General features: G+C 38.7%; 392 protein-coding genes, 11 tRNA genes and 5 pseudogenes (2 of these 408 cut by a window edge). 186 read left to right on the top strand and 222 right to left on the bottom strand.

Annotated elements, in window-relative coordinates:
• Window positions 1–187, top strand: the end of a protein-coding gene (adeG, locus tag KIP84_RS05745; protein ID WP_213689494.1) for a multidrug efflux RND transporter permease subunit AdeG. It extends 2,993 nt beyond the left edge of the window; 187 of the gene's 3,180 nt are visible here — the last part of the coding sequence; its start codon lies beyond the left edge, outside the window; the stop codon is at window positions 185–187.
• 12 nt (window positions 188–199) lie between these two features.
• Window positions 200–1,675 carry an efflux transporter outer membrane subunit gene (locus KIP84_RS05740; RefSeq protein WP_213689493.1) on the top strand — a complete coding sequence of 492 codons (1,476 nt, stop codon included), beginning with the start codon at window positions 200–202 and terminating at the stop codon, window positions 1,673–1,675.
• A 62-nt stretch (window positions 1,676–1,737) separates the two neighbouring features.
• Here KIP84_RS05740 and glyA read toward each other — a convergent pair whose 3' ends face one another.
• Complete coding sequence (gene glyA / locus KIP84_RS05735) at window positions 1,738–2,991, bottom strand: serine hydroxymethyltransferase (RefSeq protein WP_002118126.1); 1,254 nt, start codon at window positions 2,989–2,991, stop codon at window positions 1,738–1,740.
• Between the two features lie 60 nt (window positions 2,992–3,051).
• Between glyA and KIP84_RS05730 the strand changes: the two genes are divergently transcribed.
• Window positions 3,052–3,213 (top strand): hypothetical protein, encoded by a 162-nt coding sequence (locus KIP84_RS05730; RefSeq protein ID WP_002118133.1) that lies wholly within the window; start codon window positions 3,052–3,054, stop codon window positions 3,211–3,213.
• A gap of 23 nt (window positions 3,214–3,236) precedes the next feature.
• On the opposite strand, the gene KIP84_RS05725 is transcribed toward KIP84_RS05730, so the two are convergent.
• Window positions 3,237–4,466 carry an alpha/beta fold hydrolase gene (locus KIP84_RS05725; protein ID WP_213689492.1) on the bottom strand — a complete coding sequence of 410 codons (1,230 nt, stop codon included), beginning with the start codon at window positions 4,464–4,466 and terminating at the stop codon, window positions 3,237–3,239.
• 248 nt (window positions 4,467–4,714) lie between these two features.
• On the opposite strand from KIP84_RS05725, the gene KIP84_RS05720 reads away from it, so the two are divergent.
• The 11 genes from KIP84_RS05720 (at window position 4,715) to KIP84_RS05670 (ending at window position 13,873) form a co-directional block, all read left to right on the top strand.
• Window positions 4,715–5,401, top strand: a complete 687-nt coding sequence (locus KIP84_RS05720; protein WP_213689491.1) for a DUF3820 family protein — start codon at window positions 4,715–4,717, stop codon at window positions 5,399–5,401.
• Between the two features lie 144 nt (window positions 5,402–5,545).
• Complete coding sequence (locus KIP84_RS05715; RefSeq protein WP_213689490.1) at window positions 5,546–6,175, top strand: hypothetical protein; 630 nt, start codon at window positions 5,546–5,548, stop codon at window positions 6,173–6,175.
• A gap of 102 nt (window positions 6,176–6,277) precedes the next feature.
• Window positions 6,278–6,354: transfer RNA gene (locus KIP84_RS05710), tRNA-Arg, on the top strand.
• 117 nt (window positions 6,355–6,471) lie between these two features.
• The gene (locus KIP84_RS05705) at window positions 6,472–7,407 is read left to right on the top strand and encodes an ABC transporter ATP-binding protein (RefSeq protein WP_002118101.1); all 936 of its coding nucleotides are present in this window, start codon (window positions 6,472–6,474) and stop codon (window positions 7,405–7,407) included.
• On the top strand, window positions 7,404–8,177 hold the full coding sequence (locus KIP84_RS05700; protein ID WP_031948927.1) for an ABC transporter permease: 774 nt from the start codon (window positions 7,404–7,406) through the stop codon (window positions 8,175–8,177). The genes KIP84_RS05705 and KIP84_RS05700 overlap by 4 nt, the downstream gene beginning before the upstream one ends.
• Window positions 8,174–8,986 carry an NADPH-dependent 7-cyano-7-deazaguanine reductase QueF gene (queF, locus tag KIP84_RS05695; protein ID WP_213689489.1) on the top strand — a complete coding sequence of 271 codons (813 nt, stop codon included), beginning with the start codon at window positions 8,174–8,176 and terminating at the stop codon, window positions 8,984–8,986. Before KIP84_RS05700 ends, queF begins: the two co-directional genes overlap by 4 nt.
• A gap of 23 nt (window positions 8,987–9,009) precedes the next feature.
• Window positions 9,010–9,660: a hypothetical protein gene (locus KIP84_RS05690; RefSeq protein WP_002118229.1), complete on the top strand. Its 651-nt coding sequence runs from the start codon at window positions 9,010–9,012 to the stop codon at window positions 9,658–9,660.
• Between the two features lie 126 nt (window positions 9,661–9,786).
• Entirely contained in the window at window positions 9,787–10,929 is a 1,143-nt protein-coding gene (gene rodA / locus KIP84_RS05685) for a rod shape-determining protein RodA (RefSeq protein WP_005068220.1), read from the top strand.
• Window positions 10,930–10,948: 19 nt separating this feature from the next.
• A complete protein-coding gene (mltB, locus tag KIP84_RS05680; RefSeq protein ID WP_005068218.1) occupies window positions 10,949–11,950 on the top strand; it encodes a lytic murein transglycosylase B in 1,002 nt (333 codons plus the stop codon).
• A 289-nt stretch (window positions 11,951–12,239) separates the two neighbouring features.
• Window positions 12,240–12,851, top strand: coding sequence for a septal ring lytic transglycosylase RlpA family protein (locus tag KIP84_RS05675; RefSeq protein ID WP_002118141.1), 612 nt, complete (start codon window positions 12,240–12,242; stop codon window positions 12,849–12,851).
• 572 nt (window positions 12,852–13,423) lie between these two features.
• On the top strand, window positions 13,424–13,873 hold the full coding sequence (locus KIP84_RS05670; RefSeq protein WP_213689488.1) for an Mpo1-like protein: 450 nt from the start codon (window positions 13,424–13,426) through the stop codon (window positions 13,871–13,873).
• A gap of 43 nt (window positions 13,874–13,916) precedes the next feature.
• Here KIP84_RS05670 and KIP84_RS05665 read toward each other — a convergent pair whose 3' ends face one another.
• The 6 genes from KIP84_RS05665 to rpsB all read right to left on the bottom strand — a co-directional run bounded on the left by KIP84_RS05665 (window position 13,917) and on the right by rpsB (window position 18,287).
• Window positions 13,917–14,234 (bottom strand): AzlD domain-containing protein, encoded by a 318-nt coding sequence (locus KIP84_RS05665; protein ID WP_213689487.1) that lies wholly within the window; start codon window positions 14,232–14,234, stop codon window positions 13,917–13,919.
• A gap of 1 nt (window position 14,235) precedes the next feature.
• Window positions 14,236–14,952 (bottom strand): AzlC family ABC transporter permease, encoded by a 717-nt coding sequence (locus tag KIP84_RS05660; protein WP_213689486.1) that lies wholly within the window; start codon window positions 14,950–14,952, stop codon window positions 14,236–14,238.
• A gap of 88 nt (window positions 14,953–15,040) precedes the next feature.
• Window positions 15,041–15,865, bottom strand: a complete 825-nt coding sequence (locus KIP84_RS05655) for an AraC family transcriptional regulator (protein WP_213689485.1) — start codon at window positions 15,863–15,865, stop codon at window positions 15,041–15,043.
• Between the two features lie 105 nt (window positions 15,866–15,970).
• On the bottom strand, window positions 15,971–16,456 hold the full coding sequence (locus KIP84_RS05650; RefSeq protein ID WP_213689484.1) for a DUF3465 domain-containing protein: 486 nt from the start codon (window positions 16,454–16,456) through the stop codon (window positions 15,971–15,973).
• A gap of 65 nt (window positions 16,457–16,521) precedes the next feature.
• Window positions 16,522–17,397 (bottom strand): translation elongation factor Ts, encoded by an 876-nt coding sequence (tsf, locus tag KIP84_RS05645; RefSeq protein ID WP_002118238.1) that lies wholly within the window; start codon window positions 17,395–17,397, stop codon window positions 16,522–16,524.
• 137 nt (window positions 17,398–17,534) lie between these two features.
• The gene (gene rpsB, locus KIP84_RS05640; protein WP_213689483.1) at window positions 17,535–18,287 is read right to left on the bottom strand and encodes a 30S ribosomal protein S2; all 753 of its coding nucleotides are present in this window, start codon (window positions 18,285–18,287) and stop codon (window positions 17,535–17,537) included.
• Between the two features lie 210 nt (window positions 18,288–18,497).
• Here rpsB and map point away from each other — a divergent pair, with 210 nt between their 5' ends.
• From map to KIP84_RS05620, 4 genes are all read left to right on the top strand, one after another.
• Entirely contained in the window at window positions 18,498–19,325 is an 828-nt protein-coding gene (gene map / locus KIP84_RS05635) for a type I methionyl aminopeptidase (protein WP_002118165.1), read from the top strand.
• A 203-nt stretch (window positions 19,326–19,528) separates the two neighbouring features.
• A complete protein-coding gene (locus KIP84_RS05630) occupies window positions 19,529–20,647 on the top strand; it encodes an OmpW family outer membrane protein (RefSeq protein ID WP_213689482.1) in 1,119 nt (372 codons plus the stop codon).
• Between the two features lie 404 nt (window positions 20,648–21,051).
• Window positions 21,052–22,398, top strand: coding sequence for an MFS transporter (locus KIP84_RS05625; protein ID WP_057077184.1), 1,347 nt, complete (start codon window positions 21,052–21,054; stop codon window positions 22,396–22,398).
• Window positions 22,399–22,568: 170 nt separating this feature from the next.
• A complete protein-coding gene (locus KIP84_RS05620; RefSeq protein WP_213689481.1) occupies window positions 22,569–23,783 on the top strand; it encodes an MFS transporter in 1,215 nt (404 codons plus the stop codon).
• A gap of 243 nt (window positions 23,784–24,026) precedes the next feature.
• Here the strand turns inward: KIP84_RS05620 and sthA are convergent, their stop codons facing one another.
• The gene (gene sthA, locus KIP84_RS05615) at window positions 24,027–25,439 is read right to left on the bottom strand and encodes a Si-specific NAD(P)(+) transhydrogenase (protein WP_002118117.1); all 1,413 of its coding nucleotides are present in this window, start codon (window positions 25,437–25,439) and stop codon (window positions 24,027–24,029) included.
• Window positions 25,440–25,635: 196 nt separating this feature from the next.
• Between sthA and lipA the strand changes: the two genes are divergently transcribed.
• From lipA to KIP84_RS05600, 3 genes are all read left to right on the top strand, one after another.
• Window positions 25,636–26,649, top strand: coding sequence for a lipoyl synthase (gene lipA, locus KIP84_RS05610; protein ID WP_002118167.1), 1,014 nt, complete (start codon window positions 25,636–25,638; stop codon window positions 26,647–26,649).
• Window positions 26,650–26,928: 279 nt separating this feature from the next.
• Window positions 26,929–29,391: an acyl-CoA dehydrogenase gene (locus KIP84_RS05605; RefSeq protein WP_213689480.1), complete on the top strand. Its 2,463-nt coding sequence runs from the start codon at window positions 26,929–26,931 to the stop codon at window positions 29,389–29,391.
• 106 nt (window positions 29,392–29,497) lie between these two features.
• The gene (locus KIP84_RS05600; protein ID WP_000043120.1) at window positions 29,498–29,881 is read left to right on the top strand and encodes a carboxymuconolactone decarboxylase family protein; all 384 of its coding nucleotides are present in this window, start codon (window positions 29,498–29,500) and stop codon (window positions 29,879–29,881) included.
• A 37-nt stretch (window positions 29,882–29,918) separates the two neighbouring features.
• On the opposite strand, the gene KIP84_RS05595 is transcribed toward KIP84_RS05600, so the two are convergent.
• Window positions 29,919–30,455, bottom strand: coding sequence for a cysteine peptidase family C39 domain-containing protein (locus tag KIP84_RS05595; protein WP_069031304.1), 537 nt, complete (start codon window positions 30,453–30,455; stop codon window positions 29,919–29,921).
• A 221-nt stretch (window positions 30,456–30,676) separates the two neighbouring features.
• On the opposite strand from KIP84_RS05595, the gene ahcY reads away from it, so the two are divergent.
• The 6 genes from ahcY (at window position 30,677) to KIP84_RS05565 (ending at window position 40,531) form a co-directional block, all read left to right on the top strand.
• Window positions 30,677–32,059 (top strand): adenosylhomocysteinase, encoded by a 1,383-nt coding sequence (gene ahcY, locus KIP84_RS05590; RefSeq protein WP_032035703.1) that lies wholly within the window; start codon window positions 30,677–30,679, stop codon window positions 32,057–32,059.
• A 70-nt stretch (window positions 32,060–32,129) separates the two neighbouring features.
• Entirely contained in the window at window positions 32,130–32,966 is an 837-nt protein-coding gene (metF, locus tag KIP84_RS05585; RefSeq protein ID WP_017386552.1) for a methylenetetrahydrofolate reductase [NAD(P)H], read from the top strand.
• A gap of 18 nt (window positions 32,967–32,984) precedes the next feature.
• Window positions 32,985–33,707 carry a 16S rRNA (uracil(1498)-N(3))-methyltransferase gene (locus KIP84_RS05580; RefSeq protein WP_014207254.1) on the top strand — a complete coding sequence of 241 codons (723 nt, stop codon included), beginning with the start codon at window positions 32,985–32,987 and terminating at the stop codon, window positions 33,705–33,707.
• A gap of 134 nt (window positions 33,708–33,841) precedes the next feature.
• On the top strand, window positions 33,842–36,694 hold the full coding sequence (locus tag KIP84_RS05575; RefSeq protein WP_213689479.1) for a GGDEF domain-containing phosphodiesterase: 2,853 nt from the start codon (window positions 33,842–33,844) through the stop codon (window positions 36,692–36,694).
• A gap of 236 nt (window positions 36,695–36,930) precedes the next feature.
• Window positions 36,931–39,201 carry an NADP-dependent malic enzyme gene (locus KIP84_RS05570; RefSeq protein WP_002118176.1) on the top strand — a complete coding sequence of 757 codons (2,271 nt, stop codon included), beginning with the start codon at window positions 36,931–36,933 and terminating at the stop codon, window positions 39,199–39,201.
• A gap of 91 nt (window positions 39,202–39,292) precedes the next feature.
• Complete coding sequence (locus KIP84_RS05565) at window positions 39,293–40,531, top strand: multifunctional CCA addition/repair protein (protein ID WP_017398614.1); 1,239 nt, start codon at window positions 39,293–39,295, stop codon at window positions 40,529–40,531.
• A 42-nt stretch (window positions 40,532–40,573) separates the two neighbouring features.
• Here the strand turns inward: KIP84_RS05565 and KIP84_RS05560 are convergent, their stop codons facing one another.
• Window positions 40,574–41,749 (bottom strand): trypsin-like peptidase domain-containing protein, encoded by a 1,176-nt coding sequence (locus tag KIP84_RS05560; RefSeq protein ID WP_005068179.1) that lies wholly within the window; start codon window positions 41,747–41,749, stop codon window positions 40,574–40,576.
• A gap of 194 nt (window positions 41,750–41,943) precedes the next feature.
• Between KIP84_RS05560 and KIP84_RS05555 the strand changes: the two genes are divergently transcribed.
• From KIP84_RS05555 to KIP84_RS05530, 6 genes are all read left to right on the top strand, one after another.
• On the top strand, window positions 41,944–42,702 hold the full coding sequence (locus tag KIP84_RS05555) for a Nif3-like dinuclear metal center hexameric protein (protein ID WP_069123735.1): 759 nt from the start codon (window positions 41,944–41,946) through the stop codon (window positions 42,700–42,702).
• Window positions 42,703–42,847: 145 nt separating this feature from the next.
• Window positions 42,848–43,474: a superoxide dismutase gene (locus KIP84_RS05550; RefSeq protein WP_000208083.1), complete on the top strand. Its 627-nt coding sequence runs from the start codon at window positions 42,848–42,850 to the stop codon at window positions 43,472–43,474.
• 146 nt (window positions 43,475–43,620) lie between these two features.
• Window positions 43,621–43,696: transfer RNA gene (locus tag KIP84_RS05545), tRNA-Asn, on the top strand.
• An 8-nt stretch (window positions 43,697–43,704) separates the two neighbouring features.
• Window positions 43,705–43,780 (top strand) — tRNA-Asn (locus KIP84_RS05540).
• Between the two features lie 181 nt (window positions 43,781–43,961).
• Window positions 43,962–44,037: transfer RNA gene (locus KIP84_RS05535), tRNA-Asn, on the top strand.
• Window positions 44,038–44,093: 56 nt separating this feature from the next.
• Complete coding sequence (locus KIP84_RS05530) at window positions 44,094–44,537, top strand: DUF2726 domain-containing protein (protein ID WP_005068176.1); 444 nt, start codon at window positions 44,094–44,096, stop codon at window positions 44,535–44,537.
• A gap of 4 nt (window positions 44,538–44,541) precedes the next feature.
• On the opposite strand, the gene KIP84_RS05525 is transcribed toward KIP84_RS05530, so the two are convergent.
• The 5 genes from KIP84_RS05525 to glnA all read right to left on the bottom strand — a co-directional run bounded on the left by KIP84_RS05525 (window position 44,542) and on the right by glnA (window position 49,349).
• Window positions 44,542–44,742, bottom strand: a complete 201-nt coding sequence (locus KIP84_RS05525; RefSeq protein WP_039759004.1) for a hypothetical protein — start codon at window positions 44,740–44,742, stop codon at window positions 44,542–44,544.
• Window positions 44,743–44,855: 113 nt separating this feature from the next.
• On the bottom strand, window positions 44,856–46,313 hold the full coding sequence (locus KIP84_RS05520) for a lipase family protein (RefSeq protein ID WP_213689478.1): 1,458 nt from the start codon (window positions 46,311–46,313) through the stop codon (window positions 44,856–44,858).
• Window positions 46,314–46,423: 110 nt separating this feature from the next.
• A complete protein-coding gene (gene ubiA, locus KIP84_RS05515; RefSeq protein ID WP_213689477.1) occupies window positions 46,424–47,302 on the bottom strand; it encodes a 4-hydroxybenzoate octaprenyltransferase in 879 nt (292 codons plus the stop codon).
• Window positions 47,299–47,808, bottom strand: a complete 510-nt coding sequence (locus KIP84_RS05510) for a chorismate lyase (protein ID WP_213689476.1) — start codon at window positions 47,806–47,808, stop codon at window positions 47,299–47,301. The genes ubiA and KIP84_RS05510 overlap by 4 nt, the downstream gene beginning before the upstream one ends.
• 125 nt (window positions 47,809–47,933) lie before the next feature.
• Window positions 47,934–49,349 (bottom strand): type I glutamate--ammonia ligase, encoded by a 1,416-nt coding sequence (gene glnA, locus KIP84_RS05505; RefSeq protein WP_002052696.1) that lies wholly within the window; start codon window positions 49,347–49,349, stop codon window positions 47,934–47,936.
• Window positions 49,350–50,111: 762 nt separating this feature from the next.
• Here glnA and KIP84_RS05500 point away from each other — a divergent pair.
• From KIP84_RS05500 to KIP84_RS05475, 6 genes are all read left to right on the top strand, one after another.
• Window positions 50,112–51,671: a peptide MFS transporter gene (locus KIP84_RS05500; RefSeq protein WP_213689475.1), complete on the top strand. Its 1,560-nt coding sequence runs from the start codon at window positions 50,112–50,114 to the stop codon at window positions 51,669–51,671.
• A complete protein-coding gene (locus tag KIP84_RS05495; RefSeq protein WP_213689474.1) occupies window positions 51,668–53,470 on the top strand; it encodes an aminopeptidase P family protein in 1,803 nt (600 codons plus the stop codon). Before KIP84_RS05500 ends, KIP84_RS05495 begins: the two co-directional genes overlap by 4 nt.
• Before the next feature lie 293 nt (window positions 53,471–53,763).
• Window positions 53,764–54,348 carry an aminodeoxychorismate/anthranilate synthase component II gene (locus KIP84_RS05490; protein WP_064785951.1) on the top strand — a complete coding sequence of 195 codons (585 nt, stop codon included), beginning with the start codon at window positions 53,764–53,766 and terminating at the stop codon, window positions 54,346–54,348.
• A 9-nt stretch (window positions 54,349–54,357) separates the two neighbouring features.
• A complete protein-coding gene (gene trpD / locus KIP84_RS05485; protein WP_213689473.1) occupies window positions 54,358–55,407 on the top strand; it encodes an anthranilate phosphoribosyltransferase in 1,050 nt (349 codons plus the stop codon).
• Between the two features lie 9 nt (window positions 55,408–55,416).
• A complete protein-coding gene (gene trpC / locus KIP84_RS05480; protein ID WP_213689472.1) occupies window positions 55,417–56,223 on the top strand; it encodes an indole-3-glycerol phosphate synthase TrpC in 807 nt (268 codons plus the stop codon).
• A gap of 9 nt (window positions 56,224–56,232) precedes the next feature.
• Window positions 56,233–56,928 carry a Smr/MutS family protein gene (locus KIP84_RS05475; RefSeq protein ID WP_005068085.1) on the top strand — a complete coding sequence of 232 codons (696 nt, stop codon included), beginning with the start codon at window positions 56,233–56,235 and terminating at the stop codon, window positions 56,926–56,928.
• Window positions 56,929–56,938: 10 nt separating this feature from the next.
• On the opposite strand, the gene xdhC is transcribed toward KIP84_RS05475, so the two are convergent.
• Genes xdhC through xdhA form a run of 3 tightly spaced genes read right to left on the bottom strand, consistent with a single transcriptional unit; the run spans window position 56,939 to window position 61,805 of the window.
• Window positions 56,939–57,922: a xanthine dehydrogenase accessory protein XdhC gene (xdhC, locus tag KIP84_RS05470; RefSeq protein ID WP_199113018.1), complete on the bottom strand. Its 984-nt coding sequence runs from the start codon at window positions 57,920–57,922 to the stop codon at window positions 56,939–56,941.
• Between the two features lie 6 nt (window positions 57,923–57,928).
• The gene (gene xdhB / locus KIP84_RS05465) at window positions 57,929–60,304 is read right to left on the bottom strand and encodes a xanthine dehydrogenase molybdopterin binding subunit (RefSeq protein ID WP_213689471.1); all 2,376 of its coding nucleotides are present in this window, start codon (window positions 60,302–60,304) and stop codon (window positions 57,929–57,931) included.
• A 1-nt stretch (window position 60,305) separates the two neighbouring features.
• Window positions 60,306–61,805: a xanthine dehydrogenase small subunit gene (gene xdhA, locus KIP84_RS05460; protein WP_213689470.1), complete on the bottom strand. Its 1,500-nt coding sequence runs from the start codon at window positions 61,803–61,805 to the stop codon at window positions 60,306–60,308.
• 261 nt (window positions 61,806–62,066) lie between these two features.
• On the opposite strand from xdhA, the gene folE reads away from it, so the two are divergent.
• Window positions 62,067–62,615, top strand: a complete 549-nt coding sequence (gene folE, locus KIP84_RS05455) for a GTP cyclohydrolase I FolE (protein WP_002118643.1) — start codon at window positions 62,067–62,069, stop codon at window positions 62,613–62,615.
• A gap of 151 nt (window positions 62,616–62,766) precedes the next feature.
• On the top strand, window positions 62,767–63,918 hold the full coding sequence (gene blaADC / locus KIP84_RS05450; protein WP_213689469.1) for an ADC family extended-spectrum class C beta-lactamase: 1,152 nt from the start codon (window positions 62,767–62,769) through the stop codon (window positions 63,916–63,918).
• Between the two features lie 69 nt (window positions 63,919–63,987).
• Here blaADC and KIP84_RS05445 read toward each other — a convergent pair whose 3' ends face one another.
• From KIP84_RS05445 to hemE, 4 genes are all read right to left on the bottom strand, one after another.
• A complete protein-coding gene (locus KIP84_RS05445; protein WP_213689468.1) occupies window positions 63,988–65,880 on the bottom strand; it encodes a DUF4105 domain-containing protein in 1,893 nt (630 codons plus the stop codon).
• A 61-nt stretch (window positions 65,881–65,941) separates the two neighbouring features.
• Window positions 65,942–66,412: a DUF3015 family protein gene (locus KIP84_RS05440; protein WP_003650547.1), complete on the bottom strand. Its 471-nt coding sequence runs from the start codon at window positions 66,410–66,412 to the stop codon at window positions 65,942–65,944.
• Between the two features lie 149 nt (window positions 66,413–66,561).
• Window positions 66,562–67,356: a DUF817 domain-containing protein gene (locus KIP84_RS05435; protein WP_213689467.1), complete on the bottom strand. Its 795-nt coding sequence runs from the start codon at window positions 67,354–67,356 to the stop codon at window positions 66,562–66,564.
• Window positions 67,357–67,362: 6 nt separating this feature from the next.
• On the bottom strand, window positions 67,363–68,436 hold the full coding sequence (hemE, locus tag KIP84_RS05430) for a uroporphyrinogen decarboxylase (protein WP_017398630.1): 1,074 nt from the start codon (window positions 68,434–68,436) through the stop codon (window positions 67,363–67,365).
• 301 nt (window positions 68,437–68,737) lie between these two features.
• Between hemE and KIP84_RS05425 the strand changes: the two genes are divergently transcribed.
• Complete coding sequence (locus KIP84_RS05425; protein ID WP_017398631.1) at window positions 68,738–69,979, top strand: L,D-transpeptidase; 1,242 nt, start codon at window positions 68,738–68,740, stop codon at window positions 69,977–69,979.
• A gap of 119 nt (window positions 69,980–70,098) precedes the next feature.
• On the opposite strand, the gene basJ is transcribed toward KIP84_RS05425, so the two are convergent.
• From basJ to basE, 8 genes are all read right to left on the bottom strand, one after another.
• Entirely contained in the window at window positions 70,099–71,268 is a 1,170-nt protein-coding gene (basJ, locus tag KIP84_RS05420) for an acinetobactin biosynthesis isochorismate synthase BasJ (protein ID WP_213689466.1), read from the bottom strand.
• Between the two features lie 124 nt (window positions 71,269–71,392).
• On the bottom strand, window positions 71,393–72,148 hold the full coding sequence (locus tag KIP84_RS05415) for a 4'-phosphopantetheinyl transferase superfamily protein (protein ID WP_213689465.1): 756 nt from the start codon (window positions 72,146–72,148) through the stop codon (window positions 71,393–71,395).
• Between the two features lie 10 nt (window positions 72,149–72,158).
• Complete coding sequence (gene basH / locus KIP84_RS05410) at window positions 72,159–72,893, bottom strand: acinetobactin biosynthesis thioesterase BasH (RefSeq protein ID WP_213689464.1); 735 nt, start codon at window positions 72,891–72,893, stop codon at window positions 72,159–72,161.
• 71 nt (window positions 72,894–72,964) lie between these two features.
• Window positions 72,965–74,560, bottom strand: a complete 1,596-nt coding sequence (barB, locus tag KIP84_RS05405) for an acinetobactin export ABC transporter permease/ATP-binding subunit BarB (RefSeq protein ID WP_213689463.1) — start codon at window positions 74,558–74,560, stop codon at window positions 72,965–72,967.
• Complete coding sequence (barA, locus tag KIP84_RS05400; protein ID WP_017480703.1) at window positions 74,557–76,167, bottom strand: acinetobactin export ABC transporter permease/ATP-binding subunit BarA; 1,611 nt, start codon at window positions 76,165–76,167, stop codon at window positions 74,557–74,559. The genes barB and barA overlap by 4 nt, the downstream gene beginning before the upstream one ends.
• 245 nt (window positions 76,168–76,412) lie before the next feature.
• Entirely contained in the window at window positions 76,413–77,564 is a 1,152-nt protein-coding gene (gene basG / locus KIP84_RS05395) for an acinetobactin biosynthesis histidine decarboxylase BasG (RefSeq protein WP_213689462.1), read from the bottom strand.
• Between the two features lie 116 nt (window positions 77,565–77,680).
• A complete protein-coding gene (gene basF / locus KIP84_RS05390; RefSeq protein ID WP_213689461.1) occupies window positions 77,681–78,550 on the bottom strand; it encodes an acinetobactin biosynthesis bifunctional isochorismatase/aryl carrier protein BasF in 870 nt (289 codons plus the stop codon).
• Between the two features lie 17 nt (window positions 78,551–78,567).
• A complete protein-coding gene (gene basE, locus KIP84_RS05385) occupies window positions 78,568–80,196 on the bottom strand; it encodes a (2,3-dihydroxybenzoyl)adenylate synthase BasE (protein ID WP_213689460.1) in 1,629 nt (542 codons plus the stop codon).
• A gap of 161 nt (window positions 80,197–80,357) precedes the next feature.
• Between basE and basD the strand changes: the two genes are divergently transcribed.
• Both basD and basC read left to right on the top strand, forming a co-directional pair.
• Window positions 80,358–83,300: an acinetobactin non-ribosomal peptide synthetase subunit BasD gene (basD, locus tag KIP84_RS05380; RefSeq protein WP_213689459.1), complete on the top strand. Its 2,943-nt coding sequence runs from the start codon at window positions 80,358–80,360 to the stop codon at window positions 83,298–83,300.
• 47 nt (window positions 83,301–83,347) lie between these two features.
• A complete protein-coding gene (gene basC, locus KIP84_RS05375; RefSeq protein ID WP_213689458.1) occupies window positions 83,348–84,658 on the top strand; it encodes a putative histamine N-monooxygenase in 1,311 nt (436 codons plus the stop codon).
• 64 nt (window positions 84,659–84,722) lie between these two features.
• On the opposite strand, the gene bauA is transcribed toward basC, so the two are convergent.
• From bauA to bauD, 5 genes are all read right to left on the bottom strand, one after another.
• Window positions 84,723–87,026 (bottom strand): TonB-dependent ferric acinetobactin receptor BauA, encoded by a 2,304-nt coding sequence (gene bauA / locus KIP84_RS05370; RefSeq protein ID WP_213689457.1) that lies wholly within the window; start codon window positions 87,024–87,026, stop codon window positions 84,723–84,725.
• 85 nt (window positions 87,027–87,111) lie between these two features.
• Window positions 87,112–88,080, bottom strand: a complete 969-nt coding sequence (bauB, locus tag KIP84_RS05365) for a siderophore-binding periplasmic lipoprotein BauB (protein WP_213689456.1) — start codon at window positions 88,078–88,080, stop codon at window positions 87,112–87,114.
• 6 nt (window positions 88,081–88,086) lie between these two features.
• Window positions 88,087–88,857 carry a ferric acinetobactin ABC transporter ATP-binding protein BauE gene (gene bauE, locus KIP84_RS05360; protein WP_213689455.1) on the bottom strand — a complete coding sequence of 257 codons (771 nt, stop codon included), beginning with the start codon at window positions 88,855–88,857 and terminating at the stop codon, window positions 88,087–88,089.
• The gene (gene bauC / locus KIP84_RS05355; RefSeq protein WP_213689454.1) at window positions 88,854–89,801 is read right to left on the bottom strand and encodes a ferric acinetobactin ABC transporter permease subunit BauC; all 948 of its coding nucleotides are present in this window, start codon (window positions 89,799–89,801) and stop codon (window positions 88,854–88,856) included. Before bauC ends, bauE begins: the two co-directional genes overlap by 4 nt.
• Window positions 89,801–90,742: a ferric acinetobactin ABC transporter permease subunit BauD gene (bauD, locus tag KIP84_RS05350; RefSeq protein ID WP_213689453.1), complete on the bottom strand. Its 942-nt coding sequence runs from the start codon at window positions 90,740–90,742 to the stop codon at window positions 89,801–89,803. Before bauD ends, bauC begins: the two co-directional genes overlap by 1 nt.
• Window positions 90,743–91,373: 631 nt before the next feature.
• Between bauD and basB the strand changes: the two genes are divergently transcribed.
• Complete coding sequence (gene basB / locus KIP84_RS05345; RefSeq protein WP_213689819.1) at window positions 91,374–93,404, top strand: acinetobactin non-ribosomal peptide synthetase subunit BasB; 2,031 nt, start codon at window positions 91,374–91,376, stop codon at window positions 93,402–93,404.
• 70 nt (window positions 93,405–93,474) lie between these two features.
• Here the strand turns inward: basB and KIP84_RS05340 are convergent, their stop codons facing one another.
• Window positions 93,475–95,322: an AMP-binding protein gene (locus KIP84_RS05340; protein WP_213689452.1), complete on the bottom strand. Its 1,848-nt coding sequence runs from the start codon at window positions 95,320–95,322 to the stop codon at window positions 93,475–93,477.
• 393 nt (window positions 95,323–95,715) lie between these two features.
• Here KIP84_RS05340 and KIP84_RS05335 point away from each other — a divergent pair, with 393 nt between their 5' ends.
• Together KIP84_RS05335 and KIP84_RS05330 are read left to right on the top strand one after the other, a co-directional pair.
• The gene (locus tag KIP84_RS05335; protein WP_161282497.1) at window positions 95,716–96,576 is read left to right on the top strand and encodes a siderophore-interacting protein; all 861 of its coding nucleotides are present in this window, start codon (window positions 95,716–95,718) and stop codon (window positions 96,574–96,576) included.
• Between the two features lie 189 nt (window positions 96,577–96,765).
• Window positions 96,766–97,452, top strand: coding sequence for a pirin-like bicupin family protein (locus KIP84_RS05330; protein ID WP_005068005.1), 687 nt, complete (start codon window positions 96,766–96,768; stop codon window positions 97,450–97,452).
• 35 nt (window positions 97,453–97,487) lie between these two features.
• Here the strand turns inward: KIP84_RS05330 and KIP84_RS05325 are convergent, their stop codons facing one another.
• The 9 genes from KIP84_RS05325 to efp form a co-directional block, all read right to left on the bottom strand.
• On the bottom strand, window positions 97,488–97,733 hold the full coding sequence (locus KIP84_RS05325; RefSeq protein WP_078225176.1) for a hypothetical protein: 246 nt from the start codon (window positions 97,731–97,733) through the stop codon (window positions 97,488–97,490).
• Window positions 97,734–97,837: 104 nt separating this feature from the next.
• Window positions 97,838–98,392, bottom strand: a complete 555-nt coding sequence (locus KIP84_RS05320) for a TetR/AcrR family transcriptional regulator (RefSeq protein WP_213689451.1) — start codon at window positions 98,390–98,392, stop codon at window positions 97,838–97,840.
• Between the two features lie 782 nt (window positions 98,393–99,174).
• Complete coding sequence (locus tag KIP84_RS05315) at window positions 99,175–99,801, bottom strand: hypothetical protein (protein WP_213689450.1); 627 nt, start codon at window positions 99,799–99,801, stop codon at window positions 99,175–99,177.
• 20 nt (window positions 99,802–99,821) lie between these two features.
• Window positions 99,822–100,289 carry a hypothetical protein gene (locus tag KIP84_RS05310; protein WP_213689449.1) on the bottom strand — a complete coding sequence of 156 codons (468 nt, stop codon included), beginning with the start codon at window positions 100,287–100,289 and terminating at the stop codon, window positions 99,822–99,824.
• Window positions 100,289–100,558, bottom strand: a complete 270-nt coding sequence (locus KIP84_RS05305; RefSeq protein WP_213689448.1) for a hypothetical protein — start codon at window positions 100,556–100,558, stop codon at window positions 100,289–100,291. The genes KIP84_RS05310 and KIP84_RS05305 overlap by 1 nt, the downstream gene beginning before the upstream one ends.
• Window positions 100,559–100,926: 368 nt before the next feature.
• Window positions 100,927–101,003 (bottom strand) — tRNA-Val (locus tag KIP84_RS05300).
• 167 nt (window positions 101,004–101,170) lie between these two features.
• Entirely contained in the window at window positions 101,171–101,476 is a 306-nt protein-coding gene (locus KIP84_RS05295; protein WP_000980869.1) for a YbdD/YjiX family protein, read from the bottom strand.
• Entirely contained in the window at window positions 101,476–103,572 is a 2,097-nt protein-coding gene (locus KIP84_RS05290) for a carbon starvation CstA family protein (protein ID WP_017399304.1), read from the bottom strand. The genes KIP84_RS05295 and KIP84_RS05290 overlap by 1 nt, the downstream gene beginning before the upstream one ends.
• Before the next feature lie 164 nt (window positions 103,573–103,736).
• Window positions 103,737–104,306: an elongation factor P gene (efp, locus tag KIP84_RS05285; protein ID WP_002118666.1), complete on the bottom strand. Its 570-nt coding sequence runs from the start codon at window positions 104,304–104,306 to the stop codon at window positions 103,737–103,739.
• 73 nt (window positions 104,307–104,379) lie between these two features.
• Between efp and epmB the strand changes: the two genes are divergently transcribed.
• Genes epmB through KIP84_RS05270 form a run of 3 tightly spaced genes read left to right on the top strand, consistent with a single transcriptional unit; the run spans window position 104,380 to window position 109,265 of the window.
• Window positions 104,380–105,396: an EF-P beta-lysylation protein EpmB gene (gene epmB, locus KIP84_RS05280; RefSeq protein ID WP_005067999.1), complete on the top strand. Its 1,017-nt coding sequence runs from the start codon at window positions 104,380–104,382 to the stop codon at window positions 105,394–105,396.
• Window positions 105,397–105,411: 15 nt separating this feature from the next.
• Window positions 105,412–107,157, top strand: a complete 1,746-nt coding sequence (locus tag KIP84_RS05275; protein WP_046812555.1) for a hypothetical protein — start codon at window positions 105,412–105,414, stop codon at window positions 107,155–107,157.
• Window positions 107,154–109,265: an EAL domain-containing protein gene (locus KIP84_RS05270; protein WP_213689447.1), complete on the top strand. Its 2,112-nt coding sequence runs from the start codon at window positions 107,154–107,156 to the stop codon at window positions 109,263–109,265. Before KIP84_RS05275 ends, KIP84_RS05270 begins: the two co-directional genes overlap by 4 nt.
• A 62-nt stretch (window positions 109,266–109,327) precedes the next feature.
• Here the strand turns inward: KIP84_RS05270 and rpmE are convergent, their stop codons facing one another.
• The 4 genes from rpmE to KIP84_RS05250 all read right to left on the bottom strand — a co-directional run bounded on the left by rpmE (window position 109,328) and on the right by KIP84_RS05250 (window position 113,441).
• On the bottom strand, window positions 109,328–109,552 hold the full coding sequence (gene rpmE / locus KIP84_RS05265) for a 50S ribosomal protein L31 (RefSeq protein ID WP_001200845.1): 225 nt from the start codon (window positions 109,550–109,552) through the stop codon (window positions 109,328–109,330).
• 196 nt (window positions 109,553–109,748) lie between these two features.
• Window positions 109,749–110,720 carry a bile acid:sodium symporter family protein gene (locus KIP84_RS05260; RefSeq protein WP_005803805.1) on the bottom strand — a complete coding sequence of 324 codons (972 nt, stop codon included), beginning with the start codon at window positions 110,718–110,720 and terminating at the stop codon, window positions 109,749–109,751.
• Window positions 110,721–110,853: 133 nt separating this feature from the next.
• Window positions 110,854–111,255, bottom strand: coding sequence for a lactoylglutathione lyase (gloA, locus tag KIP84_RS05255; protein WP_005067992.1), 402 nt, complete (start codon window positions 111,253–111,255; stop codon window positions 110,854–110,856).
• 2 nt (window positions 111,256–111,257) lie between these two features.
• Complete coding sequence (locus tag KIP84_RS05250; protein WP_213689446.1) at window positions 111,258–113,441, bottom strand: MFS transporter; 2,184 nt, start codon at window positions 113,439–113,441, stop codon at window positions 111,258–111,260.
• Window positions 113,442–113,606: 165 nt separating this feature from the next.
• Between KIP84_RS05250 and KIP84_RS05245 the strand changes: the two genes are divergently transcribed.
• Window positions 113,607–116,225 carry an ATP-binding protein gene (locus tag KIP84_RS05245; RefSeq protein ID WP_005067989.1) on the top strand — a complete coding sequence of 873 codons (2,619 nt, stop codon included), beginning with the start codon at window positions 113,607–113,609 and terminating at the stop codon, window positions 116,223–116,225.
• Between the two features lie 51 nt (window positions 116,226–116,276).
• Here the strand turns inward: KIP84_RS05245 and KIP84_RS05240 are convergent, their stop codons facing one another.
• The 3 genes from KIP84_RS05240 to surE all read right to left on the bottom strand — a co-directional run bounded on the left by KIP84_RS05240 (window position 116,277) and on the right by surE (window position 119,018).
• Window positions 116,277–117,206 carry a LysR family transcriptional regulator gene (locus KIP84_RS05240; RefSeq protein ID WP_213689445.1) on the bottom strand — a complete coding sequence of 310 codons (930 nt, stop codon included), beginning with the start codon at window positions 117,204–117,206 and terminating at the stop codon, window positions 116,277–116,279.
• A 102-nt stretch (window positions 117,207–117,308) separates the two neighbouring features.
• Window positions 117,309–118,136 carry a peptidoglycan DD-metalloendopeptidase family protein gene (locus KIP84_RS05235; protein ID WP_002119027.1) on the bottom strand — a complete coding sequence of 276 codons (828 nt, stop codon included), beginning with the start codon at window positions 118,134–118,136 and terminating at the stop codon, window positions 117,309–117,311.
• Between the two features lie 111 nt (window positions 118,137–118,247).
• Window positions 118,248–119,018 carry a 5'/3'-nucleotidase SurE gene (gene surE / locus KIP84_RS05230; protein ID WP_017387263.1) on the bottom strand — a complete coding sequence of 257 codons (771 nt, stop codon included), beginning with the start codon at window positions 119,016–119,018 and terminating at the stop codon, window positions 118,248–118,250.
• A gap of 101 nt (window positions 119,019–119,119) precedes the next feature.
• Between surE and KIP84_RS05225 the strand changes: the two genes are divergently transcribed.
• From KIP84_RS05225 to KIP84_RS05185, 9 genes are all read left to right on the top strand, one after another.
• A complete protein-coding gene (locus tag KIP84_RS05225; RefSeq protein WP_005073292.1) occupies window positions 119,120–119,491 on the top strand; it encodes a hypothetical protein in 372 nt (123 codons plus the stop codon).
• 154 nt (window positions 119,492–119,645) lie between these two features.
• A complete protein-coding gene (locus KIP84_RS05220) occupies window positions 119,646–120,068 on the top strand; it encodes a hypothetical protein (RefSeq protein WP_002118406.1) in 423 nt (140 codons plus the stop codon).
• A gap of 126 nt (window positions 120,069–120,194) precedes the next feature.
• The gene (gene dacC, locus KIP84_RS05215; RefSeq protein ID WP_002118558.1) at window positions 120,195–121,343 is read left to right on the top strand and encodes a D-alanyl-D-alanine carboxypeptidase PBP5/6; all 1,149 of its coding nucleotides are present in this window, start codon (window positions 120,195–120,197) and stop codon (window positions 121,341–121,343) included.
• 90 nt (window positions 121,344–121,433) lie between these two features.
• Window positions 121,434–121,985: a gamma carbonic anhydrase family protein gene (locus KIP84_RS05210; RefSeq protein WP_014207309.1), complete on the top strand. Its 552-nt coding sequence runs from the start codon at window positions 121,434–121,436 to the stop codon at window positions 121,983–121,985.
• 144 nt (window positions 121,986–122,129) lie between these two features.
• The gene (locus KIP84_RS05205) at window positions 122,130–122,618 is read left to right on the top strand and encodes an NUDIX hydrolase (protein WP_032063058.1); all 489 of its coding nucleotides are present in this window, start codon (window positions 122,130–122,132) and stop codon (window positions 122,616–122,618) included.
• A 4-nt stretch (window positions 122,619–122,622) separates the two neighbouring features.
• On the top strand, window positions 122,623–123,756 hold the full coding sequence (gene mnmA / locus KIP84_RS05200; protein WP_213689444.1) for a tRNA 2-thiouridine(34) synthase MnmA: 1,134 nt from the start codon (window positions 122,623–122,625) through the stop codon (window positions 123,754–123,756).
• A 13-nt stretch (window positions 123,757–123,769) separates the two neighbouring features.
• A complete protein-coding gene (gene hflD / locus KIP84_RS05195; protein ID WP_002118587.1) occupies window positions 123,770–124,501 on the top strand; it encodes a high frequency lysogenization protein HflD in 732 nt (243 codons plus the stop codon).
• A gap of 55 nt (window positions 124,502–124,556) precedes the next feature.
• Window positions 124,557–125,945 carry an adenylosuccinate lyase gene (purB, locus tag KIP84_RS05190; protein WP_002047061.1) on the top strand — a complete coding sequence of 463 codons (1,389 nt, stop codon included), beginning with the start codon at window positions 124,557–124,559 and terminating at the stop codon, window positions 125,943–125,945.
• Between the two features lie 82 nt (window positions 125,946–126,027).
• A complete protein-coding gene (locus KIP84_RS05185; RefSeq protein ID WP_065184389.1) occupies window positions 126,028–126,666 on the top strand; it encodes a DUF2238 domain-containing protein in 639 nt (212 codons plus the stop codon).
• A 39-nt stretch (window positions 126,667–126,705) separates the two neighbouring features.
• On the opposite strand, the gene blp2 is transcribed toward KIP84_RS05185, so the two are convergent.
• From blp2 to KIP84_RS05145, 8 genes are all read right to left on the bottom strand, one after another.
• The gene (gene blp2, locus KIP84_RS05180; RefSeq protein WP_213689443.1) at window positions 126,706–128,889 is read right to left on the bottom strand and encodes an Ig-like repeat protein Blp2; all 2,184 of its coding nucleotides are present in this window, start codon (window positions 128,887–128,889) and stop codon (window positions 126,706–126,708) included.
• A 254-nt stretch (window positions 128,890–129,143) separates the two neighbouring features.
• Complete coding sequence (gene sohB, locus KIP84_RS05175) at window positions 129,144–130,106, bottom strand: protease SohB (protein ID WP_005067965.1); 963 nt, start codon at window positions 130,104–130,106, stop codon at window positions 129,144–129,146.
• Window positions 130,107–130,254: 148 nt separating this feature from the next.
• On the bottom strand, window positions 130,255–131,157 hold the full coding sequence (pstB, locus tag KIP84_RS05170) for a phosphate ABC transporter ATP-binding protein PstB (RefSeq protein ID WP_005067963.1): 903 nt from the start codon (window positions 131,155–131,157) through the stop codon (window positions 130,255–130,257).
• Window positions 131,158–131,170: 13 nt separating this feature from the next.
• A complete protein-coding gene (pstA, locus tag KIP84_RS05165) occupies window positions 131,171–132,568 on the bottom strand; it encodes a phosphate ABC transporter permease PstA (protein WP_039759455.1) in 1,398 nt (465 codons plus the stop codon).
• A complete protein-coding gene (gene pstC / locus KIP84_RS05160; RefSeq protein ID WP_002119004.1) occupies window positions 132,565–133,944 on the bottom strand; it encodes a phosphate ABC transporter permease subunit PstC in 1,380 nt (459 codons plus the stop codon). Before pstC ends, pstA begins: the two co-directional genes overlap by 4 nt.
• A 99-nt stretch (window positions 133,945–134,043) precedes the next feature.
• Window positions 134,044–135,075: a substrate-binding domain-containing protein gene (locus tag KIP84_RS05155; RefSeq protein ID WP_002118975.1), complete on the bottom strand. Its 1,032-nt coding sequence runs from the start codon at window positions 135,073–135,075 to the stop codon at window positions 134,044–134,046.
• Window positions 135,076–135,549: 474 nt separating this feature from the next.
• Window positions 135,550–136,929, bottom strand: coding sequence for an amino acid permease (locus KIP84_RS05150; protein WP_213689442.1), 1,380 nt, complete (start codon window positions 136,927–136,929; stop codon window positions 135,550–135,552).
• Between the two features lie 141 nt (window positions 136,930–137,070).
• The gene (locus KIP84_RS05145) at window positions 137,071–138,792 is read right to left on the bottom strand and encodes a thiamine pyrophosphate-binding protein (protein WP_213689441.1); all 1,722 of its coding nucleotides are present in this window, start codon (window positions 138,790–138,792) and stop codon (window positions 137,071–137,073) included.
• A gap of 134 nt (window positions 138,793–138,926) precedes the next feature.
• Here KIP84_RS05145 and KIP84_RS05140 point away from each other — a divergent pair, with 134 nt between their 5' ends.
• The gene (locus tag KIP84_RS05140; protein ID WP_004700117.1) at window positions 138,927–139,412 is read left to right on the top strand and encodes an Lrp/AsnC family transcriptional regulator; all 486 of its coding nucleotides are present in this window, start codon (window positions 138,927–138,929) and stop codon (window positions 139,410–139,412) included.
• A gap of 71 nt (window positions 139,413–139,483) precedes the next feature.
• Here the strand turns inward: KIP84_RS05140 and KIP84_RS05135 are convergent, their stop codons facing one another.
• From KIP84_RS05135 to KIP84_RS05125, 3 genes are all read right to left on the bottom strand, one after another.
• Window positions 139,484–140,914 carry an aldehyde dehydrogenase family protein gene (locus KIP84_RS05135; RefSeq protein WP_213689440.1) on the bottom strand — a complete coding sequence of 477 codons (1,431 nt, stop codon included), beginning with the start codon at window positions 140,912–140,914 and terminating at the stop codon, window positions 139,484–139,486.
• A gap of 286 nt (window positions 140,915–141,200) precedes the next feature.
• Window positions 141,201–142,733 (bottom strand): aspartate aminotransferase family protein, encoded by a 1,533-nt coding sequence (locus KIP84_RS05130; protein WP_213689439.1) that lies wholly within the window; start codon window positions 142,731–142,733, stop codon window positions 141,201–141,203.
• 2 nt (window positions 142,734–142,735) lie between these two features.
• Window positions 142,736–144,109 (bottom strand): diaminobutyrate--2-oxoglutarate transaminase, encoded by a 1,374-nt coding sequence (locus KIP84_RS05125; RefSeq protein ID WP_002118718.1) that lies wholly within the window; start codon window positions 144,107–144,109, stop codon window positions 142,736–142,738.
• A 467-nt stretch (window positions 144,110–144,576) separates the two neighbouring features.
• Here KIP84_RS05125 and KIP84_RS05120 point away from each other — a divergent pair, with 467 nt between their 5' ends.
• Window positions 144,577–145,278 carry an SIMPL domain-containing protein gene (locus KIP84_RS05120; protein ID WP_086265414.1) on the top strand — a complete coding sequence of 234 codons (702 nt, stop codon included), beginning with the start codon at window positions 144,577–144,579 and terminating at the stop codon, window positions 145,276–145,278.
• 46 nt (window positions 145,279–145,324) lie between these two features.
• On the opposite strand, the gene KIP84_RS05115 is transcribed toward KIP84_RS05120, so the two are convergent.
• Together KIP84_RS05115 and KIP84_RS05110 are read right to left on the bottom strand one after the other, a co-directional pair.
• A complete protein-coding gene (locus tag KIP84_RS05115) occupies window positions 145,325–146,419 on the bottom strand; it encodes an acyl-CoA desaturase (protein ID WP_002118415.1) in 1,095 nt (364 codons plus the stop codon).
• A 12-nt stretch (window positions 146,420–146,431) separates the two neighbouring features.
• Window positions 146,432–147,502: a ferredoxin reductase gene (locus tag KIP84_RS05110; RefSeq protein WP_213689438.1), complete on the bottom strand. Its 1,071-nt coding sequence runs from the start codon at window positions 147,500–147,502 to the stop codon at window positions 146,432–146,434.
• Between the two features lie 140 nt (window positions 147,503–147,642).
• Here KIP84_RS05110 and fabR point away from each other — a divergent pair, with 140 nt between their 5' ends.
• Window positions 147,643–148,338: an HTH-type transcriptional repressor FabR gene (gene fabR / locus KIP84_RS05105; RefSeq protein ID WP_002118668.1), complete on the top strand. Its 696-nt coding sequence runs from the start codon at window positions 147,643–147,645 to the stop codon at window positions 148,336–148,338.
• A 166-nt stretch (window positions 148,339–148,504) separates the two neighbouring features.
• The gene (locus tag KIP84_RS05100; RefSeq protein ID WP_005067939.1) at window positions 148,505–149,521 is read left to right on the top strand and encodes an AI-2E family transporter; all 1,017 of its coding nucleotides are present in this window, start codon (window positions 148,505–148,507) and stop codon (window positions 149,519–149,521) included.
• 57 nt (window positions 149,522–149,578) lie between these two features.
• Here the strand turns inward: KIP84_RS05100 and rapA are convergent, their stop codons facing one another.
• The 6 genes from rapA to KIP84_RS05070 all read right to left on the bottom strand — a co-directional run bounded on the left by rapA (window position 149,579) and on the right by KIP84_RS05070 (window position 156,550).
• Complete coding sequence (gene rapA, locus KIP84_RS05095; protein ID WP_005073250.1) at window positions 149,579–152,416, bottom strand: RNA polymerase-associated protein RapA; 2,838 nt, start codon at window positions 152,414–152,416, stop codon at window positions 149,579–149,581.
• A gap of 144 nt (window positions 152,417–152,560) precedes the next feature.
• A complete protein-coding gene (locus KIP84_RS05090; protein WP_005067937.1) occupies window positions 152,561–153,199 on the bottom strand; it encodes an RluA family pseudouridine synthase in 639 nt (212 codons plus the stop codon).
• Window positions 153,200–153,331: 132 nt separating this feature from the next.
• Window positions 153,332–154,036, bottom strand: coding sequence for an acyl carrier protein (locus KIP84_RS05085; RefSeq protein WP_174723860.1), 705 nt, complete (start codon window positions 154,034–154,036; stop codon window positions 153,332–153,334).
• Window positions 154,037–154,098: 62 nt separating this feature from the next.
• Complete coding sequence (hemL, locus tag KIP84_RS05080) at window positions 154,099–155,397, bottom strand: glutamate-1-semialdehyde 2,1-aminomutase (RefSeq protein ID WP_174723862.1); 1,299 nt, start codon at window positions 155,395–155,397, stop codon at window positions 154,099–154,101.
• A 42-nt stretch (window positions 155,398–155,439) separates the two neighbouring features.
• On the bottom strand, window positions 155,440–156,051 hold the full coding sequence (thiE, locus tag KIP84_RS05075; protein ID WP_174723864.1) for a thiamine phosphate synthase: 612 nt from the start codon (window positions 156,049–156,051) through the stop codon (window positions 155,440–155,442).
• A 115-nt stretch (window positions 156,052–156,166) separates the two neighbouring features.
• On the bottom strand, window positions 156,167–156,550 hold the full coding sequence (locus KIP84_RS05070) for a DUF962 domain-containing protein (protein ID WP_174723866.1): 384 nt from the start codon (window positions 156,548–156,550) through the stop codon (window positions 156,167–156,169).
• Window positions 156,551–156,715: 165 nt separating this feature from the next.
• Between KIP84_RS05070 and KIP84_RS18965 the strand changes: the two genes are divergently transcribed.
• On the top strand, window positions 156,716–158,179 hold the full coding sequence (locus KIP84_RS18965; protein WP_213689437.1) for a CYTH and CHAD domain-containing protein: 1,464 nt from the start codon (window positions 156,716–156,718) through the stop codon (window positions 158,177–158,179).
• Between the two features lie 35 nt (window positions 158,180–158,214).
• Here the strand turns inward: KIP84_RS18965 and KIP84_RS05060 are convergent, their stop codons facing one another.
• Window positions 158,215–158,847 (bottom strand): hypothetical protein, encoded by a 633-nt coding sequence (locus tag KIP84_RS05060; protein WP_213689436.1) that lies wholly within the window; start codon window positions 158,845–158,847, stop codon window positions 158,215–158,217.
• 107 nt (window positions 158,848–158,954) lie between these two features.
• Between KIP84_RS05060 and KIP84_RS05055 the strand changes: the two genes are divergently transcribed.
• Entirely contained in the window at window positions 158,955–159,338 is a 384-nt protein-coding gene (locus KIP84_RS05055) for a DUF3144 domain-containing protein (protein WP_002118682.1), read from the top strand.
• Window positions 159,339–159,399: 61 nt separating this feature from the next.
• On the opposite strand, the gene KIP84_RS05050 is transcribed toward KIP84_RS05055, so the two are convergent.
• The 4 genes from KIP84_RS05050 to KIP84_RS05035 all read right to left on the bottom strand — a co-directional run bounded on the left by KIP84_RS05050 (window position 159,400) and on the right by KIP84_RS05035 (window position 165,736).
• Window positions 159,400–162,162 (bottom strand): pitrilysin family protein, encoded by a 2,763-nt coding sequence (locus KIP84_RS05050; RefSeq protein ID WP_213689435.1) that lies wholly within the window; start codon window positions 162,160–162,162, stop codon window positions 159,400–159,402.
• Between the two features lie 122 nt (window positions 162,163–162,284).
• Entirely contained in the window at window positions 162,285–163,100 is an 816-nt protein-coding gene (locus KIP84_RS05045) for a PhzF family phenazine biosynthesis protein (RefSeq protein ID WP_032012346.1), read from the bottom strand.
• Between the two features lie 151 nt (window positions 163,101–163,251).
• The gene (locus KIP84_RS05040) at window positions 163,252–164,646 is read right to left on the bottom strand and encodes an L-cystine transporter (RefSeq protein ID WP_213689434.1); all 1,395 of its coding nucleotides are present in this window, start codon (window positions 164,644–164,646) and stop codon (window positions 163,252–163,254) included.
• A gap of 208 nt (window positions 164,647–164,854) precedes the next feature.
• Window positions 164,855–165,736, bottom strand: a complete 882-nt coding sequence (locus KIP84_RS05035; protein WP_002118709.1) for a LysR family transcriptional regulator — start codon at window positions 165,734–165,736, stop codon at window positions 164,855–164,857.
• 96 nt (window positions 165,737–165,832) lie between these two features.
• Here KIP84_RS05035 and KIP84_RS05030 point away from each other — a divergent pair, with 96 nt between their 5' ends.
• Window positions 165,833–167,011: a YbfB/YjiJ family MFS transporter gene (locus KIP84_RS05030; RefSeq protein ID WP_213689433.1), complete on the top strand. Its 1,179-nt coding sequence runs from the start codon at window positions 165,833–165,835 to the stop codon at window positions 167,009–167,011.
• Window positions 167,008–167,133: a hypothetical protein gene (locus KIP84_RS05025; protein WP_170249472.1), complete on the top strand. Its 126-nt coding sequence runs from the start codon at window positions 167,008–167,010 to the stop codon at window positions 167,131–167,133. The genes KIP84_RS05030 and KIP84_RS05025 overlap by 4 nt, the downstream gene beginning before the upstream one ends.
• Before the next feature lie 40 nt (window positions 167,134–167,173).
• On the opposite strand, the gene icd is transcribed toward KIP84_RS05025, so the two are convergent.
• Window positions 167,174–168,430: an NADP-dependent isocitrate dehydrogenase gene (icd, locus tag KIP84_RS05020; RefSeq protein WP_086376714.1), complete on the bottom strand. Its 1,257-nt coding sequence runs from the start codon at window positions 168,428–168,430 to the stop codon at window positions 167,174–167,176.
• A gap of 196 nt (window positions 168,431–168,626) precedes the next feature.
• On the opposite strand from icd, the gene KIP84_RS05015 reads away from it, so the two are divergent.
• Window positions 168,627–169,415 (top strand): rRNA large subunit pseudouridine synthase E, encoded by a 789-nt coding sequence (locus KIP84_RS05015; RefSeq protein WP_032063312.1) that lies wholly within the window; start codon window positions 168,627–168,629, stop codon window positions 169,413–169,415.
• 116 nt (window positions 169,416–169,531) lie between these two features.
• Here KIP84_RS05015 and KIP84_RS05010 read toward each other — a convergent pair whose 3' ends face one another.
• Both KIP84_RS05010 and KIP84_RS05005 read right to left on the bottom strand, forming a co-directional pair.
• Window positions 169,532–171,769, bottom strand: coding sequence for an NADP-dependent isocitrate dehydrogenase (locus KIP84_RS05010; protein WP_213689432.1), 2,238 nt, complete (start codon window positions 171,767–171,769; stop codon window positions 169,532–169,534).
• Between the two features lie 400 nt (window positions 171,770–172,169).
• Window positions 172,170–173,873, bottom strand: coding sequence for a PDZ domain-containing protein (locus KIP84_RS05005; protein WP_213689431.1), 1,704 nt, complete (start codon window positions 173,871–173,873; stop codon window positions 172,170–172,172).
• 170 nt (window positions 173,874–174,043) lie between these two features.
• On the opposite strand from KIP84_RS05005, the gene KIP84_RS05000 reads away from it, so the two are divergent.
• From KIP84_RS05000 to KIP84_RS04960, 9 genes are all read left to right on the top strand, one after another.
• The gene (locus tag KIP84_RS05000) at window positions 174,044–175,363 is read left to right on the top strand and encodes a D-alanyl-D-alanine carboxypeptidase PBP6B (RefSeq protein WP_213689430.1); all 1,320 of its coding nucleotides are present in this window, start codon (window positions 174,044–174,046) and stop codon (window positions 175,361–175,363) included.
• Window positions 175,364–175,461: 98 nt separating this feature from the next.
• Window positions 175,462–176,748, top strand: a complete 1,287-nt coding sequence (locus tag KIP84_RS04995) for an NAD(P)/FAD-dependent oxidoreductase (protein ID WP_213689429.1) — start codon at window positions 175,462–175,464, stop codon at window positions 176,746–176,748.
• Between the two features lie 135 nt (window positions 176,749–176,883).
• Window positions 176,884–177,366 carry a peptidylprolyl isomerase gene (locus tag KIP84_RS04990; protein WP_002118581.1) on the top strand — a complete coding sequence of 161 codons (483 nt, stop codon included), beginning with the start codon at window positions 176,884–176,886 and terminating at the stop codon, window positions 177,364–177,366.
• Window positions 177,367–177,484: 118 nt separating this feature from the next.
• Window positions 177,485–178,927 (top strand): deoxyribodipyrimidine photo-lyase, encoded by a 1,443-nt coding sequence (locus KIP84_RS04985; RefSeq protein ID WP_213689428.1) that lies wholly within the window; start codon window positions 177,485–177,487, stop codon window positions 178,925–178,927.
• Window positions 178,928–179,121: 194 nt separating this feature from the next.
• Window positions 179,122–179,871, top strand: coding sequence for a hypothetical protein (locus KIP84_RS04980; protein WP_057070293.1), 750 nt, complete (start codon window positions 179,122–179,124; stop codon window positions 179,869–179,871).
• Window positions 179,871–180,767: a hypothetical protein gene (locus KIP84_RS04975; protein ID WP_151282801.1), complete on the top strand. Its 897-nt coding sequence runs from the start codon at window positions 179,871–179,873 to the stop codon at window positions 180,765–180,767. The genes KIP84_RS04980 and KIP84_RS04975 overlap by 1 nt, the downstream gene beginning before the upstream one ends.
• Window positions 180,754–182,004, top strand: a complete 1,251-nt coding sequence (locus tag KIP84_RS04970; RefSeq protein ID WP_005067892.1) for a glycosyltransferase — start codon at window positions 180,754–180,756, stop codon at window positions 182,002–182,004. Before KIP84_RS04975 ends, KIP84_RS04970 begins: the two co-directional genes overlap by 14 nt.
• Entirely contained in the window at window positions 182,005–183,849 is a 1,845-nt protein-coding gene (locus KIP84_RS04965; protein WP_213689427.1) for a hypothetical protein, read from the top strand.
• The gene (locus KIP84_RS04960; protein ID WP_213689426.1) at window positions 183,827–184,723 is read left to right on the top strand and encodes a hypothetical protein; all 897 of its coding nucleotides are present in this window, start codon (window positions 183,827–183,829) and stop codon (window positions 184,721–184,723) included. Before KIP84_RS04965 ends, KIP84_RS04960 begins: the two co-directional genes overlap by 23 nt.
• Window positions 184,724–184,732: 9 nt before the next feature.
• On the opposite strand, the gene KIP84_RS04955 is transcribed toward KIP84_RS04960, so the two are convergent.
• Window positions 184,733–185,950, bottom strand: a complete 1,218-nt coding sequence (locus tag KIP84_RS04955) for a hypothetical protein (protein ID WP_213689425.1) — start codon at window positions 185,948–185,950, stop codon at window positions 184,733–184,735.
• A 267-nt stretch (window positions 185,951–186,217) separates the two neighbouring features.
• Here KIP84_RS04955 and KIP84_RS04950 point away from each other — a divergent pair, with 267 nt between their 5' ends.
• Both KIP84_RS04950 and KIP84_RS04945 read left to right on the top strand, forming a co-directional pair.
• Window positions 186,218–186,919, top strand: a complete 702-nt coding sequence (locus KIP84_RS04950; RefSeq protein ID WP_005067876.1) for a VIT family protein — start codon at window positions 186,218–186,220, stop codon at window positions 186,917–186,919.
• A gap of 117 nt (window positions 186,920–187,036) precedes the next feature.
• The gene (locus KIP84_RS04945; protein WP_213689424.1) at window positions 187,037–188,083 is read left to right on the top strand and encodes a nitronate monooxygenase; all 1,047 of its coding nucleotides are present in this window, start codon (window positions 187,037–187,039) and stop codon (window positions 188,081–188,083) included.
• A gap of 37 nt (window positions 188,084–188,120) precedes the next feature.
• Here KIP84_RS04945 and dusB read toward each other — a convergent pair whose 3' ends face one another.
• Window positions 188,121–189,146: a tRNA dihydrouridine synthase DusB gene (gene dusB, locus KIP84_RS04940; RefSeq protein WP_005067871.1), complete on the bottom strand. Its 1,026-nt coding sequence runs from the start codon at window positions 189,144–189,146 to the stop codon at window positions 188,121–188,123.
• A gap of 83 nt (window positions 189,147–189,229) precedes the next feature.
• Here dusB and KIP84_RS04935 point away from each other — a divergent pair, with 83 nt between their 5' ends.
• Together KIP84_RS04935 and KIP84_RS04930 are read left to right on the top strand one after the other, a co-directional pair.
• A complete protein-coding gene (locus KIP84_RS04935; RefSeq protein ID WP_213689423.1) occupies window positions 189,230–190,438 on the top strand; it encodes a DUF1615 domain-containing protein in 1,209 nt (402 codons plus the stop codon).
• Window positions 190,405–191,061, top strand: coding sequence for an HAD-IB family hydrolase (locus tag KIP84_RS04930; RefSeq protein ID WP_005067866.1), 657 nt, complete (start codon window positions 190,405–190,407; stop codon window positions 191,059–191,061). Before KIP84_RS04935 ends, KIP84_RS04930 begins: the two co-directional genes overlap by 34 nt.
• Window positions 191,062–191,087: 26 nt before the next feature.
• Here the strand turns inward: KIP84_RS04930 and proB are convergent, their stop codons facing one another.
• From proB to uvrB, 8 genes are all read right to left on the bottom strand, one after another.
• Entirely contained in the window at window positions 191,088–192,221 is a 1,134-nt protein-coding gene (proB, locus tag KIP84_RS04925) for a glutamate 5-kinase (protein WP_002118789.1), read from the bottom strand.
• A gap of 15 nt (window positions 192,222–192,236) precedes the next feature.
• On the bottom strand, window positions 192,237–193,457 hold the full coding sequence (cgtA, locus tag KIP84_RS04920; protein ID WP_002118576.1) for an Obg family GTPase CgtA: 1,221 nt from the start codon (window positions 193,455–193,457) through the stop codon (window positions 192,237–192,239).
• Window positions 193,458–193,636: 179 nt separating this feature from the next.
• Window positions 193,637–194,311 carry a hypothetical protein gene (locus tag KIP84_RS04915; protein ID WP_016140309.1) on the bottom strand — a complete coding sequence of 225 codons (675 nt, stop codon included), beginning with the start codon at window positions 194,309–194,311 and terminating at the stop codon, window positions 193,637–193,639.
• 11 nt (window positions 194,312–194,322) lie between these two features.
• On the bottom strand, window positions 194,323–195,048 hold the full coding sequence (locus KIP84_RS04910) for a hypothetical protein (protein ID WP_017399267.1): 726 nt from the start codon (window positions 195,046–195,048) through the stop codon (window positions 194,323–194,325).
• A 149-nt stretch (window positions 195,049–195,197) separates the two neighbouring features.
• A complete protein-coding gene (locus KIP84_RS04905; RefSeq protein WP_002118702.1) occupies window positions 195,198–196,655 on the bottom strand; it encodes a glyceraldehyde-3-phosphate dehydrogenase in 1,458 nt (485 codons plus the stop codon).
• 216 nt (window positions 196,656–196,871) lie between these two features.
• Window positions 196,872–197,819 carry an EamA family transporter RarD gene (gene rarD, locus KIP84_RS04900; RefSeq protein ID WP_213689422.1) on the bottom strand — a complete coding sequence of 316 codons (948 nt, stop codon included), beginning with the start codon at window positions 197,817–197,819 and terminating at the stop codon, window positions 196,872–196,874.
• 110 nt (window positions 197,820–197,929) lie between these two features.
• The gene (locus KIP84_RS04895; RefSeq protein ID WP_213689421.1) at window positions 197,930–198,526 is read right to left on the bottom strand and encodes a lipocalin family protein; all 597 of its coding nucleotides are present in this window, start codon (window positions 198,524–198,526) and stop codon (window positions 197,930–197,932) included.
• Between the two features lie 93 nt (window positions 198,527–198,619).
• Window positions 198,620–200,641: an excinuclease ABC subunit UvrB gene (uvrB, locus tag KIP84_RS04890; protein WP_002118463.1), complete on the bottom strand. Its 2,022-nt coding sequence runs from the start codon at window positions 200,639–200,641 to the stop codon at window positions 198,620–198,622.
• Window positions 200,642–200,820: 179 nt separating this feature from the next.
• Between uvrB and KIP84_RS04885 the strand changes: the two genes are divergently transcribed.
• Both KIP84_RS04885 and KIP84_RS04880 read left to right on the top strand, forming a co-directional pair.
• The gene (locus KIP84_RS04885; RefSeq protein ID WP_213689420.1) at window positions 200,821–201,612 is read left to right on the top strand and encodes a hypothetical protein; all 792 of its coding nucleotides are present in this window, start codon (window positions 200,821–200,823) and stop codon (window positions 201,610–201,612) included.
• Window positions 201,613–201,787: 175 nt separating this feature from the next.
• Window positions 201,788–203,227 (top strand): annotated as a pseudogene (locus KIP84_RS04880) (diguanylate cyclase).
• A 29-nt stretch (window positions 203,228–203,256) separates the two neighbouring features.
• On the opposite strand, the gene KIP84_RS04875 reads toward KIP84_RS04880, so the two are convergent.
• Window positions 203,257–203,436 (bottom strand): hypothetical protein, encoded by a 180-nt coding sequence (locus KIP84_RS04875; protein ID WP_002118942.1) that lies wholly within the window; start codon window positions 203,434–203,436, stop codon window positions 203,257–203,259.
• Window positions 203,437–203,644: 208 nt separating this feature from the next.
• Here KIP84_RS04875 and KIP84_RS04870 point away from each other — a divergent pair, with 208 nt between their 5' ends.
• Window positions 203,645–204,880 (top strand): pyridoxal phosphate-dependent aminotransferase, encoded by a 1,236-nt coding sequence (locus tag KIP84_RS04870; protein WP_002118408.1) that lies wholly within the window; start codon window positions 203,645–203,647, stop codon window positions 204,878–204,880.
• 51 nt (window positions 204,881–204,931) lie between these two features.
• Here KIP84_RS04870 and KIP84_RS04865 read toward each other — a convergent pair whose 3' ends face one another.
• A complete protein-coding gene (locus KIP84_RS04865; RefSeq protein ID WP_213689419.1) occupies window positions 204,932–205,774 on the bottom strand; it encodes a DMT family transporter in 843 nt (280 codons plus the stop codon).
• Between the two features lie 239 nt (window positions 205,775–206,013).
• Here KIP84_RS04865 and KIP84_RS04860 point away from each other — a divergent pair, with 239 nt between their 5' ends.
• Window positions 206,014–206,451: a PaaI family thioesterase gene (locus KIP84_RS04860; protein WP_032063319.1), complete on the top strand. Its 438-nt coding sequence runs from the start codon at window positions 206,014–206,016 to the stop codon at window positions 206,449–206,451.
• A gap of 15 nt (window positions 206,452–206,466) precedes the next feature.
• Here the strand turns inward: KIP84_RS04860 and KIP84_RS04855 are convergent, their stop codons facing one another.
• Together KIP84_RS04855 and KIP84_RS04850 are read right to left on the bottom strand one after the other, a co-directional pair.
• Window positions 206,467–206,898 carry a hypothetical protein gene (locus KIP84_RS04855; protein WP_213689418.1) on the bottom strand — a complete coding sequence of 144 codons (432 nt, stop codon included), beginning with the start codon at window positions 206,896–206,898 and terminating at the stop codon, window positions 206,467–206,469.
• Between the two features lie 41 nt (window positions 206,899–206,939).
• On the bottom strand, window positions 206,940–207,086 hold the full coding sequence (locus KIP84_RS04850) for a hypothetical protein (protein WP_079381033.1): 147 nt from the start codon (window positions 207,084–207,086) through the stop codon (window positions 206,940–206,942).
• A 46-nt stretch (window positions 207,087–207,132) separates the two neighbouring features.
• Here KIP84_RS04850 and KIP84_RS04845 point away from each other — a divergent pair.
• Window positions 207,133–207,208, top strand: a tRNA-Asn gene (locus tag KIP84_RS04845).
• A gap of 168 nt (window positions 207,209–207,376) precedes the next feature.
• On the opposite strand, the gene KIP84_RS04840 is transcribed toward KIP84_RS04845, so the two are convergent.
• The 12 genes from KIP84_RS04840 to KIP84_RS04785 all read right to left on the bottom strand — a co-directional run bounded on the left by KIP84_RS04840 (window position 207,377) and on the right by KIP84_RS04785 (window position 217,689).
• Window positions 207,377–208,135: an SDR family NAD(P)-dependent oxidoreductase gene (locus KIP84_RS04840; RefSeq protein WP_213689417.1), complete on the bottom strand. Its 759-nt coding sequence runs from the start codon at window positions 208,133–208,135 to the stop codon at window positions 207,377–207,379.
• A 272-nt stretch (window positions 208,136–208,407) separates the two neighbouring features.
• Complete coding sequence (locus KIP84_RS04835) at window positions 208,408–209,052, bottom strand: tRNA-(ms[2]io[6]A)-hydroxylase (RefSeq protein ID WP_213689416.1); 645 nt, start codon at window positions 209,050–209,052, stop codon at window positions 208,408–208,410.
• A gap of 6 nt (window positions 209,053–209,058) precedes the next feature.
• On the bottom strand, window positions 209,059–209,784 hold the full coding sequence (gene pdxJ / locus KIP84_RS04830; protein ID WP_017386244.1) for a pyridoxine 5'-phosphate synthase: 726 nt from the start codon (window positions 209,782–209,784) through the stop codon (window positions 209,059–209,061).
• Between the two features lie 13 nt (window positions 209,785–209,797).
• Window positions 209,798–210,511, bottom strand: a complete 714-nt coding sequence (locus tag KIP84_RS04825) for a DNA repair protein RecO C-terminal domain-containing protein (protein WP_016146115.1) — start codon at window positions 210,509–210,511, stop codon at window positions 209,798–209,800.
• A gap of 9 nt (window positions 210,512–210,520) precedes the next feature.
• Window positions 210,521–210,724, bottom strand: coding sequence for an NF038104 family lipoprotein (locus KIP84_RS04820; protein ID WP_005067833.1), 204 nt, complete (start codon window positions 210,722–210,724; stop codon window positions 210,521–210,523).
• Window positions 210,725–210,741: 17 nt separating this feature from the next.
• A complete protein-coding gene (era, locus tag KIP84_RS04815) occupies window positions 210,742–211,764 on the bottom strand; it encodes a GTPase Era (protein ID WP_014207367.1) in 1,023 nt (340 codons plus the stop codon).
• 11 nt (window positions 211,765–211,775) lie between these two features.
• A complete protein-coding gene (gene rnc / locus KIP84_RS04810; RefSeq protein ID WP_005067830.1) occupies window positions 211,776–212,468 on the bottom strand; it encodes a ribonuclease III in 693 nt (230 codons plus the stop codon).
• Complete coding sequence (locus KIP84_RS04805) at window positions 212,440–212,814, bottom strand: DUF4845 domain-containing protein (protein WP_032055219.1); 375 nt, start codon at window positions 212,812–212,814, stop codon at window positions 212,440–212,442. The genes rnc and KIP84_RS04805 overlap by 29 nt, the downstream gene beginning before the upstream one ends.
• 24 nt (window positions 212,815–212,838) lie before the next feature.
• On the bottom strand, window positions 212,839–213,666 hold the full coding sequence (gene lepB, locus KIP84_RS04800; protein WP_005067825.1) for a signal peptidase I: 828 nt from the start codon (window positions 213,664–213,666) through the stop codon (window positions 212,839–212,841).
• 75 nt (window positions 213,667–213,741) lie between these two features.
• Window positions 213,742–215,559: a translation elongation factor 4 gene (gene lepA / locus KIP84_RS04795; protein WP_002118606.1), complete on the bottom strand. Its 1,818-nt coding sequence runs from the start codon at window positions 215,557–215,559 to the stop codon at window positions 213,742–213,744.
• A 175-nt stretch (window positions 215,560–215,734) separates the two neighbouring features.
• Complete coding sequence (locus KIP84_RS04790; RefSeq protein ID WP_002118612.1) at window positions 215,735–216,187, bottom strand: acyl-CoA thioesterase; 453 nt, start codon at window positions 216,185–216,187, stop codon at window positions 215,735–215,737.
• A gap of 125 nt (window positions 216,188–216,312) precedes the next feature.
• A complete protein-coding gene (locus tag KIP84_RS04785; RefSeq protein WP_005067820.1) occupies window positions 216,313–217,689 on the bottom strand; it encodes a Do family serine endopeptidase in 1,377 nt (458 codons plus the stop codon).
• A 230-nt stretch (window positions 217,690–217,919) separates the two neighbouring features.
• On the opposite strand from KIP84_RS04785, the gene nadB reads away from it, so the two are divergent.
• Window positions 217,920–219,563 carry an L-aspartate oxidase gene (nadB, locus tag KIP84_RS04780; RefSeq protein ID WP_213689415.1) on the top strand — a complete coding sequence of 548 codons (1,644 nt, stop codon included), beginning with the start codon at window positions 217,920–217,922 and terminating at the stop codon, window positions 219,561–219,563.
• Window positions 219,564–219,620: 57 nt separating this feature from the next.
• Here nadB and KIP84_RS04775 read toward each other — a convergent pair whose 3' ends face one another.
• The 4 genes from KIP84_RS04775 to pabC all read right to left on the bottom strand — a co-directional run bounded on the left by KIP84_RS04775 (window position 219,621) and on the right by pabC (window position 222,670).
• Entirely contained in the window at window positions 219,621–220,037 is a 417-nt protein-coding gene (locus KIP84_RS04775; protein WP_000842533.1) for a PaaI family thioesterase, read from the bottom strand.
• Between the two features lie 139 nt (window positions 220,038–220,176).
• Window positions 220,177–220,776: a dTMP kinase gene (tmk, locus tag KIP84_RS04770; RefSeq protein WP_213689414.1), complete on the bottom strand. Its 600-nt coding sequence runs from the start codon at window positions 220,774–220,776 to the stop codon at window positions 220,177–220,179.
• Window positions 220,777–220,785: 9 nt separating this feature from the next.
• Entirely contained in the window at window positions 220,786–221,856 is a 1,071-nt protein-coding gene (gene mltG / locus KIP84_RS04765; RefSeq protein ID WP_213689413.1) for an endolytic transglycosylase MltG, read from the bottom strand.
• 1 nt (window position 221,857) lies between these two features.
• Window positions 221,858–222,670: an aminodeoxychorismate lyase gene (gene pabC, locus KIP84_RS04760; RefSeq protein ID WP_068565511.1), complete on the bottom strand. Its 813-nt coding sequence runs from the start codon at window positions 222,668–222,670 to the stop codon at window positions 221,858–221,860.
• A gap of 262 nt (window positions 222,671–222,932) precedes the next feature.
• On the opposite strand from pabC, the gene KIP84_RS04755 reads away from it, so the two are divergent.
• The 6 genes from KIP84_RS04755 to KIP84_RS04730 all read left to right on the top strand — a co-directional run bounded on the left by KIP84_RS04755 (window position 222,933) and on the right by KIP84_RS04730 (window position 228,442).
• The gene (locus KIP84_RS04755) at window positions 222,933–223,940 is read left to right on the top strand and encodes a sulfate ABC transporter substrate-binding protein (RefSeq protein WP_001212602.1); all 1,008 of its coding nucleotides are present in this window, start codon (window positions 222,933–222,935) and stop codon (window positions 223,938–223,940) included.
• A 30-nt stretch (window positions 223,941–223,970) separates the two neighbouring features.
• Window positions 223,971–224,579: an alpha/beta hydrolase gene (locus KIP84_RS04750; protein WP_213689412.1), complete on the top strand. Its 609-nt coding sequence runs from the start codon at window positions 223,971–223,973 to the stop codon at window positions 224,577–224,579.
• A gap of 80 nt (window positions 224,580–224,659) precedes the next feature.
• Window positions 224,660–225,493, top strand: a complete 834-nt coding sequence (gene cysT, locus KIP84_RS04745) for a sulfate ABC transporter permease subunit CysT (protein ID WP_005073131.1) — start codon at window positions 224,660–224,662, stop codon at window positions 225,491–225,493.
• A complete protein-coding gene (gene cysW / locus KIP84_RS04740) occupies window positions 225,490–226,374 on the top strand; it encodes a sulfate ABC transporter permease subunit CysW (protein ID WP_017480571.1) in 885 nt (294 codons plus the stop codon). Before cysT ends, cysW begins: the two co-directional genes overlap by 4 nt.
• Before the next feature lie 11 nt (window positions 226,375–226,385).
• The gene (locus tag KIP84_RS04735) at window positions 226,386–227,447 is read left to right on the top strand and encodes a sulfate ABC transporter ATP-binding protein (RefSeq protein ID WP_213689411.1); all 1,062 of its coding nucleotides are present in this window, start codon (window positions 226,386–226,388) and stop codon (window positions 227,445–227,447) included.
• A 71-nt stretch (window positions 227,448–227,518) separates the two neighbouring features.
• Window positions 227,519–228,442: a CysB family HTH-type transcriptional regulator gene (locus tag KIP84_RS04730; protein ID WP_002118601.1), complete on the top strand. Its 924-nt coding sequence runs from the start codon at window positions 227,519–227,521 to the stop codon at window positions 228,440–228,442.
• An 89-nt stretch (window positions 228,443–228,531) separates the two neighbouring features.
• Here the strand turns inward: KIP84_RS04730 and carO are convergent, their stop codons facing one another.
• On the bottom strand, window positions 228,532–229,260 hold the full coding sequence (gene carO, locus KIP84_RS04725) for an ornithine uptake porin CarO type 4 (RefSeq protein ID WP_068565514.1): 729 nt from the start codon (window positions 229,258–229,260) through the stop codon (window positions 228,532–228,534).
• Window positions 229,261–229,555: 295 nt separating this feature from the next.
• Here carO and dapD point away from each other — a divergent pair, with 295 nt between their 5' ends.
• From dapD to KIP84_RS04685, 8 genes are all read left to right on the top strand, one after another.
• Window positions 229,556–230,377 (top strand): 2,3,4,5-tetrahydropyridine-2,6-dicarboxylate N-succinyltransferase, encoded by an 822-nt coding sequence (dapD, locus tag KIP84_RS04720; protein WP_002118664.1) that lies wholly within the window; start codon window positions 229,556–229,558, stop codon window positions 230,375–230,377.
• A gap of 98 nt (window positions 230,378–230,475) precedes the next feature.
• Window positions 230,476–231,186 (top strand): 7-carboxy-7-deazaguanine synthase QueE, encoded by a 711-nt coding sequence (gene queE, locus KIP84_RS04715; RefSeq protein WP_002118723.1) that lies wholly within the window; start codon window positions 230,476–230,478, stop codon window positions 231,184–231,186.
• 40 nt (window positions 231,187–231,226) lie between these two features.
• Window positions 231,227–231,895, top strand: coding sequence for a 7-cyano-7-deazaguanine synthase QueC (queC, locus tag KIP84_RS04710; protein ID WP_213689410.1), 669 nt, complete (start codon window positions 231,227–231,229; stop codon window positions 231,893–231,895).
• A 16-nt stretch (window positions 231,896–231,911) separates the two neighbouring features.
• On the top strand, window positions 231,912–232,328 hold the full coding sequence (locus KIP84_RS04705; protein WP_005073124.1) for a hypothetical protein: 417 nt from the start codon (window positions 231,912–231,914) through the stop codon (window positions 232,326–232,328).
• 96 nt (window positions 232,329–232,424) lie between these two features.
• The gene (locus KIP84_RS04700; RefSeq protein WP_213689409.1) at window positions 232,425–233,111 is read left to right on the top strand and encodes a diphthine--ammonia ligase; all 687 of its coding nucleotides are present in this window, start codon (window positions 232,425–232,427) and stop codon (window positions 233,109–233,111) included.
• A gap of 17 nt (window positions 233,112–233,128) precedes the next feature.
• Window positions 233,129–233,590, top strand: a complete 462-nt coding sequence (locus tag KIP84_RS04695) for a peroxiredoxin (protein ID WP_017399250.1) — start codon at window positions 233,129–233,131, stop codon at window positions 233,588–233,590.
• 117 nt (window positions 233,591–233,707) lie between these two features.
• Entirely contained in the window at window positions 233,708–234,277 is a 570-nt protein-coding gene (locus KIP84_RS04690) for a CAP domain-containing protein (RefSeq protein WP_213689408.1), read from the top strand.
• A gap of 11 nt (window positions 234,278–234,288) precedes the next feature.
• Window positions 234,289–234,651, top strand: a complete 363-nt coding sequence (locus KIP84_RS04685; protein WP_063099438.1) for a glyoxalase/bleomycin resistance/extradiol dioxygenase family protein — start codon at window positions 234,289–234,291, stop codon at window positions 234,649–234,651.
• Window positions 234,652–234,662: 11 nt separating this feature from the next.
• On the opposite strand, the gene KIP84_RS04680 is transcribed toward KIP84_RS04685, so the two are convergent.
• Complete coding sequence (locus KIP84_RS04680; RefSeq protein ID WP_213689407.1) at window positions 234,663–235,238, bottom strand: nicotinate-nicotinamide nucleotide adenylyltransferase; 576 nt, start codon at window positions 235,236–235,238, stop codon at window positions 234,663–234,665.
• Between the two features lie 109 nt (window positions 235,239–235,347).
• Between KIP84_RS04680 and KIP84_RS04675 the strand changes: the two genes are divergently transcribed.
• A complete protein-coding gene (locus KIP84_RS04675) occupies window positions 235,348–236,148 on the top strand; it encodes an enoyl-CoA hydratase-related protein (RefSeq protein WP_213689406.1) in 801 nt (266 codons plus the stop codon).
• On the opposite strand, the gene KIP84_RS04670 is transcribed toward KIP84_RS04675, so the two are convergent.
• The 4 genes from KIP84_RS04670 to purL form a co-directional block, all read right to left on the bottom strand.
• Window positions 236,145–236,462: an NGG1p interacting factor NIF3 gene (locus KIP84_RS04670; RefSeq protein WP_213689405.1), complete on the bottom strand. Its 318-nt coding sequence runs from the start codon at window positions 236,460–236,462 to the stop codon at window positions 236,145–236,147. The two genes, KIP84_RS04675 and KIP84_RS04670, sit on opposite strands and share 4 nt — an antisense overlap.
• A gap of 68 nt (window positions 236,463–236,530) precedes the next feature.
• Window positions 236,531–236,656 (bottom strand): KGW motif small protein, encoded by a 126-nt coding sequence (locus KIP84_RS18920; protein WP_002118600.1) that lies wholly within the window; start codon window positions 236,654–236,656, stop codon window positions 236,531–236,533.
• A gap of 200 nt (window positions 236,657–236,856) precedes the next feature.
• Window positions 236,857–238,062 (bottom strand): multidrug effflux MFS transporter, encoded by a 1,206-nt coding sequence (locus tag KIP84_RS04665; protein ID WP_213689404.1) that lies wholly within the window; start codon window positions 238,060–238,062, stop codon window positions 236,857–236,859.
• Between the two features lie 77 nt (window positions 238,063–238,139).
• A complete protein-coding gene (gene purL / locus KIP84_RS04660) occupies window positions 238,140–241,973 on the bottom strand; it encodes a phosphoribosylformylglycinamidine synthase (RefSeq protein WP_213689403.1) in 3,834 nt (1,277 codons plus the stop codon).
• Between the two features lie 309 nt (window positions 241,974–242,282).
• Between purL and KIP84_RS04655 the strand changes: the two genes are divergently transcribed.
• The 10 genes from KIP84_RS04655 (at window position 242,283) to pal (ending at window position 252,028) form a co-directional block, all read left to right on the top strand.
• A complete protein-coding gene (locus KIP84_RS04655) occupies window positions 242,283–243,623 on the top strand; it encodes a deoxyguanosinetriphosphate triphosphohydrolase (RefSeq protein ID WP_005067780.1) in 1,341 nt (446 codons plus the stop codon).
• A gap of 93 nt (window positions 243,624–243,716) precedes the next feature.
• Complete coding sequence (ruvA, locus tag KIP84_RS04650; protein WP_002118762.1) at window positions 243,717–244,316, top strand: Holliday junction branch migration protein RuvA; 600 nt, start codon at window positions 243,717–243,719, stop codon at window positions 244,314–244,316.
• A gap of 7 nt (window positions 244,317–244,323) precedes the next feature.
• A complete protein-coding gene (ruvB, locus tag KIP84_RS04645) occupies window positions 244,324–245,328 on the top strand; it encodes a Holliday junction branch migration DNA helicase RuvB (RefSeq protein ID WP_002052424.1) in 1,005 nt (334 codons plus the stop codon).
• 204 nt (window positions 245,329–245,532) lie between these two features.
• Window positions 245,533–246,867, top strand: coding sequence for a M20 family metallopeptidase (locus KIP84_RS04640; RefSeq protein ID WP_213689402.1), 1,335 nt, complete (start codon window positions 245,533–245,535; stop codon window positions 246,865–246,867).
• A gap of 212 nt (window positions 246,868–247,079) precedes the next feature.
• Window positions 247,080–247,487 (top strand): tol-pal system-associated acyl-CoA thioesterase, encoded by a 408-nt coding sequence (gene ybgC / locus KIP84_RS04635; RefSeq protein ID WP_004699892.1) that lies wholly within the window; start codon window positions 247,080–247,082, stop codon window positions 247,485–247,487.
• Between the two features lie 24 nt (window positions 247,488–247,511).
• Window positions 247,512–248,210, top strand: a complete 699-nt coding sequence (gene tolQ / locus KIP84_RS04630; RefSeq protein WP_016140259.1) for a protein TolQ — start codon at window positions 247,512–247,514, stop codon at window positions 248,208–248,210.
• A complete protein-coding gene (tolR, locus tag KIP84_RS04625) occupies window positions 248,210–248,662 on the top strand; it encodes a protein TolR (protein ID WP_005067772.1) in 453 nt (150 codons plus the stop codon). Before tolQ ends, tolR begins: the two co-directional genes overlap by 1 nt.
• Window positions 248,663–248,665: 3 nt before the next feature.
• Entirely contained in the window at window positions 248,666–250,066 is a 1,401-nt protein-coding gene (gene tolA, locus KIP84_RS04620; RefSeq protein ID WP_213689401.1) for a cell envelope integrity protein TolA, read from the top strand.
• Window positions 250,067–250,159: 93 nt separating this feature from the next.
• Window positions 250,160–251,440, top strand: a complete 1,281-nt coding sequence (gene tolB, locus KIP84_RS04615; protein WP_213689400.1) for a Tol-Pal system beta propeller repeat protein TolB — start codon at window positions 250,160–250,162, stop codon at window positions 251,438–251,440.
• Between the two features lie 27 nt (window positions 251,441–251,467).
• Window positions 251,468–252,028 (top strand): peptidoglycan-associated lipoprotein Pal, encoded by a 561-nt coding sequence (gene pal, locus KIP84_RS04610; protein ID WP_002118513.1) that lies wholly within the window; start codon window positions 251,468–251,470, stop codon window positions 252,026–252,028.
• Between the two features lie 50 nt (window positions 252,029–252,078).
• Here the strand turns inward: pal and KIP84_RS04605 are convergent, their stop codons facing one another.
• Window positions 252,079–252,264: an NF038105 family protein gene (locus KIP84_RS04605; protein WP_002118730.1), complete on the bottom strand. Its 186-nt coding sequence runs from the start codon at window positions 252,262–252,264 to the stop codon at window positions 252,079–252,081.
• Window positions 252,265–252,449: 185 nt separating this feature from the next.
• On the opposite strand from KIP84_RS04605, the gene KIP84_RS04600 reads away from it, so the two are divergent.
• The 5 genes from KIP84_RS04600 (at window position 252,450) to KIP84_RS04580 (ending at window position 255,720) form a co-directional block, all read left to right on the top strand.
• The gene (locus tag KIP84_RS04600; RefSeq protein WP_002118934.1) at window positions 252,450–253,421 is read left to right on the top strand and encodes a class 1 fructose-bisphosphatase; all 972 of its coding nucleotides are present in this window, start codon (window positions 252,450–252,452) and stop codon (window positions 253,419–253,421) included.
• A gap of 59 nt (window positions 253,422–253,480) precedes the next feature.
• Window positions 253,481–254,257, top strand: coding sequence for an RNA methyltransferase (locus tag KIP84_RS04595; protein WP_002118372.1), 777 nt, complete (start codon window positions 253,481–253,483; stop codon window positions 254,255–254,257).
• Window positions 254,258–254,416: 159 nt separating this feature from the next.
• Complete coding sequence (locus tag KIP84_RS04590) at window positions 254,417–255,031, top strand: RNA polymerase sigma factor (RefSeq protein WP_086265467.1); 615 nt, start codon at window positions 254,417–254,419, stop codon at window positions 255,029–255,031.
• The gene (locus KIP84_RS04585; protein WP_002118556.1) at window positions 255,021–255,341 is read left to right on the top strand and encodes a hypothetical protein; all 321 of its coding nucleotides are present in this window, start codon (window positions 255,021–255,023) and stop codon (window positions 255,339–255,341) included. Before KIP84_RS04590 ends, KIP84_RS04585 begins: the two co-directional genes overlap by 11 nt.
• A complete protein-coding gene (locus KIP84_RS04580) occupies window positions 255,331–255,720 on the top strand; it encodes a DUF3106 domain-containing protein (protein WP_002118619.1) in 390 nt (129 codons plus the stop codon). Before KIP84_RS04585 ends, KIP84_RS04580 begins: the two co-directional genes overlap by 11 nt.
• A gap of 102 nt (window positions 255,721–255,822) precedes the next feature.
• Here the strand turns inward: KIP84_RS04580 and KIP84_RS04575 are convergent, their stop codons facing one another.
• The 4 genes from KIP84_RS04575 to cxpE all read right to left on the bottom strand — a co-directional run bounded on the left by KIP84_RS04575 (window position 255,823) and on the right by cxpE (window position 262,384).
• Window positions 255,823–258,264, bottom strand: a complete 2,442-nt coding sequence (locus tag KIP84_RS04575) for a CSLREA domain-containing protein (RefSeq protein ID WP_213689399.1) — start codon at window positions 258,262–258,264, stop codon at window positions 255,823–255,825.
• A 15-nt stretch (window positions 258,265–258,279) separates the two neighbouring features.
• Window positions 258,280–260,133 carry a rhombotarget A gene (gene rbtA, locus KIP84_RS04570; RefSeq protein WP_060464862.1) on the bottom strand — a complete coding sequence of 618 codons (1,854 nt, stop codon included), beginning with the start codon at window positions 260,131–260,133 and terminating at the stop codon, window positions 258,280–258,282.
• Window positions 260,134–260,471: 338 nt separating this feature from the next.
• A complete protein-coding gene (hda, locus tag KIP84_RS04565; protein WP_002118656.1) occupies window positions 260,472–261,170 on the bottom strand; it encodes a DnaA regulatory inactivator Hda in 699 nt (232 codons plus the stop codon).
• A gap of 20 nt (window positions 261,171–261,190) precedes the next feature.
• Window positions 261,191–262,384, bottom strand: coding sequence for a chloramphenicol efflux transporter CxpE (gene cxpE, locus KIP84_RS04560; RefSeq protein ID WP_002118385.1), 1,194 nt, complete (start codon window positions 262,382–262,384; stop codon window positions 261,191–261,193).
• A gap of 135 nt (window positions 262,385–262,519) precedes the next feature.
• Between cxpE and purM the strand changes: the two genes are divergently transcribed.
• Both purM and purN read left to right on the top strand, forming a co-directional pair.
• Window positions 262,520–263,590 (top strand): phosphoribosylformylglycinamidine cyclo-ligase, encoded by a 1,071-nt coding sequence (gene purM / locus KIP84_RS04555; RefSeq protein ID WP_017385817.1) that lies wholly within the window; start codon window positions 262,520–262,522, stop codon window positions 263,588–263,590.
• Window positions 263,587–264,216: a phosphoribosylglycinamide formyltransferase gene (purN, locus tag KIP84_RS04550; protein WP_005073082.1), complete on the top strand. Its 630-nt coding sequence runs from the start codon at window positions 263,587–263,589 to the stop codon at window positions 264,214–264,216. Before purM ends, purN begins: the two co-directional genes overlap by 4 nt.
• Before the next feature lie 75 nt (window positions 264,217–264,291).
• Here the strand turns inward: purN and KIP84_RS04545 are convergent, their stop codons facing one another.
• Both KIP84_RS04545 and sppA read right to left on the bottom strand, forming a co-directional pair.
• Window positions 264,292–265,092 (bottom strand): alpha/beta hydrolase, encoded by an 801-nt coding sequence (locus KIP84_RS04545; RefSeq protein ID WP_002118584.1) that lies wholly within the window; start codon window positions 265,090–265,092, stop codon window positions 264,292–264,294.
• 23 nt (window positions 265,093–265,115) lie between these two features.
• Window positions 265,116–266,132 carry a signal peptide peptidase SppA gene (sppA, locus tag KIP84_RS04540; RefSeq protein WP_063099454.1) on the bottom strand — a complete coding sequence of 339 codons (1,017 nt, stop codon included), beginning with the start codon at window positions 266,130–266,132 and terminating at the stop codon, window positions 265,116–265,118.
• Between the two features lie 133 nt (window positions 266,133–266,265).
• Between sppA and KIP84_RS04535 the strand changes: the two genes are divergently transcribed.
• Window positions 266,266–267,249 carry a lysophospholipid acyltransferase family protein gene (locus KIP84_RS04535; protein WP_130120328.1) on the top strand — a complete coding sequence of 328 codons (984 nt, stop codon included), beginning with the start codon at window positions 266,266–266,268 and terminating at the stop codon, window positions 267,247–267,249.
• On the opposite strand, the gene KIP84_RS04530 is transcribed toward KIP84_RS04535, so the two are convergent.
• From KIP84_RS04530 to KIP84_RS04520, 3 genes are all read right to left on the bottom strand, one after another.
• Window positions 267,202–269,634 (bottom strand): DNA internalization-related competence protein ComEC/Rec2, encoded by a 2,433-nt coding sequence (locus KIP84_RS04530; RefSeq protein ID WP_213689398.1) that lies wholly within the window; start codon window positions 269,632–269,634, stop codon window positions 267,202–267,204. The two genes, KIP84_RS04535 and KIP84_RS04530, sit on opposite strands and share 48 nt — an antisense overlap.
• Window positions 269,635–269,717: 83 nt before the next feature.
• Window positions 269,718–270,404 (bottom strand): lipoprotein-releasing ABC transporter ATP-binding protein LolD, encoded by a 687-nt coding sequence (gene lolD / locus KIP84_RS04525; protein ID WP_086265479.1) that lies wholly within the window; start codon window positions 270,402–270,404, stop codon window positions 269,718–269,720.
• A complete protein-coding gene (locus KIP84_RS04520; RefSeq protein WP_004790618.1) occupies window positions 270,397–271,632 on the bottom strand; it encodes a lipoprotein-releasing ABC transporter permease subunit in 1,236 nt (411 codons plus the stop codon). Before KIP84_RS04520 ends, lolD begins: the two co-directional genes overlap by 8 nt.
• A gap of 125 nt (window positions 271,633–271,757) precedes the next feature.
• Between KIP84_RS04520 and KIP84_RS18735 the strand changes: the two are divergent.
• A pseudogene (locus KIP84_RS18735) lies at window positions 271,758–271,862 on the top strand (PilZ domain-containing protein); the annotation flags it as partial.
• A gap of 29 nt (window positions 271,863–271,891) precedes the next feature.
• Here the strand turns inward: KIP84_RS18735 and KIP84_RS04515 are convergent.
• Together KIP84_RS04515 and KIP84_RS04510 are read right to left on the bottom strand one after the other, a co-directional pair.
• The gene (locus KIP84_RS04515) at window positions 271,892–272,800 is read right to left on the bottom strand and encodes an EamA family transporter (protein ID WP_213689397.1); all 909 of its coding nucleotides are present in this window, start codon (window positions 272,798–272,800) and stop codon (window positions 271,892–271,894) included.
• A 7-nt stretch (window positions 272,801–272,807) separates the two neighbouring features.
• Window positions 272,808–273,296, bottom strand: a complete 489-nt coding sequence (locus tag KIP84_RS04510; RefSeq protein WP_078210287.1) for a YaiI/YqxD family protein — start codon at window positions 273,294–273,296, stop codon at window positions 272,808–272,810.
• A gap of 246 nt (window positions 273,297–273,542) precedes the next feature.
• On the opposite strand from KIP84_RS04510, the gene KIP84_RS04505 reads away from it, so the two are divergent.
• A complete protein-coding gene (locus KIP84_RS04505) occupies window positions 273,543–274,484 on the top strand; it encodes a hypothetical protein (protein ID WP_068556679.1) in 942 nt (313 codons plus the stop codon).
• A gap of 238 nt (window positions 274,485–274,722) precedes the next feature.
• On the opposite strand, the gene serC is transcribed toward KIP84_RS04505, so the two are convergent.
• Window positions 274,723–275,802, bottom strand: a complete 1,080-nt coding sequence (gene serC, locus KIP84_RS04500; protein ID WP_032007064.1) for a 3-phosphoserine/phosphohydroxythreonine transaminase — start codon at window positions 275,800–275,802, stop codon at window positions 274,723–274,725.
• 385 nt (window positions 275,803–276,187) lie between these two features.
• On the opposite strand from serC, the gene KIP84_RS04495 reads away from it, so the two are divergent.
• Genes KIP84_RS04495 through KIP84_RS04480 form a run of 4 tightly spaced genes read left to right on the top strand, consistent with a single transcriptional unit; the run spans window position 276,188 to window position 281,037 of the window.
• Window positions 276,188–277,675 carry a TolC family protein gene (locus tag KIP84_RS04495; protein WP_213689396.1) on the top strand — a complete coding sequence of 496 codons (1,488 nt, stop codon included), beginning with the start codon at window positions 276,188–276,190 and terminating at the stop codon, window positions 277,673–277,675.
• Between the two features lie 12 nt (window positions 277,676–277,687).
• The gene (locus KIP84_RS04490; RefSeq protein WP_213689395.1) at window positions 277,688–278,809 is read left to right on the top strand and encodes an efflux RND transporter periplasmic adaptor subunit; all 1,122 of its coding nucleotides are present in this window, start codon (window positions 277,688–277,690) and stop codon (window positions 278,807–278,809) included.
• A gap of 3 nt (window positions 278,810–278,812) precedes the next feature.
• Entirely contained in the window at window positions 278,813–279,943 is a 1,131-nt protein-coding gene (locus KIP84_RS04485) for an ABC transporter permease (protein ID WP_213074143.1), read from the top strand.
• On the top strand, window positions 279,940–281,037 hold the full coding sequence (locus tag KIP84_RS04480) for an ABC transporter permease (protein WP_213689394.1): 1,098 nt from the start codon (window positions 279,940–279,942) through the stop codon (window positions 281,035–281,037). Before KIP84_RS04485 ends, KIP84_RS04480 begins: the two co-directional genes overlap by 4 nt.
• A gap of 44 nt (window positions 281,038–281,081) precedes the next feature.
• Here the strand turns inward: KIP84_RS04480 and gyrA are convergent, their stop codons facing one another.
• The 4 genes from gyrA to xerA form a co-directional block, all read right to left on the bottom strand.
• Window positions 281,082–283,796 (bottom strand): DNA gyrase subunit A, encoded by a 2,715-nt coding sequence (gyrA, locus tag KIP84_RS04475; RefSeq protein WP_032007057.1) that lies wholly within the window; start codon window positions 283,794–283,796, stop codon window positions 281,082–281,084.
• Window positions 283,797–284,162: 366 nt separating this feature from the next.
• The gene (locus KIP84_RS04470; RefSeq protein WP_002118921.1) at window positions 284,163–285,095 is read right to left on the bottom strand and encodes an FAD-binding protein; all 933 of its coding nucleotides are present in this window, start codon (window positions 285,093–285,095) and stop codon (window positions 284,163–284,165) included.
• Window positions 285,096–285,112: 17 nt separating this feature from the next.
• The gene (locus tag KIP84_RS04465; RefSeq protein ID WP_002118903.1) at window positions 285,113–285,862 is read right to left on the bottom strand and encodes an electron transfer flavoprotein subunit beta/FixA family protein; all 750 of its coding nucleotides are present in this window, start codon (window positions 285,860–285,862) and stop codon (window positions 285,113–285,115) included.
• Window positions 285,863–286,323: 461 nt separating this feature from the next.
• Entirely contained in the window at window positions 286,324–287,211 is an 888-nt protein-coding gene (gene xerA, locus KIP84_RS04460) for a site-specific tyrosine recombinase/integron integrase (protein ID WP_014207413.1), read from the bottom strand.
• Between the two features lie 165 nt (window positions 287,212–287,376).
• Here xerA and KIP84_RS04455 point away from each other — a divergent pair, with 165 nt between their 5' ends.
• A complete protein-coding gene (locus KIP84_RS04455; RefSeq protein ID WP_213689393.1) occupies window positions 287,377–288,000 on the top strand; it encodes a LysE family translocator in 624 nt (207 codons plus the stop codon).
• A gap of 48 nt (window positions 288,001–288,048) precedes the next feature.
• Here KIP84_RS04455 and KIP84_RS04450 read toward each other — a convergent pair whose 3' ends face one another.
• The 6 genes from KIP84_RS04450 to KIP84_RS04425 form a co-directional block, all read right to left on the bottom strand.
• Window positions 288,049–288,654 carry an alpha/beta hydrolase gene (locus KIP84_RS04450; protein ID WP_213689818.1) on the bottom strand — a complete coding sequence of 202 codons (606 nt, stop codon included), beginning with the start codon at window positions 288,652–288,654 and terminating at the stop codon, window positions 288,049–288,051.
• 101 nt (window positions 288,655–288,755) lie between these two features.
• Window positions 288,756–289,601 carry a diaminopimelate epimerase gene (gene dapF / locus KIP84_RS04445; protein ID WP_002118553.1) on the bottom strand — a complete coding sequence of 282 codons (846 nt, stop codon included), beginning with the start codon at window positions 289,599–289,601 and terminating at the stop codon, window positions 288,756–288,758.
• A 5-nt stretch (window positions 289,602–289,606) separates the two neighbouring features.
• Window positions 289,607–290,857 (bottom strand): diaminopimelate decarboxylase, encoded by a 1,251-nt coding sequence (gene lysA / locus KIP84_RS04440; protein WP_206260403.1) that lies wholly within the window; start codon window positions 290,855–290,857, stop codon window positions 289,607–289,609.
• A gap of 22 nt (window positions 290,858–290,879) precedes the next feature.
• Window positions 290,880–291,101, bottom strand: a complete 222-nt coding sequence (locus tag KIP84_RS04435; RefSeq protein ID WP_002118887.1) for a lipoprotein — start codon at window positions 291,099–291,101, stop codon at window positions 290,880–290,882.
• A gap of 140 nt (window positions 291,102–291,241) precedes the next feature.
• Entirely contained in the window at window positions 291,242–292,648 is a 1,407-nt protein-coding gene (locus tag KIP84_RS04430) for an amino acid permease (RefSeq protein WP_014207418.1), read from the bottom strand.
• A 299-nt stretch (window positions 292,649–292,947) separates the two neighbouring features.
• Window positions 292,948–294,471 carry an alanine/glycine:cation symporter family protein gene (locus KIP84_RS04425; RefSeq protein ID WP_014207419.1) on the bottom strand — a complete coding sequence of 508 codons (1,524 nt, stop codon included), beginning with the start codon at window positions 294,469–294,471 and terminating at the stop codon, window positions 292,948–292,950.
• A gap of 344 nt (window positions 294,472–294,815) precedes the next feature.
• On the opposite strand from KIP84_RS04425, the gene radA reads away from it, so the two are divergent.
• Both radA and KIP84_RS04415 read left to right on the top strand, forming a co-directional pair.
• Window positions 294,816–296,204, top strand: a complete 1,389-nt coding sequence (gene radA, locus KIP84_RS04420) for a DNA repair protein RadA (protein WP_039759712.1) — start codon at window positions 294,816–294,818, stop codon at window positions 296,202–296,204.
• A gap of 82 nt (window positions 296,205–296,286) precedes the next feature.
• A complete protein-coding gene (locus KIP84_RS04415) occupies window positions 296,287–297,258 on the top strand; it encodes a Tim44-like domain-containing protein (protein WP_068565578.1) in 972 nt (323 codons plus the stop codon).
• A 58-nt stretch (window positions 297,259–297,316) separates the two neighbouring features.
• On the opposite strand, the gene epmA is transcribed toward KIP84_RS04415, so the two are convergent.
• From epmA to KIP84_RS04390, 5 genes are all read right to left on the bottom strand, one after another.
• Window positions 297,317–298,291 (bottom strand): EF-P lysine aminoacylase EpmA, encoded by a 975-nt coding sequence (gene epmA / locus KIP84_RS04410; protein WP_039759715.1) that lies wholly within the window; start codon window positions 298,289–298,291, stop codon window positions 297,317–297,319.
• On the bottom strand, window positions 298,288–299,355 hold the full coding sequence (locus tag KIP84_RS04405; RefSeq protein WP_068565580.1) for a 4-phosphoerythronate dehydrogenase: 1,068 nt from the start codon (window positions 299,353–299,355) through the stop codon (window positions 298,288–298,290). Before KIP84_RS04405 ends, epmA begins: the two co-directional genes overlap by 4 nt.
• A gap of 106 nt (window positions 299,356–299,461) precedes the next feature.
• Window positions 299,462–299,854: a DUF1232 domain-containing protein gene (locus KIP84_RS04400; RefSeq protein ID WP_017399216.1), complete on the bottom strand. Its 393-nt coding sequence runs from the start codon at window positions 299,852–299,854 to the stop codon at window positions 299,462–299,464.
• A 119-nt stretch (window positions 299,855–299,973) separates the two neighbouring features.
• Entirely contained in the window at window positions 299,974–300,765 is a 792-nt protein-coding gene (gene fdhD, locus KIP84_RS04395; protein ID WP_068565582.1) for a formate dehydrogenase accessory sulfurtransferase FdhD, read from the bottom strand.
• Between the two features lie 78 nt (window positions 300,766–300,843).
• Window positions 300,844–303,252, bottom strand: coding sequence for an FdhF/YdeP family oxidoreductase (locus KIP84_RS04390; protein WP_213689392.1), 2,409 nt, complete (start codon window positions 303,250–303,252; stop codon window positions 300,844–300,846).
• 399 nt (window positions 303,253–303,651) lie between these two features.
• On the opposite strand from KIP84_RS04390, the gene KIP84_RS04385 reads away from it, so the two are divergent.
• A complete protein-coding gene (locus KIP84_RS04385) occupies window positions 303,652–304,809 on the top strand; it encodes a glycerate kinase (protein ID WP_213689391.1) in 1,158 nt (385 codons plus the stop codon).
• On the opposite strand, the gene KIP84_RS04380 is transcribed toward KIP84_RS04385, so the two are convergent.
• The gene (locus tag KIP84_RS04380) at window positions 304,806–305,372 is read right to left on the bottom strand and encodes a TetR/AcrR family transcriptional regulator (protein ID WP_086376994.1); all 567 of its coding nucleotides are present in this window, start codon (window positions 305,370–305,372) and stop codon (window positions 304,806–304,808) included. The two genes, KIP84_RS04385 and KIP84_RS04380, sit on opposite strands and share 4 nt — an antisense overlap.
• Window positions 305,373–305,493: 121 nt before the next feature.
• On the opposite strand from KIP84_RS04380, the gene KIP84_RS04375 reads away from it, so the two are divergent.
• The 4 genes from KIP84_RS04375 to KIP84_RS04360 all read left to right on the top strand — a co-directional run bounded on the left by KIP84_RS04375 (window position 305,494) and on the right by KIP84_RS04360 (window position 308,044).
• Entirely contained in the window at window positions 305,494–306,276 is a 783-nt protein-coding gene (locus KIP84_RS04375; RefSeq protein ID WP_213689390.1) for an SDR family oxidoreductase, read from the top strand.
• A gap of 37 nt (window positions 306,277–306,313) precedes the next feature.
• Window positions 306,314–306,919, top strand: a complete 606-nt coding sequence (locus tag KIP84_RS04370) for a nitroreductase family protein (RefSeq protein ID WP_002118380.1) — start codon at window positions 306,314–306,316, stop codon at window positions 306,917–306,919.
• A gap of 177 nt (window positions 306,920–307,096) precedes the next feature.
• Window positions 307,097–307,420, top strand: a complete 324-nt coding sequence (locus tag KIP84_RS04365; protein WP_213689389.1) for a hypothetical protein — start codon at window positions 307,097–307,099, stop codon at window positions 307,418–307,420.
• Between the two features lie 12 nt (window positions 307,421–307,432).
• On the top strand, window positions 307,433–308,044 hold the full coding sequence (locus KIP84_RS04360) for a hypothetical protein (RefSeq protein ID WP_213689388.1): 612 nt from the start codon (window positions 307,433–307,435) through the stop codon (window positions 308,042–308,044).
• A 222-nt stretch (window positions 308,045–308,266) separates the two neighbouring features.
• On the opposite strand, the gene KIP84_RS04355 is transcribed toward KIP84_RS04360, so the two are convergent.
• From KIP84_RS04355 to greB, 7 genes are all read right to left on the bottom strand, one after another.
• Window positions 308,267–308,827 (bottom strand): helix-turn-helix domain-containing protein, encoded by a 561-nt coding sequence (locus KIP84_RS04355; RefSeq protein ID WP_213689387.1) that lies wholly within the window; start codon window positions 308,825–308,827, stop codon window positions 308,267–308,269.
• Between the two features lie 646 nt (window positions 308,828–309,473).
• A complete protein-coding gene (locus tag KIP84_RS04350) occupies window positions 309,474–309,899 on the bottom strand; it encodes a hypothetical protein (protein WP_060464887.1) in 426 nt (141 codons plus the stop codon).
• Between the two features lie 211 nt (window positions 309,900–310,110).
• The gene (locus KIP84_RS04345; RefSeq protein ID WP_213689817.1) at window positions 310,111–310,854 is read right to left on the bottom strand and encodes a hypothetical protein; all 744 of its coding nucleotides are present in this window, start codon (window positions 310,852–310,854) and stop codon (window positions 310,111–310,113) included.
• Window positions 310,855–310,990: 136 nt separating this feature from the next.
• Entirely contained in the window at window positions 310,991–311,410 is a 420-nt protein-coding gene (locus tag KIP84_RS04340; RefSeq protein WP_060464889.1) for a hypothetical protein, read from the bottom strand.
• A gap of 688 nt (window positions 311,411–312,098) precedes the next feature.
• Complete coding sequence (locus KIP84_RS04335; RefSeq protein WP_060464890.1) at window positions 312,099–312,971, bottom strand: MetQ/NlpA family ABC transporter substrate-binding protein; 873 nt, start codon at window positions 312,969–312,971, stop codon at window positions 312,099–312,101.
• A 447-nt stretch (window positions 312,972–313,418) separates the two neighbouring features.
• Window positions 313,419–313,508 (bottom strand) — tRNA-Ser (locus tag KIP84_RS04330).
• Between the two features lie 89 nt (window positions 313,509–313,597).
• A complete protein-coding gene (gene greB / locus KIP84_RS04325; RefSeq protein ID WP_002118865.1) occupies window positions 313,598–314,092 on the bottom strand; it encodes a transcription elongation factor GreB in 495 nt (164 codons plus the stop codon).
• A 371-nt stretch (window positions 314,093–314,463) separates the two neighbouring features.
• Here greB and KIP84_RS04320 point away from each other — a divergent pair, with 371 nt between their 5' ends.
• Window positions 314,464–315,576 (top strand): transglycosylase SLT domain-containing protein, encoded by a 1,113-nt coding sequence (locus KIP84_RS04320; protein WP_014207441.1) that lies wholly within the window; start codon window positions 314,464–314,466, stop codon window positions 315,574–315,576.
• 90 nt (window positions 315,577–315,666) lie between these two features.
• Here KIP84_RS04320 and KIP84_RS04315 read toward each other — a convergent pair whose 3' ends face one another.
• Together KIP84_RS04315 and ttcA are read right to left on the bottom strand one after the other, a co-directional pair.
• Window positions 315,667–316,050 carry an SCP2 sterol-binding domain-containing protein gene (locus KIP84_RS04315; protein ID WP_002118641.1) on the bottom strand — a complete coding sequence of 128 codons (384 nt, stop codon included), beginning with the start codon at window positions 316,048–316,050 and terminating at the stop codon, window positions 315,667–315,669.
• A 204-nt stretch (window positions 316,051–316,254) separates the two neighbouring features.
• Window positions 316,255–317,160, bottom strand: a complete 906-nt coding sequence (ttcA, locus tag KIP84_RS04310) for a tRNA 2-thiocytidine(32) synthetase TtcA (protein WP_002118895.1) — start codon at window positions 317,158–317,160, stop codon at window positions 316,255–316,257.
• Window positions 317,161–317,664: 504 nt separating this feature from the next.
• Here ttcA and KIP84_RS04305 point away from each other — a divergent pair.
• Window positions 317,665–318,525 carry a lytic transglycosylase domain-containing protein gene (locus KIP84_RS04305; protein ID WP_213689386.1) on the top strand — a complete coding sequence of 287 codons (861 nt, stop codon included), beginning with the start codon at window positions 317,665–317,667 and terminating at the stop codon, window positions 318,523–318,525.
• Between the two features lie 258 nt (window positions 318,526–318,783).
• Window positions 318,784–319,689: a protease HtpX gene (gene htpX / locus KIP84_RS04300; protein ID WP_002118851.1), complete on the top strand. Its 906-nt coding sequence runs from the start codon at window positions 318,784–318,786 to the stop codon at window positions 319,687–319,689.
• A gap of 48 nt (window positions 319,690–319,737) precedes the next feature.
• Here htpX and KIP84_RS04295 read toward each other — a convergent pair whose 3' ends face one another.
• Both KIP84_RS04295 and KIP84_RS04290 read right to left on the bottom strand, forming a co-directional pair.
• On the bottom strand, window positions 319,738–320,313 hold the full coding sequence (locus tag KIP84_RS04295) for a DUF4112 domain-containing protein (RefSeq protein WP_213689385.1): 576 nt from the start codon (window positions 320,311–320,313) through the stop codon (window positions 319,738–319,740).
• 73 nt (window positions 320,314–320,386) lie between these two features.
• Entirely contained in the window at window positions 320,387–323,482 is a 3,096-nt protein-coding gene (locus KIP84_RS04290) for a multidrug efflux RND transporter permease subunit (RefSeq protein ID WP_213689384.1), read from the bottom strand.
• A 263-nt stretch (window positions 323,483–323,745) separates the two neighbouring features.
• Between KIP84_RS04290 and KIP84_RS04285 the strand changes: the two genes are divergently transcribed.
• A complete protein-coding gene (locus KIP84_RS04285) occupies window positions 323,746–324,888 on the top strand; it encodes a glycerophosphodiester phosphodiesterase (RefSeq protein WP_213689383.1) in 1,143 nt (380 codons plus the stop codon).
• A 44-nt stretch (window positions 324,889–324,932) separates the two neighbouring features.
• On the opposite strand, the gene KIP84_RS04280 is transcribed toward KIP84_RS04285, so the two are convergent.
• A complete protein-coding gene (locus KIP84_RS04280) occupies window positions 324,933–325,895 on the bottom strand; it encodes an MBL fold metallo-hydrolase (RefSeq protein WP_213689382.1) in 963 nt (320 codons plus the stop codon).
• Window positions 325,896–326,001: 106 nt separating this feature from the next.
• Between KIP84_RS04280 and KIP84_RS04275 the strand changes: the two genes are divergently transcribed.
• Window positions 326,002–326,376: a diacylglycerol kinase gene (locus KIP84_RS04275; RefSeq protein WP_002118962.1), complete on the top strand. Its 375-nt coding sequence runs from the start codon at window positions 326,002–326,004 to the stop codon at window positions 326,374–326,376.
• A 173-nt stretch (window positions 326,377–326,549) separates the two neighbouring features.
• Here KIP84_RS04275 and groL read toward each other — a convergent pair whose 3' ends face one another.
• The 5 genes from groL to KIP84_RS04250 form a co-directional block, all read right to left on the bottom strand.
• Window positions 326,550–328,184: a chaperonin GroEL gene (gene groL, locus KIP84_RS04270; protein ID WP_002120607.1), complete on the bottom strand. Its 1,635-nt coding sequence runs from the start codon at window positions 328,182–328,184 to the stop codon at window positions 326,550–326,552.
• A gap of 58 nt (window positions 328,185–328,242) precedes the next feature.
• Window positions 328,243–328,533, bottom strand: a complete 291-nt coding sequence (locus KIP84_RS04265) for a co-chaperone GroES (protein ID WP_002120604.1) — start codon at window positions 328,531–328,533, stop codon at window positions 328,243–328,245.
• Window positions 328,534–328,773: 240 nt separating this feature from the next.
• Window positions 328,774–338,694, bottom strand: coding sequence for a biofilm-associated Ig-like repeat protein Blp1 (blp1, locus tag KIP84_RS04260; RefSeq protein WP_213689381.1), 9,921 nt, complete (start codon window positions 338,692–338,694; stop codon window positions 328,774–328,776).
• Window positions 338,695–338,998: 304 nt separating this feature from the next.
• Window positions 338,999–339,757 carry a metallophosphoesterase family protein gene (locus tag KIP84_RS04255; protein ID WP_213689380.1) on the bottom strand — a complete coding sequence of 253 codons (759 nt, stop codon included), beginning with the start codon at window positions 339,755–339,757 and terminating at the stop codon, window positions 338,999–339,001.
• Window positions 339,738–340,676, bottom strand: coding sequence for a diacylglycerol kinase family protein (locus KIP84_RS04250; protein WP_174725835.1), 939 nt, complete (start codon window positions 340,674–340,676; stop codon window positions 339,738–339,740). Before KIP84_RS04250 ends, KIP84_RS04255 begins: the two co-directional genes overlap by 20 nt.
• 391 nt (window positions 340,677–341,067) lie before the next feature.
• Between KIP84_RS04250 and KIP84_RS04245 the strand changes: the two genes are divergently transcribed.
• On the top strand, window positions 341,068–342,900 hold the full coding sequence (locus KIP84_RS04245; RefSeq protein ID WP_002115528.1) for a phosphoenolpyruvate carboxykinase (GTP): 1,833 nt from the start codon (window positions 341,068–341,070) through the stop codon (window positions 342,898–342,900).
• A gap of 41 nt (window positions 342,901–342,941) precedes the next feature.
• Here the strand turns inward: KIP84_RS04245 and glpD are convergent, their stop codons facing one another.
• Window positions 342,942–344,459, bottom strand: a complete 1,518-nt coding sequence (gene glpD, locus KIP84_RS04240) for a glycerol-3-phosphate dehydrogenase (RefSeq protein ID WP_213689379.1) — start codon at window positions 344,457–344,459, stop codon at window positions 342,942–342,944.
• A 154-nt stretch (window positions 344,460–344,613) separates the two neighbouring features.
• Window positions 344,614–346,122: a glycerol kinase GlpK gene (gene glpK, locus KIP84_RS04235; protein ID WP_213689378.1), complete on the bottom strand. Its 1,509-nt coding sequence runs from the start codon at window positions 346,120–346,122 to the stop codon at window positions 344,614–344,616.
• A gap of 372 nt (window positions 346,123–346,494) precedes the next feature.
• Here glpK and KIP84_RS04230 point away from each other — a divergent pair, with 372 nt between their 5' ends.
• Both KIP84_RS04230 and KIP84_RS04225 read left to right on the top strand, forming a co-directional pair.
• Window positions 346,495–347,826 carry an MFS transporter gene (locus KIP84_RS04230; RefSeq protein ID WP_005803945.1) on the top strand — a complete coding sequence of 444 codons (1,332 nt, stop codon included), beginning with the start codon at window positions 346,495–346,497 and terminating at the stop codon, window positions 347,824–347,826.
• A gap of 117 nt (window positions 347,827–347,943) precedes the next feature.
• Window positions 347,944–348,366: a hypothetical protein gene (locus KIP84_RS04225; protein ID WP_213689377.1), complete on the top strand. Its 423-nt coding sequence runs from the start codon at window positions 347,944–347,946 to the stop codon at window positions 348,364–348,366.
• Between the two features lie 23 nt (window positions 348,367–348,389).
• Here the strand turns inward: KIP84_RS04225 and KIP84_RS04220 are convergent, their stop codons facing one another.
• Window positions 348,390–349,058 carry a 50S ribosomal protein L11 methyltransferase gene (locus KIP84_RS04220; RefSeq protein WP_213689376.1) on the bottom strand — a complete coding sequence of 223 codons (669 nt, stop codon included), beginning with the start codon at window positions 349,056–349,058 and terminating at the stop codon, window positions 348,390–348,392.
• 233 nt (window positions 349,059–349,291) lie between these two features.
• Window positions 349,292–350,140, bottom strand: a complete 849-nt coding sequence (gene folD / locus KIP84_RS04215) for a bifunctional methylenetetrahydrofolate dehydrogenase/methenyltetrahydrofolate cyclohydrolase FolD (RefSeq protein ID WP_002115552.1) — start codon at window positions 350,138–350,140, stop codon at window positions 349,292–349,294.
• Between the two features lie 152 nt (window positions 350,141–350,292).
• On the opposite strand from folD, the gene KIP84_RS04210 reads away from it, so the two are divergent.
• Together KIP84_RS04210 and KIP84_RS04205 are read left to right on the top strand one after the other, a co-directional pair.
• Window positions 350,293–350,366, top strand: a tRNA-Cys gene (locus KIP84_RS04210).
• 11 nt (window positions 350,367–350,377) lie between these two features.
• Window positions 350,378–350,463: transfer RNA gene (locus KIP84_RS04205), tRNA-Leu, on the top strand.
• Window positions 350,464–350,566: 103 nt separating this feature from the next.
• On the opposite strand, the gene KIP84_RS04200 is transcribed toward KIP84_RS04205, so the two are convergent.
• A complete protein-coding gene (locus KIP84_RS04200) occupies window positions 350,567–352,330 on the bottom strand; it encodes an alkaline phosphatase D family protein (RefSeq protein ID WP_213689375.1) in 1,764 nt (587 codons plus the stop codon).
• 196 nt (window positions 352,331–352,526) lie between these two features.
• On the opposite strand from KIP84_RS04200, the gene KIP84_RS04195 reads away from it, so the two are divergent.
• A tRNA-Leu gene (locus KIP84_RS04195) sits at window positions 352,527–352,612 on the top strand.
• A 40-nt stretch (window positions 352,613–352,652) separates the two neighbouring features.
• Window positions 352,653–353,030, top strand: a complete 378-nt coding sequence (locus KIP84_RS04190) for a hypothetical protein (RefSeq protein WP_228308303.1) — start codon at window positions 352,653–352,655, stop codon at window positions 353,028–353,030.
• Here the strand turns inward: KIP84_RS04190 and KIP84_RS04185 are convergent, their stop codons facing one another.
• The 4 genes from KIP84_RS04185 to rlmE all read right to left on the bottom strand — a co-directional run bounded on the left by KIP84_RS04185 (window position 353,031) and on the right by rlmE (window position 357,144).
• The gene (locus KIP84_RS04185; protein ID WP_005067609.1) at window positions 353,031–353,345 is read right to left on the bottom strand and encodes a DUF5713 family protein; all 315 of its coding nucleotides are present in this window, start codon (window positions 353,343–353,345) and stop codon (window positions 353,031–353,033) included.
• 135 nt (window positions 353,346–353,480) lie between these two features.
• Window positions 353,481–354,332 carry a dihydropteroate synthase gene (folP, locus tag KIP84_RS04180; protein ID WP_198912083.1) on the bottom strand — a complete coding sequence of 284 codons (852 nt, stop codon included), beginning with the start codon at window positions 354,330–354,332 and terminating at the stop codon, window positions 353,481–353,483.
• A 132-nt stretch (window positions 354,333–354,464) separates the two neighbouring features.
• Complete coding sequence (gene ftsH, locus KIP84_RS04175; protein ID WP_033848050.1) at window positions 354,465–356,360, bottom strand: ATP-dependent zinc metalloprotease FtsH; 1,896 nt, start codon at window positions 356,358–356,360, stop codon at window positions 354,465–354,467.
• 133 nt (window positions 356,361–356,493) lie between these two features.
• Entirely contained in the window at window positions 356,494–357,144 is a 651-nt protein-coding gene (gene rlmE / locus KIP84_RS04170; protein WP_000235573.1) for a 23S rRNA (uridine(2552)-2'-O)-methyltransferase RlmE, read from the bottom strand.
• Window positions 357,145–357,343: 199 nt separating this feature from the next.
• Between rlmE and yhbY the strand changes: the two genes are divergently transcribed.
• Both yhbY and KIP84_RS04160 read left to right on the top strand, forming a co-directional pair.
• Window positions 357,344–357,667, top strand: coding sequence for a ribosome assembly RNA-binding protein YhbY (yhbY, locus tag KIP84_RS04165; RefSeq protein ID WP_002115576.1), 324 nt, complete (start codon window positions 357,344–357,346; stop codon window positions 357,665–357,667).
• Between the two features lie 16 nt (window positions 357,668–357,683).
• Entirely contained in the window at window positions 357,684–358,220 is a 537-nt protein-coding gene (locus tag KIP84_RS04160; RefSeq protein ID WP_213689374.1) for a DOMON-like domain-containing protein, read from the top strand.
• A gap of 60 nt (window positions 358,221–358,280) precedes the next feature.
• On the opposite strand, the gene KIP84_RS04155 is transcribed toward KIP84_RS04160, so the two are convergent.
• Both KIP84_RS04155 and KIP84_RS04150 read right to left on the bottom strand, forming a co-directional pair.
• Complete coding sequence (locus KIP84_RS04155; protein WP_213689373.1) at window positions 358,281–358,868, bottom strand: hypothetical protein; 588 nt, start codon at window positions 358,866–358,868, stop codon at window positions 358,281–358,283.
• 29 nt (window positions 358,869–358,897) lie between these two features.
• Complete coding sequence (locus KIP84_RS04150; protein WP_002115567.1) at window positions 358,898–359,056, bottom strand: hypothetical protein; 159 nt, start codon at window positions 359,054–359,056, stop codon at window positions 358,898–358,900.
• A gap of 124 nt (window positions 359,057–359,180) precedes the next feature.
• Here KIP84_RS04150 and carA point away from each other — a divergent pair, with 124 nt between their 5' ends.
• The 5 genes from carA to KIP84_RS04125 all read left to right on the top strand — a co-directional run bounded on the left by carA (window position 359,181) and on the right by KIP84_RS04125 (window position 365,398).
• Window positions 359,181–360,320 carry a glutamine-hydrolyzing carbamoyl-phosphate synthase small subunit gene (carA, locus tag KIP84_RS04145; RefSeq protein WP_005067597.1) on the top strand — a complete coding sequence of 380 codons (1,140 nt, stop codon included), beginning with the start codon at window positions 359,181–359,183 and terminating at the stop codon, window positions 360,318–360,320.
• A 14-nt stretch (window positions 360,321–360,334) separates the two neighbouring features.
• Window positions 360,335–363,565, top strand: coding sequence for a carbamoyl-phosphate synthase large subunit (gene carB / locus KIP84_RS04140; protein WP_005067595.1), 3,231 nt, complete (start codon window positions 360,335–360,337; stop codon window positions 363,563–363,565).
• 88 nt (window positions 363,566–363,653) lie between these two features.
• On the top strand, window positions 363,654–364,130 hold the full coding sequence (gene greA / locus KIP84_RS04135) for a transcription elongation factor GreA (RefSeq protein ID WP_016146223.1): 477 nt from the start codon (window positions 363,654–363,656) through the stop codon (window positions 364,128–364,130).
• 76 nt (window positions 364,131–364,206) lie between these two features.
• Window positions 364,207–364,839, top strand: coding sequence for a CatB-related O-acetyltransferase (locus tag KIP84_RS04130; protein WP_213689372.1), 633 nt, complete (start codon window positions 364,207–364,209; stop codon window positions 364,837–364,839).
• 121 nt (window positions 364,840–364,960) lie between these two features.
• Window positions 364,961–365,398 (top strand): universal stress protein, encoded by a 438-nt coding sequence (locus tag KIP84_RS04125; protein WP_213689371.1) that lies wholly within the window; start codon window positions 364,961–364,963, stop codon window positions 365,396–365,398.
• Between the two features lie 40 nt (window positions 365,399–365,438).
• Here the strand turns inward: KIP84_RS04125 and KIP84_RS04120 are convergent, their stop codons facing one another.
• A complete protein-coding gene (locus KIP84_RS04120; RefSeq protein ID WP_213689370.1) occupies window positions 365,439–366,188 on the bottom strand; it encodes a hypothetical protein in 750 nt (249 codons plus the stop codon).
• 25 nt (window positions 366,189–366,213) lie between these two features.
• Complete coding sequence (locus KIP84_RS04115) at window positions 366,214–366,543, bottom strand: MGMT family protein (RefSeq protein ID WP_078224328.1); 330 nt, start codon at window positions 366,541–366,543, stop codon at window positions 366,214–366,216.
• 81 nt (window positions 366,544–366,624) lie between these two features.
• On the opposite strand from KIP84_RS04115, the gene KIP84_RS04110 reads away from it, so the two are divergent.
• A complete protein-coding gene (locus KIP84_RS04110; protein ID WP_213689369.1) occupies window positions 366,625–367,341 on the top strand; it encodes a metalloprotease in 717 nt (238 codons plus the stop codon).
• Here the strand turns inward: KIP84_RS04110 and KIP84_RS04105 are convergent.
• The 6 genes and pseudogenes from KIP84_RS04105 to KIP84_RS04055 all read right to left on the bottom strand — a co-directional run bounded on the left by KIP84_RS04105 (window position 367,338) and on the right by KIP84_RS04055 (window position 386,312).
• Window positions 367,338–369,068, bottom strand: a complete 1,731-nt coding sequence (locus KIP84_RS04105) for a CapA family protein (RefSeq protein WP_213689368.1) — start codon at window positions 369,066–369,068, stop codon at window positions 367,338–367,340. The genes KIP84_RS04110 and KIP84_RS04105 overlap by 4 nt on opposite strands.
• A complete protein-coding gene (locus KIP84_RS04100; protein WP_213689367.1) occupies window positions 369,065–370,720 on the bottom strand; it encodes a poly alpha-glucosyltransferase in 1,656 nt (551 codons plus the stop codon). Before KIP84_RS04100 ends, KIP84_RS04105 begins: the two co-directional genes overlap by 4 nt.
• A gap of 144 nt (window positions 370,721–370,864) precedes the next feature.
• Window positions 370,865–382,258: pseudogene (locus KIP84_RS18730) on the bottom strand (BapA/Bap/LapF family large adhesin).
• A 457-nt stretch (window positions 382,259–382,715) separates the two neighbouring features.
• Window positions 382,716–384,218: a cation:proton antiporter gene (locus tag KIP84_RS04065; RefSeq protein ID WP_002116022.1), complete on the bottom strand. Its 1,503-nt coding sequence runs from the start codon at window positions 384,216–384,218 to the stop codon at window positions 382,716–382,718.
• 237 nt (window positions 384,219–384,455) lie between these two features.
• Window positions 384,456–385,355 (bottom strand): neutral zinc metallopeptidase, encoded by a 900-nt coding sequence (locus tag KIP84_RS04060; RefSeq protein WP_068565716.1) that lies wholly within the window; start codon window positions 385,353–385,355, stop codon window positions 384,456–384,458.
• Between the two features lie 27 nt (window positions 385,356–385,382).
• On the bottom strand, window positions 385,383–386,312 hold the full coding sequence (locus KIP84_RS04055; protein ID WP_014207473.1) for a DUF808 domain-containing protein: 930 nt from the start codon (window positions 386,310–386,312) through the stop codon (window positions 385,383–385,385).
• 207 nt (window positions 386,313–386,519) lie between these two features.
• On the opposite strand from KIP84_RS04055, the gene trpS reads away from it, so the two are divergent.
• Window positions 386,520–387,533 (top strand): tryptophan--tRNA ligase, encoded by a 1,014-nt coding sequence (gene trpS / locus KIP84_RS04050; protein ID WP_213689365.1) that lies wholly within the window; start codon window positions 386,520–386,522, stop codon window positions 387,531–387,533.
• A 406-nt stretch (window positions 387,534–387,939) separates the two neighbouring features.
• On the opposite strand, the gene sucD is transcribed toward trpS, so the two are convergent.
• The 10 genes from sucD to sdhC all read right to left on the bottom strand — a co-directional run bounded on the left by sucD (window position 387,940) and on the right by sdhC (window position 399,599).
• Window positions 387,940–388,830, bottom strand: coding sequence for a succinate--CoA ligase subunit alpha (gene sucD / locus KIP84_RS04045; protein WP_000114637.1), 891 nt, complete (start codon window positions 388,828–388,830; stop codon window positions 387,940–387,942).
• A 14-nt stretch (window positions 388,831–388,844) separates the two neighbouring features.
• Entirely contained in the window at window positions 388,845–390,011 is a 1,167-nt protein-coding gene (sucC, locus tag KIP84_RS04040) for an ADP-forming succinate--CoA ligase subunit beta (protein ID WP_001048573.1), read from the bottom strand.
• A gap of 147 nt (window positions 390,012–390,158) precedes the next feature.
• The gene (gene lpdA, locus KIP84_RS04035) at window positions 390,159–391,592 is read right to left on the bottom strand and encodes a dihydrolipoyl dehydrogenase (protein WP_002116053.1); all 1,434 of its coding nucleotides are present in this window, start codon (window positions 391,590–391,592) and stop codon (window positions 390,159–390,161) included.
• 61 nt (window positions 391,593–391,653) lie between these two features.
• The gene (gene odhB / locus KIP84_RS04030) at window positions 391,654–392,850 is read right to left on the bottom strand and encodes a 2-oxoglutarate dehydrogenase complex dihydrolipoyllysine-residue succinyltransferase (protein ID WP_005064561.1); all 1,197 of its coding nucleotides are present in this window, start codon (window positions 392,848–392,850) and stop codon (window positions 391,654–391,656) included.
• A complete protein-coding gene (locus tag KIP84_RS04025) occupies window positions 392,850–395,690 on the bottom strand; it encodes a 2-oxoglutarate dehydrogenase E1 component (protein ID WP_039763331.1) in 2,841 nt (946 codons plus the stop codon). The genes odhB and KIP84_RS04025 overlap by 1 nt, the downstream gene beginning before the upstream one ends.
• 157 nt (window positions 395,691–395,847) lie before the next feature.
• On the bottom strand, window positions 395,848–395,976 hold the full coding sequence (locus KIP84_RS04015; protein ID WP_002116082.1) for a hypothetical protein: 129 nt from the start codon (window positions 395,974–395,976) through the stop codon (window positions 395,848–395,850).
• 283 nt (window positions 395,977–396,259) lie between these two features.
• Window positions 396,260–396,970: a succinate dehydrogenase iron-sulfur subunit gene (locus KIP84_RS04010; protein ID WP_002116292.1), complete on the bottom strand. Its 711-nt coding sequence runs from the start codon at window positions 396,968–396,970 to the stop codon at window positions 396,260–396,262.
• A gap of 14 nt (window positions 396,971–396,984) precedes the next feature.
• Window positions 396,985–398,820: a succinate dehydrogenase flavoprotein subunit gene (sdhA, locus tag KIP84_RS04005; RefSeq protein ID WP_002116225.1), complete on the bottom strand. Its 1,836-nt coding sequence runs from the start codon at window positions 398,818–398,820 to the stop codon at window positions 396,985–396,987.
• Between the two features lie 12 nt (window positions 398,821–398,832).
• Entirely contained in the window at window positions 398,833–399,198 is a 366-nt protein-coding gene (sdhD, locus tag KIP84_RS04000; RefSeq protein ID WP_000833672.1) for a succinate dehydrogenase, hydrophobic membrane anchor protein, read from the bottom strand.
• Window positions 399,198–399,599 carry a succinate dehydrogenase, cytochrome b556 subunit gene (gene sdhC, locus KIP84_RS03995; RefSeq protein WP_075384165.1) on the bottom strand — a complete coding sequence of 134 codons (402 nt, stop codon included), beginning with the start codon at window positions 399,597–399,599 and terminating at the stop codon, window positions 399,198–399,200. The genes sdhD and sdhC overlap by 1 nt, the downstream gene beginning before the upstream one ends.
• A gap of 474 nt (window positions 399,600–400,073) precedes the next feature.
• Between sdhC and KIP84_RS03990 the strand changes: the two genes are divergently transcribed.
• The gene (locus tag KIP84_RS03990) at window positions 400,074–400,199 is read left to right on the top strand and encodes a hypothetical protein (RefSeq protein WP_081038721.1); all 126 of its coding nucleotides are present in this window, start codon (window positions 400,074–400,076) and stop codon (window positions 400,197–400,199) included.
• Window positions 400,200–400,542: 343 nt separating this feature from the next.
• Window positions 400,543–401,817 (top strand): citrate synthase, encoded by a 1,275-nt coding sequence (gene gltA / locus KIP84_RS03985; protein ID WP_002116327.1) that lies wholly within the window; start codon window positions 400,543–400,545, stop codon window positions 401,815–401,817.
• Window positions 401,818–401,891: 74 nt separating this feature from the next.
• Here the strand turns inward: gltA and KIP84_RS03980 are convergent, their stop codons facing one another.
• Entirely contained in the window at window positions 401,892–402,377 is a 486-nt protein-coding gene (locus KIP84_RS03980) for a DUF1289 domain-containing protein (RefSeq protein ID WP_199986084.1), read from the bottom strand.
• A 111-nt stretch (window positions 402,378–402,488) separates the two neighbouring features.
• Here KIP84_RS03980 and KIP84_RS03975 point away from each other — a divergent pair, with 111 nt between their 5' ends.
• Window positions 402,489–403,421 (top strand): rhodanese-related sulfurtransferase, encoded by a 933-nt coding sequence (locus KIP84_RS03975; RefSeq protein WP_213689364.1) that lies wholly within the window; start codon window positions 402,489–402,491, stop codon window positions 403,419–403,421.
• Between the two features lie 125 nt (window positions 403,422–403,546).
• Here KIP84_RS03975 and KIP84_RS03970 read toward each other — a convergent pair whose 3' ends face one another.
• Together KIP84_RS03970 and KIP84_RS03965 are read right to left on the bottom strand one after the other, a co-directional pair.
• Complete coding sequence (locus tag KIP84_RS03970; protein WP_002116105.1) at window positions 403,547–404,071, bottom strand: YecA family protein; 525 nt, start codon at window positions 404,069–404,071, stop codon at window positions 403,547–403,549.
• Window positions 404,072–404,145: 74 nt separating this feature from the next.
• On the bottom strand, window positions 404,146–404,352 hold the full coding sequence (locus tag KIP84_RS03965) for a hypothetical protein (RefSeq protein ID WP_002116495.1): 207 nt from the start codon (window positions 404,350–404,352) through the stop codon (window positions 404,146–404,148).
• Window positions 404,353–404,707: 355 nt separating this feature from the next.
• On the opposite strand from KIP84_RS03965, the gene rpoD reads away from it, so the two are divergent.
• The 6 genes from rpoD to KIP84_RS03935 all read left to right on the top strand — a co-directional run bounded on the left by rpoD (window position 404,708) and on the right by KIP84_RS03935 (window position 411,287).
• Entirely contained in the window at window positions 404,708–406,594 is a 1,887-nt protein-coding gene (rpoD, locus tag KIP84_RS03960; RefSeq protein WP_002116414.1) for an RNA polymerase sigma factor RpoD, read from the top strand.
• 97 nt (window positions 406,595–406,691) lie between these two features.
• Window positions 406,692–406,979: a DUF493 domain-containing protein gene (locus KIP84_RS03955; protein WP_002116017.1), complete on the top strand. Its 288-nt coding sequence runs from the start codon at window positions 406,692–406,694 to the stop codon at window positions 406,977–406,979.
• 202 nt (window positions 406,980–407,181) lie between these two features.
• On the top strand, window positions 407,182–407,835 hold the full coding sequence (lipB, locus tag KIP84_RS03950) for a lipoyl(octanoyl) transferase LipB (protein WP_213689363.1): 654 nt from the start codon (window positions 407,182–407,184) through the stop codon (window positions 407,833–407,835).
• 81 nt (window positions 407,836–407,916) lie between these two features.
• Entirely contained in the window at window positions 407,917–408,450 is a 534-nt protein-coding gene (locus KIP84_RS03945) for a hypothetical protein (RefSeq protein ID WP_005072911.1), read from the top strand.
• Window position 408,451: 1 nt separating this feature from the next.
• Complete coding sequence (locus KIP84_RS03940) at window positions 408,452–409,636, top strand: iron-containing alcohol dehydrogenase (RefSeq protein ID WP_057070529.1); 1,185 nt, start codon at window positions 408,452–408,454, stop codon at window positions 409,634–409,636.
• 265 nt (window positions 409,637–409,901) lie between these two features.
• Window positions 409,902–411,287, top strand: a complete 1,386-nt coding sequence (locus KIP84_RS03935) for an APC family permease (RefSeq protein WP_014207482.1) — start codon at window positions 409,902–409,904, stop codon at window positions 411,285–411,287.
• A gap of 37 nt (window positions 411,288–411,324) precedes the next feature.
• On the opposite strand, the gene KIP84_RS03930 is transcribed toward KIP84_RS03935, so the two are convergent.
• The gene (locus KIP84_RS03930; RefSeq protein ID WP_005064539.1) at window positions 411,325–411,885 is read right to left on the bottom strand and encodes a flavodoxin family protein; all 561 of its coding nucleotides are present in this window, start codon (window positions 411,883–411,885) and stop codon (window positions 411,325–411,327) included.
• Window positions 411,886–412,002: 117 nt separating this feature from the next.
• Here KIP84_RS03930 and KIP84_RS03925 point away from each other — a divergent pair, with 117 nt between their 5' ends.
• The gene (locus KIP84_RS03925; RefSeq protein WP_002116344.1) at window positions 412,003–412,383 is read left to right on the top strand and encodes a helix-turn-helix domain-containing protein; all 381 of its coding nucleotides are present in this window, start codon (window positions 412,003–412,005) and stop codon (window positions 412,381–412,383) included.
• A gap of 64 nt (window positions 412,384–412,447) precedes the next feature.
• Here KIP84_RS03925 and KIP84_RS03920 read toward each other — a convergent pair whose 3' ends face one another.
• From KIP84_RS03920 to rplU, 7 genes are all read right to left on the bottom strand, one after another.
• Complete coding sequence (locus tag KIP84_RS03920; RefSeq protein ID WP_002116042.1) at window positions 412,448–412,921, bottom strand: tRNA (cytidine(34)-2'-O)-methyltransferase; 474 nt, start codon at window positions 412,919–412,921, stop codon at window positions 412,448–412,450.
• A 43-nt stretch (window positions 412,922–412,964) separates the two neighbouring features.
• Window positions 412,965–414,338, bottom strand: coding sequence for a siroheme synthase CysG (gene cysG, locus KIP84_RS03915; RefSeq protein ID WP_068929414.1), 1,374 nt, complete (start codon window positions 414,336–414,338; stop codon window positions 412,965–412,967).
• Between the two features lie 67 nt (window positions 414,339–414,405).
• On the bottom strand, window positions 414,406–415,677 hold the full coding sequence (gene serS, locus KIP84_RS03910; protein WP_005072887.1) for a serine--tRNA ligase: 1,272 nt from the start codon (window positions 415,675–415,677) through the stop codon (window positions 414,406–414,408).
• 118 nt (window positions 415,678–415,795) lie between these two features.
• Window positions 415,796–416,596: an RsiV family protein gene (locus KIP84_RS03905; protein ID WP_032056634.1), complete on the bottom strand. Its 801-nt coding sequence runs from the start codon at window positions 416,594–416,596 to the stop codon at window positions 415,796–415,798.
• A gap of 117 nt (window positions 416,597–416,713) precedes the next feature.
• On the bottom strand, window positions 416,714–417,409 hold the full coding sequence (gene lolA / locus KIP84_RS03900) for an outer membrane lipoprotein chaperone LolA (protein ID WP_004789378.1): 696 nt from the start codon (window positions 417,407–417,409) through the stop codon (window positions 416,714–416,716).
• Window positions 417,410–417,648: 239 nt separating this feature from the next.
• Window positions 417,649–417,906 carry a 50S ribosomal protein L27 gene (rpmA, locus tag KIP84_RS03895; protein ID WP_002116037.1) on the bottom strand — a complete coding sequence of 86 codons (258 nt, stop codon included), beginning with the start codon at window positions 417,904–417,906 and terminating at the stop codon, window positions 417,649–417,651.
• 18 nt (window positions 417,907–417,924) lie between these two features.
• Window positions 417,925–418,236: a 50S ribosomal protein L21 gene (gene rplU / locus KIP84_RS03890; protein WP_000271409.1), complete on the bottom strand. Its 312-nt coding sequence runs from the start codon at window positions 418,234–418,236 to the stop codon at window positions 417,925–417,927.
• Window positions 418,237–418,677: 441 nt separating this feature from the next.
• On the opposite strand from rplU, the gene sdsA reads away from it, so the two are divergent.
• The 8 genes from sdsA to KIP84_RS03850 all read left to right on the top strand — a co-directional run bounded on the left by sdsA (window position 418,678) and on the right by KIP84_RS03850 (window position 429,352).
• On the top strand, window positions 418,678–419,655 hold the full coding sequence (gene sdsA, locus KIP84_RS03885; RefSeq protein ID WP_002116233.1) for an All-trans-nonaprenyl-diphosphate synthase: 978 nt from the start codon (window positions 418,678–418,680) through the stop codon (window positions 419,653–419,655).
• Between the two features lie 14 nt (window positions 419,656–419,669).
• Window positions 419,670–421,730 carry a site-specific recombinase gene (locus KIP84_RS03880; RefSeq protein ID WP_032006537.1) on the top strand — a complete coding sequence of 687 codons (2,061 nt, stop codon included), beginning with the start codon at window positions 419,670–419,672 and terminating at the stop codon, window positions 421,728–421,730.
• Window positions 421,731–421,913: 183 nt separating this feature from the next.
• The gene (locus KIP84_RS03875; protein WP_005064516.1) at window positions 421,914–422,540 is read left to right on the top strand and encodes a phosphatase PAP2 family protein; all 627 of its coding nucleotides are present in this window, start codon (window positions 421,914–421,916) and stop codon (window positions 422,538–422,540) included.
• A 24-nt stretch (window positions 422,541–422,564) separates the two neighbouring features.
• Window positions 422,565–423,812 carry a multidrug efflux RND transporter periplasmic adaptor subunit AdeI gene (adeI, locus tag KIP84_RS03870; RefSeq protein WP_002116482.1) on the top strand — a complete coding sequence of 416 codons (1,248 nt, stop codon included), beginning with the start codon at window positions 422,565–422,567 and terminating at the stop codon, window positions 423,810–423,812.
• A gap of 12 nt (window positions 423,813–423,824) precedes the next feature.
• Window positions 423,825–427,001: a multidrug efflux RND transporter permease subunit AdeJ gene (adeJ, locus tag KIP84_RS03865; protein ID WP_002116419.1), complete on the top strand. Its 3,177-nt coding sequence runs from the start codon at window positions 423,825–423,827 to the stop codon at window positions 426,999–427,001.
• A complete protein-coding gene (adeK, locus tag KIP84_RS03860) occupies window positions 427,001–428,452 on the top strand; it encodes a multidrug efflux RND transporter outer membrane channel subunit AdeK (protein WP_002116015.1) in 1,452 nt (483 codons plus the stop codon). The genes adeJ and adeK overlap by 1 nt, the downstream gene beginning before the upstream one ends.
• 107 nt (window positions 428,453–428,559) lie before the next feature.
• Window positions 428,560–428,910: a YbjQ family protein gene (locus KIP84_RS03855; protein WP_002116377.1), complete on the top strand. Its 351-nt coding sequence runs from the start codon at window positions 428,560–428,562 to the stop codon at window positions 428,908–428,910.
• Window positions 428,911–428,917: 7 nt separating this feature from the next.
• Window positions 428,918–429,352 (top strand): YbjQ family protein, encoded by a 435-nt coding sequence (locus tag KIP84_RS03850; protein ID WP_213689362.1) that lies wholly within the window; start codon window positions 428,918–428,920, stop codon window positions 429,350–429,352.
• Here the strand turns inward: KIP84_RS03850 and KIP84_RS03845 are convergent.
• The 3 genes from KIP84_RS03845 to KIP84_RS03835 are packed head-to-tail and all read right to left on the bottom strand — an operon-like array spanning window position 429,349 to window position 431,340.
• Window positions 429,349–429,783, bottom strand: coding sequence for a nuclear transport factor 2 family protein (locus KIP84_RS03845; RefSeq protein WP_005064505.1), 435 nt, complete (start codon window positions 429,781–429,783; stop codon window positions 429,349–429,351). The genes KIP84_RS03850 and KIP84_RS03845 overlap by 4 nt on opposite strands.
• Window positions 429,784–429,836: 53 nt before the next feature.
• Window positions 429,837–430,643, bottom strand: coding sequence for an SDR family NAD(P)-dependent oxidoreductase (locus KIP84_RS03840; RefSeq protein WP_057077447.1), 807 nt, complete (start codon window positions 430,641–430,643; stop codon window positions 429,837–429,839).
• Window positions 430,644–430,668: 25 nt separating this feature from the next.
• A complete protein-coding gene (locus KIP84_RS03835) occupies window positions 430,669–431,340 on the bottom strand; it encodes a hypothetical protein (protein ID WP_032005364.1) in 672 nt (223 codons plus the stop codon).
• A 196-nt stretch (window positions 431,341–431,536) separates the two neighbouring features.
• Here KIP84_RS03835 and KIP84_RS03830 point away from each other — a divergent pair, with 196 nt between their 5' ends.
• Entirely contained in the window at window positions 431,537–434,434 is a 2,898-nt protein-coding gene (locus KIP84_RS03830) for a valine--tRNA ligase (protein WP_199113969.1), read from the top strand.
• Window positions 434,435–434,477: 43 nt separating this feature from the next.
• Here the strand turns inward: KIP84_RS03830 and KIP84_RS03825 are convergent, their stop codons facing one another.
• From KIP84_RS03825 to KIP84_RS03815, 3 genes are all read right to left on the bottom strand, one after another.
• Entirely contained in the window at window positions 434,478–435,551 is a 1,074-nt protein-coding gene (locus KIP84_RS03825; protein ID WP_134263125.1) for a RelA/SpoT domain-containing protein, read from the bottom strand.
• A 174-nt stretch (window positions 435,552–435,725) separates the two neighbouring features.
• Window positions 435,726–436,742, bottom strand: coding sequence for a molecular chaperone DnaJ (locus KIP84_RS03820; protein WP_213689361.1), 1,017 nt, complete (start codon window positions 436,740–436,742; stop codon window positions 435,726–435,728).
• An 82-nt stretch (window positions 436,743–436,824) separates the two neighbouring features.
• Entirely contained in the window at window positions 436,825–437,730 is a 906-nt protein-coding gene (locus KIP84_RS03815; RefSeq protein WP_075383689.1) for an AEC family transporter, read from the bottom strand.
• Between the two features lie 116 nt (window positions 437,731–437,846).
• Between KIP84_RS03815 and KIP84_RS03810 the strand changes: the two genes are divergently transcribed.
• Window positions 437,847–438,731 carry a LysR family transcriptional regulator gene (locus KIP84_RS03810; RefSeq protein ID WP_005064480.1) on the top strand — a complete coding sequence of 295 codons (885 nt, stop codon included), beginning with the start codon at window positions 437,847–437,849 and terminating at the stop codon, window positions 438,729–438,731.
• Window positions 438,732–439,035: 304 nt separating this feature from the next.
• Window positions 439,036–440,223, top strand: coding sequence for an ammonium transporter (locus KIP84_RS03805; RefSeq protein ID WP_213689360.1), 1,188 nt, complete (start codon window positions 439,036–439,038; stop codon window positions 440,221–440,223).
• Window positions 440,224–440,271: 48 nt separating this feature from the next.
• Here the strand turns inward: KIP84_RS03805 and KIP84_RS03800 are convergent, their stop codons facing one another.
• The gene (locus tag KIP84_RS03800; protein WP_213689359.1) at window positions 440,272–440,433 is read right to left on the bottom strand and encodes a hypothetical protein; all 162 of its coding nucleotides are present in this window, start codon (window positions 440,431–440,433) and stop codon (window positions 440,272–440,274) included.
• Between the two features lie 69 nt (window positions 440,434–440,502).
• Between KIP84_RS03800 and KIP84_RS03795 the strand changes: the two genes are divergently transcribed.
• Window positions 440,503–441,210: a phosphatase PAP2 family protein gene (locus tag KIP84_RS03795; RefSeq protein WP_213689358.1), complete on the top strand. Its 708-nt coding sequence runs from the start codon at window positions 440,503–440,505 to the stop codon at window positions 441,208–441,210.
• A 1-nt stretch (window position 441,211) separates the two neighbouring features.
• Here the strand turns inward: KIP84_RS03795 and KIP84_RS03790 are convergent, their stop codons facing one another.
• The 6 genes from KIP84_RS03790 to KIP84_RS03765 all read right to left on the bottom strand — a co-directional run bounded on the left by KIP84_RS03790 (window position 441,212) and on the right by KIP84_RS03765 (window position 448,174).
• Complete coding sequence (locus KIP84_RS03790; RefSeq protein ID WP_213689357.1) at window positions 441,212–442,546, bottom strand: ATP-binding protein; 1,335 nt, start codon at window positions 442,544–442,546, stop codon at window positions 441,212–441,214.
• A gap of 23 nt (window positions 442,547–442,569) precedes the next feature.
• Window positions 442,570–443,244: a DNA-binding response regulator PmrA gene (locus KIP84_RS03785; protein ID WP_002116411.1), complete on the bottom strand. Its 675-nt coding sequence runs from the start codon at window positions 443,242–443,244 to the stop codon at window positions 442,570–442,572.
• Between the two features lie 14 nt (window positions 443,245–443,258).
• The gene (locus KIP84_RS03780; protein ID WP_213689356.1) at window positions 443,259–444,908 is read right to left on the bottom strand and encodes a phosphoethanolamine--lipid A transferase; all 1,650 of its coding nucleotides are present in this window, start codon (window positions 444,906–444,908) and stop codon (window positions 443,259–443,261) included.
• A gap of 176 nt (window positions 444,909–445,084) precedes the next feature.
• Window positions 445,085–446,377, bottom strand: a complete 1,293-nt coding sequence (locus tag KIP84_RS03775; RefSeq protein WP_068565676.1) for a DcaP family trimeric outer membrane transporter — start codon at window positions 446,375–446,377, stop codon at window positions 445,085–445,087.
• Between the two features lie 272 nt (window positions 446,378–446,649).
• Window positions 446,650–446,841: a hypothetical protein gene (locus KIP84_RS03770; RefSeq protein WP_014207513.1), complete on the bottom strand. Its 192-nt coding sequence runs from the start codon at window positions 446,839–446,841 to the stop codon at window positions 446,650–446,652.
• A gap of 73 nt (window positions 446,842–446,914) precedes the next feature.
• Entirely contained in the window at window positions 446,915–448,174 is a 1,260-nt protein-coding gene (locus tag KIP84_RS03765; RefSeq protein WP_213689355.1) for an MFS transporter, read from the bottom strand.
• Between the two features lie 127 nt (window positions 448,175–448,301).
• Between KIP84_RS03765 and KIP84_RS03760 the strand changes: the two genes are divergently transcribed.
• The 4 genes from KIP84_RS03760 (at window position 448,302) to KIP84_RS03745 (ending at window position 451,363) form a co-directional block, all read left to right on the top strand.
• Window positions 448,302–448,928 (top strand): lysophospholipid acyltransferase family protein, encoded by a 627-nt coding sequence (locus KIP84_RS03760; protein WP_069141422.1) that lies wholly within the window; start codon window positions 448,302–448,304, stop codon window positions 448,926–448,928.
• A gap of 67 nt (window positions 448,929–448,995) precedes the next feature.
• Window positions 448,996–449,913 (top strand): patatin-like phospholipase family protein, encoded by a 918-nt coding sequence (locus tag KIP84_RS03755; RefSeq protein ID WP_014207516.1) that lies wholly within the window; start codon window positions 448,996–448,998, stop codon window positions 449,911–449,913.
• Between the two features lie 105 nt (window positions 449,914–450,018).
• Entirely contained in the window at window positions 450,019–450,480 is a 462-nt protein-coding gene (locus KIP84_RS03750) for an NfeD family protein (RefSeq protein ID WP_016143172.1), read from the top strand.
• A gap of 28 nt (window positions 450,481–450,508) precedes the next feature.
• Entirely contained in the window at window positions 450,509–451,363 is an 855-nt protein-coding gene (locus KIP84_RS03745; protein WP_002116544.1) for an SPFH domain-containing protein, read from the top strand.
• A gap of 71 nt (window positions 451,364–451,434) precedes the next feature.
• Here the strand turns inward: KIP84_RS03745 and KIP84_RS03740 are convergent.
• From KIP84_RS03740 to prpF, 3 genes and pseudogenes are all read right to left on the bottom strand, one after another.
• Window positions 451,435–451,803: pseudogene (locus KIP84_RS03740) on the bottom strand (MmcQ/YjbR family DNA-binding protein).
• A 58-nt stretch (window positions 451,804–451,861) separates the two neighbouring features.
• Window positions 451,862–452,773 carry a polyprenyl synthetase family protein gene (locus KIP84_RS03735; protein WP_014207519.1) on the bottom strand — a complete coding sequence of 304 codons (912 nt, stop codon included), beginning with the start codon at window positions 452,771–452,773 and terminating at the stop codon, window positions 451,862–451,864.
• Between the two features lie 162 nt (window positions 452,774–452,935).
• A complete protein-coding gene (prpF, locus tag KIP84_RS03730; protein WP_213689354.1) occupies window positions 452,936–454,123 on the bottom strand; it encodes a 2-methylaconitate cis-trans isomerase PrpF in 1,188 nt (395 codons plus the stop codon).
• A gap of 378 nt (window positions 454,124–454,501) precedes the next feature.
• Between prpF and KIP84_RS03725 the strand changes: the two genes are divergently transcribed.
• Window positions 454,502–455,881, top strand: coding sequence for an amino acid permease (locus KIP84_RS03725; RefSeq protein ID WP_031946772.1), 1,380 nt, complete (start codon window positions 454,502–454,504; stop codon window positions 455,879–455,881).
• 79 nt (window positions 455,882–455,960) lie between these two features.
• Here KIP84_RS03725 and nudC read toward each other — a convergent pair whose 3' ends face one another.
• Window positions 455,961–456,740 (bottom strand): NAD(+) diphosphatase, encoded by a 780-nt coding sequence (gene nudC / locus KIP84_RS03720; protein WP_213689353.1) that lies wholly within the window; start codon window positions 456,738–456,740, stop codon window positions 455,961–455,963.
• A 288-nt stretch (window positions 456,741–457,028) separates the two neighbouring features.
• Here nudC and KIP84_RS03715 point away from each other — a divergent pair, with 288 nt between their 5' ends.
• The gene (locus KIP84_RS03715; RefSeq protein WP_213689352.1) at window positions 457,029–458,552 is read left to right on the top strand and encodes a cryptochrome/photolyase family protein; all 1,524 of its coding nucleotides are present in this window, start codon (window positions 457,029–457,031) and stop codon (window positions 458,550–458,552) included.
• A gap of 4 nt (window positions 458,553–458,556) precedes the next feature.
• A complete protein-coding gene (locus KIP84_RS03710; RefSeq protein ID WP_213689351.1) occupies window positions 458,557–458,697 on the top strand; it encodes a DUF2256 domain-containing protein in 141 nt (46 codons plus the stop codon).
• 85 nt (window positions 458,698–458,782) lie between these two features.
• On the opposite strand, the gene KIP84_RS03705 is transcribed toward KIP84_RS03710, so the two are convergent.
• The gene (locus tag KIP84_RS03705; protein WP_003655360.1) at window positions 458,783–459,037 is read right to left on the bottom strand and encodes a TIGR03643 family protein; all 255 of its coding nucleotides are present in this window, start codon (window positions 459,035–459,037) and stop codon (window positions 458,783–458,785) included.
• Window positions 459,038–459,351: 314 nt separating this feature from the next.
• Here KIP84_RS03705 and KIP84_RS03700 point away from each other — a divergent pair.
• Window positions 459,352–459,424 (top strand) — tRNA-Arg (locus KIP84_RS03700).
• A 365-nt stretch (window positions 459,425–459,789) separates the two neighbouring features.
• Here the strand turns inward: KIP84_RS03700 and KIP84_RS03695 are convergent.
• Window positions 459,790–460,221 carry a hypothetical protein gene (locus KIP84_RS03695; protein WP_213689350.1) on the bottom strand — a complete coding sequence of 144 codons (432 nt, stop codon included), beginning with the start codon at window positions 460,219–460,221 and terminating at the stop codon, window positions 459,790–459,792.
• Between the two features lie 726 nt (window positions 460,222–460,947).
• Window positions 460,948–461,373, bottom strand: a pseudogene (locus KIP84_RS03690) (hypothetical protein); it runs 86 nt beyond the window's last position.

Below are 461,373 nucleotides of genomic sequence, written 5' to 3'. Positions count from 1 at the left end.
TGGTGCAGGTTCTGAAATGCGTCATGCGATGGGTATTGCAGTGTTCTTCGGCATGATCGGTGTAACGCTGTTTGGTTTGTTCCTAACCCCTGCCTTTTATGTCCTGATTCGCACATTGAACAGCAAACATAAATTGCATTCGGCAGCAGTTCATGAAGCACCTTTATCTACCCCACATGATCATTAAGGAGGACATTTAATGGCTACAGCAAAACAAAGCTTATTATTGTCCTCACTCATGGGAAGCCTGCTGCTTGCAGGCTGCTCTTTGGCACCGGAATATCAACCTGCAAAAGTGATAGTTCCAGTCAAATTTAAAGAGTCTGACCCAAAACTTGAAGACAATAATTGGAAAATTGCCCAACCTGCCGATCAGCAGATTCGAGGTGAATGGTGGCGTGTTTTTAATGATGCTCAATTGAATGAGCTCGAACAACAAGCCATTTCTGGAAACCAGAGTCTTAAAGCAGCAGCGGCTAATATTCAAGCTTCACGTGCATTACGTGCAGCAGCACAAGCTGAACGTTTGCCAAGTATTGGTGCTGGCTTTGGCCCAACTCGTCAAAAACCCTCTCCTGCTTCACTAGGTTTAGATGACAATACCCATACATCGGCACAAACCTTATGGCGTGCTCAAGCAAATGTTTCATATGAGCTCGATTTATTTGGTCGTATCGCCAGTAGTGTCAATGCAGCAACAGCTGATGTACAGCAACAAGAAGCTTTATATCAGTCGGCACTTTTAGCCTTACAAGCAGATGTTGCCCAAGGTTACTTTCTCATTCGTCAGCTTGACGCTGAACAAGCAATTTATAATCGCACTATTAAACTGCTTGGCGAGACACGCGACTTAGTTCAAACACGTTTTCGAAATGGCTTAGTCAGTGAATTAGATGTTTCTCGCGCACAGACTGAACTTGCTACGGCTCAAACCAATGCACTTAACATTGCTCGTAACCGAGCCAATGCAGAGCATGCACTTGCAGTATTGTTAGGCAAAACACCTGCTGAGTTTAGCTTGGCAGTTCAACCTTTAACTGCAAACAGCATTCGTCTTCCAGCAGGTTTACCTTCGGCTTTACTGGAAAGACGACCTGACATTGCGGCTGCCGAGCGCGCTATGGCAGCAGATAATGCGCGTATTGGAATTGCACGTGCTGCTTTCTTCCCAAAACTGGACCTAACAGGTGCACTCGGTTATGAATCATCAAGTTTAGGTGAGTTGGGTAAATGGTCGAGCCGTACATTTTTACTTGGTCCAGTGGCAGGTACTATTTTATCTTTGCCATTATTTGACGGTGGACAACGTAAGGCTGGAGTTGCTCAAGCACGAGCTGCCTATGAAGAAAGCGTGGCAAACTATCGCCAAACTGTGTTGAATGCATTTCGCGAAGTTGAAAATGGTTTATCAGATCAAAGAATACTTGATCAGCAAATTCAAGCTCAAAATCAAGCACTCTCCTCTTCTCGTCATGCAAATCAACTGTCTCATTTACGTTATCGAGAAGGTGCTATCAGTTATCTTGATGTGATTGACTCGGATCGGACTATTTTACAACAAGAACAACTTTCTGCACAGCTTAACGGCACTAGAATGATGGCTAGTGTAAATTTAATCCGTGCATTAGGTGGTGGCTGGCATAATGCCGAGTCATCGGTAAAATCTAAAAGTTAATTCTTATCTAATTAACTTGACATAAAAAAAGCGCCATATGGCGCTTTTTTTATGTTTACAACTTATTGTGCGTATACAGGGAATTTTGCACAAACAGTTTCAACTTTCGCTTTTACGTCAGCAATAACTTTTTCGTCACCTTTGCTGTCAATCACGTCAGCGATCCAACCAGCAAGTTCACGAACTTCAGCTTCACCGAAACCACGAGTTGTTACCGCTGGAGTACCGATACGGATACCAGAAGTCACGAATGGAGAACGTGGGTCATTTGGAACTGAGTTTTTGTTCACAGTAATGTGAGCAGCACCTAACCAAGCATCTGCATCTTTACCAGTTACATCTTGCTTGATTAAAGATAACAAGAACAAGTGGTTGTCTGTACCGCCAGAAACAACATCATAACCACGAGCGATGAATACTTCAGCCATAGCTTGAGCATTTTTCACAACTTGTTGTTGGTAAGCTTTGAAGTCATCAGACATAGCTTCTTTGAAGCAGATTGCTTTAGCAGCAATCGCATGCATTAATGGACCACCTTGGTTACCAGGGAATACAGCAGATTGAAGTTTTTTCTCAATTTCTTCATTCGCTTTCGCAAGGATTAAACCAGAACGTGGACCACGAAGTGTTTTGTGAGTCGTCGTTGTTGTTACGTCAGCAATTTGAACTGGGTTTGGATATACGCCAGCAGCAACAAGACCTGCAACGTGAGCCATATCGACGAAAAGGTAAGCGCCAACTTTGTCCGCGATGTCACGGAAACGTTGCCAATCTACAACACGGCTATAAGCAGAGAAACCAGCGACGATCATACGTGGCTTGTGCTCTAACGCTAAACGTTCAACTTCTTCGTAATCGATCTCGCCAGTTTCAGCGTTTAGACCGTATTGAACTGCATTATAAGTTTTACCAGAGAAGCTTACTTTTGCACCGTGAGTCAAGTGACCACCGTGAGCCAAGCTCATACCTAAAACTGTATCGCCCGGGTTAAGAAGCGCTAAATAAACAGCAGAGTTAGCTTGTGAACCAGCGTGTGGTTGAACGTTTGCGTAATCTGCACCAAAAAGTTCTTTAGCACGATCAATCGCCATTTGCTCGATGATATCCACATACTCGCAACCGCCATAATAGCGTTTGCCTGGATAACCTTCTGCATATTTGTTCGTAAGTTTTGATCCTTGCGCTTCCATCACAGCAGGAGAGCAATAGTTTTCAGATGCAATTAACTCGATATGTGCTTCTTGACGCTCACCTTCAGAAGCAATTGCTTGAGCTAATTCTGGATCAAATTCAGAAATGGAAATATTGGCAAACATTAGCGGGGGTCCTATAAATTAGGGCTTTTAAGCCGTGCTAAGATTGCGGCATATTGTAGCATGAACTTTATAATTAAACAGAATGAAGTTAGCTCAGTTTTAAATAAAAATGGCTCAAGTTTTATAAAAAATGAGCCATTGTTTATAAATCAAATAAAAAGCTCGTTTAAAGCTTATATTTTAAATTTATCCATCGTTAATTTTAGCTTACAACAATATTAAAAAGTCTTTAAATATCAATAACCCTATTGAGCTGCCAGTAAAGACTGAACATTTCCAACAATATTATCTACATTACTGCTCATCACCGTGCCATGGTCCCAGTTACCCGTTACATAACTATTAATTTTAGTGCCTACAGCAGTGGCATTAGATATCAATAGATCAGTTGCCAATTTAGGTACTGTCGAATCTGCTACCCCTTGATAAATGATGATTGGAGTAGTGACTTTTACTTGTAAGGGCTGCGAATCTTTTTCCAAAAACGTTTTAACTAGCGGCACAGCCATAAAATTAGGTTGTGTACGTGTAAAGCCATCTAGTGTGCCATTATGGTCTTTAGCATAATTACTCATACCCTCATAAAAGGCTCCATACAATGGTCCTGAACAAAGGTTTTCTGCTTGTGCGGCAATACTTGAAATTTGTGAAGTAAAGACTTGTGAATAATTAAAGGCAGGTTGTGTGTTGCGAATGCCAGCTGTAACCAAAGCTGTATATGTATCAAGCTGTGCATAGGTTGCAATTTTAATATCTATCGGTGCATTCGCAACTTGCGCCTCTCCATCTACTAAAATACCCCCTAGATTAGAAGCAGGTGCTACCGCTACTGTACCTTTATAGTCTAGTTGTGCACGGCTCGCATATTGTGCAGCACCTAATGCAGCATGCCCACCCTGAGAATGCCCTACTGTTAACCATTTTTTTGAGGTTAATAAGTTACGCTGTAATAAATAATTGCGTGTTGCAACCACCGCATCTGTAATTGAAAAAGCCTCACTTTTAACATTTAAAAATGGATGTATGCCTGGAGTACCTAAACCTTCATAGTCAGGTGCGACCACAACATAACCTGCGGCTAGTAATTTACTAATTAAATCTTTTGTACTATCTGCTAAAACTGCTTTACTTGGTGCGCAAGCATCTGCCACACCCGTAGTGCCATGCGCCCAGACTACAATTGGCCAACCGCCTACTGGTGGTGGAGTGTTTGGTGTAAATACCAAACTGGTTGCCTGCACTTCTTGACCACTTTGACCCAACATTTTATAAGTCAAAATACTACTTTCTGCGGCAACTGATCCTAAGTTGGTGCTTGTGTAAGACTCGACCTTAACGACTGGATTTTGGATATTATTGGTTGGTGTCCCTGATGGATTAGTAGGAGCTGAGCCATCATCATTACTCCCTCCTCCACAAGCGACTAAAAATAAACTCGTGCTAAGAACACTGGTCATTAATAGGTTCATTTTCATTGGTATATCTTCCCTTAAATTCCATTTTTGTTTTGCTTTAGTTTTTTAATCAACATTTCCTAATGTCTTAAAATATTTACGCCTAATCTTTATTTTCCGCAAGTTCTATTGGATGAAATTAATCTCAGAAAACTCTATTTTTAATATAAATTAACGTTCTCGCTACTCTCAGGCCTCACTTCATGTTTTAAAGTGGGTAGCCAACTGTTAACATTCTTGATTACTCGTGATTGATTAAAGGGCCAGTTATGCAAACCATTATTTTAGATACAGAAACACATACACTAAATGGTTTGCCAATTGAAATTGCGTATGCCCCGATTGAGATTAATGCAGGCAAGCTCACCTTAGATAAAAGCAAATTATTTGATCAACTTTATCAGGTTGGTACACCTATCTCTTACGCGGCTATGGCAGTACACCATATATTAGAGTCAGATTTAGAAAACCAGCCCCACTATAAAACTTTTAAATTGCCAGAGACTACAACTTATATTATTGGTCACAATATTGATTACGACATTGCCGCGATTGCTCGTTGTGGCGTGGATGTATCGAATATCAAACCGATTTGTACTCTAGCTTTAGCGCGTAAAACTTGGCCTGAAGCAGAAGCGCATAATATTTCTGCACTCATCTATATGATTTCTCAAGGCAGCGGTAAAGCGCGAGAATTGCTCAAAGGCGCGCACCGAGCCGATGCGGATATTATTTTGACTGCTAATATTTTGATGCATATTGTCTATCATTTAAATATTCAAGACATTGAAGAGCTTTACCGAGTTTCTGAAGAAGCACGTATCCCTACGACTATTAATTTTGGTAAGCATAAAGGCACAGCTATTGCTGAACTTCCTAAAGACTATATTCAATGGTTATTACGCCAAGATGAACTTGACGTCTATTTACGTAAAGCATTAGAAGGCGCACTTTAAAGACTTAAATAGATGATATTCATCAATTCTTCATCATATTGTCATTTTTGAGTTTTATGGTTAACCCCATTTATATTTTATTAAAAACAGTACTGTTCAACTGAGAAAATTGAACAGTCTGATTTATTTTTATATTGGGGAAAAATGATGGCTGGTTTTTATCGAACCAATTTAGGAAGAGTCGCGCTTCAACAACGCAACATTACTTTAAATGCAAAACAAAGACGTTTACTACTATTAATAGATCACGAAGATTTTCAAAATTTAAATAGCGAATTTAAAAAACGTATTGCATCACCAGAGCTTATTCAACAGCTTATCGACTTAAAACTTATTGCTCCTTCTGGCGAAAATTATTCAGAATTAAATGAACAAATATATTTCCCACCATCATCCGTAACTACAATAGAAGCTCATCAAAAAAATATTATAGATGAGAATAAAAGTGACAATATAGTTAGTGAAATTCAGGTTACTCAATTACCATCTTTGCAATCTACAAATACTGAAAATACCCAGCCACCAATTCCAGTTCAACAGCTCTCTTTTGAAGAAATACAACAGTTGATGAAGCAAACCTTGAGTCAATATTGTGGGCTTATGGCAAAACCACTTATTCAGAAAATAGCGCAAATAAAAACGCTTCAAGAGCTTAAAATGTGCCAAATGCAATGGATTACAAGCTTACAGGAGTCGCGTATTCCACCTCATGAGCTAGCACATACGCTTCATTCTATTAATTATTCAATTCAACTTATTCAACAACGCATCTAAAAAAACAACAAGCTGCTGTTTAATTAAGCATTAAACTCACTTGTTACCTATTTCGTGCTTTACCTATTGGTGTTTTTTTCCTATGATGTGGCCCACACATGTGCGCTCGTAGCTCAGTTGGATAGAGTACAGGTTTCCGAAGCCTGGGGTCGTGGGTTCGATCCCCGCCGGGCGCACCAGTTTATATATAATAACTTCATAAATTTATCTCAATTTCATAAAATTCCGACTATTTTACTTGGTTTATTAATCATTATCGCTCAAAATATACCCCTCTTTCACAATGTGAGAATTTCATGACTGATGCTTTGGTTTTAAGAGATTTGTCCAAAACATATCGTAATGGTTTTCAGGCGTTAAAAGGTATTAACCTCACTGTGCCTGAAGGTGAATTTTATGCGTTGTTAGGCCCAAATGGTGCCGGCAAATCAACAACCATTGGTATTATCAGTTCCCTCACGAAAAAAACCGAAGGAACAGTTGAGATTTTTGGGCATAATCTCGACACTCATCCCTCCTTGGCAAAACAACAACTTGGTGTTGTCCCTCAAGAATTTAACTTTGGACAGTTTGAAAAAGCGTTCGATATTTTAGTCACCCAAGCTGGCTATTACGGCATTCATAAAAAGATTGCAGAAAAACGTGCCGAACATTACTTAGAAAAACTAGGTCTATGGGAAAAACGTAATATACAAGCACGCATGTTATCTGGTGGTATGAAACGCCGCCTTATGATTGCACGTGCTATGATGCATGAGCCTAAACTTCTTATTTTAGATGAGCCTACCGCAGGTGTAGATATTGAATTACGCCGTTCTATGTGGGATTTTCTCACCGAAATGAACGAAAGTGGTACTTCTATTATTTTGACTACACATTATCTCGAAGAAGCAGAAATGTTGTGTCGTCAAATTGCCATCATTGACCGTGGTGTCATTAAAGAAGACACCAGCATGAAAAGTTTCTTAAACCAACTGAGTGAAGAATCTTTTATTTTTGATTTGGCAGAACCCATTGCCCCACTTCAATTAAACATCATTGGTGTGAAGTTCAACTTAATTGATAGCAGCACTTTAGAAGTGACAATGGATAAGGCCCATACATTAAATGACTTATTCCAGCTTTTAGAATCACAAGGTATTCGTGTTCGTAGTATGCGAAACAAATCGAACCGTCTAGAAGAGCTATTCGTCAAAATGGTCGAGAAAAATCTTGAAGGAGAGGCAAAATGAATTTTAACCAACTGCAAATTGCCCTCTGGACTCTAGTTCGTAAAGAAGTACGCCGTTTTCTACGTATTTGGCCACAAACTTTATTACCACCTGCGATTACAATGAGTTTGTACTTTGTCATTTTTGGTAATTTGGTTGGTTCGCGCATTGGACAAATGGGCGGCGTGAGCTACATGCAGTTTATCGTACCTGGCCTCATCATGATGGCGGTTATTACCAACAGTTATGCTAACGTATCTTCAAGTTTCTTTAGTGTGAAATTCCAAAAGAGCATTGAAGAACTGATTATGAGTCCTGTACCACTACATATTATTTTGTGGGGCTATGTCATTGGTGGTATTTGCCGTGGTGTATTGGTCGGAGCAATTGTGACGACAATGAGCATGTTCTTTACAGACCTTTTTATACATAACTGGTTCGTAACTATATATACAGTCTTAATTACCTCAGTTCTTTTCTCATTAGGTGGTTTTATTAATGCAGTTTATGCAAAATCATTTGATGATATTTCTATTATTCCAACCTTTGTCCTTACACCTTTAACCTATTTAGGAGGTGTGTTCTATGCCATTAGTGCACTTGGCCCTTTTTGGCAAAAACTTTCTTTAATTAATCCTATTGTGTATATGGTTAACGCTTTCCGTTTCGGCATTTTAGGTCATAGTGACGTGAACGTTACGTTCTCTTTAATCATTGTGACATTATGCTGTGCTGTACTTTACGGAATTGCTTACTATTTACTTGCTCGTGGTTCAGGAATGCGTGAATGAGTGTCGAACAGTCTTTATTGGGTAAAGAAACTCAATATCCAACTAACTATCAACCTGATGTTTTATTTCCAATTGCTCGTGCTCAGTCTCGTGAAGCCTATTCGCATATTGAAGGTATTAAACAAGGTAAAGATTGGTGGCATGTTTTTGAAATTTCATGGTTAAACGCTCATGCTATCCCGCAAGTTGCTATTGGCAGAATTACACTGCCAGCTTCTTCACCAAATTTGATTGAATCAAAGTCATTAAAACTTTACTTCAATAGCCTTAACTTCACTCAGTTTAACTCTAAACAGTCGTTTATTGAAACGGTTGAAAAGGATCTATCTGCTGCGGCAGGTGCAAAAGTTGAGTTAACCTTATTTCAAGTAGATGATTTAGAGATTTCTAAGCCTCAAGGCATTTGTATTGATGACCTAGATCCAGAGCGTTTAGAGCAACATCCAGATGCGACTCTTTTAAAACGAGATGCGTCTGATGAAGAAGTCGAAATTGAACTGTATTCTCATCTTTTAAGAAGTAACTGCCCAGTCACGGGACAACCGGATTGGGGTACAGTTTTTATCCGTTTTAAGGGCAAAAAACCTTGTTATCGTAGTGTTTTAGCTTATATTATCTCGTACCGTCAGCATAACGGTTTTCACGAACAGTGTGTCGAGCAAATTTTTGCTGATATTTGGCAAAATTTGCAGCCTGAAAAGCTGATGGTTTATGCAACTTATACTCGTCGCGGCGGACTTGATATTAACCCTTGCCGAGTATCGGATCTTTCATGGATGCCAAAACCGATTCGATTGGCACGACAATAAAACGAATAATTTGAGGATACACCATGCCGTTTTTTGGTTTTACCCCTTCTGAAGGCTTATTGAACGATATACAAACTGGAATTGCGAACAAAAATTCTAGTGAGCCTTTATACCCACTTCGCGATAAGATTGCTTTACAACTTAATGAAGAGATTATTGATAATGTCTTAATTCAGTTAGTTCAGCACTTCCCTGCAAGTGAAAAGCGCGATACTGCCGAAAAACTAGCAGGCTATGTCAAATCAACAGTCGCTGTTCTTTTAAAACAATTGTTAAGCAAAGCACCAAACGATGTTGTTAAACAGTCAGTAGAGTTCTCTGAAAAAAGCTTATTTAAAGATCCACAAGGTCAATATAAAGTAGGTGTAACTCTAGATCCTAGTTTAGTCACTAATCTTCAGCATAACTTCACTGAGCTTAAGGCGGGTAACGATATCAATAAAGCTGCATTGGCTGAACTGTATAAACAGTTTGGAGATGCTATGGTTAAACATTTTATGTCTGATTTTAATAAGACATTAGACCTTGGCATGATTAAGCGTAAAGCAGCTGATATTGGTGCGGCAGCTGTAACAAAAGCAGTTCATATTGCGATCGACAAACTCATCCCTAGCTTAAATCGCACTGAACTAAAAGCGATGGCTGAATATCACGAAAGTCTATTCTTTAACTAATAAGAAATAGCCTATCGGAAACCTAGCGAGAGCTAGGTTTTTTTATTGCAAAATATTGATATACATTGCCATTAATCAGGTTTATGTTAGCATGCGCCAAGCACTGATTGACCTAGTTAACGCCGCATGTCTCCTAGCCCACAATATAAGTTTTTACGCCAAGCTCCTCGAGATGGTCTTAGCACCGCTATGCAACCATCAAGGTGGCAACAACTCCACATTGACCCTTGGTTATGTCTATTTTTGCTGTTAAATGCGCTATTAGGTTTAACCGTACTATATAGTGCTTCAGCACAGGATGTAGGATTAGTCAGTAAACAAGCCATGAGTTTTGGTATTGGCTTTTTAGTAATGTTTGGTCTAGCCCAAATTCCGCCTAAGGTCTATCAAGCGTTTTCCCCCTACTTTTATTTGTTTGGCCTATTTTCGCTTGTGGCAGTTATGGTATTCGGTGAAGTCCGAATGGGTGCTCAGCGCTGGATTGATATTCCGGGTTTCGGAAGTGTCCAACCCAGTGAGTTCATGAAAATCGGCATGCCGATGATGATTGCATGGTTTTTAGCACGAAAACCTCTTCCCCCTAGTTTTTCACAAGTTGTTTTATCATTAATGTTAATTGGTATTCCCTTTTTACTGATTGCAGAACAACCTGATTTAGGGACATCACTTTTAGTATTAGCAAGCGGTATATTTGTCTTATTTTTAAGTGGACTATCGTGGCGAATGATTGGTGCAGCTGCCGCATGTGCAGCAATTGTAATTCCGATTGCGTGGGAATTTCTTTTACACGACTATCAACGCCAAAGGGTTTTAACTTTACTTGACCCCGAGGCAGACGCACTCGGTACGGGTTGGAATATTATTCAATCTAAAACTGCAATTGGTTCTGGTGGTTTTTCAGGTAAAGGTTTCCTTGAAGGTACCCAATCACATTTACACTTTTTACCCGAAGGACATACTGACTTTATTATTGCTGCATATTCCGAAGAATTTGGACTCATCGGTGTACTTATTTTAGTAATTCTTTATTTTGCCATTATTTTTAGAACATTCCAGATCGGTTTACAAAGCTTCCATAACTATGGACGTTTAGTTGCTGGCGCCTTTGGTTTGTCTTTTTTTGTTTATGTATTTGTAAATGCGGGAATGGTCAGTGGTATTTTACCTGTAGTAGGTGTTCCTTTACCTTTTATGAGTTATGGCGGAACAGCTATTATTACTTTAATGGCCACCTTTGGTTTAGTCATGTCCATTCATACACATCGATAATCTGGAATTTTAAAACGATATGTTGTCTCAACACTTAAATAAAACTTTAAAAATGCTCGCTTTGTGTACTGGCTTAATCAGTACAAGTCATTTCGCTCAGGCCAACGATTTTGCAACACATCCTGATTATTTGAATTTTAAACAAAAAACGATGAATGCTTATGGCTTAAGTAGCGATCAAGTTGATGCAGCCATGAGTGGCGCAAAAAATTTACCAAACATTCTAAATATTATGACTCGTCCGGGTGAAAGTAAGCCTTGGTATGATTATCGTTCTATGTTCTTGGTTGAAGGCACAATTCAACGTGGTGTCCGTTTTAAAAATCAATATGCAGATGCGTTAAATCGTGCAGAACAACAATATGGCGTATCTCAAGCTGTCATTTTAGGTATTTTGGGCGTTGAAACAGGTTATGGCGCAAATAAAGGTTCTTTTATTACACGTGATGCTCTAGCTACCCTTGCTTTTGGCTACCCTCGCCGTGCTGAATATTTTGGTGATGAGCTAGCTGCTCTTATTGCATGGACTTATAAAGAAGGCTACCCAACAAATAGTATTGTAGGTTCCTATGCAGGTGCGATTGGCTATCCACAATTTATGCCAAGCAATATTAGTAAATATGGGGTGGATTATGACGGTAATGGACATATCGACTTAAGAAACTCAGCAGAAGATGCTATTGGATCAATTGCAAACTACTTAGCAAAACAAGGTTGGCAACGCGACCAACCGATCGGGTTTATGGCTCGTTACACTGGGTCAAATCCAGAAAGTATTATTGCTAAAGATTTAACGCAACCTTTCCCATATGGTGCATTAAAGACACTCGGTATTTCTCCATTGAACCCTTTAGTTAAAATTGATGATCTCGATATGGTGAATGTTATTCAATTACAAGACTATAACGGTCCAATTTACTATTTAACTTACCCGAATTTTCAAGTGATTACGACTTATAACAAGAGCCGCATGTACGCTACAGCTGTATGGTTATTAGGCACCGAAGTAGCTAGCCGATAGGCTAGCTTTTTTATACTTTATGTAAAAGTCAATAAATATTTTTGTTAAATAGATCACAATACATACATTTTTAATAACTTGTTACATTATTGATTATTTTTTAATCTAAAACTGTAAGTTTTTGCCCTTTTTGTAAAGATTTCTCGTTAAAGACTAGACACTCTCCGTAACCGATGAATATTATCCACCCCAATATAGCAATTGCAAAAGTGAATAATAAGGCATGTTCACTTTAAATTTCAGTCAATGGCTGGAAGAAAAAAGTACATGTTCTCAGGAGTTTATACAAATGCAGTTATCGCTGAAATACGTTCTTGCACTGACGGCTAGTTTAAGTATGGCCCCACTGCACGCTGAAATGGTGCAGTCATCATCATTAAACAGTGATGTAGATGGTCCTAATCTAGCAGCACGTGTATTGAGTAAAGATACTCAAAACTTTAATTCTCGTTTTTCTAACATTAACAGTCTTTCAATCACTGAACGTTCTGGCGATCAAATCCGTCGTCAAGCTATCGCAGCAAAAATTGAAATCCCTGAAGATGAGCCTTCAGTGATTGAAAAACTTAACACAGTAGCTTCAAACACTGTTCGTAAGTTTAGCCAAACTGGTATGGCATCTTGGTATGGCCGCCAATTCCATGGTCGTAAAACTGCAAGTGGTGAAACATTCGACATGAATGCTTTAACTGCTGCTCACCGTAGCCTACCGTTGAACTGTTACATTCGAGTAACGAATAAAGACAATGGTAAAAGTGTGGTTGTAAAAGTAAATGACCGTGGTCCTTTCCATGGCAACCGTGTACTTGACCTATCATACGGTGCAGCTAAACGTCTTGGTATTACCAATGCTGGTACAGCTAAAGTAAATATTGAGCGTGTTGATGGCCCAACTTCATAAGTTATAGCCTCTCGAGTTCATGTAAAAAGCCGCAATTTTTTCTGCGGCTTTTTTATATTTTAAGTTATCAAAATAATTCCTAACTTAAAGTTAAAAAATCTTCTTCTTTTGCCCCTTATCTATCTCTGAATTTGAATATTTTTTAAACAAAAAATCATGTTTATTTAATACAACTCAATTTTGCGTCTAATTTGCGTTTAGAGCGTCTTTTTTAAATTTGCGCTACCCTAGTACCATTTTTCAAAAATAAAGGCTATTTATGGCGTTTTTAGAGTAGATGAGTAGAGCTTTTTCATACAATTTTCCCATCAATCTCAAAATCACGCTTTTTTAGATGATTTCATCATCTAGCAACACAGAAAAAATATTATGAAAAATCCCCCCATTCTTGTGGTCGAATTGTCCACCTTGTCAATCACACTCGTATTATTTTTTCATTTGCCCTTTCTTAGGTTTTTTAATACAACGCTCCTTATAGTTGAATAGTGTTAGTTTCTTGTCGAGATCCTCAAGAACAGGCTAAAATATACTCACAAAAATAAATCGAAGTTAAAACAAGGGGTGTGCTACTAATGAAATCCATTACTGAATGGTTTGATGAATATAGCGAAAGTCATCAAAGTCCAACCAATAAACAAATTCACTGGCTTTGCGTTCCCGCCATTTTATTTTCTATTATTGGAATCATTGCGCATTTCAGCACATTGCTTACTGCTTTATTACTTGTGTTGACCTTAGTATTTTATGCACGTTTAGATCTTGTACTTGCTGTTGCAATGGCTGCCTTACTTGTTGTTATGGCATGGCTCATTTACACCCTACCTGTAGGAGTCGGATTTTATATCGCTATTTTTGTGATTGCTTGGGTTGGACAATTTTACGGACATAAAGTCGAAGGCAAAAAACCGTCTTTCTTTAAAGATTTACAATTCCTATTGATTGGACCAGTTTGGTGTATGGATGCTTATCTCTCAAAAATCTTACCTAAATGGAAAAGCAGACAAAAACAAGCTCTTGCTTAAAGATGAATTTAAAGCTGAATCCTTTCGATTCAGCTTTTGCATGTTAGTAATTGATTAGAAAATTTATAAAATAAAAAAATCCTAAACTTGCTATCACACTTAAAAGAACTTTTTTTAGGTAAATAGCGATTACAATACAAAATATTGCTGCATAAATATAAGAATTATTTATCACACCTCTTAAATGGTCACCATCGAAAAAAATAACTGGAATACAGATTGCAGTTAACAAACAAGGTGCAGAATAGTTAAGCATCTTATTCAGAATAAGCGGCAGTTTAATTTTTACTTGAGGTTCTAAAAAATAATAGCGATTAAAAAAGATGATTGCTGCCAAGCCTAAAATCATAAACCAAGACATATTATTGCTCCTTACCTATTTTTTCAGTTAAAACAGCAATTAACATTCCCATTAATCCTGAAAGTAAAATCGCCCCCTCAATTTGATAAAATTTAAATAAAAACCCACTTAAACAAGTTGTTAGCACACCAGCTATGACCGGAAATCCTTTACATAAAGGCACAATCATGGCAATAAAAATAGCAATGATCGAAAAATCCAAATGGTAATTTAAAAGATCAGGTATCACTGTCGCCAGCAGTATTCCCACCAAGCTAAAAGCAACCCAAAATAAATAAAAACACAGTCCAGCTCCGAGCAGATATTCCGAACTTCTTTTTTCAAATGGAGCACTCACCGCAAACAATTCATCTGTTAATAAAAAGCCTAAACTCAATCGTTTAGGTAGGGACAAAATAGAAATGTCATTTCTTAAAGTTAATGCATAAATAAAATGCTGAGCCGTTAAAAAGAAAATAGTCAAATAAATTGTAAAAACAGATGCTCCTTCCATAGCCATGCTTAAGCTAACCAACTGAGCAGCTCCAGCAAAGACGAGTCCAGACATTGCTAGTGCTTTATAGAAAGATAATCCTGCATGAATTGCCATAGATCCCGCTAAGATTGCCCACGGAATAACAGAAATTGACAAGGGCAAAATATCCATTGCACCACGTAAAAATAAATAGGATGGCTTATTTTTTGAAAACCCAACTGGCTGATTAAGCTGAATATTCATATATAAAATCCAATATAAGTAACATCTCTATACCATGCTTGATGAGTGCCGACTTATATTGGATAAAATTGCTTTAAAACTAATTTATTTATATGTTCAAACTTGCTACATATTGAGTGGGTGTGACGCCCATTGCTTTTTTAAAGTGACGGTTAAAATGGCTTTGGTCAGAAAAACCACATTGTTGTGCCACCATGACAATTTGGTCCCCCTGTTTTAATAACTGTCTTGCTTTTTGTAAACGTGCTTGTACAAGCCAAGCATGAGGTGGCAAACCCACATATTTTTTAAATTGTCTTAAGAAATGCCAAGCGCTCAAGCCGACCATGTCAGCCAAATCTTGTAAAGAAAAGTTTGTTTCAGGCATTTCTACAAGTAATTCTTTAACTCTTAATATTTTTGAATATGCTTCTGGTAACTCACAAAAAGTATGATTTGATTTACCATGTCTCTTCATAAGACAAGCTAAAGTTGTTAAATACATCGTTTCTTTGAGCAGGAAATTATCTTTTTGTACTAATAAATCAAAAAGTAAGCAAAGCTGTTGAGCCAAACCTAGGTCGCGAATCACGGCTTGAGGAAACCATGGTGCGCCATGTGGATTTTCAAAAAAATCCTGGCTAACTTCTGCTAACATTTCAGGTGTTGGATAGATCGCTCGATAACGCCACCCTGATTCAACAGCTGATGAACCAGTATGAATCTCGTCAGCATTGACTAAAATAATATCGCCTTTAGGAGCTACATGTAGCTGTCCCGTCCTAAAAAAAGACTGTGCTCCTTCTTCAATCACACCAATACAGTACCCTTCATGAGTATGCTTTGAAAATTGTGTTTGGTGATAATGTGCTTTTAATAACTCTAAACCGCCCAACTCTCGCACATGCAGATAATCGGCTTGCTCCCGCTGCATAAATACGTCTCATCTATTCAATAAAAAAACCATAGCATGTTTTAATAAACTGAATAGAACAAAATTGCTCTATAAAAATAATCTGGTTAAACGCTCACGTGAGCTTTATTGATAAATCTGTCCGTCATGTTTGAGCCAACCGTTTTCATGACGATTTTGGGGATCATGATGAGTCCAATGTAGTACACCACCTTTTGGGTTGTACTCATATTCGCCATAAAACTCAACGATGTCACCTTTATTTAGATTAGAAATTTTAGGTGCCAAATCGATATTATGTGCAACCAAAATTGAAAGACCATTTTTTAATACTAGAATAAATTTCTGGTGTCTTGACCCATCATTATCATCTCTTAAAATTGCTTTGACTCGACCACTTCCCTGCACTTGAACATTACTTTGTCTCTGCTCATAAGCAGCTTTTACAGTGTCCACCCCATTATTTGAAAGTGTAGTTTCATTACGCTGAGCTGCGGGTATAGTTGATGATGGTGATTGACTTTGCTTATGCCCAGATAAATCTAGACCAAAATACGCAGCAATCAATAAAATAATCACACCAGCTATACTGAGATTTTTTTTATTTGTCATTGTATACCCTTATTTTAACTGAGATAAAAAAAGCCCCAATGGGGCTTTTTTTATTGTGATACGAATTACTTCGCAGCAGCTTGAGCAGCAGCAACTTCTTCAGCGAAGCTAAGTTCTGCTTTCTTCTCAATACCTTCACCAACTTCGAAACGTACGAATTCAGCAACAGTAGTACCAGTTGCTTTTAATACATCAGCAACTTTCTTGTCGTTGTCGATTACATACATTTGACGATCAAGAGCAACTTCGTTCAAGTATTTATCAACTGAACCAGTTACCATTTTCTCAACGATGTTAGCTGGCTTACCAGATTCTAACGCTTTCGCTTCAGCAATTTCTTTTTCTTTAGCGATAAGGTCAGCAGGAACAGCTTCAGCATTTACAGCTACTGGGTTGAATGCAGCAACGTGCATTGCAATACCTTTACCAGTGTCAGCATCACCAGTATAAGAAACTACAACACCGATTTTTAAACCGTGTTTGTAGATAGCCAAGTTTTCGCCTTCAACGATTTTCGCGCGACGAACTTGGATGTTTTCACCGATTTTTTGAACAAGTGCAATACGAGCTTCTTCAACTGATTGACCGTCTGCTAATTTTAATTCAGCGATTTTAGCAGCATCAGTTTCACCAGCAGCTAAAGCAGCAGTAGCAACAGCTTTTGAGAAGTTAGAGAAGTTTTCGTCTTTAGCAACGAAGTCAGTTTGACAGTTAACTTCAACTAAAATTGCTTTGTTGCCTTCTTGAACGATTGTGATTGCACCGTCAGCAGCAATGTTACCAGCTTTTTTAGCAGCTTTAGCTTGACCAGATTTACGAAGGTTATCAATAGCAAGCTCGATGTCACCGTTCGCTTCTGTTAATGCTTTTTTGCATTCCATCATTGCAAGACCAGTACGGTCACGTAATTCTTTTACCATGCTTGCAGTAATTGCAGTCATGTTGATCTCCTAAAATCGGTAGAAAATAAATCTTTTCAACAAAAACGGCCCAAAGAAACTCTGGGCCGTTTGCACTCTCGACGCTTAATTTGCCACCATTACATGTCGCAAAAATGACAAGCCTGCGTCAAAACGCATTAAGCCTCAGAAGCGTCTTTCGCAGCGTCATCGCCTTTTGCTTGAGCGTTCGCTTGAGATTGAGCGTATTCTTTACCAGCAAGAATTGCGTCAGCCATAGCTGAAGCATATAGAGTTACTGCACGGATCGCATCGTCGTTACCAGGAATAACGTAATCAACGTTGTCTGGGTTAGAGTTTGTATCAACGATACCGATAACAGGAATACCTAAGTTCTTCGCTTCTTTGATTGCAATCGCTTCGTGATCAACGTCGATTACAAATAATGCGTCAGGTAAACCACCCATGTTTTTAACGCCGCCTAAAGAGCGCTCAAGTTTTTCCATCTCACGAGCACGTTCTAAAGCTTCACGTTTAGTAAGCTTAGCAAAAGTACCATCTTGAGATTGAGTTTGAAGATCTTTTAAACGGTTGATAGATTGGCGAAGTGTTTTCCAGTTCGTCAACATACCACCTAACCAACGGTGATCTACATATGGTTGACCAGCGCGTTGAGCTTGTTCACGGATGATGTGAGAAGCAGCACGTTTTGTACCAACGAACAAAACTTTGTTCTTTTTGCTTGCTAATTGGTTAGCGAAGTTCAAAGCATCATTTAACGCAGGAACAGTGTGCTCAAGGTTGATGATGTGAATTTTGTTGCGCGCGCCAAAAATGTATTGACGCATTTTTGGGTTCCAGAAACGAGTTTGGTGACCAAAGTGCGCACCTGCTTGAAGAAGGTCGCGCATGCTTACGTTGTAATCTGCCATTTTCTTTACCTTAAAAGTTGGGTTAGGCCTCCATATATCCGCATTCTCCACCTTTTTACGGGCACCCAGAGTAATGTGACGATATATGTGCGGATTTTTTACTCCATCTATCAAAATTGTTCGTAAAAGATATTCACGAAAAGCATTTGATAAAATGGGCGGCTATTTATACCATAGACACTTGTAAATTACCAAAAGTTTTTAGAGATCATGAACAGTACTTATACAGCTCCACGTCGATTAATCAAAACTCCAGATGAAATTGAAAAAATGCGCATTGCAGGACGACTGGCGGCTGAAGTTCTAGAGATGATCAAGCCGCATATTAAGGCAGGTGTAAGTACACTTGAACTTGATACCATTTGTCGTAATCACATTGAAAATGTGCAGCATGCTATTCCTGCATGTGTAGGCTATGGTGGAGCTCCTGGGCGCCCTGCTTTTCAACACTCTATTTGTACTTCTGTTAACCATGTTGTCTGTCATGGTATTCCCTCTGAAAATAAAATTTTAAAAAATGGTGACATCCTTAATATTGACGTTACTGTCATTAAAGATGGTTATCATGGCGATACCAACATGATGTATGTCGTTGGTGGTGAAACTTCTATTTTAGCCAACCGTCTATGTAAAGTTGCTCAAGAAGCGATGTATCGTGGAATGGCAACTGTTAGAGATGGTTCATATTTAGGTGATATCGGCCACGCAATCCAAAAGTATGTCGAATCAGAACGTTTTAGTGTAGTACGCGAATATTGTGGTCACGGTATTGGAACTGTTTTCCATGATGAACCTCAAGTACTCCATTATGGTCAAGCTGGTACAGGTATGCGTCTGGAAGCAGGTATGACTTTTACGATTGAACCTATGGTAAATGCTGGCGTATGGCAAACTAAATTGTTAGGTGACAAATGGACTGTCGTAACGAAAGACCATAAACTTTCAGCTCAATATGAACATACTATTTTAGTTACCCAAACAGGCATTGAAGTCTTAACTGCTCGTCCTGAAGAAGACTTATCTCGTTTCAACCAATAATTTAAAAAACTTAAATAAAAGGCTACTTTGTGTAGCCTTTTATTATTTATTATGTACTTTTTATTAATAAATCTTTCCAAATATAAACAAATATTTCAAAAAAATTACAATTATTAATTTTTAATACACAATCTATTCAATAAAACAAGGTATGGTGGGCTCAATAAAAATCAGTAAACAAATGTCGGACATGGAGTCCTTTTATGATGAAAAAGTCATTATTTTGTATGACAGCTGCCTTTTTTGCTCTGCCAACAGTCACTTACGCCGCTTCACCATATTTTAGTTTTAAAGATGGCGATGGTTTCAAACGTTTTTCTGTCTCTGCTGGTTGGCTCCATGCCATGCCTCAAGGCTCAGGAAACCCTATCAATATCAATACTAGTGTTGCGGAAGGTACCACCTCTAAAGTTGGAGATGTATCTACAAAAGCCGTTTTAGATGCAATCGACCAAAGTAAAACTTCAGGAAAATTCTGGTATAGCACTATTAGCCTTCTTGATAAGTTTACAGACACTCTTCCCTCATCACTTGCAGGTACAGCAGAAGTTAATGGTCTTTCTCAATGGCAACAACAAGGTTCTGGCTTAGAAGCTGCTGATGTTGATACTGTTGGTCTTATGTTTAATTACAACTTTACGGACAATTTATCTTTAGAAATTAAAGGTGGTATTCCTCCTAAAGTAGATATTAATGGAAAAGGTAATATTTACGCTCCCCTTTCTGGAAAAGCGACTCCACTAAAAGATGGATCTTTAATAGGAGGAATCATAGGAGATGGAATTTCAGAGGCGGGTGGAGATATTCCTTTAAAACAAGACCTGCATATTACTGATCTTTCTCAAGGAGGCAAGGCTGCGACTGCTCGTGCATGGTTACCAGCCGTTGAACTACATTATCAATTTGGTAAATCAGGGGTAAATAAGTTCCGTCCTTATATCGGAGCTGGCGTGATGTATGCATACTTTAATGATTTAAAAATGAATCCCCGTATTGAGGCCGATTTAATTCAAGCGGGTCACATGATCCAGAATATCCATGATGGTAAGGCTGGTGCAGCATTAGATCGCAAAACATCATCAGCAAATCCTATCGTTAAACTAGAAGCGACCGATACTTTTGCCCCTATTGTAACTTTAGGTGCATCTTATGACTTCAATCCAAACTGGTTTGCTGTTGGTTCAGTTTCATATTCCAAAATGAATAGTGAAGCAAAAATCTATGTGACTGACCAAAATACAGGTAAAGAGTTAATTAAAGCGAATACCAAAATTGATATTGACCCCCTCATTACATATGTTGGTGTCGGTTACCGCTTCTAATTTTTGTGTCACCCAAAGCTATAAAAACTTATGCATGTTTTTATAGCTTTCTTTTTTCCACATTTTGCTTCTTTTTAAATCAAAATGCTAAAAAAATGAGCACTTTTATAAAGCCGATAGAAAAAATTTACCGCCTTCCTCTCTTATGACCATTTACTGATTTATTTCTGTTTTTTAATTAATTTTATTTTTAATAAACTAACTCAATAGAATTAGAAAGTAATTTTTCCTTTTTAGTAAAAATAATTTTTTGGCACAAGCTTTGCTTTATTCATAGCAAGATGAGTCAACGATGATTCAATGAATAAACCAAGACGGCCAACGATGTCCGCTCTGATCGGTCTGCAGATAGGCAATAAATTGCCATGCAAATTAAAATTTCGTTCAGTTCAGAGGGACGGCGTATGTCTTCAAATATCAATCTAGATGCAAAAAAAGCAACTGAAATAAAATTATTTAGCTTTTCTACTCCTGCAATGCGCGCTTTCCACATGACATGGCTCGCATTCTTTGTGTGCTTCTTCGCATGGTTTGCTTGCGCACCACTCATGCCGGTTATTAAAGGTGAGTTCGGCTTAACCAAAGATCAAATTGCCAATATCAATATTGCCGCCGTTGCAATTACGATTTTAGTACGACTCGTTGTCGGTCCGCTTTGCGATAAATATGGCCCGAGGATTACCTATACAGCCCTTCTCTTGCTTGGCAGTATTCCTGTATTTGGCGTTGCTGCTGCTAACAGTTATGAGTCTTTTTTATTCTTCCGCTTACTGATTGGTGCAATTGGCGCAAGCTTTGTTATTACGCAATATCATACAAGCGTTATGTTTGCACCTAATGTTGTAGGTACAGCAAATGCGGCAGCAGCTGGTTGGGGTAATGCTGGTGGCGGTGCAACCCAAGCTCTAATGCCTTTATTACTTGGTGCAATTGTCATGTTCGGTGTCGAACAAACTATGGGTTGGCGTGTTGCATTAATCGTACCAGGCGTAATGATGGTCATTGTTGGTATTCTTTATTGGAAACTCACCCAAGACTGTCCTCAAGGAAACTTCAAAGAAGTCCGCGCACAAGGTATTGAAGTTGGCAGTGGTAAAAAAGGTGGCATGGCAATTTTGATGCAAGCTGCTCGTAACTACCGTGTCTGGATTTTATTTGTGGCTTACGGTGCATGTTTCGGTATTGAAATTTTTATCCATAACGTTGCAGCAATGTACTATGTTGATCACTTCAAAATGGATTTAAAAACTGCTGGTTTAACCGCGGGGATATTTGGTCTTCTTGCACTCTTTGCTCGTGCACTTGGCGGTATTATTTCCGATAAAGTCGCACTCAAAAAAGGTTTAGATGGCCGCACTAAAGTACTAGTACTCATGATTTTAGGTGAAGGTTTATTCTTAATTCTTTTCTCTCAAATGAATGTGATAGCTCTTGCAATTATTTCTATGACGATTTTTGCCCTGTTTACTCACATGGCCTGTGGCGCGACATATGCTCTTGTACCCTTTATTGATCGTAATGCATTAGGTGGTGTTGCAGGCATTATTGGTGCAGGTGGTAATGTTGGTGCAGTTGCAGCTGGTTTCTTATTAAAAGGTGTACTCGATATTCAAACTTGTCTATTTATTTTAGGTGGGTTGGTTATAGTCGCTGGCTGTAGCGTAATTCTAATTCGCTTCACGACTGAACATAAAGAAAAAGAACAAGTACTTTTTGAACAAGCATTACTTGAACGTAATTCCGCAGCATAATTTCTACAAGAAGCAGAGATCAAAATGGTGTCTGCTTCTTTAATTTCCTTCTCATAAAATACGATCCTTAAGAACTTTTTAATTCTTCTTAAATATTCCCTCTAACTATATCGATATTTTTCGATATATCTTCTACAATAAATCATCATTATTATAATTTTCCATTAATCATGACTAAAACTGGCAACCAATTTTCTCAGTCCCTCATCTATATGCTGATTGGCAGTGCAATTATTCTAGCCCTTTCATTAGGTGTCCGTCATGGTTTCGGTCTCTACCTTGTACCCATGAGCCATGAATTTGGCTGGGGACAGCATGTTTTTAGTCTTGCGATAGCCATGCAAAACCTGATCTGGGGAGCTGTTCAGCCTTTTACCGGTGCAATTGCAGATAAATATGGCAGTAAAGTTGTGGTTGCTGTTGGTGGCTTACTTTATACCCTAGGCCTACTTTTAATGGCTTTTAGTTCGAGTGTAATCATTTTGAATTTAAGCTTAGGTCTTATTATTGGTTTAGCTTTATCAGCAACCTCTTTTACGGTTTTACTGAGTGCAGTAGGCCGAGCTGCCCCTCCAGAAAAAAGAAGTATGGCAATGGGTATTGCCAGTGCAGCAGGCTCTTTTGGTCAGTTTATTATGCTACCTTCCACCCTTCTCTTGCTTAAAACGGTAGGATGGTCGTTAGCTTTAATGGTGAGTGCGCTGTTAATTGCTCTTATTATTCCCCTAGCGTGGATGCTAAAAGGACCAAGCAATCAAACGCCAAAAGCAATTGCTGAACCACAGCTCACATTTAAACAAGTACTGAATATTGCTAGAAAACATAAGCCATTCTGGTGGTTAGCTTTAGGATTTTTAGTCTGCGGATTTCAGGTGGTCTTTTTAGGTGTTCATCTGCCGGGCTATTTAATTGATCATGGCTTTGATGCAGCTACAGGAACTGTATTTCTGGCACTAGTAGGACTATTTAATATTGTGGGAACTTATGGGGCGGGTTGGCTGGGAGATCGATTCTCAAAACCTAAATTATTAATGGCACTTTACGGTAGCCGTGGCATCGCAATCATCGCCTTTTTACTATTACCTCTAAGCACTTATACGGTATATGCTTTTGGCGTCATTATGGGACTTTTATGGCTCTCTACAGTTCCACTTACCAACGGCATCGTGGCAAATATGTTTGGTGTTAAATACCTTTCAATGTTAAGTGGTATTGTGTTTTTCACCCATCAAGTCGGTTCTTTCTTTGGCGGCTGGCTTGGCGGTGTTAACCATGACTTAACAGGTAATTACAATGCGATTTGGCTATGTTCAATAGCTTTGAGTATATTAGGGGTAATCGTACATTTCTTTGTAAATGAGGAGGCTGTTATTCATGACGCATAATGCCTTACTTTTGAAAACAATTATGACTTTGCTCGTGATTACCCTGCTAGCCTGTTCAATTATTTTATGGAAACAAACTCATGATTTGTTTGTATATTTCAATCAAGCATTTTGTGCCCACTAGATATATAGACAGCCAGACGCATACTGCAAATTGTCATAAAAATATAAAAAACCTATGGTCTAATGAAAATAAAAAAGCCCGCAAGTTTGCGGGCTTTTTTATGAAAAACTTATTTAAAATCAAAACAAACGATTCATACCATTAAGCGCAGCTACACGATATGCTTCAGCCATTGTTGGATAGTTAAATGTCGTTTCAACGAAATATTTCAAGGTATTATTTGGGCTGTGCATAACTGCTTGCCCAATGTGGATAATTTCGGCAGCGTTATTACCAAAACAGTGAATACCTAAAATTTCCATAGTGTCACGGTGGAAAAGAATTTTTAACTCACCCACTGTGTCACCAGTAATTTGTGCACGAGCCAAATGACGGAAAGAAGCCTGACCTACTTCATACGGAATTTTCTCTTCCGTTAATTCCTGTTCATTTTTACCAATTGATGAGATTTCTGGAATGGTATAGATACCTGTTGGGATATCACGTACTGGCTTCGCATCTTCACCACTCATGTTTGCGCCAGCACAGCGCCCTTGGTCATAAGCAGCAGAAGCAAGTGATGGCCAACCAATCACGTCACCAGCAGCATATATATTTTCAACTTCAGTTTGATATTGATCATTTACTGAAAGTTGACCACGGTTATTTGGTACTAAGCCAACATTTTCAAGACCTAAGCCTTCTGTGTTACCTGAACGGCCGTTACACCAAAGAATCGCATCGGCTTTAATCTTTTTACCACTTTGTAAGTGTAAAACAACATGGTCATCAAACGTTTCAAGATGATCCATCTGCTCATTGTGACGAATCAATACACCTTGTTCACGTAAATGATAAGACAAAGCATCAGCAATTTCATCATCTAGATAGCTTAATAGTTTTTGCTGAGTATTGATCAAGTCAACTTTATGATCTAGACCAATAAAGATTGAGGCATATTCACAGCCAATAACACCTGCGCCGTAAATAATGATTTTTTGAATTGAATAATCAAGATCAAGGATTTTGTCCGAATCGAATACGCGAGGATGATCAAAGTCTAAACCTTGCGGATGATAAGGACGACTACCTGTCGCAATCACGATTTGCTTACAGATAATTGTTTCTTTAATGCCTTCATGGCTAAAAACTAAAACTGTATTTTTATCTTGAATATATGCACGGCCGTGGAATACACCGATTTTATTGCGATCGTAAAAACGTGTATGCGTATCAACCTGTTGTTGAATCACTTTGTGTGCATTACGCAAAACCTGTTTCATGGTGAACTGTTTCCATTCACCTACTTTTTGAAACATTGGATCGCGCTGATAGCGAATAATACTAGAAACTGTTTGACGTAATGCTTTACTTGGAATGGTACCTACATGTGCACAGTTACCACCCAGTTGATCACGCACATCTACAATTGCAACACGCTTACCCGCTTTTGCAAGCTTCATTGCCGCGCCTTCACCTGCAGGTCCAGAACCGAGAACTACCGCATCGTATTTAACGAAATTCCCACTAACGACCTCTTTTTTACGTGGCATTGAAAGCTCCTTCCTCACTTGAATGACCATATTTTATAATAAATTATGGCTAATATGCGGTGAATTTATGTATTTCTCAACCCTATATTTCTGAATAACCACATTTATTATATGAATAGTTATTTTCCGCTATTAACTGCAGAAGTTCGCTATAATACAATGTCAATGTCTCTATAAACGAGTGGAAAAGTTAAATATGTCAGAACACCGTAAACCTGAACAGGGTGTAAAACTTCGTGGCGCAGAAAAAGTCGCAAGAATTCCTGTAAAAGTTGTACCTACGGTTGAAGTGCCGCGTAAACCTGACTGGATTCGTGTCAAGATGACGGCACCAGAAGAAGTTCAGCGTATTAAAACCACTTTACGTGCTCAAAAACTCCATACCGTTTGTGAAGAAGCTGCTTGTCCAAACCTACCAGAATGTTTTGGTGGTGGTACAGCAACATTCATGATCATGGGTGATATTTGTACACGTCGTTGCCCTTTCTGTGATGTAGCACATGGTCGTCCAAATGCACTCGATGCAGATGAACCTCGTCACATGGCAGAGACAATTGCTAATCTTAAGCTCAAATATGCGGTAATTACTTCGGTTGACCGTGATGACTTACTTGACGGCGGTGCACAACACTTTGTGGACTGTATCAAAGAAGCTCGTGCACTAAGCCCAAATACATTGCTTGAGATTTTAGTACCAGATTTCCGCGGACGTATGGATATTGCTTTACGTATTATGACTGAATGTCCGCCAGACGTATTTAACCACAACATTGAGACCGTGCCACGTCTATATAAAGCAATGCGTCCAGGTTCAGATTATCAACATTCTTTAAACTTATTAAAAATGTTTAAAGAATATTGCCCTGATATCCCAACAAAATGTGGTTTGATGGTGGGTATCGGTGAAACTGAAGAAGAAGTTATTGCATTGCTTGATGACTTGCGTGCTCACGATGTTGACTATGTGACTATTGGTCAATACTTACAACCTTCTAAACAACACGCGCCAATTGACCGCTTTGTAACACCAGAAGAGTTCGAACGTTATGCAGAACATGGCCGTAAACTTGGCTTTAGAAATATTTGGTCTGCACCAATGGTTCGTTCAAGTTACTTTGCTGATCGTCAATACCACGGTGAACCAGTACCGGAAGTTCGTCGCAAAGTAGATCCAGCTAAAAAAATCGCTGTTCAAGTTGTCGAAGCTTAAAAATTAAATATCTATAAAAGCCCTCTACTCCAGAGGGCTTTTTATTTGTATAAGAAAATCAATAACATTTCTTGACAAATCGATAAAACAACCCATTACACTTTCACTTAAAAATATCTTATACCTAAAAGTACGATATATCCCTGCTCTAGCATATACATCAATTGCGACATAAAAAATTAAATTTAAACAGCATTAAAAATTAGCTAGTTAAGCCTTAAATCTCTCCTCGTTTTTTTGTAACTTCTAACTTGAGGGCTTATCTAGCAAGGAGCAAGTATGATTTTCCTACTCTTTGTTTTAAGCGTTGTCATTCAGCTTTTTGTAATATGGGCAATTTTCTTTTTTAATCTAAACAGAACCATTGGTAGTGTTATTACGATTGCTGTAGCCATACTTACTGCACTCATACTAACGCCATGGGCTCTCCTTTTAGGTATTCCCCTTATTGTCCTTAGTATCATTATTTTATTTGCACCATTACGCTTTAATCTGATTACTCAACCTGCATATAAAACATTAGCAAACTCAATGCCGAGCATCAGTACGACTGAACAAGAGGCTTTAGAGGCAGGTACCAGTTGGTGGGAAAAAGAATTATTTATGGGGGCACCCGATTGGTCTCAATTTGAAAAATATCCCTACCCAACCTTGTCAGCAGAAGAACAAAGTTTTATCGACAATGAAGTTGAGCTCCTTTGTAGCATGTTAGATGAATGGGAGATTCATCATCACTTAAAAGATCTACCACCTGAAGTTTGGCAATTTATTAAAGACAAAGGTTTTTTAGGCCTCATTATTCCAAAGTCCTTTGGTGGCAAAGAATTTAGCTCATTTGCCCAAAGCCGTATTATGAGCAAAATTGCTTCGCGCTCACTCACCACAGCTGTAAGTTGTATGGTTCCAAACTCATTAGGACCGGGTGAGCTACTCATGCACTACGGTACAGATGCACAAAAACAGCAGTATTTACCAGGCCTTGCTAAAGGTGAAGAAATCCCATGCTTTGGTTTAACCAGTCCAGAGGCAGGTTCAGATGCAGGCGCGATTCCAGATTCAGGTGTTGTTTGCTACGGTGAATATGAAGGTGCTCAAGTTCTTGGGCTGCGCATGAATTTCTCTAAACGTTGGATTACGCTTGCACCAATTGCCACCGTTGTTGGCTTAGCATTTAAACTTTATGACCCAGAAGGCCTACTCGGAGATAAAAACAAAACAGAATACGGTATTACTTGTGCCTTAATTCCTGCAAGTCATGCGGGTGTGAAAATTGGAGCACGACATTATCCTGGTTCTCCATTTATGAATGGAACAGTAGAAGGAGAGGATGTTTTTATTCCTATTGACTGGATTATTGGTGGTCAAAAAAATGCCGGTAAAGGCTGGCGTATGCTCATGGAATGTTTAGGTGTGGGCCGTGGTATTTCCCTTCCAGCATTAGCCACAGCCGCAGGTGAAATGAGCTATTTAACCGTTGGTGCTTTTGCGAAAATTCGCCAACAATTTAATATTTCTGTCGGTAAATTTGAAGGCGTACAAGAAGCGACGAGTGAAATTGCCAGCGATGCCTATATGCTTGAAGCATTCCGTTATTTAGTGACATGTGGCCTAAACCAAGGTGGAACACCTGCCGTGATGACTGCTATGGCAAAATATTATGCAACTGAAACGATGCGTAAAGTTGTCAATCACGGAATGGATATTGCTGGCGGACGTGCAATTCAACTTGGGCCACGTAATTTCCTTGCACTTACCTATCAGGCAATTCCAATTGCTATTACGGTAGAAGGCGCAAATATTTTGACCCGTTCATTGATGATTTTTGGTCAAGGCTCAATGCGTTGTCATCCTTATCTATTTGAAGAGTTACAACTCCTTCAATCTGAAGATAAGAATAATTCAGTCAAAAAATTTGATGATTTGTTATTTAAACATTTAGCCTATACCTTTAACCGTGGTGCAAGATCATTTGCTTATGGTTGGACAGGTGGCTCAAGCGATGCGCCTCAGTCAGCAGATCAATTCACTGCAAGTTACTATAAAACGATTAATCGTTTTAGTGCCAACTTCGCACTTGTTTCAGATATGTCACTTGGCCTACTTGCAGGCGACTTAAAACGCAAAGAAATGTTATCAGGCCGCTTGGCAGATATTCACGCGCACCTCTTTATTTCTACTGCGATATTAAAATTTTATGAAGCTGGACAAAAAACTGAAGCTGAACAACTTCACGCTAAATTAGCGCTACAAAAAGCTTTCTTGAATATTCAGGAAGCATTTTGGGGATTATTTGAAAACTTCCCAGCCAAACTTCCAGCAGCATTTGTAAAATGGATTTGTTTCCCTTTTGGTCGTGTTATTTCAAAACCAGATGATGAGTTAAAACAACAAGTCGCTGAACTTATGATGCAAGAGCACCCTTTCAGAGAACAGCTTAAACATCACGTATTTTATTCAACCAAAGCCGATGATGTAACTGGTCGTTTAGAGCATGCTTTCCAAATTCTGCGAACGCTTGAACCGCTTTGGGATAAGTTTAAAAAAGCTGAATCTAAAGACAAGTTTACGGGTCTTACTTTTGAAGAAAATATTGCACAAGCGATAAAAGAAGGCTTTATTTCTGAAAGCGAAGCTCAACAATTATTGCAATACAACGCAATTCGATTCGACAGCATGCTTACCGATGTTTTTGATGAAGATTTAAATAAAGATCTTCCTTTGTCGAACCCTCATCAAATTTAGTGACCGATGCCTCCACTAATTCACTATTGCAATCACACTTGATTCACATTAATTAATAAACAGCCATAAAAGCGTCAATCGACGCTTTTATTTTTAGGAGAAATTAATGTCTAAGCAAGATTACGAAAATGGATTAAAAGTTCGCACAGAAGTGATGGGAGAAGCTTTTGTAAAGCGTGCCCAAGAAAATACCGTACCCTTTACCCAGCCTTTACAAGACTGGATTAATGAGCATGCATGGGGATCGACTTGGCAACGTGAAGGTGTGCTACCTCGTAAATATCGTTCATTAATTACTTTGGCAATGCTCACGGCACTAAAATCACCAACTGAACTCAAAGGCCATGTTCGTGGTGCACTCAACAATGGTTGTACAGTTGAAGAGATTCAAGAAACTTTATTGCACAGCCTGCCATATTGCGGCGCCCCTGCTACACAAGAAGCTTTTCGTGCTGCTTTAGAAGTAATTCAAGAATATCAACAAAAATAACTTCAATATGAGCCAGCACACTACTGGCTCTTTTTATCTAATTCAATTTGGATGAATGCATCTGAAACTTACAATCATCAATCACAATAGCCTGACGGCAAATCCCCTCTACTTGACGCTGCTTTTCAAAAACTGCCGCTGACATCGGTTCAAAACTATCAAAAAAGCAGATTTCATTTTGATCTATAGAATAAATGAGCGACTGATTTCCAACACCTGCTAAAGTATCGTAATAGACAATCACCATTTTTCCATTTTCAATTGCAGCTTGAATATCTTGATAGCTTAGTGCTGGTCCAGTTGGAATTTTTAATACCTTTGCTTCTTTATAGCTCATTCGTTCGCTTTGGCTAATGCTAGGATCCTCATCTGAATGAAATGACACCTCAAATCCTAGTTTCTTTAAAGCGACAGCTAAGGCAATAGTATAGGTGCCTCCTTCATCGTGTCGGCAAACATTAATCAGCTCAACCACATCAATTTGTACTCCATGATGCTGAAGCAACATCCAAACTGCAAAAACGCCACAGTTTGACTCTAGGCTTGCCAACGACTCGGGAATATTTAATGCCATAATTAGAATCTAAAGTGATAATTACGCAGATAATAAACAAAACTGGATTGGCACTAAAAGCTTTTCCAAGTACAATGTTTCGCTAGTCGAGGGATGCTGCGACAATTGATCGGCACTAAAGATCAATTTGCCAGGCTCGACGATCGGTTAAACACTCGTTTTAACCAACAACGGCATCCGCGAACAGAATGATCAATACTATTTTTTCCTAGGAGATCCTGATGAACGCGGTTAATGCTTCATTTACAGATTACAAAGTTGCTGACATCTCTCTTGCTGATTACGGTCGTAAAGAAATCAAACTTGCTGAAGCAGAAATGCCAGCTTTGATCGGCTTACGTAAACGCTATGCAGCTTCTAAACCACTTGCTGGCGCAAAAATTCTTGGTTGTATTCATATGACCATTCAAACAGCTGTTCTTATTGAAACGCTTGTTGAATTAGGTGCTGAAGTACGCTGGACATCATGTAACATTTTCTCAACTCAAGACCACGCTGCTGCTGCAATTGCTGCTCGCGGTATTCCAGTGTTTGCTTGGAAAGGTGAAACTGAAGAAGAATATGTATGGTGTTTAGAGCAACAGATCAATGTAAATGGTCAACCTTGGGATGCCAACATGATCTTGGACGATGGCGGTGATTTAACTGCTCTTGTTCATGAAAAATATCCTGCGCTTTTAGAACGTATTCACGGTATTACCGAAGAAACGACTACAGGTGTTCAACGTCTTATCGAAATGTGGAAAGACGGTTCTTTAAAAGTTCCTGCAATTAACGTAAATGACTCGGTTACTAAATCTAAAAACGACAACAAATATGGTTGCCGTCACTCATTAAATGACGCAATCAAACGTGCAACTGACATGCTTTTGTCTGGCCGTCGCGCACTTGTAGTGGGTTATGGTGACGTAGGTAAAGGTTCTGCTCAATCTTTACGTCAAGAAGGCATGATCGTTCGTGTAACTGAAGTTGACCCGATTTGTGCAATGCAAGCATGTATGGATGGCTATGAAGTTGTATCTCCATACAAAAACGGCGTACAAACAGGTAAAAAAGAAGATATTAACCAAGATCTTCTTGGCAACACTGACCTCGTTGTAACAACAACTGGTAACTACCACGTGTGCGATGCAGCAATGTTAGACAGCTTAAAAGCTGGTGCAGTTGTATGTAACATCGGTCACTTCGACACAGAAATCGATACAGCTTATTTACGTGGTTACAAGTGGGTTGAAGTTAAGCCACAAGTTCACCAAGTTTATCGTTCAGAAGATGAAAATAACTACCTTATCCTTCTTTCTGAAGGTCGCCTTGTAAACCTAGGTAATGCAACTGGTCACCCATCACGTGTAATGGACGGTTCTTTTGCTAACCAAGTTTTAGGTCAAATTCACTTATTCCAAGAGAAATTTGCTGACCTTCCTGCAAGTGAAAAAGCTGAAAAAATTCGTGTAGAAGTTCTTCCTAAGAAACTTGATGAAGAAGTTGCTGCTGCAATGGTTGCAGGTTTCGGTGGTGTACTTACCCAGTTAACTCAAGAGCAAGCTGATTATTTAGGCGTAGCTGTTGAGGGCCCATTCAAGTCTGACGCTTACAAATACTAAGAACTTAAGGGCAGACGGTGAACCGACTGCCCTTTTTTCTAAAATGTTTCGCTGTTTACAAGGATTTGACATGACTAAACGTACACCTATTTCTTTTGAGTTTTTTCCACCAAAAACTGATGCTGGTGCTGAAAAACTTCGTATTGTTCACCAAGAATTACAACTTCTGAACCCTGAGTTTTTCTCAATTACTTATGGGGCTGGTGGTTCTACTCGCGAACGTACTCTGGCTGCTATTGATGATTTCAATGGTAAAGGTACACCAGTTGCACCTCACCTTTCTTGTATTGGTGATGATAAAGCTCGTATTGCTGAGTTACTGGATTTATATAAAGCTCAAGGTATTAACCGTATTGTTGCTTTACGCGGTGATTTACCTTCTGGTCAGGTTGGACTTGGGGAACTTCCTTACGCACAGGATTTAGTACGTTTTATTCGTGAGCACTCAGGTGACCATTTTCATATTGAAGTTGCAGCTTATCCAGAAATGCATCCTCAAGCTGAAAATCTTGATTCAGATATTCAACGTTTTATTGAAAAAGTACAAGCTGGTGCCAATGCAGGAATTACTCAATTCTTCTTTAATCCAGATTCGTACTTTTATTTTATAGAGCGTTTAGAGCAAGCTGGAATTAACATTCCGGTGGCTCCAGGAATCATGCCTATTACCAATGCAAGCAACTTAATTCGCTTTGCAGACGGTACGGGTGCTGAAATTCCTCGCTGGATCCGTAAGCAATTACAAGCCTATGGTGATGACAGTGAAAGTATTAAAGCTTTCGGTCATGAAGTTGTTGTTAAGTTATGCGAACGCCTTATTGCAGGCGGCGCACCAAGCTTACACTTCTATTCAATGAATCAAGTCGAACCAACTCGTCAACTTGTTGTTGATCTTGGTTTAAATTAATTTTGTAAGGCGTACCCAATGAACCGTTTTTTTATCGAAACTGAACTTACAGTTGGCTCAACAATTCAACTGACAGAATCAGTATTCCATCATTGGGTGCGCGTTTTACGTGCACAACTACAAGAACAAGCGACTCTATTTAATGGACAAGGTGGTGAATATCTCGCGACTTTGTCCGAAATTAATAAAAAAAATGCGTTTGTCACCATTGAGAATTTTAACCCTGCAAACCGTGATGCCCCTTTTAAAGCTGTTTTAGGTCAAGTCATGAGTAAAGGCGATCGAATGGATTATGCCATTCAGAAAGCCACTGAATTGGGTGTAAGTCAGATTCAATTGCTAACAAGTGAGCGTTGTGAAATGCGCTTAAAATACGACCGCGATCAAAAAAAATTAGATCATTGGCAAGCTGTTGCAATTGCAGCATGTGAACAATGTGGCTTGAACTTGGTTCCAGAAGTATTAGCGCCTATTTCTCTTCATGAATGGTTAAGTTCTTCTGAGCTTCCTCAATCTAAATTTGTTTTAGCGCCAGAAAAAGAACAAAAAGATGTATTGGCGGGAATACAGCCTGAACTTGCCTTATTGATTGGCCCAGAAGGTGGACTAAGTGAAAATGAAATTACCCAAGCCAATCAAGCTGGATTTATGAACTGGTGCATTGGTGACCGAGTTTTGCGTACAGAAACTGCCCCTGTTGTTGCCTTGTCTATTTTAAATTATCGATTTTTATCCACCTAAGTTCTCTGCACATTGATTAAATCATTATTTAAAGTTAACTTACTTTTATTGTATGAATAAAATTTCAAATTCTTTTTCACTGATAAATCAGATTCTTTCTGTATATATGTAAAAAAATAGGATAGAAAAATCTTATGTCTGGGCTTCAGGAAGAATATCTACAGCATCAAACAAAAATTGAACAGCTGAAACTTTCCACTCAATATATCCGCTGGTATTTAATTAGCCTAATATTACTGTGCCTTATTTCATATGGTATTTTTTCTTATTATTTTTCATCTGCAATAACAATATTTAGCTGGTCTATTGGCCTTACCGTCGTCGCTCTTGTCTACTTATTATTTATTCCAAATATTTTAACTCACTATCGGACGATTGATTTTACCAAAAAAGCTGATCGTGTCTTACAAAGTATTTGTTTATTCTCAGGAATTTTAATTGGAATAAATGTCACAATTATTCATTTTTATCTACCTCCTGACTTAATTGCACTACCAGATGCTCATATTTTAATTGCTTTATTTATTACTTCGGCTCATATCATTGGCCTTACTTTTTTAACACAGCAACCCCGATATTTTTATCTCTTATTTATTCCTAGTACCCTCCCTCTATTAATTGCTCAATTCACACATAATCCCATAACTCAGCTACCTTTTTATTTCGCCTATAACCTCACCTTTGTAGCAACTGTGCTTTGTGCATATGCAACTCAACGCAATTACCAAAAGATCTCTCAATTATTATTAAAAAACAAACAGCTTGTTCAAATTTCAGACCAGCATACCCAATGGGCTGAAGAATTATGTGTACAACTCCAACAAGAAGTGAATAAGTCCAAAGATATTGAAGCCCAGCTTCAATTTAATAATCATTTGCTTGAGCAAAAAGTACGAGAACGTACCTATGATCTCACCAAAATGAATGAGCAACTCGAAAGCCATCACTATAATTTAGCTTTTGCACATGAAACTGCGGGTATTCGACCTTGGGATTGGGATATTGAAAGTCAAAGATTAGAAATTACGTTTTTCGATCAACAAAAACAAACTCAAACCGCCATTATTCATCTCAATACCATATTAGAGCGTATACACCCAAGCGATAAAAAACTTTTTGATGAACGTTTAAAACAACATTTGGAAGGCGTTACAGATCATTTTAATATCACCTTTCGAATTTTACGTCGAGATGGTTCTTGGAGATGGATTCATGATGTAGGCCGTGTCATCACCAGAGATCCAAAGACACAAAAAGCGCTTCGTATGGTGGGAATGACCCGTGATATACATCAAGAGAAAAAGGATCAAGAACATCTAAGACTATCTGCAATTGTGCTCGAGCAAGCTGCGGAAGGAATATTTATTTTAGATGAGCACTTAAACTATATTGATGTAAATCCCTACTATGAAAAATTAACAGGATTTTCTAAATCAGAACTTGTTAATAAAGAATTGTTTAGCATAACAATCAATCAAAAAGAACTACAACAACAGTTTCATACATCAATAACGCAACAACTTCTGGAGACAGGAGAATATATGGGCCAGTTTGATGAAAAGTTTAGTTCTGGCAAAAGCGTATATTTATGGTTGCATATCAATGTGGTCAAAGATGAATTCAATCAAATTACCAATTATATTGGATTTGCACGTGACCTCACTGAGCAAAAGCGCCAAGAGCAACATCTATCTTACTTAAAAAACTACGATAGCCTCACCCACTTGCCTAACCGCCTTTACTACTACAATCAATTACACCAATATATTGTAAACCCTTCATATAACATTAAAAATTTAGCTTTAATACGAGTGAATATTGACCGCTTCCGAGCTTTCAATGAGTTTTTAAATAATGATAGTGGTGATGAATTACTTAAACAGTTCGCACAAAGATTACGCTTAATCAATATCAATGCGATTTTAGTCGCCTATTTAAATAGTGATGATTTCGCAATCATTTATGAGATTTCGCCAATTCATCCAAATGTTGAGCAATATTGCCAAAACATTTTACAAGCACTGAATGCACCTTTTTACATTGATAATCACGAATATTTTATTACCGCATCTATCGGTGTTGCATGTTTTCCTGAACATGGCAGACAAATTGATCATCTCAACAATCATGCAGAGCAAGCGCTTTCCGAGGCAAAACGTTTAGGTGGTAATACAATTTGCTATTACTGCAATAAAACAAATCACTCATATAAAACTGCCGATTTAGAGCAAGAATTACGTAAAGCCATTCAAAATGATGAATTTGTCGTTTATTACCAACCCAAAATTAATCTACACGATCAATCTATTATCGGTTTTGAAGCACTCATTCGTTGGCAACATCCTGAAAAAGGATTAATCCTGCCAAATATGTTCATACCATTTGCTGAACGTAGTAGCCTGATTTCAGATATTGGGAAAGTTGTTTTAGATAAAGTTGGAAAGCAACTCCAAGAGTGGAAGAATGCCGGTTATATCAATATTCAAGTCTCTGTAAATATCGTCGCTCAACAAATACACCGAGGCTTATTACTCAATGACTTAGATGAGGTTTTGCAAAAATATAATATTCAAGGTTCAGATCTCGAACTTGAAATTACAGAGTCAGCCCTTTTAGACAATACTGCCAATGTAAAAACACTATTACACGCCATAAAACAACGAGATATCTCCATTGCCTTAGATGACTTTGGTACGGGTTATTCATCTTTAGCCTATCTGACAGAGTACCCAATTGATGTATTAAAAATTGATCGTGCTTTCATTTCGAAAATTGGTGATCACAAACAAGAAGCAATTGTAAATGCAATGATCGCGATGGGTAAAAGTATGGGACTTAAACTGGTTGCTGAGGGTGTAGAAACAAAAGAACAAGTCACCTATCTACAAAAACAGCAATGTGATTTTTTACAAGGCTATTTCTTTAGTCGGCCTATTCCTGCCGAACAGATTATTCCTTATCTACAAACAAATCCGCATATTTCTTAATTGTTCCAATCATCTATTTTACCTATGCTGCTTTTTCCAAAAATGAGCGTTTTTGACTGTGAGAAATAAAGAAGTAGTGTTATATTCTTTAGCATTTAGCTCACCACGGGGCTATTGGCAATTCGTCTACTATTCTCTTAATTGGTAAAAATTAAAGCGTAGTTAAAGAAGTGAGTTGCCTCTCCCTAAATGAGCAATTTGACTAGTTTGCTTTTTTGTATCAAATAGAGACTCAGATGGACGATCAATCTTTAAAACAGGCCGCTTTAAATTACCATGAATATCCAAACCCAGGGAAAATCAGCGTCACCCCAAGTAAGCAACTTGTCAACCAACGAGATTTGGCTCTAGCCTACTCACCAGGAGTTGCTGCGCCATGTTTAGAGATTGAACGTGATCCATCTGCTGCTGCTAAATATACAGCTCGCGGAAACTTGGTTGCCGTAGTCAGTAACGGTACAGCTGTTCTTGGTTTAGGTAATATTGGACCATTAGCGTCTAAACCTGTAATGGAAGGTAAAGGCGTACTCTTCAAAAAGTTTGCTGGTGTTGACGTATTTGACATCGAAATTGCAGAAAACGATCCAGATAAAATTGTAGATATTGTTGCCTCTCTTGAGCCAACTTTCGGTGGTATCAACCTCGAAGATATTAAAGCGCCAGAATGTTTCTATATCGAAAAGAAACTTCGCGAACGCATGAAAATTCCTGTATTCCATGACGATCAACACGGTACAAGTATCATTGTAGGTTCAGCTTTGCTTAATGCATTGCAACTTGTAAATAAGAAAATTGATGAAATCAAAATTGTAGCTTCAGGCGCAGGCGCTGCTGCCCTTTCTTGTTTAGATTTACTTTGTGCTTTAGGCGTAAATAAAGAAAATATTATTGTTGCCGATTCTCGCGGTCTACTCACTACTTCACGTGAAGGCTTGGATGAATCGAAAAAACGTTATGTTCAAGACATTAAAGCAACTCAGTTACATGAAGTAATGGCTGGTGCTGATATGTTCTTGGGTCTTTCTGCTGCTGGTATTCTCACCAAAGAAATGGTGAAACAGATGGCTGAGAACCCTATTATTTTTGCTTTAGCAAACCCAGATCCAGAAATTTTACCTGAACATGCACATGAAGTACGTCCTGATGTAATCATGGCAACTGGTCGTTCTGACTATCCAAACCAAGTAAACAACGCATTATGTTTCCCTTACATTTTCCGTGGTGCGCTTGACGTTGGTGCAACAACAATTAATGAAGACATGAAAATTGCATGTGTACATGCAATTGCACGTATGGCACACGTAGAAGCAGATGCAGCTACTTATGGTGAGAAATCTGCTTCATTTGGTCGTGACTATTTAATTCCACGTCCACTTGATCAACGTTTAATTTTAGAAATTGCCCCTGCTGTTGCTAAAGCTGCAATGGATTCAGGTGTTGCAACTCGCCCAATCGAAGATTTCTCTGCATACCGCCAAAAATTATCTGAGTTTGTTTATAACTCTGCATTCTTGATGAAACCGATTTTTGCTCAAGCAAAAACTGATCCTAAACGCATCGCATATGCTGAAGGTGAAGATGAGCGCGTATTACGTGCAGTGCAAATCGCAGTTGATGAAGATTTAGCTAAACCAATTTTAGTAGGTCGTACTGCTGTAATTGAAGCTAATATCAAAAAATTAGGCTTACGTTTACAACATGGCGTAAACATTGAGATTGTAGATCAAGAACAAAACCCAATGTATGAAGAGTTTTGGAAAGATTACTATCAAACAATGCAACGTAAAGGCATTACTGTTGAATATGCTCAACGTGAAGCTCGTCGCCGTTCAACTTTAATTGCATCTTTACTAGTTAAATTCGGTAAAGCAGACGGTATGTTATGTGGTACTTATAGTAGCTATAACATTCACCTTGACTTTGTACGCAATGTCATCGGTCTAAAAGAAGGTATGAACAACTTCTTCACGCTAAATGCATTGATGCTTGAAGATCGTAACTTGTTTATTGCTGATACGTACGTAAATACAAACCCGACTGCTGAACAACTTGCTGAAATGACTATTTTAGCAGCTGAAGAAGTACGTCGTTTTGGTATTACTCCACGTGTAGCCCTACTTTCTCATTCAAGTTTTGGTAGTGACCAGACTGACTCAAGTGCTCAAAAAATGCGTGAAGTTTATCGTATTTTATCTGAGCAAGCTCCTGAGCTTGAAGTTGAGGGTGAAATGCATGGTGATGCAGCATTAGACGAAAACATTCGTCAATTTGCATTCCCTGGCTCACGTTTCAAAGGTTCTGCAAACTTGCTCATTATGCCAAACTTAGATGCAGCAAATATTTCATTTAACTTGTTGAAAGCGACTTCTGGTAACAACGTTACTATTGGTCCAATTTTACTTGGGGCAGCAAAACCTGTTCATATTTTAACACCGACAGCAACAACTCGTCGTCTTATCAATATGACTGCTTTAACTGTTGCTGAAATCCAACAACAAGAAAAGTAATTTAGAAACTGCTTTTTACGAAAAGCATCTCTAATGACTTGAGAAAACCTCTATTCTGTAGCATGATTGCTTGAAGAATAGAGGTTTTTTCATGCAAGTGTATTTAGTAGGCGGTGCCGTCCGTGATTTTTTACTTGGGCATCCCTATCAAGAAAAAGATTATGTTGTTGTCGGTGCAACGCCGGAACACATGCTCGCCCAAGGTTTTCAACCTGTAGGCAAAGATTTTCCTGTGTTTCTTCATCCCGAAACGAAAGAAGAATATGCACTTGCACGTACTGAAAGAAAATCTGGTAAAGGCTACCACGGCTTTCAATTTTTTACCGATACCACAGTAAGTTTAGAAGAAGATTTAATCCGCCGTGATTTAACCATCAATGCCATAGCAATGGATCAAGATGGCAAACTATACGACCCATATGGCGGTCAAACAGATTTAGAAAATAAAACTTTGCGTCATGTTTCAGAAGCTTTTGCTGAAGATCCTTTACGTGTTTTACGTGTTGCACGCTTTGCGGCTCGCTATTCTTCATATGGTTTTCAGATTGCGCCAGAGACAATGCAGCTTATGCAAACCATGGCCGAATCAGGTGAGCTTGATGCCTTAACACCAGAACGTGTATGGAAAGAGACTTCTCGCGCACTTTTAGAAGATCATGCGGATGTTTATTTTCAGACATTGCGTGACTGTGGGGCGTTGAAACATCTTTTCCCTGAAATTGACGCATTATTTGGTGTACCACAGCGCCCTGAATATCACCCTGAAGTGGACTGCGGCATACATACCTTAATGTCGTTACAGCAAGCTTGTAAATCAAACTATTCACTTGATGTTCGATTTGCTGTTTTAGTACATGATTTGGGTAAAGCCTTGACTCCAGCTAATGAACTTCCTCGCCACATCATGCATGAAGAACGAGGAGTAAAACCTGTTACTGAATTATGTGAACGTTTAAAAGTTCCAACTCAAACTCGACAGTTGGCATTATCAGTGTGTAAAGAACATCTAAAATGTCATCAGATTATGTCGTTAAAACCGGGAACAGTATGGCGCCTATTACAGCGCCTAGATGTATTACGCCGTCCTGAGAGAGTTGAAGCTTTTGTACAAGCATGTGAATGTGATGCTAAAGGAAGACTCGGTTTAGAAGACCGACCTTATCCACAAGCTCAGTACATGTTGGATGCGATGCAAATCGTTCGCTCTATTAAAGTTCAGGATTTACCTGAAAACATTAAAGGTGCTGAGATTGGTGAAATGCTCATTCAGTACCGTATTGATGCTTTAACTGAGTTCAAACATCAGCATCAAGCCCTGTCTCATACTTAATTAACATCAAGAGAAAAGCCTCATTACGAGGCTTTTTTATCTTTACTGTTTAGGCAGCGGTATAAATTGCGATTGAGTATTTTGGTTTTTTCTTTCCCCTACTGTCACCACAAAGTTTTGTTGCTTCCCATCTCGCTCGACCATTACATTAATTTCGCTGTTAGGCGCTTGTAATGCAACATAATTAATCAAATGAGATGCTGAAGTGATTTGTTGGTTATTCACCTGAATAATTTTATCACCAATCTTAATACCTGCTGATGCAGCTGGACCATTTTTCAAGACATCTGCAACCACCACACCAATTTGCTGTTTAGGTGCTAATACGTCTTCTTGTGTAGGCGGTACTAAACTAATACCTAACCATCCACGGACTACACGGCCATCTTTCAAAATCGAGTTTAAAACTTGTTGGCAAACTTTAGCAGGAATTGCAAAACCAATTCCTAAAGAACCACCTGACTGAGAGAAAATAGCAGTATTTACCCCGATTAAATTCCCAGCCACATCAATTAATGCTCCACCAGAGTTACCTGGGTTAATTGCGGCATCTGTTTGAATAAAGTCTTCATAGGTATTAATGCCTAAATCAGAGCGTTCAGTCGCAGAAATAATACCTTGAGTTACCGTTTGGCCTACGCCAAATGGGTTACCAATTGCTAAGACCACATCACCTACTTCATTACCACTCAACTTAAATGGCAATACAGGTAATTTATCTAAATCGATTTTAATTACAGCTAAATCAGTATCAGGGTCTGTTCCAACAATCGTTGCTTCTGCACGACGGCCGTCATGTAATGCAACTACAATCTGATCAGCTTGAGCAATCACATGATTATTCGTCAGAATATAACCATCAGCTCGTACAATAACCCCAGAGCCTAAGCTATTTTCATTTTGCTGTTGTTGTTCAGGAACCTGATTTCCAAAAAACTCACGGAAGACCGGATCACTTAATAATGGATGATTTTGTTTAACTTTCTGGGTCGTAAAAATATTAACAACTGCTGGCGCTGCAACTTTTACTGCAGCGCTATAAGATACCACCCCGCCCGCTCGCGAAGTATCAACGAGTGGTTCAACTTTCTCAGCAGGCATTTGCACCCCATCAACTGCAACAGTTGGTTTCGGCTGATGGTATTTTTGCCATGCAATAAAACTGGCAATTACAATAATAAGTAACACCCAAGGTAACCATGTAAAGGTGCGGCGCACGTTCATATCCTCTACGCAAAGAAGTTTTTAATTAAATTAATATATTGAACAAAAAGAGTTTTCAGTTAAGCATTTTAAATTAAATATGTCGATATACATAAAAAAGTCAAAAAAGATTTGTCTAGCTTTAGTTACACAACAAAATATGTTTCTATAGCTTTAGCAATTATTTACTACTCAATTCAGGAAATATCATGGCAAATTTGCATGAAATTATTCAGTGGTGCGACCAAACCTTAAAAGCGGCAGAATTTAAAGATTACGCACCAAATGGCCTGCAAATTGAAGGTTCAACTGAAGTAAAACGTATCGTTTGTGCGGTTACTGCTTCCGAAGATGCGATTGATGCAGCAATTGCTCAAAATGCAGATTTATTACTCGTACATCATGGTTATTTTTGGAAGGGCGAACCGTATCCAATTACTGGAATGCGAGGCAACCGCATTAAAAAACTCATTCAAAATAATATTTCATTAGTCGCTTATCATCTACCTTTAGATGCCCACCCAACTTTGGGCAACAATGTAGCCATTGCAGAAAAACTGGGTTTACAAAAGTTAGAACCACTCGATTTAACCGAAAAACATCCGATTGGTAATATTGGTTATTTAGAGCAAGCAGTTTCTGTGGATGAATTTAAAACAAAACTACAAAACAGTTTTGATTTTAAGGTAATTCACTTACCCGCAGAAAAACAAAGCATTCAAAAAGTAGGCTTCTGTACAGGTGGCGCTCAAGATTTTATTGCTAAAGCTGCTTTGCAAAATTGTGATGCTTACATTTCAGGTGAAGTCAGTGAACGAACTTTTTATGAAGCGAAAGAATTAGGAGTTCACTATTTCGCCTGTGGTCACCATGCTACTGAGCGTTATGGAGTTCAGCGTTTGGCACAAGCAATCTCAAAACAGTTTTCAATTGAAGCTGAATATTTTGAATTGAATAATCCGATTTAATTAAGTCTTTTTTTCAATCTGTGTTATGCGTATTAATTAGATCTTTATTGTGTATAGTTCTTTAAAACGATGCCCTATTGTGACCAGAATCATTTACAATAGAGCCACTTAATTGTATAACCCAGCAAATGCAAGGAATAGGAACATGACAACCATTACTTTACCTGCACTTCCATATGGCTATGATGATTTAGCGCCACATATTAGTAAAGAAACTTTAGAATACCATCACGATAAACACCACAATACCTATGTTGTTAACTTAAACAACTTAATCAAAGGGACTGACCTTGAAGGTAAAACTTTAGAAGAAATCATTAAAGCAACTGCTGGTGATGCATCTAAAGCTGGTATTTTCAACAATGCTGCTCAAGTTTGGAACCACACTTTCTACTGGAACAGCATGAAGCCAAATGGTGGTGGTAAGCCTACTGGCGCAATCGCTGCTAAAATTGACGAAGCTTTTGGTAGCTACGAAAAGTTTGCAGAAGAGTTTACTGCTGCTGCAACAACTCAATTTGGTTCAGGTTGGGCTTGGTTAGTTGCTGATGAAGTAAATGGTAAATTATCTATTACTAAAACTTCTAATGCAGACACTCCACTTGCACATGGTCAAATTGCTGTATTAACAATTGACGTATGGGAACATGCTTACTACATCGATTTCCGTAACTTACGTCCTAAATACATCGCAACTTTCTTAGAAAGTCTTGTGAACTGGGACTATGCAAATGCAAAACTTGCAGGCCAACCAGCTGGTGTAGAGAAATAATTTTATTTCTTTATGAAAAACCACCCTATTTTGGGTGGTTTTTTTATTTTTAATACAGCAAAAGCATATTAATCAAGCAAACGATTCATTTTCTTTAATATTCTTATTGACGCTTTTAGATTTCATCCATAAAATGCGCATCAGATTCTCCAATAGCTCAGTCGGTAGAGCGACGGACTGTTAATCCGCAGGTCCCTGGTTCGAGCCCAGGTTGGAGAGCCATCTACTAATCTCCCATAGCTCAGTCGGTAGAGCGACGGACTGTTAATCCGCAGGTCCCTGGTTCGAGCCCAGGTGGGAGAGCCAAGATTCTAAAAGCCTGCATTTATTGCGGGTTTTTTCTTTTCTAATCATTTAATAATTTTTCATTATTTTGAATAAAATCAATGTTTCGAGTATTTTTAAACCAAACGATTAGATATTCACTCTAATTCTGTTATTAAGGCTTGACCCAGCCCTCTTTCCTGCCTAAAATCCTTTTCCAGATTCTCCCATAGCTCAGTCGGTAGAGCGACGGACTGTTAATCCGCAGGTCCCTGGTTCGAGCCCAGGTGGGAGAGCCAAGATTCTTAAAAACCCACTCATCATGAGTGGGTTTTTATTTGTATGATGCCTTCACATGTTCGAATCGAGTCACTTATTTTTTATTGTTTTAGGTTGCGTAAGCACCTGTATTTTTCTTCTTGTTTGTTTACGCCCTTATTTATTTCCAAAACAAAAATTCTTTGCTCGCCCTGTCATTACAAACTTTGAAACTCAAATGTTTATACGTTTAAAACAAAGTTTTCCAAATTATCATGTGTTAGCACAAGTGGCTTTTAGCGCTTTAATTACCAGTAATGACTATAAAATTCGTAGTCAGTTCAATCGTAAAGTTACTGACTTTGTCGTGCTAAACGACAAGATGGAAGTAATGGCCATTATTGAGCTAGATGACCCGACTCATCTTGAAAAAGTAGAAGAAGACCGTATTCGTGATCAAATGCTCACTGAAGCAGGCTACCTTGTAAAGCGTTACACAAATATTCCTACTGTACGCCAATTACAAAAGGATATTCATTAACAAGCTATTTTGTTTCAGAGTTTGCAGCTTCTTTCTCAGCTATTCTTTTTGCCATCTCTAAACGCTGCTGTTCATATTGTTTTTTATTCTTAGCATCACTTTTTGCAGCCAAGAAAAGTATTCCAATAATTAGTAAAGGAATAAGTAAACCTAACCCCATTAATAACCAAGGAACAGATTTTTTTTCAACAGGTTGCTGGCTCATAAGTTTTTCAAACTCAAATAGTATCAATTTCAGAATGCGTAACAATATAACAAAAAGAGCCACTATAAAGTGGCTCTTTTTCTAAAGCTATTTTCTAATTCAACAAATAAATCTTAGAATTTTCCTGTGCAGTGTGGACTTTGGCTGGCATCTTTTTGTGCATCAGTCAGCACAATACCCGTACCCGCTGACATATTAGCTTGAATGAAATCTACAGCATTGGCATTTTGACATACGATTGCTTGTGTATGAGTTGCATTCGGTACAATTGTTAAGTTATAGCCTTTATCATAGCCTGCTTGTGGGAAAAACTTCAAAGCATTCGCTTTCATTTTATCAAATAAGACTTGCGTTACCACAGGCAATACCGCTTGATCTTTTTCGCCTTGAATAATAAATACCGGTGTTTTAATAACTTTCTCAGCAGTAGCATTCGTTGCAGGTTGAGTAGCAGTCAAGAAGCGTTGAACAACTTGATCTGCTTTAAATTTATTTAGATCAATACCGTACTGGGTAATTTGATGTGTAGGGTCAGCCAAGAAAGCTAAGATTCCCGCTTTAAATTTCTCTTGCAGGCCGTTTGCACTATCAGGTGTAGGATAACTTAAACAAGCACCATCATCCCCTGTACGACCATAAGCCAATTCTGCAATGTCAGCCGCTCCTGACGTAAAAATTGCTTTAAAATCATAGTCTGGTTGCTGTGCTTTAATCCCTGCACTAGCAAAAGCGGCATATGCTAACAATTCGGCATATCCTTCTGCAGTTTTATCAATTGTAGGTACAGCAAGCGCCAGTGGATCATTTGGAGACATTTGCCCTGCAGCAATCGCTGCATCAATCTGTCTACGCGCTCTAATTGCCTGATCTAGCTTACTAACTGCAAAATTACTATCTTGATTCATTGCAGGATCAATATAAATTTGAATGATTGTTCCTAAGCTTGATGCAGGTGCTCCGGCTACCGCACCTTTATAACTTACATCCGTATTAGCAAACTCAGCAGTACCCAATGATGCATGGCCACCTTGAGACTGACCAATCGACATCCAATCACCTTTTAACTGAGCACCATAATGCTCTTTTACTGCTTTAACTGCAGCTAATGCTGATTTTGCTTCGCTAGATAAGTTTAAGTACGGATGTACCCCTGGTGTGCCTAAACCCTCATAATCTGGTGCCACAATCACATAACCTGCTGCTAATAAGGACTCAGCAAGAATTTTAAATCGCGGATTAATAGCATTTTTGCTTGGCGCACAACCATCACCCACCCCAACAGTTCCGTGTTCCCATACTACTACACGATAACCATCTTTCGGTTGTGTTGCTTTTGGAAACAATACCATTGCTGTAGCAGTTGCTGTTTTTCCTTGAACATTTGCCATGTTATAAGTCATTACTTTGATCGTTGAAGCATTATCAACTTTATCAATTGCGTAATTACTTTCTGAGACATAAGCTTTATTTGTGTCTATCCCTGTGTAGTCATCATCATCGTCATTACACGCTGTAAGAAATAATGCTGAAATTGATAATGTTATAGCTAAAGCAATTTTTGACCGTTTCATAGAATATCCTTTTTATGTGTTATTTATTCCGCATATTTTTCATGCACAAATATTAAGACATAAAAAAAGTGCTCTGCATAGAACACTTTTCAACCTCACGGTCATTTTTACTATATGAAATTTAAAAATATTCCTAGAAAAATGATTAATCCAACCCAACGATTGTGACGGAATGCCCAAAAACATACCTGAGGGTTGCGGTCTTTGGTTTTAATTGTTTGATATATAAAATCAAATGCCACTACAACTAAAGCAATAATGGCCCAAGGAAATAAGATATTTTCTAAATATAGCGCTGTACCAATCAAAACAAGACTTATTGCTTGTAAAAGCGCAATAATCTGGATGTCATATCGACCAAAAAGAATAGCTGTAGATTTCACACCAATCTTTAAATCATATTCGCGATCTGTAATTGCATATTGAGTGTCATAAGCCACTGTCCAAGCCAAATTACCAAAATAGAGCAACCAGCAAGTCAGATCCGGAGTTTTACCTACCGCAGTAAAGGCCATTGGAATTGACCATGAAAATGCTGCTCCTAAAAAAACTTGCGGTAAGTTGGTATAGCGTTTCATAAATGGATAAATAAACGCTAGAAGTAATGCCCCAAATGACCAGTAGAAAGTTTCGATCGGTAAAAAGAACAATAAAGCTGCACTTGCTAAAACGAGGCCTAAGAATACATATACAGCTTCTCTTGCACGAATCACTCCTGTTGCTAAAGGGCGCGTTTTAGTACGCTCAACATGACCATCTACTTTACGATCAGCAAAGTCATTAATCGCACATCCAGCAGCGCGCATAAAAATCACGCCTAAAATCATGACAAATAAAATACCTAAATCAGGTATTCCTTTTGATGCAACCCAAAGTGCCCACATGGTTGGCCAAAACACCAGTTCAGTACCAATTGGCTTATCAAATCGACATAGATAATAATAAGCCTCTAAACGCTGACGCCATGTTGTACCTGTTGCAGTCGTCATAGTAATTCCTTGTCGTGCTGCTGATTTAAAAAAGCTTCAAAAGCCGGTAAGAATGTTTCTTGGACGATAAATTTACATCCATGCCAAGTATAGCAACTTTGTCGCGTCCAGCCTTCTGGCAAACGAATGACACGACGGTCACAAAGCGGAGTTGTTCTTTGAAATAGAAAAAACCCAATTGGTTTAGATCCAATGTGCTGAAATATACGTGCTTTTTTTTGTAAACTTTGAATTGGAAAAATACTTTTTGCTTTCACCCACGGCTCTGCTTCACAGCCATATAAGTAGGTTTCCCTCACCCATGAAGTGTGTGCATGAGGCATATTCATCCATTGACTATCTGCCAAAGTTAAACGCTGAAAGTGTTCTTTAAAAGGCTTCACGCTGAACTGGCCACCACCAAGCTCAGTGAGTTGTTGAGTCAGAGAACCAGACGCATACAACCATGTTTTCAACTCAGGATTTAAAGTCTTTTCCTGTTTAAGTACTGGTTGTCGTTTACGCATAATCTGCTCACATGAAAACTCGCACCTAGTTTACCCCAATTTTTTGATAAAAAACGTAGAGAATTCAATCAACATTCTAAGCAATAAAAAAGCCTGCATAAGCAGGCTTTTTTACGAAATACGTATTACAAGCTGTAGTACATATCGAATTCAACTGGGTGAGTAGTCGTGTTAAGACGACGTACATCTTCAGTTTTAAGTTCGATGTATGCATCAAGCATTTCTTTAGTGAACACGCCGCCTTTTAACAAGAATTCGTGATCTGCTTGAAGTGCTTCAAGAGCCATATCTAAGCTATGAGCAACTGTTGGGATTTTTGCTTCTTCTTCTGGAGGAAGATCATACAAGTTCTTATCAGCAGCTTCGCCCGGATGGATCTTGTTTTGAATACCGTCGATACCAGCCATTAACAATGCAGCGAAACCTAAGTACGGGTTCATCATTGGGTCTGGGAAACGAGCTTCAATACGCTTACCTTTAGGGCTAGAAACGTATGGAATACGGATAGAAGCAGAACGGTTACGTGCTGAGTAAGCAAGCATAATTGGTGCTTCGAAGTGAGGAACCAAACGCTTGTATGAGTTTGTAGATGGGTTTGTGATTGCATTCAATGCACGAGCGTGCTTGATGATACCACCGATGAAGTACAATGCCATTTCTGAAAGGCCTGCATATTCATCACCAGCAAACAAGTTCTTGCCATCTTTAGAGATAGACATGTGAACATGCATACCAGAACCGTTATCACCTACCATTGGTTTAGGCATAAACGTAGCTGTTTTTGCATATTGATGTGCAACGTTCCAAACAGCATATTTGAACTGTTGAACTTCGTCAGCTTTACGAACAAGAGTATTGAAGCTCACACCAATTTCTAACTGGCAAGAAGCAACTTCGTGGTGATGTACTTCTACACGACCTGGGCCCATGATGTCTTCGATTTTTGCACACATTTCTGCACGCATATCTTGTGAAGAATCAACTGGAGGAACTGGGAAGTAACCGCCTTTAACACGTGGACGGTGACCAGAGTTACCAGACTCGTAGTCTTTACCAGTAGACCAAGCAGCTTCTTCAGCGATTAATGTATGACGAGCGCCAGACATATCGATGTCCCACTTCACTTCGTCAAATACAAAGAATTCTGGTTCTGGACCAAAGAATGCAGTATCACCAATACCTGTAGATTTTAAGTATTCTTCTGCACGGCGAGCAATCGAACGTGGGTCACGCTCATAACCTTGACCAGTTGAAGGTTCAATAACGTCACAAGTCACAACTACAGTTGGTTCAGCAAAGAACGGGTCGATAAAACCAGTTTCCGCATCCGGACGTAAAATCATGTCAGATGCTTCAATGCCTTTCCAACCAGCGATTGAAGAACCATCAAACATTTTACCGTCTTCAAAAGTATCTTCATCAATAGAATCAGCTGGGTAAGTTACGTGCTGCTCTTTACCCTTAGTATCAGTAAAGCGAAAATCGACCCATTTTGCGCCACTTTCTTGTATGAGTTGAAGGACCTTGTTCGCCATGCTCATTTTGCTCCAATGAAATTTTGTTGCACTTGTTAAGTGCGTGTTAGTTGCTGGTATTTATATAGCAATTCTCATACCAACTTTATAAGACTTACCTAAAACATTGAATTGCTTATAACTATCCATGATTTAGGCCCCTTGTCTTGAACCCATTATACTGTTTGCATAGTTAAATGCACCATATTCAGACATTTTCAAATTATGGCATACAAGAATAGCTCGCAATCGCCCTAATTTAGTGCAAAATTGTTGCGCTAATATGAATCACCGCATCAATATCTAACAGTAATTTGTGATCATAATACTTTCTTATATAGAAATCTGACTTTCTTACTGTAATCCTTAAAAATAATAATCTATTCCCGATAGAACTATTAATCTCTAAATTAGACGATAGTATCTACAATATGCCTTTAGCAAAAAAGTTTGAACATAAATACGATTTCTAAGTAACTCTACACAATTTTTTTAAATAATATCAATTACCACTCTTCACTGCCCATCCATAGAAAGGTTGAGGTTTTAAAGTGCTAATTTAATTTTTCTCATCGTAGTTTTACGCTAGGGCTAGCCTGATCAGCTTTGGTGCACCAAGAGGAATCTTTTCGACTGATAATTTCAACTTTCTAATTTTTTACCATTTGTTATATACCTTTTTTATACATGACCAACTTGCTTTTTCATTTTAAAAAATCTAAAAAATAAAACATAACTTTTTTTTATAATTAAACAAACTAAAAGTTTTGTTTTATCTAAACTACAAATATGTTCAAAGGATTTGAAATGAAGCATGAACTCGAACAATATGACAGAGCTTTTTTCGGCCATCCAAAACCATTAAAAACTTTATTTTTTACAGAGCTTTGGGAAAGATTTTCTTATTATGGTATTCGGCCTTTACTCGTTCTTTATATGATTGCAATGGTTAATGACGGTGGTTTAGGTCTTGACCGTCCAACTGCAGCCGCAATTGTTGGGTTATTCGCTGGATCTATGTATTTAATGACTGTTTTTGGTGGCTGGATTGCTGATAACTGGTTAGGTCAGGCACGATCGGTCTGGTATGGTTCTATTATTATAGCACTAGGTCATTTATCTATTGCTCTCACTACCATTTTTGATCAATTCTTTTTTTATTTCGGTTTAGTCCTTATTGTTTTAGGTACCGGATTATTTAAAACCTGTATTTCAGTGATTGTCGGAACGTTATATAAAGCTCAAGATAGTAGGCGCGATGCTGGTTTTTCCATTTTTTACATGGGGATTAATTTAGGTTCTTTTATTGCTCCTCTTCTTACAGGCTTATTAGCACGTGATCATAACTGGCACTTAGGTTTTGGAATTGGTGGCCTTGGGATGTTAGTTGCATTACTTATTTTTCGTGTATTGGCTGTTCCTCAGTTACAAACTTTTAATGAGTTACGTCAAGAAAATGACAATTGGAATAAACCTGTCGTAGAAAATAAAAATGCGCCTAAAATTGTATTTAGCTTTTTATTTGCAGTTGCAGTCATTATTACGCTTACCTTATTTGGTGTCATTCATATTAATCCGGTCGCGGTAGCAACTTATTTAACAGTTGGGATTGGCATCGGCATTATTGCTTACTTTGCTTATTTATTACTTTTCTTGAATTTAGAGCAGCATGACAAATTTAAAATTATTATTTGTTTTGTTTTATTAGCAGCCTCTGCCCTATTCTGGTCAGCTTTTGAACAAAAGCCCACAACTTTTACTTTATTTGCACAAGACTATACAGATCGTATGTTTTTTGGATTTGAAATCCCGACTGTATGGTTTGAATCAATCAATGCTCTTTTTATTATTATCTTTGCTCCAGTTGCAGCTTGGCTATGGGCGAAGCTAGGTAAAGCGAATAAAGATCCAAGCTATATCAGCAAATTTATTATTGCGTTGTTATTCGCAGCATGTGGCTTTTTACTTATGTCTCTAGCCAGTCATTTTGCTATTCATAGTGGAGTAGTTTCACCATTTTGGTTAGTCGGTACTTTATTTCTTCTTACCATAGGTGAACTTTGCTTAAGCCCAATTGGCTTATCAACCATGACCAAACTTGCACCTGATGTCATACGTAGTCAAATTATGGGTTTATGGTTTACAGGTACAGCTCTTGGCAACCTCATCGCAGGTTTAATTGGCGGGCAAGTCTCGGCAGATGGTATTAATCATTTACCTAGCCTATTTATGCGCTGTGTATTAGCCTTGGTTATTGGCGCAATCGTGTTATTTTTATTAAAGAAACCAATGAATAAATTAATGGACAAAAGTACCAACAAAGTTCAACCTGATTTGGAAACGATATGAACGACTTAACTGTTCCAGAAAAACTAGCGAAACTTCGTGAACTCATGACCAATCAAAGTATTGATACTTTGGTTGTTATGAGTGCAGACCCCCATATGTCTGAATATTTACCAGACTATTGGAAAGCAAGGCAGTGGTTAAGCGGTTTTAGTGGCTCTGTTGGCACTTTAGTTGTGACCCAAAACTTTGCAGGACTCTGGGCTGATGGGCGCTATTGGGTACAAGCCGAACAACAACTCGCTGGAACTGGCTTTCAATTACAAAAACTGACCAGTGATGAATCTTCTACACATCTCGCATGGATTGAGAAAAATCTACCGGCTGGTTCGGTTATTTCAGTAAATGGGCAAACACTTTCAATCCAGCAATTTAAAGCGTTGGAAAATACAGCAAAGCAACGTGGCTTTAAGCTTGAAACACAGCAAGATTTAATTGGTTCAATCTGGTCTAATCGTCCAGAACTTCCTTTAGAGCAGATTCATTTAATGCCTGAAGGGTTAAATGCCCTATCTCGTAAAGAAAAAATTCAGGCAATTCGCGAGAGCTTAGCTAACAAGAATATTGCGGGTCATTTTATTTCATCTTTAGATGATATTGCATGGGTCTTAAATGCACGTGGACAAGATGTAGAGTATAACCCTGTATTCCTTTCACATTTGTATATCAGTACTCAACAGGCTGTTTTATTCATTGATAGCAACAAAGTTGATTCAACCTCTCAACAAGCTTTCAAAGCTGATGACATTGAGATTCGTGACTACGAAGATACAGCTAAGTTTTTATCGAATATTTCTGATACCTCGGTACTTTTAGATCCAGCCAAAGTCTCGATTTTTCATGAACAGGCTATCGCAAAAGATATTCAGGTTGTCTACGACATCAACCCAAGTACACTTTTTAAATCGCGTAAGCATGAAAGCGAAATTGCGCATATCCGTCACGCAATGGTTAAAGATGGAGTCGCGCTTTGCCACTTTTTTCACTGGTTAGAGAAAGCCCTTCATCATGGTGAAAGCATTTCAGAACTCACTATTGATGAGAAGATTACAGCTTGCCGTGCTGAGCAAAACGGATTTATAGGCCCAAGTTTTTCAACGATTGCTGGCTTTAATGCTAATGGTGCTTTACCTCACTACCGTGCAACTGAAGAGCACTATTCATTTATTGAAGGCGATGGCCTATTACTGATTGACTCTGGCGGGCAGTATGTTGATGGAACAACGGATATTACCCGTGTTGTTCCTGTAGGAACGCCAACAGAGCAACAAAAACGTGACTATACTCTGGTTTTAAAATGTCACATTGCTTTGGCAAAAACGATTTATCCAGAAGGTTTAGCTGCACCACTACTCGATTCAATTTGTCGCCATACTTTATGGCAATATGGTTTAGATTATCGCCATGGCACAGGTCACGGTGTAGGCTTTGCACTTAACGTTCATGAAGGTCCGCAAGTTCTTTCTTATTACGCGCCTATACATGCCTATAGTAAGTTGCGTGAAGGAATGATTCTCTCTAATGAACCGGGCTTATACCATGAAGGACAATACGGCATTCGTATTGAAAATCTGGTTGCAAACAGACTTCACTCAGGGTTTGAGAAAACCTACGGCGATTTCTTAGAATTTGAAACGCTAACCCTTTGCCCGATTCATTTAGATTGTATCATCGTTGACATGCTAACGAATGAAGAGAAAGACTGGTTAAATGGTTACCATCAAACTGTTCAAGAAAGACTGGCCGAACATTTATCTGGCGATGTTTTAGATTGGCTGATCTATAACACACGTAAGATTTAATCTTCTTGTATGACCAAGGCAGAATAGTTTTTTATTTTTAAGAAAAGCTTATTCTGCCTTAATTGTACTTATATATCATTTCAAAAGACTCACTTCTTAAAGCCGTTTTTCTGCAAATTTCTAACGAATGAAATAGTTAAACTGGTTACTTCTTTTTTTGCTATATTAGCCCATTAGAAAGCGGCTTCTTATTTTAAAACCTAAAAAGCCTTTTCTGAAAACGGGTATCAATATGGGTAACTATTTTAGTCACTTATTAAATATATTTTAATTATCATGAGGTTAAGTTCATCATGCTTCTAATGATCGACAATTACGACTCTTTTACCTACAACATCGTCCAGTATTTTGGCGAGTTGAATCAGGAAGTAAAAGTAGTTCGCAATGATCAAGTCACATTAGAGGATATTGAACGATGGCAACCAAAATATCTAGTTATTGGTCCTGGCCCTTGCTCTCCAAGCGAAGCAGGTATTTCAATTCCTGCAATTAACCACTTTGCCGGAAAAATTCCTCTACTTGGCGTGTGTTTAGGGCATCAAAGTATTGGGCAGGCTTTTGGTGGAAAAATTATAAGAGCCAAAACGGTGATGCATGGACGTTTATCTGATATGTACCATAGCAATAAAGGTATTTTCAGTAATCTTCCTAGCCCATTCTCAGCGACTCGTTATCATTCATTAGTCATTGATCAAGAAACACTACCTGACTGTCTTGAAGTAACGTGCTGGACTAATGAAGCAGATGGCTCAATGGAAGAAATCATGGGTGTTAAACATAAGACACTTCCTGTTGAAGGCGTGCAATTCCATCCTGAATCAATCTTGAGTCAACATGGCCATCAAATCTTTAAAAACTTTTTAGATATTTATGCATAAGTGATCCCTATGAATATTCAACAAGCACTTAACCATATAACAAAAAATATTCACCTGACTCAGCCGCAAATGGAAGACATTATGCGTAGTATCATGCAAGGTGAGGCAACCGAAGCACAAATTGGTGCTTTGATGATGGGCCTTCGCATGAAAGGTGAAAGTATTGACGAAATTACTGCTGCTGCGCGTGTCATGCGTGAATTTGCCATCAAAATTGATGTCAGTGATATCAAATATTTAGTTGATATTGTCGGCACGGGTGGTGATGGGCAAAACTTATTTAACGTCTCTACAGCTTCAAGCTTTGTAATTGCGGCGGCAGGTGCAACCATTGCAAAACATGGCAACCGAGGCGTTTCAAGCAAATCAGGTTCATCTGACTTGCTTGAGCAAGCAGGTATTCATCTTGATTTAGACATGCAACAAACCGAACGCTGCATCCGTGAGATGGGTGTAGGGTTTTTATTTGCTCCAAACCATCATAAAGCAATGAAATATGCTGTTGGACCACGTCGAGAGCTTGGTGTTCGCAGTATCTTTAATTTACTTGGCCCGCTTACGAATCCGGCTGGTGTAAAACGTTTTGTGATTGGCGTGTTTTCAGATGAACTTTGTCGTCCAATTGCCGAAGTGATGAAGCAACTCGGTGCTGAACATGTCATGGTGGTTCATTCAAGAGATGGACTCGATGAAATCAGCCTTGCTGCTCCTACTGCTGTTGCAGAACTCAAAGACGGCGAAATTACTGAATGGACGCTTAACCCAGAAGATGTCGGAATTGAATCACAAACTTTAAATGGTTTGGTTGTTGCGGATGCCGCTGCCAGCTTAAAGCTAATTAAAGATGCGTTAGGTAAAAATAAAACTGCTATTGGTGAAAAAGCAGCAAACATGATTGCACTTAATGCAGGTGCAGGAATTTATGTGGCTGGTATTACCAAAACTTATGCTCAGGCTGTTACATTCGCTCAAGATATTATCTATGGCGGACAAGCTTTAGAAAAAATGAGTGTTTTGGCTGAATTTACCAAAACATTAAAGCAATCTCAGGCAGATTAAGGATTTCTCATGATTAATATTCAAAATACCATTTTAGGTAAAATTGTTGACCGTAAACATGAGGAACTTGCTACGCGTTTAAAACAACGTAATTTGCAAGATGTTGAAGAACTAGCAAAAGCTGCGACTCCAGTTCGTGGCTTTGCAAATGCTTTAAAACATAAACGCCCTGCTGTGATTGCTGAAATTAAAAAAGCGTCTCCATCAAAAGGAATTATTCGCGCAGACTTTAATCCTGCTGAAATTGCCCAGCAATATGAACAAGCTGGAGCAGCATGTCTATCGGTACTGACCGATGTTGATTTCTTTCAGGGAGCAGATGAAAATATTGCGATTGCTCGCAATCATTGTGCCCTCCCTGCTTTACGTAAAGACTTTCTGATTGACCCATATAATGTAGTTGAAGCTCGTGCTTTGCATGCTGACTGTATTTTATTAATTGTTGCTTGTTTGTCTGACCAGCAACTCGAAGAAATGTCGAAAACTGCGTTTGAACATCAACTTGATGTATTGGTTGAAGTTCATGACGAAGAAGAAATGGAACGCGCTTTAAAGCTTTCTGAGCAATGTTTATTAGGCGTGAATAATCGTAATTTAAAAACGTTTGATGTAGATTTAAATACATCCATTCGATTGAAAAAATTACTTCCGACCTCACGTTTACTAATTACTGAAAGCGGTATTGCGACACCAGACGATGTGCATATGATGCAAGAGCATGATATTCACAGCTTCTTGGTGGGCGAAAGTTTTATGAAACAACCTCGTCCAGATCAAGCTTTTACTGCCCTTTTTGGACAACCCCAAACGGTTTAATGAAGATATATGAGTAATAAAGATTCATCGCTTTCTAAAGAGCAACAGAAGTTATTGAAGCAATTTAAAAAGCAAATCTCCAATCCTCATTCAAGCAAAATCACAAATCAGCCTGAGACTAAAAAATCTCAGGCTGAGCCTGAAGAATTGGAAGATACCCATCTGTTTCAACAGGCTGTTGCAGGTGTAAAACGCATCAACAATAGCAATGTTGCCGATGTAAAAACACCTCGTGCCAGAAAAGTCGACGCACAAACTCTAGCGAAACGTGCAGCCGCAGAAGGTGGCCGTGATACCGAACATGCCGAACTATCAGATACTCAAGCTGCTTTAAATCCAGTCGCAAGCCAAGCAACGTTAAGCTATCGCATTGCGACTCTGCAACATAAGGTTTTTGAAGACTTAAAAGCAGGCAAGATGCGTTGGTTTGAAGCTGTAGATTTACACGGCTGTACCATTGAACAAGCACGTGACGCAGTTTTACAGATTATCCAGATGGCAAAAGATGAAAATCAAAATGTCATCAAAATTGTGCATGGTAAAGGCCCAGAAGCGGTCTTAAAAACCTATGTCAATGGATGGTTACGTCAGCACCGCGATGTTTTGGCCTTTGTAAGTGCCCCTGAAAATCAAGGTGGTACAGGTGCCGTTCTCGTACTGCTTAAACGTGCAGAAAAAAATCCTAAGTTCGAACAAAAAAAATGATCCTTTGGGATCATTTTTTTACATCAAATACCTGTAATAATTGAGCAACTACTGCAATGGCAATCATTGCAGGTTGTTTCGATGAAATCCCTTCTATCCCGATTGGGCAAACCAAACGTTGTAATGTTTCCTGAGTATAACCACGTACTTGCATACGTTTTTCAAAAATAGCCCTTTTACTTTTTGAACCAATCATTCCTACATAAGCAAATGGTTTTGCCGTAGGTTTTAAAGCTACAAAACATAGTTGCAAATCTAATTGATGGTCATGAGTTAATATTAAAATTGCTCCTGAACGGTCAAAATGCTCGATCTCGGCTTCTAAGGTATCAGTCGTTAAGCATTGCACCTGTTCCAATAAATCGGATGGGAAAATATCATCACGTGGATCAATCCATTTCACCCGAATTCCAATAGGCAATAAACAGCGAACAATTGCTTCTCCCACATGCCCGGCGCCACAAATCAGCACTTGCATGGCATAAGGCTGAATCTGCTGGCTAAATTGCCATTGCTCACTACTGTCAGAATCAAACTCGAAACTTGGTTGTCGTTCCCTATCCATAGTCTGCCAAGTGGATGCATATTGATGTGAGACGGTACGCGATATACGCTTTCCAACTCGCCATGCTTGCAAACTCACGGATAAATCCGATGTGACCGTAGCGGGTGATATTTTTTCAAACAATAACCACATTACTCCGCCACAACACTGCCCCAACCGAGCACTGAGGTTAAAGCGTTCAATACGCCTCACACAAGTTTCCGTTTCTTTTAAAATTGCTTTAGCGATATCAATCGCGTGAAACTCTAAATGCCCGCCACCGATCGTATCTGACTGCTGCCATTGCTGTTGCGAATTAAACCGCAATAACATGGTTGCACCAACTTCTCGTGGTGTTGAACCATCAGCGCGAACTACTGTGACCAATACCATAGGCAGAGCATCGACTTGCCACGCTACAAAATCAGTCCACCATTGTAAATGTTGCATAATCTTCTACATTTTAGCTTGTAGACGGTTAGCCAAAGCCTGTCCTCGTCCAATCGCAATTGCACGTAAAATTTCCTCGGCAGTTGCTGGAGCATTGAGCACGAGCGGAGCTTTTTCGGGAATAGCCGCCTGTACCGCCTGACGAATTGCAGAGAAAACAGATAATGCCAACATAAATGGCGGTTCACCTACAGCTTTGGAGCGGTAAATGGTGTCTGCCTGATTTTGATTATTAAACAATTTAACATTAAAAATATGAGGAATATCTACACTGGTCGGGATTTTATAAGTTGAAGGCGCATGGGTAAACAAACGGCCTACGTGTGGTCCATGCGGCTGCCAATACAGCTCTTCTGTCGTGAGCCATCCCATCCCTTGAACAAAACCACCTTCAATTTGTCCAATATCAATTGCAGGGTTAATTGAGCGCCCAACGTCATGCAAAATGTCAGCACGTAATACTTTCATTTCCCCTGTTAAGGTATCTATTGCGACCTCACTGACTGCTGCACCATAGGCATAATAGAAAAATGGACGCCCCAAATGGTTGACCTGATCATAGTGAATTTCTGGCGTTTTATAAAAACCGCTGTCCCATAGCTGTACACGTGCCATATATGCCCGTTGAACCAAATCTGGAAATGTCCATGAGTGACCATTCGCTGTTGAAACCATACTATCTTCAAACTGGACTTTTTCAGCGTCACTGTCGCTTATGTCTGCTGCAAGTTTTGCCAGACGCTCACGAATTTTAATACAGGCATTTTGAACAGCTTTACCATTTAAATCCGCGCCACTCGATGCTGCAGTTGCCGAAGTATTTGGCACACGAGAAGTATCGGTTGCAATTAAACGAACGCTATCGATTGGTAAACCCAACTCATGCGCAGCAACCTGACGTACTTTGGTATATAGCCCCTGTCCCATTTCCGTACCGCCATGGGTAATAGAAACAGTACCATCCATATACACATAGACCAGTGCACCCGCCTGATTGTAATGTACGGCGTTAAACGAAATACCAAACATTAATGGGGTTAACGCAATACCACGTTTAATGATGTCATTATTCTGATTAAAGGCCTGAATAGCCTGTTTGCGTTTCGCATAATCGCTAGTCTGCAATAATTCAGCTACCAATTTTGGCGCAACATTATCACGGACTTCTGCCCCATAGTGCATACGGTCACGTCCAGCACCAGGCTGCTCGGCAAAGAAATTACGTTGACGAATTTCAACCGGGTCACAACCTAAATAACGAGCAATGTCATCAATAATATTTTCGATGACAAACATGCCTTGCGGTCCACCGAAACCACGGTATGCGGTATTAGAAACAGTATTGGTTTTACAACGTAAGTTACGTAGCTCAACTGCATTTAGATAATAGGCATTGCCAATATGGCAAATCGCACGTTCATTCACTGGCCCAGAAAGATCAGCCGAAAAACCGCAGTTTGAAGCCAGTTGTACCTTTAAGCCTTGCAGAACACCACTGTCATCAAAAGCTACAGACCACTCATAAGCAAAACCGTGACGTTTGCCTGTAGCACTCATGTCATCATCACGATCCAAGCGTAATTTACACGGACGACTTGTTTTTTTCGCTGCCAAAGATGCAATGCATGCCCACTGCGCCGACTGTGACTCTTTACCACCAAAACCGCCACCCATACGGCGACTTTCCACACTGACCTGATGCATATTCATGCCTAATGCATGACAAATCAGTAACTGCATTTCGGTTGGATGTTGTGTCGAGCAATAGACTTTTAAACTCTGATTTTCTTGTGGAATCGCATAAGAAATCTGTCCTTCAAGATAAAAATGCTCTTGCCCACCCAGCTCAATGGTTCCAGAAAGTTGATGGGCTGCGTTTTGAAATGCCTGCTCAACTTCACCATGGCTAAATTCAACAGGCGGTAACACCCACGATTCTTTTTCAATTGCATCTTGAATCGTTAAAATTGGGGTTTCGGGCTCATACTCAATTTTTGCCAAGCGAACTGCCTGACGGGCTTGTTGATAACTCTCGGCAACAACCACAAACAAGGCTTGTCCATAAAACTCAACCTGCTCTTCGGCAAAAATTGGGTCATCTTTAACAATCGGCCCCCAATTATTTTCAACCTCAATATCCTTTGCCGAAAAAACTGCATAAACACCTTCAGCCTGACGTACGGCATCCAAATCAAACTTACTGATTTTACCTTTGGCACAACTTGAAAATCCGACCGCCAAATGCATGGTATTTTCAAGCTCGGGTAAATCATCAATATAAGTTGCCTGCCCAGTCACATGTAAATGTGCACTTTCGTGTGGAATCGAGTCGCCTGCTTTAGCTGATTTTTTAGAAATATTTAAGTCAATGGTTTGATTCATTTTAGATCTCCACCATAGCGATCAAGTCATTCACACGAGTGATCGTTTGAGACAGGATTTTTTCTACATAAAAACGCTGTAAACAGTTTTTCGCGACGTGTAAACGATATGCCGAGCTAGCACGTCCATCATCTAAAGGCTGATAGTCTTTTGACAAGGCCTCTTGTGCCAGAACGATCAATTCTGCTGTAAGTTGCTGACCTTCCAATATGGCTTCTGCATATTTTGCACGTTTAGGAATAGCTGCCATACCACCAAAAGCAATTCTTACATTGTGAGCGACATCATCATTATCTAAATCGCATGAAATGGCTGCACATACCGCAGAAATATCTTGCTCAAAACGTTTGGCAATTTTATAGCTGGCAAATTTAAAACGTGTCTGCCCTTCGCGAAGCGGAATAACAATCGCCTCAACAAACTCACCAAGTCGTAATGCTGTTTTTTGATAATCTAAATAAAAGTCTTCCAAGGCGATTTCACGGGTCTGTTCACCTACACGCAAAATCAATCGTGTACCTAGCGGAATTAATGCCGGCATTGAATCGCCAATCGGCGAACCATTGGCAATATTTCCACCTAGTGTTCCTGCATTTTTAATCGGCATGGAAGCAAAACGGCGCTGTAATTCTTGAAAGTCGGGATAAAAATCTGAAATTTTAATGAGTGCATCACTTAAACTGACATTTGCTCCAATCGTTAAAGCATGGTCTGTGACTACAATCTTTTTGAGCTCTTCAACTTGACCGATATAAAGCATATCGCCCAAATCACGGCCCTGCTTTGTTACCCACAAACCGACATCTGTGCTCCCTGCAACAATACGCGCTTGCGGCAACTGCAAGCGTAATACGGCAAAATCCTGCAAAGTCTTTGGTGCAAAGAATTGTTGACCATGATCATTTAAATGTAATGCAGGTAATGTTCTGATCTCTTTTAATACATCAATTACTTTTTGACGTTCTAATACAACACGTGGATAGTCATAAGCTTTTTGTGCTGCATCTAAAATAGGGCGATAGCCTGTACAACGACATAAGTTTCCAGAAAGATAATCACTGATTTTATCTTTGCTTGGAGAATGTTGTTCATTTTCGTACATTGACCATAACGACATGATAAAACCGGGTGTACAAAAACCGCATTGTGAACCATGCATATCAACCATCGCCTGTTGTACCGGATGAAGTGTGCCATCTTGTACAGGCAATAAGCTATGAAGGTCTTCTACTGTAAATAAGGCTTTACCATCTAAAGTGGGTAAAAACTGAATACACGCATTCACACTGCGTAATTGCAGGTTGTCATTGACCAACTCACCAATCACTACTGTACATGCACCACAATCGCCCTCAGCACATCCCTCTTTTGTACCAGTCTGCCTAGTCTTACCAGTTTGGGTATATTCTCGTAGAAATTGTAAAACCGTCATTGTAGGTACTACATTTTCTACTTGCTGCTGACCACCACGGAAAAAGAAGGTGATTGGACGTTCTAACATGTTTTATCCTTATGCTTTATAATAATGCTTCTGTGCAAATATGATGCCATTACGCGATCATTTAGAACTTACCAATATTAAGCGCACATTTCATGTCCAAACACTTGACTATTAACGATAAAAAACATGAAATTTATTCATCTTTTATTAAGCCTGCGCAAAACCAAAATAAATATAGTGCGAGGATTTATGAACATCAGGTCATGTTTCTGATACAATGCCGAGCTTGTCTAATAGAGTAAATTTATACGTCTTATGTCAATGCAGCAATCGTACGCAAATATCCTGACTGCCGTCGGTGAAGATCTTGATCGTCCCGGCCTTAAAGATACGCCTGTGCGTGCGGCTAAAGCTTTTTCATATTTAACTTCTGGCTATAGTAAAACTTTAGAAGAAGTCACCAATAATGCTGTTTTCCCATCAGATAACCATGAAATGGTATTGGTGAAGAATATTGAATTCTATTCGCTTTGCGAACATCATCTCCTCCCATTCTACGGTCGTGTTCATGTTGCCTATTTACCGGAAGGCAAAGTTCTTGGCTTATCTAAATTTGCACGAATTACCGAGATGTTTGCTCGCCGTTTGCAAATTCAGGAAAATCTGACTCAACAAATCGCAGAAGCTGTCGCAGAAGTGACTGGTGCTCGCGGTGTTGCTGTAGTCATCGATTCAGCACATATGTGTATGATGATGCGTGGTGTAGGTAAACAAGAGTCTACAACCCGTACAGTTTCATTTGTCGGCGATTTTAAAACCGACAAAGAAGCACGTCGTGAATTTTTAAGTGCAGTACCAGAAAGCTATTAATCCGGTTTTACTGCAAAAATAAAAGCCCGACGAAGTTGGGCTTTTTTTTATATCTATTTAAAGCACTTAACCAATAAAACATAACAATTAAATTTGGTGATTTTTGTTATAAAAGTACGCATCTTTATTTTTAAACGATTTAGAGTTAATCATGCGATTTAAAAAAATTTCTTGTCTACTTTTTTCCCCGCTTTTTATTTTTAGTACCTCAATTTATGCGGGCAATACATCAAAAGACCAAGAAATTAAAAAACTGGTAGATCAAAATTTTAAACCTTTATTAGATAAATATGATGTGCCGGGTATGGCCGTGGGTGTTATTCAGAATAATAAAAAGTATGAAATGTATTATGGTCTACAATCTGTTCAAGATAAAAAAGCCGTAAGTAGCAGTACCATTTTTGAACTAGGTTCTGTCAGTAAATTATTTACCGCGACAGCAGGTGGATATGCAAAAAATAAAGGAAAAATCTCTTTTGACGATACGCCTGGTAAATATTGGAAAGAACTAAAAAACACACCGATTGACCAAGTTAACTTACTTCAACTCGCAACGTATACAAGTGGTAACCTTGCCTTGCAGTTCCCAGATGAAGTACAAACAGACCAACAAGTTTTAACTTTTTTCAAAGACTGGAAACCTAAAAACCCAATCGGTGAATACAGACAATATTCAAATCCAAGTATTGGCCTATTTGGAAAAGTTGTTGCTTTGTCTATGAATAAACCTTTCGACCAAGTCTTAGAAAAAACAATTTTTCCGGGCCTTGGCTTAAAACATAGCTATGTAAATGTGCCTAAAACTCAGATGCAAAACTATGCTTTTGGCTATAACCAAGAAAATCAGCCAATTCGTGTTAACTCTGGTCCGCTAGATGCCCCAGCATATGGGGTTAAATCGACGCTACCCGATATGCTTAAGTTTATTAATGCCAACCTCAACCCACAGAAATATCCGAAAGATATTCAACGTGCAATTAATGAAACACATCAAGGTTTCTATCAAGTCGGCACGATGTATCAGGCACTTGGTTGGGAAGAATTTTCTTATCCAGCGCCTTTACAAACTTTATTAGACAGTAATTCAGAACAAATTGTGATGAAGCCTAATAAAGTGACTGCTATTTCAAAAGAACCTTCAGTTAAGATGTTCCACAAAACTGGTTCGACTAACGGTTTTGGAACATATGTCGTGTTCATTCCTAAAGAAAATATTGGCTTAGTCATGTTGACCAATAAACGTATTCCGAATGAAGAACGCATTAAAGCAGCTTATGCTGTGTTAAATGCAATAAAGAAATAATCTTTTGCTAAAACAAAAAAGGGAAAAATGATTTCATTCATTTTTCCCTTTTTTTATTCGTAATGCTATTCAAAAGAACCAAACATATCCTAGACTTGATTTCATCCAGTCTTGATGATTTTGTTGTTCATAATCCCAGTTTAATCGAACAGCATTATTGCGATTAATCAGATATTGCCACTGCGTATTGACTCTCAAATTCCATTGGTTTTGATCTTCCCAATAGGGTAACTCAATTTGCACGACAGAGTTGAAGCGCTCAAACCACTGATTCATACATCCTAAAGTTGGGCCCATCCCTACACGCCACCCTTTATCTAGATTTGAACCTGTTTGTACGTAGGTCTGTAGTTGCCCATAGCAAATATGTTTGCGCTCATAGTCAGCAAGACTGTAACCGACCTGAGCATTAAAGCTTGCTACACCGTGTTGTTTGTCTTCACTAAAGCTTCCATCATGAATGGCTTCCTGACGCCAACCTAAATTAAATCCCCAACTCAGCGGTGTTTTAAAAGGTTGAATCGGGTTATAAGAGTTCACTTCTAACAAATCAAGACGTTCTAGTTTTAAATGATCATCTCGCCACTGTGCATTACCATTTAAAAATAGTAATTGAGTACCTGCACGATAGCCGCCTTGAGAGTCTATTAAGTCATGGTAGGCTTGCCGATGACCAAGTTCAATAAACTTATCACCTTGAATCTCACCAGCTTTCACGGAAAAGTTACGTGCATTATGACCTTGAGTTGGCTCTTTTGTTGGTCTTTTAGGTTCTTGACGCTGCTTATCTAAATCAATCTGACTTCTGAGTGCTAAAAGCTGACGTAACTGCGGCTGAGCAATGCTTTCTTCTATTTTTCGGCTAATAAATTGGAGGTATAAATCATCGTAAGCCATCTCAAGGATTTTAGCCTGATCTTGTTCACTAAATGATTTTAAAATTTGAGAAGACTGCTGTGTCGGCATCATCGTAATTTGATGAGCCACCTTCGCCAATGAGGCACCATGCTGATGAGCTTGTGCCAATAATTGAGTTTCTAAAGCAGGTCGATACACAGGAGCTTTGGTAAGTCCCTCCTGCTGCATTGATTTAATAGTTTCCATTGGAATGGAGGCATAAGTAAATTTTTCTTGTAAGTTAGATTCAGGTTTTACTAAATCCACTAATCCCAACAATCGATAGGCACAGTTATCACTCACAAAGTAATAAGGGAAACTCACATGTTGCATTTCCCAAATGTGAGACACCAAGAAACGTGTTTCCTCAGGAGTTAAATTTAGCTCATATTCCCATAAATCACGGCTTTCAAAATCGCCATATTCTTTTACTTTACGGTAATAAGGCATTAGTGAATATTCACCCGGATACTGCCCTGTTAAACCTTTCCATGAATATGACCAGTTGTCGTTGCCTGCCACCGTTGCTGCATAATTTACAGCATAGGAAACTAAATTTAATTGCTGCTGATCTTTGGGGTCTAAACGCAATAAAGTATGCCCAAACATGGAGCTCGGATTGCCCATAAAATCTGTCGCATAAATTAATGTCGCTTTGTAGGGCTTAATTTGCCCAATCCAGTTTTCAAATTCGGTACACTTTACTTGAGGCAATTCATTTTCTTGAATACCTACTTTTTGTATGAGCCATTGGCTACGTGCAGGGAACTTACAACGAATCGACTGATTATCTTGAGCCGGCATAAATAATGCCGAGATATCCGCTTTCAGTTCTTCTTTTAAATTATTTTTCCCATTTTCCGACATGAAATAGCCACCGTAAGTGACATCACTTTTATGGTTTTTATTGGCATACATGAGCCTTTGCCATGTAATGTTTTGATCTAGATTTTGTTGTTCTGCGATTGACCAATATTTTTGAATAGATGGATTTATATCTGCTGAATACGCAATATTCACTGCCAAAGAGGCAAAAACTAAAACAACTGACTTCATTAAGCTCATCAATTTTTATCATTAAATATAAGAAAAACCCTGCCATACGACAGGGTTTTCAGTTTCAAACTTATACGTAAGCTTTTAAAACGTCGTCTTTAGCCATTACAGTTTGTAATGATGCTAAAACTTGAAGCGTATTTTGGTTATTTGCAGAATAGATTTCACCAAAGTTTGCTTTTGAAACTTTAAAGAAACGGTCTTTGTCTTGAGGTTTAATTTGCATTAACTCAGCAAGTACGTTCAGGCTTTCACCTTGGCCTACTGCCATATCACGTGCTAAAGCTTCAGCATTTTCATTTGTAAATGTAACCACTTGAGCAGTTACTGTTCCGCCTTGACGGCAGCCTAAAGTACCGAAAGTGATCCCTAGTAATTGGTTAGTAAAAATACCGTTTGTTGTCGCAGCAAGAATTTTAGGCGCTACTCCTTTTTTGCCAGCCCAGACTTGTGTACCCACACCACAACCTACGTCGTTGTCAGCCATTGCAACACTTGAACCAGCCGCTAATAACGCAGCTAAAGCTAATTTTTTTAACATAGATGTAAATCTCCAAAATCATTATTGATTGTTTCTTATGTGTTGTATTGTTATGTGTAATTTTTATTACACGCTATTAAAGATAGCGAGATGGTTGTGAATTAGCAATTAAAAAATAAACAATATGATAAAAAGTGCAAAAGAAAAATTTATCTTAAATTCCAGTTACCTTGATTATCTCGATGACCCAATATTTTAAGCACCAGTACTAAACTTAAGAGTAATAATAAATACCATGACCCCAGTTTACCCCAACCCACCATATGCCAAGCATCTACCTGACTTGGATAGAGCCAGATTTTATAAAAAGTACTAATATTTTCAGCAATCCAGATGAGAAAAGCGAGGGTAAATAATACAGGTAACATCGGAATTTTAAATTTATGTTCATTTAACTGAAAATAAAGTTTGGTTTTCCAAAAAATAAAAATGCTTATTGCAAATAAGATATAACGAATATCAGGTACAAAAAATTTACTCATAAAGTTTATATATGAGAAAAATGCCAGTAAAAGCATCGTTCCAAAACTTGGGAGTTTTTCAAAAGAAACTTGAAACAGTCGAATTGACCGTGCAAAAAAACTACCTACAGCCGAATACATAAAGCCTGCAAATAAAGGCACAGTTAAAATTTTAAATACCGCAGGCTGAGGATATTGCCATGATGCAATCGCAGGGTGTGTTAAAAATATTTCCATGACCATCGCCATGACATGAAATAAAGCAATAACTTTGGCTTCTGCCCATGATTCAAGTTTTAAATATAAAAGACAGATCTGAATCAGCACTGCATAGATGAGTAAATAATCATAACGATAAAAACCCATATATTCATGGCTTCCCATCGGTGCTGTTAAAGCAAAAGCAATTAAAAGTAGAATACCAAACAAGGCTGCCGAAACAGCCTTGCCGATAAAATGAATTGGTAAAGTGAGATGGCGCACAAAAAACTATCCTAGATATTTAGCACTATACTCATGTACTGTATCTACAAAGATTTTTGGTTGCGCAGGGTCTACCCACTGGGTAATACCGTGGCCTAAGTTAGCAACGTAACCTGTTTTTTCACCGTTTGCATAAGCATCGTCTAACATTGCTTTTACAGCTTTTTCAATTGAAGCAGCCGAGCCATATAAAACAGCAGGGTCAAGATTACCTTGTAGCGCTACACGTCCCGACACAATATTACGAGCTGTATTAAGTGGAGTAGTCCAATCTAAACCTAATGCATCTGCACCAGTCGTAATCATTGGCTCTAACCATTGACCGCCACCTTTAGTGAAAACAATAACAGGAATACGGCGACCATCTTTCTCACGTTGCAAACCAGCAATGATTTTATTCATGTAGTTTAAAGAGAATTCGACATATTCACGATGTGCTAATGCCCCACCCCAGCTATCAAAGATCTGGATAGCCTGAGCACCTGCATCAATTTGAGCATTTAAATAGTCAATAACTGAATCTGCTAAATGATCAAGTAAAGCATGCAAAACTTCTGGTTGCGCGTACATCATCTGCTTGGTAAAACGGAACTCTTTACTTGAACCACCTTCAACCATATACGTTGCTAATGTCCAAGGACTACCAGAAAAACCAATCAGTGGAACTTGGCCACCTAAAGCAGAGCGAATTGTGCTTACTGCATTCATCACATAATCAAGGTCTGACTTTGCATTTAGCTTGGGTAAATTCGCGACATCTTGTTCAGTACGAACAGTTTTTTGAAACTTAGGGCCTTCACCCGTTTCAAAATAAAGACCTAAGCCTAATGCATCAGGAATTGTTAAAATATCTGAAAATAAAATTGCTGCGTCTAAATCGTAACGGCGTAAAGGCTGTAAAGTTACTTCACAAGCAAATTCTGTATTTTTACATAGAGATAGAAAGTCGCCTGCTTTTGAACGTGTTTCACGATATTCAGGCAAATAACGTCCTGCTTGACGCATCATCCATACCGGTGTGGTATCTACAGGTTCGCGTAACAAAGCTCGTAGGAAACGATCATTTTTCAAAGTCGTCATTACCAATCTCTATATTCTTTATGTGGCAGCATCATATCAAAAACATAGAGATTTTTATAATTTCAATTTCACACAAAAAACTCGTCAATCTACTAAAAAATGCATATTTACACAAAAGTCTACTGCAAGCAGCTAGGTTTTCTGCAATACTTGCAACATGTTACATCGGGTCTATTGATATTCTTTTAACCACTAAATTGCCAATCTTGGGCTCATAGAGATGAGTTATTGGTAGTTTTATGCACTTTTAGATTAGATCATGCCCCTATTGCTTATATGAAAATTCTTAAGGTTGAATTACATGTTTGTTCGCTCATTACTCGCTATGAGTTTAAGTTGTATTATTGCTAATGTTGCTTTTGCTGCTTCAACAACTGAGCAACCCCTGAACCCTAAAAAGGTATCAGCTCCTGTAGAAGATCCGATTGATCCTTTAGCAGTAGATGCAGCTTCAACTGTAAAAGCTCAAGCTTCGACACAAATTACCGCTCAAGAACAAAGTGACTTAAATCGAGCGTCAACAACATTACAAAATTTGCAAAAAACTGAAGACCAAAATGCTGATTCAGGTATTGCCGCTTCAGCGCCGGTAGCCGTAGCTAAAACGACCACAACAACTGCAAAGACTTCAGCTCCAGCAGTTTCTTGGACATTAGATAGCTTAAATTCGGCTGAATGGTATGAAAATATTGGTAAAGGCCAGTTTCCAGTTTACGCTCGTGCTCACGTCATGCTAAATAATGCACATGCATCACCAGGTGCAATTGACGGTATGAGTGGCAAAAACACTTTAAAAGCAATCTCTTCATTCCAGCAAATGAATGGTTTATCACCTACTGGTGAACTGACTAAAGAAACTTGGGATGCATTAGTTGCTAAGCAAACAAAACCTTCATTTATTGAATACACCATTACTGATGCTGATTTAAAAGGCCCATATGCACAATCAATTCCTTCTGATTATGCTTTACAGGCTAAAATGAAAGGTTTGTATTACACTCGTGTTAGCGAAATGTTGGGCGAAAAGTTTCATATCGATGAAGCTTTCTTAAAAACAATCAATCCAACAGCAACATTCAAAAAAGCGGGTGAAAAAATCATTGTTCCAAACGTACGCAATGATTTACCAGAAGACATTCATTTGATTATTGCGCATAAAGGTGCAAAACAATTGTATCTCTTCAATAGCCGTAACCAAATGATTGCGTCATTTCCTGCAACAATTGGCAGTACTGATACGCCTTCTCCGACCGGTACTTACAAGGTAGTTGGTGTGGCTCGTAATCCTTGGTATAGCTACTCACCATCAAACTTTATTCAAGGTAAAAACTTAAAACCTCTTTCTTTACCACCAGGTCCAAATGCTCCTGTAGGTAATATCTGGATTGGTTTAAGTAAAAAATCTTTTGGTATTCACGGTACACCAAACCCGTCCTTAATTTCTAAAACAGCTTCTCACGGTTGTATCCGTTTAACGAACTGGGATGCTAACGATTTAGGTAATAAAGTACGTTCTGGCGTAACTGTTAAATTCTTAGAATAATCCTCTTAAATAAAAGAGCCTGCTTTATGCAGGCTTTTTTATTAAATTTTTAATATATCTCAGTGGAATATTTAGTTATTGTTTTGACTATAAAAATAAAACCAGCCTAGGTTTAATAATTACACAGCAATTTTTGTATTTAGAATATTCAGCATGGTTTGCATTTTAGCTTCTGTTTCTAGCCATTCAGCTTCGGCATCTGATCCTTCCACAATTCCAGCACCAGCATATAAGCGCATTTTATTTTCACTGAGTAGACCACATCGAATCGTCACTACCCATTCTCCATTACCCTCGGCATCCATCCAGCCTACTAACCCCGTGTAATAATGTCGGTCATAACCTTCATGATCTAAAATAAACTGCTTAGCAACATGAGTTGGTGAGCCACAAACCGCTGGTGTTGGATGTAATTCTAATGCAAGGTTTAATGCATTCGGTGCCTGTTGTTTGAGCATACCTTGGAATTCTGATGATAAATGCAACATTGTTGATGTTTCTAAAATATCTGGAAATTCAGAAACCTTAAGCTCTACACAATGAGTGGCTAAATTCCTAATAATATTTTCAACCACAATTCGATGTTCATGTTGGTCTTTCTCAGATTGATTTAATTCTTGTTGGCTGACGAAATTTTTTTCAGAAATCGGTGATTTGGGTCTAGAACCGGCCAAAGGATTACTGGTTACAATACGACCTTGTTTTGATAAAAGCAGTTCTGGGCTTGCGCCTAGAATATAATTATTATGTTCTACTGGAATCACAAAATTATAAGCATTTGGATTTTGTTTTAATAAAGCAGCCAATAAATTTTCTGGCTCTTGATGGCGGTTAAACTCATATTCAACAGCCTGAGAAAGAACAACTTTTTCCACCTTCTTTTTTTCAAAAGCATCTAAAGCTAACTGCACTGTACCTTCAAATTTTTGGCGTTGAATAAGTAATGATTTATTAATTATCTCAATGTTATTACGATTTTTTAATGAGTTAATCGTAGAAGATGCTTGTGTTATTTTTTTATGATCAGCATAAAAATTTAAGCTACTTTTCTTTGTAATATCAAAAGGTATAGCACCAATTAAAACTGGATTTTGATGGCCTTGCTTTTTAATTTCTTCAAAACATTTTGCAATCTCATCATTAAATAGTGCGGTATTTGCTGCAGGTGTATTTACCGTTTTAACGAATTCGTTGACTTCGAGATAATAATTCTTCGTAGAGAAACATGAAAATTTCTTTTGACCGATATGATCTAAATTTTGCTCTACTGATATTTGAGTCTGCATCATCTGTATATCACCTCTCACATTGATTTTTTTCAAGCAAATTCTGTAGTACTTCTTTTTAAATATAGGAGTATAAAAATACTGAAACACACATTAATGCAAATGATTATTATTATCAATAATAAAATTAGTTTTCAATGCAAGAAATTGTAATTATCTCGTTATTTGTATAAAAAAATTTAACTTTAACTTCTAGATTTACCTCGATTAAACTTTCTTGTCTAAGGTAAAAATAAAGAAACTCGCCATCTAGTTTTTTAAAATTTATATTTTTAAAATCAATAATTTGCTTATATTTTAAATAAATTGCTTTAATGATACTTTCTTTAGCAGAGAATATTACCAAATATAAATATGCTTGTTTTTTTTGCAGCTTTTCAATTTCTGCTTGTTCATTTTTATTTAGAAAAACATCATAAAACTCATCTTTCTTTTGAAAAAAAATATGATGCTTTTGAGACTCTATATCGATCCCAAATATTTTTTCTTTAACCGTGTTATTTCTAGCATATGCGATGGCATGACATGATTTTTTTGATCCAACATGGCTAATCCCACCCAGCACTCCTTCGGGCCATAGGGGTTCCCCATGTCTACCTTGATAGACAATAGAATGTTGTAAATTGAGGCTTTGTAATGCATGTTTTGCTGCTAAGCGTCCCGTCAAGAATTCTAATTGTCGAATGAAGCGTGAGCTTTTTATATTCGGTGGAAGAAATATATTTAGCTCCTGGTAGATATGATCAAGCTGAGGTATTTCTTTGATTTCACTGAGCTGGACTTTATGTATATCTAGCCCGAAAGCTGTTAGCTTTTCATATTGAATATTTATTTCATCCAGACATGAATTAGCCTCTCTATTTACCTGCTTCTCCCTATTCATAGCCTGCACTTTATTCAATATTCACGGTCAATGTTTCAACGATGGCAGCAATGTTTTCAAGCATCTTTATTCGGGTCTCGGGATTGAGAAAGTAGAAATGGTCCCCTTCAAACTCAATACTACCTAACCACTTTTCTGTGTGTTGTTCCCATGCATCCATCATTCTTTTGTTAGGAATATCAGGGTCTTGTTTGCCATAAAATGCAACGATCGGAACCTCAGTCTTATGAATCTTCTCGCTAAGTAATTGATCGCTAAGATAGAAGTCGTTACGAATGATTTTGAGAAAGAATGTGAGCGCATCCTGATTATTTAAAATTTCATCAGGAAAATTATTGTAGCGTTTTAATTCATCAATAATTTTTTCATCAGTTAGCTCATGCTTGTACCGCATATGTTGAATATAGTGATGCTCAGGTCGGCTACTTATAACGATTAATCTCAACTGATCAATCATTGTTTTTTCATTCAAATAATTGAGTACTTTCCAAATCAAGCCACCTCCTACACTATGTCCAAATAAAATGAACGGTGTATCTGAATAAGCATGTATTTCATTGGCAATTTGCATAGCCAATAGATCAGGATCATCAATTAATGGTTCATTTATTTTTATACCATGACCCGAATATTCAATAGGAATAATACGAATATTGTCAGAGATCTGCTTTTTCCATGGATGATAAATACTCGCGCTACTCCCCGCAGGCGGTAAACAGAACATATTATATTGATGTTTATTCACTTAAGAATTCTCCAAATATTAAGCATTTTTCTTTCATAAAAAATGCTTAAATCAGGTTTCTACGTTATTTTTTAAACAGAAATTGAAGCTAAATTGATAGTTTGAGTCGGTTGCCAAATGGTGGAATCACGATGTGTCACAAAAATAACCGTAGAAGAAAGAGTACGTATCGTTGTAACGATTTCTTGCTCAGTCTCTTCATCCAAGGCAGAGGTTGCTTCATCAAGTATTAAAATCGGCGCATTTTTGAGTAATGCTCGGGCAATTGCGACCCGCTGACGTTCACCACCAGACAATGCGGTGCCTTGTTTACCTACCGATTGATTAATTCCTTCTGAACTACGGTCAATAATTGCCCCTAATGCGGCATCTCTTGCAGCCTTTTCTATTTCATCATCAGTTGCATCAGGTTTTCCTAAACGGATATTTTCAGCCAGTGTTCCTGTGAACAAAATAGGTTCTTGCGTGACATAAGCGATATTCGAAACCAAATCTTCATATTTCATTTGATCAAGAGTTATGCCACCCAGGGTAATTTTTCCTCTTTGTGGATCATCAAACCGTGTAAGTAATTCAAGTAAAGTACTCTTACCACTACCGCTTGGTCCAGTAACCCATACTCTGCTCCCCCATGCGATTTCGAGAGTCATATTTTCAAGTACTGGCGCATAGCTAACGTCTTGTACAGAAATATGATGGCCAGTAGGAATTTGAGGGTGTAATGGCTCAGGCAACTCAGGTGGATGGGTGATCTGATTAAAATTGCGAAGTGCGGCAAACAAATCATTGATATGCAACCCTGCGGTAGCAAGTTCACCTAACGGCGCTGCTGCACGTCCAATTAAGACGAGTAATGCCAATATCAAAGCCGCATGATTGACTCCAGCGAACACCAGATATGTTGCCATCCCTGCAATGGGTAAAACACTTGCCAAGGTTGCAACAAAACTTGCAAATGCAGCAGCACGATTAATCCGTACTAAAGTCTCTTCTTGCTCTTCCCAACGATGTTCTAGCCTTTGGACCGCACGTTCTGGTCCCGAGGCTGTGCGTAATAACTCAACATGATCAACCAATTCCAACGTTGCTTGTGAAGCAGCTAAATCGGCAGTATTACGTTTTTTATCAATATGCATGAGTGCACGTTGTGCTAGGAATTGAGCAAATAAAGAGAGTAAAAGTAAGCCTAAAGCGACAAATGCTACGCCTGCTCCAGCAAGCAGGCCTATTCCTATTGTTAGAAATAAAGGCATAAAAGGCGCATGTAAAAAGGTTTGCAATTGATGAGCAGGGATACTCATAAACCCAGGAATTCCCTGTCCAGCAATTGTCTTAATCTGAGCACGCTGTTCATTGGTAAACCAAGAGAGCTTGGCACGAGCTAAAGATTTGCCTAACTCAGCAAATAGGTCTCCTGCTAAACGCACACCAGTAAGGAAGCCAGCACGAGTGACTATAACTGTCACTAATATTGCTGCAATTGCACTGATGAGAACCCAACTTGGAGACCATTGATTGACAATTGCAAATGCCAAGACGGTATATGCGATTGCTTCAATTGCGGCAACAATGATCCATCCGATACCAACAATAATTAATTTTTGCTTGGCTGCACGAGGAAGCATCGAAAAAATCTGATCTTTATTTAATTTAGCAGGAGTATTCATAAAGATTTCCCTGAGTCAGTTGGGCCTTTAAGCACTAACCTGTTGTCGGCATGAGCAGCTAAGGCAAGATCATGAGTGACCATGACGATGGTTTTATTCTGGTTTTTAGCTAAGTGGCTTAATTCCAATATTATTTTTGTCGCATTGGTCTGGTCGAGTGCGCTCGTTGGCTCGTCTAATAAAATAATAGGAGCTGAGGATAAAAACGCACGCGCTATTCCTATGCGCTGTTTTTCACCACCTGAAAGTAAAGTTGCATCTGCATTTAAATCTACTTTTAATTGGGCCTTGAGTAATGCCTGCTCAAGTTGTTCATCATTTGCATTAACGGCAGATAAGGATAAGTTTTCTCTTACTGTGGCCGGTAATACATCTCCACCTTGTGGAATAAACAAAACCTTTTCATGTCTTAGTTTTTCATGTAATTGCAAAATATCTGTTTTTGCTAATTGAACGACACCTTCTTGCAATACAGCGAACCCAGCAAGTGCTCGCAGTAAGGTTGTTTTCCCAACTCCACTTGGCCCTGTAATTGCAGTCATTGAATTTTTTGGAAATGAATAACTTAATCGATCCAATACTTTTTGATTTTCAATTGTAAAGCTTGCATTAACTATTTCGAGTGTTACATCTTGCTCAATCTGTTGTAGATTGCCCGATGAGAGTACTGGCTCTTTTAAGAATGCAGATAAACGACTAGCTGCAGCTCGCCCAGCAGCAACATAATCAAGACCATGCCCTAAACGTAGTGAAGGTGTCACGATGGCCAAACTAAAGAAAAGTGTTGCAGCCAAGGTCATGCTGTCGTATTGATAAGCCACGAGATAGGCTATGGCAAAGGTTGCAGCAGCTTGTAGTAATGCAGTGGCAACAGCAGCGAGTGTTGCGACTTTACTCACCCAAGACACCATATTTTGAGTGAAATTTTGTGCTGATTGGGTATAGGCAGTTAAAGCGCCTGATTGTTGCCCATATATTCGATTATCACGAATGCCGCGCGCATAATCATCAGCAGAACCAATAATATCTAACATGACCTGCATACGTGCAGCACCATCCCGTTTTGATACATGGGGGACAATAATTAAATAATAAAGTGAAGCAATTGCCCCAGGTAATAATACCCAAAGAGCCATCGGGCCAACTAACACAACTAATAAAACAATAGAAACTAAAGGGATTACAGCAAAAATCGCAATTTCCGACGGTAAATGCGCCACCATATGATGTAAAGTTGCGATATCGTCTGAAACCAGTCGTTTTAAGCTTTGGTCACCCTGTTTTGATAGGGTTGTGGTCGGTAACCGAATTAAATGATGAGCAATTTGACGACGTAATCGTGCCGAAAATCCAGCCTCTGCATCATGCACTAACCATGAAGCCAGTGCTGCCAATGCCGCCCCAACTATCCAAAAAACCGCTGAAAAGATCACCCAATAAGAAGATAAATAACCAATCAACTGAATCATGCCCCACAGGGCAGTTAAAATGGCTAAACCAGAAAATACGGCAGCAAGTGTTCCTGCAAATAATTTAGGAAATGCTGGCTTGAGTGCAGGTGCCAAAGAAGAGTCTGTCATCAGATGAGATAACTTTAAATCAGACATGCTTATCTCTCTTTATATTCATAGAAAAAGCGGTACTTAAAATAAAATCTCGCTTCAATTGACCAGCAAGAATTGCTATTTTCGGCTTTAAAAAAGCATGAATAAGAAAATCATATAAAAAGTATTTTTTTAAAAACTTTAATTGCATCAAAAACTTCCTAACCGCCCTATCAAAATATTTTTAGATCATTTTCTAGACTGTAAAAATTAATATGGATTTGTCTAAATCATCTTGGTTGATATGACTAAAAACCAACTGTACGTTTAGAGGCACCTTGTAAATCAAAAATAACGTCGTCAATTAAGCTATCAATCTGACGTGTATCTCGGTGATGTGCCGTAGTAATTAAATGAGCCATATTTCCAGAGGTTGCCAGATAATGCTTTTTCCAGACGTGCTCAGAAGGACACGGAAATACCACAGTGATTGAATTCGGATTCCGCCAAGCAGGAATGCTCACTGCCTGAAAGCGATCAACCGCGTACTGGGCCATTTTGAGGCAATGTTGAATTCTCTGTCGTCTTTGTAAATTGGTTTGGCTACGTATTGCTGCCCACATCAGCAAGACGGTATGACCATTACGAGAACCACTAATGGTTTGATCACGTGTAGAGATATAGTCAACATCTACCGATATACGCTCTACATTTTGGCGTTTGGCCACAACAATGCCACACGGAATCGGTGAGCCAATCATTTTATGACCAGACACACAAATCGAGTCGATGCCATGAGCAAAGGAAAACGCTTGAGGATGATCAACAAAAGGTAAAATCATGCCACTCAAGGCAGCATCGACATGAATATAATAATCTCGGCGCATGATTCCGATTTGCGCTAAGCGCTCTTGAATCATTTCAATATCATCAATTGCGCCCGTCATAGTCGTGCCAATATTTGCAAAAATAATGGGGTGACTTTCTTTATTGGTTTTTATTTTATCGATTAAATCATCATAGTCGATTTCACCATTATCCAATGATTCAACCACGCAAGATTTCATCTGCAATAATTTGGCGATTTTTCCTACCGAATAATGCGTATCTTTTGAATAATATAATGTTGAATCTGGAAATAGCTCACGTGCCAGATAGCAGCCAAACATATTACCTTCTGTGCCACCATTGGTTACGTATCCCCAGCTTTCTTCAAAGGGAATTTGAAAAATTTCAGCAAAATACGCCATCACATCTTTTTCAAACTCAAAAGAATTCAATGCGTAATTGCTATAGTCTTTCCAATCACCACAATTATTAATAGAGAATTTGAAAAAACGGAATAAAGCGGAATAATCAAAATCTGCAGATTCAGGATATCCAATATTGAAGTATTGATGTTTTAAACAGTAATTCCAGAATGTCTCTATTTTCTCTTGATCAGCAGGCGATAAAATCATTTTTTGCTCCGTTAATATGACGATTACAAGTCGTCTAAGGAGTCGCTATCAAAGATATAAATTTTATGTATAAATTTAGCGACCAGGATTTGTCGTATGCCTTATGAGGCAACCCTCTACCCTGCAATCCGTTGCCGTGCATCCACCAATGACCACCAATTTGATAAAGTGGGTGTACGTCCTAATTCCTCAAAACTAATATTGATTCCCTGCGCTTTGAGTTCCGAAGAAAACTGCATAATTCGTAAAGAGTCCAATCCATAAAGAATCAGGTTCTCTTCTGGATCTAATTCATCTTCTTCAATAAGCTGCTGGACCTTTTGCTCTAACCAAGGTCGTGTAATGCCTGTTGCCACCTGCCCCACTACAGATTCGGTATCCACAACTTGACCGCAACGTGAAGATACATATTTCAAAGCTAAGCGGTGTTCTTCTTCTGAAAAATCGGCAACTGCATCCCCAACCAGAAAGGGTTGTATGTCACTCATAAAAGCTTCAATTGCCGTAACCATACAACCGATATGAGCATAGACACCGCCAATAATGAGCTGATCACGATTCCAATTTTGCATTCTTTCAAGCAAATCCGAACGTTTAAACGCGCTATAACGCCATTTCGTTAAGACAATGTCATGTTCAGCAGCAGTAAGTTGATCAATAATTTTTTGCTGATCAATTGTTGAGGCTGGCAAACCCGGTCCCCACATCGCATTCAGTAATGCACGATCTGCCGCTGGTTGTTCATAAGGCTGTGCGGTATAGACAACCGGAACATTGTTCTGATGTGCCCAAGTTCTTAGTTGAACTAAATGATTAACAACCGTCTTAATTAATTCACTTTCAGCATCGTAAAAATTTAAAAAGTAACGCTGCATATCATGAATTAATAAAACTGCTCGAGAAGGATCTAATTGCCATTCTGTTTTATTATTTGGATAACTCTCTCTTTTGGGCATGAGATAAGTAGAAATTTTTGCAATAGCCATATGCTGCTCTATATTTATTAAGATGTTGTAGATGTATTTAAAATGCTGCGAAGTTGCTTTTTGTCCACCTTACCGACTGCGGTTAGTGGCAAACTTTCGATTAATTTGATCTGGTCTGGAAGTTTGTATTGTGCAATACCCAATTCCATGAGATGGCGTCTGAGCACAACAGCTTTAAGTTCAGGATTTCGAGAAACAATAAAGGCACAACTTTTTTCACCGAATTGTTCATCAACAATTGCGACCAAAGCTGCGTGCATAACTTCTGGATGCAAAAGAATAAGTTTTTCTATTTCTTCCGAAGCAATCTTTTCACCACCACGGTTAATCTGGTCTTTAATTCTTCCTACTACACGTAAATTACCATCCGAAGTACGCTGCACGAGATCGCCCGAATAGTAATAGTTGTCCTCATCAAAGACCTGTGAATTATGTTCAGGGCTTTGGTAATAACCACAAAAGGTATAAGGCCCCCGAGTCGCAAGCATCCCTATTTCGCCTTCTGGGACTTCTTTATACTGCTCATCTACAATTTTGATTTCATCATCAGAACTGATAGGACGCCCTTGGGTGGTAAAAATTTGCTCATCGGAGTCATCTAGTCTGGTGTAATTGACCAAGCCTTCGGCCATTCCAAATACTTGTTGTAATTTACAATTGAGGACTTCAGGAACTTGACGGGCTAAAGATTCAGGGAAACTTGCACCACCTACTTGAAGCAACTCTAAAGACTGAATTTGATCTTTATATTGCGTGGCTTTTTCTAGCCACATAATGACAGCACTCGGCACTAAAGATGCCATATTGACTTGATGTCTTTGAATAATAGAGAAGCAATTGAGCGGTTCAGGATTTGGTGCCATCACAACACATCCACCTGCATGTAAAACGCCTAATCCACCGGGTGAACTCAACATAAAGTTATGGGGAGCTGGTAGAGCGCACAATAACCGGGTATTTGAGTTTAAACCGCAAATCTCGGCACTGGCCCGCACACTATAGTCATAGTCATTATGCGTTCGTGGAATAAGTTTTGGTGTTCCCGTACTTCCACCTGACAATTGAAAGAAAGCAACTTCATCAGCAGGTGTAGATGAAAAATCGACTAAGGTCTTTGCTGGTGTTTCAATCCAGTCTAATAGTCCGAAATCGGTAGCTTGATGATTGAGCATCAAAATAATTTCAGGACTTAAATTTACTTCATGAAGTGAGTCAATAAATTGATTATTGCTAAAGACTTCATGCTGACGCGAACCAATTAAAAGCTTAGGTTGAATCTGTTTAATAAAGGCATTTAGTTCATATTGGCGATGGCTATATAGCGCATTGAGCACAACCACGCCTGCCTTAAGCAAGGCAAAAAAGACAATATAAAACTCCGCAACATTGGGAAGTTGTACTAAAGCAGTATCACCCTTGCCCAAGCCTTTTTCAGCTAGTCGAGAAGCTAAATTTGTTGATAGCTGGTCCAGCTCGATATAACTCAACTGACGCTCACCACAAATAATTGCCGGCGAATGCGGGTGCAATTGAACCCCTACCGTTAAAATGCGCGTCAAAGGTTGGTCAATCCAATAACCTTTATTTCGATAGTGTTGCGCTCTCTCTGGAGACCAGCGAACAAACTCAATCAACTGTTTTTTCATGACATTCTAAATATTCAATTTAATTTAATGATTATCAAGCTATTGATTCTTCGTAAATTTTCTTACATATCGGCATAAATATTTAATTTGAATACCGACAAAAGAAAATTCTTAAGACGGACAAGCTATATATTCAAAGCAAAATTGGAAATGATTAACAAATGCAACTGGTAATCATTTTCATTTGTTTGTATGATGCTGAAACAAGATTAATTTGTCAACCGAGTTATCGTTCAATGTGTGAATTAACTTCGATGCAAGCGGCCTGCTGGTTTGGTCGCTCTGGCAACGCAACTTTAGGTGGGGTTGCTGCCCACCTCTATGCAGAATTTGACGGTCAATTTATTGATCTACAAAAATTACATTTAGCACTTCAACAACTTTATAAAGAACACCCTATTTTGAGGTTAAGTTTGAGCGCCGATGGCATCGCAAACATTATGTCTGAGAAGACTCAACAGATATTAGAAGTCGATGATTTTTCAAAGCTTAGCGATCATCAAATTGAGCAAATGCTCATGCAAAAACGCGAGCAATGGACCCATCAAAAACTTGATTTAAGTCGGGGCCAAACTGCAAGATTTTCTGTAAGTGTTCTTAAAAATAATATTTTCCGTTTTCATGTAGATACGGACATGATTGCTATAGATCCGTCCAGTTTTTTGAACTTGATGGAAGATCTTTCTTTGTTTTATGAAGACCCAGAAATATCATTCTCCCGTCCGCCTAATTTTTTTGACTGGTATCAAAAAATACGGACAGCCCCTGACCTAAAAAAATTAAACCAACGAGACCGCTTATGGTGGAAACAACGTCTGCCTCATATTAGCCCTGCTCCGTCTCTACCTTTCATTCATCAAGAATTCAAAACAGCAAAAAGTGATCGTTTAAGTATTTGGTTATCGCCGGAAGAACGAAAAGCATTACAACAACTTGCTAGAGAACAACACATTACCGTGACCAACCTGATATTAGGTTTATTTGCATATACGCTTGGTCATGCAACCAAAGATCACAGCTTCCGATTAAATATTCCTACTTTTTGGCGTGAGCCGGTTTTAAAAAATGTCGAAGGCACTATTGGTGATTTTGCTAATTTAGTCATCCTTGATGTCGATATGAAAGGAATAACTACCTTAGCTGCATTCTGCAAACAAATAGCAAATCAAATGCTTGAGTTATTAGAGCATTCACATTATTCGGGTGTTAATGTTCTACGTGACCTGTCCCGTTATCATGGTAGTGCACAGATTGCTCCCGTGGTATTTACAGCGGCACTTGATTTAGAAAATGATAATTTACTTTCCAAACGTGTCCGCCGTGTTTTTGGCTCAATGAATTGGGTCATTTCACAAGGACCACAAGTTGCACTTGATGCACAAGTTGCTCATGTAGATGACGGTATTTTAGTTAACTGGGACATCCGTTTAGATGCTCTACCCAAAGAATGGATCACGAATTTATTTGAATCTTTCATTCATTTACTTAAAAATCTTGCCGCACACCCTGAGCAACTTAATACACAAATTATAAGCCCAGCCCAAAATACCTCATCAGATCGTACGTCCCAAAAACCATTAAATGCATTACAACAAGCCTACCTATTAGGCCGAACTCAAGCCCTTCCTTTAGGTGGTGTTGCCATGCAAGAGTTTAGGCAGTATCACGGCACAATAGATATTGTTTTATTAAGACAACGTTTGACAGAAATGGTACGGCGGCATGACAGCTTACGAACCTATATTGATAAAAATAGATTAGTACAATATGTAAGCGATCAAGTGAGTGTCAATTTAAAAGAAATAGACCTAACTACATGGGAACCTGAACGTGCTTCTCACTACATCGAGTCCTATAAAAATAGTTATACGCATGAGCTATTTGATTTAAATCAGTCGCCTTGGAATATCACCGTATTTTTATTAAAAAATAATCTATTAACAATTTTTGTCCGCTTTGATGCATTGATTTTAGATGGCCGATCTATAGCTTCACTTATGTTAGAGCTATTTGATGGACAACAACATGATATCCAAACACAAATAGAAGACAATGAAGCTGAAAATAGCTTGTCTGTTCATCAGGAAGATATGGCTTACTGGGAAAGAAAATTTTCTAAATTATCGGCTATTCCAGCGCTTCCGTGGAAAACACCCTTACAGCATTTACCGACTTCACGTTACCAACGTAATAGTCTGGTTATAGAAAAAGATCAATTTAAACAGTTGTCTAAAATTGGAGCGAAACATTCACTGTTTAAAAACTCAGTCATCATGGCGCTTATTTTGGAAGTGCTATCTCATTGGAACACTGAAAAATCTCTATGCGTTGCTGTTCCTACACTTCCCCTCTATGCCGGACCATTTTCCAATAGTTCTACGTTTATTGCTGTTGAGTGGAAAACTTCAGATCAATTTGCTGAACAAGCAAACCGTTTGCAAACTGAAGTTTTAGAGGGTTTACAGCATCTTTCCTTTTCAGGCGTTGATCTCGCTCGACTATTATTTGAAAAAGTTGGCACTGCTCCAGTATTGCCGATCGTAATTACAAATGGTTTGTCATGGCCTGTATTATCTGAATCTCATCCTATTCAGCAACTAGATGGCCTTACTCAAACACCTCAAGTTGCAATTGATATTCGCTTTAGCACAAGAAATGACGGCGCTTTGATTTTCGATATTGATTATGCCCAAGAAGCATTTCCATCCCACATAATTGACGATTTCTTGGATGCGCTACAACTAGCAATCAAGCAAATTATTGACTCAGAAATATTCAGTTTTGATCTCAGTAATTTTTTAAGTGAGCTTCAAAATAAACGACCAGATTTTAAGAATAATGAGTCCAATCATTCATCTATACCACTTGAAAATAATGATAAACAGCAAAATCAACTACTCGACATTTATTTAGAAGTGATAGGTCACACGCCAAATAAGGAAGTGGACAGCTCAACTCATTTTACTCATCTCGGGCTGCGTCCACATCATTTAAAGGTCGTTTCAAAACGTATCAATGAAACATACGCGATTCAGCTCTCACCTGTTCAACTTATTCAATGTCGCAATATTGCTGATGTAGAGAAACTACTAACACCACATTAATTCGTATTTTTAACTTTCATAACTTTGGAAACAGATAAAGTATAAACATGAAAAAAATAGATATTACCGGAATTGGTATTGGGCCATTCAACTTAGGTTTAGCTGCTCTTTTGTCTCATCATCCCGAAATCAAAAGCGTATTTTTAGAACGTAAACCAGAATTTCGATGGCATGAAGGGTTGCTATTGCAAGGCACAACATTACAAGTTCCTTTCTTTGCCGACTTGGTTACTATGGCCAATCCTTGCCATCCCTTAGGCTATATTAATTATTTACATCAACATGATCGCTTACATCAGTTTTATTATTACGACAGTTTTTTAATTCCACGCCGTGAATATGACCATTATTGCCGTTGGGCTTCAAAACAATTACCCGATTGTCGATTTGGAGAAAACGTAAGTCATGTGGAATATGACGCCAAGCTCGATAAATTTATTATAGAAAGTGAATCAGCTTCGGGCGAAAAACAAAAATATATAAGCCAAAATCTGGCGATTGGTATTGGGACTAAACCTCGAATTCCTAAATGGCTTGAAACATGCAAACACCCTTTAGTAAAACATTCTGCGGAGTTTGCGAAAATTCAGGAACAACTCAAACAATGTAAACAAGTCACGGTTATTGGCTCAGGCCAGAGTGCAGCAGAATGTGTGCTTGCTTTATTTAACTCACTTACACCAGAACAAGTAAAAGCAGGTGCCTCTATTCGTTGGATCACACGTTCTGCTGGCTTTCACCCAATGGAATATTCTAAACTTGGGCAAGAATGTTTTACCCCTGCATATATGCAATATTTCCAGAGCCTGCCTAGAGATAAACGCCGCGATATTGCTGCTAGTCAGGGCCTGATCTATAAAGGGATTAGCTTCTCAACCATTGGCGATATATATGATGTGCTTTATGAGCGTTCAGTGGCTGGTGAGAAATCCGGTTTAAGCCTATACACAAGCTGTGAAGTTGAATCGGTTGAGCAACTTGAATCGGGTTCTCTGCGTTTAACCTGTTTACACACCCAACTCGATCAACGTTGCGAATTAGAAACTGATGCCCTTGTCGCAGCTACAGGCTATGTTCATGATTGGCCTGAATGGTTCCAAAATATGAAAGGTTCTATTTTAGCGGTTGATGATAAAAATGATTGTATTGTTCAAGAAGACTTTACGGCTTTACGTTGTGATAAAGGACAAGGTCGAATTTTCATTCAAAATGCCGAAATTTTTCAGCAAGGTGTAGGTTCTCCAGACTTAGGGATCGGAGCAACCCGAAACTCAGTCATTATTAATCAATTACTGGGGCGTAATGCTTATCGAATTCCTAAACAGTCTTCTTTCCAGCACTATGGTTTGCCAAAATAAAATATAAATATCATAAAAAAACCCGCGATTGCGGGTTTTTTATTCGGTTGAAGATTACAACAAATTAAAAGTCATATGATACAGATAGCATATACGTTCTTGGTGCACCTAAAGCCAAATTCGTCAATTGTGGCTGTGCCCAATACGCTTTGTTGGTTAAGTTATAGATATTGGCGCGGAAAGTAACTGGGTGGTTCTCGACTTTCGTGCTATAGCGTGCACCAACATCTAAGAGCGTACGCCCAGGTACGGACAAGGTATTTTCTGCATTAATATATTGCTTGGAAACTGCATTGATATTTCCTGATAAGGTTAAAGTCCCTTGTGCTACTTGAGTATCCCACTCTGCTCCAAGCTTAGCCTGATTTTTTGGCACAGCAACTGCTGTATGACCATCGTTTCCTCCACTCTTAGTCTTGGTAAGTTCAGGATCAAGATAGGTAAAGCCCCCCATTAAACGTACATGTTCAATCGGTGAACCAAAGAATGACCATTCAATACCACGATTTCGTTGTTCTCCATCCGAAACAAAGGTAGGTAAGTTATTCACAAGCTGTGAAGGATCTGAATAACTATTTGGTTTGGTAATTTCAAATGCACTCAATGTATGCGCAAATGTCCCCAAATCAACCTTCAAACCAAGTTCCTGTTGTTTGGTTTTTTGAGGAGGAAATATTGTCCCTTTATTTGATGTAGTTGCAGGTGCCTGATCTCCCTTTGTCAAACCTTCAATATAGTTTGCATAAACAGAAATTTTATCAGTCGCTTTAATCAGTAAGGCGACACCAGGCGTGGTTGCTGATTTAGCATTTTCAGGCAATGTATTAACAGAACTTGTTGCTTTTACAGTCTGATGACGAAGTCCTAAAGTCAACTGTACTTTATCTTGAGCAAACGACAATGTATCGGCTAAACCGAAGCTAGAGGTGGAGAGTGTCGAATGAAATAGAAACGGCGGTGTAAATTCCGGTTTAGGCCCCCAATTTGGATTGGGATCATAAATATTCGTAAAAACAGGATCACCAAAACCTGGGATAATTCTATAACCATAATCATCTTGTGCATGATTATAGTAAGTTGCGTTGGCGACCCATTGATGTTTCACAGGCCCCGTCTCAAACTTGCCTTTAAAACCTGCATCTGCTGATTTTTTATCGACTTCAAAAGCAAGTTGTCCAAGCATTGAACTCAGTGTTCCAGTGCTACTCGTAATCGTCCCTGCACTTGCCCCATTATATTTATATTGGGTTGTACTTTGTCCATAAGCCGCATATGCCATTAACTGATCAGAAAAATCATATTCGCCACGAATCATGGCACCTTTATCTTTGGTTTCCACAGAGCCCCAATCCGGACTAAGTAAGGTATCCGCTTTCGGTGGTTTCGGAATTCCAACTGCAGTAGAGACGTTAACACCACGTGTTACACCATCAACATGATCTAAGGCATCGTAAGCATCAACAAAAACACGTGCTCTTTCACCTTGCCAATCTAAACCAAGCGAAAATAAACGACTTTCTTTCGACTGATCATTAACTGCTGCATCTCCATCTCGATACATTCCATTGATACGAACGCCGAATTCTTTATTTTCACCAAATCTTCTTCCAACATCGACATGTCCACCAAACTGAGCATCCGACATATAAGTTGTGGTCAATCGTGCAAACGGTTCATCAGCCGCATATTTGGTCACTAGATTTACCGTTCCACCCACCGATCCTGCTGGCGGCATCCCATTTAACAAAGCGGAAGGACCTTTCAACACCTCAACGCGGCTAAACATTTCCGGAGAAGTTCGATAAAATGGTGTGATACCAAAAAGTCCGTTCATTGACATATCATTCGTGCTCGAAGCATATCCACGAATATAATAGTTTTCACTCCAACCACCACTTGCACCGTTGGTATATATCGATGGATCAGTTGCTGCAATCACTTCTGTAATATCTTTTGCCTGTTTATCTTCGATATATTTATCTGTATAACTAATCGTATTAAATGGCGTATCTAGAAATTTTTTACTACCGAGAAATCCAACATTGCTTGATGTTGCAACTTGTCCACCTGCATAAGTATCGTCTTGTTCAGCTTTTACGGTAATTGCTGGTAAAGCTGCTACATTTGTTTGAGCAGCTTCTTGTTGTTCTAGAGTTTTTGTTGAATTATCAATAACAGCAGCATAGGTATTTGATGCACATAGTACAAATACAGTGCCTAATGCATAGCCTAATCGAAGGGCCATTTGTGCAGATGCAACACCATTTAATACAAAAGAACGGTGATTAATTCTTTGATCATTCCCACTTTTAAAATTACGGTTATCGCTAACGTTGTTCATTGAAAGACCTTTAATGTTGTGATTCATTTTTTATTAACTATCTGCTTAAAATACAAAGCAAAATAGTGAAAATTTATGCTGTAAAATTTGATTAAGTGATATGCGTAAAAATTTATTGGTAGCCTTTTTTTACATCTTCCATCACTATTTTGAGCGAGGTTGGGCTTGCAGCCGTGGTGTACCACGCATCGGCATCGACAAAAATGACACGACCGTTTTTCCACGCTTTGGTTTGACGTAATAATGGATTTTCAACACTGGCAGCATTAATGTTTGAGCGATGTTCCATCACAGCAGTTCGGTCCACGATATAGAGAATATCTGGGTCCGCTTTTTTGATGAATTCACTCGAAATTGGTTGTCCATGTAGACTTGTATCCATCACACCACTTGCAGGCTTTACTCCAAAAGCATTAAAAATAAAGCCATAGCGTGACTGAATACCAAAATTACTAAATGCCCCATTGTTATGAAGAACGACTAACGCTCTTTCTGGGCGATTGGCCGTTACGGCTTGTACTTGCTTCACCTGTTCATCAAGTTCAGAAACTTTCTGGCGGGCTAAATCTTCTTTATTAAATATTTTTCCTAAGGTCATCATATGGTCTTTAACCAGACCAATATGATTACTCTCGCTATTGTTGAAATTAATATCGTAATGAATGGTCGGGGCAATTTTTGACAGTTCCTGATACTGATTAACGTGTAATGGCGTCATCAAAATCAAGTCTGGTTTTAATGCATATATCCGTTCCATATTGGGCTGTACAATTGCACCCAAATCCTGAATTTGTGTATCTTTTTTATATTTTTCCAAAAAGTGTGGAACATAATCTTTTGGCATTCCCATAATCGGGACATTGAGTTGATCTAGAAAGTCAGCTTCATTCATATCAAGTACGGCAACGCGTTGCGGTAAATGATCTATCACCGTAGTTCCAAGCGTATGTTTCACCGTAATCGGTTCTGCGAGCTTCTGAGAAGCTTCAGTGGTATCTGCAACTTTTTGATCACATGCTTGTAGAGTGACAGCTGCCGCTATGATGAGGGCTACTCCCCCATACTTTTTCTTCCAGTTCATATGTATTCAAGCTCCAGATGAGTTGAAGTAATTACACATACAGCCACGCTCACTGTATGTAATTTCAAAATTAAGCTCGTACAGATCATTTAATTGCGCCTCTGTAATCACTTGTTCGGTTAACCCACTGAAATGAAGCTTGCCGTTCTTGAGCGCGACAATATGGTCCGAATAATTCGTGGCAAAATTGATGTCATGAATAACTAAAATCACAGTGCGCCCTTGTTCATCACATAAGCGCCTGAGTGCGCGCATAATTTGAACGGCATGTTTCATATCAAGGTTATTTAAGGGTTCATCTAATAAAAGTACGTCTGTTTGCTGTGCGATCGTCATCGCCAAAAAGGCCATTTGCCTTTGACCACCACTAATTTCATCTATGTAAGATTTGCGCAGTGGTTCTAAAGAAAGAAACTGAATAGCTTCATCAACCACCTGACGATCTTGCTCGGTTAAAACACCACGGCTATAGGGAAAGCGTCCAAATGAAACCAGCTCTTCTACGGTTAAACGCAAATTAAAGCCGGGTGCTTGACGTAAAGTCGCGACATGCTTGGCGTAAACAGCGGTTTTAATATCCGCAATATTTTGATGATTAAGAAAAATCTCGCCTTTATCCGGCTCTATTAAACGTGCCATCATCATGAGCAAAGTCGATTTTCCAGCTCCATTTGGACCAATGAGTGACGTCACCTGACCTGTAGGAAATTCAACATTTACGTCAGTCAGTACTGGCTTATTTCCATATGACTTATTGATATTCTTGACATGAATCATGCAACACCTCGGGTACGAACCGTCAGCGCAAGGAAATAAATGCCACATACGAGATTGACCAAAATGCTGACGGTCGTTTTGTAATTAAAAACGTGCTCAACTAAAATTTGAGCAGCAATAAATATGGCAATCGTGATGGCACAGCCCATGGGCAGCGTTAATTTATGCTTATAACTTCTTGCTAGTGCATAAGTAATGTTGGCAATAAATACGCCCATAAATACTGTCGGGCCAATCAGACTGGTAGATACCGCAACCAAAATAGCGATTAGGGCTAAATAGAAACTGACATAGCGGTGATGATGAATGCCTAATGAAATGGCTTGCTCACGCCCTAAAACCAGAACATCCAAAACAGGAAGTGCTTTCATACCGAGGAATAGAACAATGACTACAGCTAAGCTGGCATACAATAAAGTTTCTGGTTGAGAGCGATTAAAAGAAGCATAGCTAAGGTCTTGGAAAACAGAAAATTCACCAGGATTAATTTTGAGTTGAATAAATTGAGTAACCGTCCCGACGACCATCGTAAGGACTAAACCTAAAAGCAACAGGAGAAAGACATCATTTCTGCCATATGGCAGTAACCACTTATGGATTACCCACGAATAAAGCAGCATTAAAACGATAGAGATAAAGAAATTGCCGTTTACCCCTAACTGACTTAATCCATGTGTTCCCCAAAAAAACAACAACAAAACTTGCCATAAGAGATAAATCGCTTCATAGCCCATAATTGAGGGAGTCAAAATACGATTACCGACCAGTGTCTGAAAAACAATCGAGGAAAAAGCAACGCAAATACCGGCTATCACAATCGTTGCAAGACGCAGAAGTCGGTTAGGAATGACGTAATCAAAATCTAGTCCTGAGTTTAAAAATAAAAAACCTACTGCTAGACAGATGACAATCAGATAAATCGTCCATAGCTTTGTAATACGCATTATCTAAACTCCCTCAAAATGAGGATGAGGAAAATAATTCCCCCCACACCACCTGCGGTAAGTCCGATTGGCACTTCAAATGGATAAATAATCGAGCGACCAAGAATGTCGCAAACCAGTAATAGAGACGCCCCACCCAAAGCCACAATGGGCAAGGTTTTAGCTAAGTTTTCTCCGTATTTCAGTGCGACCAAATTGGGGACCACGAGCCCGACAAAAGGAATGGCACCAACAGTAATTACTGTGGTTGAAACTGTAATGGCAACCAGTATTAAACCAATGGCGGCTATAGCTGCATAACTAAGTCCCAAGCTAGAAGCCATCTCTTCACCCATACCAATCACGGTAAAGCGATGTGCGAAAAGATAAGTCAGGACAACAATCGGAAAAATAATGTAAATAACTTCATAGTGACCTTGGACAATTTTTGAAAAATCTCCTAAAAGCCACCCTTGCATACTTTGTAAAATATTAAAGCGATATGCATAAAACTCAGCTAAGGCACTCAGTACACTGCCGTACATCAAGCCAATAACGGGTACTAAAACCGTATTTCTAAAACGGATCCGCTGGATAATTGCGATATAAATTAAGCTAGCAATAAAACAAAAAATGATCGCAAATATCATCTTACTCAGCGTGCTGGTTACCGGAACTAAAGTTAACGACACTAAAATTCCTAGTTTGGCAGCATCTAAACCGCCTGAAGTTTCCGGTTCAACAAACTTGTTACGCACAATATGCTGCAAGATGACACCACATACCGCCAACCCGATACCGGTGAGCACAATAGTGATTAAACGAGGGATACGGCTGGCTGTAAGAGTGAGCCAACTCTCATGAGAAAAAGAGAATAAGGTAGACCACTGTATTTGCTCAGCCCCGAGCAATAATGAGCAAATACATAAAATGATAAAAATACAGAATAAGCCAAATCGCATCAGTGGCGTGCCCCACTTGAGCGTAATAAAGCCGATGCAAATTGCAAATTTAGTCCCATCAACCCAATGCGAGGGAAAATTTGTTCAACATTTGATGGGCTTATTAACCTTTCATGATTGAATATTCTCATGAAAATTCCTCAATTTTATCGAGACAACAGAATCAGTTCCTTTTGAATAGGCAAAATCACAGCCCTATTCTTAGGATCGTTTTTTTCATCTTTAAATTATTTTTGCCGAACCAATTTCGAATTAAATAAATATTAATCAATCACTTATTATTTATTTTCTATTTTAAAAATTCGTCATTCTCAATTGGCATCATCTTCTTGCAAATAATAATCTTGATGTAAATGAGAATCAATTATAGTATGTTTAAAGGTAAAATGTAACCCTACTGTTACATCAGTACAGTTCACGTGGACATCAACTCATTAGAAAAAGGTCAGTTTTTGTAAACAAGCAAATCTATAACATTATGAATTATATAAAATTTAATCTAATGTAAAAAATTTGCGAAATAAAAATTGATGAAAATAGCCATTTGATAAACCAGGATTCATTTATGTTGGAACAATTTTCCAAATCGCCCTCTCTCCTTTCGGTTACTGATTACGAAGAACATATCTGGATGTTGCAATTACAGCAGCCTGAACAAGTTAATCGACGTTTTCATTTGTGGAAAGTTAATCAAGGTTTAGACATTCAACTGCTGATTAAAGCAATTCAAGACATTATTAAAACTACGCCTGACTTAAATGTCCGTTATACATTTAGTGACGAAGGTGATTTATACAAATATCCATTTGATGATCATTCAGCTTGCCTAGAATTAAAAAAGAGCAATACAGAACAAGTATTTGAACAGGTAGCAACCTTAAAAGCGCAATCATGGAATGCAGAATTTCATCCCCCTTTTTTTACAAGTCTTGTAGAAACTGAACAAGACTATTTTCTTATTTTAGCGCTCCACCCGATTCTTGATGAAAGCTATCAAAAGTCAGATTTCATTCAGGCTATACAAAATCGATATCAACAATATTCAACCAATAATATGCCATTGGTACTGACGGAAATTGATATCTCACATCATCTAGATACAAGTTTCGCAAAAGCGCCAGAACAACCTAACCAAACTTATGTTTCAGAAATTATTTTAGAAGAGTTCCGAAATACTCTCGCTGAACCAGAAATGAGCCAACATGATGACTTTTTTGATTTTGGCGGCCATTCACTATTAGCAACACGAATTATTGGAAATCTACTTAATAAACATGGAATTGAGATTCAATTTAATGATTTCTTTAAATCTCCATCTGCTGCTGATTTAGCCCAATATGCTTTCGTTAAATCTGCAAAAACTGAAAAATCCACCTTACAAAGTGTCGATAAAGCCCCGCTTACTTTAGCTCAAGATTTCCTGTGGCAAGCTTATTCTGCGTTCGATTTTAGCCCAATTTATAACTTGCCATTTGCCGTAGAATTCCTTGAAGAAATTAATGAAGATATTTTCTTTCAAGCGTTTACAGATATTGTTGAGCGCCATGCAGGTTTACGCACAATTTTTAATAGCGCCAATGGTCAAACCTATCAACAGGTTATTCCTACATCTGAACTTCATCAATTCAAATGGTTTTGGAACAGTGCCGAAAGTCACGATGCAACGCTTGCAAGTGAAGCTTCATATAAATTTGATTTAACCCGTGAACTTCCCTTAAGAATTCGTTTGATTCGAAATGCTAAAGGTCGCCAAACTCTATCGTTTTTAGTTCACCACATGGTGATTGATGAATGGTCTTTAAATACCATTATGGCTGACCTTGCGCATGCTTATCTTGCTCGCTCAAATGCTCAAGCTCCAAACTGGAAGACACCTGCCCAATCTATTCTTGATTTTTCTTTACTCCAGCAAAAGCAAGGGATTAACCAAGACCATCTAAATTATTGGACTGATCTGTTAAGAGGAGCAACCAAAGGTCTAAAACTTCCTGTTTCGGAACATGAACTAAATGCTGAAAAGGAAAAACCTCCAGTCCAATGGCTCGAACTTAAATTTGCACCGGAAATGTATGAAAAGCTCCTCGGATTTTCGAGACAACACGGCTCTTCTATTTTTGCTGTTCTCTATACCGCAATCGCCAATGCGTTACAGCAACAAGGTAATTTAAAAGATATTGTGATTGGTACTTCTGCTTCTGGACGAACTGATCCTGAGTTTTTCGATACGGTGGGTTACTTTACGACCATGGTGGCGCATCGCACACAATTTAGCGATTCAGATTCATTCCAATCATTGCTCCACAATATCAGCACAATGATTAATACATCGATGGCCTATGCAGATATTCCAATCAACCATATTCAAAATGCATTAGGTATGAGCGCCGATGAAGGACTGTTATTTGATGTGTTTGTTCATATCCATTCAAATAACGCTTTAAACGGCGCGCTCAAAACACCTCAGGGACAAGACCTTCCTTATCGCCAGATCTTGCCGGAACGTGATGAATCGATGTTCGGATTACATTTTGAAATTATGGAAAATGTGATTGATGGACAACATCAGTTAAGCATGATCATTACGTATCAAGCCCATCGCTTCCCGACTGCAATAGTGGAAAGTATCTGTGAAAAAATTAAGGCAACCTTAGCTCAAATCTAGTTGCCCTAAAACCAACCATGTGCTTAAAAGCCAACATCTCGACTCTGCTTTTAAGCACATTCCAATTTTTCTATTTTATTTGTTGCTCTACTTTATTCACCACATCCTGAATTGTTTTACAGCTAATGAGTGTATAAAAATCAATTTCTGTATTGAGCTTTTGAGAGAGTTTCTGAGCAATACTCATGAGTTGTTTCGAACGAATGCCTATCGCTAATATTTCACTTCTATAAAAAACATCCATTCTTTCAGCTTGGCTGTCAGCTATGCATTCACGGAAAACCGATAAAACCGAATCTCCTACCTCAGCGACTGATGACAGTGTCTTAGTGGAATTTGTAGACAACGTAGAAGATACATAAATTTTCCCCTGAGCGATTTCTTGCACAGCTTTACGATCAATTTTTCCATTTCGGGTCAAAGGTATGGTTTCGATGCTCAAATATTTCGAAGGAATATGTGAACTCGGCAGATGCACTTTTAAAAGGTTCTTTAATTCGGGGCTATTTAAGCGAGTAGTTTTGTATTTATTTTCTAGAGTATAAACGGCGACTAGCTCTTGAGTTTCAGTCGTTGGATGTACACAACTTACCACCACACAGTTATGAATATACGGGTGCTTCGTTAAAGCATTTTCAACCTCGGCCGCAGAGATTCTCACGCCTTTTATCTTTAAATAACCTTCCTCACGTCCAGCAAAAATAATATTTCCATCTTCCCTAAAATATCCTTGATCACTCATGCGAAAAGCAGTTTGAGTTTCATTTCCGCTCACTTGAATATCCACGAAATCTTTATAATAAATTTCCCCATCAAGTAAATAACCATTAGATAAATTCAGGCCGGACATATACATCGTACCGACCTCGCCCATTTGGCAAGGCTTCAGATTTTCATCCAAAATATAATAACGGTTATTTTCTAAAGCTTTTCCATACGGAATAATTTCCTGATCTTGCTCATTTATTTCATGCCATATACTCCAAATTGTGGTCTCGGTAGGCCCACCTAATGAAAATAAACGAGCGTTAGGCAATTGTTCTCTTAACTTTGCTATAAGTGAAGGTTTGATATAGTCGCCGCCTTGGGCAATTAAACCCAAAGACTGTAGTTGTTCTTTTTGAGCTACACTGAACAACATATCGACAATGGCAGGCACACTGCTCCAAAGCGTAACCTTGTAGCGATCTACTAAATTGGCCCAGACAACAGCATTTTTACTTTGCTCAAAGGATGGCACCACCAAAGTTGCACCCACTGCCATTGAAGCAAAAACATCAAATACCGACATATCATGATGAAATGGTGTTACCGCCATAATCACATCATCCGCAGTAATTCGCCATTCCGAGATCGTCTGTTGTAGCGTGTTTTCAGTGGCTTGATTATTTAGGACCACACATTTCGGAGTCCCTGTACTTCCCGAAGTATATAAATAATACGCCGGAAGTCGGTTAATTTCGGCATTAAAGCTCGGTTCATACTCAGTTGTAGCCGATAAAATTTCATTAATATTGAGGTTGTGAACACCAGCAATAGATGAGTCACTCACCACAACATCTGCCCGACTATTCGTCAATAAATAGTTCAGTCTCGACGGCGGTGAATCCATATCTACAGGTAGCCAAATGATGCCAGTAAGCGCACATGCCAAAGCGGTATAAATATGCTCAGGACTTTTTCTCAGGCAAATTGCAACCACAGACCCTGTCGCCAAATCTTGCTTTTTTAGCGCATACATAACTTTGGCGACCTGAGTCCCTACCTCAGCATAACTAATGCTACGGTCTTCAAAAATGAGTGCTGTTCGATTGGAATTTTGTTCAAAAATATTTTCATAAATTCGCTTTAAGAAATTTTCTACGTTGTTATTTTTATCATTCGTTTGCCCTAAATTTTGACTCAAATCTTTTAGCATTTATGTTGGTCCTCACCCTATTCTTTATGCAATACCACCCCACCTAATATTCAAAACAAAGTTATAAAAATGTCGTCTTTATCGCTGTTTGTTCGAATAATAGATATCCCAGCACAATAATATAAATGATAATCATTTACAATTAATATTGTGAGAAATATCTATTTTCCTCCTTTAAAAGCACTTTATAAAAAATAATAAATATCAAAACAATAAGATAATTTTTAACCTTAGGCCTAATCATTTAGAGGGCTATATTTATGAACTAAAAACCACAATTAATAATGATTATTATTTACATTTAGAGCCAACTTGGTTATCGTAATGAATAGAGAGACTACATCTATATCAATTATTACGCTCTATAGTAATCATGAAGCTTGGGTTATATGTATGACAAAAATTGCAGAAAAATCGAAACAAGAATATGGCGAGTTACTAAAAGAAAAAGACCATTTACAAGATATGGAACAGCTTGAGATGACTATCGTCTCGATCCATACGCCGTATCCGTCCATTGTAAGAATTCAAGGAAAAATCAACACATTACAGCCAGAGCTTTGGCAAGCTCCCAATTTGGCAATTCGGTTAATTGTGAGCAATCCACCAGAGGGTCAACCCATCTCACGCGTCTATACGGTCCGTTCGTTCAATCCTGTAAACGCTCAAATCGAAATTGATTTTGTTAAACATGAAGATTTAAGCCCAGCAATGGAATGGCTTAATTCGGCCCAAGTGGGTACAAAAATCGGGCTTATTGGCCCCCGCCCTCATTTCATTCCCAATTTCATACATAAAAAACATGTGGTCATGTTTGCCGACGATACGGCTATACCCGCGTTATATTCGATACTGAATGAATGGGAAAATGGCGTAAGTGCGGATATTTTTATTGAAAGTTTTGAAAAAGATATTGCTAGTCAATTACCCCGTCATGACCACGTCAAAATTCATTCGTTCCATAAAGAACATCACACGCCACAAAAAGGTCTTCTTTTAAAAGCAGCATTTGCACTAAAAACTTATGACAATATTACGATTTGGGCGGCTTGCGAACGCAAAGAAGCCAGAGCTTTACGCCAGTTTTTTCTAGAAGACAAACAGTTTAATAAAAATGACGTGCGTATTGCTGGCTATTGGAGAGATGGCGTATCAAGTTCAGAACTAGACATACTCCGTGCTCAACATTATCAGAAACATATTCAGCAAGGTAAGACGTTGAATGAATATGATGACCTTGATTTAGCGAACTAAGATCAACAATCATTTGAATAAAGCCTGCCTTGTGCAGGTTTTTTTATGAGTCAACATACATCTATAAATATAAAACTATACGACCATATCAATTATGCAACGACATGTTGCAGTTAACCTATTTTTTAGCCCCACATAGAACATTACTATATTTCTCAAGAGATAAATAAAAATTTGGGAGATTAGATCATGAATGCTTATCTACATCGTAGTGAAGATCGAGGTCATGTAAAAGCAGGCTGGTTAGAGTCTTATCACAGCTTTTCATTTGGTAGTTGGTACGACCCTAAATATATGGGTGTAAGCGCTCTACGTGTAATTAATGACGACCAGATTGATGCGCATAATGGTTTTGGTACGCACTCTCATGACAACATGGAAATCTTAACCTGTGTGTTAGATGGTGCAATTTCACACCGTGATACCATGGGAAATGAAGGCCAGATTAAAGCGGGTGAATGGCAACTCATGAGTGCCGGCACAGGTGTTGCCCACAGTGAAATCAACAACACTGATACGCCTGTACATTTACTACAAATCTGGATTATTCCTGATGAAAGAGATGCAGAGCCAAATTACCAGCAAATTAATCTTGACCCACGTAAAGATCCAAACAAATGGCATTTAATTGCAGGTCCTGATGCAAATGCACCAATGCATATTCGCCAAAATGCAGAAGTAAAATCTGCCGTATTGGAAAAAGGACATGAGTTAACTGTTGATACGGTTAAAAAAGTGAACTATGTGCATGTGATTTCGGGTGTAGTTCGCATTGGCGATCAAGAAGTTAAAGCAGGCGATGCTTTAGTTTTTGAAGATAAAGCGACAATTCACGCAACTGAAGACAGTCAATTTATCTGGTTCGATTTACCTTAAATCATAAAAAGGCCCTTTGCATAAAAGGGCTTTTTTTAATCTCCACCGCCACCGCCGCCATCACATCCGCCTGAATCTGAAGATGATGATGAACAGTCATTTGAATAACTAGAGCTATGATGATGACTCGGACTATTATCGTGAAAATGATGTGTTGAAGCAGATGAATGATCATGCTCACCAGATGGTGAATAATTTTTTAAATTTCTGAGTAACGCGATTAAACAAATGAGCCCAATACTAGAAAAAATGACTATGAATATAATAATAAATAACTTCAAATAACGACCTCCTAGATCAAGCTATAGAGATGCTTGTTGTGTTCCCATTTATTATATGAGTCATATTTAATAAACAAGTTGTTTTTTGATAAATAAAAGTTGCATTAAACCAACCCCGCCAAAAAACAATCCAGCACTCTTTCCCGTTCGATTGCCGCACCCGAGCTTAAAAGCTGAATAATTGCGCCTTCGATCATATATAAAAATAATTTGGCATCCTGAAAAGTTGCATCGTTTTTGAGTGCTCTAAGTTGGCTATAAATTTCATTGATGAGCCACGTTCTATATCTCACTGCGGTGATATAGGCTTTTGGATAGGTGAGTTTCGTTTCAAAAATTGCTTTAAATAATAAATAGTACGGCCCTTCTACATCGCTATGTAACAAATAAAGTTTCTTAAGTTTATCCTTCACGTTTGTACTTTGATCGTACTCAACAATTGCATCCACTTTTTCTTTTAAGCGTTCTTTTTGCACGATCAAACAGATTTCAATAAATCGCTCTTTAGAATGAAAGTAGTTATAAAAAGTTGCTTTTGGAGTGTGAGACTCTTTCACGATTCGATCGATGCCCACTATGTGAAATCCGTGATGGTGAAACAAATAAATCGATGTATTAATGATTTGGATCGCACGTGTTGAGAGAACTAAATTTGGCATATTTTTACCGTTATAAATTCTTGTTGTTTCTAAACGAGATACTTTTTTGGGAGAAAAAAAGGCATAGCAAAGCCATAAAGACTGTGCTTGGCACATCTCAAGTTTTATTGTTAATGCAAGTTTTTTGAGCCGTAATGACTTAAAGCCTGAAAACCTTAAAGGTCATCAAGCTGCTTTAAATTTTTAAGTTGTGTCGTTATAGCTTTTGGCAAAGGCTGCCAAGAAATTATGAATATGCAAAGCCAACTCCTTTTTATTGGGAGTTCTGCCAGACATTTATAAAATTATGGTGGCAGAACGGAAGAAGGTTGACAGACTAGTATTATCTCAAACTAGCACACCCGAGGGTGTCCCTCTCCCGTCCTACCGCTACGGGAAAGGGACGAGTAGCTACCACACAAGACTATTCCTCAGAAGAAATAACTCTGATGCGGGAGATAATATTCAGCCTGTCAAAGCCGGCTGGCAATGTGGCCAGCAGGCAAAGGATAGTGCTCTGCCCTTTTGCAGTCAAGCACACAAAATGACATTTGTTTTAAATTAGATCATTAAAAAGTAAGGATAAATAATGAATAAGTGATTGTTAAAGTGGGGTTTATAAAGGTGGGGCTTTTAGGGGGGTATGTAGGTTTTGTGAATTAGGAATGAATTAGTAAATTTATACGATTCTATTTGTCGCTATATCTCGAACCGTTTTATAGAAACCAATAAAAAAAAGCTCTAATCTATTAGAGTTTAGAGCTTTTAAGTAAAATAAAATTTTATTAATATTATTAAAAATTTCATTGCACCTTTTTAATATTTTGAAGTTCATTTTTCATTATAGAAGCTATATCCTCTTTTGATGGACTTTTTAATGAAACATATAGACCGCCAATACTTAAAGCAAAACTTACTAAACCTACTATTGTTAACATAGTATTAATCTTTTTCGTTCGCTTCTGTTCATTTTTTATCTGATCGGCCTTTTCAAGCGCATTACGGATAGGAATTAGTAGATACTTATCGGATTCTGATTCACAATTTTGAGTTAGTGTATTCAATCTTTTCAAAACAACACGTATGTCTTTAGAGAAAACATCAAAAGGTTCAATCGTTTCAAGTTTTTGAACTAATTCAGAATAATAACGATGATCCTCAGGTGTAGAGGCTGCTAATAAAAGCTCTGACAGTACATCTTCAGCTGTTAATTTTCCAATTTTAGAGGATTCAATCATTCTCATAAATTCATCAGCACCAATATCAATATTGTTTTTATGTTTAATTAAAATACTTTCTTTAAAAAAAGCTCTTTTCTTTTTACTTTCACCCTTGCTTACAAAGGTCATAAAAACAGCAAATATTGTAATCGAGGAATAGCCAATAATAATAATCCAATTTGCAATGTCATTTATATTGTTTGTATTCATAAGCCATTAAATTTAAATAATTATAGAGTTAACGTTAATTCTTTAGAGTTTCCATTCTTAACATCATCATCCCAACTAACCTGAATCGAATGTTTAGTAGGCGTATCATACGATACTGAAGCTAAGAGAGTAACTGATTGCTTGGAATCAAGATTTAAGGGGAATTTACTATCAACTTCATCTTGTAGTAATGGGATCAAATAAGTATTCGCAAATGAAAGTGACACATTTCTTGCCTCACCTAATCCATCATTCCATATTCTTAAGCGATAGTTATTACTGCCAATTTTAAAGTAACGGGCTTTAATATCCGCTGTTTGTTTAGAAAAAAAATCATCTTCCTCTTTTTGAATTAAGAATTGATTCAACTTTATCTCCATTTCCACTAATCTAGCTTGACGCTGATTAGTCTTATGGTTTTGATAAAGAGCATATATAGAAACTAATAAGGCTAAAAATGCTATAACATCGGCTAATTCTACTGCCATTATTTCACCTTAAAAACTTTACTATTTTTAAAAATATTCTTAATTTCTTTTTGAAGATGTTGCTTTGCTTCTTTAATAGCTTTATTTGCTATTTCATTAGTATGCGCGTCAATGCTTTCAGAATTAGCTTCTAGTAGTTCCTCTCTACTAAATTCTGCAGAACAACTATTACAAATAAATAAATCTGTTAATTCATTATGTTCAAGCGAAGTATCAGCACAAACAGGACAATTCATAACTATTGTCCGTTTCATTTTTTTCATTTTCATAGCCAGTTTATCCTTAAGAATAATATTCTAAGTTGTTATTAAAAAAAGGATCAAAGTTTGTTGCCCGTATCCACCTAAATAAGAAGATTCACAAAAACACCCCAACCAATAATATTATATAGAATTATATTTTCTAGCCCATTTTAAGATTGAAACGACGTAAAATGTCGCTTCATTTTGAAAGAAAAAATATAAATTTAAACATTCTAATAGAGGAAAAATTTTATCTAATCTTGCTTATTCTGTACTTATACAATCTTATAAAAGTTAAATTAAGTTATACAAAGCAATAAAAAAGCCCTAAACCATTATAATTTAGGGCTTTTTAAGTCATGTAAAGCTATTCGAGTTTATATGACTTTAAATCTTGGTAGGTATATCCAGACTCGAACTGGAGACCTCTACGATGTCAACGTAGCGCTCTAACCAACTGAGCTATACACCTAGAATGGAAAGCATAATATTCATTTTTCAAAAGCAAAACAAGTGATTTGCCATCGAAAAAAATACAAATGAGCAGACTTTAAGCAAACTCTTTTTCATTTTCCAAAAAAGAAAAACGGTACATGGTTTAACCACATACCGTTTCTTTAGCTGACTATTAATCTCAACTTAACAAGGGCATTTCTTTAAATTCCCACCTGCCGATGGATATCTCGAATCAACACAATGACGGTAGAAAGTCGTCGCATCCATTGGGGTTAAATCAGGATGATGCGCTTTCATGTGCTCCAGATAAGTTTGGTAGTCTGGAACCCCAACCATCAGTCGAAAGCTTTGCTGCAAACGCTGCCACAAGGTTGCAATGCGCGACCAGTTCTTTGGAGAAAGTAATAGCTCTTTTTGCGAGAGCACTGTCATTTTAATAATTTTCGCAATAATGACAGTTCCATTTTTTGCAAATTTAAAATTCATCATTACTCTCCTCGTGGGGTGACCACTTTCGGATCAGCATATACAGCTGGTGCTTCATGAGCAGTTGGTGTCGGGCTTGCTAATGCACGGCGCACAATACCAATTGCAGCAATTACCATCACAATCGCAACGATCATGAAGAAGCCACAAAGCGCAGCGTTGATTTGGTTTGACATCACAATCGTCTGCATTTCTTCAAGTGTTTTTGCTGGTTTAAGAATTTCACCACGCGCAATCGCATCTGAAAATCTATTCGCTTGCGCTAAGAAACCAATCTTTGGATTTTCGTGGAAAATCTTTTGCCAGCCCGCAGTCATACAGGTAATGAACAAGAAAATTGTTGGGAAAATCGTTACCCATACATATTTTTCTTTTTTCATTTTAAACAGAATGACTGTACCCAAAATGAGTGCCATTGAAGCCAACATCTGGTTACCCACACCAAATAAAGGCCAGAGTGAATTGACACCACCTAATGGATCAATCACACCTTGATAGACGAAGAAGCCCCATCCACCTACCGCAACAGCAGTACCTAGCAAATTACCAAAGAATGAGCTTGAAGATTTAACCGCAGGAATAACAATACCCACAGTGTCTTGCACCATGAAACGACAAGCACGAGTACCCGCATCGACAGCAGTTAAAATGAATAATGCTTCGAATAAAATCGCAAAGTGGTACCAGAACGCCATCATTGAACGGCTGTTAAAAATTTCCGAAATGATATGAGCCATACCAATCGCAAAGGTAGGCGCACCACCTGTACGTGAAAGAATCGAGCTTTCACCTACTTCTTGAGCCAACACCGTTAGCATTTCAGGCGTAACGACAAATCCTAAATTACGCACAGCTTCTGCCGCAGATTCTACAGTTGTACCCAGTACAGCCGCAGGCGCATTAATTGCAAAGTACACACCTGGGTCTAAGACAGTTGCACAGATCATCGCCATAATACCGACGAAAGATTCCATGAGCATGCCGCCGTAGCCAATCACACGAATGTCAGCTTCGTTATCAACGAGTTTTGGTGTTGTACCACTTGATACAAGCGCATGGAAACCAGAAATAGCACCACAGGCAATAGTAATAAATAGGAATGGAAATAAACTACCAGAGAATACAGGACCAGTACCGTCAATAAAATGAGTCACTGCCGGCATTTTTAGTTCAGGTAATGCAATCACAATACCAACGGCCAAGCCGAGAATGACACCAATTTTAAGGAAGGTTGATAGATAATCACGTGGTGCTAACAATAACCAGACTGGTAAAACTGATGCGATAAATCCATAAATGATTAAGCACCATGTAAGCTGTGTTCCTGTTAAAGTGAAAAACTCACCCCAGTAAGGATCTGCTGCAACCTGTCCGCCATAAACAATGGCAAGCATCATTAAAACGAAGCCGATAATAGAAACTTCGGCAATACGTCCCGGGCGAATAAAACGCATGTAAACGCCCATAAACAATGCAATTGGAATGGTTGCTGCAATACTGAAAACACCCCATGGACTATGGGCAAGTGCTTTCACCACAACTAATGCCAGTACCGCAAGGATAATAATCATTACCCCAAGCGCACCAAGCATGACCACAATACCGGCAAAAGAACCAAGTTCTTGTTTTGCCATTTCACCAAGTGAGCGACCGTCTCGACGTGTTGAAATAAATAAAACTAAAAAGTCTTGTACCGCACCCGCCAAAACCACACCGACCAATAACCAGATCGTTCCTGGTAAAAAGCCCATTTGTGCAGCCAAAATTGGTCCAACTAATGGCCCCGCTCCTGCAATTGCAGCAAAGTGGTGACCGAAAAGCACATATTTATTGGTGGGTACATAATCCAGACCATCGGCCAAGCGATGTGCTGGGGTTAAACGTCTTGGGTTTAATTCAAATACTTTAGTTGCAATAAATAGACTATAAAATCGATATGCGATGCTATATACACATGCTGCAGCAAGTACAAGCCAAACCGCATTGACATGTTCACCACGACTGAGTGCCAGCATCCCAAAAGAAATTGCACCTATTATTGCCACTAGGCTCCAGACCAGCTTGGAGGGAAGCGTAGATTTCGCTTGCATTGTGTCCATTCTTAACCTCTCAATAAATAACTACAGCATTTTTATATTGTTATGTACTGTTTCTCTTAATCCCTGTGACTCTACTCCTCCTTTTTCTTTTTTCCTCTTATACTTTCGCATAAAAAAAGGGATGATTTACATCATCCCTTCGATAATAGTGTATTTTTTAACTATTATGCACGCTCTAAATAATCGCCAGTACGAGTATCTACACGAACGCTTTCTTCTTGCTGAACAAATAACGGAACACGAACAACCGCACCTGTTTCAAGCTTAGCTGGTTTACCGCCACCGCCAGATGTATCACCACGTACGCCCGGATCAGTTTCAACAATTTTCAATACAACGAAGTTCGGTGGGCTTACTGTTAAAGGTACGCCGTTGAACAACATAATTGTACATTTTTCATTTGAATCGTCTTTTAACCATTTAGCAGCATCGCCCATTGCAATTTTGTCTGCAGCGATTTGCTCAAAAGATACAGGATCCATGAAGTTCCACATTTCACCATCGTTGTATAGGTATTCCATTTCAACTTCAACGATGTCAGCTGCTTCTAAAGAGTCACCTGATTTGAAAGTTTTTTCTAATACTTTACCGGTTTTAAGGTTACGTAATTTTACACGGTTGAACGCTTGACCTTTACCTGGTTTTACATATTCGTTTTCCATGATTGAACATGGGTTACCATCAAGCATAACCTTAAGGCCTGCTTTGAAATCATTTGTAGAATAATAGGCCATGAAAGGCACACTCCAAACTTAACAAGTCAACTATGCGATATAATGCGTTGTTGCATTATCTTAATCGTGTCAAATGATAAACTATTTATACCAAGAGCAAAACTGGCAATCTCAACTGAGTGACCTTATTACTGATCCTTCGGAATTGCTAAGCCTACTCGAGTTATCCTCAGAACAGCTATTATCGGGTGCGATTCTGGCTTCTGAAAAGTTTAAATTGCGTGTTCCTCGTGCGTTCGTCGGAAAAATGAACGCTAAAAACCCGCTTGACCCGCTTTTGCTACAAGTATTACCCCATCACCTAGAACTCGAAGAACATCCTGAGTTTGTGACTGACCCATTAGGCGAAGAAGCAGCAAATCAATTACCGGGTGTATTACATAAATATAAATCGCGTTTTTTATTAACCTTGACTGGTGCTTGCGCCGTACATTGCCGTTATTGCTTCCGTCGTCATTTCCCCTATCAAGAAAATTTGCCAAAAAATGAAGATTGGCTAAATATTAAAAACTATATTGAAGCAAACCCGAACATTAACGAGATCATTTTAAGTGGTGGTGACCCGCTTACGCTTTCTAACCGTAAATTAGCACTTTGGTTAGAACGCCTATCATCTCTCAAACAAATCCAGATTCTGAGAATTCACTCACGGGTCCCAATTGTTATTCCTAACCGGATCGACGAACAGCTGATTTCTTTATTAAAAAACAGTAGGCTGCGTATAGTTCTGGTGGTACACTCAAACCATGCTTCTGAACTCGATGACTTTACTTGTTCAAAATTGTTGCAGTTATCCGACCATCACATTACTGTACTAAATCAGGCAGTATTGCTGAAAGGTGTCAATGACTCTGCACAGACGTTAATTGATTTAAGTTATCGTTTATTTGAAGCTCGCGTTATGCCTTATTACTTACATGTTTTAGATAAAGTAAAAGGTGCACAACATTTTGATTTAGAATCATCCAAGATAGATGATATCTATCGTGACGTGTTAGCGAACCTACCGGGGTATTTGGTTCCTAAACTCGTCAGGGAAATTGCGGGCGAAAAGAATAAAACACCGCTTTTTGGGGCTACAACTTTTTGAGTTATATAATAAGTGATGATGAATAATGCGCTGTCGGACATTTTTCACAATCAAACCGAACTCTCTCGTGAACGGTTAAGCTTTTGTGAAGCCAATATTAAAGATCTTAATGAATGGGTCACTACCCTTTCTATTATGCAACTCGGTGATACGTCAAAAGCATTATTCACAGCCATTTTAGAGCTCAATGAATTAAAATGTAGTGAAACCTTACGTTTCGACCTCATACAAACGCTTCATCCGACCATTAACAATGTACTCGCCAGCCTAGAGAAAAACTTCTTTAACCAAGGCGTGATTAGTACAGATCGTAATGAGCACATTATTGAGTTAGCGATGTTGCTCCGCTGCTATTTCGCCAGTATTTATTTAAATATTGCGCAAAATAGTCATGAGCAACTACAGCATCAAAAGTTTTCACTCTTTGCCTATAAGCAAAAAAAGAATTTGCAAACGGCGCGTATCTTATCGACGTTTCATGCCCTGCAACAATTAACCAATCTCCTTTATCAGCAGCATATGCTTTATAGCGAGCCTCTTAAAGGTCAATGGTTAATAGCGCATCAGCTGTATGAAACCGCAGTTCAATACAAATACCATCTCATCAATATCAATCATATTCAGGGCATACAACACCCTTTAGCGAATATTACACAAGCTTATGCTCAGCTGATTTTGCTGGATATTTTAAATACGAACCAGATTCGTCAGTCAGAAATTCAGGCATTATTTCAATGTAGTTTTGACTGGGCAAGAATGATTCATATTTTGCCGAAAGATACCGCGTTAACGAAATATGTGGTCGATCCAAATAAAGACCATCCACCTGTTTATAATACAAAGCGTAGCTCTAACTTTAACCCTAGCATCTTCATCGGTACGCAAGCTTTACTTGAGCATGTCACTGCAACCATGCATAAAAATGCTCAATATATTTCTAAAAATGAAAAGTTTTATTTAAGCCCAGCTTTAAAGTTTCATGTTCAAACGATTTTAGGAACCACGGCTCAACGTCGTCATGAACGTTATGAGTACAATGCAGAGCTCCAAATTTGTTTTGGTTTAAGCACTGCCCATTTCTATCTATCAAAAGCAAAAAACTTTGAAGAAACGCTGCAGCTTAACCATAACTATAACTTACAAAGCGAAGCTAAAGTTTTATCCAACTTAGAGAAAAAAGAACAACAAACCAGCTCTTATCAACGCTTAAGTCGTGAAAGTAAAACCATTTATCAAACCACCGTTCTCGATATTAGTGTTAATGGATATCGTATTAAATGGTCTGGCGAAGCACCAAAGAACTTAAGAACTGGTGAATACATTTTAGTTAAAGAAACTTTGCATGGACAATGGCGTGGCGGTGTAATTCGCTGGATTAAACAATCGACCGAAAAATCCCTAGAGTTAGGTTTAGAGATTTTGTCACAAGCCATGTTCCCTTGTTCAGTGCATATTCAAGCTGAGCGTCATACTCGCAATTATCATCCCGCACTACTACTACAAACACAAAATCTAGAAGAAATACAAAATACGCTTATTTTACCGGGCTCTCAAATTTTTAGAGAGCAACAAACAATTCATTTACGATTGGGGACAGAAGAAATCAAAGTGTATCTACTCAAAGCACAGCTCATTACGCAAAGTTTTATTCAATTTCATTTCGAGCTTTTGAATGAGCAGCAACAAGGTCTGCTTGATCAGTTCATGATGAAAAAGGGTAATAACTCTAGCACTCAAGATTTATGGGAAGCACTAAAGTGAGAAACTCTTTATTATCTAAAAAGTTAAAACGTACTGAAACACGTTTACTCATTATTGATGACAACCAGCTACGTTATAACCAGATTTTAAATTTATTATTGGGGAATGATTATCAAGTTCAGGCATTATTACTTGATGATTTAAAAAGTTTTGAAAAACAGTTAAATACGCCGTGGGATGCTATTATTTTTGGTCGTGCTTATGACCTAAAAATTGAACAAACTCTCTCCCTCATTCAAGCATCTGAGCAGCCAAATTTACCTGTTTTATTATTACAACCTGAAGATTATCAGCCTCAGCAATATCAGGCTTATATTCAAAAAGGTATCTATGATGTAGTTCCATTAGAACCATTAGATTATTTTTATATCACTCTTATTCGGACCTTGTCGTATAGCCACTTATTGCAGACTGAACAACGCCTAACAAATGAGCTAGAAACAATTCACTCCCATACACAAACATTGGTCAATAACAGCCATAAAGCTGTTGCCCTTTTTCAAGAAGGGATGCATGTTAAGGCAAACACAGAATACCTCAACCTTTTTGGGTTTAAGCAAGAAGACGAGATTATTGGCCTACCGATTTTAGATGTTTTACAACCTGATGATTTAAATGTTTTTAAACAAAGATTTAAGAAAATTTCATTAGGCCAATTTGATCAAGCACGCTTCGAGATTCAAAGTCAACATGCAGCAATCGCAGGTAACAATGCTCTAAAACTAGAGTTTATTCCTAGTCAGGAAGAAGATGCCGTACAGTTAACCATTGACTACCAACTGGATTTAAAAACACCTGCAAATACACTTTTTTCAGAAAAGAGTTATGGTGTACAAACGCCTTGGCAACAAATTAATCGACAACTATCGACCTACCCTGCTCAAGCCAACGCATTAATTTTATTTAAATTAAATCAATGCCCAGAGCGAGTATTTCAACAAGATTGGCAAACTCCTGCACAATATTTCAATCAGCTGCACAGTTTCTTAAAAGAACACGCGCAAATGCCGATTTTTAATATCGAACTTGGTGCATATGTTGGCGTTTTACAAGCTGAAAACAGCACAGTCCTTAACTCCCAACTGACTAGTCTGCAAAGTTTGCAAAAAGAGCATTTATTAAAGATTAATGAGCTTAATTACTCGATCCAATTTAAGCTGAGCTATGCCCCAATTACTGAACCTTTAAATGAAGATAGCTTTACAAGCTTACTTGCTCAAACAAGTCAGCAAGAGTTACCTAAGGCGCAGGCAGAAATTGAGTTGGCACCAACCATCGATATTATCGCTCCTGAGCCTGTCAAATCTTCTATATCGCTTGATCTAAGTCTTGAGCAAGTCGATGCTCCTTTGCAATCTTCGTTATTGCAGCAATTAAAGCAGCAGCTAGCTCGAAGTGAAATTCATTTAAAATATCAGCAAATCTACGATAAACACGATCAAGAAACCCATAACTATGAGGTGACTAGCGGTTTTATTAGCGATGAACAATGGTATGACATAAATGACTTGGCTGAATTAAGAGAAGACAGTGAACTTTCTATTCAATTAGATCGCTGGATTTTGGTTGAGGCATGTAAGCAACTACATAACTTTATTACTCAGTACCCGAAAGCTAAACTGATTATTAACCTGAATATTGATATCTTGCTCAAAGATAAATCTTTCCCTGAACTCATTTCAAAACTACTCACCATTATTGGCAGTAAGCTTGAAAGCCCCCTAGTTTTACAATTTTCAGAACAAGCAATTCAGCCTCATCTTGCAATTGCCCAGCAACACATAGCTCGCCTGCGTCAACACGGCGCAGAAATTTCGATTCGGGATTTCAGCTCTTCTATGTATAGCGAATCAATATTGCAACAACTAGACGTTCAATATTTAAAACTGCAATCGAAGAAAACTGAGCTATTGAACTCAGATGATGGTTTAGCATGCTTACAAGAAAAGGTTTTGAACTATTTGACTGTAAAACCAGTCGGGATTTTACTGAGTGATCTAGATGATATGAACTTATTTGCTAACGCATGGAATGTGGAAACGCGTTTCTTGCAAGGCCGCTATTTCCAGAAAAAACTTGATCGATTAACAGACGTACAAGACCAATAATGGTCTTGTACTGAAAAACAAAAAACGGGCATAAAGCCCGTTTTTTGTTTCGTATTGCAGTATTAACGCTTGATAGAGCGAGACATACCAGCAAAACGTTGTTTGAATTTGTCGATACGACCACCAGTGTCTACATTCTTTTGCTTACCAGTGTAGAATGGGTGGCAAGCTGAACATACGTCAAGGTAGATAGTTTCTTTACCTAAAGCAGAACGAGTTTCGATTACGTTACCGCAAGAACAAGTTGCAACTAATTTTTCATATTTTGGGTGAATATCGGCGCGCATCGTCGATTACTCCTAATTGGAAGAAAGGCTTAAGCTGTCATCGCAATTGATCACTCTCAACTAAGTTGAGGACAGGCTCAAAATGAGCAGATCAACACCACAACAGACCATTCTTTTGGCCCACCGAAACCTCTAGGGTTAGAGCTAAGCACAACAAGTGGGCAGCATTATACGTCAAATAATTTTCTTTTGCGAATTAATCTTTCGATTTAGCCCAGTAATTTGCAATCACGCCACACACCATTAATTGGATTTGGTGAAAGATCATAATAGGCAAAACGATCATGCCTAATGGTTGGCCAATAAATAAGATTTGCGCCATCGGAACACCACTTGCCAAGGTCTTTTTAGAGCTACAAAAGAAAACCGTAACTTGATCTGCTCGGTTAAAACCTAAAGCACGTGGTAGGTAAAGTGCTAATAGCATAATGACTGTTAAGAGCACTGAACACGCAATTGTTAGAATGAGTAAAGTTTTCCAACTTACTTGATGCCAAAGTCCTGCAACTACTGCTCCACTAAATGCGCCATACACCACCATCAAAATCGAGCCTTGATCGAATGCTTTAACAATACTCGGAACTTTTGCCATATAAGGGAAAATATAAGGGCGTAATAATTGACCTAAAATAAATGGCACTAACAGTAATAATGTAATTTGTATAATTGAAGTCGTCGGGTCAAATCCATGTTGGCTTTGGCCTAAAATAAAGAAGCTCACCAATACTGGCGTAATAAACATACCAATCAAGTTTGAAAAAGATGCACTGCACACCGCTCCCGCCACGTTCCCTTTTGCAACCGACGTAAATGCAATAGAGGATTGAACGGTAGAGGGTAAAAAGCACATAAATAAAAAACCCCAGTAGAGCTGTTGACCTAACAGAGGTAATAAAATTGGCTTAGCCAACAGACCAATCACAGGGAAAATAAAGAAAGTAAATGCGAAGACCAGTAAATGCATTTTCCAATGCAAAATACCTTCAATTACAGCCTCACGTGATAGTTTCGCACCATGCAAAAAGAATAAGATTGCAATTGCGACTGTGGTCAGTGTATTGAAATATTGAGCTGCTTGACCACTGACTGGAAAAAATGTTGCTAGTAGTACCATTCCAACTAACAAAACTGTAAATCGATCAAGCGCCAATAACTTCAGCATAGCCATATCCTATGATTATTCTAGATAAATAAAAAACCCAGTTGATAAATTGACCATTTGGTCAAGCGTTCATCATACTGGGCTAAAAAAATAAAGCTAGACTTTTAAGAACTAAATCTTAAAGCATCACAGTCAATTTTTAGTTATTTGTCGCATTAGCATCTTGTTGAATCAATTCGACTTTATAGCCGTCTGGATCTTCAACAAATGCGATAACGGTAACACCACCTTTCATTGGGCCCGCTTCACGCACAACTTTGCCACCACGTGCTTTAATTTCTTCACACGCTTTGTAGGCATCGTCAACACCAATGGCAATGTGACCATAGGCATTGCCTAAATCATAACTTGATGTATCCCAGTTATGGGTAAGCTCAAGCACGGTATTGGTTTCTTCATCGCCATAGCCAACAAATGCCAGTGTAAAGCGCCCTTCTTCATAATCACGCTTACGAAGTAACTTCATCCCTAATACTTCGGTATAGAACTTTAAAGATTGTTCTAAATTGCCTACTCGCAACATTGTATGAAGCATTCGCATGTTTATTCACCTGCCTTTTCTGATTCATGTGTTTGATGATCTCTTAGCAGTTTTCCCACCCAAACCACTAAAATCAAGATTGGAATACCAATAAGAGTTGTCATCAAAAAGAACTTTGGGTATCCAATATTACTGACTATAGTACCTGAATATCCACCCAAAAGTTTCGGTGTAAGTGTCATGAGTGAACTAAAGATCGCATATTGAACAGCTGTAAATGAGACACTCGTTAAACTTGAAAGGAATGCAATAAATGCCGCACCCGCCAAACCAGAAGCCAAGTTATCGACAATAATGGCAAAATAAAGCCATAAAGAACTATATGGTTTAATGACCTTACCGCTGACTTCCACTGGTTGACCAGAAAGCGGATCAATATACGCTACCGGTTCAATATTCACATCAAGTTCACTTGCCGCTTTTTGATTTGAGCTAACAGCATATGAATGAGATGCAGAAAGTATTTTTTGTTCGCCATCCATTACAGCTACGTTAAGCTCTTTACTTGTCGATGCCACTAGTTTTTTCGCATCAATAGCAGCACTGAAAACACCTTTTTGATCAGTCATTTTTGCATCAAAATTTTGCCCATCAAGGCTAATGATAATTTTTTGCGTAGGAGTTAATGCTTGTCCAAAGTATTGTCCTCGAACCACAACACTTCCCTCACCATCTTTAAGTGAGACCTGATCATTGCCCATAACAGGTAAAATTTGTAGAGGTGATTTAGCTGAATCAGTTGTAAGTAATGGCTGAGTACGTGTAACAGGCGCTACATCATTTGAAGCATAAGCAGCTTTTACTTCAATTTGTTTTGTTCCGCTAAAAGCAGAACTTGGTACTTCTAATTTCCACAACCCGACTTCGTCTGGTTTGACTTGATAGCTGTGTTCACCAACTTTTACATCTACCATATCTAATGGCTGACCAGATTTTACTAGTCCAATAAAAATTAAATTTGTAGAGCTAGCCAAAACTGCACCGACAAACATCAGTTTCATAATGTTGATGCGCTGTGCTAAAAGACCACCTAAGAAACCACCGACTAAACTAAATAGTACTCCATAGATTTTAACCGCCTCTGCAATTTGCTCTTTACTGAAGTTAAGATCTTGGTAGAACACATTAGAAATAACACCAGCAATAATGTCTGAAATACGGAAGAAACCAATAAGTAGCAACAACACTAATGCGAGTTTGACACCATAACGTTTAAAGAAATCAAGAATTGGTGCAATCCATGTCTCTTTAGCCATTTGCTGGTTAACTACACCAATTTTAACGAGTAGATAACCTACAAAAATCGCAGCAGCAGTTGCAGTTAAAAATCTTAAAGCTTCTAAACCAAATAACGCAGCACTGTCTTTAATATTGACAGCTTGTGAAATGGCCTCGGTAATCTGTCCCGAATAAATATAAGTGACTACGAATGAGATAACGGCAATAAAAAATACGAGAACCAAACGGTAGTAATCACTACTTTTATAATTTTTATAAACTCGATTTACAACAGGCTCACGCACAAGTAGGGTCGTGACAATACCCACTAACATAACGCCTGCCATGGTTAAATAAGTCGTTTTCCAAGCTTCGTAAATGTAATTACCTTTAGCAGTTCCCAAGTGGGCAGCTAAAAATAATGCACCCGCTCCAGCCACAATCATGCCAATTCGGTAACCCGCATTATAGGTTGAGGCCAATACTGTTTGCATTTCTGTTTCTGCTAATTCAATACGGTAAGCATCAATCACAATATCTTGGGTTGCTGCCGAGAAGCCAAGTAATACAGCACCTACCGCCATTTGAATAAGATAACTTTGACCTAGAGAAGGATCAGAGAAAGCCATAATACAAATAGCAAGAACGATCAAACACTGTGCAATTAACAACCAAGCTCGTCTTCGGCCTAACGTTTTAGTTAAGACAGGCACAGGTAACTCATCAATAAGAGGAGCCCAAACGAACTTAAAAGAGTAACCTAGGGCAGCCCAACTAAAAAAAGTGACTGCACTTTTATCAATGCCCGCCTCTCCAAGCCATAAAGAGAGACTAGAGAAAATTAATAAAATCGGAATTCCGGCAGAAAAACCTAGAAACAGCATAATTAATGCACGGCGATCTAAAAATGCTTTAAAAGCCGAGACCCAACCCGAAGCTTGTGTGGTCATTCGTTTTTTATTTTCCATAAATTATAAATGTGCCTATTCAAACCCTTCTTACAATTCCTTTCAAGATTCTTTATGCAATCAATTTTGTTTTGGCGATAAAAACGGCAAGTTTGCTTGATATTTTATGCTAAACCTGTATACCTTTAAGCTTCAACCTTCGTTTTCTTTTGCTGGATATCAACAGTGACACAAAAACTTGATCAAGTGACCATCTCAACTTTATCACTCGCTAAAACAAACACCACAAACGTCACAATAAATGCATTTCCTTCAGCTTTTGAGCAACCTGATATAAAAATGACTTTGGATAAAACAGCCTTAAAACCCGAACAATTAACACATATTCCAGATTTTGAAAAAATTCCAGCTTCTACAAAACGTATAAAACCGCTTAACAACTTTTTAGGGCAAGACCGTGCCAAAGCATCGGTAGAAGCAGGTATTTCTTTACCCTACTCTGGCTATAACATTTTTGCAGTAGGAACAGCAGGCTTGGGCAAACGCACCATGATTAAGCGTTTACTCCAACAACATGCGAAAACAATGCCTACTCCAGATGACTGGGTATATGTCTATAATTTTAAGCAAGCACGCCAACCACTTGCTCTACGCTTCCCTGCTGGACAAGGAACCAAGTTTCAACATGCCCTTCATCAAACTTGGCAAATTATTTTAAAACAGCTTGAACGCCGTTTTAGTGCCGAGACCTATCATAACCGTATTGAACGTATTCGTGAGGAAACTGGAGATGAGCAGCAACAAGCGCTTGTCGAGTTAACCAAAGAAGGCGAAGAACTCGACTTAAAATTGATTTCTCGCAATGAAAAGCATGGCTTTGTCCCTGTGCAAGTAAAAGATGATCAGGTGCAAGAACTCACCCAAACAGAAATTGATGCTTTAAATACTAAGCAACGTGCTGAAATTGCAGCGAATGTTCGCTACATGGATAAAAAGCTCGAGCGTCTTGGTTTGCATTTAGGTGATTTAGAAGATGACGCACGTGACAAAGTCTCTGTGTTGAATCGAGACATCGCGACTCAAGTTGTTAAGCCACGCATGGATTTGATTTTAAATAAATATGGTCAAGTCAAAGGCCTTGAAGATTATTTAAAACAATATGCTCAAGATGTAATTGATAATGTTGAACTCATTTTAGAGCAAGAAGAAGATGACTTTGCTCCGGCAATGTTCAATCGTGTGCCTGCACGTTATCAGGCCAATGTAATTGTCTCAAACAAACCAAACAGTGGTGCACCGGTTATTTTTGAAGATTTCCCAACCCACTACAACTTGCTTGGTCATGTTGAACAACTTACTCACAACGGCACAATTACCACAGATTTCACGCTCATTCGTCCAGGTGCCCTACATCAAGCGAATGGCGGCTTTTTAATGCTTGAGGCCGAGCAATTACTCGAACAGCCTTATGCATGGCAAGGTTTAAAGCGTGCCTTGAAATCAGGTCAACTCAAGCTTTCTTCTCTTGAACATATGCTGACGTTAACAGGTTCTATCTCGATTGAACCTGCTGCTGTTCCGCTTGATATTAAAGTGGTTCTTATGGCAGAGCCTGAGATTTATTATGAAATTTTAGAAGTAGAACCAGAGCTTGGCAGTGTATTTAAAATTCGTGCAGATTTTACCGATACTCTGCAACGTAATGACGAAAATGAGCAAGCCTACATGCAGCTAATTGCTGATTATGTACAAGCGGATAAATTACTTCCTTTTGACCGCAGTGCTTTAGCAGCTTTACTTACCGACTCAAGTCGTCAGGCAGAAGACCAAAGCTCACTGTCATTACATGCTTCAACTTTGGGCGACCTCATTCGAGAAGCACATCACCATGCTTTTAAAGCCAATGAAAAGCTTGTAACTGACCAGCACATTAACTTGGCATTACAACACAGACAGTATCGCTTAGGCTATTTAAGAGAACTTTACTGGCAGGACTTATCGCGTGGAACTCAGTTAATCGAAACTTCTGGTCATCGTTTGGGTCAAATCAATGCCCTCTCTGTCATTCACTATGCAGATGTTGAGTTTGGTTTACCTTCACGTTTGACTGCATCAGTCTATCAAGGTGGTGGCGATATTCTTGATATTGAACGTAGTGTAGAACTTGGCGGTTCACTGCATGCCAAAGGCGTGTTGCTCATGTCTAGCTTCTTGAAAGCTCACTTTGGTCGTGAACAGATTTTACATTTCTCTGCAGCTCTAGCCTTTGAACAAAGTTATGGACAAGTAGACGGCGACAGTGCAACAGTTGCCGAGCTTTCTGCATTAATTTCTGCAATTAGCCAAATACCAATTGATCAATCTTGGGCAATTACGGGTTCTATGAACCAGTTAGGCCAAGTTCAACCAATTGGTGGTGTAAATGCAAAAATTGAAGGCTTCTATGATGCTTGTAAATTACAAGGTTTAACTGGTAAACAAGGTGTCATTATTCCACGTCAAAACATGCAGCATTTGATGTTACGCCAAGATGTGATTGATGCGGTACAAAGTGGTCAATTCCATATCCATGCAATTGATACGATTGATCAAGCGCTTGAGATTTTAATGGCCCGCCCTGTCGGTACACTCGACAAAAAAGGTAAGTACAGTAAACACTCTATTTATGCTGCTGTAATGGAGCAACTCGAATATTGGCAAGCCATTGAAGATGGCGCAGAAATTGAAGAGGAGCCAAAGAAGAAAAAGAAAAATAAGAAAAAAATTAAGAAGCATGAAGAGCTTACGGCAGAAGATCTGCCGCAAGAAAGTGTAGAAGAAGTTGCAACCCTAAAACAGAAGTAATAAAAAAGGGCCTGTCAAATACAGGCCCTTTTTACTTTTAGAGGCGCAAAATTAGCGAACGATTTGGATCGCTCGTCCTCCTGCTAACTGACTAAAATATTGTTTAAGTGCTTCAACACAGCGCTGAATTTTCATTGGCTGTTGGTCATGCTTGGCAACTTCTGCATACAAAGTAAAAGTTGGTAATTTCCAATCTGGCATGAGTTCAATCAAAGAACCATTTTTTAACTCTTTTTGAGCATCTAAATATAAAATTCTTGCAATACCATGTCCTTGCTGACATAACGCTTTTGCAACTTGTAAATTATTGCTCTGCAAACGGCTTTGCATTTCAACATTAAGTGTTTCGCCCGTTTTTACATGTTGAAAATGGAAATGGTGCGCGTCATTCATGACATTAATTGATAATAATTCATGATCTCTTAAATCATGAGGATGCACAATTGGACTAGATTGATTCAGATAACTTGGAGAAGCTACTAAAATCTGATCGACAAAAGCCATTGGAATGACAGAGCTACTTTCTTCTACCGGCGTAGAACTCATGCGCACTGCAATATCAATTCTCTCTTCAATTAAGTCGATATAACGATGCCCAACCTCAAAATGCACAGATAAACCGCGATGAGCTGACATCCAGTGAGATAACGCAGGAATAATGTGCTGAACTGCTAAATCAGGAGTTGTTGCTATACGCAAATCCCCAATTAAGTCATCCCTCAACTCATTAATTCTGATTTTCCCCCTTTCAGCAGCAGCCAACATTTCTTGACAGCTTGAAAAAAAAGCCTGTCCGGCTTCTGTCAAACTGAGTTTACGCGTGGAGCGATGTAATAGAATTACATCCATTTCATGCTCAAGGGATCGAATCTGCTGGCTCACCGCACTTGTTGTAATTCCTAATTCACGTGCCGCACCACTAAATGAACTTTTTTCAACCACACAAGCAAAAACACCCATCGCACGAAGCTGATCTAACATAGGTTTCCTCAAATCTAATTCTAAATTTATAAAAAAATGCTTATTGTTGTAATGAAAGCAACCAATTATATTATACGAGGAAACCTAAGTTTTATGCATTAGCTATTTTGGTAAAAGATTTATAGGATTAATTGGTTTTCCATCCAAACGGATCTGGAACTCAAGCATGACCTGAGAAGCCCCAGTAGAGCCCATCTCGGCAATTTTTTGTCCAGCAGTTACATTGTCACCGCTTTTCACCAACATCTTGCTATTGTGGGCATAGGCACTGATATAGCCGTCAATATGCTTAATTAAAACCAGATTGCCGTATTCTTTTAAGCCATCAGCTGCGTAGACAACTTGACCATCTGCTGCGGCATAAATAGGGTCACCCTGATTTCCACCATAACGGATTCCTTTGACATTATTTGCCAAATTAAACCCTTGAATCACTGGTCCATTATTCGGTTTTATCCAGCGTAAACTAGAATTTGGTGCAACCGAAGTCACTGTGGTATTCGTTGACGGTGCGGTCGTTGTAGGCTGAGTTACTGGGGTAACAGGTTGTGTGGTTGGTAGAGCAATGGTTTGACGTTTGATTTGCTCAGGTTGTGCCATGACTTGCGTAGATACTGTTCTTGGTGAAGAACCTTTCTTCAAACGCAAAGACTGATTAACATAAATACGATATGGCGGAGCAATATCATTCATTTCGGCAATACTAATATAGTCGAGGCCATAACGCATTGCGATACCACTTAAAGTATCACCTGAACGAACTGTGTAATAGTTAGGAGCCATTGCATAGCGAGAACTATTATTAATTTGTGGTTTAGAAGCACACCCTGCCATAGCAACAGTAAAACCTACAGCCACAGACAACAACATAATTTTCATTATTTTGTCTTTTTGGATATGCACTCTGCTTTGTTGTCCAATTAAATGCATTGATCTCCCTCACTAAATGCTACAAATCATTTCGGCTAAGAGTACCAAAAAAGTAAGAGGAAACACGTTCCTCTTTTTCTTTATTCACAAAGTTATAACATTCGAGGCAAATTATTGACTCAAACTGATCTGTAAATCTTCTAAAACAGCGTAATTTGTTGCATCCATTTGAATAGGGGTAACACTTACATAACCGTTTGCAACGGCAAAGAAATCAGATTGAATCTGGCTAGAAACACGTTGCGGATCTGTAACCGCCTCACCTGCTAGACCAATCCAGTAAACTTGACGGCCTCGTGGATCGACATGACTGGTAATAGGCTTAGATTGAGCACGACGACCTTGATATGTAATCTGTGCCCCTTTTAACTGCGGTACGTCAGGAATATTGATATTAAAGATATGTCGCGGAGGCAAAGCTGGTAATCCGCTTGCAATAAAATCATGTACCCATTTAGCAGCCTGAGCATAATCTTCTTTATCATTATAAGCACGTACATCAGGTCCAGCTAAAGACACGGCAATTGCAGGTTGTTTCATTAAGCGGCCTTCAAATGCAGCACCGACTGTTCCTGAATATAAAACATCATCACCTAAGTTCGCGCCACTATTGATTCCGCTCACGACCAAGTCAAATTCAAAATCAAACAAACCATTCATGGATAAATAAACACAATCTGCTGGTGTACCATTCACTGCCCAGACATCTTCGGCAATTTGAATGGGACGTAATGGTCGATCCAATGTTAATGCACTTGAGAAACCACTTCTTTCACTTTCTGGTGCAACCACAACCACGCGTCCAAGTGGTCTTAATGCTTCAGCTAAAGCCTGTATACCTGGCGCAAAAACACCGTCATCATTCGCAATTAAAATATTCACTAAAATCTTTCTCTACAAATAAACCTAAAGGTTTTCACAATTGAATTATTTGTTGAATTATATATATTTATGCCTCCATAGCATTATAAAATTGTGAAAAAATGAAAACTTTCGCTCCTTTTTTTCAGGTATTGGGGATCAGTATCACATTGTGTACGCAAGCGGTTTTTGCAGATGAGGATATCTCAACACAAGAGGCTGATAGCTTAATTAAAGATGACATTGCCGCAACGCAAGTTTTGCAGGAAATCTGCCCAGCTTTTGTCGGAACAAATAAAAAACTTGAGTCAAACGCTCAAAAGATTATTGCGATGTATTTAAGTGGTTATTCAAATAAATCAATGACCTTAGCGACTCTACAAAATGATGCTGAATTTAAAACTTTATTAAATGAAGCACGTCTTGCGGCAAAACAAATGGACCATCATGAACAACATGAGCTCTGTGAAGAGATCGTTAATTATAAAGAATAGATCTTACTCTTTTGTGATCTAGAAACTTATTCATTTTGGGTTTTCTGTTTGCCATTAAGCAGAAAACCAACATAACAATACATTTTTTCCATTTTTTTAAATTCTAAATTGGTTAAGCTAACGGCATATTTAGAAATTTTATTTTGGGTTATCGATGTTTATGAAGAAAAGCTTAGTTCAATCGCTCTCTTTGGTTTTACTTATGAGCATGGCAACAGCTGGTTTTGCTGCTGATAAGAAGAAAACAACTGAAAAGAAAACCGAAAATGAAAATGTTGTTGAAGTCACTCCACAACAAGGCACGACTCCTGAAGAATTAGCTGCAATTCAAGTGCTTTCTGAAATTTGTCCAAGTTTGATTGGTAAAAAAGACGCTGATTTTGCTCAAGGCTATGAACGTTTAGTTAAAGACTACCTACCAAATGAAACTGATGCTGTTTCTGCATTAGAAAAACGTAGTAAAGACAAAGCTTTCAAGAAATACTTAAAAGAAGCACGTAGCGATGCGAAAGCTGCTGGTGATGAACAAAACACATTAGTTTGCCAAGACGTGAAAGCATATCAATCGCAAAACTAAATTAGTAAAAAACTCTTGAGTTACAATACTGTTTGAAAAAGCCGACTTCTCCCGTAGAAGTCGGCTTTGCTTTATCCTAAAATGCTAGGCTCTTCTGCTTCATACAAGATATTGGAATTACCTAGAATGACTCGAAAAAGCGCTATTGCTGCACTACTCCTCTTACCAAGTTTTTCTTATGCAGCAACTGTCTTATCAGCTCCGCCAGAATTAAATAATAAGTCTTATGTATTAATGGATTATGAGACAGGCCAAATTCTCGCTTCTAAAAATGAAAACGAAAAGCTTGCACCTGCGTCTATGACAAAAATGATGACAAGCTACATCATTGAACAAAAATTATTAAAAGGTGAACTGACTGAAAATGAGCAGGTTCGTATGAACGAGTCTGCATGGTGTAAAGGAAGTAGCTCTGAATCATGTATGTATGTTCCTTTAAACGGTACAGCGACAGTTCTAGAAATGCTCCGCGGTATTATTATCCAGTCAGGTAATGATGCATCAAAAGCAATGGCTGAACATATTGCTGGAAATGAAGGCACGTTTGCTCATATGATGAATCAGGAAGCAAAACGTATCGGCATGGTGAATACCCAGTTTATTAACTCGACTGGTATGCCAGCTGAAGGCCACTATTCAACTGCAAAAGATATGGCTGTGTTAGCACAACATATTATTAAAGACAGTTCAAAATACTACCCAATTTACTCTGAAAAAGAATTTACTTTTAATGGTATTAAACAAGGTAACCGTAATGCCTTGCTTTACACCGACCCAAGTGTAGATGGTTTAAAAACAGGTCATACAGATGAAGCTGGTTACTGCTTAACTACTTCAAGTAAACGCGGTCCAATGCGTTTAATTTCAGTGATTTTTGGTACTCCAAGCATGTCTGAACGTGCAGACCAAACGCGTACGTTACTGGCTTGGGGCTTTGCAAACTTTGAAACTGCAAATGTTCAACCAGCCAATCAAGTTCTTGCAAAAGCAAAAGTTTGGTTTGGTAAAGAAGATGAAGTTCAAGTCGGTTTAGCGGAAAACTTTAGTGTGACTATGCCTAAAGGTAAAGCTGATGGCATTAAAACTCAGTTAGTGGTTCAACCTAACTTAAATGCACCACTTCAAAAAGGTCAAGTTGTCGGTAAGCTTGTTGCTAGCCTAGATGGCAAAGTAATTGCTGAAAAACCTTTAGTTGCATTAAAGCCAGTTGAAGAAGCAGGTTTCTTTGCTCGTTTAATCGATCATATCAAACAATTCTTCAGCAACTTATTCTAATTTTTGAATAGTTGAATTAAGCACTCATGCTATTTAGCCTGAGTGCTTTTTTATTTTATAATTCGACTAAATTTTATTTTGATACTACTCATGGCAAAGAACATTCGTCCTTATCTTGAACACCACCCTCAAGTAGATACAACCTGTTATATCGATGAAATGGCTGTTGTGGTTGGTGACGTTAGCTTAGCTGAGAATGTTTCTGTCTGGCCTTTTGCAGTCATCCGTGGTGACGTAAATAGTATTCAAATTGGCAAAAACAGTAACGTACAAGACCATTGTATGTTGCATGTAAGCCATAAAAATGATGCCAAACCGAATGGCTCACCTCTGATTATTGGTGAAGATGTAACGGTTGGACATCATGTGACTTTGCATGGCTGTACCATTGGTAACCGTGTTTTAGTCGGAATCAACACCGTCATTCTAGATGACGTAATTATTGAAGATGATGTGATGATTGGTGCAGGAAGTTTAGTTCCACCTCGCAAAGTCTTAAAAAGCGGTTATCTCTATGTAGGAAGCCCTGTACAACAAGTGCGACCACTGACTGAAAAAGAACTAGCGTTTCTTCCTTATTCAGCAAGACATTATGTAAAAGTGCAAAATAATCATAAAGCTGCACAAGCAAATCAGGATTAATTATCTATCTTGATTATGAGTAATAAAAATTCTGCTTTTTAAACGATATGGTTTTGTCGTATTGCTCATATCGTTTAGCAGATCACCGTAGCCAAAAACCCCTAAATTTCGTATTATACGTCTTTTAAATCATGGTGCTTTTTTATGGCCGCATGGACTCCTCATGTCACTGTTGCTACAGTCGTAGAAAAAGACGGACGCTATCTGTTTGTAGAAGAGCATAGCGAAGGTTTTGTACACACAGTATTTAACCAACCTGCTGGTCATGTGGAATGTGGTGAGTCATTAACAGAAGCTGCCATTCGAGAAACACTTGAAGAAACAGGCCATCATGTTGAAATTGATGCTTTGCTCGGTATTTATACTTATACCCCGCCAATGTTTCCCGATCGCACTTATTACCGTTTCTGTTTTCTAGCACATGTAACTCAGGTTGAAAGTGATCCTCAACTCGACACAGGTATTATCGCTGCTGTGTGGATGACACCAGATGAACTCAAAGAATCTGCCCGTGCCCGTAGTCCTCTTGTCCTAAAAGCAGTTGAAGATGCTATGAAAGGCCACCATTATCCTTTATCGCTTATTTATGAGCACCCCTTCTCTCCCTCATTAACTTCTCATTTGGATGCCTAGTCCTATGCAACAACGTGTCATCGTCGGTATGTCTGGTGGTGTAGACTCTTCTGTTTCTGCAGCACTTTTACTTCAACAGGGTTATCAAGTTGAAGGTCTTTTCATGAAGAACTGGGAGGAAGACGACGGCACGGAATACTGTACGGCAATGGAAGACTTAGCTGATGCCCAAGCAGTAGCTGATAAAATCGGTATTAAGCTGCATACAGCAAACTTTGCTATGGAATATTGGGATCGAGTGTTTGAACTTTTCCTAGCTGAATATGCGGCTGGTCGCACACCAAACCCAGATATTTTATGTAATAAAGAAATTAAATTCCGTGCATTTTTAGATCACGCCATGACTTTAGGTGCAGACTTCATCGCAACGGGTCATTACGCACGGCGTGGTGAAACTAAATATAACTCTAAAGGCGAAGCATATGCACCATTATTACGTGGTGTAGATAACAATAAAGACCAAACCTATTTCTTACATGCCGTTCATGGTAGAGAAATTAATAAAACATTATTCCCAGTAGGTGAAATCGAAAAACCCGAAGTTCGTAGAATTGCTGAAGAACTTGATCTTGCTACAGCCAAGAAAAAGGACTCAACAGGAATCTGTTTTATTGGGGAACGTCGTTTTAATGACTTCCTTAAACAATATTTACCCGCTCAGCCTGGGAAAATTGTACTTGATACAGGTAAAGAAGTTGGTGAACATCACGGTCTGATGTACTATACGCTCGGTCAACGCGGTGGAATTGGTCTAGGTGGTTTGAAAGGTGCAGCTGAAGGTGCATGGTTCGTACTACATAAAGATCTTGCCAATAATCGTCTCGTTGTTGGTCAGGGACATGAACACCCACTCATGCAAAGTACTCAACTGTGGAGTGAGTCAATTGACTGGGTAGCTGGTGAACAGAATATTCCAGTTGAAGGATTACGCTGTACAGCTAAAACGCGTTATCGCCAACCTGATCAGGCATGTACAATTTTTATTGATGAAAACACTGAACACGGTGTTCGCGTTGAGTTCGATGAACCTCAGCGTGCTGTTACACCAGGTCAAAGCGTTGTATTTTATTCAGATGAAGTTTGCTTAGGCGGGGGTGTCATTCACCATACAAATGCCCCTACACCAAATTTTATTTAAGGGAATGAATGGCATGGTGGAGTTACCATTTCAACAATCACAAGCCTTGAATGTTCGCCAAAACCGTGCCCTTGCCTTGGCTGGGGTATTTCAGGCCACTCAGCTCACCCATATGACAGCCATGACGGGTCAGCAAAGTATTGGTGAAAGTGGTAACTTCTATTTTGAACTATTAATCAAAGCAAGTTTAAATATTCGCCCTACAGCCAACAATGGTGTTCAAACCTTAGACTTTTTTAATCAGTTAGCAGATATCTCTTTAGGGCTTAAAACACTCGAAAATTGTATTACTCAACCTTTTTCAAACATGCCTAAGTCTCGCCTTCCAAAAATGGGCACGGCCAAATTGCCAATGTCCTATGCGATGTCGCTCTTACAGCTAGAAAAAAAGGTTTATAGCAATCCTGAATATGTCGCAATCATTGAAAAAGCTCAGCAGAAAATTTTAAAACAGCTGTCTTTTTTTGATAATAACTACTTACACCCAAGCATTTTAGCTAATTTGGCGCAAACTTATGTTGATACGGCTGGCCAGATTAACCCACGCATTTTAGTTCGTGGTAATGCAGAAGCATTTAAAGATACCAACCATACTAACCGCATCCGTGCTTGTCTGTTTACTGGCTTGCAAATGGCCCATTTATGGCGACAACTCGGCGGTAGTTCGTGGAACATGATTTTTAGCAAACGTAAATTGCTACAGGATATTCAAGCACTTGCTCGTTTACAGTACCAAGTCGTTTAACACTATAAACGAGATTTTTTTAGTTTTATGTTTATTCCAGCATTAAGGAATCGTTATGAACGCTTTAACCGCACTATCACCATTAGATGGACGTTATGCCAGCAAATGTGATGCGCTACGCCCTTTTCTTTCTGAGTTTGGTTTAATTCATGCTCGTGTCACTGTGGAAGTGCGTTGGTTACAAGCGCTTTCTAACCGTCCGGAAATTGTTGAAGTTGCTCCTTTCTCAGCTGAAACAAATGCAGCTCTAGATGCAATCGTAAGCAACTTCTCTGAAGAAGATGCGAACCGCATTAAAGAAATTGAACGCACAACTAACCATGACGTAAAAGCAGTTGAATACTTCTTGAAAGAGAAAATTGCAGGTATTGCTGAATTACAAAATGCAGGTGAGTTCATTCACTTTGCTTGTACATCAGAAGACATCAATAACTTGTCTCATGCACTTATGCTTAAAAACGGTCGTGAAGTTTTAGTATCAAGCATGAAGCAAATTTTAAATGCAATCTCTGCTTTAGCTACAACTCATGCTGAACAACCGATGTTGTCTCGTACACATGGTCAAACTGCTAGCCCAACAACTTTGGGTAAAGAAATGGCGAACGTTGCATATCGTTTAGCTCGCCAAATCAAACAATTTGAAAATGTTGAATTACTAGGCAAAATCAATGGTGCTGTAGGTAACTACAATGCTCACCTTTCTGCTTATCCAAATGTGGATTGGCCAGCGCATTCACAAGCTTTTGTTGAGTCTTTAGATTTAACATTTAACCCATATACAACTCAAATTGAGCCACACGACTACATGGCTGAATTATTTGACGCGTTACGTCGTTTCAATACAATTTTGATCGACTTTAACCGTGACGTATGGGGTTATATCTCTTTAGGTTACTTCAAGCAAAAACTTAAAGAAGGTGAAGTTGGCTCATCAACTATGCCACATAAAGTTAACCCAATCGACTTTGAAAACTCTGAAGGTAACTTAGGCATTGCAAATGCAGTGTTGGCTCACTTAGGCGAAAAATTACCAATTTCTCGCTGGCAGCGTGACTTAACTGACTCAACTGTACTTCGTAACATGGGTGTTGGTTTTGCTCAAAGCTTAATTGCTTTTGATGCTTGTTTAAAAGGTATTGGTAAACTTGAACTCAATGCAAACCGCTTAAATGAAGATCTTGACCAAGCTCAAGAAGTTCTTGCAGAGCCAATTCAAACGGTTATGCGTCGTTATAACGTTGAAAAACCATATGAGAAGTTAAAAGCATTAACTCGTGGTCAAGCAATGACGCGTGACATGATGGTTGACTTCGTAAATGGTAACGAACTTGCTCAAGTACCAAGTGAAGAGCGTGCTCGCTTAGCTGAGCTTACACCTGCAACTTACACAGGTAATGCTGCTGAACAAGCTAAACAAATTAACGAATTAATTAGCAAAATCTAATTAAAAAAGTTATAAAAAGCGAAGCTTAGGCTTCGCTTTTTTATTACACTCATACAAATCAGAATAAAGACTTATTTATAAAATGATCGAAAAAGAATTCAAAGTTAAACACTATATTGCACTTGGCCTGCTTTTTATTGCCATTATCATTTCAGGTATTCAACCACTTGAGTTTGAGGCTTATTTGCTTCATCAAGCTGGCACTGTTTTTATGGTGATTCTGCTTTTTATTATTTTCAAAAAAATTGGACTCGATTTCTTAAGTTTTACTTTTTATCTACTGTTTTTATTAATCCATATTATTGGTGCTCACTATCTCTACTCCTACGTTCCATACAATGACTGGATACAACAGGTGTTCCATTTCAACCTAGATCAATATATGGGCTGGTCCCGCAATATGTATGATCGTTTAGTTCATCTTGCCTATGGTGTTTTGCTCTATCCTCTTATTTATCGTGTATTCCAAGTATGGTTACCCACTGCACGTCCTTTTTCTTTATTCTTACTTGTAGTCCAGTTTGTGATGGCGTCTAGTGTCTTTTATGAACTGATCGAATGGGCAATTGCAATCGGGCTATCACCTGAACAAGCTGAAAATTATAATGGGCAACAAGGTGATATGTGGGATGCCCATAAAGATATGCTGTTAGCGACTATTGGGGCAATTTTCTATGGACTTCTTGCACTGATGCTTCCATCTAAAACAAATAACTCATAAATAAAAAAGCGCTCAATGAGCGCTTTTTTTAAGATCACTTTAGACAACAGGATAGGTTTGTTCTAAAAGGCTTTGTAAAACCGAAGAAGTTGTATCAGGTAAAACATGCTCAAGATTAGTAGTTATATTGCCAGCGTTCGTAGTTATATCACTTTGATCATTTACTTGCGTAGGCTTTACTGCTGCTGAAGAAAAAAGTGTTTCAATTGGGTCTGGTTCACTAGACGTAGAGCTTTTTAACAAATCATCTACTGGCACAGATTTCTGCTGCTGACTATCCGTTTCATTTATTGTGCTTTGTACTAACTTTAATGTATTTAACCCAACACTATCAGCAACAGATACAGTTTCTGTATGAGCAGTATCAACAGCTACATCACTCAAACTAGCAGTCTTTGGAGCAACTATCTCAAACGTAAAAGGTAAACTTATTTCGCTAGTAAACCCTTCAGCATCTGTTTGCATTAAAGTAATCGTATGTTTACCAATGGCTAAAGTTTTATCAAGTGTAAATGACCACTCACCATTAGCATTTACCTGACCTATTTTAATAATTGAAATTGCTACTCCGTTATCGTAAATAGTCAAACTTGCATGTGATTCAGCTTTGACAGTGAATTTCGGGGTTGCATCATCTGTCTCAGAGTTAGCAAGAATTTGTTTTATAGAGGTTCCATTATCATCATATACCTTAAAACTCGGTTTATCAGGAGGCGTATCCTTTGTACCATTGATTTCTAGAGCTACAGAACTATTTCCAGAGGCATCTATAGCAGATACAGAGGCTTTATCTTTAACAGTTAAAGCGGGTGAAATCGTAATTGTAAATTTTCCATCCGCATCAGCTACTCCACTACCAATAACCTTAGTACCTATTGTTATTTGTATTTTTGCATTTGCTTCAGCAGTTCCTGTTACCGTTGTTCCATCTGCATTAATTTGAGCTGAAGGTTTATCTGGCGCCAGAGTGTCATAGCCAGATTTAATTTCTAAGGGTTTAGAGGTATTACCTGCTGCATCTTCAACAATGATCGTCGCCTTTTGTGAATCTTTTAAGGGTGAAGAAAGCGTAATTTGGAATTCACCTTGAGCGTTTGCGGTACCAGTTCCAATCACTTTACCATCTGCATCTTTTATCTGAACTTTTGCATTAGCCTCTGCTATTCCTTCAACTACTGTTCCTTCTTTATTTAATTCCAGTAAAGGAGCTTTTGGAGGGATAGTATCTTTACCAGCAAAAATAAGTGTCGCTTCTGACTCATTTCCAGCTTCATCTATAGCAACTACTTTACCGCCCGCTTCACTCGTCAAAGGCGGAGTAAATTTATAAGAAAACTTGCCTTCTGGACTCGCAGTTATAGTATCTATCAATTTGTCATTAGCATCATAGATTTTGACAGTAGCTCTAGATTCAGTCTTACCATCCAAGATGGAACCATCTTCACTTAACTGGGCTTCTGGTGCATCGGGAGCAATTGTGTCTTTACTGCCAGTCAAAACACCTGGTTTAGAAATATTACCAGCAGCATCCTCAGCTACAACTTTTAGTTTATTTCCATTTGCTAAAGGCGTATCAAGTTTAATAGTAAAATTTCCGCTTGCATCTGCAACACCCGTTGCGACCGTATTATCAGCAGCATCTTTAATATAAATTTTTGCATTCGCTTCGGATTTTCCTGTTACAGTAACAGTATCATCACCCACAGTAGCAGTCGGAGCAGCAGGAGCTACGTTATCTATAGGTGAGTCATCTTTGTCATCGTTATCAAAAACCCAAAGATATAAACCTTCAGCAGCTAAAACCGCTAAACCTGCTTTTAGCACGTTACCCATCGAAAAAGTTGGGGAATCATCAACCGCCATTGTTGAGGCGGGTTGGCTCGTGCTGGTATAGGCTAAATCTGTGACATGGTTTAAACCTGTATAGTCGATCACCTTAACCTGGGCGTCAAATTGTGCTTCAACAAATTTTCCATGTTCAGTCGGAAGAACAAGTGAATGCTCTGTTGTATTCGTTGCTTCATTAAAGAAATTTTCTAAAACAATAGTCTCTCCATTTTTTAAATGGACGACTAGATTTCCACCTTGTTTTTCCACCGATGCTATATCTTTTTGACTTACGCCAATTTGAATAATAGAAGGTTTACTTAACACGACCTTATTGAGCTGACCATCTTGCAGAACGTCCAAACCCTCTTTGGATGCTACAATTATTCTTGTCATTATTTCCTGTCCTAAATTTCAGTTATATTTTTAAATGTCTAACTTTTTAAATATTTCATTTAAAAGCTATTTTATTGCTGTTTAAAATATCAAAACCATGTGTTTATCACAATTCAAAAATTATATTTATCAACATTTATTTTTTACTTTCCATTAAAAATCTAAACCTATTTAATAAGACAAATTTGAATATTAACTTTATAAAAAAACCAGCATTTAAGCTGGTCTTTTTATAACATTTGAATTATATAAACTTATAGTTTTGGATCACGTACCTGTACAAGCGTCGTGTTCGCTTTTGCAAGGCTTTCCATGACTTTGCCGATTACAGTAGGAATCAAACTATCTGCCATTTGCGCTGCTTGTAAACCCAGCTTTTCACCTAAAGTCGCTTTCTTACGTGTATTAATGACATACACATCATGTTGCGGCAATAAAGCTAATAAATACTCATCAGATGTTTGTAATTTATCAACAAGGTTCAGATCTAGGGCATCTTCGCCATACCAATGTTCACCTGTCGCCACCTTATCAACATTAAGCTGTGGGCGATATTTTTCTACAAAGTGCTTAAATAAGACATGAGTTTGTTGCAACTCTTCTTCGAACTTCGCTTTACCTTCAGGTGTATTTTCACCAAACATAGTTACAGTACGCTTATACTGCCCTGCTGTGTAAAGCTCAAAATCCACATTGTGTTCTTTTAAAAGGCGATTAAAGTTTGGAACTTGAGCAACCACACCAATTGAACCTACAATAGCAAACGGCGCTGCAATAATTTCATTTGCAATACATGCCATCATATAGCCACCACTTGCAGCGACTTTATCAACACAAATTGTTAAATGAAAACCTGCATCGCGTAAACGCACCAACTGAGCTGCTGCTAGACCATAACCATGCACCATACCACCTGGGCTTTCAAGACGAACTACAATACGGTCACGTCCTGCTTTAGCAGTTGCTAAAATCAGAGTAATTTCTTCACGTAAGTTTTCAACTGCTGAAGCTTGAATATCACCTTTGAAATCTAAAACAAAAATCTTCTGATTATTTTTACGGCGAATTTTAGCCTCTTTAGCAAGTTGTTGAGCTAATTGTAAAAGTTCTAAACGGCTTGCCGTAGTTTGCGCAATTTTTTTTCTCTGTTCATTGACACGTGCATTTAAATGGCTGACACGTATTTCCGCAGGGAGTTTAGGCAAATGGAATAACATAAAATTCTAAGCTCATAAGTTTATCTTTATAGCCTTAAGATGTGGTCCTTTTGACTAAAATTCAATAGCGATTTTGCAAAATAGAGTCATTTTCATTTATAAAATAAAAAAAAGAGCACGTGGCTCTTTTTCTTTTATTGTTTATTAATTAACCGAAGCGACCAGTAATATACGCTTCCGTCAACTGATGGTCAGGTTGAGTAAAGACTTTTTCAGTTGAATTGACTTCAATTAAATCACCTAAATGGAAATAAGCAGTACGATCAGAAACACGTGCCGCTTGTTGCATTGAGTGAGTCACAATCACAATTGTGTATTGATTCGACAATTCAGAAATAAGTTCTTCTACTTTTGCTGTTGCAATTGGATCGAGTGCAGAACACGGCTCATCCATTAAAATCACTTCAGGACTAACAGCAATGGTACGTGCAATACATAAACGTTGTTGCTGACCACCTGATAAACCTGTACCTGGCTGGTTCAAACGGTCTTTAACCTCATCCCACAAACCAGCTTTACGTAAGCTATTTTCAACAATTTCTTCAAGGTCATATTTATCACGCGCTAAACCGTGAAGTTTAGGCCCATAAGCCACGTTGTCAAAAATAGATTTAGGGAATGGGTTTGGCTTTTGGAACACCATACCAACCTGAGCACGCAATAATACAACGTCTAGATTTGGATCATAAATATTGTGGTTATCGAGGGTAATTTTACCTGTTACGCGGCAACCATCAATCGTATCGTTCATACGGTTTAACGTACGAAGAAAGGTTGATTTACCACAACCTGAAGGACCAATAAATGCGATCACTTCATTTTGGTAAATATCTAGGTCAATACCCTTGATAGCTTCAAAATCACCATAATAAACATGGGCATCTTGTGCACTAATTTTGATTTCGTTTGAGTTCTGCTTTTTTGAAGTATGTGGTTCAAAATGCGAAACATACGAAGTGCCATGATTCAGCGATTTATCTGTAAATTGAGATTGTTCAGTATTCACTAACTTATCCTTTTCTAAGGAATTCGTAATATCAATAGTATTCATGATTTATCCTCTATTACCAACGCACTTCGAACTTTTTACGTAACCAAATTGCAAGACTGTTTAAACCAATCATTAATGCAAGTAGTACGATAATCGCAGCAGCAGTACGGCCTTCGAAGAAGTTACGCAACTCATTACCCTGCCATAAATAAACCTGTACAGGTAAAGCAGTTGCTTGATCAAATGGAGTTGCTGGAATACTTGCAACGAATGCACTCATTCCAATTAAAAGTAAAGGTGCGGTTTCACCAAGCGCATGTGCAACACCAATAATTGCACCTGTCATAATGCCTGGTAATGCCAACGGTAAAACGTGATGGAAAATCGTTTGGAACTTAGAAGCTCCCAAACCAAGTGCCGCTTGTCGAATAGAAGGTGGCACTGCTTTTAATGAAGCACGCGTGGTAATAATCACTGTTGGCAGTGTCATTAAGCTTAAAACCAAACCACCCACCAACGGAGCTGATAAAGGCAAATGCATCCAGCCAATGAAAATCGCAGCACCAAGTAGACCAAATACAATTGAAGGAACAGCAGCAAGGTTATTGATGTTAACTTCAATAATATCGGTAAGAACATTTTTTGGAGCAAACTCTTCGAGATAGATTGCGCTGGCAACACCAATTGGGATCGCAATGATGATCACGATGAGCATCATGAATAATGAACCCATGAATGCACCTGCAAGACCACTAATTGCTGGAGAACTACGTGAGTCAGGGTTCTTAAATAAGTTCAAGTTAAATGTACTTTCAAGAACGCCTTTTGCTTTTAAGTCATCTGCAAGCTTACGCACTTCTGGATCGAGTTGTTGCTGATCATCTGGTAATGAACGATCAATATTACCTTTTAACCAAACATCGACGTTCGCATCACCTAAGAAGGTAATGTTTTCTTTTTTACCAATGAGTGATGGATCAGCAAAAACCATATCACGAAGACGATAAGCTTCCGAGCTTGCATACAAGCTGCTTAGGTAGTCACGTTGTGATGCAAGTGCAGGATCTTTAGCAATCATTCCATTTACAATGATGCCATCCCAATCGACCATACCCATTTTAGTTTGCCAATCAACATAACGTTCTTGGTAATGTGCAGGTGTTTCACCTTGAGTACGTACAGGTACTGGCCCTGCATCAATCACTTTAGGGTCAAAGTAAATTGGAACATTCATACTGGTTTGCCAAAAAGCAGGTAAACCTTTTGCCAAAATACTACCGAACAAGAGAGCAACGAATGCAAGACCAATAATGACTGCCGAGAAACCCGCAAAACGGAAAGCTTTTTCTTTACGATGACGTTTAGCCAAAGATTTTTCAATAACCTGTTTACGTCGTTCACGTGTTTCGGCAGCAGTTTTCGGATCAAATACGTTCTGATCCATAGGAGACGATGTATTTGATGTACTCATTCGTATTGCTCACGGTATTTACGCACAATGTACAGTGCTACAATATTTAATCCCAAGGTAATAACAAATAGTGTTAAACCTAGCGCGAATGCAACCAATGCTTGTGGACTTGAGAAGTCTGTATCTCCAGTCAACTGTTTTACAATAGTTACTGTCACTGTCGAAACAGCTTCAAATGGATTTGCGTGTAAAAGTGGACTGTTCCCTGCTGCTAAAACCACAATCATGGTTTCCCCAACAGCGCGAGAGACTGCCAATAAGAAAGCGCCTGTAATACCCGGTAAAGCTGCCGGTAATACGACTTGACGAATTGTTTCAGACTTAGTCGCACCAAGTCCTAAAGAACCGTCACGTAGTGCACGCGGGACTTGAGTAATAATGTCATCTGACAAAGATGACACAAACGGGATAATCATAATTCCCATTACAAAGCCAGCAGTTAAAGCACTCGTCGCATTAATCTCTAAACCAACATATGCACCCGCTGCTTTAAAGAATGGCCCAATAATCATCATGGCAAATACACCATAAACAATTGTTGGAATACCAGCTAAGACTTCAATTGTTGGTTTTGCCCATGAGCGGAACCATGGTGAAGCATATTCAGCTAAATAAATTGCGATCATTAATCCAACTGGTACAGCAACGAGTAGAGCGATACCACTGACCATGAGCGTACCCCATAGCAATGGTAATAAACCATAACTGCCTTCAGCATTACCAGAAGTACTAAAGCCCGGATTCCATTCTGTACCAAAGAAAAAATCCATTGGACTGACAAAACGGAAGAAGTGCATTGCTTCGCCAAACATCGACATTACGATACCGATGGTTGTCAAAATCGCAACACCAGAACATAAAATCAAACCAACATTAATAGCACGTTCAACTTGGTTACGAGCACGATATTGTTGGCTGATTTTTTTCTTTGCCCAAACCAACCCCAATAAAGCAGCACAAATTACAACAGCAAATTTGGCAAAAGAGCCAATGGTTTGAAATTTTGCAAACTGTTGAGCAGCAGCTAATTCGTAGGCTGCCGGTTTATCGCTCACCCCAAAACCTGAAGCAATTGATTGAACACGATCAACCAATACACTTCTACCCGCTTCATCAAGAGAAGCACTTACAGACGCCGGAATATTATTAAAAATAATATGATTTAAAATACTTGGTTCAACCAAGTTCCAAATGATCAAAATTAAAAAAGCAGGGATACCGCACCAAAGACCAACCAGTGCGCCATAATAACCAGGACGAGAATGTAACGTCGCCGAGTTGCTTCCCTTACCTGCTATGTTACGGCTCTTTCTCAGCCCAAGTTGATATGCAATTGCCACGAGGGCTAACAACACACCGATAAGTAGCAGATTCATGTACTCTCCACTGTTTTCTCAATTGTCATAATTTGGAAAAACAAGTTAGACAAAAAGGCTGATGAACTCTTAAGATCACCAGCCTTCATTCAAACTAACTTATTTAACAGTTTTACCTGCTTTAAAGTCAGCCAAAACTTTTGCACGTTCAGCATCAGACATCGCGATTAAACCATCACGTTCAGCTTTAGAACCTTTACCAGTTGCTTTCTTGCTTACGAAATACTCTACATATTGCGGTAAGCCTTTAACTGATTTTAAGTGTTCGCCTTTCACGTAGAAGTACAATGGACGCGATACAGGGTATGTACCATTCAATACTGTCTTCTCAGATGGAACAACGTTGTTTACTGTTGCTACACGTAACTTGTCACGGTTCATGTCATAGAAACTTAAACCAAAGACGCCTACAGCACTTGGAGAAGTTTTTAAGCGCGCTAATGTTTCTGTATAGTCGCCAGCGATTTCAATTACACGGCCATCTTTACGGAAAGTAGAACATGCTTTCTTCTGAGCATCTTTATCTAAGCTCTTGAAGTATTCATATGCTTCACAACCAGCTTCAACCATTTTCTCTTGGAAAACTTCACGAGTACCGTGGTTAGATGCAGGGATTACAAGAGTAATCGGTTCATTTGGAAGTGTTTTATCAATTTGATTCCAGTTTGTATATGGGTTTGGAACCAATTTACCTTTTGAAGGTAACTGTGCAGCTAAAGCAGCAAACACATGGTAAGGTTTTAATTTATAAGCTGCTTTGTGTGAGTTAGATGCGAATACAATACCGTCATAACCGATTTTGATTTCTTGAATTTGTTTTACACCAGCTTTGTTACAAGCTTCGATTTCAGTGCTTTTAATTTTACGAGAAGCGTTAGCAACGTCGATCGTGTTATCACCAACACCTTGACAGAATTGTTTCAAACCAGCAGAAGAACCGCCAGAACCAACTACAGGAGTTTTAAATTGAGGGAAAGTATTACCAAACTCTTCAGCTACAACGCTGGCAAATGGTAATACAGTTGAAGAACCAGCAATTTGAATCGTATCACGAGCTGCATTTGCAGTCGTTGTTACAGCTGCCCCAGTTACTGCTAACGCAATTGCGATTTGACGTGGATTTAAGCGCATTCTGTTCTCTCTCATTAATGCAATAGGTTGTACGTCACTTTTTGTTGAGTGCTTGTACGCTCTTCGATAGCTGCATTGTGAATAGAAAATATGACAATTAAGTTACAGTATGATGACGCTTTAATGATTTCGATATTGTTAACTGTCACATTAATATTTTTTATGTACTATCAATTAGTTATTTTAAATATAGAGATTATTTTACCTTCTCTATCAATCTATATTATGACATTAACTAAAAATATTAAATTTTTATTTTTTATAAAATATAAAAACAAAAGGTATTATAAATATATTAAAAAACGGTAATTTAGTGATTTATTAATTTTATAAGTTAAATATTTTCTGTCATTAAAATTATTATTAAAAATTTCTAGAAAAAAACAATTTCTTTGTAACATGAAAATAATATGACAAGAGATAAAGGGTTACCAACCTGGCTGATAACCGCAATATCATTGTCAATTTAAAGGATCAATTCGATTGTACTTCTGGCAGAACAACTATTTTTTTACGATATTTTAAGAAGTACATCACAGCTAAAATAGCAAGCCAGATTGGTCCTAAAATAACTGCCAATCTCATATCTGGAGTCATTGCCATAATAATAAGAATAAAGCATACAAAGCTAATGGTTAAGTAATTACTCCATGGACTCATAATACTTTGGAACTTAGTTTGACGTTTTTGCAATTTCATTGCTTTGGTAAATTTCAAATGTGTGACTGAAATCATAAGCCAGTTAATGACAAGCGCTGCGACAACAAGCATCATAAAGAGCTGAAAGGCTTGACCAGGAATCAGATAATTTACGACCACACATATTGCTGTGATTGATGCAGAAACAACCGCTGCCGGAACTGGAATACCACGGCTGTTTACTTTTTTCAAAATTGCAGGAGCATTACCCTGCTCTGCCAAACCATGCAACATACGACTATTACAATAGATACAGCTGTTATAAACTGAAATAGCAGCAATCAAGACCACAAAGTTCAGAACGTTCGCAACACCGTTACTATTGAGTGACTGGAAAATCATGACAAATGGACTGCCGCCTTCTGCCACCATGTTCCATGGATAAAGACATAAAAGAATACCGATTGCACCGATATAAAAAATTAAAATACGGTAAACAATCTGATTTACTGCTTTAGGAATAGTCGTTTCAGGTTTCTTCGTTTCAGCTGCTGCAATACCAATTAATTCCAAGCCGCCAAATGCAAACATAATGACAGCTAAAGCCATGACAAAACCGTGAATCCCATGCGGGAAGAAACCACCGTGTTGCCATAAATTTGCAACACCCGCTTGCGGACCTGCTGAGCCTGAAAGTAAAAGATAAGCACCGAAACCAATCATGCTTAAAATGGCAACAATTTTAATGCAGGAAAATAAGAACTCGGATTCCCCAAAAAAGCGGACATTTACCAAGTTAATGCCGTTAATTAAAATAAAGAAAAATAAAGCAGTTAGCCATGTCGGAATTTCAGGCCACCAAAACTGTATAAATGTCCCAATAGCACTCAATTCAGCCATACTGACGAGTACATATAATACCCAATAGTTCCAGCCAGACATAAAACCCGCCATTTTGCCCCAATATTTGTTCGAAAAATAACTAAAAGAACCACTGACTGGCTCTTCAACAACCATTTCACCTAAATGGCGCATAATTAAAAAGGCAATAATTCCTGCAATTGCATATCCTAATAAAATTGAAGGGCCAGCCAATTTAATTGTTTGTGAAAGACCTAAGAATAATCCTGTACCAATCGCCCCTCCAAGGGCGATGAGTTGAATATGCCGATTGGATAAGCCTTGTTTTAACTCGTGCTTATTGTTTACATCCATAACATTATCTCCAATGTTGGTGTCACTTCCTGTACACCTTTATCCAGCACCACATCCGAAGATCAGGAACCGATCTTCGGATATAAGTTTGCTGTAATGTGAGTCCATTTAATTTTTGAGAAGACTTGTCCTGACTTCTATTTAAAAAGAGATTGCATCCTTACATTTAATCGGTTGGGAACGCTCCTTTAAAATTTCGTAGCCGCGATCACCGTAGTCAAAACGAGCAATCACAGAAGCAAATTTTTTCAAACTTACCGGCGCATCCATTGCTGGTAGTTTTAATTCAATGAAAGTTAACTGATCATTTTGCTGAACGCTGTCTAAAACGCTCTTGAGCTGGCCAGCAGTCTCAACCACATAAGTGGTATGGCCTTTTTTACCGTTAAATACCGCAGGAATTTCAGTGTATTTCCAGTTTTGCACGTCGTTATAGGCAGCGTTTTCACCCATAATTAGACGCTCAATGGTATAGCCACCATTATTCAGCAAGAAAATGATTGGTTTTAAACCGTGACGGATAATCGTAGATAGTTCTTGTACCGTAAGTTGGAATGAACCATCGCCAATAAATAAAATTTGACGACGTTCAGGTGCTGCTAACAAACTACCAAGTAAAGCCGGTAAGGTGTAACCAATAGAACCCCAAAGCGGCTGAGCAATATATTTAGCTGTGGCAGGAAGTTTGATACCTGACAAAGCAGAGTTTGATGTTCCCACTTCACCAATAATCACATCATCTTCTTTTAAGAACCCTGAAATGTAATTCCAAAGCACATCTTGGCTTAGCTTTTGTTGAGCTGGAGCTTCAATTACTTTCTGAGGTTGTTTTTCAAGAAGAGGTGTTGTTGATTTACGTGGCGCAACTTTTTTATTTAGCTCGACAAGTAATTGTCCAATTTCAATACCCGGAAAATCCTGACCAAAAATATTTAGGCCATAAGATTTAATTTCGATGTAGTTCTTGGTCTCAATTTGATGAGTAAATACAGCGGAGCCTACATCGGTAAAGCGTGCGCCAACACCAATTAAACAGTCAGATTGTTCAATGATATTTTTCACATGCGGTTGGCTTGCCCCACCCACATAAGTCCCGATATAACGAGGCGAGCCTTCATCCATAATATTTTTTGCAGTATTCATACCTGCAAATGGAATTGAGCATTTTTGAGACAAATCATTTAAAAGTGACGTTACACCAAAAACTGAAGCTTCATTATCAATAAGAAGTGCAGGACTTTGAGCATTCTCAATAATGTCACAAAGTTTACTTACCACACTCTGCAATAATTCAGGTTCAACAGCTGGGTAGCTTAAGTCAAGCGGACGCTCAGATACTTCAATTTTAACGTGAGTAATATCACCAGGTAGTTGAATGTGTACAGGACGGCGTTCCAGAAAACACTGACGTAATACACGGTCAATTTCAAAAGCTGCATTTGCAGGAGTTAAACGTGTTTGGGCAACTGTGAACTCTTTCATACAGTTCATAATATTGTCGTAGTTACCATCGACAAGCGTGTGGTGTATTAATGTGCCCTTTTGAACCGCATGTAAAGGCGGAATACCTGAGATATGAATAAGAGGTACATTTTCTGCATAGGCACCGGCAATACCATTAATCGCACTTAAGTCACCTACACCATAAGTGGTTGCCAAGGCAGAAAAACCGTTAATTCGTGCATAACCGTCTGCTGCATAGGCAGCATTTAATTCATTACAATTTCCAATAAATTCGAGTTGTGGGTCTGCTTCAACTTGTTCTAGATATGAGAGGTTAAAATCACCAGGTACTCCAAAAAGATGTTGGATACCCATTTGTTTTAAACGAAGATTTAAAAAGTCACCGATTTCTATGAACATTGCTCTATATCCTTTGAGACCAATTTTTATTCCATAGAAAAATAATATTTCATCTATCTTTTAGATTTCGTGCATAATGAAAACGCATTTTAATAAAAATACATGATTTGTGTATCATAAAAGGATTTTATGCAATGGATAAGTTCGACTGGCAAATCATTCAGGCACTACAAAAGAATGGACGACTCACCAATCAGGAAATAGGAGATTTAATTGGTTTATCTGCTTCACAATGTTCAAGAAGAAGGCAGCTACTTGAGCAAAAAGGCATAATTCTAGGCTACACGGCACGCATCCAGCAGCAGGCACTAGGCCTAGAAGTTACAGCAATGATTCATATTAATTTAAGGACACACGAAGCAAAATCACAGCAGGCTTTTCAAGAGCTCATTGAAGCTGAAGACAATATTCAGGATGCATTTTCAATTAGTGGTGATGCAGATTTTATTTTAAAAGTCGTTGCTGAAAATTTAGAACAGCTTTCTCAATTTGTGACTGAAAGATTACTTTCTTATAATTTTATTGGTCATATAAAGTCTTACATCGTTCTTAAAAAAATTAAAGAACAGAATCATTTTTTAATCAAACCTAAAAGCATGAGCTATCATCACTCTCAATAAACTAACTCAGCTTTTCACTCTTAAAAGTGAAAATAAAAAGGCGGATACTAGATCCGCCTTAAAATTAATATTTAGACTTTACTAATATGGACAGTTTGTCCAATCGTATTTTCAAGCAAGCCTTCCAGACCAAATTCAGCACCTAGACCAGACATTTTCCAGCCACCAAAAGGTGCATGAGGCAGAACCTCCGCATGGGTATTAATCCAAACAGTACCACATTGAAGCTGACTAGCGTAAGTCTGAGCGGCTTGAATATCTGACGACCAGATTGAACCACCCAAACCAAACTCACTGTCATTGGCACGAGCAATTGCATCGTTGATATCGGTATATTTTAAAACAGGTAACACAGGGCCAAACTGTTCTTCTTGCACCACGCGGCAAGAATCAGAAACTTCAGTCAAAATAGTTGGTGCAATAAAGTAGCCCTGCTCTGGTAGCTGCTGTTGCCCAGAAAGTGCTTTTGCTCCTTGAGAAATGGCATCGGCAATAAGTGCTTTCACTTTGTTATATTGCATTTTGTTTTGTACTGGACCAAATGTTGTAGAAGACGCCATACCATCACCTACAACTTGAGCGTTGGCAATATCAGCTAACTTTTGAGATAAAGCTTCATACTGGCTTTCATGCACATATAAGCGCTTTAAGGCTGCACATGTTTGACCAGCGTTTAAAAATGCCATATTAAAAATCTTTGCTGCAATTTCATCGATATTTGCATCTGGCAATACAATACCAGCGTCATTACCACCAAGTTCTAAAGTTAAGTGTTTTAGCTGCTGAGCTGCACCCGCCATAATGTGCTGGCCTGTTTGAGTTGAGCCCGTAAATACAACTTTTTGTACATCTGGATGAGAAGATAATGCTTCGCCAATCTCGCCAGCACCAACCACAATCGAAATTACACCAGCAGGAACTTCTTGCTGAATGATTTCACATAAACGCAAAGTTGATAGTGGTGTGTATTCAGAAGGTTTGCTAATCACAACGTTACCCGCACGCAATGCAGGCATGATATGCCAAACCGCAATCATCAGTGGCCAGTTCCATGGTGTAATTGAAGCCACTACACCTAATGGTTGGCGATGGCGCTCAATACGCTTGGTTTCACTGTCTTCAATTACTTCTACAGGTAAATCCATCGCAGCCGCATAGCGAGTCCAGCCAATTGCGCCCTGCACTTCCATTTGAGCAAGTGCGAGTGGCTTACCTTGTTCAAGCACAACCAACTCTGCGAGCATTTCAGCGTGTTTTTCAATGCCATCTGCAATCTTATTTAAGATCGACTTACGCTCATCATGGGAAACTTGTTGCCAAGCTTTAGATGCTTGTTTAGCTGCACACACTGCCTGATTTACCTGCGCAACCGAAGCTTTTGCACAACATGCAGCAGTTAAACCTGTAGCGGGGTTAAGAATTTCCAGTTCGCCTTGCTCACCTGAACAAAGTTGACCGCCAATAATGAGTTTAAATTCATTGAGCATATTCGCTTGTTGCATTTCTTCTTCCTTGTCTTAATTGTAATTACAGCCACTTACTTTTTTCAGTTAAAGCAGGATTATTTAAAGTAAGTACGATATTGATATATCAATGTGACCAAAAATATTGGGGACATACCAATACAATAAGAAATTTGTTCCCCATAAATCATGCATAATTATTTTTGTTTTGTGTAAATATGCATGATTTGTGCATGTATTCTTTTCTTCATACACAATTCAAATAAAAACAATCTGCAATAAAAAAGCCCGGTAATAAACCGAGCTTTTTTTGTTATCAACTCAATTAGTCGATTGGTGGTACATAGTTACCAGAAGCAATTGCATCTTTAATGCGGTCAGCTTCAGCCAATACTTGACCTAAAAGGTTTTTAACGTTTTCGAATGTCACAACAGGGCTTAATGTTGTCATTTTCAATGACTGTACATTACCAACTTTTGTTACACCGATATTTGCCTCACCACGTGCAAACAATTCGTCCGCTACGTTTTGGTTCAAGCTATCGATAAACTCAACTGGGTAGCCTTGTGGAACAACACGGAATAATACCGAAGCAAACTGAGGCTCAACTAAAAGTTCTAAACCATCAGTTGCCTTGATGTAATCTGCAACTTCACGAGTTAGTTTTACACCATGGTCAATCATTGAACCATAAAGGTCTTCACCTAGTGATTCAATTGTCATCCACAATTTCAATGCATCAAAACGACGAGTCGTTTGTAATGACTTAGACACAAGGTTTGGTACACCGTGCTCTTCGTCATAAGCAGAGTTCAAGTATTCAGCTTCGTAGTGCATGAAACGATAGTTCGCTTCATCTTTCAACAAGAACGCGCCACAGCTAATGCTTTGGAAATAATGCTTATGGAAGTCGAGAGTAATTGAGTCAGACAACTCAATACCATCAAGCATTGCACGGTAGTCATTTGACAGAATTAATGCACCGCCCCATGCCGCATCAATATGCATCCATGAACCATATTTATTGGTAATTTCACGGATTTTCTTCAATGGGTCAATTGCACCGGCATCAGTCGTACCTGCTGTCGCAACGACACAAGCAACAACTTTACCTTCAGACTGAAGATGCGCCATCGTTTTTTCGAGAGCATCTACATCCATTTGTGCATTTTCATTCACAGGCACAGTCACAACTGACTGGAAGCCCATGCCCATCATTGCCATGTTCTTTTGCACAGAGAAATGTGCATTTTCAGAACAAATGACTTTGACGTTTTTCATTGCATCGGCAGGAATACCATCACGCTGTACAGACCATGGATTACCATTTTCGTCTTTCCAGTTTTTCGAGATGCACCAGTCACGAGCAAGCAATACACCCATCAAGTTAGATTGAGTACCACCAGAAGTGAAAACACCAGCCTGGCCAGAACCATAACCTACTTTTTGACGCAACCAATCAATGAGCTGAACTTCCATTAAGGAACCTGCCGGGCTTTGATCCCATGAGTCCATAGATTGGTTAGTTGCATTGATTAACACTTCCGCGATCTGGCTCATCACCATGGTTGGGCAGTGTAAGTGTGCTAATGAATGTGGATGGTGTACTTTCAAGCTTTTATTCAAGAAAAGCTCAATCATACGTTGAAGAGATTCTTGTACACCCATACCCTGTTTTGAAGGTTGGAAAGAAATTGCTGAACGCAATTCTTTAATGCTACCGCCAGTGTACATCTTTTCATTTTGCAACCATGCTGAAACGGCTTTTACCGCTTCGCCCATTGCTGACTCATAGTCAGCAATGGATTGTGCATCATTGCAGAGTAACGCTTTACGATGTTCTGCAAAATCCACCATACTTATGCGCCTCGTACTGCAACCAATGCTTCTGCAATTGCTTTCTTAAAGCGAGCAACTACTTCAACACATTCGTCTTGAGTAATGATTAACGGGCAAAGTAAACGAATTACCGTACCATTACGACCACCTTTTTCAAGCAATAATTTATTGTTGAAACAAGCAGTTTGAATCGCAGCAGCTAATTGTGAATCAGCAGGATGTGAACCAATACGATCAGCTGGTTTACGCTCGTCAACGATCTCTACACCGATCATTAAACCGCGACCACGTACGTTACCGATACATGGGAATTCTTGAGCTAATTTTTTAAATTCAGCTTGTAAGAAGTCACCACGCTCTTGCGCATTTTGAGCAAGATTTTGTTCGCTAATCGTTTTTAATACGACAAGACCAGTACCCATAGCAAGTTGGTTACCACGGAAAGTACCCGTGTGACCAGCAGGTTGCCAAGCATCAAATTTACGTTTAATACCTAATACTGCAAGTGGTAAACCACCACCGACTGCTTTAGACATTACAACAACATCAGGTTCAATACCTGCATGTTCAAATGCAAACATTTTGCCTGAACGTGCAAAGCCAGCTTGAACTTCGTCTAAAATTAAAACGATGTTGTGCTTTTCAGTCACTTCACGGATTTTTTGCAACCATTTTACTGGAGCTGTAACTACGCCGCCTTCACCTTGAATCGCTTCAAGAATAACAGCAGCCGGTTTTGTTACACCGCTTTCTACATCTTCAATAAAGTTTTCAAAGTAGTAAGTTAAAGCGTCAACACCAGCTTCACCACCTAAACCAAGTGGGCAGCGGTATTCATGCGGATATGGCATGAATTGTACGCCTGGCATTAAACCGTTAACTGCATTTTTTGCACTTAAGTTACCAGTCATAGCAAGTGCACCATGGGTCATACCATGATAACCGCCAGAGAAACTGATCACTGAACTACGGCCAGTGTAAGTCTTAGCAAGTTTAATTGCTGCTTCAGTTGCGTCTGCACCAGCAGGACCACAGAACTGCAAGCAATATTCTTCTTTACCACCAGGTAAATATGCTAACAATGCTTCAGTGAATGCATCTTTTAAAGGTGTGGTTAAGTCTAAAGTATGCAATGGCAAACCACTTGCCAATGTATCTTGAATACTTTGAATCACCGCAGGATGATTATGACCTAAAGCCAATGTACCTGCCCCAGCTAAACAATCAAGGTACTGTGTACCTTCAACATCAGTAACCCAGCATCCTTGTGCTTTCGCTATCGCTAACGGTAATTTACGTGGATAGCTACGAACATTTGATTCCATTTGACTTTGGCGAGTCAAATAATATTCGTTAGTAGCATTAGTGGCAGGGTTAACGGAAGTAACGCTCATATCGGATTACCATCTCTGATAGGGGTAGAAAGAAATAAGTCTGGTGACGATTGGTCCTTTGACTCGGTGCTTTATAGAACTAGCAAAGACACTTATTTTATATCTTGTAACTAGGAGCGCGATGATACCTAATTTTACAAGAAAAAAAACGTCTTTTATGTACTTTACTCATCTAATCTTATTGAAAAAATGTATCATCCCAATAGTTATGATGAATTATCATCATACTATGTGACAACCTAAAGAAAATATTCTTTTTTTATATTACTTTGATTTTTTAGTTTAGATTGAAATATTTTATTTTTAAGTTACTATTTTTTAAAAGATTTCATATTAGCCCTCATTTAAAAAAACTGATCTCAATATTACAAATACGCCACAAAATCTGCAAAAATTATGCATAAGTTATGTTTAACATTTCTTAATGAAAAAAATTAAATTTATATTAATTTTTAAAGGAAAAATTTATGCGTACTTTAGCCGTATCAACCCTTCTTTTAGGTTCCCTCCTTAGCCCTTTAGTTTTTGCTCAGGATGATAATGCTTTGAACTACAATATTGTAAATGTACAAGCCGAAGCTTCTCGCCAAGTTTCTAATGATGAAATGCATGCGACTTTATATATTGAAAAAAGTAACAAACAACCAGCTGAACTTTCAAATCAAATTAATCAATTAATGAATCAAGCGCTTAGCGTTTCTCGTAAATATCCTCAAGTAAAAGTGGAAACTGGTGCTCAAAGCACTTACCCAATTTACGATAACGATAGTAATAAGTTAAAAGAATGGCGTGGCCGCGCTGAAATCCGTCTTGAAAGTAAAGACTTTAAAGCTGCTAGCCAGTTAGTAAACGAATTACAGCAAAACTTCCAAACTCAATCAATTAACTTTACGGTTTCTGATGAACAACGTAAAAAAGTTGAAAATGAGTTGATGGTTGAAGCCTCTAAAAACTTCCAACAACGTGCTCAAATGTTGACCCAAGCTTGGAATAAAAACCAATATACTTTAGTCACTCTAAACCTGAACACAAATAACTATTTCCCACAACCTGTAATGCGTGCCAGTATGGCTAAGTTTGCCGTTGCCGAAGCTGCACCAGCTCAAGACATGGCAGCTGGTGAGTCTAAAATTACTGTGAATGCAAACGGTTCAATTCAGTTTAAATAATTTGTTTGTCTAAAAAAAGCCCTGAACTCATCAGGGCTTTTTTGACTTATTTTTTAAAAGGTAAAGCATATTTAAAGATACGGCCTACCACCTGTCCAAACTGTTTAGCCAGACTTGCGTTGTTATAATTTAGACCATATTTTTTACATACAGCTTCCACTTTTGGAGCCATTTGGCGATAACGACGCGCTGGGATATCAGGGAATAAATGGTGCTCAATCTGATGGCTCAAATGTCCGCTTAAAATATGTAATGCTTCTGAACCTTTCAAGTTAGAAGAACCACGAATCTGGCGCATATACCAGTGGCCACGGCTTTCTTCTTGTAAAACAGACTTTGGAAATACTTCCGCATCTTTTGTGAAGTGACCACAAAAAATAATCGTAAATGTCCAGATATTACGAAGACCATTTGCAACCAAATTACCAGTGAATACAGGTAAAGCTGCTGGACCTGCAATTAAAGGGAAGAAAACATAGTCTTTAAAAAGTTGTTTTCCAATCTTTTTATTAACAGGTTTTAACTCTTCTAAGAACTTTGCCATGCTCTTACGCTTATAAAGGACACGACCAATTTCAAGATTCTGAATAGCTACGCCCCATTGGAACAATAAACAGAATGGGATGCTATAAACAGGTTGAAGTAAGAAACCTGGCTTCCAGCGTTGCTCTGGGAATAAACGAAGTAAACCGTAACCAATGTCATCATCAATACCTTTAATATTGGTATAGGTATGATGTTTATAGTTATGCGTTTGGCGCCAGTTATCAGAAGTACCGACAGTATCCCACTCGTAAGTTTGACCATTAAATTTAGGATCGTTCATCCAGTCATATTGACCGTGCATTACGTTATGACCGAGTTCCATGTTTTCCATAATTTTAGAGAAGCCTAATAGGCCTGTTCCTAAAATCCAAGCTGGTGGGAACCAACCCGCAAATAAACATGCTCGGCCTAGAAAGCTACTATAACGAATCGCAGCATAAACACGGCGGATATATTTAGCGTCTTTCTCGCCCAAATCATCCAATACTTCTTGCTTGATCTGATCGAGCTCTTTTGCAAATGCATCAAGTTCTGCTGGAGTCAAATCTCGATTTTTAGGATTTTTAAAATATTCGACTTTCACTGGCATATTCATAAGAGTTCTCTCTTAAAGATCAATAACTAGATCGGATTTTGCTGAGTTCACACAAATTTTGAGTAATTGGCTTGGTTCAGTGTTTTCGCTACCGTTAAGTAAATTACGTGTTGAACCTTGTGATTTATTACAAACACATTTATTACAAATTCCCATACGGCAACCATGAGTTGGTTTAAGGCCTTCATGTTCAAGGCTAACCAGAATTGACTGGCCTTTAGGAATTGCAATTACCTTATTAGACTGGGTTAATGTGACATTCACATAACCAATATCATCAGCAGAGCTTTCATTTGTTAAGCTAAAGGCCTCTGTTAAAACGGCTGGAGCTTTTTCAAAAAGTTGCTCAACAGTTGCCACAAAGCCAGAAGGTCCACACGCATAAATTGTGCTGTTTTCGATATCATCAACTAAACCTAAATGCTCTGCATTTAAACGCTCATCATTTGGGGTTTCTTGTGTATAGAAAACCTGATAATTAAAGTTCGGATATTGCTGTGCAACTTTTTCAAAGTATTCAATAAAAGCCGCATCTGAACGTTGTTTTACCCAATATAAAAGTTGTACCTGAAATTTATCTAACTGCTGGCTTTGTTTAATCGCAGTAATTATACTCAACATTGGGGTAATACCACTACCCGCAGCCAACATAGTTAAATTCGATGTTTTGATGTTTTGTTGCATATCACCATACGGTTGTCCAAGCTCAAAAACGTCACCAATTTTGCTTTCAGAAATAAACCAGTTACTAACAATACCGTCTGCAACTTTTTTTACGGTTAAACGTAAGTGCTGCGCATCTATTTGCGTCAAACTATAAGTACGTTCATAGCGACGACCAGCAATTTCTACAATTACAGGATGATGCTGGCCTGCAACGCCCATTTTTACTAGGCGGTTACATTTTAGCGTCAGGCTCACCATGTCATGAGCGACAAATTCTTTTTTTACAATTTGAACAAGTCCGTGCTTTACAGACCATAAAGGATTAACTTTTTGTAGCCAGAAATTAGCCATTTCTTTATCAAAGATGGCTTGTGTCAATGAATTGAATAGAGAATTTCTCTTTTCGATTGCTTGCATAACTGAAGGCTCTGTCGCTCTTTTTTAATTATTATACACATGTATATATATTTGTATATACACCCGTACTTTTAATTACAATTTCACAAGTTCAGCTTCTAAGGCTATAATCCTGAGAGTTTACAAATATATTGAACAGCATGACCCAATCTTCACTTTCTCAGAACCTGAATGACACACCTCAACAACAAGATGTCATTGAAATTAAAACAGCTACGCGTTCTGTTGGAAGAAAAGCGACAATTACTAAAGAAGAACTTTTTCAGGCCGCTTTAAACCTCATTGGTCCGCAAAAAAGTATTGCTTCATTGAGTTTACGTGAAGTAGCTCGTGAAGCAGGAATTGCCCCAAATAGTTTCTATCGACATTTTAAAGATATCGATGAATTAGCAATTTCTCTAATTGACCGCGCAGGTATCGTTTTACGTAAAATTATCCGTCAGGCTCGCCTACGTGCTTCTTTACAAGAAAGTATTATTCGTAGTTCTGTCGATATTTTCCTTCAACAACTCGATGCCGATGAAGGTAATTTAAGTTTATTACTACGTGAAAGTTTTACAGGTTCTGCTTCTTATAAGGCTGCCGTAGACCGCCAGCTCAACTTTTTTCAGCAAGAGCTACAAGAAGATTTAATTCGTCTTGAACGCTTAAATAACAATCACCTGTATCACCCAGACCTTGTTGCAAAAGCTATTACTCAACTTGTGTTTCACATGGGTGCCAAAGTGATTGATTTACCGATCAATCAACGTGCAGAAGTTGCTGAACAAACCATGATTATGATTCGGATGATTTTAGAAGGTGCACGTCATTTAGATGAAGCAAAAATTCGCTAAAATGATCTAATAAATGGCTTGTTGATGAACAGGCCATTTTTAAATCTAACTCCTCTATTTTCCAATAAAAATATAATTCACTGATTGAAGCGAATAGCTTGCCAGAGTATAAATAATCTTTCCGTTTGCTCTTTCTCCTATATTCCCAACGATCTCAGGGATCCACATGCAAAATTTGAATAATCGTCAAAGTCTGATTGCAAGCTACATTCTTATGGGCATCTTTTTGCTTTCGGTTATCCCATTACATTTATTAGCAAGTTTTTTTGCAGGCTTTCTCATTTATGAAATTATTATTAGCTTAAGTTCAGTTGTAGAACGTTATATTGACGGCCAAAGAGCCCGTATTTTTATTAGTATTTTACTCAGTATTGTCACCATTTCACTTATTGGGTTTTTCATAACGAGTCTAATTAGTTTCGTTGTATACGATCTAAAAGGTGTCGGATTACATAGTATTAATAGCAAAGTTGATCAAACCTTACTTCATTTACAAGCAGAGATCACAAAATATCTTCCAGGTTATATTCCTGATAGCGTGACAGATCTAAAAGACGAAATCTTTGCATTTATGAAAGATAACGTCACCACCTTAAAAAACACCAGTTCCGATATTTTGCATAACTTCGTGACTATGGTCATGGGTTTAATTATTGGTATTTTGGTGGCGATACATGGTTTTCATCGCCGTACGCCTCAGCCTGTTTTTAAGTCACTACTTATCCAACGTATTCAAAAATTATCAATTTCATTTAAAAATGTTGTTTTTGCCCAAATAAAAATTTCAGCCATTAACACGCTGCTCTTTATTTTATTCGCCTTTATTTTGTTGCCGCTTTGGGGAGTTCACCTTCCTTTTGCCAAAACCTTAACTATCTTGACCTTTATGTTTGGTCTCATTCCAATTTTAGGGAATCTGCTTTCAAACACTTTAACGTTTATTGCAGCTCTTACAATTTCCCTAGGACTAGCAGGAGCAGCATTACTTTATCTCGTTTTGGTTCATAAGCTTGAATATTTTATTAATGCTAAAATTATTGGGCATAAAATCAATGCAAATGCATGGGAGATTTTATTAGCAATGCTAGTATTTGAGTCAATTTTTGGCTTAGGCGGTTTAATCGCAGCTCCAATTTTTTATGCGTATTTAAAGCTAGAATTAAAAGACGCTGGTCTCATCTAATTCAAAATCGATGTATAAAAAAAGCGCCCTCTAGGCGCTTTTTTTATTTTGAGTAAGTTAAGGCTTAACTACAACTAACACTTGAATTGCTTCTGGTGTAACAGTTAAACCATCAAGTAAGCTCAAGCCTTCTTTTTGCAGTTTTTGTAAACGTTCAATTTCGTCTTGACGAATACTTGGGTTGAACTGTTTTAGATAAGTTAAACGGTCAATTTCATATTGCCATTTATTGCCATAATGTTCTTTTGCTTGTTGCTGAAGCTGCGGTAAATCAACTTTCGCAATCTCTAACGCTTGTTTATAGCGCTGCTCAATGATATCACGGCGGGCTTTAACTACTTGACGGCAGCTATTGCCATCTAAATGGTGCAAATAAGGTTTTAAAATTGTTGGATCAATCTTTTCAGATAAATCCTGTCCATTTTCACTTAACAATACACGGATAAGCTGTTTCGGCAAGCTTGATGGCAAGTTCAAAGATTTAGGTGCAACAACATCTACTTTAAACCAGACTTCAATTAATACTGAGCCCTGCTTTAACGCATTAGATTTAAGTACAGCCACATTGGTACTACCAAATGATTGTGTACGGATCATTTCCATAACACTTTCAATGAATGGATGCTCTAAAGTTAAATATTGAGCATCTTCACGAAGCTGAGCTTGATCGCGATAGAAAGTTGCTGTCATACCTTCTTCGTCTAATGCCAAACCTTGCACTTGCATTTGATCGGTCGGTTTAATAATCACCGTACCATTACTTTGCTCATCAAAATCAATATTGGTTGATGACATGAAACGCTTCACAAACATTGGTAGCGTTGTATTGTCGTCATAGTCTTCAAGAGCTTGAACAATTTCTTGTGCTACAATAGGACGACATGAATTATATTCAAGTAAACGATCTCGGCCAGCTTGAAGTTCAGCTTCTAAGGCTTGACGTTGAACATTCACCTCTTCAAGCAAATCTTCAAATGTTTGACCTTGGTCTGCAAGTAAACAATCTTTTAATTCAACAATAAAATTCTCTTGCAGCGTTTGCGCTGTCGGAGAAATATTGCTGAAAATATTTAGTGCTTCGTTATACCAACGGAACATACGCTCTTGAGCTGTTCCCACAAGGTATGGCACATGAATTTGGATACGGTTTTCTTGACCAATACGATCTAGACGGCCGATACGTTGCTCTAAAACATCGGGGTTAGCTGGTAGATCAAATAAAATTAGATCACTGGCGAATTGGAAATTACGGCCTTCCGAACCAATTTCCGAACACAATAGAATCTGAGCACCATAGCTTTCTTCAGCAAAATAAGCAGCAGCTTGGTCACGCTCAAGTAAGCTCATGCCTTCATGGAACATTGCCGTACGAATGCCTGCATGCAAACGCAACACGTTTTCTAAAGACTCAACCACTGGTCCACTACGCGCAATTAAAAGCACTTTTTTATGCTTAAGATCTTTGCGTAAAATTTCCATTAACCATGGCACACGCGGATCATTTTGCATCCATGAACCATCAATTTGTGCTTCTTCAGGCCACATTTGCTCACGCAGTTTGCCATCTTTTGACCAATCTTCTGGTGCTGGTAATGGTGCTGGCTGACAATCACGACCTGGGAAGCCCTGAATAGCTTCACGTGTATTACGGAATAAAATACGTCCAGTACCGTGACGGTCTAATAATTCGTGAATTGCTCTAAAGCGTTGATCTGGCTGGTCTTCAATGCTGTGACCTAACAAACCTTCTAAAGCAGATAAATGCTCTGGTGTTAGAGCTTGATCCGACATGAGCACTTCAGCAATTTTTGCAGTCTGCTGGTACTGAGTCTCTTCATCTAAGAAGCGCTCTAAACTACTAAAACGCTGTGGATCAAGTAAACGTAAGCGAGCGAAATGACTTTCTACACCTAATTGTTCAGGTGTTGCAGTGAGTAATAATACTCCTGCTGTATTTTCAGCGAGCTCTTCAATTAAATCATAGCGATCATTACCGCCTTCTTCTTCGCTCCACATCAAATGATGTGCTTCATCGACTACGAGCAAATCAAAACCAGCTTCTATGGCTTGCTCACGCAAATCATCATGGTCAACCATTAAGTCAACGCTTGCAATAATGCATTGCTCAGTCAAGAACGGGTTAAGCTCTGGATCATGTTCTTTAATAGATGCAGTACGCGTTAAATCAAACAAAGAGAATTGCAAGTTAAAACGGCGACGCATTTCAATCATCCACTGATACTGAAGAGAATCAGGGACTAAAATCAGAATTCGTTCTGAACGACCAGTTTTAAGCTGTTGGTGGATAATTAAACCAGCTTCAATTGTTTTACCTAAACCAACTTCATCGGCAAGTAAAACACGAGGTGCAAAACGTTTACCAACTTCATGTGCGATATAAAGCTGATGAGGGATCAGGCCAACACGTGCACCGACCATCCCACGTAGAGGACTGGTCTGCATTTGTGCTTGCATCAACATCGCTTCAATACGAAGGTCATACCACTCTTTATAGTCAACTTGACTTGCAAGCAAACGGTCTAAAGGTTTAGATAATTGAATTTGCGCACCAATACGTGTTTCATTGAGTGCTTTACGCTCTTGCTCGCCATTTTCTAAAGTACGAACAACGTTGTAACGCAAAACGCCATGACGGTCTTCAACAGACTCAACGATCCATTTCTGGCCTTCTTGATCTTGAACTTCATCATTTGTATTGAAGATGATACGAGATAGTGGAGCATTATTACGTGCATAGACACGTGTCTCATCACTTTTGGGGAATAAAATGCTGACAGATCTTTCATCTACATCAATAAGAACACCTAAACCGAGCTCAGTTTCTGTGTCTGATAGCCAACGTTGACCAATAGCATACTGCTGCAATTTTTCCACCTTTCTCTCAAGTTCGCACTACATATTGTACGATGCAAATTAGCTTATTTTTGCATCTTTTTATGTAGTCTTTAAAGCAAAATTTTGAAGCAAAAACCAATTAAATCGCTTTGCTACAAAAAATCACGCATTAAAATTTTTACATTAAAACGGTACAGGACAGTCAAAAGTTAATGTTTCTGCTGTGACAGGATGATTAAAACTTAACTGTTTGGCATGCAAACATAAACGCGGAACAAGTTGCTGCTCCGGTGTTGCATACAGCGTGTCACCTACAATTGGATGCCCAAGATATTGCATGTGTACACGGAGTTGATGAGATCGGCCCGTAATTGGTGTTAATTTCACACGAGTTACAGGCTGTCCCTGAATCTGAAAATGTTCTATGACCTGCCAATGTGTTAAAGCAGGCTTGTTGTGAGAAGCGTCGACAATATGTAAAGGTGGTCGGCTTGGGTCATAGATGACAGGAATATCTACAGTCCCTTCACCCTCTAAATGACCTGCGACAAGCGCTTCATATATTTTTGAAGTCTGACGATCTTGAAATTGACGTGCAATCGCACTTTGACCGCGCTTCGATAAACCAAATACTAAAATACCTGAGGTATCTCGGTCTAGACGATGAATGAGCAAAGTTTTAGGTTCAATCGCAACCAACCTAGTCAAAACGCTATCATGTAAATCACCCTTACCAGGAACACTCAAGATGTCCGAAGGTTTATGAATCACCATAAAATCATCATCACGATAGATCAGATGTTCACTTAGAAAATCACTCAAAGTTGTATTCCCAAGGTAAGATGAAAAACAAGCGGGCAATAATAAAAAGCTTACGTCCGAATTACAATGCCGTTCGGGTAAATTAACAGCAGAATTTGCAAATATTATGGATCACTTGAGGTCTATAGTCAGTCAAGGCTTCAATAACTGCATAATATGTTGCAATGTCGGTGCTTGCATTATCTCTTCAGCACTTAAGCTCGCACCATTTGCACGCCATAGATCGACCAGATAATTCACAGCAGACTGATCTAGTCCGTAGTTTCTTAAATCAATTTCAGGATGGATCTCCATAGGATGTCGCCCCACCTGTTCAGCAATTGCCAATAAGATTCCTTTATCTGACAAGATATAAGAGGACGGCGTACTTAAAGACCATAACCGCATTAAGCTCTGCGTATTTAAATGTTTTATATGGTCAAAACTGATCTTTTCAACCCATTGGATATGCTGCTCTAGATTAGCCGCCAAGATCGCATCATTTACAACACTGACCTGATCTCTAATCGATAAAACAAGCTGCATGACTTGTTTAAACAGAGGAGATAAATCACCTGCCATCATAACTTGAGCCTGAGTATTTGATGACAAACGCTGACCAAGCTCCAACATGGTTTGTTGAAGCTGAGATGTATCAATAAAAATAATTGGAATTTCGAGTGATTGAGCGCGCTTACTCAACAGTTCCAAATGGTTCGCCAATGGTTGCTCAGACCAATCTGGTCGTAGTTTAAGCTCATTGAGCCCAACCAATAACAATATACTTTGCGTAGACTCAACTGACCAATTTGAAGTACTTGCGGCTAACTGGATTTTTCGAGGTAAGGGATAAAACATTGTTCTCTACAAACATAAAAATAGCTCAAATTAAAAAGCCCGTTTAACACGGGCTTTTTTGCTTACTTCATTTCAGCGAATGTTTCTTTTGCAGCCTGAATCGTAAATTCAATATCTTCATCAGAATGTGCAGATGAAATAAAGCCTGCTTCAAATGCTGAAGGTGCCAAGTTTACCCCACGCTTTAACATGCCATGGAAGAACTTTTTGAAAGCTTCAATATCACATGCCAACATTGAGTCAAAGCTTGTAATATCTTCTTGGTTAGTAAAATAAAGACCGAACATTGCGCCAGCTTGCTGAGTCTTAAATGGAATACCCGCTTCATCAGCTGCAGCTTGTAAGCCTGCAAGTAACTTTTCAAGTTGAGCAGATAATTTGCTGTAAAAGTCAGGTTGGCGTAAATGTTTAAACATTTCAATACCAGCACGCATAGCAAGTGGATTACCAGATAATGTACCTGCTTGGTATACACCGCCTAAAGGTGCGATGCATTCCATGATTTCACGCTTACCACCAAATGCACCAACAGGCAGACCTGCACCAATAATTTTACCTAAAGTCGTTAAATCAGGTTTAACGTTATAAACTGATTGCGCACCGCCTAAAGCAACACGGAAGCCTGTCATTACTTCATCAATAATGAATACAGATTTATATTCATCACAAATATCACGAATGGCTTGTAAGAAACCGTCAATTGGTTTCACCATATTCATGTTACCCGCTACTGGTTCAATAATAACACCCGCAATTTCATGACCAAATTTTACAAAGCATTCTTTTAATGCAGCAATATCGTTGTAAGGTAGCGTTAAAGTATGTTTAGCAAAATCAACAGGAACACCTTTCGAAGTCGGCTCACCCTCACCTAAAGTAAGTAAGCCCGAACCTGCTTTTACTAACAGTGAGTCAGAGTGACCGTGGTAGCAACCTTCAAACTTCACAATTTTGTCACGGCCCGTATAACCACGCGCTAAACGAATAGCGGTCATGGTCGCTTCCGTACCTGAGTTAGTCATACGCACCAATTCAATTGATGGCATGATTTCACAAATAATATCTGCCAATGTTGTTTCGTGTACGGTTGGTGCGCCAAAACTTAAGCCATCTTCTGCTGCTGTTTGTACAGCCTTAATAATCTCTGGATGAGCATGACCTAAAATCATTGGTCCCCAAGAACCAACATAGTCAACATAACGCTTACCATCGACATCCCATAAATAAGCACCTTTGGCTTTCTCAATGAAAACCGGTGTTCCTCCAACGCCATTAAAGGCACGTACCGGAGAGTTCACACCACCTGGAATGTGTTTGCTGGCTTGTTTAAATAACTGTTCTTGCTTTGGAGATAAACTCATGGAAATGCTCGTCTTAAATATCTAAAAAATAATTTTGAAAGCTTAAGAAAATAATTGTGCCCAGGCCTGTACACGGGCAGGAATTTCAGCAGTTGATCGGCCTAATATATCACTAATGACTGCACAGAGGTCAGCCCCAGCCTCAATCACAGGTTTTGAGTTTTCAACAGTTAAACCACCAATAGCACAAATTGGTAAATCATATTGGGCTGCTGCTTGCTTAATTACTTCAATACCCACATTACCTGCTTCAGGTTTTGTAGAAGTTGCATAGACCGCACCAAATGCAATATAAGTCGCGCCATCTGCAATTGCTTTTTGCGCAAGTTCTAATGAGTTCAGGCAAGTACGGCCAATAATCACACCTTCTGGTAATTGCGATGTTGCATCGGTAATTTCACCGTCACTTTGACCTAAATGCACACCTAATCCAAACTGAGCAGCCAGTTTCAGATCATCATTAATCACAAAAGGAACCTGATATTTTTCACACAATAATTTGATTTGTTCGACTTCAGCAGGTTGGTCTGCTTTGTCTATTTTCTTACGGCGGTACTGTAAAATTGCGACCTGACGAGTTGCGAGTGCGGCATCTAGTTTTTCTAATAATAGTTGGATTGGGTCATCGTTGGTAATGAGGTATAAACCGCGCATACTCTACTCTCGCTTTAAAAAACTTCGCTAGTATAACGGATTTATAGATCATCATAAGTACCGATTGATATAGGCTTAACAGTACCAATCGGTATATTAAGAATAGAAAGTAAAATTAACTTGGTATTTTATCGTGCTTACGGTCAATCAAACTTAATCGACCAGTCGCTACGTCAGACAGCATTCGCCAATCAGAAATAAAGCTATAGAAAGGTTGTTTAAAACTGGCAGGTTTATTTTTTTCAAACACAAAATGTCCAACCCAAGCATTTGCGTAGCCTGCTACCAAACCATAGAGTACATATTTGGTTTGCTTCTTACGGACTGCTTTTGAAAAAAAGTATAGACCAATGCTACTGCCCACCACGTGTAAGCGTCTGCTCATAATGTTACGGTGTTCAGTTAAATAAAAACGATAAAATTCCTGATAATTTTTAATCGGCAATTCAAACTCTGGCTGAGCTTCATGGCTAAAGTTTACTGGTGCATTCACGATCATCTTCCTGATTTTTATTTGATCAAAACGTCACCTGATTGTACACCTAAATAAAAGTGTAGCGTCATATGTTTGATTGTAACTTTCTCTATCAAAACCATTATTTTTAGAGCTAAGCTATTATACTTATTCAAGATAGTCTAAATACCTGATTCAGGGAGATATATTATGGTCGAAGTCGAACTAAAGTTTCAGTTACCTGAATCGAAGAAAAAAACTGTCCAGCAATACTTAAAAAAACATAAAGCAAAGAACATTCACTTACAGGCAAAGTATTACGATACGCCAGATCGCCTACTTGCAAAAAATGGTATGGCCTTACGTTTACGTAAAGAAGATGATCAATGGGTACAAACATTTAAAGCCGCAGGTCAAAGCCATCTCCACCGTGTTGAAGAAGAAACTCATTTAGGCGTTTGTGACCAAGAACCTGACTTAAACCTTGAGTTATACCAAGATAATAAAGTGGTAACTGATTTAATTAAGGCGGCCTTAGGAACGCAAGCTGAAAAACTAAGTTTGCAGTTTGAGACTGATGTACAGCGCACCTATCATGTGTTTGAAGCAGATAATACAGCGATTGAAGTTTGCTTAGATGATGGTGTCGTAAAAACAGCAGATGCACAAAGTGTAATTTGTGAAGTCGAATTTGAACTCAAGCAAGGGGCTGTGAAAAGGCTAATTCAGTTTGCGCAGCAATGGATTAATCGTTACTCACTTTGGCTTGATGTAAGAAGTAAAGCCGAACGTGGCAACTTATTAGCACTAGGGCTAGCTGCCTCACCTGCTGTTCATGCTAAAAGTCTGACATTAAATAAAGATATTACTGCTGAACAGGCTCTAAAAAAGATTGTCGAAAACTGTTTAGGGCAATTCTTACCAAATATGGCTGTCATTGCCGATGGAGTTGCCGAAGCTGAGCATATCCATCAGGCACGGGTAAGCTTACGTCGTTTACGCAGTGCGCTTAAACACTTCTCTGGCTGGTCAGGCGAGCTAAATCCTGTTTGGGAAGAACAAATTGCTGAGCTTTTCCGTAAACTTGGAGACACTCGTGATGAAGATGCGATTCGCACCGAAGTGTTACCTATTATTCAACAACACGGTTCACCTGAACTTTTACTACCAGTTTCAGCCCTGCCCTCAAAAGAACTCTCAACAATCTTTACCTCTGCGGACACGATTAAGCTATTACTCGATTTATTAGCATTTGCTTATTCAGAAGAAGATTCATACAGCAAAACAGGTGGATTAAAAAAACACATTAAAAAGAGTTTAGATAAGTTACATCATAAAGTGATTAGTAATGCTGACCATTTCTCTGAGCTTGAAGTGACTGAACAACACAAAATAAGAAAGCAAGCTAAGCAGTTACGTTATTGTGTTGAGTTTATTTCGAGTCTTTATCCAAATAAAAAAGTACAGCAATATTTAAAACAGCTACAACCTGTGCAAAATACCCTAGGTCAATATAACGATTTGTTTATTGCAGAAGGTATTTTTAACAATGTGGTTGAACAAGATCCGTCTTTCTGGTTTGCCTTAGGTTGGGTCAAAGCCAAACAGCCACAATTACAAAAGCGCTCAGCAAAAGCTTTACAGGCTTTTAGTGAGGTTGAAACTTTCTGGTAATTTATAAAAAGTCGCTGTAAACGTGCAGCGAATTTTTATCGGTATTTACCAAATACTTTCCATACACCGTTATCTGCTAAGGGATCACTATAGCTATCGCTGCGTTGCTTTCTTGGCTTATCACGAGCATCGACCAGTTTAAAATGCTGCTCAACCCCTAGCACGATACTATTGGTATAAAACCGTGAACGTGTATATTCGCTTTGTCCATGCTGGAATACATAGGTTCTTAAATCGATGAATTCACGGTGAGCAACCAGAGCCGCGGTATCATCACTTTGCAACCATTCTTGCATCGTAAATATCTGGTCTGTTTCAAACTGCCCGCATTTTTCAATAAGACTCGCAACACCGCGGAAAGTTTTAGATTCTTTTGCACGTGTTTTATTAATCCGAATTCGGTCTACATGAAAAAAGAATAGCGGTAAATTTAAATGGCTTGGTAGATGAATGGCATCTGGTAATTCATCTTCCATAAATGGCTGAAAAAGCTCTTGTGCCCTTTCAATTAGCCCCTGCCATTGACGGTAATAATTTTCGACTTCTTCTTGCAAGCCATAATAAATCGGCAATCCTTCAACATGCTCTAAATATTGGGGTGGGAAAACATGCTGGCGTAATAAAGCAATATCTGTTTTTAAACTTTGAATCGCAATTGCATCTTGCATATGAGTCTCTCCTACCAATACTTAGGCTATTTACAGACTAAGTCAAAGGTTTTGTTTCCGCAAGCGTTTGCCTATAATAAGCAGCTCTATTTTTGCGGGAATAAGTCATGTCTCAAAAGATTAATGCAACAGATATTACTGAAGAAGAAGCGTTAAATGCGGTTTTCTTTGAGCGTGCGGATGAATTTATTAAACAAGCTAATGATTTTTGTCGCCCGCCAAAAGATAAAAAAGTTGATCCAGCTGAGCTACGTGGTCAAGTGAGTGCTGCAATGTTATTTGCTACTGCCCGCTTCAATACATGGGTAGCAGCAAATAACTTTAAAGATGGTAATGAAATGCGTGATGCAAAAGATCAGGTTATGTCTTACCTTCTTCAGCAATTTCAGATGATGCTTGAAGATAACTTCGATGAATATTGTGAACAATTCGAAAATTATTTACGTTTCCGTAAAAATGAAGATTTTCACGCGCACAAACATGATCATTAATATGATTTAAAGACCCAAATAAAAAGCCACATTTGAGTGGCTTTTTATTTGCGAGAAGACTTTATTTCTTTGCTGCCTGACCATATTGATCAGCCATCACTTCGACCAAATGTTCAGGTTTAATATACTTCTTAATTACTCTGTTAACGTCAGCAACAGTCAATTTAGTTAACTCTTGATCATGACGAATTCGGTCTTGCAATGTTTTGTTTGTTTCAAGCTGTAGATTTAACATGCCATGAATATTACGTTCATCTTCTAAAGCCGTAACTCGTTTCTTCATGATATCTGCTTTAGCAGCTTCAAGCTCTTGCTCAGTTACCCCATTTTTAACCAAGTCATTTAACACTTTGTGTATTGAAGCAGACACTTGTGCTGAGCGACCTGAAGTATAATTTGCACTAATACTCAAAGCTCCTACATTCGTGTCACGATCAAGTTGCAGCCCACTTCCAAAACCATAGACTAGCGCATTTTTCTCACGAAGCTCTTGAGCCAAACGTGATGAAATTTGAGACTCACCTAAAATATAGTTCATTAAAATGAGAGCAGATGCATCTGGATGGTTTTTCCCAACTGGAATTGAAAGGACACTTTGGTAGCTACCAAATTCGCGCTGCTCAGACAGAACATGAACTTGCTGTGCTGGAAAATCAACGTGATCAATCAAGATTTTTTGATATGGTTGCTTACCGTTCCAACGACCAAATTCCTGATTCAGTAATTTCTGCATCTTCTTCGCATCAAATTCGCCTGTAATGGCAATTTGAGCATGGTTCATTGCAAAGAAACGCTCATATAACTCTTTCACTTGCTCTTGAGTTGCGTTTTTCAACTGCTGTTTTGCCAGTTCAGGTTCGAAGTGATAACGCAAATCACCCGGTTGATATTCTTCAAGTAAACGTGAAAGTGTTAAACCCGCCACTACATCTGGCTCGGTATAAGGACGATCTAGGCTTGATAAACTTTGCGATTTAATTAAATCAAATTGAGATTGTTCAAATTTCGGATTTTTCATCACATCAAGAACAAACTTGAAAAACTCATCAAATTTTTCTGATTTAGACTGAATATTAATGGTCATGCCATTGCCGTCAGCACTTGCATAAGCCGCACCGCCTGCATCAATTGATTTATCGGCAATATCTTGCAAACTGTATTTATCAGAACCACGGAGCAATAAGTATGAGGTTAGATCAACTACTGTACCTTTATTAAATAAAGATTTTTCTGTTCCGAAGTCCATCGTAATCGTTGCATAAGTACGATCATCGCGTGTTTCAACTGGGAATAAAGCATACTTCATTCCATTTTTTAGTTTTCCACGGATAATTTTTTTCTCATTGCTTTCAACATATTGCTTAGAAGTTTTTAAAAACTCAGCAACTTCTTGTTGATATACCTTCGGATCTTTTAAAGGCTCGGCCTTTGCTTCGACCTGATCTAGAGTTTTAGGTGTCTCTTTTGAATTTTGCTGTTGCGCTTTTTTCTGGTCTTCAGGTGTTGGCAAAATATCGCCATCAATACGATGATCAGCCACAAGGAACTGTTTTAAAGTTTGATTCACATCATCTAGCTTAACTTTTTCTACAGAATCTAAATCTTTAAAATATTGATCCCATTGCCCGCCAGCGACGGTGTAATCACTTAACCGTGACCCAAGTGCTACCGCATCTTTCGTGATTAAGTCACCTTGAGTTTTCATTAAACTTTTAACACGATTTAATTCAACTTCAGTAAACGGCTTCCCTTTTTCAATGCCTGCTAACAAAGAACTTTCAACTTTTTTAGGGTCATTACTTGGTGAATAAATAGCGCCTAGAAAAACCACATTAAAATCTTGGTCTAACCAAGTACTAGCTTCAACATTTGTGGTAATACCTGTTTCCACCATATTTTGGTATAGGTGACCACTTGGTTGCATGGTATATAACAAAGGAGCTAAAGCGAGTGTCGGCTGAATTTTGGTATTTTTACCATTCATATAGATATGGAATTTAGCCAGATCACTGCCCTTTTTCACCATGAATTGACGATTTCTTATTTTTGTAGAGTCAAGCACAGGAATCTGTACAGTTTTAGGAACCGCTCTTGCCGCAATTGGACTAAAATATTGATCTATTGTTTTTAAGACATCAGTCTTATCAAATTTACCTGAAATGACCATAACAGCATTATTAGGTGCATACCAGCTACGATAGAACTGGTTTAATTCAGGCATTTTAATCGATTTAAGTTCAGGCAAATCACCAATCGGTAAACGTCCTAAATATTGATTACCGTAGGCTGACTTCCACATTTGATCCATCAGCACAGCAAATGGCTGATCCATGCGAACTTCACGTTCACGCTTTACGATTTCAATTTCGGAAGGAACAAACTTTTCTTGAAGAACTAATTTATCCATACGCTCAGATTCAAGATACAGTACCTGATCAAGCGCGGTTTTTTCTGGACGAACGATATTGGTATATTTTGTTGAATAATAATCAGTGCTGGCGTTTGTCATCAATGTATATTGATCTAAACGACGCTGGAATTCTTCCCCTTTAACATTTTGTGTCCCCTTAAAAGCCAAGTGCTCAAGCAAATGAGCTAAGCCACTTTTACCTTGCGGGTCATTTAATGAGCCTGTTAAATAAATGGTATTAATAAAGATTTTATTTTCTTTGTCATTCGGTGCAAGCACAATCCGAAAACCATTATCTAATTTATATTCCTCAATATTTTGCTTACTTTTTACTAGTGTAGTTTGTGCCCAAGACGCAGCACTTAAACCAAGAATACATAGGGAGAGTGTCAGTTGTTTAAACTGCATAAACATATAAATACCAATTAATTTGAATAATAAAAAATCAATAGTTGTGGGACTATAGTAGGAAATTTGAACTAACTTTCATAGTAAAGTTTTGAAAAAAAAGCCGTTTATTTAAACGGCCTTATATTTTAAGGAAAAATTTCAGCTTGCATATAAAGCTTCCCATATCCTGAAACTTCAATACGTTCCTGATTCAGAACATTGCAATACAAAACGCCTCCACGGCTAGAAGCCTGATAAGCAATAATATTATTTTTAGCGAGTTTCTCTGCCCATAATGGCGCTATTGCCGTATGAATTGAACCCGTAACAGGATCTTCTTCGATGCCCGCGACAGGGGCAAAATAACGCGATACACAATCATATTGTTGATCGGCTTTTGAAGTGATGGCAACATCCATCCCTGCAGTGGTAATCGCAGTCCGTTTACCTAAAGCTTTAAGTAAGTTCATGTCAGGCTGCTCATCTAATACGTCCTGCACTGATTCATACTCAACAATGTAGGCTTGAACATTTTGATAAACCGCTTTAAAAGGCTTTGTTAATGCTTGACGTAAAATAGCTGGATAATCTTCAACTTGATGAGCTTTGCGAATTGGAAAATCCATTCTGATTTTACCGTCTTCATCTTGGTGAACCACAAAAAGACCTAAGTTTCGTACATGGAAATTAAGAGTCTTTTTCTCGGTAAAATCTTTAAATAATACAAAAGCACTGGCAAGTGTTGCATGCCCACAGAAATCAACTTCAACTGTTGGAGTGAACCAACGGATTTCATAGTTTTCAGAGTCTATAATTTTTACAAAAGCAGTTTCAGACAAATTATTCTCAAGTGCTATCTTCTGCATTAAATCTGTATCTAGCCACTCTTTTTCAACAACGACAGCGGCCGGATTTCCACGAAATAACTCTTTTGTAAAAGCATCGACTTGATACATTTTCATGATAGTACTCTCTTTTGTAATAGACTCATTTTCGAAAATTATTTAAAAGAAAAACAGATACAGTTTTTTTAAAATTAACATCACAGTGGCAATTTATGCATATAAAAAAAACGGCTCATCCAGAATAGAGAGCCGTTTTTTTTACTGATCTTTAATGATGTTGAGTTAACTCAATTTCATCTTCATTGTTTAATATTTCTTTATCAGTCTGACCCATCAATTGGCTCGTAACAACACCAGCAGTCATTGAACCATTTACGTTTAATGCAGTACGCCCCATATCAATGAGTGGCTCGATTGAAATAAGAAGTGCAACCAACGTTACAGGTAAACCCATTGCAGGAAGCACAATCAACGCAGCAAAAGTCGCACCACCACCTACTCCTGCAACCCCAATTGAACTTAAGGTCACAATACCGACTAACGATGCAATCCACATTGGGTCTAAGGTGTTAATACCCATGGTAGGTGCAACCATCACTGCCAACATTGCAGGATACAAACCCGCACACCCATTTTGACCAATAGTGGCACCAAAAGAAGCAGAGAAACTTGCAATTGATTCAGGCACACCTAAACGACGAGTTTGTGTTTCAATGCTCAGTGGAATACTTGCTGCACTTGAACGGCTAGTGAATGCAAACGTTAAAACTGGAGCAACTTTCTTAAAGAATTTAAGAGGAGAAACACCCGTCATAGTCAAAATAATGGCATGTACGACAAACATAATCGCCAAGCCTAAATAAGATGCAACCAAGAAACCGCCTAGATTTAAAATATCTGCGACGTTTGAACTTGCCACGACTTTGGTCATGAGGGCAAAAACACCATACGGCGTAAGTTTCATCACTAAGCGCACAAGCTTCATTACCCATGACTGCAACGTCTGAATCGCAGTCAGAATACGTTGACCTTTTTCTGCGTCGTCCTTCATTAGGTTAAGCGCTGCTATACCTAAAAAGACGGCGAAAATAACTACACTGATAATTGATGTTGGGTTTGCACCAGTCAATTCAGCAAATGGGTTACTTGGAATAAAGGAAAGAATAAACTGCGGTACACTTAAATCGGTAACTTTACCTACATAGTCTGTATTAATCGCAGTTAAGCGCGCAGTTTCAGCAGCACCTTGCACTAAACCTTTTGCCGTTAAGCCAAACAGGTTAGTAACGAATACCCCTACCAGTGCAGCAATCAGTGTTGTAAAGAGTAAAGTACCAATTGTATAAAAACTGATTTTGCCTAAAGAAGATGCTTGGTGTAATTTTGCCACCGCTCCCAAAATAGACACAAATACCAAAGGCATCACGACCATTTGTAAAAGTTTTACATAGCCGTTACCAACGATATTAAACCAGCTAATAGATTCAGCAAGAATCGGATGGCCACCGCCATAAATCAAATGTAGTCCTAAACCAAACACCACACCTAGAACTAAGCCAGCCAGAACTTTTTTCGATAAGCTCCAGTCCGTTTTACGTGTTTGGGCGAGTAAAAATATTAACCCGACAAAAACCACAATATTGATGATTAAGGGTATATTCATTCCCAAACTCCAAATTATTGCTTGTGTCATCTTTCAAGGGGGCATATTTGACCATAGCCGGCCTATATAAACTACCCTTTTCACCAATTTTATAGCATCAAGATGATTACAAACCTCTGTGAGAATATAAAATGACTTTTTCATACATATATATCACTTTTAATTTATAAATTAAGTTGGATATTTACGTATGAAAATCAATCACAACCTAAGCAACCTTTAATTCAAATTGTTGCTCAATAAAATGAATAAACTGCTTTAAATTGGTTCCCCATGTTTCAGGCGACTGGGCAACCAAGTAGGTAGTAAAATGAGCGGATTCAGTATTAAGTTCAAAACAACTTAATGACACTTTCTCGACTACTTTGTTTAGATATGACTTTGGCAATAAAGCAAAACCAACGCCTAATTCCACACAGCTTACAATCCCGTCCAGACTGCCCATTTCCATAATTTGTGAGGGCGGAACACTGTGATCATTTAAAAATAACTCGATTGCATGACGATAAGAACAACCTTGACGAAAAGCAATAAATCGGGTCTTTGCAAGCTTGGCAACATCTGGAAAGTGAGTTTGCTGTTTCGGACAAACCAAAACCAATTGTTCTTGCCAAACAGGTAAACTATACAACTCTGGAATTAAATATTTAGAAGCAACAAAAGCACAATCGACCTCTCCTTGCTGCACAGCGCTTAACAAATATCGTGTCGGGTGAGTTTGCAACTCGATCGGCAAATTCGGATATTGCTGCATACATTGATTGAGTAATTGAGGTAGACGTATTGCTGCTGTCGTTTCCATACTGCCCAAACGAATGGTTTCGTTCGGGTCAATGTCACCCTCTTGAAAGATTTTTTTCGCTTTATTATGTAGAGCAATCATTTGAACAGCATAACTATGCAGCTGTTGTCCGGCATTCGTTAAAGTCACAGGGTTATTACGATTGAATAAAATAACCCCTAACTCTTCTTCAAGTTTTTTCACATGACTCGTGATATTCGATTGCACCGTATACATTTTTTGTGCAGCCAAGGAAAAACTTCCACTCTCTGCAACAGCTAAAAAAAACTCTAGGGACTTAAGTAACATTTCACTATCTCAAAACAAGATAATTACCATCATATTAAATCATTTTTAAAGATTTATAAACTCGCTTTTAATAATAAAAAAATTGAGCGTCCTCTCATGTCTACGTTTTATCGAATGAGCTTAATTGTCTTTTTGGCAACTTGTTTGGGAATTGGTGTTTTTAGATTTTCCTATACTGCGCTTATGCCCATCATGATCGAGCAGTATCACTGGACTCACGATTTTGCCAGTTACTTAGGCAGCGCAAATTTATTGGGATATCTCATTGGTGCCTTATTGGCGCTGTTGACTATTAAAGAAAAGTACATCTCACCCTTCATCGTACTTTCAGCTATAACGGGCAGCCTTAGCCTACTCTGCTGTTCATTCATGGATATGCCTTTGGTGTGGTTCATTGTCTGGCGTACGATTTCAGGTATTGCTGGCGGCTTACTTATGATTTTGGCGCCTAGCTTTGCAATGAAATACATTCCCACCACGCAAAGATTAAAAGTTAACTTTTTAGGATTTAGCGGGATTGGTGTAGGGGTTTTATCCGCCACTATTATTATTCCTCTACTTCAAAATATGCCTGTTCATTATGTTTGGAATATTTTTGCGGGTCTTTCTCTATTAGGAAGTTTAACTCTTTATCGATTATTAAGTCGTAATACTGTCCAGATTATTAAACCGCAATCGACCTCTCTACAAGCCTCACAAAAATCACGTTTAGGCCTTGTCATTATTATTGCCTATATGTGTAGTGCCTTTGCATATATTCCACACTCTTTGTTTTGGATGGATTATTTATCCGGAACTCTGCATTTCCCATTACAGCAAAGAAATCTATTTTGGGTTCTCTATGGAGTAGGAAGCTGTATTGGTGCACTTGTCGCTTATTGCTTAAGCCGACTAATCGGATATCTACAGGCCATTAAGTGGTTATATATCATTTACTGCTTAGCCGTTGTTTTGCCTTTCCTTTCACATACCGCATCTTTACTGGCCTTATCTTCGCTTTTGACAGGCTTACTAACCCCCGCAACCGTATTTATTAGTTCTTATAGTCTGCTACAGATTTATGAGCAACATTATCAAAAGCTTTGGAGCCTTGCCACCATTGGCTTTGCTAGCACTCAGCTTTTAGGCGGTGTTGTCATTAGTACTTTGCATCATTTGCATTGGTCTTATGCACATCTCTTTCTTTTGGGTGGAACCGTTCTTCTCTTTGCGGTTTGCCTTTTAATTCCCCTACGCCCTTCTTTCATCTCAACCCTCGGAGAAACCGAATCATGAAATCTCTGTTCTTCCCGCTATTTTTAATTGCCTTTGTTCTTGTTATTCAGACCCTAGACCAGAGTTATCAAAAGAAAATCGGCTTTATTAAAACTCCGAAACATCCCGAATTTATGCAATAAAAAAAGCCCTCAGTTGAGGGCTTTTTTAAGGGAAATTTATTTAATCTCCCATATGTTTGATAATTGCATCACCAAATTCAGAACAACGTAACAAGGTTGCACCCGGCATTAGGCGCTCAAAATCGTAAGTTACGGTTTTGGCTGCAATTGCTCCAGAAATTCCTTTAATGATCAGATCAGCAGCCTCTGTCCACCCCATATCACGTAGCATCATTTCTGCAGAAAGAATAATAGAACCAGGGTTTACTTTATCCTGTCCCGCATATTTAGGTGCGGTACCATGAGTTGCTTCATATACTGCAATAGCACCACCAATATTTGCACCAGGTGCAATACCAATGCCGCCTACTTCTGCTGCCAAAGCATCAGAAATATAATCACCGTTTAAATTTAGCGTGGCAATCACAGAGTAATCGGCTGGGCGCATGAGAATTTGTTGTAAAAACGCGTCTGCAATGACATCTTTGATAATGATATCTTTACCAGTTCTAGGGTTTTTAATTTTAACCCATGGGCCACCATCAATTAGCTCTCCACCGAAACGATCAAGAGCCAATTCATAGCCCCATTCTTTAAATGCGCCTTCGGTGTATTTCATGATATTACCCTTGTGAACCAGCGTTACAGAAGGCTTATCATTTTCGATTGCAAACTGAATGGCTTTACGGACTAAACGCTGTGTTCCTTCTTTTGAAACAGGTTTAATTCCAATACCACATCCTTCAGGGAAACGGATTTTTGTGACACCCATTTCTTCTTGAAGGAACTTAATGACTTTTTTTGCCTCTTCAGAATCAGCTTTCCATTCAATCCCTGCATAGATATCTTCCGAGTTTTCACGAAAAATCACCATATCGGTTAATTCGGGGTGTTGAACGGGTGATGGAACGCCTTCAAACCAACGCACTGGACGTACGCAAACATATAGATCTAATTCTTGGCGCAATGCAACGTTGAGTGAACGAATGCCTCCACCTACTGGTGTGGTTAAAGGACCTTTGATTGATACAACAAACTCGCGAAGTGCTTCAAAAGTTTCTTCGGGCATATAGTTGCCATAAATTTTATTGGCTTTTTCGCCGCAATACACTTCCATCCATTCGATTGAGCGTTTGCCACCGTAAGCTTTTAAAATCGCAGCATCTACGACTGCTTTCATTGTTGGTGTAATATCCACACCAATACCGTCGCCTTCAATGAAAGGAATAATTGGATGATTTGGTACGTTCAGTGACAGGTCTGCATTTACTTTGATTTTGTCGCCATCGGCAGGAACCACGATCTTCTGATAACCCATTGTGTAGATTCTCCCTTTTATAATACTTAATTAACTAAAAATAATTATCGATAAACAATACTTTCAACTTTTATTAACGCATAATAGCTTAATCGAATTTAATTCTTTTTGAGATTTATGTGGGAAATAAGCAAATTTCGCACTTAAATATAGCTCAATGTTTTCACTAGTTATTTGAAAGAAGAAGCCATTTTTTATGAAAATTGTGATTCTCAACAAGCCTTATGACGTTCTCTCCCAGTTTCGTAAAGACGAAGCGCACATGACCGTCTCTGACTTTGTTGATGACCCGACTTTGCGCTTAGCAGGCCGTCTTGATATGGACTCTGAGGGTTTAGTTTTTTTAACCGATCATGGTGGTCTGAATCAGTTCATTACCAACCCTGCAAATAAAAAATACAAAACGTATTTAGTTCAAGTTGATGGCGATGTAACCGAAGAAGCGCTTGAGCAACTTCGTAAAGGTGTAGAACTGAATGATGGTATGACGCTTCCTGCAAAAGCCATTAAAGTCAGTGAACCTGAATGGTTATGGGAACGCAATCCACCCGTACGTTACCGTGCAAATATTCCAACATCTTGGATCGAGATTTCAATTTGTGAAGGCCGTAACCGCCAAGTTCGTCGTATGACTTCTGCGGTAGGTTTTCCAACTTTACGTTTAATTCGTACTAAAATTGGCTCAATCGATTTAGTACAACTTGGCTTAAAACCGGGTGATGTAAAAGAAATTGAACCATTACTTTACCCCGACTTTAAAGATGTGCCAGCTGAACAGCCTTATCGCTCACGTTCATATGTGAAAAAGCCAGGCGGTACTGGTGGCAAACCAATGGTTCGCAAAAACAAAGATGGTTCTGCGAAAAAGTCTGGTACAAAACGTATCTGGCAAATGGATGAAAGCGAGAAACCACGTCGTAAGACTAATGGTACAACTCGTCCCAATACCAAAGCACCACGTGGTCGTGGCCGCAATGGTCGATAAGATTTAATCTTTTAAAAGCTCACATCAGTGGGCTTTTTTAATGTCTTTTATTTTAGGCAATAAAAAAACCGGTGCATATGCACCGGCTCTTAAGCTATTTACTAACGAGTGAGTAATTAAACCTCAACTGTTGCAAGAGCTGCATTAAATGTAGCACTTGGACGCATTACAGCATTTACTTTAGTTGGGTCAATTGCGTAGTAACCACCGATGTCCGCTGCTTTACCTTGTACTTGAGCAAGTTCAGCAACAATCTTCTCTTCATTTTCAGCTAAAGCTTTAGCAAGAGGAGCAAATTTAGCTTTCAACTCAGCATCTTCGTTCTGAGCAGCAAGTGCTTCAGCCCAGTAAAGTGACAAGTAGAAGTGGCTGCCACGGTTGTCGATTTCACCAGTACGACGTGATGGAGACTTGTCATTGTCAAGCAATTTACCAGTCGCTTCATCAAGTGTCTTCGCAAGTAACTTAGCACGAGCATTATTTTCTTTAATGCCCATCTCTTCTAAAGATACCGCAAGCGCAAGGAACTCACCAAGTGAATCCCAACGTAAATGGTTTTCTTCAACAAGTTGTTGTACGTGTTTAGGCGCTGAACCACCAGCACCAGTTTCGTACATACCACCACCCGCCATTAGCGGAACGATAGACAACATTTTTGCAGAAGTACCAAGTTCCATAATTGGGAACAAGTCAGTTAAGTAGTCACGTAAGATGTTACCAGTCACAGAAATCGTGTCTAGGCCACGTACTACGCGCTCAAGTGTGTAACGCATTGCACGTACTTGAGACATGATTTGGATATCAAGACCAGTCGTATCATGATCTTTTAAGTACTTTTGTACTTTCTTGATCAATTCGTTTTCATGTGGACGGTACGGGTCAAGCCAGAAGATTGCAGGCATACCTGAGTTACGTGCACGAGTTACTGCAAGTTTAACCCAGTCACGAATCGGAGCATCTTTAACCTGACACATACGCCAGATATCGCCTTCTTCAACATTTTGAGTCAATAACACTTCACCAGTGTCAAGATCGGTAATGTTTGCAATACCAGCTTCTGAAATCTCAAAAGTCTTGTCGTGAGAACCGTATTCTTCAGCTTTTTGAGCCATCAAACCAACGTTTGGTACTGTACCCATAGTCTTCGGATCGAAGTTACCATGCCATTTACAGAAGTTGATCATTTCTTGGTAAATACGGGCAAATGTTGATTCTGGCATTACTGCTTTAGCATCGTATTGCTTACCATCAGCACCCCACATTTTACCACCAGCACGGATCATTGCTGGCATAGAAGCATCTACGATGATGTCGTTTGGAGAATGGAAGTTTGTGATGCCTTTTGCCGAGTCAACCATTGCAAGTGCAGGACGGTGTTCTTGACAAGCATGTAAGTCTTCAATGATTTCTTCACGCAACGAAGTTGGAAGAGTTTCGATTTTCTCGTACAACCCAGCCATACCGTTATTAACGTTAATGCCTAATTCGTCAAATAACTTACCGTGTTTTTCGAAAGCTTCTTTATAGTAAATTTTCACACAGTGACCGAAAACGATCGGGTGTGAAACTTTCATCATTGTCGCTTTTACGTGTAAAGAGAATAAAATTCCCGCTTCTTTACAATCATCAAGTTCTTTTTCATAGAAATCACAAAGTGCTTTCTTGCTCATGAACATTGAATCAATGATTTCACCTTCTTGAAGCGCAACTTTTGGCTTAAGAACAATGCTCTTACCACTATTCGTGATAAGTTCCATTTTCACATTACGTGCGCGATCAAGTGTCATTGATTTTTCACCATGGTAGAAGTCACCTTCTTCCATATGTGAAACGTGAGTTTGTGACCACTGTTTCCACTCGCTCATTGAATGAGGGTGTTTTTTCGCATAGTTTTTAACTGCTGCTGGAGCACGGCGGTCAGAGTTACCTTCACGAAGGACAGGGTTTACTGCTGAACCAAGGCACTTACCATAACGAGCTTTGATTGATTTTTCTTCTTCAGTCGTTGGATTTTCCGGATAATCAGGAATTGCGTAACCTTTTGATTGAAGCTCTTTAATACATGCAGTTAATTGCGCAACAGACGCACTAATGTTCGGGAGTTTGATAATGTTTGTATCTGGATCTTGTGTAAGACGACCTAGCTCTGCAAGGTTGTCGGATACCTTTTGCTCTTCACTTAGGTAATCAGCGAATTCTGCGAGCACACGTGCAGCTACAGAGATGTCACTTTTAATAATCTCGATGCCAGCTGGCTTGGTAAAGGTCTCAATGATCGGCAGTAGCGAATAGGTCGCCAATAATGGCGCCTCATCAGTCAGTGTGTAAATAATAGTTGACTTTTCACCAGCCATATATAGCCCCTTCCGTTTGATTGAGTGTTGAGGACCGAGCTTGTGGCCCAGTGCCTACGAACCGATATGCTTAAATAAAACCCTGAGAGTATCGGCTCTCATTGTCTTCCAGTCAACGAAATATCCAGTGATAACGACATTTCGCAGCGAAATAATACATAATTTAAATCTATTGATAATATTCCTATACCCAACTTTAAGTAATACATAATTCATCATTACTTTTTTATGGACTGAATACGATTAAATTACATGAGATATCTTTCAGAGTTCTGACAATTATTATACTTTTCATTCAAAACAAACTCAAAGATAAAACGGATTTCATCTTTTAGTAGCACTTAAAAATAAAAAACCGATGTACAAAACATCGGTTTTTTATAAACTATTTAACTGTTATTTAAGCTTTTAACCATTTTTCAATTTTAGCCTGATCTTCAATAATAAGTTCAACTTCAGTTAAATCAGATGTAGCACACTCAACCTCAAAAGATAGTAACTCATCGCGACGGAAAGCAAACACGGTATAAATACCGCCCTGCTTTGCATACTTCTCAACAAGTTTAGTGGTCGCTTTTAAACCATCAATTGCAATAATTACATCATTGGCAGAAATACCTGCTTTAGCTGCTGCGCTATCACGGCGAGCACTTTGCACGAGTACGCCTTCTGGCTTATCAACAAGTTTCAAACCAAGTGGCAAAGATTTGTCAGTTTTAACTCTATAACTTAAGCCAAACTCAGGGAACAGTTGATCAAGTGGTAATTCATCAGTGGTATTAATCAAATGATTAATTTGTTCAATCCAGCTATCACCCGTCAGTTCTTTACATAAATCAAAAATAGTTCTTTCATTTACTTGCATACCATTTTGAGTGTTTTCATATAACCGACGCATTAAAGCATCAAGACTAGAACTACGTAGACGTAAACCTAAATCTAGACATAACGCAACTAACGAACCTTTATTGTAGTAACTGGTGCCCGCATTATTCGAGTTTTCATCTTGACGATAAAATTTAATCCATGCGTCAAAACTTGATTCAGCAACTGTTTGAACAAAACGGCCCGGGTTTTGCAAATAACGGTCAATTTGTGCTTTGAGTAAATCAAGATAAGACTTCTGAGAAATTACGCCACTACGTAATAAAATCAGGTCATCGTAATATGAAGTAAAGCCTTCAAATATCCAAAGTAAAGAAGTATAGCCTTCTTGATGCAAATTATAGTTTGCAAAGTTTTCTGGGCGGATAAACTTGACTAACCATGAATGAAAATATTCATGACTACATAAGCCTAAAAAGCGTTGATAATCTTTAGAAGGTTCAGTTGGTTCATTCGATTTTGGCAAATCATCACGCGGTGTAATCAAACTTGTACTATTACAATGTTCTAACCCACCATAACTATTCCCTGTTGCCATCGTCATAAAGGTATAGTTTTTAAATGGTGCTGAACCGAACATATTTATTTCGGCTGCACAAATCTTTTCAATGTCGGCTTTTAAGCGATCAACATTTGCATTATGTGGGCCAGAAATTACAAACTCATGTTCAATGTCATGTGTTTCAAAACTAAAACGTGTTTGATCAGCCAATTCAAACGGGCTATCAATCAATTGATCATAATGATCAGCTTTTAAAGTAAAGCGACCTTTAACTAGACTTTTTGAAGCCAAACCTGTTGCTAACTGAAAATGCTTTAATTCATCTGGCAAGAACACTTCGACTTCACAAGCAGATTGTTCTTGGCCTTCTAAAGCTAAACATACACATGCTGGATTGATATATAAGCGGGTCTGATCGACATATGCACCACGTACAGACAAATCATATGCATATACATCATATTCAATCGTCATTAACTCATGATCGGTATTAAATAAACGCCAACGATTCTTGCTCGTTTTTTTAATATCCAACAGACGTCCAGCTTCATCATAAGCTTTAACGGCTTCAATATGTTTTGAGAACTCTCGAATTAGATAACTACCCGGAATCCACGTTGGCAGCCAAAGTTCCTGATTCGGATTGGCTAAAAAACGAATTGTCACGTGAACAAGGTGTTGTTTGTAATCATCGAACTCAATTTGATAATGCAACATAAATTCTTCAATTTAAAAATAAGAACGGCTTCGCATTAGATTATCACTTTTTTGTATCCTCTTGCGTACATGTATTTTTTGGCAACAATTTCCACTAGCCTTCCATTAAAAAAAGGCATAGCATGCTGTGCATCTGTGTCCCGTATTTGCCAGTGAAGTTAAGGTCATCCGTGAAATTTTTTCTATCTCTTTTTACCCTATTCAGTCTTTTCTGCACCACCCTAACCAATGCTGCGCTACTCAATATTGCACCTGAAAGTGTTGAAGCCGCTGCATGGACTATTGTAGATACTCAATCGGGTCAAATCATTGCCGAGCATAATAGCCATGTTCAACGTGCACCAGCATCTTTAACCAAAATGATGGTTGCCTACATTGCTCTAAAAGAGATTAAAGCTGGAAAACTGAAAAAAGAAGAAATCATTACTGCAACTCCGGTAGTTAGTGTTGTGCAGTGGGATGAATCACAAATGTATCTTAAAGCTGGTGAACAAATTTCAGTTGATCAGTTATTGGCAGGTCTAATCGTAATGTCTGCTAATGATGCAGCCGTGACTTTAGCTGAAAAAATCTCTGGTGATGTTCCGCGCTTCGTGCAACGTATGAATCAGGAAGCTCAAGCTTTGGGTATGAAAGATACTCATTTTAGTAATCCTGCCGGAATTACGATGCCTGACCATTTCACTACAGCACACGATCTTAGCTTATTAAGTCAGGCATTAATTAAACAAACCCCTGAATATTTGCATTATTCAAAAATGCCAAGCTTTAGCTATAACCAACGCTTCCATCATGCGACAAACCTTGCGCTCAAATATGACCCATCTGTTGACGGTCTAAAAACGGGATATACCAAAGCAGCGGGTTATAACTTGGCACTCACAGCTTCACGTCCTTCTTTCTCATCTGACTTAACTCAAAGACGTTTATTAGTCATTGTTTTAGGTACGCCGAGTGCTGTAAAACGTGCTGAGATTGCAGATAAATTAATGAATCTTGCGTATGCCTATACACGTGATGAAGTGATTATTCCTGAGCAGAAGTTAATTGCTGAACTACCTGTTGTAAAGTCGACTTTAAAAATGTTTAAGGTTGAAACAAAGCAACCAACAATTGTAACGACATCTTTATATGCAGACCCAGCACCAATTGACCTAAATACTTTTGATAATGCAACTCAACGTATTCAAGTACTTGATAGTAACCAACAGCTCAAGGTGATTGCTCCACTTGAAACGACTCAAACACATGTAAACATTGAGCTCAATGAAAAACAACTAACTGCGCCATTAATGAAAGTCGTAAGTTTGGCAACAGTATCGATTTATCAAAATAATCAACTGATCCGCAGTCTTCAAATCGAAGATAATGTACATATTGAAGAAGCCAACATTTTCCAAAAAATCGCAATGTGGTTTTCTAGCCTCTTCTCTATTTTTTCATCAAGTGAACATAGTGCTGCAAAACTTTACCCAGTAGATTCGCACTAAAAACATCAAATTGTGCACAGACGCACAATAATTTTTATAAATAAAAGATGGCATAATTTAGCCATCTTTTTTTATAGAAAAATAATTAGGTGAAAAAAATGACCCAAAATTTACATCATATTGTAATTGTTGGTGGTGGTGCTGGCGGCTTAGAACTGGCCACACAACTCGGTGAAACTTTTGGGAAAAATCGTAAAGCAAAGATTACATTGGTTGACCAAAACCTTACCCATATTTGGAAACCATTGCTTCACGAAATTGCTGCTGGTTCTTTAAATCCCCATGAAGAACAAACTAACTATTTTGCCCACTCAGAAAAACATCATTATGAGTTTGTGCTCGGAACATTAGTTGGTGTAAACAAAGACAAAAAATTAATTGAGTTGATTCCCCCACAGGTGTCTAAAGACCAACAAAATCATTCGCAAGAGTTAAGTTATGACACACTTATTTTAGCGCTTGGTTCAGTATCAAATGATTTTAATACCGCTGGAGTGCGTGAAAACTGCCATTTCCTTGATAGCAGAAAGCAAGCCGATATTTTCCAGCAAGATTTATTACATCTTTATATTGAAGCTCAAAATCAACCCAATCAGCGAACTTTAAACATTGGAATTGTTGGTGCGGGAGCAACAGGTGTAGAGCTGGCAGCTGAGTTAATTGAAACAACTAAAAACTTTTATCGATATGGTTTAAAGAAGATTCATCCAAACCAAGTCAAAATTACACTAATTGAAGCTTCTGAGCGTATTTTACCTGCTCTAAGCGATAAAACTGCTGAACACAGTGCAGGACAACTTAAAAAAATGGGTGTTGAAATTTTAACTCAACATCGTGTTGAAAAAATTGATAAGCATTGCATCTACTTTAGTAATGGTAATCAACTCAAAAGTGATATTACCGTGTGGGCCGCAGGTGTAAAAGCACCAAAAGTATTAGAAAGTTTTACCGATTTTAAACGCGATAACATTAACCGCCTAATGGTCTATGCAACCTTGCAAACCTATTCTGATCCAAATGTATTTGCGTTTGGTGACTGTGCTCATTGCCAACTTGATGCAAGACATCCTCCACTTGGCCCCCGTGCTCAAGTTGCAAGCCAACAGGCCAGCTTTTTAGTCGATGCTATGGCTGCTCGACTAAATGGCCGATCACAGCCGATGTTTACATTTAACGACAAAGGTTCTCTCGTGTCTTTAAGTCGTCATAAAGCCGTTGGAGAATTACTTGGAGATGTCAGCGTACAAGGCTATATTGCGAAAACAATGTATGTGTCTTTATATCGTTTACATCAAGCAACGATTCACGGATATACTCAGGCTGGACTACTCACAATGAAAGATTTACTTACAAGACGTGTACGTCCAAAAATTAAGCTGTATTAAGTTGAATTTTTTAAGTTCGTCCCTATTTATATAAAAACGCATCAGAAAAAGTGCCAAAGATTAAGATTTTGTAGTCTACAAAATTTATTTTTCACTTTATGATGTACGCTTCAATTGATTGAATGGATCAAAAACATGACTGCTATTGCAAATAACCACGTGGTTTCATTCCACTACAAATTAACAAACGCTGAGGGTGAAACACTTGATCAATCTCAAGGTGAACCACTTGCCTATTTGCACGGTGCAGGCAATATCATTCCTGGTTTAGAAAATGCATTAACAGGTAAAACTGTTGGTGAAAAATTCACTGTTAACGTTCCAGCTGCTGAAGGTTATGGCGAATACAACCCAGACCTAGTACAAGAAGTTCCAGCTCAAATGTTCCAAGGTGTTGAGAACATTCAACCTGGTATGCAATTCCAAGCTCAAACAGATGACGGCGTACAGATCGTTACTGTTAAAGCGGTTGAAGGCGACAACGTTGTTGTTGATGCTAACTTCCCACTTGCTGGTCAAGATTTAACTTTTGAAGTTGAAATCGTAGAAATCCGTGATGCTTCTCAAGAAGAATTAGATCACGGTCACGTACACGGTGCTGGTGGTCATCACCACTAATTCATCTTTAAAGATGATAAGAGCAAAGCTTCGGCTTTGCTTTTTTTATGTATTTATTTTTATATAATATTTTGATAATAATTCTTTAACTCACTTCACTCTAAAAGGGCCAATTTTCATGTCAAACGTAAATCAGCTAATTTGGTTTCGTCAAGATTTGAGAGTTCGAGACCATGCTGCTTTATGGCATGCCTCTCAACAAGGGCCTTGTATTGGGTTAATTATTTTATCGCCTGAACAATGGAAAATGCATCATGATGCACCTATAAAAATTAATTTCTATCTACGTCAACTTCAACAACTCAAAAAAGAACTAGAACAACTTAATATTCCCCTTATTATCCAAGTCATTCCTTACTGGAAAGATATCGCTGATTATATTGGTGAACTTAGCACTCAACTTAATATTGAAAATGTCTATTCAAATATAGAGATCGGCGTTAATGAATTAAAAAGAGATAAAACTGTACAAGATTTTTTAAATCAACAAGGCAAAGAACTTTTTTTATTTCATGACCGTACGATTTTTCCTTTACGCTCTATTCGCAACCAGTCACAGCAGCCCTATCAGGTTTTCGGTGCATTCAAAAAAGCATGTTATTCAAAATTAGATATCAGTGGGTTACCTCAATGCTATCCGATTCCAGAAAAGCAAAAAGGCTACCCCACTTCTTTTTCAAAAAGAACCAGCTTAACTTTAGAAGATATCAAAGCTTTGTTTGAGCCTTCTGTTTCTAAAGATCAAGAAGATCTATGGCCAGCTGGAGAAACGTTTGCTCTAGAGCAGCTCGACGTATTTCTTAAAGATCATTTATCTGCCTATAAATTAGAACGTGACTTTCCCAATGTAAAAGGAACTAGCCAACTTTCCCCCTACTTAAACATTGGGATTTTGTCTATCCGCCAGTGCTTGCAAGCTCTTTTTAAGGCTGAACATGGCAACTTTCATTTGACAAATGAAGGCCAGCAGACTTGGTTAGATGAACTCATTTGGAGAGAATTTTATCAACATATTTTATTTGATTTCCCCCATGTTTCTAAACATATTCCGTTTAAAAAAGACACTCAGAAAATTAAGTGGAATCACAATCCAGACCACCTAATTGCATGGCAAACGGGCCAGACAGGTATACCGATTATTGATGCTGGAATGCGTCAACTTTTAAAAACGGGATGGATGCATAATCGTGTTCGCATGATTACCGCTATGTTTTTATGTAAAAACTTACTCATCGATTGGCGAGTAGGTGAACAATGGTTTATGGAGCATTTAATCGATGGGGATTTAGCAGCAAATAATGGGGGTTGGCAATGGTGTGCTTCTACTGGAACTGATGCTGTACCTTACTTTAGAATTTTTAACCCTATTGCTCAATCAAAGAAATTTGATCCAAATGGAGATTATATTCGTCAATGGGTTGAAGAATTAGCTCATCTAGACAATAAAACCATTCATGAGCCCTACTCGACTAAAACGAATATTCAGTTAAATTATCCAAAACCAATTGTAGATTTAAAGGAAACTCGTCTTAAAGCAATTGAAACTTTCAAGAGTATTTAGATAAGAGTTGCGTCTTATCTGTTTATTTTTCATTAAAAAATAACAACAATATTTGACTAAATAGTGACTTTGATCTACAAATAAACATAATAGTTACTTAAAAAGGCCATAAACAACAATAACTTCGCAATGTCTCACATTTAGTAATAAAAGTATAAAAAAATTAACATTATAAGAAGGTAGCCATAGCTCACATGCAACAGCAACAAAAGAACCCTGGAAGAACACTCGTCTTATGGATTATCGCAGCTCATCTATTTATGGGTATAGTGGCGTATGAGTGGTTGCCTGTAAGTTTTAGAGGAAGCTGGATCTTTATTCTTATTCTTTTAATTTCTGGAGCTTTTTTACAAGTTGGCGCATCTTTAATTGTGGGCTTAGTCGCTTTTATCGGTGTTGCAGTATATTTTCTACTCGACTTAGGAGCTCAGACACATATTGAACGTCAGCTTCTTTTACTTTTTATTATTCCCCTCATTCCTCTTTTTCTGAGTGCTGTTCGCCATAATATTGAAATTAACGTTCAAAAATACCGCGATATTCAAAGTTATGACCGTAATTATCGCCGTGATATTTTCCCGCTTAGTGCACTCAAGTATTTCCAACGTAGTTTCTTTAAGCTTCTTGATCATCATAACATACAAGACTATGAAGTCTTTGAAATTAGAATTCTCAACCGAAGCTTAATTAAAGAAATGTTAGGCGACGATGTGTGGAAAACAACTCAAAATGAGATGATCAAAATTTTGAGTCAGCATCATCCACAAGAAATCGTTTTCCAGTTTGCTGATGATGATCTCGAAACTATATACAGTATTGTAATTCGCAAGCAAAAAATGGATGAAGAGCCTGATTTCATTAAAAAGCTTAGAGAAATTATGACCTTGCGGCTTGAAGTGGAATATAAAATTATTCAAATTCCACCTGAAGAGGAGACGACTTAATGTCTAATCTTCTTAATATTTGTGGAATTATTATTGCATCTAGTCAGTATCCTGATGCCACTTTACAGCAGTTCTATCGGCAATATTATCATTGTGAGATTAAAACTGAATACACCAAAACAGAAGTTCAAAGCACAGACGATCTTTCCATGTTTTTCCCTTATCAAGACACATGGTGGCCTGTCTTTACAATTGACCAGATCAGTTCAGATAGTTTTCAAGAGCTGATTCATAAAGGAATAAAACCCGGCATTATATTGCCAGATGAAGTTTTCAGTTTTTCTCATTATTTCTTGCTCAAAGAGGCAGTCAGCCAAGGTGCGATTCCAATTGCACTTTATAAATCAGAGCAGCCTCAATATTTTGCGGCTAAAGCCACATTTTCGACCGCAATTGGTTTACGGCCTATGGCTGCATTTGTCTCAACAGGTTGGGATGAAAACTTAATTTCACAGACCCCTGGTAGCTATATTATTCAATTTAATCCGTCACAGCTTCCTCTCCCCTCTAGAGAGATTAAGCAAAAACAGCATTTATTTTATTCGGCTAAACCTTTTAATAGTCATATTTCTGGCTATGAAATTATTATTAATCCTCCTGCCGATCTACCCACAACAAATATTCGGTATCCTCAACTGGGAATATCATGGAAATTTAATAAGATTAATTACATAAGTACGCCTGAAGAAGTAGAGACTAGTCTTATTGGCTATATTTTCATTGGGTTAAGTACTGTTGTAGTTCCACTCGATCTAATTCTCACGAGTACCTACCCAGACCTCCTTGGTACGTTTGGTAGCTATATTTCATGGATCTCCTTAGTAGTGGGGTTGCTTTTATTGGTATTGCTCATCTCGTCTATTATTAGGAGGGTTAAATCAAATGGCTCCCATTGATATTCTCTTCTTATTTGGCTTTTTAGGGATTTGGATTCCACAAGCATTTTGGGCGTGGTTAAGTTATCAAGCTTGGAAATATTCAAAAACAGCTGAAAAAGAGCTACAAAACCTTCCTATACCAGAAAGATGGCCTGTTTTGAGTGTCTTGATCCCTGCCTATAATGAAGGGGTTGTGATTGAAGATACTTTGCATGCAATTGCTCAACAAGATTACCCAGCCGAAGCATATGAAGTTTTACTTATTAATGATGGTTCAAAGGATAACACCTTAGAAATCGCCGAAAATTTGGCAAAAATTTATCCTTGCATAAAGATTGTTAATGTTCCTAAAGGAATGGGTGGTAAAGGTAAATCTAGAACGCTTAATAATGGCCTCCCCCATGCTAGAGGCGAATTGATTGTTGTTTATGATGCAGATAGTACGCCTGAACCCGACTGTGTCCGCTTGCTAGCTCAAACCCTGCTTGCCGATAAAAAATTAGTAGCCGTTAATGGAAAAGTAAGAACACGTAATTGGCAAGATAGTATTTTGACCCGATTTATCGCAATTGAGTTCATCTTTTTCCAATGGATTTTCCAAGGCGGTCGTTGGCAACGTTTTGAATTATCAACATTGATGGGTACTAACTATGTGATTTGGCGTGATGCTTTAGAAACCTTAGGTGGTTTCGATGAAAAGTCATTGGTCGATGACACTGAAATGAGTTTTAGGATTTTTATCGGCCAAAAACGAATTAAATGGGTGCCCTATGCGATTGGTTGGCAGCAAGACCCCCCATCTCTGAGTGTATTTGTGAAACAGCGCTCACGTTGGACACAAGGTAATTTTTATGTAACTCGTAAATATTTGCCCGTAGCATTAAGAACACCTTTTCCTATAGGAATTGAAATTCTAAATAACATTATGTGCTACATACTTTTTGTACCCGCTTTATTCTGGAGTCATATCACGTTAACCCTTGGGTTGCTTGATATAGCAGGTATTTCAGTTCCGGGTCCATTTACCACGTTGTGGGGACTCTCATTTTGCTTATATGTTGCACAAATGTGGTTTACCCTTTCACTCGAAAAAGTAAAACCAGAACTCTACTTTTATTCAGTTCTATCTTATGTAAGTTACTCACAAGTTTTTCTATTCATTGTATTTAAAGCCGCATATGACATGCTTAAAAATAAAATACAGGGTAATTCCCTTCAATGGTACAAAACGGAACGTAGCAAGGAGAAAAAATAAATGAAAAAGACTTTTGATCTCTACAACACAGCTCAAGTGCTCCTTGCCAGCACCAGTCTTATGCTCGCCATGTCTGCTCATGCTTACACATGGAAATTGGACGACATTAGTACTTCTACTAAATACACAGTCGAGCCTCATTTTTTCTATATTGGCAAAGGTGCCCAGTGGCAAAACATTCAATTTTCAAGTGATTATTCCACTGAAAGTGATACAACTTTACTTGTAAAATATGATGACAAACTCATTTATAACACTACGCTAAGTGGGGATGGTCAAGTCAAATTTGATATTCCAGCAAGTCAGAGTGGCTTTCATCGTTTAGATTTTATTATTCAACAGTATGCTAAACCAACTACACGGAATCAAACCAAAGAAACATTCTGTACAGAAGATATTGATCACTTAACTTATTTAAGCAATTCCCAACTCGACTTTACGCCTATCCGTAATGTATACCGTTTAAAAGACTTACCAGATGCTTTAGCTAATCCACAAGCGAGACGGCCTACTCCGTTTGTTGGTATTTTAAAATATAACCGTAAAGAGATTATAGAAGCTTCAATGCTGGCTAGATTAGCAAGTTCATGGACTTCAATCACGCCAATTGAATGGGTTGATTCAGGACAAACTAATTTAAATGATGAAACAAATTTTATTATTGAAGTGATTCGCTCAGCTACGCCACTTAAAGGGGGAGCTTTAGTACAAATCGCAAAACCAGCAGATGGAGTGGCTACTCTTTCAATTACTTATCACACCCCACAAGAACTCACTGCTGCCATAAATGGATTAATTAATCCTTCATACGTAGAGCAACTTGATACAGGAAGTGCAATTTTCCCCACAACAATCTCCACCCCAACTTGGGCACAATTTAAAAAAATCAATACACTTGCCGATTTAGGCATTGAGGACTTCAGATTAAATCATGCTGAAAAGAACTTATTCCTTGATTTCCCTGCAGTATGGCAACCAACCGATATCTTGCAAGGGCAAATTGCACTTCGTATTCAAAGTGGTTTATTGCAAGGTTCAAATATCACGGCTTGGATTGATGGAGGACTTGCTGGAAGCATGAAAACAGCCGACCTTGCTTCCGATCCTGTAAACCGACAATTCAACATTTTTGCAAAAGCTATTTCTAATACGACCAATTTTAGTTTAAAGCTTGAAAACTCGGTGATTGCTAACTCTCAGTGTTTACCCACTGCACATGGTTCGCTCTGGATTGATACAGCCAAGTCTACTGTAAAGCTACCTCATAAACTCAAAAATGGTGTAGCCGCAATTTCAATGACTTTAGCAACGACTCCGACAATTGCGATTGATGATCAATCTGGTGCATTAAATATCGCTATTGTATTAGGCCAAACCGCGAAAAAAATGCTTTTAACACAAGCACCAATGCCTCTCAACCTAATCCGTTATTCACCGAGCGCGCCACAATCCGTAAATGTCCGCGTTAACAAAGATATTTATCAACAACAAGTACTAATGCATCAGGATATTATTTATGCTCCTGCTGCCCAAAATGGTTTTATTGTCAGTTATAACAATAACCGCTTTGATGTGATTACCGACTCACAAGGTGGCGCACAAACTTTTATGCACCTTTGGGAAAAAATACAACATAAAATTCCAAACAACGTGACAAAAATGCTGGTTTCAGAAAATGGAAATATTTATGTTTTACAAAAACTCATTGTCGGAAATCAAAAGGCGCCTCTAGTCCAACAGTCTTCTTTCTTCTTACTAGTTGTGATTATCTCTGCAATTATGATAATAATTATCTTCTTGTGGTACTGGTTAAGACGAAATAATGAGAAAACAGATACCAATTAAAATAGCTGCTTTTATTATTTTAATTATATGTAGTGTCATTGGATATGCGGGGCTTTTCAAACATCAAGGTCAAGCCCCTCATATTGAAGGCATTTTCTGGCAACCTGACAATAACACGACTCCTCCAGAAGGAAATTGGCACTACTTAGGTGTCGATACATTTGTTCCCCAATGGTCTGTTGTTGAATCTAAATCTTGGTGGAAAGAATCAAATTTTCCTCAATGGGAAAAAGCTATTAATTTAGAAAAGATTAAACAAGAACCTTGGGCAAAAAATCTTATATTAGGCTTAGCTGGTGAATATAATGAACCTAAAGCTCGGGCTAATGTCATTGAGTTAGGTGAAAAATCTGCCCAAATTATAAAAGAACAAAAAACAGCATTTAAAGGTTATTACTTTCCAGTAGAAGCAGATCCAACTTGGCTACGAGTTAGTGCTTTAGGTCATGTATTGTCTAAACTTCCTGCACCAGTCTGGGTGAGTATTTATAGTGGCGAAACTGAGCCTGAAAATTATGATTTGTGGGTTAAAAGCTGGCTACCTAACCATAGTGGAGTTTTTTTCCAAGATGGCGTTGGTGTTGGCGTTCGATCACCTAAACAGGCCAAACATATTTTAGATCAGCTTGAAGATAAACTTGGAAAAGACAAAGTAATTATAGTGTTAGAAGCTTTTAGGGTAAAAAAGAATGGGCAATTTAGAGCCGCGTATCCTTGGGAAATTATTTCTCAGCTAAAAGCATATGAAGGTAAAACTGTTTATATTTTTGATGGCCCTCATTACATGAGCCGCTGGTGCGTTAATATTGTGAGCTTATGGTACCGCCTCACTTATGGTGGTATTCCTACCACCATAAATCGAGTCAAATACTAACCTTAATTCTTAGAAATCCTTATAAAAAACGAGCTCTACTCGAGTATTGTTGTAATGATCTTTCGTATTTACTGGCACATCTTTAAAGTAATTGCCATATAGTCGTTCTACACGTAATTTTATAGGTTGATAATTAAAAGGCTGCCATGAAATACCTGGGCCATATTCAAATAAATTATTGTAATACTCATCTTTACTGTCAGCTAAGCCATGCAATTTCATATACGCCTGTACAGTTCCATTCTCACCTTTATAGACATTCAGACCCGTGCGTAATCTCAAATCACCAATAACGTTATAATCTTCTCTAGAATAAGTTGCTGCATTGCCATATAAATCAGTGAAGTAATCATTAAAGCAAAGTGGCTGATTACAACTATTTTGAGAATACCACTCCTGATAACCTGTCACCCCACCGACAACACTTTCACGAAACTTATCTCTATTTCGATCAATTAGATCATAGCTTCCACCTACTTCTAAATACATGCGCACAGGTATAGAAGTCCAAGGTTGATAATTAGCGCCTACACCTAGAGTTACTGCATTTTCATCAATAATTTCAGGTCGTACACCACCTTGAGATTGAGTATCGCGGTTTAGATTTAAAAAGCCATACACCTGCGCTCGACCATTATCGAGGTTCTTACCATAGCGAGCTTTAAGTGGGAAAATTACATCGTCGTAACGTGATTCATATGAAGGCGCAAAATACACATCACGGAAATAAGTTTTGACCTCTCCTCCACTCAGATTTTTTACAGCCTGTGTCGCTTTAGTCGCAATATCAGCATCTTTAGACTGGGTAAGCTCCTTAAAAACCACCAGAGCCTCTTTGTTATTTTTTTGAGAATTCAGTAGATAGGCTTCTTGGAGTTTTAAATTATCATCTGCTGGATCTAATGCCTCTGCTTTTCTCAGACTTTGCAAAGCTGCATCTTGTTTCCCCAGTCGAATCTGTAAATAAGTTAAGCTTTTCCAAACTTTGATATCTTGTGGCGTCATCTCTCCAAGTTCTAATAATAACTTCTCGGCATTTTCAGGTTGAGTCTTCTCAATTTTATAAAATTGATCCCATTTATCATAAATTGGGTTTCCAGGTTTGTATTCTTGATTAACAATCTCTTGCGCAAAACTAGTCTCAATACTTAAGAGGCATAAAGCTGGACAGATCGAACCAATAACGATAAAGGAACGGGTTATAGATTTTATTGTTTTGCTATTCATTGGGACCTCTAAAGTAAAGTAGATAGAATGCTTGCGTAGCAATCAAATTAAAATTTAATCAATAAGTATTATAATTAAACCCATAAATGACACTGTTTTATATAAGTAGATGAGTTCTTTAAATTGTTCATTTTATCTCCTTTAATATGATGTTTTAAAAAGTTCTTATCTGTTTGTTTTTCCTATAATGACACATTTTTTAATCGTATTATTGTAAATAATCTTATAGGATAAGATAAAAATTTATAACTACAAATAGGAGAAAACATGTCCTTTTCTCAACATCCAGAACATCATTTTATTCACCGCTCAGGGTGGTTAAGGGCGGCCGTTTTAGGGGCAAATGATGGAATTATTTCTGTTACTAGTCTAATTATGGGAATGGCTGCAAGTGGGGCTTCTGCTCATACACTTCTTATTGCATGTATTGCTGGTTTAATTTCCGGTGCAACCTCTATGGCTGCAGGAGAATATATTTCAGTAAAATCACAAGAAGATATTGAAAAAGCCGACTTAAAATTTGAAGAACAAGAACTTAAAAAGCATCCGCAGCGTGAACTGGACGAACTCACTCAAATTTATATATCCAGAGGCTTAGCACCTGATTTAGCGCTACAAGTTGCTACTGAACTTACAAATCATGATGCATTAGGGGCTCACGCGCGTGATGAAATAGGTATTCATGAAAATACCGCAGCAAATCCTATTCAAGCCGCATTAGCTTCAGCTGGCTCATTTTCATTTGGGGCATTGTTTCCTATGCTGGCTATTTTACTCAGTCCAGAGATATGGATCGAAAAAACAGTCTTAATATTTGGCATTATTTCATTAGCCTTTTTAGGAGCGCTATCAAGTCATTTCGCGGGCACTTCTAAGCTTAAAGGGAGCCTACGCATTACCTTGTGGGGAATTTTAGCGATGGGCTTTTCAAGCTGGATCGGCTCTTTATTTCATGTTACTCCACTTTAAAAAATCAGAACTTATCAATGTTTAAGAACTAAATATTTAAAAACTAAATGCCCAATATTATTTGCTCTTGGTTCGGTTTTCACGCTATGGTGAATAGAAAGAAATGAGGTGAATAAAATGGACCTATTACAACAACTTGAAATTAAACATCCAATTTTTCTTGCCCCTATGGCAGGTGTATCTACACCTGAACTTGCAGCAGAAGTTTCTAATCAGGGTGGTCTTGGGTCCTTAGGTCTAGGTGCAAATACAGCGCAAAGTGCACGTGAACAGATTTTAAAAACCCAAACACTTACAGAAAAATCATTTCAGGTTAATTTTTTCTGTCATCAACCCGAACAACTTAACCTTCAAACTTCTGCTCAGTGGATTGAATATTTACGCCCACAATTTGAAAATTTCGGAGAACAGCCTCCTCAAAACTTAAACTGTATTTATCCAAGTTTTCTTGATAACGATGATTTTCTAAATGTCGTATTAGAAACCAAACCTAAAGCGGTCAGTTTTCATTTTGGCATTCCCCATCCTCATCAAATTCAGGCATTAAAAGATGCCGGAATTATTACGATGGTGTCTGCTACCAACTTAGTTGAAGCACAAGCCATTGAAACGGCTGGTATAGATATTATTATTGCTCAAGGGATTGAAGCAGGCGGACATCGTGGAATCTTTAATAAAGCCTTTGATGCAGCAATTAAAACGAGCGATTTAGTACACCTTATTGTCAAGCATTGCAAACCACCTGTGGTAGCCGCAGGCGGAATTATGAATGGAGCACAGGCACGGCATATGTTGAGCTTAGGAGCTGTTGCTGTTCAACTCGGAACAGCATTTGTGCAATGCCATACATCAAATGCATCTGCCGAGTATCGTAAAGCTTTATTTAATGAACCTGTAACACAAATCAGCGCCAGTCTTTCTGGGCGTCCAGCCCGTGGCCTGCTCAACCATTGGCATACACAAATTGATCTACCAAGTCGCCCTCCTCAACCCGAATATCCATATGCATACGATCTAGCTAAGCAATTAAATGCCATTGCAAGCAAGAATAAAGACTATGGCTTCGGTGCTTTTTGGGCGGGTAGTAATGTCTCGCAAATACGAGAGCTAGATGCTGCTGATCTGGTTAACCAGTTAGTGGTAGAAATGTTAGAAGATGAGTAAATCTTAAAAAGCCAGTAATCATATACTGGCTTTTTATTTAATGGGTTTCTAGTAAGTTAACCTGCTCAACCTGAACATCACTCATCAAATTGCCTTCAGCTAATAACTGATTAAAATAATTTTCGACTACTATCGCCTGTTCAGCAGTGCTTTCAACTTTATACATATTTTGGCGAAATTCGTTACTTGAGCGTAAACCTTTTGTATACCAAGCAATGTGTTTGCGGGCAATACGGCAGCCAGAGTATTCACCATAAAATTGATAAAGTTCTGATAAATGTCCTAGTAACACCTGCTTCACCTCTTCAATATTAGGTGCAGCCAAATGTTCACCAGTTTTTAAATAATGAGCAATTTCACGAAAAATCCATGGTCGACCTTGAGCAGCTCGACCAATCATAATTGCATCTGCCCCAGTATAGTCGAGTACATATTTTGCTTTTTCAGGACTATCAATATCACCGTTCGCAATAAGTGGAATATTGATTAATTCTTTGACATGTTTGATCAAATCATAACGTGCTGTATTTAAATACATGTCTTCGCGAGTACGGCCATGTAAAGCCAGCGCAGCAATCCCCGCTTCTTCTGCCCTTTTTGCGACTCTTAAAATATTTTCCTGACCATTTAAAAAGCCCAAACGGGTTTTCAAAGTCACGGGAACATCAACAGCAGCGACCACTGCATCAAGAATTCGAGCCACTAAGTCTTCATCTTGTAATAACGCTGAACCAGCGAGCTTATTACATACTTTTTTGGCAGGACATCCCATATTAATATCAACAATTTGTGCGCCATTTGCTACTTGATAGCGTGCAGCCTCTGCCAATTGCTCAGGATCAGAGCCTGCAATTTGAGCAGAGATTGGAGCGAGTTCACCATCAAAGTTCGCACGGTAGAGGCTCTTTTTGCTCATCCGCAAAGTTTTATCAGCAGTCATCATTTCACTGACTGCATGGCCTGCGCCAAAATACTTGCAGAGTGTTCTAAATGGACGGTCAGTAACTCCGGCCATAGGAGCAACAATTAAATTATTTGACAGTTGATAGGGACCAATATACATATATATTCATACAATTGATGATCAACATAGTATACTTCATCCGCTTAATCGGCTCATCTTTTTATGCAGGTGCTTTCCTCGTCATGAACAAACCGTTGTCTTCCCGTTTTTTATTAAAATCATTCGGCATGGCTGCCGTATGCATGAGTTTAGCTGCTTGTGGTGATAAAGCTTGGTGGTCAAACAATGATGAGCCTGAACTAGAAAGCCAACAGATTAAACGTCTAATTCCATCACGTGTGCATGACCGTGAGTCATGGGCTAAAGATATTGATGATATTATGAAAGACTTGGATATTCCTAAAACCAAGAAAAATGTCTGTAGTATTGTGGCTGTAGTGGATCAGGAATCTAACTTTGTTGCCAACCCTCAAGTGCCTGGGTTAGGACAAAAGGCAGTTGAAGAAGTTAGTACACGTTTAAATGAAAAATTTGAAGATAAGCTTGGCAAAACCGTTGGTGGAACAATTGCTGGTTACTTTGAAGAAGTTCTAAGAACTCAGCCCTCTCTTGATAACAACTATATGAGTCAAATGCGTAAAGTTAAAACCGAGAAAGAACTCGACTTACTTTACCGAGAAATTTTCGACTTCATGGCTAAACACTATCATGTGAGTGCCTTAACTGGTGCAGCCAAATTGGTTGGTCAAGATATTGGCGAGAAAATGAACCCTATTACGACTTTGGGCTCAATGCAAGTTCATATTAACTATGCTAAAGCCAATAAGCGTTCGAGTATGAGTACTGCTGCGCTCCGCGATGACCTATATACTGAATACGGTGGTTTATATTACGGCATACATCGTTTAATGGTTTATCCGGCAGACTACGATAAAGCCATTTATCGTTTTGCGGATTATAACTCTGGTATGTACTCTAGCCGTAATGCAGCTTTTCAAAAAATGCTAAAAGAACTTACTGATACAGATATAAGCCTTGATGGCGATCTACTTCTTTATACAAAAGATGGCGATCCACGCGCAGCTCAAAGCGAGTCAGAAAAAGAGCTGATTACGGTATTTGCAAAAAATAATGTATTGGTTACCCCACGACAAATTCGTGATGATCTTAAATTAGAAAAAGAGAAAAAGTTTGAAAGTACTCAAACTTATATTGCGCTGACTAAACTTTATAAATCAAAAACTGGCAAAGAACCACTCTATGCAATTATGCCTCAAGTGGTAATTTCTGGGCCTAAATTAAGTCGTGATTATAATACCAATTGGTATGCAACCCGCGTAAACGGACGATATGAAACATGTATGCAACGAGCGAAACGAATAAGACTATAAAAAGTCTCGCCCTGTTCGATTTTGATGGAACCTTGTGTAGTAAAGATAGTTTTACAGGGTTCATCTTTTATGCTTTATCTAAGCGTCACATTGTTAAGCAAGGCTTGAAAATTCTGCCATGGATTCAAGCCTACTATCTTAACTTTTATCCTGCCCATGCTATGCGTGCTAAGTTATTCCGTAGCATGTTTAAAAATACGCCTGCAATTGAATTACAAAAATTAGGTGAAGAATACGCACAAGAGTTAGTCTCTGTACTTTCGCCTGAAATTTTTAATCAGTTACAACACCATCAATTGCGTGGTGATCAGGTCGTATTAGTTTCAGCTTCAATTGATGTCTATCTTGCTCCACTTTGCAAGTTACTAGATATCGAATTAATTTGTACTGAAACTCAAATTAAAAACGGCATGATGACGGGTTACTATTCCACTCCAGACTGTAGTAGTGAACAAAAGAAGTTAAGGATACATCAGCAATATACGCTACAGCATTACCACCAGATTTATGCTTATGGTAATAGCTCGGAAGACTTAGACATGCTTAGTCTTGCCACACATCCATATATGGTAGGTGAAGATCGTGTTTTACCTCGTTTAACGCCAGAAAAAAAGCTCGCATAAAGCGAGCTTTTTTATTTGAGCAAAACTTAATAAATTGCCATATGATCACGGTGAATCATTTCAAGTGAACGAGCTTCACCAAGTACTTGATAAACCTTATCTGAGGCTAAGCCTTTAATAATTTCGGCTGATCGTGAACTAAAGTTTACTCGACCTACCGCAATACGTTTACCTTGCTTATCGACACATTCAACCACATCACCACGATCAAAATGTCCTTCAACATTTTTAACTCCAACAGGGAGCAAACTACGATGTTTCAATTTAATCGCTTCAACAGCACCATCATCAATCACAAGACGACCTGCTGTTTGTAAATGAGCAGCGAGCCACTGTTGATGAGCAGTCATGCGGTCTTTATCTGTAGTAAACAAAGTGCCTAGCATCTCACCTGCCATCGCACGTGACAGCACATTATCACTTTCGCCACTTGCGATGAGAGTTGGGCAGCCAGATTTTGCAGCTAAACGTGCAGCACGAACTTTAGTGACCATCCCACCTCTGCCAAGCACACCACCACCGCCGGCCATATCGAATAAATCATCATCCATAGCCCGAACAGTAGAGAGTAATTTAGCATCAGGGTTATGACGCGGATCTGAGTCAAACATACCTTGCTGATCGGTTAAAATGATCAGCAATTCTGCGTGAACCTGACCTGCCACCATAGCAGCTAAAGTATCATTATCACCAAAACGGATCTCATCGGTAGACACCGTGTCATTTTCATTAATAACAGGAATCACACGCCAATCAATCAAGTTTTGCAAAGCATCACACGAGTTCAGATAACGACGGCGATCTGCCAGATCATCATGAGTCAACAAAACCTGAGCAGTACGAATACCATGGTTTTCAAGCACACTAGACCAAGTATGAATTAAGCCCATCTGCCCAATTGCAGCACAGGCTTGTAGACTGGGTAGATCGGTGGGTCGACTCGCAAGCTTCATACGAACCATACCTTCTGCTACAGCTCCTGATGACACTAAAATAATCTCGTGTCCAGCATTGTGCAGATCTGCAATCTGTTTCGCCCAATGCGAAATAGCATCTAGATCTAAACCTTGCCCATTAGCTGTAAGTAAAGATGATCCGATTTTAACAACGATTCGTTTACACTCACTGAGCTGACGTTGCCCATCGACCACTTCTATCATGTTTCCCTCGGTTTTCTAGTCACGAACGTAGATGACTTCTACATCATTGTCGTCTTCATCATCGTCAAAATCATCATCATCGTCCATCATGCTTTCGAGACGTTGTGCTCGACGCATTGCACGATATGCTTCTTTTGCCGCAATGGTTTGTTCACGTGTTTCAACTTCTAGTTGTTCACGGAAAGCTCTTACTTCTGCTGCGTATTCAGGATCTTCAACTTCGCGTTCACGTTGTTGTTCAATCTGATCCATCAGGTAATACACAACTTCTTTTGTACCTTCGCTTAATAAGCCCGATGTCTTAAAAACAGGTCCTGTCCACTCTAGTTCGTCTAGAATGTGCTGACACCACTCTTCACGGCTTTCTTCAGCAATCTGATCAAGTTTATTGAGTACTAAAACAACTGGTAATTTAGCCAAAGTTGGTGAGAACTTAGCCAACTCATTCATAATCGCTTTTGCATTATGCGCTGGATCTGAACCATCAATTGGTTGTACATCAATAATGTGTAAAAGAATACGAGTACGTGCCAAATGTTTAAGGAAGCGAATTCCTAAACCAGCACCTTCTGCTGCACCCTCGATTAACCCAGGAATATCGGCCATTACAAATGAACGATGACGGTCAGCATCGACTACACCCAAGTTTGGAACCATGGTTGTAAATGGATAATCTGCCACTTTTGGTTTTGCAGCGCTTACAGCACGAATGAAAGTAGATTTACCGGCATTTGGCATACCCAGCAAACCAACATCTGCCAATACTTTTAATTCAAGACGAATTTCGCGGAACTCACCTTTTGTACCAGTCGTACATTTACGCGGTGCTCGGTTAGTTGATGATTTAAAGTGAGTGTTACCTAAACCACCTTCACCACCACCAGCAACCAGAATTCTTTGGCCGTCTTCAACCAAATCGCCAATAATATCGCCTGAATCTGTATCAACAATTGTTGTACCAACGGGTACTTTTAAAACCACATCTTCACCACCACGTCCAGTACAGTTAGCACCTGCACCGTTTTTTCCACGCTCAGCACGGAATTTACGTGTGTAACGGTAATCGACTAGCGTACTTGTATCGTCATCAGCTTGAATATAGATACTTCCACCACGTCCGCCATCACCACCATCTGGGCCACCAAATGGTACAAATTTTTCACGGCGAAAACTGGCTACGCCATTGCCACCGTCGCCAGCCTCTACGGTAATGACTGCTTCATCAACAAAGCGCATCTGCCAATCCTCTAAAAACTCTAAAACCGCCTATTCTGCCATATTTTCATAAAATTCTCGAATAGAAAATGGAACAATTCCATTTATAACGATCTGTTTTATCTTTAATCCAGCAGATGCTTTTAGTTTTGCAAATAGGATCCTTATAAAAAATAAAATTTAGCCAATTTATTTAATTATCAAGGATGAACATTGCGCAGAGGTAAGGTCATTTGCATATCAAGATTTGCTTTTGTTTTTGGCACAGAATTATACATGATGGCATTAAATGACGAGACATTACCCATTTCCATAGGATCATTTACGTTTAGGCTTGGTTTAAACTGATGTTTCACCGATAAATTTACGGGTTCATCGAATTCAAAATAAACAGGACCATCAAAAACAATTTTAACGGGAACGGTATAACTACGTTTTAAATTAAAAGGCACATCTAATTTAATAGGGATATCTAATTTAAGTGGAAATTTTGGTAAAAACTTACTTTGATAAACCAAATCTGTGGTGGTTTCTAAAGGCATAACCTGATCAATTTTTAGAGTCGTTGAATAATCGACACTTACCGTAATAGGTGTTTCTACGGCAAAATTTAAATCTGCTAAATATTTGCCTTTTAAAGGTAAAGTTAATTGGCGGTCTATATCTAAAGTTGTATCAAGTTTACCAATAGACTGAACTTGTAAAGTATTGCCAACTTGGATTTTTGTTTCTAGAGAGTCAGGTAAACTAATATCAGCATTATGAGCAGAAACGACTAAATTTGCCTGAATGTTGAGATACACCCAAAACATAATAGCCGCAAGAATCATCATTAAAAAGAAACTGATTACCATACTCTTGAGTGAACGGAACATTAGCATCCACCCTATTGATCAGCTGTCTTTTGTGATGTTTCTGAACCTAATACTCGATTTAATCGCATAGTGGACAGAGGAATCTTTAACTCACCATTTGCAATCTTAACAGGCAAAGTATTTTTCACATCAACTGAAGCATTTAATGCAGTTTTAACAGGTACATTTAAATTACCCTCAATTGGGATATTCGTGTCTAATCTTGCTTTTAAAGGAATATGTAGATTTTCTTTTAATACCGTGCGTACTGGAGCATCAAATTTTAAATGAACCTTTTGCTCAAGCGGGACATTAATATCAATTGGCACATCAAGTTTTAATGGAATTGTCCCTTTCAATGGCAACGTAATATCACGGCCTAAAACTCGCACCTGAACCTTAGTATCAATTGGTAGATTTTGCTCAACTTTTAATGTTTCTTTGACCGGGATGGTTGTGCTAATCGGCACCATATTATCGAAGTAAACACGTGGAGTTAATGTTTGTGTTAAAGGAATATTCAGTTTCTCATCAATTGGAATACTGGCATTTACGCGCCCTTTTACATCCACATTTAAAGCATCTTGTACTTTAACCTTAACCTGTAGAGGCTCTTGCAAATCAATAGCAACCGCCTGATTTTTAAGTGGAATATAAATATTAAAGTGCTTAAATACCCATATTGCAATGAGTACACCACATAAATTGGCAATAATGATAAATACAAAAACGACCAACAAACGTTTAAACTGCGACAATTCCTATCCCTTACTATTTTCTTTTTTTCCTTAATTTGTATTCTCATTTATTTACAAAAAATAGTCAGCATATATTTTGTACGGTTGTAAAAAAACCCAGTCTAAACTGGGTCTTTTTGTGAAAATATTTTATAGATCGTTAAATGATCTTAAGCATTCAATTCTGCTGGGATTTTTTTGTAGCTTACGCCGCACATTTGTTCAGCAATACGTAATACCTGACAGCTATAACCAACTTCGTTATCGTACCAAACGTAAGCAGTTAAACGGTTACCAGAAGTAATCGTTGCTTGAGCATCGTATACACCTGCTGTACGAGAACCGATAAAGTCACTCGATACAACTTCAGTCGAGTTGGTATAACCAATTTGACCTTGAAGGTTAGAGTTAATCGAAATTTGACGAATGTATTCGTTCACTTCTTCACGATCAACTTCTTTATCAAGTGTTAAGTTCAAGATTGCAAGAGATACGTTTGGTGTAGGAACACGTACAGAGTTACCAGTTAATTTACCTTTCAATGCAGGTAATGCTTTAGCAACCGCTTTAGCTGCACCAGTCTCTGTAATTACCATGTTCAAAGTAGCAGCACGGCCACGACGATCTGCTTTATGGTAGTTATCGATTAAGTTCTGGTCATTTGTAAATGAGTGAACAGTTTCAACATGACCGTTAAGAACTTTATATTTGTCATCCAATACTTTAAGAATTGGAGTAATTGCATTTGTTGTACAACTTGCAGCAGAGATGATTTTGTCTTCATCTAAGATATCTGTGTTGTTTACACCAAATACAACGTTTTTCATTTCGCCTTTACTTGGTGCAGTCAATACAACACGTGCAACGCCTGGGCATTTCAAGTGTTGGCTTAGACCTTCAGCATCACGCCATTTACCAGTGTTGTCGATTAAAAGTGCATTTTCAATACCGTATTCAGTATAGTCAACTTCACTTGGGCTAGACGCATAAATCACTTTAATGAAGTTACCGTTAGCAATGATTGCTTCGTTTTCTTCATCAACAGAAATTGTACCAGCGAAAGTACCGTGAATAGAGTCACGACGAAGTAAAGAAGCACGTTTTGCTAAGTCACCGTCAGAAGACTTACGTACAACGATTGCTTTAAGGCTTAAACCACGACCTAAACCTGATTGGCTAATGATTAAACGAGCCAAGATACGACCAATACGACCAAAACCGTAAAGAACTACATCTTTAGGTTGTTCAGAAGTTGCGCTACCTTTGATTGACTCAACTGATTGAGCAACAAAAGCATCAACATCACCGCCTTTTTCTTTGTATTCAACAGCAAGTTTACCGATATCAACTTCTGCAGAACCAATATTTTCAACTTTTGCTAAAGCTTCTAAAATTGGGAATGTGTTTACAACAGAAAGTTCAACGTCTACAACACGTGTACGACGGTGAGTTTTCAAAATTTGGATAACAGAACGGTTAATTAAAGAGCGACCGTAAACAGATACGACAATATTTTTTTCACGGTATAATTGACCGATTAATGCAATCATACGTTCCGCGATTTCTTCACGGTTTTTCCAACGGCCTTGGTGTTCAGCGTGCAGGGCGATGATAGTGTCTTTGCTCACAGATACGTCCTCTAATTAATTATATCTAGGCGTGATTTTTAAAACCCCGTAATTGTAATGGAATTATTGGCAAGAATGAATCAAAAGCTGACGTTAGTGACTAGATTTTCCTAAAATTCATCATAAATTCATAAAATACCTATAATTATTTTTTATTATCTTATTGTTTAAAGCAGCTAAATTTTTGCTTTTTCTTACTTTTTAGGTTCTGACGGCCTATTTGAGTTCATCATTTTTTAATCTTTTTTGATATTTCGTGATATTAAGTTGCAGATTTTGGGCTTTTTGCCGTTGTTGATAAAGATGAATTGCCCCTTCTAAAACGAGTACAAAAACAGCACACCAAATCGGAATATAAGTGAACCATTCTTCTTGACCAATGCTCTCCCCTAAAACCAAAGAAGCTAAAGCAAGTAATACAGGTTCCAAATATCCTAAGAGTCCAAACACAACTAAAGGTAAAAAGCGGCTTGCTAGAATATAACTTCCCAGACCAATAGCACTTAAAATTCCAAGCCCAATAATGATCAAAGAAAGACTCGGTTGGTCTATAAATTTACCGTATGGCAGCAAACCTGTATGAGTTAAATAAATCGCAACGGGCATAATAATGACCAAATCCCACCAAAAGCCCCCTAAATTATCTGTTTTAATTTTTTTACGTAATAAAAAGTAGGCAGAATATCCAACTGCTACCAATGCAGTTTCCCACGCAATACTTCCCAAACGCCATATCTCATGGCTAACGCCAATGACTGCAAGAATAATTGCTACCCATTGAAATTTTGATATTTTTTCGCTATACAACACACTTCCAGCTAAGACAAGAACCAGCGGTAATAAGAAATATCCCAAAGAGACTTGTAACCCACGCCCATGCATCGGCCCCCACAAAAAAAGCCAAAGTTGTACTGAGGTTAAAATAGAGGTTGTGATTAATAATAATAGTAAAGAAGGCTTAGCCAAAATACGTTGATAGATATTTTTGATATAAGCTAAATCACCACTCCACCACATAAATAAAGTAAGGAACGGTAGTGTTGCAATAATGCGCCATCCAAAAGTTTGCTCACTATCGAGCTGGCTTAATAATTGAGTATAAAAATAAAGTACACCAAAAGTGAATGATGCCATGACAGACAAGATCACGCCCTTAAACATCATCAACCTCTTAGACTTTAGTAAAAACAACTCACTACAATACTTGATTTATCCACTATAAAAAAGAAAAAACCATGTAAAAACATGGTTTTTTCTTAAACAGACATATACCACTATTCTTTATGTTCTGTACGAATAATATCTCGAATATCAAAACCTAATGTTTTTGCATAATTTAAATATTCATCTACCACTTCTTGCTCTGGATGAGGGTCTCTTGATAACACCCAAAGGTATTTACGTGAAGGTTCCCCAACCAAAACAGTCTGATAGTCTTCATCTAACTTTAAGATCCAGTAATCCCCACGGATTACCGGAATCCATCTTACAGCTTCCGGTAAAAAACTTACCTTCAATTTGGTGTTATATGGCGGGTTAACCACAAAGGCCTCCCCGATAGATTGCTGTAATTGTTTTCTATTATCGTAGCAGCGATTATCTACTACTACATTTCCATTTTCGTTTAAGGTGTAGGTTGCAGATACATTATAAGCACACTTTTTTTGAAAAAATGCAGGTTTACGCGCGACTTCATACCAAACACCTAAATATCGGTCCAGTTCAACTTTATAGACAGTTTGCAAAGGTTTCGGCTGGGCATAGACATAGGTTCCAACAGCCAAACCAGCCAAACCAGCCAAAACGACACCGCCCAACGCAATTTTAACCAAACGCCAGCTGGCTTGCGGAACATTATTTCGAAATGCCATTGTTGCCCTCAACGATTAGTTGTGAATACAAAAGAACTCAAATATCTACAGTAGCTTGTTTTTTAAACACATTATGTAGCGTTATGTATTCGTTTATTGCAACATTTGCGCTTTTAGTCGAATGATTTCATCACGTATCCGTGCTGCTTGCTCAAACTGTAAATCTTTCGAAGCTTTTAACATCTCTTTTTCAAGCTTAGTAATATGCTTACTAAACAATTTTGGATCAGAGAGAATATGTCTTTCGTCAGCACTTAAAGCTTGTGCTTGTTCAAGCACCTTCTCATCAATTTCGTCGTCTGAAAGCACTTCGCCTGAATCAATTTCTTTGATGACCTGACGAACAGCACTACGTGGCGTAATACCATGCAACTCGTTGAACTCGATTTGTTTAGCTCTACGGCGTTCAGTCTCATCTATTGCTTTTTGCATAGAATCAGTAATTCGGTCAGCATATAAAATTGCTTTACCTTTCACGTTACGCGCGGCACGACCAATTGTCTGAATGAGTGAGCGTTCTGAACGTAAAAAACCTTCTTTATCTGCATCTAAAATAGCAACTAAAGAAACTTCTGGCATGTCGAGACCTTCACGCAACAAGTTAATACCGACTAGAACGTCGAATACACCTGTACGTAACTCATGAATAATTTTGACACGTTCAACCGTGTCAATATCCGAGTGTAAATAAGCGACTTTAACCCCATATTCTTTTAAATAAGAAGTCAGATCTTCCGCCATACGCTTTGTTAAAGTGGTCACTAACACACGTTCATTTAGATTCTTACGAATATTGATCTCAGAAAGAACATCATCAACTTGAGTTAATACAGGACGAACTTCAATTTCAGGATCGATTAGTCCTGTTGGACGTACCACCTGTTCAACTACTTGGTCAGACTTTTCTAGCTCATATTTAGCAGGTGTTGCACTGACAAAAATGGTCGTCGGTACAATGCGCTCCCACTCTTCAAATTTCATTGGTCGATTATCAAGTGCGCTTGGTAAACGGAACCCGTAATTCACTAAATTTTCTTTACGTGATCGGTCACCTTTATACATCGCTCCAATTTGCGGAACTGTAACGTGTGATTCATCAATAATCAGCAATGCATCTTCTGGTACATAATCAAATAAAGTTGGAGGCGCTTCACCAGCTGGACGACCAGACAAATGTCTTGAATAGTTTTCAATACCATTGGTATAGCCCAACTGTTGCATCATCTCTAAATCATAACGGGTACGCTGCTCAATACGCTGGGCTTCCAGCAATTTGTCATGTTCACGGAAGAATTTAAGTTGATCTTGTAATTCATCTTTAATTGTATCAATTGCACGAGTCAGATGATCTTTCGGCGTTACATAGTGGCTTTTTGGATAAATCGTAACACGTGGAACTTTACGAACCATTTTACCCGTTAACGGATCAAACCAACGGATCGAATCGACCTCGTCATCAAACAGTTCAATACGAATCGCGTGTTGATCAGATTCGGCAGGAAAAATATCAATAATTTCGCCGCGAATTCGATATGTACCACGTAAGAACTCAAGTTCATTACGCGTATATTGCATTTCAACCAAACGGCGGATAATTTCATCACGACTTACACGGTCGCCCTCAACCACATGCAGTAACATTTGCATATAAGCATTTGGGTCACCCAAACCATAAATTGCAGAAACTGATGCCACAATAATTGCATCACGACGCTCTAATAGAGCACGTGTTGCTGATAGTCGCATCTGGTCAATGTGATCGTTAATAGCGGCATCTTTTTCAATAAAAGTATCTGAGGATGGAACATAAGCCTCGGGTTGATAGTAATCATAGTAACTTACGAAATACTCAACCGCATTATTAGGGAAGAACGCTTTAAACTCTCCATAAAGCTGGGCAGCCAAAGTTTTGTTATGAGCCATCACAATTGTAGGTCGCTGTGTTTGAGCGATCACATTCGCCATGGTATAGGTTTTACCCGAGCCAGTTACACCAAGTAATAACTGATTACGAAAACCATGCTCGATACCATTTACCAGCTTTTCAATGGCCTGTGGCTGATCACCTGCTGGCTGATAATGAGTGACCAAATCAAAAGGTTGATTTTCGTTCAAAGTTATCTCTCTTTATGAAAAATTGAATTTAACGTCTCCCCTTTTAATGGGGATTTTTATCTTAATTTAAAGTCCAAATTGAGCTGGAAATTCAATGTAAAAGATTAAGCATCTTAACACTTGACCAATACCCTAATCGGTTGCAACATGAAGCTATCCATTAAACAAAAAGTATAACCATGACCTATCAATATCATGATGAAAGTATTGTAACTGAACTTCCCGAAGATACAGTTTTTGTATTTGGAAGTAATCTTGCTGGACAACACGGTAGTGGTGCAGCGCGCGTTGCAAGTCAGCACTTCGGAGCAGTTGAAGGTGTAGGTCGTGGCTGGGCTGGTCAAAGCTTTGCAATTCCAACTTTAAATGAACACATTCAACAAATGCCACTTTCACAAATTCAGCATTATGTTGAAGACTTTAAGATATACACAAAAAATCATCCTAAAATGAAATATTTCATTACTGCATTAGGTTGTGGCATTGCTGGTTATAAAGTTTCCGAAATCGCTCCTCTTTTTAAAGGGATTTATCATAACGTTATCTTTCCGGAATCTTTTAAACCCTATGTAGAAGATAATGCAGTATCACAATTTCCGACTTTAACTCAAAAGATGGTACAAAGTTTCATTAATGATGAAGTTATTTTTTACTTTAATCATGGCAGTGAATCATTTGAAGAAGCTTTAGATAAAACTGATTTATTAGATGCTGAAAAAGCCATAGCTCTTATTGTCTTAAATGAAGAGTTGTACCCACGAGATCGTTATGGACGAGGCCGTGATCATGAGCTTAGTGATATTTTAGGGAAGTTAAACGGTAAAATTTTCAATCTTCATGGAAACTCTGAGGGTGCCATGATTTTTGTAAGTGCAGTTGTTGCACTGATGGAACTTTACGATTTTGATGAGCAAGATTTTATTAAGTTATGGCGTGGTGAAAAAAACATTGATCACCCTATTAATCGTTAATTTTTCTTATGAATTTATGAGTTAAGCAGATAATCTCTGCTTTCTCATTATTTTATTTTTAATTACATTTAATCCTTTTATTTTTAATTATTCTAATATATTTAAACTCTTTATCCTCCCAAATCTTAATTTTTCTCATTATACTTTAAGGCAAACTGAATACTTAAAGAAACATATGGAAACTTTAGATTCTTCGATTTTTGACCTTAGCCCAATTCCGATGTGGATTGAAGATTTCAGTGAAGTTAAACAACAATTTGATTTATGGAGAAAGCAAGGAATTGAAAACCTTCATGAATTTTTAAATCAAAATAAACACTTAGTTATCGAATGCGCTCATAAAATTAAAATTATTCGTGTTAACCAAAAAACTTTAGAACTTTTTGAAGCAACAACACACGAAGAACTATATTCAAATTTGAATCTCATTTTTAAAAAGGAAATGTTCGAATCACATATTTATGAGCTTGAAGCGTTATAGAATGGCAAAACCCATTTTTCAAGCACTACCGTGAATTACACCTTATCAGGCAAACGTATTGATGTTCAGTTAAGAGGTTCCATTTTACCTGGTTCTGAATCTACCTTTGAACGTGTATTAATTACTACAGAAGATATTACCCCTTATCAAAATGCACTCCGTCAGGAAGAAAAAAATCGTCGACTGGCTGAATCTATGTTTATCTACTCGCCTACTTCGCTGTGGGTCGAGGATTTCAGCCGTATAAAAAATAGAATTGATCAACTTAGGCTATTGGGAATTGAAGATTTTAGAACTTTTCTAGATGTTCATCCTGAGTTTGTCCGCCAGTGTGTAGAGGATATTTTAATTTTAGATGTTAATCAGGCCACGATAGATTTATTTAAAGCTCCTGATAAGTCGACACTTTTAAGAAATACACACAAGATTTTTGCTGAAGAAATGGTTGAAACCTTTCGAGAACAACTCATTGAGTTATGGCAAGGTAATATTCATCACAAACGTGAAGCCATTAACTACGCTTTAGATGGCCAAATAAGAAATGTCTTACTTCAATTTACCGTTTTTCCAGGATATGAAGAGACTTGGGGGCTGGTACAAGTTGCACTGACAGATATTACTGCACGGAAAAAAGCGGAAAACTATCTTGAATATTTAGGGCAACACGATGTTCTTACTAAACTATATAACCGTGCTTTTTTTACAGAGGAACTTAACCGGTTAAACCGAAGTATTATTCGACCAGTTTCTTCAATTTTTTTAGATATGAACGGATTAAAAGAAACAAATGACCAGTTTGGGCATGATATTGGAGATGGTTTATTACGCCGTGTTGGAAATATTTTAAGTCAGGCTATTTCAAATACAGCATATACTGCATCCAGAATCGGTGGTGATGAATTCGTGATCTTAATGCCAGGCGCAGATGAAGCGCACGTTCAAATTATGCTTCAAACGATTCAGGAGCTTTTTAATATCGACAATCAATACTATTCAAGCCATCCAGTAAGTATTGCAATTGGACATGCAACCACTCAAACAAATGAACAAATTGAGGACATGTTAAAACGAGCAGACCATCACATGTATCAAAAGAAAAAAAGTTATTATCAAGAAATTTTATTCAATCAATAAAAAACAGGCATATTGCCTGTTTTTCAAAATTAGCGTTTTCCCATAGAACGACGCGTACCACGGGGAGGCATCCATGTTCTATCCGCGTATTGCTCTGGTTTTGGACGCACTTGGTTGTGTACCGCATCATCTGCTTGATTGCTTTCATTCGGCATTGGGAATGGCAATTTCACCAAAGCCTTTTTCTGTTTTGGCTGTTGCTCAGTCATGATTCATTCTCGAAATTTCGATTGCGACCTATTATAAATGATTTTTATCATTTCTTTTCAAAAAAGCTTCAATTGAGTAAAACAGCAACAAGAATCTTCTTAAATTAAACTTTTTTACATCTAAAAATACCCGTATCCGCAAATTGCTTAATTTTTGCGATAAGATAGTATGCTTTTTATTTTTTAATCCCATAAGAGGAATATTGCCGTGGACGTACGTCTTTCTGATCGTGTCAATGCTATCAAACCGTCCCCTACACTTGCTGTAACAAACAAAGCTGCTGAACTTAAAGCTGCTGGCAAGAACGTGATTGGTTTAGGTGCTGGCGAGCCAGATTTTGATACCCCTCAACACATCAAAGATGCTGCAATCGAAGCGATTAATAATGGTTTCACCAAATATACGGCTGTAGATGGTACTCCTGGGTTAAAAAAAGCAATTATTGCTAAGTTCAAGCGTGATAATAATCTTGATTATCAAGCGAACCAGATTTTGGTTTCTTGTGGTGGTAAGCAAAGTTTCTTTAACTTGGCACTTGCTCTATTAAACAAAGGCGATGAAGTAATCATTCCAGCACCTTTCTGGGTAAGCTATCCAGATATGGTTATTATTGCTGAAGGTACTCCAGTCATTGTGAAATGTGGCGAAGACCAACGCTTCAAAATCACTCCTGAACAATTAGAAGCTGCTATTACACCTAACACTCGTTTAGTTGTATTAAACAGCCCATCTAACCCAACAGGCATGATTTATAGCAAAGCTGAATTAGAAGCTTTAGCTGAAGTTTTACGTCGTCATCCACAAGTATTTGTTGCATCTGACGATATGTATGAACCGATTCGTTGGGAAGATGAGTTCTACAACATCGCAACTGTTGCTCCTGATTTATATGACCGCACGATTGTTTTAAACGGTGTTTCTAAAGCATACGCAATGACAGGTTGGCGTATTGGCTATGCAGCCGGTCCAGCAAAAATCATTGGTGCAATGAAAAAGATCCAATCACAGTCAACTTCTAACCCAACTTCTATTTCACAAGTTGCTGCTGAAGCTGCATTGAATGGTCCACAAGACGTTTTACAACCTATGATTGAAGCGTTTAAACGCCGTCATGACTTAGTTGTAAATGGCTTAAATGATATTAAAGGTATCTCTTGCTTACCTGCTGATGGCGCTTTCTATGCCTATGCAAACATTCGCCCTCTTATTCGTGCAAAAGGCTTAAAATCTTGCACAGAGTTCTCTGAATGGTTATTGGAAGAAACTGGCGTAGCAGTTGTTCCTGGTGATGCATTTGGTTTAGGCGGTTTTATGCGTATTTCATATGCAACAGCTGACGAAGTACTCGTTGATGCGTTAGCTCGTATCAAAAAAGCTGCTGACTCAATTGAAGGTGTAGACGCTGCTATCGCTTCAATTGAAGCTGAAAAAGCTGCGAAATAATCTGCATTTTGCACAAAAAGGGTTCTCTTGAGAGAACCCTTTTTAATTCACTTATGCATTTTTGGCTTTTTGAGGTCTTACATAAATAACTAATAAAATTCCAAATAAAACCATAAAACTCGATAAAATCACTCGCCCTGTCACAGTCTCATTTACAAATAGGCTTCCACCTATAATCGCCAAACATGGCACACTTAGCTGTACTGTACTCGCTGTCATCCGATCAATATGCTTCAAAATCGCATACCAGAGTACATAAGCCCCGCTTGAAGTGACACCACCCGACAAAATCGCTAAGATCCATCCTTGCACGTCAATGTAGCGATCTTGGGCAAGTAATACATTTGCCAACAAAACCATTGGCACAGCTAGCGTAAAATTTGCCAACGTACTACCAATAGGCTGCGTCATATTGCGACCCGCGATGCTGTATCCCGCCCATGCCAAACCAGATATCACCATAATTAGAGCATATCCCCAATCAGGCGCATGAGTACCGGGTAATAACAAAACACTGATTCCAGTCAAAGCAATACATAAGCCTATACCACGGTATATGCCAATCTGTTCACCCTGCCAATAGCCATAAAGCACCATAGTCAGCTGTACAACCCCAAACAATAACAGAGCACCAATACCAGCGTCGATCTGAAGATAAGCATATGAAAATGCCAAAATATAAAACGCTAGAAAAAATGCGTTTTTTAAACTCCATTGGACTTTGGTTTGAGACGATTTTGAATATAAAAACAGTCCAAATAAAACAACCGCACCACTTGCTACTCGTATGAGGCTAAAAGTCATTGGATCAATATGTTGGCCTGCCAAAGCCAAACGACACAATACAGAATTTGCTGCAAAAGCCGCCATTATGAGTGCAATTTTAAAAAGCATTGTCCTTATGCTCCTGTTATTTCTTATAGTGTAAAAGAAGTCTTTCTTATCTATCTAATTTGTTATGCAACTCATTTAATTCAATTTTTATAATAAAGGAGTTTTATATTAAATGGACAAGTTTTTAAGATTCAACTTATCAGTTCAATCTTTAACACTAGAATTGACTTATCGATGACTTAATAATAGGCTAATATCAAGTTCTATTTTAGAACTTAAAGAATTAAAGGACCCAAAAAATGAAAAATCCGATGGAAATGACTGGCCTTGAATTTTTACAAGCAATGATAGAAGGCCATATTCCACCTGCCAGCATTAGTAAAACAATACCTATGCAACCTACTGAAATTTCAGAAGGATCTGTTACTTTTAAAGCTCAAGCAGATCATAACCATTTAAATCCACTCGGTGGCGTACATGGTGGTTTTGCTGCCACCGTCCTAGATTCAGTGACTGGCTGTGCAGTACATACGATGTTACCTGCGGGTGTAGGTTACGGCACAATCGACCTTAACGTAAAAATGTGCCGCCCTATTCCCCAAAATCAGGCTTTAATTGCAACAGGCAAAGTTATTAATTTAAGTAAAAATTTAGGTATTTCTGAAGGAAAGATTATTGATGAGGAAGGTAAACTGTATGCCTATGCAACAGCAACCTGCATGATTATTCGTTCATAATTATTAAAAGCAGCCTTAAACCGCTGCCTTTTTTATTAAGTCATCTGAATTATCTGGACGTTCACAAGTTTGTGCAATCAGATACGGCGCCCAAATATTTTTAAGTTGGAGTTCTATAATTTCTTGATGCTCTACAGACCAAGCTAAAACTTTATTTTTACCCAACAATAACTCCCCTTCTAATTGAAAAATATATAAAGATTCAGAAGAGTTTAGTAGTTTCGAGCTTTTTAAAATCTTAAGTGAATTATGCACATTCCATTTAGCGCTAAACCAAAGCTGCAATAAATCGCCTAAATATAAATCCTGCTTTTTGAAAGGATAAGCATTAATCCATGCACCGTCTACGGGTGTGTAATAAGATTCTGATTGATTTAAGATATTCAGATAATTGTGTTGATAGAAATCAAAATTAGAAAAAATAGAAGTGATCGTAAGCGTTTTCATACTTATCTCCGATTTAGCCATTTTAGTGCTGGCAAGTTGGTTTAAATCCACACTGTTTGGATTTCTCCAAACGCTTGTTCTTTTTTGAATCTAGCAATTGATTTTTTAAAGTGCAAGTAATTTCTTAACTCATCACTCAACTGATCAAATAAAAAGCATACAACACAAAAATGAAGTAAACATGACAATTTAGACTTGACCCTTCTCAAAATCTCCTTATAATCGCATGCAGATTCTCCCATAGCTCAGTCGGTAGAGCGACGGACTGTTAATCCGCAGGTCCCTGGTTCGAGCCCAGGTGGGAGAGCCAAATACTAAAAAGCCCGCAGCATTAAAGCGGGCTTTTTTTTGCCATAAATTTATCAATAACTATAAAAAATCCTCTATCAGCAGATAGAGGATTTAATTTTTTCTTAGAGTCTTTATTAGGTTTAACGCTCTAACCTAACTCGAAAGAATATATTTTCTTCTTAAATTATTATTCCACTTCAACCACTTTTAAAGGATTAAAAGATTGGGTGGTCGGCATCATTTCAATACGATTAATATTAATGTGTGGCGGTTGTGAAGCAATCCAAGCTACTGTATTTGCAATATCTTCAGGCAAAAGTGGATTCTTTTTATCATATAGACTGTTTACTTTATCCTCATCACCTTTAAAACGCACAAGAGAAAATTCAGTACCTCCACACAACCCTGGTTCAATGTTACTTACGCGCACACCAGTACCAGCCAAATCAGCACGAAGATTTAGACTAAATTGCTCCACAAATGCTTTGGTTGCCCCATACACGTTACCACCCGGATATGGATATGTACCTGCAATTGAGCCCATATTAATAATCAAACCTGATTTTTTCTTTACCATACTTGGCAAAATTAATCGGGTAATCGTAACAAGCCCTTTAACATTGGTATCAATCATCGTATACCAATCATCTAATTCTGCTTTATCAGCGGGTTCCAATCCTAATGCCAATCCAGCATTATTCACCAATAAATCAATTTGACCGATTTGAAATTCTGCTGGCAAATCAACCAATACTTTATTTATATTTTCTGCCGTATCTATCATGTCAAATACTAATGGGTAGAATTTCTCACCAAGTTCTTGTTTTAGTTCTTCTAGTTTTTCTGCTCGTCTTCCGCAACCAATAACGTTATATCCTAACTCAATCAGCTTTTTTGAAATGCTATAACCAAAGCCCGCTGAGGCACCTGTAACTAATGCTAACATTCTTATATCCTTAGAAATGATCAACTATTTCAGTTGAACTCATGATGAACATATCAGCCTTTATATTTACACAATATTTATTATTAGCCTAAAAAAATAAAAGTTTTTTTAAAAATTTTAAGAGAAATTAAAATCTAGAAAAAATATATTTATTAAATGATTAATGCATTAAAAAACTAAAAGCAGAGCATGCTTACTGCAGAAGAGATAATGTTCACCTAATAAAAAAGTTTACCGTAAAAGGTAAACTTTTTTATTAGAGACATCCAAGACTAAGCAGGAATACCACTATGAAAACGGAAAGTATTATCTGGGGTTAAAATCAGATTCTTTTCAACTTCACGGATATGATCAATTCGCTGCTGAATATCCTCTTTAGGATCTTTCATTTTTGCAGTTTTCGCCACATCAAGCGCAAGAGCTAGATAGTCTTCAAAATGACGAGACTCTGACTTAAGCAAGTATCGATAATAACGTCCTAACTCATCATCTACACGCGGAGCAAGTGCATAAAAACGTTCACATGAACGAGCCTCTACGAATGCACCAATCACCAGTACATCAATTAAAGCTTCAGGCTCATACGTACGTATCTCTTTACGCAACCCACCTGCATAACGCCCAGCACTTAAACCAGTCCACTCTTGACCACGCTTAGCCATAAGCTCAAGCACTTGTTCGTAGTGAAGCATTTCTTCTCGTACAAGTTGGGCAAGTTTTACTTGTAAGTCAGGAAAGAAGCTATAGCGGAACATTAAGTTCATTGCTGTACTAGCAGCTTTCTTTTCACAATTAGCATGATCTTGCATCAAGATATCTAAATTTTTGATTGCTTCATCCAACCATGCTTTTGGTGTTTGACACCCTAAAAAGGCCACCACAGGTTGCATTAATTCATCGTAATTGATACTCGACATAACCAACTATCCTGCTGCCTGAATCGCTGTTTTCATATCTTTAACAGCTTGAACCAGACCTACAAAAACACTTTCAGCAATAATTGAATGACCAATGTTTAATTCATGAATTTGTGGAATAGCTGCAATTGGCGCAATATTTTTAAGGTTAAGGCCATGACCTGCATTTACAACCAAACCTTTTGAAGCTGCATACTCAACACCTTTGATAATGCGCTCTAACTCGGCTTGTTGATCTTGCTCCGTTTCCGCATCTGCATATGCACCCGTGTGCAACTCAATCGTAGGTGCGCCACACGCAACTGCTGCATCAATTTGGGCTAAATCAGCATCAATAAATAATGATACGTCGCAACCAATGGCCGCTAAAGTTTGAGTTGCAGCTTTAACTTTTTCAAAGTTACCCACTACATCCAAACCACCTTCAGTTGTTACTTCTTGGCGTCTTTCTGGAACAAAACACACGTGCTGCGGCTGAATTTCTTTCGCAAACTCGACCATTTCATCAGTAACAGCCAACTCTAGGTTCATACGCGTTTTTAATAATGGACGCATGCGACGTACATCATCATCTTGAATATGGCGACGGTCTTCACGCAAATGCAAAGTAATCCCCTCTGCACCCGCTTGTTCACAAATAAGAGCAGCTTCTACAGGGTCTGGATAAGTAGTACCGCGCGCCTGTCTCAAAGTAGCAACATGGTCTATGTTTACACCAAGCAATGCAGCCATAAATAAATCCTAATTACGATTGAGTTTGAGTATTTTGAATCCACAATTGTCGACTTTTTAGGGGACGATCTCCTAAAAGCGATGTAATCATTTGACGGTATAGTTTACCTAATAATTGCAATTGTTCGTGAGAAAAATCCTGGCCTTGCTCATAATCCAACATAGATAAAATTGCTTTACCTGACAATGAAGAACGACTTGCCTGAACAACGGGCGCAAAACCTTCGGTCACCTGAAATTGATAAAACTGGTGAGCCTGTATTGGCTGTTGTTGAGTATCGATTGAGAAATCAATCGCGTAACCCAGCTCAGGAAGTAAAACATGTTCGAACTGACGCAAAATCTGTCTCAGAAAAAGATCAGGATTTTCGTGGGAAGATAATTGCTGTAATTGAAGCAGGGTTAATTGATATTGCTCAAAAGATTGCGGCATTGCCTCTTCTAATGGGCAAAGTCTAAGAACAATTTCATTTAGATAAAAACCAGCAAAAAAAGCATCACCAAAAAAGAAAACAGGCTGATTTAATATTTCCAGCTTAGTAAAATTTTTGAGTTCACTTTTACCTGTGGCTTGCAGTCGAATAGGTTGATATTGAGGGGGCGGAGTCTGTCTTAAAATACCATCGACTCGCCCATATTCCTGAGTAAAAAGATGCACAATATGACTTTTTTCACGGTACTTACGGTGATGAATCATATATCCATGGAGGACTTCATTGCGCATCATAAAAAGAATCTATTCCTCAGATTCTTTTTCTTTTTTATCATCCTCATCATCACCGTCAGGAATAACAGCACCTACAACAGCTGCCGTACCTTTAACTACACCTTTGGTAGTTTTATAGGCGATACCTACTGGTACGGTTACAAGCTTATATACACAACCTTGTAACATCAATGTACATCCAACTATAGCGATTAATGATGTAATTGTTTTCATACCAGCATCCTTATCCTTTAGATATCACTATATCCTAAGCTTTTTAGAGCACGCTCATCATCAGACCAGCCACCCTTCACTTTTACCCAAAGTGTGAGCATAATTTTTTGCTCAAACATTTTTTCCATGTCCTTACGAGCATCCATACCAATCGTTTTAAGCTTAGTACCTTTTTCACCAATCACAATGGCTTTTTGACCAGCGCGGTCTACAAAAATCGTTGCATCGATATAGGTACAAGCCGGCTTTAAACGACCAGTTTTTTCATTAACAGTTGCTTCTTCTGTTTTGAAAGATTCAATTTGTACTGTTAAATCATAAGGAAGCTCTTCACCCAACTGACGCATGATTTTTTCGCGAATAATTTCACTTGCCAAGAAGCGTTCAGAGCGGTCAGTAATCTGATCAAATGAATACAATGGTGGTTGGTAAGGAAGGTATTTCTCAATCGTTTCACTCAAGTGTTCCAAGTTTGCACCACGCAAAGCAGAAACAGGAACAATCTCAGCAAAATTCATAAGTTTGGCACGTTCTTGAATGAGAGGAAGAATCTCTCTTTTATCTTCAAAAGTGTCCGCCTTATTAATGACCAAAATAACCGGCATTTCAGCGTTCTTGAGTTTTTCAAGCACTAAATCGTCGTTTTGAGTCCACTTATAAGCATCGATAACGAATAAAACTAAGTTAACGTCACGTAATGCAGAATGAGCAGCACGGTTCATCATTTTATTAATAGCACGCACTTCCTTTTTATGCATACCTGGGGTATCTACATATACCGCCTGCATTTTTTCACGCGAATCAATACCAATAATTTTATGACGTGTTGTTTGAGGTTTACGCGAAGTAATAGAGAGCTTTTGACCCAATAAATGGTTCATAAGGGTAGATTTACCCACATTTGGACGTCCCACAATCGCCACAAATCCGCTCTTAAAATCCGAAGGGATTGTTACGCCTTTGGAACTAAAAAATTGATCAATCAGATTATTAGGATCTTGGTTTTCATTTGAATCTGGATTGATTTGATCAGAATGCATCGACATGCAGGTTATTGCTCCAATAACTTTAAAATTTCCGCCGCTGCTGCCTGCTCGGCAAAACGACGACTTGAACCCTCACCATAAATCTTCGGTAAACCATCTACCACACATTCCACTTTAAAGTGCTGATGAGGTGCATCACCCTGAATATCTACAACCTCGTAAACAGGGAGAGGTTTTTTACGTGCTTGTAGATACTCTTGTAAACGTGATTTCGGATCTTTGAGTTGATCCGTAGGTTCTATATGGTCTAAATAGGGTATGTACCATTTTAGCACAATATCTTTAAGTAAGTTGAGATCACCACTATCAAGATAGATTGCACCAATAATCGCTTCTACCGTATCTGCTAATATTGACTCACGATGATGACCACCAGATTTCAACTCACCTGTACTTAATATTAAACACCGACTAAGTTGCAAATCAGTTGCAATCTTACCTAACGCTTCTTGGCGAACTAAGGTCGCACGCATACGCGTGAGACGACCTTCATTTTCATTTGGATAGGCATGATATAGATAATTGGCGATTATCATGCCTAATAATGAATCACCGAGAAACTCTAAGCGCTCGTAATTGTATTTGTGACTCACCGAACGATGAGTCAAAGCTAACTGTAACAATTCAAGCTGCTTAAATTGATATCCGATTCGACTCAGTAAGCGAGGATCACTTAGTTTGAACTGATGTTTTATCAAAACTTTTCTCAAATGTTAAAACTAAATCAATATTGAATAAGAAAGGTTTTCTTACTTCATATTTCTTTTTGACCGTTAGACCTGACTGATTAAACACTTGAGCGATCTCTTTAAAGTGGAGATCACGAATATTGTTCATTTCGAGTCGCTGATCCATTTGTGTTACAAACTTTTGTGGTGTGATCTCAGAAGAGCTTTCTTGTAAAAGCTCTTCTATCTGATTATTAATCAGCCGATCATCCCAATATGCTGGCCAAACTGCAAGTACAGCTTTTACTGCAACCGCAAATATAACCACCCCAAATAAAATTGCTAAATACGAAGTACCCTGTTGTGCCTTACGCATTTCTTTTTTTCCTAATGGTTGTTTTTAATCTATTTTTCCATTTCGGCTAAAGTTAGGAAGGTGTAAACCCGGTTCTTTATGCATCCACACGTAGAATGCTCGTCCTGTTAAGTTTTCTTCAGGAACGAAACCCCAGAAACGACTGTCTGCACTTTGATCTCGGTTATCCCCCATTGCAAAGTAATGTCCTTTTGGTACAGTCACTTCCCAATATAAACCGTCTTGGTTCGCATATTTACCATTTTCAACATAGTTGATAAACGGTGCTTGGCGCGCCACATTTACGCCTTCAAGCTCACGCATCGTAAAGGTATGCTCACCAATCGTCTCTTTATGATAAATAGACGTTGGCGTATCCATCACATCTTTTTCACGACTGAACTGTGTTAATACTTTCGGTACTTTTTGCCCGTTAATAATTAATTGCCCATGGTCATAAACAATATGATCACCAGGTAAACCGATTACACGTTTAATATAACTAATAGTCGGTTGAGGTGGGTAACGGAATACAATTACATCACCACGCTTCGGTTCGCCTACATCAATAATCTTCTTATTAACGATAGGTAGACGTACACCATAATCAAATTTATTCACCAGAATAAAATCACCAGTTTCTAAAGTTGGCACCATAGAGTCCGATGGAATATTAAATGGTTCATAAAGAAATGAACGAAGTACAAGTACTACAGCTAAAACTGGCCAAAAGTCATAGGCCCATGTAATGACAAAATTTTCGTTCCCGCGTCCTTTATTTGCACGCTGTTTTAATACAAGTTTATCTAACAACCACACTGCAAATAGAATCAGCGTAACTGGAACAAGAATTAAATTAAAATCAAAATCCACATGACCTCACTCGCAGCCTCGCTGCTTGTATTACAGTGGGGAAAAGAAATTGTTCACTTTCCCCACCCTCATTTCTTATCTTTCTACTTTCAATACAGCCAAGAACGCTTCTTGTGGAATTTCAACACTTCCCACTTGTTTCATACGTTTCTTACCTTCTTTTTGTTTAGAAAGTAGTTTTTTCTTACGCGAAACGTCACCACCATAACATTTTGCCAATACGTTTTTACGCATCGCTTTTACGGTAGAACGGGCAATAATTTGTGCACCGATTGCTGCCTGAATAGCAACATCGAACATTTGGCGAGGAATCAAGTCTTTCATTTTCTCAACCAATGCAATACCACGATGACGTGCATCATTACGGTGACAAATCATAGCCAAGGCATCAACCTTTTCGCTATTAATTAACACATCAACCTTAACTAAAGCTGAACTTTCAAAACGTACAAAGTTATAGTCTAAAGATGCAAAGCCACGAGAGCATGACTTTAATCTGTCAAAGAAATCCATAACAACTTCAGCCATCGGGATTTCAAATGTAATAGAAACTTGGTTACCCAAGAATTTCATATCTTTTTGTACACCACGACGTTCGATACAGAGCGTCATTACGTTCCCTAAATACTCTTGAGGAACAAGGATATGACATTCAGCAATTGGTTCACGCAAATCTTCTACAGTCGATCCATCCGGCATTTTTGATGGACTATCGATGTAAATCGTTTCGCCTTTCTTGGTTAATGCTTCATAAATTACGGTAGGTGCAGAACTGATGAGATCAAGATCGTATTCACGCTCTAAACGCTCTTGTACAATTTCCATATGTAGCATACCTAAGAAGCCACAACGGAAACCAAAGCCTAATGCATCAGAACTTTCTGGTTCAAAGAATAAAGCCGAGTCGTTAATCTGCAATTTTTGTAGCGCTTCACGGAACGGTTCAAAGTCACTCGCATCAATAGGGAAAAGACCAGCATATACTTGCGGTTTAACCTTTTTGAAACCAGGTAAAGTTGCAACGTCTGGTGTAGAAGCAAGAGTAATTGTGTCACCTACTGGTGCACCAAAAATATCTTTAATACCCGCAATAACAAAACCTACTTCACCAGCTTCAAGAATATCTGTTTCAGTATGCTTAGGATTAAATACACCTACAGAAGTGACCGGATGAGTTTGTCCTGTCGATTTAACCAACATTTTGTCGCCCTTGCGGATACGACCTTGTTTAATACGAACAAGAGAAACTACGCCTAAGTAGTTATCAAACCATGAGTCGATAATTAATGCTTGTAATGGTGCTTCACGATCACCTTCTGGCGCCGGAATAACATCGACTAAACGCTCGAGTACACCTTCAACACCTAAACCAGTTTTTGCTGAACAGGTTGGTGCATCTGTCGCTTCAATCCCGATAATTTCTTCAATTTCATGAATTACACGTTCAGGTTCAGCCTGTGGTAAATCAATTTTATTTAGAATAGGAAGAACTTCTAGACCTTGTTCAATTGCTGTATAACAGTTTGCAACTGATTGAGCTTCAACGCCTTGTGCTGCATCTACAACCAGTAACGCACCTTCACACGCAGCTAATGAACGAGAAACTTCATAGGAGAAGTCAACGTGCCCAGGCGTATCAATAAAGTTCAGTTGATATTCCTGACCATTTGGATGAGTGTAATACAGCGTGACAGAAGCGGCTTTAATGGTAATCCCACGTTCACGCTCAAGCTCCATTGAGTCTAAGACCTGAGCTTGCATTTCACGATCTTGTAGACCGCCACACATCTGAATAAAACGGTCAGCCAATGTAGACTTACCATGGTCAATGTGGGCAATAATCGAGAAATTTCGTATATTTTTGATATCGACGGATTTTTTAGCTTGCGCCATGGGTTACCTTGAGAAAATATAGAGTGCTATGTAGCTTGTTTTAATACACAGCCAAAGCGGTTAAATAAATTGCGTGAGATTATAACAGATGCATATTTTAAAGTATCCAAAATAATCATTAGCTTTGTACTTATGTTTTAAAAAAGGACAGTCAAAGTAAGCGTCTTACTTCAAATTATCGAGCATACGAAACAGTAAAATCATAAGGATTTATACTTGAATCAAGCGGCTTGTATGCATGGGTAAAAGTTGGCGACATTCGTTTTGGACGTCCTGTAGCAATTTCAATACACGCCCATTTGGTATTCCCAACAAATAATACGGCCTGATCTGATGGACGAAAAAACACATACTGGCGGAATGAATAAAGTGCATTAATGTCATCTAACCATGTACGTAATACAATTTGTTCGCCTTCAAACGCAGCTTTACGATATTGCACATGATGCTCAACCGCGACCATGGCGTGTTTTAACTCAAGATATTTAGTTACCCCTACTCCCAAAGTTTCAACATGAGCAGCAGCTACATCCTGCATCCATTGAACATACATCACATTATTTACATGTCCCAACGCATCAATGTGATGTGGCTGCACCTGAATATGTAAATCAAAAATACTACTCACAAATGAACACTCTTATTTATTAACCTTAAAACTGAAATAAGTGTAGGTAGATATCGCTAAACGCTCAAGATAAATAACAAAAACCACCCATTTTCAGGGTGGTTTTTTTTTGATTGGATTGAGGATTATTGAATACGTAAACCAAGCATTGCGCGCTGTCCCTGACGAATAATAGCAACACGTGCTACGGTATTTTTCGGCAAATTAGAAACAACTTTTGCAAAATCCTGACTATTTAAAATTTGGTTATTATTGACTTGAGTAATCACATCGCCCGGAATGATATTCGACAATGATGCTAAACCACCACGGCGAACATCTTGTACATAAATACCTCCTTTCACGCTCAACGCATTTTTTTCCGGTTCAGCTAGATCACGAATACTCATGCCTAGAACTGGCCCTTTAGATGCAGCACCTTGTGCACCAGTAGCAGGTGTTTCATCTGGCGCAGTCGTTAAGGTTGCTGAAATATTACGTGTTTTATCATCACGTAATACTTCAAACTGAACGGTTTGATTTGGCTGTACTTTATTTAATGCATACAGTAAATCACTCGTACGGAGTACAGGTGCACCATTTAGTTTTAAAATCACGTCGCCCGCTCTCAGCCCTGCTTTTTGTGCAGGTGAGTTCGGAGAAATTTGAGTAATTAAAGCACCTTCAGGTTTTGGTAATTTGTACGCATCAGCAAGGTTTCGGTCAATATCTTGCATCATTACACCAAGGTAAGAGCGTGTGACTTTACCTTTTGTTTTGAGCTGGTCTGCAACATCCATAGCTACATCAATCGGAATAGAGAAAGACAAGCCCATATAACCGCCGGTACCGCTAAATATTCGAGAATTTACCCCGACCACTTCACCATTTTGATTAAATAATGGACCACCAGAGTTACCTGGGTTTAAAGCCACATCTGTTTGAATAAACGGCACCGAAGTTTCACCGCTCATGTTTCGTGATTTTGCACTGACAATACCTGCCGAAGCTGAGTAGTCAAAACCAAACGGCGAACCAATTGCTAAAACAGGTTCGCCGACACGTAAACGATCAACATTTCCTACTCGTAAAGCCGGATAGTTAGTTCCGTTTACTTTTAACAATGCAACGTCTGTACGCTCATCACTACCCACTACGGTTGCATCAATTTCACGGCGGTCATTTAGAGTGATGCTAATACGAGAGGCATTTTCAATCACATGGTGATTTGTGAGTAGATAGCCATCTTTACTAATAAAGAATGCACTTCCATAAGCTGTCTTTTCTTGTGGACCTTGTTGCTGTGGAATGATGACCTGATTGCCAAAGAAACGTTTTAAAATTTCAGGAACTTGCTGTTGCAACAGTTCATCCTGAGTCATTTTTTTTACGACATTTACACTCACGACTGCTGGACTAACTTGTTCAACAAGATTTGAAAAATCAACAGCAGCATTTGCTTGAACAGCAGCAACTGTAAATACCGCTGCATACATTCCTTGTTGTAAATAGCGAGATTTCATTCGGTGCTCACCCACAATTGGTCTACGAGAATAAGGATAAAACTGTTGTATCACAACGCTTTGAGGTTGTGCGTAACAATATGTTTATTTGTAATACGTCATCACAAGGATTATTTTACGCATTGCAACTTTTTAAGCCAATTGCAATTTTTCTCTGAGTTAGAGCGCTTAAGCTCTTGCCTTTTTAAGTAAAAAGGGGTGTCATTAGCGGACGTTTTAAATTGATGCGAATGGACATGCCTAATTTACAGACAATTCACCACTTTGACGTGATTATTGTGGGCAGCGGCGGCGCTGGTTTAAGTCTGGCTTTATCGTTACCAAATCATTTTAATATTGCAGTTTTAGCCAAAGCTGCTCTAACCGAAGCAAGTACCTTTTATGCTCAAGGTGGCGTTGCTGCTGTTCTTGATGAGACTGACTCTATTCAACAGCATATTAATGACACTATGATTGCAGGCGCTTATTTATGTGAAATGGACGCGGTACAACATACCGTAGAAGGCGGCCGCCCTTCTGTTGATTTTCTTTTAAAACAAGGCGTGCAATTTACCTTAGATGAAGATGAACAACTTCACTTAACTCGCGAAGGTGGTCACTCGCAGCGTCGCATTATCCATTCTGCTGATGCAACAGGCAAAGCCATTTCAACCACTTTAGTTGAGCGTGCCAAAGAACGTAAAAATATTACTATTTTTGAAAACTATATTGCGATTGATTTAATCACTTCGCATAAATTAGGCCATACTGACCAAGCGAATCGTGCTATTGGTTTATATGCATTAGATGAAAATACTGAAAAGGTTCATACCTTCCTTGCACCATTCACTACGCTGGCTTGCGGCGGTGCGATGAAAGCTTATCTGTATACATCTAATCCAGATATTGCTACAGGTGATGGTATTGCAATGGCCTTCCGTGCAGGTTGCCGCGTAGCCAATATGGAATTTAATCAATTCCATCCAACTTGCCTGTACCATCCTCAAGCACGCTCATTTTTAATTACCGAAGCTATGCGTGGTGAAGGGGCTTATTTGCGCCTACCTGATGGCGAACGTTTTATGTTGCGTTTTGATGATCGTGCAGAACTAGCTCCTCGCGATATTGTGGCACGTACAATTGACCACGAAATCAAACGTCTCGGTATTCGTCACGTATGGTTAGACATTACCCATAAATCACCTGAATTTATTAAAGAGCACTTCCCTACACTTTATGCAAGATTGCTTGAGTTAGGTATCGACATTACCAAAGACATGATTCCAGTAGTACCAGCAGCTCACTATACATGTGGTGGTGTTGTGGTTGACTCAAATAGCCAGACGGATATTGAAGGTCTCTATGCGATTGGTGAAACGTCATATACGGGCTTACATGGTGCAAACCGTATGGCAAGTAACTCATTACTTGAGTGCTTCGTTTACGGTATGAGTGCGGCAAAAGATATCGAAAATAAATTTGATGAAAACTTCAAATTACCCGAAGTACCAACTTGGGATGACTCACAAGTAACTAATCCAGATGAAGATGTGGTGATTTTACAAAACTGGGATGAGTTACGTTCGACCATGTGGAACTACGTTGGTATTGTAAGGACTACTAAACGTTTAGAACGTGCTTTACACCGTATTGAAATGTTAAAACATGAAATCACCGAATATTATCAAGACTACCGTGTTAGCAAGAACCTGATTGAGCTGCGTAACCTTGTTTTAGTATCGGAAATGATTGTTCGCTGTGCCATGCAACGTAAAGAATCACGTGGTTTACATTACACGCTTGATTATCCGGAAACTTCGAGTGAAATTCGTAAAACCGTTTTAACTCCTCCAAATTTTGCAGTAGAACAGCCGTTGGTTAATACTGACATTTAAGTTGTTCTTCTATAAAAAAGCACAGCTTTGGCTGTGCTTTTTTATTTGGTTTGATATTTATGCTCTAGGTGGGATTGAATAAGTCGCGGTCACATGCGCAACAGGTTCATCCAGACCAACTGAATAAATCCAAACCTCACCCACCACTAAACTCTTTCCTACTTTCATGAGTTTACATTCACTACGTAAGTCTTGATCACCCGCAGGTTTTCTTAAAAAATTAATATTAAAGTTGGTGGTTACGGCTAAACCAACAATACCGATCTCACCTAATATCGCAATATATAAAGCAAAGTCTGCCAAAGTCATCATGGTTGGGCCAGATATGGTGCCACCAGGACGTTGATGTCTTTGATCAACATGATAATAAACAACCGCTGCTTTGGGTGTAACTGATTCAATCGTGCAGTGTTCAAGACTTGGTGGAAATTCCTTTTCAAGAAATGCCACGATTTCTTCTTTTGAGCTCTTCATCCTTGTTATTCTTCAATCTATAAAATCATATGTAAGATAGCATAAGAAAATAACAGATCTTTTCTATGACTTTTTAAATCAGAATTAACATCATTTTTCACCACTCTCAAAAAATATGAGAGTGGTTCATCCAATTTGCTTACCGTAAATATTGCAAAGCCTGCTCGAACACCTGATCAGGACTTTGAGTTGCATCTATTCGCTTAATACGTTCTGGTTCAGCCTTCCATAAGGTTTCATAACCTTCACGAACCTTAGTAAAGAAGCTTAACTTTTCTTGTTCAAAACGGTCTAAAGCTCCACGTTCACGTGCACGGTTCATACCAAGTTCAATCGGTGCATCTAACCAGAAAGTCACCTCCGGCATGCGTGAAACGAAGTTCTGATTTAAAAGTTGTAATTTATCTTGGCTTAAACCACGACCAGAACATTGATAAGCAAAACTCGCATCGGTAAAGCGATCACTTAATACAATTTTGTTAGCTTCTAAAGCAGGCAAAATAACTTGTTGTAAGTGTTGAGCGCGTGCCGCATAAATAAGCAATAGCTCAGTATCATGACTCATATTTTCATCATGATTCACCGCCAAAAGCATAGAACGAATTTGCTCAGCTAACGGTGTGCCGCCCGGCTCTCGAGTTAAAACAACTTGTTTGTCTTGCTCTTCAAAATGCTGATGAATTTTTCGAATGAGTGTAGTTTTACCTACCCCTTCCGTGCCTTCAAAGCTGATAAACATCTCTTTTCCTTATTTCTTCGATCTCAACACGGATAAATATTCTTGCACTGCTTGATTATGAGCTTGCAAGTCTGCCGTAAATTTATGTCCACCATTACCAGTCGCTACGAAATAGATATTATTTGAATCATCTGGATGTAACGCTGCTTCAATTGCTTTTTGGCTTGGCAAAGCAATTGGAGTTGGAGGCAAACCATTAATGGTATAAGTATTATATGGTGTTGGAGTACGGAGGTCTTCTCGGGTAATGTTGCCTTTATAATTATTACCCATTCCGTAAATAACAGTTGGATCCGTTTGTAAACGCATACCGAGTTTTAAACGGCGGACAAAAACTCCAGAAACTTGTGTAAGTTCACTGTCTAAACTTGTTTCTTTCTCAACAATAGAAGCCATAATTAATGCTTCATATTTATCTTTATAAGGTAAATTCGGAGCGCGGTTTGCCCAAGCTGCATCTAGAGCTTTTACTTGACGATGATATAAATCGATAAGAATTTTCTTGTCAGTCTCGCCTTTGGCAAAGAAATAAGTATTCGGCGCGAACAAGCCTTCTGGATGATCGTAAGGAATCCCAAGCGCTTTCATAAGCTGATCATTAGGTAAATCCAATATTGTATTTTTTACATTTTTATCATTTTTGAGTGCAGTAATAAGCTGCTTAAAAGTTGTACCTTCAATCACCAAAACACGATTCATCTGAGCATTATCAGCGTCAGATAACATCTCTAATACTTGTCTTACGCTCATCCCTTGCTCAATTTCATACACACCAGCTTTCATGCTGTCATGAATCATAAACTTTTGATAAAGCTTTAATACGATAGGAAAGCTAACTTTATCTTCTTTTGCCAAACGATCAATAAAACCAGAATAAGTTTCCCCTGATGTAATAGATAACATCTGTTTTTTGCCTTCGATAGGATAAGCCTTAAACAAACTTGACCATAAAATGGCAAACGTAAAGATTAAAACAATAAAAAGGCCAATTAGAACCAATCGCTTAGAAAATTTTGGAGCTTGTTTTTTGTTATTTTTCTTGGCGTTTTTTGCTTTCGCATTCACAGGTGGCTTCGGCATATTAATGAATCTGATTTAAGTTAAGGATATGAAATAAATCTATGCATGCCTGTGTATCTAGCGTTTTCTCGCCTAAATGAGTAACCACTCGCATAGGGTTTAAAGCATTACAAAAGAATAGACTTTGTATTTCAGATACTTCATCTAATTCAATCACACGTACTTCACAGGCAATACCATGGTGCTGCATACGCGCCAGAATTTCTGCCCGCATTACACCGTGGACGCCATTATAGCGAAGTTCAGGAGTAATCCATCTATCATTTAAACGAATAAAACAATTACTACTGACCCCTTCAACAATATAACCTTGTACATCAGTAACTAATGCTTCAGCCCACCCGAGTTGATCTGCTTCTTTTTTTAGCAATACTTGTTCAAGGCGGTTTAAAGATTTAAGCCCCACTAAGCTTGGCATGGTTAAACCTAGGGCCTGATTTAAAACACCACACTGGATAAAATCAGGCATAAACGGCTCTAAAGCTTTTGGATAAAACCAGATATAAATATCAGCTTCATGTTTCGGCAAACTATAACCGCGATCGCCTTCCCCACGACTAATCACAATTTTTAAAGTGCCGTTGAGTACGAGGTTTTGCTTTTGGAGTTGCTGTACACTCAGTTCAATTAATTCAAAATTTACAGTTAAAGACAGTTTTTGACATGCAAGTTTTAGACGTTGCCAGTGTCTTTCTTTAAGCTCAATTTGATTTTGAAAAACACGAATTGTGGTAAAGCATCCATCTCCATAATGAAAGGCTCGATCTAATAAAGGAATAGTCTCAACGGGTTGCCCATTTTTAAAACACCACATGTTTGCTCCATCCTTTGCTAAAAGCCGCACAACAATACAACACCTTTCATTTAAATAATAAATGATGATTTTAAAAAATTATACCGATTTCGTATCTGCTTTTGAAACTTGTTATATATCAAGATTTAAGAATAGTTTATCTCTTTTTATTATTTCTATTTTTTTCATATTAAATTCGTTTTTTATTATTTTTTTAGAATAAAGACTAGCGCTATTCTGCGTTCATGTTTTGAACATTTCATATTTTTTGAGGACTTATCTCATGCGTTTTTCTCAATTAAAAGTCGGGGTTATCGCTGCACTTCTTTCTGTTTCGTCATTTGCAGCCCAAGAATTTTTAAACGTTTCTTACGATCCTACTCGTGAGCTATATACAGATTTCAACAAACAGTTCGGTACTTACTGGAAACAACGTACTGGTCAAGATATTGAGTTTAAGCAATCACACGGCGGCTCTGGTAAACAGGCTCGTGCGGTTATCGATGGTTTAAATGCAGATGTGGTGACATTAGCACTTGCAGCAGATATTGATGAAATTGCTGAAAAAGCAAAATTACTTCCAACTAACTGGCAGAAAAAACTGCCACAAAACTCAACGCCATATACATCAACCATTGTATTTTTGGTGCGTAAAGGCAACCCAAAGCAAATTAAAGACTGGGCTGATTTAATCAAACCAGGTGTAGAAATCATTACACCAAACCCGAAAACCTCTGGTGGTGCTCGTTGGAACTATCTTGCAGCTTGGGCTTGGGCAAAACATCAACCAGGCGGCAATGATGCGAAAGCACAAGAATACGTTCGCCAAATTTATAAGCACACTAAAGTTCTAGACTCTGGTGCTCGCGGTGCGACGACGACTTTCGCTGAGCGTGGCATTGGTGATGTATTACTGGCTTGGGAAAATGAAGCTCATTTAGCTATTCGTGAACAGCCGGGCAAATTTGAAATTATTACTCCGTCTCTTTCGATCTTAGCTGAGCCTCCAGTTGCAATTGTGGAGAAGAATGCAGCTAAAAAAGGCAACTTAACTATTGCTAAAGGTTATCTCAACTATTTGTACTCACCTGCTGGTCAAGAAATTGCAGCACGTAACTTCTACCGTCCGCGTAACGCAGCTGTTCTTAAAAAATACAGCAATGTATTTAAGCCATTGAAGCTTGTAACAATCGACAAAGAGTTTGGTGGTTGGACAAAAGTACAAAAACAACACTTCGATAATGGTGGTGTTTTCGATCAAATCGTGAAAATCAATAGTGCAGAGAAGTAATTCTTTGCACTAAAGGTAAGGAGAACAGACATGATTCACACTGTAATTGTTCCGGGTGTAGGTGGCAGTGAACATCAGCATTGGCAATCTTGGTTGCAGCGTCAACTCGTGTCTAGTTCTCGTGTTGAGCAAAAAAACTGGGATAGACCTGTATTAAGCGAATGGGTTGAGCAATTCGTTAAAACAGTTCAAGCAGCTCCAGCTCCTGTTCAAATTGTTGCACATAGTTTTGGATGCTTAACGAGTGTAGCTGCTTTGGCTGAGCATCCAGAATTAAGAAGCCAAGTTAAGAAACTAATTTTAGTCGCTCCAGCGAATCCAGCACGCTTTGGGGAAGCAGGGTTTGCTCGCCATAGCTTGACCGACTACAAAGATTATTTTCATCAATTAAAAATTGATGTACCTGCAACGCTACTCATTAGTGAAAATGATCCATGGCTCGGCTTTTTTGATGCGTTACAACTTGCAAAATCATGGAAGTTAAATCCCGTTAATCTTGGTGAAGTGGGCCATATTAATGTTGCCTCAGGTTTTGGGCCATTCCCTGATTTGCTGAACTATTTGATCCCAGAAGATTCGATGTGTAGCCACTCATCTATCGACCCGGTAAAAACACATTTCTCTTTGAAATTTGCTTAATACCAATCTTTATACCTCACTGTTTATCTTTATTTATTCGCTTACTGGTTTCAGCAGGCTTTTCTCTTTGAGGAAATATCATGTCGCAGCGATCCCGAGTGCTGCCTGGGTTTGGTCTATCTTTGGGCTTCACCCTCGCCTATGTGTCTTTTATTGTGCTTATTCCATTAGCCGCAGTCTTTATCAAATCATTTGGAATCGGATGGGACGGATTATGGGAAATTTTAACGTCTGAGCGTATTTTAAAATCGCTTCAACTCAGCTTTAGTTCAGCCTTAATCGCAGCATTTATTAATGTTGTTTTCGGATTACTTTTGGCTTGGTGTCTTGTCCGCTATAACTTTCCCGGAAAACGTCTAGTTGATGCATTGGTCGATTTACCATTTGCTCTTCCGACCGCAGTTGCAGGTATTGCACTGACTTCACTCTATGCACCTACTGGTTGGTTAGGTCAATATCTGGAACCACTTGGTATTCAGGTTGCCTATACGCCTATCGGAATTACGCTGGCATTGGTCTTTATTGGTATTCCTTTTATTGTTCGGACCGTTCAACCGGTACTCAGCGATATTGAAACCGAACTTGAGGAAGCAGCTTCAGCACTTGGTGCAAATCGTTGGCAGACCATTACTAAAATTATTTTACCCATCTTACTACCTGCTCTATTTACAGGCTTTGCTTTAGCATTTGCTCGCGGCGTGGGTGAGTATGGTTCTGTTATTTTTATTGCAGGTAACCAGCCATTTAAAACAGAAATTGCACCGCTGATGATCATTTCTCGTCTTGAAGAATATGATTATGCAGGTGCAACGACCATTGCAGCGGTCATGTTAGTTCTCTCTTTTATCATTCTATTTGTCATTAACTTACTTCAAGCATGGGCAAACCGTCGTACAGGGAGAAACATCACATGAATTTACATACCGACAGCAATGCACTTGCCTTGAAGTTACAGTCTCGTGATGCAACACGTGAGCCGACTTGGGTACGTTATACCCTCATTACAATCGCACTGATTTTTTTTCTCAGTTGCCTCATGCTGCCACTCATTTTGGTTTTCGTAGAAGCATTTAAACAAGGCCTTGAAGTCTATGTTCAGGCTTTGATTGATCCAGATACGTTATCAGCAGTGAAATTAACATTACTCACCGCAGCAATTGCAGTTCCAATTAATGTGATATTTGGTGTTGCTGCAGCTTGGGCTGTCTCTAAGTTCCAGTTTAAAGGCAAGGCAATTTTAACAACTATCATTGATATGCCTTTTTCGGTTTCACCTGTTATTGCAGGTTTAATGATTGTTCTAATTTTTGGTGCACAAGGCTGGTTCGGCGGCTGGTTAATGGATCATGACATCAAGATTTTATATGCAGTACCTGCAATTGTTTTAGCAACTATTTTTATTACAGTTCCTTTTGTGGCGCGTGAGTTAATTCCACTCATGGAAGCTCAGGGAACAGAGGAAGAAGAAGCAGCAATTGTACTCGGTGCATCAGGTTGGCAAACCTTTTGGAAGGTCACACTCCCTAACATTAAATGGGGTCTGATTTACGGCGTGATTTTGTGTAATGCCCGTGCAATGGGTGAGTTTGGCGCAGTATCAGTGGTTTCTGGTCATATCCGTGGTGAAACCAATACCCTGCCACTGCATGTTGAAATTTTATATAACGAGTACACCTTTAGCGCAGCCTTTGCCGTGTCCTCACTGCTTGCCTTCTTAGCTCTTTTAACACTGATTTTAAAAACTTGGTTAGAGCTACATCAAGATAAACCAGAACCGCATTCAACTGATTCGTAAGGAATGAAATCATGAGTATTCAAGTTAAAAATATTGAAAAACACTTTGGTGCATTCCATGCGCTTAAAAATATTTCCCTAGACTTTCCAGAAGGTGAACTGGTTGCGCTACTCGGACCATCTGGTTGTGGCAAGACGACTCTGCTTCGTATCATTGCAGGTCTAGAATCAGCCGATGACGGTCAGGTTTTACTTGAAGGCGAAGATGCGACCAACGTACATGTGCGTGAGCGTCAAGTTGGTTTTGTATTCCAGCATTATGCTTTATTCCGCCATATGACCGTATTTGACAATATTGCCTTTGGTTTACGTGTTCGACCTCGTGCAACCCGTCCTTCGGAAGCTGAAATTAAAAAACGTGTCACTCGTTTACTTGATCTAGTTCAACTAGGCTTTTTAGCAGACCGCTACCCTGCTCAGCTTTCTGGCGGACAACGTCAGCGTATTGCTTTAGCCCGTGCTTTGGCAGTAGAACCTCGCGTGTTATTACTCGATGAACCATTTGGCGCTCTAGATGCCAAAGTACGCAAAGAATTACGTCGCTGGTTACGCAACTTACATGATGAATTGCATATCACTTCAATTTTCGTGACTCACGATCAAGAAGAAGCACTTGAGGTTGCAGACCAGATTATTGTCATGAATAAAGGTAATGTTGAGCAAATCGGTTCACCTCGTGAAGTTTATGAAAAACCTGCAACGCCATTTGTGTTTGATTTCTTGGGTCAGGCAAATCGATTTGAAGGTGAACATACGGAAGGTATTATCCGTATCGGTAATGACCGTATTCAATTACCAACAGTAGTTGAGGCACCTCAAGGAAAAGTGATTGCTTTTGCCCGTCCAGATGAGTTACATATTCACTCGCAACCGCAAGCGAATACCATTGAAGCGACTTTTGTACGTGAAATCTGGATTGCTGGAAAAGTAGTGGCCGAATTACAAGACCGTAATGGACGTTTAATTGAAATTGCTCTGAGCAGTGAAGCTGCAAAATTACATGCATTTAAACCTAATCAAACTGTTTGGGTGAGCGCATCTCAATTGCACTTATTTGCAGACCAAGTTGCTTAAGAAATATATTTGGTGAGGAAATATCTTGCGGATCTTTAGACGCTCCTCACCTCTTTTGAGGAAAAGTGTAAATGAACTTTCAACAATTAAGAATTATCCGAGAAACAGTACGCCAAAACTTTAACTTGACGGAAGCATCGGCTGCACTCTACACATCTCAATCGGGTGTAAGTAAACACATCAAAGATTTAGAAGATGAATTAGGTGTTCAACTTTTCGTTCGTAAAGGTAAACGCCTTTTAGGTTTAACTGAACCAGGACAGTCACTTCTTAGCATTGTTGAACGCATGTTAGTGGATGCTGAAAATATTAAACGACTTGCTGAAGATTTTAATAAGGTTGACGAAGGAACATTAACAATCGCAACTACGCATACACAAGCGCGTTATGTATTGCCTCCAATTGTTAATCAATTTAAGAAATTATTTCCAAAAGTTCATTTGATTTTACAACAAGCTAGCCCTGTCGAAATTTCAGAAATGCTTTTACAAGGTGAAGCGGATATTGGAATTGCAACCGAGTCTTTAACGACTGAAGAAAATCTGGCTAGCATTCCTTACTATCAATGGCAGCACAGTATTATTACCCCGCAAAATCATCCTTTAGTGCAGGCGGATAAGATCACTCTAGAACTTTTAGCAGAATATCCACTCATTACTTATCATGGTGGTTTTACAGGTCGATCTAAAATTGATAAAGCGTTTGAAGAGGCTCATCTAGATGCAGATATCGTAATGTCAGCTCTTGATGCCGATGTTATCAAAACCTATGTGGAACTTGGCATGGGTGTCGGGATTGTCAATGACGTGGCTTATGATACAGAACGTGATTATCGTTTAAAGCAAACCAAAACTGATATTTTTGGTGTTAATACAACGTGGATTGCGGTTCGCAAAGGTCACTTATTACGCGGTTATGGTTACGAGTTTATTTCTTTATGCTCACCTGATGCGGATATTAAAGCGCTTAAGAAAATTGCTTACCCAGACGAATAAAAATTAAAATAAATAAAGAGCTTTTTAGCTCTTTATTTATTTTATTAAGTACAAAAAAACGAGCCGTAGCTCGTTTTTTCTTTAAGATCTTACCAGTAGAAGTTCACACCAACTTTACCAACTGGTAACCATTGGTATTTATCATCATTACGGATTTCGTTTTCTTCAGCACGTAAGTCTTTATCAAAGTCAGCACCATTAACATTAACAAATGTACCATTTGATTTAAGATTTACAGTTGGGTTACCAGTATAGTAAGCACCTACCTCACCAAATACCCCCCAGTTTTTATTGATTTTAGGTGCAAAACCAAAACCTAAGTATGGAGCGATATCATTTTTATAACTTAATTTACCATCCACTGAGCCGTTAAAGTTATAATTATTACCATTTACTTTAATAGTACCGTCTTGCGAACGTTTAGTTAGATCGTAATCATTATCTAAATAAGCAGCACCCGCAGCTACATATAAACCTTGAGCCCAACGGTTAGCACTTGCACCCCATGGACGAATCTCAGCATTTAAATAGATATTATTGTTATCCATATCTAGGTCATATTTAGTACCATTTACAGAAACATCATCTGTCCACGAAATGTCACCACCGTTATAACCCAAAGCCAAACCTACATATGGGTTTGCTTGCCATAATAAAGCACCACCGTAACCAGTTGTACCTACCTCAGCACGTGCCCCCACAGGAATTAATTGGTTTTTGTCAAATGCGTAGCTGTCATGAACAACGGCTTCATCTGCCATAGCAGCGCCAGCAGCGAATAAAGCTGTTGTAGTGACTAATACACGTAATGCTTTCATAGTTTTCTCCTCAAAAAGGCTCTGTTTTTAATTTATTCATCTTGTGACTGAAATCATAATAATGACAGCTTAGATTCTTTTTTATACAAAAAATGCTAGATTTCTGTTATTTTTTGATACAAATTGAGTTAAATTTTTATTTTCAAATCATTTTTGTGTAAAAAACACTTGATTATCTAATAAGCTTATTTCGATTTACCTCATTTATATCATCAATTAAACGTAACACGTTTTTTGAAAGATTCTTGTCACAAATTAGTGTAAAATCTTTAAAATTTTTTATGGAAGGAAGATCATGTCTCAGCTTTCTACGATCATTGAGCAAGCATTTGAAGACCGCGCAAATTTTACTGCAGCAGATTGTTCAAGCGAAATTCGCCAAGCTGTTGAAGAAGCAATTGCTGGTTTAGATAACGGTACACTTCGAGTTGCTGAAAAAATCAATGGTGAATGGGTTGTTCATCAATGGTTAAAAAAAGCTGTTTTATTATCATTTAAACTTAATGACAATAAACCAATTGAGTCATGTGATCTTCGTTTCTATGACAAAGTTGAAACTAAATTCTCTGGTTGGACTGAAGAGCAATTTAAAGCTGCAGGTGTTCGTGTTGTTCCTCCTGCTGTAGCACGTCGTGGTAGCTTCCAAGCTAAAAACGTGGTGTTAATGCCATCTTATGTCAACATTGGTGCTTATGTAGATGAAGGCACAATGGTTGATACATGGGCAACTGTAGGTTCATGTGCTCAAATCGGTAAAAATGTTCACTTGTCTGGTGGTGTAGGTATTGGTGGTGTTTTAGAACCATTACAAGCTAACCCAACCATTATTGAAGACAACTGCTTTATCGGTGCACGTTCAGAAATCGTTGAAGGCGTTATCGTTGAAGAAGGTTCAGTCATTTCAATGGGCGTTTTCATTGGTCAATCAACTAAAATTTATGACCGTGAAACTGGCGAAATCCATTATGGTCGTGTACCAGCAGGTTCAGTTGTAGTTTCAGGTAGCTTGCCATCTAAATGTGGTACTTACAGCTTATATGCTGCAATTATCGTGAAAAAAGTTGATGCGCAAACACGTTCAAAAACAAGCTTGAACGATTTGTTACGCGCTGACTAATTTGTTATAACTCTCTGGCGGAGCTTTAATCGCTCCTCATCTCTACGATCAAACTGATCGTAGAGATTTTATTTTTTATATAGTGTGGTATTTCTAGAATGGCTTCCTTACGTTCCTCTGCAATTCCTGTCTCAGACCCTGCGTCCGGTTTACGCATTACCGAGATTTTTTACTCGTTGCAGGGTGAAGCAAATGCCTCTGGCCTACCGACTGTATTTATTCGTCTAACAGGCTGTCCATTACGTTGTAGCTATTGCGATACCACCTATTCCTTTGAGGGTGGCGAACGTTTTTCACTTGAACATATCATTGAAACAGCTACACAATTTCAAACACCTTATATTTGTGTGACAGGTGGTGAACCTCTTGCTCAGCCAAACTGTTTGATTTTATTACAACGTTTATGTGAAGCAGGTTTTGACGTCTCGTTAGAAACCAGTGGAGCCCTTGATGTATCAAGAGTGGATCCCCGTGTTTCAAAAGTCCTCGATTTAAAGACTCCAACTTCTGGTGAAGAACATCGCAATCTCATCAGTAATCTTGACCATTTAACACCACGTGACCAAATCAAATTTGTGATTTGTAATCGTGAAGACTATGAATGGTCAAAGCAACAAGTTGAAAAATATCAACTGCAAACCAAAGTCAGTACCGTTTGGTTCTCCCCTGCCTTTGCGGTTGAAAAAGGTGCTGTAGGCCTGCCACGTCTAGCACGTGATCTGGCACAGTGGATACTTGATGATAAATTACCTGTTCGTTTTCAACTTCAGTTACATAAACTGCTTTGGAATGATGAATCAGGTCGTTAATCACTCAATAAAATAAATCATTCCGAATATGGAGAAAAATATGCGCTCTCGTGCCATTGTTTTACTTTCAGGCGGCTTAGACTCAACCACTTGCCTAGCTTGGGCACAAGCGCGCTATGAATGTATTGCTATTAGTTTTATGTATGGTCAACGCTCAACCACTGAACTTGATGCTGCAAAAGCATTAGCTCAGCGTTCAGGTGTTGAACATCGTGTAATTAATATTGATCTAGCAAATTTAGGTGGATCAGCACTTACAGATCACAACATTGCAGTACCAGAACAGTTACAAGAAGGTATTCCTGCAACTTATGTACCAGCGCGTAACACTATTTTCCTCTCATATGCTCTAGCAGCAGCTGAAGTATTTAATGCTGAAGCTATTGTTATTGGTATCAATGCTGTTGATTATTCAGGATATCCTGATTGTCGTCCTGAATTTATTGATGCTTTTGCGAATATGGCCCGTTTAGCAACTAAGGCTGGCGTAGAAGGAAAACCACTTAAATTTGAAACACCCCTGTTACATTTATCCAAAGCGAATATCATACGTTTAGGGATTGAACATGGCGTAGACTATAGTCAAACGGTATCTTGCTACCAAGCAGATGCTCAAGGACGTGCGTGTGGTAAATGTGACAGTTGCCGTTTGCGTAAAGAAGGCTTTATCGATGCCGGTGTTACCGATCCAACACGCTATATACCGTAATAAGTAGGTAAAATTTATGAAGTTGTTAAAATCAAATCTTATTCTTTCATCTTTATTCTCAGCAGCTGCACTTATGGCGGGTTCAGCTCAAGCAGCTGAAAACCCAGTTCAAGCGGCATATAAAAGCACTAACGTTAAAGGTGCATTAGTTAACGTTTGTAAAGAACAAACTGCTAAAGGCGGCAAGTTAAGTTCATCTGAAGTTAGCAAATTCTGTAGCTGTCAGGTTGAAGCACAAGGTAAAGTGACTGAAGCACAAAAATGGGAAATCCAAAGCGCAATCAATGCGAAGAAAAGCCCAAGTTCTCTAGGATTTGTACAACAACAAAACCGTGATCTTAAAGCATGTTTTGGTCCTCAGTTAACAACTAAGCTTGAAAAGTTAACTGAAGATGCAATGAAGGCAGCTCAACAACAAGCTCCTAAAAAATAAGATTTTAATGTTCTAAATTAAGCCTGCATTTATGCAGGCTTTTTTATAGCTCTGTTAAAATAACAGCACTTTTGACCAATTCATTTGATGTAAGCCATGCAAGAACAATGGAAAACTAATGCTAACCATAAAAGGTCTATTGTCTCATTTAGTGGAGGCAAAGATAGTTCTCTAGCACTCTACCATGCAATGCAGACAGGCGAAGTGATTGGATTGATCGTAATGCTAGAAGAACAAGGCCAACGTTCTCGCTCACATGCCATGCCTCTTGATATTATTCAAGCGCAAGCTAAAGCAATCGGCTTTCCCGTGCTTATGGCTTCATCAAGTTGGAATGACTATGAATTAAAGTTTATTGAATTACTCAATCAAGCAAAGCAACAAGGAGCCGAGGTACTGGTTACAGGTGACCTTGATATGCCTGAACACGGCTGTTGGCATGATCGAGTAACGCAACAAGTAGGTCTTCAATTAGGAATGCCTCTTTGGCTACGTCCGCATCGTGAAGTTGTTGAAGAATTTATTCAACTTGGATTCCAGAGTGTAGTGGTGACCGTAAACCTTAAACTCGGGATGAAGGTAGGAGATTTAGGAAAAACTTTAACTTTAGAATATATCCAAGAGCTTGAGAACCGTGGCATTGATCCATGTGGTGAGGGCGGTGAATTTCATACGACCGTGATTGATGGGCCAATTTTTAACAAAGCAATCCCTGTAAGAAAACTCAATATTGTTTATCATGAGGAATACGCTTTTTTACCACTTGAATTAGATCAAATTTAACTTTTAAAGGATAAGAAATGTCTGAGAATATTCAACTGCCAAATCAGGTGTTCCCTACTACACACGGCGAAGTGAACTTGACCGAAGTCGAAAATGAATGGCTAATTATTTACTTCTATCCTAAAGATTCAACACCAGGGTGTACAACACAAGCAGTGGGTTTTTCTTGTTTGAAAGATCAGTTTGATGCTTTAGGTGCCCGTATTTTCGGTATTTCACGTGACTCGGTAAAAGCCCATCAAAATTTTACAGAGAAGCAGGCACTTACTATTGATCTGATCAGTGATAAAGAAGAAATTCTTTGTCATCACTTTGATGTGATTAAAGAAAAGAATATGTATGGTAAAAAAGTCATGGGTATTGAACGTTCTACTTTTATTTTCCATAACAAAACTTTAGTTAAAAGCTATCGCAAAGTTAAAGCAGCTGGGCATGCAGAGCAAGTTCTAGAAGACTTAAAAGCTCTACAAACAGCTTAATAAACTTAAGAAACAAAAAGCGAGTTTATACTCGCTTTTTTTAGTGCAAAGCATTACCCAATAATTTGAGTTTAACGTATCATAAAAATATTAGAATAATTAGTTTAAGGCATTGATATGAGTTCACTCAAAACTTGCTCTTTACTGCCAGCCATTCTCTTTATTGGTGCATGTAGTGCAAATACATCAGCCATACCAACTGACACCGGCACATCACTTGCTCAAATTCAGAAAACTTCAAAAGAAATAAGCTGCCAAGATTTACAAAATCCAGCCTATCAACAAGCTGTACTTAAAAAAATTAACCAAATCCGTCAGCAATCACGCCAATGTGGTCGACAATATTTTTCTGCAACGAGACCAGTGATTTGGAGTAATAATTTATATAAAGGTGCACTTTCTCATAGTGAAGATATGGCAACACACAACTTTCTCGGGCATGTTGGCTCCACGGGACTAGATTTGAAATCACGTTTAAAAATTTATAATACACTCGGTAAAGCCAATGGTGAAAATGTCGCGAGTGGACAGAAAACATTAGATGAAGTGATGTCTAGATGGCTATCGAGTCCCTTACATTGTAGTAACCTAATGAACCCTAAATTTACAACCTATGCAATTGCTTGTGCTTCTAATCAATCTGTAAAACAAAAGAGCTATTGGACTCAACAATTTGGTACACGTTAAAAGGAAAAAAGATGCAATCAGGTTCGATCACCCCTATTTTAAGAATTTTTGATGTCGAGTTAGCTCAATCATTTTATCTTGAATTCTTAGGTTTTCAGCTTGATTGGCAACACCAATTTGAAGACAACTTTCCGTTATATTTACAAATTTCTAAAGATGATTGCGTTATTCATTTATCCGAGCATTTTGGAGATGCGAGTCCTCATAGTGCGATCCGTATTTATTGGGAAGATATTTATGAGTTGCATAGTGAACTAAGCAAAAAAGATTATAAATTTTCTAAGCCTCAGGTTGAAAAAACAGATTGGGAGACACTTGAACTCAGTATCACCGATCCTTTTTCCAACCGAATTATCTTTTGGGCAGATGCTTAATCGATATACATTTATTCAAAATCATCGAGATTAGAACGATTATCTTCTTCAAAACGTTGTTGCAGTTGTTGATAAGTACGTGTTTTTTTAAATTCATCCAAAAATTGAATAGTTCCTACAGGGAAAAATTCGGTTTGGATTTCACCACGATAATAAGCTTCACGCATTGGCGTTGCCGAGATAGAGTCTTTTAAACTATCAAGTTCAACCATGATCCACTCTGGAAATAGTCGTAAATAATATGAAGACTCATCCTTAAAGTGTCCAATCAAACCTACTTTTGAGTTCGGTTCAATTACCCCATTCACTAAAGATTTGACTTGTTTTACCCATTTTTCGTCATTATAAACATCTACTACATGTACAAAACGAATGCGTTTTTGCTCTTCCAACGAGAAATTTGACAAGATCATTTGCTCGCGCTCTACTGCTAAGAACGGATTTTTAATATTACGTTCCATTTGAGCAGAACCTAATGCCAAAACGACATAGTGGCTTTGTTGTAAGGCAATTTCGATCGTTTGCATATGAGCCAAATGAAAAGGTTGAAAACGCCCTATAAAAACGAGATAGTCAAATTTATACATAATTAGATTTTCACTTTTTATGAACTCACCAGTTAACCGCATTACAAAAAATATGCGCCATAATGAGAACCTAAAAATTAACAACGTGGTTTAAAGCAAGGATAGTACGATGACACTTAGCTGTATTCAACAACCTCATCAACATTTACACGCAAATTTAGAAGGTGGCGTACTCACCTTAGCCATAAATCGCCCAGAAGCAAAAAATGCACTGTATGGCGAGCTTTACTTATGGATTGCCAAAGCACTTGATGAAGCTGACCAAGACAAAGATGTACGAGTAATCGTTCTACGTGGTGTAGAGCAAGATTTTACCGCTGGTAATGACATGAAAGATTTTATGGGTTTTGTACAAAATCCTAATCTAGGCCCAGCAGGTCAAGTTCCTCCGTTTGTACTCCTTAAATCTGCTGCTAGATTATCGAAGCCGCTTATTATTGCAGTAAAAGGTGTGGCTATTGGTATTGGTGTTACGATTTTATTACATGCAGATTTAGTTTTTGCTGACAATACCGCCCTTTTCCAAATTCCATTTGTAAGTCTTGGCCTTTCTCCAGAAGGCGGTGCAAGCCAACTATTGGTTAAACAAGCGGGTTATCACAAAGCAGCTGAACTTCTATTTACTGCGAAAAAATTTAATGCAGAAACCGCAGTACAAGCAAACTTAGTGAATGAAGTTGTTGAAGATGCTTATGCATCTGCTCAGGCAACCGCTCAACATTTAGCAGCTTTACCACTTGCCTCTTTAAAACAAACCAAAGCATTGATGAAACATGATTTAGATCAAATTATTGAATGTATTGACCATGAAGCTGAAATCTTTATGCAACGCGTTCAATCTCCAGAAATGCTAGAAGCTGTACAAGCGTTTATGCAGAAACGTAAACCAGATTTCTCGCAGTTTAATTAAAAATCAATTTCTATGATTTGAATAAACTCAAAGGCAGGCTCTTCATAAGGATGGCTTGCCTTTAATGCTTTTGCTACAGCCTTTGCATTTTCTTCAATTACAATTGTTTCAACGCGCCACTCATCAACTTGTTCAAGTTCACCCAGCTCTCCGATATAAGGATCTGCACCTTTGACTGGTTTAAATTGCCCTATTCCTTTCACTTGCCATGCGCAGTGTTCGTAATTACCGATACCCCCCGCACCAACAGAAAAAATAGCTTGTTTAGTCGACTCAAGATGTGAATCAGGCACGTAATAAATCAGCTTTAACATAAGTAGAATGACTCAAAACTAGTAAACTTGCTTTAAATCATACCGTTAAAAAAGCTTCTAAATCAAAGTCAGCTCATCATTACCAAATAATTTGCTCCAATAAAGAGAATTTGAATGGCAAGCGCCAAGCCAAACAAGCGCCAGCCCTTATCTTTGGTATACATTGTTCTTATGTGATACTTATTTTTCATCATTTTGATCTCCGATTTTTATCGTTGTTACAGAGAAAGCAAAAATTGATCCAATTTTGAACTAAGCATAAAGTGTTAAATAGCCGAATGTCTATAGGCTTATAATTTTTCTAAAATGCTTAAAAGAGCTACACTCATTTTTATGTAGCTCTTATTCTGAACAAAATTTTAAATTTCAGTGTGCTAGCTGCGTCTTTATAATTTTAAGCATTCGATTTCTTTAAATATTTGTTCTCATATATTGTCATCATAAATGCTAAACCACATAAAATGACGAAGCCGCCAGTCATTGGTATCAATGTACCGTCATATAATTGCCCAATAATAGATGCAAGAATAAGTGACAAAACAGAGGACGCTGCACCAATAATGGCCGATGCCATACCAGCAACATGTCCCATCGGTTCCATTGCAATTGCATTTAAATTTCCAAATAAAGTTCCAAATAATAAAAATAAAATGCAGGCATAAAGCATAAACATCCAGAATGAAACAGCCACACCTAAAAGTTGAATTCCTAAGAAAACTAAAGAAATTAAGCACAAACCTAGAAAGCCATAAATACAGATTGGACGCATACCAAACTTCATAACAATTTTAGAATTTGTAAATGAAGCAATTCCCATCACACCTGCGAGCACAGCAAAATAAGCACTAAACTCTTGCCCTGTTTTACCAAACTGCTGCATAAAAATTTGCTGAGAAGTACCCAAATAACCAATGAATCCACCAAAACAGAAACCTGCACATAGCAAATAGCTCATGGTGGTTTTGTTACTTACGACTTCTTTAAAGCCTTCCTGAAATGCTTGTAGGCGCATAGGTAAACGATTTTCGGGAAGTAACGTCTCTTCCAAACGTAAAGCAACCCATGCCCCCACAATTGTGGCATAGGCCATATATAAAACAAAGATCTCACGCCAACCAAAGAAATGGATAATGAGCTGTCCCAAACTTGGTGCAATTGCTGGGGCAACCATAAACACCATCATAATTAAAGACATGATGCGGGCCATTTGAGCCCCACTGTATTTATCCCTAACAATTGAAATAGAAGCCACGTAAGGACCTGATACACCAACCCCTTGAATAAAACGTCCAACTAAAAACCATTCAAAACTTTGTGTGGTAAAGCACAACAAACTTCCAAGAAAGTAAATAACAATTCCTGTGAATAAAATACGTTTACGGCCAATCGCATCGGATAGAGGGCCAGCAATCAATTGACCAATCGTCATCCCAGAAAAAATACCAATAATGACCCACTGTGTCTGATTATTATTTTTTAAGTCAAAAACTCGTCCGATTTCGCCCAAAGCAGGTAGGACTGCATCTATTGAAAAAGAAACAATAGACATGAGCAATGCCATCAGAAGTGCAAATTCATGGAAATGGATTTTTGATTTCATTTTTCTTCTCTGCTATTTATTAATATCGTACTACATACAAATAAGCCACCTTACGGTGGCTTATTTCAACTTTTATATTAACCAATAAACTTACGTGCGTTACGGAACATACGTAACCATGCACCATCTTCAGTCCATTCTTCTGGACTCCAAGAGTGTTGAATTGCACGGAAAGTACGCTCTGGGTGTGGCATCATGATCGTTGCACGACCATCTTTAGACGTTACACCAGTAATCGCTTCAGGTGAACCATTCGGGTTCAATGGATAATGTTGAGTCGGGTTACCATGGCTGTCAACATAACGCAAAGCAACTTGGTTAGCTGCATTCAAGCCTGCAATATCAGCTTCACTCGCAACTGCACGACCTTCACCGTGTGCTACAGCAATCGGTAAAATCGAACCTTCCATTCCATTAAGCAATACAGAAACAGATTTTTCAACACGAACGTTTACACTACGAGCTTCAAAGACTTCTGACATATTGCGGTGGAAACGTGGCCAGTGTTCAGCACCAGGAATAAGTGGCGCTAATTGTGACAACATTTGGCAACCATTACAGATACCTAAGCTGAACGTATCTTCACGATGGAAGAATTGTTCAAACTGATCACGTAATTTCGCATTGAACAATACAGATTTTGCCCAGCCACCACCAGCACCCATTACGTCACCGTAAGAGAAACCACCACAAGTCACTAAACCTTCAAAATCACTTAGGCTAACGCGACCAGCAAGTAAATCACTCATGTGTACGTCAACGGTATTGAAACCAACCTTATCAAAGGCTGCCGCCATCTCAATATGACCGTTTACACCTTGCTCACGCAAGATCGCCATATTAGGACGACGTGTGTTAATGAACGGTGCTTCAATAGGTTCATTCAAGTCAAATGTTGGTTTAGCAATTAAGCCTTGATGTGATTTATCTGCAATTAAAGCAAATTCTTGGTCAGCAGTTTCAACGTTATCACGTAAACGTTGGATCTGATGAGATACCTCAGACCAAGCTTGTTGCAATTCTGCACGCTCTAAAGTCAAACCATTTACAGATAATTGATCTGTGTTGTTTACATGACCAACTACAGCAATTGCATCTTTTAAGCTAGATGCAGCAACTTCTGCTTGTAAAGCGTCCCAATCAGTTGCCTTAATTTGAAGAACTGCACCAATTTCTTCAGCAAATAAACTTGCTGGAGTTTGGTCTTCTAATGCAACACCTAAACGTGCAGCGAACATCATTTCAGCAACAGTTGCGAGTAAACCACCATCACCGATGTCATGGTAAGCTTGAATCAAGCCACGGTTGTTCCAATCTTGAATTAAAGCAAAGAACGCTTTGAAATCATCAAAACTATCAACGTCTGGAGTGATTGAACCGATTGCTTTATATACTTGCGCAAGAATCGAACCACCTAAACGGAACTGGCCTTTAGATAAATCAATACGTACAAGTACTGAATCTTCTAAATTCTTAAGTTCAGGTGTTAAAGTTTTACGAACATCTGTTACTGGAGCAAATGCTGTAATTACACCTGTCATTGGAGATGTTACAGCTTTATCTTCACCGTTTTCGTTCCAAGTTGTACGCATTGAAAGCGAGTCTTTACCTACAGGAATCGCAATTCCTAAAGCTGGACACATTTCCATACCAATCGCTTTCACGCCTTCAAACAATGCTTGGTCTTCACCTTTTTGGCCAGCAGCAGCCATCCAGTTTGCAGAAAGTTTGATATCGCTAATTTGTTCAATGTTTGCACATGCAATATTAGTAATTGCTTCAGCAACTGCCAAACGAGCAGATGCTGCTGGATTTAACAATGCAACTGGTGGACGTTCACCCATCGCCATTGCTTCACCAGTGAAGCCTTGTAAGCTTGTCGTCGTTACTGCTGCATCTGCAACAGGAATCTGCCAACGACCAACCATTTGATCACGTGCAACCATACCTGTAATTGAGCGGTCACCAATAGTAATCAAGAATGATTTAGAAGCAACTGTAGGATTTTTCAATACACGGAAAATCGCATCTTTCAAATCAACTTTTGAAGCGTCAAACTCGTTACCTTTACGCTCAATTGTTTCATAAGAACGTTGCATACGCGGTGTACCACCAAGCATTACTTGCATTGGGATATCAACTGCATTGTTCTGGAACAATGGATCTTCAACAGTTAAATGACGAGCTTCAGTTGCTTCACCTAACACGGCAAATGGACAACGTTCACGAGCACAGATTGATTCGAACTGTTCTAATGATTCTGGACGAATTGCAAGAACATAACGCTCTTGTGCTTCATTTGACCAGATTTCCATTGGGCTCATGCCCGGTTCTAATGAAGGAATCTTACGAAGGTTAAGAACTGCACCTAACTCATGGTCATTCACAAGTTCAGGCATAGCATTTGATAGACCACCCGCACCAACGTCATGTACAGAAACGATTGGGTTGAAGTCTTCTAAGCGCCAGCATGTATCGATTACTTCTTGGCAACGGCGTTCCATTTCTGGATTTTCACGTTGTACAGAAGCGAAATCAAGGCTTTCACCCATTGTACCACTGTCTACAGAAGATGCTGCACCGCCGCCAAGACCGATTAACATTGCAGGGCCACCCAATACAATGAGCAAGTCACCTGGTTGAATCGCATCTTTTTCTACATGGTCAGGACGAATGTTACCGTAACCACCAGCGATCATGATTGGCTTATGGAAGCCCTTCACTTCACCATTTACATTTTGTTCGAAAGTACGGAAATAACCATTTAATGCAGGGCGACCGAATTCGTTGTTAAATGCCGCGCCACCTAATGGACCTTCAATCATGATTTGTAATGGCGATGCCATACGTGAAGGTTTACCGTAGTTTTCTTCCCACGGTTGTTCAAAACCAGGAATATTTAAGTTAGAAACTGTAAAGCCCGTTAAACCAGCTTTTGGTTTACCACCACGACCAGTTGCACCTTCATCACGGATTTCACCGCCTGAACCAGTTGCAGCACCAGCAAATGGAGAAATTGCTGTTGGGTGGTTATGAGTTTCAACCTTCATTAAAATATGAGCTGCTTGGCTCTTATATTTATAAACAAAGTGACCATTTTCATCCGCTTTTGGATAAAAACGCATCGTGTCATAACCCACAATTACAGAAGCATTATCTTTGTATGCAGATAAAACGTCAGTTGGTGATTCTTTGTAAGTGTTTTTAATCATCTGGAACAATGATAATGGTTGTTTTTCACCATCAATTGTCCATTCAGAACCGAAGATTTTATGACGACAGTGTTCAGAGTTCGCCTGTGCAAACATCATCAATTCGATATCATTTGGATTACGACCAAGCTTACCGAATGCTTCTGTTAAATAATCAATTTCTTGTTCAGAAAGCGCAAAACCGAATTCATTGTTCGCTTTAACCAAAGCTTCTTTGCCTTGGCCCAAGATATCAATTGAATTTAATGGTTTTGGAGCTGTTTCTGAGAATAATGCTTTTGCATCATCAATTTGAGCAAAAACTGTTTCTGTCATACGGTCATGAAGTACTTGTTTAACTTCATTTGTAATTTCAGTAACGCCTTTTAACGTGAATAAAAGACCACGTTCTAAACGGTGTACTGGTGTATTACAGTTTTTGAAAATATCAGTTGCTTTAGAAGACCAAGGTGAAATAGTACCCACACGTGGTGTAACTAAAATCTGAATCTCATCACTTGCAGATTGACGAAGTTCAAAAGACTCACCGTCATTCAATAATTGCAAAGCAGATTGATGTTGCTGCTCGTTGAGCGCTTGATCAAACAAATAGACCCATTGGCTGTCAAAAGATTGAACAGAACTAATTGACGATAAACGTGTTAATAGTTGAGCTTTCTTAAAAGAAGAATGTGCTGCTGCACCGGCCACGATAAACATGTTGATTTTGGCTCCACGGGCAGGTCTTGTGAACCTTACCGCAATGTGACTTTAGAGAGAGCGCATATTCTACTGCTTCTTGCTAAAATCAGCTAGATGTAGAATCAGTATTCTGTAACCTAATTCTGCAAGAAGTGATTTGTTTTTTGTTCAAAATCATTTTTTTAGTCATTCTTGCTAAAAATAAATTGTTGCATGTTTATTCAATAACATAATAAAACCCGAACTAAGACAAACTATGTCGCACCAAGCTAGTGCTTTTAAGTTTTTTTTGGCATGATCAGCTTTTATAGTTTTGAATAATGATAAATGGAACAAATGCGTTGGTTAGAGCTGCTTTCCGCAGTTCGTTTAGGTAGCAAAAAAAGTAGTACAGAACTGGCTCGTAGCCCATTCCATAAAGATTATGACCGCATTATATTTTCTCAAAGTTTTCGTCAGTTAAACCGTAAGACGCAAGTTCACCCTTTAGCACAGCATGATGGCATTCATACCCGCTTAACACACTCCCTTGAAGTTTCCTGCATTGGTCGCTCAATGGGTATGCTTGCCGCAGAAAAAATAAAAGATGAATTACCCGTTTGGATTTCACCTGCCGATGTCGGAGCAATTATTCAAGCAGCTTGTCTGGCCCACGATATAGGTAATCCTCCTTTCGGGCATGCGGGTGAATACGCAATTCGCGAATGGTTCGATGATGCCTCGCATGATGATTTTTTGAAAAAACTAAGCCCCGAAGAAGAAGCTGATGTTCGTCAGTTTGAAGGTAATGCTCAAGGATTACGTTTATTAAGTCGCATTGACTATCATCCAAATGATGGCGGTATGCGCTTAACTTATGCAACTTTAGGTGCTTATCTAAAATATCCATGGCTTTCAAAAACAATTGCTTCGCAGGGTGACCGCCCTTCCCATCAAAGAGCAAAATTTGGTTGTTATCAGTCTGAAAAAGAAATTTTAAAACAGATTGCTGAACAGCTCGGGCTGATTCAACTCGGTGAATATCATTATTGCCGTCATCCACTCACTTACCTGCTAGAAGCTGCTGATGACATTTGCTATGCCCTCATTGATTTAGAAGATGGCATTGTCTTAAATATGCTGAGTTACCAAGAAGTTGAACCAATATTCCTAAATCTTATTGCCGACTATGGTCAACCTGAAGAGTTGTCTCATCCAAACAGTACATGGCAACAAAAGATCTCAGCATTACGTGGTCGAGTCATGAAACGTCTTGTTGATGAAGTCACTACGGCTTTTGCTAAAAATCACTATGAAATCATTACAGGTCAGCTTAAAGGCAATCTTTTGCAATATTGTTCGCCAGATATTGCAATTGGTATCGAAACTGCCAAAAATCTGGCACGTGATAAAATTTTTGAGCACCCACAAAAGTCGGGTTTAGAAATTATTGCACATCAGAGTTTACAAACGATTTTGGATGCATTTGTACCACTCACAACGCCGCATAAATCTTTAAGCTTTAAAGAACAACGTTTAATGTCTATCCTTAACCTATACGGTGCTAACTTTAGCAATAATCACTACAGCAATATCATGCAAGTCCTCGATATTATCAGTAAGTTCTCAGATCATCAGGCTTATAGCTTGGCGCAAGAGTTACAAGGCAATAAAATAGGTTTGTTTTAAGCTGGCTTGATATAGAAAGAAATAAAACCAGTGTCGTTTTCAATTCATTTTAGAACGACCAGATTTACAGTTATGAATAAGTGAAATTACGCTATGATCGGATGTTTAATTGGCGAAGTGTTTGCCTTAGAAGCCCCTACTGTCTTATTGAATGTAAACGGTGTGGGTTATGAAATTGATACGCCACTTTCAACATTTTGCCAATTACAAAAGGGCCAGAAAGTTACGCTATGGACGCATTTGGTTGTTCGTGAAGATGCACAGCAGCTCTACGGTTTTAGCGATGCTCAAGAAAAAACAATTTTCCGTACCTTATTAAAAGTAAACGGTGTTGGTCCGAAAATGGCATTGGGTATTTTATCGACACTAAGCGTTGAGTTATTGGTTCACACCATTGAACATGATGATATAAATACGCTAGTCAAAGTTCCAGGGGTTGGCAAAAAAACAGCTGAACGTTTAATGATTGAACTCCGTGACCGTTTCAAAACATTGGCTCAAGGCACTTCAACTGTGGCGACCATGCCTCAAATTCAATTTGCTGCAAACTCTCCTGTTGCAGAAGCAGAAGCTGCGTTGCAATCTTTAGGTTATAAGCCACTTGAAGCACAAAAAGCTGTTGCTGCGGTTAAAGCCGATTACACAGAATCAGCCGATATTATTCGTGCTGCTCTTAAATCCATGATGAAGTAAAACACTTATGCAAGACCGTCTAATCAGTGGAACAGAAAAACCAGAAGATCATTTTGACCGGGCTATTCGACCAACTTCTCTTGCCGACTATATTGGGCAACCAGTCGTACGCGAGCAAATGGAAATTTTTATTGGTGCTGCTCGTGGCCGTGGTGAAGCACTCGACCATACACTGATTTTTGGTCCGCCGGGTTTAGGTAAAACCACACTTGCCAACATTATTGCGCGTGAAATGGGCGGAAATCTTAAATCTACTTCAGGGCCAGTTTTGGAGCGTGCGGGCGACTTAGCTGCAATGCTGACTAACCTTGAAGAAGGCGACGTCTTGTTCATTGATGAAATTCACCGCCTTTCACCAGTGATTGAAGAAATTCTGTATCCAGCTATGGAAGATTACCAACTCGATATCATGATTGGTGAAGGCCCTGCTGCTCGTTCAATTAAACTCGATTTACCCCCTTTTACACTCGTCGCTGCGACCACACGTGCGGGCTTACTGACCTCACCACTACGTGACCGCTTCGGTATTGTGCAACGTCTTGAGTTTTACTCTGTAGAAGACTTGACTCATATTGTGTCTCGCTCTGCAAACTTAATGGATGTACCTATTACAGTTGAAGGCGCAGAAGAAGTAGCACGCCGATCACGCGGAACACCTCGTATCGCTAACCGTTTATTACGACGTGTTCGTGACTATGCCCAAGTGAAAGGCACAGGCGAAGTGACCCATGAAATGGCACAGCGTGCGCTTGATATGCTCAATGTTGATAAAGCTGGCCTAGATACCCTAGACCGACGTTATTTGAGCATGCTACTCGAGCGTTTTGACGGCGGTCCTGCTGGAGTTGAGGCGCTTGCAGCAGCGATGGCTGAAGACAGCGGTACACTTGAAGATGTGATTGAACCTTATTTAATTCAACAAGGTTATGTCATGCGTACTGCACGAGGTCGCATCGCAACTAACCAATCTTATTTACAGTTTGGAATGACACCGCCCGAGCCTAAAAACTAATCAAAGGAAGAGAATTTTCTCTTCCTTTTTTAATTTAATCTCTCTATCCAATTAAAATAATAATTGTCTTATCAATAAATTAGCCACTCTATACCTTTTAAGTCTTTCTTTATACCTTATTGATTTTTTAATATTTTTAAAAACTGAATTATAAGAAATCTAGATAGCAAATCTTATGAACAATAATATTTTTAGGATAAGGATATGTACAAAAAAGCCGCTTTGATTTTTCCACTCGCTTTAATGAGCCAGCTGAGCCTAGCAGATTGGGTAAAAGATGCTGCACAACAAAATGAAAATCAGGTAATTCAATTAAGACAACATATTCATGAGCATCCTGAACTTGGCAATATGGAATTTAAAACATCTGCACTAGTTCAAAAAGAATTAAAGTCCTATGGCATTCAAGTCAAAACAGGTTATGCGAAAACAGGTGTTATTGGCATTTTAAAAGGGAATAAACCCGGCCCTATTATTGCACTTAGAGCCGATATGGATGCACTACCTATGGAAGAAAAAAGTGGTGTTCCCTTTGCGAGTAAACAGAAAGCAATTTATCAAGGTAAAGAAACTTATGTGATGCATGCCTGTGGACATGATGCACACACAGCAATGTTATTAGGTGCAGCAAAAATTCTGGCTGCGAATAAAGATAAAATATCGGGTACGGTTGTCTTTGTTTTTCAACCCGCTGAAGAAGGTGGAGCAGATATAGACAACTTTACGCAGGGTGATCAAATAGGTTCAAGAAAAATGATCACAGATGGCGCATTTAAGGATTATAAACCCGAAGCTATTTTTGGAATACATGTCATATCTGGTATGCAAAGTGGACACCTTTATTATAAAGATGGCGCTATTTTAAATAGTGCAGACCATTTACGTATTCAGGTCAACGGCAAGCAGGTTCATGGCTCAACCCCTTGGTTAGGTAGAGATCCGATTTATGCATCGGCACAAATGATTAATAATTTACAGAGCCTTATTAGTCGAAGAACTGATCTCACCCAAGGCATGGGCGTTGTCAGCATCGGTAACATTCAAGGTGGTACGGCAGGAAATGTGATTCCTGAACAGGTCAATATGATCGGTACTATTCGTTCTAATAACGAACAGATACGGGCAAATATCTTAAAAAGTTTACCAACTCTGATAGAGCATAACGCTCAAGCCAATGACGTGACCGCCAAAGTTGAAATTGCTCCTTACGCTCCAGTAACCATGAATGATAAAGCGCTCACTCAGTTTATTCAGCCAACCCTAGCCAAAGTTGTTGGCGATTCAAAACTTCATGTTTTAGATCATAATGCAAGCGCAAGTGAAGATTTTGCCTATTATGGCAAGTTAATGCCGTCATTCTTTGTTTTCTTGGGTGCAACACCAGAAAATCAGGACTTAACTCAGGCGGCACCAAATCATAGCCCTTATTTTATTGTAGATAACAAGGCTTTAAAAACTGGGACCGAGCTACATGTAAGATTCGTATTAGATTATCCGAATATATCAAAACAAGTTCAAACTTCATGGAAGCCCTCTTAACTTTAAAAGCTTGCTAGCCATAAGATATAGCGTTTTTAGATTAGAAATACAGCAACCGCAATTGAAAGGTTGTGCCATAGGACTTAGTATGCAATCTGCTAAACTGCCCCGTATTTAAAAGCAGATGTATGGCTGTTGAATAGAGCTGATGTTTTATTCAAAGCCATATTTTAAATATAAAGCTCTATAGTGAACTAAAACGGAATACTCTCATGGCGAATCATTTTGAATTCAACATTCGTGTTTATATTGAAGATACGGACGCAGGTGGTATTGTTTACCATGCCAACCATATTCGCTATATGGAACGTACCCGTACTGAATGGCTCCGTGCTTCTGGCGTTGATCATTACTGGCATCAAAAAGACTACAACTTTGTCGTACACAAAATTGACGTAAAATACATGCGTCCTATTTTAATGGATGATTTAATTACTGTTACAGCACGTGTAGTTTCATGTAAAGCTGCGTCATTTGTGTTGCAACAAAATATTTATCGTGGTGAAATCTTGCTTGCTTCTGGCGAGGTTGAGTTGGCATGTTTAAGTAAAGAACTTGTAGCTCGTCGTCTTCCAGAAGAAATACGTGATCTTATTCGTAAAGAATTGGAACAAGACTAAAAAAACAACCGGCATATGTAACCTATGGCAACAAACATTGAATCAACCCTGCATATTTCTGACCTTATTTTACAAGCAAGTCCAGTCGTTCAGTTGGTCATGCTAATTTTATTGTTAGCATCGATCTTTAGTTGGTATCTGATTGCCAAGTTACATATGAGTTATAAAAAAGCACATCAAGACGATGAACATTTCCAAAAAATGTTCTGGTCTGGTGCCGAACTCAATACGCTTTATAACAATGCTCAACTCAACTCAAAGCGCTCTGGGCTTGAAGATATTTTTTATCAAGGGTTGAGCGAATTTTTTAAACTTAAAAAGCGTCAGGCTCCTGTTTCACAAACAATTGAAGGCACTGAACGTATTTTGCGTGTAGGTTTGAGTCGTGATCAGAGCCATTTAGAATACGGCTTAGGTACTTTAGCAAGTATCGGTTCTGTAGCACCGTACATCGGTCTATTCGGTACTGTTTGGGGTATTATGAATGCCTTTATCGGTTTAGCTGCGGTTGATCAGGTAACTCTAGCAACTGTTGCACCGGGTATTGCCGAAGCACTTATTGCAACTGCAATTGGTTTGTTTGCCGCAATTCCTGCTGTATTAGCTTTTAACCATTTCACTGCTAAAAGTGAAAGTGTTTATTCTGATCGCGCTTTATTTGCTGAAGAGATGATTGCTTTATTGCAACGTCAATCTGTGGGTTCATCACAGGAAGATGCATAATGGCAATTCAGCGTTCAGGGCGCTTTGAGCGCATAAAAAAACCATTAAAAAGTGATATGAACGTCGTACCTTATATTGACGTTATGCTCGTGCTTTTGGTTATTTTTATGGTAACTGCCCCTATGATTACCAGTGGTATCAAGGTCGATTTACCTCAAGCAAATAACCATCCAATCGAATCAAAAGATATGCCAGCCATGGTAACAATTGGCAAAGATGGCAATATTTATCTTCAGTATGAAGATTACAAAGATAATGAACCATTATCTCGTGAAAAGCTTGAAGAAGTTTTAAGCGATGCTCAAAAACAAGCTGAACAAGAAAACAAACAACTCACAGTTTTAGTCAATGGTGATAAGTCTCGCCCTTATGGAGAAGTCGTATCATTGATGGCGAGTTTACAAGAAGCAGGTTTAACTCAAGTTGGCCTTCTGACAGAGCCTTTAAAATAAGCTATGAACAAAAATCAAAAGCCGCCCTTTAAACAAAATGCGATTGCATTGAGCTTTACACTCGGTGTTCATGCAATTGCCATTGTTGGCTTGCTTTTTTTAGGCTTGAGTAAACCACCTGAACAGCCAAAAAAGCTAACAACTATTTTAGTTAAGCCAGAAGATTTGCCTCCTCCTTTAGCAAAAGAAGTTGAACAAGAGACTACAGCTACCAATGAAGCAAAAGAGGTATTAGCCCCTATTGTGGATGAAACGCTTCCTCAAAATCTTCCGACTATGCCTCCTCCTCCAACAGCTCAACAACTTGCTGCTCAACAGCAAAAGACCGAACAGGCACAACAAGCTAAGTTAGCTGAGCAAAAACGTAAAGCTGAAGAAGCTGCAAAAATGAAACAAGCAGCGGAACAACAACGTAAAGAGGAAATACAAAAACAGCAGGCTGAAGCTAAAGCAAAATCAGAAGCCGAACAAAAGCGTAAGGCTGAACAAACGGCAAAAGCTCAAGCAGATGCCAAAGCTAAACAAGAGCAAAGTGAAGCTCGTAAAGCTGCTGAAGACGCTAAACGTAAAGCTGAGGCTGATGCAAAATTAAAACGTGAAGCTCAAAAGGCCGAAAACGCTAAGCTTCAAGCACAACAAGAAGCTAAGCGAAAAGCTGAGGCCGATGCTAAAGCCAAGCAGCAAAAAGCTGCCGATGACGCTAAACGCAAAGCTGAAGCTGCTGCTAAAGCCAAACAGCAAAAAGCTGCAGATGATGCTAAACGTAAAGCTGAAGCCGATGCTAAAGCCAAGCAGCAAAAAGCTGCAGACGACGCTAAACGCAAAGCTGAAGCCGATGCTAAAGCTAAGCAACAAAAAGCTGCTGACGATGCTAAACGTAAAGCTGATGCCGATGCAAAAGCCAAGCAGCAAAAAGCTGCCGATGATGCTAAACGTAAAGCGGAAGCCGATGCAAAAGCTAAACAGCAAAAAGCTGATGATGCTAAACGCAAAGCTGAGGCTGATGCTAAAGCCAAGCAAAAAGCTGCTGAAGATACTAAGCGTAAAGCTGAAGCAGAAGCCGAAGCAAAAGCTGCATCTGCTCAAAAGGCACAAGAAGAGGCAGCTCAAAAGAAAGCTGAAGCTAAAAAAGTTGCTTCTTCAGCTAGACGCGATTTTGAACAAAAAATTCGACGCTCTTGGGATGTTCCAACTGGTAGTAGCGGTAAAACAGTTGGTGTTCGTTTTACTCTCTCCGATTCGGGAAGCGTTAACTCTATTGTGATCACGCGTTCAAGTGGTGATGATGCCTTAGACGCAAGTATTAAAGCTGCAATTCAAGCCGCAGCGCCATATCCTATGCCATCAGATCCAGATGCAAGACGTGAAGCAAGAAGTGTTAGCTCTACATTTAGAGCGCAATAATTTTGAAAGAGTTACATGCTTTAAATAGTTTAAGGCATGTAACTATGCTACAAAATCAACAGTCACAAAAATATCTGCTATGACTTTAAACTTATGAATACGAGCCGCAAACACCTGCTATCTTTAGCACTGATCACAGCCTTAAGCCCTATTGCTTCTACAACTGCTTTTGCCCAGTTATATCTGGAAATTGCTAAAGCTCCAGATCAGGCACCCAAAATTGCTATTGTCCCGTTTACCAATGACAATGGGCTCTATCCTATTGTTGAAACAGACTTAAACCGTTCTGGGCGCTTTACAAGCTCATCTAAAAACTTGCCTGCCAATGCTGCTATCAATCAGATTCAAGCTTCTGACTGGCAAACTGCTGGTATTCCATATGTAGTTACTGGACAAATTAAACAAACAGCGACAGGTTTTGAAGTTCACTACCAACTTTATGATGTACAAAAGCAACAATACCTTTTAAATGAACTTTTAAATGTACCTGCTTCACGCATACGTCAAGCTGGCCATATGGTAAGTGATGCTATTTATCAAGCGCTTACTGGTATTCCAGGTGACTTTAGTGGTCGTATTGCTTATGTATTAAGAAACCCTGCAACACCTGCCGAGCGTTATACTCTACAAATTGCAGATACGGATGGTGAACAACCAAAGACCGTTTTATCATCCCGTGATCCAATTCTTTCTCCGGCATGGACACCGGATGCTAAAAAAATTGCTTATGTTTCTTTTGAAACTAAACGTCCAGCAATTTATTTACAGGATTTATCAACTGGAACACGTGAAGTTCTTACCAGTTTCCGAGGTCTAAACGGCGCACCAAGTTTCTCACCAGATGGCCAATCAATGCTATTTACAGCATCGATGAATGGTAATCCTGAAATCTACCAAATGGATTTATCAACTCGCCAAGTCAAACGCATGACAAATGATTCGGCAATTGATACCGAAGCACGTTATACACCAGATGGAAAATCCTTTATTTTCACTTCTGACCGTGGTGGCTCTGCCCAAATTTATCGTTATACCTTTGCTGATGGCTCAGTAAAGCGTTTAACATTTAAAGGGTCATTTAATGCACGTGGAACTCTGAGTGCAGATGGCAAAAAGATTGCACTTGTTCATCGCCCAAGTGGCAGCAGTTATAAAGTTGCAATTCAAGACATTAATACTGGCATCACCAATATTCTTACCCCAACTAGTTTAGATGAATCACCAAGTTTCTCACCAAATGGGCAAATGGTGGTCTACGCAACTCGTGAAGGCAACCGTGGCTTGTTGTCTATTATGTCTACTGATGGACGTTTCCGTATGAATTTACCAAGCGAACAAGGTGAAGTACGTGAACCAGCCTGGGCACCAAAATAACTTTTAATTCCATTGACGGAGATGATCATGAAATCAATTAAATATTTAGCTCTACCCTTTCTTAGCGTAGCACTCGTAATGACAGGCTGTGCTAGCCGTAAACCTGCAGCGACGACCACGACTGGTACAAATCCAAGCACGGTAAACACTTCTGGTTTAAGTGAAGATGCTGCATTAAATGCTCAAAATTTGGCAGGTGCTTCATCTAAAGGTGTAACTGAAGCAAATAAAGCGGCTTTGGCTAAACGCGTTGTTCACTTTGATTATGACAGCAGCGATTTATCTACTGAAGACTACCAAACACTTCAAGCTCATGCTCAGTTCCTTATCGCAAATGCAAATTCAAAAGTTGCATTAACAGGCCATACAGATGAACGTGGTACACGTGAATACAACATGGCTTTAGGTGAGCGCCGTGCTAAAGCTGTACAAAGCTATTTAATTACCAATGGTGTAAACCCGCAGCAACTTGAAGCTGTAAGTTATGGTAAAGAAGCTCCTGTTAATGCGGGACATGATGAATCAGCGTGGAAAGAAAATCGCCGCGTTGAGATTAATTACGAAGCAGTCCCTCCTTTATTAAAATAAGGGATATGCATAAAAAAACGCTCATCATAATATGAGCGTTTTTTTGTTACTTAAGAAGATTTCTTTTCTTCTTCAGGATGTTGCATGGACTCAATCAAATCATGCTTATTAAAATCTTTATATTCAGGTTTTGCCTCATAATCTTTCCAAGCTTCCTGAACATTTTCTTTCGAAATTTCATCTAGATTGATTGGTTCACCTGCTGTGGGGGTCGCATCAAACTTCTTTGTTGTCATTTCGATTCTCCTAAAAATATACAATCCTTTGTAATGCAATCAACATACCATTTTAATTGGGGCTTGTAAGCATAAATCCAACACAAATAAAGTAAGATAATTTTTATTTTGTGACATTCTCATCTAGAATATGCCACGTATTTATCTGACTCATTTTGATGCTTGAAGCACAGGAGCGTTTTTTTATGTCCAACCTCACTTTGTCCCAATTTTTACAACAACAAAAAGGGAATCTAACACCTGAGTTGGCTCAAGTCATCGATACTATTGCCACGACCTGTAAAACAATCGACCAAGCATTACAAAAAGGTGCTCTGGCTGGTATTTTAGGTAGTGCTGGCAATGAAAATGTTCAGGGTGAAACACAGAAAAAACTTGATGTGATTTCAAATGACTACTTAATTGATGCTTTAAAAGTACACCCGCACGTAGGCGGTCTCGCTTCTGAAGAGCTTGATGAGTTCACACCTGCACAAGAAAATGGTAAATACCTCGTTTTATTTGATCCATTAGATGGCTCAAGCAATATCGATATTAATATGTGTGTAGGTACGATTTTCTCTATTTTGCCTGCAAAAAATGCAGTAACACAAGCAAACGATTTCATGCAAGCTGGTACACAGCAAGTTGCTGCTGGTTATGTACTTTATGGCCCATCAACTATGATGGCTTTAACTGTAGGAAATGGCGTAGCATTCTTTACTTTAGATCCAGAAACTCAAACCTTCTTACTGACGAATGAGAATGTACAAGTTCCAGCAGACACTCAAGAATTCGCTATTAATGCATCTAACCAGCGTCATTGGGAACAACCAGTAAAACAATATATTGATGAATTACTCGCAGGCAAGACATCTGTTCGTGAAAAAGATTTCAATATGCGCTGGGTAGCATGTATGGTGGGTGATATTCACCGTATTTTATGTCGTAGTGGTATTTTCCTTTACCCATACGACTTAAAAGATCCGAAAAAAGCAGGTCGTTTACGTTTAATGTATGAAGCGAACCCAATGAGTATGCTCATTGAACAAGCAGGTGGTGCATCAACTACTGGCCGTGTACGCATTCTAGAGATTGAACCTACAGAACTTCACCAACGTGTACCTGTAATCATTGGTTCTAAAAATGAAGTTGAACGCGTAACAAGCTACCACTAATAATTTTAATTACTTAGGGCATCATAGTATGATGGTGCCCTTTTGTTGGATATTTTCTTATGGCGGTTATTTTTTTAGAATCAAAAGACAATGCAAAAATTAAACATTTGCGTGGATTAATCGAACTCAGTAACGCCCGAAAAAAGCACCAACAAACCGTTCTTGAAGGCACACATCTTTGTTTGGCTTGGTTACAACAGCAAAAGAAGATTTTTTCTTTATTTACGACAGAACAAGCATTAGAACATGAAGATTTAAAGAAAATAACAGAGCTACATCAAGGCCATATCTTTGTTATTAGTGAAGTTTTATATAGAGATTTAAGCACATTAGGTACAAGCTTACCTTGTTTAGCGATTATTGATCTACCTAAAACTGCATCAACTATCGACTACAATGTAGACACCTTAATTCTAGAAAATATTCAAGATCCGGGTAATGTAGGTACTTTGCTACGTTCAGCAGCAGCAGCAAATATTAAACAAATCATTTGCACACAAGGCTCTGCATCACTTTGGTCACCACGAGTTTTAAGAGCAGGTATGGGCGCTCATTTTAGCTTACATTGTTTTGAAAACTTCCAGCTGACAGATATCCTTCCAAAATTTCAAATCCCGGTTTTTGTTACTAGCTCTCATCGCTCAACGAGTCTTTACTCAAAAGACCTTTCTAAACCGTGTGTGTGGATTTTAGGAAATGAAGGACAAGGTGCTAGTGATTATGCATTAGATCACGCACAATCAGTGACTATTCCTCAACCAGGTGGACAAGAGTCATTAAACGTGGCAATTGCAGGATCTATTTGTTTTTTTGAGATGGTTCGCCAACGCCAATAAAACGTTAATTTATTTTACATCGCACATATTTGTGAAAAAAATCAATTACACTAGTAAAAAATAACCGATTGTTGTCAACCTCCCACCTCTTTTCAACGTTATATAAGAGATATATTGAAGATAAGGTGGGTATGTCCAATGACAGGATTTTCCATCTCCATGGATTTAGCACCGAAAAAGTCTCGATCGGAAACATCTAGTGCTCATGCCAGCACGGCTGAGCAACGCCTGAAAGTTTTCATGCAAGATGTTACTGGTCGTGCTTTGGTGATGATGGAGAGTGCTACCCAAGGTCAACAAGGTATTGCGATGGATTTGGTACAAGAAGCATTTATTGCTTTACACAAATCTTACGCCGATAAAAGTACTGAAGAATGGTATCCCCTGTTTTACACTATTTTGAATAACAAACTTCAGGATTGGCGCCGCAAAGAATCTCGTAGAGCAAATCCATTTTCATTCTTCAAAAAAGTTAGTCTGGATAATGACGACGACGAAGTTATCGATGTAGTTGATGAAAAAGCCATTAATCCTGCAGATTTTCTCGATCAAGCGGTAACCATAGAGGAAATTCGGGAAGCGATTGAAAAACTACCTGTTCGTCAACAACAGGCATTTATGTTACGTGCGTGGGAAGGGTTTGACACCCATACAACAGCTCAGATCATGAACTGTACCGAAGGTAGTGTGAAAACCCATTATCACCGAGCAATTCAGGGACTTAGAGAATACTTGGCACATTTAAATCCCTTGGGAGGTTCTGATGAATCATGATGATTTCACTAAAAAGGTGACATCCAAACTTGATAGTTTGGCAGATCACCATAAAAATAAAACAGTGGTCATGAATCATGTGCTTGACCATATTCAACAAAAACCAGCCTCTTATTATAGTGTCTGGAAAATGACTGGTTTCGCACTTGCCGCAGCAATTACAGGTTTTGTGATTCTGCCTAACTCAGTCGAGATTGTGGATAAGCCACAAAATCAAGTGATCGTAAATCCTAAATTATCTCCACAAATGGTGGAAGATTTAGAGATGTTAATGGTGTTGGGTGAGGATAAAGTACAACATGGCAGCTAAAAAATTAGCGCTTATCCTGTGTTCATTAAGTTTCTTGCAGACAAGTTTTGCAGGTTTTGAACGCTTTTGGATTTTTTCTAAAGATGCCAATGCACAAGTCGATGACACATGGGATGCTCTTTCTGAAGAAGAGCAACGTGCAGTCATTAAACGTTACCAGAGTTTAAAAGAGCTACCAGCGAATCAAAGCACCAACTTACAGCAACGTATGGACTGGTTTACTCAACTTCCTGAAGCTGAAAAACAAAAAATGCGTGAAGCATGGCAAAAAATGAGTACGCAAGAGCGAAAAGACTTACGTGAGCGGATGCTTAAAGCGAATGGTGAAGAAAGAACAGCAATTCGTGAAGAATACATGAACAAGTATTTAGAACACTAAGTTCTTATTTGGCTATCAAAGATAAGGCATCTAATCACTTAATTATTTTGATTTTATTTCTTATAAAAAGCCTCCAATTGGAGGCTTTTTTATTCTTTAAGTTTATTCACGGTAGCGTCTATAAACTGCTAAACTCAGTAAAGATGCTAAAGACAAAATTCCGAAGCTACCACCACCTCCGCTACGTGTATCATCTATAGTAGTAGCAGTACTTACCAAATTAATAGTACCCTCATTTGATTTTTCACCATCAGCATCATATACGTAGTAAGTTAATCTATCGTTAAAAGTATTAAAAACATTTTTTGCTTGGATATAAACGTTACCACCATAGCATGTATTCTTACTATCATTTCCAGGGCATGGACCTTCACGATCTGCTTTCACTACTGTGAAAATACCATCTTCTGATACTTTGCTTGGTAAATAAATAGGTAAGTCTGCAAATTGAGGTTTAGTAGGCTTTGTAATAAGTGTATTAGTAGGCCCATCTCCATCATCATTCGCATATTTAAGTAAATTTAAAGGAATTATTTCATTCGCCAAATACTTAAATGTTATTGTGCCGTTCCCTGAAACAGGGGCTATATTAATGAGTGAAGCTTTAATTATACCTGTTGCAGTAATACTTCTATTTGCTTTTAGAGTGAGTGTATATTGACAAAACTCGAAATCATCTCCGGAAGGAGCATCATCTGTACGATATAAAAGAATTTGCTGAAGAGATGAATTCCACTCACATTTTAAGCTTTTAATATTATCTTCTTTCGCTGTCTCAGGTGTTTGGCCCTTACCGATAACTTTAACATCAATATCATAATCATCAGGTTTAAAAGGAACAAATACATGATTACTATTTTCATAAGGGATGATATTAATCTCTCTAGGATTACCATTTTTAAACGTAGAATAATAGTTTTTAAGATTTATATAAATTCCTCTGTACTTTAAATTAGCTTTAGTCTGATTAACTAAGTTTTCAAAATTTGCTAAATTCATCTTTAAAGCAGGTTCTTGAAGTGAAAAAGCAGGGTTAGCTAAATTTGCTTTTGTTTGGTCCACACCAGATTGATAAGTATTTAATAAATCAGTAAGTGAACTATTAATATAACCCGTGTCAACTGCTGTAGTTTTTACTGCTAATCTAGCTTGCTCAACAGAACCAATATCACATTTATTATCAGAATTAAGAACCGTTTGTTCACCAGTACTTGTACTAGTAAGTCTTTCTAATCCTCTTTGATCTAATGAAAGACAGCCTCCTTCATTTTTTAAATCTACGTCGACTAAATCATCAGATTGCTGATTATTTTTTGGATAATAAATAGGTAAGAAATCTGTAGTTTCATCACCAGGTTCTTTGGACGGCTCTAATAACTGGCTTAATATTTTTGAGGACACATCTATATTAGTATGACTAGCTGGTAAAGTTTCAGTTGGCATATCACATTTTTCATTACTACCACTTAACTTTAACGCATTAAATTTTAATAAAATTCTAGCATCTTTTTGATCAGTAGCAGAACCTAATAAATAGCGACATGCAAAAGAACCTGAATTAAAAGCCAGTACATTAAAACTTAAATCTTTTTTTCCTAACTTGTCATATAAAAAAATGGTATGAGCAGAGTTCTCAACAATTGTATTATTTATTAATGACAGGCTACTTGTCGAACTGAGGTTTGTTGTTTGATTTTGAGTTGGAACTGCATCGCCAGAAAATTTAAGAACGGTACCATTAGTAGGGCTAGCAATATTTTGAGTAACTGTGTTATTACCAAATTTGATTGTTGGTGTACCACAAAACTCAAAGGTACTTAAAGAAGCAGTAGATCCATTTTTAATGATAGTATTTGAGTCAAATGAAATAGTACGTATTGCATATGAACCATTAAACATACAGCTCATTGCAACCACACTTCCTCTACTAGCGTTTGTTCCATTACCTTGAATCAATGAGTGAAATATTGATAAGCCAGCAACTCCCCCCCCTAAATAAATTGCACCTCCCTGAGCTGCTTGTGAGTTTAAAATCTGTGTATTTTGTAAAGTTACATCTGCACCAGCGTAAATTGCGCCTCCCACATCTGAAGCTTTACCATTCTCTAAAATAATATTATTTAATGCCAAAGGCTGTTTACTAACAGCTGTATTAAAAATACGAGATTTTCCTCCAGCATTTATACGAGTTTGTATAGCTGTGGGTGCTGGATAACTACCACTTAATAAACCTTTCTTGCTCCAATCAACCGGCTCAGGCCCTTGAATAGTCAGATTATTTTTAGGTACCAACTCTTCATCTAAATTATAAGTCCCCTTTTCAAGCTGAATCACATATTTCGTATTAATTGCAGGTAAGATACAACCATGATATGAAGTACTTCTTTCAGCGGCAATAATAGCTTCTTTTAATGAACACAAATTATTATCTAGGTCTTCATCTACAAATGTATTAACTTTAATAATGGTATCGTTTTCTGCTGCCATTAAAGGAATCGCAGCAATAATAGTAATTATGCCTAATGCTTTTTGATATTTTTTCATAGTCGTCATCCTTGATTATGACTTGAAACGGCGTAATGCAATTAATCCTAATAAACCCAACAAAATCCCACCTCCCACACTACCTCCACCACCTGCACTGACAGATTTATCTTCAATACCTGATAAAGGAGCTTGGGAAATTGTCGTTGGAATAGAGATATATTGAAAATCTACGCCTTCATTAAAACGAGTTACACTCGTCACAACCTGAATACTAAAAATATCTGACCCATGCCAATTTCCATTGGGCGTGTAAATCACATTACCATTCTGATCCAGAGTTAAAGTACCTTTTGAAACTGGGGTATCTTTATTTTGCACAATTTTCAAGCACCCGGGTTGCCACTCTTTTCCATCTGGACGCTCACCAAACAAACGCTTACACGTAGCTGGAGTCACTAAATCGGCTTCACTGAGAGAACCCAAAATACTGAATTTTGCAACTTGACCATATCTAATATCCTGACCAACAGGTGCAATTTCACTATCTAAGATGTATTCAATTGCACCTAGATCACACAGCTCATCATAACCAGTACGTCTTTTTCCTCTTTGATCTAATCTTTCACAACTTGCTAAACCAATTGAGGAAGCATCACTGTATAAGCGGCCTTTATTAATAATCAGGGAATCTGCTAAAGTGGTGTAGCTCTCAAGCAATCGAGGCTTAAAAAAACCTAAGAAACTATCTTTAGGCGTGCTAAACGGACAAAACAATCCGTCTTTTGATGTCACATCACATACTCCCTCATCAGTATTACCTGCTATTAATCTTTCATTACTAGGGTAAAGAATATTAGGAAGTTTTGATGAGGCATTTCGATTACATTCTGCTGTCACCAAATTACTTTGTATAATTGTTTTATCAGTTGCACTAGCTTGACAATTGACTACATTACCAACTAAAACACTATTTGAAATAGAAGCATTACCTTGCGGAGCATCAAGAAATAGGCCTTTGTCATTTTTTATCATGGTGATGTTATTAACAAACATTCCATCGTAAATATTGGCAATAAAACCGACTTTATTGTGAAAAAACGTACTATTACTTAATCCAATAGCTCGACGACTTAAATATTGCCCAGTACTTTCGTCATTAAATTTATTTGCACTGAAGAAAAGTGATCCGCTTGCTAAACTAACTTCATTATCACGTATTACTGATTGAGTAATAAAATACAAAGGCTGTTCACTATAAATCACCCCGCCCTGATTTGCTTTATTATTTTGAATAAGGCTATTTATAATACGAACTGATCCAGCAGTTTGATCTGTTTGAGTCAATAATCCCTGATTATAAATAGCTCCGCCTTCATTAGCATATCCATCAGTTAATCGAGAGTTTTGAATAATTAAGCTTTCGTGATTTAGAATTAAACCGCCGATAGTAACATTTGATTTCGCCCCAGCACCCTGTAAGTTAAGATCATTGAAATAAACGGAAAATGATGGCTTTTCTGTACTGCCATCATCTATGTGAAATAGCCTGTCGGTGCTTGCTATTTTAATAGTAGCATTATGAGAGCCTGGTTGATCAGTGTCTTCAAAAGGGGAATCATTTTCAGTTATTGAGATAGTAAGAGGCGCTGCAATCGTTATACTTGTATTTAATAAATATTCTTTATCACGCTGCAAAATAATATTTGAAGAAGCGTCTTTATTACCACAACCATTGTAACCATTTGCATATTTTTCAACATCAGCAGCATTGGAAGAGGCTCGATAATTTAGAAATTTTACAGCCTCGCGTAATGAACAGGCAGTGTTATCGACGTCTTCATCAGTTGTAGTTGTGACTTGAATATCGGCAGAATAAGCGTGTCCAGCAGCAGCCAATAAAGCAAAAGCAATGCTCCGTTTGAGCATACCCATCTCCTTACATCTTTTTTCATTTTTCTTTGTCAATATTGCAAAATTTCCGCTTTTGCAATCGCATCCTTTGTGCGTACTTTGTCACAGGAAGTAGAATTTCTCAAGACATTTTGGTCGGTCTGTAGAGTCATTTTTGAGCTAGGTTACAAAAAGCCTCGTAGATCTAAAAAAGTTTTTTAAATACAAAAAAGTGGCGTATTAAAAAATTAAAAGAAAATTTAATAGATATAAATATAACTATTCTGAAAGGAGAAAAACTTATGTAGAGAAAGCCATTTTTTAAATTGTATGAGTTTAATTTAAGCAAAACAGCAAACTTAAGTTAAAGAAACTTATTGTTGATACTCATCAATCAAAGCGTAAATTTGTCTTAAAGTCGCATTAGAAAGTTTTGTTTTTTCACCTTTGAGCAGTTTTTCTAACTGAGCAACAGTTTGCAGTAAAAGAGACGCTTGATGAGGACCATGTAATAATAAGTAGTCAACAATTTGTTGATCAAAGTGGATACCCCTTCTAGCCATTACAGATGTCACTAAGGCATAGCGATCTGCATATAAACTTCCACTTGGTACTTTTACACTAACAGCTTGTGTAAGTCGTGATTGTAAGTCTGGTAATTCCAGCTTTAATTCAATCGGTGCTACACGCGAAGAAAATACCAGTTGTCCTTCATGATTATTCATTAAATGAAAAACAGCTTTTTGCCAATGAGGCACACCACTAATCGATTCAATATCATCCAAAGCAACAAGATCATAATGTTCTAAAGAGGTAATTGCCTCAATAGGTGCATCAAGAAGTTCGAGCAAAGATACTTTAATAGCAGATTTGCCTATTTCTAAATAAGAATCACAAATTGCAGAAAGTAAATGACTCTTCCCCGTCCCCGCTCCACCGTAAATATAGAACCTACTCACCAGACCAGCATGTAGTTGACGCACGGCATCGACTACATGCCCCCAACCCGGTCCCGAAAAATCACTGATTCGAGCATCAAGTTGAGGTTCTATATCCAGTTGGAGTTGACGCATATATTGAATTAACCTTGAAATTATTTCTGGTTAGGAGATTTTAGTTCATCTGTATCTTGCTGTGTTTTAACTTCAAGATCAAGCTTAGTGCTTTCGGTTTGTACATGAATTTGCTCAATATCGCCATGTTGGATCACTAATGTAGATGGTGGAGCATAAAGTGAGCTTCTTTCGTAATTCTCTCTTAAATGCTTCAACAACACTACAATAACCGCAGCAACAGGCAATGCAATTAACATTCCCAAGAAGCCTGCAAGTTGTGCACCTGCCAATACTGCAAAAACAACTGCTACAGGAGATAAGCCAATTTTATCACCCAGTAGGAATGGCTGTAAGATATAGCCTTCTACCGCTTGACCAATCATAAAGACGATACCAACCAGTAATAGATGCATCCAATCCAAGCCAAACTGGAACAGGCTGGCAATAACAGCGGCAATAATACCTACGGCAAAACCTAAATAAGGAATAATACTAGCAAGCCCTGCCACCATACCAATAATCAGGCCAACTTCCAAACCGATGAGCTGTAAACCAACTGCATACACTACGCCAAGCAATAGCATGACAAGAAACTGACCTTTAACAAATGCCCCTAAAACGCTATGGCATTCACCAACGATCTGTAAAGTAGTTGCTTCATATGGACGCGGAATGAGACGACGTAAGTTTTGTAACATACGTTCCCAATCAAGCAAGAAATAGAAAGCAATAATTGGAATTAAAACAACTGTTCCACCAATCTGAATAAAATTCAAACCAGATTGAGCCAGTTTTAATAACACTGCCTGAATGCTGTCTGCGCTATAGTTTGTTTGGACATATTCCATGACAGCTTTAGACAACTGCTCTGTGTCAATTTCCATTTGCTGGACATTAAATGTCGAAGACACCCAAGGTAAAAAGGTAGCGTTAATCCAGTGAATACCTGCTGGAATACTATCTCGGGCATAAACTAATTGTTTCCAAATCAGTGGAACTAAATACCAGAGTGCAATAGTTAAGGTTACACCTATTCCAACAAATACCACGCTAATTGCTAACCAGCGAGGCAATTTCATTTTTACCAGCACATCAACAAGTGGACTGAATAAATAAGCCAGGAAAAAAGCACCGATAAAAGGAATGACTACAGGCTTGAGTAAGTACAACACCCATACCAGCAATACAATACCTGCGAGTAAAAAAATACGGCGCAGTATACGATCTTGCATAAAATCTAGCCTTTTTTGATTTAATCGTTATAAATGAAAAAATATTTTTATTAAAGATAGCATTTTCGAGCATAAATAACATAAGAGTTTCGTATATTCAGGTTATAATCTGCCGCCAATGCGGAGACTTCATTTATGAGCAACTCAACTTCTACCCCAAATACCGGTTTAAGCTACAAAGATGCGGGTGTCGACATTGAAGCGGGCGACGCACTGGTCGATCGTATCAAGTCAGTCGCTAAACGTACAAGTCGTCCTGAAGTAATGGGCGGGCTTGGTGGCTTTGGTGCACTATGCAAAATTCCTAAAGGTTATGAAGAGCCTGTTTTAGTTTCTGGAACCGATGGTGTAGGAACTAAATTACGTTTGGCCCTTAATCTCAATCGTCATGACACAATCGGCCAAGACCTTGTGGCTATGTGTGTAAATGACCTTTTAGTTTGTGGCGCAGAACCATTATTCTTCCTTGATTATTACGCGACTGGTCACTTAAATGTTGACGTTGCTGCAAATGTTGTTACTGGTATTGGTAAAGGTTGTGAGCTTGCAGGTTGCGCACTTGTAGGTGGTGAAACCGCAGAAATGCCAGGCATGTACGAAGGCGAAGATTACGACCTTGCTGGTTTTGCCGTTGGTGTTGTTGAGCAAAGCAAAATTATTGATGGCTCTAAAGTAAAGTCTGGTGATGTACTTATTGGTGTTGCATCAAGTGGTGCTCACTCGAATGGTTACTCATTACTACGTAAAATTTTAGACGTTAAAAACGTTGATTTAACTCAAACGATTGATGGTCGTCCTCTTGCTGATGTAGCAATGGAACCAACTCGTATTTATGTAAAACCAGTTCTTGAACTCTGCAAACAAGTTGATGTTCATGCTATGGCGCACATTACTGGTGGTGGTTTACCAGGTAACTTACCTCGTGTATTGCCAAATGGTGCTCAAGCGGTTATTGATGAATCTTCTTGGGAATGGCCTGAATTGTTCCAACTTCTACAACGCGAAGGCAATGTAGAACGCTTTGAAATGTACCGTACGTTTAACTGTGGTGTAGGTATGGTTATTGCTGTTGATGCAAATGATGCTGAAAAAACAATTGAAGTACTTAATGCTCAAGGCGAAAAAGCTTGGAAAATCGGACATATCCAAGAAAATGCTGAGTCAGTGGAAGGTGCAGACGAAAAAATTCGTGTGATCTTTGCATGATAAAAATTGCTGTTCTAGTCTCTGGGAATGGCAGTAATTTACAGGCCTTGATAGATGCAAATCTATCAGGGCAAATTGTAGGTGTACTGTCTAATAAAGCAGATGCTTATGCCCTAGAGCGTGCTCAAAAAGCCAATATTGCTACCGCTGTTATCTCCCATAAAGACTTTCCAACGCGCGAAGTGTTTGATGAGGCAATGCATCAGCAACTCTTAGCTTGGGAAGTAGATGTAGTTATTTTAGCTGGCTTCATGCGTATCTTAACACCAACCTTTGTCAACAAATGGCAAGGGAAAATGCTGAATATACATCCCTCGCTTCTTCCAGCTTACAAAGGTGTGAATACTCATCAACGTGTTTTAAACACAGGTGATCGTTTGCATGGTTGTACCGTACACTTTGTAACTGCTGAACTGGATTCTGGTCAATCTATTGCCCAATCAGCTATATCAGTTAAAGAACATGATACTGTCGCTTCATTAGCAGATCGAGTCCATACACTTGAGCACTTTATCTACCCACAAGTTGCAGAGTGGCTGTGTAACGGTCAACTTACATGGAAAGATGGGCAAGCCTATTTCCGTAATCAAGTTCTAAAAGACCCTATTCGTTTTGCAAGTTGGTAAAGTATTTTACTAACAAACAAAAATAAAAAAGGACATGCTGGCATGTCCTTTTTTATAAGCTTTAAATTAATTTAATTAATGATGAATCAATTTCTTTATAGAATTTACTGTATCAATAGGATGCTCTAGAGGGAACATATGGCCCCCTTCAACCACAGTAAATGGGATTCCCATTTTTCGCTTTGCCATTTGAGGAAAGCCTCTTTTTAAAAAATCACTTCCTTTACCCACAACTAAATGCACAGGCATCTTAGGTTTTGGCATAGGCAGCCACCACCAAGAAGGATTTTTACGGAAAATTGCAACTTCATCTTCACGAGAAATCGTTAAAGTTACTCCACCGCGAATCGAATCTTCTTTCAAAGCATAATCAATATAAGCCTGAAAACAATCTTCATCAAAATCTTTATAAAATCCTTTAGGACGAAGTAACTCAGCAGCCTGCTCTCTCGACTCCCAATGTTCACGACGACGTGCAGATAAGCCCGCCGGTGTCATCGCATCAACCAATTTAGGACGAAATAATTTTGCCATATGAAAAGCAAATGAATATCGCCCTAAAATAAGAGGCGGATCTAACATAATGACTTGAGAAAACAGTTCAGGACGTCGAAAAGATGCCATTAATGTTAAAACCGAACCAAGAGAATGGCCAAGTCCAATCACTTTACGTCCTTTCGCCTGACGCACAATACTATCAATAACTTGATCAACCAAAGCAGGCCAATGGTTAGTCACAGGATAACGTTTGTCAGGACCAATGAGTGGAACATAAATTACATCATACTCATCTTTTAATTGATCAAACAGTTTTTGATACACCATAGATGGCACACCATTGGCATGCGCAAAGTGTATAACCGGTTTCATTGACATACCGTTATCCTAAAAATACAGATTTATTGTAATTTTGCGCTTTGACTAGTCTGCACCTCTTGAGCAATAGATTCACTTACTCCTTGCCCGATTTGTGCCCCCATACGACCCAAAATGGATTGTAGTGGGTTACGCTCAATTGTGTAGTCAACTTTATTATCAAGGTTTAATTCACGCATCAAGCTCGTAATACTACCTGAACGGTCAGCAACACCTAATTGAATTGCTTGTTCACCCGTCCAGAATAAGCCAGAAAAAATAGCTGGATCATTCGATTTCAAACGCTTACCACGGCCTTCTTTCACTGCGGTAATAAAGTGAGTATGAACATTATCAAGAACAGATTGAATATGTTGCTTTTGAGCAGGATCAATCGGTTTTGTCATACTTAAAATGTCTTTATTCGTTCCGGCAGTTAAAGTGCGGTCTTCAATACCGAGCTTCTGAGCTAAACCAGTAATGCCATAGTTAGGCATGATTACACCAATTGAGCCCACTAAACTTGATGGGTTGACAATAATCTCATCCGCAGCAGAAGCGATATAGTACGCACCCGATGCCCCCATATCACCAATAACGGCATAAACTTTCTTATCAGGGTGCTGTTTTTTCAAATAACGAATTTCCTGCCAGATTTCATCAGACTGAACTGGAGAACCGCCAGGTGAGTTAATGTTAAGTGCAACAGCCTTACTATTTGAGGCTTCAAAAGCACGTTTAAGCGCTTTATTCGTATCTTCACTATTTACCGCTTGATTACTGGAAGCATCAATCGTTCCTATAATATCCACCACTGCCAAATGAGCACTACTGCTACTTACAGCAGAGCCTTCTTTGCTGGTTGAACAGCCTTTGCCCATGAGTACAATAATGAATAGTAAATAAATAAAAGTTAATGTTTTAAAGAAGATACCCCAACGACGACTACGGCGTTGCTCTTCTACTGAAGCGAGTACAGCCTTCTCAAGAATTTGCCATTCTGGTCCATTTTGTTTAGGGATTATAGGTTCATTTTGTGGTTTTGGTGGCCAATCGGACATAAAATTCCAATCCAAATCAATCTAAAATGATGTCATTATATACGTTGATTTGATAAAAACTGTCTAAATTATATGATTTCATTTATAATATTTTTATCTTTTTTTACTTGTTGCCTCCTTTTTACCGCGATAGATGACCAAACTAGATGTAAAAAGCATGAACTATTACTTACTCAAAACTTTTAGCCGTCAACCCATTCAATTTGGACGTTTTATTGCCCGTATGTTGGCAGGGTTAGTCAATACTTTAAAAATTACTAGAACATCAAAAAGTATAGAACTTAACTTACAAATTGCACTTCCCCACTTAACACCACAGCAACGAATAGATATTACACAACAAGCTATTCGTAACGAGTTAACCTCATACTTCGAGTTTTTAAGTATTTGGGGCTCATCAAATAGTAAGAATATTTCACGTATTCACCATATTGAGGGTGAACATTACTTTCATGAAGCATTGGCAGCAAAAAAAGGTGTGGTTTTGATTGTTCCACATTTTGGTACATGGGAAATCATGAATGCTTGGTGTGCCCAGTTCACTTCCATGACTATTTTATACAAGCCTGTAAAAAATGAAGATGCAGACCGTTTTGTTCGAGAAGCACGTAGCCGTGAACAAGCCAACTTGGTACCTACCGATGAGACTGGTGTTCGACAAATTTTTAAAGCACTCAAACAAGGCGAAACTACTGTAATTTTACCCGACCATACACCTAATGTTGGTGGGGATATGATCAATTATTTTGGTGTACCACTTGCCTCAAGTAATTTAAGCGCCAAGCTCATCCAAAAAACAAAAGCCAAAGCATTATTTCTTTATGCGATTCGTAATGAACACGACGGTTTTACGATGCATATTGAGCCTATGGATGAGAAGATTTACGAAGGTAGTGCCGATGATGGAACGTATGTCATCCATCAAGCAATTGAACAACTAATTCATCAATATCCAGAGCACTACCACTGGAGTTATAAACGTTTTAAAGCAAATCCCGCTTTAGATAATATTTACAATATTGATCCGACTGAAGCACTTCAAATTGTAGATAAGCTTAAAGCAGAAGCTTCACAAATTCCTGTGAAGCCAAGTACGTTCGAAACGTCGAGTATATAAAACTATCTCATGATTGCGAGATACAAAGCTTAATGTTCCTTGTTCAACTGTACTTTTAAACGGAATATTAAGTGCTTGTACTCTCGCTAACACTTCTTTACTTGGATGACCGTATCGATTATTAAAGCCAGTAGAGGCAACAACAAGCTTTGGTTTTAGAGTCGCTAAAAAGTCATAAGCCGAACTATGTTTACTCCCATGATGACCTAATACCAGAACATCTACCTTTAAATCAGGATATTCTTTCATGAGTTGATATTCTGCTTCCCACCCTGCGTCGCCCATGATTAAATAATTTTGATAGCCATTTATCTGTTTTAAATGAATATAAACCACACAAGAATATTGATTTTGATTAGAAGGAACTAAGTTTAAATCATTTTCTTTAGGCCAAAGGATTTCAATATCTAACTGTGGATATTGCCATTTTTGCCCTTGATGGCAATAAGTAAATGGCTCTTTAATTTGCTCTGTCCATCGTTCATTTGATATGACTTGTTTAATAGGAAAGGCCTGAGCGATTGAAGGAAATGCTCCGCTATGATCTTGATCGAGATGAGATAGTACGACGTGATCCAATTGTTTAGTTCCCTTTTGGCGTAAATATGGAATCACGACATTTTGGCCAATACTAAAGGCTTTCTCATCATAAGACCCACCCGTATCAATGAGCCATGTCTGCTGCGGGTGTTGCAAGAAAATAGCTTGTCCCTGTCCCACATCTATAATATTTAATTGAATTTGCTGGGATGACTTATCTGGAATGATCAAGGGTAAACAGCATATTAGTCCCCAAGATTTTGGTAAAACTCCACGCGGTAAAAATAAGATAATAATAACGAAGCTAAGGCAAACTAAAGCAAGTGGTGTCAGACTAAAACCTTGTAATGGTAGAGATAACTTCTCTAAAAGATTAAAACATGACAGTACTATACTAATCAGGACGTCATTAATTTGAAAAAGTAAATTTCCGAATGAGTTAAAAATAAGCCATACACAAGCTGCAAAAATATTTAAAGGAACAATCACTCCTCCGAGTAAAGGAACAGCAATAATATTTGTAAAAGGAGCAACCCATGAAATTTGTTGAAAGAAAATCAGTATTAAGGGACATAAAGCAATAAATATTTTGCCTTGAGATTCAATTAAAATTTTACTGAAAAGAATGATTCTAGATAACAGATTAGTTAAAACAAGATTTGGAGCCTGCTCTATAGTTTGATAAATCCGTAATAAAATAAAGCAAGAACCATAAGAGAGCCAAAATCCTGCCGATAAAACACTAAAAGGATCGCAAAATAAAAGCAGACTTGCACTGTAAACCAAGAGTGAAAATGGCTTAACAGGCAGTTTAATTAATAACAAAGAAGCAAATAAAAATACTGAAAGTAAAGTTCGTAAGGCGGGAATTTCAAAACCAACAAATGCCGTATAAATCAAAACACCGAAACATAATGGAATCATCGCCCAAATTTGTTTAGGTTGATGCAAATAAAGCTGCGGATAATATCGTCGTACTAATTGATGTAATCCCCAAGAGAACATGATGGCAAAAATGAGTACATGAGGCCCTGAAATGGCCAATAAATGAGAGATTCCTAATTCCTTAAATTGATTTTTAATCTCATCATTTAAAAGACTTTCGTCCCCTGTTAATAAAGCTAATAACAGTCCTTTATTTTGTAAAGGAGATTGTTTTAACATTAATCTAAATGTCAGACGCAATTTTTCTATATTTAATTTTTGTCTGTTAAAGAATTTTTGTTGCTCTTTTAAATGCTGTTGATAACCCAACTGATAAACTTCATCAGAGCTTAAAGGCTCAATATGCTGAACACTAAAACCAGACATTATATTTCGTTGAATGAACCATTGTTCTTGGTCGAAAACACCGGCCACTGCGTAACTATGAGCAGGTTTGGTTTTGCCAGAAATTCGATAATAATGACCTAATTGTAATTTTGATTCATCTAACGCTGAGTTTACTTTTTGATTTTTTAAATATAAAAGCCAATTGACGGGATGTAAGGACTGCCCTAGTACCTGAACGGGTTGCTGCGTCTTATTTTCTTTTTCTTCACTTATACGATCTACATACACAACAATATCTAAAGATTTAGGCTGCATTTGTCGCAGTTCTAATCTTTCATTTAAGGTATGCTGAGCATATTGATGTCCTATAGTAAAAAAACTAATAGCACAGACTAGACAGTAAATGGCTTTTAATATGGGGCGATTTAAGAAAATATTTCTCTTAAAAATATAAAAAATAAAGCCCATAACAAGCAAGACTTTACCTACCCACCCATATTGCATTATTAAAGGGATATCTCTCCCCATAAATGCAATACCCCCAATCCACCCCATTAAAATAAGTTTTAACATTTAAAGTCATATCATTATCTTTTTAGGGGCAAAATTAAAGCCCAACTCAGTGGGCTTTAACAATGTGATTTAATGACAATTTTTTAAGAACTACTCACCCAGAGTCCATCTTGCATGTGCAAAATAGAATCAGCAGCCTGAGCTAAATGCTCATCATGGGTCACAATTAACATTGCCATGTTAAGTTCTTTCTTAAGATCGGTCAGTAATTCAAAAATACCTAGAGCTGTTTTACGGTCTAAATTACCTGTAGGTTCATCAGCCAGAACAACCGCAGGTTTAGTGACTAAAGCACGCGCTAACGCCACACGTTGGCGCTCACCACCTGAAAGCTCACCTGGCTTATGATCCATACGATGAGATAACCCAACTCGATCAAGTAAATATTCAGCTTGCGCTTTTACCGATTTAAATTGGCTATCTGCACGAAGCATTAAAGGCATCGCGACATTTTCAAGAGCAGAAAACTCAGGTAATAAATGGTGAAATTGATAAACAAAACCGAGGTATTGGTTACGCTGAAAACCACGTTCAGCTTCGCCTAAATTATCAAAACGCTGACCATTTAAAAATACTTGCCCTTGAGTTGGCTGCTCTAAACCACCTAGCACATGGAGCAAAGTACTTTTACCTGAACCACTCGCACCGACAATAGAAACAAACTGCCCTGCTTCAACTTGTAAAGAGAGACCTTTAATGACTTCAACTTTAGATTTACCGTCATCAAAATGTTTATATATTTCTTTCGCTTCTAGAACAATTTTACTCATAGCGCAGTGCCTCAGCAGGTTGAACTTTGGCAGCACGAAGTGCCGGATAAATAGTCGCCAAGAAGCTTAAAAGTAAAGAAACAATCACAATAATCGTCACATCTTGCCATCTTAAATAAGAAGGAAGGTAATGTACAAAGTAAGCATCAAATAGATTTAAGCCCAACACATTGTTAAACCATGAAATGATATCGCTAATGGTTAAAGCTAAAATTACACCTAAAACCGTACCTGCAACTGTACCAATCACCCCAATCACGGTGCCTTGCACCATAAAGATTTTAGTAATCATCGACGGTGAAGCGCCTAATGTACGTAAAATAGCAATATCTGATTTTTTATCAGTCACCACCATGACCAATGATGAAACAATATTAAATGCTGCAACCACAATAATAAGGACAAGCAATAAACCGACTAGAGTTTTTTCCATTTGAATGGCATTAAATAAATTACCATGCGTATAGGTCCAGTTCGTCGCGTAGAAATTGCTTGGTAAACTTTTGACTAAGTCGTCAGCAACTTGCGGCGCTGCAAAAATATCATCTAGTTTTAAACGAACACCTTGGGCACCATCTGGTAAGCGTAATAAGGTTGAAGCATCGTATAGGGCGATATAACCCACCATAGAGTCGACTTCAGCGCCTACACTAAAAATACCAACCACTTTAAAACGCTTGAAACGAGGTACAACACCTGCTGGAGACGGTGTTGCTTCTGGTAAAACCAATGTCACACTATCATTTAGACGTAAGCCCAATGAATCAGCCATATCTTTACCAAGAACAATACCAAATTCACCTTTTTTAAGTGAATCTAAACTCCCGGCAACAATATGATTTTGAATAATAGAGACATTCTTTTCATATTTTGGGTCAATACCCGTCACCATAATACCAGCGACTTGCCCTTGCGCAGTTAACATACCTTGCAATTGCGTAAAAGGTGCAACCCCTGTTACATGTGGATGATGTTCAACTCGCTTCACGAGTTCAGGCCAATCCGTGAGGATTTGTGTAGATGAAACTGTTGCTTGCGGCACCATTCCTAACACACGGTTTTTCAATTCGCGATCGAAACCGTTCATGACAGAAAGTACTGTAATCAGCACAGCGACACCTAGTGTCAAACCGACCATCGAAACCAATGCAATAAAAGAAATAAAATGATTACTGCGTCTTGCGCGAGTATATCTCAACCCTATATACAGTGAGATTGGTTTAAACATACCTTCTAAATCCAAGGTCATTGATGGAAAATATAAGATGTTGATAGCAAATTGCACCCACATCTACTATTTGGCCATACCGTTAGATGCTGTATTAAGGTTTAAAAATCAGTAAGTTCTGATCTTCCCTTAACAATCCTAATATTATATTGCTGCGCTATTTTCTACTAGTTGAGTTGGGAGATCAATTTGATCGTGCATTTCGCTACGAATTAGAACAATTTAATGAATAAGCTCAACAAATTACCCAAATCTTCTCCTATTTAGACTTCATATGTTGAGCAAAGTTCCGATTTGCCTGAATGTCTTTATAGAAATATAAAAAGAGTCCAAACAGGATAATGAAAGCACCTACAAAAACCATAATTGAAAGTTGTTCATGGTTTAAAGCAGCTCCAATGATCATCGCTAACATAGGGGTAATAACTGTCGTTAAAGATAAAGTCGTTGCCTGAATATTTTGTATAAGTTTGAAGTAGCAGAACATAGCAACGAGTGATGCCATAAGTACCGTATAAATTAAGGCAAATAAAGATTTAGCTTCTGGCAAATGTGTTGGTGCATATTGCCAAATAAATGGAATAAAACAACTAGCAAAAATAGAAGAAACTAAAATAGAGCCTGTTGCCTGAGCCATCGGCTGGATCTGTGCATTAACTTTCTTGACCCAGAAAATTGAAAATGAATAAACAAATACACTGATCAGCATAAGAACAATACCAAACGGGTGTACATGCTGATTCGCACCGCTCAGACAAATAATAGCTAGCCCACAGACCGCAATTGCCATACCCAACCATTGCAGCTTATAAAGTTGTTGGCAAAAAGCAAACCGCCCAATAAGCCCCGCCATAATCGGTGCTAAACCAAACATAAGTGCAATCATGCCTGAACTTAAATATTGGGTCGCGGCATAGGTGAAAATTTGAGAACCAATTAAGCTAAAAGATCCGGCAATGTAGCTATGAACTGCTTGTCGATGCGTCGGAAAAGGTGTTCTTAAAATTAGCAATATGATGACAGCCAAAGGCAATGCAATAAAAAAGCGTAATAACAATGCCCACATCAGATGCAGATCAGACACACTCCAGACAATTGCCAAAGGAGTGGTTGCCCAGATAAACACTAACAAGGCATAGGTTAGAGCCAAATTGGTTTGCGATGGCATGCGATGCTCACTTAGCTGTTTTACGTTTTTGCTTTAAAATCGTTTGATCTAATGAACTTGAAAATTCACGTTTATCTCGCTCGGAAATAGGAGGTGGTCCACCAGTTTGCACACCTGCACCACGGAGCGTATCCATGAAATCACGTAGATGTAAACGCGCTTTAACATTCGCCGTTGTATAGACTTCACCACGCGGATGAATAGCAACTCCACCTTTCTCAATCACTTGAGCTGCCAGTGGAATATCTTGTGTAATGACAATGTCATTTTCAACCATACGATCAACTATTTCTTTATCTGCCTGATCAGCACCACTTAAAACCTGTATTGACTTAATGCGAACAGAAGGTGTAATCCCAACATTTTGATTGGCAACAAAAATGACTTCTAATTGATAACGATCTGATGCACGTAAAATCACTTCACGTAAAATTTTCGGTAAGGCGTCTGCGTCTACCCATAGCTTAAATGGCAGCACGTTATTCTCTATTTCCACTAAAAATATTAGTCTAACAGATGCTTTTCGAAGGTGAGTAAAAATAACGATTAAACTGATTTTTAATTTCAACATTTAAATTTTTTATAAATTAAACTTACTTTTAACTTATAAATAGAAACGCCGCTTCTCTTTAAATGACTAAATACGCGCTTTTACAAGAGAATTTACATATGGTGACTTGAAAAATAGCAAACACCCTCGATTTAATATAACAAGTAATGTGAACCCAACAGCATCGTGCTTATGAAAAATCAAAACAGTCCAGAAGTTATTAAAGTAAATGACCAAAATTTTGGTAGTCATGGAGAACATTGGAATCTATTGACGTCCCATCCCGAAACAGATGTACCAAAATGGTTAGGACTGGCACTTGATGCACCTGTAATGCCAATGGGTTTGTGTGAACATGAAGAAGACATGGACCAATCTTTTTGGCTCATTCAAGGTCCACAAGACCAAAAAGTTACCATCAATCAAATTATTGCTGTTGAAAACCAAAAACCTCGTGCGCTTAAAACAGCCTTCCCAAGTTTTGAAAGTCCGTACCAATATAATGCAAAAATTGAACGCATCATTACTTGCGACTCTGCTACACAAGCCGTGTTAAGTTTAAGACTAAATAAAAATACAACTGTTTATGCATTTGATAATTTATTTAGTGTTAACTACTGTCAATATGACAAAAATCAAAACTATCAAGTCCAATTTAATGCATGGGCTTATGAATTAGAACCTGTTCCAGCAGGTGAAAAAATCATTGTTGATGACCCAGCTTCTATTAAACATCACCGTGCATTAAATGCAATTTTAACTGAACATAATGGTGTTGCTCCTGAAAACTTACAGGAACTCATTAATGAATGGCAGCCAAAAAGTCCAGAAGATCAAGAACCTGTAACCGTTGATTTTTCTAAAATGGTCGCTTATTTATATGGCGAAAATCTTGGTCAAGAAGATGAAGCCTGGTTCCAAGGTAATATTGTTGGCAAAACCTCTATGACATTTATGGGGGCAGAATATACCCTTTATGATGTTACTTTGGTTTTAGAAGATGATCTTCCTGCCATATTAGTGCGCATTGCAACCAAAAACGATTTGTATAAAAACTTTAATATTGGCGAATATATTCGCGGTAATATCTGGATTCAGGCGACTATTTGTGCTAAAAAGGGTGAAACTAATTGAATTTCACTAATATTTTAATAATTAGGTTATTGAATGAAGATTATACCCGAACAAACTACCAGCCTCATTCAATCCAGTAGCCTGCGCGTAAAGGTCGATACTGGTGCGTTTTGCTTTTTTGTCTTGGGTATGTTCTTAGCTGCCATATTCATGCACCAGTTTGGTTTAGTGCCTTTTTAATTTATAACTTATTCAATAAATAAAGCCCTCATTTGAGGGCTTTATTTATTTGATTTGCTTAACCATTGCGCTTTGCAAAATCATCCATAAATTTGATTAAAGCCTGTACGCCTTCTAATGGTACGGCATTATAAATACTTGCACGCATACCACCTACAGAACGGTGTCCAGCTAAATTCAACAAGTGATTAGCTTCCGCTTCTTTTAAGAATTGCTTTTCCAAAGCTTCATCTGCCAAGGTAAACGGTACATTCATAATTGAACGGTTTGGAATTGCGATCGGGTTATTGTAGAAATCGCTTGAGTCGATATAACCATATAACAACTGAGCTTTTTCAAGGTTCACTTTATGGATCGCCTCTACCCCACCCTGCTCTAGCAACCACTCAAATACCAAACCAGACAAGTACCAAGCGTAAGTCGATGGCGTATTTACCATAGAACCATTTTTGGCTTGGTCACCATATTTTAAAATACTTGGAATTTCTGGTTTAGCTTGATCAAGTAAGTCATCACGAATAATGACAATTGTTAAACCAGCAGGACCAATATTTTTTTGTGCGCCAGCATAGATTAAACCAAACTTGGTCACATCTAATGGAGCAGATAAAATACTTGATGAATAGTCACAAACAAGTGGAGCCTTTACATCAGGAATTCCTGCGAACTGTAAGCCACCAATCGTTTCATTATCCGCATAATGTACATATGCTGCATCGTCAGATAAATTCCATTCACTTTGTTCAGAAATTGCGAACTTGCCATCTACTTTAATGCCAGCTTCTACAACATTAATATCGCCATAACGTTTTGCTTCTTTTAACGCTTTTTCAGACCAGATGCCGGTGTGAATATAATCGGCTTTACTGTTCTTACCTAAAAGGTTTAAAGGAATCGCAGAAAATTGTAATGACGCACCGCCTTGTAAAAACAGTACTTTATAGTTTTCTGGAATGTTCATTAACTTGCGTAAATCTGCTTCAGCTTTTTCAGCCACAGCAACATAGTCAGCACTACGGTGACTCATTTCCATGATGGATAGACCTTTACCCTGCCAATCCAACAATTCTTGTTGAGCTTTTTCTAAAACGGCAGTAGGTAATGCAGCAGGACCAGCACAGAAATTGTACGCGCGCATGATTTTTCCCTTGTATAAAGTCAAACACAATAAAAATGGCATTTAACCACAGATTGCTTAAGCTTGCAGCAGCTTCTCAAGTAAATATTTCAATGCTGGACTGTATTTAGGTTTATTTTTTCAATTATTGTGGCAGTTATTTCTTTAGTTTTAATGACCAGTTTCATCATTTAAAAAATTTTTTAAGCAAAAAGATCAACTTGACTTGTGATTATCATTTCACATACCTTGATAGCTATTACAAAAATATTGGCTTAGTAAATTCAATAATTAAAGGAGCTAAAAACCACCATGTTTTTATACAAATGTATAATAAACAAGATGATAATTGAATTTAATAACAAGAAATTTAAACTATAAGGGATGCCAAAAATTGTTATTTAAAATGCCAACACACCGATATAGACATTCTATTTTTCCCTTTTCATTTAAACCAAAACATCTTGCTTTGGCTTTAGGCTTTTTTTTCACTAATCATTTATACGCTGGAAGCTTAAGTTATGCTGAAGCAGAACAACAAGCTTTGAAAAGTTCATATAGTACTCAAGCCAACCAAGCATTACAGCAAGCATCTCAATTAGAAGCTGAAGCAGTAAAGGGCCTCGGATTACCTAGAGTTGATTTGAATGTCAGAGCCTACGCTTTTCATAGTGAAACAGATGTACCTCTTGGGGCTTTTAAACAAAAACTTGAGAATGATTTAAGCCAAGGACTAAATGACAAACTTTCACAGTGGAACAATGTCATTCCATCAGATGTGCTGGGACAAGTTCAAGAAGGTGCAAACCAAACCATACATGATGGTATAAATCGCTTTCCTGATTACGCAAACCTGACTATCGAAGATCAGGTGGTACGCCCTTCTATTTCAGTCGTAATGCCACTCTATACAGGCGGCTTAACTAGCAGCGCTAAAAAATTAGCAAATATACAAGCACAGCGCTCTGAACTTTCAAGCCAACAACAACAAGATATACAGCGATTTGAAGTAGTACAAAGTTACTTTAATGTGCAGTTACAGCAGCAGCTGGTTGCAAGTAGCTTATTTAACTTTAATGCAATGCAAAAACATTACAGCAATGCCCTAAAGCTCGAACAACAAGGATTTATTAGTAAAGGGCAACGCATGCAGTTTGAAGTAGCTCGTAATAATGCAGAACGTACTTTACAAAATGCTCAAGCTAACTTAAATGCCAGCCGCTTTAGTCTTAATAATCTTTTACATCAACAAAATAATGTAGATTTAAGTACACCTTTATTTGTAAACAACACTCCAACCCAGTCTCTAGAATCACTTTTAACCAGTTATTCACAAAAATCTAGCCTTGTACAAAAAATGCAGATGGATACTCAATTGGCTAACGTAAATATTCAAGCTCAACAAGCAGCAAAAAAACCAAGTCTATTTGCATTTGGTGAATATGCGCTTGATGAAAATGAAAACTGGATTGTCGGTGTAATGGCAAAATACAACCTATTCTCTGGGGTAGATAAAAATAAGAATATTCATGCTGCCGAATTGAAGCGCTACGCTTCAGAGCTCATGACTGAACGAACTAAACAAGAGATTGAAGCACTTTTGAATAAATCATATAACGAGCTTAACTCTGCTCAACAAAGTCATCAGCTTTTACAAAGAAACGTAAATGCCGCTCAAGAAAACCTACGTATCCAAGAGCTTTCTTTCCGTGAAGGAATGGGTACAGCAACCCAAGTGATTGATGCACAAAATGCATTAAGTGCGTTAAAAACTGAAATGGCTTTAAATGCTTATAAATATGTCATGTCACTCGCGACTTTACTTCAAAGTCACGGCTCAATTGATGAGTTTAAAGCTTACGTTAATCAACCACATACCGACTATATTCGTTAATGGGAGTATAAAATGAATCAAGACTCAGCTCATTCAGAACAAGATGCTCCTGTTGCGGATACGGCAGAAACCAACCCAGTTCAAAAAGATGATCAAGTTAGTGACCATCAAGAATCAAACACAAATAAAGATGGTCAAAAACCCCCTAAAAACTCTAAAATTAAACTGATTATTGGTGTAGTTATTATTGCCCTATTAGGTTTAATTATTTTTGGTTTGTGGAAAAGTTATCAGCTGAAACCTATTGAACTTCAAGGCCGAGTTGAAGCTGAAACTATTCACGTAAGTACAAAAGTTCCAAGTCGTATTGAAGAAATTTATGTACAAGAAGGCCAGAAAATTTCCAAAGGTCAGCCACTTGTTCGTTTGATTAGCCCGGAAATAGAAGCTAAAAAGCAACAAGCCTTGGCTACCTTACAATCGGCTTTAGCATTTCAATCTACGGTAGACCGCGGTTCGCAACAAGAAAATATCGATACTCTTTATGCCAACTGGCAAAGCACGAAAGCACAAGCAAACCTTGCAAAAACTACTTACCAACGCGGTGAAAATTTATATAGACAAGGCGTCATTTCACGTCAAAGACGAGATGAAATGCTTGCTGCACAGACCTCTGCTCAAGAATTAAGTGAGGCCTCTTATCAACAATATGCTCGTGCTAAACGCGGCAGTACCAGCCAACAAAAATCTACAGCAGATGCACAGGTTGAAATTGCAAAAGCTGCAGTAGCTGAAGCAAAAGCTTTAGAGGAAGAGACACGCTTACTCTCTCCGATTTCAGGCACAGTTTCAAAAACTTATGGTAAGCCTTCTGAATTAGTCGCTATGGGCGTGCCTGTTGTCAGCATTTTAGAAGATGATGATTTATGGGTGAGTTTAAACGTGGGTGAAAATCAATATGCCTCTGTTTATAAAAATAAAACCCTTGAAGGATTCATACCTGCTCTTAATCAGAATGTGAATTTTAAAATCAAGAATATTGATGCTGAAGGTGAATTTGCCACCATTAAAACGACTCGCCAAACTGGAGGCTATGATATTCGTAGCTTCAAATTACATCTGGTACCTGAAAGTCCTGTAAAGGATTTAAAGGTTGGTATGAGTGTTCTATTTAAAATTAAAGAAGAAAAATAAAGCATGTTTGCCAGTATATTACGGGAACTAAACTATCTAAAAAGCAATAAATGGGATTTGTGTATGGTGACACTTATCCCTGCTTTTATCATTTTCATGTTTAGCAGCATGTTTTACGCAGGTAAAGCTGAACACTTACCAATCGCAATTATTGATCAGGACCAAAGTGAACTCAGCCGTAATATTGAAAAGTATCTTTTGTTGAATCATACAGTAGACATTAAAACAATTACGGCAAGCTCTGCTGAGGCTGAACAACTACTCAATGAAACCAAAATATGGGGTTATGTTTTTATTCCAGACGGTGCTGAAAAGCGCTTCGTTAAAGCACAAGATGCTCAAATCAGCATTGCATTTAATCAGTCTTTTTTTAGTGTCGGAAACACCATTTCTTCAGCAATGCTGATCAGTACCCTCAATGCTTTAGCAGACTATGCTGGTCAAAGTTATCTTGTAAATAGTATTCCCTATTTAGATGTTCCTACGGCTCATGTAAAAATCTCAACGCTTTATAATCCAAGTATGAGCTATGAGTTTTACTTAGAACCTTTCATGGTTCCTGCTGTATTGCACTTATTGTTATGTTGCTGTGTTGCCTTTGCTATTGGACAAGAACTTAAACGAGGCACATTAACAGCATGGGTAAACCGAGAAAGTTTTATTCAAGGCTTATTGGCTAAAAATCTGCTTTATAGCCTTATATTTTGTGCATGGACATGGGTATGGATGTTTTGGCTAGTCGAAATCCGTGGCTGGTTCGTAGCAGGTTCTCTTAGTTTATTGTTATGTGCACAGTTTTTACTTTATTTTGCCTATGCTTTGATTAGTAGCACCGTCATTCTTGCAACCAAAAATTTAAGTAAAACTTTTGGCTTTATCGCAGTATATGGCGGCTCTTCTTTAAGTTTCGCAGGCGTTACGTTACCTTTAAATAATGCCCCTATTTTCACCAAGTTTTGGTCACTCATTATTCCTTATACTCCTTATGCCAAGCTTCAAACCGAACAATGGGTGATCGGCAGTCCAGTTTTCATTTCAATGATTCCTTTTTTAATACTTATCGGTTATTGCCTGATTTACTTCTTTTTAAGTTGTCTATTGCTTAAAAAATTAGTTCGAGGGGCAACGCAATGAAAGAATTCTTTAAGGCTTATGGGCAAACATTTAAAGATATTGTAAGTAATAGCTCAGTTTTCACAACGCTAATTTTATCGGTGATTCTTTATAGCTTTTTTTATCCTACCGCCTATAAAGCTGAGCGTGCAGAATCTATTCCAATCGTGATTGTCGATGAAGAGCAAAGCCTCTTAACTTCTCAATTGATTGGCCAAAGTGCAAATAGCCCCCATGTTCATATCGTTACCGTTACCAGCAATTTTTTACAAGCTGAACAAATGGTACGTGAGCAAAAAGCTGATGGTATTTTACTTTTACCAAATAACTTAACCCAAAGCCTACGCCGCGGAGAAACAGGTGGAATCGGCTTATACTTAAGCACAACCAACTTTTTAAAAACTAAAGAAATTGGTTTAGGTCTGGCAACCTCGATAGAAGCTACATTAAAAGAATATATTGAAAAATTTGGACAACGCACACACTTCCAGCCAGCGCTTTCTATTCATCAAGTGCCGTTATTTAATCCCCTTTCAGGATATGGAAGTTATATTTTTCCGGCTGTTGCATCTTTAATTATTCATCAAACGATTGTGCTAGGTTTGGCAATGTTAATAGCTAGCTATCGGGAGCAACATGAAAAAATTACAGCTGTTCGTTTTGCTGGAATCTTCGCAAGTATATTTACCATTGGCTGTTTAGGATGTTTTTATCTTTTCGGTTTTACCTTGTGGTTCAATGACTACCCACACGGTGGAAACTTCACTGGTTTACTAGTTGCTGTTCCTATTTTTATTAGTTGTGTGATTGGATTAGGTATGTTGATCGGATCACTTTTGGATATGCCGGAACGTGCCGGACATATTATTGTGTTTAGCTCTGTACCTTTATTCTTACTAACTGGAGCTGCTTGGCCTCATCAAGCAATCCCTGAATGGCTACAATGGTTTACGTGGTGTTTACCCTCAACACATGCGGTACAAATGTTTGTGCAACTTAATCAGATGGGTGTTCCATTAGCCACGGTTGTACCAAAACTGATTTTTCTTGGAACCCTTGGATTAATATTGGTGGGTTTATCTTATTATCGGCTTGTTAAAAAATCTTCTTCATAAAATAAAAAAGGAAGCTTATGCTTCCTTTTTTATTTAAGTTTTACTTAGTCTTCAGAAGCATCTTCATTATTTGATACAGCTTCTTCGCTATCAGTTTCAGTAGTATCTACTTCGCCTTCGAGAAACTCTTCTTCATCTTCGACAGCCTCAATAGAAACAACGCCTACTAGAGTTTCTTCTTCGCTTAAGCGAATTAGACGTACACCTTGTGCATTACGACCAGTCATTGCAACTTCTGCTGCACGGGTACGAACTAATGTACCGCCATCAGAAATAAGTAACAATTCTTTGGTTTCGTCAATAGACACTGCACCAACAAGCTCACCGTTACGTTCGCTTGTCTTAATCGCAATTACACCCTTACCGCCACGCTTCTTGGTCGGGAAGTCATTTACTGGAGTACGCTTACCGTAACCGTTGGCACTTGCACACAGTACTTCACCTGTTTCAGGTACAACTACAAGCGATACGATACGGCTTACTAAATTTGAATCTGCTGAATCGTCATTGTCATCTGATTCATCATTTTCAACATCTGCATCTTCTTCACTTAAAGTGCTGCTTGCAAAGCTCACGCGCATACCACGAACACCTTTCGCAGTACGACCCATTGCGCGTACGTCAGTCTCAGCAAAACGGATTGCCTTACCTTCGTTCGAGAACAACATGATTTGCTGATTACCATCAGTAATCGCAACACCGATTAAGGTATCTTCTTCATTGAGTTCGATTGCTCGTAAACCATTTGAACGGATGTTAGCGAATTGCTCTAAATCAACACGTTTAACCGTACCTGATGCTGTCGCCATAAATACGTAATGGTTTTCTGGGAACTCAGTTAACGGCAAGATAGCTGTTACTGTTTCATTCGCATCTAAAGGTAACAAGTTCACAATCGGACGGCCTTTGGCACCACGTGATGCTTGAGGCACTTCAAACACACGAAGACGATATACTTTACCTACGTTAGTAAAGCACAGCACAGTTGCATGGTTTGAAGCTACAATGAGATGTTGAATAAAGTCATCATCTTTCATTGAAGTTGCAGACTTACCACGTCCACCACGGCGCTGAGCCTGATAATCTGAAAGTGGTTGAGTTTTTGCATAGCCTGTTTGTGAAACTGTTAATACAACTTGCTCTTCAGGAATTAAATCTTCACGGCTAAAATCAATACGTGATTCAATAATTTCAGTGCGACGTCCATCACCATACTGTTGTAGTACCAGTGCCAACTCTTCGCGAATTACAGCCATCAATAAATTGAAATCATTCAAAATCGCAGTAAGTTCAGCGATTTGACCTAAAATTTCAGTATATTCTGCATGTAATTTGTCTTGTTCAAGACCTGTTAAACGGTGTAAACGTAATTCTAAAATTGCGCCTACTTGTGTTGGTGATAAACGATAAATCGATTCAGTTAAACCAAATGGACGATTTGGATCTTCACCTTCGATTTCATCTGGACGAACAGAAATTGCGCCAGCTTTTTCAAGCAATGAAACGACACCACCACCTGCCCACTCACCTGCAAGTAAACGCTCACGCGCTTCAGCAGGGTTAGCAGAAGTTTTAATAGTCTCGATAATTTCATCGATATTGGCTAAAGCAACGGTTAAGCCTTCTAAGATATGACCACGTTCACGTGCTTTACGCAGTTCGAACATGGTACGGCGTGTCACAACTTCTTGGCGGTGACGGATAAATGCCGCAATAATATCTTTCAGATTCATCAACTTTGGTTGTCCGTTATCAAGACAAACCATGTTGATGCTGAATGAGTTCTCAAGCTGGGTATTTAAGAATAAGTTATTTACAACGACTTCCGCGTTTTCACCACGCTTTAAGTCAATTGCAATACGCATACCTTCTTTGTCAGACTCATCACGAAGTTCTGAAATACCTTCAAGTTTTTTCTCTTTCACTAACTCGGCAATACGTTCAATAACTCTTGCTTTGTTTACTTGATATGGAATTTCAGTAAAGACGATCGTTGTACGGCCTGTCTTTTCATCTTCTTCGAAATGGTACTTACCACGAATATGTAAGCGGCCCTTACCTGTACGGTAAGCATCAACAATACCTGATTTACCGTAAATAATACCACCTGTAGGGAAGTCAGGACCAGTAATATATTCCATCAATCCTTCAATCGAGATATTTGGATTGTCAGCATAGGCTAAGCACGCATTCACAACTTCTGTCATGTTATGCGGTGCCATGTTGGTTGCCATACCTACGGCAATACCAGCAGCACCATTAATTAACAAGTTAGGAACACGTGTCGGAAGTACTTCAGGAATACGCTCAGATCCGTCATAGTTATCTTCCCAGTCAACCGTGTCTTTTTCTAGATCTGCAAGAAGCTCGTGTGCAAGCTTGGTCATACGGACTTCGGTATAACGCATTGCAGCTGCACTATCACCATCAATCGAACCGAAGTTACCCTGACCATCTACCAATAAATAACGTAAGCTAAAGTCCTGAGCCATACGTACAATGGTTTCATAAACAGCTGAGTCACCATGAGGGTGATATTTACCGATTACGTCCCCAACAACACGCGCAGATTTCTTGTAGGCTTTGTTATAGTCATTGCCCAATTCGTGCATGGCATAAAGCACACGACGGTGAACAGGTTTCAGACCGTCTCTCACATCCGGCAATGCACGAGATACGATTACACTCATCGCGTAATCTAAATATGAATGCTTGAGTTCGTCCTCAATGGCAATCGGTCGGATTTCCGATACGCTCATGCATACTCCTTCTTACAGATAGAAATTTCCATCTGCTTATATGTCTTGATCTTGCAAAAAATTTAGTTCCGGAAACTGAACTAAAATCGAAAAAAATATAGCTGTATACTATAGCATAAAAGCACTGTGTAATGTGCGGAATCTACACCGCCAATCTGGTGATATTTGTATAATTTAATTGCATATTATTCTTATCATATCGCTATAACGAGCATCTTCTCATCTTCGTAAAACTATGTGATTTTTATTCTATAAAAATCAAACCTCAAATGAGATAAAAGTCTCAGTTATACATTTCAGATCACTATTCATAATAAAAAAACCCCTAGTAAAAACTAAGGGTTTTTTAGCTTTAATCAGTAAAGATTAAAGTTTAGATACCAATTCTGGTACTACAGTGTTCAAATCACCAACTAACCAGTAGTCAGCAACACTGTTGATTGGTGCTTCTTCGTCTTTGTTGATTGCAACAATAACTTTAGAATCTTTCATACCAGCTAAATGCTGGATCGCACCAGAAATACCTACAGCAACATAAAGCTCAGGCGCAACGATTTTACCAGTTTGACCAACTTGGAAATCGTTAGGTACAAAGCCCGCATCAACTGCTGCACGTGAAGCACCTTGTGCTGCACCAAGCTTGTCAGCTAATGGATCAAGTACTTTATGGTAGTTCTCACCAGAACCTACACCACGACCACCAGAAACTACGATGCGAGCCGCAGTTAATTCTGGACGATCAAGCTTAACGATTTCTTCAGATACGAAGTGAGAAATACCCGCATCTTTTACTTCGCCAACTGTTTCAACAGCAGCTGAACCGCCTTCCGCAGCAACTGGATCAAATGCTGTACCACGAACAGTACCAACAATGATTGCTTCGTCAGATTGAACAGTTGCAATCGCGTTACCAGCGTAGATAGGACGCTTGAATGTGTTCGCAGATTCAACAGAAATGATATCTGTGATCATGCTTACATCAAGAAGAGCAGCAACACGTGGAAGAATGTTCTTACCAGTCGTTGTAGAAGCAGCTAAAACGTATTTGTAACCTTTAGCCAAGTCAGCAACTAAGCCAGCTACGTTTTCAGCTAATTGGTTTGCATAAGCAGCGTTGTCAGCAAGTAAAACTTTGCTTACACCAGCAACTTTAGCAGCAGCATCAGCAACTGCTTGAGCACCGGAACCAGCAACTAATACAGTAATATCACCACCGATTTTTTGTGCTGCAGCAACAACGTTTAAAGTAGCACCGTTAAGTACTTGGTTGTTGTGGTCAGCGATAACTAAAATACTCATGATTTTATCCTTCCGTATTAGATCACTTTCGCTTCATTTTTCAATTTTTCTACAAGCTCATCTACAGATTTCACTTGTACGCCAGCTTTACGTTCTGCTGGAGCTTCAACTTTAACAGTTTTAAGCTTAGTACCAGCTGTAACACCGTAATCAGCAGGAGATTTAGTATCAAGCGGTTTTTTACGAGCTTTCATGATGTTAGGCAATGCTGCATAACGTGGCTCGTTCAAACGCAAGTCAGTCGTGATGATTGCAGGAAGTGTAAGTTCAACAGTTTGTAAGCCACCGTCAACTTCACGAGTCACTTGTACTTTACCGCCATCAACTTTCACTTCAGAAGCGAATGTACCTTGACCTGCACCTAATAATGCACCAAGCATTTGACCTACTTGGTTAGAGTCATCATCAATTGCTTGTTTACCAAGAAGGATAAGTTCTGGTTTTTCAGCTTCAACAACACCTTTTAAAATTTTAGCAACTTCTAAAGCACCAATTTCATCAGTAGTTTCAACCAAAATACCACGGTCTGCGCCTAGAGCCATTGCAGAACGGATTTGTTCTTGAGCTTCTTTAGGACCAACAGAAACAACAACGATTTCTGATACTGTTCCTTTTTCTTTTAAGCGAACCGCTTCTTCCACTGCGATTTCACAAAATGGGTTAATTGACATTTTTACGTTGGTAAGGTCAACCCCACTATTGTCCGGCTTAACACGAACTTTAACGTTGGCATCAACCACGCGTTTTACAGCAACAAGAGCCTTCATGTAATCCTCGGCTGTTCTAGCAAAAGTAAATGTTGAGAAAAGTATATTAACTCTTCAATTAAAATTTTTTAGGTACCCTATCTTGCAATGTGTTTGGCATTTCGGTCAAGTCACAATTTTCTGGAACAGCACAAAAAAAATGAAATCATCAGTTCATAAAAAAATTTTAGACTGCTATGAGGGCCTATTTTATTCTTTTTAAACTCTATTTTATACATTGATTTTTATTATCTTTTTATCTTATTTAGCATATTAGCTAGAAACATAAGATTACTTTTAAAAACCATAAATCCGACGTTTTTTAGACCCAGTCGTCCACAAAATACTCAAAGATCAAAATTGTCAATTGGGTAGTTTCCCTTATTTCTCTTAAACAAATTTGTAAAAAAATACAAATGATCTCAACATTCAGCTAAAACTTATCAATTTAATTATCTATTTATTGAGTTTATTTTTAAATTTTAGTTTTTATGTGCCCTTGGATGAGCTTGATCATACACTTGAGCCAAATGATCGAAATCAATATGCGTATAAATTTGTGTCGTAGATAAATTACTATGGCCTAGCATTTCTTGTACTGATCGCAAATCACCACTACTTGATAGCATATGGCTAGCAAAACAATGTCTAAGTAAATGCGGATGTAAATCGACATTTACACCTGCTCGTTGTGCTTGAAGCTTCACTCGTTTTTCAATTTGCCTTGGAGTGAGCGCTCCTCCTCGCAAGGAAATAAAAACAGAATCATTTTGATCAAAATGTCCTTTCCAAATTTTATAAACTTTCAACCAGTTCAATAGACTTTCTTTTGCTTTTTTCCCAAACGGTACAATACGGGTTTTATTTCCTTTACCAGTAATACGAACAAGTTGGCGATTAAAATCTACATCTTTAACTGTTAACCCTTGCAATTCAGCCAAACGTAAACCACTTGAGTAAAGTAACTCGAGCATCGCTTTATCACGTAACCATAATTGCTGATCAACCGGTTTTTCCGGCATAGGTTGATCTAAAATTTGATTAACCGTTTCTATGTCGATCATACCTGGCAAAGGTCTAGGTTGGCGTTTTAACTTAAAATCGTCGGTAGGATTAATTTCTAGATATTTACCTTGTTCAGCCCACTTCATAAATTGACGAATTGAGGTGAGATGACGTTGCATACTACTTGAACTTAACTGGTCCTGTTCGACACGCTGCGCTAAATACTCTCTTAAATCTGAAGCTTCAATATTTCTCAAATCTAGTTGTTTGTGCTCGCAGAACTCAAGAAAGCTTTTAACATCCCGTTCATAAGCAGTAATCGTGTGCTCAGATTGATTCTGTATTTTTCTTTCTTTTAACCACATTGAGAGCAGTTGTAATGCAAAATCCAAATTGCTCTCCATTTATTTGCTCATTTTTTTTGAGTGTACCAAAAACTATGGGATCATGAAAATTTGATACCGCACAACCTAATGCTGATCTAATTTATATATTACAATTAAACCAAGTATTCATTGGACCTTGCTGCCATGACCACCATACTCATCCCTTATTTAATTGCGATTACCTTACTTACACTGACCCCGGGTTTAGATACGACTTTAATTATTCGTACCGCCACTCTCGAAGGTAAATCGAAAGCATTTCAAGCAGCAGTAGGTATTAGCCTTGGCTGTATTGTATGGGGAATTGTGGTTGCCTGTGGTCTGGGTGCTTTGCTCATGGCTTCTGATCTAGCTTTTAATATTTTAAAATGGATGGGAGCAGCTTATCTCGCGTGGCTAGGTTTAAATATGATTTTAAAACCACGTAGCCAACTTGCAGATATGCAAGAGAATAGTTCAAATACCTCTCCTTCACAAAATTGGTTTATTAAGGGTTTTTTGGGTAATTTACTTAATCCCAAAGTTGGTATTTTTTATATTTCATTTCTTCCGCAGTTTATTCCACCACAAGCATCAGCAGTTACTTGGGTGATGGGACTGGTAATGATTCATGTGGTGATTGGAATGTTATGGTCAACTTTATTAATTTTAGCTATGCAGCCACTGTCACGTTATCTTAAGCAACCCAAATTTGTGAAATATATGGACCGAATTACAGGCAGTATTTTTGTGTTATTTGCTTTGAAATTAGCTTTGAGTAAAAGATAAATTTAAAAAAAAGCGTGCTAACACAGTACGCTTCTACTTCTAAAAGACTTACCTCATCTTTTTTAAATAATCTTTAATTTGTGTGGCCACTTCATCAGCATGTTTTTCTGCCAACTGATGATCTCCACCTCTAACAATATGCAGCCTTGAATTTTTAAATATCTGATTTAAGTATGTTCCCACTTCAACTGGACTCACTGGATCGTTATCACCCCAGATTAATAAGATTTCGACATTTATGTCTGACAGAAACTCTTCATAGTTAACATTGGTAGTAATAAACCAATCTGGATATTTTAAAAATGCTTGGCGGTATGCTTCACGCCAGTCTTGCACATTAAATCGTTTAAGGTTGATTCCACCAGAAGTAGCAATTAAGACCAGCCCTTTCACCAAATGAGGTTTTTTTAGCGCTGCGGCAACGGCAAAAATGCCACCCATAGATTGAGCAATAATTACAGATTCATCATGAATTTGTTCAAGAACATAACTGGTTAGTTCTTCAAAATTTTTAACCTGAGAAGATTCTGGTGTATCTCCAAAACTGGGGTAACCAATAATTTTTGTCTGGTAATGCTGAGCTAATTTACTAATTAAGGGATGCCAAAATGTCGTACTGCCTGATGCGCCGGGTAAGAAAATTAAATTATTCATATTTTTATAAAGTAATAAAATTAAGAAATTATTGTACATATAAAAGAAAGCCTCTTTTATCACTTTAGCTAATGAAAGAGGCTTCTATTTAGGTAATGCTATTAGCCTTGAAAATAACGTAAATCCAAACGCCCATCATATACATGAGTTGTTGGACCCGTCATCCAAACTACATCTCCTTCTTGCCATTCAATTTGTAGCTTACCACCAGCAAGTTCTACTTCAACTGAGTTCGCAAGTAAGCCACGGCGCATACCACTTACCGCAGCGGCACAAGCACCTGTGCCACATGCAAGTGTTTCACCGACGCCACGCTCAAATACACGTAAGCGAACATGTTTTTCATCAATTACTTGCATAAAGCCAGCATTAACACGTTCAGGAAAACGTTTATGTGACTCAACTTGTGGACCAATGCCAGCAACATCTGCAGTTAATACATCTGGAACAATAGTGACAGCATGGGGGTTGCCCATATTGACCACATCAATATTAATGTTCTGGTCGTTAGCTAACTCAAGTGTATATAAAGCTTCTGGTTGTTCAGCAATGAATGGAATTTCATTCGGCAAAAATTTCGGGTAGCCCATATTGACGCGAACCCAACCATTTTGTCCCAATTCAGGTTTTACAATACCTGCTTTGGTTTGGACAGTAATACTTGTTTTAGTTGTTAAATGGCGCTCATGTACAAAACGAGCAAAACAGCGTACACCATTACCACATTGTTCAACTTCAGAACCATCTGCATTAAAAATACGATATTTAAAATCTGCTTCCGGTAAATCTGGCGGTTCAACAATTAAAAGCTGATCAAAACCAATGCCAAAATGACGATCGGCTAAGCGTTGAATTGTTTCTGTATCTAAATAAGCACGTTGGCTGATCAGATCAACCACCATAAAGTCATTACCTAGGCCATGCATTTTAGTAAATTCTAACAACATTTCATTTACTCCTCAGGCAATAAGCGTTCATTTTCCCAAAGGGATTCAACCGTTTCACGCTCACGAATCAAATGGGCTTTATCGCCTGACACCATTACTTCTGCGGCACGTCCACGTGTATTGTAATTTGAACTCATTACAAAACCATAAGCGCCAGCACCGAGAACAGCTAATAAGTCATTTTCTTTTAAAGCCAATGAACGATCTTTACCAATGAAGTCACCTGTTTCACAGATTGCTCCAACGAGATCCCAAGTTTTTTCTTCAATATCTGAACTTGGCACTACAGGTTGGATATCCATCCACGCTTCATATAAAGCAGGGCGAATTAAATCATTCATTGCTGCATCAATAATGGCAAAGTTACGGTGGCTCGTTGGCTTGAGCAAATCAACTTTGGTTAAAAGCACACCTGCATTTGCACTAATGCTACGACCCGGTTCCATATAAACCTTGAGACCTAACTTTTCTAAAGCAGGTTTCATTGAGTTGGCATATTCTTCAACACTTGGCGGCGTTTCATCTTTATAACAAACACCTAAACCACCACCAATATCAATGTGTTTAAGATTGATACCAAGTTTTTTTAGTTCTTCGATCATCAACATGACACGATCTAAAGCATCAACAAACGGTTTAGTCTCGGTCAATTGCGAACCGATGTGGCAGTCAATTCCAATAATTTCAAGGTTTGGTAAAGATGCAGCATATTGATAAGTTTCATAAACGGTATCACTTGGAATACCAAATTTATTTTCTTTTAAACCTGTTGAAATATAAGGATGAGTTTTTGCATCTACGTCTGGATTTACACGTAAAGAAATTGGCGCTTTTTTGCCTAGACGTGCTGCAACTTTTTGAAGACGGTCTAGTTCTGCATAAGACTCTACGTTAAAGCAAGCAATGCCTACATTTAACGATGTTTCGATATCGGCTTCAGTTTTACCTAAACCAGAAAAAACGACTTTAGATGCATCCCCACCCGCTTTTAAAACGCGTGCAAGTTCACCACCTGATACGATATCAAAACCAGCACCAAGTTTTGCCAACACATTAAGAACAGCTATATTTGAGTTAGATTTCACCGCAAAACAGATTTGATGATCAATAAAATCAAAAGCACGGTCCATATCTAAGTAATGTTTTTCAAAAGCTGCTTTAGAATAAACATACAAAGGTGTGCCAAATTGCTGCGCAAGCTGCTCCATAGAACATTGCTCTGCATGCAATACTCCATTAATGCGAGTGAAACTCATGAATGTGTCCTTATTTCAAAGCTTAAGGTGAAGTTGTTTGGGTTGGGGCTGATGATTCAACTGGCTGTTCAGCCTGCTCATCCTGTTGAACAACTTGTTTCTGTTCTTTATTACGATAGAGCAAGTATTTCGCGCGTTTGTCATAATTCGGATCAGAAGGTAGCTGTAATGCTCCTGACTGACCACAAGCGCTAAGCAAAATACTGCTGCTCAATAAACTGATGAGGCAAATGACACGACGCATCTGAGCACCTGATTTAAACAATTCGATGCAGTATACCGTGATCATGCAGGCGGCTAAAGAGTAAACTTAAAGAGAAAAACAATATGCATAAAAAACGCCAGCTTTTCAGCCAGCGTTTGATCATAAGCAAATAAATTTAATTACTTTTTATGACGTGGTTTATAGAAGAAGAAATAACCTATGATCAAGATAACAAACCAAATTGGGCTGACTTTAAGCGCTTTGAACGTATCTGGTTCTAAAGACAGCACATAAATCATGCCAATAAAGAAAATAATCGTGATCCAACATGTAAATAGACCACCCGGTAATTTAAATGTTGATTTTGCATGTAGCTCAGGACGCGTAGTGTAGTAACGGATATAACTCCAGATAATGAGTAACCACACGCAAATGAACAGAATCGTTGAAAGCGTCGTTGCAAGTGTAAATGCCTCAACTGTATTTGGTACAAAATACTGTAATGCCGCACCTAACAATAAACATGCCGCAGAGAAATACAATGCATTTGCCGGTACCGCACGTCTGTTCAATTTACCAAAAGCTTTTGGACCCTGATCTTCACGAGATAAACCAAATAACATACGGCTTGTTGAGAAGACACCACTGTTCATTGATGACATCACTGATGACAATACCACCAAGTTCATCAAGATCGCTGCTGCTGCCACACCAGCTTGGCTGAACAAGTTTACAAATGGACTGATCGCTGGATCAATTTTATTCCAAGGTGTTACAGACATCACAATCAACAATGCCAATACGTAGAAAATAATGATACGGATTGGAATTGAGTTAATTGCTTTTGGTAAGTTACGTGCTGGGTCTTTGGTTTCCGCAGCCGTTGTTCCCACAAGTTCTACACCAACAAAAGCAAAGATTGCAATCTGGAAGCCTGCCAAGAAACCATGTACACCTGTTGGGAAGAAGCCACCGTTAGCCCAGAGATGAGTAAATGATGCAACTTCACCTGTACTTGAGGTAAAGCCTGTAAAGATCATCCATAGACCCACAGCGATTAAAATAATAATCGCAAGAATCTTAATGAGCGCAAACCAGAACTCTAACTCACCAAACAAGCGAACTGTTAACAGGTTTAAACCCATAATAAATACAATCGCGGCAACACTGATCATCGCCCCTTCGACAGGCGAGAAAGGTAGACCATTATTGAAGAACTGTAAGTAGTAAATAATTGCAGAAAGGTCAGCAATACCAATCGTGATCCAACATAACCAGTATGTCCACCCTACAAAGTAACCCGCCCATGGACCGATTAAATCTGTTGTGAAGTCAATAAATGATTTATAGGCAAGATTTGAAAGAAGTAATTCGCCAAGCGCACGCATGACAAAAAACACCATTACACCAATAATCAAATAAATGAATAAGATTGATGGACCAGCAAGGCTAATTGTTTTGCCTGATCCCATAAATAATCCGGTACCAATTGCACCACCAATCGCGATTAGTTGTAAATGCCGATTGGAGAGGCTTCGATGGAGCTCACCTTGTTCATGAGGCTCGCTCAGATTTTGATTCGACATTTTATAAATACACTCCAGTAATTTTTTTAGTCCGTTAGCTAAATTCAAATCAAAAAGACGATATCGCACCATTTGCAGGTATCTTTTAAATGTATATTTTTTGACAACTTTTCAGCTAACCAATTTTGTCTGTATTGCTGATGATTCCAAGCTACATACAATTAAATCCGATAATACGCACAAGCCCCTAGCAATACAATGCACTTTTTTGGAACATCCAGTTTCTCATTTAATGATCAATCTCATATGAAAAAAGGTGGTCAATATGACCACCTTTTTAGCTATTTGGTTGTTAAACTCTAGCTTCCTGTTTTCTTAACTTGCGCATTCAGTTCTTGGTTTTTCTTCAAGCGCTCTTCCCAGAATGTCGCATTTTTAATTCCTAATTTAATAGGGTCAAATGTGTACTCTTTTACTCCCGCTTTTTGTTGTTCTTCGTAATCTTTTAATGCCTTAATCGTTGGTTTATAAATAAAGTACGTTACAACAATACCAATAATATTAATCCATGCCATCAAGCCAACACCAATATCACCAATACCCCAGATATAGCCTGTGGCACTCAGTAAACCATAACCTACAGCGAGAATGATTGAACATTTTACAATGAACAGTAATGACGGTGATTTTGTAATGTAGCTCAAATAAGCAAGGTTTGTTTCTGCAATATAGTAGTAAGCTACGATAGTGGTGAATGCAAAGAAGAATACGGCTAAAGCAACAAAGATCTGACCAAAATTACCAAAAATAGTGCTCACCGCCATTTGTGTAAATGCAGGAGAACCAATTTCAGTCGAGGCAGGAACATTTTGAACAATGAATTGACCTGCTTCTAAAGCCCCCTGAACATTATATTGGCTTGTCATTAAAATCATAAATGCAGTAGCAGAACAAACAATTATACTATCAAAGTGAATTGAAAAAGATTGGACCAAACCTTGTTGAGCTGGATGTTGAACTTCTGCTGCCGCTGCTGCGTGTGGTCCTGTTCCTTGGCCTGCCTCATTGGCATAAACACCACGTTTCACCCCCCAACCGATTGCAGCACCAAGACCTGCCATTGGCGTAAATGCATCTGTAAAAATCAGGCTTAATACTTTTGGAAGATCTGAGATGTTAACCACAACAATGATAACAGCCATGAGGAAATAACCAATTGCCATAAAAGGTACAACCAGTTCAGCAAACTGAGCAATTCGTTTAATCCCACCGAAGATGAGGATAGCCAGCAAACCAATCACGACGACCAAAGCAACGAGTTTATAGACACCAACATCACCAAAAACAATTGCGCCTTCACCTGTAATCTGTGTAAATGCCTTACCTACTGCATTGGCTTGAATACCCGGTAAAAACAAACCACAAGCGACAATTGCTGCAATAGCAAATACAATTCCTAACCAACGCTGACCTAGTCCTCTATCAAAATAAAATGCTGGGCCACCGCGATATTGTCCTTGATACTCAACTTTATAAAGTTGACCGAGTGTCGATTCTACATAAGCTGTACCGGCACCAAAGAATGCAACCATCCACATCCAAAAAACTGCACCGGGTCCACCAAAGCCAATTGCTGCTGCAACACCCGCAATGTTACCTACACCAATACGACCTGCTAAAGATACTGATAATGCCTGAAAAGATGAAACGCCCTGCTCTGAAGAAGTACCTTTTATTAAAAGTCTAGCCATTTCCTTAATTTGGCGGACCTGAACAAATCTTGTCAAAATAGAAAAGAATAAACCAACGCCTAAACATAAATAGATAAGCGCCTTACTCCATATAATACTATTTACCCAATCAACAATTTCTGCTGCACTCATAGATATCAACCTTTTGTATTTCTAAAAATACAATACTCATATTATTTTGTTCGTTTTCACTTCAGCAATATCCATGCCATATCTATAATAAACAGCTAGATACATGCTCCAGTAAAAACACCTTCCTTGGGGAATAGATTAGATTTTTTATATCCATTGAAAACAAACTTTATCTGACTTGTAAAAATCCAATATCGTGTTATTTTTGATGTCTTTCCCTTATTAGTTCCTTAGAAGATCCCTTCAAATTTCCTCATTATCTTTTATGAAAATTTTAGGAAACAAGAATGAAGAACTTCCTAAGAACTATATTTATATAATATCGAGCAAAATTTCAATTTTTTATGAGTAAAGTCAAAACTGTTTACCGTTGCGAGCAATGTGGTGCCGATCATCTTAAATGGGCTGGTCAATGCTCAGAGTGTGGTGAATGGAATTCTCTGACTGAAGTTAAACTTGAGCCAACCACTGCTCACCGTGCACGTCCAAAAATTGGGGGCTATGCGGGTCAAGTTGCTAACATTACAACGCTAAATAAAGTTTCAGTTTCGCATGAAACCCGTTTACCTACAGGTATTAGCGAATTTGACCGAGTGCTTGGCGGCGGTTTGGTGACCGGTTCTGTGGTGCTGATTGGTGGTGACCCCGGTATTGGTAAATCAACCATTCTTTTGCAAACCGCAACGCACATGGCAAGCGCAAAAAGCTCTGCACTTTATATTACGGGTGAAGAATCTTTATCTCAGGTGGCGCTTCGTGCGCAACGTCTTGATCTGCCAACTGACCAATTAAAAGTCATGGCTGAAACCTGTGTAGAACGCATTTGTGAAGTTTTAGAACAAGAAAAACCTGTAGTCGCTATTCTAGATTCGATTCAAACCCTTTATACAGAAACCCTCCAATCTGCTCCGGGTGGTGTTTCACAAATTCGTGAATCTGCTGCTTTATTAACCCGTTATGCAAAAAATAGTGGCACAGCGCTATTCATTGTTGGTCATGTGACCAAAGAAGGTGCACTGGCAGGTCCGCGTGTTTTAGAGCATATGGTGGACTGCGTACTTTACTTTGAAGGTCAATCGGATTCTCGCTATCGCATGATTCGTGCTGTTAAAAACCGTTTTGGTGCAGTGAATGAGCTTGGCGTATTTGGCATGACTGATAAAGGCTTACGTGAAGTGGCCAATCCTTCCGCTATTTTCTTAAGTCGTTATGATGAAGCGATTCCCGGCTCAATTGTCATGATTAGCCGTGAAGGAACTCGCCCTCTTTTGGTCGAAGTACAAGCTTTAGTTGATGATGCTCAAGGACAACCACGACGTGTTGCACTTGGTCTTGAACAAAACCGTTTAAATATGCTGCTTGCTGTCATGCATCGTCATGGTGGCGTGCAAACCACTGGACAAGATGTATACGTCAACATTGTAGGTGGCTTAAAAATTACCGAAACAGGTTCTGATTTGGCTGTTTTACTTGCATGTGCTTCAAGTTTACGTACTAAAGCATTGCCCCAACAGCTTGCAGTTTTTGGTGAAGTTGGTCTTTCTGGTGAAATTCGCCCTGTTCCTAACGGTCAGGAGCGCTTAAAAGAAGCAGCGAAACATGGCTTTAAATATGTCATTTTACCAAGAGGAAACGCCCCTCAAAAGGCAATTCCGGGCGTACAAGTTATTGCTGTTGCGCGCTTGCATGAAGCATTGGCAGAAGCTATGCAACTCAGTGATGAATTGACATAAAAAAACATACTTTTATAGTTGAAATTTAGAGTAAAAGCCTGCATAAATACTATTACAAATTAACTTTAAACAGGAATTTCCTATGGAAGTACACCAGCGTGGCTTGATTACCGGTATTTTAATGGCTGCTTTAGCAATTTCTCCTCTTGCTGAAGCTAAACGTGCAGGTGGTGGTAAAAGCCACGGTATGGCACGTTCGACTACTTCAAGCCAGTCTTATCAACAACCTCGTCAAGTGACTCCAGTTCAACAAACCACTACAGCGCCTCAGAAATCTGGTCCAGGTGTTGGTTCAATGGTTGCAGCTGGTGTGGCTGGTGCTGCCGTAGGTGCTGTTGCAGCAAATGCTTTAGCTGATGACAAACCGACATCAACTGAACAGCAAGCCACTCAGGCTCAAGCTCAAGAAGAGAAAAAAGGTGGAATCCCAAGTTGGATTTGGGTATTGCTTGCTGCAGCTCTTGCTTTCTTTGTATTCCGTAAATTGGGATCAAAAAAAAAATTAGCAGGTAACAACCCTTACGCACCAAATAGTAACGGTCAAAACCCATTTGGCCGTTCTGCTGCACCACAAGCAGCTCCACGTAATGCCGGCGACAATACAAATATCTTTGGTCAATCTGTGGGTGGCGGTGCAGCAACGCAAGCGCCTTTTGGTGGTGTAACCACGAGCAATGGCAATCAACTTCCAGATGGTAGTGAACCAGCTGCGTTCTTACGTATTGCACGTCAACGTTTTAATCACATCCAATCGATGAATACTGCAAGTAACATTGAAGAAATTCGCCGTTACTTAACACCAGAACTTTATAGTTCTATGTATAACGACATCATGGAAAACCAAGATCAAGACGTTGCTGAATTTAGTAACTTGAATGCGATGGTTGTAGACAGTGCGACTGAAAATGGTCAATACGTAGTAAGTGTACGTTTCACTGGTACAGTAAGTGAAGATCTAAACAGCTTGCCACAACCGTTTACCGAAATCTGGCACTTTGTTAAGCCTACTGGCTCTCAGCAAGACTGGGTTGTTGCAGGTATTCAACAAGCTTAAGCTGAATAAATCCTCAATAAAAAAGCCACAATATTGTGGCTTTTTTATTTGTCAGCTTTTAAGCAATTTCTGCTGGAAAGGTCACTACTTTTTCGATTTTGACCTGATCCATTGCAACCATGAGTAAACGGTCTACACCTAAAGCAATTCCTGAGCATTCCGGCATATGAGGCAATGCTGCTAACAGATGCTCATCTAAAGGCATAACATGAAGCCCTTGCTTAGCCCGCTCTGCATTATCTGCTTCAAAGCGTGAACGTAACACATCTGCATCGAGTAATTCATCGTAAGCATTAGCGAGCTCTAAGCCTTCAATATAAACCTCGAAACGCGCCGCGACCTCTTCCCCATCTTCATCTACTTTCACTTTTGCCAAAGAGGCCATTTCTGGTGGAAAGTCAGTTAAAAAAACTGGAGCATCAAAACCTAAACTTGGTTCAACAAAATGAGAAAATAACAAATCCATATAAGCTAAACGGTCATCGCCCAAGTCGAGATTTAACCCCACACGATTTGCCGTATCTTTGAGTTGTTTCAAAGTTGCCTGCAAAGGGTTGATATCAAGACGATCTTGAAAGGCATGCTTATAACTTAAAATAAATGGACGAACTTCGCCAAAACGATGCTGCAAACATGTTTGCAATAAATCGGCTGTTTCATGCATTAACGCTTTTAAGTCTAGACCGGGGCGATACCATTCAAGCATAGTAAATTCACTGTTGTGTTTACGCCCGTGTTCATCATCTCGAAAAACCTTACAAATCTGGTAAATCGGTCCACTACCGCTCGCCAATAAACGCTTCATGGCAAACTCTGGTGAAGTCTGTAAATATTGAGTTTGCAATTTGCCATTAATATGACGCAAAGCCTGAACTGAAGCTAAATGCACATCGGTGACACCTGCCTGTGAAACGATCGGTGTTTCGACTTCCATGACACCACGTTCAGCAAAAAACTGACGAATTTGGGTATAGAGCTTGGCACGAGCTTTTAAGGCATCAATTGAACAAGTAGGTTGATAGCTTAAACTCATGCCTGTGGTCCCCCATGTGCTGCCCATTCACGGCGCAGCGGATAATTTTTACGTAATAAATCAAATGCTTTTTGCTCTACTTTGCCGTCTTTAATACAAGCACGGATGTTGGCATCATCTTGAGCAATATCATAAATCTGAGCTAACTTTTGCTTTAAAACAGCTTTTAAATCATGTCCTGAAAAATAGTCTTCGCATGCAGGTAACTGAGTTTCAAAACGCTTATTAATGTCGTATCCAAACTTTTGACAAAAAGCTTCATAAATCATTTGTGTACCGCGAGCTTTTCCTTCAAGGCTATAACCAGCAATATGCGGTGTTGCTAAAGCCAACATGTCTATAAGTTCTTCTGATATGACTGGTTCATGCTCAAATACATCAAGCACCACTTTACGCTGGGTACGTTGAATGTCTTTCATTAAAGCGGCTTCTTTCACGACTGGACCACGTGCACTATTAATTAAAATTGTGTCAGGTTGAAGCGCTGCGAAAGCTTTTTCATCAAACAAATGATATGTAGGATGTTCACCGTTTTTGGTCAGCGGCACATGAATTGAAATTGCGTTGGCTTGTTGCAACAAAGTTTCTAAGCTTACATTTTCAATTGTGTCTAGTTTCACATATGGGTCAAAGCCAATTACATTCCAACCAAGTAACTGAGCCATATAGACCAAAAGCTTACCGACGTTGCCAAGGCCAACAATACCTAGGGTAAATTTTTCTTGTTGTTCTAAAAGGTTTGCATCTAAATGAAGTAAAGCAGTAATGACATATTCAGCAACCGCTTGGGCATTACAACCAGCCGCATTTGCCCATGTAATTCCTTGTTTTTCTAACGCCGCAATATCTAAATGATCGGTCCCGATTGTGGCACTGCCCACATATTTTAATACTGTGTTTTCAATTAAACTTGCGTTAACTGCAGTAACCGAACGAACCAATAAAGCTTCAGCATCTTTTACATCTGCATGGGTTAAAGTACGCCCTGCTTTGTGTTGAATATCGCCAAATTCTGAAAAAAAGTAATCGGTAAATGCCAAGTTTTCATCTGCGACGATTTTCATTGTCTGCAACTCATAGCTTATAAAAACGTTATTATCCTTTGAGTTGTAGCAAAGCACAATGTTAATGCCTTTAAATTCACGATTCTAAACTTTGACGGTTTGCAAATTACAAGCCACCACCAAAGTAGAAATAGGCCATCAAGGCCAGTGTGATCCAAACTAGAATAATCAACACAGCAACCAAATAATTTTGAGGCCGACGCTCCTGTTGATCTAACCATTCTTCAGCTTGTTGTTCCGCATCTAAAATGACTTGTTGAGGTGTAAAACGCACAGCTAACCAAATGAGCATCGGTAGAATGATGGCCTCATCTAAAAGGCCTAAAATAGGAATAAAATCTGGAATTAAATCGATTGGACTAAAGGCATAAGCCACAGCCACCACAGCAATAACTTTTGGGAACCATGGCATTTGGGGATGCTTTGATGCAAACCAAAGCATAATAATTTGTTTTTTTAGACGTTTTGCCCATTCTTTTAGTGATTGTAACCAAGACATTTGGACAGACTCTGAACCTTTAGAGTTTTATAATAATCCATAAAACCTATCCTTAGCTTAAAAGCCAAAGAAATGTTAGATGAGCTTCATTTTAGGTCCATCATCTTGAACAATATATTTTAAATTTCTGTATATAAAACAAATCTATCTCCCCTACAAAAACTCGCCAAAGTCAGGCCAGATTGTTTGGCTAATTGAATAGCCATGCTAGTAGGTGCTGAAATTGACGCCAATAGGCTGATGTTCAGCTGGGCACATTTTCGTATTAGTTCATAACTTGCACGACTGGTCATCACCACAAAACCTAAACTGGTATTGTAGTTTTCTTGCGCTAAATAACCTATTAATTTATCTAAAGCATTATGGCGGCCGACATCTTCAAATAAGGCGACGATATGACCATCAACCACCCAAGCTGCGGCATGTGCGCCACCCGTTAAAGCGGTAATTTCCTGTTGGGCTTTTAAGTGGGAAATGGCACTCGGAATTTGCTCAAGCCATATTTTTGATGCATGCGTTGTAATTTTAGGAACGTCTAACTGAAACTGCTCTAAACTCTCAATTCCACACAAACCACAGCCTGTACGGCCTACCATCATGCGGCGGTGTTCTTTTAATGCAACAAATGCTCTCGATGAAATAGTCATTTCCACCGTAATGCCCAATTCATTTTGATGTACATCAAGTGCATATAGCTCTTTTAAGCTGGTTAAAATTCCTTCCGAGAGACTAAAACCTTTGGCAAATAATTCTACATCGGTCGGTGTCGCCATCATCACCGCATGCGAAATGCCGTTATACACCAAAGCAATTGGGTACTCTTGCACAATATGATCTAAAACATTTTCAGAGTTGGTTTTGTTAAACCGCTGTACTGGTAATGTCTCAACCCCATAAGAATGTGGTGTCAAAATTATTTCCTTTATTTCAAAATGGCGCTTGTTTAGAGCGCCATTTGTTTGGATGATATTTTTTAATATTGCCTTTGATTAAAGGTTGCTTACTTTCTTATCGGCATCTTCAGGGGCTACTGCCGTTGCCAAGTTAAAATGCTCTGGCGCATTTCCGGGATGCAAAATCACAGGAACACTTTTTGAAGCAGGAATCTTGGCATATTTATCATGACTGCTTAATGCCACCAAAGGATTAGTTTCCGGATAGTAAGCGGCTAAACTGCCTCGCGGAATGTTGTACGGCACAATACGGAAACTATGCACGATACGTTTCACACCGTCTGAAAAAACACTTTCAATATCGACCCACTGGTTTGCTTCAAAACCAGCTTCATCAATATCAGCTTGGTTCATAAACAACACACGGCGCTGACCGAACACCCCACGGTAACGGTCATCTAGACCATATAGAGTAGTGTTGTATTGGTCATGAGAACGCGTGGTCATTAAGGTATAAACTTTACTGTCGGTATATGCGGCAGCGTACTGATTTTCTTTATCGGCATAGACTTCACTCAGCGGTGTAATCATAAACTGCGCTTTACCACTTTTTGTATTCCAGATGTGCTGATTGGCTGGATGCTCTAGATGAAAACCGCCCGGTTTATAGACGCGTAAATTAAAGTCATGGAACTCATCAAATACATCGGCAATAGAGTCACGAATACGGTCATAACTTTCGATATACCACTTCCACTTAATTTGGCTGTCTGGAAGCACTGCTTCGGCCATTCGGGCGACAATATCTGGTTCAGACAAAATATTGTCAGAAATTGGAGCGTTACGCCCTGCTGACAAATGAATATTACTCATTGAATCTTCGACTGAAATTGCTTGTGGTCCATGAAGCTGCTCATCAATTTCAGTACGGCCTAAACATGGCAAAATAAGTGCGTCTTTACCACACACCAAATGGCTACGGTTTAACTTGGTTGCAACATGAACAGTTAAATTACACTTTCTAAGTGCTTCTTGGGTATACGGCGTATCTGGCGTTGCAACTGCAAAGTTCCCACCTAAACCAATAAAGACTTTGACCTCGCCTTCAGCCATGGCTTTAATGGTTTCAACGACACCATGTCCATTTTTTCTCGGTGATTTAATACCAAACACACGGTCAATGTTGTCGAGTAATTTAGGGCTAGGCAGTTCATTAATACCCATGGTTCGGTCGCCTTGTACATTACTATGCCCACGAACCGGACAAAGTCCTGCGCCCGGTCTGCCAATTTGTCCACGCGCCAACAATAAATTTGCCAGCATGTGTACATTGGCTGTTCCGTGACGGTGTTGCGTGATACCCATTCCCCAACAGAAAATTGAACGCTCTGATTCTAAAAAGAGTTTGGCGAGTTTTTCTAAATGTTCAGGCGATAGGCCTGAGTGTTTATAAAGATCTGCCCATTCAGTTCTTTCAACCTCAGCAATCATTTCATCAAAACCAACGGTATTCACCGCAATAAAGTTTCGGTCAAAAACACTCGGTTTACCTGAAGCTAGCGCTTTTTTATCCCACTCATTTAAGTGTTTTAACATACCCAACATGAGTGCATAGTCACCGCCAATTTTCGGCTGAAAATAATAACGACTAATTGGCGTACTGCCGTTGGTCATCATTTCAAGCGGTGCTTGCGGGTCTTGGAAACGCTCAAGACCTCGTTCTTTAATTGGGTTAATCGCAATAATATTGCCGCCACGTTTAGACACTTCACGTAAAGTACCTAACATACGTGGATGGTTGGTGCCGGGGTTATGACCAAAACTAAAAATAGCATCGGCTACGTCAAAGTCTTCTAGGGTGACTGTGCCTTTTCCTAAACCAATCGAGTCAAGCAAACCAACACTTGTGGTTTCATGGCACATGTTCGAGCAGTCTGGAAAGTTATTTGTACCAAAGCTTCGCACAAACAATTGATATAAAAATGCTGCTTCGTTACTGGCACGGCCAGAGGTATAAAATGCCGCTTGGTCTGGGTTGTCTAGCGCGTGTAAATGTTGAGCAATGAGTTTAAATGCATCGTCCCATGAAATAGGCACATATTTATCGGTTGCAGCATCATAGCGAACAGGGTCGGTTAAACGGCCCAAGTCTTCTAGAAAAAAGTCACTTTGCTCTGATAACCAACTGACGGTATGCCCTGCGAAATATTCAGGAGTCACTGTTTTACTGGTTGCTTCAAAGGCAACCGCTTTTGCACCATTTTCACAGAAGTTAAACGCATGGGCATCTTTCTTTTCTGGCCATGCACAGCCGGGACAGTCAAAACCTGTAGGCTGGTTAATGTTGAGTAAGGTAATTGAACCTTTACCTAAAATATCTTGTCGCTTTAAGTTTCGAGCAACACTAAGAAGTGCGCCCCACCCGCCAGCAGGATGAGTATATGGCTCAATTCGCGCAAAACCGTTATTTTCCTGTATATGCTTTTGTTCTTCTGAATTATCCACTTTTTCATCCTCTTATTTCTTCTTAGGCATTCAACAGATCCAATAAAACCACAATTTAATTATGCTTATATCAAGAATCGCTGCTGTCTAGCTTGTGGGTAGAGTCCGCTTGGTATGTTATTCACCATATTTTAAAAAGCTGGCTCAACTGTTCTTATAATATGTGCCATATTTTTTACAATTACAATCATTTAGGCCAACGGCGCTATTTATAGAAAAACATATAAAACAATGAGTTAAAAAGATAGAAACTCCGCCTTTTACAGATCAAAACATTATTGGCTTTTATTTTTAACAGATTGAAAGCCTTTTAAAGTTGATGTTTACATGTCTTTATCTATGTTTTTTTCGCATTAAACAGTATAAAACAATTAAAAATCTATCCACATTAGAGCATTTATGAAGGTTGTGATCGCCCCTGATTCATTTAAAGACAGCTTACCTGCTTTAAACGTAGCTCAGGCCATTGCCAAAGGATGGCAAGAAGTTTTTCCTCATGCAGAAACGATTTTATGCCCGATGGCCGATGGCGGCGAAGGAACTATTGAATCTGTTTTAGAAGTCAGCGGTGGTCAATGGCGTGAAAAAACTGTAGTCGGGCCATTAGGTCAGCCTGTTCAGGCCAAATGGGGATGGTTAGAAAAACAAAAAATCGCCATCATTGAAATGGCTCAAGCGAGCGGCATACAGCTAGTCCCGCCGTCAGAGCGTGATGCTTGCCATAGCACAACGTTTGGAACAGGTCAGCTCATTCTGGATGCTTTAGATGCAGGCGCAAAAGACATTATTTTAACTGTAGGCGGTAGTGCAACCAACGATGGCGGCACAGGATTACTGAGTGCTTTAGGTGCTGTTTTGCACGATGCCAACCAAAAGGTTTTACCCGCAGGTGGCCTCGCTCTAAGCAACTTATCAAAAATTGATTTAACACATTTCGACTCACGTATTCAGCACACGCAGTTTTTACTAGCTGCCGATGTGAGCAATCCACTTTGCGGACCAAACGGCGCATCTCATATTTTTGGTCCACAAAAAGGGGCTTCCCCTACTCAAGTAAAGTTACTTGATCAAGCGCTTGCCCATTTTGCCGATGTCTCGGCACAACTTTTAGGTTTCGACAAACGAGATGAAGCAGGTTCTGGCGCTGCTGGTGGCTTGGGCTTTGCAGCCAAAAGTTATTTAAATGCAGACTTTAAAGCTGGCGTTAAAGTCGTGGCTGAACTGAATCAACTTGAGCATAAAATTTCTAATGCAGATTGGGTCATTACAGGCGAAGGTAAATTTGACCAGCAAACCTTAAGCGGTAAAACCGTTTTTGGGGTAAGCCAAATTGCAAAATTTCATGGCATCCCTGTCATTGTGATTGCAGGAACTTTAGGCCAAGGCTATCAAGCACTTTATGAGCACGGCGTTACGGCTGCTTTCTCATTAGCAAATGGTCCGATCACATTAGAACAAGCCTGCGAACATGCGGCAGAACTCATTTATGAAAGAACAGTGGATATTGCGAGGTTAATTCAGCTTAGCCAAACCAGTTTGAGAGATAAAAAAGTTTAATCGACTAACTTTAAAAGACTCTCTTTACAACTTTCCAATATTTCATCGCTAAGCAAGGATTGGTCTGGGCATGCGCGAGACAAGGCAATTGCCCCCACAGATTGAGCAAGAATATTAATAGCTTGCTTTCTCAACTCTTCTGTTTCTAAAGAAACTTGTTTTGCTCGTTCATTCATAATGAACTGAATAAGTTGCTCAATGCCCTCTTCAAATTCGACTTTTACTTCGTCTGGTTGTCTTGCAGCATCACAAGATAGCGCTGTTAAGGTGCAGCCCAAATCTCGGTTGTCTCGATGAGTACGAGACACATAAAGCTGAATAAATTGAGTTAAGTTTAAGCCTTCTATTCTTTTTAAAACCTGCTCAAGCCCATGTTTAACAGTAATTGAGACAAGGTCTGTTTTCGAGCTGAAATGTTTATAAAACCCACCGTGGGTAAAGCCTGCGCTAGACATTAATTCAGCAATGCCGACACCGTCGTAGCCTTTGCTACGAAACAGTTGAGTCGCCTTCTCGACAATTTTTTCTCGGTTTTCTTTTACCTGAGTTTTACTGACTTTCATGTTGGCTACCCACTTTTACTCACCCTATTCGTCACAATTATACATTGATTATGGTTGACATCAAAACTTGCATATTTTAGATTATACTCATAATCTAAAAATTAAATCGTGGAGACATCACATGTCAGCTCAATCAAAAGTACTTATTACAGGAGCTTCGTCAGGAATTGGTTCTGTCTATGCAGACCGATTTGCTCAACGTGGCCATAACTTAATCTTGGTTGCACGAGACACAAACCGCCTAGATAAAATCTCAAAAGATCTTCAAGAAAAATACGGCGTACAAGTCGAGTTCATTCAAGCCGATCTATCAAACGATCAGGACATCAGTAAAATTGAAGATGTACTCAAAAACGATGTTGATATTGAAATTCTGGTAAATAACGCAGGCATTGCATTAAACGGAAACTTTTTAACTCAAGATATTAAAGACATTGAAAAACTTATAACTTTAAACATGACTGCGGTTGTTCGTTTGTCTCATGCAATTTCGCAATCACTTATACATAAAGGTAAAGGTGCCATTATTAATTTAGGCTCTGTGCTTGGATTAGCTCCTGAATTAGGTTCTACCATTTATGGCGCAAGTAAATCTTTCATCCAATTTTTTAGCCAAGGCTTATATTTAGAATTAAAAGATCATGGCGTGCATATTCAAGCAGTATTGCCTTCGGCAACTAAAACCGAAATTTGGGAACGTTCAGGCATCGACTTAAGCCAAGTCCCACCATTAATGGATGTCAATGATTTGGTCGATGCGGCTCTAATTGGTTTTGACCGCAAAGAAACGATTACAATTCCTGTGCTGAAAGACGAAAATCAATGGAATAATTTTGAAAAATCACGTATCACATTATTACCAAACTTTTCTTCGGCTGATGTAGCCCAACGTTATAAAAACTAACGAGTACCGCTACCCAACTCTTAAGTAGGAAAATCTTATGAATGTTATTGATGCCATCCGTAACCGCCGCGCAGTTAAACGCTTCGACCCTGCTTTTCAACTTTCTGAAGATAACAAAAAGCAGTTATTACAAGAAGTTTTAGCAAATGCGCCAAGCGCTTTTAACTTACAACATTGGCGTCCAGTCATCATTGAAGATACTGAGTTAAGACAAAAAATTCGCACCATTGCTTGGGATCAACCACAAGTTACAGAGTCATCATTACTGATTGTGTTGTGTGCAAAAGTAAATACATGGGAAGTTGATGCTAAGCGTGTATGGGATGGCGCGACTCCAGAAGTACAAAATATTATGGCTGGCGCAATTGACCAATATTACCGTGACCGTCCGCAAACTCAACGTGACGAAGTAATGCGTAGTGCAGGTATTTTTGCTCAAACTTTAATGTTACTTGCTCAAGAGCATGGTTTAGACAGTTGCCCAATGGATGGTTTTGACTTTGACGCAATGGCAAAGCTCATTAACTTACCTGAAGATCATGTGGTGTGTTTAATGATTGCTGTTGGTAAGTCAGCTTCTGAACCTTACCCACGTGTGGGTAAACTTCCTTACGACGATGTGATTATTCAAAATACATTCTAAGTTATTCAAAATTATTAAAATTTCATACTATTTTATAAATATAAAATAGTATGAAGCTCTCAAATCTACAAAAAACAATATATAAAAATAAATATTATTAAAAAATATCTTGACTTGATCAAAAAAAGCGCAAAAAATATTAATTAGAATAATAAGGTTAATATAGTGAGGCAGAATATGAATAAATTATTATTCCTATCTATTGTTATTATTTGCCTGCTAAGTACTTCTGTTTTTTCAAAAGAATTTTCAAATAATTCTCTCCAAACGGAGTATCCAAATAATAAACCATTAAATAGCGATATCCTCTTTAAAAAAGTAGATGATATCAACTCTAAAAAAACGGAAGATAAAAAAATAGGCATTCCTTTAAAATACTCTGCTAACAAGATACAAGTCAATCCAATTACTAAATCTAAAAATAATTGCCCATATTGCGAACAAATACCGAAAGAACCTCCTCGAGCAACGACCCCTACTAAATCTCCGTGTTTTCCTTAAAGGAGAATTAAAATGAAATCAATTATTAAAATTATTGTTTTTGAAACAATATTATTACTATCAATAAATGTTTACTCTACAACAGATACTTCCACGCCCCCTCAAAATACTAACTTATTAAAAAATACAGCATTCACAGATGCAGATGTTAAAAAAACTGAAAATAAATTAAGAATAGAAAGACTAGAATCGGAAATAAAAAAACTTCACCTTGAAGATAAAGAAACAGAAATGTTAATAGCTTCAAATAATAATATTTATCAAATACGAGGCGATACTTTTAAAAACCAACAAAAACAGAATATTATGATTTTTTATTTAGTTTTATTTTTAGTGGTAAGCAGTATTTCTTTTGTTTTCATCCAACTATTCATTTGGGCAAAAGAGTATAAAAAACAAAATGACATGATTAATCAGATGAGAAATAGTCCAAATAATAACCCTACTCAAACTGAAAACGATCAAAATGATACCACTAATCAAATAGAAAATAGTCAATTTGAATTGTCACCACAAAGTTTAAAAGTAACTACTCCATTTATAGGGCTATTAACATTAATCGTAACTTATCTCTTTTTCTATATGTATATCACAGAGGTTTACAAAATAACTGAGATGTCTTAATAACAAACTTTAAGGGATAGCTTCTTATAATTTTAAATAGGCACCCTATTAAAAGTCCTTTCATACAAGGACTTTTATTTTACAATAATATTTATCAATCCACTTCAAAACTGATTTAATCAAGATGTTTTAAATCTTTTATTAGCAATATTATTTTGCTTCTTTTAAAAACTTATCTCAAAATAAGCACATTAAATATTCTAAAATTATAAATTACATATATTATGTCTCTTTAAACTGCTTCAAAAAACATTCTAATATCATCTCTTTATCCCCTACTTGAGCCGAGCTTAAAAGCTGAATAATGGTTCCTTCAATCATATATAAAAATAATTTGGCATCCTGAAAGGAAACATCTTTTTTTAGTTTTATTAACTGACTATAGATTTCATTAAGCAACCATGTTCTATATCTCATTGCGGTGATATAGGCTTTTGGATAGGTCAGTTTGATCTCAAAAATTACTTTAAATAATAGATAGTAAAGCCCCTCCAAATCGGTGTGTAAGACATAAAGTTTCTTAAGTTTATCCATCACACTTGTTTGACTGGTGTACTCAACCATTGAAACTACTTTTTCTTTTAAACGTTCTTTTTGCACGATCATGCAGATTTCGATAAAACGCTCTTTAGAGTGAAAATAATGATAAAAAGTCGCTTTTGGAATTTGAGACTCTTTCACGATTCTGTCGATTCCAACCGTATGAAATCCGTGATGGTGAAACAGATCAATTGATTTATTTACAACTTGGATGGCACGTGGGGAGATCACTAAATTTGGCATAGTTTTACCGTTATAAAAATTCTTGTTGTATGTAAACGAGATACTTTTTTGGGAGAAAAAAAGGCATAGCAAAGCCGTTAAGACTGTGTTTTGCACATCTCAAGTTTTATTGTTGATTAAGTTTTTGGTCGCGACGAATTAAAGCCTGAAAGCGCTATTCGCTATCAAGCTAAGTATAAATTTAAGTCGTGTCGATATAGACTTTGGCAAAGGCTGCCAAGAAATTAAGAATGTGCAAAGCCAACTCCTTTTTATTGGGAGTTCTGCCAGACATTTATAGAATTATGGTGGCAGAACGAAAGGGGGTTAGCAGACTGGCTCAAGACCCAGCACACCCGAAGGTGTCCCCCTTCCGTCCTACCGCTACAAAAAGGGAGACGAACGGGTCTACATCAAAAAATGAATTTTTTCAATGTTCTTGAGCACGGTCTGCTAAAACCGGCTGGCAATGTGGCCAGCAGGCAAAGAATAGTGCTCCGCCCTTTTGCAGTCAAGCACACAAAATGACATTTGTTTTAATTTAGATCATTAAAAAGTAAGGATAAATAATGCGTGAGTTATTGTTTAAGTGAGGTTTATAAAGGGAAAATAAAACAGCCTTAAGAGGCTGTTTTATTTGAGCTAGAAAGACTTCGTATAAGCTCCATTAGGTTAATTTTAAATAGTTTTCATAACTCGTTGTCTCTAAAACGTGTAATTTACTTATTTCTAGTTTTTTCATAATATCTGGGATCAAAGATCTATTAGCTAAAAAGAGCTGATCAGTCCTATCAAATCCACCTTGTAGCCTTATTCTTCCATTTTGAACATACATATCCATTAATCGATGTTCTCTTAGACTTTGTATAACAGTGGTTTTATATTCATCAAAATCTATTTTTTTATTATCTTTAAAAGAATACTCATCAAAAAGTTGATAGTAAAAGTTTAAGAATTTTTCTTCGCCATTTAAATATTCATCCAAGCTATTATTTTTCAATGAGATGTCGTAGCAAATGATATTCGATTGATCAGCTTCTACTTCTGAAAGCCAATGATCAAAAATAGAAATAGAAATGACCGTGTCCCACATAAATTTACTCAAATTACTAGAATTTTATAAGGATACATTAAGAGCTTTTCATCGTATAAAATATTTAATTCAACACTAAATAATTTATAAACCTCTCTTTGCTGCAACCACAACACCAACTGTTTTTTTAAACTTAGAACTTTCTTTATTAATTACTCCAACAATGCATAAGACTGCCGACTTAATCTCTGAAGAGGTCGAATAGAGCTTTTCAGTAAGGTCGAAACCAAGGTTTTTTGGGCTTAGTTCCCGTATATGCTGGACTAACTTTAATTGGCCCTTGACCTTTTTCACATTCTTGAACACCCCACTCACTCGGACGAAAACGTGCATTAGCTCCATCGGGTTCAGGTTTACCAAATTCTTTTGCAATATCATAATGAATGGATGGAATTTCAAACAGTACGATGTCCCCACGAGAACAGGTGATGGTGGGACGCTTCGTATCGTAAACCCATTTACCATAACCATTTTCCTCATTAGGGTCAAAGCGCATAACTGGACCTATTTGCTGATCCCATGCCAATTCCATTCGAGGAGGTTCCATCGCAGTTACCCACATTCCAGCGACTTGTACAGGATGAGGGAAACGTACAGCTTGTAATCCCCGTAAACTCAAGGGTAATTGAGGCTCACCGTTGTCAAAAGCATCATAACGACTGATTAAGCTCCCTTTGGGAATCAACAGTTCTCCATATTGCGCATCTTGAGATAAAACGAAATGGCTGCGACTTTCTTTATAATGCTGCTCAAGTGCGAACTCATACTTTACCGATGCAATCATATAAAATAAATAACCAGCCCACAGATCACATATCAATGCCAACAGCGTAATGAATAATGTTTTTCGAGAAAAAAACCTAACAGGCTTTTGCGCCTTCTTTCGCCAAAAGAATATTAATTTCACCAACAAGCCTAGTGTTAGTACAACACCAATTAATGGAACAAAAAACAACAGAAAAATTGCGAAAAAAGAGAATGGCTGTACCGGTATCATAATTTTTAAATCTTTAACTTCATATTTTTCAAAGGTGGGCCGCCAAGAAAATTGTATATACGTGTATTAAAACAAGCCTTATAATTCACAGACACTATTTTATAGCCTTAGCATTTTCACACACTAAATTAAGCATAGCTAAATCATTATCACCCGTGGCTTTCATTACTTCACTCTTTTTATCGCTCTTATACTTAAGTTCACCATTATTTTTATCACCAATCATAAAGTCTAAAATCTGTATCGTCTTATGTGAACAGTCAAAAGCCATGTGGTATTGTGCAATATTATCTTTATCAAAATCACCTGTATAAAACTTTGTTTCGGGTACGCCAACTAGTTTTCTGGTAGCAGTAATTTTAAATTTACTTTTACTTGGTAAATAAAATTCGATTGAATCTAGTTCAAAAGCATAAGCGATATCTTCTTGTTGATAATAAACTTCTTCTGCTTGAATACTATTTGAAAAAGCTGCACAGGTAGCAAAAATTAAGCTAAAAATTGTTTTATTCATTTACTAAAACTCATACATAATTTTTTGTTGCCTGATTTTATATAATTATATTATTTGTTCATACCTGAATTAAAAAAATTTCTTTAAAATAAAAATACTTATTGAAAATTTACTATGTATATCTCAAAAAAGGTTATATAGAGATTTCCTATAGAAAAATATACTCCTATTTCTATGCCTTAGATTTTTTATCCAGCTATCAGTTATATATTCCACTACTGATACAAGATAAAATATACCGATATCTAGGAGAGTGTTTTCGCCTACACACTATAAACAATAAAATTTAATGAGAAGTTATGGATAATTTGAAGCATATAATTATCGCCTTTGTTGTGACTATTATTACGACAATATTAATCCCCTTTATTTTCAAGGTTTAACCCTCTAAAACTTACTTTAGCTTGTTTCTTGTCTTCCACTTTAGGTTTTGGATTAGCAGCTACCTATGACCTAAATCTAATAATCGAGGAATAGATGGTGATTGGGGAGCACATGGCTTATGGAAAGAGATATTTAATTTAGAACTAGTAACTATCAGCGTAGGTATGGAAGTTTTAATTACTCTTATACTTATGTTAGCAATTTATTTTTCTAGTGAATAATATTCTTAAACTAATAAATAAAAAAGCCAAGCCCCATCACTGTGGCTTAGCTTTTAAACATAATTTTAAATTAAAAAAATTACTTATTTGACATCTTCAAATTCAGAAACAGGTTTGTTCACTTCAACTTTTGTTCCACCGAATTTTTCGCTTACAAACTTTTGAACTTTAGGTAAGTGGTAAAGTTCACCAAGTTTGGTATAGATCGGATCATTCTTCTTCGCTTCAGCCACACCTAACAAATTCACATAAAGCTTTGTAGACTGGTCAATAGGTTCACGGAAGATAGAATCTTTCATTACATTTAAGCCACCCTCAAGTGCCAATGTATTACCCAATACAATTGCATCTACATCGTCTTTAACACGGACTGCTGTAGTCATTTGAATTGGTTTTAATTGCAAATTTTTAGGGTTCTCAGCAATATCATTAGTCGTCCCTTTTACAGGATCAAAGTTCGGCTTAAGTTTAATCAGATTTGCAGATTGCAATAAAGTTAATGCACGTGCTTCATTAGCAGTATCGTTTGGAATCGCGATGGTCGCACCTTGTGGGAACTCTTCAACAGATTTAACTTTATTTGCATAAATACCCATTGGCTCTAGATAGGTTGTCGCAACAGCAGCAACTTTGGCCTTATTTGAAGCATTATAAGCTGCCAAATAGTTAAAGGACTGGAACGCATTTACATCTTGTTCACCATTTGCGACTGATGTATTAAGCACAACATAGTCAGTCAGATTGGTCACTTCGAGTTTAATACCAGCTTCTTTAGTTTCAGGAAGCGTCGCAACATATTTCCACACGTCAGTATCCGAACCTGTTGAAACCAGTTTAATTGTTCGAACTGACTCAGTTTTGTTCTCAGCTGTATTTTCAGTTTGCGCAGGTTGTTTACTACATGCAGACAGTGTGAGAACAGATGCGCCGAACAGGACACTAAATAATTTTTTCATAAATACATCCTAAAATAGGAAATGCTTACTCTACAAAAGAAAGACATTCCCAACCATTGGGTCAAAATGCAATATTTGGCTGGAAATAATTTCCAGATATATAAGGGTTTAGAAACCTGAATTCAGCCTTATTTCTTCCTTGATCTTGCTCGCTGAACAATAGAATCACGTTTTGAATCAGTCTCTAAATATTGGATCATCATATATCAATAAGTGATTATTCTACAAATAACTTGTTCGATTCTGATATATAGGGGATTAATTGATAAGATATTGAAAATAAAAAACATATTATATAAATATATTAATTTCAATTAAAATATATAGTTATTTGATTCATATGAAATTTTCAGGATTTATTAGCAGTATTTAAGCTAAATCTTACTGTAATGTAGACACTAGATATAAAAAAAAGCCCTTGTCATTAACAAGGGCTTTTTAAGAATCTGGCGGAAGCGGTGAGATTCGAACTCACGGAGGACTCACACCCTCGTCGGTTTTCAAGACCGGTGCATTAAACCGCTCTGCCACGCTTCCAACGAGCGCTATAATATAAATAAAAATTGAAGTTGGCAAATCTTTTATTTAATTTTTAATTCAACCGCTCAAAATAAACACAAATCTATTTAGATTTCTGAGTTTTCCGTCTTTTCATAGCGAATTGTATTGATATACCACAGCTTTTTTCCAGATGGCGTGTGTACTTCAATCTCATCATCAACTTCTTTGCCGAGCAATGCGCGAGCCATAGGTGACTCAATCGAGATGTGTTGAGGGTGATGATCATAAATTTCATCGATTCCAACAATACGTAAAGTTTTTTGCTCACCTTCTTCGTTTTCAATCTCGACCCAAGCGCCAAAATAAACTTTGCCGTCTTGCTCAGGAGAGTAATCAACGATTTTTAATTCTTCTAAGCGTTTTCCTAAATAACGTACACGTCGATCAATTTTTCGAAGGAGCTGCTTGTTATATTGATAATCCGCATTTTCACTGCGGTCACCTAAGCTTGCAGCCCAGTTTACTTTTTTGGTAATTTCCGGTCGTTCTTCATGCCAAAGTTGTTTTAATTCAGCAACTAATTTGTCATGCCCTGACCGAGTGATTAAGTTAGATTTCATGATAAAAAACCACTGTTCAACAACATATCGCTTACAAGATGTAGCATTTTATACCCTATTTTCTCACATCAGAAGTGTATAAATTTTCTTCCTTAAGAAATTCATGTGTTTATGATGATATATCGAAGTTTTAATTGTACAAAATTTGACATTACTTTTTTTCAATATTATGATGCGCGCAGTTTAAATGTTGAGCATTTTTTAACCCACTCGAAAACTATGTAGATTTTCTACACAGTTTGTTTTTTCATTTCATGTCATTTTGAATGACGTCATGACTGCCCACCCCTTATTGAATTTATCAACTTTTAGAAGTTATGGCAGCTTTTTGTCTGACTTTTAGGGCATAAATTATCTGTAGCGGAGACAACATGCACAGTAATTCAAGTTCTGGGTCGAGGCTTTGCCTTAACTCTTTATTTTCTTCTCTCCCGTTAAAAGCTCTTGCACTCAGTACTATACTTCTCCCATTTCATAGTCTTAATGCAGGAAAAACCCTACAGTACAATACTGTAGTTAACACAAACACTTTAACTGTTGTTGCGGTAGAAAGCCCGACAACCGTTTTCAAAGAAGATCAGTTTTTACACGGTTTTGGTTACGACTTAGCACGTAATTATGCACAAAACCTAAATGTAAAGCTGGACTTTAAAATCGTGGCAGACAATGCCACTGCACTTAGATGGGTTCAGCAAGGTAAAGCAAACTTTGCGATGACTACAGCAGGTTTAAGCACAATCGAAAACAAAGGTTTGATGTCTTTTTCTGCAACTTGTGGTGACACAGCAAATTTGCAAAAAAATGGCTTAAATCCTGAGTTGAGTTGGGTCTTTAAACAGGCTGATGACCCACTCACACAGACCGCCAGCGGTTTTGTATGCCAAAGTAAGCAAAATGGTGTGACCCAACAACTTGCCTCTTTTTATAACCGCAATGTGGTGAAACCAGAAGCATGGTCAACCATTCAACGTGACTTAAGCACACGTTTACCGATTTACAAAGCGAGCTTTAAGCAAAGCGCAGCGAAGTATGATCTAGATTGGCATTTACTTGCCGCAATTGGTTATCAAGAATCATATTTAAAGCCAGAATCTGTTTCTCCTACAGGTGTCCGCGGCTTAATGATGTTAACTAATAGCACTGCTCGAGCAATGGGTGTAAGTAATCGTAGCGATCCTGCTCAGAGTATTCAGGGCGGCGCGAAGTATTACGATCTGATGCTAACCGAATTTGATAATATTCCGTTCCCTGATCGGAACTGGTATGCGCTTGTGGCCTATAACATGGGGCCAGGTGCGGTAAGTCAGATTCAGAAGCGCTTGCAATCTCAAGGGAAAGATCCGAACAAGTGGGTCAATCTCTATGACTATTTGCAAAGCAATAAAACGCGAAATGGTCGATATAAGCAAGCAGTTCAATATGTCACTCGTATCCGTGCTTATCTTGAACATATCAAAACGGCGCAAACACGAATCAATATCTAATTTTTATTTTTAAAAGTTGATAAATTCATTGTTTGTACAAATAAAAAGCTTACCTCTTTGGGTAAGCTTTTTATATGAATTCTTTTTAGTTTAAGCAGTATGCTCTAATACTTTCTTAAACAAATCTTTTTGTTCTTGGCTTGGCTTAGCTGTTTGTAAAGCCATTAATTGAGACATGTCGCCTTGAACTTTAATTTTACCAGTCATGAATGCCTGCATAGCAGCAGCCATATCAAACTCTAAGAATACTTTACGTAAAGTTTCAGCATCCATATTTAAAGTTGTTTTGGCATTTGAAGACAAACCTTTTTGGATTTTACCCCCATCTAAAGCTAATTCGGTATTTCCAGAAGCATCTGTAACTACTAAATTAATTGCCAAGTTCGCAAGAGCGGGCGGCAAATTAAGATCACCTGCTTCAGCAGTTAATTTTTCGACAGTCGCAAACCAATCTTCAGTTAAAAATGCAGGCATGATTCTTCCTCAAATTTATTTGTTCAATTTCTCTGGTTGTCTATCCAGACAACATCATGTGAAGCAATTCTGCTTGTGGCTTGTTATAGCATGTAATTTAAATTTTGGGCTATGACTTTTTGTACGGAACATTCATTTTTTAGTATTTTGATACATTAAAGGCACTTGTTTATAAAGTGCCTTTAACATTCTTTATGCTAGCGTTTATTCAGCAGCGAAGCTTAAGTTCACGACATCTAAACGGTTCTTAAGCTCTTCCGGATCTTTAATATCCAACTCGCGCTGAGAATCTAGAGCTTCGAAATCAAACAATTCGCGGTCTGCTAACTGAGACGGAGATACGTTTTGTAATGCCCCGAAAATGCTGTGTAAGCGCTTCGGATATTGTTTATCCCATTCACGTAGCATTTCATTAAGCATGGCACGCTGTAGGTTTTCCTGCGAACCACAAAGGTTACATGGAATGATTGGGAACTGACGAATCTCGGCATATTTAATAATGTCTTTTTCTTCAACATATGCCAAAGGACGAATCAAAATGTTCTTTTTATCTGACGATAAAAGCTTTGGAGGCATCGCCTTTAAGCTACCGCCATGGAACAAATTCAAGAAGAATGTTGCAATGATGTCATCGCGGTGATGACCTAAAGCAACTTTAGTCGCACCAATCTCTTGTGCAAAGCCATATAAAGAACCACGGCGTAAACGTGAACACACTGCACAGTAGGTTTTACCTTCCGGCGTTAAGCGTTTAGTAATGGTATAGGTATCTTTTTCTAAAATGTAATATGGAATGTTGTTCTCTTCCATATAACGAGGCAAAACATCTTCAGGAAAGCCTGGTTGTTTTTGGTCAAGGTTAACCGCAACCACCTCAAAATTGATTGGTGCAATACGCTTAAACTGCAACAAAATATCGAGCAAGGTATAACTGTCTTTACCACCAGACACACACACCATGACCTTATCGCCATCTTCAATCATATTGAAGTCACGAATAGCATGCCCAACTTGACGGCGAAGCTTCTTGAGCAAACGGTAATAGGCCGAGCTTGTTGGAAGTTCAGGCTTAAAATTAAATCCCTGATTGGACTCAACTGGCGCGTACATAGACGAGATATACCCATAAATAAAAATACCGCGCAATTTTATATGATTCAGAAGAGAATCGCATCAAAAGAATAGTTTCAATTCTTGAAGTCGTCACATTGCTCGTGCATGATGCAAAACACATGCTCTATTTTGACTGAAGCGTTCAAAATTTGTGCAAAATGCTTACTTTTTGGACTTTTCCACAGTTTTCCACAAAACCTGTGGATAAAATTGTGGATTTCTTCGTACTTGACAAACTGTTTTGGCCTTCTGTTAAGGGTTTTCTTTAAATTGATCATTTTTTAACCAATGTTTTTTATTTTTAATAATCAACAAGTTAACCATGTCAATAGAATCATTTTAAAAAAATTTTTTAATTTTTTTTGATGAGCATTCAAACAAATCAGCTTGATTTTTTGAAAGAGTCGAAATAAAAAAAATTACACAAATCTTCTTTAAGTAATATTTTTTGATAAACTCTTTTGCAAGTTTTGAGTACCTAAAAATTGTGAATAACATAAAATGAAAAATTCGGTTCAATTTCTTATTTCTTGTTTGCTGGGGATGACCACTTTTACGGTCGGCATAACTTCGAGTTCAGCAGGTCAAATGTATATTTACCAAGATAAAAACGGTAGTACATTACTCACCAACCGAAAAAGCTATGACCACTCTCTTAAAAAAGTAAAAGTGACCTATTACCCTGATAGTAATATTCATAGTTATACAAACTGGGGAGCATCCGAAGCTTCTGTTTTGCCAAGCTACAATAAGAATAAAAATGCTTTCGACCACATTATTAGACAAGCTGCACAACAACATGGTGTTTCAGAAGGTCTAATTAAAGCCGTTATGCATACCGAGTCAGGATTTAACGTAAGAGCTCGTTCGCCAGTAGGTGCTCAAGGCTTAATGCAGCTCATGCCTGCGACTGCGCGTCGTTTTAATGTCTCTAACGCCTATGACCCGCAACAAAATATTTTTGCAGGCGCTAAATATTTAAGTTGGTTGCTCAAGCGTTTTAATGGAAACACACAAATGGCGCTTGCGGCTTACAATGCCGGTGAAGGTAATGTCGACAAATATGGCGGTATCCCCCCTTTCCGTGAAACACAAGATTATGTGCGCCGTGTAACAAGTCGATACCAAAACCTATATGCATCGGGTTCAGGTTTCTCATCTTTTACTAATGCTTCAGTACAAACCGTTTCACATCCTTCTAATTTGGCAGAAAACACAACAGCTCAAATTACGACTCAATCACCTAAATATTCATCTTCTCGTCAAATCGTGACTTTATCTGACGGTACCTATACCGATGCACCAACAGGCACTTATGTCACCAATAATGCCACCGCAATTGCCCATATAAGAATTGAATAAACAGTAAAGAAGAACGGCAGTTCGCAGTTCTTCTTAGGTAAGTTCAGATGTTTTAAATTGTAATGATCTATTACCTGATCTTTACCATTTTGACGAATTTAGCCAATTATTCTTTAAATTTAGGTACATTCTGCTACGTGAAAGAATGTATCAATTCCTTATTTTTTTCTTGAATTTTTCCCCCAAGCCCCGCATATTAGCTTCATGATTTCGAATTTGTAAATCAGATAACATTTTATTTATAAGAGGATTTTCTCAATGATGCGGATTGGTTTGTTTTTGCTTACCAACCTCGCGGTACTGGTTGTAGCTGGCATTATTTTGTCACTCTTCGGTGTCGGTAGTTACCATGGCGCGGGTGGCTTGAATCTAGGCAACCTTTTAGTGATCTGTTTTGTGTTTGGTATGGTGGGATCTTTAATCTCGTTATTCATGTCAAAATGGATGGCTAAGAAAACGACCGGTACAGAACTGATCGACCCGAATGCTCCTCGTAACCAAGCTGAGAGCTGGTTATTGCAAACAGTCGCTGAACTTTCTCAACGTGCTGGTATCAACATGCCAGAGGTTGGTATTTTTCCATCATATCAATCCAATGCCTTTGCAACAGGCTGGAACAAAAATGATGCCTTAGTTGCCGTTTCATCTGGTCTACTTGAACGTATGAACAAAGATGAGCTACGTGCAGTGCTTGCGCACGAGATTGGTCACGTTGCGAATGGTGACATGGTTACCCTAGCGCTCATCCAAGGTGTTGTGAACGCCTTTGTTATGTTCTTTGCTCGTGTAGTTGGTGACTTTATCGACCGTAATGTCTTTGGTCGTCAAGACGATGAAGCCCCTGGTATGGGTTACTTCATTATTACCATGGTATTGGATATCGTCTTTGGTATTCTCGCTTCTGCCATTGTGATGTGGTTCTCTCGTTATCGTGAATACCGTGCTGATGAAGCAGGTGCACGTTTAGCAGGTAAACAAGCAATGATTTCTGCATTATTACGTCTCCAAGCTGAGACAGAAATGCCAGATCAAATGCCAAAAGAAATGAAAGCCTTCGCAATTGCGGAAGGTAAAGAACAAGGTTTCAGCTTAGCTGCTTTGTTCCAAACCCACCCAACAATTGAACAGCGTGTGGCAGCTTTACATCAATTAGATTGCCCATAAAACGTTTAATGTAAAAATAAAGCCTCCAAATGGAGGCTTTATTTTTTATTACATGGTTTGATAGAAACTCCAAAGATAGCTTGCGCCCCACCAAACAGCTAATCCAATTAAAAGCAGTACAAGCGCACCTACTAAATCGGGAATATGCAACCATAACCAACTGACAATAGGATTTCGCCAGAAAGCTGAGTTCTGCTGCTTCTTTTCAAGCTTTTCATGTAAATATGGATGAACGACATGAATATCACTTTGGATCTTATATTCTTCGCGTATATGCGTGTGTACTATATCTAGTGCTTTTCGACTTGGCCGTATAAAAATATCGAAAATAGTCCCTGCAACTGGAACAAAGCCTACTACAGCATCTACAACAGCGAGTTTGATGACTGGCGTTAGCTTATGTTGAGGTACACCAATTTGTTTGGCTTTATAAATCGCATAACAGGTCAATGCGAAACCAGCGACATCACCTGCAATTGGAATCGTACTCAGCGCAGCATCGGCACCAATACCTTGCTTTGTAAAAGGAATGCGAACTGCACTGTCCATCATGGTTGCAAACTTGGCCAGATCTCGTTCTAGTGCGATGACCTGTTGCTCTGTTAATTTTTTTTCTTGAGGCATTTAAATCAAATATATAAAGAGAAAGTTAATCTTAATATACTTGATTTGATGCCTTTTTTTAAATTGTTTACTTTTAACTAGTAGCTTTCGATCTAAACAATGAACGCAATAACACGTACATGACTGGAATAAAGAACAGAACCAGTACTGTACCGAACATTACGCCACCTAAAATACTAATACCGATTTCTTGACGGCTTACAGCCCCTGCCCCTTGCGCAAAAACAAGAGGAATCACACCTGCACCAAAAGCCAAAGAAGTCATTAAAATCGGTCTTAAACGTAAGCTCGCGCCTTCTAAAGCTGCTTCAATTGCACTCTTCCCTTTTTCTTGAGCCAAGGCGGCGAACTCAACAATTAAAATCGCATTTTTACAAGACAATCCAATTGTGGTTAATAGCGCAATTTGGAAATACACATCATTGGGTAGTCCGAAAATATAAGAGAATATGACACTTCCTCCGACACCTAGCGGAATAGAGGTCATCACAGCGGCTGGAATGCTCAAGCTTTCATATAGAGCAGCTAAACATAAGAAAATAAAGCCTGCCGAGATTAAATATAACCAGACGGCCTGATTTGTCGACTTCTGCTCTTCAAAAGATAAACCTGTCCACGCCAAGCCAACATTCTTTTGCTGATTTACGAGTTGTTCAACATCTTTCATTGCCTGACCTGAACTACTACCACTTGCAACATCAGCTTGTAACTGTAAGGCGCTATAGCCCATGTAGCGTTTTACAATTTCAGGAGCACCGCCCCAACTAAAGTTAGCAAATGAACTAAAAGGTACCATTTCATTTTGGTTATTACGTACAGACCAATTATATAAATCTTCCGGTTTTGATCTGAACTGGGCATCACCTTGAATCATAACGCGCTTGATACGACCACGGTCAATAAAGTCATTCACATAGGTTCCACCCCACGCACTCGACAAAGTGTTGTTAATCGCAGGAAGCTCTAATCCATTTGCTAGTGCTTGCTTCTGATCAATTTTGATATTGAGGTTTGCTTTACTGTTAGTAGATTGCTTATCAAAGTTTTCAAAACTTGAATAGTTTTTGCTCTGTGTTTGCAACTGGCGAAAGGTGTTATCTAGAAAATCTTGCCCTTGCCCATTCAAATCTTGAATCCATAAATCCAGACCATCGGTTTGTCCTAAACCATTGACTGAAGCAGGTAATGTCACATTAATTTGTGCATTATTGAACTGACTAAAATATTTCATCGCACGCTTTTGTATAGCGTCAGCTGAATTTTCTTTTCCTGTACGTACATCCCAAGGTTTTAAGGCAATAAATCCTTGAGCCAAGTTCTGGCCTGTACCAGAATAATTTCGGCCATAGCGAATCAAAACCAGATCCACATTCTTATCTTCTTGAGTTAAGAAATATTGACGGACTTGTTCTCCAATTTTTTGACTTTGTGAGATCGGGGCACTATCAACAAGTTTAATTTGAACACTTAAAATGCCTTGGTCTTCTTTAGGAATAAATCCACTTTTTAAACCACTATAGAACAGTGCAAAAACAGCAATCAAAGCCACAAAAATTACGATAACCGATTTACTGTACCGAATGCTTGTTTGGACGATTTTTATATATTGATTTTTAAGTTGATCAATTTTTCTGTTAAACAAAACTGCCCAGCGCATAGGCTCTGGATTGGGTTTTAAAATTAAGGCACATAAAGCCGGTGTTAAGACTAATGCCACGACGAGTGATAACGCCATAGCGGCAACCAAAGTAATGGAAAACTGACGGTAAATCACGCCAATTGAACCACCTAAAAACGACATTGGAATAAAAACAGCAGTTAAAACCAATGTAATTCCGACTAAGGCACCACTAATTTCTCCCATCGACTCAATGGCTGCTTCTTTCGGCGTTAAATGCTGTTCATGCATGAGCCGTTCAACATTCTCAACCACCACAATCGCATCATCTACTAGCAAACCAATCGCGAGCACCAACGCAAAAAGCGTTAAGGTGTTAATACTAAAACCGAGCACATATAAAACAGCAAAAGTTCCTAAAATAACAACAGGAACGGTAATACTCGGAATGAGTGTAGCGCGCCAGCTTTGCAAGAACAGGAACATCACCAAAATAACTAAAATAATGGCTTCAATAAGGGTTTTTACAACTTCTTTAATAGACTCTTGGACAAACGGCGTATTATCTCGTGGATAAACAATTTTATAGCCAGCAGGTAGCTTAGTCGTAAGCTGATCTAGAGTTTGATGGATGAGTTTAGAGGTCTGAATCGCGTTTGCACCAGAAGATAGTGAAATGCCTAAACCAGCAGCCGGATAACCATTAATGGTGTTAAAAGACTGATAATTTTCTGCACCCAACTCCACTCTAGCAATATCTTTTAAGTAGACATAGCTCGCTGTTTGATTTGCTTTCACTACAATATTTTTAAAATCTTCGACTGTTTTTAGTCGAGATCCTGCGGTGACTTTCGTATTTAAATATTGTCCATCAATGACGGGTAAATCACCGATTGCACCTGCGGCAACTTGGGTATTTTGAGCAGTGATTGCATTCGCTACATCACTTGGCATTAAATTATATTGTTTTAATTTCTCTGGATTTAGCCAAATTCGCATCGCATATTGCGAACCGAAAACATCAGACTCACCCACCCCTTCAATACGGTTCAGGTCATCTACCACATGCGTAGTTAAATAGTCCGATAGCTCAATATTGCCCGATTTACCAGTTGAGTCATATAAGCCTACCACCATAAAAGTATCGCCGAGTGACTTACTCACGGTCACCCCTTGGCGTTGTACTTCATCGGGTAAACGTCTTATGACACCACTAATACTATTTTGTACTTGGACCTGTGCTGTATCTGGATTTGTTCCATTATCAAAACTAATGGTAATTCGGCTACGTCCTGATGAATCACTGGTAGAGCTGAAATAAAGTAAATTATCAATACCTTGTATTTGTTGTTCTAAAATCTGAGTAACACTTTGCTCAACCGTTTGTGCATCCGCACCGCTATAACTTGCCGAGACTGTAATTTTAGGAGGGGCAATATCAGGATAGCGCTCTACGGGTAAATTCAGCACCGAGAAAATACCAAATGCCATAACAATAATTGCGAGTACACTGGCAAAAATGGGACGCTGAATAAAAAATTTAGATAGCATGGCTGCTCAGAATTAGGTCGTCAATTAACAGATGGCAATACCAAATTTGCCCTCTTGATCATCAACGAGCGATATAAAAAAGACAAGTAGAATTAACACAATAAATGCAATTAGAACAAAAACAAAGCAAGAACTGGCATTTCCTACAAACCCATAAACAAGGTTTTAACAAGTGTCACTGAAAATTCATGAATTCTTCATGATCACGTCAAGTTCAATCATCAGACTAAATACGTTTCGACTAAAACAATATGAGTAGAATTATGTTTAAAAGAGCACTTTTATGCTTAAGTTTAATTAGCTTGGTTGGTTGTAATGATCACGATAAAACTGAAAACTCACCAACCACACCAGAATATCAATTTCCTAAAATTTTAGTGGTAGGACACCGCGGCGCGAGCGCTTTACGTCCTGAACATACATTAGCTTCATATCAAAAAGCGATTGATGATGGCGCAGATTTCATTGAACCTGATCTAGTCTCTACAAAAGATGGCGTATTGGTTACTCGCCATGAAAATGAGATTGGCGGAACAACCAATGTAAGCACTTTAAGTCAGTTTGCAGATCGTAAAACAACAAAAAATATTGATGGTAAAGACTTAACAGGCTGGTTTACAGAAGACTTCACTTTAAGTGAATTACAGCAGCTTAAAGCGCGTGAACGCATTCCAGAGTTCCGACCAGCAAACACAGCCTATAACGACCTTTACCCTGTCCCGACTCTAGAGCAAGTGATTGAACTGGCTGAAGCAAATTATAAGAAAACGGGAAAAATTATTGGTTTATATATTGAAACCAAACATCCGACTTACTTTAAAAACCAGAAACTGGCAATGGAAGATACTCTTCTTAAAACCTTAGCTAAATACGAATATACACGTGATATTGCACCTGTCTATTTACAGTCTTTTGAAGTGAGTAATCTAAAATATTTAAAAGATCAGCTCGACCTTCATAAAACGATTAAACATGCACAAATCATTCAATTATATGATGCTAAAACCTCTCAACCAGCCGACTTCGTTGAATCTAGCGAAACTAAAACTTATGCCGATTTAGCCACAGCACAAGGCTTAAAAGACGTGGCTAAATATGCAAACGGTGTAGGACCAAGCAAAGGCTATATTCTTAACTTTAATGACAATGGCTCGGTTCAAACGACTTCGTTTATTACTGATGCACATACAGCTGGCTTAAAAGTACATCCTTATACTTTCCGCCCAGAAAATTATTATTTACCAACGCATTTAAAGTGCAGTCAAGATAAACCAGCGGAGCGCTGTCCATCTGGTGCTTTAAAAGAGTTTGAAGCCTATTTTAAAGCTGGTGTTGATGGTGTCTTTACAGATGACCCGGCACTTGGCCGTGAAGCCGTTATTAATTTTGAAAAAGCTGCAAAATAAATAAAGTTTCTAACAAAAAACAGGGCAATAAATGCCCTGTTTTTTTATTTCTCTACAACATTATCAAAATAAAGTGGGATCCACTGATATTGCTCAGCATTTACTTTATAAACATGGCCAATGCCCGGAAATGGTAAATGTGGTGCGGCAACCCATTGTTGCTTATTTGAAATTTCAGCAAACATTTTTAGACGGGTATTAATTGCCTGCTCAGAATTCACATCAAAATCTACCCCAGTTTTTGGAGCATCAAATTGCAATGAATGTGAGTGGACAATGTCTCCAACAAAAATGATTTGCTGATCATTACTTTTTAAGCGGAAGCTATGATGACCTGGTGTATGACCACGAGTATCGATTACCTCAAAACCTTGAATGACATCGCCGTCTTTAAATGTCTTGAATGCTTTTTTTGCTTGGTATGGAGCAAGAGCAGTTTTTACGTTTTTAACAGTACCCAAATAATTTTCTTTTTTGTCTGCTGGTACTGTTTTTTCAGAAGCTGGATTTAACCAGTAATCAGCTTCACGCTCATGTGCATATACAGTTGCATTTAGAAATACGGCTTTTCCATTTTGAGCAATACCGCACACATGGTCTGGATGTAGATGAGTAAGTAAAACAGTTTTTACATCAGCAAGCTTATAACCAGCCAATTCAATATTTTTTGCAATCGAGCCAAGTTGCGGGCCAAAACAACTTGCTGCACCACTGTCTACAAGCGTTAAGCTTTTTCCATCATCAACTAAAAATGCATTTACCGAGGTTTGAATCCCTTTCTCATTAACAGCAGCATATTTCGTTAAGATTTTAGTTTTCTGAGCCTGATTTAAGTTTTTGAATAAAGCAGGATTTAAATAAATCGTACCATCAAGCAAAGAAGTTACGCGGTAGTTTCCAAATTGATGGTGATAATATCCTGGTACTTGCGGGGTTGCTGTTGGCTCAGCATAACTTGCATGGATGCTTCCAATTGCAAGGCCCAACGCTACACATAATTTTTTCATCTTTTCTTCTCTATTGAGTTATAAAGTCGAAATCTTTAAAAAAGATTTAATAATTTTTTAAGACCCAAATTATATAATGCATGAAAAGTGTCAGAAATATAAGTATATGAATAGCTATTCTCCCTATAAGGGTAAAAGCGGTCTTAAGCGCATATTAAATGCAACGGGCTACTCTATTTCAGGATTTAAAGCAGCTTATAAAAATGAGGCAGCTTTTCGCCAAATTGTTTTGATTAATATTATTTTGATTCCGGTTAGTTTTTTTCTTGATGTGAGCCGTAGTGAGCATGTGTTACTGATTATTGTATGTCTTTTTGCAATGATCGTTGAGCTATTCAACTCTGCTATTGAGGCTGTGGTTGACCGAGTCTCTCTTGAAAAACATCAGCTTTCTAAAAATGCAAAAGATATGGGAAGTGCTGCCCAATTTGTTGCACTCTCTATTATTGCTATTACTTGGTTAATTATTTTATTAGGCTAAAAAAAACCATGCCTACAAGTAAATAAGCATGGTTGTAACAAAAGAGGAACTTCTAGCTGCTGTTCCTGTTTTTAATATAAATAATGGAACTTAATTATTTCTTAAAATTACGTGAAAAATAAAAAAATCCCTGCATAAGCAGGGATTTTTTTAGTTAAAGCGTTGATGCGTTATTACATCATGCCGCCCATACCACCCATACCGCCCATATCTGGAACAGCTGGTTTATCTTCAGGAATGTCAGTAATCATACATTCTGTAGTTAACATTAAGCCAGCAACAGAAGCTGCATGCTCAAGTGCAGAACGAGTTACTTTAGCTGGGTCAAGGATACCCATTTCTAACATATCGCCATATTCACCAGTTGCAGCGTTGTAACCAAAGTTACCTTCACCACCTTTAACAGCATTGATCACTACAGATGGCTCATCACCAGCGTTTGCAACGATTTGGCGAAGTGGAGCTTCGATCGCACGACGTAAAATGTTGATACCTGCTGTTTGGTCTTCATTAGCGCCTTTTAAGCCATCTAATGCATTAACCGCACGTACTAGAGCAACACCACCACCAGCAACAACACCTTCTTCAACTGCTGCGCGAGTTGCATGAAGCGCATCGTCTACACGGTCTTTCTTCTCTTTCATTTCAACTTCAGTCGCTGCACCGATTTTAATTACAGCAACACCGCCTGCTAATTTAGCAACACGTTCTTGTAATTTTTCACGGTCATATTCTGAAGTAGACTCTTCGATTTGAGCACGGATTTGTTGAACACGTTCAGCAATACCAGCAGCATCACCAGCACCATCAACGATAACTGTGTTTTCTTTAGAAACAGTGATTTTGTGCGCAGTACCTAAATCTTGAAGAGTTGCTTGCTCTAAAGACATACCAACTTCTTCAGAAATAACAGTTGCGCCAGTCAAGATTGCGATGTCTTGAAGCATTGCTTTACGGCGGTCACCGAAACCAGGAGCTTTAACAGCACACACTTTAATAATACCGCGCATGTTGTTTACAACAAGCGTAGCAAGCGCTTCACCTTCAACATCTTCAGCGATGATAAGAAGTGGTTTACCAGTTTTTGCAACTGCTTCTAAAACAGAAATCAATTCACGGATGTTGCTGATTTTCTTGTCAACAAGAAGAATGAACGGATTTTCAAGTTCAGCAGTTAAAGTATCTTGTTTGTTTGCGAAGTACGGAGAGATATAACCACGGTCAAACTGCATACCTTCTACAACGTCTAAAGCGTCTTCGAAGCCAGAACCTTCTTCTACAGTAATTACGCCTTCTTTACCTACTTTTTCCATCGCTTGAGCGATAAGTTTACCAACAGTAGTATCAGAGTTAGCAGAGATAGAACCTACTTGCTCGATCGCTTTGAAATCGTCAGCTGGTTTTGCATTTGAACGGATATTTTCAACTACAGTTTTTACTGCGATATCAATACCACGTTTTAAATCCATTGGGTTCATACCTGCAGTTACAGATTTAATCCCTTCATTTAAAATTGCTTGAGCAAGTACAGTTGCAGTTGTCGTACCGTCACCAGCGATGTCGTTAGTTTTGCTAGAAACTTCGCGAACAAGTTGAGCACCCATGTTTTCAAACTTGTCTTTTAATGAAATTTCTTTAGCAACAGTTACACCGTCTTTAGTGATGTGCGGAGCACCGAAAGAACGGTCAATCACTACGTTACGACCTTTAGGGCCTAAAGTCACTTTAACCGCATCTGCAAGTACGTTTACGCCTGCAATCATTTTTGAGCGAGCTGAATCACCAAATTTTACGTCTTTAGCTGACATATTAAACTCCGAATCTTTTTAAATACTGAATCTGATAATGAATTGAGTTATGGATTGATTAGCCTTCCAACACAGCTAAAATGTCTGACTCTTTCATGATTAAGAGTTCTTCACCACTTACTTTCACTGTTGTACCTGCATAAGTACCAAACAATACTTTGTCACCAACTTTAACATCCAAAGCACGTACGCCATTCTCAGTGATTTGACCATTACCTACTGCAATTACTTCACCTTGAGATGGTTTTTCAGCAGCAGAACCTGGAAGTAAAATACCGCCAGCAGTTTTGGTTTCTTCTTCTACGCGACGAATTACAACGCGATCATGTAATGGACGAATGTTGCTCATAATTAACTCCATCAGACTAAGTCTTTTTGATTAATCGTTATTGCTTTAATCCAGAGCAATAACAAAATATTTAGATGTCACTTTTGTGGGGATGAAAAAAAAGGCTTCAAGGGGAAAATGAAAAAAAACTTATCTTTTTTGGTCATTTTTTAACAGGTTGTGAAGAGTTTTTCTTAAATTTAAAGCACAAAATAAAAGAGGCTATTTTCATAGCCTCTTTTATAAAGATAAATTTTAATGTTAAACAAAGAGTTGCTGATTATTTAACAATTCATCTAATGTTGTATTTACTTGATTTAAAGTTATCAATGACACACTACTAAACATTGCACCTTCACCATCTCGGTCAAGACTAATAGTCGTGTTTCCAGCATCTTGCTCTACAGTAATAAATTTCGCTAATGTGCTCACATCTTTAGAATAGTCAATTAATAGTTCACTTAAATCAATTTTGTCAGCTTGAGCATCGGTTCCTACTTCACCTAAAGTAAAATCTAACACCGTATCATGTCCATTCCCACCAGTCGCATCTTGGCTATTTAGCAATTGGAACAGTATGGAATCAGTACCTTCATTAGTCATATAGGTATCGTTACCTTCACGCCCATTCAAAACGTTATTACCAGAGTTACCTGTTAAAAGATTATCTAAAGCATTGCCTGTTGCATTTAGATGAGCAGAACCAACCAACTCCATGTCTTCAACATAACGCCCGCTTTCAATTAATATTGATTCACCAGTTTCAATATTGGTCATCCATTGAGAGTTACCTACTAGACTAAAACTAACAGAACTAATTATTTTATCGTGCCCACCAAAATCCGTATCTTTAAGTTCAGAACCAACTATTTGTGTTTCTGAATAACCACTTTGAATCCACACGTTTTCGTAATGGCTCGTATCTACCCAAGTCTCTTCATTATGACCATCAAACACATATTGTTGCTCATAATAACCCTGTTCAATCCATTGAGACTCATAGTGCCCATCTTGAACGAGTTGTTGTTCAAGATGCCCAACCTCTAGAGTATTAGGACCCGATAGTTCATATCCTGACTGCCACTGATTTAAATTATAATCATAGTAGGTATTCACATATTGATTATACGAACCATCATCTGAATAGTAATTTATGCCATTTGAGTCCATGTAAACGTCTATTACGCCATCAACGACCCATGTATCTTGATAATAGCTCGTATCAATCCAAATATCTTGCGAATAGCTTGTGTCAATCCAAACATTCTCAAAATGGCTTGTATCTACCCATATATAATCAGTATAACCAGAAGCTACCCATTGCTCCTCATAATGACTTGTATCTATCCAGACATCCTGAAGTACATTAACAGTAGCAACCCCATACTCTTGAACAAAATCACTTATATGATCAACTATATAAGTATTATCCGTAGCATCACCTTTAAACTGATCGACAGTGATCGTATGTAAATCAGTAATCGCTTTGCTGATAGTTTCACTACGATTTCCTGCACGATCAATAACAGTAATATCAAATGATGTCGCATTCTCATACATATAAGTAGAGAAAGTTCCATCTGCCATGACCATAGTATTTGTTACAAAAGGTTCTTGATCAGCAAAATGATATGTAACTTCAAGAGTAGCCTTACTTTCTGCATGCCCCGTGAGCTCGTCCCATCCCTTCATAGCAAGCTGTGTGGCTACATTCGGTGCTGTTGTATCATTTATAGCAACAACCGTTGTACTCTCACTCTCATTTTGATTGGCATCAACTACTTTTACCGTCAATGTTTCACCATGCCAATATTGTGAACATAAGTATGTTGTGAAACTTCCATCATTTTTGACAGTAGTTTGACCAACTAAATTATTATCATCAAAAATATTAACAGTTGAATATGCTTCCGCTTGTCCTGAAAGTACATTTCCATCTTCTAAGACAAGCTGAGTTGCTGCATTTGGCGCGACGATGTCTATGGGTGCCTTAATTTCGGTGTAAGTGCTTAGATAGCCATTTTGTTCCACAACAATGCGTAAGGTCTGTCCACTCACCTGAGGTGAGTACAACTGGATATTAAAGTGTCCTGTTTCATCTACAGAACCACCACCAATATGATTAGTATACACATCAAAAATATATACATAACTACTTGCTAAGGCAGTCCCCTCAATAAACAAACCATTTTCAGAAACAACAATATGCTCTGCTGATGGAGGTGCATTAGTATCTGCATTAAAAGTAATATTCAATGGTGTACTTATATTTTTGGCTAAATCTATTACCGTGATAAATAATTGATCTCCACGTAATATAGGTGGATAAATATTAGCATTGAAATATCCTAATTCATCCGATTGAGATTCTGCTCGTAAATACCCATCCGCATCCATTACCTGAATGATTGCTTTTGAATCAGTGTGGCCTGAAATTCCCTGACCATCATTGTTAATCACCGCCTCGTCAATCACTGGAGCAATATTGTCTAAGGGGGCAATAATTTCAGAGATTGGGCTATATTGATTTGTATTTTGGTCATAAACTCGAACTTGTAATATCTGTCCCTTTAGATAATAGTCATTTAACTCAATAGCAAAACTACCATCTTCGTTCACGACACTGTTCCACCCCCAATTAATGCTTTGACCATCCGCGGATGTAACAACAATCGTCATTCCTACTGTCGCTTTACCTGTAAGAATATGGCCATCAACATCCAATTTTAGCTCTGTTGCAGCAATTGGTGAGTTCGTAAATACAGGTACTAACTGATGAGCAACTTCACTTCGGTTGCCAGCAATATCTTTGACAACAATACTCAAATTTTGTGTCTGATATTGACTCAGATTGATCCATTGATAAAATTTTCCATCATATCCAACATACATTGTTGTGATAACTGCACCATATTGATCAATAATTTCAACAGTTGTATTTGGTTCAGCCTCACCAAAAAGCAATCCGTCTGAGGCTAATGTAATATTTGCAGCAGCTGGCGGTGCGACATCATCAATTAAAGCATTTTGTTTAACCTCAATACTTCGGTTACCTGCTATATCTACAACGATGAAAGTTAATTCCTCTCCATGTAAGTAGACTTGATTAAAATAACCTGACACATTACCAGCACCATCTACATAACCAGAACCTATCACCTCACCCGCAGCATTTTTGACTTCAATCCGAGTATTTAATTCTGCTTGCGCCGTAAAGTTTTGACCGTGTGAGTGAAGCACAATATTCTCAATCGGATTTGGTGCGATAACATCAATCAAAGCATTGTGCTTGATCTCTGTACTGCGGTTACCCGCTCGATCAACGACAACAAAAGTGAGCTCTTCGCCATGTAAATAGACCTGATATAAGTAACCAGAAACATTACCCATGATATCGGTTGAACCAGATCCTACAACCTCACCAACAGCATTTTTAACTTCGATTCGACTACCAGCTTCCGCTTGCGCTGTAAAGTTTTGACCATTTTCATTTAAGATGATGTTTTCAATCGGATTTGGTGCAATATCATCAATCAAAGCATTTTGCTTTAATTCAACACTTTGATTACCTGCTTTATCTATAACGATAAAAGTGAGTTCCTCACCTTTTAAATAAACCTGATTGAAATAGCCTGTCACATTACCAGTGCTATCGACATAACCATAACCGACAAACTCACCCGCAGCATTTTTGACACCAATAAAACTATTGGCTTCTGCTTGTGCCGTAAAATTTTGCCCATTTTCATTGAAAATGATGTTTTCAATTGGATCTGGCGTAATGGTATCCACCAAAGCATTTAACTTAAGTTCGACACTTTGATTACCCATTCGATCTATGACAACGAAAGTTAATTCTTCTCCATGTAAATAGACTTGATAGAAGTAACCTGTCACATTACCTTCGTTATCTGCAGAACCAAGCCCTATTAACACACCCTCAGCATTTCTGACTTCTATATTACTATTTGCTTCTGCCTGCGCTATAAAGTTTTGACCGTTCGGATCAAGTACAATATTTTTAATCGGATTTGGCGCAATATCATCAAATGGAGCCTTAACTGAAACAACATCACTCACATTTCCAGCTCGATCTTTAACAATAACTGTGAATTCTTCACCATGTAAATTAGAGCTACCCAAGAAAATAGTGAATGTACCATCAGCATTTACACTCTGACTCCACGTATTCACCTGTTGACCATTCTGATCAAAAATCTGGATGAAGGTATTTGGCTCAGCTACACCAGAAAGGGATGAACCATCTTCACTAAACGTGAGATTACTTGCAGCCACAGGAGCAATATCATCAAGCGGTGCTTTTACAGTAACCCCACCACTCAAATTACCAGCCCGATCTACTACAACTACCTTTAACTCTTCGCCATGCAAGTAGTTACTGTATAAAGAGATGTTAAATGTTCCATCCCAATTAACATTATTATTCCACTGATTTACCAATTGACCATTCTGATCAAATATCTGAATCGTAGCATTTGGCTCAGCCATACCAGTTAGATATGAACCATCTTCGCTAAATACTAAATTAGTAGCATTTTCCGGTGCAGTATTATCAAGAAAGGCTGTTTGTTTTACTTCAACGCTACGATTACCAGCTTGATCAATCACAACAAAAGTAAGTTCCTCACCTTTTAAGTAAATTTGATTCAAGTAACCTGAGACATTACCAGCACTATCTACATAACCTGAACCTACAAGCTCACCCACAGCATTTTTAACTTCAACTTGAGTATTTACTTCTGCTTGCGCTGTAAAGTTTTGACCATTTTCATTGAAAATGATGTTTTCAATCGCATTCGGAGCAATATCATCAATTAAAGCATTCTGTTTGACCTCTGCACTGCGGTTCCCCGCTTTGTCAACTACAACAAAAGTGAGTTCTTCTCCATGTAAATGAACCTGATATAAGTAACCAGAAGCATTACCCATGCTATCGGTTGAACCAGAACCTATGACTTCACCAGCAGCATTTTTGACTTCAATTTGAGTGTTTGCTTCTGCCTGAGCTGTAAAGTTCTGTCCGTTCGCATCAAGTAAAATATTTTCAATTGGATTTGGTGCAATATCATCAGTTAAAGCGTTTTGCTTAACTTCTGTACTACGGTTACCAGCTCGGTCAACGACAACAAAAGTGAGTTCTTCTCCATGTAAATAGACTTGATATAAATAACCTGACACATTACCAGCGCCATCTACATAACCTGAACCTATGACCTCACCCGCTGCATTTTTGACTTCAATTTGAGTGTTTGCTTCTGCTTGCGCCGTAAAGTTCTGTCCGTTTGAGTCGAATACAATATTTCCAATTGGATTTGGTGCAATCTCATCAATCAAAGCATTCTGCTTAACTTCTGTACTACGGTTACCCGCTCGGTCAACGACAACAAAAGTAAGCTCTTCGCCATGTAAATAGACCTGATACAAGTAACCAGAAACATTGCCTGTGCTATCTGCTGATCCATAACCAATAATGTCACCATTGGTATTTTTAATTTCAATCTGACTATTTGCTTCAGCCTGAGCTGTAAAGCTCTGACCATTGATATCTAATACAATATTTTCAATCGGATTTGGTGCGATATCATCAGTTAAAGCACTCTGCTTGACCTCTGCACTGCGGTTACCTGCTCGATCGATCACGACAAAAGTAAGTTCCTCACCGTGTAAGTAAACTTGTTGAAAATAACCAGATACATTACCTGAGCTATCGGTGTAACCAAAACCAATCTTATTTCCAGTCTGATCTAATACATCAATAGAACTTCCGGCTTCTGCCTGAGCTGTAAAACTTTGGCCATTTTCGTTGAAGATGATATTTTCAATCGGATTTGGTGCAATGGTATCAATTAAAGCATTTTGCTTAAATTCGATACTGCGATTACCTGCTCGATCTATAACAACAAAAGTGAGTTCCTCACCGTGTAAATAAGTTTGATTGAAAGAACCAGAAGCATTACCTGCACTATCTGTAGAACCCCAACCTGTCTGATTACCCAATGAATCAAAAACTTCGATCTGAGTATTTGCTTCTGCTTGTGCTGTAAAGTTTTGGCCATTTGCATCAAGTAAAATATTTTTAATTGGATTCGGTGCAATATCGTCAAGTGGCGCGTTTATTGAAATAGCCTCACTCACATTTCCGGCTTGGTCTTTAACAGTGACTGTGAATGCTTCTCCATGTAAATTGTTACTACCTAAGTAAATAGTAAATGTACCGTCAGAGTTAATGGTGTTATTCCATATATTCACTAGCTGACCATTATGATCAAAAACCTGAATCGTAGTATTCAGTTCTGCTACACCCGTAAGATATGAACCATCTTCTGAGAAAACTAAATTGCTGGCTGGTGTAGGAGCAACCGTATCAGCGGTAATTACAGTATCAGCACTTACTTGCCCACGTGCATCCTTAATTGATAAGAAAAACTGCTCACCATCGACAAGAGGACGATCAAGCTGGAGTTTAAAATAACTTGATCCATTCCAACCGTTATCTTCACCAACTTTAATTTCAGCTACAACGTCACCTTTGGCATCTTTAACAGTGAGAGTACTATTATTTTCAGCTTGCCCACTTATCACGCCATCCGAAGTAAAGCTATCTACATGGGGGGCAAAAGCATAGTTAGGCGCCTGTATCTGAGCTGCTAAACTTATATTTCCATTTACATCGGTAGCCGTGACATAAACTGTCTCAGCATTTGTTAAAAATGTACCTAGTTCTATTGAGAAACTTCCACTCTCATCGGTCCAGTTATTCCAAAACCATTTATTAAGAATATTTCCTTGCCCGTCTTTAACTAAAATTTCAGAGAAAGGTTCTGCATGACCATAAACTAAATCACCAGCATCATTGAAATTTAACTCCGTTGGAGCAGATGGAGGAGTCAGATCTACGATGATATTTTGCTCAGGACTCATTAACCCTTTATTATCAATAATTTGAACGGAAATTTTCTCTCCATCAATTAAAGGGCGGTTTACATTCAAGCTAAAATGACTAAAGTCACTCCAACTATTTTCATCACCTAATGTAACCTTTCCTAATTCATTGCCATCAGCATCACGTACAATTACCGTACTATTATCTTCAGCAACTCCTGAAATTAAGCCTTCTTGTGTGATACGTTCAATATGTGGAATATAAGCAAAGTTTGGAACCTCGATTAGGGTTTCACTTGTATTTTGATTTTTATCTACTACTTGTACGGAAACCGACTCACCTTCTTTTAAAAATTGGAACACCTGTAAACTTGCAAATCCTTGTTCATCGGTAAAACCTGTAGCAATTAAATTGCCCTCTCTAGAAAATGCACGAATAAAGCTGTTCGGCTCATTAACATGTACTGATAAAGTTTCACCACTGATATCAAACTGTGGAGTTTCTAAAAATACTGCAGAAGTATAGTCTGCCGTAATATATTGTGGATGGCCTGAAATATTATCTTTATCTGTAGAAATAATAATTTGTGTGCCTTCATCCAAAGGTTGGTCGAGAGACAAAATAAATGGTCTGACTTCACCTAATGCCATTACACTAAAAGGCGTAATACCTGAACCCTCAAATGCAATGGAGTTAAACTCTTGCAGAATATTTCCATTCTGATCTTTTACAATAAAATGACTGCCTTCGGTAGCATAACCAGTGATCACCCCTTCTGGACTAATTCTTGTAATACTAATAGCAGGAACTTCAGTAACTAAGCCAATTGACGAATTTTCGCTGCTGTAGCCATTATAAGTAGCGACAGCATAAACTTCTTGATTAGTACTAATAGAAAGGTCTTGTAAAGTAAATTTACCCTCCTCATTAGCTATTGTAGTTGCAAGCCAGTCACCATTTTTATTATAGATATCGACCTTACTTCCTTTATATGCACTACCTGAAATGATAGCTCCATCTATATTGTTGAAAGTTAGTGAATCTAAAGTTGGAGAATTCGGAGTATGATCTACATTATAATTTTGGGTCTGTTTAATAATGGCTGTATTGCCAGCTTGATCAGTAAGACTAATATCAATTGATATATTGGTCTTCGATTCTTCTGACCACAAAAACTCTGCTGGAATTTCAGTAATCCATTCTTGGGTAACTTCATCAAAATGAAAGTTATAAAAAACATTGTTTAATGTCGTATTTACTGATGTCAGTGAGCTATTTAAATCTGTTGGTAGATTATCTACGTCCAGTCTTATAGAAATAACTTGATCTTTTTCAGCTAGGCTTATTGTATTGTCTTCAGTAATCGGCTTTACAGTTACTGTAGTTGATTCAATATTTAAAGAATTATCTATAATTAATTTTTCCACACCAGTTTCTGATGTGTTGCCTGCAAGATCTGTCACTATAGCTTTATAGAGGTAACTTCCATCAGCTAAATTTTTTTGATCAGCTGTTGTCTCCTGCCAAGTTTTTCCTTCATCGGTAGAGACTTCATAGTGGTCTAATAAAGCAGCTTGCTCTCCGATTACAATCGGTTGAGCTAGCTTCAAAGTAAAATTATTATCTTGCGTAATCCGATCCGTTGCTAAAACACCCGTATCGCTTAAATCAGATAAAGTTAATTCACTTGCTTGCGGTGCTGTAGTATCCACAACGACTTTTTGTATAGCGGTTTCTGATGTATTGCCTGCAACATCTGTAACTATAGCCTTATATTGGTAAACACCATCGGTTAAATCTTTTTGAGCTACTGTTGTTTCCTGCCACGTCTTTCCATCATCTTTCGATATCCAGTAAGTGATTTGGCTATTTACTTCTTGTCCGCTAATCTTTAAATCAAAAATTTTATCTTGCGTAATCTGATCGGTTGCCGAAACACCTGTATCACTTAAATCAGATAAACTCAGTTCACCTGCTTGCGGTGCTGTGGTATCCACAACCACTTTTTGTATAGCGGTTTCTGATGTATTTCCCGCAACGTCGGTTACCACTGCTTTATATTGATAAACACCATCAGCCAAATCTTTTTGAGTAACAGTTGTTTCCTGCCAAGTTTTACCATCATCGATAGAAACTAAATACGTTACTCGGCTGCCACTTTCCTGTCCTTCAAGCTTTAAATTGAAGTTTTTATCTTGCGTAATCTGATCAGTTGCCGAAACACCTGTATCACTTAAATCAGATAAAGTCAGTTCACCTGCTTGCGGCGCTGTTGTATCCACAACGACTTTTTGCACACTGGTTTCAGATCTGTTGCCTGCAACGTCTGTAACTATAGCTTTATATTGGTAAACACCATCAGCCAAATCTTTTTGAACTACTGTTGTTTCCTGCCAAGTCTTTCCTTCATCTTTAGATATCCAGTAAGTGATTTGGCTATTTACTTCTTGTCCGCTAATCTTTAAATCAAAAGTTTTATCTTGCGTAATTTGATCAGTTGCCGAAATACCCGTATCAGCCAAAGCAGATAAAGTCAGTTCGCCTGCTTGCGGTGCTCTTGTATCGACAACAACTTTTTGTATAGCAGTTTCCGATGCATTTCCCGCTCGGTCCGTTACTACAGCTTTGTAGAGATAAACACCATCGGTTAAATCTTTTTGAGCGACCGTTGTCTCTTGCCAAGTTTTTCCTTCATCGGTAGAGACCAAATATGTTACTCGGCTTCCACTTTCCTGTCCTTCAAGCTTTAAATTAAAGTTTTTATCTTGAGTAATCTGGTCGGTTGTCGCCCCCCCAGAATCTGAAAAATTATCGAAATTCAAAGTACCTGGCTCAGGAGGCGTCGTATCTTTAGAATCGTTCCGAGACAATAAAGCAATTGTTCCTGCTCCTGCTAAAGCGCTGACTACCCACGACCAGAGGGGTACAGAAGATGAACTATCAATAAGCTTTGGCGTATCTTTTAATTCTAAATAATTAACAGTGGTCTGTCCGCTAGCATCTTCTCCCAGATTAGCAGCCCAATAACTCTGCCCTTCATTTAAAAGAATTTGCGGGTTTTCGCTAATAAAATAGTTTTCTAAAACAATTTCAGTTCCATCTTTTAGATGAACAATTGCACTGTTTCCTTCTCTTGTTATTGAAGAAATTTTTTCTGGATTTATATCGATTTTTGCGACTTCTTTAGGATTTACTACAATATTTTTTGTCTGGCCTACATTAATATCAACTGTATTATTTTTTGAAGCATTATTTGCCATTAATGATACTTGTACCATTTTTCCACCATGAAATTTTAAATATTATTAAGTTATTCTAAAATATTAAGATAAATAGATACTCATTTTAATTAAATATTATTAACTATCATAAAATACTAAACCCTTATTGTAGCTACTTAAAATCGTGGCTTTTTATATAGTTAAAAAATTTTTATGTATCCATTAATATTATTTTTAAAATGATAAAACATTTAGAATGTTTTCCTATTCCCCATATATAGAATTTAAAACTTAGGCATTGTAATGGATAAAATTTTATCAATCTACTCTTAAGTTAAATGTCTTATATAATTTTTATAAATTAAATTAATTGAAAAATTTTTAAATCGTAATTAAACCAATAATGATTAATTTTTCCTTCATTTGAAATGACATTAAAACTATTTGGAACATGATAATGCAAACGGCTAGAAGTTGCTGTTCCTGCATGAATATCATAAATAGGATGATCTATCTTTAATTGATAAATTTGCGTTAAATCATATACAGCAGTTTTATGTAAATGCCCGTGTAACATTCCAAATAGTCCTGTTGTACTCCATTTTTCGAGTGCCATTTTTCCTAATACAGGACAATCTTTAATACCATGCTCATCATCAGGTGGAGTATAAAAAGGTTGATGGAAAACAACTAATTTGATTTTATCCGCTGGCGCTTGCTGTAATCGCTCATATGTAGTTTGAATTTGCTCAATCGAAATATGTCCACGAGTATGATAACGACGGCGAATACTATTCACCCCAACAATATAAAAATGTTCAGTTTCTAAAGTTGGTTCAAGCTGGCCAAAAAAATATTGGTAGCGAGTAAATGGTGAGAAAAAACGGTTCCAGACATGGTACAACGGAATATCGTGATTACCAGGAACAACAAGATAAGGAATATTAAGGCTATCTAAAAACTGACGGCATTTATAAAACTGTTGATATCGGGCACGTTGAGTAATATCACCACTCACCACAATGACTTCAGGCCTATGTTGAGTGCAAAAAAGTCGGATTGCATCTAAACATGCCTCAACTTCTGTTCCAAAATGCAGATCAGACAGATGTAACAACATTTGGCACCATAATATTTAAAGCATTCTTTTCTACAGAGAAATTTAAAGGTGCTTTCATCTCTAATATTTCACCATCTAAAGCTACTGTAAGTTTTGATTTTTTTGCACAATCTACAACCACATGATCTGCACAAAAACTATAAACATCTTGGGTCTCTTCTACTTTGCCTTGAATCCACTGCCACAACATGTTTAATAAACTAAGCCTATCACTTTTCGTAATGACCACTCCAGCGACCCGACCTTGTGCTGCACATTCAGCAATTCTTAGTTTCATATCACACAACTGCAACTGATTATTACCAAAGAAAATTAGAGGGGTTTTGACTGGATATTTCTTCCCATCAACTGTGACGGAAAGTTTCATGGATTTATTTTCTCTTAATAAAACATCCAGAGCTGAGGTATAGGCATGTAAAGGTAAGCGTCCTAAATATTTATTATAAAGCTCACGTTTCTTTATAAATAATGGATAAAGTCCTAGACTCGCATTATTTAAATAAACATGGTCATTAATTGTCGCAATATGTACAGAGCGTGGTGTACCTGTAGCGATGACTTCAGCAGCTTCTAACAAATCTAAGGGAATATCTAAAACTTTAGCGACATAATTAAAGGTTCCCAAAGGTAAAATTCCCATAGGGATATGAGTATATCTAAGTTTTGATGCTACCGCATTTAACGTTCCATCCCCACCCGCTGCAACAACAACACCTAAATTTGCATTTTGACTATGCCGATGTATCACTTGACTCATCAAATCATCAAAAGAAACATCTTCCGCTAATTCAAAAACTTGTATTTCAAAACCAAATTCGGTGAACACAGTCATTAACTGTTCATACATATCTTCATGTTTTGACGCATGAAAACCCGACTTTTGGTTATAAATGATAGAGAGAGGTTTTAAAGTCCGCATTTTTATTATCTTAGAGGGATTCATCCTGAATATTGTATATAAAAACGCCTAATAAAAGTCTCTTTATGTAAATTTTGAATGAAGATCATTTGTTTAATCAATAATAATTCTCAAGAAAAAAATAAGAATCAAGATATTGATTTTTAAGGAAATAAATAATATAAATAACATACATACAACATAAAAATATTGAGAATAAGATATTGTAAAAAACTACAAGTTAATGATTTAAATGAGAAAAATATAAAAAAGTAAAATATCTATTTCTTAGTCTTTAGTCTTATTTTTTTTATGATTTTGTGCTTTAATACAGCCACTTTTTTATTTGATCTTTCATTGTACCTCTCAATGAATGACTTGTACGTTGTACATATTTTGAATAGGCCTCACCATGACCACAGTGAACGCACCAGAATTCGTTCGTCATCCTAAGCTTATCGCATGGGTTGAAGAAATTGCAAACTTAACCAAACCAGCAAAAATCGAATGGTGTGACGGAAGCGAAGAAGAGTATCAACGTCTAATCGACTTGATGATCGCTAACGGCACCATGCAGAAATTAAACCAAGAAAAACATCCTGGTTCTTATCTTGCAAATTCTGACCCATCTGACGTTGCACGTGTTGAAGACCGTACTTACATCTGCTCTCAAAATAAAGAAGATGCTGGTGCGACAAACAACTGGGAAAACCCAGCTGTTATGCGTGAAAAATTAAATGGTTTATTTGAAGGCTCAATGGAAGGCCGTACAATGTACGTTGTTCCTTTCTCAATGGGTCCTTTAGGTAGCCATATTGCTCATATCGGTATTGAGTTAACTGACTCTCCTTACGTTGCTGTTAGCATGCGTAAAATGGCACGTATGGGTAAAGCAGTTTATGACGTATTAGGTACAGACGGCGAGTTTGTTCCTTGTGTACATACAGTAGGTGCTCCACTTGCTGAAGGTCAACAAGATGTTGCTTGGCCATGTAACCCTGAAAAATATATCGTTCATTACCCAGAAACTCGTGAAATCTGGTCTTTCGGTTCTGGTTACGGCGGTAACGCATTACTTGGCAAAAAATGTTTAGCTCTTCGTATCGCTTCTGTCATGGGACGCGAACAAGGTTGGTTAGCTGAACACATGCTTATTCTTGGTGTGACTAACCCTCAAGGTGAAAAACACTACATCGCTGCAGCATTCCCGTCTGCATGTGGTAAAACAAACTTTGCAATGTTAATTCCACCAGCAGGTTATGAAGGTTGGAAAATCGAAACTGTAGGTGACGATATTGCTTGGATCAAACCAGGTGAAGATGGTCGTTTATATGCGATTAACCCTGAAGCTGGTTTCTTCGGTGTAGCTCCTGGTACAAACACCAAGACTAACCCGAACTGTATGGCAACTCTTCATAAAGATGTTATCTATACAAACGTAGCGGTAACTGAAGATGGTCAAGTATGGTGGGAAGGTCTTTCTAAAGAAGTTCCAACAAACTTAACTAACTGGAAAGGTCAACCTCACGTAAATGGTGAAAAAGCAGCGCATCCAAATGCTCGCTTCACTGTTGCAGCTGGTCAATGCCCTTCTATCGATGCTGACTGGGAAAATCCAGCAGGCGTTCCAATTTCTGCATTTATCTTCGGCGGTCGCCGCGCAGATACAGTTCCTTTAGTTTCTGAAGCTTTCGACTGGGTTGACGGTGTATATAAAGCGGCAACTATGGGTTCTGAAACTACTGCTGCTGCTGTTGGTCAACAAGGTATCGTTCGTCGTGACCCATTCGCGATGCTTCCATTTGCTGGCTATAACATGGCTGACTACTTTGATCACTGGTTAAGCCTTGGTCAACAAGTAAGCACAAAAGCTGAAGCAGCTGGTAATAAATTACCAAAAATCTTCAATGTAAACTGGTTCCGTCGTGATGCTGAAGGCAACTTCGTATGGCCTGGTTTCGGTCAAAACATGCGTGTTCTTGAGTGGATCATTGATCGTTGTGAAGGTCGTGCAAACGCTGTTGAAACACCAATTGGTCTTGTTCCAACTTATGACGACTTGAACTGGGAAGGTACTGAATTCTCTAAAGAAGAATTTGACCTAATCACAGCTCAAGATAAAGATCAGTGGATTACTGAAATTGAAAGCCACACTGATTTATTTAATAAACTCGGTGATCGCTTACCGAAAGCATTAAAAGAACGTCAAGCAGCTTTACTTGAAGCTGTAAAAACTGGCTTCTAATTGCTATATATAAAAAAGGTCGCTATATGCGACCTTTTTTATTATGCGGCATCATCTTTTTGTCGACGCTCAGATAAATAAACTTCTAATACTTTTATTTGTTTTTCATCAAATGCCAGACCTAGTTTTGTTCTACGCCACAATATATCCTCAGCAGTAGTTGCCCATTCATATTCACATAAGTATTTGACTTCGCATTCAAATAAATCATGTCCAAAATTCTGGCCTAATTGCTCTATTGCATTTCTCTCTTGGAGCATATTCCAGACTCTTGTGCCATATGCATGCGCCCAACGGTTAGCAAGTGATTCAGACACTCCACTTACACGTGAATAAATCTGATGCGTTAAATCATCTAGTGTTGTCCAGTTTTCAGCGCCAGGTAATGGCTCATCTGCAGTCCACTCCTCTGCCATATTACTAAAAAACGGGGATAGATCTTCTAAAGCAGCCTCTGCCAGTTTCCGATAAGTCGTGATCTTGCCGCCAAATATAGATAACAAAGGTGCTTTTTTATGTTCAGCCTGTAATGCCAAGGTATAGTCACGTGTAATCGCTGAAGGATTATCAGATTCATCATCACATAAAGCACGTACACCCGAGTACTGGCTTACAATATCAGCTCGAGTTAACTGCTTTTTAAAATGTGAATTGGTCACTGTTAAGAGGTAATCAATTTCTACCTCTGTGATCTCTACCTTTTGTGGATCACCTGTATATTCCTGATCGGTCGTACCAATCAGTGTATATTTTTCTAAATACGGAATTGCAAACACGATGCGTCGATCTTCGTTTTGCATAATGAAGGCTTTATGACAATCGTATAGTTTTGGCACAACAATATGACTTCCTTGGATCAATCGGATTTGATAAGGCGATTCTAAATTTAGGTTTTCACTAATAATTTCTTCAACCCAAGGACCAGCTGCATTCACCAAAGCTCTTGCACGTACCTGATAAAACTCTGCTCCACTTTGTAGCTCCAGATGCCACAGCTCTTGTTCCCGATAAGCTTTAATACAACGTGTACGTGTTACTACTTTGGCACTTTTCTCTTTGGCCTGTAATGCATTTAACACCACAAGGCGTGCATCATCTACAGTACAGTCAGAATATTCAAAGCCACGTGTGATAGCCGGCTTTAAAGGACTATCTTCTTTGAAGTAAATAAGATTTGATCCTAATAGTTTTTCTCGTTTTCCCAAATGATCATAAAAAAACAAGCCCGCCCGAATTAACCACGCAGGACGTAAATGTGGTCGATGAGGCATAATAAACCGCATTGGTTTAATAATATGTGGAGCTTTAGCCAACAACACTTCACGCTCTGCTAGAGCTTCTCTAACCAATCTAAATTCTTTATGTTCTAAATAGCGCAGACCGCCATGGATTAATTTGCTACTAGCAGATGAGGTGTGGCTAGCTAAATCATCTTTTTCACATAAAAATACCGATAGTCCACGGCCTGCTGCATCATTAGCAATACCGACGCCATTAATACCGCCACCGATCACGGCAATGTCATATATTTTTGAATAATCATTAGGCTGTATTTTCATTTCTCATTTTCTTTTTATTGTTGATCTTATAAAAATTAAAACATCAAATTAATGAAACAACAATCAAAAAAGTAGAATAATCAATTTTAAATAACTAAGTGTTTAACCGTTAATTGATTACTCTACTATTGAATTCAACCAGTTAAAGAACAAACTAATCCTCAGCCCAACTTTGACTACGTTTAACTGCCTTGAGCCACCCCTTATAAATCACCTCAGATTGCTCAAAAGACATTTTTGGTTCAAATACCTTTTCTATGGCAGATTTATTTCTTAACTCATGTAGATCTTGCCAGAAACCCGTCGCCAGCCCAGCAAGGAAAGCTGCACCCAAAGCAGTAGTTTCTTTCATTATTGGACGTTCTACTGGTGTCGCTAAAATATCAGCCTGAAATTGCATTAAGAAATTATTTTCCGTTACTCCCCCATCAACACGGAGTGTACGGAGTTCTTCTTCTGCATCTTGCTGCATTGCATCTAAAACATCTCGGGTTTGAAAAGCAATAGACTCTAAAGTTGCACGAATAATATGTTCAATACTAGCCCCACGAGTAAGTCCAAAAATAGCTCCACGCACTGTTGGGTCCCAATATGGTGCACCTAACCCTGTAAAAGCAGGTACAACATATACACCGTTACTGTCTTTCACACGTGTTGCATAAAGTTCAGAATCTTTAGCATTCTTAATGACTTTTAATTCATCGCGCAACCACTGCACACAAGAACCACCATTAAACACGGCGCCCTCTAAGGCATAGTTCACCTCACCACTCGCACCACATGCAATAGTAGTTAGTAATCCATGTTCTGACCGGACAATCTTCTTACCTGTGTTCATTAATAGAAAACAGCCTGTGCCGTAGGTATTTTTTGCCTGACCAGACTCAACACACATTTGACCAAACAGTGCGGCTTGTTGATCACCTGCGATTCCTGCGATTGGAATACCAACTTCTTGCCCACTAATAGTATGTGTATATCCATAAACCTCAGATGAGCTACGTACTTCGGGTAGCATTACTCGAGGAATATCTAAAACTTGTAAAATTTTTTCATCCCATTCAAGTTTTTCGATATCAAAAAGCATGGTTCGCGAAGCATTGGTAAAGTCAGTAACATGAACAGCACCATTGGTTAGTTTCCAGATTAACCAAGTGTCCACCGTACCGAACAATAATTCACCTCGCTCAGCACGCTCACGGCTTCCTTCAACATGGTCTAAAATCCATTTAATTTTTGTAGCCGAAAAATACGGATCAATCACCAAACCCGTTGTTTTACGTATGTATTCTTGCAATCCTGCTTTATGTAGTTGATTGCATATCTCAGTCGTTTGTCGACTTTGCCAAACAATCGCATTGTAAATCGGCTTGCCCGTTTTTTTATCCCAAACAACTGTGGTTTCCCGCTGATTGGTAATCCCAATTGCTGCAACTTGTTCACTCTTAATGCCTGCTTGAGCTAATGCTTCTACCCAAACAGCACTTTGCGTAGCCCAAATTTCCATAGGGTCATGCTCAACCCAGCCAGGCTGAGGATAAATCTGAGTAAATTCTTTTTGAGCAATACTTACAACGTTAGCATCATGGTCTAAAACAATTGCTCTTGAGCTTGTTGTTCCCTGATCAAAAGCAACAATATATTTTTTTGGGCAATTTGACATCTGAATGTCCCTTTCTTTATTCACACACATCTAGTCCACAATGCCAAGACATCATGCCTAACTATATTTACTTAAAATTTTCTTTGGAATATATCATTATTTTTAAGGGGTATAGGTTTTCTTCGCCCAAACTCTACTCATTCTTTATCAATTTTTACTACTTGGAAAAAATAATATACCAAAGATCCCAACAATATTATAAAGGTGAGCTGATCGGCTAATTTGAAATCACATAAATATTCAACTTATTCCTTTGCTTAAATAATAAACATTGTTTTACAGACATAAAAAAAATAAAGTGAAATACTCCTCTAGAAAATATGTAAAAACGGAATAAATCTTCTCTTTTTTAGCATTCAACCCAAGCGAAACATGGAGCGACTCATGGTTGATCAACCTTCTACCGCAACAACTCCACATTCTAATTTAGATACAAAAACTCGTCTAAAATCAATTTTGGGCGGTTCTGCCGGTAACCTTGTTGAATGGTACGACTGGTATGTATATGCAGCTTTCACGCTCTATTTTGCTCATGCTTTTTTTCCAAAAGGTAGCCAGACGGCTCAACTCCTTCAAGCGGCCGCAATTTTTGCTGTAGGCTTTTTAATGCGCCCGATCGGTGCATGGATTATGGGAATCTATTCCGACCGTAAAGGACGCAAGGCGGGTCTTACGCTTTCAGTCACTTTAATGTGTATAGGTTCGCTGCTTATTGCCGTGACGCCAAGTTATGAAAGTATTGGTGTATTTGCCCCTCTTCTTTTAGTTGTCGCCCGTTTAATTCAAGGCTTAAGTGTAGGCGGTGAATATGGTGCTAGTGCTACCTATTTAAGTGAAATGGCTGAAAGAAATCGACGTGGTTTTTTCTCTAGCTTCCAATATGTAACATTGATTGCTGGTCAGCTCACAGCCCTATGTGTTCTATTAATATTACAAATGGTATTAACTGAAGAACAATTACATGATTGGGGATGGCGTATCCCATTCTTTATCGGGGCTTTACTCGCGATTGTAGTTTTCCGTATTCGACGTGGCCTACTAGAAACTCAATCTTTTAAAAATGCTCAGGCAGAGACAGACCAGCCAAAATCAGGCATGTTTGCTTTATTTAAACATTACCCTAAAGAAGCTTTCACAGTATTGTTTTTAACAGCTGGCGGGACTTTAGCTTTTTATACTTATACGACTTATCTGCAAAAATATTTAGTCAATACTTCTGGATTTACCAAACCTGAAGCCACTCAAATTACAACTTTAGCGCTATTTATTTTTATGTGTCTACAGCCTGTAGCGGGTGCTCTGTCGGATCGCATTGGTCGAAAACCCCTTATGATTTTCTTCGGAATAACAGGTGTTTTATTCACATACGTTCTATTTGATGCACTTGCAAATACACATAACTACTGGACAGCTTTCTGGTTATGTTTTGGGGGTCTCGTAATGGTGACTGGTTACACTTCAATTAATGCCGTGGTTAAAGCTGAGCTCTTCCCTGCACACATTCGCGCTTTAGGAGTTGCATTACCTTACGCGATTGCCAATACATTATTTGGCGGAACAGCAGAGTTCTTTGCTTTAAGTTTTAAAGAAGCTGGGCATGAATCTTGGTACTTTATTTATGTAAGTATCATGATCTTCATTTCTCTGATTATTTATATTTTTATGAAAGATACCAAGCATCACTCAAAAATTAAAGAACACTAATATTTTATCAATAAGGGCTAATATTGTTCGCCGATGTTAGCTCAAATCATGCGATTAAGCCCCAACAACCTTTGTATTTTATGAGATACTAGCTATAAGAAAATAAGGACGATACTGATGAATAGAAGTATTTTATGCTTGGCATTAAGTAGTATGTTTGTTTTAACTGCTTGTCAGACTACCCCTCGACAATATAATGGTTCAACTGGATACCAGATTGAAAACCAAACAAAAACTTCGGCGACCTTAGCTTACACTTTAGCTGGTCGTAGTAACCAGCAACTCGATGAACGTAAATTACAACGCGCTTGTCAGAATGTGCTAGGCACTCAGAAAGTTTATAAATTATCAATTTTGAGTATCAACGAAATTCCTAATCCAGCAAAAGATGAGCATTATGGAATTCAACTCGGCGAAACTCGTGCTTCTTTTGGCTTATCAAATACACCTAGCTTAAATAATGGTGAAGACTATGCGACTCGCCAAGCGCTTGAAGCACGTCCAAGCACACTAAAAGTTGTTCGTTATACTTGTTCATAAAATAAAAAAAAGACGCTGTTCTTTTACAGCGTCTTATAAAAACTTACATTTCTAAACTCTTTAGCTTCATCTAGATCAGGCCATGTAGAAGCACTTCTTTCTTCAATTTTTTCATATTTGGGATGACTAAAGTTTTTAACACGACTATCAGCCACCCAGACTTCTGGTGCAAACTTTAAAAATTCATCTAAGAAAAAGCGGTTACATTGATCATATAAAACATCAGCTGCTAGCAAAACATCAACTTGCTCAGCCTTATATAAATCATCTAAATATTCTAGTTCAACATTATTAAGTAAAGCGTTTTCGCGGCAAGCATTCAAACTAACTTGATCAATATCACAGCAGATGACTCGTTTCGCTCCTGCTATTTTTGCAGCAATTGCAACTACACCCGAACCCGCTCCAAAATCCAAAACAACTTTATCTTTAACATGATGCGGCTCTGCAAGTAACCACTGTGCCATTGCTAAACCAGATGCCCAACAGAAAATCCAATACGGCGTGTCATTCCAAATACGGCGAATAACTTCATCATCTAAGCGATTAGTTGGAAAAACTGGTGGAATCAACCATAAAGAAATAGGCGTTTCTGGTAATTGTTGTACCATCAACTCACAATTAGGAATAACTTCATTTAGTGCTTGAAGTAAATGTTCAGGGGCTTTGGCAAATTGAAAGGTGCAGCTCATAAATAAGCTCAAAAATTTATAATTACTATTTGATACGCGTTAACGTCATCCGCAATTGTTCGAGGCAGGACTACATTAGACTAAAATGTTTCTGCGACCCATCTATAGCTAACCAGTAGCTGACGAGTTTTGCGGATGACAAATGGTTTTGGTTACTTTTCCCGAAAGAAAAGTAACATACAAGCTCCTAACATTTGCGTTAAACGTTAGGACGCCGTCGTGAATAAATTAAATTAACCTAAAGCTTTTTCAGCAGCTTCTACAGTTTGACGAATCAAAGTTGTAATAGTCATTGGACCAACACCACCCGGTACTGGTGTGTAAGCAGAAGCAATTTCTTCAATACCTTGTAGTTGAATATCACCTACACCACCGCCATCACGAGGATGGAAACCAGCATCTACAACCACTGCACCTTGTTTAATCCAATCTTTTTGGATAAGTTCAGCTTTACCAACTGCACCCACAATAATATCAGCTTGCTTCACAAGCTCAGGTAAGTTTTGTGTGCGTGAATGGCAAATCGTTACTGTTGCATTCGCTTGCAATAGCATCATTGCCATTGGTTTGCCTAAAATTGCAGAACGACCAACCACAACCGCATGTTTACCAGCAATTTCGATATTGTTTTCTTTTAAAATGGTCATGATGCCCGCAGGAGTCGCTGAACCATATGCAGCTTCACCCATAGCCATACGGCCAAAACCAAGACAAGTTACACCATCAACATCTTTAGCTAATGAGATAGCATCGAAACATGCACGCTCATCAATTTGCTCTGGAACTGGATGCTGTAAAAGAATGCCGTGTACATCTGGATTAGCATTAAGTTTTTCAATTTCAGCTAATAATTGTTCTGTTGTCGTTTCTTGTGGCAATTCAATTTTTAAAGAGTCCATGCCTACTCGACGGCAAGCATTTCCTTTCATGCGTACATAAGTTGCAGATGCGCCATCATCCCCAACTAAAATAGTCGCCAAAATTGGGGTACGACCTGTTTTAGCTTTTAAAGCTTCAACACGTACTGACAAATTTTCTTCAATTTGCTTTGCTAATGCGCGACCGTCTAAAACCAATGCCACAGCACATCTCCAAGGTAGACATGAATTTAATGTGCCAATAATACATGATTATTTGGACAAATTTATTCTAGATGTTGCTTTTATGTTCATCTTATCTCAAAACAGTATTGTTTTTTTTGTAAAGGTTGCTAATATGTGCATCACCAAATGTAGGCGGGGTGGCAGAGTGGTCATGCAGCGGACTGCAACTCCGTGGACGCCGGTTCGATTCCGACCTCCGCCTCCAAATTTGGTAAAGCCCGGGTGGTGAAATAGGTAGACACAGGGGATTTAAAATCCCCCGCCCACAAAGCGTGCCGGTTCGAGTCCGGCCCCGGGCACCATTTTCTAGTACAGAAATTGGTGTCATAAAGAATCCAGCGAAAGCTGGTTTTTTTATGTCTAAAAAAAGGATACTTATTAGCATCCCTTTCTCGCCCCATATATTTAAGCAGTTTTTTGCTTATCTTTCTCAGGTGTTAAATTCGCATCTAACACCAATTGATAACCTCGACTAGAATCTACTTTATATTCTGCATTTTTAATTGAATCTACAAAAATCCAATCCGACAGCACCTGCTTATCGTCTAGTGTAACCATCAAATAACCCCGCTGATTTAAATTACAATATGCCAATTCATCGATAAGCGTCATAAAGGCAAATTCAAATTGCTGCAACTGAGCTAGCGGAATACTTAAATATTTTTCAAGACCTGGTGAAGAAACCGAACTTGTCGCCAGTTCAACACCGATATATTCACCCTTTTGGCTATATAAGTAAGATGTCCACGCATTATGAGTATCCCCCGCCAAAACAATAACTTTCTTATTAAACTCTGCCAATTTAGCGTACAAAAACTCTCGCTCAGCATAGTAACCATCCCAAGCATCGAGGTTATAGGGAACTAATGTTGTGACTCGCGCTTTTTCTTGAACGGTTAAAGTTGGATCACCTTGCTCTAATCGTAATTTTAATGTGACTAATTCTGTAATCTGAGCGGTCATTTTAGCTAAAGTATCAGGTGAAGTTCCGCCTGAAGTAATTTGCCCCAGCGATGCCAATAACTCAGCTGGAATCCACATTTTACTCATTAAGACTTGCTGACCAATCACATTCCATGTTGCTGTAGATTGCTTTAATTTATCGACCAGCCAATCCCTTTGCGTATACCCCATTAAAGTACGCTTTGGATCTGTTAAATCAGCCTGAAACTTTTGAGCATCTAAACCTGAAGATGTAATGTAATCTTTATATTCGAGCTGTTTATCTCGCGCAATAATACGTGTATCTAACATGGTTAATTGAACCAACGAACCAAAGTCAAACTGACGATAAATATTTAGATGATCTGTGTTAGAAACAGGGCGAATTGGCATCCATTCAAAATAAGCCTGTAGAGCAGCTAATTTACGCTCCAAGAAAGGACCTTCATTACTTTGATGATTCTCTGCACCTTCGCGCCAAGTATCATTCGCTAACTCATGATCATCCCAAATTACAATAAAAGGATGACGCTGATGAACCGCCTGCAAGTCCTTATCCTGACGATAGAGCGCATAACGTTTGCGATAATCATCTAATTTAATAATTTCTTTATTATTATCGGACGGTAAAGTACGGCCCAGCTTTGCAGCATCTTCTGTCGCATAGCCATCAGCCCCATATTCATAAATATAATCTCCCAAATGAATGACTACATCCACATTCTGTTTTGCCATTTCACGATAAACGTAAAAATAACCCGCAGGATAATTAGAACAAGAACATACTGCGAAGCTGACCTTATTGGTAGTTATAGGTAATGTTTTTGTTTGCCCTACTGGCGAGACTTTGCTACCAAATCGAAAGCGATAATAATAAGTCGTACCCGCTTGTAGACCTGTTGCATCCACCTTCACCGTAAAATCGTCAGTTTTAGTCGTTTGAACCGTACCAGTCTTTAAATTTTGCTTGAACTGATCATCGGTAGCAATTTCCCAAGTAACTCTAAGACGCGCATTAAGGTCTACTGGTGTTAACCGCGTCCATAAAATTACTCTATCTTGCAATGGGTCGCCGCTCGCAACTCCATGTAAAAAATCTGCTTGTGTTTCTGAACCCTCCTCATCGGAACCATCATTACACCCCGTAAAAGCTACAGGCAAAGATAGCGCCCCAAAACCGAACAGACTTTTTTGAATTAATTCTCGGCGTGAAATTTTTTCTGACATAAAATTACCTAAGTTTTAAGCAATGAGTGTCTTAAATTTAGGTAGATAAGATGAACAACTGATCTCAGTTTAATGAACAAATCATGACACAAATTGGTTAATTTATATAAATACTAACAAGAACTGATTGAAAATAAAGCAAACTCTCTGATTTTCTCTTGCCAATCGCGCACTTGTCCTCTATTATTGCGCACATGCCCGGGTGGTGAAATAGGTAGACACAGGGGATTTAAAATCCCCCGCCCACAAAGCGTGCCGGTTCGAGTCCGGCCCCGGGCACCATTTTCAAATATTGAATTTGGTGCTACAAAGAATCCAGCGTATGCTGGTTTTTTTATGCCTAATCAAAATGAATTTTATGATAAGAATATTATTACTCTTTTGCACTACCCTTTTTATAACAAAGGTTTACGCCACATATCTTTTCTCTGGTACCCTTTCTTTCAAAGACAACCATTGGTATTTTTCACGTTGCTCTATTACCAAAGATGATTATTTAGTTAAAGCACCCGAACAGATAATAGATAAATTTAAAAAGCTGGAACAAAAACGAGAAACTTATTGGGTCAGTTTGTTAGCGGACGCAGATTATCAAGAGAAAGGTGTTTTAGTTTTAAAAGTTAAAGAAATAGACGAAATACATTTAAAGGCATCTTGCCACTTATTAGATGTATTTGAAGATATTGAAAATCGAGAGTAATCACCACTCTCGATTCATCACCAGCTCTTCCATTTCTAGATCTAAATATCCAGCTTCCTGTGCTACCATCATCATTGCTTCAGCAATATAGTCAGCAGCACTATCATCTAAAGAAGAATCTAGATCTTCGAACTGAGGTTTCATCTCATTAATTTCAATTACAGTTTGATGAGCATATCGATAGATATCCTGCTCAGCTAAGGCAGGCTTCTGAACTTTTTTAGCAAATTGTTCAATGAGCTGCTTGAGTTCAGCGACCAAAATATCTGGATAATATTCATCATCAAACATCGGGAGAAGTAAGTCTTCGAACATACAAAAGTTTACACAACAGCAAAAACTTGCCGCTTATAACATATTTTCAAAAGAATAACGATATTTTTCCCTGACTCAATCATCTAGCTCATTAAATTAATGAGCCACGACCTGATTTTTATAAAGCCTACTTTATTAAGCTTGTATCATCGCCTTCCAAACTAGAATTGCATCAGTCATTGCTTTGACATCATGCGCTCTAACAATGCATGCTCCTTGCTGAATACTAAGCAAATGCCCCGTAACGCTTCCTACCGCACGCTGATCTGCAGTTGCACCCTTTAATGCTTCACCAATAAAACGTTTACGAGAAAGGCCAGATAAAATCGGATAACCCATTTCACCAAGCTTCCAAAATTCTTTGAGTAGTCTTAAGTTTTGCTGCGCATTTTTTGCAAAACCAAAGCCAGGATCAATAATAATATTATGTTTTTTCACGCCCGCATTTAAAGCTTCATTCACGCGCTGCTGGAGTTCCGCTATAACATCTAAGGTTACGTCCGTATATTGGTCTAACTGATTCATTGTAGTCGGCTCACCACGCATATGCATGATCACTACGGGTATATCCAGATCTGCTGCCGTTTTTAAAGCATTGGGACGAGTAAGCGCACGTACATCATTCCAAATATGTGCTCCTGCTTTTTTCGCTGCGCGAATAACATCAGGCTGACTTGTATCAATTGATAGAACAATATTATGTTTAGCTAAAGCTTCAACTACGGGCACAACTCTTCGTATTTCTTCTTCTACGCTTACTTCAGATGCTCCTGGACGGGTAGACTCACCACCAATATCAATAATGGTAGCGCCTTGCTCTACCATGGCTAGCGCATAAGCAATCGCTTGATCTACTTGATTATGCTTTCCACCATCACTAAAAGAATCTGGTGTGACATTTAATATACCCATAACGTGAGGCTGTGATAGATCTAACTGAAGCTGTCCACACTGTAAAATTTGTTGAGGCAAAGGCATTAGTTGCATAAAAAGCTCCAGTTTAAAATCAGGCTGTATTTTAGCAATTATCATCTATGTATGGTGTTGATTTGTTTTCAGCTTTTAACAAAATCAAACCCATAAAAAAAGCCACATGACTGTGGCTTTTTTATTAACTAATTAGTTCATTGCTGGCAATGGTGGCGGTGTAGATGGACCATCTTTTGGTGGTTCAAATGCAGCCACTGGGTTTTCAGCAACATATACTTTAGGCGGTTGTGGCTCACGACCTTCCATAATGTCACGGATTTGATCACGATCAATTGTTTCCCATTCCATCAAAGCTTTTACCATCGCGTGTGCAATATCTTTATTACTTTCCAAGATATTACGTGCAACTTTGTATTGCTCATCAAGAATACGACGTACTTCCTCATCAACTAACTGTTGAGTTGCTTCAGAAATCGTACGGCTTCCTACATTACCAAAGAAACCATTTTGGTTTTCATCTTCGTAAACCATTACACCCATTTTGTCAGACATACCGTACTTGGTAACCATTGCACGCGCCATTTTAGTAGCTCGCTCAAAGTCATTTGAAGCACCAGTAGATTGCTGTTGGATAAATACTTCTTCAGCAATACGACCACCAAACAAAATTGCAATTTCGTTTAGCATCTTGTCTTTATAGTGGCTAATTTGGTCTTGTTCAGGTAACTGCCAAGTTACACCTAAAGCCCAACCACGCGGCATAATCGTTACTTTATGAACAGGATCTGTACCCGGTAAAATCTCGGCAACAATCGCATGACCCGCTTCATGATAAGCAGTTGCACGACGCTCTTCTTCACGTAAAACCATCGATTTACGCTCTGGTCCCATGTAGATTTTGTCTTTTGCATCTTCAAAGTCATGCATGTCGACAGTGTTCTTATTACGACGTGCAGCAAATAAGGCAGCCTCGTTAACAAGGTTTGCCAACTGTGCACCAGAGAAACCTGGAGTACCACGAGATAGAACTTTAACATCCACACCCGTAACTGAAGGTAATTTTTTCAAATGTACATTCAGAATCTGCTCACGACCACGAATGTCAGGTAAACCTACCATTACTTGACGGTCAAAACGACCTGGACGTAATAATGCTTTATCCAAGACATCAACACGGTTCGTCGCAGCAATTACGATTACACCTTCGTTACCTTCAAAACCATCCATCTCTACAAGCATTTGGTTCAAGGTTTGCTCACGTTCATCATGACCACCACCTGTACCTGAACCACGGTGACGACCTACTGCATCAATCTCGTCAATAAAGATAATACAAGGCGCATGACGCTTCGCTTGCTCGAACATATCACGGACACGGGACGCACCCACACCCACGAACATTTCGACAAAGTCAGAACCTGAAATGCTGAAGAAAGGAACTTTAGCTTCACCAGCAATTGCTTTGGCTAATAACGTTTTACCAGTACCCGGAGGACCAACCATAAGTACGCCACGAGGAATAGTAGCGCCCAAACGTTTGAATTTTGCAGGGTCTTTTAAGAAATCTACAATTTCAACAACTTCTTGTTTTGCTTCATCACAGCCGGCAACGTCAGAAAAATTAACTTTGATTTGATCTTCAGAAAGCATTTTTGCTTTCGACTTACCAAAACTCATCGGTCCATTTTTTCCGCCTGCACCACCACCCATGTTACGCATAAAGAACATGAATAACAGAATGATTAACAGTACAGGGAAACTAGCAATGAGAAGTTGCATCAAAATGCCTTGACGTTGAGGAGCTGTTCCCTCTACAACAACATTTTGCTTATTTAAGCTCGGCATAAGCTCAGTGTCTTCAACTTGCGGACGAACAGTTTCAAACTGTGATCCGTTAGTTTTTTCACCATTAATATTTAAACCGTCAATTGTGACTTGCTTAATTTGGCCAGCATTCACCGCTGCAACGAAATCTGAGTATTTCATCGCAGTAGGCTTATTGCGGTCACTGATATTACTGAAAATTAAAATCAGAACACCAAGTATTATTAGCCACAATACGGCATTCTTGAAGTAATCGCTCAAAGCTTTATTCCCATATCGATCTAATTTGATCATGCCCAATCTTGGCTGATCGTCATAAAAACAGCAACTGTATTGCTTGCGGATAACCTAAAAGTACAAAATGCACAATTTTTAGGAGCTTGGCAAGTAAACTTTATTGCAATGCTTTCTTACGCCCTTGTCCAACCAAAAAAACTTCTTTAGAGCGCGCCCGAGAAGCTGCTGGTTTTGCTGTCTTTAACACATCAAAACTATCAACCACTTGTTTACGAAACTCATCAAATCCTGCGCCTTGGAACACTTTAACCACAAACTGTCCATTAGGTCCAAGAACCTTTTGAGCAAAATCTAAAGCCAGTTCACATAAGTAAATCTGTCTAGGTTGATCAACAGCCCTATTACCTGATGTATTGGGGGCCATATCAGAAATTACAATGTCTACTTGTCGCCCATTTAAAATATTTAACAATTTTTCAAATACAGCTTCTTCTCTAAAGTCGCCTTGTAAGAAAGTGACATCAGGCAAAGCATCCATGGGCAAAATATCGGAAGCAATCACTAAACCTTTGCTACCCACAAGTTTTCCAGCAATTTGAGACCAGCTACCAGGAGCCGCACCCAAATCGACTACCGTCATGCCTGGCTTGATCAACTTATATTTTTCTTGGATTTCAAGAAGTTTATATGCTGCTCGCGCACGATACCCTTCCTTTTGTGCTTTTTTTACAAAAGGATCGTCTAGATGTTCCCTCATCCACGCACGACTACTTTTCGACAATTTCTGGTTTGTAATGCGTGTTGCCATAACTCACTAAATATCAAAAAAACTTCTGATCGTTCATTGTACGTGAAAATTACTCTCATTACAGTACGGATGTAGCGTAATCTCACCAAGTTTTACAGTTTTTTTCCAATAATGTTGATCGATTATTTATACAGTTTTTCGTACATCTGAATTTAAGTTTTTTGCTATACTAAGTCGTTTTTAAAATCAGGTATTTTTAATGGCCGCTTTATCTATCCATGAACGTAAACGTTTACGTCAAATTGGTCATGTGCTTAATCCGGTTGTCATGATTGGTGGACAAGGCTTAACAGATGCTGTTATCGAAGAAACTCTTCGTGCTTTAAACGACCACGAACTTATCAAAGTTAAAGTTGCTGGTGAAGACCGTGAAGCACGTACTGCTGTAATTGATGCAATTGTAGAAGCGACTGGCGCAGAAGCTGTGCAAAAGATTGGTAAAATTGTTTTACTTTACAAAAAAGCAGCTAAGCAAAACCAGCATTTGTCTAATCTTGTTCGCCACGCTCATTTAGCAAACTAAGTTGATTTGACAAACTATGGCAAGTTACGAACTTTCAGCTTTTGATCGTTTTCATGCTGTTTCTGTTGTTGGCGCAATTGAACAGCAAGCTCCGCATACCTTAAATGTCGGTTTTTGGATTCGTGATCCAAATCAACTCATTGTCTGGCCCCAAGAAGTCGCCGCTCATTCGCGTCAGGATTTTTTGTGGGAAGAAACTTGTTTCGAAATTTTTGTTGGCGTGCATGATGAAGATTATTATCGAGAAATTAACCTTTCCCCTTCTCAAGCATGGCAGTCTTATCAGTTTGAAGAATATCGCTATCCAGAAAGTATGCCTCCCCTTGCTGCTTACGATATCGAACTGAACCATCTCAAGCGTACTCATTATGGCTTAAATGTTAGTCTTGATTTGGGACAATTTATGCAACAGCAACGCTTGAAATGGGCAAACCTTTATTTAGGTTTAACTGCAGTTTTAAAAACCAAAGAAGGTATGCAGTACTATGCAATGCAGCATAGTGGAAAAAGTGCAGATTTCCATAATAAGCGCGACTGGTTACATCAGTTTTAAAAAATAAAAAAGCGAGAAATTAATTCTCGCTTTTTTATAGCTGGCTAAAAGCTAAGATCATTAGTTATCTCGTGCTTTATTCCAGGCTTCAACTGCATTATTTTTAGTACGCTTAATACTTTCACTTAAAGAATCTTTGTGCTTCAAAGAAATCTGGCTAATATCACCTTTCAATTCTTTACTGACTTTAGTCAAATCTTCGATAAGCGCGTTAATTTCTGCTTTCAAAGCATTTTTAAGTTCAGATAGTCCTTCTTGTGAAGTGCTAAACTGAGCTTTAATCACATCAAGACGTTGTAGAATATCTTGTTTAATTTGAATAAATTGATTTTGAATATTCTTGTTTAACTCATGAGTTTCAGCTTCAATTTTTTCTTGGGTTTCACTTAAAACTTCTTTGACCTGCTCTTGAGTTTCAGTGATAGCTTCTTTCACCTGAGTTTTCGCTTCTGTAGCAACTTCTTTAATCTGCTCAGTTTTCTCGGCAACACTTTCTTTTACTTGCGCAGTTTTAGCAGTTACTGTTCTTTTCGCTTTAGTTGTAGTAGCAGCTACGGTTTCTTTCACTTCATTCACCTCAGCTTTTACTGAATCAACTACTGCTTGAGCTTTCTCGCTCACATCTTTTGGAACTTGATCATTACTCATGCTATTTCCTCATATTGTTTATTTTTTAACTAGCAATACAATAAATCCAGTTCTAAAAATTCAGCCAGCAAATTGTTAGACAATTTATCAAAAGTAACTGATTCGGATGAGCGGATAATTTTTTTGTAAAAATCAAGCAATGAATTATGTTTTTTAGCAGAAAATAAATAGACTTTTTGAGGTTCCATGCGTATAATGCGCTGTTAAGTTACAAGCGAGCAGACCGATAGGGAGGGGCATGTTTTATCACAACATCGCCTATCTTTTTTGGGTCTACTCGCTTTTTTACAGCCGAAATTCAGGAGCTTTGGTTTGAGCACCCCCGCCATTTTAGCCCTCGCAGATGGAACGATCTTTAAAGGAACGTCAATCGGCGCAACGGGAAGTACGACTGGAGAAGTCGTTTTTAACACAGCCATGACAGGCTATCAAGAAATTTTGACTGACCCAAGTTATGCACAACAAATTGTGACATTAACTTACCCACATATCGGAAACACTGGCTGCAACGCGGAAGACGTTGAATCTGGTCGTATCCATAAAGTATGGGCGAATGGTTTAATTATTCGTGACCTTCCACTACTACACAGCAACTTCCGTGCTGAACAGTCATTGAGTGAATATTTGCAAGAACACAATGTTGTTGCAATCGCGGATATTGATACACGTAAATTAACACGTATTTTGCGTGACAAAGGTGCACAAAATGGTTGCATCCTTGCTGGCGAAAATATTACTGAAGAAGAAGCAATTGCCAAAGCTCGTGCTTTTGGTGGCTTAAACGGTTTAGACCTTGCAAAAGAATGTTGCGATCCAACTGGTTTTGAATGGTCCGAAGGTTCATGGACTCTAGGCCAAGGCTTCTCTCAACCTGAATTAAAATATCATGTAGTTGCATACGATTACGGTGTCAAAACCAACATCTTGCGTATGCTTGCAGACCGCGGTTGCAAATTAACCGTTGTTCCTGCAGAAACTCCGGCTGAAAAAGTATTGGCACTTAATCCGGATGGCGTATTCCTTTCAAATGGCCCTGGCGATCCAGCTGCTTGTGATTATGCAATCGAAGCTGTAAAAACTATTGTTGAAACCACAACATTACCTGTATTTGGTATTTGCTTAGGCCACCAAATCTTGGCACTCGCTTCTGGTGCAAAAACTGTAAAAATGAACCATGGTCACCACGGTGCTAACCACCCTGTACAAAATCTTGAAGATGGTACAGTGATGATTACTTCACAAAATCATGGTTTCGCTGTAGATGCTGAAACTTTACCGGCTAACTTAAAAGCAACGCATAAATCATTGTTCGATGGCACCTTACAAGGGATTCACCGTACAGACAAGCCAGCTTTCAGCTTCCAAGGTCACCCTGAAGCAAGCCCAGGTCCACATGATTGTGCCCCATTGTTCGATCATTTTATCGAACTTATCGAAGCATCTAAACAGTAATTAAGGAGCGAATAATGCCTAAACGTACGGATATTAAAAGCATCTTAATTATTGGTGCTGGCCCGATTGTGATTGGTCAGGCATGTGAGTTTGACTACTCAGGTGCTCAAGCGTGTAAAGCGCTTCGTGAAGAAGGCTATCGTGTTATTTTGGTTAACTCTAACCCAGCAACCATTATGACAGACCCTTCAATGGCTGATGCAACATATATTGAGCCAATTACTTGGCAAACAGTTGCACAGATTATTGAAAAAGAACGCCCAGATGCAGTATTGCCAACTATGGGTGGCCAAACTGCATTGAACTGTGCTCTTGCACTTGATGAGCACGGCGTTCTTGAAAAATATAATGTTGAATTAATTGGTGCAACTAAAGACGCAATTGAGAAAGCCGAAGACCGTAAACTCTTCGATATCGCTATGCGTAAAATTGGCTTGGAATGTCCAAAAGCTGCCATTGCCGAAACAATGGAAGAAGCTTTAGAAATTCAGTCACGCTTTGGTTTCCCGGTAATTATCCGTCCATCATTCACAATGGGTGGTTCGGGTGGCGGTATCGCATATAACCGCGAAGAATTCCTTGAGATTTGTGAACGTGGTTTTGACCTCTCTCCTACTCACCAGTTATTGATCGATGAATCTTTAATTGGTTGGAAAGAATACGAAATGGAAGTTGTTCGTGACAAAAACGACAACTGTATTATCGTATGTGCGATCGAAAACTTCGACCCAATGGGCGTACACACTGGTGACTCAATCACTGTAGCACCAGCTCAAACATTAACAGACAAAGAATATCAATTGATGCGTAACGCTTCGGTTGCAGTTCTTCGTGAAATTGGTGTGGAGACAGGCGGTTCTAACGTTCAGTTCGGTATTAACCCGAAAGACGGCCGTATGGTTGTTATCGAGATGAACCCTCGTGTATCTCGTTCATCTGCACTTGCTTCTAAAGCAACAGGTTTCCCGATTGCTAAAATCGCAGCAAAACTTGCTGTTGGTTATACCCTTGATGAATTGAAAAATGACATCACTGGTGGCGTAACTCCTGCAAGCTTCGAACCATCAATTGACTATGTTGTAACGAAGATTCCTCGTTTTAACTTCGAGAAATTCCCGCAAGCTGAACCAGTTCTTACCACTCAGATGAAATCTGTTGGTGAAGTGATGGCAATCGGCCGTAACTTCCAAGAATCTGTTCAAAAAGCATTACGTGGTCTTGAAGTTGGTGTAAGCGGTTTTGATGAAAAAATCGAAGCTGGTGCAACAAATGCAAAAGAAATTATTCTAAAAGAACTTAAAGTTCCGGGTCCTGAGCGTATCTGGTACGTAGCGGATGCTTTCCGTCATGGTTTCTCTTTAGATGAAGTTTTTGAAGCGACTAAGATTGACCGCTGGTTCCTTATCCAAATTCAAGACATCGTTAAAACTGAAGCTCAAGTGAAAACTTTAGGTTTTGGTGACTTAAACGCTGACAACATCCGTTCGTTCAAGCGTAAAGGTTTATCTGACCTTCGTATTGCTCACCTCATGGGCATTTCACAAAAGCAATTCCGTAAACAACGTTGGAACTTGGGTGTTTATCCAGTTTACAAACGCGTTGATACATGTGCAGCAGAGTTTGAATCTGGTACTGCATACATGTATTCAACTTACGATGAAGAATGTGAAGCAAATCCATCAAACCGTGACAAGATCATGGTCATTGGTGGTGGTCCAAACCGTATTGGTCAAGGTATCGAATTTGACTACTGCTGTGTACACGCTGCATTAGCTATGCGTGAAGACGGTTACGAAACAATCATGGTGAACTGTAACCCTGAAACTGTTTCTACCGACTATGATACATCTGACCGTCTATACTTCGAACCTGTAACACTTGAAGATGTACTTGAAATCGTACGTACAGAGAAGCCTAAAGGCGTAATCGTACAGTATGGTGGCCAAACTCCGCTTAAATTGGCACGTGCTTTAGAAGAAGCAGGCACTCCAATTATCGGTACATCACCAGATGCGATTGACCGTGCTGAAGACCGTGAACGTTTCCAACAAATGATTCAACGTTTACAGCTTCGTCAACCAAACAACAGCATTGTAAAATCTGCTGAAGAAGGTATCTCTGAAGCTGCAAAAGTAGGTTATCCGCTTGTTGTTCGCCCATCTTATGTATTAGGTGGTCGTGCAATGGAAATCGTATATAACGAAGAAGAACTTAAACGTTACCTTCGTGAAGCAGTTCAGGCATCTAACGAAGCCCCTGTTCTTCTTGACCGTTTCCTAGATGACGCAACTGAAGTTGATGTTGACTGTGTATCTGACGGTAAAGACGTTGTGATCGGCGGTATCATGCAGCATATCGAACAAGCGGGTATTCACTCAGGTGACTCTGCATGTTCAATTCCTCCTTATTCTTTATCAAAAGAAATTCAGGATGAAATGCGTCGTCAAACGATTGCGATGGCAAAAGAACTTGGTGTTGTCGGCTTGATGAACGTTCAGTTCGCTGTAAAAGGTGACGATATTTACGTTCTAGAAGTTAACCCACGTGCTTCACGTACAGTTCCATTCGTATCTAAGTGTATTGGTGATTCTTTAGCGAAAGTTGCTGCGCGTTGTATGGCAGGCCAATCTCTTGAGTCTCAAGGATTTACTAAAGAAATCATTCCAACTCACTTTGCTGTGAAGGAAGCCGTTTTCCCATTCGCTAAATTCCAAGGCGTAGACCCTATGCTTGGACCTGAGATGAAATCTACAGGTGAAGTGATGGGCGTAGGTAAAACATTTGGTGAAGCATTCTATAAAGCTGTTTTAGGCTCAAATGAACGCTTACCTGGTTTACCAACTGAAGGCGAAGTAAAACATGCTTTCTTATCAGTACGTGAATCTGACAAGAAATACATCGCTGATATCGCTAAGAAATTAGTTGAATATGGCTTCAAGCTTGTTGCAACAGGTGGTACTTACCAAGTGCTTAAAGAAGCAGGTTTAGAATGCGAATCTGTAAATAAAGTTACTGAAGGTCGTCCACATATTGTTGACCGCTTGAAAAATGGTGAAATACACCTTATTGTCAATACCACTGAAGGTAAACAGGCTCAATATGACTCTGCAATGATTCGTCGTGCTGCCCTACAAGGCAAAGTGTATTACACAACGACTATCAATGGCGCAGAAGCTGTTTGCCAAGCCTTTGCTGTGAAATTGCCAATGGATGTATACCGCTTGCAAGATTTAACTGTAGGTTAATTTTTTTACCGATAAGTCCCGTCACCTTATCGGTGGCGGGATTTTTTCATTTTTTTAACTGTGTTTTCTCAACTTAAGAGGGACCGAAATGCAACGTTATCCAATGACCCCTGAAGGTAAAATCGCCTTAGAGAAAGAATTACAACATCTGAAATCTGTTGAACGTCCACGTATTACTCAAGCAATTGCTGAAGCACGTGAACATGGGGACTTAAAAGAAAATGCAGAATACCATGCTGCTCGTGAACAGCAAGGTTTCTGTGAAGGACGTATCCAAGATATCGAAGGAAAATTGGGTGCTTCACAAGTCATCGATGTTAAGGACTTAGAACAAAACGGTCGTGTTGTATTCGGTGTTACGGTAACGATTGAAAACCTTGATACTGAAGAGCGCAAGACTTATAAAATTGTTGGTGATGATGAAGCTGATTTTAAAATCAATAAAATCTCAGTGAACTCACCAATTGCTCGCGGTCTTTTGGGTAAAAATGAAGGTGATGAAGTAAAAATCACTACTCCTCAAGGCGAAGTTGAGTACGAAGTTGTAAGCGTAGAATATCTCTAAGATACTGCTCTTGAACCCCTCTTCCTGAGGGGTTTTTTATTTAATATGGTTTAGCTCATTTTTTGGATAATAGATTATGGATACGCCTCTGATTAACACACCAGTCCGTCATTGGTGCGAATTTGAGTTTATTTCCAAAACTGTGAAAAATCCCAACATCCACATTAAAGGAAATTATTCTTACTATTCAGCTTATTGGGATCAAGGCTTTGAACGTTGTGTAGTCCGTTATTTACATGACAAAGCTTCAACGCCAGAGAAACCGATTGACCAACTTTATATTGGCAATTTTGTTTGTTTTGGCGCTGAGTGTGTAATCATGATGGGTGGTAATCAGCTTCATAGACCCGACTGGATTTCAACTTTCCCTTTTGATACTCGTAGTTTTTTGGTGGCTGGCGATACTATTATTGCTGATGGTTGCTGGGTTGGTAGCCGTGCCATGATTATGCAAGGTGTCAAACTAGGTGAAGGCGCAGTGGTCGCCACTGGAGCCGTGGTAACTAAAGATGTTCCCCCTTATGCAATTGTAGGTGGAGTGCCTGCGAAAATTATTAAATATCGCTTTCCTCAAGAACAAATCGACAAACTACTTGCTTTAAAACTTTATGATTTAGATGAGAAGCAAATTTTGAAAATACGTGAATATCTTCAAACTGATGATATTGATGCTTTATCTACACATATAGAAAATTTGCGCAATTTATAAAAATTTATCTAAAAAATTTGTTGTTATAAAATCACAAATGATTACGTGCTTGAATTTAAATCGTCAAAAAATAAGTATAAAGTATTAATAAATAAGCATCATTACAATAAGGAAAATACTCATGTTATATCAACATATTTTGGTACCAATTGACGGTTCTGAAACTTCTATGGTCGCCATGAAAGAGGCCATTAAGCTGGGAAAAGCGTTAAATAGTAAAATTACAGTTGTACAAGTGATGGCACTTGACCCATTTATTGCTGATGTCTACGTAAAAACTGGCCAAACTAATGAGTTGATTGAACGTACAAGAACTTATTTGCTCGACATTTTAGAAAAAGCAAAACAAGAATTTGCCAACGAAGGCATTACTGTTGAAACCAAACTGTTGGAAGGGTTTGTTGTACATGAGGAAATCATTCAAGCTGCTCAAGACGTAAATGCAGATCTGATTGTCATGGGTTCTCATGGCCGCACGGGAGTCCGAAAACTCGTGTTGGGAAGTGTTGCACAAAAAGTTTTAGGGGAAAGCCATATTCCTGTGTTAATTGTTCGCTAAAGTGAGACGCCTGTCTGGCTAAAGTGAGCAAGATAGGCTTCTATTTCTTAAAAGGCATAACCTCTTCACGCGATTGCTCAACCGTTATCGTTTTTTTACTTTTGAAAGCTTCCCAAGAATAATTTTTATAATTTAATTGCCATAAATAATATGGTTGTCCCACATCTTTAAATTGAATGTTTAGTATCATCCATGCCTCATCATGACAATGGGGCGATTTTTTATAATCTTGTTCTGAAAAACATGCCCGAATCATTTCTCGTGAAGAAAAAGCAATATCTTTTAGTGCAACTTGATACTTCCCATGAGGTTTGAGCTTAATAAAATCAGCATTTTCTTCAAAACGCCCTCCTCCTGAGTAACCAGTAAACCATCTATTAACTACTGCGATTGCAAACCCATTTTTATTTAATGGATATAAAGCTGGAAAGATTTGTAATCCATCTGGTCCCAAATCATCGGTATGAGGCTCTTTATTATGATGTTGATAATCTTTAAAGTCCCATTGATCAACTACTTTATATTGATTATTTTGCTTCTTAACCTTAACAATTTGTGGACTTTCATCTATTAGGTAATAAATCGAATCTTGCGTATTTTTTCCCTTCCACAGGATAGCTTCACCACTGCATTTCTGTCTCAGTTGCTTGCATATCAAATCTATGTCTTGCTGAGAAGCCTTTATATTTATAAAAGGTTGAGTTGAAATATCCTTTCCAGCATAACTCACCTGTGCCATCAAACTTAAAAGTAATACTGCTCCACTACACCATTTATTATTCTTTTGCATGTGTATTTACTCTCTAACATAAATATTAAGGCTGCCAAGCAAACTGCTTTAAGTCAACTTTACCATTTAACAAATAGACACCTTCAGCTTCCAGTTTTAATTGCTGAATATTTTCACCTTTTTCATTAAACTTACTTAGGCTAATTTTGCCTTGAGAATTAATTACACGATACCAAGGAACTTGATGATCAACTTCAAGATGTTTCAAAACATAGCCGACTAATCTTGCATGTTTTGGTAATCCTGCCATACGAGCCACTTGTCCATAGGTTGCAACTTTTCCGTAAGGAATCAAAGCAATGACTTCTAAAATTTGCCGATGTAGTTCATACTGAGTTGTCAAAATGGACTCCATAAAAATTGACATCATTCATATCATATAAAAAATTTTGAACAAAACTAAATGCAATCCAAGGTGGGCTTGAGGGAAATCTGCATGAAAAAAATATTACTGGTGATTACTGGCACTTTACTATGCGTTTCTTGTACTACACGCCCTCCTCTTCCTTTAGGAGAAACACCTAAAGTCTCTGCAGATGGCCGTCCTCTTATTCCAGTCACTTTTGTTTTTACAACCAACTCTCCAGAAGCTATAGAGTTTGATAATTATCAACAGATGCGTAAGGAAATTAAAATATTAAATAAATACTATGTAGATGATAAAAATAATAAAATTTTTAAATTTAAGTTACATCGTTATATTCCTTATGAAGAATTTTCAAAATTACATTGTGATTTAAAACAACAGATTAATCAGCCCTACCCAATTACGATTGAAACCATTCCTGCCAGTGTAAATACGTGTTTTCCGAAACGAACTGCAAGTAAAGAAGTGATTGTTTTTATTTATGATGCCTATTCAACAAAATGGAAATTTGAAGATGTAACGAGTAGAGCCTTTCGTAATAATGGCAAACCCTTTATTTTATTAGACTGGAATCGCCTCAATTATAATATTCAGGCTGGTAGCGTGCATGAAATGGGACATGTGTTTGGTCTAAAACATGTTTGTGCGCCAAAAGCTACAAAACGTACTCCAACCAACATCATGGCAAGCGCCGAATGTAAATTAGGCAGTGGTGGCTTAAGAAATTTAGGATTTACGCCGGTACAACTTCAAACTATTTTATCGACATACAAACAATATCCCTAAAATTTAAATTCAATATATGGCCCTAAGTTATCTTGGGTAGCGATGTAATTTTCAGGGGTCAGTGAAGATGTCATGTAAGTACTAGCTTTTAAGAAATCTTCAGCATTGACTGGATATGGCTGCCAAAATGTTTTCAAATTATTGGTGTAAATTGGATAAAGACGAAGTAAGTCTTTTGACAAATCCAACCTTGCTATACAACCAAATGGTAATGCATTGTGTTTTTCATATTCACCATTGCTATTAAACACAGCATTACCAATACCAAATACGACTGGCTTTTGGTTGATGATCTCGATAGGTTGAATAGTATGAGCACCATGACCAATGATCAGGTCAGCACCAGCTTGGGTTAAAATCGCAGCAAGCTTACTCTGCTCTTTTGTAATGGGCTTAAAGTCGACACCCCAATGGCAAATAACAATAATTTTATGTTCAGGATGAGTCAGCCTATAGCGCCCTATTTGTTCAAGCAAAACACCATTTAAACACGCCACTCCACTCTTATGGCCTAAAGCATAAAAATCATAATCGAGATAGGCAGTATCTCTGTGCCAGTATCCGTTAAAAATAGCATAGCGCTTATTTTCAAAAGAGAGTTCAAAGTAGTTATGAGCATCTTTTTGGTTTACGCCAGCACCAATATAAGAAATGTTAGCCTGATCCAACTGTTGTAATGTATAGGTCAGCCCACGCTCCCCATAGTCTTTTAGATGGTTGTTTGCCAACACCACATGATTAAGGTGAATATTTTTGAATGCTGCTAATGTTTGTTCAGCATCAGCTTTAAGAATAAAAGGCTTTTTATGATCTAAAGGAGATTGGTTTTCTAAAGAAAATACCGCTTCAAAGTTAGCAATATTTAAGTCATGTTCACCTAAAAAAGCTTTTATTTTTTTAAAAGAATAGTCATATCCATACTGTTGCAGAGCATCTATTTGCCCTCTAGCCTTACGTTTTTCAGTGTAGATTTCCCCAAAGTAGATATCGCCTAAAATATTAATAATGCCACTTGGAGTTGAGCAAACTTTAGGTTTTACATTCTGTGCTTGGAAACAATGATAGTAAGGGACCAAGTGCTCAGCACGATGAATATCATCTAAGAAAAGAAAGAAACCAATCGTTTGGTTTTCTTCAAAGAACGTCAGATAAATTTTTCTAAATGAGTTTGTAAGATATAAGACCTCTACTACATTCTGTCCCATTAATGGTGTCTGAGGGAGATAAGACTTTCCTTGAAAATTCAGCTCTTTTATAAAGAATAGTTCTTTTATATCAATTGGATATCTATAAATTCTTCTGATCAATAAAAACAAATGCTTTAGTTGATTTTGGGTAGCTTCATTTTTTAAAGTTAAGTTATAGGTAGCGGCTCTTTTAGAGAAAATTAAAAATGCTTGCTCATTTGTACCACAGAGCATCTTACTTAAAGCATCTTTTACTTCTGCTGCTTGAGTAAAAATTAAGAACTGCAATAACTCGGTAAATGTATAACTTTCCGATGTTTTTAAACCTAAGTTTTGCTGTCCAATTTGCTCACTCATTTTTTGTGGCACAATATAGACATCTTGAGCCTGCACTTTTTTTTGTTGAAATTGTTCTAGTGCATAGTCGATTAGCAGTAATGTTGAAATATCATCGTCAAATTCGAATTGCCATATAGCTTCATCAAAATTTGTAGTATCGATATGAGCTAATAATTTGATTTCAACGAGTTGATACTTCATGACTCATCACCTTTGTAATCTTTTACATAGGCGATGTAGCCCGATAAGTTATGTTCTTGGTCATCAATCCGTACTCGGAAACGATCATGGCGAATATAAAATGCATGTAAAATTTTATCTGGTCGTGCCATATACATCGCCATTTCCGGATAAAAAAAGCCTGTCGTTTGAAAATCAGCTCTAAATTCAATTAATTTTTGAAGCTCAGGCATATACGCCTGCTCAAAAAGTGCTGTACGTCCCTGCTCTTTTAAGCGGCTTACCATTTTATAAGCAGCCATTAACATTTCTAGTAAAGTCGCATAAGTCGTTTTTCGATTACGAATAAAAATAAAATGTTTTAAATAATTATTTAAACCAAAAATAAAATATTTATCTTCAGGGCATATTTTAGTGAGCTCATTGGTACAATAACTTAACCAATGGTCATGATATTTTTCATATCTCTTTTCAATAAAACATTCAAACATTAATTTAACAGTTTCTAATAATCTAGAATCTTGGTTAATTTGATATAACCTTAATAAAGCTAGAGCAGCTTCACCATCATAATAAATAATTCTGAATTTTTCTTTTAAATCATAATCTGGATAATTTAATACATGAGTTGTTGAGCCATTTGAATCGACTAATTTTAAAATACCATTTGCAAGTTTCTCTGCATATTTTTGATAATCAGTTTTTTGGGTAATTTCTTGATATTTAGTTAACATTAAAATAGCAGCCGCATTGGCACCTAATTTGATTTCAAACTCCCCTTCTTTACCATCAATCATAAAGCTGATTTCAGAGTCTTTTTCTTTATAAAAGTTGGTCAGCGCATATTGGATGGCAGCATGTATCTTGGGCCAATATTCTGGTTTGCTCTGCACTTCAAATGTTTCCAGCAACGCATACACAGAGGTACAGTGGCGTACCGTATTGTAGTTACGAATATCTCGATCATAGGCAGAAAAATAGCCATAGATAAATTTGCCATTTTCTTGAATTTGATCATGCAAAAATGCCGAATTTTTTTCAATTAACGACTGAAAATGCTGTTTCTTATTGCTCGAAATCGCCCTAATACCATTCGCATCATAACCGCTCGCTAAATTAATGAATTGCCCATTTTCATAAAATGCTGCGTAGGTATCAAAAGTCCAAATGTCTTGTAGCTCTTGTAGTTTAATCTGTGGTTTAGTCGCGTTATATTTTTGCTTAATTGCATAATTTAGGTTTGTTTCATCAAAAAAGTTGGGTTTGTCATAGCTCAAACCTCGTATAATTGCCTTTCCATAAATCTCTTGCTCAAGAAAAACCACTGAACAGTGTTCATCAAACCCAATACCTTTACGGTAGTGGTTATTGTGAAATTGCTGATGGACCTGCTGCTCTACTACTTGCCAAGCTTGCTTCGTTAAATTATATGCAATATCAATTTTTATATAATCAGTAAGTATTTCCTGTGCAAACTGGTCATTAACGAAAGCTAATAATTGTATTTTTGCTTGTGAAAAGCTTGTTTTTTCACTATGCCATACGTTACATCTTTGGTCTTTAGGCCCATAAGATATAAATAAAATTGTTTCATCCTGAAAAGCGGAAGCATGTGGAGCGATATGTTCTAACCAAAGGTTCAGCTGTCTTTGGAAGTTTAAAAATGCTGTCACTCGAAATCAGTCCCTATCCGTTATTTGTTGTTCTATAAAGTTTTCAATCCATCATAGCATGAACATATAAAAAGCTAAGTTAACGTATTGTTTAAACATAAAAAAAGAGCCCTAAGGCTCTTTTTTTATTTGGTTAATTATCTATTAATAGATAATTTGACCATTAGCAAGTAACTCTGCCTCACTAGTAGTAACACCTTGTAAAACCAACAGATTCGTAAAGTTATTAGCCGGAATAAATCCTGTTAAACCATCACGGTCAATCTGAATAGTTGTATTACCACCACTTACAGTGACATTTAGATATTGTCCAATATTGGCGTCTGTTTGATCTCCATCGAGTAATGCTCTGATATCAATTAAATCAGCTTGCTGATCTGTAGCAACATTACCCACATGGAAGTTAGCCCAAGTATCTACACCATTACCGCCAGTAGTTGCACCATTACTAGCTGTTGCTGCACTTCCATTCAACACATGGTAGATCAAAGTATCTGAACCAAAACCAATCGTGCCAGTATCTGTATTGAACGTATCATTCGCTGCTGTGCTAATTACATGAGTATTGTAATCAGAAGTAGTCAGGTTAACCGTCAATGATGATAAAGACTCGGAACCATTCGCTGCCACTAACTTGTAGTTAATGGTATCGGTTGGGTTCGTTAATGTTAACGACGAAGTATTGGCACGATAATCATAGTCACCATTCGAATTGATCACAAATGTACCATTCGCAGTAGTGATAGATTGACCAGTAGCCTCAACATACACACCAGGACTTGTTTCAACATAGAGTTTGACACCATCAGCAGTAAAGGTACCACTGTCTGCAACCCCACCTATTGTGTCACCATCTATAATGTTGCCATGGATCCAATCAGATGAGTAATTGTTCAAGTGCGTTGTAGTAGTCGTTACTTGTGTATCCAACGTTGTTGTACCAAGTGTAATCGCTGTCAACGTATACTCAATACGGTATGTACCAGCTCCTAAGTGCAGAACAGCATCTTGGAAAGCCACTGTTCCGAGACTAATACCACCCACACTGGCAAGCGCTGCCGCCGAACCAGTATAAGTTGTATCAACCCATACTCCACCAACAAATTGTTGAACAACATAACTCACTGTTGGTAATGCACTTAATAATGGTTGATTAGCATAAGTTGCTGCTACCTGTACATCTACCAGATCTCCTGCCGCAACAGTGAAGCTATTAGAAACTACAGAAGTCGAACCAATCAAGTTGATTGTTATGTTCGGACTTGGAACATCTACAGGTGTATCAGTTGAGTTACTAAAATCAACTGTTGCAACAGCTTGGTCTGCATTGGCAACGATTTGAGTCGTACCATCCGTTCCAGGACTAGCAGTATTCCAAGTAATGCTGACATCAGGTGATCCAATCTGTATGTGCAATACCGCTGTACTAGTACCACCTGATACAGGATCAGTAATGGTGTAAGTGAAGCTGTCTACTTTACCAATGTTTGCGGCATTGGCAATTGGTGTATAGCTATATGAACCATTTGCAGAGATAGTAAGTGTTCCATAAGCTCCTGTTACTGGGGTTGAAGAACCAATAGGTGTTAATATCGCGCCTACTTGCTCACCAATCACTGTAGATACCACTGTAGTTCCAGTGATTGTATCTTGGACATATGAAGGACCATATATAGTCGAATCATCATCCGTAAGCACATTACCGCTCACTGTTGCTGCACTATATGTAGGTACTACTGTGTGATTATAATCATCGCGAACCACACTCATTGTGCCTAACAATCCTGCACCCACACCGGTATAGACCATAAACGCTCTATAAGAACCACTTGCCAAGTCTGTGATAGTCGCACCGAATCCATTACCACCAAGTATTCCGACGTTAATTAGCCCAGTACTAGCATCACCTGCAACATTCTGCCAAGAACCATCTGGTGCTTGTTTTTGTAAAACAATTTTATAGTCGTTAAGCAAAGACAAACTTAATAAAGCGCTATAGCTAATCGTTGCATCTGAAGTATGTCCAGCTGCAATACTGAAGCTCACACTCGGAGTACCAAGAAGCGATACGTTGAGATTTTCAGTTACACCTATCAATGCTAGATAGGTTGCAGAACCAGCATTAATACCCGTTGTAGTTAATGGAACAATATCAATTGCCACACTATCTACATTGTCATGTGCAGTAATTGTTGGCACAAGAACAAGGCCAGCAAGATTAGCGCCTGTACCCAAATTACCTGCAAGGTCAGTATAGGTGTTATCCGCAACACTGATGCTTGGTGCTGTCGCAGTGCCATCTTGTGTGAAGGTCGCTGTCCAGGTCAATCCGCCATCTGCTGTGCTCAAGCCTGCTAATGTACCGCCTGCCAAAGTCACATCCGATGCATCAAAGTCAGTCACTGCTTCACTAAACGTGAAGGTTACTGTGGTGCTTTCACCAAGACCCAGATTCAGGTCAGTTGCTGTGATCGCAAGTGTCGGTGCCACCACATCTGAGGTCAGGCCAGCCAAGCTTGCGCCTGTACCCAAATTACCTGCAAGGTCAGTATAGGTGTTATCCGCAACACTGATGCTTGGTGCTGTCGCAGTGCCATCTTGTGTGAAGGTCGCTGTCCAGGTCAATCCACCATCTGCTGTGCTCAAGCCTGCTAATGTACCGCCTGCCAAAGTCACATCCGATGCATCAAAGTCAGTCACTGCTTCACTGAACGTGAAGGTTACTGTCGTGCTTTCACCAAGACCTAGATTCAGGTCAGTTGCTGTGATCGCAAGTGTCGGTGCCACCACATCTGAGGTCAGGCCAGCCAAGCTTGCGCCTGTACCCAAGTTACCTGCAAGGTCAGTATAGGTGTTATCCGCAACACTGATGCTTGGTGCTGTCGCAGTGCCATCTTGTGTGAAGGTCGCTGTCCAGGTCAATCCACCATCTGCTGTGCTCAAGCCTGCTAATGTACCGCCTGCCAAAGTCACATCCGATGCATCAAAGTCAGTCACTGCTTCACTAAACGTGAAGGTTACTGTCGTGCTTTCACCAAGACCTAGATTCAGGTCAGTTGCTGTGATCGCAAGTGTCGGTGCCACCACATCTGAGGTCAGGCCAGCCAAGCTTGCGCCTGTACCCAAGTTACCTGCAAGGTCAGTATAGGTGTTATCCGCAACACTGATGCTTGGTGCTGTCGCAGTGCCATCTTGTGTGAAGGTCGCTGTCCAGGTCAATCCACCATCTGCTGTGCTCAAGCCTGCTAATGTACCGCCTGCCAAAGTCACATCCGATGCATCAAAGTCAGTCACTGCTTCACTGAACGTGAAGGTAATGTTCGCTGTTTCACCTGCCGCGAGTGCAAGGTCATCTGTGCTAATCGCAAGTGTCGGTGCTGTCGCATCAACAGTCACTGTACCTGTAACCGGTGTTGAAACGTTGCCTGCCACATCTGTTGCAGTCACGCTCACTGTATGTGGACCGTCTGCCAACACTGGAAGTGTATTGTCTGCAAGCGTCCAGGTACCGTCACCATTGTTAGTCGCTGGATAATCCACACCATCCACAGTCACCACCACAGTCGCAGTAGGATCATCGATCGTACCGGTCAATGCAGGCGTTGTATCGTTCGTCGATACATCTGGGAAAGTCACCACCGGTGCTACAAGGTCAACGATAAAGCCGTCTGTACCGTCAAGTACATCGCCTGTACCCAAGTTGCCCAAGACATCTGTGTAACTACCATCAGCCACCGCAATGCTTGGTGCTGTGCCTGTGCCGTCCGGTGTGAACACCGCTGTCCAGGTGATGTTGTCAGTCGTAGTCAAGCCAGTCAATGTACCGCCTACAACCGTGATGTCGCTTGCATCAAAGCCTGCTACCGCCTCACTGAACGTGAAGCTAATGTTCGCTGTTTCACCTGCCGCAAGTGCAAGGTCATCTGTGCTAATCGCAAGGCTTGGTGCTGTCGCATCAACAGTCACTGTACCGGTTACTGGTGTTGAAACGTTGCCTGCCACATCTGTTGCAGTCACGCTCACTGTATGTGGACCGTCTGCCAACACTGGAAGTGTATTGTCTGCAAGCGTCCAGGTACCGTCACCATTGTTAGTCGCTGGATAATCCACACCATCCACAGTCACTACCACAGTCGCAGTAGGATCATCGATCGTACCGGTCAATGCAGGCGTTGTATCGTTCGTCGATACATCTGGGAAAGTCACCACCGGTGCAACAAGGTCAACGATAAAGCCGTCTGTACCATCAAGTACATCGCCTGTACCCAAGTTGCCCAAGACATCTGTGTAGCTACCATCAGCCACCGCAATGCTTGGTGCTGTGCCTGTGCCATCTGGTGTGAATACCGCTGTCCAGGTGATGTTGTCAGTCGTAGTCAGGCCAGTCAATGTACCGCCTACAACCGTGATGTCGCTTGCATCAAAGCCTGCTACCGCCTCACTGAACGTGAAGCTAATGTTCGCTGTTTCACCTGCCGCAAGTGCAAGGTCATCTGTGCTAATCGCAAGTGTCGGTGCTGTCGCATCAACAGTCACTGTACCTGTAACCGGTGTTGAAACGTTGCCTGCTACATCTGTTGCAGTCACGCTCACTGTGTGTGGACCATCCGTAAACGCTGGAAGTGTATTGTCTGCAAGCGTCCAGGTGCCGTCGCCATTGTTAGTCGCTGGGTAATCCACGCCATCCACAGTCACTACCACAGTCGCAGTAGGATCATCGATCGTACCGGTCAAAGCAGGTGTGGTGTCATTGGTAGATGCATCTGTGAAACCCACTACCGGTGCAACAAGATCAACGATAAAGCCGTCTGTACCGTCAAGCACATCGCCTGTACCCAAGTTGCCCAAGACATCTGTGTAGCTACCATCAGCCACCGCAATGCTTGGTGCTGTGCCTGTGCCGTCCGGTGTGAATACCGCTGTCCAGGTGATGTTGTCAGTCGTAGTCAGGCCAGTCAATGTACCGCCTACAACCGTGATGTCGCTTGCATCAAAGCCTGCTACCGCCTCACTGAACGTGAAGCTAATGTTCGCTGTTTCACCTGCCGCAAGTGCAAGGTCATCTGTGCTAATCGCAAGTGTCGGTGCTGTCGCATCAACAGTCACTGTACCAGTTACTGGTGTTGAAACGTTGCCTGCCACATCTGTTGCAGTCACGCTCACTGTATGTGGACCGTCTGCCAACACTGGAAGTGTATTGTCTGCAAGCGTCCAGGTACCGTCACCATTGTTAGTCGCTGGATAATCCACACCATCCACAGTCACCACCACAGTCGCAGTAGGATCATCGATCGTACCGGTCAATGCAGGCGTTGTATCGTTCGTCGATACATCTGGGAAAGTCACCACCGGTGCAACAAGGTCAACGATAAAGCCGTCTGTACCATCAAGTACATCGCCTGTACCCAAGTTGCCCAAGACATCTGTGTAGCTACCATCAGCCACCGCAATGCTTGGTGCTGTGCCTGTGCCATCTGGTGTGAATACCGCTGTCCAGGTGATGTTGTCAGTCGTAGTCAGGCCAGTCAATGTACCGCCTACAACCGTGATGTCGCTTGCATCAAAGCCTGCTACCGCCTCACTGAACGTGAAGCTAATGTTCGCTGTTTCACCTGCCGCAAGTGCAAGGTCATCTGTGCTAATCGCAAGTGTCGGTGCTGTCGCATCAACAGTCACTGTACCGGTTACTGGTGTTGAAACGTTGCCTGCCACATCTGTTGCAGTCACGCTCACTGTATGTGGACCGTCTGCCAACACTGGAAGTGTATTGTCTGCAAGCGTCCAGGTACCGTCACCATTGTTAGTCGCTGGATAATCCACACCATCCACAGTCACCACCACAGTCGCAGTAGGATCATCGATCGTACCGGTCAATGCAGGCGTTGTATCGTTCGTCGATACATCTGGGAAAGTCACCACCGGTGCTACAAGGTCAACGATAAAGCCGTCTGTACCGTCAAGTACATCGCCTGTACCCAAGTTGCCCAAGACATCTGTGTAACTACCATCAGCCACCGCAATGCTTGGTGCTGTGCCTGTGCCGTCCGGTGTGAACACCGCTGTCCAGGTGATGTTGTCAGTCGTAGTCAGGCCAGTCAATGTACCGTGATGCCTTACAACCGTGATGTCGCTTGCATCAAACACTGGAAGTGTATTGTCTGCAAGCGTCCAGGTACCGTCACCATTGTTAGTCGCTGGATAATCCACACCATCCACAGTCACCACCACAGTCGCAGTAGGCTCAATGCAGGCGTTGTACCGCAAGTACATCGCCTGTACCCAAGTTGCCCAAGACATCTGTGTCACTGAACGTGAAGCTAATGTTCGCTGTTTCACCTGCCGCAAGTGCAAGGTCATCTGTGCTAATCGCAAGGCTTGGTGCTGTCGCATCAACAGTCACTGTACCGGTTACTGGTGTTGAAACGTTGCCTGCCACATCTGTTGCAGTCACGCTCACTGTATGTGGACCGTCTGCCAACACTGGAAGTGTATTGTCTGCAAGCGTCCAGGTACCGTCACCATTGTTAGTCGCTGGATAATCCACACCATCCACAGTCACTACCACAGTCGCAGTAGGATCATCGATCGTACCGGTCAAAGCAGGTGTGGTGTCATTGGTAGATGCATCTGTGAAACCCACTACCGGTGCAATGGTATCGATTGTTACAGTACCTGTATCCGTACCTGTATTACCTGCCAAGTCTGTTGCTGTCACAGTCACACTGTGTGCGCCTTCTGACAGAGTTGGTAAGATATCGTTCGGTAAAGTCCAGGTGCCATCGCCATTGTTCACTGCCGGATAATCAATACCATCCACAGTCACTACAATCGTTGCATTTGGATCATTGATGCTACCTGACAAGTCCGGCGTTGCATCATTCGTCACTTCATCAGTTAACGATACCACTGGTGGTAAGCCATCTCCGTCAACAATCTCTGTACCTGGCAATGAAGTATTGCCTGCAGGGTCAGTGGCTGTTGCCGAAATTGTGTCGCCATCTACCAGGTTACCTGGGTTTGGTACTGACCATGTGCCATCTGTGCCTGCAACTACAGTTGCAGTCGTGCCATCAGGATACGTCACAGTCACGGTTGAATCTGGTTCTGCTGTACCTGTAATCGGATCTACCGCATTCACTGGATCAATGTCCGGTGCATTTGGGGCAACGGTATCAATTGTCACAACACCTGTATCCGTACCTGTATTACCTGCCAAGTCTGTTGCTGTCACAGTCACACTGTGTGCGCCTTCTGACAGAGTTGGTAAGATATCGTTCGGTAAAGTCCAGGTGCCATCGCCATTGTTCACTGCCGGATAATCAATACCATCCACAGTCACTACAATCGTTGCATTTGGATCATTGATGCTACCTGACAAGTCCGGCGTTGCATCATTCGTCACTTCATCAGTTAACGATACCACTGGTGGTAAGCCATCTCCGTCAACAATCTCTGTACCTGGCAATGAAGTATTGCCTGCAGGGTCAGTGGCTGTTGCCGAAATTGTGTCGCCATCTACCAGGTTACCTGGGTTTGGTACTGACCATGTGCCATCTGTGCCTGCAACTACAGTTGCAGTCGTGCCATCAGGATACGTCACAGTCACGGTTGAATCTGGTTCTGCTGTACCTGTAATCGGATCTACCGCATTCACTGGATCAATGTCCGGTGCATTTGGGGCAACGGTATCAATTGTCACAACACCTGTATCCGTACCTGTATTACCTGCCAAGTCTGTTGCTGTCACAGTCACACTGTGTGCGCCTTCTGACAGAGTTGGTAAGATATCGTTCGGTAAAGTCCAGGTGCCATCGCCATTGTTCACTGCCGGATAATCAATACCATCCACAGTCACTACAATCGTTGCATTTGGATCATTGATGCTACCTGACAAGTCCGGCGTTGCATCATTCGTCACTTCATCAGTTAACGATACCACTGGTGGTAAGCCATCTCCGTCAACAATCTCTGTACCTGGCAATGAAGTATTGCCTGCAGGGTCAGTGGCTGTTGCCGAAATTGTGTCGCCATCTACCAGGTTACCTGGGTTTGGTACTGACCATGTGCCGTCTGTGCCTGCAACTACAGTTGCAGTCGTGCCATCAGGATACGTCACAGTCACGGTTGAATCTGGTTCTGCTGTACCTGTAATCGGATCTACCGCATTCACTGGATCAATGTCCGGTGCATTTGGGGCAACGGTATCAATTGTCACAACACCTGTATCCGTACCTGTATTACCTGCCAGGTCTGTTGCTGTCACAGTCACACTGTGTGCGCCTTCTGACAGAGTTGGTAAGATATCGTTCGGTAAAGTCCAGGTGCCATCGCCATTGTTCACTGCCGGATAATCAATACCATCCACAGTCACTACAATCGTTGCATTTGGATCATTGATGCTACCTGACAAGTCCGGCGTTGCATCATTCGTCACTTCATCAGTTAACGATACCACTGGTGGTAAGCCATCTCCGTCAACAATCTCTGTACCTGGCAATGAAGTATTGCCTGCAGGGTCAGTGGCTGTTGCCGAAATTGTGTCGCCATCTACCAGGTTACCTGGGTTTGGTACTGACCATGTGCCGTCTGTGCCTGCAACTACAGTTGCAGTCGTGCCATCAGGATACGTCACAGTCACGGTTGAATCTGGTTCTGCTGTACCTGTAATCGGATCTACCGCATTCACTGGATCAATGTCCGGTGCATTTGGGGCAACGGTATCAATTGTCACAACACCTGTATCCGTACCTGTATTACCTGCCAGGTCTGTTGCTGTCACAGTCACACTGTGTGCGCCTTCTGACAGAGTTGGTAAGATATCGTTCGGTAAAGTCCAGGTGCCATCGCCATTGTTCACTGCCGGATAATCAATACCATCCACGTTCACAACTACGGTTGCTGTCGGATCGTTCACTGTACCAGTGAGTGCTGGTGTGCTGTCGTTCGTGAGTACATCATCCAGCGCAACCACCGGCGGTGTAATGTCTGCAGAGACTGTGCCTGTACCTGGCAATGAAGTATTGCCTGCAGGGTCAGTGGCTGTTGCCGAAATTGTGTCGCCATCCACCAGGTTACCCGGGTTTGGTACTGACCATGTTCCATCTGTACCTGCCACGACTGTTGCAGTGGTGCCATCAGGGAAGCTGACAGTCACTGTTGAACCAGCTTCTGCTGTACCGCTCACTGGGTCAGTTGCATTGATTGGATCAAGTACAGGTGCATTTGGTGCGGTGGTATCAATGGTCACCACTGCTGTATCGGTACCTGCATTGCCTGCAGCATCAGTTGCCGTCACGGTAATGGTATGTGGACCATCAGTTAATGCAGGAAGTGTATTGTCTGCAAGCGTCCAGGTGCCGTCACCATTGTTCACTGCCGGATAGTCAACACCATCCACGTTCACAACTACGGTTGCTGTCGGATCGTTCACTGTACCAGTGAGTGCTGGTGTGCTGTCGTTCGTGAGTACATCATCCAGCGCAACCACCGGCGGTGTAATGTCTGCAGAGACTGTGCCTGTACCTGGCAATGAAGTATTGCCTGCAGGGTCAGTCGCTGTTGCAGTCACGGTATCGCCATCCACCAGGTTACCCGGATTTGGTACTGACCAGCTGCCGTCTGTGCCTGCCACGACTGTTGCAGTGGTGCCATCAGGGAAGCTGACAGTCACTGTTGAACCCGCTTCTGCTGTACCGCTCACTGGGTCAGTTGCATTGATTGGATCAAGTACAGGTGCATTTGGTGCGGTGGTATCAATGGTCACCACTGCTGTATCGGTACCTGCATTGCCTGCAGCATCAGTTGCCGTCACGGTAATGGTATGTGGACCATCAGTTAATGCAGGAAGTGTATTGTCTGCAAGCGTCCAGGTGCCGTCACCATTGTTCACTGCCGGATAGTCAACACCATCCACGTTCACAACTACGGTTGCTGTCGGATCGTTCACTGTACCAGTGAGTGCTGGTGTGCTGTCGTTCGTGAGTACATCATCCAGCGCAACCACCGGCGGTGTAATGTCTGCAGAGACTGTGCCTGTACCTGGCAATGAAGTATTGCCTGCAGGGTCCGTCGCTGTTGCAGTCACGGTATCACCATCCACCAGGTTACCCGGATTTGGTACTGACCAGCTGCCGTCTGTGCCTGCCACGACTGTTGCAGTGGTGCCATCAGGGAAGCTGACAGTCACTGTTGAACCAGCTTCTGCTGTACCGCTCACTGGGTCAGTTGCATTGATTGGATCAAGTACAGGTGCATTTGGTGCGGTGGTATCAATGGTCACCACTGCTGTATCGGTACCCGCATTACCTGCAGCATCAGTTGCCGTCACGGTAATGGTATGTGGACCATCAGTTAACGCAGGAAGTGTAACGTTACAGTAGCATCAATCGTTTTATCTGCATCAGCCTCTAAGCCACTGCCAGGCACATTTACTGTCCATGTTCCTGCTGCACTATCTACAGTTGCAGTATAAGTCACCCCATTCACAACAACTGTTACTACAGTATTGGTTGCATCTGACGGAATATTTTTCAAAATACCTGTAATAATGACATCACCAGCCGCTTCTGATGCATTAATCACATTGTCAGCTGTTACAGAATCAACCGAAAAATCAACCTCATCCGTATTAGGAGCAGCAGTATCAATCGTATAAGTTTGTGTATCTTTAACAGTACTGCTATTACCTGCCGCATCTGTAAACGTTACAGTCGCATCAATTGTTTTATCTGTATCCGCTTTTAAACCGCTACCTGGTACACTTACTGTCCACGTACCCGCTGTTTTGTCTACAGTTGCAGTGTATGTCTGACCATTAATAACAACTGTAACGGCCGTATTGGCCGCATCTGCTGGAATATTTTTCAGAACACCAGTAATCGTGACATTACCTGCTGCTTCTGATGCATTAATTACGTTATCTGAAGTAACAGGGTCAACAGAGAAAGTGACTCCATCAGTATTTGGTGGAGTGGTATCGGCAGGTGTTGAGTCATCATTATTATCACTATTTGATGCTGCAGCGATAATACCGCCCGCAACTAAAGGAATAGCCGCCCACAACCATGGGTTTACACCCGCATCGTGATAAAGTAATGGTTCAATTGAAGAAATAGGTTGATAAATAACATCAGATACCAACTCTTGTGGTGCTTCTGCTGGTAAAGCAGCAGGTAAATCCTCAGCTACCAGAGCTTGTGGCTCAACATCACTGTCTGCATCAGCGTCCGCATCAGCATCGGCGTCCGCATCATTTTCAGCATCTTTGAATTTTGCCCAAATCAACTGTCCATTTTCATCTTGAAAAACAAGACTGTTATCTTTAGGCTCAGCTGTTCCACTAAAAAAGCCTTCAATAACAATAGTCTCGCCATTTTTCAGGCGAATGACTGCATTGGTACCCTCCCTATTCACTACCAATACATCACTGGCAGCCACTTTTACCAATACGACTGACGCTTCTGAAAGCTTCGCAGAAGTTCCCTTGATTGTTGACAAGGTATCGTGACTATCCTTGGCAATAATTTGTATTTCAGGCATATCTGTATTCCTTTTATATTATTGATTTAAATGATTTTATGTATAATTCTTTTTACTTAATCTTTCTAAGTTTTTGACCTACAACTTAAAAACATTAAGTAATGTGATCATTTTTACATTAAACACTTTAAAATAAAAAAAACAAATACTAAAGTACCTAAAGAAAAAATTTTAATTAATAGAAATTATATATAAGTCTTAGTTAAGTTTTTCTTATGTTAATTTAATGAAAAATCACATTAAACGTTTTATATATAAAACAAATTTATTATTTTACTATTTACCATTTGTTGAAAAATCATTTAATTAAAATATTCATATAACAATTATTAATATCTTAATAAAATAAAATATATTATTAATGATATATATAGAAAAAAAAGGCTTTAGGTAATATTTTACTATTACACTAAAACCTCATTTTTAAATATCTTATAAATTTTAAAACTATTTATATTTAGAAATTATCTGGACTCTCAAATCTTTTTACTTCTTGTAACTTATTCGGGTCATGCATTGTCGCAATTCCATCCTCAGTTTTTTGGTCTACAAGAATATCTGGATTATAAACGGTGATTGTTTCTCTACCCAGCGCATCCTCCCCCACAATATACTGAAAACCTCTTCGGTTCATCTTATGGCACAACCTTTGATAGAAGCCTTTTAAGCCTTCAGTTTCTTCGTTGGGGTTGTAATAAAAAGCATTCATCACAGCTGGTAAGCCTAGGCCGCACACAATCCCTGATAACAATACACTAATAAATGTATATCCAATCAGGATACTACTATAGGGACTTAAGGCAGGGATATTGGCTACTGCCAAAATCAATGCAAGTGAAATTCCTCCTCGTACCCCACCCCAAGATAAAATAGTCAAACTACCGTTGTAGCTTTTAGTTCTACGCATTGTGGGGAAAAAAGCGAAAGCCATAAAGTTGGCAGCAAAACGAGAAATATGAAGAATAAAGAATGCAACAATACCGCCTAAAATCAGGCTAAAGTTTAGATCAAGAATAAATAACTCTAAGCCAATTAAAGTAAATAAGAATGAGTTAATGATTCCTTCTACTGTATGCCAAAAATGATTAACTTCTTGAATCTCTCGCTCTTCTCGTATTTCCTTCCATTTGTTTCCAACAATTAAACCGCCAATTACACAAGCAATCGGTGCTGATGCATGCGCAAACAAAGCAACCAAATATGCTCCACTTGCAAGTAAAGCTGTTGTTAAAATCAGGGACTCCATTTCATGTTTACCACGTAATAGACGCAACACCCCTACCCCAAATGCCCAACCAATCCCGACGGCGACAACAATTTCATAAAGTAGAGCTTCTAATGTCGCCACTAATGAAAAATGTTCACCCTGTAAAACATTAAGTAAAGTCATAAACAATGCAATACACATTGCATCATTAAATAATGATTCACCTTCTAACTTAACAATTAAATGATGTGGTGCTCGAATCGAACTAAGTACACCTTTAATACCAATTGGGTCTGTTGCCCCTAAAGCTGCACCTAAAAGTAACAGCACCAGAATTGGCACATGATATCCAACCAGTAATTGGAATCCGTAAAGTAAACTGCCAAATAATACGGCGCAAAGTACTAAGGCAATTGTTGCCAAAATACTAATTTGCTTCCAATAACTTTTTAGATCTGAAATTTTAAATTTGAGTGCAGAAGAAGTTAGAATAAAACAAATAACACCATTAATTAAAAAATCATAAAAATCGATATGACGTACAGCTTCTTCAATATTATGAATGTTAATGGTAATAAACTGGTTACCGTTTAGTAGGCTGGCACCCCACTGTAGAATAAAGACAAAAATTGCTGAGACCAGAGGAACACCAATCGCCTGTGGAAAGCCTAAAATACGCTTATTAAAGATCGTGGTTGCAATTGATAGTGCAAAAACCACTGTAAAAGCTTGTAATAGAAAAAAATTACCCATGAATACCCTTCTTCTGGGTCAACGACCAAATAAACAACTTTGCTAGATCGACCAAACTTAATAAAAAGCTGACATAAACAATGCCATAATCATAAAAAACAGAAATTAGGACACAAGTTTACCGAATTGATTGAACAATCTATCAATCTGTTAAATTTCTTAACATTATTTATAGTTATGATCTGAAAAAAGATGAGCTTATTAAATTATGTTTAACAAGACTCATCCTACAAAATTTTAAACTGGATTATTAAAAGTATCACATTGATTAATATCACCAGTTTTTAAACCAACCTGAAACCAATGCATTCGCTGCTCACTACTACCATGAGTAAAGCTATCTGGAACAACCTGACCCGTAGAGCGCTTCTGTAAATAATCATCTCCAATTTTTTGAGCAGCATCCATCGCTTCTTCAATGTCACCTTGCTCTAAAAATTGAGTTCGCTGTTGATTATGACTCGCCCAAATACCCGCTAAACAGTCAGCTTGCAATTCTTGACGAACAGATAATTGATTACCTTCTCTTTGGCTGACTTGTGCACGGGCTTGCTGTACTTGTGACGAAATACCCAGCAAGGTTTGAACATGGTGCCCTACTTCATGTGCAACCACATAAGCTTGTGCAAAATCCCCAGCTTGATCTTCTCTAGAAAGTTCAGTTTGGTTCTGCTCACCAGAAATTCCCATTTGCTGACGCATATCTTTAAAGAATTCTGTATCGATATAAACCTTTTGGTCTGCAGGACAATAAAATGGTCCCATGGCAGATTGAGCAGTACCACATCCTGACTGAACCATTCCACTAAACAATACTAATGTTGGTGGCGTATAGCTTTTACCTAACTGTTTAAATATAGGAGTCCAAGTATCTTCCGTATCAGCCAAAACCGTTCCAACAAAATCCGAGGCTTCTTTTTGCTCGGCCGTTAAACTTTCTGGCGCAGTTGCATTTGATTGTTGTGAAGCAGTAACTTGCTGCGTTGCTTGATAAGCCTGCTGTGGATCAACACCAAAGAACTTCCACGCAACAAATGCAACAACCAAACCAATAATACTGATACCGCCTGCTCTAACACCGCTACCACCTCGACGGTCCTCAACATTGCTACTAATTCGTCGACCTTTCCAGCGCATAATTTCCCTCTTCTTTTTAGAATGGCATCATGAACCCGATGCTTTTTTAGGCCACATTTTTTGTATTAAGCTCACAATTAATAGAACAATTGCACCTGCAACAAGTCCTATTCCAAAGTTAATCAATGTTGGTGTTAAAGCACCAATGATATTACCTACCGCTGGTATTGTTTCCACATGATCCACTGTGTCTTCAGTTAAGTGATGAAGCAATGGAATCGTATGATTAATAATCCCGCCACCCACTAAAAACATTGCAATAGTGCCCACGATTGAAAGTAATTTCATCAAAATAGGAGCAAAAGCTAATAGGCCTCGACCTATAGTTTGTTTAAATGAGGTCGACTGTTCTGTTAAATATAATCCCAAATCATCAATCTTAACAATCATACCAACTAGGCCATAAACGCCAATCGTCATCACAACTGCAATAACACTTAAAACGCTTACTTTGGTCATTAAAGTAGCCGTAGCAACTGTACCCAGCGTAATCACCACGATCTCAGCCGATAAAATAAAATCAGTTCTTACTGCGCCTTTTATTTTTTCTTTTTCAAAAGTTGCTAAGTCTAATTCTTCATTTTCAAGCTCTGCTTTTGCCTCCTCTGATGTAGAAGCTTTTTTATGCATAATGGTATGAAGAACTTTCTCTACTCCCTCATAACATAAAAATAGGCCTCCGAGCATTAATAGCGGATTAATAAGCCAAGGTGCAATCACACTAATTAACAATGCTAAAGGAACTAAAATAAGCTTATTAACAAATGAGCCTTTGGCCACCTTCCAAACAATAGGTAGTTCACGATCTGCGCGCACACCTGTTACTTGCTGAGCATTTAAGGCCAAATCGTCACCTAAAACTCCGGCAGTTTTCTTGGCAGCCATTTTGCTCATTAAAGCAACATCATCTAAAATTGTTGCTATATCATCTAGTAATAAAAGTAAGCCACTCGCCATTTCTTATCCAAGTTTGTATTTATTAAGCTATTGTAAGATGATTTTTTTGAATTTCTGTAATTTTACTGAATAAATTCACAATATTATTTTAAGAAAAGTTTCCCCAATCGCTGACGAAAAAAATTTATTTCCCGTACAATAATGCCAATCTTTTATATTACAGGGCTTACTACCCCTGATTAAGCCAATACGATAGTGGAATAAATAATGAGTAATGTTGATCAGCGTCCAATTATTTTGACAGGCGACCGCCCAACCGGACAACTTCATCTTGGGCATTTTGTCGGTTCTTTGCGTTCTCGTGTAGGTTTACAGGATAGCCATCATCAACATCTCTTATTAGCAGATGCACAAGCATTAACAGATAATGCAGATAATCCAGATAAAGTTCGTCGTAATATTCTAGAAGTTGCTCTAGATTATTTAGCTGTAGGCATTGATCCATCAAAAACCACCATTTGTGTTCAGTCTTGCTTGCCAGCACTCAATGAACTCACAATGCTCTATCTTAATTTTGTGACAGTTGCGCGTTTAGAACGTAACCCGACCATTAAATCTGAAATTCAAATGCGTGGTTTCGAGCGTGACATTCCAGCTGGTTTCCTCTGCTACCCTGTTGCACAAGCGGCTGACATTACTGCTTTCAAAGCAACTGTGGTTCCAGTGGGTGAAGATCAGATTCCAATGATTGAACAAACGAATGAAATCGTACGTCGAGTAAATCGCCAAATCGGTCAAGATCTTTTGCCTGAATGTAAAGCTTTGCTTTCTAATATGGCACGTCTACCTGGTTTTGATGGTAAAGCGAAAATGTCTAAATCATTAGGCAATACCATCGTTTTAAATGCTTCTGATAAAGACATTAAAAAAGCTGTTAATGCGATGTACACCGATCCAAATCACCTTCGTATTGAAGATCCAGGTCAAGTTGAAGGCAATATCGTATTTACTTATTTAGATGCATTTGATCCAAATAAAGAAGAAGTTGAAGAATTAAAAGCTCACTATCGTCGCGGTGGTCTTGGTGACGGTACGGTTAAAAAACGTCTTGAAGGTGTCTTAAAAGAGTTAATTACACCTATTCGTGAACGTCGCGAAGAACTTGCTAAAGATCCTGACTATATTATGGATGTTTTACGTCAAGGTACAGATAAGTGCCATCTTATTACTCAACAGACTTTAGACGAAGTTAAAGATGGCTTAGGTTTATTTAAATTTTAATCCTCTTTAGAAATTAAAAGCCCTTCGGGGCTTTTTTTATTAGATTCAATAATATTCATTTTTTAGAATTACTAATGTATTGATAGCCATTCACAGGCTTTTACCCTATTAACGTGAAGTAACACTTATTAACGCTAATAGCGATGAAGAATATCTTAACTTTATCTATTATCCTCTATGTAGGTTACATCATATGAGCCTCACGACATTTCTCCTTAAACCGAAACTGTTTTTACAGATTCGTTGTTCTACGCAATGATCACCCCAATCATTGCGTATTTTTTTGCCTAAAAATTTTATTTATGAATTAGCTATAATTATAAAAATTCTGATTTTTCTTTAATAAATAAAAAAGCACCGCATCATTTTTCAGATGCGGTGCTTTATAAGATTCAGGGTAAAGTGATTAAGCTAAACCTTTCTCTTTTAAAACTTGCAACATAGTTGAACCAAGCTCAGCTGGGCTACGAGTGTAAGCCATACCTGCTTTTTCAAATGCAGCGAATTTCTCTTCAGCAGTACCTTGACCACCAGAAATGATCGCACCAGCGTGACCCATACGCTTACCTTTAGGAGCAGTTACACCAGCAATGTAACCTACTACAGGCTTAGTCACGTTAGATTTGATGAATTCAGCAGCTTCTTCTTCCGCTGTACCACCGATCTCACCGATCATGATGATTGCATCAGTATCTGGATCGTCTTGGAATAATTGAAGCGCTTCGATTTGGTTCATACCTGGGATTGGGTCACCACCGATACCGATACAAGTAGACTGACCTAAACCAAGCTTAGTTGTTTGAGCAACAGCTTCATAAGTCAATGTACCTGAACGCGAGATGATACCAATACGACCTGGTTGGTGAATGTGACCAGGCATAATACCAATCTTACATTCACCCGGAGTGATCACGCCTGGACAGTTAGGACCAACTAAACGAGTACCGTTACCGTTAGTTTCTAAATAGCGTTTTGCTTTAAGCATGTCGATTGTTGGAACACCTTCAGTGATCACAACGATTAGGCCAACACCTGAATCAACCGCTTCAACGATTGAGTCTAAAACGAATGGAGCTGGTACATAGATTACAGATGCATCTGCATTTGTTTCACGTACAGCTTCTTTCATTGTGTTGAATACTGGTAAGTCAAGGTGAGTAGTACCACCTTTACCTGGAGTAACACCACCAACAACTTTTGTACCGTAGTCTAAAGCTTGTGCAGAGTGGAAAGTACCGTTTTTACCAGTAAAACCTTGTACCAATACTTTAGTGTCTTTATTAATTAATACGCTCATGATTGATACTCCCCTTACGCTTTAACTGCAGCTACAACTTTTTCTGCGGCATCAGACAAGCCGTTTGCAGAAATTAATTTCAAACCAGATTCATCAAGTAATTTAGCACCTAACTCAGCGTTGTTACCTTCTAAACGAACAACAACTGGAACAGTTACGTTTACTTCTTGAACCGCTGCAATAATCGCTTCAGCAATCATGTCACAACGTACGATACCACCGAAGATGTTGATTAAAACACCTTGTACAGATGTATCAGCAAGGATGATTTTGAACGCTTCGATTACGCGCTCTTTAGTTGCACCGCCACCAACGTCAAGGAAGTTTGCAGGCTGACCACCATAAAGTTTAATGATGTCCATAGTTGCCATTGCAAGACCAGCACCGTTAACCATACAACCGATGTTACCTTCTAAAGCAACATAGTTAAGATCAAATTCAGATGCTTTTAATTCACGCTCATTCTCTTGAGATTTGTCACGTAAAGCAGCAACTTTAGGTAAACGGTAAAGCGCGTTAGAGTCGATACCTACTTTCGCATCAACACATAAAATTTCGCCATTTTCACGAACTGAAAGTGGGTTAATTTCAAATAATGCAAAGTCATTTTCAACAAATGCTTGGTAAGCAGCTGTCATGATTTTTACAAATTGACCGATTTGCTTGTCTTTCAAACCTAAAGCAAACGCAACTTCACGTGCTTGGAATGGTTGTAAGCCAACTAATGGATCAACTTCAACTTTGATAATTTTTTCTGGAGTTTCTTCAGCAACTTTCTCGATTTCTACACCACCTTCTGTAGAAGCCATGAAAGTAATACGACGGCTAGAACGGTCTACAACCGCGCCCAAGTAAAGCTCACGCTCAACTGGATATACGTCTTCAGCAACAATGATGCTGTTTACTGGTTGACCATTTGCATCAGTTTGATACGTTACAAGACGAGTACCAATGATATTGTTTGCAAATTCGATAACGTCTTCTTTAGATTTTGCAACTTTAACGCCACCAGCCTTACCACGACCACCAGCATGAACTTGCGCTTTCATTACCGCGAATTTACCACCAAGCTGTTCAAATGCAGCAACTGCTTCGTCTGCATTGGTAGCCAAGATACCTTCTTGTACTGGCATACCATATTCTTTCAATAACGCTTTAGCTTGATACTCATGTAAGTTCATTTAGTTACCTACTTAACTTTGTTTGTTGTCTTCAATTTGCGCAACATTCTCATGTTACTTATGCAAATTGCTGTCTACGTCTTTCACCTTGATGCTTTTTTAATCACACCATCGAATGTGAAAAAGAGCGGAGAACCGCTCTTTATTTTATTTACGCTTACGTTGAATCGCATGAATTGCACGACCATCTACAGCAAGTGCAGCTTCATGAACAACTTCAGAGAATGTTGGATGACCAAATGTCATTAACTGAAGATCTTCAACAGAAGATACAAATTCAAGAGCGATCATACCTTGGTGTACGATATCAGATGCTGCAGGTCCAATAACATGCATACCTAATAAACGGTCAGTTTTTGCATCAGCAACAAACTTAACAAAACCAGCACCTTCACCCGCCGCTAAAGCACGACCATTTACAGCAAAACCGAATTGACCAGTTTTAACTTCATGACCTTTTTCTTTAGCTTGTTCTTCAGTTAAACCAACCCATGCCGCTTCCGGATGTGTATAGATAACAGAAATGATTGTGTCATAGTTCACTTGAGCTGCATGACCGTGAATACGCTCAACAGCCATTACACCTTCTTCCATTGCTTTATGAGCAAGCATTGGACCGCGAACCAAGTCACCAATCGCGTATACACCTTCTACAGAAGTTGCACAGTGATCATTTACTTCAACTAGACCACGTTCAGTCAATTTAATGCCTGAATCATCTGCCAATAAACCTTCTGCATAAGCTTTACGGCCTACACAAACGATTAATTTGTCAAAAGTCTGAGTTTTTTCTTCGCCGCCTTGAGTGTATTTAACAGTCACTTCACGACCATTAATTTCAGTACCAGAAACTTTAGCACCGATACGAATATCAAGACCTTGCTTAGTTAAAAGTTTTTGGTAGTCTTTTGCCAAAGCTTTATCAGCCATTGGTAAGAATGCATCCATTGCTTCAAAAACAACAACTTCAGCACCAAGACGACGCCAAACAGAACCAAGCTCTAAACCGATTACACCTGCACCAATTACACCTAAACGCTTAGGTACTTCTGGGAAGTTCAATGCACCAGTTGAATCAACAATAATATCTTGATCTACAGGAGCTACTGGAATATTTACAGGCACAGAACCAGACGCAAGAATAACGTATTTAGGTTCTAAAACTTGAGTTTCACCCTCATGAGAAACGAACTCAACTTTTTTACCAGCAAGTAATTTACCTGTACCTTTTAACCATTCAATGCCATTGCCTTTAAGCAATTGATCGATACCACCAGTTAATTGGTCAACAATTTTGTCTTTACGAGCAAGAAGCTTAGCAAGATCAAAATTCACTTCACCTGTAGTGATACCGTGATCAGCTAAGTGATGTACTGTATCTTCGTAACGGTGAGAAGAGTCAAGTAATGCTTTAGAAGGAATACAACCTACGTTTAAGCATGTACCACCTAAAGATGGCTTACCGTTGTGAATACGTTTTTCGATACAAGCGACTTTAAAACCTAGTTGAGCAGCACGAATCGCTGCTTCATAACCACCAGGACCACCGCCAATAACAACAAGATCAAATTGTTGAGACATTGTTTATCTCCATGGTCCGAGATAGAGGATCACTCTACCTCGGTAATATTATTCGAAGAAATTAAAGATCAAGGATGAGTTTAGCTGGCTCTTCTAACAATTCTTTGATTGCTACCAAGAAACCTACAGCTTCTTTACCATCGATCATACGGTGGTCATAAGAAAGTGCTAAATACATCATTGGCAAGATTTCAACTTGACCATTTACAGCCATAGGACGCTCTTGGATTTTGTGCATACCCAAGATACCAGTTTGTGGCTGATTCAAAATTGGAGTTGAAAGTAATGAACCGAAAGTACCACCGTTAGTGATTGTGAAAGTACCACCAGTCATTTCTTCGATAGATAATTTACCATCACGTGCTTTAGCAGCATATGCACCAATACCAGATTCAACTTCTGCATAGCTCATACGATCAGTATCACGTAATACTGGTACAACAAGACCGCGATCAGAAGATACTGCAACACCGATGTCATAGTAACCGTGATAAACGATATCGTCGCCATCAATTGAAGCGTTTACAGCTGGGTAGCGTTTAAGCGCTTCAGTTGCTGCTTTAACGAAGAATGACATGAAGCCTAAACGAGCGCCATGACGTTTTTCAAAAGCATCTTTATATTGCTTACGCAATTCCATGATTGGCTTCATGTTAACTTCGTTGAATGTAGTTAACATTGCAGTTTCTTGAGTTGCAGCAAGAAGACGCTCAGCTACACGCTTACGTAAACGAGTCATTGGAACGCGTTTTTCGATACGCTCACCAACAGCCACACTTAACGGAGTAACGTTAGCAGCTGGTTTAGCTTGATGGTTTGCAACATCTTCTTTAGTGATACGACCACCACGACCAGTACCTTGTACGTCAGCAGCAGCAATACCAGATTCAGTTAATGCTTTACGAACTGCAGGAGCTTGATCAGATACAGTTTCTGTACGCTCAACAACAGGCGCTGCACCAGCTTGAGTTTGAGCAACTGCTTGCTCTACTGCTGCAGGAGCAGCAGCTGCTGCACCAGCACCAGCTTCAAACTGAGCAATAACTTCGTCAGAAAGAACTGTATCGCCTTCATCTTTAATGATTGCAACTAAGCTACCATCAGCAGGAGCAACAACTTCTAAAACAACTTTGTCGGTTTCAATATCACAGATTACTTCATCACGTGATACAGGTTCACCCACCTTTTTGTGCCAAGTTGCGATGGTTCCATCTGCAACAGACTCTGGGAATACCGGTGCTTTAATTTCGGTTGCCATTATTGAGAATCTCCTGATTGTTCAGCTTCGATTGCCAATGCATCATTAATTAGCTGAGCTTGTTGTTTTGCATGCAAGTACGGTGAGCCACAAGCTGGTGCAGCAGAAGCTTCACGACCTGCAAAACTGATACGGATTTGTTTGCCAGATTTTAAGATATCGTCATATAAACGCGGTGCGATAAATAACCATGCGCCTTGGTTCTTCGGCTCTTCTTGTGCCCAAACAAGTTCTTTCACGTTTGGATATGCAGCCAAGATTTCCGCAAGACGTTGCTCTGGATATGGATACAACTGTTCAATACGTACAATTGCGACATTAGTTAAGTTTTGTTCACGACGTTTTTCAAGTAAGTCGTAATAAACTTTACCGCCACAAAGTACAAGACGAGTTACATCTGACTTGTTAATTTGATCGATTTCGTCAATTACAGTTTGGAATGAACCATTCGCAAGCTCTTCTAAAGTAGAAGTCGCAAGTTTATGACGAAGTAAAGATTTCGGTGACATTACAATCAATGGCTTACGAATTGGGCGTACAGCTTGACGACGTAATGCATGGAAAATCTGTGCAGGTGTCGTTGGAGTGATCACTTGCATGTTGTCTTCAGCACATAACTGTAAGAAACGTTCTAAACGAGCTGATGAGTGCTCTGGGCCTTGACCTTCGAAACCGTGCGGTAACAACATTGTTAAACCACAAACACGTTCCCACTTAGTCTCACCAGAAGCAATAAACTGGTCAATCACAACTTGAGCACAGTTTACGAAGTCACCAAATTGTGCTTCCCAAATAATCAAGCTCTTAGGAATTGTAGTTGCGTAACCATATTCGAATGCAAGAACTGCTTCTTCAGATAAAAGAGAGTCGTAAATCGCAAAACGTGGTTGGTTCTCTTTCACATGACAAAGTGGAATGTAAGTTGAACCATCAGCTTGGTTATGCAATTTCGCATGACGGTGTGAGAAGGTACCACGACCCACGTCTTCACCAGTAATACGAACTAGATAATCTTCATCTAATAAAGTTGCATAAGCTAAAGTTTCTGCTGCACCCCAGTTTAAAGGAGTTTCACCAGTTTGCATTTTTACGCGGTCTTCAATTACTTTTTGAACCTGACGCTGCATTACAAACCCTTCAGGAAGTTTGCTCATGCCCTCGCCTAATTCTTTTAAGCGATTTAAGTCAAATGAAGTATCCCAATCGTCTGTGTAGTCATGGCCCAAATATGGCGTCCAATCAACAAACATTTTGGTATTTGGTTCAAGAATCAATGCATTTGCTACATGATTACCCGCTTCTAAATCAGAACGGTAATCTTCAACCATTTGGTCTGCTTCAGCACGATCAAGTACTTTCTCTTGAACAAGTTGATCAGCATAAAGTGTACGAGTAGTCGCTTTCTTCGCAATTACTTGATACATCAATGGCTGTGTACCAGATGGCTCATCTGCTTCGTTATGCCCACGACGACGATAACAGAACAAATCGATAACAACATCTTTACGGAATTCGTGACGGAAATCATGTGCTAATTGAGTAGCAAAGATAACAGCTTCAGGATCATCGCCATTTACATGGAAAATTGGCGCCTGAATCATTTTAGCAACGTCTGTACAGTATTCTGTAGAACGTGCATCACGAGGATCAGAAGTTGTGAAACCTACTTGGTTGTTCACAATAATATGAACTGTACCACCAACCGTATAGCCACGAGTTTGTGACATCTGGAAGGTTTCCATATTCACGCCCTGACCTGCAAATGCCGCATCACCATGAACAATAACTGGTAAAACGTCATCACCGCCAATGTCTCTACGACGTACTTGACGTGCACGTACAGAACCTTCAACTACAGGACCAACAATTTCCAAGTGAGATGGGTTAAATGCTAATGCCAAGTGAACTTCGCCACCTGGAGTCATTACATTACTTGAGAAACCTTGGTGGTATTTAACGTCGCCAGAACCTTTTTTATGAATTGATTTACCTTCGAACTCACCAAATAAGTCCGCAGGGTTTTTACCCATAATATTCACAAGAAGGTTTAAACGGCCACGGTGTGGCATACCGATAACAACTTCTTTACAACCTACAGCACCAGCACGCTGAATAATCTCGTTTACCATAGGAATAAATGATTCGCCGCCCTCAACACCAAAGCGTTTAGCACCAACGTATTTATTACCAAGATATTTTTCAAGACCTTCAGCAGCAGTTAAACGCTCTAAGAAGCCTTTCTTTTGATCATTTGTGTAATTGAATTTACCACGGGCACTTTCAAGACGTTGTTGAATCCAACGTTTTTCTTTTGTGTCCACGATATGCATGTATTCAACACCGATCGAACCACAATAGATTGCTTCCATTGCTTCAATCATTTCAGCAAGCGTTGCTTCGCTTTTGCCGATTTCAAGATTGCCGGTATTAAATACAGTGTCTAAATCTGATTTGGTTAAACCGTGAGCTGAAAGATCTAAATCTGGAATCTCTTCACGCTTAGCAAGACCTAATGGATCTAATTTAGCTTTTTGATGTCCGCGATTACGATAAGCAGCAATAAGTTGTAAAACGCCAATTTGACGACGCTCATGCTCAGTACTTACAGTACTTTGTACAACAGGTTGAACACGGTTAGCATTACGTCCTAGTAATAGGAATTGCTCACGCACAGCGCTGTGTGGTTGGTCACCCTTTGGATATTTATCGAAATATTGGCGCCAGTCCTCAGCTACAGAGGTTGGGGAAGTCAGGTACTGCTCGTAAAGTTCTTCAATATACGCTGCACTATCAGCGGAAAGTTCAGTGTCAAGACGCAATGCGTCAGCAACTTCTTGCATTTGTGGACCCATTTCCTATTGCAAAAAATATTACAGGCTGCCTTTTAAGCACACCCATGATGCATAATGCCAAATTGGTAAAAAAGGCATTACTTACCCAACAGGTCTTCAAGACCATGGGGCGTCATACTACCTAGAGAGAAAACTCCATAGGTAATTAATGAATCACAACGCCCTCAATGGCATCATCACTCACCTTATACTCGATTAAAACCGAGCAATTTTTTGCAAATCTTTTTAGAAAAATTAACTTTAAAATTAACTTTTCTAAAATGACTTTAACCATAAAAATTAAGCACAGATCTAAGATCGTGCTACTTAAATTAATTTCACTAGTATACGCTTTTTTCACCTATAACTTTGTGGCAAATCGTATCATGTTCTTAAACAACGATTGATTTTTTTGACACATACCACCTATAAATTGGCGAAATACATAAGCGATTTTATCTTTTAATATATGGTGCAATATATAAAATCCTCGCTCTTTTCGACCAAAGTCTAAAGTTTACATTATAAAATTAAAAAAAAACGCACATCAAGGATGCGCGTTTTCTATTTGTGCAGAATTAACCCGCTTGATCTAATAGCATGTTACGGATGTGACCGATTGCTTTAGTCGGGTTTAGACCTTTAGGACATACTGACACACAGTTCATAATACCTTTACAACGGAACAAACTGAATGGATCGTCAAGACGAGCCAAACGATCTGCAGTAGCAGTATCACGAGAGTCGATAATAAAACGGTATGCATTCAACAATGCTGAAGGACCCAAGAATTTATCAGGGTTCCACCAGAATGATGGACATGAAGTTGAACAACATGCACAAAGAATACATTCATACAAACCATTTAAGTGTTCACGCTCTTCAGGAGACTGTAAACGCTCTTTAGGTGGAGCTGGTTGGTTATTGATCAAGAATGGCTGAATTTTGTCATATTGATCATAGAATTGGTTCATATCAACAACCAAATCTTTAACAACCGGCAAACCTGGTAATGGACGAATTACAATTTTCTCAGGCAGGTCGTTTAAATTCCATAAACAAGCCAAACCATTTTTACCATTAATGTTTACACCATCCGAACCACAAATACCTTCACGGCATGAACGACGGAACGTTAATGATTCATCTTGAACCTTCAAAGCAAGTAATGCATCAAGCAACATACGGTGCTTATCAGTCAATTCAAGCTTGAAAGTTTGCATGTACGGCGCTTTATCCTTATCAGGATCATAGCGGTAGATTTCGAATGTACGAGTACCTCTACTCATCTTTATACTCCCGATTAGAATGTACGTGGTGCTGGTGGAATTGCATCAACAGTCAACGGTTTGAAGCGTACTGGCTTATATTCCAAACGGTTATCTGATGAATACCATAAAGTATGCTTCATCCACTCATCATCACGGCGACCGTATGAATAAGTTGGGTGATCAGCTGGCAATTCATAATCAACTACTGTATGCGCACCACGACACTCTTTACGCGCAGCAGCTGAAATTAATGTAGCTTTTGCAACTTCATATAAATTTTCAACTTCAAGCGCTTCAACACGTGCAGTGTTAAACACTTTAGATTTATCTTTCAAGTGAATGTTGCGCACACGTGGTTCAAGAGCAAGAATCTCTTTAACACCTTTATCAAGCAAAGCTTGAGTACGGAACACACCAGCGTGGTCTTGAACGATATCACGAATCGCATCAGCAACTTCTTGTGCATTTTCACCAGAAGTTGATTCATCCAACTTACGTACGCGATCTAAAGTTTGCTCTAATACATTTGTTGGAAGTGGCGCATATTCATCACCATGATGCTTAGTTACGTAGTCGATAATGTGCTCACCAGCAGCTTTACCAAATACAACCAAGTCAAGAAGTGAGTTAGTACCTAAACGGTTCGCACCATGCACTGATACACAAGAACATTCACCAATTGCATAGAAACCTTTTACAGGTTTAGTGTAGTTGTCTGTACCTGCTTCAGGTAAACACACTTGACCATGCATATTTGTAGGAATACCACCCATTTGATAATGGATTGTTGGTACTACAGGAATTGGTTCTTTAGTGATGTCAACGTTCGCGAATTTTTTACCAATCTCAAATACAGATGGTAAACGCTTCATGATTGTGTCAGCGCCCAAGTGAGTCATATCAAGTAAGATATAATCACCTTTTGGACCACAACCACGACCTTCTTTAATTTCTTGGTCCATAGAACGTGATACGAAGTCACGTGGAGCCAAGTCTTTTAAAGTTGGTGCATAACGTTCCATGAATGGTTCGCCGTCTTTGTTACGAAGGATCGCACCTTCACCACGACAACCTTCAGTTAACAATACGCCTGCGCCTGCAACACCCGTAGGGTGGAATTGCCAGAATTCCATATCTTGTAATGGAATACCAGCACGAGCAGCCATACCAAGACCGTCACCAGTGTTGATATAAGCATTTGTTGATGCACGGTAAACACGACCAGCACCACCAGTAGCAAACAATGTTGCTTTTGCTTGGAATACTGCGATATTACCAGTTTCTTGGTCAATCGCTGTTACACCAAGAACATCACCTGCTTCGTTACGGATCAAATCAAGCGCGATCCATTCAACGAAGAACTGAGTACCCATTTTCACGTTGCTTTGATAAAGCGTGTGTAATAATGCGTGACCAGTACGGTCAGCAGCAGCACAAGCACGTGGAACTGGTTTATCACCATAGTTCGCAGAGTGGCCACCGAACGGACGCTGGTAAATTGTACCATCAGCGTTACGGTCAAACGGCATACCCATGTGTTCAAGTTCATACACAACTTTTGGTGCTTCACGACACATAAATTCAATTGCGTCTTGGTCACCTAACCAGTCAGAACCTTTTACCGTATCGTAAAAGTGGAAATGCCAGTTATCTTCTTGCATGTTACCTAACGACGCACCGATACCGCCCTGAGCAGCAACTGTATGTGAACGTGTTGGGAAAACTTTAGTAAGTACTGCAACTTTCAAACCTGCTTGAGCAAGTTGGTAAGATGCACGCATACCAGAACCACCACCACCAACGATAACTGCATCGAAAGTGAGGTTTTGAATATTTGAATAATCTTCTTTAGGGGTTATCGCGCCCATGATATCTTCCTATCAATTCGCCCAGAAAATCTGGATACCCCAGATTGCGTACACAAACACTGCAATAATGACAGCCGTCGTCAGTACAAGGCGTAAACCTTTCGCTGAAGGACCCATTTGACGAGTAGTGACATAGTCAGTGAAAACTTGCCACATACCAATCCATGCGTGTGCGATAAGCGATAAAATTGCCAATAAAGAAAAAATCTTCATTGGTAATGTCATCATGAAGCCAGCCCACTGTTGATAGTCAAATCCACCTTTGCAGAGAATCCAACCAAAAAGAACAACAGTATAAGCTGCTAATACAACCGCACTTACACGCTGGATAAACCAATCACGAGAACCTGAACCAGTTAAACCTGTAGCACTTTTCATTAGAACATAATCCATACAAAGGCTGCGATAATGGCTACCACAGATAAGATCAATGAAATTGTCGCTGCAATACGACCACTTTGCAGTTCTTCAGCAAAACCTAAATCTGCAAGTAAGTGCTTAACTCCAGCAATAAAGTGGAATATCAAGCCGGCTGCAAATACCCAAACAACAAAACGTACAAGGATATTTCCAAAAACGACATTTTTAACGTAGTCAAATCCTTCTGGTGAAGATAATGATTTATCTAGAATCCATAAGAGAACTGGTACTAATAAGAAAACGATGACACCTGATAAACGGTGTAAAATTGATGCAATAGCCACGGGTGAGCGTAAATTTACCGCTAACACCTGACCCATGGACAAATTGACAGGTCTGTTGCTTTTCACAGCGGGCATCCTGTAGGTAGAAACTCCGACCGGAGTTTGTTGAATTAATTCCAAGGAAAGCTGGCATTGTTAGGCAAGCACAGCTCATGCCTAACCTATAAACGACACTGAATTATAAAACGCGAAGTATCAAAATACAAACAATCCACTTTGCCATTTCAGCAAAAAACCATTAAATAAGAATCATTCAAAACAATATTACATTATTAGGTCAATAAAAAAACCACACCTACATACATCATGTCCTTGTTTAAAATAACTTTTTATTTAATTTCATTTTTTCTGAAATTTCTTTTAAATAAGCCGATTTTAGACTAAAGATAAAGTTATAAATTCCTCATATCAATAGAAAAATGATCGCAATACCCTCCTATTTTCAATGTGAGCCACATTTCAAATAAGTGAACAGACTTATATTTCAGATAGATATTAAGCGATCTATACTCATTTTTCGAAAGTGAATTTCATTAAAAAACAGTTCTTATGATTTTAAAGTCGTCTGATGAGCTATTTTTTATACAATTAAACTTAAAAAAAGAACAATATTCTTTGTTACAACTAAATAAAAATACCATTTTTTTTGAGTATAAATTTGAAATTACATTATGAGTTTTATGATTTTTTTAAGCGGATTGGCATTTTCTACCGTCTTATTATTCTGAATTGCAATTTATAAATTTGCTTACAATTGTACTCATCCTTCATTTTTTTTCTGCACGTTCTTGTTGAATTGACTTATTATACCATCCCGATGCAGTGATTTTACTGACTTTTTTGCTCGGGTCTTGATGACTAACTCTCTGTGGGAACGTCATTTTTTATCCATAAGTATAATTGACAAAATTTCAGTACTCACTAATCTTATAGCAAATTTTGACACCGTCTGATTCGCACATGAGAACATTAGGATTTCGAGTCAGATCAACATTCACCAGGACAGGAGATCTATTGAATGTCTGAAGCAAATGGCAAAAAAGCCGTATTACATCTTGATGGCAAAGAAATTGGATTACCAATCTACAGTGGCACTTTAGGTCCAGATGTAATTGATGTCAGCAGCATACTGAAAGAAGGTCATTTTACTTTCGATCCTGGTTTTATGGCGACAGCCGCATGCGAATCTAAAATTACTTTCATTGATGGTGACAAAGGTATTTTATTACACCGCGGCTACCCAATTGATCAGTTAGCAACTCAAGCAGACTACCTTGAAACTTGTTATTTATTATTAAATGGCGAGCTCCCAACTGCTGAACAAAAAGTTGAGTTTGATACGAAAGTACGTGCTCACACTATGGTTCACGATCAAGTTAGCCGTTTCTTCAATGGTTTCCGTCGTGATGCTCACCCAATGGCAATCATGGTTGGTGTTGTAGGTGCATTATCTGCGTTCTATCATAACAACCTAGATATTGAAGACATCAATCACCGTGAAATCACTGCAATTCGCTTAATTGCAAAAATTCCAACGCTTGCTGCTTGGAGTTACAAATACACAGTAGGTCAACCATTCATCTATCCACGTAACGATTTAAGTTATGCGGAAAACTTCTTACATATGATGTTTGCTACTCCTGCTGACCGTGATTACAAAGTTAATCCTGTTCTTGCTCGCGCAATGGATCGTATTTTCACGCTTCATGCTGACCATGAGCAAAATGCATCTACATCTACAGTACGTCTTGCTGGTTCTACTGGTGCAAACCCGTATGCATGTATCTCTGCTGGTATCTCTGCACTTTGGGGACCTGCTCACGGTGGTGCAAACGAAGCAGTTCTTAAGATGCTTGATGAAATCGGTAGCGTTGAAAACGTTGCAGAGTTCATGGAAAAAGTTAAACGCAAAGAAGTTAAGCTTATGGGCTTCGGTCACCGCGTTTACAAAAACTTCGACCCACGCGCTAAAGTAATGAAGCAAACTTGTGACGAAGTTCTTGAAGCTTTAGGTATCAACGATCCTCAATTAGCACTTGCTATGGAACTTGAGCGTATCGCATTGAACGACCCGTACTTCGTTGAGCGTAAACTTTACCCTAACGTAGACTTCTACTCAGGTATCATCCTTAAAGCGATTGGTATCCCAACAGAAATGTTTACTGTAATCTTCGCTCTTGCTCGTACAGTTGGTTGGATCAGCCACTGGTTAGAAATGCACAGCGGCCCTTACAAAATCGGTCGTCCTCGTCAGCTTTATACTGGTGAAACTCAACGCGACATCAAACGTTAATATTCGAAAGAAAATTAATGAAAAAAAGCTGCCAAAAGGCAGCTTTTTTATTTACGTCTTTTTCTACTCTAGACTTATTCTTCTTCATACATAGTTAACAAGTGATGGCTAATTCCATCTGCTCGCAACCAAGCCAACTCATAGCTCGCTTTAGCCAACGCTAAAACACGTCTTTCAAACTCAACCCATATTGTTTTGACTTGAGACTCCGAAATACCCAAACCACTCTCGTGTGCTAAATGTTTATTTTTTTCACATATTTTTAAGGCATGGTAAAGCTTACGGCCCTGGCTCGCCCCTTCCATTAACCGAACACGCTTACTTAAAATAAAGCCCTCAACATGCTGTAAGTCTACATGAGGCAGCATCGGTACTAAGATTTGATTCAATTGATCATCTAAACGCTTCCATACAGCCAAACGCTGCTCTGCCGTATAAGTGTTCCATTGAATCACCTCGTGGTTAAAACGGCGACAACCACGACAAACCTGATCACCAAAAACTGTTGAACAACGCCCTGCACATGGGGTGAGAGAGAGCGTTCGATGATCATTACTCAAAACAAACTCCTTAAATAAACCATATACTTTTTATGGTTTTCTCGCTTATTACAAATTTTCGCGCTAAAATATGCGCCTTAAATTTCTATCTTAATACATTTGGAGTTTTCCATGAACGCTACTGTAGAACAGCTTGCACCTGTAGAACAGCAAGCGACCGCAGGTTGGGTTGTTGCAGCACTATATCAATTTAAAGAAGTTCAAGATCCTGCCGATCTTCAACAACGTTTATTAGACTTAGTGAAAACAATTAACCTCTGTGGAACTCTGATTGTAGCAGGTGAAGGAATTAATGGTACTGTTGCTGGTGATCGCTTAGCAATTGATACACTACATCAATTTTTGCTCAATGAAGGCTTTAGTGCTATGGAATACAAAGAATCCCATAGTTCTGACAAACCTTTCCGCAAAATGAAAATTAAACTTAAAGAAGAAATTGTGACTTTAGGTGTTGAGGTTAAACCTCGTGACTTAGTCGGTCACTATCTTGATCCTAAAGAGTGGAATGATTTAATCGCACGTGATGATGTAATTTTAATCGACACACGTAATGATTACGAATATAAAGCGGGTACATTTAAGGGCGCAATTGACCCTAAAACTGAAACATTCCGTGAGTTTCCAGAATACGTTAAGAAAGAATTAGAGCAACATAAAGACAAAAAAATTGCGATGTTCTGTACTGGTGGTATTCGCTGTGAAAAATCAACTTCTTTACTTCTTCAAGAAGGATTTAAAGAGGTTTACCATCTTAAAGGCGGTATTCTTAAGTACTTAGAAGAAACCCCTGCTGATGAAAGTTTATGGGAAGGTGAATGCTTCGTATTTGACGGACGTACTGCTGTAACTCATGGTGTAGAGGAAGGCGTGAATATTAAATGTCATGCTTGCGGTTGGCCTTTAACTCCTGAAGAGTCTGCTCTACCAAGTTACGAACACGGTGTTTCTTGCGTTTATTGCATCGACAAGACCACCGAAAAGCAAAAAGCTGGTTTCCGTATGCGCCAGTCACAAATTGCTGCTGCAAAGCGTAAACGTCTATAAAACTATAAAATAGTTTTCAAAGGGCACTTAGATTTCTAACTGCCCTTTTTTTATTTTATATCACTTAATTTTTCGTAATAAAAAACGCCCTAGAAAGGACGTTATTTATTATTTCTTCTAATAAATTAATTTGGCGTATGATACATCAAGTATAATTCATTCAAATTATCTGGGATTTCTTCTGCCAGCTCATCCATTAACTGTCCATTACGACGGAAAGATTCCATCTGTGGATCTTCTTCATCAATTCCACTAAACACCATCATTGGTAAAGTTAAATCAATTAATTGTTCTTCATATTCAGGTGCAAACCATGCATCTTCATTTAAGAACATCGCATCAACAAATCCAACACTCCAGTCGCCTAAGCTAGACTCAACATCAGCTTCTTCAATTTCAAACGGAAATTCAATTCCATTTTCATTTGCTAAGTCTTGTCGAATTGACTCTAACCACGCTTTGATCTGCTGAATAATTTCGGCAGGGACTTTTTTATGGTTATTATCAAATAATTCATCTAACCAACGATCAAACTGAGGGCCTACTGCAATTGCACACAGAAAACCATGAGTTGCAGCGAAATCCAGACCATACTCATTGTGGTCTCCATCTAGATATTCACTTAATTGGTCTAAATCTAACGCACTCATTGTGTTACCTGACTATAAAAAAGAACTCTACGATAGCATAGCATCTAAGCTGACGATGCCCTATTCAGATTTGATTAGTCTTCATCATCAAGATCATCATCGTCTAAATCGTAATCAAAATCTTTTAACTCACGCTCTAAACGGCGTTGAGCCAATAGATCATCAATTAATCTACGTTTTTCTAATGATTCTTTCGCAGTGATTTTGCCTGATGACTCATCAAAACCGACATCATCATCATCACCGTAGTTATCATCTAATTCAAAATCTGTAGAAGACACTAAAACTACCTCTAATGAAAAAATGTGAATGGGTCTAGCCGCTATTTATCTTGGTTATTAAATCGTGTCAAGTTTTATTTATATTTTTTTCATTAAACTGCATATTTGTACTTTTTTTCACCCAAAAAATTGTGTATTTATAAAGCTGAACTATTTTTTTGATCAAAAAAAATTCTATGATTTTTTCGATGATTTAAGCTTGAAAAAAATGATTTTATCCCAATATTCAAAAAACAGACGTGAATTCAAAGATTTTTTATTTAACGGTTACTGATCAAAGCCAAAACATTTCAAGCAAATTGTGCTATCATGCACGGTTTTTCACTGCCACAGATTCAACAAAGAGTAAGCAAAGATGAGCGATATGCATTCCCCTACTTCTCAAGTAGCGGCTCTGATTAGCCGAGGCAAAGAACAAGGTTACTTAACTTACGCTGAGGTTAACGATCATCTGCCGGACTCGATTACTGAAAGCGAACAGATTGAAGACATCATCCAAATGCTTCAAGACGTTGGTATTCCTGTACACGAGCGTGCACCTGAATCTGACGATACCATGTTCGGTGAGTCGGCTGACGCAACTGATGAGGTTGCTGAAGAAGAAGCTGCTGCCGTACTTGCATCGGTTGAAAATGAGCCTGGGCGTACGACAGATCCTGTACGTATGTACATGCGTGAAATGGGTACAGTTGAACTGTTAACCCGTGAAGGTGAAATCAGCATTGCCAAACGTATTGAAGAAGGTATCCGTGATGTCCTTAATTCAATTGCTTACTGGCCAAATGCTGTTGAAGTTGTATTAAAAGAATATAATGATTTTTTAACTGGCGAACGCCGTCTTGCAGATATTTTATCAGGCTACCTCGATCCTGAAACTGATGAAGATATTCCAGAAGTTTTAGAAGAAGTTGAAGAACTTGAAGAAGAAGACGAATCATCTTCAAAATCAACGAAAGAAGTTAAGCTTGATGATGACGATGAAGAAGAAGAGTCTGAAGGTGATGATGACTCTGAAGGTGATTCAGGTCCAGACCCTGAAGTTGCAAAAGTTCGTTTTACTGAACTAGAAGCTGCTTGGGCTAAAACAAAAGCTGTTGTTGAAAAACATGGTCGTAACAGTCCAGAGGCTGAAGAAGCTTTAGAAGCTTTAGCTACTGTGTTCATGATGTTTAAATTTACACCACGTTTATTTGACATCATCTCTGAAATGATTCGTGGTACACATGAGCAAATTCGTGCCAATGAACGTGAAATCATGCGTTATGCAGTACGTCGTGGCCGTATGGACCGTACTCAATTCCGTACATCTTTCCCTAAACAAGAATCTAATCCAGCTTGGTTAGATGAACAAATTGCTAAAGCCCCTGCTGAAATCAAGGCACATTTAGAAAAAGTTCGTCCAGATGTTTTAGCATTCCAGCAAAAAATTGCAGATATTGAGAAAGAACTTAGTTTAAGCGTTGCTGAAATTAAAGATATCTCGAAGCGTATGGCAATTGGCGAAGCGAAAGCACGCCGTGCTAAGAAAGAAATGGTGGAAGCCAACCTCCGTTTGGTAATTTCAATTGCGAAAAAATATACCAACCGTGGTTTACAGTTCCTTGACTTGATTCAAGAAGGGAACATTGGTTTGATGAAAGCCGTAGACAAGTTTGAATACCGTCGTGGTTATAAATTCTCGACTTATGCAACTTGGTGGATTCGTCAGGCGATTACTCGTTCGATTGCCGATCAGGCTCGTACAATCCGTATTCCAGTACACATGATTGAAACGATTAACAAGATCAACCGTGTATCTCGTCAATTGTTACAAGAAATGGGCCGTGAACCAACACCTGAAGAATTAGGTGAACGTTTAGAAATGGATGAAGTTAAGGTTCGTAAAGTACTTAAAATTGCTAAAGAACCGATTTCGATGGAAACACCTATTGGTGATGATGAAGATTCACATCTTGGGGATTTCATTGAAGATCAAAACATCACTTCTCCAATTGATGCTGCGACTTCAGAAGGCTTAAAAGAAGCAACTCGTGAAGTATTGGAAAACTTAACTGAACGTGAAGCAAAAGTATTAAAGATGCGTTTTGGTATTGATATGCCAACCGATCACACACTTGAAGAAGTTGGTAAACAATTTGATGTAACGCGTGAACGTATCCGTCAGATTGAAGCGAAAGCATTACGTAAATTACGTCACCCTTCTCGTTCTGAACACTTACGTTCTTTCTTGGAAAATGACTAAGTTTTGAAAGCTTGAAATTTCAAAACCAAGCCCCATTTAATAGAAAGAGCTATAAACGCCTGCGATAATGCAGGCGTTTCAAATCATGAGGTAACTTATGTTAGACCGCACTCCATCTCGCGAACTACAAGAACATCTTTGGGTATTTCCGATGGATTATCCAATTAAACTTATTGGCGATGCGGGTGAAGAATTACGTGTTGCTGTAGTCGATATTTTGGTAAAACATTTTCCAGACTTCGACCACTCAACATTAAAAGTTCAAGAATCTCGCACCGGTAAGTATCATTCTTTAACAGCACAATTGCGCTTTGAAGAATTGGAACAAGTTCATGCACTTTATGCTGACTTGGCTGCTTGTCCGCAGATTAGAACTGCGCTTTAATTTTAAGTTCTTCAATCAATACCACAGTCAAGCATTCTTACTGTGGTATTTTTTTGGAAATTTTATAACTTCCTTACCATGAAAAACCTTACAAATATTTAGAATTCCTTTTATAAAATCCTTTAAAATTACAAGGTTTTCGGCTTTTATCTAGTAGATATTAACTGGGCGCCGCATAAACTAATTATAGGAAGAGATTGTGATGAGCCTTGATAAACCTAATTTAATCATTCGGCAATGGAACGATTTACAAGATTATCAAAGCAAGTTTGAAACCATGAAACTCTTAACAAATGAGCGAGATCAAGATACGCCTGATGAGTTATGGTTACTTCAACATCATAATGTTTTAACTCAAGGCCAAGCTGGTAAACCTGAACACATCTTAATTTCATCAGATATTCCTATAGTGCAAACTGACCGTGGTGGACAAGTGACGTGGCATGGACCCGGTCAACTTGTGGCTTACTTCATGTTTGATCTTAATCGTCTAAAATGGAACGTACGCACATTGGTCAGTTTTGCTGAACAATTCATGATAGATGTTTTAAAAAAATACGGAATTGAAGCGTATGCTAAGCCTGATGCACCAGGAGTATATGTAGATGGCCGTAAGATTGGTTCCTTAGGTTTTAAAATTCGTCGTGGTCGTAGCTACCATGGGTTAGCGCTAAATCTGGACTGTGCTTTAGATGGTTTCCAGACGATCAATCCTTGTGGCTACGCTGGTTTAGAAATGGTGCGTATACAAGATTTGGTGACTCCTTATCCATCATTCACTCAACTTTGCCAAGACTTTATTGAGTATATTAAGAACACTGGATACTTTAATGACCCAGAAGTCAAAACTGAATAAATCGCTTTGCGATGAAATAAAAATGGATTAGAGTAATTACTCTAAATTTGCTTTTGCATAATTTTAACAAGGGATACGCGAGTGATTTCGACAAAAGCTGTAAAGCCTACTCTGCAACTTGCCTACGTTAAGCTCATGATGGATGTTGTTGGTCGTGGCTTAGTCATGGCAAGTCAAGTGGACACTGAAATACAAGAGGAAGTATCTAAATTTCCTGTTCACTTTGTACTTTCAATGAATGTTTTCCCAAATGGACCAGCATTTTTTGCTCGAGTCACAGAAGACAAACAGTTAGAGCTACTCAAAAGAGCTGAAAGAAAGCCAGACTTAACTATTACATTCAAACATGTAACTCATGCTTTTTTAGTATTTTCTTTTCAAGAAAGTACTGCCCAAGCATTTGCTAATGACCGAATGATTGCTGATGGTGATGTATCTGCTGCCATTCGCTTAGTACGCTGTCTAAATAAAATGGAATCTCTTATTTTACCTAAATTGGTTGCGTCTCTTGCAGTCAAAGAATACCCAACCGAACTCACCCTAAAAGAAAAATTCAACGAAGCTGCAAATATTTACTTAAAAGTAGCTAAGTCCTATTTCAAGCGGAGCGCATAACATGGCTAAACCATATTACGAATTCTTTTGTCCTGTAAAAGTCATTGCTGGTAATGCTGCGTTAGAACATATTCCGTTTGAACTTGCGACTTTAGGTGCAAAACGCCCGCTCATCATTACAGATAAAGGTGTGCGCGCAAATGGCCTACTCAACCCGATTGAAGCTGCGTTCAGTACGACTGATGCTGTCATTGGTCATGTGTTTGATGATGTTCCACCAGACTCAAGTTTAGAAGTCGTTCGTCTTGCCGCAGAAGCTTATCGCGAGAATAAATGCGATGCGATTATTGCTGTAGGTGGTGGTTCAGTTATCGATACTTCTAAAGCAACTAACATTTTAGTGTCTGAAGGTGGAGATGACTTACTTCAATATTCTGGTGCACACAACCTACCAAAACCATTAAAACCATTTTTCGTAATTCCGACTACATCAGGTACGGGATCTGAAGTGACTATGGTTGCCGTGGTTTCAGATACGCAAAAGAATGTTAAATTGGCATTTGCTTCTTATTACTTAATGCCACATGCAGCGATTTTAGATCCACGCATGACACTTACATTGCCACCTCATTTAACTGCAATGACAGGTATGGATGCCTTAACACATTGTGTTGAAGCATATACATGTATGGCTGCCAATCCACTCAGCGATGCTTATGCAAGTGCTGGAATTAAAAAGATTAGTGAAAACCTATTTAATGTCCTAGAAAACCCAAATGACTCACAAGGTCGTTTAGAACTAGCACAAGCCTCTACAATGGCAGGTATTGCATTCTCAAACTCAATGGTAGGCCTTGTACATTCCTTAGGTCATGCTTTAGGTGCTGTTGCTCACCTGCCCCACGGTTTATGCATGAATTTATTCTTACCGTATGTGCTTGAATATAATAAGCAGGTAAATGGCCAGAAAATTGGTGAATTACTATTGCCGTTAGCTGGTGCTGATATCTATGCACAAACTCCAGCAACTCAACGTGCAGACAGAGCGATTGCAACAATTTTAGCAATGCGTGATCGTTTATTTACTTTAACCAAGTTACCACGTACTTTACGTGAAACTGGCAAAGTAACGGAAGCACAGCTCGATGAAGTTGCAGAAAAAGCACTAAATGACGGCTCAATTATTTACAACCCTAAAGAAGCAAGCCTAAAAGATATCCGAGAGATCTTACAAAAGGCATGGTAATTCGATAGGTTAAACTCGAGACTTAAATCTAAAGACCTGATTTTTATATAAAATCAGGTCTTTTTTATCACTGTGAATTTTTATTCATCTTTTTATTTGGAAATATGGCAAAAAATTTGCTAAAAAATCGATGAAAGTACTGACAATTTGCATCAATTTAGGATAGATTGGCGCACTTTATCTTTTTCTGTAGGGGGGATCGTTCGTCTCAAACGATCCTTAACACCAAGCTGATCCTTGATCAACGATTATGAGGATAACGCCGTTGACAAATTTATCTGGGACTAAACCAACAGCTAAACTTCAAAAGAATCTTGTGCTTTGGCACATTATTATTATTGGTTTAGCTTATATTCAGCCATTAACGTTATTCGATACTTTTGGTTTAGTATCAGAGCGAAGTGGCGGTCATGTACCAACTTCCTACATCTTTGCATTAGTCGCAATTTTATTAACATCGATCAGTTATGGACATATGATTAAGCGCTACCCTTCTTCTGGGTCAGCTTATACGTATGCTCAAAAATCAATTCACCCTAATGTTGGTTTTATGGTGGGTTGGTCTTCTTGGTTAGACTATTTACTGTCACCGCTTGTTAATATTATTTTGGCAGATATTTATCTAAGAGCTCTTTTTCCAGAGGTAAATAACTGGTTATGGGTGATTGGTTTAACCACCCTAATGACTGTTATTAACTTATTTGGTGCACGATTTGTCGCACGCTTTAACAGTACGATCGTTATTATTCAGCTTGGCGTAATTTTTTATTTCGTTTATCAGGTATACATTTTACTCACTCAAGGTGTATATGCAGATGGAACTTTAAATCCGGATAAAGCTGCCTTGTGGTCATTAACTCCTTTTTGGAACGACATGACATCTGTAAGTGCTTTAATTGCTGGTGCAACTGTACTCTGCTTCTCTTTCACAGGGTTTGATGCCTTATCTTCTCTTGCTGAAGAAACAAAAGATGCAGAGAAAACGCTGCCAAAAGCTATTTTTACGACAGCATTACTTGCAGGTATTATTTTCATTGTAAGTACTTACTTCATCCAATTATATTTCCCTAGTAACCCAAATACTTACTTCAATCCTCTGGATGAATCACAGCCTGTGATGGTTGCTGCGATTGGTAGTATTGCGTTTAAAACTTTGGTTTTATATTTTGCTGTAGTTGCTGTTATGGCATCAGGTATTTCTGCTCATGCTGGTGTATCTCGTTTAATGTATGTAATGGGACGTGACGGCGTAATCAATAAGAAATTATTTGGTCATATTAGTCCAAAATTACATACTCCAACTTACAACATTCTTATTGTAGGTGTAGTTGCCTTATCTGCTGGTTTCTTAGATCTTGAGCATATTGTCAACTTAATTAGTTTTGGTGCTTTAACCGCCTTTAGTTTTGTTAACTTCTCTGTTATTTCTCGCTATGCATTAAGAGATGGCAAGAACAAAACGTTTAAAGACATCATCAACTATATTGTTATACCAACACTTGGTTTTGCCAGTGTGTTTATGATGTGGCTAGAAATTGATAAGCTTGCCTTACAAATTGGCTTAGCTTGGGCCGTTATTGGTGTAGGTTATTTGGCCTACAAAACCAAAGGTTTCAAATATAATGCTCCACAGCATAATGAACACGAATAATAAAAAAGGCGCTTAAAGCGCCTTTTTTATTATCAAATTAACCAAAAATTTTGTTCACAATATTTTGTACACGTTGAGCATAGAGTTTCGCTGTTTCAAGGTCTCCAGCAGGGACTTCCTCTACACTTGCATCAGAAGGCGATTGAACTAAAAGTCCAACTGAACCACCTAAGTTATTTACATCTTCACGTGTTGCATCTTTTGTATTCGCTGGTAATAAACCAAGGCTTACCCAAATTCCACCATGTTGCGATGCTAAAGTCTGTAATTGAATAAGCGTAACCTGCTTATCCCCATTTAAGCTCGCGCTGTTTGTGAAGCCTGCAAATACTTTATCTTGCCAACCACGTGTAAACCAAACTTTTGAAGTTGCATCAGCAAACTTTTTAAACTGCCATGGTGCTGTACCCATATAAGTCGGAGCACCAAAAACAATCCCCTTCGCATCATTTAATGTCTGCCAATCTTGCTCAGTAATATTACCTTCTTGATCAATTTGGATAAGCTGAGCATTAATTTCGTTTGCAAACGTTTCAGCCACTACTTTAGTGTGGCCATAACCAGAGAAATATACAACCGCGATATTAGAGTTAGACATGGGAGCAAACCTTTGTTTTATTAAATTCCACTTTATGATATATTTTAGAAACTAGGTGTCAATTAGTTACTAACTGGTAACTATGGTAATTTTTTAAGAAATTAGCAGGTAAATAGTATGAATGAATGTCTAAAATATAATGTTTTTCAACAACATTGCCCTGCTCGTTTATTTTTTGAAAAAATTGCAGATAAGTGGGTTTTATTAATTTTAAATGTGCTTGAAGAGGAAACTCAGCACTTCAACTTGCTCAAAAAGAATATTCAAGGTATTTCGCCTAAAGTCTTATCACAGAAGTTAAAAATGCTGGAAAGAGATGGTTTTATTGAGCGTAAAATTCAGAATACGTCTCCTATTCGTGTTGATTACTCACTCACTTCTCTGGGGCAAAATGTCGCTTCAATGGCATTCCAATTAAAGGAATGGGCCGAAACCAATATTGAACAGGTTTTAGCAGCCCAAATGACTTATGATGAAAAAGTGCTAGAACAGGCTTAATTGGAGTTATATAAAAAAAATAAGGCCACAACTGTGGCCTTATTTTTATTTAAAAACTATTAACTTATCCTAAGTTTTTAAAACCCTGCTGGCGCCATGCTTCATAAACAATCACAGCCGTTGCATTAGATAAATTTAAACTTCTTGAGTTTTCAGCCATCGGCAAACGAATCCACTGTTCTTGTGGAAACATCAAGCGAACATGCTCAGGCAAGCCGCGTGTTTCTGGCCCCATCAGTAAAGCCACAGGTCGATTCAAATCAACTGTATGCGGAGTTGCAGAACCTTTAGTGGTGAGTGGAAAAACATGCTCGACTCCTTTAGCTTTCAAGTCAGCAAGGCAAAGTTCTATGTTGTCCCAAATTTGCATACGTGCCCATTCATGATAATCAAGGCCTGCTCGTTTGAGCTTTTTATCATCTAATTCAAAACCTAAAGGCTTGACCAAATGTAACTGTGCACCAGTATTAGCACATAAACGAATGATATTGCCTGTATTGGCAGGAATTTCAGGCTCGTATAGGACAACATGAATCACAAATTTTCTCGACTTTAATAACCAGCAATAAACTCAAATGAACTTATTGCCATTTTAACTGTTCACGTAAATTCACCACTTCACCAATAATGGTTAAAGTCGGTGCTACGATATGATGTTCAGACACTTTTGTTGCGATATCAGCTAATGTTCCAACTACAACTTTCTGGTCTGGTGTGGTTCCTTTAGAGATTAAAGCTACCGGCATATCAGCACGTTGACCATGAGCAATAAGTTGCTCACAAATGCGTTCTAAACCAACTAGCCCCATATATAAAACCAAAGTTTGATTTTCATAAACCAACTCATTCCAAGGAAGTTCAGGTGAACCTTCCTTTAAATGCCCAGTCAAGAAACGAACACTTTGTGCATAATCACGATGTGTTAATGGGATACCCGCATAAGCTGAACAGCCTGATGCTGCTGTTATACCAGGTACAACTTGGAAAGTGACATTCGCCTCAACGAGCTCTTGAATCTCTTCACCACCACGTCCAAAGATAAATGGATCACCACCCTTTAAACGACAAACGCGCTTTCCTTTTTGAGCATATTCAACCAGTAAAGCATTAATGCCATCTTGAGGAACAGAATGATTTGAACGGGCTTTACCGACATAAATTTTAGTCGCATCACGACGGCAAAGCTCTAAAATGGGCGCAGAAACAAGACGATCATAAATCACAACATCAGCTTGCTGCATAAGACGTAATGCTTTTAGTGTTAGTAACTCTGGATCACCCGGTCCAGCGCCTACCAAATAAACTTCACCTTTAGGTGCAGTCCATTCTGTTAAGGCTTGCTGAATCAAACCATTTGCAACTTCTAAGTTGTCATTAAAAACCTGTTCTTTTAATGGGCTAGCATAGAGATTTTCCCAAAAAATCCGACGCTCATCTGGATTGGGAATTTTTTCTTTTACCTGCTTACGCCACTGACCAGAAAACTCAGCCAACTTACCCATGCCATGCGGAACAATTGTTTCTATTTGAGTACGAAGTTGTCTTGATAAAACTGGTGATGCACCATTTGAAGCGACAGAAATAATTAACGGAGAACGATCAATAATAGCTGGAACCATAAAGCGACAATGTGGAATATCATCAACACTATTGACCAATAAATTACGCGCTTCGCATTGTTCAAAAACAGCTTTATTCACTTGCGCATCATTAGTTGCAGCAATCACCAATCGATATGGTGTATTTAATATTTTTTCAGCAAAGGACCCGGCAAAATACTCTCCGCCTGTCGTTTTGACTAACTGTAAAAGCTGCTCTTCAATTGCAGGAGCAATAATATCGATTACTGCTCCCGCTTTGGCTAAAAGGTTTGCTTTGCGCAATGCAATATGCCCACCACCCACAATCAGACAATGTTGCTGTTGCAACTTTAAAGAGATTGGAAAAATATCCACCTTAAACCTCTACATTAATCATCTGATTTGGGTTAAGCAAAAACCGTGCACAATTTAGATGCAAAGCTTAGTCAATAAACGTTGCACCACCCATATATGGGCGTAATACTTCTGGAATCTCGATAGAACCGTCTTCACGTTGGTAATTTTCCATTACAGCAAGCAAAGTACGTCCAACTGCCAGACCTGAACCATTTAGTGTGTGCACCAATTCGGTCTTCTTTTGATCCATTCTGTAGCGTGCTTTCATGCGGCGTGCCTGAAAATCACCCATATTAGAGCAGCTAGAGATTTCACGATAAGTATTTTGGCTTGGAACCCAAACTTCTAAGTCGTAAGTCTTAGTTGCACCGAAGCCCATATCCCCACCACAAAGCAAAATTTTGCGGTATGGTAAACCTAGTGCCTGCAAAATGCCCTCAGCATGTGCAGTAAGCTCTTCAAGTGCTTGCATAGATGTTTCAGGTTTAACGATTTGCACCATCTCAACTTTATCAAATTGGTGCTGACGAATTAAACCACGGGTATCACGTCCATAAGAACCAGCTTCACTACGGAAACATGGCGTATGCGCTGCATATTTTAAAGGCAAACGTTCGGTATCAATAATCTCATCACGAACGAAGTTAGTAACTGGAACTTCTGCTGTAGGGATGAGGTAATATTCTTTTTCACCTTGAAGTTTGAATAAATCTTCTTCAAATTTTGGCAACTGACCAGTACCACGAAGTGAATCAGCATTGACCAAATAAGGCACGTAAGCTTCTGTATAGCCATTCTTTAAAGTATGGGTATCAAGCATGAACTGTGTTAATGCACGTTGTAGGCGTGCTAAAGAACCTTTCAATACGCTAAAACGTGAACCAGTCAATTTAGTAGCGGTTTCAAACTCTAAACCACCCATCCACTCACCTAAATCAGTATGATCTTTGATTTCAAAATCAAACTGACGAGGCGTACCCCATTTTGAGATTTCAACGTTATCATCTTCATCTTTACCAGCAGGAACAGACTCATCTGGTAAGTTAGGAATACTCAACGCTTTTTGTTCAATCTCGTTTTGTAACTCTGACAAAGCAACTTCAGCAGCTTTGATTTCGTCGCCAATGGCTTGCATACGCGCCATGATTTCAGAAGCATCACCACCGGATTTTTTAATCTGACCCACTTGTTTTGCACCGGCATTACGTTCTGCCTGCAATTTTTCAGTTTTTGATTGCAAATCTTTACGGCGAGTTTCTAAAGAAGCCCATTCTTGAACATCTAATTGAACACCGCGTTTTGCCAAAGCCGCATTAACGGCTTCAATATTATTTCTGAGTAACTTAGGGTCGATCATAATCAATCATAATATGGGTAAAAAACTGGCTATAGTGTAAGGCCTTAACACTAAAAAATATAGTGATCATCTTCATAACGAATAGCTTTCACACAATTCTTAGAATAGATCACTTATTTTAAAAGTTATAGTTTGGCACACTTGGCAAATACTCAGGTTTAATGAACTTACCCGCTTCAAAATATGGCAGCGTTAATTCAGACATTCCCTCTGCATATGAAGCTAGCTCATAAATTGGATAGACAAATACAATGCCATTAGCACCATAGTAGAAATTATCGCTTAATTGCAGTTTTTCACGGCTAATATTGTGTGCTTGAAGCCAATTTGTATTTGCTTCAAAAAGAGCATCAACCAACTGTTTTTCAACATCTGGCTGAATAAGTTCAGCAACAGTAATGTGCTTTTTATTTAATAAATCAAAATTTACAAATTCTTGATGAGACATGCCGTGTGCAGCACCAGCTGAGTACGAATAAGTCTGTAATGCAAAAGTGGCAAGGTTATAGTTTTGCCCCAAATAGCGAACATAAATTGCACTCTGACTTGAACTTGGTTCACCTTCAGGTACTTCAACTGGTTGATCGGCTAAATTTGCAAAAGCATTCGGATCTGCTTTCTTTATACGATTGGTGAAGTAATCATTAATCCATTTTTGATTGGTCTGTACTGTTTGAAAATCATACTCAGTACAACCATCTTCTAAGCAAACTTTTGATTTTGGCAATTTTACCGGGATTACTTTTGCTTGAATTACAGGAACACCAGCCTCTTTCGTTTCTTTAACTTTTGCAGTCGAAGCAGCCTGCTCTTCTTTGGCTGCCGACTTTGGTTGGCAACCAGTCACCATTGCCATTGCAGCCATTAATGGAAGAATACAAATAATTTTCTTATCGTAAAGTCGCATAATAATCCCCATGAATTTACCTCTAACACTATACAAAGCGTAAGAATAAGACGGGGTTAAAAAATGTATCTGTCTCTCTTATATAAAAAAAAGCTACCTTTTACGGTAGCTTTTTTGAAGAGACTTTAATTATTGGTCAATAACATCTGTACCTTTTGGCGGCGTAAAGTTAAAGACTGATGCCGGAATTGAAGCATTTACTTTAACGTTCTTAAAGCGTACATAGGTGGTTTGACCTAATGAGTCTTGTAATACCATAAGTGTAGGCGCTTTATTTGCTCCAAAGCTAATCGTTAAGCTTTGGAATGCCCCATCTTCTTTTTTAGGGAATAATGTGAAATAAAGTTTAGATTTATCGGGTTGTGTTACACGATAAGACTTCATAATTTGGTTGGTATTACCAGAAAGTAATAATGCTGGTGTATCTGCAACCTGATCATCTAAGCTTTGGCGGACCGCTTGTTGTAAATCTGGATCATAGATCCAAACTGTTTTTCCGCTCGTTACAATAGTTTGTTTAGCAGGACTTACTGTTTCCCAATAAAATTTCCCCGGACGCTCAACTTTCATTGAGCCTTTAAATGTCTGGTTCATATGCTGTGCACTTAAACTCTTTTTCTGTGCCACAGTTTTTGTATTGGCTTTAGTTGTTTGTTCAAAGTCGGCAGTCAAACGCTGTAAACCTGATAACTGATTAACCAGGTTCCCAATTGCCTGTTGCTCCGGTGCTGCTACAGGCGCAGCAAACACTGTAGTACTCATTACAGGAGCAAGCACTGACGCGCTAAGTGTAATAGCACACATAGTTTTACGAAGCATATTCATGTCATCACCTTTTTAGTTGCTGTAAGACAACTTACTCTCTTTCAAAGTTATGAAACTGAGTAAGCTCTTAATTCAAGACTCATATTAACCGACAAACTCTGTGCTAATCATTGAGAAAATAAGATATTTTGTTATGTTATTCATGTTGTTTGTAGAATTTCATTCATCATGATGAAGATGAATAAAAATAAATGCCATAAAAAAAGCCCACAAAATGTGGGCTTTTTTCGAGCTAAAACTTATACAGTTTCAACTTTTACGTAGCGACGGCCAAATTGACCTTTCACTTCGAATTTTACTACGCCGTCAGCAGTAGCAAATAAAGTATGGTCACGGCCCATACCAACATTTGCACCAGCGTGGAACTCTGTACCACGTTGACGAACGATGATGTTACCAGCAGTTACAGCTTGACCGCCGTAAACTTTAACACCTAACATTTTTGGGTTTGAATCACGACCGTTCTTCGTCGATCCACCGGCTTTTTTAGTTGCCATGTCTCTTACTCCTCGTGATTAGCCTGAAATACCAGTAATTTTCAACTCAGTGAACCATTGACGGTGACCTTGTTGTTTACGGTAGTGTTTACGACGACGCATTTTGATGATGCGGATTTTGTCGTGACGACCATGACCAATCACTTCTGCAGTTACTTTAGCGCCAGCTACAACTGGAGCACCGATTTGAATGTTGTCACCGTTTACAACCATTAATACATCATCAAATGTAATAGTCGCACCAGATTCAGCTTTCAATAATTCAACTTTAAGGGTTTCGCCCTCAACTACACGGTGCTGTTTACCACCGCTTTGGATTACTGCGTACATAATGTACTCCAATCAGCCCGTGTCGTCGTGTCGATAAAGGGATATATCGATCTTAAAACGATCGCCACTGGGGTTATACAAGGCGACAGATTTTAAGTGAAATTTGATCAAACGACAAGTATTTTCTATCTATCAGTAAAGCATGATCCCCTATTCTTACAAAATCAAACAGCTTGGACTGGAATTTAGCAGTTTTCATTGATTCTGAATGAAAATTAAAATACAGTTCCAAACACAAATTGCGTCAAGAACAAGTTGTATTAATGCTGATGTCATTAAATTTATTGTTTTGCCGAAAACATCGTATTTTGCTTAAATAAAGAACAAAAAACGCTTAAAAACAATAGAAATGATTAATATCAGCCACTTGTTAACCTGTGCAACACATCTTTAATTGATACACTAACGCCACTTATCTACCAATACGGGGTTTTTCTTCATATGGTCATCGATTTCAAGCAAGACATTCTTGCGCCTGTTGCTTCAGACTTCGCTGCGATGGATCACTTGATTAATGAAGGAATTAGCTCAAAAGTCGGTTTAGTCATGTCTGTCAGCAAACACGTCGTTGAAGCTGGCGGAAAGCGTATGCGTCCAATCATGTGTTTGCTTGCAGCACGTGCTTGTGGTTTAGATAACATGGCAAATGCACAGCGTTTAGCTGCAATCATTGAAATGTTACATACCGCGACACTGGTCCATGATGATGTGGTAGATGAATCTGGCCTTCGTCGTGGTCGCCCTACAGCAAATGCAACATGGAACAATCAGACAGCTGTTTTAGTCGGTGACTTCCTGATCGCCCGTGCTTTCGATTTACTGGTCGATTTAAACAACATGACTTTATTGAAAGACTTTTCAACAGGTACATGTGAAATTGCTGAAGGTGAAGTATTACAACTTCAATCACAGCATCAACCAGATACAACTGAAGAAACTTATTTAAAAATTATTCATGGTAAAACGTCTCGCCTGTTTGAGCTGGCTACAGAAGGTGCTGCTATTTTGGCGGGGCAAGAAGCGTATCGTGAGCCATTAAGATTGTTTGCCGGTCATTTTGGTAATGCATTCCAAATTATTGATGATATTTTAGACTACACCTCTGATGCTGAAACATTAGGTAAAAATATTGGTGATGATTTAATGGAAGGTAAGCCAACTTTACCGTTAATTTCTGCATTAGCACGCTCAACAGGTGAAGAGCATGCGATTATTCGTCGCAGTATCGCAACCGGTGGAGTAGACCAACTATCTCAGGTCATCGAAATTGTACAGAAGTCTGGTGCTTTAGATTATTGCAACCAACGTGCCCAAGAAGAAACAGAAGCAGCACTGCAAGCTTTATCAAACCTACCCGATACACCGTATCGTCAGGCTTTGATTAACTTAACTCAGCTTGCGTTACATCGAATACAATAGATATTATTTTGCCTATGCATATAAATTTTTCAGATCTTTTTTTAAAAATAGAGAAGCAGCTTGAGGATCCTCAAGCTGTCATTGATGAAAATCTACTGATTGAACTCGTCAATGTCATCCGACCATCCAACCCACAAGATACGGATGAAATTAAGAAAAAAATACAGGCTTTTATTGAAAGTCTTTTGCGCACACCTACAGCGCCCTTCTTACTACAAACTTTTTTATTACGTTTAATTAATCGCTATAAGCAAGTTAGTTTATATGCTGATAGTGGAATTTTGTCTTTAGATGGTTTCTGGAACCAGCTTGGGCAAAGACTCGGAGCACATTTTTTACCTTTAATAGAAGATGCAAGCCAACTCAAAATATTAATTGGAAAAATTTTCTATTTAGAAAGTGACAAAATCTGGCTCAATAATATTGATGATGAAGATTGGGCAAATTTATTTAGCCTTATTGGGCAAAGCCAAAGTAATGTCGATGAGAAGTTAGTCATTCAAAGTGAAATGATTAAAGCCATTACAGTCCTATCTTATCGAATTAGTGGAATTGGTCTTTATCCCGAATTTATTAACGCTCAGCCAGAATTAACAGAATATGAGTCGCCGTTTTTAGTTCAGAACCGTGAAATTATTGAGTTTATTGAAAAGTATAAAAAACAAGAAATTTCTGAACATGAAATTGCAGTTATTTCCCCGCCCGATGCATCACAAGCATTTGTTATGTTGGAACAATGCCGAGATGTGGTTTTAAAGATTCGCCGTGCAACCAAAAGAATTGGTGTCAGCTTAAGTTTGACTTACTTACTGTCATTACTTGAGCAATGTCTTGATCGAATTGAGTTATTACTTTATCTGGTCGTAGATAACACTAAAGGAAAATATGTTTCTTTAGGACATCTGATTTCCGATTTAACCAAGGCACATTACAGCGAAAAAAGTGTTCGCTCATTACTCAGTACGACTAGTGAACTCATTGCCTTTCAGGTTACAGAAAATGCCAGCCGAACAGGTGAACATTACGTAAGTACGGATACCAAAGGCTTTTGGGGAATGTATAAAGCTGCCGCTGGTGCAGGTGTCATTATTGCCTTTATGGCATCTTTAAAAATTCTTGCTGCAAGAATGACAATGGCCCCGCTCATGCAAGCTTTTACTTTCAGTATGAATTATTCCCTAGGTTTCATTCTGATTCATGTTCTGCATTTTACAGTTGCGACTAAGCAGCCCGCTATGACGGCGGCGGCTCTTGCTGCAACAGTACAGCAACGTAAAGGCTCTAAAACGGCTCAAATTGCAGAGTTAGCGGCGCTTATTATTAATATTATCCGAACGCAATTTATTGCTATTTTGGGCAATATTTCAATTGCGATTCCTACTGCGGCACTCATCACTTTTGCATGGCAATTTTATCTTGATGAACCGTTATTAACCCATACTAAAGCCACTTATCTTCTACACAGTCTAAATCCATTCACTTCACTAGCAGTTCCACATGCAGCAATTGCTGGAGTCTGTTTGTTTTTGTCAGGTCTCATTGCAGGATACTTTGACAACATGGCTGTTTACCGAAAAGTCGGCCCGCGCCTAAGAGCACATCGCCGTTTAGCTAGCTGGTTTGGGCAAGATCGCCTTAACCGTTTTGCTGAATATATTGAACGTAATTTAGGTGCGTTAGCCGGTAACTTCTTATTCGGTATTATGCTAGGAAGTATGGGGACCATAGGCTTTATCCTAGGTCTACCTTTAGATATTCGCCATATTGCCTTTGCATCCGCTAACTTTATTCAAGGTTTAATGACTATTAACGGCAGCCCAGATATCGGACTGATTATCGTGTCCTTTCTTGGTGTACTATGCATTGGTCTCACTAACTTATTTGTGAGTTTCACCTTAACGATTATTGTGGCATTACGAGCGCGTCGAGTCCGCTTTGAACAATGGAAACCTTTAGCCAAATTGGTCATGACCCATTTTTTAACTCGCCCAAGCGATTTTTTCTGGCCACCAAAACAACCATTAGAACTTGAAGAAAACACCTCAACAAATAACGGGAAAAAAGCAGACCACTAAAAATTTTGCTTTGTACACAAAATGTGATTTTCGTCAATTTTGTTGTGATTGTTTTTCCAAATGTTAAAAAATTTTCAAAATGAATTTACGATGATCTATCAGGCTTGAAAAAAAGTGTACTGGCAAGTACACTTTTAACGGCTTTCAGTAGTAGACACTGCTTGAACAAGCAAAGGTATATACATGCCCTATTTATTGCTTTTTATTGGTTGTATTTTTTTAGGTTTAGGTGTTCTTGGTCTTTTTGTACCAAGACTTCAATCTTTGGATCTTCTCACCGTTCAAATATTGAGTGAAAATCGATCAGATTATCTTAACTCTATTACGACCTTTCTAGCACGTGTAGGTGGTATGCCTTTTGTATGTTTTTTATCCTTATTGGTGTGTATATATCAAGCATGGTATAAAAAATATATTACTGTTATTTTCATTAGCGTGGGTGTTCTTGGCAGTATCATCACGGGTTGGCTGCTCAAGTGGTGTGTTGACCGTCCAAGACCTCCACAGGTATATCATATTGTCGAAAGTTATGGTGCATCGTTCCCAAGTGCACATAGTGTTTATGCATCAACACTGGCTTGTATGGCAATGATAATGTTATGCCATAAGCCCAACACTAACTCTCCTTATATCATTTTGATTTCCTGTCTTTGGTTTATCTGCATGGGGCTTTCAAGAATATATGCTGGAGTTCATTTTCCAACAGATGTACTCGCCGGTTGGGGCATAGGTTTTATTTGGATTGCACTGCTTTGGCTCTGGTTATTACAAACACAAAGTAGGTTAAGTAGAAAACAAATATATTTTTAGATTTTATCTAAACGAGGTGGAACAATGATGTCGGCTAAGCTTTGGGCTCCTGCCCTTACTGCTTGCGCATTAGCAACAAGTATCGCACTTGTTGGTTGTAGCAAAGGCTCCGATGAGAAACAGCAAGCTGCTGCTGCTCAGAAAATGCCGCCTGCAGAAGTAGGTGTTATTGTTGCTCAACCACAAAGTGTTGAACAAAGTGTTGAACTCTCCGGCCGTACTTCAGCATATCAAATTTCTGAAGTTCGCCCTCAAACAAGTGGTGTGATTTTAAAACGCTTGTTTGCTGAAGGAAGTTACGTTCGTGAAGGACAGGCTCTATATGAACTGGATTCTCGAACTAACCGTGCAACGCTTGAAAATGCAAAGGCTACCCTTTTACAACAACAGGCAAATCTAGCTTCACTACGTACTAAGTTAAACCGTTATAAGCAACTTGTTTCAAGTAACGCTGTATCTAAACAAGAATATGACGACTTACTTGGTCAGGTTAATGTTGCCGAAGCACAAGTTTCTGCTGCAAAAGCGCAAGTAACGAATGCAAATGTAGATCTTGGCTACTCTACAATTCGCTCACCAATTTCTGGTCAGTCTGGACGTTCTTCTGTAACAGCTGGTGCTTTAGTGACTGCCAACCAAACTGATCCGTTAGTGACGATTCAACAGTTAGACCCAATCTATGTTGACATTAACCAGTCTAGTGCCGAGTTATTACGTTTACGTCAACAACTTAGCAAAGGTAGTTTGAACAATAGTAACAACACGAAAGTGAAATTGAAGCTCGAAGATGGTTCAACCTATCCAATCGAAGGACAACTTGCTTTCTCTGATGCTTCTGTAAATCAGGATACAGGAACGATTACTTTACGTGCCGTATTCTCGAACCCGAATCATCTGTTACTTCCAGGCATGTATACCACTGCACAGATTGTTCAAGGTGTAGTTCCTAATGCTTACCTGATTCCTCAAGCTGCAATTACACGTTTACCTACAGGTCAAGCTGTAGCAATGCTTGTTAATGCCAAAGGTGCTGTTGAGAGTCGTCCTGTTGAAACCTCTGGTGTTCAAGGACAAAACTGGATTGTAACTAACGGTCTTAAAGCTGGTGATAAAGTGATTGTTGACGGTGTTGCCAAAGTTAAAGAAGGGCAAGAAGTTTCAGCAAAACCTTACCAAGCTCAACCAGCGAATCCACAAGGTGCAGCTCCAAATGCGACAAAACCGGCTCAATCAGGTAAACCTCAAGCAGAACAGAAAGCATCTAATGCATAAGGGGTAGATTGAATGGCACAATTTTTTATTCATCGCCCCATTTTTGCGTGGGTGATTGCATTAGTCATTATGTTGGCAGGTATTCTCACGCTAACAAAAATGCCTATTGCACAGTATCCGACGATTGCACCACCGACAGTTACAATTGCTGCAACTTATCCTGGTGCATCTGCTGAGACTGTTGAAAACACTGTAACCCAGATCATTGAACAACAAATGAATGGTCTAGATGGTTTACGCTACATTTCATCTAACAGTGCTGGTAACGGTCAGGCCTCTATTCAATTAAACTTTGAACAAGGTATTGATCCAGATATTGCACAGGTTCAGGTTCAAAACAAATTGCAATCTGCAACTGCGCTTTTACCTGAAGATGTACAGCGTCAAGGTGTAACAGTAACTAAATCTGGTGCAAGCTTCTTGCAAGTTATTGCATTCTACTCACCAGATAACAGCCTTTCTGACTCGGACATTAAAGACTACGTAAACTCATCAATTAAAGAACCACTTAGCCGTGTTGCTGGTGTGGGTGAGGTACAGGTCTTTGGTGGTTCATACGCAATGCGTATTTGGCTTGATCCAGCTAAGTTAACCAGTTATCAACTAACTCCTAGTGATATTGCGACAGCTTTACAAGCGCAAAACTCACAAGTAGCAGTAGGTCAATTAGGTGGTGCACCAGCTGTACAAGGTCAAGTGCTTAACGCAACAGTGAATGCACAAAGTTTGCTGCAAACACCTGAACAGTTTAAAAATATCTTCTTAAAGAACACAGCATCTGGTGCTGAGGTTCGTTTAAAAGATGTTGCGCGTGTAGAGTTAGGCTCTGATAACTATCAGTTTGACTCGAAGTTTAACGGTAAACCTGCTGGTGGTCTTGCAATTAAAATTGCAACTGGTGCTAACGCACTTGATACCGCAGAAGCTGTTGAACATCGTTTATCTGAATTACGTAAGAACTATCCAACAGGTCTTGCAGATAAACTGGCTTATGACACGACTCCATTTATTCGTCTTTCAATTGAAAGTGTTGTACACACATTAATTGAAGCGGTAGTTTTAGTATTCATTGTGATGTTCTTGTTCTTACAGAACTGGCGCGCAACGATTATTCCAACACTTGCTGTACCTGTTGTTGTGTTAGGTACATTCGCTGTTATTAATATCTTTGGCTTCTCAATTAACACCTTAACCATGTTCGCCATGGTATTGGCAATTGGTCTTCTGGTCGATGACGCCATCGTTGTGGTCGAAAACGTCGAACGTGTTATGAGTGAAGAGCATACCGATCCAGTCACGGCGACGTCACGATCAATGCAACAGATTTCTGGCGCATTAATTGGTATCACAAGCGTATTAACAGCCGTATTCGTACCAATGGCATTCTTTGGTGGTACAACTGGTGTAATTTACCGTCAGTTCTCGATTACCCTTGTAACAGCAATGGTTCTATCGTTAATTGTAGCGTTAACATTTACACCGGCACTTTGTGCAACCATTTTAAAACAGCATGATCCTAACAAAGCACCAAGCAATAATATTTTTGCTCGTTTCTTTAGAGGCTTTAACAATGGTTTTGACCGCATGTCGCATAGCTACCAAAATGGTGTTAACCGCATGCTTAAGGGCAAAATCTTCTCTGGCGTGCTTTACGCTGTAGTTATTGCTTTATTAGTGTTCTTGTTCCAAAAACTCCCATCTTCATTCTTACCAGAAGAAGATCAGGGTGTGGTAATGACGCTTGTTCAATTACCGCCAAATGCAACGCTTGACCGTACAGGTAAAGTGATTGACACCATGACAAACTTCTTTATGAATGAAAAAGATACAGTGGAATCGATTTTCACCGTTTCGGGCTTCTCATTCACAGGTGTTGGTCAAAATGCTGGTATCGGCTTCGTTAAATTGAAAGACTGGAGTGAACGTACTTCACCAGAAACTCAAATTGGCGCATTGATTCAGCGTGGTATGGCATTGAACATGATCGTTAAAGACGCATCTTACATCATGCCTTTACAACTTCCAGCAATGCCTGAACTCGGTGTAACAGCCGGATTCAACTTGCAACTTAAAGATTCAAGTGGTCAAGGTCATGAGAAACTTATTGCTGCACGTAATACGATCTTAGGTTTGGCTGCACAAGATAAACGTCTTGTGGGTGTTCGCCCTAATGGTCAAGAAGATACACCTCAGTATCAAATTAATGTAGACCAAGCTCAAGCTGGAGCGATGGGTGTGAGTATTGCCGAAATTAACAATACAATGCGTATTGCATGGGGCGGCTCATACATTAACGACTTCGTTGACCGTGGGCGTGTGAAAAAAGTTTATGTTCAAGGTGATGCGGGTAGCCGTATGATGCCTGAAGACTTAAACAAGTGGTATGTACGTAATAACAAAGGCGAAATGGTACCGTTCTCTGCATTTGCTACTGGCGAATGGACATATGGTTCTCCACGTCTTGAACGTTATAATGGCGTGTCATCGGTTAACATTCAAGGTACACCTGCACCTGGCGTGAGCTCTGGTGACTCGATGAAAGCAATGGAAGAAATTATTGCTAAGTTACCATCTATGGGCTTACAAGGTTTCGACTATGAATGGACAGGTTTATCACTTGAAGAACGTGAGTCTGGTGCTCAAGCTCCATTCTTATATGCGCTTTCATTGTTAATCGTTTTCCTTTGCTTGGCTGCATTGTATGAAAGCTGGTCTATTCCGTTCTCGGTTTTACTTGTGGTACCACTCGGTATTATTGGTGCAATCGTATTAACTTACTTGGGTATGATTATTAAAGGAGATCCAAATCTCTCAAATAACATTTACTTCCAGGTAGCGATGATCGCGGTAATCGGTCTTTCTGCAAAAAATGCGATCTTGATTGTTGAGTTCGCAAAAGAGCTGCAGGAAAAAGGTGAAGACCTGATTGAAGCAACTTTACATGCTGCAAAAATGCGTTTACGTCCAATCATCATGACTACCCTTGCCTTCGGTTTCGGTGTACTTCCGCTTGCCCTTTCAACAGGCGCAGGTGCAGGAAGTCAACACTCTGTTGGTTACGGTGTACTCGGTGGCGTACTCAGTGCAACGTTCTTAGGTATCTTCTTTATCCCTGTATTCTATGTGTGGATTCGTAGTATCTTTAAGTACAAACCAAAAACCATAAACACTCAGGAGCATAAATCGTGATGCAAAACGTATGGTCTATTTCAGGTCGTAGCATTGCGGTATCTGCACTTGCGCTTGCTTTGGCAGCTTGTCAAAGCATGCGCGGCCCAGAACCAGTCGTGAAAACCGATATTCCACAAAGCTATGCATATAGCGCTTCTGGTACGTCTATTGCTGAACAGGGTTACAAACAGTTTTTTGCTGACCCTCGTTTGCTCGGAGTGATTGATTTGGCACTTGCCAACAACCGCGACTTACGTACAGCAACGCTCAATATCGAACGTGCTCAACAGCAATATCGAATTACACAGAACAATCAGCTTCCAACAATCGGAGCAAGTGGTAGTGCAATTCGTCAGGTTTCTCAAAGCCGTGATCCGAATAACCCCTACTCTACTTATCAAGTAGGTCTGGGTGTAACTGCCTATGAGCTTGATTTTTGGGGCCGTGTACGTAGCTTAAAAGATGCTGCATTAGATAGTTATCTTTCAACGCAAAGCGCACGTGATTCGACTCAAATCAGTCTAATCAGTCAAGTGGCTCAAGCGTGGTTGAACTATTCTTTCGCAACAGCGAATTTAAGACTTGCAGAGCAAACGCTTAAAGCACAGCAAGATTCTTACAATCTCAACAAAAAACGTTTTGATGTGGGCATCGACAGTGAAGTTCCACTACGTCAGGCACAGATTTCTGTAGAAACTGCGCGTAATGATGTAGCAAACTACAAAACGCAGATTGCTCAAGCACAAAACTTGTTGAACTTGTTAGTTGGTCAATCAGTTCCACAAAACTTGTTGCCAACCCAACCTGTAAAACGCATTACTCAACAAAATGTATTTACAGCGGGTTTACCAAGCGACTTGCTTAACAACCGTCCAGATGTAAAAGCTGCTGAATATAACTTAAGCGCTGCCGGTGCGAATATCGGTGCTGCAAAAGCACGTTTATTCCCAACCATTAGCTTAACGGGTTCTGCAGGTTATGCATCAACTGACTTAAGTGATCTATTTAAGTCTGGTGGTTTTGTATGGTCAATTGGACCAAGCTTAGACTTACCAATCTTTGACTGGGGCACTCGTCGTGCCAATGTGAAAATTTCTGAAACTGATCAGAAAATTGCATTGTCTGATTATGAAAAATCAGTTCAGTCTGCGTTCCGCGAAGTTAATGACGCGCTTGCAACTCGTGCCAACATTGGTGAGCGTTTAACAGCTCAACAACGTCTAGTAGAAGCAACTAACCGCAACTACACACTTTCAAATGCCCGCTTCCGTGCCGGTATTGATAGTTACTTGACGGTTCTTGATGCACAGCGCTCATCTTATTCAGCAGAACAAGGTTTGTTATTGCTTCAACAAGCAAACTTAAACAACCAAATCGAGTTATACAAAACTCTAGGTGGTGGTTTAAAAGCAAATACTTCAGATACAGTGGTTAATCAACCATCTAGTGCTGAACTTAAAAAGCAATAAGTTTTTAATAACTTATTCACAAAAGCTCACTTCGGTGGGCTTTTTTATTGCAACTCATCTGAATATTTTTTATCTTGAAACCTTAAGAATTTAGATTGATAAAAACAATGTTATTGAGTAATTTAGAAAGTGTTCCAGGCCACCAGATTGTAAAGCAGCTAGATGTTGTTTACGGAAGTACCGTTCGTAGTAAGCATGTTGGCCGTGACCTGATGGCGAGTTTAAAAAATATTGTGGGTGGTGAACTTACGGGTTATACCGAATTATTAGAAGAATCTCGCCAAGAAGCCATGCAGCGTATGATTGTAAAAGCCCAACAACTTGGTGCGAATGCAATTGTGGGTATTCGCTTTTCAACTTCCAATATTGCACAAGGTGCTTCTGAGTTATTTGTGTATGGCACAGCAGTGGTTGTGCAGCCTCAAGCACCTCATCTACCCGATCCATTTAATGCATAGGTAGAAAATGGACAATCTTATTTTTCAGCTTGTTATTTTTCTCATTATTTTCAGCATTGGTTGGGCTTTTGGCCGCCATATTGAACGAAAACATTTGAATGAACTTCTAGAAAAAGAGCAACAATTTGCCCATATCAGAATTGATACCAATCGTTTTGCAACGAGTGATCAGCTAGGCCACTTTATTAGCAGTAATGTTGTGATTTCTCATGATTACTTTAAATATGTATTGGCATCTATAAAAAATGTTTTGGGCGGAAGACTGACCAGTTATGAAAGTATTGTTGAGCGTGCTCGCCGTGAAGCCATTGTTCGCTTAAAACAACAAGCCCATACCGCAGGAGCTAACCATATTATGGGAGTTCGGCTGAGTACAACCGAACTCGGAATGCAAGGCGGAATGGTCGAAGTTTTTGCTTATGGAACAGCAGTTAAAGATTAATACTGCCCAACCTCAGAAAAATGAATACGTGGGTTGCCAATATTTTTAGTTAAATGTTGGCAAATTCGGGTAATTTTCCAACGGTCTTGTTGTTTCGCCAAAGTAAAATAATAACGACCAAAAGAATGAAAATAATCATTTTCTGAAAAACGATAAATTTGATAATTACATTCTAGCCATGCTTGATCTTGTTCAATCCGAACCAGAGGATTACTTAAATTGTGCTGTAGTCGTAAATGGGACAAGGCTTGCTGCCGAGAACCTTTATATTCATGACAAGACACCACACATAATGGTTCTCCTCTAAACTGGAAATAGTCCACCTCAAGTTGATCTGCCAACAACTCATCAAAAGCGTCCCAATTTTTCTGGTCAAAGACCAATTGAAAACGCGTGACGACTTCTAAAATACGGTGATAATCCTGATCCATGGTGAACCTTCTATGCGGGTTTTTCACCAATTTAGCACGGCAAAATCACTTTTTTATTTTACTTTTGTTTTCCGAATCATTTTATAAAGAAGTTTTGGTGACATCCGAGAAACCATCACACCTAGTTTTTCTTTAGCCCCACCCACAACAATATATTCTTGCCCCTGTACTAAAGCTTTTACAGCTTGCTCTGCAAAAACATCTGCCTCTAAACCATTTTCAATTGCTTCATCTTGATGGCCTTGAGGTTGCCCTGCGCCATTGAGTGCATTAAAAGAAACATTAGTTTTTACGAAACCAGGGAAAATAACTGAAACTTCGACACCTTGATCTGAGACCTCAGCACGTAAACTATTTGCCCACATGTGAATCGCTGCTTTAGCAGCCGAGTAGCTTGCACGGTACTGTGTACCCAATAAACCCGCTACACTCGACACAAATACAACTCGGCCAGACTTTTGTTTTAGCATGGTCGGTAGGACGGTTTTGGTGAGTGCGACTTGTGAGAAATAATCGACTTCCATGATGGCGCGTTCGGTTGCCATTGTCGTGTCTTTAATTAAAGCACGTTGACTCAAACCTGCATTATTGATGAGCCAGTCAATACGGCCTTTCGCCTTTAAAATCTGCTTGTAAGCCTCTTGAACCTGCTTTTCATCAGTAATATCTGCGACCACAGACAAATGATGATCGGGATTTAATAAGCCAACCCGAACCTCTTCTAATTCTTCAAAACGACGCGAGGTCAAAATCAGTTTTGCGCCTTGTAAAGCCAATTCCCCTGCTAAGGCCTTACCCAAACCAGAAGATGCGCCCGTAATCCATACCACTTTATTTTGCAAAGTATCAAGTTTGGCCATGTGATGTTCCTATTATCTTTTTAAATTATGCTGCTTGGTGCATGAAGGCCAAAAAGTGGTTGATATAATGAGTTGCTGTGGTCTGATCGACCTGTGTCCCTAACTTTTCCAAACGTTTATAGCCCAAATGCGTCGTCATGTTGATGACTCCGTTAAGAGTTTTATCGACAACCAAATTAAATTTTAAACGCTTTTTAGGTTCACGTACTAGGCTTGTTACGCCTAAATCCACAATTTGTATGAGTGTTTCAAATGCAGCCGTAATGCTTTGCATATTACCGTCACGAATTTGCTGAGTAAGAGTTTCGGCTTGTTGCACGAGTTGAAGCGTGACCGGATAGGTAATATAAACTTGCTGCCCTTGCTCTTTCATGAGAGATGTCATGTAGTCAACTAAGGGTAAGAGACGTTCATTTCCAAAGAATGAAACCGACCAAGGCATGTATTTTCGAAAAGTCTCTAAAACTTGCTGAATAACTTTTTCAGACTCAGCTTGTTGTTTTGGAGACATGCTTGCATTTCCTGACTGTAAAAGCACAGAAAAAACCTGCTCAATAATTTCACAAGAAAGATCAGAGAGTACATCGCCTAAAGGTTTTGCCTGACTTTGGCTTACCCCATCATGCAGTTTTTGCCGAATAGCCTCGAATTGTGTATAAGTCGAATCGGAAATTTTCAAAAAAACTTCATAACTCATCAGCAGCATCCTTTTTCAATTCTTTTGTAATTTTTGTGCCGTGTCGCCACACGATTAAATTGTGATCCATCTTTCATAAATCTACCGTTTTTTGAAAAAAATACAAAACCGTTTATCTGTTTTCAGCACATTAATTTCGAGGCATTTTTTTGCTACAATAGATGCAATTTTTTATGCATATTCGATCTAAGCTACTATGACTGACGCTCAAACCGCTCAAAATATTGCAACCACATACGATCCAACCGAGATCGAAAAGAAGTGGTACAAAACGTGGGAAGAACAAGGTTACTTCAAACCTTCTGGTCACGGTGAATCATTCTGTATCATGATTCCACCACCAAACGTCACTGGTAGTTTGCACATGGGCCATGGCTTTAACAATGCCATTATGGATGCCCTCACCCGTTATAACCGCATGATGGGTAAAAACACGTTGTGGCAACCGGGTACAGACCATGCTGGTATTGCAACTCAAATGGTTGTTGAGCGTCAACTTGGCTTACAAGGTGTAACTCGTCACGACTTAGGCCGTGAAAAGTTCATCGAAAAAGTTTGGGAATGGAAAGAACAATCTGGCGGCACAATTACGAAACAAATCCGTCGTTTAGGTTCTTCGGTAGACTGGTCACGTGAACGCTTCACGATGGACGAAGGTTTATCAAACGCAGTTAAAGAAGTATTCGTTCGTTTGCACGAAGACGGCTTAATTTACCGTGGTAAGCGCCTAGTAAACTGGGACCCTAAACTTCAAACAGCTCTTTCTGACCTTGAAGTAGAAAGCAAAGAAGAAAAAGGCTCACTTTGGCATTTTAAATATTTCTTTGAAGACAAATCAGTTAAAACTCAAGACGGCAAAAACTATTTAGTGGTTGCAACAACTCGTCCAGAAACTTTACTGGGTGATACTGCGGTTGCTGTTCATCCTGAAGATGAGCGTTATGCACACCTTGTTGGTAAAAACATCGTATTGCCAATTACTGGTCGTTTAATTCCGATCGTTGCCGACGACTACGTTGAAAAAGACTTCGGTACTGGGTGTGTAAAAATCACGCCTGCTCATGACTTCAATGACTATGACCTAGGTAAACGCAATAGCTTACCAATCATTAATATCTTCAACAAAAACGCCGAAGTTTTAGGTGAGTTTGAATATATTGCAAAAGCTGGCGAACAAATTTCTAAAACGATTACTGCACCTGCGGACTATGCTGGTTTAGAGCGTTTTGAAGCACGTAAAAAATTAGTTGCTCAAGCTGAAGCTGAAGGCTGGTTAGATCAAATCCAACCGTATGACTTAAAAGCGCCACGTGGCGACCGTTCAGGTGTGATCATTGAGCCGTTACTGACTGATCAATGGTATGTAAAAATTGCTCCGCTTGCTGAGCCTGCAATTGAAGCAGTTCAAGATGGCCGTATTAAGTTTGTTCCAGAGCAGTACAGCAACATGTACATGGCGTGGATGCGTGACATTCAAGACTGGTGTATTTCACGTCAGCTTTGGTGGGGTCACCGTATTCCAGCTTGGTACGATGCAAATGGCAACATCTATGTTGGCCGTAATGAAGAAGAAGTACGTGCGAAAAATAACATCGCGGCTGACGTTGAACTTAAACAAGACGAAGACGTTCTTGATACATGGTTCTCATCTGCACTTTGGACATTCTCAACTTTAGGTTGGACTGGCGACGCACAAAAAGATGCAGCAAATGATTTCTTAAAAACCTTCCACCCAACAGATGTGTTGGTGACTGGTTTTGACATCATTTTCTTCTGGGTTGCCCGTATGATCATGATGACCCTACACTTCATGAAAAATGAAGATGGTTCATCTCAAGTTCCATTTAAGACTGTTTACGTTCACGGCTTGGTACGTGATGGTGAAGGTCAAAAAATGTCGAAGTCTAAAGGTAACGTACTTGATCCATTAGACTTGATTGACGGTATTGATTTAGAAAGCTTAGTTGCAAAACGTACAACTGGCTTAATGAACCCGAAAGATGCTGCGAAGATTGAAAAATCAACGCGCAAAGAGTTCCCAGAAGGCATTAATGCTTACGGTACTGACGCAGTTCGTTTCACATTCTGTGCGCTTGCAAATACTGGTCGTGACATCAAGTTTGACTTAAAACGTGTTGAAGGCTACCGTAACTTCTGTAACAAAATCTGGAACGCAACTCGTTTCGTTCTGATGAATGTTGAAGGTCAAACTGTTGGTCAAGAGGCCCGCCCTGATCTTTGGGAGCTTCCAGAACAATGGATTATCAGCCGTCTGCAAAAAGCTGAAGCTGCTGTACATCAAGCGTTTGCAACGTATCGTTTAGACCTTGCTGCTCAAGCGATTTACGACTTTATCTGGAATGAATACTGTGACTGGTATGTTGAGTTAACTAAACCAGTTCTGAACGATGCAGAAGTGTCTGAAGAGCGTAAAGCTGAAGTACGCCGTGTATTGCTTGCAGTGATGGAAGCTTCATTGCGTTTGGCTCATCCGCTTATGCCATATTTGACAGAAGAAATCTGGCAGACTCTTGCACCAATGCTTGGTCAAGGCGGCCCAACGATTATGACTGCTCAATACCCTATTCCTGAGCAAGCAAAAATCAATGAACAAGCTGAAGCAGATATGCAATGGCTTCAAGGCTTGATTGGTGCAGTACGTAACATTCGTGGTGAGTTGGGCTTAGGTAATGCACGCTTGTTGCCAGTATTACTTCAAAACACTTCTGACGCTGAACGTGAACAAATTATTCGTATTGAAGCATTGTTCAAAGCCTTGGCTAAAGTTGAAAGCATTGAATTTTTGAATAAAGATCAAGAACCGCCATTATCTTGCTCTAGCGTTGTAAGCCATGCATCGGTATTTGTACCAATGAAAGGTTTAATTGACCCTAAAGCTGAGCTTGCTCGTTTGCAAAAAGATTTGGATAAAATCCAAAAGCAACACGACCAAATCGCGGGCAAACTTGCAAATGAAGGCTTTGTATCTAAAGCACCTGCAGCGGTGGTTGAAGGTGAAAAAGCGAAGCTTGCTGAGTTTGCTGCTCAGTTAGAGAAAGTTAAAGCGAATATGGAGCAGATTGCTGCGCTTTAATGTAGTAATTTGATTCAAAAATCCCCTCATTTGAGGGGATTTTTTACAAATGTATTATCTTAATACTATGTCTTTTCAATATTGTTTCGATTTCTTCTCTAGAGTATTTTTGCTCTAATATCTGAATATTATCATTCAATATAACAGACCATTTTTTATCAGATGCAGCATATACTTCATCAAAATACTTATTAATATCAACAAACATTAATAACAGCCTAATAAATCCTACTGCACTATTTTCCTCCCCAAAATCATATTGACTTGTATAAGCACTTGCCACCTTATCAAACTCTTTTAAATTATTTATTCCAAACTTATATAATTCTGTAATTCCCAAATCAATAGAATATGGATTCTTATTATTTTTGTTTTTATATTTTATATATTTACCAAATTTGTCAGATAAAAGTACTAATAGACCTACGTTTGTTAATTCATAATCCAAATTATTCTTTTTAATTTGTTCATTTAATTTTTTTGCATATTCCTCAATTTCAACTGTTAGTCGATTAAACTCTAAATCAGCTGATTCCAATAAGCCTGAAAGAAGTTTAAAGCGTCTATTAAGATGGGATGGCAACTTTCCACCTAATTTATAACCACGATCATGTTCAATTTCAGCCCATGCATGCTCCAACGCTGTTCGAACTTGAATTTCAAAGCATAGCCCCTTATAAGCGGAAAACTCAGGTAGTTTTTCCCTATCTTCTCCTACATCACAAACAAAATGAACTGAACGATAACCAACTTTTTCTTCACCTAATTTTTCAGATTTATTAACACTATCAGCCTGATGTACGTTAAACATTTTACTAACTAAATCACATACTTTTTGAACATCGGATTCAATTAATGTGATAACGCGGATACCAGCTAAATCAGTCATAGATTCAGGGCTATAATCTTTTTCAGTTAACTTATCTTCAATTTTCTTCAAAAAACTTTTTTTAGTTTTTGGACGATAAGGTACATCAACGAAACTAATTTTTTGGGAAATTAGTGAATTTTTTAAGGTTACAGCAATAATTTCTGCTAGTCCTTTGTAGGGATCAATATTATTGTCATACCAAAGTCCATGGTCTTCTTTATTTTTAATCTCAACTTTTGAATTCATAATAATCCCTTAATTTATTGATCTAAGCTCTTTTTAAAAACTCTATTATAAAAAATACTTTTTATAAATCTAACTTCAACTCTTCATTTCTATCACAATAGGACAATATATTTAACTAATTCCTCATTTGATTTCATTATTTTCTCTTCTTTTATGTGAAGATCAGATTAGGTTTTACAAAACCCCATGCCCCAACAACATCTCTACCCCACTCACCTTTTTCATATGCTTTAAACGTTCCTTTTCCCATTTCAACTGCTGCTTTAACTCAGCACAATCAGCATCTACAGCTTTATATACATCACTAATATGTACATGCTCTGCTTTCACATTCTTCGCTAACTGAAAAGAATCCAAAATCTCAGCTATTTGGCTTTCAAGTTGCTGACTTTGTGCATCCAAAGCCAGTTTATAAAACCTCAACTGCTCCGCAGATAGTTCTTTAGCACCTAACCCCTTATTCTGTTCAAGCTGTAACTGGAGTTTGAGTAAATAAAACAAATCCTGCTTTTCGTAGGCCTGACTTGCCTGTTGAAACAACTCAGTTTTTTCTAATTTTTTAGTTTCTTCTTGCTCACGGTCTGGGTGAATCATCGCAGCAATTTTTAAATAGACTGTTTTGAGTGACTGGGCTGCCATTTGCTCAGCTTGTTCACGTTTTTGTTGTTGTCTTTGCTGCTTGGCTTGCTCCCGCGCTTGTTGTTGCTCGGCAGCATATTGTTCAAAGTCTTCTTCTAACTCTGCAATCTGCTCAGCACTTTCATCGCATTCAAATTCTATTGGCTGAGCTTTTTTATTCTTTTTTACCGAATCCACCGCATGTTGCTGATAAAAGGTATCAATCTGCTTTACCAACTCCAACTGTTCAGTAGACAGAATTTTGGAGCGCTTCAACATTTGTGCAAGCTGGGCAATTTTTTCATCTAGTTGTTGCATGTCTGCTTTAGAAAACTCATGGCTATGCAACATATTCCAGAGTTGCTCTAGCTGCTGAAATAAGACCTCATGCAAATCGCTATACACAGGCATCAGTTTTTGCCGTATGTGCTGTTGAATCTCGGCTTGTGCATTTTGCCATGTGCTTAGGCTAACTTTTTGCTGTTCTATTTTATCAATCAGGCGGTTCAGTTTTTTCTGCTGTGCCGACGGTTCAGACCTTTGCTGCAAGCTCACTTTGAGATCAAAGGACATATTCATCCACCTGAAAAAGAAAAAAGTGTAGCAATAATCAGATGAGGAAGGTAGCCAAGCATTCAGACCTAAAATTTATATCTTAAGAAATCCACCAAATCACCAGTGGTAAAGTCACGGCAGCACATAAAGTTTGGAAGCTAATCACTGCGGCCATGAGCTGACTATCTCCACCCAAAACTTTGGTTAAAATGTATGACGCAGAGGCAGTCGGTAGCGCAAAGAAAATGACTAAAATTTGAGTTTGCAAGCTTGGCAAACCAAACCACATGCAGACCGCGTAAGCCAAGGCAGGTACTGCTAAAAGTCGAGCAAACGTGTCTGCTGCCAATACCACAATGTCTTTTTTAATTTGCATAAACTGTAAAGCTGCGCCAACACATAACAAACCTAGTGGCAAACTCGACACTGAAAAAAGCTTAATAAACTGAGTAAAACCTTCCCAAATAGGAATATGAAGCGCATTGACTGCGGCTCCGACCACAGATGATGCAATTAAAGGGTTTTTAAGGAGTGCAATCAAAACAGGTTTAATTGCCATGTGTTCTTTAGAGGTTAGAGCAAGCACCGAAATAACATTCACAAGCGGAATGCAAAGCGCCAATAAAATTGCCAGTATTGCCATTCCTTCACTTTTAAAAAGCGATGTCACTAAAGCCAAACCAATATAGGTATTAAAACGAACCATACTTTGTACATGCACACCAAAACGTGCAGGCGGTATGTGCCAAAACATTCGAAGTATGTATAAAAAGGCGGTCACAGCTAAGACCACAATCAACATTGCAATGATGGCTGTACTTAAGCTTTGTAAGTTAATTTTTGCAGTCGATAGCGTACTAAAAAGCAAAGCAGGAAATAAAATATAGTAATTGAGCTTCTCTGCCCCAGCCCAAAACTCATCGCTAAAAAAGCGATATTTTTTAAATAAGTATCCCGATGCAATTAATGCAACTAAAGGAAAAAGAGATAAAACAATACTATTCATTTCTTTACTCGAGTTTTATTAGGGCTTGCTGTTTTGGCAATTAGCTTGGTTTACTCATATATTAAAGATAATGAAAACTCATGATAAAATGAGTTTTTACTCATAACAAATACAACATGACATTTACCCAGCTTGAAATTTTTGCACTCATTGCTGAACTAAAAAGCTTTACTGCTACCGCTGAAAAGTTGGGCATTTCACAGTCGGCAGTTTCCCATGCGCTTAAATCACTAGAACAACAATGGGGCATTAACCTAATTTCAAGAACTCAAAGCGATATTGAACTGACCACGACAGGTCAACAGTTATTGACTCATGTAAAAGAGCTATTGAGTATTTCCGATACCTTAGAAAAAGAAGTGGCTGCCATCCACGGTTTAAATGAAGGAACATTACGTATAGGGTCTTTTGGAGCTTCATCATCCATTTATCTATTACCTGAAATTTTAGAAAGCTTTCGACAGCGTTACCCCAAAATCGAAATTTATATCGATGAAGGCGAAGATAAAGAAGTTGCCCAGTGGCTATTGGAACGGCGTATAGAAGTTGGTTTCTTGATTATGCCAGATGAGCGATTCGATACATTCCCTTTAATTGAAGATCGTTTTGTTGCCTTAATTCCGAATAGTTACTCGCTCGCCCAACAACTCTATATTGATCCAGTACAGCTAGAAAATTGCCCTTTTATTATGACAATGGCGGGTAGTCGACATCAGGTCGAATTAATTTTAAAAAACTTTGATGTGAAACCAGACATCAAGTTTTATGTTTCACAAATTCTAAGTATCGTCAGCATGGTCCATAACCAGTTAGGGATTTCGATTGTCTCTGATATGGTGCTCACCAAAGAGTTACTCTCACTCTATCCAAATGTAGTTAAACGCCCTTTTAAACCGAACCTTAAACGTTCTATTGGTCTCGCAGTCAAAAATAAAAAGCACATGAGTCCCGCTGCAAAAGCTTTTATTGAAGTCGCACAATCGGTTTGGTCAGATCATTAATTGAATATGAGCGAGTCTTTTTAAACTTTGAGAACGAACTCTTTCAGGTCAATTTATAAGCGTATTAGATGACTTGTAACGTAAAAAGCGCCAAAACCGCCCCTCTTTAACCAAATCAACGCACCATTTATCGCCAAAAACTACTTATTTAATCCAAATTGGTGCGCTTATTGCATATTCACTTTTATGCAATTGAGTTTGTTTCGACAAACTTAGGTTTTTAGATTCCTTAAATCTATTTTGGTGCAATTTACAGACCCAGATTTGTTCCAAAATGGAATTTAGCACTTTTTTCGAGCATGCTATGCAAAATGTAGATCTATTTTTCTTATTACTTGGTGCTGTTTTGGTTCTTGCCATGCACGCAGGTTTTGCATTCTTGGAACTTGGTACGGTTCGCCATAAAAATCAGGTGAACGCACTTAGTAAAATTCTGACTGACTTTGCCCTTTCTGCAATCGCATATTTCTTTGTTGGCTACTACATCTCTTATGGCCAGCACTTCTTCCATGATGGTACAGTTTTATCAAGTGATCATGGCTATAACCTTATGCGTTGCTTCTTTTTACTCACTTTTGCTGCGGCAATTCCTGCCATTATTTCGGGTGGTATTGCTGAACGTGCAAAAATGCGTTCACAAGCAATTGCCACACTCGCTTTAGTTGCGCTGGTATATCCATTTTTCGAAGGTATGGTCTGGAATGGCAACTACGGTCTGCAAAAGTGGTTAGAAGCAACCTTTGGCGCAGCGTTTCACGACTTTGCGGGTTCAGTCGTAGTTCATGCCATGGGCGGTTGGATTGCACTTGCTGCTGTGATTTTATTGGGTGCACGTTCTGGTCGTTATAAGAAAGATGGTCGTGTAAGTGCTCATCCACCTTCTTCTATTCCATTTTTAGCGCTTGGCTCATGGATTTTAATTGTTGGCTGGTTTGGCTTTAATGTGATGAGTGCGCAGCGTGTTGATGCTATTTCTGGGTTAGTTGCGATTAACTCGCTCATGGCAATGGTTGGCGGTACAATTACAGCCAATGCGATTGGGAAAAATGACCCGGGTTTCTTACACAACGGTCCACTTGCTGGTTTAGTGGCAATCTGTGCAGGCTCTGACATTGTTCATCCAATCAGTGCACTTGTTATTGGTGGTGCAGCGGGTGCCATGTTTGTGTATCTATTCACCTATACTCAAAACAAACTTAAAGTTGATGATGTGTTAGGTGTGTGGCCTTTACACGGCGTATGCGGCGCATTCGGTGGTATCGCAGTAGGTTTATTTGGTCAACAATGGCTTGGTGGCTTAGGAGGCGTATCTTTTGCTTCACAACTCATCGGAACAGCGCTCGCGATCGCTATAGCGCTTGCTGGCGGCTTTATTGTTTACGGTTTACTTAAAGCGACCATTGGCATTCGTTTATCTCAAGAAGACGAGTTTCGTGGTGCAGATTTGTCTATTCATAAAATTTCAGCAAATTCTGAAGAAGGTATGTTTTAATTCTGTGTAGGCACGACAGAGTCTTTTCTTCTGTAATAGCAAATAACATCAGTCAATTACGTTACTTTTGTTTCGGCAAAAGTAATCAAAACCATTTCCATTCACAAAACCTGTTCCTTGTTTATTACTATTCAAATAGTTTGCAAAAACTTTAAACTTCTTATGCTCAACAGGTTGTGAATGGATACACTCACTCATCATTTTGGTCACGAAATTAAATTTAGTTTAAGAGCAATTTAAGTTTTATTTTATGTAATGCCTTTACCCACAATCTAATTGATGTTGCATGGCATGAATCAACAAAAACAATTTTTCCAAATGAATATCATCTTTCTTTTTCTCAGTTTTTTCCTGCTTTTAATCGTTTTTCCAGTGGGTGGGAAAATTGATATGTACCTGATCCAACCTTGGATTGATTCAACAGGTCATTTTTTCAATCGAGACAATTGGTATCTGGAAAGACTTAATCATGAAATTGTAAAACAGATCATTACTGGCATTTATGTCATCTTTTTCGGTCTATGGCTTACGTCATTTAAAGTTGAGAAATTAAAGCTTTATCGCTGGCAATATGGTTATATGTTTTTTGTGAGCATGATTGGTAGCGCACTGGTTGGTCTATTAAAATCACAATCGGCTCATGCCTGCCCTTGGAATATGGTTCATCCGACTGCTTTAAGTTATGTATGGGATTTTACTGCTAAGCATGGGCATTGTTTTCCGGGCGGCCATGCAAGCGCTGGCTTTATTTTAATGACAGGTTATTTTGTTTATCGTCTTGAGCAACCGAAACGTGCCTATTTTTATCTCATTGCAGGCATTCTATTAGGCTTTATGATGGGATGGGCACAAATGATGCGTGGAGCACATTTCCTAAGTCATAATTTATGGACAGGTTGGGTCATTTGGGCGGTAAATATCTTGTTTTATGCCGTTTGTATTCACCGCTTTGAGTTTGAAAAACGAATCAGACAAGAACTTGCCTAACTCAAGTCCTTATTTCATGAACATGTAAAATCTTTGGAAGTTTAACCAAGACCGAAAGTCCACCAAGCTCTAAACTTCTGTCTAGTGTCAAAGTCCCACCTAAACGTTGAGTTGCTCGGTCAACAATGGATAGACCTAAACCACTCCCCACTTCAAGATGATGATGTACACGATAAAAACGCTTTAGAACTTTATCATAATGTTCTGGGTCGATCCCCGCGCCGCTATCTTCAATTTGTATACACGCATCGCCATCTGTAGCAGTGAAAACAGAAATATTAATCATCCCTTCATGAGGCGTGTATTTGATTGCGTTATCAATTAAGTTAAAAATAATTGAATGAACTGTTGGTTCAACACTATGCATTTCAATTGGTTCATTACGAACAAACCCTAAATCGATTTCTTTTTGCATAGCCAGATTAACAAGCTGCTCAACACAATTTAAAGCGACATCATTAAGCTGAAAAGCTCTCGTCGGTTCAATCACACTTAAAGAAACATCCTGCCTAGCCAGCGCTAAAAGCTGTGTCACCAAGTGCTGAATACGCGCTAATCCTTTACTTAAATTTTGCAGCGATTCCTGCTCAGGAAATTGACTAATTAAAATTTTAGTTTGTAAATTTAAAGCAGTCACAGGGGTTCGAAGTTCATGGGCTGCATCTGCAATGAACTGTTTCTGCTCGTTTTGTGCCTTAGAAATGCGCTCAAAAAGTCGGTTCATTTCATCAATTGTGGGTAACAATTCTTGAGGATAATCTACAACTTCAATAGGCGTCAGCTCTTCTGAGTCACGATGAGTCAGTTCATTTTTAAAGTCATCAATCGGCTTCAGCCCACGACGAATAATTGCAGCTAAAGCAAAAATCGCAAAAGGTAAAATAATCAAATATGGAATGAACATGCTACCTGCAAGTTCCCAAGCAAAAGCCTCACGAACCTTTTCTTGCTGGCTAATCTGAATCTGGTAATCCTTTAATGGCAAAACATAGGTACGGATTAAGCCATTACTGGTTTTATGTGAGTAAAAGCCAGCTTGTGTGACAGGTGGAACCAATAAATGGAGATGGTGTGATAAATGGGCTTGATCTTTATAAGCCCAAATATCTACAAATAGATCTTCTTCATGATAAGTTTTATGAAAATCAAACTCACTGCTTACCGTTTTTAATGGATATTCAGCTGTTCGCTCAGCTAAATAACGCATTTGCGTATCTAAAATTTCATCAACTTCTTGCAGTGCAACTTTATACGCACTAAAAATTAATATACAACCTAAGATGACACTGAAAATTGAGGTGCCCCAAATCAGTCGTTTTTTTAATGAATAATGCACTGTTAAGAAGTTCCAAAATTAAGTTACGATTGCCCTAAACGGTAACCCAATCCTCGAATAGTTCGGATAAAGTCTTTCCCGAGTTTAGCTCTCAGGTGATGCACATATACTTCAATCGTATTACTGGTCACATCACTATCGAAATCATATAACTTATCTTCAAGATTTGCTTTAGAAAAGATTTTATTTGGGTGGCTCATTAAAGGAATCAGAATTGCCCACTCACGATTAGACAAATCAATACGCTGTCCTTTGAATGTAGCAATGTGTTGTTCAACATTTAAAACCAGATCACCACTTTGTAATAGTTGCTCATGATTCGCAAGCTGAGCCTCTACGCCACTACGGCGTAATAGCGCATGAATACGAGCAAGTAACTCATCAAATTCGTATGGTTTGATCAAGTAATCATCTGCACCATGGTTTAAACCATCAACACGGTTTTGTAACTGATCTCGCGCTGAAATAATTAAGACGGGAGTTGCTGCTCTTTGTCGAATTTGCTTTAAGACCTGCATGCCATCCATCATAGGTAGCCCTAAGTCCAAAAGAATTAAATCGAATTTATTTTTAGCCAACTGAGCCAGACCGTCTAAGCCATTATTGACCCACTCCACTTCAAATTGATGATATTGCAGCAACGTTATTGTTGACTCTGCAATCATAAAATCATCTTCAATCATCAAGATTTTTGTCATGTTCTAGGCTCGCTTTAATTCACATGGGCACAAGAGTGCAGCATATCCAGTTGAGGGTTGATGACCTGAGTTTTTACACCTAACAAACTCAGTAAGCTTGGGAATAAATTATCCTGACTTAACTTTTCTTTAGTTTGTTGGCCTAAACAACTCACTTGTGCAAGGTTATGTTGTTTCCAGCTATCAGAAAACCACATCATCATTGGTACATGCGTTTGTTGGGTCGGTGCAATTGCATATGGTGAACCATGTAAATATAAACCATGTTCACCCGTCGATTCACCATGATCAGATAAATACCATAAACCTGTTTGATATTTCGATAATTCTTTTAGGTTATTAATGATCTGACTTAACACATGATCTGTATATACAATCGTGTCATCATAACTATTTAATAACTCCGTTTGAGAACAACCCTGTATCGCATTAGTATCACAAGTCGGTTTAAACGGTTGATATTGGGCAGGTGCACGCTTGTAATAGGCTGGACCATGACTTCCGACTTGGTGTAAAACAATTAGACGCGGACGAGTATCTTCTTTAGGAATAGTCGCTAAATAATCATTTAAGCTATCGATTAAAATATCGTCATAGCATTCGCCATCTTTACACCATTTTTGCTTTAACTTTTCAGGTATTTTGTACTGTTCAACACGATCACACGCGCCCTTACAGCCAGAGTTATTATCAATCCAAGTTACTTGGTAACCCGCACGTTTAGCAATGTCCAATAGACCTTCACGATGGCTTGCTAGTTGTTCATCATAGTCAACACGAGGCATTCCAGAGAACATACATGGAACCGACACAGCAGTTGCTGTACCACATGAGCTGACTTGGGAAAAATTCAAAATATCTTGTTTAGAAAGTTCCGGATTCGTATTTTTCGAATAACCATTTAATGCAAAACTTTCCGCACGAGCTGTCTCACCAACAACGAGAACCATTAATTTAGGCAAGTTGCTTTGTACTTGCTGAACTTGATGAGCATCTTCTCCATAATGTATAAGTGGCAAGTTCTTCTTAGGCGCCATTTTGTGATAATAAGACATTAAAGATGAAATACTATTTTGTGGTGAGATCATACCTTTCAAATCACGATGCTCACGAAAAATAGATGCAAAATCAACATAATAAACAAATAGCAAAATACCCACGATTGCACATGAGGCTACAATCGAACCAAGCTTTTTCATCAATAGATAAGATACTTTTTCTCGTTTAAGCTTTACCTGAGTAATTAAAATAATCGGTAAAATCACAAAGAAAACTGTCCAAAGCCCGAAACGCAAAGAAAGTAAATCTGTAACTTCAGAGACATCTGTTTGTACAATATTTTGAATTTGGTCAGGTGAAACAATCACACCCAAAGTATTTACAAAATATGAGCTAAATCCACCAATAAATACCAACAAAATGGCAAAAAATTTGGCTGTCCATTTCCAGTTTAAAATTTGTAAAGCTGCATAATAGGTAGCAACAACAATCACTACGGTAGCCGCTAAAAATAAGGTTGCTTTTATACCTAAATATGGTGTTAACAGATGAACTTTCTTATAAAAACCAATATTTAGAATTGCCCCTAACCAAACGGCTATAATTAAATTAAACATAAACAGCGAAATCTGTTTATTTTTTAAAGTAGAAAAAAAATTCAGCATCTTGGGTGACTACAATCTTTTTATGATGCTCTAATGTAGAAATTGAAACTTAAAAATGACTTAAATAAAAAATGATCTAATTCAGACGCTTTAAAGCAAGCTAATTCTTTTAATTTATATAAAAAAGACGAGGTTAGATTTAACCTCGTCTTTTGAGCTTTTAACTAAATATTGTTTTAGAAACTATATTTAGCCATTAAACCAACACGGTTGTCTTTGTAATCATCACCAGCAAAGGTTTCGCGTTTACCATTGACATATTCAATACCTAAGTCAATTGGTTTAACTGGTGTATAAATGACGTTGAGCCATGCTTGCTGAACTTTTTCATTACCCGCAGTATATGCTTTAGCATAGTCTGTGCCATCATCAGCGAATTGAGCACCGTATGCTAAAGTAGCACGTAGGTTAGGTAAAATCTTATAAGTTCCACCCACTTGTACAGCTACAAATTCATTTTGCTCAATATTATCATTAACTAAAGTATAAGCAGAATTACTACCATATAAGTAGTTACTGTTACCTACAACATAAGAAGCATCAGCAAAGAGTTTTAAAGGATCTGCTACTTTAAAGTCAGTACCTGCAGCAACGCCCCACCCAGTCTGGTCATCGCCCTTTCCTGATTTGTAGTTTTCAACAAAAGCTCGAGCAGAAGCATTACCATTACCACCAGCATAGCCTTGAGTAATTTTAGCTGTTAATACAGGTAATCTATATTTAACTGAGTCACCTGTTGCTGAACTATTACCTTCCTCAGCTGAAACAAATAATTGAGTCGCAGGAGCTAATTTATAGTTATAACGTACTTGTGGAATACGTGTTGTACCACCACCAATGTTCGTCGAAAAGTCGATCATTTCTGGTGCGTGGCTCGCCAAGAAGTTAGACGTTGTTTGACCAAACAACCAGTTGTTATAAGTTAAGTAAGCATGACGAATACGTACGTTTTCAGATTTGTTATTGTCACCACTTGCAAAGTCCAACTCAATTTTACCACCAACTTTGGCATTGCTTACAGGAGCAGTAAAATCTAAACCTAGACGAGTCGTTTTAGCAGTCGCACGCAATTTATCTTTTGCTTCACCATTAGACTTACTTACATCAGCGAAGTCACCATCCGCACCTTCGATAATATAGTTAGCATCGCCACGAACAAAACCATATAGATTCACATCAGCACCAGTTTTAGATTTTAATGATGCTAATGGAGAAGTTGGTGCAACAGCTTGAGGTTGTGCCTTAACTTCTGCTAACTGTACTTGCTGTTGTTGCTGTACTTGCTGTTGTTGTTGCTGAACTTGACGTTGTTCTTGAATTAAAGCTTTTAACGCTTCAACTTCTTTACGAAGTTGTTGAATTTCCGCTTTGTCGGAAGTCGCAGCATGTGCCCCACTCATCATTAAAGCTGTAACTGTAAGAGCTAAACTTTTAATAACGAAAGATTTACGATTAAGGAATAGATCCATCAAAAACTCCTAAAAATATATTTTATGTTGCCTATCCATGCCAAGTTGATTTACGCCATTAAATTAGGGGCTAAAAAATCAACTCTCCTCCACATTGGTTACATTAATTTTATTACCGCAACCAAAACCAATTTCAACGTTGTGCAAGACTAAAACCTATAAACAAAGACATAAAAAACATACTTTGATTTACAGATTTTTACCTTAACTTCATGTTGTAACGAATCCTACACAACTCTCTTATCTTATAGAATGATTAAATCGTTATTTCATTATTCTTTTTTAGACTTTAGGCTAATAACCAATCTAATTGAACATTTTTCTGCCCATTTTGATTGATTCACATGATTTTTCTTGTTATCCAAATCCATTTTTTCTCCATTTAGCTTCCATTTGCTACCCACACAAGATGGCACAATTAATTGAGCATTTAAATAGCTAAAAATATACATTTTTAAAAACATAGACAAAGGTATTAGATAAAGCTTAGATCACTGCTTGAGCAATATTAAAGTTCTTTATTTCATTTAGTTAACATTATTTTTCCTGTAGTTTCTCATGTTTCCAGAGGAAAATAGGCAGTAAACTGATCACTGCAATAATGACAATAGCTATCAAATAATGGAAATAACCGAGTACATCTCCAATCACACCGCTAAAACTATAAAGAAGACCGCTAACAGTCGCCATGACTGAAACCTGAAAGGTAAAATCTGTCCCCGCATATTCTTTTCGACTGTAATGCATGACTAGAGTCAACATAGCTACCAATAGCATTGCCGAGAATGCATCTTCTAACGCATTTACTATATAGATAGTCCAGACATTCAGCTGAATTTTTTGTTCATAGGCATAGGCTAAATAAGCATAGGCTCCTAGACTCATAATTTTAAAAACTGAAAAAACAATTAATGCTGTTGGTCTTGAAAAGTACTTAAGCACTCCTCCTGCCATTGCCGCTCCAGCGAGTGCGGCTACTGCACCGAGCATCGTGATATAAACACCAATTTGGGTAAAACTTAGCCCCATATCCACCATTAAAGGTTTGAGTAATGGCCCAGCTAAGCCGTCTGCTACTTTAAAAGTGATCAGCACAACTAACCAAGAACGGAGTTCTTTATTTTGAGAAAAGTAACTCAAATAAGCCTTAATTTTTGTGGTTAGAATTAGTTGATTAAGTTTGAGCTCGCGCTTTGAACGAGAAGTATGTTGAGGTTCTTTAAATAACCAAATAGGTAAAGTATTTAAAAATACTAAAGTTGCTAATAGCAAAAAAGTGGGTTGCCATGTTAACCAGTCTAAGCACCAAAGTACGGCGCCTCCCCCCACAATAAATCCTAAGCGCGAACCAATCACCTGAAATGTGTTACCCCAATGCTGCTGATCATGCTTCAACAAGTTGACTGCTAAAGCATCGGTAGCAATGTCTTGTGTTGCTCCAGTTAAGTTCATAAAAAGTAGTGAAATAAAAAAGGCTAATAAATAAATCGGTTGATCTAAAGCTTGAACGGGGAAAAAAGACAAAATACACAGCACCCCCACAGTCAGAAACTGGGTAGGTAAAATCCAACTACGGTAGTGCCCTAGACGGGAAAGTGCATGTCGGTCGACCCACGGCGCCCAAAAAATCTTGATTGACCACGGCAACATTAATAAGCCAAAGCCACCAATATGGGCGAGGGATACTCCTTCTGCCCTTAAGATCACAGGTAAAGCATGCGTCATGAACCCGACTGGCAGTCCTTGTGCCCAATATAAGGAAAATAGCAGAAGATAAATATTTTGCTGCCGCACCATAGAAACCTACTTTTTATTTGTTTAATGAGGAATAACATCAAATGTCATTTTGTTCTTACATTTTGCCAATGAAGCATATATTTCAAAAGATTAAGATAAAACTAGGACTAGTTAAAATTTAAAAAATATGGATCAACATTTCCCTAATTTACCTGATTTGGTGCCTCAACGCGGTACTGCTTTAAGCCGAGCACTATTTAAAAAACTTTTTTTAGCGCAAGGCTGGACAATTGAAGGCGAAGTTCCTAATTTTCCAAAAGCAGTGGCAATTATTTCCCCTCATACTTCCAATATTGATGGATGGTATGGCTTTCTTGCAATTTTTGGATTAGGTATTCAAATTACGGTACTAGGTAAAGATGCCCTTTTTAAACCACCTTTTAAACGAGCTTTAGATTGGGCTGGAGTCATTCCAGTTAAACGTGACACTGCCAATGGACTTACTGAGCAAGTCGTTGCAACCATTCAAAACTATGACAAGATCTGGATTGGAATGGCGCCCGAAGGTACACGTAAGAAAGCAAAAAAAATGAAAAGTGGTTTTTACCATATTGCTGCAAAAGCTCATATTCCCATTGTCATGTTTTCTTTTGATTATGATCATAAGACTATTCACTGTTTAGGGCACTTAAACCCAAGCGGCAACTATGAAGAAGATTTAGAAAAGATTTTTGAACGTTATGAAGGAAAAATTTCACCGAAAAATCGTAATTGGCTTGCTGAACCTTTACAAAATCTAGTGAAAAAAACCTAGCAAAAAATGAACAAATCTGGTCTTATGAGCCCTCTTCATTTATCTCGATGTAGATTATTTTTTAAAGATGAAAATTGCTCAATTTGCCAGTATTGGATTTATCTCTCTAGCACTCTTTGGCTGTGATAAATTTAGCAAAACACCAACACCGACAACCTCAATGAAAGCCCGTGAACCTGTGATTGCACTTGCTTTAGGTGGCGGTGGAGCAAAAGGATTTTCACATATTGGTGTAATTAAGGTTTTAGAGTCTCACGGAATTAAACCTAAAATTGTCACGGGTACCAGTGCCGGTAGCTTTGTTGGAAGTATCTACGCAAGTGGACAAACGCCTTATCAGTTGCAAAGTCTAGCGCTGAAGTTACAAGAATCAGATATCCGCGATTTAACACTTAATCGTCAGGGTATTATTCTTGGACAAAAGTTACAGGACTACGTTAACCGTAATGTAGGCAATAAACCGATTGAGAAGTTCCCAATCCGTTTTGCTGCCGTGGCAACACGTCTTGATAATGGTCAAAAAGCTGACTTCATTAAAGGTAATGCAGGCCAAGCAGTACGTGCATCTTGCAGTATTCCAAATGTGTTTGTACCCGCAACAATTGGCAAGCAGAAATATGTCGATGGTGGACTGGTTAGCCCTATTCCAGTTAAAACAGCTCGTGACATGGGTGCAGATATTGTGATTGCTGTTGATATTTCCGCGCGTCCAGCAGGAAATCGCCCAGCCAATATGTGGGGACTACTGGATCAAACCATTAATATCATGGGTCAACAAAGTATTAATGAAGAGCTCAAGCAGGCCAATGTTGTCATTCAACCTAAAGTTGGTCATCTAGGTACTCTTGATCTCAAATCAAGTAACCAAGCAATTTTGGAAGGCGAAAAAGCAGCTCAAGCGCAAATACGCCAAGTTGAAACTGCAATTGCAAACTTCAAAAAATCTCCAGCTGCGTTTAAGCCTGCACCACGCCCTAAATTCTAATTGAGGTGGTTTTTTTCTATCCACACTCCCCATCATCTGCTACAGTGGTAAAAGTGATATTGAGTCACTTTTACCCATCATAAAGATATATAAAAGAGCAGATCTATGGAGTTTGTTATACAACCTTGGCACTGGTTTGTATTGGGTATCTTACTTATTCTTTCTGAACTGATTCTACCCGCCTTTGCCGCGCTTTGGTTTGGTATTGCCGCCATTATGGTGTGCTTTCTCTACTGGTTATTTCCAGATATTAGCCTCACAACGCAAATTGTATTGTGGATAGTTCTGTCAGTGCTATGCACCATTCTTTGGTTCAAATTTATTAAACCATTATCAATTGATAAGACTAAAGCGGGATTACCCCGTGAAGCGACTATTGGTCAAATTGGTATGGTGATTCAAACCGGTCTCGACCATGATCAAATTATCGTTCGTTTTCCAATGCCCATTTTAGGGGCCGATGAGTGGAACTGCCGAAGCACCACACCAGTCAAAGTCGGTGATCGTGTTAGAGTTATTGATATTTCGGGTAATGACTTAATTGTCCAGTCCCATGGTACTTCATAAACATTAAAGATAAAGAGAGGGTATTTTCATGCCAGTCGGTACTATTATTGTTTTAGCCTTTTTGGCTTTTGTGGCTGTCACCATTTTTAAAGGGGTTCGTATTGTTCCTCAGGGTTATAAGTGGATTGTTCAACGTTTAGGGAAATATCATTCTACCCTTAATCCGGGGCTTAATTTTGTGATTCCCTATGTCGATGAAGTGGCTTATAAAGTTACCACTAAAGATATTGTGTTAGATATCCCATCTCAAGAAGTGATTACGCGTGACAATGCTGTATTACTCATGAATGCTGTGGCCTACATTAATTTAACCACACCAGAAAAAGCGGTCTATGGTATTGAAAACTATACATGGGCAATTCAAAACCTTGTACAAACTTCATTACGTTCTATTGTCGGTGAAATGGATCTAGATGACGCTTTGTCTTCACGAGATCATATTAAAGCGAAGCTAAAAGCTGCGATTTCTGATGATATTTCAGATTGGGGCATTACTTTAAAAACTGTTGAAATTCAAGATATTCAACCCTCTTCTACCATGCAAGCTGCCATGGAAGCTCAAGCTGCCGCAGAACGTCAACGCCGTGCTACAGTAACGAGAGCTGATGGTGAAAAACAAGCTGCAATTTTAGAAGCTGATGGTCGCTTAGAAGCATCTCGCCGTGATGCAGAAGCACAAGTTGTTTTGGCTGAAGCTTCACAAAAAGCGATTGAGATGGTCACAAGTGCAGTGGGTGATAAAGAAACACCAGTTGCTTACCTGTTAGGTGAGCAGTATGTCAAAGCGATGCAAGATATGGCGAAATCAAGCAATGCTAAAACTGTGGTTTTACCAGCCGATGTTTTAAATACAATTCGCGGAATTATGGGAAAACATAATTAATTTAGTTACTTTCAATACGTAATTGAAATCAAAACGGCGACCACTATGTCGCCGTTTTTTTATATTTTATATTATTGGTTTTTTAATTTTTTCTGATCTTTCAAAGGGAGTTTTTTCACAACCAAATCATAAGAATCGTGAATTAAATCTTGAAGTAAATCGGTTGTTAAGTTCTTATGCGGTGTAATCGAAATCCAGTGTTTTTTATTCATGTGATAGCCCGAAACAATAAATGAATAGAGTTCTTGATATTCCTGACTTTTATAAGGATCACATTTGATATTAATCATTTTGACGCCAACTACTTCTGCGGTCAGCATGAATATTTTTTCTAAAATTTTAAAAACTTCATAGTCTGGACCAAAAGGATGGGACTATTGACTAAAGGGAAGATTGCGAGCGATTTCAATTGCAGCTTGATGAAGCTGAGCACCATTCATTCTTTTCTCCCTTATTCATTGAATATGAATAGAAGCTATGAATATTGATTTAATATTATTAATTTGTACGCGCTAAAAGGAATTGTGAGATATCTACTAATTCTTTTGCATCATCACCAAAATGAGCTAAAGCTTCAAAAGCTTGATCATGCAACTCTTTAGCATACGACTTTGCTTGTTCGAGCCCCATTAAGGCTGGGTACGTCGATTTTTGTACTTGTTCATCCTTACCTGCAGTTTTACCCAAGGTTTCAGTACTCGAAGTAATATCAAGAATATCGTCTAATACTTGAAAAGCCAAACCTATCGTTTGCCCATATTGACGCAACTTTGGAATTGCTTGATCTGTTCCAGAGAAGATAGTCACTGCACCCATCATAATGGCCGCCTGAATGAGCGCACCAGTTTTATTGCGATGGATATTTTCAAGTTCGTCTTGAGTAATTTGCTTACCTTCAGCTTGCAAATCTAATACCTGTCCAGAGACCATTTTGGAGCTGGCAGTTGCTAAAATCTGCATTTGTTTTAATACAATCGCGGCATCGGTACCCTGCCCTTGTTCATCGAACAAACGGCTCCCTAAAACCTCAAAAGCCATTGATTGTAAAATGTCGCCTGCAAGCAAAGCAGTATCTTCACCAAACGCAACATGGCAAGTCGGCTGACCACGACGCAGTAAATCATTGTCCATACAAGGCAAGTCATCATGCGCTAGTGAGTAACAATGAATAAGTTCAACTGCAACCGCAGCACGGCGAGCCGCAGCAAAATTTGGATTTGGCTGTAAAGAAGCCGTAGCATAACACAAAGCTGGACGCACACGCTTTCCACCAAGCATGACTGCATGGTGTACTGCACTTTTTAAAGGTTCTGGAATTGAAAATGCGGCCAATGTCGTCAATAAATCTTGTTGAATACGTTGTTGAGCTTGTTTTAAAACATCCGCATTAACTTGAGAGAGTGATGACACAGTCGCCTCGATAAAATCAGTAGAGAAATTTTATTGAATGTCATGAAGCATTCATGCGCTACATCATACACGATTCACTGTGAAAAGTGCGTGATGAGTTTTCGAAGGCCTATGTAAAAAGCCCCTACAAAATCGAGAGGCTTTTTTCATTTTAAGTGACTTTTAGAAACTGTCACCCGGAACGCGTACCCAACCTTCCATTAACACGCGTGCACTACGACTCATAATTGCCTTTTTAACAACCCACTGGCCATTAGTAAGTTCTGCTTGAGCACCAACACGTAATGTCCCAGAAGGATGTCCAAAACGCACTGCTTCACGCTCACCGCCGCCAGCTGCAAGGTTTACCAATGTACCCGGAATGGCAGCTGCCGTACCAATCGCAACTGCTGCTGTTCCCATCATTGCATGGTGAAGTTTACCCATCGACAAAGCACGAACCAATAAATCGACATCACTTTCTGAAACTGACTTACCACTTGAAGCGGTATAATTTTTAGGTTTAGAAACAAAAGCAATTTTGGGTGTGTGCTGACGCGCTGCTGCTTCTGAAACATCTTTAATCAAACCCATCTGTACTGCGCCATAGGCACGGATTTTTTCAAAACGTGCTAGTGCTGCTGCATCACTATTAATATGATCTTGTAGCTCTGTACCTTGGTAACCTAAATCTTCTGCATTTAAGAAAATAGTTGGAATACCTGCATTAATGAATGTCGCTTGGAAACGGCCAATATCAGGAACATCTAATTCATCAACGATATTTCCTGTCGGGAACATATCACCGCCTTCTTCACCATCATCGGCTGGGTCTAAAAACTCAATTTGAACTTCAGCGGCAGGAAACGTCACTCCATCCAGTTCAAAATCTCCAGTTTCTTGAACTTGTCCATTAGTAATAGGCACATGCGCAATAATCGTTTTTTGAATATTTTTTTGCCAGATTCGAACCGTGCATAGGCCATTTTCTGGAATACGATCGGCATCAACTAAGCCATTTGAAATCGCAAAAGAACCAACAGCAGCAGTCAAATTACCGCAGTTACCACTCCAATCTACAAAAGCTTGATCAATTGAAACCTGACCAAATAAATAATCGACATCATGATCAGGCTGAGAACTTTTAGCGAGAATAACAGTTTTGCTGGTACTCGAAGTGGCTCCTCCCATCCCATCAATTTGTTTTCCATAAGGATCTGGACTACCAATGACTCGTAGTAACAGCTGATCTCTTGCTTGACCTGCAACTTGAGCTCTTTCCGGCAAATCATCAAGTTTAAAAAAGACACCTTTACTCGTCCCACCACGCATATAAGTTGCTGGAATTTTAATTTGCGGTACTGAGCTCATATCAACTGTTATCCTTACTATTATGTTCTTCTATATCAAAACAAGCATTCTTGTTTACCCTTCTCTTCATCTTAAATTGTTTTAAGGCCAAGAGATAGCGATCTGCTTTATACATCAATCGTATTGACGCGAGCATATTTTGTGAATTTAACAATGCTCTTGCAATGACTTAATCTAAGCAAAATCTAAGAAAAAAAGTCTATCTGAAATTATATTTTTTAGAGTACTTTTCACTCGAAATAGAAATATTAAAAGCAAGATTATGATTTTAAATAGTTTTTATAATTACTTTTCAGTCACTGCTTATTAATTTGTAGTCTAGGCTAAAATAACTCCATCTATTAGAATAATTTACTTATTCATAGTGAGTGAAGACCTTTGACCAACGAATCTTCTACACTTCAACGAGGACTAAAAAATCGACATATCCAATTAATTGCTATGGGTGGAGCAATTGGTACCGGATTATTTTTAGGCTCGGCACAAGTGATTCAATCTGCGGGACCATCCATTATTTTAGGATATGCCATTGGTGGCTTAATTGCTTTTTTAATTATGCGCCACCTGGGAGAAATGATTGTTGAAGAACCTGTTGCAGGATCGTTCAGCCATTTTGCGTATAAATACTGGGGGAAATTTCCCGGATTTTTAACTGGATGGAATTATTGGATACTCTACGTTCTGGTTGCGATGAGCGAACTCACCGCAGTGGCCAAATATATTAATTATTGGTGGCCTCATATTCCAGCGTGGACGTCTGTCTTATTTTTCTTTGTCGTGATTACGGCAATTAACCTAACAAACGTCAAATTTTATGGTGAGTCCGAATTCTGGCTCGCTATTATTAAAGTTGCTGCGGTCATCTCTATGATTGTTTTTGGACTCTATTTGCTATTTACAGCAGATGTAGGCTCAAATATTTCATTTAGTAACCTTTGGTCTCATGGTGGATTTTTTCCAAATGGCTTTAGCGGCCTCTTCTATATGTTAGCTTTCTTGATGTTCGCCTTTGGTGGTATTGAACTGATTGGTATGGCCGCAGCAGAAGCAAAAGATCCGAAAAAAACGATTCCAAAAGCAATTAACCAAGTCGTTTTCCGTATTTTGATTTTCTATATCGGTTCACTAGCGATCTTACTTTCATTAGTGCCATGGAACCAATTAGATCTTGGCGGTCTCGACAAAAGTCCATTTGTTATGATTTTTAGCCAAATGGGTATTGGTTGGGCTGCACACTTACTTAACTTTATTATTTTAACTGCTGCTCTATCTGTTTATAACAGTGGGATGTTTGCAAATAGCCGTATGCTATACAGTCTCGCTCAACAAGGTAATGCACCAAAAGTTTTTGCAAAAACCAATAAACAGGGTGTTCCTATTCCCGCTGTTTTACTTTCTGCTTTATTAATCTTTGGTTGCGTTCTTTTAAATTACTTTGTACCTGAAGATGCTCTTGGACATCTCATGTATGTTGTAGTTGGTGCACTTGTTCTAAACTGGGCAATGATATCAATTACACATTTGAAGTATAGACGCTTTGTTAAGCACGCGAATATTAAGACTTCTTTTCCAGCGTTATGGTCACCTTTTAGTAATTACTTAGTTTTAGCCTTTATTGCTGTGGTTCTCTATATTATGTGGACTCAAGGCTTCAAAGAGTCAGTAATGATGATCCCTATTTGGATTACGGCAATGCTCGTACTTTTTGACTATTTAAATCCTAAAAAACTAGATTCCATTGAGAATCCTGAAGAATAAATAAATCTAAAAAGCCATTGTCTAGACAATGGCTTTTTTATTTAAAACTATAAGATTAAAGCCATATCTGAATCTCAGTTTAAAGCCACTGTTTCGTATCATCAGCGACAGGTGTGCCATGAATAACGTGCATAATCATTGCATGAGCAATACTGCCTTTAAATGGAATTTCAGGTAATTGATTAAATTTGAAAAACTGAGCATCGCTAAGTTCTTTCTCCTGAATTTCAATTTCGCCCGCTTCATATTCAGCTTTAAAAGCCAACATTAAGTTACTCGGAAATGGCCATGGTTGACTCGCCAAATACTGAATATTCTTAATGTGTAATCCAACTTCTTCTAATGTTTCACGTCGCACAGCATCTTCTAGTGTTTCCCCTACCTCGACAAAGCCAGCGATTAAACTGTACATCTGGCTCGTATTTCTGGCATTTTTAGCCAGCAAAATCTCGTCCTCTCCACGTGTAATAATAGTAATCACACAAGGATTAACTCTAGGATATTGACTAAAATTACATGCTGGACAAGTCATCGAATATTCAGTCTTATGCTGCTGGGTTTTATGTCCGCAACGACTACAAAACTGATGATTACGGCGCCACTCTAGCAACTGAAAAGCGCGACTTGCCTGCTCAAACTGAGATTTAGTCCAATACTGTAAGAGTTGGCGAATGGGTATGAACTGATATCCATTTGGTATAAGTTCGCTTTCTTGGAAATCTCTTGCTATTACTAGAGGGTCTGCTTGTATAGGTAAATCATATTCCTGCTGTTCAAGGCAAGGTAGATTAAAATTCGCATCAACCAAAAGTTGTTGCTGCTGAAAAATATAAGCAATAGGATGGTTGTTGGTATCCATTTATATACTCGAGTGAAGAACCTTTCGATGGCCTCTATGGCTCCTTCAAAAGGATCAAGCTTAAAACATATTTTTCAAAAATCTTACGCATATTAGCAAACACCTTCAATTTATTTAATTTGTATCTTTTTGATTAAAATCACATTTTATTCACGCATGCTATGCTTTTAAGTTATGTCTATCTCTTTATAACTAAGTGACTCGTGATGAACTTAGAAGCACTGCTTCACATAAAATTGATCTCTGAAAACTTAGACTAGTTTTAGTTCCATCTCATGAAGCAAAAATATGCGATTTGGTTTAATTCTGGGTGATCAATTAAATCACCAACTCGCAACGCTCAAGTATTTAAACCGGAATGAAGACGTTATCTTGATGGCTGAAGTATTTGAGGAAACATCTTATGTTGCTCATCATCCACAAAAAATAGCGCTGATTTTTAGTGCAATGCGTCACTTTGCAAAAGAATTAAAAGCACAGGGCTGGAAAATCCGTTATCACACATTTAAGCGCGAAAGTCATATAAAAAAGTTAGTCGACTTTATTGCTTTGCAGCAGCAACACTTCTCGGCGAATACTCTCGTCATTACCCAATGTGGTGAGTATCGCTTACAACATGAAATCGAAACTTCATGGGCTAACAAGCTAAAACTACCTGTTATGTGTCTAGAAGATGATCGCTTCTTTTGTACCGTAGAACAATTCAAGCGATGGGCAAACAAATATAAAACGCTAAGAATGGAATACTTTTATCGAGAAATGCGCAAGCAAACTCAATATTTAATGCATGACCAACAACCCGTTGGCGGGCAATGGAACTTTGATCAAGCCAATCGAAAAGCGTGGTCAGGCAATCCATCTTTGCCATCAAAATTAGCCTTTGAGCATGATCAAATTGATATAGATGTTATTCAACTGGTCAAGAAAGAATTTTCACAACATATCGGCAATATCAACTCCTTTCAATGGGCAACTACCCGTCAAAATGCCCTACTTGCTCTAGATCATTTTATTTCTAACATCTTACCTCACTTTGGCGATTATCAAGATGCCATGGTTTATGGTTCAGATTTTATGTTTCATAGTCTGCTCTCACCTTATTTAAATTGTGGATTGTTGTTGCCAAAAGAATTGTGTGACGCTGCTCAAACAGCCTATTACAGCGGACAGGCTCCCTTAAATGCAGTAGAAGGATTTATTCGGCAGATATTAGGATGGCGGGAATATGTGCGTGGAATATATTGGTTATCTATGCCTGACTATAGCGATCAAAATACCCTTCATGCCAGCACGCCGCTGCCACAATATTACTGGACGGGTAATACAAAAATGGCATGTATGGCCGAGTGTTTCAGAAATACCTTTGCACATGGCTATGCTCACCATATTCAGCGTTTAATGATTACAGGCAACTTTGCACTTTTAGCAGGTGTAAATCCATCAGAAATTTGCAAATGGTATTTAGCAGTCTATGTAGATGCTTATGAATGGGTCGAATTACCGAATACTTTAGGCATGGCAATGTATGCAGATGGCGGCATCATGGCAAGTAAACCCTATGCTGCATCAGGTAATTACATACATAAAATGTCAAATTATTGTCAGCACTGTACATATAACGTCAAAACAAAAACTGAGTCTGACAGTTGTCCATTTAACAGTTTATATTGGTATTTTATGAGCCGACATGAGGCCATATTTCGTCAGAATCCCAGAATGTCGATGATCTACAAAAATCTTGATCGTATGAAAGATAAAGCTTATGTCATGAAGCATGCAAAGTTACTTATTCATCAACTTGATGAGCTTTAAGATCATGAAAAAACAGCATCTCCCCCAGAAAATATGTGCCTATTGTCAACGTCCTTTTGACTGGCGAAAAAAATGGGAACGTTCCTGGGAAGAAGTAAAATATTGCTCTGAAAGATGTAAAAGACAAGCCCGATCAACTAAGTAGATATTTCACTCGATTGTTTTAACTGATTCAACATGACTCTTAATTGTTGAATCAGCTGTATTTCAATTGGTTATATCTGATGATGTTAAGCATATTTATACTGACGCGAACAGTAAGCTCGTTCAATTTCTGGCGAACGTAATTGTTGATGCTTAGTTTTACGCCCTGCCATACGTTTACGCCAAAGTTTAAAACTATTGGTTTTTAGGTTGTATCTCATTAAACGAATAACTTCGCTTTCACTTAAGCCATACTCTCGCTCAATTGCTTCAAATGGAGTGCGATCTTCCCATGCCATTTCAATAATTCTAGATAAGTCCTGTTCATCAATTTTTTTCATGTTATGCCCTTTTGAATTATACGATAGTCAAATCTGATTTTTAAAAAACAACCTTCTAGGAATAACTTCACCTACCCGATTGCTTGCCTCAAACTTTTTCGTGTTTTGCTTCAGATCATAGAAAGATCAACATGAATTTTTTGTGATTTTTTAGCTTTATAAACTCTATTTTTCTATAAAGCATAAGCGAATATGCAACTGTTGAGTGATACAGCTTTATTTTTATTGGCCACTATGGAAAAAGTTTTAATACCTAAAACATGAAAAAGCCATTGCCTTCGCAATAGCTTTTTTGTTTATAATCATAAAATTATGCGCCCTTAGCTTAACTGGATAGAGCAGTTGCCTCCTAAGCGACCGACGTGGGTTCGAGTCCCGCAGGGCGCACATATAATCTACCAAATAGATATGCTAGTAATGATTATAGAAAGGAATCAATTAAAGTGTAAACATAGAACAAAGAGCTAAAAAGAATTACACACCATCTTCTATAAACCTCTCCTGTACTACTATTACCATCTATAGCGAACACGAAAGTAAAAGTTCCATTAAACCAAGCATATAAACAAAAAAGCATTGATATACATATCCCCAAAAAAGAAGATATAGTCAAAACGTCTTTGATATATTGCAAAAATAATCCAAGAGCAGAAATTAATGTATATACCAAAAATATTAGAAATTTATATCTTGTATATATTAGAAGATAAGTTTCTTTCATTTCCTACCTCTTGTACTACTACTGGGTTTATTTAACAGCTCTTACTATTTATAACCATTTTATTCTCATTTAAATAAAAACAACCTGAACCATGATAGCCTGCCCCATCATCAATCGAATAATAATATTGAGTATTTAACTTTAGCTGCTTGGGTTTTACAATCTCTTTAAATCCACTTGGTTTAACCCCATAAGTCCATTTATAGGTATAATCATTTTTAAAATTAAACCAACTTATTTCCCTGCTTATCTTAATTTCCCATACTGTTTCTTTCAACGTACCAGCAGGAACAGTACTATTATCCATCACATAAAATCGAAAACCACTATCAAGCTTTTTGGCATCACTTTTAGATAGCTGAAATATAATTCCATTATTAGCATTACCCGAAACAAGTAAATCAACTGTACCAGAGCATGCTACTAACACTGGTATAAATAGTAAGCTATACAAATTCCCCATTACCAGCTGCCTCCAGCACAATGGTTTTTTATAATGTTAGGTAATCTACCTCCAAATATTCACACAAAAAAATCACCTTATTTTTTAGTATTATATAAAGAAACATCTTATTAAAAACATACTAAAAATCAGAATTATCCGTAGGCTATATAAAGGCTGAATTTTCAAAGGCGATATGACTTAGCTCTAACAAATCTTTGTCCTGAACCGCCTTAAGGCTCATATCTAATTTATTCATATTAACAATTCATCCTTTATTAAAATAATTTACCAACAATGGATTAAGCATCATATAAAAATGAAAAAATGTACTTGAAAAAATTATCATCCATCTCCCTATAACCTCTCCATTAGTACTTGATTCTGTAATGGGAAAAGTTTCAGCAAATAATCCATTACACCAAGTAGAGATACAAACATAACAACTTAAAAAACTTGCAAAAAAGTATCCATAGTCAATTAATCCCATCTTAACTTGCATAAAAACACTTAATAAAGTTAAAAATAAAATTAAAAAAACTATCTTTTTTTTATGCCTTTTAAGCAGATAAAAGTAAATTTTCTTTAATTTCATATGAGAAGCCCTTAATCTTAAAATTTATATTCAGTGACACTTATTACCATATTCAAACATCTATTTATATTTATTGAATCTTCTTGGTTAGAGCTTCCCTTAATAATTTAAAATATTTAATAATATACTTTTAATCCAAAATAGGCCAAAAATCACAAACAAAATAAATTTTTCTCTTTAATATAAATCTTACTTGTTATTGGTAAAGTACCATTTTTGTTGTGTATTAAAGGATTCCAAGTATCTTTATCTTTCAACTCATCTAATATATAAAAAACAACTATTTTATTTCCTATAGAATAAAGATGACTATACTCTTTCTTCAAATTTTCATTCGTAAACACTACTCCTTCATATATATCTTCTTCAGTATTATATGACTCAATAGTTATCATTGTATTGTCATCAACAAAAACATTCCCTTTACTAAGATCAACTATTACCCCACTTATAATATATGTTTCAATATTACCTTTTTCAATATTATCCCACCACTCACTTGTTCCATATAAACCATACACTCCACGTAAACCACTATTAGTAGTGCTATCCAGAGTCAAAGCATGTGTAGACCTCAT

The organism is Acinetobacter sp. BHS4 (assembly GCF_018454425.1).
Lineage (GTDB): Bacteria > Pseudomonadota > Gammaproteobacteria > Pseudomonadales > Moraxellaceae > Acinetobacter > Acinetobacter pittii.
The sequence above is the reverse complement of the archived record's forward strand: the minus strand, read 5'-3'. Positions and strand labels throughout refer to the sequence as shown.

Excerpts from the sequence above, each read along its gene's own strand:
- KIP84_RS05740 (WP_213689493.1), top strand. The coding sequence starts at position 200 with ATGGCTACAGCAAAACAAAGCTTATTATTGTCCTCACTCATGGGAAGC.
- glyA (WP_002118126.1), bottom strand. The coding sequence starts at position 2,991 with ATGTTTGCCAATATTTCCATTTCTGAATTTGATCCAGAATTAGCTCAA.
- KIP84_RS05730 (WP_002118133.1), top strand. The coding sequence starts at position 3,052 with ATGAACTTTATAATTAAACAGAATGAAGTTAGCTCAGTTTTAAATAAA.
- KIP84_RS05725 (WP_213689492.1), bottom strand. The coding sequence starts at position 4,466 with ATGAAAATGAACCTATTAATGACCAGTGTTCTTAGCACGAGTTTATTT.
- KIP84_RS05720 (WP_213689491.1), top strand. The coding sequence starts at position 4,715 with ATGCAAACCATTATTTTAGATACAGAAACACATACACTAAATGGTTTG.
- KIP84_RS05715 (WP_213689490.1), top strand. The coding sequence starts at position 5,546 with ATGATGGCTGGTTTTTATCGAACCAATTTAGGAAGAGTCGCGCTTCAA.
- KIP84_RS05705 (WP_002118101.1), top strand. The coding sequence starts at position 6,472 with ATGACTGATGCTTTGGTTTTAAGAGATTTGTCCAAAACATATCGTAAT.
- KIP84_RS05700 (WP_031948927.1), top strand. The coding sequence starts at position 7,404 with ATGAATTTTAACCAACTGCAAATTGCCCTCTGGACTCTAGTTCGTAAA.
- queF (WP_213689489.1), top strand. The coding sequence starts at position 8,174 with ATGAGTGTCGAACAGTCTTTATTGGGTAAAGAAACTCAATATCCAACT.
- KIP84_RS05690 (WP_002118229.1), top strand. The coding sequence starts at position 9,010 with ATGCCGTTTTTTGGTTTTACCCCTTCTGAAGGCTTATTGAACGATATA.
- rodA (WP_005068220.1), top strand. The coding sequence starts at position 9,787 with ATGTCTCCTAGCCCACAATATAAGTTTTTACGCCAAGCTCCTCGAGAT.
- mltB (WP_005068218.1), top strand. The coding sequence starts at position 10,949 with ATGTTGTCTCAACACTTAAATAAAACTTTAAAAATGCTCGCTTTGTGT.
- KIP84_RS05675 (WP_002118141.1), top strand. The coding sequence starts at position 12,240 with ATGCAGTTATCGCTGAAATACGTTCTTGCACTGACGGCTAGTTTAAGT.
- KIP84_RS05670 (WP_213689488.1), top strand. The coding sequence starts at position 13,424 with ATGAAATCCATTACTGAATGGTTTGATGAATATAGCGAAAGTCATCAA.
- KIP84_RS05665 (WP_213689487.1), bottom strand. The coding sequence starts at position 14,234 with ATGTCTTGGTTTATGATTTTAGGCTTGGCAGCAATCATCTTTTTTAAT.
- KIP84_RS05660 (WP_213689486.1), bottom strand. The coding sequence starts at position 14,952 with ATGAATATTCAGCTTAATCAGCCAGTTGGGTTTTCAAAAAATAAGCCA.
- KIP84_RS05655 (WP_213689485.1), bottom strand. The coding sequence starts at position 15,865 with ATGCAGCGGGAGCAAGCCGATTATCTGCATGTGCGAGAGTTGGGCGGT.
- KIP84_RS05650 (WP_213689484.1), bottom strand. The coding sequence starts at position 16,456 with ATGACAAATAAAAAAAATCTCAGTATAGCTGGTGTGATTATTTTATTG.
- tsf (WP_002118238.1), bottom strand. The coding sequence starts at position 17,397 with ATGACTGCAATTACTGCAAGCATGGTAAAAGAATTACGTGACCGTACT.
- rpsB (WP_213689483.1), bottom strand. The coding sequence starts at position 18,287 with ATGGCAGATTACAACGTAAGCATGCGCGACCTTCTTCAAGCAGGTGCG.
- map (WP_002118165.1), top strand. The coding sequence starts at position 18,498 with ATGAACAGTACTTATACAGCTCCACGTCGATTAATCAAAACTCCAGAT.
- KIP84_RS05630 (WP_213689482.1), top strand. The coding sequence starts at position 19,529 with ATGATGAAAAAGTCATTATTTTGTATGACAGCTGCCTTTTTTGCTCTG.
- KIP84_RS05625 (WP_057077184.1), top strand. The coding sequence starts at position 21,052 with ATGTCTTCAAATATCAATCTAGATGCAAAAAAAGCAACTGAAATAAAA.
- KIP84_RS05620 (WP_213689481.1), top strand. The coding sequence starts at position 22,569 with ATGACTAAAACTGGCAACCAATTTTCTCAGTCCCTCATCTATATGCTG.
- sthA (WP_002118117.1), bottom strand. The coding sequence starts at position 25,439 with ATGCCACGTAAAAAAGAGGTCGTTAGTGGGAATTTCGTTAAATACGAT.
- lipA (WP_002118167.1), top strand. The coding sequence starts at position 25,636 with ATGTCAGAACACCGTAAACCTGAACAGGGTGTAAAACTTCGTGGCGCA.
- KIP84_RS05605 (WP_213689480.1), top strand. The coding sequence starts at position 26,929 with ATGATTTTCCTACTCTTTGTTTTAAGCGTTGTCATTCAGCTTTTTGTA.
- KIP84_RS05600 (WP_000043120.1), top strand. The coding sequence starts at position 29,498 with ATGTCTAAGCAAGATTACGAAAATGGATTAAAAGTTCGCACAGAAGTG.
- KIP84_RS05595 (WP_069031304.1), bottom strand. The coding sequence starts at position 30,455 with ATGGCATTAAATATTCCCGAGTCGTTGGCAAGCCTAGAGTCAAACTGT.
- ahcY (WP_032035703.1), top strand. The coding sequence starts at position 30,677 with ATGAACGCGGTTAATGCTTCATTTACAGATTACAAAGTTGCTGACATC.
- metF (WP_017386552.1), top strand. The coding sequence starts at position 32,130 with ATGACTAAACGTACACCTATTTCTTTTGAGTTTTTTCCACCAAAAACT.
- KIP84_RS05580 (WP_014207254.1), top strand. The coding sequence starts at position 32,985 with ATGAACCGTTTTTTTATCGAAACTGAACTTACAGTTGGCTCAACAATT.
- KIP84_RS05575 (WP_213689479.1), top strand. The coding sequence starts at position 33,842 with ATGTCTGGGCTTCAGGAAGAATATCTACAGCATCAAACAAAAATTGAA.
- KIP84_RS05570 (WP_002118176.1), top strand. The coding sequence starts at position 36,931 with ATGGACGATCAATCTTTAAAACAGGCCGCTTTAAATTACCATGAATAT.
- KIP84_RS05565 (WP_017398614.1), top strand. The coding sequence starts at position 39,293 with ATGCAAGTGTATTTAGTAGGCGGTGCCGTCCGTGATTTTTTACTTGGG.
- KIP84_RS05555 (WP_069123735.1), top strand. The coding sequence starts at position 41,944 with ATGGCAAATTTGCATGAAATTATTCAGTGGTGCGACCAAACCTTAAAA.
- KIP84_RS05550 (WP_000208083.1), top strand. The coding sequence starts at position 42,848 with ATGACAACCATTACTTTACCTGCACTTCCATATGGCTATGATGATTTA.
- KIP84_RS05530 (WP_005068176.1), top strand. The coding sequence starts at position 44,094 with ATGTTCGAATCGAGTCACTTATTTTTTATTGTTTTAGGTTGCGTAAGC.
- KIP84_RS05525 (WP_039759004.1), bottom strand. The coding sequence starts at position 44,742 with ATGAGCCAGCAACCTGTTGAAAAAAAATCTGTTCCTTGGTTATTAATG.
- KIP84_RS05520 (WP_213689478.1), bottom strand. The coding sequence starts at position 46,313 with ATGAAACGGTCAAAAATTGCTTTAGCTATAACATTATCAATTTCAGCA.
- ubiA (WP_213689477.1), bottom strand. The coding sequence starts at position 47,302 with ATGACGACTGCAACAGGTACAACATGGCGTCAGCGTTTAGAGGCTTAT.
- KIP84_RS05510 (WP_213689476.1), bottom strand. The coding sequence starts at position 47,808 with ATGCGTAAACGACAACCAGTACTTAAACAGGAAAAGACTTTAAATCCT.
- glnA (WP_002052696.1), bottom strand. The coding sequence starts at position 49,349 with ATGAGCATGGCGAACAAGGTCCTTCAACTCATACAAGAAAGTGGCGCA.
- KIP84_RS05500 (WP_213689475.1), top strand. The coding sequence starts at position 50,112 with ATGTTCAAAGGATTTGAAATGAAGCATGAACTCGAACAATATGACAGA.
- KIP84_RS05495 (WP_213689474.1), top strand. The coding sequence starts at position 51,668 with ATGAACGACTTAACTGTTCCAGAAAAACTAGCGAAACTTCGTGAACTC.
- KIP84_RS05490 (WP_064785951.1), top strand. The coding sequence starts at position 53,764 with ATGCTTCTAATGATCGACAATTACGACTCTTTTACCTACAACATCGTC.
- trpD (WP_213689473.1), top strand. The coding sequence starts at position 54,358 with ATGAATATTCAACAAGCACTTAACCATATAACAAAAAATATTCACCTG.
- trpC (WP_213689472.1), top strand. The coding sequence starts at position 55,417 with ATGATTAATATTCAAAATACCATTTTAGGTAAAATTGTTGACCGTAAA.
- KIP84_RS05475 (WP_005068085.1), top strand. The coding sequence starts at position 56,233 with ATGAGTAATAAAGATTCATCGCTTTCTAAAGAGCAACAGAAGTTATTG.
- xdhC (WP_199113018.1), bottom strand. The coding sequence starts at position 57,922 with ATGCAACATTTACAATGGTGGACTGATTTTGTAGCGTGGCAAGTCGAT.
- xdhB (WP_213689471.1), bottom strand. The coding sequence starts at position 60,304 with ATGAATCAAACCATTGACTTAAATATTTCTAAAAAATCAGCTAAAGCA.
- xdhA (WP_213689470.1), bottom strand. The coding sequence starts at position 61,805 with ATGTTAGAACGTCCAATCACCTTCTTTTTCCGTGGTGGTCAGCAGCAA.
- folE (WP_002118643.1), top strand. The coding sequence starts at position 62,067 with ATGCAGCAATCGTACGCAAATATCCTGACTGCCGTCGGTGAAGATCTT.
- blaADC (WP_213689469.1), top strand. The coding sequence starts at position 62,767 with ATGCGATTTAAAAAAATTTCTTGTCTACTTTTTTCCCCGCTTTTTATT.
- KIP84_RS05445 (WP_213689468.1), bottom strand. The coding sequence starts at position 65,880 with ATGAGCTTAATGAAGTCAGTTGTTTTAGTTTTTGCCTCTTTGGCAGTG.
- KIP84_RS05440 (WP_003650547.1), bottom strand. The coding sequence starts at position 66,412 with ATGTTAAAAAAATTAGCTTTAGCTGCGTTATTAGCGGCTGGTTCAAGT.
- hemE (WP_017398630.1), bottom strand. The coding sequence starts at position 68,436 with ATGACGACTTTGAAAAATGATCGTTTCCTACGAGCTTTGTTACGCGAA.
- KIP84_RS05425 (WP_017398631.1), top strand. The coding sequence starts at position 68,738 with ATGTTTGTTCGCTCATTACTCGCTATGAGTTTAAGTTGTATTATTGCT.
- basJ (WP_213689466.1), bottom strand. The coding sequence starts at position 71,268 with ATGATGCAGACTCAAATATCAGTAGAGCAAAATTTAGATCATATCGGT.
- KIP84_RS05415 (WP_213689465.1), bottom strand. The coding sequence starts at position 72,148 with ATGAATAGGGAGAAGCAGGTAAATAGAGAGGCTAATTCATGTCTGGAT.
- barB (WP_213689463.1), bottom strand. The coding sequence starts at position 74,560 with ATGAATACTCCTGCTAAATTAAATAAAGATCAGATTTTTTCGATGCTT.
- barA (WP_017480703.1), bottom strand. The coding sequence starts at position 76,167 with ATGTCTGATTTAAAGTTATCTCATCTGATGACAGACTCTTCTTTGGCA.
- basG (WP_213689462.1), bottom strand. The coding sequence starts at position 77,564 with ATGATTTTATCGCCTGCTGATCAAGAGAAAATAGAGACATTCTGGAAT.
- basF (WP_213689461.1), bottom strand. The coding sequence starts at position 78,550 with ATGGCTATTGCAAAAATTTCTACTTATCTCATGCCCAAAAGAGAGAGT.
- basE (WP_213689460.1), bottom strand. The coding sequence starts at position 80,196 with ATGAAAAAACAGTTGATTGAGTTTGTTCGCTGGTCTCCAGAGAGAGCG.
- basD (WP_213689459.1), top strand. The coding sequence starts at position 80,358 with ATGCAACTGGTAATCATTTTCATTTGTTTGTATGATGCTGAAACAAGA.
- basC (WP_213689458.1), top strand. The coding sequence starts at position 83,348 with ATGAAAAAAATAGATATTACCGGAATTGGTATTGGGCCATTCAACTTA.
- bauA (WP_213689457.1), bottom strand. The coding sequence starts at position 87,026 with ATGAATCACAACATTAAAGGTCTTTCAATGAACAACGTTAGCGATAAC.
- bauB (WP_213689456.1), bottom strand. The coding sequence starts at position 88,080 with ATGAACTGGAAGAAAAAGTATGGGGGAGTAGCCCTCATCATAGCGGCA.
- bauE (WP_213689455.1), bottom strand. The coding sequence starts at position 88,857 with ATGATTCATGTCAAGAATATCAATAAGTCATATGGAAATAAGCCAGTA.
- bauC (WP_213689454.1), bottom strand. The coding sequence starts at position 89,801 with ATGCGTATTACAAAGCTATGGACGATTTATCTGATTGTCATCTGTCTA.
- bauD (WP_213689453.1), bottom strand. The coding sequence starts at position 90,742 with ATGCGATTTGGCTTATTCTGTATTTTTATCATTTTATGTATTTGCTCA.
- basB (WP_213689819.1), top strand. The coding sequence starts at position 91,374 with ATGTTGCAATTACAGCAGCCTGAACAAGTTAATCGACGTTTTCATTTG.
- KIP84_RS05340 (WP_213689452.1), bottom strand. The coding sequence starts at position 95,322 with ATGCTAAAAGATTTGAGTCAAAATTTAGGGCAAACGAATGATAAAAAT.
- KIP84_RS05335 (WP_161282497.1), top strand. The coding sequence starts at position 95,716 with ATGACAAAAATTGCAGAAAAATCGAAACAAGAATATGGCGAGTTACTA.
- KIP84_RS05330 (WP_005068005.1), top strand. The coding sequence starts at position 96,766 with ATGAATGCTTATCTACATCGTAGTGAAGATCGAGGTCATGTAAAAGCA.
- KIP84_RS05320 (WP_213689451.1), bottom strand. The coding sequence starts at position 98,392 with ATGCCAAATTTAGTTCTCTCAACACGTGCGATCCAAATCATTAATACA.
- KIP84_RS05315 (WP_213689450.1), bottom strand. The coding sequence starts at position 99,801 with ATGAATACAAACAATATAAATGACATTGCAAATTGGATTATTATTATT.
- KIP84_RS05310 (WP_213689449.1), bottom strand. The coding sequence starts at position 100,289 with ATGGCAGTAGAATTAGCCGATGTTATAGCATTTTTAGCCTTATTAGTT.
- KIP84_RS05305 (WP_213689448.1), bottom strand. The coding sequence starts at position 100,558 with ATGAAAATGAAAAAAATGAAACGGACAATAGTTATGAATTGTCCTGTT.
- KIP84_RS05295 (WP_000980869.1), bottom strand. The coding sequence starts at position 101,476 with ATGATGAATTTTAAATTTGCAAAAAATGGAACTGTCATTATTGCGAAA.
- KIP84_RS05290 (WP_017399304.1), bottom strand. The coding sequence starts at position 103,572 with ATGGACACAATGCAAGCGAAATCTACGCTTCCCTCCAAGCTGGTCTGG.
- efp (WP_002118666.1), bottom strand. The coding sequence starts at position 104,306 with ATGGCCTATTATTCTACAAATGATTTCAAAGCAGGCCTTAAGGTTATG.
- epmB (WP_005067999.1), top strand. The coding sequence starts at position 104,380 with ATGATAAACTATTTATACCAAGAGCAAAACTGGCAATCTCAACTGAGT.
- KIP84_RS05275 (WP_046812555.1), top strand. The coding sequence starts at position 105,412 with ATGATGAATAATGCGCTGTCGGACATTTTTCACAATCAAACCGAACTC.
- rpmE (WP_001200845.1), bottom strand. The coding sequence starts at position 109,552 with ATGCGCGCCGATATTCACCCAAAATATGAAAAATTAGTTGCAACTTGT.
- KIP84_RS05260 (WP_005803805.1), bottom strand. The coding sequence starts at position 110,720 with ATGGCTATGCTGAAGTTATTGGCGCTTGATCGATTTACAGTTTTGTTA.
- gloA (WP_005067992.1), bottom strand. The coding sequence starts at position 111,255 with ATGCGAATGCTTCATACAATGTTGCGAGTAGGCAATTTAGAACAATCT.
- KIP84_RS05250 (WP_213689446.1), bottom strand. The coding sequence starts at position 113,441 with ATGGAAAATAAAAAACGAATGACCACACAAGCTTCGGGTTGGGTCTCG.
- KIP84_RS05240 (WP_213689445.1), bottom strand. The coding sequence starts at position 117,206 with ATGTTAGATCAGCTTCGTGCGATGGGTGTTTTTGCTTGTGTGGTTGAA.
- KIP84_RS05235 (WP_002119027.1), bottom strand. The coding sequence starts at position 118,136 with ATGCATTTAATTGGACAACAAAGCAGAGTGCATATCCAAAAAGACAAA.
- KIP84_RS05225 (WP_005073292.1), top strand. The coding sequence starts at position 119,120 with ATGAAAACTTTCGCTCCTTTTTTTCAGGTATTGGGGATCAGTATCACA.
- KIP84_RS05220 (WP_002118406.1), top strand. The coding sequence starts at position 119,646 with ATGTTTATGAAGAAAAGCTTAGTTCAATCGCTCTCTTTGGTTTTACTT.
- dacC (WP_002118558.1), top strand. The coding sequence starts at position 120,195 with ATGACTCGAAAAAGCGCTATTGCTGCACTACTCCTCTTACCAAGTTTT.
- KIP84_RS05210 (WP_014207309.1), top strand. The coding sequence starts at position 121,434 with ATGGCAAAGAACATTCGTCCTTATCTTGAACACCACCCTCAAGTAGAT.
- KIP84_RS05205 (WP_032063058.1), top strand. The coding sequence starts at position 122,130 with ATGGCCGCATGGACTCCTCATGTCACTGTTGCTACAGTCGTAGAAAAA.
- mnmA (WP_213689444.1), top strand. The coding sequence starts at position 122,623 with ATGCAACAACGTGTCATCGTCGGTATGTCTGGTGGTGTAGACTCTTCT.
- hflD (WP_002118587.1), top strand. The coding sequence starts at position 123,770 with ATGGTGGAGTTACCATTTCAACAATCACAAGCCTTGAATGTTCGCCAA.
- purB (WP_002047061.1), top strand. The coding sequence starts at position 124,557 with ATGAACGCTTTAACCGCACTATCACCATTAGATGGACGTTATGCCAGC.
- KIP84_RS05185 (WP_065184389.1), top strand. The coding sequence starts at position 126,028 with ATGATCGAAAAAGAATTCAAAGTTAAACACTATATTGCACTTGGCCTG.
- blp2 (WP_213689443.1), bottom strand. The coding sequence starts at position 128,889 with ATGACAAGAATAATTGTAGCATCCAAAGAGGGTTTGGACGTTCTGCAA.
- sohB (WP_005067965.1), bottom strand. The coding sequence starts at position 130,106 with ATGTTATTCCATTTGCCTAAACTCCCTGCGGAAATACGTGTCAGCCAT.
- pstB (WP_005067963.1), bottom strand. The coding sequence starts at position 131,157 with ATGAATACTATTGATATTACGAATTCCTTAGAAAAGGATAAGTTAGTG.
- pstA (WP_039759455.1), bottom strand. The coding sequence starts at position 132,568 with ATGAGTACATCAAATACATCGTCTCCTATGGATCAGAACGTATTTGAT.
- pstC (WP_002119004.1), bottom strand. The coding sequence starts at position 133,944 with ATGAATCTGCTACTTATCGGTGTGTTGTTAGCCCTCGTGGCAATTGCA.
- KIP84_RS05155 (WP_002118975.1), bottom strand. The coding sequence starts at position 135,075 with ATGCGCTTAAATCCACGTCAAATCGCAATTGCGTTAGCAGTAACTGGG.
- KIP84_RS05150 (WP_213689442.1), bottom strand. The coding sequence starts at position 136,929 with ATGGATGTAAACAATAAGCACGAGTTAAAACAAGGCTTATCCAATCGG.
- KIP84_RS05145 (WP_213689441.1), bottom strand. The coding sequence starts at position 138,792 with ATGTTCATAGAAATCGGTGACTTTTTAAATCTTCGTTTAAAACAAATG.
- KIP84_RS05140 (WP_004700117.1), top strand. The coding sequence starts at position 138,927 with ATGGATAAGTTCGACTGGCAAATCATTCAGGCACTACAAAAGAATGGA.
- KIP84_RS05135 (WP_213689440.1), bottom strand. The coding sequence starts at position 140,914 with ATGCAACAAGCGAATATGCTCAATGAATTTAAACTCATTATTGGCGGT.
- KIP84_RS05130 (WP_213689439.1), bottom strand. The coding sequence starts at position 142,733 with ATGGTGGATTTTGCAGAACATCGTAAAGCGTTACTCTGCAATGATGCA.
- KIP84_RS05125 (WP_002118718.1), bottom strand. The coding sequence starts at position 144,109 with ATGAGCGTTACTTCCGTTAACCCTGCCACTAATGCTACTAACGAATAT.
- KIP84_RS05120 (WP_086265414.1), top strand. The coding sequence starts at position 144,577 with ATGCGTACTTTAGCCGTATCAACCCTTCTTTTAGGTTCCCTCCTTAGC.
- KIP84_RS05115 (WP_002118415.1), bottom strand. The coding sequence starts at position 146,419 with ATGAATATGCCAGTGAAAGTCGAATATTTTAAAAATCCTAAAAATCGA.
- KIP84_RS05110 (WP_213689438.1), bottom strand. The coding sequence starts at position 147,502 with ATGCAAGCAATCGAAAAGAGAAATTCTCTATTCAATTCATTGACACAA.
- fabR (WP_002118668.1), top strand. The coding sequence starts at position 147,643 with ATGACCCAATCTTCACTTTCTCAGAACCTGAATGACACACCTCAACAA.
- KIP84_RS05100 (WP_005067939.1), top strand. The coding sequence starts at position 148,505 with ATGCAAAATTTGAATAATCGTCAAAGTCTGATTGCAAGCTACATTCTT.
- KIP84_RS05085 (WP_174723860.1), bottom strand. The coding sequence starts at position 154,036 with ATGTTTTATCCCTTACCTCGAAAAATCCAGTTAGCCGCAAGTACTTCA.
- hemL (WP_174723862.1), bottom strand. The coding sequence starts at position 155,397 with ATGAGTTTATCTCCAAAGCAAGAACAGTTATTTAAACAAGCCAGCAAA.
- thiE (WP_174723864.1), bottom strand. The coding sequence starts at position 156,051 with ATGCGCGGTTTATACCTCATTACCAACGATGACCCAATCCAACTATTA.
- KIP84_RS05070 (WP_174723866.1), bottom strand. The coding sequence starts at position 156,550 with ATGATCGTGAATGCACCAGTAAACTTTAGCCATGAAGCTCAGCCAGAG.
- KIP84_RS18965 (WP_213689437.1), top strand. The coding sequence starts at position 156,716 with ATGGTCGAAGTCGAACTAAAGTTTCAGTTACCTGAATCGAAGAAAAAA.
- KIP84_RS05060 (WP_213689436.1), bottom strand. The coding sequence starts at position 158,847 with ATGCAAGATGCAATTGCGATTCAAAGTTTAAAAACAGATATTGCTTTA.
- KIP84_RS05055 (WP_002118682.1), top strand. The coding sequence starts at position 158,955 with ATGTCTCAAAAGATTAATGCAACAGATATTACTGAAGAAGAAGCGTTA.
- KIP84_RS05050 (WP_213689435.1), bottom strand. The coding sequence starts at position 162,162 with ATGTTTATGCAGTTTAAACAACTGACACTCTCCCTATGTATTCTTGGT.
- KIP84_RS05045 (WP_032012346.1), bottom strand. The coding sequence starts at position 163,100 with ATGAAAATGTATCAAGTCGATGCTTTTACAAAAGAGTTATTTCGTGGA.
- KIP84_RS05040 (WP_213689434.1), bottom strand. The coding sequence starts at position 164,646 with ATGAATATACCCTTAATCATCAATATTGTGGTTTTTGTCGGGTTAATA.
- KIP84_RS05035 (WP_002118709.1), bottom strand. The coding sequence starts at position 165,736 with ATGTTACTTAAGTCCCTAGAGTTTTTTTTAGCTGTTGCAGAGAGTGGA.
- KIP84_RS05030 (WP_213689433.1), top strand. The coding sequence starts at position 165,833 with ATGTCTACGTTTTATCGAATGAGCTTAATTGTCTTTTTGGCAACTTGT.
- KIP84_RS05025 (WP_170249472.1), top strand. The coding sequence starts at position 167,008 with ATGAAATCTCTGTTCTTCCCGCTATTTTTAATTGCCTTTGTTCTTGTT.
- icd (WP_086376714.1), bottom strand. The coding sequence starts at position 168,430 with ATGGGTTATCAGAAGATCGTGGTTCCTGCCGATGGCGACAAAATCAAA.
- KIP84_RS05015 (WP_032063312.1), top strand. The coding sequence starts at position 168,627 with ATGAAAATTGTGATTCTCAACAAGCCTTATGACGTTCTCTCCCAGTTT.
- KIP84_RS05010 (WP_213689432.1), bottom strand. The coding sequence starts at position 171,769 with ATGGCTGGTGAAAAGTCAACTATTATTTACACACTGACTGATGAGGCG.
- KIP84_RS05005 (WP_213689431.1), bottom strand. The coding sequence starts at position 173,873 with ATGTTGCATTATCAAATTGAGTTCGATGATTACAAACAACACCTTGTT.
- KIP84_RS04995 (WP_213689429.1), top strand. The coding sequence starts at position 175,462 with ATGACCCAAAATTTACATCATATTGTAATTGTTGGTGGTGGTGCTGGC.
- KIP84_RS04990 (WP_002118581.1), top strand. The coding sequence starts at position 176,884 with ATGACTGCTATTGCAAATAACCACGTGGTTTCATTCCACTACAAATTA.
- KIP84_RS04985 (WP_213689428.1), top strand. The coding sequence starts at position 177,485 with ATGTCAAACGTAAATCAGCTAATTTGGTTTCGTCAAGATTTGAGAGTT.
- KIP84_RS04980 (WP_057070293.1), top strand. The coding sequence starts at position 179,122 with ATGCAACAGCAACAAAAGAACCCTGGAAGAACACTCGTCTTATGGATT.
- KIP84_RS04975 (WP_151282801.1), top strand. The coding sequence starts at position 179,871 with ATGTCTAATCTTCTTAATATTTGTGGAATTATTATTGCATCTAGTCAG.
- KIP84_RS04970 (WP_005067892.1), top strand. The coding sequence starts at position 180,754 with ATGGCTCCCATTGATATTCTCTTCTTATTTGGCTTTTTAGGGATTTGG.
- KIP84_RS04965 (WP_213689427.1), top strand. The coding sequence starts at position 182,005 with ATGAAAAAGACTTTTGATCTCTACAACACAGCTCAAGTGCTCCTTGCC.
- KIP84_RS04960 (WP_213689426.1), top strand. The coding sequence starts at position 183,827 with ATGAGAAAACAGATACCAATTAAAATAGCTGCTTTTATTATTTTAATT.
- KIP84_RS04955 (WP_213689425.1), bottom strand. The coding sequence starts at position 185,950 with ATGAATAGCAAAACAATAAAATCTATAACCCGTTCCTTTATCGTTATT.
- KIP84_RS04950 (WP_005067876.1), top strand. The coding sequence starts at position 186,218 with ATGTCCTTTTCTCAACATCCAGAACATCATTTTATTCACCGCTCAGGG.
- KIP84_RS04945 (WP_213689424.1), top strand. The coding sequence starts at position 187,037 with ATGGACCTATTACAACAACTTGAAATTAAACATCCAATTTTTCTTGCC.
- dusB (WP_005067871.1), bottom strand. The coding sequence starts at position 189,146 with ATGTATATTGGTCCCTATCAACTGTCAAATAATTTAATTGTTGCTCCT.
- KIP84_RS04935 (WP_213689423.1), top strand. The coding sequence starts at position 189,230 with ATGAACAAACCGTTGTCTTCCCGTTTTTTATTAAAATCATTCGGCATG.
- KIP84_RS04930 (WP_005067866.1), top strand. The coding sequence starts at position 190,405 with ATGTATGCAACGAGCGAAACGAATAAGACTATAAAAAGTCTCGCCCTG.
- proB (WP_002118789.1), bottom strand. The coding sequence starts at position 192,221 with ATGATAGAAGTGGTCGATGGGCAACGTCAGCTCAGTGAGTGTAAACGA.
- cgtA (WP_002118576.1), bottom strand. The coding sequence starts at position 193,457 with ATGCGCTTTGTTGATGAAGCAGTCATTACCGTAGAGGCTGGCGACGGT.
- KIP84_RS04915 (WP_016140309.1), bottom strand. The coding sequence starts at position 194,311 with ATGTTCCGTTCACTCAAGAGTATGGTAATCAGTTTCTTTTTAATGATG.
- rarD (WP_213689422.1), bottom strand. The coding sequence starts at position 197,819 with ATGATGTTTAAGGGCGTGATCTTGTCTGTCATGGCATCATTCACTTTT.
- KIP84_RS04895 (WP_213689421.1), bottom strand. The coding sequence starts at position 198,526 with ATGGCATTTCGAAATAATGTTCCGCAAGCCAGCTGGCGTTTGGTTAAA.
- KIP84_RS04885 (WP_213689420.1), top strand. The coding sequence starts at position 200,821 with ATGACCTATCAATATCATGATGAAAGTATTGTAACTGAACTTCCCGAA.
- KIP84_RS04875 (WP_002118942.1), bottom strand. The coding sequence starts at position 203,436 with ATGACTGAGCAACAGCCAAAACAGAAAAAGGCTTTGGTGAAATTGCCA.
- KIP84_RS04865 (WP_213689419.1), bottom strand. The coding sequence starts at position 205,774 with ATGCTTTTTAAAATTGCACTCATAATGGCGGCTTTTGCAGCAAATTCT.
- KIP84_RS04860 (WP_032063319.1), top strand. The coding sequence starts at position 206,014 with ATGAAAAATCCGATGGAAATGACTGGCCTTGAATTTTTACAAGCAATG.
- KIP84_RS04855 (WP_213689418.1), bottom strand. The coding sequence starts at position 206,898 with ATGAAAACGCTTACGATCACTTCTATTTTTTCTAATTTTGATTTCTAT.
- KIP84_RS04840 (WP_213689417.1), bottom strand. The coding sequence starts at position 208,135 with ATGTTAGCATTAGTTACAGGTGCCTCAGCGGGCTTTGGTTATAGCATT.
- KIP84_RS04835 (WP_213689416.1), bottom strand. The coding sequence starts at position 209,052 with ATGTCGAGTATCAATTACGATGAATTAATGCAACCTGTGGTGGCCTTT.
- pdxJ (WP_017386244.1), bottom strand. The coding sequence starts at position 209,784 with ATGGCTGCATTGCTTGGTGTAAACATAGACCATGTTGCTACTTTGAGA.
- KIP84_RS04825 (WP_016146115.1), bottom strand. The coding sequence starts at position 210,511 with ATGATGCGCAATGAAGTCCTCCATGGATATATGATTCATCACCGTAAG.
- KIP84_RS04820 (WP_005067833.1), bottom strand. The coding sequence starts at position 210,724 with ATGAAAACAATTACATCATTAATCGCTATAGTTGGATGTACATTGATG.
- era (WP_014207367.1), bottom strand. The coding sequence starts at position 211,764 with ATGCATTCTGATCAAATCAATCCAGATTCAAATGAAAACCAAGATCCT.
- KIP84_RS04805 (WP_032055219.1), bottom strand. The coding sequence starts at position 212,814 with ATGCGTAAGGCACAACAGGGTACTTCGTATTTAGCAATTTTATTTGGG.
- lepA (WP_002118606.1), bottom strand. The coding sequence starts at position 215,559 with ATGGCGCAAGCTAAAAAATCCGTCGATATCAAAAATATACGAAATTTC.
- KIP84_RS04785 (WP_005067820.1), bottom strand. The coding sequence starts at position 217,689 with ATGAAATCTCGCTATTTACAACAAGGAATGTATGCAGCGGTATTTACA.
- nadB (WP_213689415.1), top strand. The coding sequence starts at position 217,920 with ATGGACATGCCTAATTTACAGACAATTCACCACTTTGACGTGATTATT.
- KIP84_RS04775 (WP_000842533.1), bottom strand. The coding sequence starts at position 220,037 with ATGAAGAGCTCAAAAGAAGAAATCGTGGCATTTCTTGAAAAGGAATTT.
- tmk (WP_213689414.1), bottom strand. The coding sequence starts at position 220,776 with ATGTTTATCAGCTTTGAAGGCACGGAAGGGGTAGGTAAAACTACACTC.
- mltG (WP_213689413.1), bottom strand. The coding sequence starts at position 221,856 with ATGCCGAAGCCACCTGTGAATGCGAAAGCAAAAAACGCCAAGAAAAAT.
- pabC (WP_068565511.1), bottom strand. The coding sequence starts at position 222,670 with ATGTGGTGTTTTAAAAATGGGCAACCCGTTGAGACTATTCCTTTATTA.
- KIP84_RS04755 (WP_001212602.1), top strand. The coding sequence starts at position 222,933 with ATGCGTTTTTCTCAATTAAAAGTCGGGGTTATCGCTGCACTTCTTTCT.
- KIP84_RS04750 (WP_213689412.1), top strand. The coding sequence starts at position 223,971 with ATGATTCACACTGTAATTGTTCCGGGTGTAGGTGGCAGTGAACATCAG.
- cysT (WP_005073131.1), top strand. The coding sequence starts at position 224,660 with ATGTCGCAGCGATCCCGAGTGCTGCCTGGGTTTGGTCTATCTTTGGGC.
- cysW (WP_017480571.1), top strand. The coding sequence starts at position 225,490 with ATGAATTTACATACCGACAGCAATGCACTTGCCTTGAAGTTACAGTCT.
- KIP84_RS04735 (WP_213689411.1), top strand. The coding sequence starts at position 226,386 with ATGAGTATTCAAGTTAAAAATATTGAAAAACACTTTGGTGCATTCCAT.
- KIP84_RS04730 (WP_002118601.1), top strand. The coding sequence starts at position 227,519 with ATGAACTTTCAACAATTAAGAATTATCCGAGAAACAGTACGCCAAAAC.
- carO (WP_068565514.1), bottom strand. The coding sequence starts at position 229,260 with ATGAAAGCATTACGTGTATTAGTCACTACAACAGCTTTATTCGCTGCT.
- dapD (WP_002118664.1), top strand. The coding sequence starts at position 229,556 with ATGTCTCAGCTTTCTACGATCATTGAGCAAGCATTTGAAGACCGCGCA.
- queE (WP_002118723.1), top strand. The coding sequence starts at position 230,476 with ATGGCTTCCTTACGTTCCTCTGCAATTCCTGTCTCAGACCCTGCGTCC.
- queC (WP_213689410.1), top strand. The coding sequence starts at position 231,227 with ATGCGCTCTCGTGCCATTGTTTTACTTTCAGGCGGCTTAGACTCAACC.
- KIP84_RS04705 (WP_005073124.1), top strand. The coding sequence starts at position 231,912 with ATGAAGTTGTTAAAATCAAATCTTATTCTTTCATCTTTATTCTCAGCA.
- KIP84_RS04700 (WP_213689409.1), top strand. The coding sequence starts at position 232,425 with ATGCAAGAACAATGGAAAACTAATGCTAACCATAAAAGGTCTATTGTC.
- KIP84_RS04695 (WP_017399250.1), top strand. The coding sequence starts at position 233,129 with ATGTCTGAGAATATTCAACTGCCAAATCAGGTGTTCCCTACTACACAC.
- KIP84_RS04690 (WP_213689408.1), top strand. The coding sequence starts at position 233,708 with ATGAGTTCACTCAAAACTTGCTCTTTACTGCCAGCCATTCTCTTTATT.
- KIP84_RS04685 (WP_063099438.1), top strand. The coding sequence starts at position 234,289 with ATGCAATCAGGTTCGATCACCCCTATTTTAAGAATTTTTGATGTCGAG.
- KIP84_RS04680 (WP_213689407.1), bottom strand. The coding sequence starts at position 235,238 with ATGTATAAATTTGACTATCTCGTTTTTATAGGGCGTTTTCAACCTTTT.
- KIP84_RS04675 (WP_213689406.1), top strand. The coding sequence starts at position 235,348 with ATGACACTTAGCTGTATTCAACAACCTCATCAACATTTACACGCAAAT.
- KIP84_RS04670 (WP_213689405.1), bottom strand. The coding sequence starts at position 236,462 with ATGTTAAAGCTGATTTATTACGTGCCTGATTCACATCTTGAGTCGACT.
- KIP84_RS18920 (WP_002118600.1), bottom strand. The coding sequence starts at position 236,656 with ATGATGAAAAATAAGTATCACATAAGAACAATGTATACCAAAGATAAG.
- KIP84_RS04665 (WP_213689404.1), bottom strand. The coding sequence starts at position 238,062 with ATGAAATCAAAAATCCATTTCCATGAATTTGCACTTCTGATGGCATTG.
- purL (WP_213689403.1), bottom strand. The coding sequence starts at position 241,973 with ATGTTTATCGTGGCCGGTGCAGCAGCACATTCTTCTTTTAAGAAAGCT.
- KIP84_RS04655 (WP_005067780.1), top strand. The coding sequence starts at position 242,283 with ATGGAACAAATGCGTTGGTTAGAGCTGCTTTCCGCAGTTCGTTTAGGT.
- ruvA (WP_002118762.1), top strand. The coding sequence starts at position 243,717 with ATGATCGGATGTTTAATTGGCGAAGTGTTTGCCTTAGAAGCCCCTACT.
- ruvB (WP_002052424.1), top strand. The coding sequence starts at position 244,324 with ATGCAAGACCGTCTAATCAGTGGAACAGAAAAACCAGAAGATCATTTT.
- KIP84_RS04640 (WP_213689402.1), top strand. The coding sequence starts at position 245,533 with ATGTACAAAAAAGCCGCTTTGATTTTTCCACTCGCTTTAATGAGCCAG.
- ybgC (WP_004699892.1), top strand. The coding sequence starts at position 247,080 with ATGGCGAATCATTTTGAATTCAACATTCGTGTTTATATTGAAGATACG.
- tolQ (WP_016140259.1), top strand. The coding sequence starts at position 247,512 with ATGGCAACAAACATTGAATCAACCCTGCATATTTCTGACCTTATTTTA.
- tolR (WP_005067772.1), top strand. The coding sequence starts at position 248,210 with ATGGCAATTCAGCGTTCAGGGCGCTTTGAGCGCATAAAAAAACCATTA.
- tolA (WP_213689401.1), top strand. The coding sequence starts at position 248,666 with ATGAACAAAAATCAAAAGCCGCCCTTTAAACAAAATGCGATTGCATTG.
- tolB (WP_213689400.1), top strand. The coding sequence starts at position 250,160 with ATGAATACGAGCCGCAAACACCTGCTATCTTTAGCACTGATCACAGCC.
- pal (WP_002118513.1), top strand. The coding sequence starts at position 251,468 with ATGAAATCAATTAAATATTTAGCTCTACCCTTTCTTAGCGTAGCACTC.
- KIP84_RS04605 (WP_002118730.1), bottom strand. The coding sequence starts at position 252,264 with ATGACAACAAAGAAGTTTGATGCGACCCCCACAGCAGGTGAACCAATC.
- KIP84_RS04600 (WP_002118934.1), top strand. The coding sequence starts at position 252,450 with ATGTCCAACCTCACTTTGTCCCAATTTTTACAACAACAAAAAGGGAAT.
- KIP84_RS04595 (WP_002118372.1), top strand. The coding sequence starts at position 253,481 with ATGGCGGTTATTTTTTTAGAATCAAAAGACAATGCAAAAATTAAACAT.
- KIP84_RS04590 (WP_086265467.1), top strand. The coding sequence starts at position 254,417 with ATGGATTTAGCACCGAAAAAGTCTCGATCGGAAACATCTAGTGCTCAT.
- KIP84_RS04585 (WP_002118556.1), top strand. The coding sequence starts at position 255,021 with ATGAATCATGATGATTTCACTAAAAAGGTGACATCCAAACTTGATAGT.
- KIP84_RS04580 (WP_002118619.1), top strand. The coding sequence starts at position 255,331 with ATGGCAGCTAAAAAATTAGCGCTTATCCTGTGTTCATTAAGTTTCTTG.
- KIP84_RS04575 (WP_213689399.1), bottom strand. The coding sequence starts at position 258,264 with ATGAAAAAATATCAAAAAGCATTAGGCATAATTACTATTATTGCTGCG.
- rbtA (WP_060464862.1), bottom strand. The coding sequence starts at position 260,133 with ATGCTCAAACGGAGCATTGCTTTTGCTTTATTGGCTGCTGCTGGACAC.
- hda (WP_002118656.1), bottom strand. The coding sequence starts at position 261,170 with ATGCGTCAACTCCAACTGGATATAGAACCTCAACTTGATGCTCGAATC.
- cxpE (WP_002118385.1), bottom strand. The coding sequence starts at position 262,384 with ATGCAAGATCGTATACTGCGCCGTATTTTTTTACTCGCAGGTATTGTA.
- purM (WP_017385817.1), top strand. The coding sequence starts at position 262,520 with ATGAGCAACTCAACTTCTACCCCAAATACCGGTTTAAGCTACAAAGAT.
- purN (WP_005073082.1), top strand. The coding sequence starts at position 263,587 with ATGATAAAAATTGCTGTTCTAGTCTCTGGGAATGGCAGTAATTTACAG.
- KIP84_RS04545 (WP_002118584.1), bottom strand. The coding sequence starts at position 265,092 with ATGTCAATGAAACCGGTTATACACTTTGCGCATGCCAATGGTGTGCCA.
- sppA (WP_063099454.1), bottom strand. The coding sequence starts at position 266,132 with ATGTCCGATTGGCCACCAAAACCACAAAATGAACCTATAATCCCTAAA.
- KIP84_RS04535 (WP_130120328.1), top strand. The coding sequence starts at position 266,266 with ATGACCAAACTAGATGTAAAAAGCATGAACTATTACTTACTCAAAACT.
- KIP84_RS04530 (WP_213689398.1), bottom strand. The coding sequence starts at position 269,634 with ATGTTAAAACTTATTTTAATGGGGTGGATTGGGGGTATTGCATTTATG.
- lolD (WP_086265479.1), bottom strand. The coding sequence starts at position 270,404 with ATGAGTAAAATTGTTCTAGAAGCGAAAGAAATATATAAACATTTTGAT.
- KIP84_RS04520 (WP_004790618.1), bottom strand. The coding sequence starts at position 271,632 with ATGTTTAAACCAATCTCACTGTATATAGGGTTGAGATATACTCGCGCA.
- KIP84_RS04515 (WP_213689397.1), bottom strand. The coding sequence starts at position 272,800 with ATGCCATCGCAAACCAATTTGGCTCTAACCTATGCCTTGTTAGTGTTT.
- KIP84_RS04505 (WP_068556679.1), top strand. The coding sequence starts at position 273,543 with ATGAAAAATCAAAACAGTCCAGAAGTTATTAAAGTAAATGACCAAAAT.
- serC (WP_032007064.1), bottom strand. The coding sequence starts at position 275,802 with ATGCGCGCGTACAATTTCTGTGCTGGTCCTGCTGCATTACCTACTGCC.
- KIP84_RS04495 (WP_213689396.1), top strand. The coding sequence starts at position 276,188 with ATGCCAACACACCGATATAGACATTCTATTTTTCCCTTTTCATTTAAA.
- KIP84_RS04490 (WP_213689395.1), top strand. The coding sequence starts at position 277,688 with ATGAATCAAGACTCAGCTCATTCAGAACAAGATGCTCCTGTTGCGGAT.
- KIP84_RS04485 (WP_213074143.1), top strand. The coding sequence starts at position 278,813 with ATGTTTGCCAGTATATTACGGGAACTAAACTATCTAAAAAGCAATAAA.
- KIP84_RS04480 (WP_213689394.1), top strand. The coding sequence starts at position 279,940 with ATGAAAGAATTCTTTAAGGCTTATGGGCAAACATTTAAAGATATTGTA.
- gyrA (WP_032007057.1), bottom strand. The coding sequence starts at position 283,796 with ATGAGCGTATCGGAAATCCGACCGATTGCCATTGAGGACGAACTCAAG.
- KIP84_RS04470 (WP_002118921.1), bottom strand. The coding sequence starts at position 285,095 with ATGAGTATTTTAGTTATCGCTGACCACAACAACCAAGTACTTAACGGT.
- KIP84_RS04465 (WP_002118903.1), bottom strand. The coding sequence starts at position 285,862 with ATGAAGGCTCTTGTTGCTGTAAAACGCGTGGTTGATGCCAACGTTAAA.
- xerA (WP_014207413.1), bottom strand. The coding sequence starts at position 287,211 with ATGTGGTTAAAAGAAAGAAAAATACAGAATCAATCTGAGCACACGATT.
- KIP84_RS04455 (WP_213689393.1), top strand. The coding sequence starts at position 287,377 with ATGACCACCATACTCATCCCTTATTTAATTGCGATTACCTTACTTACA.
- KIP84_RS04450 (WP_213689818.1), bottom strand. The coding sequence starts at position 288,654 with ATGAATAATTTAATTTTCTTACCCGGCGCATCAGGCAGTACGACATTT.
- dapF (WP_002118553.1), bottom strand. The coding sequence starts at position 289,601 with ATGTTGTTAGAATTTACTAAAATGCATGGCCTAGGTAATGACTTTATG.
- lysA (WP_206260403.1), bottom strand. The coding sequence starts at position 290,857 with ATGAGTTTCACTCGCATTAATGGAGTATTGCATGCAGAGCAATGTTCT.
- KIP84_RS04435 (WP_002118887.1), bottom strand. The coding sequence starts at position 291,101 with ATGCGTCGTGTCATTTGCCTCATCAGTTTATTGAGCAGCAGTATTTTG.
- KIP84_RS04430 (WP_014207418.1), bottom strand. The coding sequence starts at position 292,648 with ATGTCGAATCAAAATCTGAGCGAGCCTCATGAACAAGGTGAGCTCCAT.
- KIP84_RS04425 (WP_014207419.1), bottom strand. The coding sequence starts at position 294,471 with ATGAGTGCAGCAGAAATTGTTGATTGGGTAAATAGTATTATATGGAGT.
- radA (WP_039759712.1), top strand. The coding sequence starts at position 294,816 with ATGAGTAAAGTCAAAACTGTTTACCGTTGCGAGCAATGTGGTGCCGAT.
- KIP84_RS04415 (WP_068565578.1), top strand. The coding sequence starts at position 296,287 with ATGGAAGTACACCAGCGTGGCTTGATTACCGGTATTTTAATGGCTGCT.
- epmA (WP_039759715.1), bottom strand. The coding sequence starts at position 298,291 with ATGAGTTTAAGCTATCAACCTACTTGTTCAATTGATGCCTTAAAAGCT.
- KIP84_RS04405 (WP_068565580.1), bottom strand. The coding sequence starts at position 299,355 with ATGAAAATCGTCGCAGATGAAAACTTGGCATTTACCGATTACTTTTTT.
- KIP84_RS04400 (WP_017399216.1), bottom strand. The coding sequence starts at position 299,854 with ATGTCTTGGTTACAATCACTAAAAGAATGGGCAAAACGTCTAAAAAAA.
- KIP84_RS04385 (WP_213689391.1), top strand. The coding sequence starts at position 303,652 with ATGAAGGTTGTGATCGCCCCTGATTCATTTAAAGACAGCTTACCTGCT.
- KIP84_RS04380 (WP_086376994.1), bottom strand. The coding sequence starts at position 305,372 with ATGAAAGTCAGTAAAACTCAGGTAAAAGAAAACCGAGAAAAAATTGTC.
- KIP84_RS04375 (WP_213689390.1), top strand. The coding sequence starts at position 305,494 with ATGTCAGCTCAATCAAAAGTACTTATTACAGGAGCTTCGTCAGGAATT.
- KIP84_RS04370 (WP_002118380.1), top strand. The coding sequence starts at position 306,314 with ATGAATGTTATTGATGCCATCCGTAACCGCCGCGCAGTTAAACGCTTC.
- KIP84_RS04365 (WP_213689389.1), top strand. The coding sequence starts at position 307,097 with ATGAATAAATTATTATTCCTATCTATTGTTATTATTTGCCTGCTAAGT.
- KIP84_RS04360 (WP_213689388.1), top strand. The coding sequence starts at position 307,433 with ATGAAATCAATTATTAAAATTATTGTTTTTGAAACAATATTATTACTA.
- KIP84_RS04355 (WP_213689387.1), bottom strand. The coding sequence starts at position 308,827 with ATGCCAAATTTAGTGATCTCCCCACGTGCCATCCAAGTTGTAAATAAA.
- KIP84_RS04350 (WP_060464887.1), bottom strand. The coding sequence starts at position 309,899 with ATGTGGGACACGGTCATTTCTATTTCTATTTTTGATCATTGGCTTTCA.
- KIP84_RS04340 (WP_060464889.1), bottom strand. The coding sequence starts at position 311,410 with ATGAATAAAACAATTTTTAGCTTAATTTTTGCTACCTGTGCAGCTTTT.
- KIP84_RS04335 (WP_060464890.1), bottom strand. The coding sequence starts at position 312,971 with ATGAAAAAATTATTTAGTGTCCTGTTCGGCGCATCTGTTCTCACACTG.
- greB (WP_002118865.1), bottom strand. The coding sequence starts at position 314,092 with ATGAAATCTAACTTAATCACTCGGTCAGGGCATGACAAATTAGTTGCT.
- KIP84_RS04320 (WP_014207441.1), top strand. The coding sequence starts at position 314,464 with ATGCACAGTAATTCAAGTTCTGGGTCGAGGCTTTGCCTTAACTCTTTA.
- KIP84_RS04315 (WP_002118641.1), bottom strand. The coding sequence starts at position 316,050 with ATGCCTGCATTTTTAACTGAAGATTGGTTTGCGACTGTCGAAAAATTA.
- ttcA (WP_002118895.1), bottom strand. The coding sequence starts at position 317,160 with ATGTACGCGCCAGTTGAGTCCAATCAGGGATTTAATTTTAAGCCTGAA.
- KIP84_RS04305 (WP_213689386.1), top strand. The coding sequence starts at position 317,665 with ATGAAAAATTCGGTTCAATTTCTTATTTCTTGTTTGCTGGGGATGACC.
- htpX (WP_002118851.1), top strand. The coding sequence starts at position 318,784 with ATGATGCGGATTGGTTTGTTTTTGCTTACCAACCTCGCGGTACTGGTT.
- KIP84_RS04295 (WP_213689385.1), bottom strand. The coding sequence starts at position 320,313 with ATGCCTCAAGAAAAAAAATTAACAGAGCAACAGGTCATCGCACTAGAA.
- KIP84_RS04290 (WP_213689384.1), bottom strand. The coding sequence starts at position 323,482 with ATGCTATCTAAATTTTTTATTCAGCGTCCCATTTTTGCCAGTGTACTC.
- KIP84_RS04285 (WP_213689383.1), top strand. The coding sequence starts at position 323,746 with ATGTTTAAAAGAGCACTTTTATGCTTAAGTTTAATTAGCTTGGTTGGT.
- KIP84_RS04280 (WP_213689382.1), bottom strand. The coding sequence starts at position 325,895 with ATGAAAAAATTATGTGTAGCGTTGGGCCTTGCAATTGGAAGCATCCAT.
- KIP84_RS04275 (WP_002118962.1), top strand. The coding sequence starts at position 326,002 with ATGAATAGCTATTCTCCCTATAAGGGTAAAAGCGGTCTTAAGCGCATA.
- groL (WP_002120607.1), bottom strand. The coding sequence starts at position 328,184 with ATGTCAGCTAAAGACGTAAAATTTGGTGATTCAGCTCGCTCAAAAATG.
- KIP84_RS04265 (WP_002120604.1), bottom strand. The coding sequence starts at position 328,533 with ATGAGCAACATTCGTCCATTACATGATCGCGTTGTAATTCGTCGCGTA.
- blp1 (WP_213689381.1), bottom strand. The coding sequence starts at position 338,694 with ATGGTACAAGTATCATTAATGGCAAATAATGCTTCAAAAAATAATACA.
- KIP84_RS04255 (WP_213689380.1), bottom strand. The coding sequence starts at position 339,757 with ATGTTGTTACATCTGTCTGATCTGCATTTTGGAACAGAAGTTGAGGCA.
- KIP84_RS04250 (WP_174725835.1), bottom strand. The coding sequence starts at position 340,676 with ATGCGGACTTTAAAACCTCTCTCTATCATTTATAACCAAAAGTCGGGT.
- KIP84_RS04245 (WP_002115528.1), top strand. The coding sequence starts at position 341,068 with ATGACCACAGTGAACGCACCAGAATTCGTTCGTCATCCTAAGCTTATC.
- glpD (WP_213689379.1), bottom strand. The coding sequence starts at position 344,459 with ATGAAAATACAGCCTAATGATTATTCAAAAATATATGACATTGCCGTG.
- glpK (WP_213689378.1), bottom strand. The coding sequence starts at position 346,122 with ATGTCAAATTGCCCAAAAAAATATATTGTTGCTTTTGATCAGGGAACA.
- KIP84_RS04230 (WP_005803945.1), top strand. The coding sequence starts at position 346,495 with ATGGAGCGACTCATGGTTGATCAACCTTCTACCGCAACAACTCCACAT.
- KIP84_RS04225 (WP_213689377.1), top strand. The coding sequence starts at position 347,944 with ATGAATAGAAGTATTTTATGCTTGGCATTAAGTAGTATGTTTGTTTTA.
- KIP84_RS04220 (WP_213689376.1), bottom strand. The coding sequence starts at position 349,058 with ATGAGCTGCACCTTTCAATTTGCCAAAGCCCCTGAACATTTACTTCAA.
- KIP84_RS04200 (WP_213689375.1), bottom strand. The coding sequence starts at position 352,330 with ATGTCAGAAAAAATTTCACGCCGAGAATTAATTCAAAAAAGTCTGTTC.
- KIP84_RS04190 (WP_228308303.1), top strand. The coding sequence starts at position 352,653 with ATGCTGGTTTTTTTATGCCTAATCAAAATGAATTTTATGATAAGAATA.
- KIP84_RS04185 (WP_005067609.1), bottom strand. The coding sequence starts at position 353,345 with ATGTTCGAAGACTTACTTCTCCCGATGTTTGATGATGAATATTATCCA.
- folP (WP_198912083.1), bottom strand. The coding sequence starts at position 354,332 with ATGCAACTAATGCCTTTGCCTCAACAAATTTTACAGTGTGGACAGCTT.
- rlmE (WP_000235573.1), bottom strand. The coding sequence starts at position 357,144 with ATGGCAACACGCATTACAAACCAGAAATTGTCGAAAAGTAGTCGTGCG.
- yhbY (WP_002115576.1), top strand. The coding sequence starts at position 357,344 with ATGGCCGCTTTATCTATCCATGAACGTAAACGTTTACGTCAAATTGGT.
- KIP84_RS04160 (WP_213689374.1), top strand. The coding sequence starts at position 357,684 with ATGGCAAGTTACGAACTTTCAGCTTTTGATCGTTTTCATGCTGTTTCT.
- KIP84_RS04155 (WP_213689373.1), bottom strand. The coding sequence starts at position 358,868 with ATGAGTAATGATCAAGTTCCAAAAGATGTGAGCGAGAAAGCTCAAGCA.
- KIP84_RS04150 (WP_002115567.1), bottom strand. The coding sequence starts at position 359,056 with ATGGAACCTCAAAAAGTCTATTTATTTTCTGCTAAAAAACATAATTCA.
- carB (WP_005067595.1), top strand. The coding sequence starts at position 360,335 with ATGCCTAAACGTACGGATATTAAAAGCATCTTAATTATTGGTGCTGGC.
- greA (WP_016146223.1), top strand. The coding sequence starts at position 363,654 with ATGCAACGTTATCCAATGACCCCTGAAGGTAAAATCGCCTTAGAGAAA.
- KIP84_RS04130 (WP_213689372.1), top strand. The coding sequence starts at position 364,207 with ATGGATACGCCTCTGATTAACACACCAGTCCGTCATTGGTGCGAATTT.
- KIP84_RS04125 (WP_213689371.1), top strand. The coding sequence starts at position 364,961 with ATGTTATATCAACATATTTTGGTACCAATTGACGGTTCTGAAACTTCT.
- KIP84_RS04120 (WP_213689370.1), bottom strand. The coding sequence starts at position 366,188 with ATGCAAAAGAATAATAAATGGTGTAGTGGAGCAGTATTACTTTTAAGT.
- KIP84_RS04115 (WP_078224328.1), bottom strand. The coding sequence starts at position 366,543 with ATGGAGTCCATTTTGACAACTCAGTATGAACTACATCGGCAAATTTTA.
- KIP84_RS04110 (WP_213689369.1), top strand. The coding sequence starts at position 366,625 with ATGAAAAAAATATTACTGGTGATTACTGGCACTTTACTATGCGTTTCT.
- KIP84_RS04105 (WP_213689368.1), bottom strand. The coding sequence starts at position 369,068 with ATGAAGTATCAACTCGTTGAAATCAAATTATTAGCTCATATCGATACT.
- KIP84_RS04065 (WP_002116022.1), bottom strand. The coding sequence starts at position 384,218 with ATGGGTAATTTTTTTCTATTACAAGCTTTTACAGTGGTTTTTGCACTA.
- KIP84_RS04060 (WP_068565716.1), bottom strand. The coding sequence starts at position 385,355 with ATGCGCTGGAAAGGTCGACGAATTAGTAGCAATGTTGAGGACCGTCGA.
- KIP84_RS04055 (WP_014207473.1), bottom strand. The coding sequence starts at position 386,312 with ATGGCGAGTGGCTTACTTTTATTACTAGATGATATAGCAACAATTTTA.
- trpS (WP_213689365.1), top strand. The coding sequence starts at position 386,520 with ATGAGTAATGTTGATCAGCGTCCAATTATTTTGACAGGCGACCGCCCA.
- sucD (WP_000114637.1), bottom strand. The coding sequence starts at position 388,830 with ATGAGCGTATTAATTAATAAAGACACTAAAGTATTGGTACAAGGTTTT.
- sucC (WP_001048573.1), bottom strand. The coding sequence starts at position 390,011 with ATGAACTTACATGAGTATCAAGCTAAAGCGTTATTGAAAGAATATGGT.
- lpdA (WP_002116053.1), bottom strand. The coding sequence starts at position 391,592 with ATGTCTCAACAATTTGATCTTGTTGTTATTGGCGGTGGTCCTGGTGGT.
- odhB (WP_005064561.1), bottom strand. The coding sequence starts at position 392,850 with ATGGCAACCGAAATTAAAGCACCGGTATTCCCAGAGTCTGTTGCAGAT.
- KIP84_RS04025 (WP_039763331.1), bottom strand. The coding sequence starts at position 395,690 with ATGCAAGAAGTTGCTGACGCATTGCGTCTTGACACTGAACTTTCCGCT.
- KIP84_RS04015 (WP_002116082.1), bottom strand. The coding sequence starts at position 395,976 with ATGGTTAAAGTCATTTTAGAAAAGTTAATTTTAAAGTTAATTTTTCTA.
- KIP84_RS04010 (WP_002116292.1), bottom strand. The coding sequence starts at position 396,970 with ATGAGTAGAGGTACTCGTACATTCGAAATCTACCGCTATGATCCTGAT.
- sdhA (WP_002116225.1), bottom strand. The coding sequence starts at position 398,820 with ATGGGCGCGATAACCCCTAAAGAAGATTATTCAAATATTCAAAACCTC.
- sdhD (WP_000833672.1), bottom strand. The coding sequence starts at position 399,198 with ATGAAAAGTGCTACAGGTTTAACTGGTTCAGGTTCTCGTGATTGGTTT.
- sdhC (WP_075384165.1), bottom strand. The coding sequence starts at position 399,599 with ATGCCCGCTGTGAAAAGCAACAGACCTGTCAATTTGTCCATGGGTCAG.
- KIP84_RS03990 (WP_081038721.1), top strand. The coding sequence starts at position 400,074 with ATGATTTTAAAGTCGTCTGATGAGCTATTTTTTATACAATTAAACTTA.
- gltA (WP_002116327.1), top strand. The coding sequence starts at position 400,543 with ATGTCTGAAGCAAATGGCAAAAAAGCCGTATTACATCTTGATGGCAAA.
- KIP84_RS03975 (WP_213689364.1), top strand. The coding sequence starts at position 402,489 with ATGAACGCTACTGTAGAACAGCTTGCACCTGTAGAACAGCAAGCGACC.
- KIP84_RS03970 (WP_002116105.1), bottom strand. The coding sequence starts at position 404,071 with ATGAGTGCGTTAGATTTAGACCAATTAAGTGAATATCTAGATGGAGAC.
- rpoD (WP_002116414.1), top strand. The coding sequence starts at position 404,708 with ATGAGCGATATGCATTCCCCTACTTCTCAAGTAGCGGCTCTGATTAGC.
- KIP84_RS03955 (WP_002116017.1), top strand. The coding sequence starts at position 406,692 with ATGTTAGACCGCACTCCATCTCGCGAACTACAAGAACATCTTTGGGTA.
- lipB (WP_213689363.1), top strand. The coding sequence starts at position 407,182 with ATGAGCCTTGATAAACCTAATTTAATCATTCGGCAATGGAACGATTTA.
- KIP84_RS03940 (WP_057070529.1), top strand. The coding sequence starts at position 408,452 with ATGGCTAAACCATATTACGAATTCTTTTGTCCTGTAAAAGTCATTGCT.
- KIP84_RS03930 (WP_005064539.1), bottom strand. The coding sequence starts at position 411,885 with ATGTCTAACTCTAATATCGCGGTTGTATATTTCTCTGGTTATGGCCAC.
- KIP84_RS03925 (WP_002116344.1), top strand. The coding sequence starts at position 412,003 with ATGAATGAATGTCTAAAATATAATGTTTTTCAACAACATTGCCCTGCT.
- serS (WP_005072887.1), bottom strand. The coding sequence starts at position 415,677 with ATGATCGACCCTAAGTTACTCAGAAATAATATTGAAGCCGTTAATGCG.
- KIP84_RS03905 (WP_032056634.1), bottom strand. The coding sequence starts at position 416,596 with ATGGGGATTATTATGCGACTTTACGATAAGAAAATTATTTGTATTCTT.
- lolA (WP_004789378.1), bottom strand. The coding sequence starts at position 417,409 with ATGAATATGCTTCGTAAAACTATGTGTGCTATTACACTTAGCGCGTCA.
- rpmA (WP_002116037.1), bottom strand. The coding sequence starts at position 417,906 with ATGGCAACTAAAAAAGCCGGTGGATCGACGAAGAACGGTCGTGATTCA.
- rplU (WP_000271409.1), bottom strand. The coding sequence starts at position 418,236 with ATGTACGCAGTAATCCAAAGCGGTGGTAAACAGCACCGTGTAGTTGAG.
- sdsA (WP_002116233.1), top strand. The coding sequence starts at position 418,678 with ATGGTCATCGATTTCAAGCAAGACATTCTTGCGCCTGTTGCTTCAGAC.
- KIP84_RS03880 (WP_032006537.1), top strand. The coding sequence starts at position 419,670 with ATGCATATAAATTTTTCAGATCTTTTTTTAAAAATAGAGAAGCAGCTT.
- KIP84_RS03875 (WP_005064516.1), top strand. The coding sequence starts at position 421,914 with ATGCCCTATTTATTGCTTTTTATTGGTTGTATTTTTTTAGGTTTAGGT.
- adeI (WP_002116482.1), top strand. The coding sequence starts at position 422,565 with ATGATGTCGGCTAAGCTTTGGGCTCCTGCCCTTACTGCTTGCGCATTA.
- adeJ (WP_002116419.1), top strand. The coding sequence starts at position 423,825 with ATGGCACAATTTTTTATTCATCGCCCCATTTTTGCGTGGGTGATTGCA.
- adeK (WP_002116015.1), top strand. The coding sequence starts at position 427,001 with ATGCAAAACGTATGGTCTATTTCAGGTCGTAGCATTGCGGTATCTGCA.
- KIP84_RS03855 (WP_002116377.1), top strand. The coding sequence starts at position 428,560 with ATGTTATTGAGTAATTTAGAAAGTGTTCCAGGCCACCAGATTGTAAAG.
- KIP84_RS03850 (WP_213689362.1), top strand. The coding sequence starts at position 428,918 with ATGGACAATCTTATTTTTCAGCTTGTTATTTTTCTCATTATTTTCAGC.
- KIP84_RS03845 (WP_005064505.1), bottom strand. The coding sequence starts at position 429,783 with ATGGATCAGGATTATCACCGTATTTTAGAAGTCGTCACGCGTTTTCAA.
- KIP84_RS03840 (WP_057077447.1), bottom strand. The coding sequence starts at position 430,643 with ATGGCCAAACTTGATACTTTGCAAAATAAAGTGGTATGGATTACGGGC.
- KIP84_RS03835 (WP_032005364.1), bottom strand. The coding sequence starts at position 431,340 with ATGAGTTATGAAGTTTTTTTGAAAATTTCCGATTCGACTTATACACAA.
- KIP84_RS03830 (WP_199113969.1), top strand. The coding sequence starts at position 431,537 with ATGACTGACGCTCAAACCGCTCAAAATATTGCAACCACATACGATCCA.
- KIP84_RS03825 (WP_134263125.1), bottom strand. The coding sequence starts at position 435,551 with ATGAATTCAAAAGTTGAGATTAAAAATAAAGAAGACCATGGACTTTGG.
- KIP84_RS03820 (WP_213689361.1), bottom strand. The coding sequence starts at position 436,742 with ATGTCCTTTGATCTCAAAGTGAGCTTGCAGCAAAGGTCTGAACCGTCG.
- KIP84_RS03815 (WP_075383689.1), bottom strand. The coding sequence starts at position 437,730 with ATGAATAGTATTGTTTTATCTCTTTTTCCTTTAGTTGCATTAATTGCA.
- KIP84_RS03810 (WP_005064480.1), top strand. The coding sequence starts at position 437,847 with ATGACATTTACCCAGCTTGAAATTTTTGCACTCATTGCTGAACTAAAA.
- KIP84_RS03805 (WP_213689360.1), top strand. The coding sequence starts at position 439,036 with ATGCAAAATGTAGATCTATTTTTCTTATTACTTGGTGCTGTTTTGGTT.
- KIP84_RS03795 (WP_213689358.1), top strand. The coding sequence starts at position 440,503 with ATGTTGCATGGCATGAATCAACAAAAACAATTTTTCCAAATGAATATC.
- KIP84_RS03785 (WP_002116411.1), bottom strand. The coding sequence starts at position 443,244 with ATGACAAAAATCTTGATGATTGAAGATGATTTTATGATTGCAGAGTCA.
- KIP84_RS03780 (WP_213689356.1), bottom strand. The coding sequence starts at position 444,908 with ATGCTGAATTTTTTTTCTACTTTAAAAAATAAACAGATTTCGCTGTTT.
- KIP84_RS03775 (WP_068565676.1), bottom strand. The coding sequence starts at position 446,377 with ATGGATCTATTCCTTAATCGTAAATCTTTCGTTATTAAAAGTTTAGCT.
- KIP84_RS03770 (WP_014207513.1), bottom strand. The coding sequence starts at position 446,841 with ATGTTTTTAAAAATGTATATTTTTAGCTATTTAAATGCTCAATTAATT.
- KIP84_RS03765 (WP_213689355.1), bottom strand. The coding sequence starts at position 448,174 with ATGGTGCGGCAGCAAAATATTTATCTTCTGCTATTTTCCTTATATTGG.
- KIP84_RS03760 (WP_069141422.1), top strand. The coding sequence starts at position 448,302 with ATGGATCAACATTTCCCTAATTTACCTGATTTGGTGCCTCAACGCGGT.
- KIP84_RS03755 (WP_014207516.1), top strand. The coding sequence starts at position 448,996 with ATGAAAATTGCTCAATTTGCCAGTATTGGATTTATCTCTCTAGCACTC.
- KIP84_RS03750 (WP_016143172.1), top strand. The coding sequence starts at position 450,019 with ATGGAGTTTGTTATACAACCTTGGCACTGGTTTGTATTGGGTATCTTA.
- KIP84_RS03745 (WP_002116544.1), top strand. The coding sequence starts at position 450,509 with ATGCCAGTCGGTACTATTATTGTTTTAGCCTTTTTGGCTTTTGTGGCT.
- prpF (WP_213689354.1), bottom strand. The coding sequence starts at position 454,123 with ATGAGCTCAGTACCGCAAATTAAAATTCCAGCAACTTATATGCGTGGT.
- nudC (WP_213689353.1), bottom strand. The coding sequence starts at position 456,740 with ATGGATACCAACAACCATCCTATTGCTTATATTTTTCAGCAGCAACAA.
- KIP84_RS03715 (WP_213689352.1), top strand. The coding sequence starts at position 457,029 with ATGCGATTTGGTTTAATTCTGGGTGATCAATTAAATCACCAACTCGCA.
- KIP84_RS03710 (WP_213689351.1), top strand. The coding sequence starts at position 458,557 with ATGAAAAAACAGCATCTCCCCCAGAAAATATGTGCCTATTGTCAACGT.
- KIP84_RS03705 (WP_003655360.1), bottom strand. The coding sequence starts at position 459,037 with ATGAAAAAAATTGATGAACAGGACTTATCTAGAATTATTGAAATGGCA.
- KIP84_RS03695 (WP_213689350.1), bottom strand. The coding sequence starts at position 460,221 with ATGGGGAATTTGTATAGCTTACTATTTATACCAGTGTTAGTAGCATGC.